The sequence below is a fragment of the Aminobacter sp. GW821-FHT11F06 genome (assembly GCF_058808215.1).
In genome coordinates this window covers 114,015-568,235 of sequence record NZ_JBXARL010000003.1, presented here as the reverse complement: position 1 = coordinate 568,235, position 454,221 = coordinate 114,015, and the positions used below count along the sequence as shown (strand labels likewise).

Here is a 454,221-nt window from a genome sequence, read left to right as displayed (position 1 = left end):
AAGCTGCCGCATTATGCCTTGCCGGCCTATCCAGCGATGATCCTGCTGATGGCCTGGGTGCTGACCGACAAGTCGGCAGCTGGCATCGAGCTGTCGCGTTGGCAGTTCTGGCTGCGCCGTGCCTGCGCCTTCGGCATGTTCGGCATCAACATCGGCCTCGCCGCCATTGCCTTCGGCATCACGCCCTATTTCCTCGGCGAAGTCTCCTGGTGGGGGCTGCTTGCCGCATTGCTGGTCCTGATATCAGGCAGATACGGCATCGGCGCGCCCGACGGCATGGATCCGCTCAAGCGCACGGCCTTTGCCGCCGCAGCTGCCGCGGCCGCCTTCGGCGTACTCACCTGGAAGATCCTGCCGCCGCTCAAACCCCTATGGCTCAGCCCCGAGATCGCCGAGCGTTTCGAGAAGCTGAAGCCCTGCCAGACCTCGCAGCTTGTCTCGGCAGGCTATGGCGAGCCGAGCCTGGTCTTTCTCGCCGGCACGCAGACCCAACTCACCAACGGTAAGGGTGCGGCGGACGCGCTGGTTGCCGATCCGGCCTGCGCCATCGCGGTGATTGCCGAAGCCGAGAGCAAGGCCTTCCTGGCGGCCATTCCAGGCGGCGCGGCCGCGCTCAAGCAGCGTGGACGCATCGAAGGCATGAACTACTCCAAGGGCGAGCCGCGCACGCTCACCTTCTACACGCTGGCAAAGTAGCAGCGAACTCCGGTTGCCTTTCGGGCGCAACTTGTTGTGCGTCCTTCGAGGCTCGCCTTTCAGGCGAGCACCTCAGGATGAGGGAGGTTGGCGCTACGCTCCTTCTGTGAGGTGATGCAGCCACAACGGTCCTCATCCTGAGGTGCGAGCGGAGCGAGCCTCGAAGGACGCACCTCAGCCGCTACCTCCAAAGAAAAAGGGGCGGTTGCCCGCCCCTTTTCAGATTTCCCACAATCCAAAGCTTACTTGATGGCCTTGTCGGTGATCGTTGACGTCCAGGCGCCCGAAGGTTCCTTGGTGATGATCTTCTGTGCCAGGAGCGCTTCGGCCGTGCGCTTGTAGGCCGCCTCGATCAGCTTGCCGTCGGCATTGTCGATCAGCTTGGCGACTTCGCCCATCATGCGCTTCTGGTGGTTTTCGTCCTGGCCGCCATTGTCAACGACGATGCCGGCTGCCTCATCGGGATTGTCGACGGCGTATTTCCAGCCCTTCATCGAGGCGCGCACGAAGCGAACCATCTTGTCTTCGAAGGCCGGGTCCTTGAGCTTGTCTTCGAGCGCGTAGAGACCGTCCTCGAGCAGATCGTTGCCCATCGCCGTGTAGTTGAACACGGTCAGTTCGTCGGGTTTGAAACCAGCGTCGATCAGCTGCCAATACTCGTTATAGGTCATGACCGAGATGCAGTCGGCCTGCTTCTGGATTAGCGGCTGCACGTCGAAGCTCTGCTTGAGCACGGTGACGCCGTCCTTGCCGCCTTCGGTCGACAGGCCAAGCTTGTTCATCCAGGCGAAGAACGGATATTCGTTGCCGAAGAACCAGACGCCCAGTGTCTTGCCCTTGAAATCGGCTTCGGTCTTCACCGGGCCGTCCTTGGGGCAGACCAGCTCCATGCCGGCCTTTTTGTAGGGCTGCGCGATGTTGACGAGGCCAACGCCCTTTTCGCGGGCCGCAAGCGCGCCACCCATCCAATCGACAATGACGTCGGCGCCACCGCCGGCGATCACCTGCTCGGGCGCGATATCGGGGCCACCGGCCTTGATTTCGACGTCGAGGTTTTCGTCCTTATAGAAGCCCTTCTCCTTGGCCACGTAATAGCCGGCGAACTGCGACTGCGTCACCCATTTGAGCTGCAGCGCCACCTTGTCGGCGGCAAGTGCCGCCTGCGCTGCGGCCAGCGACATCGCCCCCGCCATCAACGATACCATCAGTCTTTTCATCTTCTTTTTTCCCTCTGAAGTTGGACCGCGGCCCCGCCCAAGGAGCTCAGGTCACGCCCGCCCACCACGGACGGACGGATGCCAGAAAGTGGTGACCCTCTCGATGAAGGCGACCACGCCATAGAAGACGGAACCGGCCAGAGCCGCAACAGCGATCTCCGCCCAGACCATGTCGACATTCATGCGCCCGATCTCGGTCGAGATGCGGAAGCCCATGCCGACAATCGGCGTGCCGAAGAATTCGGCGACGATGGCACCGATCAGCGCCAGCGTGGAGTTGATCTTCAACGCGTTGAAGATGAAGGGTGCGGCCGCCGGCAGCCGCAGCTTGAACAGCGTCTGCCAGTAGTTCGACGCATAGGTGCGCATCAGGTCGCGCTCCATATGACCCGAGGCAGCGAGGCCCGCGACCGTGTTCACCAGCATCGGGAAGAAGGTCATGATGATGACCACGGCGGCCTTGGACTGCCACTCGAAGCCGAACCAGATCACCATGATCGGGGCGACGCCGATGATCGGCAGCGCCGACACCATGTTGCCGATGGGCAAGAGGCCCCTGCGCAGGAACGGCACGCGGTCGGCGAGGATCGCAACAATGAAACCCGAGGCGCAGCCGACGATGTAGCCGAACAGCACCGCCTTGAAGATCGTCTGGCGCACGTCGGCCAAAAGGATCGGCAGCGAATTGCCGATGCGCGCGGCGATAGCACTCGGCGGCGGCAACAGGATGAACGGCACCCCTGCCCCCCGCGTCACCGCTTCCCACAGGATCAGGATCCAGGCCCCGAAGATCGCCGGGATCAGCAGGCGCAGCATTGTCTTGGCTTGCTGCGATACCGGACGAATTGCCGACAAAACGGCAACGCAGCGCCAGGCGAGCAGCCAGGCGGCGGCGAGCAGCAGGAAGAACGGCATCCGCGCCATGCCTTCGTGACCGGCGATCGAGGCGATCAGCAGCCACGCAGCCGCATGCGCGCCGACAAACAAGGCCGCCGCGCTGGTCGCAGGCAGAAGTCCGGCGAAGGAGGTGACAGCAGCGCCGACGATCAGGGCAGCGATGGCGATTGCGGGGCCATTGGCTATCGGGGCTGTTGGATCGGCACCGAGCATCGGCAGTGTGACAATGGCCACGGCCGAAAGCGCCAATGCGAGTGCTGCCTGCCAGGATGGTTTTACAAACCTCATGCCGGCCGTCCTCCCATGGAGCGTTCGACAAGCTTGCCGACAAATCCGACCAGCACGACCAGCATCGCCGCCACCACCGAGCCGGCAACAAGTGCCGCCCACATGTCGATGGTCTGGCTGTAGTAGGAACCGGCGAGCAGCTTGGCGCCGATGCCGGCCACAGCCCCTGTCGGCAACTCGCCGACGATGGCACCCACAAGGCTCGCCGCCACCGCCACCTTCATCGAGGCAAACAGGAACGGCACCGAGGCCGGCACGCGCAGCTTCCAGAAGGTCTGCGACGCGCTGGCATTATAGGTGTGCATCAGGTCGAGATGCATGAGATCGGGCGAGCGCAGCCCCTTCACCATGCCGACAGCGACCGGGAAGAACGACAGATAGGTCGAGATCAGCGCCTTGGGGATCAGCCCGGTGATGCCGATCGCCGCCAAAACGACGATGATCATCGGCGCTACCGCCAGGATCGGGATCGTCTGCGAGGCGATGATCCAGGGCATCAGGGAGCGGTCGAGCGCGATCACATGGACGATGCCGACAGCGATCAGGATGCCGAGGGCGGTGCCAAAGGTGAAGCCGAGCAGGGTCGACGACAGCGTCACCCACGAATGGTAGACGAGGCTGCGCGCGCTGGTGACGTTCCTCAGGAACGTGTTTTCGAAGAAATTCTGCGCCACCTGGTGCGGCGCGGGCATGGTTGGCTTGGGCTGCGACAGCGTCTTGCCGATGAATTCCATGGTAGCAGGCGTAAGTCCCGCCCGCCGGTCCAGATCGCGCTGGAACGGCGCGTTCATGAACACGGCAAACGCGTACCACGCCGCGACAATGACCAGCAGGATGGTGATGACGGGTACGACCCGGTCTCTGAGGCGATCCATTGTGGCTCAATCCTCGTAGGAATGGCCGGCGCGCAGCCCGTCGCGGACACGCGCGGCGATGGCCAGAAATTCCGGACTCTCGCGGATGTCCAGCGGCCGCTCGGTGGGCAGAGTCGACTCGATGACGTCGGTGACCCGGCCAGGCCTCGGCGACATGACGACGATGCGCGTCGACAGATACACAGCCTCGGGGATCGAATGGGTGACGAAGCAGATCGTCTTGTTGGTCTGCCGCCATAGCCTGAGCAGTTGCTCGTTGAGATGGTCGCGCACGATTTCGTCGAGCGCGCCGAACGGCTCGTCCATCAGCAACAGGTCGGCATCGAAGGCGAGCGCGCGGGCAATGGATGCACGCTGCTGCATGCCGCCCGACAACTGCCAGGGATATTTCTTCTCGAAGCCGGTGAGATTGACCAGGTCCATCGTGCGCTTGATGCGCGCCTGCTGCTCGGCCTTGGACAGGCCGATGATCTCGAGCGGCAATCCGACATTGGCCTCGATCGTGCGCCACGGAAACAGCGCCGCCGCCTGGAAGACATAGCCATAGGCGCGCGCCTGTCGCGCCTGTTCCGGCGTCATGCCGTTGATCGAGATGGTGCCTTCCGTCGGCTGCTCGAGATCGGCGATGACCCGCAGGAACGTCGTCTTGCCGCAACCCGAAGGCCCGATGAAGGAGACGAACTCGCCCTTGTTGATGGTCAGACTGACGTCTGAAAGCGCCCGCACCGGGCCGTCATTGGTCTGGAAGGTCAGCCCCAGCTTTCTGGCTTCGACGACGGCGTTCTGATTGACGCTTGTCGCCGTGGCTTGATTGACTGTCATGAGCATTGCCCGACTTTACCCCACATCATGCCATCCTCTCCGAAGATGAGGCAGGCGTCCACTTGATCGGAATGTTTTTCCTGGCGCGCGAGACCGGTTGTCTTCGGCACCACCTTGCGACCGCCAGACGCGGCCGCCATCCCTGCTCGGTACTTTTGGAAATCGCCCGCGTGAGTTCGCAGCGGCCGCAGGCATGTTTCGACGACCGCAATCGCTGGCCGCCGCAAGTTGCTCAGACCCCCGTCGCCGGGATGCCTGTTCGCTCGACCTTGCGCGGTGCTGTGATCTCTTTCCACTTCGACAGCGCGCGGTTGACCGGTGCGTGGGGCTCGCGCGCCACGAACTCGCCGTGGCCGGGCTGCGCCTTGACCTCGGCCTCCTGGATGGCAAGCTCGCCGCGCGTGAACACGAAGCGCGGCAGGCCGGTCACCTCGATGCCTTCGAAGACATTGTAGTCGATGACCGACTGCTGGGTCTTCGCCGCGATCGTCTTCTTGCGCTTGGGATCCCACACCACGATGTCGGCGTCAGCACCCTCAACGATCGCCCCTTTCTTGGGGTACATGTTGAGGATCTTGGCGATGTTGGTCGAGGTCACAGCGACGAACTCGTTCATCGTCAGGCGGCCGGTGTTGACGCCCTTGGTCCACAGCACAGGCATGCGATCTTCGAGACCGCCGGTGCCGTTGGGAATCTTGGTGAAGTCGCCGACGCCGTTGCGCTTCTGCTCGGTGGTGAACGAACAATGGTCGGTCGCCACCACCTGCAGCGAGCCCGCTTGCAGGCCCGCCCACAGCGAATCCTGATGCAGCTTATTGCGGAAAGGCGGGCTCATCACCCGGCGCGCCGCGTGGTCCCAGTCCTTGTTGAAATATTCGGTCTCGTCGAGCACAAGGTGCTGAATCAGCGGCTCGCCATAAACGCGCATGCCCTTCTGCCGGGCACGGCGGATCGCCTCATGCGCCTGCTCGCAAGAGGTATGCACGACATAAAGCGGGCTGCCCACCATGTCGGCGATCATGATGGCGCGGTTGGTCGCCTCGCCTTCGACTTCCGGCGGGCGCGAATAGGCATGTGCCTCAGGCCCGTTATTGCCGGCGGCAAGCAGCTTGGCCGACAGCTGGGCGACCACATCGCCGTTTTCGGCATGCACCAAGGGCAAGGCGCCAAGCTCGGCGCAGCGCTGGAACGACGAATACATCTCGTCGTCGTCCACCATCAGCGCGCCCTTGTAGGCCATGAAATGCTTGAACGAGGTGATGCCCTTGTCGACGACGGTCGCCATCTCGTTGAACACTTGCTCGCCCCACCAGGTGATGGCCATGTGGAACGAGTAATCGGAGCAGGCCTTGGTGGTCTTGTTGTCCCACATCTGCAGCGCTTCGAGCAGCGACTGGCCGGGTGCGGGCAGGCAGAAATCGACGACCATGGTCGTGCCGCCCGAAAGGGCCGCGCGCGTGCCGGTCTCGAAATCGTCGGCTGAGTAGGTGCCCATGAAGGGCATTTCGAGATGGGTGTGCGGATCGATGCCGCCCGGCATGATGTAGCAGCCAGTGGCGTCGAACTCGTGATCGGCATGCAGATTCTCGCCGATGGCAACGATCTTGCCATGCTGGATCAGCACGTCGGCCTTCCACGTCCGGTCGGCCGTGACGATGGTGCCGTTTCGGATGACTTTGGTCATTATGCTCAGTTCCCCAATTCTAGCCGCGCTTCTTTTTTGAGCGCTTTGGCCGTGTTTCAGATCATGTAAGGACCGCCCCGTGGTCGAACAGCGCAAAGCACCCCTCCCCAAGATGGGGAGAGGCGAGATGCGCAAGGGTATGAGCCCAAAAACTCACTCCACGATCCCTGCCGTTTCCAGGACCGCATGGAACAGCACGTCGCAGCCGGCGGCGGCCCATTCGGGATAGATTTCCTCGTCTTCATTGTGGCTGAGGCCGTCGACGCAGGGGCAAAACACCATTGCCGTTGGCGCCACGCGGTTGATCCAGCAGGCGTCGTGGCCGGCACCCGAGACGATGTCGCGATGGCTGTAGCCAAGCCGGTCGGCGGCGTCGCGCACGGCCTTGACGCAATCCGTGTCGAAGGCGACCGGGTCGAAATGGCCGACTTGCTCGATCTCGAAGGAGATGTCGAGTGCCTCGCAGATCGTCGCCACACCCTCGCGGATGCGCCCGTCCATGGCGTCGAGCACTTCCTTTTCGGGCGAGCGAATGTCGATGGTGAAGACGGTGCGCCCGGCAATGATGTTGCGCGAGTTCGGATAGACTTCCATGTGGCCAACGGCACCGACGGCGTCGGGCTGGTAGTCCATGGCGATCTCGTGCACCAACTCGGTCACCCGCGCCATGCCAAGCCCGGCGTTGCGGCGCTTGTACATCGGCGTTGAGCCGGTGTGCGCTTCCATGCCGGTCAACGTCACCTGCAGCCACTTCAGGCCCTGGCCATGGGTGACGACGCCGATTTCAATCTCTTCGTCTTCGAGGATCGGACCCTGCTCGATATGCAACTCGAAGAAGGCCTTCATCTTGCGTGCGCCGACCTTTTCGGTGCCCTTCCAGCCGATGCGTTCCAGCTCGTCGCCGAAGCGCTTGCCCTTGGCATCCTTGCGGTCGTAGGCCCAGTCCTGCTCGAGCACGCCGGCGAACACGCCGGACGCCAGCATGGCGGGCGCAAAGCGCGTGCCTTCCTCGTTGGTCCAGTTGGTGACGACGATCGGATGCCTGGTCTTGATGCCGAGATCGTTAAGCGAGCGGATGACCTCCAGGCCACCGAGCACGCCAAGCACGCCGTCGAACTTGCCACCAGTCGGCTGGGTGTCGAGATGGCTGCCGACATAAACTGGCAGCGCTTCTGGATCGGTGCCTTCGCGGCGGGCAAACATCGTGCCCATCTCGTCGATGCCCATGTCGAGCCCGGCAGCGTCGCACCATTTCTTGAAAAGCTTGCGGCCCTCACCGTCTTCATCGGTCAGGGTCTGGCGATTGTTGCCGCCGGCAATGCCGGGGCCAATCTTCGCCATTTCCATCAGCGAATCCCACAAACGCTCTGAATTGATTCGCAGATTCTCGCCTGGGGCGGCCATGTGGTAGTCCTCTCATTCCTTGTTATGCCCGGAAACGCCAGCGGTTCCCGACGCCGCATCTCCTTCGTTTGGCTTTCGCCGAAGAGCCCCGCGCAACATGGTGCGGGACTCCCTTGTTCGTTGGAGCGGAACCCGGAGAGCATGGAACGCGCTCCGGGATCAAGCTCTCAAGTGTCGCGCGCCCGCTTGAACGCGCGAGCAGTTCAGTCGATCATCCTCAGCACTTCGCGGACGTGATCAATCAACTCGTTGATCTGGCCCTTGGTGATGATCAGCGGCGGCGACAGCGCGATGATATCGCCGGTGGTCCTAATCAGCGCGCCGCGCTCGAACGCCTTCACAAAGGCCGAGAACGCGCGCTTGCTCGGGCTGCCGGCAATCGGCTGCAGCTCGATCGCGCCGATCAGGCCGATGTTGCGGATGTCGATGACATGCGGCTCGCCCTTGAGCGAATGCAGCGCATCCTCCCAATAAGACGCAAGCTCGGCACCCCGGGTCAGCAAGCCCTCTTCCTTGTAGGTGTCGAGCGTGGCCAGTGCCGCAGCCGACGCGATCGGATTGCCCGAATAGGTGTAGCCGTGGAAGAACTCGATCAGGTGTTCCGGCCCGGTCATGAAGGCGTCGTGAATTTCCTTCTTCACAAACACCGCGCCCATCGGGATGACGCCGTTGGAAACGCCCTTCGCGGCGGTGATGATATCAGGGACGACGCCGAAATAGTCTGACGCAAACGGCGTGCCGAGGCGGCCGAAACCGGTGATGACCTCGTCGAAGATCAACAGGATGCCGTGCTTGGTGCAGATCTCGCGCAGCTTCTGCAGATAACCCTTCGGCGGGATCAGCACGCCGGTCGAACCTGCGACCGGCTCGACGATGACGGCAGCGATCGTCGAGGCGTCATGCAGCGTGACGATGCGCTCCAGTTCGTCGGCAAGCTCCGCGCCATATTCCGGTTCGCCCTTGGTGAAGGCGTTCTTGGCCGGCAGATGCGTGTGCGGCATGTGGTCGACGCCGCCCAGAAGCGTGCCGAACATCTTGCGGTTGGTGACGATGCCGCCGACCGAGATGCCGCCGAAATTGACGCCGTGATAGCCACGCTCGCGACCGATGAGCCGGGTGCGTGCGCCCTCGCCCTTCACGCGCTGATAGGCGATTGCCATCTTGAGCGCGGTTTCGACCGATTCCGAACCGGAATTGGTGAAGAACACGTGGTCCATGCCCTTGGGCGCGATGTCGACGAGGCGGTTCGCCAGTTCGAAGACGATCGGGTGGCCCATCTGGAACGCCGGGGCGTAGTCGAGCTCGGCGGCCTGTTTCTGGATCGCCTCGGTGATCTTGGGCCGGCAGTGACCGGCATTGACGCACCACAGGCCCGCGGTGCCATCCAGAATCTTGCGGCCGTCGCTGGACGTGTAGTGCATGTCCTTGGCCGCAACCATCATGCGAGGCGCCTGCTTGAACTGCCTGTTCGAGGTGAACGGCATCCAGAATGCGCTGAGATCGTTGGGCGTAACTTTGAGCCTGTCCGACATGACCAAGCTTTTCCTTTCTTCCCCTGTTTCGGTACGGCCAACGCTTGGTCTTCGGTGCGTTTTTGTGTTACGCAATTTTTTTGACCGATTGGACAAACGTTAGCACCGCCGCTTCGGCGGTCAAGGGATTACTACCGGAAATGCGGCTTCACCGGCGCGCTCCACAGGTCGGCAAGAACTGGTCCAGCGGATTGGTCCAGAGAGCGCTGTCGTCCACCCTCCAATGTGGCACATCATGACCATGGAAGGTTCCGCGCCGCGCGCCCGCACCCGCATCCAGCTGGAGAAGCGCGAGGTCATCCTCGAAGCAGCGCTCGAGGTGTTTTCCACCAACGGCTTTCGCGGCTCGACAATCGACCAGATCGCAGAAGCGGCGGGCATGTCCAAGCCGAATTTGCTCTATTATTTCCGCCGCAAGGAAGACATCCACGAGACGCTGATGCACCGGCTGCTCGACACCTGGCTTGCTCCGTTGAAGGAACTCGACAATATCGGCGACCCGATGACCGAGCTCAGGAGCTACATCAGGCGCAAGCTCGAAATGGCCCGCGACTTTCCCAGGGAAAGCCGGCTTTTCGCCAACGAGATTTTGCAGGGCGCGCCGCGCATCATGTCGATGCTCGAAGGCGAACTGAAAACGCTTGTCGACGAAAAGGTAGAGGTCATTAAGGGTTGGATGCGCGCGGGCAAGGTCGCCAAGGCCGACCCCTGGCACCTGATCTTCGCGATCTGGGCGACGACCCAGCATTATGCCGATTTCGACGTCCAGGTCCGCGCCGTGCTTGGCTCGGACCGTGGCGGCGAAGGCCGCTTCGAGGATGCAGCGCGCTTCCTCGAACAGCTTTTTGTTGAAGGGCTTAGGCCGAAATCCTGAATCGGATTCTTCGCCGGTTACTGCCCTGCCGCGATCACCAGCAGGAAGCTGCCGGCCAGAGCAACATTGCTGACCACGCCATTGATGCGCGCCGCGCGATCCGGGCCACTGTGATCCCAGAAATTGTTGAACATGACGGTCGCTACGAGCAGGAACGCAATCAGGGTCGCTGCGGCAAATGCCGTCCAGGGGCCGACGATCAGCAGCAGCCCGGCCACGATCTGGAGCACGATACCAACCCACAGGAACAGCTTTGCCTGCGGCACGCCGCGCGTGGTCATCATGCCGGCGAGAAAGGTTGCGTTTGCGATGTTGCGCAGGCCAGCGAAAACAAAGGCCCCGCCAAGCAGCAGGCGGCCTACAAAGGCAAGCGTCGACATGTCGAACATAAAAATCTCCTTGGGCGATCGCCCTCCGGCGATGGCTGCAAAATGACTTTTCTCGATTATTGATCAGGCGGCCTTGGCTTCAGCAACCGGGTGAACGGCGTGGAATGTCACGCAAAGGCGGTTCCAGGTGTTGATCACACCGAGCACCACGGTGAGCTTGACAAGTTCTTCCCCGGAGAAGTGCTTTTGCGCCTCGGCGTAAAGGTCAGCCGGAACGCCGGCGTCGGCAATGTTGGTGACCGCTTCGGTCCAGGCAAAGGCCATGCGTTCCCGCTCGGTGAAAAGCGGCGATTCCTTCCACGCAGCGACGAGCCAGAGCCGCTGTTCGGTCTCGCCGTCCAGCTTGGCCTCGCGGCTATGCATGTCGACGCAATAGGAACAGCCGTTGATCTGCGACGCCCTGAGCTTGATCAGGTGCAGCAGGCTATGTTCGAGCCCGCATTCCTTGGCTGCGGTGTCGAGCGCGACCAGGTGTTTGGTCAGCTCAGGTGAAGCGGTGTAGAAATTGAGCCTGGGTTTCATGACATCTTCCTTTCGTTGATGGTCTTTGCCTTCTGCGGCCGCTGGTTGAGCGCCACGAAGGCGCAGCTGGCGGCGACGATGCGCTGGTCGGTGTTGGCGGTGAAATCGGCGACGATGTCGGACAGCCGCGTACCGGCAAGTGCCGTGCGATAGGCCCGCTCCGCCTTGAGCATGGCAACGTTGATGCCGCAGGGCTTCACATAGGCCGAGGCGTCGAGCGCGTAGCTGCCCTTTTGCCTGATCTCGCCGCAGCGAAACGCCGGTGCCCTGCCCTCGATGGCCAGCACGATGTCGAGCAGCGTGATTTGCTCGGGCAGCTTCGCCAGGCGGTAACCGCCATTCGGCCCCGGAACCGATTCCAGCACCTTGGCGGCAGTCAACGCCTTGAGATGCTTGAGCAGATAGCTCGGCGATAGCCCGAATGCCTCGGCCATCACAGTGCCCGGCATGGTGCCGTCGCCGTCGACGCCAGCCAGCATCGCCGCACAATGGATCGCTGCTTCTACGCCGTCACCAAGCTTCATGGTTGCCACCTCATAATCATGGACTCATCGTATCATGGATATTTTCTATCCACAATAGGCGCCACGAAAAACCTCGTTGGTGACGATGCCGATCTGGCGAGATTTCAGCGCTCAGCCCGCTGGCTGCCACAACTCGACGGGGTTGCCTTCGGGATCATGAATCCGGGCGAAACGACCGTTGGGATAGGTCTCGGGATCGACCTTCACCTCGATGCCGCCGGCGCGAAGCTGCGCCACAAGCGCGTCGAGATCGCCGACGCGGAAATTGATCATCCACTGCTGTTCGGGTCGGCCGAAATAGTCGGTATCATCGGGAAACGGCGCGAACACAGTCGCCCCGGCCTGCTGTTGCCAGGGGCTTTTGTCGTAGCTGTCGGGAACGAGGTCGACGCCGAGATGCGCGGCATACCATTGCGCAAGTCCTTGCGGATCGCGCGCACGAAAGAAAAAGCCACCGATGCCGAGTACCTTTTCCATTCTGCCATCATCCGCCCGGAAGAGGCCGAGATCAAGCAGCGGGATTATTCGGCTTGAGCTGCGTCTTGCTTGATCGCCGGCGTCGTATGACTGAGCACGCATTTCCAGCCGGTTCCGCTGCGGACGAAGACATCGGTCGTCCATTCGTCCGCTGCGAAAGCTTGCCCTCGGAAATGGCCGCTGTTGACCACGCGCGCGGTGTGGACGGCTGTCGCGCCATAAATTTCGACGCGTGGTTCACCAACGGTTTGCATCAGGTCGTGGGTCAGATCGCCCGAGGCGACCATGGCGAGAAAGTCCGCCTTTCCAGTCGCGCCATCAGGGCCGACGATCACCCAATCATCGGTCATGAAGCTGCCAATGGCGGTGGCGTCGTTGGAAACGATCGCCGCCGCCCAGGCAAGAGCGAGTTCGATGACCTCGCTCTTGTCATCCATGGCTTGCTCTCCTACTCCGCCGCCACCTTGGCCATCGGGTTGTTGGGATGCGTCGTCCAGTTGGCATAGTTGGGCGAAACCGGCTTGCCGGTACGCTTGTCCATGGCGCCAACAGCCAGCGGCACCATGGTGATGCAGTTTTCGACCGGGCAGACGTTGACGCAGAGATTGCAGCCGACGCACTCTTCGTCGATCACCTCGAAGTGCCTGACACCGTCAACCATGCTGGTGATCGCCTGGTGCGAGGTGTCCTCGCAGGCGATGTGGCAACGGCCGCACTTGATGCAGGCATCCTGGTCGATATGCGCCTTGGCGACATAGTTGAGGTTGAGATACTGCCAGTCGGTGACATTGGGCGTGGCGCGGCCGACGATGTCGTCGAGCGAGCGATGCCCCTTCTCGTCCATCCAGTTTTCAAGACCGGCGATCATCTCCTGCACGATCTTGAAGCCGTAGGTCATCGCCGCGGTGCAGACCTGCACGTTGCCAGCACCAAGCGCCATGAACTCCGCCGCATCGCGCCAGGTGGTGATGCCGCCAATGCCCGAAATCGGCAGGCCCGCCGTCTCAGGATCACGCGCGATCTCGGCCACCATGTTCATGGCAATCGGCTTGACCGCCGGGCCGCAATAGCCGCCGTGGCTACCCTTGCCGTCGATTGTCGGCTGCGGCGCGAAGCTGTCGAGATCGACACCGGTGATCGAATTGATGGTGTTGATCAGCGATACGGCGTCGGTGCCGCCGGCAAGGGCGGCCCGCGCGGGCTTGCGCACGTCGGTGATGTTGGGCGTCAGCTTGGTGATGACGGGCATGCGGGTGTTTTGCTTGCACCAGCGCACCACCATTTCGATGTATTCGGGCACCTGGCCGACCGCCGCCCCCATGCCGCGTTCCGACATGCCGTGCGGGCAGCCGAAATTGAGCTCGATGCCGTCGGCACCGGTCTCTTCAACCACCGGCAGGATCGCCTTCCAGGCGTGCTCCTCGCACGGCACCATCAGCGACACCACCATGGCGCGGTCGGGCCACTCCATCTTGACCTGCTTGATCTCGCGCAGGTTGGTCTGCAGGTCGCGGTCGGTGATCAGCTCGATGTTGTTGAGGCCGAGCAGGCGCCGGTCGGCACCCCAGATCGCACCGTAGCGCGGGCCATTGACGTTGACGACGGGCGGGCCTTCCTCGCCGAGCGTCTTCCAGACCACGCCACCCCAACCGGCCTTGAAGGCGCGGACGACGTTGTAGGCCTTGTCGGTCGGTGGCGCCGAGGCCAGCCAGAACGGGTTGGGCGACTTGATGCCGACGAAGTTGTTGCGGATATCTGCCATCTTAGCCTCCCTCAGCCCATCAGGGCGCGGTTGATGGATTCAGCCGCGTCGCGCCCTTGCGCCACAGCCGAGACGGTCAGGTCGTCACCTCCAGCGATGCAGTCGCCGCCGGCCCAGACGTTTTTAAGCGACGTGCGCCCTTCCCCGTCGACCTTGATGCGGCCGCCTTCCATGGCGATCGAAGCGCCACTGCCGTTGAGTGCTGCCGGCTCGAAACTCTGGCCGATCGCCTTGAACACCTGATCGGCGGCGAGCCGCACGATCTCGCCGGTGCCCGAGAGCTTGTCGCCCTTCATGGCGGTGTATTCGAGTTCGATGGCGACCACCTTGCCGCCTTCCGATACGACCTGCGTCGGCTGCAGCCAGTGGCGGATGACGACGCCGTTGGCAGCTGCGAGATCCTGCTCGAAGCCGGAAGCGTTCATGTGCTCCTGGCCACGGCGGTAGCAGATGGTCACTTCCTCGGCGCCGAGCAGCTTGGATTGCACGGCAGCATCGACAGCCGTCATGCCGCCGCCGATGACGACGACGCGACGACCAACCGGCAGGCCGGCGAGATCGCTCGACTGGCGCAGCACGGAGATGAAGTCGACCGCGTTGGAGACACCGCTAGCGTCCTCGCCTTCGGCGCGCAGCGCGTTGACGCCGGCGAGACCGAGCCCGAGGAACACGGCGTCGTAAGAGGCGGTGAGATCAGCCAGATGATAGTCGCGGCCAAGCGCCTTGTCGTTTTCGGTCGTGATGCCGCCGATTGCGGTGACGTAGTCGACTTCGGCCTGGGCGAAATCATCGGTGCTCTTGTAGGCGGCGATGCCGTATTCGTTGAGGCCGCCGGCCTTCGGCCGTGCTTCGAGGATTGTCACCTCATGGCCGTAACGGGCGAGCCGGTGCGCCGCGGCGAGACCTGCGGGGCCTGCGCCGACGACGGCGATCTTCTTGCCGGTCGGGGCGGCGCGGCTGTAGAACTGCTTGCCCTCAGCCATCGCCACATCGGTGGCGTAGCGCTGCAGGCGGCCGATCTGCACCGGCTTTCCCTCAGCGATCTCGCGGACGCAAACCTCTTCGCACAAGGTCTCGGTCGGGCAGACGCGGGCGCACATGCCGCCGAGGATGTTCTGGTCGAAGATGGTCTTGGCCGACCCGAGCGGATTGCCGGTCGAGATCTGGCGGATGAACATCGGGATGTCGATCGATGTCGGACACGCCGTCATGCATGGCGCATCGTAGCAAAAGTAGCAGCGATCGGACTCGACCAGCGCCTCGTGATGGTCGAGAGGCGGGTGCAAGTCGGAGAAATTCTCGGCGTATTGAGCGGACTCAAGGCGGCCGCCGACGATGCCTTCCTTGAAAAGACCTTCTGCCATTCCAGTTCCCCAGTTTATTCTAATTTTGAGGAAGCGTAGCACGTTCCAATTTTTTATCAATTGGTCAATTTTCAAGCTAAGCGCTTGAAAAGCCTCAAAAATAATATGAATTTTATTGTCATGTTTTGCTCGAAAAATACCTGCCTCGCCAAGGAAATTTTTGCTCCCTGTCGGAAATCCGCCCGGGTCCGCGTCCTATGATAGTTCTGCCGCACCACGGCGATCCATGCGCCAAGGAAAGACGGCAGGTAACGTAAGGGAGCCAGACATGCCCCATACCCCGCAATCCTTCTTCTGGTACGAACTGATGACGACCGACCTCGACGCCGCCGAGGCCTTCTACACCGCTGTCGTGGGCTGGCGGACCGAGCCGTTCGACAAGGCGCCTAACATGCCGCGCTACATCGTGGTCAATGCCGGCGATCGCGGCGTCGGCGGCCTGATGAACCTGCCGGAAGAGGCCAAAAAGATGGGAATGCCGCCCGCCTGGATCGGCTACATCGACACCAAGGACATAGACGCTTCAGTGGCGTCGCTGACAAAGGCCGGCGGCTCCGTTGTCAGGGCACCGGACGATATCCCTGAAGTCGGGCGGTTCGCCGTCGTCACCGATCCGCAGGGCGCGGTGTTCATGTTTCTGCAGCCCAACGGTCCCGACCAGCCGGCGATGCCCCTGGATACGTTGGGACATGTCGGCTGGCATGAGCTCTATACGACCGACTGGAAAAAGGCCCTCGAGTTCTATTCGGGCCAGTTCGGCTGGGGCAAGGACGACCAGTTCGACATGGGTGAGATGGGCAACTACCAGATGTTCAACGCAGGCAAGGGCATGATCGGCGGCATGATGAACAAGCCCGAGCAGATCCCGATGTCGGTTTGGCAGTTCTACTTCAACGTGGCGGCGATCGACGCAGCGGTCCAGCGCGTGACCGATCACGGCGGCAAGGTGCTGATGGGGCCAATGGAGGTGCCCGGCGGCCAGTGGATCGTGCAATGCCAGGACCCGCAGGGTGCCCATTTCGCCTTGCTGGCACCAGTGAGGTAATCCGGTCGATTGCCAAGCCTGTTCACCGCCACGCCCCGTTTCCGGTCTGGCTATTGTCAAAGAACACTCCCGGTTTGGGGAGGTAGTTCGGGAAGCGGGGCGCGAGGCCGTGCCGTCCGATAGTTAGTATGTGGCGCGACGTTCGCGCTCCGCCCGGTGTTCTTGCCCCGCTCAGTCGCCTCAACGCTTTCGCGCCGCCAGCCGCCGCAAGGCCCGGGCTTGGGGGCTCATCACCCAGCAGGAGAACCGACCCCCTGCCAGCCCGGCACCGACGCTTCCCCCCGATGCCCGGTGCGCACCGGGGTCCCGTGGAAGAACGCGAGGAGAATGATACGGGAGGTGGAGAGGGCGTGGAGAAACGGAGGCGGCTATCCACGCGGGTTGCTGACAAGGGGTGACAGCTGAAGGTGCTTTATGAAGCAAATCTTCAACGTCGAGTTCCTTCGCACCCCCCTCTGGCCTGCCGGCCATCTCCCCCACAAGGAGGGAGATCAGGCCTTCATCGGTGTCCCGGCCAATCATCAACGTTGCAAAGCCGATCCTTGCGAATTCGCAGGATGAGAGCCGCCGGCGACGTGACTAATCTCCCTCCTTGTGGGGGAGATGGCCGGCAGGCCAGAGGGGGGTGCGAAGGAGCCCAAAGCTTCAGAAGCCAGCAGCCGCGCGCCCAAAAGAAAACCCAGAAGCGCAGAAAACCTCTCCACGCCCTGTCCGCTTACGCCTCCGGCGAAATGTCGCGTGCACCCTTGCCCATGCTGATGACCGGCTCCATGGCATCGAAGGCGCTCGGCGGCAAGTGGCACTTGATCTGGTGGCCGCCGCCCATGTCGCGCACCGGCGGCACCTGGGTCTCGCACAGATTGCCCGGCACCTGGGACTTGTAGCGGCACCGCGTCTGGAACGGGCAGCCAGACGGCGGGTTCATCGCCGAGGGAATGTCGCCGTCGAGCACGATGTGCTTCTTGACCACTGAGGTGTCGGCAATCGGGATCGCCGACAAAAGGGCCTCGGTATAGGGGTGGTAGGGCGGCGAGAAGATCTGGTCGGTGGTGCCCTGCTCGACGACATGGCCGAGATACATGACCACCACGCGGTCGGCGATGTAGCGCACCACCGATAGATCGTGGCTGATGAACAGCATCGTCGTCTTCGACTTGCGCTGGATGTCCATCAACAGTTCGGTGACCGCCGCCTGGACGGAGACGTCGAGTGCCGAGACAGGTTCGTCGGCCACCACAACCCTGGCCTGGCCGGCGAAGGCGCGGGCAACGCCGATGCGCTGCTTTTGCCCGCCCGAGAGCTGGCGCGGCATGCGTTCGGCGAAAGCGCGTGGCAGTTTGACGAGGTCGAGCAGTTCCAGCATGCGCTGCTTACGATCGGCGGCCGTCTTCCCGATATTGAACTTTTCCAGCGTGCGGATGATCTGCGATCCCACCGAATGGCTCGGGTTGAGCGTGTCGAACGGGTTCTGGAACACCATCTGGATCGCCGACACGGTTGCCACGTCGCGGTCCTCGATGCCGGTCGACTGGATTTCCTTGTTGCCGAGCAGAACCTTGCCCGAGCTTGCCGTCTCCAGCCCGAGCAGAACCTTGGCCAGCGTCGACTTTCCGCAGCCGGATTCACCGACGATGGCGACAGTCTCGGACTCGCGCGCCTCGAAGCTGATCGTCTCATTGGCCTTGACGACCCTGCCCTCACCGCCGCCGAACACTTCGTTGCCGCCAACGCGGTAATATTTCCTGAGCTCCTCGACCCTGAGCACCGGCGCACCCGGTTCAACCTTCTCGTGCTTTTTGCCCGCGCCTGGCGGAAGTGCTGCCCAGTCGATCTCGTTGAAGCGCACGCAGCGGCTGAAATGGCCGTCATGACCAGTGACCGGGATCATCGGGATTTCGTCGGCGTTGCACAGGCCTTCGACGAAGTGGTGGCAGCGCGGGCCGAAATTGCAGCCCTTGGGGCGCTGGTGCGGCAACGGCAGCTGGCCGGGGATGGCGACCAGCGGACGCGAATTCTTGTCGGCACCGGGCAGCGGAATCGAGCGGAACAGCCCTTGCGTGTAGGGATGGCGCATGCGGTCGAAGACATCCTTGATCGAACCGGTCTCGACCGCCTCGCCCGAATACATCACCGTGATGCGGTCGCAAGTCTCAAGGATCAGGCCGAGATTGTGCGACACGAAGATCATCGACGTGCCGAACTGCTTGCCGAGCCCCTTGACCAGCTGGACGATGCCGGCCTCGACGGTGACGTCGAGCGCGGTCGTCGGCTCGTCGAGCAGCAGCAGCGCGGGCTTGGACAACAGCGCCATGGCGATGACGATGCGCTGCTGCTGGCCGCCGGAGAGCTGGTGCGGGAACGAGCGCATCATGCGCTCGGGGTCGGGCAGCTTGACGGCATGGACCATGTCGAGCGCGCGTTTGTAGGCCTCGTCCTTCGACACCTTGTCGTGGATGACAGGCACTTCCATCAGCTGCTGGCCGACCTTCATCGCCGGGTTGAGGCTGGCCATCGGCTCCTGGTAGATCATGGCGATCTTGTTGCCGCGGATGGAGCGCAGCTCTTCCTCGGACAACTCGCCCATGTCCTTGCCCTGGAACTTGATGCGGCCGCCGACGATCTTTCCGATGTTGGAGAGGTCGCGCATGATGCCGAGCGAAACTGTCGACTTGCCGCAGCCGCTTTCGCCGACAATGCCCATCGCCTCGCCGGGCATGACGGTGCAGGAAAAGTCCATCACCGCAGGGATTTCGCCGCGCCGGGTGAAAAACGAGATGGAGAGGTTCTCGATCTCGAGGATGGGCTGGGTTGGATTGGTGACGACCTCGTTCATTGCGGTCTCCTTTCCAGGTAGCGCTCCGTCCCACCCCCCTCTGTCCTGCCGGACATCTCCCCCTCAAGGGGGGAGATTAGCAGCTTCGGCCCCGCTCCAACTTCGCAATGGCGAAGGAAGATTCCAAGCCGCGCAGATGACAGCCTGATCTCCCCCCTTGAGGGGGAGATGTCCGGCAGGACAGAGGGGGGTGCGAAGGTGCTAATTCGGGTCAGCATCGTCTGCCCTCAATCCTTCATCGATTGTTCGCGTAGCGCATCGGCGAGAAGGTTGAGGCCGAGCACGAAGGACATCAGCGCGATTGTCGGCGGCAGTGCCGGGTGGATGAAGGAGCGCAGAAGGCGGCTGGCGTCCTTGATCGCGGTGCCCCAGTCGGGGCTTTCGGGGGCGAGGCCCAGGCCGAAATAGCCGAGCGTGCCGAGCAGGATCGTGGTGTAGCCGATGCGCAGGCAGGCATCGACGATCAGCGGCCCGCGCGCATTGGGCAGGATCTCCCACAGCATGATGTACCACGGCGTCTCGCCACGCGTCTGGGCGGCGGCGACATAGTCGCGCGTCTTGATGTCCATGGTGAGGCCACGGACGATGCGGAACACGCCCGGGCTGGAGGCGAAGACGACGGCGACGAAGATGTTGAGCTGGTTGGGATCGATGTGGACGATGCCGAGCGGGTCGGCATTGAAGACCAGCCCGGCATAGACCCAGCCGCCGATCAGAAGCGTCAGCCCAAGCAGCAGGTAGATGCGCTCGGGCCGGCCCTTGAAGCGGGTGTAAAACAGCGTCGAAAAGAAGATGATCGGAAACAGGAAGAACACGCCCGCCATGGCGTAGGGGATCGGCGTGTCCATGATGCCGGGTGTAACCAGCAGGTAAAACAGCAGGATCACCGGGAAGGCGAGCACGAGGTTGGCGAGGAACGACAGGAAAGAGTCGATGCGCCCGCCATAATAGCCGGCAGGCAGGCCGAGCGTGATGCCGACCATCAGCGCGAAAGCGGTGGCGGCGGGCGCGATGATCAGCACGATCTGGCTGCCATAGACCATGCGCGAAAAGACGTCGCGGGCGAGCTTGTCGCCGCCGAAGAGGTAGATCTGCTTTGACGCCGGTTCGACAGCGCCGGGTAGCGCGTCCTTCATGATCGCGATCTGGGCGAGTGGATCGAACGGCGCGACCTTGGCCGCGAAGATCGCGGTGAACAGCCAGAAAAAGCAGATCGACACGCCCGCGATGCCGACGCCTGAATCGTAGAGCTGGCCGTAAAGGCCGAGATGCTTGCGGAAATTGAAGCTGGCGATCAGGACGATGGCCATGGTCAGCCACACCGGCCAGAAGCGGGCGAGCACGCCAAGGAAAGTCTGGAAGGCGCCGATATATTCGATCTGCATGCGGCCGTCTCCCTACTGAACGCGGATGCGCGGATTGAGGTAGGCGTAGCCGACATCGGAGATCAGCTGGGTGATCAGCACGATGAAGACGGAGACCAGCGAGCAGCCAAGCAGAAGGTCGATGTCGTTATTGCCGGCTGCTTCGACAAGCGTGTAACCAAAGCCCTGGTAGCGGAACATCACCTCGACGATGACGACACCTGTCAGCAGCCACGGAAACTGCAGCATGATGACCGTGAAGGGTGCGATCAGCGCATTGCGCAGCGCGTGCTTGACCACGACATTGCCGAAGCTCAGGCCCTTGAGCCGGGCGGTGCGGATATATTGCTGGGTCATTACCTCGACCATCGAGGCGCGCGTCATGCGGGCGATGTAGCCGATGCCGTAGATGGCGAGCGTCATGACCGGCAGGGTGAAGTTGTAGAAGGTGATGCCCTGGCTGGCCGATGCCGCCGAGCCGTTCAACCAGCCAAGCCATGAGGCGAAGATGACGGTGAAGATGACGCCCGAGACATATTCTGGCGTGGCTGTCGTTGCGATCGAGGCGATGGACAAGGTCCGGTCGGTGCGCGAGCCCTCGCGCATGCCGGCCAAGATGCCGATCAGAAGCGCTATGGGCACCATGGTTACCAGCACCCAGAACATCAGGATGCCGGTGGCGCCAAGGGCGGGGAAGAGTTTTATCGCGACGGGTGTCTTGAATTTGGTCGAGCAGCCGAAATCGCCTTGCAGGATGCCGGAATAGGTCGGCACCGCAGGCTCGTTGCAGAAGCGGAAGCGCGGTACGGCCTGGCCGGTGGTGGGGTCGATGTTGGGCTGCTTCTGGACGACGCCGAGCCACTGGCCGTAGCGGATGAAGAAATTCTGGCGGTAACCATTGCGCTGCAGCCAGCTTTCGAGCTGGTCGGATGTGGTGCGCATCTCGGTCTGGCTGATCGCCAGCTTCCTAAGGTTGGGCTCGAGATTGATGAGGAAGAACACCACAAGCGTCAGGCACAGCATGGTGAGTGCCATGGTGCCGAGGCGGCGCGATATGAAAGATAGCATTGGCGTCCCCTGCCTTTGTGGGTTTGGGGTCCGTGGTGGCGATCAACCCTATTGCGGAAGGAGGGAGGGGCGAAAGTCACCCCTCCCTGATTTATGGCTCAGCCTCACGCCTTGAGCCAGACCTTGCCGTAGTCGTGTTCGAAGGTCGGGTGCATGCCCCCGCCTTGGACGGCAGCGACAGAGTGATTGTAGAGCTTGCGCCAGAACGGCTGGATGATGATGCCGGCATCCTGCAGGATCTGCTCGATGTCCTTCATCATCTCCTTGCGCTTTTCGACGTCGGCCACAGCAAGTGCCGCGTTGAGCTTCTTGTCCCATTCCGGGTTGGACCACGCACTCTCGTTCCATGCCTCGCCGGTGCGGTAGGCAAGCGCCAGAACCTGCACACCAAGTGGACGCATGTTCCAGTTGGTCATCGAGAACGGGTACTTGGTCCAGTCGTTCCAAAAGGTCGAGCCGGGCAGAACGGTGCGCTTGACCTTGATGCCGGCCTCGCGCATCTGCGCGGCGATCGCATCGCCGGTGTTCTTGTGCCAGTCCTCGTCAACGGTGATCAGCTCGTGCTCGAAGTCGGCCTGGCCGGCCTCGGCCATCATCGCCTTGGCCGCGGCGATGTCGCGGACCTGCTTTGGCAGCTCGAAATATTCCGGATGGATCGGCGCGACATGGTGGTTTTCCGCCGGCGTGCCGGCATTGCCGTAGCCGAGCTGCAGCACGACCGCGTTGTCGACCGCCTTGTGCAGCGCCTGGCGCACCTTCTGGTCGTCATAAGGCTTGTTGTTGACGTTGGTGCGGGCAACGATGGTGGCCGCGGTAACGACTTCCGACTTCACCAGGCCAAGGCCGTCGAGGATCGAGACATAGTCGGCGGAGGTCTCGAAGTTGGTGTGGACTTCGTTGGCCTCGAAGGCACTGACCATGGCGGCCGGGTCGGTGCCGTAGTCGATCAGCTCGACGCCGTCGAGATAGACCTCGCCGTTCCACCACTTGTTGTCGGCGCGGCGCTTGTAGACCACCTTCTGGCCGACATCGTAGGAAACGAGTTCGAACGGGCCAGTGCCGATCGGGCAGGCTTTGAAATCGCCGCCCTTCTCGTCGAAGGACTTGTGCACGATGAGGCCGGGATAGTCGGTCAGGTTCGGGATGATGGCGATATCGGACGAGGTCAGCTTGAGCTTGACCGTCATGTCGTCGACTTTTTCGACCGAGCCTTCGCGCAGCTTGCCGGTCTTTTCGTCGGCCAGCGAGCCGAGGCGGCCGGGCATCGAATTGCCTTCGGCACTCTTGTCGGCCCAGCGGGTGAAGTTGAAGATCACGTCGTCGGCGTTGAACGCATCGCCGTTGTGCCAGGTTACGCCCGGGCGGACGTGCAGGACATATTCGGTGGCGTCGTCGTTCACTTCCCAGCTGGCGAGCAGATAGGGCTCGAAGGTGTATTTGTCGGTGTATTTGACCAGCGGCTCGATGGCCTGGCGCTCGGCGTTGGCGATTTCGGACCAATCCGCCTTGCGCGGATCCTTGGGGTCCTTGATCCATTGCGCGACTTTCAGCACGCCGCCCTTGGTCGGCGTTTCCTGCGCCAATGCCTCGGTCGGCATGGCAAGGCCAATCATGCCGTAGGCCATGGCGGCGGAAGCGCCGAAGGTGGTCGCCATCGCGAGGAATTCGCGACGGTCCATCTTGCCGTCGACGACGGCACTCGCCAGCTCACGGATGTGGCCGGGAACAAGATCAGAGTTGCTCTTGTAAAATGTCATTTCCGTCTCCCATTGAATTGGCCTGCAACGTTACAATTCCGCATCCATTACCCGTTGTCAAAACGGTTGGACGTCGTCGTTCCCTGAGCCAAGTCTGCAATTTTGAGAGGGGAGCAGTTCGCGCGATAGCGACAAAGTTGGCGCAAAAATGGTAATGCGCGCCGGATTCATCGGAATCTTCGTCGTTGCTAATTTACTCATGTTCCGACAATCACCGACAGTCCCACGACACAGTGGTGATGTCAGAAGACGCGATGGGTGATCTCAGTATTCGCGTTCGTAGAAGATGCCGCCCTTGGCTTCACCTGCGTCGGTGGCCTGGCCGCGCAGCTTGACGCCACGGCCGACATTGAGGTCGATGGTGGCCTTGCCCGAACCCGGCTTGTCGCCCGCCTCGATTGACAAATAGGTGCGGTCGTTCAGGTACTTGCCGACAGCAACTGACGTGTCGCCCTGGTCGTTCGTCCTGACGTCGAGATCATCGACGCCGAGCGTGGAGCGCAGGCTCGACAGCAGCGAGGTGGAGCCGCCGATACCGGCCATCTGGGCAGCGGCGTCGGCCAGTTGGGCGATCTGCAGGGGCGACAGATTCGACATCGAACGGCCAAAGATCAGCCGCGCCAGCACTTCGTCTTCCGGCAGTGCCGGCACCGAGGAGAAGGCGAATTTCGGGTTGTTGGCCTCGCCGGTGACGGTGATGGTGACAGTGGCGTCGCCAGCGGTGGTCTCGGCGGCAAAGTTGATCGTCGGCACCAGCGAACCAGAGAAACCGACCGAACCTCTGACGAAATTGAGCCGCTTGCCCAGGATGGAGAGCCGGCCGCGCTTGAGCGTGAACTCGCCGACGGCCTGCGGAGCCGCGGACGATCCCGACAGGCGCAGCGTGCCGCCGAGTTCGGCGTCGAGGCCACGGCCCTGGACGAATATCTGGCTGGGCGCGTTGATGGTGACATCGAGCGTCAAAGCGCCGGTGCCGCCGCTGGCCTTGGCCGGTGGGCGCATCGCCTCCTGCTGGGCGACAACCGCCTTGGGCGCGTTCTTGTGCTTGACGTCAACAGCGGTCAGAGAACCCGGGAATTTTTCGGGAATGCTGATGACCGTGCGGGCAAGGTTGATGGTGCCTGAAAGCACTGGTGCCGTGGTCAACGGACCCTTGATGGCGATGTCGCCGCCGAGATTGGCAGTCACCACGCGGCCATCGGTATAGCGGCCGTCGGTCAGCTTGATGGCGATATCGGCGGGAAAGCCGCTGGCCGCGTCGGTGCCGACGGTACCGCTGGCCGTCAGCGTGCCGCCGGTCGACAGCGCCCCGGTGAGCCGGTTGATGCGGGCGACACCGGCGGCGATGCCAACGTCGAGATTGATGTCGTTGATGGCGATGCCCGACTGCGCGATCAAAAGCCGCGCCCCGGACGAACGCACGCTGCCGCCAATGACAGGCGACGTCGCGGGGCCACGCACCTGGACATTGACGTCGGCAGAGCCGGTCAGCGCCATGCCCTGGGCTGCCAGCGTGCGGGTGAGGAAGGCAAACGGCACAGGGCCGGCGAAATCGAGATCGAGCGCGACCGGCGCATTGGTGACGACAGTGCCGCCGCCCTTGAGCGCCAGGCCTGATCCGTCGCCGATGGTCGACTGGAAGGTGAGCCGGCCGCCGGCAAAGGTGCCGGTGGAGCCGATGGTCATGGCACCGAAGCCGGCCCCCGTGGTCTGCGAGGTTGCCGCACCCGCAATGTTGAGGTCGTAGCCGACAGTCGGGTTCGCCGCCGCACCCGAGACCTTGACCGTGCCCGAGATCGAACCGGCAGCGCCGAGGCCGGGCGAGAAGGAGTTGGCAAGCGATGCCGGCACACCGGCAAGCGTCGCGTTGAGATTGAGTGCCGAACCGGCGGTGCCCGAAATCGTTGCCGTGCCGCCACCGAGATTCAGCGCCAGCCGATCAAGCGTCGTTGTGCCGTTCGCGATCGAAACTGTGGTGGGGTTGGCAATGGCAGCACGGATGCCGCGCATGGTCGCCTCGCCTGAGGAAAGCTCGATGGTCGTCACGCCACCGGCCAGCTTGACGCGACCGGCGGCCTTTGCCGGAATGTCGGCGACGGTTGCGCCACCAGAGAAGCCGGTCCACTCGCCGTCGCGCTTGAGGTCGACAGCGATGCCCGAAATGACGGTCTTGCCCGAGGTCACCGACTTGGCCTTGATCGTGCCGGAGATCGCCGGGGCCTTGAGATAGTTCAGAATGTCGGCATTGATCGCAACGTCGCTGGCGGCGAGATCGCCACGCTTGAGCGAGCCGGTGGTGGCGTTGACGGTTACCTGAGGAATGTCGCCGCTGCGGGTGAAATTGATCTTGCCGCGCACGTCGCCTTCGGCGCTTTCGAGCGCCAATGCTGCAAGCGGGCCGATGTCGGGCATGTCGATGGTGATCGTGCCAAGCGGGGCGAAATCCTTGTCCAGGACAAGATCGCCGGACAGCTTGTTTTGGCCGAGCGACAACGACAGGCCCTTGATCTCGCGTTTGCCGTCAGCTGTGCGCAGCACGGCATTGCCCTGCAGCGGCTGTCCGGCGACATTGCCGGTGAGCGCGACATTGGCGGCCGGGCTGGCCGGATCGACCTTGCCGGTCGCCGTCAGATTGAGCCCGGTGATCTCGCGCGCAGCCGCTTCGATGCGGTCGCTGGTGACGGTCAGCGAGACGTCGGGGGCTGTGCGCGCGCCCTTGGCAGTGAGCGCGAAATCAATCGCGCCCTTGGCCTGCTTGGAAAGCAGCGAGACATCGGCGAAGGAGCCCTTGAGGTCGGCGTCGATCTCGCTGCCCTTCACCCGCGCGGTGCCTTGGGCCTTCAAAGCGCCCGAGGTGAGTTCGATGGCGTTGGCGGCGAAGGCGCCTTCGGCGTCGCGGCTTGCGGTCGCTGAAAACTGCGTCCGCTCGGCCAGTGCAATGCGAACGCCAGCCGGCAGCGCGTTGGATACGACGTCGGCCTTGAGCCCAAGTTCCAGCGCGAGATCGGCCAGGTTCACCTTGGCGTTCATCTGGCCGTTGAGCGCATCGCTGCGGATGGTGCCCTCGTCGACGACGATTTGGGTCTTGCTGATCGAGCCCGCCATGTCGACGGAGACGCGCCCGGCAACCAGCGGCGCGAGTGTTGCGACATCGGTCTTGAGCTCGGTCACACCCAGCTTGATCGCAACCGAACCGCTGCGCCCGGCGATGTCGAAGGCGTCCGAATGGGCGGATGCCACGATGTCGCGCAGTTCGGTGTTGCCGGCGATGACCGAGACCAGCGAGGCGCTGAAATCGACGGCCGGAGCCTTGCCGTCACCAAGGGCGCGCAGGCTCGCGGCATTGATGGCCACCGTGATCGGCTGGGCGTCATTGCCGAGGCTGAGCACGATGGGCGCGCTGTTGGCCTTGACGTCGAGCGACAGGTCGGCGGCACCTTCGGGGTTGAGCGAACCGGCGGCGGTCGCCGTCAGGGCCCTGCTGGCAACGGTGGCACGCTCGATATCGACGCCACCTGTTGTCGTCCTTGTGCCGGCGATATCGAAGGTGGTGTTGCCGGCAAGCAACGGCTTGAGCATCGCCGGAACGAAATCCTCAAACGCGCCGTCGCCCTTGGCGGAAATGACGTTGCCCTTGTCGGTCAGCTGATGGGTGCCGGAAATGCGGGTGACGACCTTGCCGTCGACGGCGAAGGTGCCATTGCCGCTCCAGTTGGCGGCAGGCCCCTCGCCCGACACCACCAGCTCGACCGCCGGCTGATTGGGCAGCTTCAGGATGTTGGCGATGATGCCGCCGGCGGGCTCGGCCGCGCGGATGTTGAGCGCGATGCGATTATCGGCCGGCGCGAATGCGATGTCGGCGTCGACAACGCCTTCCTTGCCGTCTCGGCGCGCGATGTTGAGCTTGGTCTCGATGCCAAGCGGCGAACGGTCGGCGCGCACCATGCCCTTGGCCGCAAGTTCGGCGATGCCGGTGCCGGCAAGCGCTTCGCCCAGTGCGATTTCGGGCAGGTCGATCTGCTTGATGTCAACCGAGACCGGCAGCGAGAAACCGCTGCTGCTGCTCTGCGTCTTGGCACCGCCAGCGGGCAGCCGCGCGACTTCGATGCGGTCAACCGCGATCTTGTCGGCGCGGAAGGTGCGCGAAAACAGCGCCGAGGGCGACCAATCGACCGAAACGCCGCGCAAGGCGAGCCATGCGCCCTGGCGATCTTCGATCACCACATTGTCGAGCCTGAGATTGCCCGACCAGATGCCGTTCAACCCGCTCAGCCTGATCTTCTGGTCGTCGGTCGAGGCAACGCTTGAAATCAGCCCGGCGAGGTTTTCGCGGCCCTTGGCAGTCAGAGTGAAGACGGCCGTTGCACCGACGACGAATGCCAGAACAACGAGGACCGCGATGCGGAGGATGCGCAGGATTTTCTTCAGCATAACCATCGAGGTCAGAACGCCTGGCCGACGCCGGCATAGATGCCGTAGCTCGGGTCGCCGGGGCCGGGATTGAGTGGCACTGCCACGTCGACGCGCAGCGGGCCGAAGGGCGTGAGATAGCGGACGCCGATGCCGGCACCCGCGCGCACGGTGGAGAAATCGGGGAACGAGGTGGTCGACACGGTTCCGGCGTCGATGAACGGCACGATGCCGATCTTGTCGTTGACGGCATAGCGGATCTCGACCGAGGTCTCGGCATAAGACAGGCCGCCGGTGGGCTGGCCGTTGAGATGCGGGCCGATGCCCTGATAGGCGTAACCGCGCACCGAGCCGCCGCCGCCTGCATAGAAGCGCCGGTTGGCAGGAACGTCGTCGAGGGCAGCACCGAGGATCGACCCGATCGCGACTCGGCCAGCGAGCACGAAGCGGTTGTTGGCGCCGAGCCCGTAATAGGTCGAGCCCTCGCCCTTGAGCTTGACGAAGGCTTTGCTGTTCAGCGCATCGTAGGTCGGCTCGGCATAAGCGAGCACCCGGAAGCCGCGTGTCGGGTTCAGCTTGTCGTCGCGATTGTCATAGGCATATTGCAGCGGTGTCGAGACCAGAAGGTAGCGCTTGCCGTCGGGATTGAGCGCGTCCTCGATGTCGGAATATTCGACGGCCAGCTCGGCCGACACCGACTGCTGCTTGGTCAGCTCATAAGCGACGCCGGCGTTGCCCTTGACCGAGAAGATATTATAGGCGTCAGGGTGTTCGAACGACACCTTGGCGCTGGAGAAGAACTTCGAGGCCGGCCCGATGACGCCAGGCTTTTCGAACATGATGCCGGCATTGTAGTTGAGCTTGCTGATCTCCATCGTGTCGCCGATGCGACCGATCGAGCCACCGATCCGCAGCTTTTCGGCATGGCCAAACAGGTTGCGGTGGCCCCAATAGCCTTCGATACCAGCACCTTCGGTGGTGGAATAGCTGGCGCCGGCGCCGAAATAGCGCATCTTGCGCTCGCTGACGCGGACATCGATGGGGATCTGGCCGGTCGGATCGAGCGCAAGTGCTTCGTTGATCGACACCGAGCTGAACACTTCGAGCGCCAGCAACCGGCTGCGCGCGTCGTCGATCTCCTTGGGCGAATATTGCCGGCCGCGTTCCAGCCCGGTCATGTAAACGGTGAAGTCGCGGTCGACGGCCTCGGTGCCCTCGACAGTCGTTGCGCCGTAACCGGCGATGGGGCCTGCCGCGACGTCTAGGGTAACGTCGAGCGTGGTGGTGGCATGGTCGGCGACGATGGTGCGGCTCGTCACCTTGGCAAGCGGCCTGCCCTCTTCCTTGAGCGCGCGGACGATTTGGGCTTCCGCTTTCAGGATCGCGTCTGAACTGGCATTGCCGCCAGCGATCAGGCCGAAATCAGCACCTCGGATATTGGCGGCATCGCCCTTGAGCACGACATCGCCGAGCGTGAACATCGAGCCGGGCTGGATCGTCACTGTCACCGGGATCGGCTGCGGACCGTTGAACACGGCGTCGGGGGCGAGGTCGTCGAGCGACTTGCCGGCAATGGCGATCTTGACCACACCGTCATAGCGCGCCTTGGAAAACAGTGCGGCGACAAGACGCTCGCGGTCGTTGCGCGCCTTGGACAGCAGCCCGAGCGAACCGGAGACCGGACGGTCTTCCTCGCCCTTCAGCAGCGAGGCCTTTTCCAGTGCCTCGCGCAAATCGTCGTCGGCGCCGATGACCTCGAAGGTGACGGCATAGTCGAGCGGATCGACGATGTCGGCATCTTCATCCTTGGCCGAGCCCCAAAGCTTGATGCCAAAGATTTCAAAGGCCGATGCCTTGTGCGTTTCAACGGCGAGAATGGTGGTCGACAACAGCACAGCCATCGCCGCGCGCGGAAGCACGCGGGCGGTCGTTGATCTGTCGAATCCACGCATACGCCGCACAAACATCAAGCCAAGGTAACTCCCAATCCTAAAATTGGAATGAAGTTTCTGGCTTTTCGTAAAGCAGCCACATTCGATATGTCAGAATTCCTTGGGCGAATGAACGACATCCGCGATAGGGATTCGGGTGTTTTCATCGGGGCGATCCGCATGGCAGGGGCAATACCATGCACAGCGTCCAAGACAAGTATTAAGGTGCAGGCTTAGCCTGTAGGCTTGCCGTGTTGACTGTGCGGCGGCAAGTCTGAACATGTCGCTTTGAGCGACGATGAGGCTGTTGGAGGGACATGACGATGCGTGCGGCGCGGACTTTTCCGGTATTCGTACTTCTCTTTTTGGCCTTGATCTCGGGGGCAGCGGCCGTCGAAGCACGCCGCGTGGTGACCACCGAAAACAGCGATTATTTCGGTTTCGACCTGCGCTCGGAGCAGAATGTGACGCTCGACCAGTGCGAGACGTCATGCATGGGCGACCCGTCGTGCCGCGCCTTCACCTACAACACCAAGGCGAAATGGTGCTTCCTCAAGTCCGACTTCGCCCTCATCAAGCCATTCACAGGCGCTGTCGGCGGCAAGGTCGTGCCGGTCAATGGCGAGCCCGACATCGGCGCGCCAGCCGAACTGTCGTTCTTCCCGGCATCGATGGCCGACGAAGCGCGCCAGTACCGCCGGGCGCTCACCAACGGTTCGGTGGTCGTGGGCGAGCAAGGCCTCGCGGCGCTGACCGACGCCGGCGACAATTCGTTGCAGCAGGGCGATCCGCGCACCGCAATGCAGAAATTCCGCGCGGCGGTCGCCATCCTGCCCGACGACGCGGCGATCTGGACGCGGCTGGCGCGTGCCACGATCGCTGTCCAGCCGATCAATGGCGAGGAAACCGCGTCCCTGCAGCGTGACGCGACGGCGAGCGCCTACAACGCCTATCTTTTGTCGCGCAACGCGAAAAACCGCGCCGAAATCCTGTCGCTGCTGGCCGCTGGCCTTGACCGCCGCGACATGTTCCGGCCCTCGCTGCAGGCCTATGAGGCGAGCCTTGCGCTCGACAATTCGGCTTCCGTGCGCGCCACATACGAAGACCTCAAGGCACGGAAAGGTTTCCGCGTCGTCGAGCACAGCATTGACGCCGACACCACCTCGCCGCGCGTCTGCGCCCAGTTCTCCGAAGAGCTGGTCAAGACGGGTGTCGACTACGCGCCTTTCGTCACCGTCGACGACGCGGCGCCCAAGAGCGTCGAGGCCAAGGACAAGCAGATCTGCGTCGAGGGGCTAGAGCACGGCCAGCATTACCGCGTGACGTTCCGCTCCGGCCTGCCAGCGGCCATCGGCGAGGTGCTCGCAGCCCCGGTCGTGCTCAGTGTTTATGTCCAGGATCGGGCGCAATCGACCCGCTTCACCGGCGACAGCTTCGTTCTGCCCTCCACCGCCCGTCGCGGCATCCCTGTCGTCACCGTCAACATGGAAGCGGCCGATATGAAGCTCTACCGCGTCGGCGACCGTTCGCTGGCGCAGCTTTTGTCCGGCTACCAGTTCCTGCGCCAGCTCGACAGCTATGACGTCTCCAACATCGCCGACCAGATGGGCGAGCCGGTGTGGACAGGCCAGCTTGCAATCACAAACGAGCTCAACAAGGAAGTGACGACCTCCTTCCCGGTCGACGAGGCGCTGCCCAACCGCAAGCCCGGCGTCTATGTGCTGACCGCCCAGCCGGTTAACGACAAGAGCGAAAGCTGGGCGACCAAGGCGACACAGTGGTTCGTCGTCTCGGACATCGGGCTGTCGACCTATACCGGCCAGGATGGGCTCAACGTGTTCGCCCGCTCGCTCGGTTCGGCAAAGCCGATCGCCGATGCCGTACTGACGCTGCTTGCCCGCAACAACGAGGTCCTCGGCACAGCCAAGACCGACGCCGAGGGCCGCGCCACCTTCAATCCGGGCCTGACCCGTGGCGAAGGCGGACTGGCACCGGCTGTGCTGATGGCCAAGCAGGGCGACGCCGACTTCGTCTTCCTCGACATGACCCGCGCCGGCTTCGACCTGTCCGACCGCGGCGTCACCGGCCGCGCGACACCTGGCGCGCTCGACGTTTATGCCTGGACCGAGCGCGGCATCTACCGCGTCGGCGAAACGGTGCATGCGGCGGCACTCGCCCGTGACGACGCAGCCAAGGGTGTCCACAACCTGCCGCTGACCTTCATCTTCACAAGGCCCGACGGCGTCGAGGACCGGCGCATCGTCAGCCAGGGCGGAAATGCCGGCGGCCACGCCGTCGACCTTGCGCTATCCTCCGCCGCCATGCGAGGCACCTGGACGCTCGCCATCCACACCGACCCCAAGCAGTCGGCCGTCGCCAGCCAGATGTTCCTGGTCGAGGATTTCGTCCCCGACCGCATCGAATTCACTCTGACCGCCGACCGCAACGAGATCGCGGCCGGTGAAACCGCCGAGGCCACCGTCGACGGCCGCTTCCTCTATGGCGCACCGGCCGCTGGCCTTGCGCTCGAAGGCGAAGTGACGCTATCGACCAAGCGCCAATGGGACGCCTTCAAGGGCTATTATTTCGGCCTCGCCGACGAGCAGGAAGGCGAAGCGACCCGCATTCCGCTGACCGACCTGCCCGTGGTCGGCGACGACGGCAAGGCGACCTTCCCCGTTTCGGTCGGCCAGCTGCCCTCGACGACCCGCCTGGTCAATGCGGCACTGACTGTGCGCATGCGCGAAACCGGCGGTCGCGCTGTCGAAGAAAAGCTCGACATCGGCATCCGTCCGCAAGCAACGATGATCGGCATCCGCCCCGACTTCACGGGCGAGGAAGTGCCGCAAGGCGGTACCGCCAAATTCAGCCTGATCGCCGCCGAGCCGGACGGCAAGCGTGCGGCTCTCGCCGGTGCGCAATGGTCGCTGGTCAAGGTCGAGCGCAATTACCAATGGTACCGCTCGGGCAATTCGTGGAACTACGAGCCAGTGACCTTCACCAAGTCGGTCGCCACCGGCCAGGTCGACCTCACCGCCGAAGGCGAAGCCACCGTTTCGCTGCCCGTCGACTGGGGCCGCTACCGGCTCGAGGTCGAGACCGCCGATCCGGCGGGCCCGGCAACAAGCTACGAATTCGACGCCGGCTGGTATGTCTCGGCGACCTCGACCGAAACGCCTGATGGCCTCGAAGTGGCGCTCGACAAGGCAACCTACAAATCAGGCGAAGTGGCCAAGCTTCAGGTTTCGCCGCGTTTTGCCGGCGAGCTTCTGGTCACTGTCGGCGCTGAAAAGCTGCTGAAGACGGTTACAGCGAGCATTCCCGAAGGTGGCGCCACTGTCGACATTCCGGTTGGCGAAGACTGGGGTGCGGGTGCATATGTGACCGCCACACTCTATCGCCCTGGCGAAGCCCAGGAATCGCGTATGCCGGCCCGCGCTATCGGCCTGAAATGGCTGGCCGTCGACCCCGCCGACAAGAAACTTGGCGTGGCGCTGACGCTTCCCGAGAAGACCGAGCCACGCAAGACCCTGTCGATCCCGGTTGCGGTGACAGGGGCTGCGGCAGGCGAAAAAGCCTATGTCACGGTCGCTGCCGTCGATGTCGGCATTCTCAACCTGACCAACTACAAGGTGCCGGACCCCGAAGGCTGGTATTTCGGCCAGCGCATGCTCGGGCTTGAACTGCGCGATCTCTACGGCCGTCTGATCGACGGTTCGCTGGGCGCCATGGGCAAGCTGCGCACCGGCGGCGACGGCGCTGCCATGACCTCGCAAGGCAGCCCGCCCAAGGAAAAGCTTGTCGCCTTCTTCTCCGGCATCGTCGAACTCGACGCCAACGGCAAGGCGACTGTCGATTTCGACATTCCGCAATTCAACGGAACCGTGCGCGTGATGAGCGTGGCCTGGACCAAGACTGCTGTCGGCCACGCCAGCGGCGACGTGATCGTGCGCGATCCGATCGTGCTGACGGCCGGCATGCCGCGCTTCATGGCGCCGGGCGACTTCGCCGAGATGACGCTCGACATCACCAACACCGATGCACCGGCTGGCGACTATACGCTCGCTGTCGAGACGTCTGGGGACCTGACGACCGGCGATGCCGCCCTGCCCGAAAAAGTGACGCTGGAGCCGGGCAAGCGCCAGACGCTGTCGATCCCGCTTATGCCGCTGACGGCGGGAACCGCAGGGCTGACCATCCGTCTTGCCAACGCCGATGGGCTCGAAGTCGAGCAGGAACTGTCGTTCCCCGTGCGTCCCGGCCAGTTGCCGGTGACCACGCGCATGGTGGTGGACCTCAAGCCGAATGCGTCGCTGCGCATCGACAAGGAGCTGCTGGCCGCAAGCCTGCTCGACGATGCCCATGTCAGTGTCGGCGTGTCGCTGGCCTCAGCCTTCGACGTGCCTTCAATGTTGATGACGCTCGACCGCTACCCCTATGGCTGCGCCGAGCAGACGACCAGCCGGGCGCTGCCGCTGCTTTATGTCAGCGAACTCAGCGCCGAGAACGGCATGGCCGACGATCCTGAACTGCGCGGGCGCATCCAGGGCGCGATCTACCGCGTGCTCAACTACCAGTCGTCTTCGGGCAGCTTCGGGCTATGGTCGCCCGGTTCCGGCGACCTCTGGCTTGACGCCTATGTCACCGACTTCCTGACCAGGGCACGCGAAAAGGGCTTCGACGTTCCTCAAGGCGCGATGATGCAGGCGCTCAACAACCTGCAAAACGCCATCGGCTACGACGTCGATGTCGAGGATCGCGGCTCGGAGATCGCCTATTCCCTCTATGTGCTGGCGCGCAACAAGAAGGCCTCAGTGGGCGACCTGCGCTACTTCGCCGACACCAAGCTCGAAGCCTTCTCCAGCCCTATGGCCGTGGCGCAGCTTGGTGCCAGCCTGGCACTGTATGGTGATGGCCAGCGGTCCGAAAACCTGTTCGGCGCCGCTCTCCAGCTTGCCAAGGCGACGCCCGAGCACAACTGGTACCGCTCGGACTATGGCTCGCGCCTGCGTGACGGCGCCGCCATGCTGGCACTTGCCGCCGAGAGCAAGCCACTGCCTTCGGTGGTGCCGGCGCTGGTCAAGATGGTGGCGGCCGATCGTATTGCTGCCAAATGGACAAGCACCCAGGACGACGCCTGGATGCTGCTTGCGGCGCGCGCGCTGAAAGCCGGCAACGAGGCGATTTCGCTCGATGTCAACGGTGCCGGGCACAACGGCGCCTACTCCGAGCGTGTTGACGGGGCCGATCTGTTGATCAACCCGGTCGTCATCGCCAACACCGGCAAGGATGCGCTGCAGGCGGTGGTGACGACTGTCGCTGCCCCGGCACAGCCCTTGCCCGCCGGCGGCGACGGTTTTGAGATCGCCCGCACCTACTACCGTCTCGACGGCAGCGAGGCGAATGTGACGGAAGCGCAGCAGAACGAGCGTTTCGTCGTCGTGCTCAAGGTCACGGAGCTCAACGACTGGGCCTCGCGCATCCTGGTCTCCGACATGCTGCCGGCCGGCTTCGAGATCGACAATCCGGGGCTGGTCAACAGCGCCAATTTGGCGAACTTCTCCTGGCTGGAACAGACGGAAGCCGCACATCTCGAATTCCGCAACGACCGCTTCATCGCTGCCATGGACAGCGGCGAAGGCTCCAACCAGGAATTCACTTTGGCCTATGTCGTGCGTGCCGTGACGCCCGGCGTCTACATGCATCCGGCAGCGAGCGTCGAGGACATGTACCGGCCGCAATTCTCGGCGCGGACGGCCACAGGCATGATGGAGGTGAAGGCGCAGTAGCGCCTTCACGAATTGCCCATGTTTCGCAAATACGGCCACCCGCAGCGCCGCCCCTCACCCTTACCCTCTCCCCGTGAAGAACGGGGAGAGGGAGGCGTCGGCATTGCGGCAAGCCTCCTTCTCCCCGTCCTTACGGGGAGAAGGTCCGGCAGGGGATGAGGGGCAGCGATGCGCCCGATCGGAAAGACACCGCGCAAGCTGGCCAAGTTCGGCGCTGCAATTGCCGCGCTCAGCGCCTTCGCCGCTGCCAGCCTCTACGCCCTCGACCGGGCCTTCCCGCCACCGCTGCCGGAAAAGCTCGTGGTGTCCGCCGAAGTTGTCGACCGCGACGGCCAGCTCTTGCGCGCCTTTGCAACCCCGAGCGGGCATTGGCGCCTTGGCACAAGCCTCGATCAGGTCGACCCGCAACTGGTCAAGATGCTCGTCGCCTATGAGGACAAGCGCTTCTGGGAACATGAGGGCGTCGACGTGCTGGCGCTGGGGCGCGCGGCCCAGCAATTCGTGACCAACGGCCGCATCGTTTCGGGCGGCTCGACGCTGTCGATGCAGTTGGCGCGGCTGATCGAGCCACGGACCGAGCGCAGTTTTGGCTCCAAGCTCAAGCAGCTCGCCCGCGCGCTGCAGATCGAGCGGCGGCTGACAAAGCGCGAAATCCTCGAACGCTACCTGACGCTTGCACCTTATGGCGGCAATCTCGAAGGCGTGCGCGCCGCTTCGCTCGCCTATTTCGGCAAGGAGCCCAAGCGGCTGACCGTTTCCGAAGCAGCCCTTTTGGTCGCGCTGCCGCAGCTGCCGGAAAGGCGCCGGCCCGACCGCAACCCAGACAATGCGCAGGCCGCGCGCGACCGGGTGCTCGGCCGCATGGTGACAGCGGGCCTGCTCGGCGAAAACGAAGCGGCGCGGGCCGCCCTTGAAGACGTGACCGCCATGCGGCTGGCTCTCCCCACACTGGCGCCGCATGCCTCGGATAGCGCCTTGCGCAACCAGCCCGGCACCGACCGGCACCAGCTGACATTGCGCAAAAGCGTGCAGGAAGGCCTGGAAGTCGTGGCGCGCGAAGCAGCCACCCGGCTCGGCCCCAGAATTTCGGTCGCCATGGTGTTGGCCGACGCGATGACGGGCGAGATTCTGGGCGAAGTCGGCTCGGCCAATTTCTTCGACGCCTCGCGTTCGGGCTGGATCGACATGACCAGGACGGTGCGCTCGCCCGGCTCGACCTTGAAACCGTTCATCTACGGCCTCGCCTTCGAACAGGGACTGGTGGCGCAGGAAACGCTGATCGAGGACCGGCCGGCCGATTTCGCCGGCTACCGGCCCAGGAATTTCGACATGAGCTACCAGGGCGACGTGTCGGTGCGCCAAGCGCTGCAGCTGTCGCTCAACGTGCCGGCGATCCGCCTGCTCGACGCGGTCGGGCCACAACGGCTGACCGCGCGTTTCCGCCAGGCCGGCATTGTGCCGCAATTGCCGCCGAACGAGGTGCCCGGCCTTGCCATCGGCCTCGGCGGCGTCGGTGTGACCCTGCGCGATCTCGTCCAGCTCTACACCGGGCTCGCCAATGGCGGCCGCGCCAAGATTCTGCGCGACGGGGCGGAGGCGGCCGTCCCTACCCCTCTGGCCAATGGCACCATCCTGGAAGAGCAGGCAGCCTGGCAAATCGGCGACATTCTGTCTGGCATCAAGCCGCCGGAGGGTGCTGCCAAGCGCACCATCGCCTACAAGACCGGCACCTCCTACGGCTACCGCGACGCCTGGTCGATCGGCTATGACGGCCGCTACGTGCTTGGCGTCTGGGCCGGGCGGCCCGATGCCGGCGCCGTGCCCGGCCTGTCGGGATATGTCTCGGCGGCGCCGATCCTGTTTGAAGCGTTTTCGCGCTCCGGCGTGCCGGCCATGGCATTGCCGCGCGCCCCGGCCGGAACGCTGCGCACGGTCCGCGCCGACCTGCCGGTGACGCTCGAACGTTTCAGCTCGGCTGGACAGTTGCCCGCCGTCGCCGCAGTCACCGAACCCTCACCGCAGATCATCTTCCCGCCCGACGGCGCGCGTGTCGAATTGGGCGCGGCGTCCGCCGGGGCGGCGCCGCTGGTGCTCAAGCTCCAAGGCGGCCGCGCCCCGTTCCGCTGGCTCGCCAATGGCAAGCCGCTGACGTCGATCGAGCGCCGCCGCACCGCGACCTGGCAACCCGACGGCACCGGCTATTCGACGCTGACGGTGATCGACGCGATTGGTCGCGCGGCAAGCGTGAAGGTGTTTGTCGAATAGGTCACGAGTCGGGATCAGGAATATTGAAGCGCGCCTAAGCGCCAATTCTTCTGCGCCGACATTGGCTTCGCGACCGTCACGGCATGGATCCCCGGGATCTCCGCACTCGCTTCGCTCGCGCTCCAACCCGAGGATGACGAATGCAGACGTTGGAGATTGTCGGAAACGTCAGATGAAGCCCGTCATCCTCGGGCGGAGCAGGAGCAAAGCGAAGTAACGCCGACCCGGATGACGAAAGCATGGGACTGTCGCCAATCGCAGACGTTGGAGATTGTCGTAAACGTCAGATGACGCCCGTCATCCTTGGGCGAAGCAGGAGCAAAACGACGTAGCGCAGACCCGGATGACGAATGCATGAGGACCTCGCCAATCGCAGACGTTGGAGATTGGCGGAAACGTCAGATGAGCTCGTCATCCTCGGGCGGAGCAGGAGCGAAGCGACGTGCGGAGGCCCGGGGATCCATGCCGTGACGGTCGTGCTAGAAATGTCAGTGCAGGGTGTTTCGGGTGAAACGCAAATCCCGCAGCGTGCCCAACAAAGCACCCCTCCCGAAGCCAACCCTTGCCGCGCGCAACTCGCTCCCCTACTTCTGATTGCCGGTGTCTTCGGTCCCCGAACGACGCGGGTGTGCTTTGCGGGAATTTTTAAGCGAGCAAAAAAATTTCCGGCAGGCACTCAGCATGGCCGTATTTTGCCCATGCGGGGCTAAATACGGAACATTCAGTGCATCTAATTTCTACCAGTTCGATAGAGTAGAACCATATTCGAACGGAGGCGGAAATGACCACTTCACGCAGATCGATACTGCTCTCGGCGCTATTGGCCGGCGCGGTCCAACTCGGTGGCCTGGGCTTTGCCTTCGCCGATACAACGCTCCTCAACGTGTCCTACGACCCGACCCGCGAGCTCTACAAGGACTACAACGAAGCCTTCGCCAAGCACTGGAAGGCCGAGAGCGGCGAGACGGTGACGATCCAGCAGTCGCATGGCGGTTCGGGCAAGCAGGCCCGCGCTGTCATCGACGGTCTCGACGCCGACGTGGTGACGCTGGCGCTCGAAAGCGACATCACCGCGATCGTTGAGAAGTCGAAGAAGATCAATCCGGACTGGCGCTCGCGCCTGCCCAACAACGCCTCGCCCTACACCTCGACGATCATCTTCCTGGTGCGCAAGGGCAATCCCAAGGGCGTCAACGATTGGGGCGACCTGATCAAGGACGGCGTCCAGGTCATCACGCCGAACCCGAAGACCTCGGGCGGCGCGCGCTGGAACTATCTCGCCGCATGGGCCTGGGCCAACGGCCAATTCGGTGGCGACGAGGCCAAGATCAAGGAATACATCGCCAACCTGTTTGCCCATGTGCCGATCCTCGACACGGGCGCGCGCGGCTCGACGGTGACCTTCGCCGAACGCGAACAGGGCGACGTGCTGCTGGCCTGGGAAAACGAAGCCTATCTGGCGCTCGACGAGTTCGGCGCCGAAAAATTCGACATCGTCTTCCCGCCGCAGTCGATCCTGGCCGAGCCGCCGGTTGCCGTGGTCGACGCCAATGTCGATGCGAAGGGCAGCCGCAAGGTGGCCGAGGCCTACCTGAATTACCTCTATTCGGCGGAAGGCCAGACGATCGCCGCCAAGCATCACTACCGGCCGTCCAAGCCCGAACTGGTGCCGGCCGCCGACCTGCAGCAGCAGCACAAGCTGAAGCTGGTTTCCATCGACGATCCGATTTTTGGCGGCTGGGCAAAGGCGCAGCCCTATCACTTCGGAGATGGTGGTATATTCGACCAGATCTACAAGCCGGCCCAGTAAGGCAAAGACCAGGACGATATGACCACATCACCCGCCTTTGCGGGGTGGCGGTTCAGACAGCCGAGCGTCATTCCGGGTTTCGGATTGACGCTCGGCTTCTCGCTTGCCTACCTCACGCTCATCATCCTGATCCCTTTGTCGGGGCTCGTCTGGCGTTCGGCCTCGCTCGGCTGGGCCGATTTCTTCGCCATCGCCACCAACCGCAGGACCGTCAAGGCGCTCGAGATCAGCTTTGGCACCGCGTTCATCGCCGCCGCGATCAACGTCGTGTTCGGCACCATCGTCGCCTGGGTTCTGGTGCGTTACCGTTTTCCCGGCCGCCGCATCATCGACGCCATGGTCGACCTGCCCTTCGCGCTGCCAACGGCGGTCGCGGGCATTGCGCTGACCACGCTCTATTCGCCCAAAGGCTGGATGGGTGCGCTGTTGGCACCGCTCGGCATCAAGGTCGCCTATACGCCCTTGGGCATCGTCATCGCGCTTGTCTTCATCGGCCTGCCGTTTGTCGTGCGCACCGTGCAGCCGATCATCGAAGAGATCGACAAGGAGGTCGAGGAAGCCGCGGCCACCTTGGGCGCCAACCGCTTCCAGACCATTTCCAAAGTGCTGTTTCCCGGCCTGGCACCTGCCGTCATCACCGGTTTTGCACTGGCTTTCGCCCGTGGTGTCGGCGAATACGGCTCGGTCATCTTCATTGCCGGCAACCTGCCTTATGTCTCCGAGATCGCGCCGCTTTTGATCGTCATTAGGCTTGAGGAATATGATTATGCCGCCGCCACCGCGATTGCCACGATCATGCTGGCGCTGTCGTTCCTGATGCTTTTGATCATCAACCTCATCCAGGCGCGGACCCGCAAACGTTATGGCTGATCCTGAGCTTTACCCCGCCGACGCCTATCACGCGCATGCGTCGCTTGCCGTGACCGAGCGGCCCTTGGCGCGTGCGGCGCTGATGTTGATCGCCTTCGCTTTCCTCGCCATCTTCCTGCTGCTGCCGCTGGTGGTGGTGTTCGAGCAGGCGTTTTCGCGCGGCATTGGGCCCTTCCTCAGTGCCATCAACGAGCCCGACACCATTTCGGCGATCAAGCTGACGCTGCTTGTCGCGGTCATCTCGGTGCCGCTCAACCTGGTCTTTGGCGTTGCTGCCGCCTGGGCCATCGCCAAGTTCGAGTTCAAGGGCAAGGCCTTCCTCACCACCTTGATCGACCTGCCGTTTTCGGTGTCGCCGGTCATTTCCGGCCTGGTCTATGTCTTGCTGTTCGGCGCCTCGAGCCTGCTGGGCCCCTGGCTCAAGCTGCACGGCATCGTCATTCTGTTTGCCGTGCCCGGCATCGTGCTCGCCACCGTCTTTGTCACCTTCCCCTTTGTCGCGCGTGAACTGATCCCGCTGATGCAGGAACAAGGCACCGGCGATGAGGAGGCGGCCTTGTCGCTCGGCGCCAATGGCTGGCAGACCTTTTGGCATGTGACCTTGCCCAACATCAAATGGGGCCTGCTTTACGGTGTGCTGCTGTGCAATGCGCGCGCCATGGGCGAGTTCGGCGCGGTGTCGGTGGTCTCGGGCCATATCAGGGGCCTGACCAACACCATGCCGCTGCATGTCGAGATCCTCTACAATGAATACAATGCCGTCGGTGCCTTTGCCGTGGCGTCCGTGCTCGCCGGCCTCGCGCTTGTGACGCTTGTGCTCAAAACCCTTCTCGAGCTCCGCTACGGGGCCGAGATCGCCGCCACGCGCGGACACTGACAGAGGTCGACCATGGAAGTTCGCGTTGCCAATGTGCGCAAGGAATTCGCCAAGTTTCCGGCACTTCGCGATGTCTCGCTCGACATCAGGTCGGGCGAGCTGATCGCCCTGCTTGGCCCCTCCGGCTCGGGCAAGACCACGCTGCTGCGCCTCATCGCCGGGCTCGAGCGGCCAACCCGCGGCACCATCTTTTTCGGCGACGAGGATGCCTCCAACCGCACCATCCAAGAGCGCAATGTCGGCTTTGTGTTCCAGCATTACGCGCTGTTTCGCCATATGACGGTCGCCGACAATATCGGCTTTGGCCTCAAGGTAAGGCCGTCGGCCAAGCGCCCGACCAGGGCCGAGATCCGTCGACGGGCCTCCGAACTGCTCGACCTTGTCCAGCTGTCGGGCCTGGAAAAACGTTATCCCGCCCAGCTGTCGGGCGGCCAGCGCCAGCGCGTCGCCCTCGCCCGCGCCATGGCGATCGAACCCAAGGTGCTGCTGCTCGACGAACCCTTCGGCGCACTCGACGCCCAGGTCAGGCGCGAACTCAGGCGCTGGCTGCGCGAGATCCACGACGCCACCGGCCACACCACCATCTTTGTCACCCACGACCAGGAAGAAGCGCTCGAACTCGCCGACCGGGTCGTGGTGATGAGCCAGGGCCGCATCGAGCAGATCGGCACCGCCGACGAGGTCTACGACACCCCCAACTCGCCCTTCGTCTACGGCTTCATCGGTGAATCGAGTTCGCTGCCGGTCAAGATCGAGGACGGTGAGGTCTGGATATCAGACCGGCCGATCGGGCTTGCCACCCACGACCTGCCCGATGGCGAGGCTGTCCTCTACTTCCGCCCGCACGACATCGAACTGCTCGACGACTGCAATGGCTGCATCGCCGGCACCGTCGCCGCAAGCCGCCGCGTCGCCGGCACCCGCCGCGTCGAACTCGAAATCGGCGGCGGAAGGGAAAGGGTCGAGATTGAGTTGCCGGTCGGCCATCCCGCTGCCCAGAAAAGCCGCGTGGCATTCAGGCCAAAACGCTGGAAGGTGTTTCCGAAGGTCGCGGAACAGGCATAGCGAGGGCATCGAAGCCCGCCCTCCCCGTGCGGGGGAGGGTCAAAATGCCAGGCTGATCAGCGCACGACGAGGACCGGCGTCTTGGCGTACTGGACAACCTTGGCTGTCTGGCTACCGAGGAGCAACCGGCCAACGCCGCGGCGACCATGAGAGGCCATGACGATCAGGTCGCATCCAAGCTCCTCTGCCTTTTCCACAATGGCCTCAGCGGCTGAATCGGCCGTAACCTGGACAAGGTCGGGGGCGATGCCGATCTTGTCGGCCACTTGTTTGGCAGCCCCCAGAACCGTGTCGGCAAATTCCTTCTGGCTGGCGTCGTAACGGCGGATATCGTTGTCGCCCGCCACCCAGCCGGTCACCGTCGTACCCTGCAGAGGAAACGGCTTTGTCACGATGACGACACTGGCCTTGCTTCCGACGCTCTTGGCCAGTTTGAGGCCATGCTCGACACCTTTTTGGGCAATGATCGATCCATCAGTCGCAATAAGAACGTGGCTATACATAAAATTCCCCTTTCTCGATGACGTTGGGGAAAGTTTAGCATGTACCACCGCTAAGGTTTTGACATAGGTCAAACAGCGGCGCAGGCCACCTGACTAAAGCTTGGTCCAGGCGGCGTTCTTCTTTGACGAGCGCACGCAGGCTTCGACGAAGGCGACGCCTTCGACCCCGTCCTGAACGGTCGGATAGATGACGTCCTTGGCCGGCTTGCCGCCCTTCTTGCGCGCCGCGCGGATGGCGCGGGCCGCCTCCTGGTAGATGTTGGCGAAACCTTCGAGATAGCCTTCCGGATGGCCCGACGGCACGCGGGTGACGCGCGCGGCGGCCGCCCCGACACCGACGCCGCCACGGGTGATCAGCTGCTTGGGCTGGCCGAAAGGCGTGTACCAGAGATAATTCGGATCGGCCTGCACCCATTCGATGCCGCCCTTGGCGCCATAGACGCGCAGCTTGAGACCGTTCTCGTGACCGGGCGCAACCTGGCTTGCCCAGATCATACCCTTGGCGCCGCCCTTGAAGCGCAGCATGACATTGACATTGTCGTCGAGCAGGCGGCCCGGCACGAAGGCGTCGAGATCGGCAGACAGGCTGTCGAGCTCCAGCCCGGTAACGAAGCGGGCGAGATTGTAGGCATGCGTGCCGATGTCGCCGGTGGCGCCACCGACGCCCGACTGCTTGGGGTCGGCGCGCCACGACGCCTGCTTCTGGCCGGTGGCGGCTAGATCCTCGGTCAGCCAGTCCTGCGGATATTCGGCCTGCACGACGCGGATATCGCCGAGCAGTCCCTTGGCGACCATCTCGCGTGCCTGCCGGATCATCGGATAGCCGGTGTAATTGTGGGTGAGGACAAACACCTTTCCGGTCTTTTCGACAAGGGCGGCGAGTTTCTTGGCCTCGGCAAGCGTCGCCGTCAGCGGCTTGTCGCAGATGACGTGGATGCCGGCTTCGAGGAACGCCTTGGCGGCGGGGAAATGGATGTTGTTGGGCGTGACGATCGCCACCGCCTCGATGCCATCGGGGCGCCTGGCCTCGGCCTTGGCCATCTCGGCAAACGAGGTGTAGCTGCGCTCGGGGTCGAGCCCGATCTCGGCGGCGGAAGTTTTCGCCCGCTCCGGGTTGGACGACAGCGCGCCCGCCACCAGCTGGAAATCACCGTCCATGCGCGCAGCGATCCGGTGCACGCCGCCGATAAAGGCGCCCTGCCCGCCGCCGACCATGCCGTAGCGGATCGGCCCGCTACCGCTCTCCGATTTCGATGCACCGGCCATGTTTGCCTCCCCTTGATATGTTGATCCTGCCCCTCATCCCCCTGCCGGGACCTTCTCCCCGTATAGTGACGGGGAGAAGGAGGCTGGCCGCGACGCCGCCGCTCGCCCCTTCGCCCCGCCTGCGGGGAGAAGGTCCCGGCAGGGGGATGAGGGGGCAGCGCGAGTTCAAATCCCCATCATCTTCCTCAACACCGCCCGATCCGTCGTCCCGCCAGCGAAATCATCGAAGGCTTTGTCGGTCACCCGGATGATGTGGCTTTCGATGAAGGGCGCGCCTTCGGCCGCACCGTCTTCGGGGTGCTTGAGGCAGCATTCCCACTCCAGCACCGCCCAGCTGTCGTAGCCATATTGCGCCAGCTTCGAGAAAATGCCGGAGAAATCGACCTGGCCGTCGCCGAGCGAGCGGAAGCGGCCGGCACGGTTAAGCCAGCCCTGATAACCGGAATAGACACCCTGGCGACCGCTCGGATTGAACTCGGCATCCTTGACGTGAAACGCCTTGATGCGCTCGTGGTAGATGTCGATGAAGGCGAGATAGTCGAGCTGCTGCAACAGGAAATGCGACGGGTCATAGTTGATGTTGCAGCGCTTGTGGCCCTTCACCGCGTCCAGGAACATCTCGAAGGTGACGCCGTCAAAGGCGTCCTCGCCCGGATGCAGCTCGAAGCAGAGATCCACGCCGGCATCGTCATAAGCGTCGAGGATCGGCGTCCAGCGCTTGCCGAGTTCTGCAAAAGCCTCCTCGATCAGCCCCGCCGGCCGCTGCGGCCAGGGATAGAGATAAGGAAACGCCAGCGCCCCGGTGAACGACACGCACGCCTTGAGGCCAAGATTCTGCGAGGCCTTGGCGCCAAGCTTCATCTGCTCGACCGCCCATTTCTGCCGTGCTGCCGGATTGCCGTGGACGGCTGCCGGTGCGAACGCGTCGAACTGGGCGTCATAAGCGGGGTGCACAGCGACAAGCTGGCCCTGCAGATGCGTCGACAGTTCGGTGATCTCGACGCCTGCGTCGGCGCAGATGCCCTTGATCTTGTCGCAATAGGTTTTCGACGTCGCCGCCTTCTCCAGGTCGAACAGGCGGGCATCCGGCGTCGGAATCTGCACGCCCTTGTAGCCGAGGTCCGCCGCCCACGATGTAATCGATTTCAAAGAATTGAATGGCGCTACGTCGCCGGCGAACTGGGCGAGGAAGATCGCCGGGCCCTTCATTGTCGATGGCATCAGTTTTCTCCTCGTACGATTCCGGTCGGCCACTTTGTTAAGTGACCACTATTTGACCCGGCTCCGCAAGTGCCCGGGAGGGTCGGCCCCCTCCTACTCGCGCAGCATCGCCTCGACCGCGAGCCCCGCCGCAAGCAGGCGTCGGTCGTGGCCGCGCCGGCCGACCAGCGCCAGCCCCGCCGGCCGCGCCATGTCGGGCATCGGCAGCGACAAAGCGGTGAGATCGAACTGGTTGGCGACCTGGGTGTTGCGCAACAACAGCCCTTCGGTACGGTCGGCATGGGCGCCATCGGCCAGCATCTCCGATATCGGCTGGGCGGTGACCGGCGTCGTCGGCATGACGATGAAGTCATAAGCCGACAGCCGCGCGTCCATGTCGGCGACGAGTTCCCTGCGCCGGTTCATGGTCCTGATATAGCTGACCGCCGGAACCAACATCGCCCGGCCCAATGCACCGCTGACATTGGGGTCGATGGGCACGGATGCGCCATTGGCGAGCCAGTCGGCGTGGACCGCGGCCCCTTCGATCGAAGCAATAGATCCGGAGCGCGTTGCCGCGCGGAACTCGGCCAGCAGATCATCGATGACGCATTCGGTGACAGCAGCCCCTACTACCGCGAGCTGGTTCACCGCATGCTCGAAAGCTGAAGCGACGCTCGCTTCAACCCCGTCGAGCAGGCGGCCGCGCGGCACGGCGATGCGCAGACCAGACAGCGACAGCGGCGACAGTTCGCCAAACTCCTTGCCTGCCATGACGGCATCGGCGGCGATGCACTGCGCGACTGTCTTGGCGAGCGGGCCGATGGAGTCGAGCGATGGCGACAGCGGGAATGCGCCGTCAAGCGGCACGCGCCGCGCCGTCGGCTTGAAGCCGACAACGCCGTTGAGCGCGGCGGGCACGCGCACCGAGCCGCCGGTATCCGAGCCTATGGCGATATCGGAGGTGCCTTCGGCCGCCGAAACGCCCGCACCCGACGACGAGCCGCCGGGGATCAGCGTCGGATCGGCGGCATTGCCGGGCGTGCCGTAATGCGGGTTGAGGCCGAGCGCTGTGAAGGCGAACTCGGTCATGTGGGTCTTGCCGATGATCACCGCCCCTGCCCGACGCAGTCGGCGAACGATCATGGCATCCTGCGCCGCAGGCTCTGCATCGCGGCGCAGCACCGAGCCGGCGAGCGTCGGCTCGCCGGCGACGTCGAACAGATCCTTGATTGAGACGATCGCCCCATCGAGCGGCCCAAGCGACAGCCCTGCCCTTGCCCTGGCATCGGCGGCGTCTGCCGCAGCCCGCGCGGCTTCGCCGTAGAGTTTGGCGAAGACCCGCTCGTCCTTGGCGCGCGCGCCAAGCCGCGCCAGGATCGCTTCGAGCTTGTCTCTTGACTTCATGATCTTCCCCCCTCACCGCAGCACAGCATTCATCGCGCCGACTGTTAGCACGGCGTGGCTTCATGCAACACGGTTGCCGGCGGCTTCAAACGCTTTACATTCGCCCTGTCCAGCCCCCAGGAGCCACCATGACCGCCCATTTGTTTTCGCCTGTTACCCTTGGCCAACTCGACTTTCCCAACCGCATCGCCGTTGCCCCCATGTGCCAGTATTCGGCCAATGACGGCTCGGCATCGGTATGGCATCTCCAGCATTGGATGAACCTGGCGATGTCGGGCGCCGGCATGGTCACCGTCGAGATGACCGACGTCGAGCGGCGCGGCCGCATCAGCCATGGTTGCCTCGGCCTTTATTCCGACGCCAACGAGGCGGCCGCCAGATGGGCGCTCGACGCGGCCAAGGGTGTGGCGTCGCCGGGCACGAAATTCGGCACGCAACTGGCCCATGCCGGCCGCAAGGCCTCAAACCACCTGCCCTGGGAAGGCTCGGGGCCGCTCGGCCCGGACCAGGACGCCTGGCCCGTCGTGTCTGCCTCCGCCATCGCCTATGCCGAGGGATGGCAGGTGCCACAGGCGCTGAACGAACAAGGCATCGAAGACACGATCGGCCATTTCGTTGCGGCGGCAAAGCGCGCCGAGCGCGCCGGTTTCGACTTCATCGAGCTGCATTCGGCGCATGGCTATCTGCTGCACCAGTTCTTGTCGCCGCTGTCCAACAAGCGCACCGACAAATGGGGCGGATCGCTGGAAAACCGCATGCGCTTTCCCCTCGAAGTCGCGCGCCGCGTCGCGGAAGCCGTGCCTGGCCTCATGCTCGGGGCGCGCATGTCGCTGACCGACTGGGTCGACGGCGGTTTCACCCTCGACGAGGCGATCGAGGTCGCCAAGGCCTATCGCGATGCAGGCGTCGCCTATATCTGCTGTTCAAGCGGCGGCAACTCGCCGCATCAGAGCCTGCGCACCGGCCCCGGCTACCAGGTCCATCTCGCCGAAGCGGTGAAAAAGGCAACTGGCATTCCGGTCCGCGCGGTCGGCATGATCGACCAGCCGGTGCAGGCGGACGGCATCATCCGGGAAGGCCGCGCCGACATGGTGGCGCTCGGCCGCGCGCTGCTTGCCGATCCGCGCTGGCCCTGGCGGGCGGCGGCCAAGCTCGGCCACGAATTTCATACGGCCCCCCAATTGGCCCGCTCGGCGGCACTGATGAAGCAATGGGGCTCGGCTGTCTGAGGGTTGTGAGGCAGCGCTGCCCCTCATCCGACCCTGAGTTTATCGAAGGGCCGGCACCTTCTCACCGTAAAGAACAGGGAGAAGGAGGATGGCCGCGACGCCGACGCCCCCTCTCCCCGTCCTTACGGGGAGAGGGTAAGGGTGAGGGGCAGCGATACGGGCTTAGGATCTAGCTAGCTCTGGTGCGGCGGCTTGATCACGCTGGATCAGGACGCGGAGCCGGCTGTCTGGTCTATCGCTGGCCAACGAACGCATCGAAGGACAAAAGATGAAAAAGACCGTCGAGACCATCAGGGGCGACAGCGAAGGCCTCGCCTACGAACTCCCGGTCTATCGCTTCGCCGGGTCGTTGGCCGCAGCACCCTCCGCCTACATCCAGGCGGCACTGCATGGCGACGAGTTGCCCGGGGTCGTTGCCATCGACGCGCTGATGCCGAAGCTGCGCAAGGCCAACGTCGAGGGCCGCATTCGCGGCAAGCTGACGGTCGTCCCCCGCGCCAACCCGATCGGCGCCAACCAGCTCCTGTTCGGTGCCCCGCAAGGCCGCTTCGACCTCGGCACACGCGTCAACTACAACCGCGATTTTCCGCTGCTCGAACGGCCCGATGCTACGCTTTTGCCCGGCGACGACGTGCCCATGACGGCCGACAAGCGGCTCAAGGCGCGGCTGCTCAAGCTTTCGCTCGGCCACGACATCGTGCTCGACCTGCACTGCGACGACGAAGGTGTTGCCTATCTCTACGTGCCCGAGGAACTGTGGCCGGCAATGGCCGACTGCGCGGCGAATATGGGCGTCGACGCGGTCATATTGTGGGGCGGCAAGTCGGGCTCGTCCTTCGACGAGGCCTCGCTGCACCCCTATCTCAAAATGCCGCGCAAGGAAGCCAGGCTCGAAAGCCGCGTCGTCACCACGGTCGAATATCGCGGCGTCTCCGACGTTGATTCAGCCATTGCCGAAGCCGACGCCGAAGGGCTCTACCGGCTGCTGGTGGCGCGCGGCGTGATTGCCGACACTTCGGTCGAAACCAAAAAGACGTTTGCGGGCGTGATCGCTCCCATCGACCATATCGAGATGGTATCAGCCCCTTGCGCCGGCGCGATCCTCTACCACGTCAAGCCGGGTGACACCGTCAAGACAGGCGCGCGCATCGCCACCATCATACGCGCGCCCGGCGAGGATGGCGGCCGAGTGGACGTCTTCGCACCGCAGGACGGCTACATCCTGACCCGCCGCTCACACCGCGCCACGCGCGCCGGCGACGATCTGGTCAAGCTGGTCGGCACTCGTGCCAGCGAAGACGCGCGGTCGGGGGCGCTGGAGGCTTAGGCGGCAGAGTGCGGGTCCTATTCGGGGCCCGACTGGGCGCTTGGCTAAGCCTAAGCAGACGCGGCTTGCCGTCAGGCGGGGTGGTCGAGAGAATGAAGTTGCCGCGCGGCAGCGGTCTCAACGTTATCGATTGTCTCCACGACGCCCTTGTACCATTTGGCTAGCCGCTTGGTAGAAACCGTCTCTGCTTTCAGTCCCACGACACCCAACGCGGCAAGCGCGTTCAAGAGCGTTTCCTCGCCTATGCGGGCGGCGAGCCACACGCCGGATTCGATGACCGGGTCGCGAGGCGACATCGAGCCATGAACAAGCCGCGAGCGCAGGTCGTAGATGACGCGGGCATCATGAAGCCATTTCTGTCGATCGGAAGCATCGGCGCGGTTGCAGCAGAGTGCCGCGACTCGCTCTGATACCAGCTTAGCGATGTCATCCATTTCATCGGTCATCACCATGCGCTCCAAGGCGGTGACGTATTTCACGACGCGGGTCGCAGGGCGATCATCACGCGATGCTTCGCCGAACCACTGTGCGGCATCGAGGAACCGCCGGCTGACCGGTCGCGACAAGTCGGGATCGACAGCAGCCTCAAGCGCAAGGCCGGACAGGGCTAGCACATGCGCAAGACGTGGATCTTCGAGCCGATTGCTCCATCCATCAGGGAAATTGCCCTGCCCGGCCCACGACGCTGATCCGCGTGGGTGCATCTTGCCGTCCTTGCCGATCGTCACTCCTGCACGGCGGTCATTGCGCAAAGCAGGTCCGCCGACACGCATTTTGTTTGAGTACTGCGCTCGGAAAATCAGGTGCAGGCAATCTAGCGCCGACGTGGCCGCTTGTTCGGCGATTTCCGCCGAAGTTTTCGAGTCACAGCCCCGCACGGTGATCTCAGCTACCCAATCGAACTGCCGGTAGAACCTTGCCGCAGCGAACATGAGCCGGCGCGAATGTTCACGGCGCCGCTCATCTTCTTCGTCTTTGCCATAGCCCTTTACGTGCGTAAGGAATTTACGCCGGAAACTTGCCCTATTGTGAAAAACGACGGGGCCGACTGTTAGCACTTCAGGGTCCTGCGCGGTCATGAGCGTGCAAGGGATAAAGTGAGTAATATCCTTGCAGGCGTCACGCGCCTTGCGTCCAACCGATGCCAGAAAACGGTCAATCTGCTTACTGCTTAATTCCCGACCCTCCGTGATGAAACGCTGGACCAATAGTTCTTCGGTTGGCCTCCGCAGCGTCTGGTGGGTAACACGGCGCGATAGTCCAACACGGCGGCCAGCTTCATCGGCGAGCTTGGTGACACGCTTTGCAGCAGCACGCCCGCAAAGCATTTTCCTTTGGCCTGACGGATGCGGCAGGTCAAAGAATAATTCTTCCTTGGGCAAGTGTTTGAACACATCCCGCCCCATGTCCATGATGCGCTTGCACTCATCAAAGATGAAGACAATGTCCTCAGCAAGTGGGTCGTCCTGCGAGTCCATCTCCGTCCCCAATAGTCCGCGCAGATGTAAACGCCGATGTCAAAAATTTCAGCTGACCAAATATAGCGATCTGCGATATGCCGCTCAAAACTTACATCTACAGATCAACAAGTTTATCCACAAGAGCTGGGAAGTGAAGGTGAATAAACCGACTGAACTTGAGTGCATGCCGTCTTCACTCGTGGCAGCCTGCGGTGCGCGGGGCGATCTGCAAGCTCTGCTTCTGGCGCATTCCAGCCATACGGCGCACATGACATTTCAGACCTTGGCGCTTGAACATCGCATCCCTACGCCCGGCCCGCCGACCTACTCCCCGTAAACCAGCCTGTCCTGCCGCGCGCGCAACTCGGCGATCTTCGAGCCCGGCTCGACGGCGGCGTTGGCGTAGGTGATCAGTTCGCCCTTTTTGATCGGCGCCGTCACCGTGCCGCGCTGCAGCAGGCCACAGGGGATCGCTTTTGCCGCGCGCGCTTCGGGTGCGGTCATGATCCAGGCGCGGTAGCAATATTCGCCGATGGCATCGAGCTTTTCGCCCGGCTGCATGTCCTTCTTGGCGACAGCGCACACATCGGCGACGGGCTTTGCCAGCGGCACCATGTCGGCCTTGCCGTGCAGCACCACGCGCGCGCAGGTCAAAGGCACCTCGAGCGAGGTCAGGTGATAGGGCCTGTGGAAGGTGAAATAAGGGCCGTGGCCCATCTTCAAATCTTCCATGCGCTCGGAAATCCTGGGATGCGACATGTCGGCGATGACGAAGACGCCTGGAGCAACACCCTTGCCGATCGAATAATCAACGACGCCGACACGTGACAGCACGCCGCCGTCCTTTTGAGGCACCAGCACCTTGGACAGCTGGTCGAGGGTGGCCGAGGGGCCGTGCATGCCGGCCTTGTCGGGCACAAGTCCGGTGGCGTTGGCGATCGCCGCCATCTCGACCATGGTCTTGGAGCCGTCGACGAACTCGACAAGCATGCGCACATTCATGTTCCGCCGCGTCGCCTCCTCGACATAGTTGTCAGGGATGGCGTCGATGTTGAGCGGGTTGTTCTTGCCCTTGCCGGCGGCAACCACGGTGTGGCCCATCGCCGACACGAACTCGATCAGCTCCATGCAGGACGACGGCTCGTCGCCGGCGCCGAGCGAATAGGTGACGCCGAGCCGGTCGGCCTCGGATTTCAGATAGGCGCCGATGGTGACGTCCGCCTCGACATTCATCATGACAAGGTGCTTGCCGTGCTCCATGGCGCGCAGGCCGATCTCGGCGCCGACGGCCGGAACGCCCGTCGCATCGATGACGACGTCGATCAGGCCGCTGTTCAAGATGAGATCGACGTCATTGGTGATGGCGATCTTCCTGGCCTCGATGGCGTCGGCCAGCGCCGCGGCACTCGACACCTCGCGGGAATGGCCCGGCTCCTGATAGGCGATCTCGGCCGCCCTCTTCGCCGCTTCGGGGTGGAGCTCGGAGATGGCGCCGATCTCGATGCCCGGCATGTGGGCCACGCGGGTGACGATGTCGGTGCCCATCTCGCCGCAACCGATCAGGCCGATGCGGATCGGCTTGCCCGACTTTTCGCGCTCGACAAGATCGCGCGTCAAGCCCACCGGAGCGACGTTGATGGTCATCTGATTGATCTCCCGCGCAAGCGAACCACTTATAACTAACGCTCGACGGGTATTGAATTATGGCCGCCTGTCAACACGAATGTCAGCGCCATCGGCTGTGCGGGCCGTTTGTCAGGAGCTTGGCGACGCCAAGTTGTTCCCGCCTCGGCTTTGGCATTATTGTTGCTGCGCTTTACCGGCAGGCTTTCGGGTGGCGCCGGACGTCCACGTCGGCCAGGCCTGGAAAACGCAGCATTTGAAATGCGCTAGACGCCGATCCGGAATCAATTTCTGAAGATCGGCGCTGTGGAGGAGAGCAATGGCAGAGAAAGTCCTTGTCCTGCTTGGCACCAAGAAGGGCGCCTTCATCGCACAAAGCGACGCGGCGCGGCGCAGCTGGACACTGCGCGGCCCGTTTTGCGAAACCTGGCCGATGAACCATGTCGTCGCCGACCAGGCGACGGGCGCGATCTATGGCGCAGGCGGCAACGAATGGTTCGGCCCGGCGGTATGGAAATCGACGGATCTCGGCGAGAGCTGGACGCATTCGAGCGAGGGCCTCGCTTATGCCGAGGGCGAGGAGCCGATCAAGGCGGTGTGGAGCCTGGCCCAGGCCAATGGCAGCCTCTATGCCGGCGTGCAGCCGGCGGGGCTGTTCCGCAGCGACGATGGCGGCCAGTCGTGGAGCCACGTCGAGGCGTTGCAGAAGCACCCGTCCCGGCCGCACTGGAACCCCGGCGGCGCCGGCCTGATCCTGCACTCGCTGGTGATCGACCCCAACGACCACGACCGCATCTGGATCGGCATTTCGGCGGCCGGCGTGTTTTACACCGGCGACGGCGGCAAGAGCTGGGAGCCGCGCAATCTCGGCACCCGCGCCGATTTCATGCCCGAGGGCGAGAACTATCCCGAATTCGGCCAGTGCGTGCACAATCTGGTCATGGCGCCTGGCATGTCCGACCGGCTCTACCAGCAGAACCATTGCGGCATGTACCGCTCCGACGATGGCGGCAAGCGCTGGGTCAGCATCGAAAAGGGCCTACCCTCGACCTTCGGCTTCCCGGCGGCCGCCCATCCGCGCGATCCCGAAACGCTTTATCTGGTGCCGCTCAACGGCGACTCCGCCGGCCGCTACGTGCCCGACGCCAAGGCAGCGGTGTGGCGCACGCGCGATGGCGGTGCCGAATGGCAAGCGATGCGCAACGGCCTGCCGCAGGAAAACGCCTATATCGGCGTGCTCAGGCAAGCCATGGCGACCGACCGGCTGGAGCCTGCCGGCGTCTATTTCGGCACAAGCTCGGGCGCGCTTTTCGCCAGTGCCGACGAGGGCGAAAGCTGGAGCAGCATCACCCAGCACCTGCCGGCGATCCTGTCGGTGGAAACACTTGTTGTCGACGATTGACGGGGTGCGGTAGCCGTGGACGGCAAGCCCTCCCCCGCAGGCAAGCCGGACGCCCGGGCCGAAACAGCGCCCGTTGTCGTGCGGTTGCCCGGCGTGCTGGTTGATCTGTTCCCCGGTGCCATCAGGCGGGTGGAGATGAAGGTCTCGACCGTCAGGGAGATGGTCGATGAACTCGACAAGAGCTGGCCCGGCATGCGCGACCGCATTTGCGACTCCAGGCCCGCCATCCGCAAGCACATGAACGTCTTTGTCGAAGGCGAGCGCGCTACGCTGAAGACGCGACTCAGGCCCGGCGTCGAGGTTTCGTACTGACGGCAATCAGCGGCGGCTAGGACGCTGCGACGAATTGGGCACGGGATTGCCGCAGCCGATCACCACGTCGCGCCCGGCCAAGCAACGCCGATCGAAATTCAAATTTAACCTTCGACTGCCTTAAAGGAATCGAACGCCCTTGACTTGCCGCAAGGACAGGTTTTCAGTCCGCGCGGGCGATTCAACTATTTTTGTCAGCCATTCACTGCCTTGAGGATGCAGCCGCGACCATGCCAGCCATGATCGCGGCCCCGGTCAGACTGTGCATGGCTTGGGGGCGGCAGATGAGGCATCAGGCAACGCAACGTGCGATTGCGACATCAGCGCGATTCTTTTCGGCGCTGGCCCTGCTGCTTGTGCTTTGCGCGCTCTGGCCGGCGGTGGCGCGCAGCGCACCTCCCACGGTCTCCGTCGCAGACCATGCGCTTAGGATTGGCGAAACATCGTTGGTGACAATCACCTTCGATCAGCCGGCAATCGGCTTCAGCAACGCCAACCTGAGCATCGCCAACGGAACCCTGACGGCGGTGTCCACGTCAGATGGCAGCCTAACGTGGGTGGCAACATTCATACCCTCACAGGGCATAACTGCCCCGATCAATGTGATCGCCTTGGACTTTTCCGGCATAACGGTCAATTCCAACAATTATGCGATCGACACCAAGCGACCGACGGCAACAATTGACGTTGCGGACACTTCGCTCGGAATTGGCCAGACGTCCCTGGTGACAATCACCTTCTCAGAGGCGGTAGCTGGTTTCTCTATCGGGGACATGCTCGTTGACAATGGTGTCCTGTCAGGACTGTCCACCTCAGACAACATTACATACACCGCGACCTTGACCCCCATAGCAGGCATAACCCAGCCGTCCAATGTGATCGCTTTGGACATGACCGGCGTAGCGGACGTGGCCGGCAATGCCGGCACTGGGACCATCAACTCCAACAATTATGCAGTCGATGACCTGCGGCCGACGGCGGCAATCTCCCTGACAAGCAACACCGTTCTAGCCGGCCAGACATTGCTGGCGACGTTCACCTTTTCGGAGGCGGTCGTCGATTTCGACAACTCCGACCTGACAGTCCCGAATGGCACCCTGACTGTGGTGTCCAGTTCCGACGGCGGCATCACTTGGACGGCAACATTCACGCCTTGGGCAAACGTAGCCGACACGACCAATCTGATCACCCTGGCCATGACCGGCGTAACCGACAAGGCCGGTAATGCCGGCCTTGGATCTGCCAATTCGGCCACTTTTACAATCGACACCGTTCGCCCGACGGTAACAACGTTCGTCGTTGCCCCGTCAAGGATTGGCATTGGTCGAACAGCTGATGTGACCATCACCTTTTCTGAAGACGTGACCGGCTTGACCAACGCCGACCTGACCGTCGCCAACGGTACGTTGTCATCAGTTGGCTCGGGAGACGGCGGCAGAACATGGAAGGCAACATTCACGCCCAAAGCCGACATAACTGACGCGACCAATGTGATCACTCTGAACATGACCGGCGTGCAAAACGCGGCCGGAAATATTGGCAGCGGTACTGTCGATTCAAACAACTACGAACTCAATGCCCAGCAGCCGACGGCGACCGTCGTCATCGCCACCCCATCGCTTGCCAATAGCGGGACATCGCTGGTGACGATCACCTTCTCGCAGGGCGCGGTCGGCTTCGACAATGCCGATCTGACCGTCGCGAACGGCACGCTGTCAGCTGTATCGTCCTCGGACGGCGGCGTCACATGGACCGCCACGCTGACCGCAGCGAACTCCGGGTCGTACGCAAACAACGTGGTCACCTTGGACCTGTCGGGCGTGTCGGATTTCTTCGGAAATGCTGGCAGCGGAACCGTCAAGTCGAACAATTATACGATCAACGCCCCAACCATGAGCCTGACGGCCTCGCTTCCCGATGGCGCAACCGGGCAGGCCTATTCGCAGACGCTGGCCGCCACCGGAGGCACGGCACCCTACACGTTCGGCATCAGCGCTGGTTCCCTGCCAACGGGGCTGACATTGGACAGCCAGACCGGCGCTGTGTCGGGCACGCCGAGTGCGGCCGGCTCGTTCGCTTTCACCATTGAAGCGAAGGACGCTTTGTCCTTCCCCATATCGCAGGCATATACGGTGAATGTGAGCCTGGTGACCCCCGTCGCGGTGTCGCGGCGCATCAGCGTCGATGCAGGCAAGCAGGTTGTCGTCGACCTGACCGAAGGCGCGAGCGGCGGTCCGTTTACCGCAGCGGCGCTGGTTTCGGCGTCGCCTGTGGCCGCGGGCCAGGCCTCGATCGCCGGCACCCAGCTCACTTTCGCCTCCGACGCCACGTTCGAAGGCTCAGCGACCGTCGTCTTCACCTTGAGCAGTGCCGTGGCCACCTCCGCCCCGACCGCGATCTATTTCGACGTCAAGGGCCGCCCCGATCCGTCCAAGGACACTGAGGTCATCGGCCTGCTGACAGCACAGGCCGACAGCGCCAAGCGTTTTGCCGACAACCAGACGCAAAACTTCAATTCGCGGCTCGAGCAGCTGCATGATGAAGGCGACCGCCGCCGCAACTCCATGGCGGTCAGGCTGGGCTATTCCGGCAACGACCGGCAGAGCGAGGAAGAGCAGGCATTCAAAGATCTTCTGGGCAAGGATCCGGCGACCCAGTCCGATGGAACACCGGCTTTTTCGATGCACAATTACGCATCCGACGAGAAAAAGCCCAAGCAGCCGGCGACGCAGCCAATCGACGTCGACCTCGGCAAGCTTGCCGTATGGACGGGCGGTTTCGTCAATTTCGGCAAGCGCGACGACGGCAAGCTGAGCCTGGACTACACCACGGTAGGTGTCAGCGGCGGCTTTGACTACCGCTTTTCGAAGACGCTGGTGGCGGGTTTCGGCTTCGGCTACGGCCGCGATGCGACCGATGTCGGCTCGAACGGAACCGAAAGCCGCGCGAACGCCTATAGCGGCGCTGTCTACGCCAGCTATTCGCCGCTCAAGGCAACGTTCATCGACGCGCTCCTTGGCGGCAGCTGGCTCGATTTCTCCAGCGCGCGCTTTGAGACGCCGAGCGGAAATTTCGCACAAGGCGAGCGCAATGGCAGCCAGATCTTCGGCTCGGTCACGGCCAGCTATGAAAAACGCAACGATGCCTGGCTCGTTTCGCCCTATGGCAGGCTGGATTTCTCAAGGTCATGGCTCGACAGCTTCACTGAAAGCGGCAAGGACGCCTACCTGCTGAAATATGGCAGCCAGAGCGTCGACACGCTCTCGGGCGTTGCCGGGCTTCGGCTCGAATACGCTGTTGCAACCGACTGGGGTGTTCTGAAGCCAGGCGCGCGGGTCGAATATGTCCATGATTTCGAAGGTTCGAGCCAGGTCAGCCTCGGCTATGCCGACATCGATGTGCTGCGCTACGGCTACCGGACCGACGACAGCGGCAGCGACCATGTCACGCTGGGGGCATCGCTCGACGCTTCCTTGAACAACGACTGGACGGCCAGGTTCGACTACCGCACGGCCGTCGGCGGTGTCGGCCAGAGCCACGCCTTTGGCCTCAAGGTTGGAAAGCAATTCTGAGGACGACAGCCACAATTCGCCTGTCTAGCGCACTTGCCTCGCCCGTTCAGCGAACTCGGCAAAGCCATCGACGAATTGCTGCAACTGCTGGCGCACGCCATCGTCGGTGATCGCACCGGTCTGGTCGAAGGCGCTGTGTGCGCGGGCGACGAGCATGCGTCCGCCGAACCAGGGGTTGGTTCCCAGCGTGCGCAGAACCGGAAGCCATGCATTCTGGCTGAGCACAGTGCCGCCCCCTCCGCCCGAGGCACCCAGTACGGCGACAGGTTTGCCGCCGAACACCCGCTTGATGTCGCTTGCCGGGCGGCTCATCCAGTCGATGGCGTTTTTGAACACGCCGGGGATCGAGTTGTTGTATTCGGGCGTGAACAGCATGAGCCCGTCGGCGCCGGCAACAAGATCCTTGAGCTCGGCGACGGCGTCCGGAATACCCTCCGCCGCCTCGACATCGTCGTCGTACAGCGGAATGCCGCGGATCGAGGCGGCATGCAGATCCACCCCTTCAGGCGTCATCGTTACCGCCGCGCGCAGCAAGGCGGCGTTGTAGGAGCCGTGCCTCAAGCTGCCCGATATGCCGACAAGTTTGGTCATTTCCTTCACTCCATGCCCTCATGAGGCTGCCGGGAGGATCAAGCCCCCCGGCAGATGCCGTTCAAACGAGCGGCTTTAGTCCTGCTTCGATCGAGGCCCGCCTGGGCTCGAGGAAGGGCGGCAGCGCCAGCCGCTCGCCAAGCGTTTCAAGCGGCTCGTCGGCGGTGAAGCCGGGGCCGTCGGTGGCGATCTCGAACAGGATGCCGTTGGGCTCGCGGAAATAGAGCGAGCGGAAGTAGTAGCGCTCGACCTCGCCGCTCGACGGCAGGCGCACGCTTGCCAGCCGCTCGGTCCATTCATGCATGGAGTCGATGTCCGGCGTGCGGAAGGCGACGTGGTGCACGGCACCCGCGCCCTGCTGGGCCGCAGGCAGCTTCGGCTGCACGGCGACATGCAGCTCGGCCGCCGGACCACCCTCGCCCATGGCGAAGACATGGACATGCCCATTGCCGTCGGCCAGCGCGTGGTCGCGCACCTGGCGCATGTTCATCACCTTGGTCAGCACGAGTTCGGTCGGCGCAAGGTCGGGAACGCTGAGCGTGATCGGCCCAAGCCCCCTGATCTGGTGCTCAGTTGGAACCGGGCTCTTGCTCCACGGATGGGCATCGCCCTTGCCGCCATCGTCGATCAGCCGGAAGCGCTGGCCTTCGGCGTCTTCGAAATCGAGCGCGCGATGGCCGCCGATTTCGGCGATCTCGCCATGTGCCACGCCTGACTGCTGGAGATGCTCGCGCCACCAGGTCAGGCTGTTTTCGCCCGAAACCCGCAAGCCGGTGCGGGCGACGCTGTGGGTGCCGCGACGTTCGCGTCCGACCGGCCAGTCGAAGAACGTAATGTCCGTGCCGGGCGTCGCTTCGCCGTCGGCATAAAACAGGTGATAGGCGCTGGTGTCGTCCTGGTTGACCGTCTTCTTGACCAGCCGAAGCCCGAGCGTGTTGGTATAAAACCGCAGATTTGCCGGCGCGTCCGCGGTGATTGCGGTCAGATGGTGGATGCCTGTCAGTTGCAGTGTCATTTTTGCCTCCTGCATGTTCATTGTGATTGCAGCAGTCATATCGTGTTGTTGTCGCGCCCTATAAGAGCGCTTTTTGAGACGCAGTGTTCTCGAAGTCGGAGATTGGCGAGGCTTTCGCCCCGCCAATCCAGTTGTTTGTTACTTCTGCGAGTCGAGCTGCTCGTGGTCCTTCTCGACCTGCTGCGCCTTGAGATAGCTCTCGATCAGCAGCTGGTAGGGAGGGAAGATCTTGGTGTAGACCTCGGCCCACTCCTGGGCGTCCTCACGATGCCAGGTCTTCTGCAGTTCCGAGGCAACCGCTGCGGTATCCATCGGCACGACGCCGGCCTGGACGATGCGGGCAAGCGTAATCTCCTGCGCCATCTTCGAATAGGTGCCCGAGGCGTCGACGACCGCAAACACCTTGTAGCCGTCATATACCGCGCTGATCGACGGGAAGGCCATGCACACGCTGGTGATGGTGCCGGCGATGATCAGCGTCTTGCGCCCGGTCGCCTTGACGGCGGCGACGAAGTCGGGATTGTCCCAGGCGTTGATCTCGCCCTTGCGCGCCACATACTTCGCATGCGGTGCGTTCTGGTGGATCTCGGGGATCAGCGGGCCGTTCGGGCCCTGCGGCACCGAAGCGGTGGTGATGACCGGGATCTTGGAGAGCGTCGCCATCTTGGCGAGGGCCACTGCATGGTTGCGCAGCGTCGTCATCGGCATGTCGGCGACGGTCTGGAACAGGCCGCTCTGGTGATCGATCAGAAGCAGGACCGCGTCATTGGGGTCGATGACCGGGCGCTTGCCGTCGAAATTGGCAACATTGGTGTTCACACTCATTTTCATCTCCTGTTGGATGGTTGTGAGGTTGCTGGTGAATTTGGCTCGCTGTCGTGCGAACCCTGCTTGCAAGGGTCCAGCTGTGCCGGGCCCTTGATCTCGTGTGGTCAGTTTGCGATCCGACCAAAGCCTCCGCGCCTGAAATCGGCGAAGGCCTGCATGAGTTCTTCTTCGGTGTTCATGACGAACGGGCCCTTCCAGGCGACGGGCTCGTCGATCGGCTCGCCGCTCAGCAAAAGCACTGTCGCGTCGCTCGATGCGTTGAGCGTGACGGCGCCGCCATTGCGGTCGAGCAGGACGAACTGGGCTTCGCGCACCGGCTCGGCATGATTGACCACGATGTTGCCGCGCAGCACGACCAGCCCAACGGCATGGCCCTCCGGCAATTCCAGTGACGTTGAGCCACCGTTCTTGAGCTGGAGATCCCACACATTGATCGGCGTGAACGTGTGCGCCGGTCCACGATTGCCCTGATAGTCGCCGGCAATGACCCGCAGCGTGCCTGCCTTTTCAGCCAGCTTCACCGTCGGAATGTCGGCATCAAGCAGCGTCTGGTAGCCGGCAACGGCATTCTTGTCCTTGGCCGGCAGGTTGACCCAGAGCTGGATCATCTCCAGCACCCCGCCCTGCTCGGTGAATGCCTTTGAATGGAATTCCTCGTGCAGGATGCCAGATGCGGCCGTCATCCACTGCACGTCGCCGGGGCCAATCAGGCCGCCCGCGCCGGTGGAGTCGCGATGTTCGACCTCGCCCTGATAGACGATGGTGACCGTTTCGAAGCCGCGATGCGGGTGGACGCCAACGCCACGCGGTCTGTCGGAAGGGGCGAAGGCCTGCGGTCCGGCATAATCGAGATGCAGGAACGGGCTGATGTGCTGGCCGAGCGTGGTCTGGGAAAAGACCGACCGGACCGGGAAGCCGTCGCCGACCCAATGCGGCGAAGACGCGCTGTAGACCCCTAAAATCCTTCTCATGATGTTTCTCCTTGCGAACCGTGACCGGTTGTGTTGCCAAGAGAATATGCATGGGACAAACTACGCGGTAGCCGCCAAGATTCAGTCACACTGTCCTATAAACGAGACAATCGACAGCCATGCATGATCTGAATGATCTCTATTTTTTCGTCCAGGTCGTCGACCAGAACGGCTTTGCCGCAGCCGCGCGCGCGCTCGGCATGCCGCGATCGCGGCTCAGCCGGCGCATCGGCCTGCTCGAGGAGCGCCTCGGCGTCCGCCTGATCCAGCGTTCAACCAGGCGCTTTGCCGTCACCGAGATCGGCACCGAATATTACCGCCATTGCGTCGCCATGCTGATCGAGGCCGACGCGGCGCAGGAAGTTATCGAGCGCACCCGCTCCGAGCCGCAAGGCATCGTGCGGGTCGCCTGTCCTTCTTCCATCGTCTATTTCCAGGTCAGCGAGATGATCGCCAGTTTCCTGGCCGGCTATCCCAAGGTCGAGGTGCATCTCGAAAGCACCAACCGGCGCGTCGACGTGATCCGCGAGGGTTTCGACATGGCGGTCCGGGTGCGCTTTCCGCCGCTTGAGGAAAGCGACCTCGTCATGAAGGTGCTGGCCGACAGCCCGCAGCGTCTGGTTGCCAGCCCCAAGCTGCTCGAAAACCTGCCCGGCGGCGTGGTTCCCGCCGATCTCGGCACGTTGCCGAGCCTTGCCTGGGGGCCGGCGCATGACGAGCACGAATGGCGCCTCGACGGCCCGAACGGGGCGACAGCGCGCATTCCCCACAAACCACGCTTCGTCACCGAAGACATGGTGACCTTGCGCCACGCGGCGTTGCGCGGCGTCGGCGTGGTGCGGCTGCCGACGATGGTCGTCAGCACCGACCTGACCGCGGGAACGCTTGTTGACGTGCTGCCGGACTGGGCACCCAGGACCGGCATCATCCACGCGGTCTTTCCCTCACGTCGTGGCCTTTTGCCTTCGGTGCGCGCCCTGCTCGACCATCTCGCCAAGGAGTATGCCGCGCTGAGCCGCACCGAGAGCAAGGCGAGCTAGATGTTTGTGGACGCGCAAACCGCGTTTGATGCTTTAAGCCGTCGCCACGGCAAGGCATGATCGTTTAAGCACGCCTGCGGCGAGGGATACGTCGAAGGAACGACTTATGACGTATTCGCGTTGAGTAGCCTATCAATGCCAAACGGGGCGGCTGCGTGAATGACCAATCGCGAGAACTTGCTCGGCGCGCTGCCCGCTGCGGTCTATACGACCGATGTGGACGGACGGATTACCTATTTCAACGAGGCGGCGGCCGAACTTTGGGGACATCGCCCCGAAATCGGAAAAGACGAGTGGTGCGGTTCCTGGCGGCTCAGGACGGCCGAAGGCGATCCCCTCGCACATAGCGATTGCCCGATGGCGCTGGCGCTCAAGGAGGGTCGCACGATCCGTGGTGCTGCGGCCATTGCCGAAAGACCGGACGGTACGCTCGTCCCTTTCCTTGCCTTTCCAGCACCTCTGCGTGACAGTTCCGGCAAGATCACCGGCGCCATCAACCTTTTGGTCGACACTTCGGCGCAAAAACAAGCAGAAGAAAAGACCCACCTGCTGGCATCGATCGTCGAATCCTCCGACGACGCCATCATCAGCAAGGATCTCCACAGCGTCATTCAGAGCTGGAACGCCGGCGCCACGAGGCTGTTTGGCTATTCGGCGGATGAAGCCATCGGCAGGCACATCAAGCTGCTGATCCCGGCCGACAGGCAGGACGAGGAAGACCTCATCATCTCCAAGGTGCGAAGCGGCGAACGCGTCGAGCACTTCGACACCGTCAGAAGACGCAAGGATGGTCGGCAAGTGGCGATCTCACTCACCGTCTCGCCAGTGCGAAACGCCACCGGCAAGGTCATCGGCGCATCGAAGATCGCCCGGGATATCACCGAGCGCAAGGAGAGCGACAACCGTATCCGCATGCTGATGCGCGAGGTCAATCACCGGGTGAAGAACCAGTTCGCCGTGATCCTCTCGATGATCCGCGAGACGGGCAAACACACAGCGACAGTGGCCGAATTCGAGCGCCAGATCCGCAACCGGATCATGGCGCTGTCGCGCTCCCAGGACTTGCTTGTCGACGGCGACTGGCGCGGCGCCAACCTTGACGATCTTGTCGACAACCAGATCCGGCCTTTCGCCGCCGAGCATCGCGTCGAGACATCGGGGGAGCCGATCACGCTGTCGACGATCGCGGTCCAAAATCTCGGAATGGCCTTCCACGAGCTTGCCACCAATTCGGCCAAGCACGGTGCCCTCTCGTCCGACACCGGAACCGTCTCGGTCGGCTGGACGGCATCCGATCGCTTCCGCCTGACCTGGACGGAATGCAACGGGCCAGCGGTCAGCCAGGCATCCAGAAGCGGATTCGGCAAGATCGTGCTCGAGCGCGTGACGCCCTTGGCGCTCAACGGCGTTGGCCATCTCAGCTTTCAGCCGAGCGGAGTCACCTGGACGCTCGATGCGCCGATCGAATTGATCAGGAACACGGATTTATAGCCGATACCAGTCATGCAGGCTTGTTGTGACGGGGCGGCGCGAGTCGCCCTTTTTCTTGGGGTGTATGTGGGTGGGCGCAAATCAGGCCCCACACGCACAACAGCGCATCAAATACTTATGGTGGGCCCGGAGGGACTCGAACCCCCAACCAAGCGGTTATGAGCCGCCGGCTCTAACCATTGAGCTACAGGCCCCACGCGGGCTGGATAGTAAGTTTTCGGGGCCGGCACAAGCCATCTTCGCGCATCTATTGCGCGCTGCCGCAATCCACCCATAATCCATCCCTATTCGACACTCTCGAAGGGCAACGCTGAATGGAGAATATATTATGAATCGCAAATACATGGCGCTCGCACTTGCAGCGGCACTCGCACTTCCAGCGGCTGCCGCCCGCGCCGACAATCAGCCCTCGCCGCGCATCATCGTGACCGGCGAAGGCGAAGCATCGGTTGCGCCTGATCTTGCGCTTTTGTCGCTGTCGGTGATGCGCGAGGCCAAGACGGCGCGCGAGGCGCTCGACGCCAACAACGACGCCATGGCCGCCGTGATCGCCGCAATGAAGTCCGCCGGCATCGCCGAACGCGATCTGCAGACAGCAGGCATCCAGATCCAGCCGCGCTACAACTTCACCAACAAGCCGGACGGATCGCAGGAAGCCGAACTCGTCGCCTACCAGGTCACCAATACGCTTTCGGTGCGCATCCGCGACATCTCCAAGACCGGCGATGTCCTCGACAAGGCGGTGTCGCTCGGCGTCAACCAGGGTGGCGGCATCAGCTTCACCAACGAAAAGCCTCAGCCCATCATCACCGAGGCGCGCAAGCTTGCGGTGGCCGACGCCATTGCCAAGGCCAAGGTGCTGGCCGAGGCAGCCGGCGTCAATCTCGGCAAGGTGATCGAGATCGCCGACCAGTCCTTCGCTTCGCCGCCGATGCCGATGCAGTCCAAGTCGTTCGACCGTGCCGCAGGTTCGGTTCCCGTCGAAGCCGGCGAAAACGCCTACCGCGTCCAGGTCAACGTCACGTTCGAATTGAAGAACTGACAGGCGAACTGAAGAACTGACAAGCGGACTGGAATTCTGCCGCGCGTTCACGCGCGACAGAACTTCATGGCGCTGGCAAACAATGAAAAACCCCGGAGGCCTGGCCTCCGGGGTTTTGTTTGGAACTTCATTCCGATCCAATCGGAATGAAACAGGCTCTAGTAGCGCACAACCGGGCAGTTCGGGGCGCGGGCGAAGCTGACGGCAATGCGCTCGCCATACTTGCGGCCGCTCACTGTGATGGTGCGGCGGTTGACGTCGACGATGCGGGCGCGGCGCACACCCATGCGATCGGCCTTGTCGAGCGCGCGGTCGGGCGTGCAGTTGCGGTTCCAGCGACCATCATCAGGGCGTCCGCCCCAGCGGCTATCATTGCGGTCATCCCAGCGGCCGTTGTTGCGATTGTCCCACCGGCCGTTGTCACGGTTGCCATCCTGGACATAGACGCCGACACGCGGCTGGCCCTGGCCAAGGTTGAGGTAAAGGCCATCTGCCTGGGCCGAAGCGGGAATTGCCGCCAGCGTGCTGAAGCCGATAAGGGCTGAAAGGGCGGCAGTCTTGATCTTGTCGAACATGGTCTTCTCCTTGAACTCCGTGGCGTCAAGCCGTCTTTGCCTGAGCGATGACCGTAGAGTGCACCACCCAAGCTGAACCGATTTCGAACCGTGCATTCATATTCGGTTCATCTGGCAAATATTTGATTTTGCAGGATATTTCTTACAGCGCGTTACACGGCGTGAGTCGCGGTGCAGCTGCGAGATAGCCGACTGAAGGCGACCGGTTATATGGCGATCGGGATGGGGTCTGCGCGCTTACGGCTCTTCTTCGAGCATGTGGTCGAAATAGTCTTCCGGCTCGGCCAGGTCGTCCTCCGAAGCCGTCAGCCGGCCGCGCACCGAGATGCCGGCGTCATGCACCGTCTCGGAACTGCCGGAGACGAGATGATGCCACCAATAGAGGTCGCGCCCCTCGCCGACGAGCCGATAGGCACAGGTGCTGGGCAGCCAGGTGATGGTGCGGACATTTTGCGGCGTAAGCCCCACGCAATCGGGCACGCGCGCGAGGCGATTGGCGTAGTCCGAGCAGCGGCAAGTCGCACCGTCGAACAGGCGGCAGCCGACGCTGGTCCAGTAGATTTCGCCGGTGTCTTCGTCTTCGAGCTTGGACAGGCAGCATTTGCCGCAGCCATCGCATAGCGATTCCCACTGCGCGGGGCTCATCGCCTCCAGCGGCGTCGTTTTCCAGAAGGGCTCGTCCATGCTGTGGCATGTGGCGCGCATCGCCGTCCGCGTCAAGCCAATGCGAGCATCGCATTCATCGCCAGTTCAGTGAAACCACGATATTGCCTTGTTGCAGTCGGGCAAATGCCCCGAAGCGATGCGACTGCCGGGCGGAGTGGAACCATTGTCAGGTTCCACATGTTTGGGCGGGGACGGGACCCTACTTCAAGGAGAATTTCCAACGATGAAACGCCAACCACGGATTCTCGCAGGCACGGCAATCGGCCTGTTCATGGCATCCGCGCCGTTGGGCGCCATGCCGCTGCCGCATGGCGCGGCGGGTGATGCAAGCCTGACGCTGCCGCTCGTTCGCGTGCAGGCACAGTGCCAGGAAGGCGAATCGGCCGAAGCCTGCGCCGCGCGTCAGGGCGGCGGCCAACAGGCGCCCGCGCCCCAACCTGAGCCACAGCCACAGCCACAGCCACAGCCCGAGCCTGCTCCCGCGCCGCAACCGGAGCCAGCTCCGCAACCACGCGCCGAGCAGCCGGCCCCCCAGGCAGAACAGCCAGCACCGGAAGCGCAGGCCGAGCAGCCGGCGCCCGAACCGCGCCGCAAGAAGCACGAAGCGCCTCAGCAGGAGGTAGCCCCTCAGGCCGAGCCAGCACCGCAGCCACAGGCGCAAGAGCCCGCACCCAAGCGCAAGAAGCGCGAGCCCGTCGCCGAGCAGCCGCAGGAACAGCCTGCACCTGCCCAAGAGGCGGCACCGCAGCCTGAGCCGCAGGCTGAACAGCCCGCACCCAAGCACAAGAAGCGCGAGCCCGTCGCCGAACAGCCGCAGGCACAGCCTGCCCCTGCCCCGGAGGCAGCACCACAGCCCGAGCCGCAGGCTGAACAGCCCGCACCCAAGCATAAGAAGGACAAGGCGCCGGCCGCCGAACAGGCCCAGCCCGCTCCGACGCCTGAAGTGGCGCCGCAGCCGCAAGCTCAGCCCGAGCCGAAGCCGCAGGCCGAGCAGCCTGCCGAAAAGCCTTCGAAGAAGCCGGCGGAAAAGCCGGCGGAAGCCACGCCGGAACAGGTGCCGACGCCAGCCCCTGCCCCCGAAACGACGGCACCTGCCGGCGAAAAGCCGGCCCAGGGCGAACAGCCTTCAAAGCATAAGCCTGCCGAGCAGAAGCCCGCGACGGAGCAGCCTGCGACTGGCGAGCAACCGGCACAGCAGCCTGCGACTGGCGAGCAGCCAGTGCAGCAACCGGCCACCGGTGAGCAGCCCGCAACAGGTGAAAAACCGGCCACTGGTGAGCAACCCGTGACCGGTGAAAAGCCCGCCAAGCAGGGCGAGGCGCCGGTCAATCCGAACGAAGCCCCACTGCTCGACAGCCAGAAGGAAACCCCGCCTCCGGCCGAAGCCAAACCTGTCGAGGCTGGCAAACCCGCCAAGCCCGCCGAGGGTGGACAGGCCGGCCAGCCGGCGCAGCCACCGGCACAGGGCGGCGCGCAGACAGCTCAACCGCAGCCGGTGCCGGTCGATCCCGGTCCGCCACCCGTCGACGACAAGGCGGCAACCGTGCAGGCCCAGCCGGTCACCATCCAGCCGGTGACCGCCGAACAAGGCACGCGCATCGAGCGGGTGCCCGAAGTCGACCTGCGCCGCAGACCGCGCCCCGAAGGCACCGAAGTGGTGCGCGAGATCGGCGACCGCGTCATCATCCAGATCAACAACCAGATCATCGTCGAGAGCAACGACAGGCCGCGCATGACGCGCGACGCCCAGGACGTCTATTACGAGGATCTGCCGCGCGGCCGCACCCGCGAGGTGATCCTCCGCGACAATGGCAACCAGATCATCACCATCCGCAACCGCTATGGCGACATCGTCCAGCGTTCGCGCATCACCCCCGACGGGCGCGAATATGTGCTGAGCTATGTCGACGATCAGTATTACCAGCAGATGGACGAGTGGCGCGATCCGGGTCTCGACCTGCCGCCGATGCAACTGCATATCCCGCGCAACGAATACATTCTCGACGCGCAATATGTCGAAGACCCAGGCGCGTATTACGACTTCCTCGAACGTCCCCCGGTGGAGCGCGTCAAGCGCCTCTATTCGATCGACGAGGTCAAGCGTTCGGCCCGCGTGCGCGACATCGCGCGTCGTGTCGACCTCGACACGCTGAGCTTCGAGTTCGGCTCGGCCTCGATCCCCGAGAGCGAGATTTCCAAGCTCGAGGGTGTCGCCAATGCCATGGAGAAGCTGCTCAAGAAGAACCCGGCCGAGACCTTCCTCATCGAGGGCCACACCGATGCCGTCGGTTCCGATGTCGCCAACCTGGCGCTCTCGGACCGTCGTGCCGAGGCAGTTGCCGACGCGCTGACCAATGTCTTCGGCATCGCGCCGGAAAACCTGTCGACGCAAGGCTATGGCGAGCGCTATCTCAAGGTGAAGACGCAAAAGCCCGAACGCGAAAACCGCCGCGTCGCCATTCGTCGCATCACGCCTTTGGTGGCGCCGACCGCCAGCGCCAACTAGCGGCTGGCAGTCACGAAACAGACCCGGCCCGCGCAATCAGTGGGTCGGGTTTTTTCATGACCCCGAGCTTCAACCGCGCCTAAATCGGGTGCAGGATCGCCGGTAACAATCACGCGATCACCCCGCTTTGGCCATTGAATCGCTGGATTTTGATGCCATTTTGAGGGCGACGTGGTTCCCTGCCCCGTCCCATCTCCGGCGTTTCAGGAGATACAGGCCCGGCCGAATTCCCCCTCCAGCGGCCGGGCCTTGTTTTATCCCAAAACCTGTTGCATTCGTGCGGCTACAGCCTCAATTCCCAATCCCAGAAATTTCGGACGTCCCATGAAGCGCCTCGAACACGCTGTTGAATCCATCATCCTTGCCTCGCGCTGGCTGCTCGTGGTGTTTTACCTCGGCCTCGCCGTGGCGCTCGGCATCTACGCGCTGTCCTTCGTCAAGAAGCTCTATGAGTTCGTCATCAAGGTCATGGTGCTCGACGATACAGACACCATCCTCAAGGTGCTCGGGCTGATTGATGCCGCCCTTGTTGCCTCGCTTGTGGTGATGGTCATCATCTCCGGTTACGAAAACTTCGTCAGCCGCTTCGACAACCATGATGGCGAGGTCCACTGGCTCGGTACCATCGACATCAGCTCGCTCAAGATCAAGGTCGCTTCGACCATCGTTGCGATCTCGTCGATCCACCTGCTGCAGGTCTTCCTCAACCACCAGCAATACACCTCCGAACAGCTGATGTGGCTGACCCTGATCCACCTGACCTTCGTGCTTTCGGCGCTGCTGCTCGCTTACATCGACCGCCTCACAGGCCTGACCAAGAACGACAAGAAGTCTGTGACCGAAGACGGCCCAAGCATCTGAGATCAGCCGCGGCTCGAAAAACCGGAGCTGATTTTCGAGCCGCGATCTCCCCCCGTGTCCTCAAGGTTTTCGGGTGGCTTCCACCGGCGCTCGCCATGCACTATGGTCGCCTCTTCTTGAGGGAGGATGCCCCGTGTCGATCGAATTCCTGCTGACCACGCTGATCATCGTCGCTTCGCCGGGAACCGGTGTCGTCTATACGCTCGCTGCGGGGCTATCGCGCGGAGGTCGGGCAAGCGTGCTTGCCGCCTTCGCCTGCACGCTTGGCATCGTCCCGCACCTGATCGCGGCGCTGACCGGGCTTGCGGCATTGCTGCACACCAGCGCTTTGGCCTTCGAAATCGTCAAATATGCCGGCGTCGCCTATCTGCTCTACATGGCCTGGCAGAGCCTGCGCGAGCACGGCGCCCTCAAGGTCGACGACAAGGCCGATCCCCGTACCGCGCGCCAGGTACTGGTCGACGGCGTGCTGATCAATGTGCTCAACCCCAAGCTGTCGATCTTCTTCGTTGCCTTCCTGCCGCAGTTCATCGCGCCCAACGAGCCGCATGTGCTGACGCGCATGCTCGAACTGTCCGGCGTGTTCATGCTGGCGACCTTCGTCATCTTCTCGATCTACGGCCTGTGCGCGGCAGCGATGCGGGCGCGCGTCACCAGCAGCCCGACCGTCATGACCTGGATGCGCCGCAGCTTCGCCGCGGCCTTCGTCATGCTCGGCGCCAAGCTGGCGCTGACCGAGCGCTGAGGCTTTCCACATACATTAGCTACGGCTCATTCTTGCCGGAACGCCGGCAGGAGAGGATACTCACCTTCGTGGATGCATTTGTGGGCGAAGACCCGGATGCCCGCCCCCGGCGATTTGAGCCGTGCTCCGTGGCGCCGGAGGGAGGTGTGCCGTGACGACATACATCATGCTGATGAAATGGACTGACCAGGGCGTGCGCGAGGTGCGTTCGTCGCCCAAGCGGCTCGACGCCGCCAAGAAGCTGCTCGGCGACATGGGCGGCTCGTTCAAGCAGTTTTATCTGACCATGGGCGAATTCGACATGGTGGCGGTGGCCGAGGCTCCCGACGACGCGGTGGCAGCGCGTTTTGCGCTGATCCTGGGCCAAGGCGGCAATGTGCGCACGCGCACGCTGAAGGCCTTCCCGGAACTCGCCTATCGCGAAATCATCGCCTCGCTCGGATAGGGCGAGCCGCGCAAAACCGGGTGCACGCATCTCGCGTGCGCTCTGGCTGCGCCGAACTCAAAACGCCTCGACTGCAACAAGGCAAGCGTCTAAGCTTCGGAAAAACAACGGGAAGAACCAGATGTCGTTTCTGAAGAGGCTTTTTGGCGGTGGCGGCGGTGCGGCGGAGACGTCGGCGCCCACGGTCGCCAAGGAGATCGAATACAAGGGCTTTGCCATCAAGGCGATGCCCTACAAGGAAGGCGGCCAGTTCCAGACCTGCGGCGTCGTTTCCAAGGACGTCGGCGGCACGGTCAAGGAACACAAGTTCATCCGCGCCGACCGCTTCGCAGCGCTCGACGACGCCGTCGAAGTGTCGCTGACCAAGGGCCGCCAACTGGTCGACGAACAAGGCGAGCGCATGTTCGGCTGAGGCTGATCTGGCAAGCTACGCGGAGCTTACAGCTCCGCGTCTTGCATCAGCTCCTGAGACCGGGGGCTTCCTGGCCGGTACGCTCGACATATTCCGTATAGCCGCCGCCATAGGTGTGAATGCCGTCGGGCGTCAGTTCCAGCACGCGGTTCGACAGCGCCGCCAGGAAGTGGCGGTCGTGCGAAACAAACAGCATGGTGCCCTCATACTGCGACAGCGCGGTGATGAGCATTTCCTTGGTGGTGATGTCCAAATGGTTGGTCGGCTCGTCAAGAACCAGAAGGTTCGGCGGATCAAACAGCATGATCGCCATGACAAGCCGTGCCTTTTCGCCACCCGACAGCACGCGGCATTTCTTCTCGACGTCGTCGCCGGAAAAACCGAAGCAGCCGGCAAGCGCGCGCAGTGGTGCCTGACCCGCCTGCGGGAACGTGTCTTCGAGCTGCTGGAACACGGTGCGGTCGCCATCGAGCAGGTCCATGGCGTGCTGGGCGAAGTAGCCCATCTTGACGCTGGGCCCCCGCGCGACAGTGCCGTCGTCGGGCTTGGAAGCGCCGGCCACCAGCTTCAGCAGCGTCGACTTGCCGGCGCCATTGATGCCCATGATGCACCAGCGCTCCTTGCGGCGGACCTGGAAATCGAGCCCCTCATAGATGGTCTTGCTGCCAAAGCTTTTGTGCACGTTCTTGAGCGTGACGACGTCCTCGCCCGAACGCGGCGCCGGCTGGAATTCGAATGACACTATCTGGCGGCGCTTGGGCGGCTCGACCTTGTCGATCTTGTCGAGCTTCTTGACCCGGCTCTGCACCTGGGCGGCATGCGAGGCGCGCGCCTTGAAGCGTTCGATGAAGGCGATTTCCTTGGACAGCATCGCCTGCTGGCGCTCGAACTGGGCCTGCTGCTGCTTGTCGGCCAGCACGCGCTGCTGCTGGTAGAACTCGTAATTGCCGGAATAGGCGGTCAGCGAACCACCGTCGATCTCGACGACCTTGTTGACGATGCGGTTCATGAACTCGCGGTCGTGCGAGGTCATCAAAAGCGCGCCGTCATAGCCCTTGAGGAAGGCTTCGAGCCAGATCAGGCTTTCGAGATCAAGGTGGTTGCTCGGCTCGTCGAGCAAAAGCGCGTCGGGGCGCATGAGCAGGATCTTGGCGAGCGCCACGCGCATTTTCCAGCCACCGGACAATGCGCCGACATCGCCGTCCATCATCTCCTGCGAGAAGCCAAGACCATCGAGCACTTCGCGCGCCCGGCCGTCGAGCGAATAGCCGTCGAGCTCCTCGAAGCGCCCTTGCACTTCGCCGTAACGCTCGATGACCTGGTCCATCTCGTCGGCGCGATCTGGGTCGACCATCGCGGCTTCCAGCTCGCGCATCTCGGCGATCATCTCGCTGATCGGGCCAGCGCCATCCATGACTTCCGCCACCGGGCTGCGGCCGGCCATATCGCCGACATCCTGGCTGAAATAACCGATGGTGACGCCGCGATCGACCGAGACCTGGCCCTCGTCGGGCTGCTCCTGGCCGGTGATCATGCGAAACAGCGTCGTCTTGCCTGCGCCGTTGGGGCCGACGAGGCCGACCTTCTCGCCCTTCTGGAGGGCTGCGGAGGCCTCGATAAACACGATCTGCTTACCGTTCTGCTTGCCGATATTTTCGAGACGAATCATGTTTTGTAGGACCCAGAGGATTTGTCGGGTCACTACGTCATCGGTTGCGCCCGTAAAAGAGTTCGCTCCTAAAGCATCCGGTGCCTTGGCGCGCAAGGGCTAGCGATGTCACAGGCGCCCAAACTTGGTGGTGGGAAGGCCCCGGCAGAGCGCCGGGGCCCTTGATCATCGTTTATGCCGGCTGCACCAGATTGGCGAGCAGGCGGAAGGCGCCCGGCACCAGCTTGTCGAGCTGATGGTGCAGGACAAGGCTGGTATGGGTGTGGCGGCCCTTGCCGATCTCGGCCGACAGCAGCGAACCGTTGAGCTTGTCTTCACCCTTGTCGCTCATGGCCAGAAGCGGCTTGTAGGCCTTGTCCCATTCGGATGCGAAATAGAGCCCGCGTTCCTTGTCCCAGTTCGCCCAGTCTTCCGGCCCGATCTTGTTGGGGCGGTTGAGCAGCTTGTGTTCGGGTTCGAGGATTTCGACCTCCGAATTGGCATCGGTGACGCGATAGCGGATCGAGGGCGAGCCGATCTTGAGGAACAGCGGCGGCACCTTCTCGGCATCCCAGCCATCGCTCGGGCGATGGTAGAGCGTCACCAGATGGCCGCCATCCTTGATCCATTTGTGCAGTTCGGGCACGGCCTGGGCCAGATCCTTGCGCTTGCCGAAAGCGAAGATGCCGACAACGATGGTCTTGAGATCGCGGTAGGTGCCCTGCTCGACGTCGGCGGGGCTAAGCTCTACGACATCGATGCCGAGCCGCTTCATCCACAGCCCGACCTTGTCGTTGCCGCCGCTGATGTAGCCGACTTTCAGCCCGGTCAGCGCAGCGCCCACTGTCTGCACCGGAACCGACACTTTCGTCGGCACGACGGAGCGGCCGATATGCGGATAGGTGAAGGTGTTGATGGCGTAGGCGTCGGTGCCGAGCAGCTTGGGCTCGATGGCAAAGCGCGTTTCGCCCGGCTTTGCCGGCGGCTGCAGGTCGAAGGTAGCAGATGCTTCCGATGCCCCACCGGTCGGGTTCAGCGCCCAGCCCTCAGGCAGATCGATCTTGAGATCGCCGACCTTGGCATTGGTGACCGTCGCCGTCATGGCGACGGGGGTGAGATCGGCAGCGGTGTTGAACACCACCGCATCGGGCTTGAGTTCTAGGGATGCCGCGGGCACGACCCTGAGCGCGTCTTCCAGGTCGACATCCAGCACCGCCGACCGGCCGCCGATCTTGACGGTCAGCCGCACGAAGGCATCGCCATTGCCGCCGAGCGGGTCGAACTGCTCGGTCAGCGGATTGGTGAGCTCGGCGTCGCTCGCGACCGACAGCTGGTCGTTGCTGGCGGTCAGTCCCTTGCGGGCGATGATCTCGGCCTTCTCCACCACCACGCTTTCAGGTGCCTCGACCAGCGTCTTGATGGTGATGGTGTCGCCCGGCTTGAGGTCCGCACCCTCAGTAAAGGCCCTGACATGCATGCCCGAAGCGGCCGCCAGAACCAGATCGACCTCGCGCGCCTTGCGTTCGAGGCGATGGGCGACCTGGGCGCGCAGTTCCTCGGGCAATTGCTTGCGGGCTTCATCAATGGCCTTGCCGATTTCGACAGCCTTGTTCACCACCACCACGGGGTCGCCATAGTCGGCGATGGCCTCGTCGATCAGGCCTTGCGCATTGCGCAGCGCGTCCGCCGCTGAGCCAGGCATGCCGTCGAGCTTGGCGACATCGCCGACAGTGGCGATCAGGCCATCGCGAATATCGTTTTCGCTTCTAGCCGGCTCGCCTTGCGCGACGCGCGCTAGGTGCAGCTGCCATTCAGTTTGGGGTTCAGGGCGCCATTTGCCCATGCCCTGGGTCAGATGGCAGGAGCGCGACCACTCGCCCATCTGCGGGAAGGTCGCGCCCGAAATCTTGTCGCGTTCTGGCGCCGTCACGGTCAGCGTGGTCGGCGGCGGCGGTGTTTCATCGTCATAGACGCCACCTCCACCGCCATAGGCGGGCGAATAGATCTTGGGCACGTTCCACGGATCGAGGCCGGCAGCCAACTGCTCGGGATATTCCTTGGCATTGCCTGAGAGATCGGCGGTGACGAAGGTCGCAACGACGGCAGCACGGTGCTGGCCGTGCTGGCCGGCTACGTCGAGGAAGCAGTTCATGACAATGTCTGGTTTGTACTGGCGGAACGCCCAGGTCATGCGCTCGACCACACGGTCGCGGCCCCAGCGGTCGATGGTGGCGTTCGGATCCTTGGAGAAGCCGAAATCATGCACCGAATCGGAATGGCCGCGCCCGCCGAAAGCCAGCGAGGCGTCGAGCGAACGTGATGCCTCCTGCATTTCGCGGGTTCGCAGCACGCCAAGAACCGAACCGCGTTCGGCGCCGATATTGTTTTGGCCACCCTCGCCGCGGGTGATGCAGTACAGCACCGGCCGGATGCCATAGACATGGCGGAGTGCCGCAAGCAGGCCGCTCGGCTCGTCGTCGGGATGCGCGCCGGTGGTCATGAAGGTGAGCGTCGAGGTCAGGCGCTCCAGGCGGCGATGAAGGGTTACGATTGCCGGCTCAAGCTTCTGCCTGGCGATAAGCTCGAGGTCGGAAGCGGGCGCGGCGTGCGCTGCGGTGCGCATGGCCAGCAAGGCGGGCGGCAGCGATGCGATGAACAATCGCCGGGTCATCGTCGTCATGAAGATCTCCTCTCGTGATCAGGCGGCGCCCAAAGATGGCCACTCCCCTCCCATGGGCGCCTCCGCCAGCCTCCAGGGGCCGGCCAAGCAGACTATGACCAGCCAAATAAAATAACTCAAGTAAGTTTATGTATTTGAGCAAATGCTGTTTGAAGAGGAGGACCCAGCGCGAAGAAGATGAAATCTGCGCCCATTTGCCTCGCCGAACCGTGGTTTCGCACTGGTCCGGCTTGCTTGGCTCTCATGCCAATAGCCGCATAGGCTTCCCGCCTTGGCCCGCCATCGGCAAGAAACTGGATCAAACAGGTTTGTGCGAAGAGACGTCGCTTACGCCTGCGGCGACGCCTTCATCAGCCCGTCGATGACAGCGGCGATCACCGCGAGCTGGTCGTCGAACGAAGCGCCCGCGTCGATCGCCAATGCCGCGCGGTCGAATGTGGCGGCAAGCAATCCGGTGAGCGCGTCGAGCGGCAGCTTGCGCATCGCCCCGGCACGCATGGTCGCGGCCAGTCCCTCGCGCAGCGTGCGGTTGCCGTGGCGGTCGTCGATGGCATCCATGCCGGGACGGCCGAGAACCGCCGGGCCGTCAAGCAGCAATAGCCGCGTGCGTCCCGGCACCTGCATCGCCCGGAGATAGGCTTCGGTGCCGGCCAGAAGCGCCTCGCGGGCGCCAAGGGCCGTGGGCGCCGCGCGTTCGACCTCTTCGGCGACGGCGCTTGCCTCTTGTTCGGCAACTGCGGCGAACAGCGCCTGCTTGTCGCTGAAGTGGTGATAGAGCGCGCCGCGCGTGACGCCGGCCGCAGCCACGATCTCGGGTGTGCCCGTCTCGGCATAGGATTTTTCGGTGAACAGCTTTCGCGCCGCAGCGATGAGATCGCCGCGCGTCGCCTCGGTGCGGTCGCGGTTGGAGCGGCGCGGACTCTTCTCTTGCATACATGCAGCCTGTATGTTATTTCACATTTACATGCAGACTGTATGTTGATTGAGGAGCAAAGGAAAGCCATGAAAACGACCAGCTACTATCCCGTTCTGATGACCGGCGACGTTGCCGGCACCGCCGCTTTCTACGTCAAGCATTTCCGCTTCGCGTCGGAGTTTGACGCCGGCTGGTATGTCCACCTGCGGTCGACGGAAGACAGGCGCGTCGATCTCGCCATCGTCCAGGGCGACCACGAGACGATCCCCGAGGATGGGCGCGGGCGGGTCGCCGGCCTGCTGATCAATTTCGAGGTCAAGGATGTCGATGCCGTGCATGAGCGGCTTGTCGCGGAGGGGTTGCCGATCCTGCGCTCGCTGCGCGACGAAGACTTCGGGCAGCGCCACTTCATCACCAGGGATCCCAACGGCGTGCTGATCGACGTCATCACGCCAATCCCGCCGAGCCCCGAGTTCCTGGCGCTGTATGTGCCGGATACGGTTGACGCCTGACGCAAACGAAAACGGAGGTGCTGCGAGGCGCCTCCGTCATTGTCTCCATTCTGGCTTCACGCCTTGCCAGCAGGCTTAGTCCTGGACATAGCAGCGCTTGCGCGCGCCGGGCACAGGGTCGCCGAACGTGTCGTTGTTGCAATCGACGCCATCGCGGAACACGCCTTCTTCATATTGCCCGATCGTCCCGTAGCGAACGCGCTTGCGGCCGTAGAAGTCGCAGAACTGGTTCTCGTTCGCGCACACAACCCACCTGTTGCGGCGAGGTTCGCCATATTCGCCACCATTGTCGCGGCCGCGCCGGCCGCGCTCGACGATGTAGCATTCCTTGCGCAGGCCCGGTGCCGGGTCGCCGAACGTGCGGTTCGAGCAGCGGACCGCCGGTTCGTCGATAAAGCGCGAGGTGGTCCTGCCTTGCGCGCCATAGACGACCTCGGCCGGAAACGGCAGCCGACATGTGCCGCCTTCCGATGCGCAGCGGACCAGGCGCTGTTGTTGAGCGGAGGCAGGACTGGGCGTGAACGTCGACACGGTCGCAGCAAGACCTGCGACGCAAATGGATGCGAAAGCCGTCCGCATCGTAAGGGTGTGGGCGATTGACACTGGATATATGTCCTTGGTTCGTTGTGCTGATCGACGTTAAAAGCCGCGTCTTGAACGCATGATGAACGAGGCTTTTTAGCGATTGGTCGTTTCCTTGCTGCCTTTTTTTGCCTTGGGAAGGGCAGCGCCGCAATCAATCTTGGCCCAATCGATTGCCAAATTTCCGCACCGCAACACCGAGATGCCGCCGGCTTCCCTATCCGCCGCGACATGCCCCAGCGTCCAAAAGGGCTTGCGCAGCAGGAACGCGACCGTCTGATCCATTAGAGACATCTCATTGAAATGGTGGATGAAATTCCGTCCACAGTCGCAGGTCGTCAATAACTAGACTCTTTTAATCATGTATTGTACCTCGCGGTCGTTCAAACGGAATCGCAAGTACCATCATGAAATTCCCAAGCCTGTTCGCAGCGGCGCTGGTCTCCGGCACCGCCCTCTCCTCCCATGCGCTCGCGCAAGCCCAGCAGCCCATCCTCGAATTCGACGGCAACCTCGCCTACGGCCAAGGTACCGGTGGAATCGGCATCTTCATGCCCTTCCTGCTCGACAGCGGCGACGGTGTGTTCTTCGATGCCAGCACAAGCTTTGTCGAAGGCTCGGCGCGGCAGGCCTCGTTCGGCTTGGGCTACCGCCATCGCTACGGCAATGACTGGCTGTTCGGCGCCTACGGCTATCTCGACATCTTCAACAGCGACTATGGCAACACCTTCCACCAGCTGTCCTTTGGTGCCGAGGCCATCGGCAACAGCTTCGAGGCCCGCGCCAACGTCTACCTGCCACTGACCGACGCCAGGCAGATCGAAAGCCTGAGCCAGGCCTTCATTTCCGGCAACGAGCTCAAGTTCCGCGCTGGTCAAGAACAGGCGCGCGGCGGCGCGAACATCGAAGCAGGCGTCCGCGTTCCGATCTTCCCCGAAGACATGAAAGCCCAGATGAAGGTTTTCGGCGGCAGCTACTGGTATGAGGGCGACGGCATCGACGACACATCAGGCGTCAAGGCGCGCACCGAGCTGACCTTTGCCGGCCTGCCTGGCGTTTCCGGCTCGACGCTGGCGCTCGGCGCCTCGGTTTCATACGACAATGAAGACCGCACGGAGTTTGGCTTCACCGCCCGCCTGCGTGTGCCCCTTGGCGGCAACAGCAACGGCAAGGCAGCCTTCGACCCGATGTTCCAGCGCGTCGAACGGGCCGACTTCGTCCGCACCCATGCTGGCGCGACAGGTGATGTCGAAGCGGCCGAATTCGTCTCCGATGGCAAGGTCGTCGGCAAGGTCGTCGCCATCTCGGCTGCCACCGGCGACGCCGCTGCCATCAATGGTGCGCTCGGTGCTGCCGGCAACAACGCCTTGGTGCTTGCCAGCGGCGACATCGCCCTCACCCAGTCGCTGCTGCTCGGCGCTGGCCAGCACATGCTCGGCGGCGGCGGCTCCATCGCTGTGCGCGGCGCAAACAGCCGGCTTGCGGCCGCCTTCCGCAACGACAGCCAGGCAACGACACTCAGGGGCCTCAATCCGCTGGCCAATGTCGTGACCATGGGCACCGGCAGCGAGATCTCGAACCTCGCCATTTCAGGCGGGCTCGCTGGCATTGCGAGTAGCGGCACTTCGGACCTGAACATCCGCAATGTCGAGATCAGCAACACTGGCGGCGACGGCATCCGGCTCGACAACGTGACGGGCGCAACCATCGCGGGCGCTTCCATCCACGACCTCTACATCTGCGACAACAACACCAATTGCGAATTCGCGGTGGGCCGGCCGAACCGCGCGCCTTTTGCAGCCATCAGTGCGCTCGGCACCAGCGGGCTGACAGTGCGTGATACCGTCATCGACAGCGTCACCTACGGCATCTTCGCCGGCAGCCGCATCGATCAGAGCGATTGGCCCGAGGTCATCACCAACGCTGCAACCGACATCACCATCGACAATGTCACCATCTCGAAGTCCCGCCGCGAGGGCATCTTGCTGGTCGCCGCCAACGACGTGACCATGAACAAGGTCACCATCGACAATTCCACGCAGGGCTTGGACATGGATCTCGTGGTGCTTCAGGGCAGCTCCGATGTCTCAATCACCGATATGACACTCAAAGGTGGGGTCAACGGGCTGATGCTTGTCACCTCCAGCACCTTGCCTGAGGAGGCCGTTACCACAAATGTGCGCGTCGACGGACTGACTGTCGATGGCACCCGAAATGCCGGCATCTTCCTCAACCCGGTGTCAGGCATCAGCTTCAAGGATGTCACCATCACCAATGCCGGCACCTATGGCGCCTTCATCTACGGCAGCCAGTGGTCCTTCCTGGGCGGCCCGGTGAAAGACATCGACTTCGGCAACATGCGCGTCGAAAATGCATCCAAGGCCGGGCTCTATTTCTCCGGCCCGGCAGAAGACATCCGCGGCGACGTCACCGTTGTCGGCACGCCGCTCAACTGCCTTGCCGACCAGGGCGCCTGGTCAGGCACGTCGCTGGCCCAGAACGCCGGCTCGGTGCTCACGCTCAATGGCAGCGAACTCGTCGCCAGCCAGCTGAATACCACCTGCAAGTAGGCCAGACCGGCCCTCGCGACACCCGTTGCGAGGGCCAATCGCCGTTGCCAGCGCTCTCTGCTATAAGTGCGGCGCGTGCAACGGAGGCTGCCATGATCCCTGCGCCCAAAATCGTCCTGTTTGCCGTCGCAGGCACGCTGGTCAGTCTGAGCCTGGCGATTCTCGGCGGCGGTGGTCCCGGCACGTTCTTTGCCAACCCGGCGCGTACCACAGCCGCCGTCCTCACCATCGTGCTCTTGGCTTTCGCCCTTTTCAGCAACGCAAATCTCAGTTCCGGCGAGCGGGAAGACCGCTCCAACCGGTGGGTGCTCGCGGCCTTTGCCGTGGTCGGCCTGCTCAATGCTTTCCTGCCCGCCTACACCGACCGCCTCGGCTTCTGGACCATCGGCGGCGACACCATCCGCTGGATCGGCATCATCCTGTTTGCCGCCGGCGGCGTCCTGCGACTGTGGCCGGTCTTTGTGCTTGGCAATCGTTTCAGCGGGTTGGTCGCCATCCAGCCGGGCCACAGGCTGGTCACGTCAGGCATCTATTCCGTCATCCGCAATCCAAGCTACCTCGGCCTGCTGGTCAATTCACTCGGCTGGGCACTCGTCTTCCGCTCTGGCGTGGGCCTGGTGCTCACCGCACTGACAGTCCTGCCCCTGCTCGCGCGCATCGCGTCCGAAGAACGCCTGTTGCGCGCACATTTCGGCGCCGAATACGACGCCTACATCAGCCGCACCTGGCGGTTGGTGCCCGGGTTGTTTTGAGCAGAGCTCACTCTTTTGGCGCAACGCACTGCTTGTCGCGGAACAGCGCCCATTCCTCGCAGATGCGCCCGTCAGGCAGGTGGCAATAGCCGATCGCATTGCCTGCCGTATCTTTGGTGATCTCGGAGCGTCCGCCGATATTGCCACAATGAACAGAAGCCGGGTTGGCCATGCCGATGGGCTTTTGCACCGGAGCAGCAGCGGCACCCATCATCACAAATGAAAGTGCGGCAAGGCCCGTCGCTGTTTTCACAAGCTGTCGCATCACACCCTCCAAAACAAAGAAGCCCAGGTTTTGCCCGGGCTTCTTTTAATCCATCCTCAGCTGTCGAGGAAGCTTCTGAGCTTGCGCGACCGGCTCGGATGCTTGAGCTTGCGCAGCGCCTTGGCCTCGATCTGGCGAATACGTTCGCGGGTGACCGAAAACTGCTGGCCGACCTCTTCGAGCGTATGGTCGGTGTTCATGCCGATGCCGAAGCGCATGCGCAGCACGCGTTCCTCGCGCGGGGTGAGCGAAGCCAGCACGCGCGTGGTCGTCTCGCGCAGATTGGCCTGGATCGCCGCGTCGATCGGCAGGATCGCCATCTTGTCTTCGATGAAGTCGCCGAGGTGCGAATCCTCCTCGTCGCCAACTGGCGTTTCGAGCGAAATCGGCTCCTTGGCGATCTTCAGCACCTTGCGCACTTTTTCGAGCGGCATGGCGAGCTTTTCGGCCAGTTCTTCCGGCGTCGGCTCGCGGCCGATCTCGTGCAGCATCTGGCGCGAGGTCCGAACGATCTTGTTGATCGTCTCGATCATGTGCACCGGAATGCGGATGGTGCGGGCCTGGTCGGCGATCGAACGCGTGATCGCCTGCCTGATCCACCAAGTCGCATAGGTCGAGAACTTGTAACCGCGACGGTACTCGAACTTGTCGACCGCCTTCATCAGGCCGATGTTGCCTTCCTGGATCAGATCGAGGAACTGCAGGCCGCGGTTGGTGTACTTCTTGGCGATCGAGATGACGAGACGGAGGTTGGCTTCCACCATCTCCTTCTTGGCCATCGCAGCTTCGCGCTCGCCCTTCTGCACCTGATTGACGATCTTGCGGAATTCCAGGATCGAGATCGCCGTTTCGGTGGCGAGGTTCTGGATTTCGGCGCGCAGGTCGCGGACGGCGTCCTTCTCGTTCTTGGTGAACTCCTTCCAGCCGCGGCTGGACAGGTTCGAGATCGAGCGGATCCAGTTCGGGTCAAGTTCCGAACCCTGATACTCGCGCAGGAATTCCTCGCGGCGCACGCCGTAGCTTTCGGCCAGGCGCAGCAGCTTGCCTTCGTTTTGCACCAGGCGCTTGTTGATGTCGTAGAGCTGCTCGACAAGTGCTTCGATGCGGGCGTTGTTGAGCGACAGCGACTTCACCGCCTTGACGAGCTGGTCCTTCAGCTCCTTGAGGCGACGGTCCTGGCTCGGCGACAGCGTGCCGGCAGCAGCGAGACGGTTCTCGACCTGCTGGTCCTGCAGCTTGCGCAGCTTCTTGTAGGTGTCGGCGATGACGTCGAGGGTCTCCATGACCTGCGGACGCAGTTCCGCTTCCATGGCAGCCAGCGACAGGCTCGCCTCGTCATCTTCCTCGTCATCGTCTTCGCCGCGGGTGTCGGCGCCGACATTGGTGATGTCGTCTTCTTCTTCACGGCCGCCGCGACGCGACTTGTCGTCCGTCTTGGCCTTGGCGTCTTCGTCGACGCGCTCGACCACCGGCGCCTGCTTGGCTTCGGGGCCGGCATAGGTCGCTTCAAGATCGATGATCTCACGCAGCAGGATTTTTGCTTCGTTGAGTTCGTCGCGCCAGATGATGATGGCCTGGAAGGTCAGCGGGCTTTCGCACAGACCCGCGATCATCGTCTCGCGGCCGGCCTCGATGCGCTTGGCGATGGCGATTTCGCCTTCGCGCGACAAAAGCTCCACCGAACCCATTTCGCGCAGATACATGCGCACGGGATCGTCGGTGCGGTCGGTCGGCTCTTTTTTGGTCGTGGTCGCAGCAACCGCAGTGCCGGTCTGTTCAGCCAGCTCGTTGGCGTCTTCCTCGGCGTCGGTCTCGCTCTTTTCGCCTTCGGCTTCCTCGCCGGTCTCGTCGTCCTCAACCACGTTGATGCCCATATCAGAAAGCATCGACATGGTGTCTTCGATCTGTTCGGAGGTCACTTCCTCCGAAGGCAGCACCGAATTCAGCTCGTCCATAGTGACATAGCCGCGCTTCTTCGCGACTTTGATCATCTTCTTGACAGCGTCATCGGAAAGGTCGAGCAAAGGTCCGTCTGGGGCGCCTTCGCGTTCAGTCTCGACCTCTTCCTTTTCTTTTGTCGCCATTCTTCGCTTTCTCCAGGCGGCCCGTCAGCCGCTTAAACTCTTAGACAGTGCAAATCAGATGCGCTCATCGAACCTGCGCCTGAACTGCCAGTAGCTGCACCTGTGTTAAGTCCAGATTAACCGTGATATCTGTGGCGGAATATCTTCCTGTCCAGTGACAAGCGCCCCAATCCGCATTTTCAGGCCATCGACACGACTGGCGGCCCGGCCGCCGGTTAACTTTTTCGAATCGACCTGATTCCGTCATTCCGTCGGAAGGTCAAGCGCCTCTCGCATGATTCGCACCAAAAAAGCGAATCAAATGCGGGATAATCGGTCCGCAGCGTCAGTTACGACCGCTACGACCCGAAGACACCCCGAAGCCTTCGATAAGCGCTTCGGTGGCCTGCACGTCATGAAACTGCGCCTGAATTTCCACCAGATGTCGGTAGTTTTCGTCGGTAGGATCGGTAGCCAGCGCGGCCTCGGCCTGTTTCAGCTCCTTATGTAAGGTGCGGGCGCTGCGGTGCAAGTGCAACGCCTGCGCGAAGGCGTCGCGGGCATCCTCGATCGCCGCATCCTCGAACGCCGTCCACTGCCGGGCGCGCCGCGCCAGCGCCACGGCACGCTCCCACATCTCGGCACAGGAGGCACGTTCGATCGCCGCCACCACCGCTTCGCGTGTGTTGGCCTCGCCATGCGCCATCGCGTCGATCAGCACCGAATGCAGCTGCTTGAGTTCGCCATGGCTGAGATCGAGGCGTTCGACGTGCTCGAAATTCTCGTCGATCAGCGAGGGGTGGTTGACCAGCGCCACCACTAGGGCCGCCTCGCGCAGCGGCATGATGCCGCCTGTCCGCTTGACCATAGCCGAGCGCGCCAGGCTTTCCGACACGGCAAACCGCCCGGCCTTGGCGCCTGCGCCGCCCTTGTTCCACTGGCCGCGCTCACCGCCCTTGTTGAACGAACCCTTGCCGCGATCGCCCTGGCCCTGCTGGCGCCCGCGCTGGTTGCCGAAGAAGTTCAGCACGCGTTCGCGCATTTCCTGCTGGTAATGATAGCGGACGCTCTCGTCCTTGATCCTGCCGGTCAGCTCGCGCAGCGTCTTTTCAAGCTCGGCGCGGCGCTCGGGCGTTTCGAACAACCCGCCCGAGGTCTCGCGCATCCAGATCAGCTCGGACAATGGCCGCGCGGCAGCAAGCACGGTGCGAAACGCCTCCGGCCCCTCTGCCTTGACCAGATCGTCGGGGTCCTTGCCTTCGGGCAGCAGCGCAAAGCGCGCGGTGTGCCCCGGCGCCACCAGCGGCAGCACCATGTCGGCGGCGCGGTAGGCCGCCTTGAGGCCGGCCTTGTCGCCGTCGAAACACAAAACCGGCTCGCTCGACATGCGCCACAGCAGTTCGAGCTGGTTTTCGGTCAGGGCCGTGCCGAGCGGCGCCACGACATTGTCGAAGCCGGCCTGGGCGAGCGCGATCACGTCCATGTAGCCTTCGACCGCGATCACCGCTCCGCCCTTTTGCAGCGCCTTGCGGGCACGGGCGAAATTGTAGAGCACGTTGCCCTTGTGGAAGAGCTCGGTCTCCGGCGAGTTGAGATATTTGGCCGAAACCTCCGCCGACATGGCGCGTCCGCCAAAAGCGATGATGCGGCCACGTGAGTCAGGGATCGGAAACATGATGCGGTCGCGGAAACGGTCGTAGGAAACCGGCACGTCCTCGAAGACTGTCAGCCCGCAGGCCTCCATCTGCGCCTTTTCGATGCCCTTGGACGCCAAAAACTCCTTGAGCGCGTTGCGGCTGTCGGGGGCGAAGCCGAGCCGGAACTGCTGCTGCGTTGCCGGCGCAAGCCCACGGTCGCGCAGATAGGCACGTCCCCTCGCCCCGTCGGCGGATTGCAGCCGGTCTTCGAAAAACTTGGTCGCCAGTTCCATGACGTCATGCAGCGAAGCGCGCTCGCGCTCACGGCGTTCTTCCTGCGCATCGCGCGCCGGCATCGGCACCCCGGCCATCTCGGCGATGCGCTCGACCGCTTCCGGAAAGCTCAGGCCGTCAAGCTCGGTCAGGAAACGGAAATGATCGCCCGAAACGCCGCAGCCGAAGCAATGATAGCGGCCCTTGCGATCTTCGCAGTGGAACGACGGCGATTTTTCGCCGTGGAACGGGCAGCACGCCCAAAAGTCGCCGCGCGGCGCGTTGGTCTTCTTGCGGTCCCAGGTCACGCGCAGACCGACAACGGCCGAAATCGGCACGCGGTCGCGTATCTCGCTCAAAAATCCGTCGGAAAAGCGCATTGGGCCCTGCTTGTTTCAAACTGATATAGGCGCTCGCCTGCCCCGACACGACTCCTATTCGCCGTCATGCCCGCTGTTCACAGCCCTGCCCTGCTCAAACATCCCGATTGCGCCGCCCTTGAGTCGTAACGGAACCGGAAGCTCGCTCGAGCGTATCTCAATATACGATCGATCCTACACCTTGCGAGCGATGCACACGTGTGCAATATGGACGAAAAATATTATCCGGCTAATCTAATCGGCATGATCATGACAGTGATTCGCATACGCGCCCAGACCGTCGCGGTCGCCACCTCAAACGCCCTTCGGTGCATCCCCCATGGGTGCGGCCCCCATCGGTGCGGCCAATGAGCGGTTCGGTCGTCCTGCTGCATCTTGCTGGTGCGGTCGCCCTGCTCCTGTTCGCCACCCGCATGGTGCGCACCGGCGTCGAGCGCGCCTATGGCGACGTGTTGCGCCACAAGCTGCGCAACACCATGCGCAACCCGATCCTGGCCGTGCTCGCCGGCACTGCATTGGCGATCGCCTTCCAGAGCTCCACTGCGGTCACTTTGCTCGTCGGCTCCTTTGCCGGGGCCGGCATCGTCAGCGGCATTGCCGGCCAGCTCGCCGTGCGCGGCGCGGAGATCGGCTCGGCGCTGGTCATCAAGATCCTGACCTTCGACCTGACGCTCCTGGTACCGCTCTGCCTCGTCGCCGGCACCACCATGTTTTTGGCCACCGACCGGCGCAGCTGGCAGCAGACCGGCCGCATCCTTGTTGGCATCGGCCTTCTGGTGCTGTCGCTGGAAATGGTCGGCCAGGCGTCCGAGCCGCTGCGCGAAAGCAAGCTTTTGCCTGTCATCGTCGACTATTTCGCCGGCGACCCCGTCACCGCCTACCTGCTGGCCGCCGTCGTCACCTGGCTGTTTCATTCCTCGATCGCCGCCGTGCTTTTGATCGTCGCCCTTGCCGGGCGCGGCTTCGTTCCACCCGAACTCGGCATCGTTCTGGTGCTCGGCGTCAATCTCGGCAGCTCAATCATCGCGCCGTTGCTTACCCGCAACGCCGAGCCAGCCGTGCGCGTCGTGCCCATCGGCAACCTTCTGATGCGCGGCGCGGGCTCGCTTGTCATGCTGGTTGCCTTCTTGTGGATCAAGCCGTCGACGGCCTTCCTCGGTTCGACCGTGCCGGACCAGATCATCAACGCCCACATCTTGTTCAACTGCCTGATCCTGGTCGCCGGCATTCCGCTCGCCAAACTCGTCTACAGCGCGTCGGAAAAGATCGTCGCCCTTGGCACCAAGGCAGATCCGGCCAAGGACATAGCGGTCGCCGAACTCAGCGCCCTCAACGAAGCCGCCCTCGACACACCGTCGCAGGCGCTGGCCAATGCGACGCGCGAGGTGGTGCGTGTCTGCGAGACTGTTGAGATCATGCTCCAGCGCATCATCGAGTTGTATGAGAAGGCCGACGACGACAAGATCAAGGCACTCGCCTCGCTCGACGACCGGGTCGACCGCAAGCATGCGGCGATCAAGCTCTACCTCGCCAAGGCCACCATCCGGCCGATGACCGAGGATGAGGCGCTGCGTTGCCAGGAACTGCTCGGCGCCTGCGTCAAGCTCGAGCAGGTCGGCGACATCATCGTGCGCAACATGCTTGCCCATGTGCAAAAGAAGCTCGACCGTGGCCTGGAGTTCACACCTGAAGGCTGGCGCGAGCTTTCGAGCTTCCACGCGGTCGTCATGGCCAATGCGCGGCTCGCTTTCAACGTGCTTGTGTCGCGCGATGCCCAAACGGCCCGCCAGCTCGTGCTCGAAAAGGACCGGCTGCGCGACGTCGAGAAGGAAACCAGCCAGCGCCATTTCCTGCGCCTGCGCGACGGCACCATCAAGAGCGTCGAGACCTCCTCGATCCACCTCGACACCATCCGCGACCTCAAGCAGATCAACTCGCTGCTCGCCTCGATGGCCTACCCGGTGCTCGAAGAGCAAGGCCTGCTCAGCGGCTCGCGCCTCAAAGCGAGCTGAGCAGACCCTGCCTTCTCCCCTTGTGGGAGAAGGTGCCCCGAAGGGGCGGATGAGGGGTGTTGGAAGGATTACGGCATTTCCGACCCCTCTCTGACAGCGCCCGTTCTCCATCCTCCCACTCCGTCCATCACCCCTCATCCGTCTCGGCGCTACGCGCCGATCCACCTTCTCCCACAAGGGGAGAAGGCAACACCCGCCACGCCTCTCACCCTGGCCCCAACGACAGGCCTTGCCTGCCAGCGATGACTTGGGTGAGGTTACCCCTCCAATTCAGGGGATCACGACATGGCAGCGCTCGACCAGGAAGCCCTCATAGCCGAGATGACCGCCTGGCGGCGCGATCTGCATGCCCATCCCGAATTCGGCTTCGAGGAAAAGCGCACCAGCGCGTTTGTGGCGGCCAAGCTCAGGGCATTCGGCCTCGATGAGGTCGTCGAAGCTGTCGGTGAAACCGGCGTTGTCGCCACGCTGCGTCGTGGTTCGGGCAATCGCGCAATCGCTTTGCGCGCCGACATGGACGCCTTGCGCATCACCGAGCAGGCGAGCCACGGCTATGCCTCGCAGACACCTGGCATCATGCATGCCTGCGGCCATGACGGCCACACGGCGATGCTTCTGGGTGCAGCCAAGATACTCGCCGGCGAAGGCGGCTTCGACGGCACCGTGCGTTTCATCTTCCAGCCGGCCGAAGAGTGGGGCAAGGGCGCGCTCGCCATGCTCGACGACGGGCTGATGACGCGTTTTCCCTTCGACGAGATTTTCGGCCTGCACAACATGCCCGGCCTGCCTGTCGGCCATTTCGAAACCCGGCCCGGGCCAATCATGTCGGCCGAGGACAATTTCGAGATCGTGCTGCGCGCTGGTCACCAATCTGCAGACCATCGTGTCTCGTCGGCTGAATCCGGCCGACATCTCGGTCGTCTCGGTCACCGAGCTTGTGACCGACGGCACCCGCAACGCCCTGCCCGGTTTTGCCCGCATCCTTGGCGACGCGCGAAGCTTCCGCCCCGAAGTCAGCACTGAGATCGAAAAGCAGATGCGCATCATCGCCGAAGGTACGGCGCAGACCTACAACTGCACGGCCGAGGTGACCTACACCAGGGAGTTCGTGCCGCTGATCAACCACGCCGACGCCACCCGGGCAGCGCTCGAAGCGGCGGCGTCCGTCTTCGCCCCCGGCGCTGTCGACGGCAAGGGCGAGATCGTCACCGCATCGGAAGACTTCGCCCGCTTCCTCGACCACGTCCCCGGCTGCTTTGCCTATATCGGCAATGGCGAAGCCTCGGCCCCGCTCCACAACCCGGCATTCGACTTCAACGACGCCGCCCTGATCCACGGCGCGCGCTTCCACGCGGCCATCGCGCGCCAGCGCCTGCCGCAAGCCTGACAATAAAACGCCCCGCACTGAAGCCAGCCGGGGCGTCTTTTTGTTCACGCGGCCTGAGCCGGAAAACCTACTGCAGCAGCTCCTTGACGATGCCGCTTGCCTTGCCAAAATCCATCTGGCCGGGATAACGCTCCTTGAGCGCATTCATGATACGGCCCATGTCGCGCAGGCCTTCAGCACCAACCTCAGATATCACCTTCTGGGCGGCGTCGCGCACCGCTGCGTCTTCCATCTGCTTGGGCAGGAAGCCGGTGATGATGGTGATCTCTTCGCGCTCCTGGGCTGCAAGCTCCAGCCTCGCGCCATCTTCGAAGGCCTTGGCCGACTCCTGCCGCTGCTTGACCATCTTGGTCAGGATCTGGAGGATTTCCTCATCCGTGACAGGGTCCTTGCCAACACCGCGATGGGCGATGTCGCGGTCCTGGATAGCGGCCTGGATCAGCCGTAGCGTCGATGTGCGGCGTTTGTCGCCGGCTTTCAATGCAGTCTTCAGCGCCTCGGCGAGTGTCTCGCGCATGGCCATTACTCCTGAACGTGTCGCAAACAGTAACGCCGACCTGCCACAGTGGCAAACCGAATGACAATAGCCAACTTCCTGTTTTTATTAGGAAAAATAATTAACCGTGAATGCCGGTGCGGTCATTGACCACCCGCAGGCCTTCGCTTATTGTCCGCGCCTTGCAAGGACTAGTTTGTTTTGTGCACGGGGCTCGCCTGACGGCGGTCGTCCGTGCTTTTCGCTGCGCGATATGGCCCCTTGCGAGCCATTTTTCAAGTCGCCGCGCCCGTTACGCAGGAGCATCGCCATGGCCTCAGAGACCGCCCCCTGGGCAACCGAAGTGCCGACCGCCGTTCTGGTTCTGGCCGACGGCACGGTGATCACGGGCCGAGGCCTTGGCGCCACCGGCTCTGCGGTGGCCGAAATCTGCTTCAACACCGCGCTCACCGGCTACCAGGAAGTCCTCACCGACCCGTCTTATGCCAGCCAGATCGTCACCTTCACCTTTCCGCATATCGGTAATATCGGCACCAACGATGAAGACATCGAGGACCTGAACCCGGCGACCCGCTTCGGCGCTGTCGGCGCCGTTCTGAAGGCCGACGTCACCAACCCGTCGAGCTATCGTGCCGCCGGCCATCTCGACCAGTGGCTCAAGCGGCGCGGCATCGTTGCCATGTCGGGCGTCGACACCCGCGCGCTGACGGCACTTATCCGCGAAAAGGGCATGCCCAATGGCGTCATCGCGCATGCGCCCGACGGCAAGTTCGACCTCGACGATTTGAAGGCCCGCGCCCGCGCCTGGTCGGGTCTCGTTGGCCTCGACCTCGCCAAGGAGGTCACCTCTGGCCAGTCGTCCAGCTGGAGCGAGACGCCCTGGGTCTGGAACGAAGGTTATGGCGTGCGCAACGAAGCCACCATGCATGTCGTGGCCATCGACTATGGCGTCAAGCGCAACATCCTGCGCCTGCTCGCCGGCCTCGGCGCCAAGGTCACTGTCGTTCCGGCCAAGACCTCGGCCGAAGACATCCTGGCGATGAAGCCGGACGGCATCTTCTTGTCCAACGGCCCCGGCGACCCGGCAGCAACAGGCGAATATTCGGTGCCTGTCATCAAGGACCTGCTCAAGACCGAGCTGCCGATGTTCGGCATCTGCCTCGGCCACCAGATGCTGGCCCTTGCCCTCGGCGGCAGGACCGAAAAGATGCATCAGGGCCATCACGGCGCCAACCATCCGGTCAAGGACCACACCACCGGCAAGGTCGAGATCGTGTCGATGAACCATGGCTTTGCTGTCGACGCCGAGTCGCTGCCCGAAGGCGTCGAAGAGACCCATGTCTCGCTGTTCGACGGCTCCAACTGCGGCATCGCCCTCACCGGCCGCCCGGTGTTTTCGGTTCAGCATCACCCTGAAGCCTCGCCCGGCCCGCAGGATTCGCACTACCTCTTCCGCCGCTTCGTCAACCTCATCCGCGCCCGCCAGGGCGAACCGGCGCTCGCCGAGCGCTGAGCGGAGAAGGCCTCCAAGGCTTTCGTGAAATAAGGCTCCGCTGTTGTGGAGCCTTATTTTAAGCGGCCACAACTCCCGATGCTGCCTCGACCTCTACGGCCAGCCTGTCCCCACTCAGCAACGCAACTCATTTCTTGCTGCCCTGCGGGTAGATCGTTTCGCCGCGCTTGAGCATGGCAACGAAGGTCTCGATCTTCTTCTTGCGCCCGGCTTCGGTCTTCATGTTGTGGGTGCGGAAAGCCAGCGCGAAACGGTTCTGCTCGCTGAGTTTGGCAAGCATCGCCTTCGCCTCAGGCTCGGCGTCGATCGCCGCCTGCAACTCGGCGGGGATCTTCATGTCCTTGCCGCTCTTGTAGGCGCGCTGCCAGCGTCCGTCGGCCTTGGCAGCCTCGACATGTTTAAGCCCGTGCTCGGTCATCCGGCCTTCGGCGACAAGCCGCGCGACGTTGTCGACATTGATCTGGCTCCAGGTGCCTTTCTTGCCGCGCGGCGAGTAGCGCTGCAAAAAGCTCTTGTCGTCGAGCCCCTTGCGCACCCCGTCGATCCAACCCCAGCACAGAACAACGTCGATGGCCTCCTTCGGCGTGATCGACTTGAGCCCGGTTCCCACCTTGTGGATCTTGATCCAGATCTCGTCCTGGCTGTCATGGTGCTGGCCGAGCCAGTCGTAGAAGCGCGCGGCATCGGCGAACTCGCGGACTTTGTCGGGGTCGACATATACGTGCGCCATCAGCTCGCCTGCTCCACAACAAACCCATCAGACAAGATGTCTCTCCTCTTTTCGATATCAACTGCCACAAAGCCCGAGTTCGCAAACACGACCTCACCAGAAAATTATATCCGCGCGCCGCCTGAGGCCAGTCTGTCTTGCGGCTCGCGCCAAGTGCAGCATGCAGGTAGCGGCGTCTGCACAGTAGCAACGCCCATCGTGTGGACGACTGATCGCGACAATCCAGACCAAGACAAGATTGTCCAAACCACTCCTCGCAGACGTGTGGCTTCGACATCATGCCTTCGTCTTTCCGGTTGGCACACTTCCTGCTCCGCCACTTTGGCAATGTTAGAGAAACGTTGGTTATCCATGGCATATGTGATAGATATCAATACGCGCAAACAGGTCGAACAACGTAAAGAAGGCCGTCGCCGCACGCTGAAAGGCGCCAGCTCTCATTTTACGGCGGCTATTGCTCCTTTGAGGGCATTGTTCGCAATCTGTCCCAAAATGGCGCAAGGCTGGATTTTGGCGACACGACAGGTGTGCCAGCCGAGTTCAACCTGGCGATCGCCGGCGAGGCAGTAAAGCGAACGGCGCGCGTGTGCTGGTACTCGCCGACATCGGTAGGCGTACGTTTTCTCGAACAATAGCGAGCTTAACAATAGCGAGCTTTCCGCCGACGAAGCGCCCAGCTATGCAATTGTCGTTACGGCCTGTTGTCGGCCGGCAGCCGGCCTTTCGACCTTGAGCACGAACACGAGAAGCGACAGCGCGAGGAAAACGCCGCCCACGGCGAAGGGTGCGCCGGCGAACGTCACCGGCGCGTTCGGCCCGGTGAACCAGGCGAAGATGCCGGTATAAAGCAGCGGCGCGATGATGCTGGTGATCGAAAACAGGCTGGTCATCGCACCTTGCAATTCGCCTTGCGCCGAAGGCGGCACCTTGGCCGCGGCAAGGCTTCTGAGCGGCGGGTCGGCGAGCGCTTCAAGGCAACTCGCGACCATCACCGCATAGATCATCCAGCCTTGCCAGGCCGCCGCGTAGCCAAGGGCGGCAATCGTGGTGAAGACCAGACCGATTGCGGCGGTCCGCCATTCGCCTAGCCTGGGAATGATGCGCGGCAGCACCAACGCCATCACCAGCGCACCACCCAAGCCATAGACGCCGAGCGAAAAGCCGATCTGCCGCTCGCTCCAGCCGTAACGCTCGCTGCCGACAAAGGCCCAGACGGCCGGGTACATCATGTGCCCGAGCGCCATCAGGAAAAACACCAGCCCGATCCAGCCGATGCCCTTGTAGTTGCGCATCTGCTTCAGCGCGCCGAGCGGATTGGCACGCTTCAACTCGAACCTGCGCCGGTTTTCCCGGGTCAGCGTCTCCGGCAGGAAGAAGAAGGCGACGACGAAATTGAGGAAGGCAAGGCCGGCGGCAAAGAAGAACGGCACACGCGGCCCGAACTCCCCCAACAGCCCGCCAAGCACCGGCCCGATGACGAAACCGACACCAAAGGCGATGCCGAGCAGGCCGAAATTCCTGGCCCGGTTCTCGTCTGTCGACACGTCGGCGATGAAGGCCGAGGCGGTGGAATAGCTGGCACCACTGATGCCGGCGAGCACCCGCCCGATGAACAGCATCGCATAGGACCAGGCGAACGCGCAGATCAGATTGTCGATGGCAAAGGTCAACACCGAGGCGAGCAGGATCGGCCGGCGGCCGAAACGGTCGCTCAGATTTCCCATCAGCGGCGCAAACAGGAATTGCATCGCGGCATAGACGAAGAACAGCCAGCCGCCCTCGATCGCCGCCTCGCTGAGGCCGACGCCGGTCAGTTCCTGCAGGAAAGCCGGCAGCACCGGCATGATGATGCCGAAGCCGATGATATCGAGCAGCAACGTGACGAAGACGAGTGCTAGACCCCGTCTCGCGGTCTTCTCATCAACCATGTCGACCCCACTCTGCGCGTGATCGCACACCCGAAGATGCGCAATTTCAAGCTGTTACGGCATCTTTTGCGGCCGCGAATGGACGCGGTAGCGCAACATCAAACCGCCGGGGGCAAGCGGAAACATCGCTTATAGGCGCGGAAATCAAAAAGAACAATACAAGAACACGTCAACTTTGATCATGCTGACGAAGGCATGCGGGTCCGAAGGTCAGGCGACCGGGTGCCCTTCGCTTGCCTCGAGAATGGCAAACCATTGCTGGCGGTCGAGCGTGACTTCCAGCGCATTGGCCAGTTGCGCCAGCCGCTCCGGCTTCATCGTGCCGAGCACCGGCACAAGCCGCGCCGGATGCCGCAGCAGCCAGGCGATGGCAATCGTTGCGATGTCATGGACGCCGGTCTCGGCAGCGACAAGCGTCAGCGCCGCGCGCACCTTGTGCTCACGCGTACCGTCGCCGGTAAACAGCGACCCGCCACCGAGCGGCGACCAGATCATCGGCGCGTAGCGCAGCCTTTGCGCGTGGTCGAAACGACCATCGGTCAGCGCCGACGTTTCCAGCACCGAGTGCTCGATCTGGTTGGTGACAAGGGGGAATGGCAGCCGAGAGGCCAATAGGTCAAATTGCGGCGGTGTGAAGTTGGACACGCCGACCGCGCGCACCTTGCCGGCCGTCACCAGCCGCTCGAAGGCCGCCGCCGTTTCGTCGGCGTCCATCAGCGGGTCGGGCCGATGGATCAGCAAAAGGTCGAGATAATCGGTGCCGAGGTTCTTGAGCGAGCGCTCGACGGAAGCCACGATATGGGCGGCACCGGTGTCGTAATGCTGCAGCCGGTTCGCCGGGCGATTGGCCGACTTCAGCATGATGCCGCATTTGCTGACGAGCTCGATGCTGTCGCGCCTGCCCTTGAAGCGGGCAAGCCCAGCACCAAAGGCCTCCTCAACCTCGTAGCCGCCATAGATATCGGCATGGTCGAAGCTGGTCAGGCCAAGATCGATCGCGGTATCGATGAGCCGCGCCACGGCATCAGCGCTCGGTCTTTGACCGTCCAGCAGGCGCCAGGCACCGAACACCAGCCGCGAAAGCGAGGGGCCACCAGCCACAAGTTCAATGCGTCGGGCGGAAACCATTTAGATTAGCCTCAGATCGGGTTGTTGAACGTGTCGCAATCCGACAGCTTGCCGCTCTTGAAGCCGGCGGCAAACCAGCGCTGGCGTTGCGCCGAGGTGCCGTGGTTGAAGCTTTCCGGCACGACGTAACCTTGCATGCGCTTTTGCAGCGTGTCGTCGCCGATCTGCCGGGCGGCATTCAGCGCCTCTTCGATGTCGCCTTGCTCGAGCAGACCCTTCTGATCGGTATAGTAGCCCCAGATGCCGGCGAAGCAGTCAGCCTGAAGCTCGACGCGCACCGACATGGCGTTGGCGTCGGCCTCGCTCATGCCCTGCCGCATCTGGTTGAACTTGGGCAGGATGCCGGTCAGGTTCTGGACGTGGTGGCCGACCTCATGGGCGATGACATAGGCTTCGGCGAAATCACCGGAAGCCCCGAACTGCTTGGACAGCTGGTTGAAGAAGGCCGTGTCGAGATAGACCTTGCGGTCGCCGGGGCAATAAAACGGGCCCGACGCCGCGGAGGCATAACCGCAAGCCGAATTGACCTGGCCGGAAAACAGCAGCAGCTTTGGTTCCTGGTATTTCAGCCCCTCGGCCTGGAAGATGCCGTTCCAGGTGTCTTCGGTCTCGGCCAGCACCGTGGAGACGAACTGGGTCATCTCATCGTTTGCCGGCCCACCGCCCTGGGTTACCTGGCCGCCGCCGGTGCCTGAGCCACCGCCATCCGAGAGTATCTGCATCGGATCGATGCCGCAGGCACGCAGTGCGAAAAACAGCACCACCAGGATGATGATGCCCGAAAGCCCGCCACCGCCGGTGGAGATGCGCGGCCCCATCGGCAGGCGTCCGCCACCGCCGAGCCCGCCGCCAAGGCCTCCGCCGCCATCGCCGCGGGCATCCTCGACATTGTCACTTTGGCGACGGCCTCTCCAGCGCATAGGCGTATCCTTGATGTTCCATGTCGCGGGGTCGGCTCCGCTCACTGAGACAATTAGACCAACGTCAGTGGCAAGTCACAGGGTTTTTGGTTGTGCCATGCTGTTGTGTTCGCGGCCAGCTCAGCTTTTCTGCTTGGCGCCTGCGCTCTTGCCGTCGGAGCTTTTGGAGCGTTCCTCGAAGCGCTTTTCGCCTTTCTTGAAGTCGTGGCCGGTCTTCGCCTCGACCTTGCGTTCTTGCTTGGCCGCCGCTTGCCTGAGGCCTTTGGCAGCTTCTTTTCCCTTTGTCGTCGGAGCTTGTGTGATGGCCATCGTTCATTCCTCCTGAGCGCCGTCCATTCGGCGCACAGGCAAACGCGATCCGACGGCACTTGTTCCCGGCTTGCGGAAGCTTGGCCACGCAGCGATCGTCACCGCCCGCAACAGCCATTCGCAAAACGCATCCTGGCGCCCTGTGAGCGCCATGCCCACGCAACCGGGGGGCTTGCCAAAACCTTGGCCTCCGGTATTCTTGCAAATGACTTGCAACTGCGACTAGAGGGACGTCCGTTGGACTCTTACACCCGGCCAGCCGAAGATACCGAAGGCTGGCGGACGGCCAGGGGCGAAGGGTCGCTTTCGGAAGTCCATCGATCGATCCCCGTCAGCGCCAGCGGCACAAGCTGGCGCAGGGCCGCCGCCTTCGTCGGGCCAGGTTATCTCGTCGCCGTCGGCTACATGGATCCGGGCAACTGGGCGACATCCATCGCCGGTGGCTCGCGCTTCGGCTACACGCTGCTGGTCGTGGCGCTGGTCTCCAATATCATGGCGATCGTGCTGCAGTCGCTCTGCGCCCGGCTGGCCATCGCGTCGGGGCGCGATCTGGCGCAGGCCTGCCGCGACGCCTTTCCCCGCCCGGTCGCTTATGTCTTATGGTTCATGGCCGAAACCGCCATCATCGCCACCGACGTCGCCGAAGTCATCGGCACCGCAATTGGCCTCAATTTGATCTTCGGCATCCCCCTTGAGATCGGCGTCGTCATCACCGCGCTCGACGTCTTCCTGATCCTGTACCTGCAGAAGCTCGGCTTTCGCTGGGTCGAAGCCCTGATCATCACCCTGCTCGGGGTCATCGCCGTCTGCTTTGCCATCCAGGTCGCGCTCGCCGACCCGGATTGGGGCGCGGTCATCACCGGCTTCGCGCCGACCACAGAGATCGTCACCAATCCCGAGATGCTCTATCTCGCGCTTGGCATCCTTGGCGCCACCGTGATGCCGCACAATCTCTATCTGCATTCCGGCATCGTCCAGACGCGGGCCTATGGCGACACCTTGGTGGAAAAACGCCAGGCGCTGAAATATGCCACCTGGGATTCGACCATCGCGCTGATGTTCGCCTTGCTGATCAACGCCTCGATCCTGATCCTCGCGGCGGCAGCCTTTTATGGCACCGGCCGAACCGAGGTCGTCGAAATCGGCGAGGCGCATGCGCTGTTGGCGCCGCTTCTCGGCCTCGCCATCGCCCCTACGCTTTTCGGCATCGCGCTACTTTGCTGCGGCATCAATTCGACAGTCACGGCGACCCTCGCCGGACAGATCGTCATGGAGGGTTTCCTCCACATCAAGCTGCCGCCCTGGCTACGCCGCCTGGTCACCCGCGCAATCGCCATCGTTCCCGCGGCCGCGGTCACCATCTGGTACGGCGACAGCGGCACTGCGAAGCTGCTGATCCTGACCCAGGTCGTGCTCAGCCTCCAACTGTCCTTCGCGGTCTTCCCGCTGGTCATCTTCACCGCCAGCAAGGAAAAGATGGGCGCGCTGGTCGCCCCGCGCTGGCTCGTCGCCTTCGCAACGCTGATTGCGCTGGTGATCGCCGCCCTCAACATCAAGCTGCTGGTCGACTTCGTGCTGAATTGAGCGGCGCCTGACGTCCCTGTCCCCGCCTGGGACTACCTTAACGTGCTCGCAGCCAGGCGGATCGACCTGCTGCTCGCCGCAAGCACGGCAAGCGCCACCAGCGGAAAGGCCGCCGCGACAAGGCCGAGATCGGACGGCTTGGCGAATTCCAGCACGCGGCCGCCGATGACAGTGCCTAGCGCGATGCCGAAGTAAAGCGCCGATGCATTGAGCGACAGGGTCAGATGCGCGACCTCGGGGCCGAAGCCGACGATGCGGCTTGCCTGCGCCGGCGGGAACGCCCAGCCGATAATGCCCCACGGCACCATCAGGCCAATCAGCACCGGTCCGGCGACATGGTGCGGCAGAAGCTTGAGCGTCAGTGCAATGGCGATGCAGAAGCCCGACGACATCAACAGCGAGATCACCACCATGCGCGTGGCGCCAATTCGGTCGGCGAGATAGCCGCTCGACAGATTGCCGATGACAGCGCCGACGCCGAAGGCCAAGAGCATGCCCGGAAGTGCGATGGACGGCAGCCCCGCCCCTTCCAGCGCCAGCGGCGCGATATAGGAAATCACGGTGAAGCCGCCGGCGAGATAAAGCAACGTCACCAAAAGCGACGGCAGGATGCCAGGCCGGGCAATGGCGGTGAAGCGCTCGGCGAGCGTCAGCTTGATGCCGCGCGAACCTCGCGGCAGCCGCACCCACAGGATCGCGGCGCAGGAAAGGCCAAGCAGCGCTATGGCAACGAAGGTACCGCGCCAGCCCCACATCGTGGCGATCAGCGAGCCCACAGGCGCGCCAAGCGCCACGGCGAATGTCGTGCCGCCGACGACAACCGCAATCGCTCGCGCCCTGTGCTCAGGCCCCGCCAGCGATACTGCGGTCGCCTGCGCTGTCGCAGCATAAAGCCCCGCCGACATGCCCATCACGATCTGAGCGACCAGGAGCCCTGAAAATGAGCTACTGGTCGCCGCAATGATGTTGCCGAAGACAAAGACCAGCATGGTTGCCGCCAGCACGCGGCGGCGATCGATTTCGCCTGCGAGCGCCGACAAAACCGGCGCGCCGATCGCATAAGACAGCGAAAACGCCATGATGAGGTAACCCGCGAAGGGCACCGAGACATGGGCGTCGCCGGCAATCGCCGGCAAAAGGCTGGAGAACACGAAGCCGACGGTGCTCATGGCAAACGAGCCGACCGCGAGCCAGATAAGGCGCTTGTCCATGACATGATCCTTAGTTCAAAATATATTGAACTATTGAACTTGTCGCTACGTCATGTCAATCTGCGTGATGTCGGCTCCTGCCAGCCAGGTGTCAGCAGCCGCACCGAGCCTTGAACCGCCTCCGCCACGCCGCTAGCTTCGAGCCATGTCCGTACTGCACCCGAACGTCGACCAGATCAGCCTGCCCAACGTGCTTGCCGCGCTTGGCGACCAGACGCGGCTTGCCATCGTCGGCTATCTCGCCCGCAACGACGGCACGCCCATGAACTGCGGGCAGTTCCTCGGGTTCGGCTCCAAGACCAATCTCAGCTACCATCTCGCCAAGCTGCGCGAGGCCGGCATCACCCACACCGAATTGTCGGGAACGAACCGGCTGATCTCGCTGCGCCGCGCCGATCTCGACAGCCGGTTTCCCGGCCTGCTCGACTCGATCATCGCCACAGCGCAGCATATGCCGGCGCCCGAACGCCTGAAGCAAGAAGACTAGACGGGCCCTGGCACCCATTTCGCCGGAGGGAAAACTCAGATGCGCATCGCCGTCATCGCCGATATCCACGGCAACATCCTGGCTCTCAAGGCTGTGCTCGCCGACCTCGCCCGGCGCGGCGGCGCCGATCTGGTCGTCAATCTGGGCGATCTTGTCTCCGGCCCGCTATGGCCTGGCGAAACCGCTGAGCGGCTGCAAGCGCTCGGCTGGCCGACAGTGCGTGGCAATCACGACCGCCGCGTCGCCACCGATCCGCTAGACGAAATGGGTCCGTCCGACCGTTTCGCCTACGACCGCCTCACGCCCGCACAGCGCGACTGGCTGGAGGCTCTGCCATTGACGCTGGAGATCGCGCCCACCGTCTTCGCCTTCCATGCAAGGCCGAACCACGACGAACGCTACCTCTCCGAGGTCATCAGCGAAGACCAGATCGTCCGCGCAGCCTTGCCGGTCATCGAAAACCGTCTCAGGCAGACAGACGCCAAATACCGGCTTGTGCTTTCGGGCCACAGCCACCGCCCCGATATCATACGGCTTTCCGACGGGCGCATCCTGTTCAATCCGGGCAGCGTCGGCGATCCAGCCTACCGTGACGACAATTCACCTGCCCACGTGTCGGAACAAGGCTCGCCGATGGCACGCTACGGCATCGTCGAACTCGATGGTGTGGGCGATGTCTTGGGCGTCGATGCGCTCGCGGTCGCTTACGACCACGAGGCCGCCGCCCGCCGCGCCGAAGAGAGCGGCCGCCCGGAATGGGCACATGCATTGCGCACCGGCTTCATGCCGGACTGAGTTTGGATCATCCAAACCGAGCGCGCGCCTACGCCATCAGCGCCGAAACCGGTCGAGCGTCGCGGTGAATATCTGCGCCAGTGCCGCAACCGCGTCGTCATGCGAAATCCGCCCGGCGGCGGCATCCTGCGACACCGCCTCGGCAGCCCCCAAAAGGCCTGACAGGATCGCGCCGCTCAGCGGCTCGGGCAGGTCAACAAATCGCGAAAACGCCTCGCGGTATTCAGCGAGATAACCGTCGCGCAGTGACTGCCTGAAACCTTCCATCTCTTCGGTGCCCGAAAGTGCCGCGTAAACCGCCCCGACCTCGGGGCCGACCGAACCGGCGCAATTCACATAGGCTTCGCTCAAGATCGAGGCGACGTCGCCCAGCGTCTTGCCGGCAGTGGCCAGCGCCTGGCGCTGCGCCTCCAGCTGCAGATCGTTGTAGGCGGAAAACAGCGCCATCAGCAGCCCCGCCCTGGTGCCGAAATGCTCATAGGCGATCGGCTTGCTGACACCGGCGCGTTCGGCAACACGTCCAAGAGTCAGCGCGTCCGTGCCTTCCTCGCGCACGATCTCCTGTGCAGTTTCCAGCAATTGCACACGCCGTTCGGCCTTCGGCAGTTTTTTCGTCGCGGCTGCACTCATGGGATTCATGGCTCCAATTTTTTTACGAGCTCACTTGAATGCGGCTCTTGCCAACACATATTACCAACAGTAACTTATATAAAGTAACTTACTCGTATTAACCACCAATGCATATAGGAGCGATTTATGACCATTGCAGCCCGTGAAATCCATCTGAAAAGCCGCCCCGCAGGTTTGCCCGGCAACGTCTTCTTCCAACGCATCATCGGCAAGATGCTGGTCAAGCTCGCCTGATCCCAGGCGCCTCCGACACTCGCCGCCTCCAACACCCCTTCCAATCCAAACATCATGCGCCGCCCTTGCGCGGCCACAGAGGAGTTATGCCCAAATGACAACGCAAAAGCCCGTCCTCATCATCGGCGGTTCCGGTTTCGTAGGGGCGCTTGCCGCCCGCACGCTACGCAAGCTGCACCCAGCACTGCCCATCGCCATCGGCGGACGCAATCTCGACAAGGCAAATGCCGTCGCCAAGGAGATCGGCAACGCCGAAGCCGTCATCATCGACCTCGACCGCAAGGACCTCGGCGTGCCTGCGAACGAAGGCTTCAGCGCGATTGCCATGTTCGTTTATGACAACACGCTCAACGCCTTGCACTACGCCCAGACCAACGCGGTGCCTTATCTCAGCCTCTCGACCGGCATTCATGAGATCGGGCCGGAGATCGCAATTTATGCCCACAAGGCGACCGCGCCGTTCCTGATGGGCAGCAGCTGGCTCGGCGGCGCCGCAAGCCTTGCCATCGTGCATTTCGCCAAGCAATTCGAGACGGTGGAGTCGATCGAGATCGCGGCCCTGCTCGACGAGCAGGACATGGGCGGCCCCGCCGCCGAGGCCGATTTCAACCGCCTCACCATGGTGCCGAACACATTGGTCATCGACGATGGCAAATGGCACTGGACCGCCACCGGCGAGCAAGGCCGCACGGTGACAAGCGTCGACGGCAGGCAGGTTCCCGGCATGACCTATTCGCCCTTCGACGTCTTCAGCCTGCCGGTCACGACAGGCGCCAAGACGGTGCGGTTTGATTTCGCGCTCGGCGAAACCGCAAGCCGCCATCGCGGCGAGCATTTCTCCACCGAGATCACCATCGCCATCTCGGGCAAGAGGAAGGACGGCACCGCTGGCCGCAGCCGCTATGAGTTTGTCCATCCCGAGGGCCAGGCGCCGGTCACGGCACTCGCAGTGGCGCTTGCGGTCGAACGCCTGATCGGCCTCGACGGCAAGGCCCCGACAGCGCCCGGCCTCTACTTCGCCGAAATGCTGATCGACGCGGACTATGCGATCGAGCGTTTCAGGGAATTCGGCGCGCGTACCTCGCAAGTCGCGTAAGCCGACTTTGATACGAGGGCAGCCGTGGTAACCCACGGCTGCCCTTTCGTTTGTCCTTCACACGGCCAACCCGCATCCCAGCGCTGGAAAAGCGTTTTTCGGGGTTCCCCACGCCCAATCCTTCCCCTATAAGGCCCGCCTAGCCTGATACTCGAATCTCACTTGCGCACCGGCCCGGGCATTGCCCCGTCCCGGTTCTTCGCGCAGGCCTTTTTACGGACGCACGCCATGCCAAGACGCACCGACATCAAGTCCATCCTGATCATTGGTGCCGGTCCCATTGTCATCGGCCAGGCCTGCGAGTTCGACTACTCCGGCACCCAGGCCTGCAAGGCGCTGAGGGAAGAGGGTTACCGGGTCATCCTGGTCAACTCCAACCCGGCCACCATCATGACCGACCCCGAGCTGGCCGACGCCACCTATATCGAGCCGATCACCCCTGAGGTGGTAGCAAAAATCATCGCCAAGGAGCGCCCCGACGCGCTTTTGCCGACCATGGGCGGCCAGACAGCGCTCAACACCGCCCTTTCGTTGCGCCGCATGGGCGTGCTCGAACGCTACAATGTCGAGATGATCGGTGCCGACGCGCACGCCATCGACAAGGCCGAGGACCGCTCGCTGTTCCGCGAGGCCATGGCCAAGATCGGCCTTGAGACGCCGAAGTCGATGCTGGCGAATGCCTCCGACGTCAAGGACGCCGACCGCAAGAAGCACGAGGCCGAACGCGCCGCCCTCAAGGCGGAAGGCCCCGCCAATCTCGATGCGGCTCTCGATGCGCTTGAAACCCAGTGGAATCTCGGCGAAGGCGACCGCAAGCAGCGCTACATCAATCACGCCATGGCAATCGCCGCCCAGGCGCTCGACCATGTCGGCCTGCCCGCCATCATCCGCCCGTCCTTCACCATGGGCGGCACGGGCGGCGGCATCGCCTACAACCGCACCGAATTCTTCGAGATCATCGGCTCCGGCCTCGATGCCTCCCCCACCACCGAAGTCCTCATCGAGGAGTCGGTGCTCGGCTGGAAGGAATACGAGATGGAGGTCGTCCGCGACAAGGCCGACAACTGCATCATCATCTGCTCGATCGAAAACATCGATCCGATGGGCGTGCACACCGGCGACTCGATCACCGTTGCCCCGGCACTGACGCTCACCGACAAAGAATACCAGATCATGCGCAACGCCTCGATCGCGGTGCTGCGCGAGATCGGCGTCGAGACAGGCGGTTCCAACGTCCAGTTCGCCGTCAACCCGGCGGACGGGCGCCTGGTCGTCATCGAGATGAACCCGCGCGTGTCGCGCTCGTCGGCCCTTGCATCCAAGGCCACCGGCTTCCCGATCGCCAAGATCGCCGCCAAGCTCGCTGTCGGCTACACGCTCGACGAGCTCGAAAACGACATCACCGGCGGTGCCACCCCCGCCTCGTTCGAGCCGTCGATCGACTACGTCGTCACCAAGATCCCGCGCTTTGCCTTCGAAAAATTCCCCGGCGCGTCGACGACGCTGACCACCGCCATGAAGTCGGTCGGCGAAGTCATGGCGATCGGCCGCACCTTCCAGGAATCGCTGCAAAAGGCGCTGCGTGGCCTTGAAACCGGTCTCACCGGCCTCGACGAGATCGAAATCCCCGGCCTTGGCGAGAACGGCGACAATGGCGACGACCGCAACGCCGTGCACGCCGCCCTCGGCACACCGACGCCCGACCGTCTGCGCATGGTGGCGCAGGCGATCCGCATGGGCACCTCGCTCGAAGACGTGCACGCCATGTGCAAGATCGACCCGTGGTTCCTCGAACAGATCGCCGGCATCATTTCGATGGAAGCGCGTGTCCGCGAGCACGGACTGCCGCAGGACGCCGAAAACCTGCGCATGCTGAAGTCGATGGGTTTTTCGGACGCCCGCCTCGCGTCGCTCACGAAGTCCGAGCCGGAAGCCGTTCAAAAGCAGCGCCAAAAGCTTGGCGTGCACCCGGTCTACAAGCGCATCGACACCTGCGCTGCCGAGTTCGCCTCGCCCACAGCCTATATGTATTCGACCTATGAGGTGCCGTTTGCCGGCGCCATGGCCGACGAAGCCAAGGTCTCCAACCGGAAGAAGGTCGTGATCCTCGGCGGCGGTCCCAACCGCATCGGCCAGGGTATCGAATTCGACTATTGCTGCGTCCATGCCGCCTATGCGCTGCGCGAGGCCGGCTACGAATCGATCATGGTCAACTGCAACCCCGAGACCGTGTCGACCGACTACGACACCTCCGACAGGCTCTATTTCGAGTCGCTGACGGCTGAAGACGTGCTTGAAATCCTGCGCGTCGAGCAGGCAGCCGGCACGCTGCACGGCGTCATCGTCCAGTTCGGCGGCCAGACCCCGCTCAAGCTCGCCGAGGCGCTCGAAAAGGCCGGCATCCCGATCCTCGGCACCTCGCCCGACATGATCGACTTGGCCGAAGACCGCGACCGCTTCCAGAAGCTGCTCAAGAAGCTCGACCTGACCCAGCCCAAGAACGGCATCGCCTATTCGGTCGAGCAGGCCCGCACCGTTGCCGGCGAACTCGGCTTCCCGCTGGTCGTGCGCCCGTCCTATGTACTCGGAGGCCGCGCCATGCAGATCATCCATTCCGAAGGCATGCTGCAGACCTATCTGCTCGACACCGTGCCGGGCCTCGTGCCCGAAGACATCAAGCAGAAATACCCCAACGACAAGACCGGCCAGATCAACACCTTGCTCGGCAAGAACCCGCTTTTGTTCGACACCTATCTCTCGGGCGCCATCGAGGTCGACGTCGACTGCCTGTGCGACGGCACCAACACCTTCGTCTCCGGCATCATGGAGCACATCGAGGAAGCCGGCATCCACTCGGGCGACAGCGCCTGCTCGCTGCCGGTGCATTCGCTGTCTTCCGAAATCGTCGACGAACTCGAACGCCAGACCTCGGCCATGGCGCGCGCGCTCAATGTCGGCGGCCTGATGAACGTGCAATACGCCATCAAGGACGGCACCATCTACGTGCTCGAAGTCAACCCGCGCGCCAGCCGCACGGTGCCCTTCGTTGCCAAGACCGTCGGCAGGCCGATCGCCAAGATCGCCGCGCGCATCATGGCCGGCGAAACGCTCGACGATGCCTTCGCCCATTACGGCGCCAAGCCGGACCCGCGCAATCCCGGCCACATCGCGGTCAAGGAAGCGGTGTTCCCGTTTGCCCGCTTCACCGGTGTCGACACGCTGCTTGGGCCGGAAATGAAGTCCACCGGCGAGGTCATGGGCCTCGACCGCGACTTTGCGCTGGCCTTCGCCAAGGCCCAGCTCGGTGCCGGCGTCGACCTGCCGCGTTCGGGCACCTTGTTCGTCTCGGTCCGCGACGAAGACAAGGCCGGCATACTGGGCGCCGTCCAGCGCCTGTCCGGGCTCGGCTTCAAGGTGCTGGCGACCTCGGGTACCGCCCGTTTCCTCGTTGAAAACGGCGTGCCGGCCGAAAAGATCAACAAGGTGCTCGAGGGCCGTCCGCATATCGAAGACGCCATCCGCAACCGCCAGATCCAGATCGTCTTCAACACGACAGATGGCCAAAAGGCAGTGTCGGACTCGAAGTCGATCCGCCGCGCCACCCTGATGCAGAAGGTGCCCTACTACACCACCCTGTCAGGTGCTGCCGCCGTCGCCGAAGCCATCGCCGCGCTCAAAGCCGGCTCGCTCGAAGTGCGTCCGCTGCAGGACTACTTCAAGTAAGGGCTAAAGGCCGCCTTTAGCTTTCTTCTCCCCGTTCTTACGGGGAGAAGATGCCGGCAGGCAGATGAGGGGCAGCGCCTACGCTCGCCGTTGGGTCATCGCAACCGGGCGCGGACGCGCCCTTTTGCCCCCACGCGCACGCCAGCCCAACCGCGTGACCTGCAACAAGCTGCAAAAGCAAATCCTAATATAAGACAGTCTCGTCTTAACGAAACCGCACGTTTTTCTTCGGCCCCACCTTCCCACCCGCATAGATTGCAGATAACTCTTTGCCATCAGGTGGGGAGTACTCAAAAAATGACGCAGAACACATTGCGGCTGGCATTTGCAACGATGCTGGCGGGACTGATCATTGCGGCCGCGCCAGGCGCGGCGATGGCGAAAGACAAGGGCTCGCTGGCCGGCAAGGAAGGCAACAAGCGCTATGCCACGCAGTTCGCCTGGACAAAGGGCCCATGCCAGGACGCCTACAAGGGCTATGTCGCGGCTTCCGGCCACTCGGCCTACGCACAAACGCATCTGGGCGGTGTCGAGGCCTTCTACTGCGCCGACTCCCTCAACGCCCCGTCCCAGGCGGCAGCCGAAAAGCAGGCGCTGGAGCGCTGCAATTCGGTCGGCAAGACATATAAGATGAAGACAACCGGCAAGTGCGCGGTCTACGCCTCGAAGTGAGGCAGCGATAGCGCCCTTTCCCGACTCGCCAAACCTCCGCGAGCCTCACGCAATGCCGCACCAAGCCGTGCTTCCTGCCAAACGCGCCTTCGCCCGGACCATGCGCCGGCAAGCGACGGAGGCCGAAGACAGGCTATGGCAGGAACTGCGCGGTCGCCGGCTCGACGGCATCAAGTTTCGCCGGCAGGTCCCGATCGGCCGCTTCGTCGCCGACTTCCTCTGTTCCGATGCCATGCTGATCGTCGAGATCGACGGCGCCCAGCACGCCGACTCCGCTCGCGACGTCCAGCGCACCGCCGAACTCAACCAGCTCGGCTTCCGCGTCCTCCGCTTCTGGAACGATGACTTACTCCGGGACATGACCGGCGTCTGCGACACCATCATCGCTTATGCCAGGGATACCAGCCTGCAACCTTGGCGCTGAGCATCGCGACCCCTTCTCCCCTTGTGGGAGAAGGTGCCCCGAAGGGGCGGATGAGGGGTGTTGGAAGTTACCCAGCATGGCAAACCGAAGCACCTATACAGCGTTGCACTTCTGAACGCCCAATTCCGTCCAACACCCCTCATCCGTCTCGGCGCTACGCGCCAATCCACCTTCTCCCACAAGGGGAGAAGGGGTCGCCATCAAGCCCGCCGCCCTCGTCAAGCGCATGGTCAGCTATTTCGCCCGCCACGAGGTCGACAAGCCGGGCAAAAATTACGGCAATGAGCAGAATCCGTCAGGAGGCTACATCGCGTGGCTGCTCTGGGGCGGCGACGAAGGGCGAGTATGGGCGGTGGAGCTCAAACAGCCCATCGGCAACGTGCGGGATGATCGAGGGCCAAACAGCCTTCAATGGCCAATGGCCCACACTCAATTCTTCACACCCGTGTTACAGAAGGGATGGACTATTTGGCCGTTGTCAGCTGATCCCAGTCCGCCGTCCTGCTTTCTCACAACGTGATCGAAGGAAGCCGATTTTGTAGGATCAAGGTAACCGTGGCAAATACTACACCGCATCGCGCCTTGAAGTGACTGGCGAATAAAAATCGTCGACTTGGCCTCGTTTGAGAAAGATGCACCTGCAGGATTCTGAGCCACCGCAAGTATCTTTGAGACAGCTCCAGGGGCCACAACCATGATCATTTTTTCATCGTCGATTTTTCTTCCCGCATTGATTTCTTCAATAAGAAACTCGTACAAGGCAGCAACTCTCTCATAACGAACGGCACTTCGTGCCAACTGGAGGGCCTGTGTTATGAGACCTTTATTCTCGACGAGGTAATTTTCCATCGTGCTTCGAGCATCGATAAATTTCTTGAAGAAATTCGGGTCGTTATTCTGAATTTTTCGCCTAAACAAAAGCAATATTCCAATCAAAAGATCTGGAATATGCCGACCTCTTTCAGAATAAAAATAAACAGCGGGGTGCAACCCAAGGCTCGACCCATTGTTACCAGAAGTGCGCTCAACAACCCTAGCACAATCCCGCAACACCTCTACTGTCTTCTCACCTGACGGATCGTCTTCAAACTCAGAAATTTCCTTCCTATTCGAACCCTGCGTTCCATTAGTTACCGAAATCAGATTCATCAACAATTCAAGAGCCCCGATTGGCGACTTTGACCCCCCAAGGGGAAGATCAAGGGTCTTTACTGGGTGATCCACCTCCGGGTTGAACAATGCATGGTGGAGCACCCTAGCATTGACTTCGATCTGGGATCGCGTTTCGGGAGAAAATTTTGACCAGTACTTATGGCCTGTTGCGGCACGCACAATCGATCTCGCTGCAACAGCCACAGACCTGTGACGGTTGCGTAGTAATAGCTCCTCGGATTTATCCAGAGGGGTTCCTTGCGTGTTTATTTTGAAGAAGCTTGATTCCGCCTTCTCAGAATCACCGCTAACCCACTGCAAATCCAATGAACGCATCGCCATATTCCTCGCGCGCCGTACCCGGTCTGCGGTATGGGCATCTTGATTGATCAACGCGTCTTTTATAGCTGAGTATTTTCCAATTTTTTCTTCAATTAGTTTTCTTGTGGCTACGGCAACCTTCTTCTGCGATGAGTTTATCTGCCCGGAAAAATACTTGCTTGAGATTAGACCATCGCCATAATCATCCTCGATCCACGCCCTCAGCGCGCTAAGTCTATGGCCGCCGTCGATGACGAAAACGAAGCTGTCTGACTTCCACAAAATCACAGAAGGGATGAGTTCATTATCTAAGAAACTCTCCAAAAAGCTAAGAACTTGCTTTGGAGTCCAGTGATTAGTTTCTCGTTGGAAATCCGGTTTGCGCAGGAGTGGGACAATCATACCCGACGAGGTCAAATTCTCGATCGAAAGCGTTCGAATTGACTCTGACGTCTCCAATTTTGGACCCTGCACCGCAAAGTCATCGCGCATAATCATCGCATCTAGAACTACCGAATCTGCCAAGATACCCCTCCGAATCTATTATTCAGTTTGTATATTGCACTTGAGAACGTAGGCAACAGCAATTCGAGGCACCTCTGGTGCGCATCAGTACTTTCCGGATGTTACATGAAATGGAATTCGCAGGGCACGTAAGCCTCAACGCTGTCACCATCTGTCAGCAATCAGCGCGGATAGACCCACCCCGTTTGTCCACGCCTTCCCAACCTGCCGAATGATTCCCCCATCGCCCTTACGGGACCTGGTGCGCATCGGGTATCAGGGAGGGCGGCGGTGTCCTCCCGCCACGGTGTCGGTATCCGTGGCTCCGAGGGCCCGACGGACAGGCCGGCGTTTTCCGGTGCGAGCCTCAAAAGGGCAAGCGCAGCAGACAGCATCCAGGCGCAAAAGCGGGTGTGGCGCCGAATAAACACGCGATCTCTACTGCGTGAAAAACCTACCCGGCCCAGTCCACCTCGACCATGCCGAGCTTGCTGTAGAGCCGGACAGCATCGGCGTTGCCGATCAGATTGGTCTTGAGGTCGATTTGACTCGCGCCGCGCGCGGCGAAGGTGGCAAAGATGTGCCACATCAGCGCTTCGGCGATGCCTAGCCCGCGAAAATCGGGGTGAACGGCAAGGTCCTTCACAAAGGCGCGGGTCCAGCACAAGGCGGCACCGGCCAGCCGGCCCTCGCCGTCAAAGACAAGGAAACAAAGTTCGGGGTCGAACTCGGCATCGCTTGAAATCCGCAGCCACCATTGCTCGAACGGCCCGTCCTTGCCGTCGTCGAAGACCAGCCCCAACAAGGTATGCAATGCCAAGGCGTCGGACGCCAAAAACGTCCGCATCGCAAAACCGGCCGGCCACAGCGCAGCCTTCAGCTCGCCGGGCAGCACCCGGCGCAGGCGAACGTCATTTTCTCCGGGTTCGGAAGCCAAAGGCATCAGCCGCGATGGCGCACGCGGTCGCGGCCAAGCCCGGTCTCGTCGAGCAGGCCCTTGCGCTTGGCGTGGTAATAATAGCCGCTCTGATAGAGCTTGTCGGCCTGGTCCTCATTGCCGTCGGCCACCATCCAGGCGCCACGCAGATATTTGACGGCGAATTTGAGGTTGGTTTCGGCGTCGAGCAGCCCGTTGGCCGGGCCGTCATAGCCCATGCCGCGCGCGGTGGCATGCTTGATCTGCATCAGGCCCCAATGGCCCCTGTTATAAGCGAGCGGATTGAAGGTGCTTTCGCGGTTGACCACGCGCCGCACAAAACTCTCCGGCACATCGTAAAGGGCAGCATATTTCGCAATCAGCGCGTCGATCTTGCCGCGCGAGGCAAGCGCCGGGCTGTCGGGCACGGCATAAGACGAGGGCGTGAAGCTTTCGGGCGCGACATCGCCGAGCGAGGCGACCTGGAAGCTCCCGGGAACCGGCGCTGTCGCCGGCAGCGCGTAGTCGGCGATGGTCGGGGCGGGCGGAAACTTGCCAACCGGTTTTGGCGCGTTGGCAGCGATAATGATCTCGCCGCCTGCCATCGGCGCGCTCATCGGGTCGACCGGGACCTTGGCGATAGTGGCCGCTGCAGGGGCCTGTGCGGCAGCAGCCACCACAGGTGCCTTGGCTACCACGGGCGTCTTGGTCACCTCGGACGCCTTGGCTGCCTCGGCAACAGGGACAGGTGTTGCTTCAGCCTTTGCCGCTGCAACAACGGGTGCGGCAGCTGGCGCTTCGGCGGTCAAAGTTTCGGTAGCCTGGGTCGCAGCTTCTGTCGCAAGCGTACCTGCAAGCGGCATATCGGTGCTGGCATATGACGTCGGCACCACAGCCACCGTATCGGGCAGCGACAGGTCGACTTCGGAAGCCAAGGCCACGTCCGTGCCGGTCGAAAGGTCGGTGCTGAGCGCCGCCGTGTTGGTCTGGCAGCCAGACAGCAGAGCCGTCGCCAGTGCCGCTGAAATCAGCAGGTGGGTCTTTATCGCCGGCAAATGCACACTCTGTTAATGATTTCGTCCCGTGCGTCCTGCTTACAACAACACATGAGCCCGGGCAATCCACAGGCGGATGCGGTTTTCGGGTGGCACGCCGTCGTGGATCATGCAAAAATGTTCCCGATTTGTACTGAAACACCTGGGAAAGGAATGGCCATGGACAGCGCAATCAGCTTCCCCCTCCCCGGACACGCCGTCTTCGAAACCGCGCTCGGCTTCATGGCGCTCGCCTGGAGCGACGCCGGGCTGACGCGGCTTTGCCTGGCTGAAAAAACCTATGCGGCGGCCGAGCGGCGCCTGCTGCGCCTCGCCGGCACCAGCGATGCCGCCACCGGCGCACCGCCGGCATGGGTCACCGCGCTGATCCTGGACATCAGACGATATGCCGAAGGCGCTGACGTCGATTTCTCCGATGTGCCGGTCGATCTCACGGGTGTCGACGATTTCCGCAGGGATATCTATGCCGCCGCAAGAAATCTCCACCATGGCGAAACCACGACCTATGGCGGACTGGCTGAAAAGGCCGGCCGCAAGGGTCTGTTCCGCGAAACCGGCGTGGCCCTCGGCGCCAACCCGATACCCCTTGTGATTCCGTGCCACCGCATCCTGGCAGCAGGCGGCAAGATCGGCGGCTTTTCAGCCACCGGCGGCTCGAACATGAAGGAAAAGATGCTGGTGCTCGAAGGCGTGCGCGTCGGCCCGCCTCCGGTCGCCCAGGCATCGTTCGGGTTTTAAAGCCGCCTCAGCGCGGCCGGTGCTTCAGTTCGGCCGGTGCTTCAATTCGGAATAAACAGACGGCGTGGGAAGAAGTCGCGCTCGATCTGTTTGCATTTATAGACCGGGCAGGATTGCGTATCGGCCGTAGGCACCCAGGCCCGCTCGGCATACTGGCCGGTCGGGCAGAAGCTGTCGTCTCTGACATAGCGGTCGAAGCGCTGCACGCCAGAGGTCGGCGAGCGCCACTGCAGGATGGCGGCACCCTGATTGACGACCGTGTCGCGGGTTCGGGCACAGCTCATGCTGGTTGAGGTGTATCGCGAGACCGCCTGTGCCTCGGCCGCAAGCATTGTCAGGCAAACGGCTAGAAGAATGGTTTTCATCATGACCTCCCAAGGCTTCCGGCAGCGGCGCCAACGCCACGCAATATAACGCTTTTCGCCCGCCATGGTTGCGCGACAATTTGGCCCGACATCGTGCAGCCCTGTCCTGACAAACGGATCGAAGCCACAAAAAATTCCAAGGCATCACCTGTCGAAGAAGCGCTCGATCGCCTTGCAGTGGCGAACCTGGCAAGATTGCGTGTCGGCTGCGGGCAATGACGTGATCTTTGCCTCCTGATTGATCGGGCAAAACGAATCGTCGCGCACGAAGCGATCGTAGCGCTGGACGCCCGACATCGGCGACACCCAGCGGATGATGGCCGCCCCATCGTTGCGAATGGCTTGTTGGACCCGGGCGCAACTCATGTTGGTCGTATTGTAGCGCGAGACCGCCTGTGCTTGTGCCGCGATCAGCGTCAGGCACATGGCAAGTAGAATGGTTTTCATGGAAACCTCCCAAAACACCAGGCAATCCCCAATGCCATGCGCAATAATACGCGTCGCGTGCTATAATTGCACGTGAACTGGCGCCAGCTTCAGGTGTCCATTATTTCTGCGGGCTTGCATTCGACGCCGACTACCCTTATATCCGCGTCGTTGATATTTCGGCCGACAGATCCGTGCCCCGCGACACTCTCGCGTTTGCAGACGTCTATCTCCAAAATTTCGATACAACAGATCGGGCATTTTTGCTTGGTCGAGACCAACTGCAAACGACAAGGATTATCGCAATGGCAACTGGCACCGTTAAGTGGTTTAACGCAACCAAGGGCTTCGGCTTCATTCAGCCCGACGCAGGTGGTGCGGACGTGTTCGTCCACATCTCCGCTGTCGAGCGTTCGGGCATGGGCTCGCTGGCCGATGGCCAGAAGGTTAGCTTCGACATCGAGCAGGACCGTCGTACGGGCCGCTCGTCTGCCGGAGCTTTGAAGGCAGTCTGATTTAAGGCGCGCGGGAGCGAAAGCTCCGATTGCGTTGCAAGTCACGGATGTACTGGCGGCCGCGCGACAAGCGCGCCGGAACCAAGGACTGAAGGACGATGCGGCAGATTGCCGTGAGCCTCGGGCCGAAGGAACCAGGATCAGCTGCTGACAGCGGAAGGCGGGGTTACACCCCGCCTTTTTCTTTTTCCGAACACGCACAGATGGTCGCTCCCATGCGACTGAGCAAGTGATCGGACAACAAACGAAAAAGGCCTGAGATCGAAACGATCTCAGGCCTTTTTCTTATGAGGCAATGGCAGACGTCAGGACAGCCTGGTCAGCGGCACCTGATCTTTCCCTATCCGAACAGCGGAACCACAACACATTCGCCGCGACGATATTGCGACGTCTCGCGCGGCCCCTCGGCAAAGACGCTGCCGACAAGCATCGCCGGTTCGAGCAGGTCGCCCTGAAACAGGTCGACACCCGCGCTGAGCGCGATTTCGAGATGGTTTTCGCTGCCGATGCCTTCGACAAGCACGTCCGCCCCTTGGGCCTTGAGCACCGAAACAACGGGGCGCAGCAGGCGCCCGGTCGCAGCATCCGCACAAAACCGCTCGAACGAGGCACGGTCGAGCCGAACGATTTCGGGCATGACGCGCTTCACCGCCTCGCCGTCGGGCTGCCTTGCCCCGTGATGACCGAGAGCCACGCGCATGCCGAGCGCACGCAGCGCGCAGGCAAGGTTTTCGTCGCCGTCGATCTCGCAGATCAGCTGCGATGCCTCAAAACCTTCGTCGGCAAGACGTCGGGCCATGAAGCGCAGATCCTCCAGCGAGGACGCACCACCGTTGATGTCATGCTTGAACAGCAAAGCGACACCCTCAAGGCCGATATTGTGGACGTTGGCCAGCGGCAGCACTTCGCAGACACGCCCGACGATCGCGCGGTCTTCGGCTGCCACCTCCGCCATGAACTCCGCCATCGCCATGGGCTGCCCCTTGCGATACGGCACGACCTGCCCGTCCACCGCAACCGGCGTCAACCGGCCGTCCTCATGCCTGAAGATCGGCTGGATAGCGCAGCGCAAGCGGAAATCGCCATGCACGCCGAACTCCAACCCTACCTCATCGGCAACGATCTTTGCGGCCAAATCCTGGGGCAACGCACCAAACCCGAAAAACTCGTCAGTCATGCAATGTCCTCTTGCCGAAGCTTCGGCTTGATCTCGGCGCGCGACCTGGCACCGTTTCGGCATGTCCGATCACCGCCGGACCTGCCATGTGCTGTCCGGCGGCTTCAGTGGCCGCCGGTTCGAAAAGGAAAAAGTTGGCCGGCACGATTTCCGGCAACGCCAGGACGTAGCCCTGCACCATGGAAGCGCCGGAACGCTCGGCAAGCTGCAGCTGCCAGCTCTCCTCCAAGCCCTCGAAGACCGTGCGGATGCCCTTGTCCTCGAACTTCGTCACCATTTCCTTGAGTAGCGCGAAGCCGGCGCCCGATTCCATCAGCCGGCTGATCCAGTGCGCGTCGAACTTGACGATGTCGGGCTTGATGTCCCTGATCCGCTTGATGTCGGATTCGTCCGAGCCGAAATCGTCGACCGCTATGCGCAAACCGTTCGACTTGAGCACCCTGACGAAATCGAACAGCGCCTCTTCCGAAGCGGGCTTCTTCTCGGTGATCTCGCAGACGATGCGGCGCGGATCGATGCCGGTTTCGTTCAGCACCTTGCGCATGTCGCGCAACGCGTGCTCCGAAATCGCACGGTCGAGGAACACTGATGGGTCGAAATTGATGAAGATCGATGCTTCCTTGGGCAGGAAGGTCGCGGCATTAAGCAAATGCAGCGTCCGCGTCAGCGTCTCGACCTGCAGCCGCTCGGCACTGTCCACCATGCCGAAGAAAATACCCGGCGGCACAGCGTCCGCGCCGCGAAACGGCCTGATCAAGCCCTCGAAGGCACTGACCAGCAACCTGCCCGACTGAAAGGTGAAAATCGGCTGAAACGCGCTGCGCAGGGCATGAACGCCCCATACGCCGGACACAGATCCGTCGTCGTGCCGGATGATATGGGCGAGCCCGATGCTCTTCGACACGGTCCGTCCTATTCCGGAATGCTGGCGAAATTGCTCCGCCAAAATCTCATCGAAGATTTGATCACCGGTTAACGGAATGTCTCAAACTTGATTGAACGGCACGCAGTCGCCTGTTTATGCACAGCTTCCGCACGCCGCTGGCCCAGCAGATCGGCCGCGCAAAGGCGTCAATCCGCTTGCGATTCCCTGCGTCATGCGACATTACAGCGCCGCGCGCGTCTTATGGACGTGCAAAGGACGCTGTAACAACGTGAATTCGTGCATGGTCCTTTCCGAAAATCGATTCCGATTTTGGGGTCATGCACGAGACGCCCGCGGTCGCGCGACCGCGTATTTTTGCGAACCGGAGACCTGAAGTCATGGCCTTTCTTGCCGATGCCCTTTCCCGCGTTAAGCCTTCCGCGACCATCGCGGTCACGCAGAAAGCGCGCGAGCTGAAAAATGCCGGCCGAGACATCATCGGCCTTGGCGCCGGCGAGCCCGACTTCGACACGCCCGACAATATCAAGAATGCGGCGATCGAAGCGATCCGCCGTGGCGAGACCAAGTATCCGCCGGTTTCCGGCATCGTGCCCTTGCGCGAAGCCATCGCCAGGAAGTTCAAGCGCGAGAACAATCTCGACTACAAGCCGGAGCAGACAATCGTCGGCACCGGCGGCAAGCAGATCCTGTTCAACGCCTTCATGGCGACGCTGAACCCCGGCGACGAAGTCGTCATTCCCCGCCCCTACTGGGTCAGCTATCCCGAAATGGTGGCGATCTGCGGCGGCACTTCGGTGTTTGCCGAGACCAGCATCGACAACGGCTTCAAGCTGACCGCCCCGGAACTTGAGCGCAGGATCACGCCAAAGACGAAGTGGCTGCTGATGAACTCGCCGTCGAACCCCTCAGGTGCTGCCTATAGCGAGGCCGAGCTGCGCGCGCTCGCCGATGTGCTGCTCCGCCACCCCCATGTCTGGGTGCTGACCGACGACATGTATGAGCACCTGACCTATGGCGACTTCGTCTTCAAGACCATCGCCGAGGTCGAGCCCAAGCTCTACGACCGCACGCTGACGATGAACGGCGTGTCGAAGGCCTATGCCATGACCGGCTGGCGCATTGGATATGCCGCTGGTCCGATCCAGCTGATCAAGGCGATGGACATGATCCAGGGGCAGCAGACCTCAGGCGCCTGCACTATCGCCCAGTGGGCGTCGGTCGAAGCGCTCAACGGCCCGCAGGATTTCATCGCCAAGAACAAGGCGATCTTCCAGAACCGTCGCGATCTAGTCGTGTCGATGCTCAACCAGGCGCGCGGCATCACCTGCCCGTCGCCGGAAGGCGCTTTTTATGTCTACCCGTCCTGCGCCGGGCTGATCGGCAAGAAGACGCAATCCGGCGTCGTCATCGACAATGACGAAACCTTCTGCAGCGAACTGCTCGAGGCCGAAGGCGTGGCAGTGGTGTTCGGTTCGGCCTTTGGCCTTGGCCCGAATTTCCGCATCTCCTACGCCACCTCGGAAGCACTTCTGGAAGAGGCATGCACGCGCATCCAGCGTTTCACCGCCTCGCTGACCTGAACGCGGCTGCCTGAAACGATAGGGAAACCCGGCTCCGGCCGGGTTTTTCTTTGCCGCCTACGCGAATCGCCCTAGGCATATACGCGGTTGCCGACAGGAATCTTTGATTCTCATACGCTGTTATACATTTGCATATTGCCGTTCCGGCCCGAACTCTGTTAATCTAATGCAAATATATCCGCCGTCCTTGGCGGAGGTATGCAGAGGCAGCAATTGTATCAGCTTGGGCAGGGACAGCAGGGGCGAAGGAGCACAAGTTTGCTCGCGCACTTGTTCTTTCTGCTGTTGCCGGTTTTTTCTGCGCTTGCCACCTCGGTTGCATCGAGCCAGGCTCACCTGTTCGAACGCGACGCTGTGGTGCAGGTTTCCGCACCCGCCTATCACGGCAGCGATGGCCCGCTGGCGATCATTGCCTGCGGCGACACATGCGTCATGTTGGCGGAGGTCAGCGGTGACGGCACCGACGACGGCGCCTTGCCGCATGTCGCCCATACGCTGCCTGTCGCCGAAAACGACATTTCATCGCCTTCAATTGATCCGCTCTTCAGCTTTCTGCGCGACAGAACGAGTGCGCCCCGCGCACCCCCAGCCCAGGTCTGACGGCGCAAAGCGCCCCACCTGCGCCGCCTGACCGGTCGACATGCGACCACAACGGCAAGCTCGTCGCTGCTCCGGTCATCCTCCCACGGGACCAAGCGTCCCGACAGAACTTCAGGAATTGCCATGTCCAAGACCCATCCACTCGGATTCCGTATCGAACGCGACCTCAAGGAAGCGCTCGTCAAGGCGGCCAAGGACGATCACCGTTCGGTGTCGTCGATGGTCGAAATCATCATCGCAAGGTGGCTGCGCGATCGCGGCTACCTCGTCGAAAAGGAAGAACGGGCCGCTTGAGCCCACTCTCCTGAGAATGCCCGGCGGCGCGGAAACCCGCCGCCGGGCGCCCTTATACGACTAAGGTCATAATCCCAAAGCAGCGATGGATAACGCCCGCCTCCCGGCGTTATCACTCAACCGTCGTTACGTCAGGCGGATTCCCGGAGCGCAGTCTCCAGGCCCTTACCGCCGACACTCTGGGAGGAGACAAATTATGGCAATCTCGGCAACAGCCGACGCCCCACGGCGCGGCATGACGCGAGAAGAGAAGAAAGTCATCTTCGCTTCGTCGCTCGGCACCGTTTTCGAATGGTACGATTTCTACCTTTACGGTTCGCTCGCAGCCTTCATCGGCGCGACCTTCTTCAGCCAATATCCTGAAGCCACACGCAACATCTTCGCACTTCTGGCCTTCGCCGCCGGCTTCTTGGTGCGCCCCTTCGGCGCGCTCGTCTTCGGCCGCATCGGCGATCTCGTCGGCCGCAAATACACCTTCCTGGTCACCATCCTGATCATGGGCCTGTCGACCTTCTTCGTCGGCCTGCTGCCCGGATCGGCCTCGATCGGCATCGCTGCCCCGATCATCCTGATCGTGCTGCGCATGCTGCAGGGCCTGGCACTCGGCGGTGAATATGGCGGTGCCGCGACCTATGTCGCCGAGCACGCGCCCAACGACCGTCGCGGCTACTACACCTCGTGGATCCAGACCACGGCGACACTCGGCCTGTTCCTGTCGCTGGTCGTCATCCTGGTGGTGCAGAGCTGGCTCGGCAAGGAAGCCTTCGCTGCCTGGGGCTGGCGCATTCCGTTCCTGCTGTCGTGCATCCTGCTCGGCGTCTCGGTGTGGATTCGCCTGTCGCTGTCGGAATCGCCGGCCTTCCAGCGCATGAAGGATGAGGGCAAGGGCTCCAAGGCGCCGCTGTCGGAAGCCTTCGGCCAGTGGAAGAACGCCAAGATCGCCCTGCTCGCTCTGTTCGGCCTCACCGCCGGCCAGGCCGTGGTGTGGTATTCGGGCCAGTTCTACACGCTGTTCTTCCTGCAGAACGTGCTCAAGGTCGACGCGCAGTCGGTCAACATCATGATCGCGATCTCGCTTTTGCTCGGCTCCGGCTTCTTCGTCGTATTCGGCTGGCTGTCCGACAAGATCGGCCGCAAGCCGATCATCATGGCTGGCCTGGCACTCGCCATCGTCACCTACTTCCCGCTGTTCAAGGCGCTGACCTGGGCCGCCAACCCCGCCCTTGCCACCGCACAGCAGGACATTCGCGCCACCGTCACTGCCGCTCCTGGCGACTGCAAGTTCCAGTTCAACCCGGTGGGCACCGCGAAGTTCACCACCTCCTGCGATATCGCAACGTCGTTCCTGACCAAGAACTCGGTTCCTTATGACGTCGTCACCACGGCGGCGGCGGGCACCCCGGCCAGCGTCAAGATCGGCAACGAGACCGTCGAATCCTATGACGCGATCGCCGCCGGCGATGCCGCCAAGGGCAAGGACGCGGCCTTCGTCAAAGCTGTCAACATCGCCCTGCACGATAGCGGCTACCCGCTGGTGCGTGGTGTGGCCAAGGTTGCCGACCAAAAGCTCGACGCCTTCGTCGCCGCCAACCCCGAGCTCAAGCTTGACGCCGCTGCCATCCGCGCCGGCGAAAAGGTGACGGTGCCCGCCGCCCAGGCGATCAAGGACAAGCTGGTCACCGCTGAAGAGGCAGCCGGTGCTGCGGAAGTCGGCTTCTTCAACATCCCGGGCGGTGGCAGCTTTGCCATGGTCGCCGATCCGGCAGCGGTCAACTGGACGGGCGTCATCGCCATCCTGTTCGTGCTGGTCCTCTACGTGACCATGGTCTACGGCCCGATCGCCGCGATCCTGGTCGAGATGTTCCCGACCCGCATCCGCTACACCGGCATGTCGCTGCCCTACCACATCGGCAATGGCTGGTTCGGTGGCCTCTTGCCGGCAACCGCATTCGCCATGAGTGCCGCGGCCGGCGACATCTACTACGGCCTGTGGTATCCGATCGCGATTGCCGCCATGACGCTGATCATCGGCATGCTGTTCGTCAAGGACACGCTCGGCACCGACCTCAGCGCCAAGGACTGATGTTCAGTCACTGACAAGAAAGCCCGGCAGGTGCCAACCTGCCGGGCTTTTTCGTTTTGCGGGTAAGCCTGGCGCGCGGAAATTGTCGCTGCCCTCCCAAAATGAAGAAATCACGCCCCTGCTGCCGCGCTGGCGCCATCGCTATGACGGGAGTATCGTCACATCCCATCCGATATTTTTTGGCAGAGCAATCCAGAAAGGGAGCTCGATATGACCACACATTCGGATGGCAGCAATCACGATTCACTGCAAACTGGACCGACGATAGGGCGACGCGACCTGCTGTTGTCAGGCGTTTCGCTGGTCGCAGCCACAGCCCTGGGAACGGTCGCGCCGACCCGATCAGCGCAGGCCCAGACGGCAGGCAAGAAGCCCAACATCCTCGTCATCTTCGGCGACGACATCGGCCTTTGGAACGTTAGCGCCTACAATCGCGGCATGATGGGCTATCGCACGCCCAACATTGATCGCATCGCTAAGGAAGGCGCCCTTTTCACCGACCTCTATGCCCAGCAATCCTGCACCGCCGGACGCGCCGCGTTCCTGACGGGGCAGAGTTGCTTCCGCACCGGCCTGCTCAAGGTCGGCCTGCCGGCTGCCCCGGAAGGACTGTCGGCGAAGGATCCGACACTTGCCGAATTGCTGAAGCCGCAAGGCTACACCACCGGCCAGTTCGGCAAGAACCATGTCGGCGACCGCAACGAATTCCTGCCCACCGTGCACGGCTTCGACGAGTTCTTCGGCAATCTCTACCATCTCAACGCCGAGGAGGAGCCGGAGAATGTGGACTACCCGAAGAACCCCGAGTTCCGAGAGAAATACGGACCGCGCGGCGTGCTCAAGTGCTTCGCCACCGAGACGGACGACGCAACGGTCGATCCGCGTTTCGGCAAGGTTGGCAAGCAGAAGATCGATGACACCGGCCCGCTCAACAAAAAGCGTATGGAGACGGTGGACGAGGAGTTCCTGGCCGGCGCCAAGGATTTCATCGACCGGCAGCACAAGGCCGGCAAGCCATTCTTCTGCTGGTTCAATTCAACCCGCATGCACATTCATACTCACCTGAAGCCAGAGTCAGTGGGCAAGACCGGCCTGGGCGTCGAGGCAGACGGCATGATCGAGTTGGACGGCATGGTGGGCGAGCTTCTCAAGCAACTGGACGACCTCGGCATCGCCGACAACACCATCGTCTTGTGGACCACCGACAACGGCGCCGAAGTCTTTTCGTGGCCCGATGGCGGCACCACGCCATTCCATGGCGAAAAGAACACCAGCTGGGAAGGCGGCTACCGTGTCCCTGGCATGATGCGCTGGCCCGGCGTCATCAAGCCCGGAACCGAGATCAACGACATCGTGTCCCACGAGGACTGGGTCCCCACATTAGTGGCGGCGGCAGGCGAGCCGAACGTCACGGAAAAGCTCCTGACCGGCTACGAGGCGGCCGGCAAGACCTTCAAGGTTCATCTCGACGGCTACGACCAGCACGATCTTTTGGCCGGCTCCGGTCCGAGCAAACGCAAGGAATTCTTCTACTGGACCGACGACGGCAATCTCGCCGCCCTGCGCTATGAGCGCTGGAAGGTCCTGTTCATGGAGCAGCGGGCGGAAGGCTTTGACGTATGGCAGGAACCATTTGACACGCTCCGGCTGCCAATGATCTTCGACCTGCGCGCCGATCCCTTCGAGCGTGCCGTGCACGAAGGGAGCGAATATGACACCTGGCGCCTCAACCGGACCTATCTGCTTGTGCCGGCGCAGGCTTTCGTTGCCCAGCACCTGCAAAGCTACGTCGATTTCCCACCACGCCAGAAGCCCGGCAGCTTCTCGCTCGACCAGGTTCTGCAGAAACTGCAGGAAGGTGGCGTCGGCAAGACATGACATCAGCTTGCGGCGACTGCGAAGCCGCGGCCAAAATGCTTCTGGCGCATGATCACATGCGATCGTAAGCGACAAAAAAGGGCGAGACACGCGTCTCGCCCGAAAATGACAAGCCGAGAGGCTTCTTTCGAAGCCCCTCGACTTCAGGCGTTGGCCCAGCACTTGGTCAGCGCATGGCCACCCATCAGCTCGCCATTGGGATCGTCGACCCAGCCGCCGACCTTGGTGCCCGTCGCGTCGATGTAATTGTTGAACATCGGCACGATGACGCCGCCCTCGTCGCGCAGCATCACGGCAGCCTGCCGATAGAGGTCCTTGCGCTTGGCCTGGTCGAGCTCGCCGCGCGCGGCAAAGATCAGCTTGTCGAAATCCTCACGCTGGAAGCGCGTGTCGTTCCACTCGGCCTTGGAGAGATAGGCGATGGAATAGACCTGGTCCTGTGTCGGACGCCCGGTCCAGTAGGACATCGAGAAAGGCTGCTTGTTCCACACCTCCGACCAGTAGCCGTCGCCGGGCTCGCGCTTGACCTCGAGCGTGATGCCGGCCTTGGCGGCACTTTGCTGGTAGAGCTGGGCGGCATCGACAGCACCTGGGAACGCGACATCTGACGTGCGCAGCAGAACCGGCCCGCTATGGCCCGATTTCTTGTAGTGGAACGCCGCCTTGTCGGGATCGTATTTGCGCTGCTCGATGTCGTCGGAAAACATCGCATAGCCCTTGGTCACCGGCATGTCGTTGCCAATCGAGCCGTAGCCGCTCAGGATCTTCTGCACCATCTCCTCGCGGTCGACGGCGTATTTCAGCGCGAGCCTCAGGTCGTTGTTGTCGAAGGGCGCGGTGTTGCAATGGGCGATGAAGACGTAGTGTCCCTTGCCCGGCACATTGCGGATTGCAACGCCCGGCACGCGCTTGATCAGGTCGACGATCTTGGGCTCGACGCGGTTGATCATGTCGACCTGCCCGCCCTGCAGTGCCGAAGTGCGCGCCGTGGCGTCGTTGATGACCACGATCTCGATCTGGTCGGCATGGCCGCGCTTGTCCGAGCCCCAATAGCCCTTGTGCAACTCGCCGACATGGCGCACGCCCGGCTCGTTGACAGCAACCTTGTAGGGCCCGGTGCCGATGCCTTCGATCGGATTGTCCCTTCCGCCATTGGGCTGGATCATCAGATGGAAGTCACTGACCACATAAGGCAGGTCGGCATTGGCCTCCTTGAGCTGGATGACGACATAGTCGCCATCGACCTTGACGCTGTCGAACTGGCTGACGAAGGCCAGGGCCGCCGACTTCGAGTTGGCGTCGGCATGCCGCTCCAGCGTCGCCTTCACGTCGGCTGGCGTAAGATCCTTGCCATTGTGGAAGGTCACGCCCTTGCGGATCTTGAAATGCCAGGTCTTGGCATCGTCCGACGCTTCATAGGACTCGGCCAACCGGGGCTCGATCTCACCAGTCGGCGACACTTCCAGCATCTGCTCGCCCCAGCTGCGGCCCAGCGTATAGGGCACCTGGCTCGCCCAGCTTGCCGGGTCGAGGCTGTCGGTGGCGGCACCACCGACCATGCCAGACCTCAATATGCCACCCTTGACCGGGGCCTGCGCACGCGCGGCACTGCCAAGCAGCGTATTGGCCGAAAGTGCAGTGACGCCAAGGGCTGCGGCGCGGCCGAGAAAGTCGCGACGCGACAAGCGCCCGCTGACCACGAGGCGGCTGAGATGATCGAGTTCACTGGACATTAGACTGCGTTCCTCCAGATGGGCGCGACTTGATGTCGTCGTTGTTCCCACCTTGGATATTGGTTTGCAGCGGCTTCGGCTTTGTGGGCTGGGTGCGACATCGGATGCCGTTTTTGGAGTTCATCCCATTTTGGTTGCCGTAACGTGAAGCTCGGCAAGCCTTCCTCTTGCCCTGCCTTCAAAGCCGTGTGACGATGGGTTTGAACGGGAGGAATTGCTGCATCGTTGTTGCCCGCGACGGCCGAACAGGCCGGCCGCCGCATTCAGGGAAAAATGCCTGAGTGGAGGTCAACTCTCATGGGTAGTCGCGCCGGAGGAAGACGCACGGGACCGAAATGCATTGCCATCGTCGGTCCCTTTGCCAGCGGTAAAACCACACTCTTTGAAGCCCTTCTCGCCCGCACGGGCGCCATCGCCAAGCAGCAGCCGGTATCGTCCGGCAGCACTGTCTCCGACCACTCCGCCGAAGCCCGGGCGCATGCCATGAGCGTCGAGGCGGTTTTCGCCACCACCCAGTTCATGGGCGAAAGCATCACCTTCGTCGATTGCCCAGGCTCGGTCGAGTTCGCCTTCGAGGCCGAACCGGTGCTGGTCGCCTGCGATCTCGCGGTCGTCGTCGTCGAGCCCGACGAGAAGAAGATTCCCGCGCTTCAGGTCATCATGCGCAAGCTCGACGAGCTTGGCGTGCCGCGCATCCTGTTCCTCAACAAGATCGACAAGGCGACAGCAGGCGTGCGCGATACGCTGAAGCTGTTGCAGCCGGTCAGCCGCGCGCCGCTTCTGCTGCGCCAGATCCCGCTGCGCAAGGACGGCGTCATCGTCGGCTCGATCGACCTGGCGCTCGAGCGCGCCTACATCTACCGCGAATATGCCCAGAGCGAGATCGCCGACATTCCAAGCGACGACAAGGCCCAGGAACTCGAAGCACGCTTCGCCATGCTCGAAACCCTTGCCGACCACGACGACCAGTTGATGGAGCAGTTGCTCGAAGAGATCGAGCCGCCCAAGGACGCGATCTTCGACGATCTCGCCGCCGATCTGCGCGACGGCGCCATCACCCCCGTGCTCATCGGCTCGGCCGAAAAGGGCAATGGCACGCTGCGCCTGCTCAAGGCCATTCGCCACGACGCGCCCGATGTCGAGGCGACACGCAAGCGGCTTGGCCTCACCGAGACCAGCGCGTCCGTCGTGCAGGTGATGAAGACCATCCACACCTCGCATGCCGGCAAACTGTCGGTGTCGCGCATCCTCTCCGGTCAGGTCACTGATGGCGCCGAGCTTTGGCTCAACGCAACCGACACCGCCAAGGTCTCGGGCATCTACCGCATGCTCGGCAAGGACCAGTCCAAGCTGCCGAACGCCGCTGCCGGCGACACCGTAGCACTCGGCAAGCTCGACAATGTCTCGACCGGCCAGACGCTGACCTCGGCCAAGGGCGGCATCAAGCCGCTGGTCAGCCTTGCGCCGCCGAAGCCGGTCTATGCCTTCGCGCTTCGCCCCAAGGAGCGCAAGGACGAGGTCAAGATGTCGGCGGCGATCCAGCGCTTGGCCGAAGAAGACCCTTCGCTGACCTTGCACCACAACCAGGATTCGGCCGAGACGGTCCTGTCGGGCCATGGCGAAATGCATCTGAGGGTGGTGCGCGAGCGGCTCGAAGGCCGAAACCAGATCGCCGTCGAAGGCCATGCACCAGCGGTGCCCTATCGCGAGACGATCCGCAAAGCCGTCCAGCAGCGCGGCCGTCACAAGAAGCAATCCGGCGGCCACGGCCAGTTCGGTGACGTCGTCATCGAGATCAAGCCGCTGCCGCGCGGCTCGGGCTTCGAGTTCACCGACACCATCACCGGCGGTGTCGTGCCCAAGCAGTACATCCAGTCGGTTGAAACAGGCGCGCGCGACTTCCTCAAGACCGGCCCGCTCGGCTTCCCCGTCGTCGACATCGCGGTCAACCTGTCGGACGGCTCGTTCCACTCGGTCGATTCTTCCGACATGGCCTTCCAGATGGCGGCCAGGATCGCAATGAAGGAAGGCTTGCCGGCGTGCTCGCCGGTGCTGCTCGAACCGGTCATGAAGGTCGAGATCTTCACGCCGTCGGATGCCACCGCGCGCATCATCGCCCTTGTGCCGCAACGCCGTGGCCAGATTCTCGGTTATGACGCCCGTTCGGGCTGGCCCGGCTGGGACGTGGTCGAGGCGACAATGCCGCAATCGGAGATCGGCGACCTGATCATCGAGCTGCGCTCGGCGACAGCCGGTGCCGCCACCTACCGCGCCGACTTCGACCACATGGCCGAGCTCACCGGCCGCCTCGCCGACGAAGCGATGCAGTCGGGCGGCAAGGCTGCGTGAGTATAGCGGCTGTGACGCGCCCGAAGTCCCCCTCCCCCTTGTGGGGAGGGGTTAGGGGTGGGGGTAAACCGGCCCGCCTCGCAGCCGATACCCGGTAGCGACCTACGACTACCCCCACCCTCTATCCCTCCCCACAAGGGGGAGGGAGGGACCCCGGCGTTTCACTTTCTCTTGATGGCAGTCGCCGCAACTGCCGAGCGTTCGCACACGTATGTGAACGTGACAGCGTTGATTTCGCCGTCCACAAAGGCAAACCTTGCGGTCTGGCTGAGGGGAGAACCACTGATGGCATTCATTCATCGCCGCCCGTCCTGGGCGATTTCGGAAACTCTGGCCACACCCGAAGATATATTCCTCAACCGCCGCACCATTCTCGCCGGCATCGGCCTTGGCCTCGCCGCCGCTGCCCTGCCCCGGCCGGCACGCGCCGAGGATGCCGACCCCACCGCCGATCTCTATCCCGCCAAGCCGAACGCAGCCTACAAGCTCGATCGTCCGCTGACGCCCGAAGAGATCAACGCCAACTACAACAACTTCTACGAATACGGCACCTACAAGGAGATCGCTGCCAACGCCCAGCAGCTCAAGACGCGGCCTTGGGAGATCGAGATCGGCGGCCTCGTCGACAAGCCGATGACGCTTGGCATCGACGAGCTGATCCGCAAATTCCCGCTGGAGACGCGACTCTATCGCCACCGCTGCGTCGAGGCCTGGTCGATGACCATTCCGTGGAGCGGTTTTCCGCTCAAGTCGCTGGTGGCGCTCGCAAGTCCCAAGGCGGACGCAAAATTCATCCGTTTCGAAACCTTCCTCGATCCTGTCATGGCGCCCGGCCAAAACGACTTCGTCTACCCCTGGCCCTACATCGAAGGCGTCACCATCGAGGAAGCCGCGCTTGACCTGCCTTTCCTCGTCACCGGCGCTTATGACAAGCCGCTGGCCAAGCAGTTCGGCGCCCCGCTCAGGCTGGCGCTGCCGTGGAAGTACGGCTTCAAGTCGATCAAGTCGATCCGTAAGATCGACTTCGTCGCCGCGCAGCCGGTCGGCCTGTGGGAAGCGATCCAGCCCAGCGAATATGGCTTCTGGGCCAATGTGAATCCGGAGGTTCCGCACCCGCGCTGGAGCCAGGCCAAGGAGCGCGTTCTGTCCACCGGCGAGCTGGTGCCGACACAGCTGTTCAACGGCTACGCAGCGGAGGTCGGCCAGCTCTACGCCGGCAAGGATCCGACCAAGCTTTATATGTGAGCGCCAAGAACAGCTACGGCGGGGCAAAAGAAAAGCGGCACCCGAGGAAACCTCGAGTGCCGCTTTTTGCGGACCGTTCCGGGGAGGCGGGACGGCAGGTCCGCCGCTTCGTGGCCAACGTTTTTGATCCGTCGGCAATCTGCTGGACGCGGCGCGTTGCCTGAACCTGGCACGTTCGGGTGATGCCCCCATCTCCCGGCGCGCCATCACCGCGTCCACCTAAAAGCTAGGCGCGTCAGGGGCTTCGAGGAACGTTACCGGGGGTTACATGTCACTGTTACGTGGGCCGCTCAGCACGTCGGCCACCATCTCGGGATCGAAAGGGACGACCCGCTTCAACATGCGAGAGTATCCTCGCGCGTCCGAACAGACGGACTCTGCTCCCGCCCGAATTCAGGCAACAAAAAAGCCGGATCCAAGAAGATCCGGCTGAGTTTGTTTGGAAGTGCCGATTAAGGCTAACCTCCAGAGGGGAACACTCAAGGGCGCTAATGGGAGGAGGAACGCGCCCTGGAGATGATCAATATATGTGCTCTCGTAGCCCAACAAACAAGCATCTATTTTGCATCGCACGCATGCAAAAAGAGACAGGCTGTGGTCCAACAATGTTAGAAGCTAGGTAGGACCAGATTTAACAGAGAAAATCGCCTTTTCTGCATGCTGCAACGCATCATATCAGGCCATTTTCCGGCAAAACCCGGCGAAAATCCGTGCTGCCGTGCAATGATGACAAAGCAGGCACGACAAGGCCACGAATACGGCGGAAGCCAAGGCAATAGGCAGCATGCTCACGTTTCGGCCCAGCTGATGAAGAGGAGTGCACGCTTGCGCAAACCATCCGCCATCCTCGGCAGCGCCGTCTTTTTCGTTGCCGCACCCGGTGTGGTCGCCGGCCTCGCACCCTGGCTTTTGACCGGCCGCTATGCCCTGCCCTTGGCGGCCTGGCCGCTCGTCGTCGTGGGTTCACTCCTCATCGCGATCAGCCTTGGCGTGCTGCTGCACACCTTTGCCCGTTTTGCGCTCGAAGGCGCGGGCACCCCTGCCCCGGTCGCACCGACAGACAGGCTGGTGATCGGCGGCGCCTATCGCCACGTTCGCAACCCTATGTATGTCGCGGTGGTGTCGATCATCCTCGGCCAGGCGCTCATCTTCGCGCACTGGCCGCTCGCAGCCTATGCCGCGATCATGGGGGCTGTCATGGCAACCTTCGTGCGCATCTATGAGGAGCCGGTCCTCGCCCGGCGCTACGGTGCGCAATACGAAACCTACCGCGCCAATGTTCCCGGCTGGCTGCCGCGCCTCACGCCATGGCGTGGAGACTAGAAAGCCCAGCTCCGCGCCTTGGCGATCACAAAGTCGCGGAACACATGCAGCTTGGCCTGATCCCGCATCGCATCGGGATAGGCGAAATAGGTGTCGAAGGACGGCACCTCTGTTTCGGGCAGAAGCTGCACCAGCCCGGCATCCTTGCCCACGACATAGTCGGGCAGCATGGCGATGCCCGCCCCGGTCTGCACCGCCGTCTTGATCGACAGGATGTCGTTGATCTGCAGCGTCGGCACGCGCTGGCCGCCTTCAAAATCGCCCACCGTCTCCAGCCAGTTGAGCTCGCTCAAATGGGTCGGCACCGGCACGCCGAAGGTGACGATGCGATGGTTCGCGAGATCGGCGATCGATTCGGGCTTGCCGTATTTGTTGACATAGGCCGGCGAGGCATAGAGGTGGAAATGCACGGTGAACAGCCGGCGCTGGATCAGGTCCGGTTGCTGCGGCTGGCGCAGACGGATGGCGCAGTCTGCCTGGCGCATTGTCAGGTCCAGCTCCTCATTGGCGAGGATCAGCTGAATGTGGATGTCGGGATAGAGTTCGAGGAACTCCTGGATGCGTTGCGTCAGCCAGCCCGCGCCGAGGCCGACTGTGGTCGTCACCTTGAGCACGCCTGAGGGCCTGTCCTTGGCCTCGGTCAGCCGGGTCTTGATCGTCTCGAGCTTCATCAAGACGTCATGCGCCGTACGAAACAGCATTTCGCCCTGTTCGGTCAGCACCAGACCGCGCGCATGGCGGTGAAACAGCGGAACGCCAATGTCATGTTCGAGCGCGCTCACCTGCCGCGAGATCGCCGACTGCGACAGCCTCAGCGTCTCCGCCGCATGCGTGAACGACCCAGCCTCCGCCGCTGCGTGGAACACGCGCAACTTATCCCAATCCAACGCCATTTTTCCCCTCTTATGTCAGGCGTTTGGTCGGCCTATTCGGCCGCTTCGCGATGCACTTCAATTCCGGCCAGGTACTTCTCCGCCTCAAGTGCCGCCATGCAGCCCAGGCCTGCCGCAGTCACCGCCTGGCGGTAGATGTCGTCGGTCACGTCGCCGGCCGCAAACACGCCCGGAACGTCCGTGCGCGTCGAATTCGGCGCCGTCCACAGATAGCCGTTCGGCTTCTGCTTGAGCTTGCCAACGAACAGCTCGACCGCCGGCGCATGGCCGATCGCCACGAACACGCCGTCCGTCGCGATCTCAGTGATGGCACCGGTATGCACGTTCTTGAGCCGGACACCGTTGACGGAAGGTGGCATTGGCTTCTGCGCCGGAGCGCCGACGATCTCTTCGACGGCGTGGTCCCAGATCACCTTGATGTTGTCCTTGGCAAACAGCCGCTCCTGCAGGATGCGCTCGGCGCGGAAATGGTCGCGCCGGTGCACAACGGTCACGGTCTTTGCGAGATTGGCGAGATAGAGCGATTCCTCGACCGCCGAATTGCCACCGCCGACAACCACCACTTCCTTGCCGCGATAGAAGAAGCCGTCGCAGGTCGCGCACGCCGAAACGCCGAAACCCTGGAACACCTGCTCGCTCGGCAGGCCGAGCCATTTGGCCTGCGCGCCGGTGGCGATGATCACAGCGTCTGCGGTGTAGATCGTGCCGGAATCGCCCGTGGCGCGGAACGGCCGCACATTGAAGTCGACCTCGGTGATGATGTCGTTGATGATGTCGGTGCCGACATGCTCGGCCTGCGCCCGCATCTGTTCCATCAGCCAGGGGCCCTGGATCGGCTCGGCGAAACCGGGATAGTTTTCGACATCGGTGGTGATCATCAGCTGGCCGCCCTGCTGCATGCCGGCGACGAGCATCGGCTTGAGCATGGCGCGCGCCGCGTAGATCGCCGCCGTATATCCGGCGGGACCCGAACCGATGATGAGAACTGGCGCATGTTTGGCGGTCATCGAAGGGCCTTCATAGTCGATGGAAAAAGCAGCACCCCGTCAATACAGGCTGCGGATCGTCCCTAATCTAGGTGTTCACCCATACCCCGCGCAAGGCGGCAAGATGTTACTCCCCCGAAAGCTTGACCTCGGTGGAACCTGACCCATGGCGCGCAGCGATTTCTGCGGCCTGGGCTTCCCAATGGCCGCGAGTAGTTTAATTACGTCAATGCGCAAGATTCTTGCGCGAGTCCCGGAGCGCACATGCCCATCAAGGCCGATCTCGACGCCATCGACTGGAAGATCCTGCGCGAGCTTCAAGACGACGGCCGGATGACCAATGTCGAATTGTCGCGCCGCGTCGGCATCTCGGCGCCGCCTTGCCTGCGCCGCGTCAAACGCCTCGAGGACGAAGGCATCATCCAGCGCTATCGCGCTTTGCTCAATGCGCCGGCACTTGGCATGGACGTTGTCGCCTTTTGCCTCGTCGGTCTCAACCGCCAATCCGAGGTCGACCTCAAGGCCTTCGCCGACCGCACGCGCGGCTGGCCGATCGTGCGCAGTGCCTGGATGGTCTCGGGCGAATCCGACTTCATGCTGCACTGCCTCGCGCCAGACCTCGGCACGTTCCAGACCTTCGTCATCGAGGAACTGACATCTTCGCCGAATGTCGACACAGTGCGCACGGCCCTCACCATCCGCCAGGTCAAGGATGACGGGCCGGTGGCGATCTAGCTTGCTCTAGCCTTTGGCCCACACCTGGTCGTAGACCTCGCGCAGCCCGGCCGCCTCGTTCTCAAGCCGAAACCGCGTGGAGACGTCTTCAAGCCCGGCAGCGCCTTGTGTTTGCGCAAGTGCCGGATCGGCAAGATAGGGCCTGATCGCCTCGCGCAAGGCAGCGCCATCGCCAGCCGGCACCACCGCTCCCGTCACACCGGGCGTGACAATCTCGGAATAGGAGCCGGCGTCGCTTGCAACGACAGCCGTGCGCGAGGCCATCGCCTCCAGCGGCGTCAGCCCAAAACCTTCGTTGCGCGAAGGCGCTACATAAAGCGTCACGCGCCGGTACCACACGGCAACATCTGCTACCTCGCCGAGCAGGAGGATGCGTTCCGAAAGCCCGGCCGCGGCGATGCGCTGCCTGAGCTCATCGGCAAAACCCTTGTGCTCTGATGTCACGCGGCCGGTGATCACAGCCGTCCACTCGGGATGCTCGGGCAGCAATGCGATCATCGCATCGACGAATAGGTCGGTGCCCTTGGAATGCCGGACGCGGCCGAAGCAGCCGATGGCATATGTGCCGGGCAGGCCGGCAGCGGCGAATTCGTCGTCATGGGTGCGCGGGGGGTGGAATTTGTCGAGATCGACCCCGTGCATCACCACCTTGTGCGGCACTTCGAGAAAACGCCCCGACAACCGGCTCGTCGCGATCACGCCGTCCATCTGGCGGATCAGCCATTTGGTGAAGGCCCTGTGGTCGCGCTGCGCGGCGGAGGTGAAAACCAGCCTGAGCTGCGCCCGAAAGATGTGACGAAGCACAAGCCCGGCCACCATCTCTGTGTTGCGCCGTGCATGCCAGATGCGCGGACGGCGGGAGGTGGGCCGCTTGAGCAGCGACGGCAATTGCCACCAGCGCATCGTGGGCAGGGTCTCGGGCAGGCCGGGCCCGCACACGGCAATGCCGAGGTCGCGCGCCTGTACCGGCACCAGCTGCACGATGGTGCTGGTGACGCCTGAAAGCCGTTTCTTGAGATTGGGCGCGACGACTTCGATGCGCGCCATGTCGACCGCGCCGGATTGTTCGGCGCGATCAGCAGTCTCGATCATGTTTGCCTGATCCGGCATGGCGACGGCCAATGCCGTCCCGCGCCTCAGATGAACTGCACCTGGACGATCTCGTAGCCGCGTGCGCCGCCCGGTGCGTTGACCTCGATGGCGTCGCCCACTTCCTTGCCGATCAGCGCGCGTGCGATCGGCGATGAGATCGAAATGCGGCCCGACTTCACGTCGGCTTCCTGATCGCCGACGATCTGGTAGGTCTTCTTTTCCTCGGTGTCATCGTCAAGCAGAACGACCGTGGCGCCGAACTTGATCTTGTCGCCATTGAGCTTGCTGACGTCGATCACCTCGGCGCGCGCGATATAGTCCTCGAGCTCGTTGACCCGGCCCTCATTGAGGCTCTGTGATTCTTTCGCCGCGTGATATTCGGCGTTCTCCGAAAGATCGCCATGCGAGCGTGCCTCTGCGATGGCCTCGATGATGCGCGGACGCTCTTCCTGCTGGCGCCAGCGCAGTTCTTCCTTCAGCGCGACGAATCCACCCGCAGTCATCGGAACCTTGTTCATAGTCGACCTCTCCTGGCCTGTGCCGCGCTGCTTGCCTGTTGTTGCCGCGAGGCACAAAAAAAGAAAACGGTCCGGCAGCCTCGGCTAACGGAACCGTCTCACCTCAATCTCCGGCGAATATAGCAATCCTGTGGCAGAATTCACGTCAAAAAATTCGTTTACCACCACTGAACTGTTGGCAGCGAAAACCTGGCGCCGCTTTCCTTCACCCGCTTGTGATTGAAACTGCAGCGCTTTGATGCTCTGTCATGGTTGCCGCTCCCGCCTTTGCACCTATGTCGCAGCAATGATGATCAAGCCCCACCTCTACGCGCTCGCCTTGCTGCTTGTTGTTTCGCCAGCCCTTGCCCAGGGCCGCGACTTCGACACGCAAAAGGTCAAGCTGCGCGCCGATGTCGTAACAGAGGGCCTCGAACACCCCTGGGGACTCGCCTTCCTGCCCGATGGTGGCGCTCTCGTCACGGAACGGCCCGGCCGCATCCGCATCCTCACCAAATCCGGCCTGTCAAAACCGGTGGCAGGCGTGCCCAAGGTCGCGGTCGGCGGCGAAGGCGGGTTGCTCGACATCGCCATTGCGCGCGATTTCGAAACATCCGGCACGATCTTTTTCGCCTATGCCGAGCCCGGCAATGGCGGCGCAAGCACGGCGGTCGCCCGCGCTAGGCTGGTGCGCCACGGCGCCAATCCCCGCCTCGAAGACGTCAAGGTGATCTTCGCCGTCACCCCGAAGTCGAAAGCCAGCGTGCATTTCGGCGCGCGCATCGTCGTCAACGACGACGGCACGCTGTTCATCACCACAGGCGATCTTGGCCAGCGCGACCGCGCCCAGGACATGCACGATGCCGCAGGCGCGGTGGTGCGCATCAATGCCGACGGCTCGATTCCCGCCGACAACCCCTCGCCCGACGGCAAGAAGATGGCGCCCGAGATCTGGTCGAAAGGCCACCGCAACATTCAAGGTGCGGTCATCGATCCGGTGATGGGCGGGCTGGTCACCGTCGAGCATGGCGCCAAGGGCGGCGACGAGGTCAACCATCCCGAAGCCGGCAAGAATTACGGCTGGCCAGTCATCACCTACGGCGTCGACTACAACGGCAAGAAGATCGGCATCGGCACCGCTGCGCCCGGCTACGAACAACCGCTTTTCTATTGGGATCCCTCGATCGCGCCGTCAGGCCTTGTGAGTTATCAGGGCAAGATGTTTCCCGAATGGAAGGGCGACCTGCTTGTCGGCGCGCTGAAGTTCGAACTCTTAAGCCGTCTCCATCGCGACGCCACAGGCAAAATCCTTACTGAAGAGCGCATGCTCGAAGGCGCCTTCGGCCGCATCCGCGATGTCGTCGAAGCATCGGACGGTTCAATCTGGCTACTGACCGACGAGGACAATGGCGCCGTCATACGGCTGTCGCGGGGTGATTAGGGGAATAGGGCAGTAGGGCAGTAGGGCAGTAGAGAAAGCGGGATCCCTACTGCCCTACTGCCCTACTGCCCTAACCCCTCAAATACGCCTCGATGTTTTCCGCCAGCATGCCGTATTCGCGGCAGCCCGTGCCGCAGCGCTTTTCGATTTCCGACAGCTGCACGCGTGCGGCGGCAACGTCGCCGAGCATCAATTGCGCCTCGCCCATATATTCGCGCACCAGCGTGTAATCAGGGTTGTTGCGCAACGCTTCCTGGTAATAGCCGAGGCCGACCAGCACGCGGCCTGCCTTGCGATGCGAATAGCCGAGGTAGTTCAAGATGCGCGGATCGGTCTTGTCTTGGGCAAGCGTCAGCACCTTGATCGCCTCGTCATACTTGCCGTTCATGGCCAGCGCGCGCCCGGTCTCATAGATGCTGTTGTCGTCGATCATGCCTGCCTTGGCAGGTTCGCATTTCTGCGTCTTCTTGTTGTAGACCATGCCTGCCTTGCATGTCGGCGGGGTCGAGCCACCGCTGTCGGCCGCAAGCACGGGTGCTGCAAACAACGGCAGCGCCACCACGGCGCCTGCCACAAGCATCAGATATCGGGACTGCATTGCCACCTCCTGAGATTGCCCATACGGAAGCTAACGCATTTCGGTCCAGGTTTCATCCAGCCTGAGCGCCGGAAATGACTGATACCAGTGGCTATTCGCTATGGGCTGCGAAAAGCCACTGGCGCCAGGATCAGGAGCCTAGCTTCTCACATAGCTGTGGATCTGCTCCGACAGCAGGCCATATTCGCGGCAGCTTATGCCGCAGCGCTTGGCGATCTCGGTCAGCTGTGCCCGGGCTCCGGCGATATCGCCGAAAGTCAGATGCGCTTCGCCGAGATATTCGCGGACAGGCATGTAGTTGGGATCGTTGAGGATCGCTTCCTTGTAGTAGCCCAAGCCGACCAGCGTTCGCCCGGCCTTGCGGTGCGAATAGCCGAGATAATTGAGGATGCGCGCGTCGGTCTTGTCGGCGGCGAGCGTCAAAACCTTGATCGCATCGTCATATTTGCCGTCCATGGCAAGCGACCGGCCAGCCAGAAACAGGCTTTCGTCGTCGATCATGCCCGCCTTGGGATGTTCGCATTTCTTGCTTCTGATGTTGTAGATAAAGCCCGTACGGCATTTGACCTGGCCGCCGTTGTTGCCGCCGAAGATACCGCCGCTGCCAAAGAGACTGCCGCCGCTGCCGCCGGACGTGCCATTTCCACTGCCACCACCGCCGGACATGCCATTTCCACCGCCGCCTCCACCGCCGCCACCTCCTCCACCGCCGCCACCTCCTCCACCTCCTCCGCCACCGGACGAAAGCACGGGAGCCGCGAACAACGGCAATGACACGAGCACGCTTGCCAGGAGTTTCAGATATCGGGTTTGCATGGTTTAACCTCCACCATTGCGTCCCCTCGGCGAGGTCAACGCGCTGGCGTCGGCATTTCGTCCAACATCAGCCGCGGAAAATCAGCGCCGCTCCGCCAGCGATCAGGGCAAAGCCCATCGCGTGGTTCCAGGTGATGCCTTCCTTGAGGTAGAACACCGAGAAAATGACGAAGACGGAAAGCGTGACCACTTCCTGTATCGTTTTCAGCTCGGCTGCCGAATAAACCTCGTGGCCGACGCGGTTGGCCGGCACCGCCAGCCAGTATTCGAAGAAGGCGATCAGCCAGCTGAAAATGACGGCCGCATAGAGCGGGGCTGCCTTGAACTTCAAATGCCCGTACCAGGCAAAGGTCATGAACACGTTGGATGCGATCAGCATCAAAATGGGAAGAACCTTGGGCGAAAGCAGCGAAGCCATGGGCAAAATACCGGATGGAGAGGGAGGATGGCGCGCTATTTCCGCCTCTCGCAGCGGCATGTCAACGATGACAACCACACCGCGAATATCGAGGCAGTGACGTTGCCGCCAAATGCGCTATCATCGGTGCGGGGGAAGGCAACCAGGAGCACGCTTTTGCAGCAGCGGCGCGAAAAAGAATGGGACCTGTCCATCGGACCGGACACGGTCCGTCTGTTCATCCTCAAGGCCAAGGCGATCAGCGCCGGCGTCAACGAGGACTATGAGGACGGCGCCGAGCACGAGATCGAATATGACGGCGGCACCCACGATAATCATCATCACGATGGGCTCGCCGAGGAAGAGGAAGAAAACCTCACCGAAAAAGAGCTGCACGAGTTGATCAGCGACCTCAATGTCGATGAAGCGGCCGAACTCGTGGCGCTGGCCTGGCTCGGTCGTGGCGACTACGACGCGTCGGAGTGGCAGGACGCGGTCGCCGAAGCGCGGGCGCGCAGCAACCGCCGTACGGCCAAATACCTGCTTGGCATGCCGATGCTGGGCAACTGGCTCGAAGAGGGACTCGACGCGCTGGGCGCCTGACTTGCCTTTTTTGGGCGCCTGATGACACCGGCGTCACCGAAAGTGATGCGATCCGCGCTTGCATCCAGGCAACCCGACATGGGTGCTTTCCGTTGAGCCCGATGCAGTTCAGCAGATTTCACCGCCCATCGCTGTTTTTGATCCTGTCGCTGGCAACTCTTACGACGCTTGCCGATGCTCGCCAGAAAGAGATCGACCTGCCCGACCAGGCGCCGGTGCCGCAGTTCGCTCCTGCTCCAGCAGTGCCGTCGCCCTCGCCTGCTGACAAACCTTCCGAGCAGGCCTCGATTCCCATTCCGCAAGCGCGTCCCGATGTGCCCAAGTCTTCGACTTCCGTGCCGGACGAGGGCTTTATCGGCCCTCCGGCGCCCAAGATGCTGCCCGACCGGCGCTCAAATGCGCCCCGGCCGGCCGCCATGCCGATCGAAGAGACAGCCTGCCGCACGCGCCTGAAGGTACTCGGCGCGCAGTTCGAGGAGGTTGCGCCGCAAAGCGATGCAAAGGGCTGTGCGGTGCCCTTTCCGCTCAAGCTGAAGCGGCTGTCGCTTTCGATCGACATCGAGCCCGACGCGGTCATCAACTGCGCCACCGCCGAGGCCGCCGTGCGTTTCGCAACCAATGTCATAGCACCTGCCGCAAAGGCGGCATTCGGCGAGGATCTGGCGACGATCGGCCAGGCCTCGGCCTATGTCTGCCGGCCGCGCAACGGCACCAGAAAACTGTCCGAACACGCCTTCGGCAACGCGCTCGACATCGCCCGTTTCACGCTCGCCAACGGCACCGCCATCGATGTTGAGCCGGCACCGCCCGAGAAGAACGCGAAATTCCTGGGCGTCATCCGCAAAGCCGCCTGCGGCCCGTTCAAGACGGTGCTCGGCCCCGGCAGCGACGCCGACCATTCGCTGCATTTCCACCTCGACCTCGCGCCCCGGCGCAACGGCGGCACGTTTTGCCAATAACGCCGCAATTCGGCCGCAGCCGTAAACGGCGGCGCTGATCTTTCCTTTACCCTTGGCGGCTAGGCTTCAGTCCATCAGGTACAGGAGCCTTCGCATGGCCGCAGATTCGCGCGCCGCCATCGCAACAGCCACAACGCCGCGCCGCGTCTCGCGCCAGCGCGCCCTGCTGCTCGCCACAACGCTGGTGATCGCAGGCCTTGGCGCAAGCTCCTGCACCACCGGCGACGTCTTCGCGCTCCAGCCGGCGGTCGATGTCGGATCGCACACCGCTTCATTGCCCGTGGTCGAAGTCGCGCCGCAATCGGCACCGGTGGCCGTGGCTTCACAGCCCGATACGGCGATGATCGCGACAGCACCCCAGGCCATCGAGCCGACGCTTGACGCACAGGCCGAAGCCATGCCCGAAATCGCCGCTGCCGCGCCGCCACCCATCCAGGCAGCTGCCGCGCCACGGCCCGTCCAGACCGCGGCCCTTGTGCCGACACGCGGACTGCAGACATTGGTGCCGTCCAACCCCTACATGGTCGCCTATCCCAAGCTCGACGATCCCTCAAACATGCCGCAGACAGCACCGATGCGGCCTGCCGTCATGCCGGCCGACGAGGTCGATTGCCGAAGCGACCTGAAAAAGCTCGACGTGCAATATCGCGACCTGCCCCCGATCCGCGACGGCGCTGCCTGCGGCATCGACTACCCGGTCAAGGTCTCGGCCATCGGTTCGGTACAGATGAAACCCGCCGCTGTCGTCACCTGCGCCATGGCCGCGAGTTTCGCCGCCTGGACCAAGCGCGACCTGGTGCCGGCGGCGCGCCTGCGCTACTTCTCCGGCGTCAAGACCATCCACCAGGGTTCGAGCTATTCCTGCCGCAAGATCGCCGGTTCGCGCACCTTGTCGGAACACGGCAAGGGCAACGCCCTCGACATCATGCGCATCGAGCTCAACAGCGGCCGCGACATCGATGTCAAAAAGCCGGGCCTGTTCGCCTTCCGCACCCGCGGCTTCCTCAACACCATTCGCGCCGACGGCTGCAGCTATTTCAACACCGTGCTCGGCCCCGGCTACAACTACGACCACCGCAACCACTTCCATTTCGACATCAAGCAGCGCCGAAACGGTTATCGCGCCTGCCGCTGAGCTAACGCTTCTGCTTGTTGGATGTCCTCATCGCCAGTTTGCCTCTGATCTCAAATCGGGATAAAAACAGACCAATCTATTGCATGGCGGCATCCGATGGCAGGGAAACTGCGTAGACAGGCGACCCTGTGGTTTGCGGCCCTGTGCGCGGCCTATCTTGGGCTTGCCTATTTTGCCGCGCCCGAATTCTGGTCCTTCCACATCCTGCGCGACGGCCTCAAGCCCGCCGCCCTGATGACGACCACCCCTGATGGCATTCCCGGCGACCCCATCAACATCAGCCTGGTCGGCACGGAAGAAGATGTCATCGAGGCCTTCGCTGCTGCCCACTGGGACCGCGCAACCGGCCTATCCGTGAAATCCGACATCAAGATCGGCGAAAGCGTGCTGCTTGACCGGCCTGACGTCAACGCCCCGGTTTCAACGCTGCTGTTTGACGGTAGCCGCGAGGACCTCGCCTTCGAAAAGCCGGTTGGCAAAAGCGCTGACCAGCGTCACCACGTCCGCCTCTGGGTGACATTTACGCCAGGTGCTGACGGCCGGCCCACCTGGTACGGTTCGGCGAGCTTCGATCGCGGCGTTGGCCTCAGCCACGACACCGGCCAAATCACGCATCACATCGCGCCCGACATCGACGCCGAACGCGATTCGCTGATCCACGATCTCACCGCTGCCGGACAAACCGAGTCAGTCAAGACGATTCCCGGCATCGGCTTCACAAGCGCTGGCCGCAATGGCGGCGGCGATCCCTACTTCACCGACGGCAAGGTGCTGATGGCGGTTCTTGTACCCCACAAGTAGCGCTGCCATCGCCACGGTACTGCCAAGCTGTATTTTCGCTGCCGTCCTTTCGAAGGGGCGGAAGGAATGCTATGCAGCGACCATCATGTTATATGCTGAAATCGGTATCGTGGTCGTCCTCATCTGCGTGAACGGCCTTCTGGCAATGTCCGAGCTTGCCATCGTTTCTTCCCGCCCGGCGCGCCTCAAGGCGATGATCGACCGCGACATCAAGGGTGCAGGACGCGCGCTTGAACTGGGTGCCAACCCGGGCAAATTCCTGTCGTCGGTGCAGATTGGCATCACCCTGGTCGGCGTGCTGTCAGGCGCCTTTTCCGGCGCGACGCTCGGCCAGCGGCTGAGCGGGCTTCTCGGCGAATACGGCATGCGCGCCGGTCTCGCCGATGCGTTTGGCGTCGGCATCGTCGTCGCCATCATCACCTATGCGTCGCTGATCATCGGCGAACTGGTGCCCAAGCAGATCGCCCTCCGCGACCCCGAGGGCGTCGCCTCGCGCGTCGCCCCCGCAATGTCGCTGCTCGCCAAGGTCGCGCTGCCACTGGTGTGGCTGCTCGACATTTCCGGCCGCTCCGTGCTGTGGCTGCTTGGCCAACGCGGCGAGAGCGAGGAAAAGGTCACCGACGAGGAAATCAAGATGCTGGTCGCCGAGGCCGAGCATCACGGCACCATCGAATCCGACGAGCGCCGCATGATCGCCGGCGTCATGCGCCTGGGCGACCGCGCCGTGCGTGCCGTCATGACCCCGCGCACCGAGGTCGACTGGATCAATCTCCAGGCCGACGAGGCCATCACCCGCAAGCTCCTGATGGAAACCCAGCATTCGCGCCTGCCCGCAGGCGAAGGTTCGGTCGATGCCATGGTCGGCGTGATCCAAAGCCGCGAACTGCTCGCCTCGCTGCTGGCCGGCCGCGCCTTTGATCCGCGCAAGCATGTGCGTGTCGCCCCCATCGTCCACGATCAGGCCGATGCGCTCGACGTGCTCGCAACGCTCAAGGAATCCGATGTGCCGATGGCGCTGGTCCATGACGAATATGGCCATTTCGAAGGCGTCGTTTCGCCAGCCGACATTCTCGAGGCCATCACCGGCGTGTTCCGTTCCGACCTCGACGAGGACGATGTCGACAACGCGGTCCAGCGCGAGGACGGCTCCTGGCTGCTCGCCGGCTACATGCAGGCCGACGAGATGGCCGACCAGCTCAACATCGACCTGCCCGAAAACCGCGACTACGAGACCGTCGCAGGTTACGTGCTGTCGCACATGCACCACCTGCCCGCGACCGGCGAATGCGTCGACGCGCAGGGCTGGCGCTTCGAGGTCGTCGACCTCGACGGCCGCCGCATCGACAAGGTTTTGGCAACCCGCCTGCCCAGCGCCTACCGCGAGCCGGTGCGGTAGGCCTTCGCTCGTACGTCTGGATCGTTAAGAGCTTTGCCACCACGGCCGCATAGCTCGATCATTGTTCTGGACCGTCATCGACATTCGTCCGTCACGGCATGGATCCCCGGAACTCCGCACGTCGCGTCGCTCCTGCTCCGCCCGAGGATGACGAATTTCTTGTTGGGTTCCGCCAATCTCCAACGCCGACGATTAGCGGCAAACATCCGTGTCTTCGTCATCCTCGGGCGGAGCAGGAGCGACGCGACGTGCGGAGTTCCGGGGATCCATGCCGTGACTGCGAAACTGTTGCCACCGTCCAAGCTACCCGATCACTAAAAAAGGGCGGCTCGTAGCCGCCCTCAAATCCCCAGGGAGGAAACGCGCTGCTCAGGCAGCCTTGGCTTCTTCGGCAAGCACGTCGGCTTCGCGCGCGATCTTCAGCGCCTTGGCCCACCAGGTGATCTCTTCGATCAGCCCGTTGGCGGCCTGGTTGAGGTGCTCGATATCCTGGAGCTTCTTTTCGCCCTGGCGCACGGCCAGGAAATCGCCCCACACGATGTGCACGGCGGCCTTGGTCGGCGCCATCTGCAGTTCCACCGCATGCATGCGCAGCTGCTCGACGGCACGCGCGCCACCGACGCCACCGTAGCCGACGAAGCCGGCGGGCTTCTTGTTCCATTCCTTGGCGGCGTAATCGAGCGCGTTCTTCAGCACGGCGGTCGGCCCGTGATTGTATTCGGCGGCAGTGAAGATGAAGCCGTCGAACTCGGCGACCTTCTTCTGCCAGCGCTGGGCGGCCTCGTTCTGGGACGGCACCCAAGCGGACGATGCCACTTCGTCGAAGAAGGGCAGCGGGAAATCTCTGAGGTCGACAACTTCGACCTCGATATCTGTGTGGGATTTTGCGATCTTGGCGATCCATTCCACTGGCGTGTCGGCGAAGCGGGCGGCGCGCGTCGAGCCGACGACGATGGCAATCTTGGGTTTGGACATGGCAGGAACCTTTCGGGCGTAGGTATCGAGGCGATACTGGTAACTAATGGATACCCAAGCTATATAGGTGACTGAAAATCACGTGCACAAGGAGGCACTTTTTTGATACCGAGGCACCCGCACCGCACCGAGGATTGCCGCGCCGTCAGCGATATCCTGCAGCGTGTCGGCGACAAATGGACAGTGCTCGTCGTCGGCAAGCTCGGCGACGGACCGATGCGCTTCAACGAGTTGCGCCACGGCGTCGGCGGCATCTCGCAAAAGATGCTGACCACCACATTGCGCGGGCTCGAGCGCGACGGTTTTGTCACCCGCACCGTATTTCCCACAATCCCGCCGCGCGTCGATTATGAACTGACCGATCTCGGCCGCGAGCTGCTCGTTCCCGTCAACGCGCTCGGCGAATGGGCCCGGCTCAACCAGCGCCGCGTCGCAGAAGCGCGGACAAGATTCGATCAGGCTGCCGGTTGACGCGGCCGCCGTGCCGCAAGCTCCCTCGGTCGGAGTCGAACTCTGTTCTTTCTGACGTAACGCTTGGACCATCAGGCAGAAAGCTTGGACCGAATTCGATATCCTTTGCGTCACGGCATGGATTCCCGACACTCTCCGCTCGTTTCACTCGCTCACGAGGTCGGGAATGACGGGCTTCCTTGACCGCATCCGCTAATCGCAAACGTCGGAGACTGGCGGAGGCATTCCCTGCAATCCGTCATTCTCGACCTCGTGAGCGAGTGAAACGAGCGGACAGTGTCGGGAATCCATGCCGTGACACAAAGGACGTTTGATACGGCGCCAGCACCGAGAGCCAACACATAGCGACGGGCAGCCGCCCCGGTCCTCATCCTGCGAGCCCAGCAAAGCCTCGGAGATTGTCGATGGCTTCGGCGGGCCAGCCTGAGGTGCGAGCCCAGCAACGTCAGAGGCTATCGACGTCTTCGAAGGACGCACAACCGCAGCGCGCCGCCCCTACTCCGCAGGCACAGGCTTCGGCTTGCCCTCGCCATCCAGCGCCACCATCACGAAATCGGCGTGGGTCACCTTCTCCATCAGGTCGGAGAGATAGCGCTGCGCCCAGGCCTCGACCTTGAGCGTCATCGAGGTGCGGCCGACGCGCTCGACATGGGTGTAGATGCACAGCGTGTCGCCGATCTTCATCGGCTTGGCGAAGGCCATTTCCTTGACCGCCGCCGTCACCACGCGCCCCCTTGCGCGCTCGGCGGCGCGGATGCCGCAGGCAAGGTCCATCTGCGCCATCACCCAGCCGCCGAAGATGTCGCCGGCGGCATTGGCGTCCGATGGCATGGCCAGCGTCCTGAGTGTCAGTTCGCCGTGCGGCCGGCCGTCCGCATATTGCACCATCGCCTCACTCCCAGGATTCGCATGTAGCTCAACCCGTATCGTCCGCGCTGCGCAGGCGTCAACATCACCTGGCCAACGAAAAGCCGTCGCATAATTCACAGGCCATGCCGTAACCGCCGGTGATGCCCCCTGTGGCCAGCGCTAGTCTGCCCCGACATCAGATGCACCGTGGCGGCCAGCGTTTCCATGCAGACTTACGATTTCATTGTTGTCGGCTCGGGCTCCGCCGGTTCGGTGGTCGCAGAGCGGCTGTCCGCCAGCGGCCGCCACTCCGTGCTGGTGCTCGAAGCGGGAGGGACCGACCGCCGCTTCTTCGTCCAGATGCCGCTCGGCTACGGCAAGACCTTTTATGATCCAGCCGTGAACTGGAACTATGCCGCCGAGCCAGACCCCGGCCTCGCCGGCAATGCCGATCACTGGCCGCGCGGCAAGATTTTGGGCGGGTCGAGCTCGATCAACGCCATGGTCTGGATCAGGGGGGCTGCCGAGGATTTCGACGCCTGGCGCGATGCCGGCAATCCCGGCTGGGGCTTTGACGACCTCCTGCCCGCCTTCAAGGCGATCGAAGACAATGAAGCCGGCGGCAACGCGCTGCGCGGCAGCGACGGCCCGATCCATGTCACCGACAACAGCAAGAAGGTTCATCCGCTCACCAGGCGCTTCCTCGCGGCGGGCCAAATGGCCGGCCTTGCGCTGAATCAAGACTTCAACGGCCCCTCGCAAGAGGGGGTCGGCGTTTATCAAATCACCACCAGGAACGGCCGCCGCATGTCCGCCGCGCGCGGTTTCCTGCGCCCGGCGATGAAGCGCGCCAATGTCCGGGTCGAAACCAACGCGCTGGCGACAAAAATCCTGTTCGAGGGCAGCCGTGCCGTCGGCGTCGAATACCTCCAGAACGGCAGGACGCTCACCGCCCGCGCCGGCAAAGAGGTCATCTTGTGCGGCGGCTCAGTCAACTCGCCGCAGCTGCTGCAGCTCTCGGGCATAGGCCCTGCCGCGCTGCTTGGCGATCTCGGCATACCGGTCGTCCATGCCCAAGAACATGTCGGCCGCAACCTGCAGGACCACCAGGGCATCAACTACACCTGGAAGGCCAAGGTGCCGACGCTGAACCAGACCCTGCGCCCATGGTGGGGCAAGCTCCTTGTCGGCATGCAATATCTCGCTTTGCGCGCCGGCCCGCTGTCGATGAGCATGAACCAGGGCGGCGGATTCTTCCGCTCCGACCCCGCCCGCACGCGGCCCAACATGCAGCTTTATTTCCAGGTCTTTTCCACCGTCCTGCCCAAATCAGGCGAGCGGCCGATCCTGTCGCCCGATCCCTTCCCCGGCTTTTCCATCGGCCTGTCCAACTGCCGGCCCTCGAGCCGCGGCGAGATCATGATCCGCTCGGTTGATCCTGCCGTTCATCCCCGCATCACCGTCAACGCCTATTCGACCGAGACCGACGTCGCCGAGATGCTCGATGCGGTCAAATTCCTGCGCAAGCTGGCTTCGATGGCGCCGATTGCCGAGATCATCGCGGAAGAGGTTTTGCCAGGCCCCTCAATCACTTCCGACCCGGACTTGATTCAGGATTTCCGCAAGCGCTCGGGCACGGTTTACCACCCTGTCTCAACCTGCCGCATGGGGCCGGAGCCGCGCAATTCCGTCGTCGACCCGCGCCTGCGCGTGCATGGCCTTTCTGGCCTGCGCGTCATCGACGCCTCGATCTTCCCCGACAACATCACCGGCAATACCAACGCCGCGTCGATCATGACCGGCTGGAAGGGTGCGGAGATGGTGCTGGAGGATATGGGGTGAGCAGCCATGAGAACTCGCGCCGCCCCTCACCCTTACCCTCTCCCTGTGAAGGACGGGGAGAGGGAGGCGTCAGCATCGCCGCTTGTGCCTTCTCCCTCCTTACGGGGAGAGGTGCCGGCAGGCGGATGAGGGGCAGCGCCTAACGTCCACGATTTCACACGACCGGAGGAGCAACGATGAAAATCACCGACGTCAAAACCTTCGTGGTCAACAACCCGCCACCACAGACCGGCGGGCGTTACTTCATTTTCGTCAAACTCACCACCGATGGCAGCGTGGTCGGTTATGGCGAGGCCTACAACGCCACATTCGGCCCCGATATCACCGCCAGGATGATCGAGGATTGCGCTGCCCGCTACCTCGTCGGCCACGATCCGCACGACATCGAGACCTTCTTCCGCCGCGCCTATTCCTCGGGCTTCTCCCAGCGCCCCGACATTTCGATGATGGGCTGCGTGTCGGCGCTTGAAATGGCCTGCTGGGACATCATCGGCAAGGAGGCCAACAAGCCGGTCTACAAGCTGCTTGGCGGCCAGGTTCACGAAGCGCTGCGCTCCTACACCTATCTCTACCCGCGCACGGGAAGCGTGTTTCCCGGCGAGACCGAGAGCGAAAAGAACGTCTACAACGACCCCGACCTCGCCGCCGAAACGGCGCTGGCCTATGTCGCCCAGGGCTTCAACGCGATCAAGCTCGACCCTGCCGGCCCCTACACCGCCTTTGACGGCCACCAGCCCCGCCTGATCGACATCGACCTGTCGACGCGCATGATGAAAGCCATCCGCGAGGCGGTCGGCACCTCCGCCGACATTTTGTTCGGCACGCATGGTCAGTTCACCGCCTCGGGCGCGTTGCGCATGGCGCGCGCCATCGAGCCTTACGATCCGCTGTGGTTCGAGGAACCGGTGCCGCCGGACATGCCCGAAGTGATGGCCGAGGTGGCGCGGAGGACAAAAATCCCGATCGCCACCGGCGAACGGCTGACCACAAAATGGGAATTCGCCCGCGTCATCGAAAATCGCGCCGCAACCATCCTGCAGCCCGATCTCGGCCGCTCGGGCGGCATCCTCGAGACCAAGAAGATCGCCGCCATGGCCGAGGCCTACCACATCCAGATCGCCCCCCACTGCTATTGCGGGCCGATCGTCGGCGCGGCCAACATCCAGCTCGCCACCACCCTGCCCAATTTCCTGATCCTCGAATCGATCAAGACCTGGGACGGTTTCCACGCCGAACTGCTCAAAAAACCGCTGCAATGGCAGGACGGCAACGTCATCCCTTCGAAGGAGCCAGGCCTCGGTGTCGAGCTCAACGAGGATGTCTGCGAGGCGCACCCATGGAGCGGCGGCCCGCTGCATCTCGAAATGACACCCGACCCGCTGTTCCCGTGAGGGGCATTGCCCTCCTGGGCAGGGTCGCTGTGCAGCAACGGGGTGGGGGTAACCAACGGCTCCGCCCCTGCCCAAATGGGGGCCGAGAGCACATCGACCTTTGACACTCGGCTTCAACAGGGAGATAGCTCAGGCAAATCCCACGACAAGGAATCTCCGGTGCGCGCGAGCCTGAAGGCAAAGATACTGGACGTCTGCGAACGCAAGGTTGCCGCCAAGGGCCCCGACGTCGGACTATCGTTCTACGCGTTTTTCGCCAACCGCAACGACGACCCGGAGCTTTTGATGGAAGCAGCCGAATGGTGGATCCGTACCCACAAGCTCGACCATTTCGAAAAGGCGACGAAAATCCAGGCCATGGTCAGGGCGATGGACGCCTGAGCAGACTACAAGGAACCTGCCCCATGAATTTGCCCCTCACCCTTACCCTCTCCCCGTGAAGAACGGGGAGAGGGGGCGCCAGCGTTGGAGCTTCGTCCTTCTCCCCGTCATTACGGGGAGAAGGTAGGGGCAGCTCTATGAAATCAATCTCTTACACCGCCTTGCCGACTCATTCTCCTAACCGCCTGACTCAACACCTCACCTTCAGCACCTTGGGCAACATCTCGAATGTCGCGGGGATATGCCCAGGCGATTCCCCGTCGATGTCGGCAAGTGCCGCGTTGGCGAGCGGATCGCCCAGCGGCTCGACCGTCACCTTGCGGCCACGCAGGATGGTGATCGCGGGATGATTGCGGTGGCGCCCGCCATAAAGCAGCCGGATGTCGAGGATCAGCTTGAGCTTGCTCGCTGCCCGCAAGATGACGATGTCGAACAGCCCATCGTCGGGCACGGCATCGGGGGCGATCATCATGCCGCCGCCGAAGAACCTTTCATTGGCCACAGCCACCAGCGCCACCTTGGCCTCGACCGGCTCGCCATCGTCGACCGTGATGCGCACCTCCTGGAAGCGGTAGCGCACGAACTCCGTCACCGTGCGCCAGAAAAACAGTGCCTTGGCCGACACGCGGCCCTTGCGCCGGTCGGCGTTCACCGCCCGCACCGTCGCACCCGACATGCCCAAGCTTGCGATGTTGACGAAATGCCGGCTCGCCAGCCGGCCATGTTCGTCGACGAAGGAGATACGACCGGCGTCGATGATGCGGTCCTTGCCTTCGGCAACGCGCGCCATTGCCGCCTTGACCTCGACCGGAATGCCCATGCCGCGGGCGAAGTCCGAGCCCGTTCCGCATGGCAGCACGCCGAGCACTGCAGCCACACCGGTCTCCGCCTGCATCTGCAAGATGCCGTCGGCCACTTCGCTGATCGTGCCGTCGCCGCCGGCGGCAACAACCATCTGGCAGCCGAGCGCCACGAGATCGCGCGCGATCGCCGCGCCATCGCCAGGCTCGTCGGTCTCGCGGAACTCGACATCGCCGAAGCGTTCGGAAAGTGCTGCTGCAACTTCCGTCCAATGCGTTCCCAGCCTGCCGCCGCCGGCCACCGGATTCCTGACGACGCCGATCTTCACGAAACAAACCCTCCCCGGCAGCACAAGCGCCGCAGCCTCCGCCGCCATTGTTAGCCGCCGCTACGATTGCGCAAGGGAAAGGTTGCGAAGTTCACATCTACTGGGGTTTTGCAGCCACAACCTGAGGCCGAACGCGCGGCGCCACCGTCATGCCATGATTGCGGCCAACTGGCGCCGTGATCGCAGTCGAGAAATCGCTTGGTGAGCAATCCCTGAGGATTCGGACCGTGATCAAGTCAGCCCTTGTCGCCATGACCATCGTCGGCTGTGACTGCGACGCCAAGCTTTGCGAATATATCGGCGAGACGCCGGCACAGTGGACCTCCGTCGCCGACTGCGAGGCGGCGATGAAGAGCCGCATCCTGCGCGAAGGCAACCACGACTATCCGCTGGTCACCGGCATCTGCCGCACCACTGCTTTCACCGATCCCAAGCTTGCCTCGGCCCCAGCCATCCAGCCTAAGGTCCAGCCGGCTGCCTATGCGGGTACGCCGCAGGACAATGGCTCGGTTCTCTACCGCACGGCCAATGGCTATGCGCTGGTGCGTTCGGGTCTCGACCGTTTTGCCGACGGCACGTTGGCCGTGGCCAAGCGCTCGTCCAACTGGCTTGCCGAAAACATCGGCTTCTGAAGCTACCACGCAAAAAAAGCCGACCCGCGAGGGGCCGGCCGAATAGGTAGCTTGGAAGGTGTCGAGAACATCGCTCGCCCTGCCCGGGCGTATGGCAGTGCCGGCAGGGCAAGCTGGCGATGCGGCCTTAGGAGGCGTTTTCGATCGCGGTTACCGCACCTGTGGTGTCGTCGACGGTCACCTTCACCTTGGCGCCGGCAGCAAGGCCGTCGACCTTGATGCTTTCGGGCACGACATAGGTCTTGCCGTCGTCCAGCGTGATCGAACGCGTCGCCGGATCGACCGACTGGACCGTGCCTTCGACGTCGGCGGCATAAGCGGCACCGATGAAAGCAAGCGAAGCGACGGTCGTTGCAAGGAACTTGTTCATGTCTGGTACTCCCGTTCTATCTGCGTCCTCGCGGGCTTCGCTTTCGCAGCAAGGCCCGCCGAACAAGCTGGAGACTGACCGCCGAACCTGCCTGACGCAAATCACGTTGCGTGAAATTATCGAACAAAATCATAGGCTTATTTCTGCCATATTCCGACGCAACCGACCTCGTTCGAACTGATTTGGTATGATGGCGACACCACCGATCCCCTTATCCCGCATGGGTTTAGGGCCGTCACATCGCTGTCACCGCATCGCCATCCAAGCGCCGGATTGTCATTTCGGCGATCACAAAACGCCGTATCGAGGCGACCCCAGGGCAATTTCTCCGGGCAATCTCGGCATGATCCCGCGACGTTTTGCGCTGTCTTTTCGTTGATCCAGCCCTTCTCGTCCGCTTCACAGCCGAGCGCCGATCTGGCATAGCTCGCGCCGCACGATTTGTGCTTTAGGGAAGCTCCCGCCTTGAACCCCCTGTTCGAAATCGTCGGCGCCGTCGCCGCCATCCTGACCACGCTCGCCTGGTTGCCGCAGATCGCCAAGATCCTGCGCGAACGCAAGACCAGCGACATCTCGCTCGGCACCAATGCGGCGCTCGCCACCGGCATCTCGCTGTGGATCGTCTATGGTTTCGCTATCGGTTCGCTGCCGGTGATCCTGTCGAACTCGATCACGCTGGTCTTCATCCTCGCCATCGTCGGGCTGAAGCTGCGCTTCGGCTAGAGCATGATCCCGAAAAGTGGGAACCGGTTTTCGGAAAAGATCATGCTCCAACAAGAAGATAGAGCCTGTTCCATTCCGATTCTATCGGAATGGAACAGGCTCTACGGTCTCAGGTCCCGATCTTGCGCACCAGTACGGTGATCGCCAGCATTGTTGCCATGTCGGCGATCATCGGCTCGATATGCGCCTTGTAGTCCAGCGGCACATTCGAGGCCGGCAGCTCGAAGAAGTTCCTCTTGTCCGGCAACAGCAGAAATCCGTCCTTGCCCTCGAGCGCAATACGCGCCGGTTCGCCCGGCCAGGCCTCCTTGAGCCAGGTCAGCGCCTGCGCCATCTGCCCTGACACCAGCGGCTGCGCGGCATCGACATTGCCGGTTCGGAATTCATAGGCCATATCCAGTTCTTGCACCCCGGACCTGATCTCCTTCAGTCCGCTGCCGAAGATTTCGCTGAAGAAGCTCAGGGCCGCATCGGTCCGCACCGTCGCGACCAGAATGCCGGGAAAAGGCTTTTCCAGCCCGAATGCCACGATCACGCCTTGGAAAGCGGTCGAGTCCGACTTTTCGTTCCGCTGTATCAGCAGCGCTTCATAGAGCTCGAAGTGGAAGTCATCATATGTCCCCGAGATGGAGTCGTCGATCTCTACCATGTTGAACTTGCCGACTGTCTCGTTCGGCAGCACCGCAAAGGATGGCGGCATCACCGCCCTTTCATGGTGCATGTTCTTGATGAAACCGAAGACGATCGGCAGCAGCTTGGCGCGAAACGACGCGTTGGCGGCGTCAAGCGGCCTCATCGCGCGAAAATAGAAGAAGAAGGCAGCGATGAAGCCCACGACATAGAGATAGGCATGCGGCGTCGACAGCCATTGCTCGTTGACATCGGCAATCAGGTTGAACACCAGCGCTAGCACCAGGACGGTGGCGATCAGCCCACCGAGATAGAGCGGCACCCGCCACATCGCCTTACGCCTGATCGTGGTGCGCTCGGCCTCATAGGCCGCAATATCTTTCTTGATACCCGCGATTGCCGCATCGTCGGGCATGAAACCAGTTGCGCTCACCAAATCCCCCTCACCACGCCGATGTCACCCCGGCCGCTGCTCGGATGATAGCGGCTTTTCGCCAAATGTCGCGAAGCAACAAACCTGTCCATACGGCACCACCAACATCGGCCGCGCCTCCACGAAAACAAGGAGATGGCGCGATAACCGGACTCAATCTGTGAAGCCGGATTGGTCAGTGCCGTAGATTGCCGCCCAGCGCGCCCGCACCTTGGCTCCCAGCCCGCCCTCGACTTTTTCGAGCGGCAGCATCTTCTCGCGGTCGCCGTCGCGCAGGCGCATGAATGGCACCAGCCGATAGCTCGCGATCCGCCCGCGTGTCGCCGCGTCCGCACTGACCTCGACCACGAAGATCGCCCCGATCCGTCCCGGCCAGGGTTGCCTGGCCAGTGCCGTGCCGAGGAAATCGCCCAGCCCATAGGCCACAAGCGTTTCGCCGATGCGCGCAATAGGCTGCACGACATGGGCATGATGCCCGGCGATGAGCCCGACCCCGAGTTCGGCCAGCCGTTGCGCCCAGGCACGCGTCTCGGCACGCGGAAAATGCCGGAACTCCCAGTCCCAATGCGGCACCGCGCAAACGAGGTCCGTACCGTCAGACAGCCCCTTGCCGGCAGCGGCAAAGAAGTCCTCGGCCATCGCCACCCGCCCGGCAAACTGCTCGGCCGGCGCGTTGCGCCATTGCGTGAACGCCACAAGCCCGAGCGTCAGCGGCCCAGTCGCAACTTTTGTGACCGCCGTACTCGTCCCGATCGTTGCGATGCCAAGCCTATCGAGTGCCGCCCGCGTCGCCTCGAACCCGACAACACCCTGGTCGAGCACGTGGTTGTTGGCCAGCGACAGCACCAGCCGTTCGCGTACGATACCGACCGCCTCCAGCGCACCCGCCAGGAACCCGTGCGTCATGGCGTGGTGGGAGCCCACCAGCATGCCCAGCTTCGCGCTCGGTCTGTCGACGATAGGGCTCTCGCAATTGCCGACAACCAGATCGGCCGATGCCAGAAGCTCCGTCAGTTCGGCATCGCACACCGGCGGCCGCCGGTTGGCCACGGCGGAAATGTCACCGACAAAGGCCAGCCGCACCGTCCTTGCAGGTGTGGCAATGAACGCCGCCCGTGCCGGTAGACAGCCCGACGCGTCGCCGCGCAGCGACGGCTTGAGAAACCGGACCGGCCAGGAAACCTTGTAGGAAAAGGGATAGTTGGACACGCTGCGCCCGAAATTGACCGTCGCCACCCTAACAGCAATTCATTGCGCGCGGCTGGCGGTGCCCCGCTGTATCAGTTTATTTTTGCCGTCGCCCATTGCCGGATCGTGCGATGGCGACGCGATAAACCGCGTCGATCTCTGGCACTATCGACTGTGGGGCGAGACGTTCGGCGACCGTCTTCTTGGCCGCCCTGCCGATCGTTTCGCGCAATGCAGCGTCAGTGGCAAGCTTCGTGGCAACTTCGACCATGCCGCCAACCTCGCCATGCCCGAATATCCAGCCATTGATACCGTTGCGCAGCAAGGCCGAGGAGTAGCCGACATCCACCGAGAGCACGGGCAAGCCGGTGGCCATCGCCTCGAGGGTGGCAATCGGCCCCTCCTCCGACTTCGACGTGCATATATAAATATCCATGGCATGAAGGAGCGCCGCCGCGTCCTGCCGCTCGCCCGTCAGATGCAAGCGTCCGGCGATCCGGGGATCGGAAACCGCGGCGTTCCACGCGTCGCTGCGCGTAAGTTCGGATAGTCTCCCGACGAGCACCAGTTCGGCATCGATGCCTGCGGCCACGAGGCGCTGCAACACGCGTACGGCATCGGTCTGGTTTTTGCGCTCGGTGATCTCGCCAACCGAACCAATGACCAAGGAGGAGGCCCTGATACCGAGCTCCGCGCGTGCAGCGCTACGGCTCTGCGAAGTCACCGCCTCGACGCTGCCCACGTCGAACATATGTCGGACAAGATGCATGTTCCGCCGCCGCACCAGCCGACGCGACAGATAATAATCTGCCGTCTGCTGGCTCGGCGCAATGACTGCATGGGCAAACAGCCACGGCAGTTGGAACTGCCTTGTGTGCGCAGTCATGACGATCGGGGCGCCGGACGCACAGCGGAACACCAGCCCGAACTTGTTTGCCCGGCTCCCGTGCGCATGCACCACGTCCCCTCCCCAGTCGCGGATGGCGTAGCCAACGCGCCTGATCTCGTCTGGCTTGGTGGCAAAGCCTGACGCCATCATGGTGAGCGGACCGCCAAATTTCTGCCGCTCGATCCACGAACCGGGCGTGTGCACCAGCATCACCTCGTGTCCCGCATCGAGTTGCGCCTGGATCAGCGTCACCGAACTCGTCGACACGCCATTTAGCCCGCCATGGCTCATCATGTGCGCGATCTTCATTGCGTCAAAGCCATCGACGTCAGGGGCGTGCACTGCGACGGGCTGCTGGTCACTGCGATCATTGATGCCTGGGTCCGGAATTGAGTGCACGCTCTCTAGCACTCATGGGCGATCACGCAAACACGTAGCGGCAACCCGCAGCCTTTGCAGGAGCGGCATTACGCAGGCATAAAGGATAATGACATCAGCATACTGGCGCGCACCGCGATAGGCAGTAGTCTGCAACGGTTCGAAGTGAAATCGGTCTGGAGCACTGCCCATGCGTTTTCGAAGACTTGTCACGGCCGCCGCCATACTCGCCGGCGTGGTGATTCTGCCGGCGGCGGCCTCGGCCGCGAATGGCTTTACCACAGGCAACGTCAATGTCCGCGCCGGCCCCGGCACCGGCTACGCCCCTATCGGAATGCTCCTGAGGGGCACACCTGTCGACATACGCAGTTGCCAGGCCAACTGGTGCAACATCCGCGGCGACGGGCTGCGCGGCTGGGTCTCCGCCAACTTGCTGTCGCGGGCAAACTATCGGCCGCCTGTGGTCGTCGTGCCGCCACCGATCATCGTTCGTCCTCCGGTCTACCGCCCACCCTATTGGAATCGTCCGCCCAACTGGAACCGGCCGCCCTATCCACGTCCTCCCAGGCCGCGGCCACCTGGCGCCAACTGCAGGATCGCACCCGGCTTCCCTTGCCCGAGGTGACAACTTCCTGACAGCCTGATGTCAGGAGCACGATTGCTCGTCGGCGCGGGTACCGGCTTTCCGGTTCCCGCGCCCTTTTCATTTTCGCCGATACCGCCCATATTTCGCTCATGGCCAAATCTCCTGAAAAGAAATCGCCCGCTTCGGGGGCTGACAACCGTGCCGCCCCGCGCAAGCGCGGCGGCAATGGCGTGACCGACTTCCTCGACGCTTCCGAGCCGCTGCATCGCCCTGGCTTGGGCGAAGCGCCGCAGGCCGAATTCACCGGCGCGCCATTGTCCGGCTCCATCGCCGATTGGGCCGACCAGATCGCCAGGGAGGCCGAAAAGCCTCAACCCAAAGCCAAGAAGATTCCCGAGAAAAGTTCGGCGCCGACCCGCTCGTCGCGTGGCACCTCGATGGGTGGTGCCGCCTCGGCCAAGGATCGCACCGCCGCCGGTCTCAGCCCGGTCGCGGGTCTCGACATCTCGCTCGAAGACGCGGCGTCGCTGTCCAATTCCGGTGTCACCGCAACGGTTGCAGCCCTGTCGGCGCTGATCGAAAGCGGCAACCCGCTGCACAAGGACGGCGAGATCTGGGTGCCGCACCGCCCTGCCCGCCCGGACAAGTCCGAAGGCGGCATCCAGATCGTCATGCAGTCGGAGTTCGAACCGGCCGGCGACCAGCCGACCGCCATCAAGGACCTCGTCGAAGGCGTCAATTCGGCCGAGCGCACCCAGGTGCTGCTTGGCGTCACCGGCTCGGGCAAGACCTTCACCATGGCCAAGGTGATCGAGCAGACGCAGCGCCCCGCATTGATCCTGGCGCCCAACAAGACGCTCGCCGCCCAGCTTTTTTCCGAGTTCAAGAAGTTCTTCCCCGACAATGCGGTGGAATATTTCGTCTCGTATTACGACTACTTCCAGCCCGAGGCCTACGTCCCGCGCACCGACACCTATATCGAAAAGGAATCGACGATCAACGAGCAGATCGACCGCATGCGCCACTCGGCGACGCGCTCGCTGCTCGAACGCGACGACGTCATCATCGTCGCCTCGGTCTCTTGCATCTACGGTATCGGCTCGGTCGAAACCTACACCGCCATGACGTTCCAGATGGCGGTCGGCGACCGGCTCGACCAGCGCCAGCTGCTCGCCGACCTCGTCGCCCAGCAATACAAGCGCCAGGACATCAACTTCGTCCGCGGCTCGTTTCGCGTACGCGGCGACACCATCGAAATCTTCCCGGCCCACTTGGAGGATTCGGCCTGGCGCATCTCGCTGTTCGGCGACGAGATCGACTCCATCACCGAATTCGACCCGCTCACCGGCCAGAAGACCGGCGACCTCAAGAGCGTGAAAATCTACGCCAACTCACACTATGTCACGCCGCGCCCAACCTTGAATCAAGCCATCAAGTCGATCAAGGATGAGCTGCAGCACCGCCTGCAAGAGCTTGAGAAGGCTGGCCGTCTGCTCGAGGCCCAGCGCCTGGAGCAGCGCACCCGCTTCGACCTGGAGATGCTCGATGCCACCGGCTCCTGCGCCGGCATCGAAAACTATTCGCGTTATCTCACCGGCCGCCGCCCCGGCGATCCGCCGCCGACCTTGTTCGAATACATCCCTGACAACGCGCTGGTCTTCATCGACGAAAGCCACGTCACCGTGCCCCAGATCGGCGGCATGTATCGCGGCGACTTCCGCCGCAAGGCGACGCTGGCCGAATACGGCTTCCGCTTGCCGTCCTGCATGGACAACCGGCCGTTGCGCTTCGAGGAGTGGGACGCCATGCGCCCGCTTTCCGTCGCCGTTTCGGCGACGCCCGGCAACTGGGAGATGGAAGAAGCCGGCGGCGTCTTCGCCGAGCAGGTCATCCGCCCGACCGGCCTGATCGACCCGCCCGTCGAGGTTCGTCCTGCGAAAACCCAGGTCGACGATGTCGTCGGCGAAATCCGCGAAACGACCAAGGCCGGCTACCGCACGCTTGTCACTGTGCTGACCAAGCGCATGGCCGAGGATTTGACCGAATACCTGCACGAAAACGGCATCCGCGTCCGCTACATGCACTCCGACATCGACACGCTGGAGCGTATCGAAATTCTCCGCGATCTCAGGCTCGGTGCGTTCGACGTGCTGGTCGGCATCAACCTGCTGCGCGAAGGCCTCGACATTCCCGAATGCGGCTTCGTCGCCATCCTCGACGCCGACAAGGAAGGTTTTCTGCGTTCCGAGACGTCGCTGATCCAGACCATCGGCCGCGCGGCGCGAAACGTCGATGGGAAAGTGATCCTCTACGCCGACCAGATCACCGGCTCGATGGAACGCGCCATGGCCGAAACCATGCGCCGCCGCGAAAAACAGAAGGCGTGGAACGAGGCCAACGGCATCACGCCGGAAAGTGTCAAGTCGCGCATCTCCGACATCCTCGACTCGGTCTACGAGAAGGACCACGTCCGCGCCGACATCTCGCAGTTCACCGACGAAGCCGGTGCGATGATGGGCAACAACCTCAAGGTCCATCTCGAAGCGCTCGAAAAGCAGATGCGCAACGCCGCCACCGATCTCGACTTCGAGAAGGCCGCCCGCATCCGCGACGAGATCAAACGCCTGCGCGAGATGGAACTTGCCATCTCCGACGACCCGCTGGCCAAATATGCCGATATGGAAAGCCCGGCCTCCGGCCGCGAAAAGGGCAAGCACAACAAGGGCCGCGCCATCCACCGTACAATCGGCGACGACGGCAAGGTCATCGGCGAGCCACCTGCCAAGCCGACGGGCGGCTCAAACGAACGCGGCAACACCAAATTCGCGCTGTTCCGCAAGCCCGACCTCGACGAGATGGGCGCCGATGGTGTGGCTCCGGCCGGCAAATCGCTCTTCGCCAAGCCTCATATCGACGACATGGGCCCGGGTACCGACATGGCGACACCGGCCGGTGCCATCCCGCGCTCGCTGTTCAAAAAGCAATCCGCTGACGAGGCCCATGGCGCCGACTACGGCGTGCCGGACGATGCGTCCAAATCGCTGTTCAAGAAGAACAGCCTCGACGAAATGACCGTCCGCCGGACGGAAAAGCCCGTCGAGAGCGTCAAGCCGGTCAAGCGCGCCAAGATCGGCGCTGGGTCCTACGAAGACCCAGCCGAAGCCGCGCGCGAAAAGAAGCGGCCAAGCAAGTCGGGCCGACCGGGACGGTAGGCGGGGCGGCAGCTTGTCTGAGGCTGCCTCCGTGCTATCTTTCGCCCATGACCAAGCTTGAGCAGATCGAAAAGTCCGTCGAGGCCTTGTCGAAAGACGAGCTGAAGCAGTTCGCCGCCTGGTTCGCCGAATTGCAGGCGGAGCGCTGGGATCGCCAGATTGCGGAAGATTCAGCCGCCGGACGGCTCGACCGCTTCGCTGATGAGGCATTGGCCGAATTGAAGGCCGGCCGGACACGACCGCTTTGATCCATCGCATTCTGGGGATTCGGCATGCCGCCTGCGTCGCCCACAAAATCGTCCCGTATGAAGGTGCAACAACACCGCGAACGGTTGCGTCGGCAGGGATTGCGGCCCGTTCAAATATGGGTGCCGGACACGCGTGCGCCGTCGTTCCGGTCTGAGGCGCATCGCCAGTCGGTGGCGGTAACCGCTGGCTCTGACGCCTTCGACGATCAGGCCTTTGTCGACTCCATCTCAGGCTGGGATGCTGAATAAGGCGCGACAGCTGAACCCTTTAGGCTGCATCCCTATGCGATTCTTATAACTCCGGCCCCTTCCCTCTCTCGAATTCACACGCGCTGCCGGACTATCTGTCTTCTCATCATGAAGCCGGAAAACATCCCTGCGCTGGCCGACCGCCTCACCGACATCAGGATCCTCCGCGAGCACCACGTCTGGGCCGCCGCCGACATTCTTGGCCTTGATGACCTCGACGAGCGGTCGCGCCGAAAATTCCGCGCGCTGATGGAAGCCGACGCACTGCTCGATGCGGTGCTGCTGCTGGCCGCCAGTGCTGAACCGCCGAGATCCATCGAAAGCATCAGGAACCACGCCGGACACTGGGTGTGTTCGATGCGCTACGCCACCGCGGACGGCAGCCGGTCCTGCAAGGGCGAGCATGCCGATCTGGCGACCGCCGTGCTTGCTTCGCTGCTGATGAGCTTTCAGCAGCCACCCTTGGTTCGCCGCCGGCGAGCCACCAATTTCCCCCAGCATGATCGGGCCCACAGCCATGACCCTCACAGCCGTGACCACTGAGCAGCTTCGCCACCGCATAACAGGCGCCCTGTCCGCGCTCCCGACTCCGTTCAGGCATGGCGAGGTCGACCTTAAAAACCTTGGCACGCTTGTCGAATGGCAGATCGCAGAAGGCATCAACGGCCTTGTACCCTGCGGCACCACGGGCGAGGCCCCGACCTTGTCGTGGCATGAGCGCATCGCCATCATCCGCCGCTGCGTGACCATCGCTGCCGGGCGCGTGCCGGTCATAGCAGGCACCGGCACCAACAGCACGGAATCGACGGTCGCCTACACCGCCGCGGCACGCGATTTCCGTGCCGACGCAGCCCTGATCGTCACGCCCTATTACAACAAGCCGACCCAAGCCGGCATCGTCAGGCATTTCGAAACGATCGCCGCCAAGGTCGACATTCCGATCATCGTCTACAACGTGCCGGCGCGCACCGGCGTCGACCTTGCCCCCGCCACCATCGAGCGGCTGGCTGATATCCCCAACATCGTCGGCTTCAAGGACGCGACCGGCGACCTGTCGCGGCCGATGACGCTCATCCAAAAGTTCGGTGACCGCTTCATCTGGCTGTCCGGCCACGACGCCACCGCCTTCGGCTTCAACACCATGGGCGGCCAAGGCACCATCTCGGTGGTTGCCAATCTGGCACCACGTCTTTGTGTCGCCATGCATGACGCTTGCCGGCGTGGCGATCCGCACGCGGCGCGGGAAATCCAGAACCGCCTGCGCCCGCTCATCACAGCACTCGAACTCGAAACCAATCCGGTGCCGGTCAAGCACGCGCTTCACCTGATGGGCAAGATGTCGCCCGATGTCCGGCTGCCGCTGGTCGAGGTCGAGCCAACCACGGCCTTGGCCATCCGCGATGCCCTGCCGGTGCTCGACGCGCAGGCACGGACCTCGCGCGCGCTGCGCCCGGTACGCATGGCCACCGGCTCAGTTTCGATCGGCCGGCATTTATAAGATCTGAATTTCTTCGCGCCCTGCCGCCAATCGCATTTTTATGGCCGGCGCATCACATCACCAAAGCAATGCTGGCCGCACGGCAATTCGCCGCGACGATCGAGAAAGGCAAACGACTATGGGCACTCTAGCTCGCGAAATCCACCCCGCACTTCACAGCCACCGTTTCATGGTCGGCCGCGATCCCCAGGGGCGCTGGGTTGTCAGCGACGAACTGGGCATGGTTGGCGGCATCTTCGCCGACAAGGAATCGGCCGTCCGGTTTGCCCTGGCCGAGAGCGACCACATGCCCGGCGCCGTGTTCTGCGCGCCCTGTGGCGTCACGCTCGACCCACTCTCCGATCTGGGCACTGTCATCGACCGCCACTGACGCATCAGGCAGTCTGCTGGACGACCAGGGTGAGAATCCCATCCGGCGTGACCCCGGCCGCCACCACGTGGGTCGGGTCCATGCCGGCGGCCGCCAGCGCCTGCAACGCCAGGGGCGACTGGCCAACGACACTTTGCAGTGCTTGCAACTCGTCGGCGTTCGTATCCTTCACCACGTCTTCCACTTCCTGTTTCGTCGGCACAGGCAGAGAGTCGAATTCAACGATCACAACGTCGGTGTAGGCCTGGCCGGGGATCAATGGAGGATCGACAGTTTCTTCAGGCTGTTGTTGGTGGTGGTTGGGCGGTATCTGCGCGCCGGCCGGAACGGCAAAGGCCGTCGAAATGGCAATAATCGCGATCTTCAGCTTTGACATGAGGCGGTCCTTTCAAGGTTCGGCCATGCGTCTTTCCGCTCATGCGGAACGGCAACGGCTTTCCAGAAGGCAGGCATCTCCGAGAGGTAATCATCCCGGGCGCTGATGGTTGCATCGAAGATGACCGTGGCCCGATGTCAGCGGGCTGCCGCAAGCGGCACCGTCAGCCCGGCCTTGACCCTGTCCATCGCCACCAGCGTGCGAAACCGTCTGATGTTGGGATTGGCGAAGAACAGCCGCCGCGTCAGCGCCTCATATTCGCCCATGCTGGCCACCGTCACGATCAGCACGAAATCCGCCTCGCCGGTGACATAGTAGCATTGCTGCACCTCGGGTGCTGAGGCAAAGCTCGCCTTGGTCGCGTCGAGCAGGTCGATCCGCTCGCTCTCCACCTCGACCTCGACAATGACGGTGATCGGCCGCCCGACCTTGTCGGGATCGACCACCGCGACATTGGCCGCAATGACGCCGCTCTCCTCCATGCGCTTGATACGCCTTTGCACCGCCGGCGCCGAGAGATTGACCGCCTCGCCGATCTCGCGCTGCGGCGTGGCGTTGTCGCGTTGCAGGATGTCGAGGATATTCAGGTCGAAGGCGTCGAGGTCACTTCCCTGCCCGGCATGTTTCAACATCGGCCCCCACGAAACAAACTTGCGTCACAACTGGCCAATTAGAGCGCCTTTCTCGCCTGCCACGCAATATCAATGCGTGGAAACAGGAGCCTCGCATCATGCTTATCCGCAACCAGCACCCCGACTATCGCAAGCCACTTGAAGCAGTCGACGCAGAGACCCTTGGCGTTGCCGCCGCCGAAGCGGTCGAGCGCTTCCTGTCGCACCGGCCCAATCATCGGCCGACGCCGCTCCGCTCCTTGCCCGCGCTCGCCAACGAGCTTGGCCTTGGCGCCATCCATCTCAAGGACGAGGGCTACCGCCTCGGCCTCGGCAGCTTCAAGGCGCTCGGCGGCGCCTATGCTGTCATCCGTCTCGTGCTTGAGGCCGCGGAACTACAGCTTGGCCGTCCGGTCGACATCACCGAATTGCACAGCCCCGAGGTGGCGAAAGTCTCGGCCAGCATGACCTTCGGCTGCGCCACCGACGGCAACCATGGCCGCTCGGTCGCGCAAGGCGCGCAGCTTGTCGGCGCGAAATCGGTGATTTTCGTCCATGGCGGCGTCAGCGACGCGCGCATCGCGGCCATCGCCCGCTACGGCGCCGAGATCGCACGCGTCGCCGGCACCTATGACGATTCGGTCGCTGAAGCCGCCCACGTCTGCGCCCAAAACAGCTGGACGGTCGTCTCCGACACCTCATGGCCAGACTATGAGCGCATTCCGGGCCTGGTCATGCAGGGCTACACGGCGATCATGCGAGAGGCGTTGGAAAAACTGCCGCTTCCCCCGACCCATGTCTTCATCCAGTCCGGCGTCGGCGGCATCGCCGCCGCTGCCTCCGCCTATCTCGCCAGCCGCTTCGGTGAGGCACGGCCGACCTTCATCGTCGTCGACCCGGCACGCGCCGCCTGCATCTTCGAGACCGCGCGCACCGGCAAGCCGGTCAAGCTTGCCCATGGCGAGCCCACCGTCATGGCGATGCTTGAATGCTACGAGCCGTCGCTGCTTGCCTGGCGCGTGCTGTCGCGTGTCGCCGACGCCTTCATGACTGTCGAGGACGAAACGGCGGTCGAAGTGATGAACCGCCTTGCCCGCCCGCTCGGCCATGACCCGGTTGTCGTTGCCGGCGAAAGCGGCGGTGCCGGGCTCGCCGGGCTGCTGACCGCCGCCCGCGATCCCGACATGCGCGCGGCGATCGGCCTCGACGCCACTTCGCGCGTGCTGCTCGTCGTCACCGAAGGCGCCACCGACCCCGACCGCTACCGCGAACTCGTCGGCCTCACCCCGGCCGATCTCATGAGCAACGCAGCGGCGATTGAGGGGAAATGACGGGTTGCGACATTGCCTTCTCCCCACGCGGGAGAAGGTGTCGCCGAAGCTCCCCAATTCCGCCATGCTAACGTAATGTCCGCTCGGTATCAGCCGTCATCCAGTCTGAGATGAGAGGGCATTTCGAACGATGACCGTTGCTGTTACGGCGCAAGCTGCCTCGCACTTTCCCTCCGATGCCGAGATCAAGCGCATTCTCGCCGAGCGTATCGACGAGCAGCGCCAGAGCCTCGGCATCGTCGTCGGCACCTTTGGTCCCGAAGGCCGCGGCATCGTCTCCCATGGCCGCTTCGGTGCCTTTTATGCCCGCCCCGTCGACGGCGACACGGTGTTCGAGATCGGCTCGGTCACCAAGACCTTCACCACGCTGCTGCTCGCCGAAATGGTTGGGCGCGGCGAGGTCGCCCTGGATGATCCGGTCGCCAAATATCTGCCCGAAACTGTCACTGTGCCGGAACGCGGCGGCCGGCAGATCACCCTCACCGATCTCGCCACCCACACCTCCGGCCTGCCGCGCCTGCCCGACAATTTCGAGCCCGCAGATCTCGAAAATCCCTATGCCGACTACTCCGTCGCGCAGCTCTACGCATTCCTCTCGGGCTACACCCTGCCCCGCGACATCGGCAGCCAATACGAATATTCCAACCTGGCGATGGGCCTGCTTGGCCATGCGCTCGCCCGGCACGCCAGCATGGATTACGGCGTTTTGCTGCATGAACGCATCTTCGCCCCGCTCGACATGGCGTCGACGGCCGACACCGTCTACCCCGACATGAAGAACCGGCTCGCCAACGGCCACGACCAGACGCTGGCGCCCGTCGCCAGCTGGGATCTGCCGACGCTCGCCGGTGCGGGTGCGTTGTTGTCGACAGTCAACGACCAGCTGAATTATCTCGAAATGCTGCTCGGCGCGCGGCCCTCGCCGCTTTCGGCGGCACTCGCCACGACCTTGGCAACGCGACGTCCGATGGACGACGGCAACGAAACCGGCCTCGGCTGGGTCATTTCGGGCAGCGGCGACGATCAGTTGATCTGGCACAATGGCGGCACCGGCGGCTATCGCTCGTTCCTCGGCTTCATGCCGGCCAAAGGCATCGGCGTCGTCGCGCTGTCCAACACCGCAACGGAGATCGGCGTCGACGACATCGCCGCGCATCTGCTCAATCAGGACGTCAAGCTCGCCGAGCCACCCAAAGTGCGGGTCGCGGTCGCCGTCGACCCTGATATCTATGACCGCTATGTCGGCAACTACCCCCTGGCGCCCGACTTTGCCCTGACCATCACGCGCGAAGGCGACGACCTCTTCGCCCAGGCAACCGGCCAGCCCAAGGCGCAGATTTTTCCCGAGAGCCAGACCGACTTCTTCCTCACCGCCGTCGACGCCCAGATCAGCTTCGACGTTGACGAAAGCGGCCAGGCGACAGGCCTGACCTTGCATCAGCATGGCGCCGAGATCCCGGGGCTTCGCGCCAGCGACTAGACGTTCCGCCTGGTTGCCCCTCATCCCCTGCCGGACCTTCTCCCCGTGAAAAACGGGGAGAAGGAGGATGGCAACAACGCCTACGCCCCCCTCTCCCCGTCATTGCGGGGTAAGGGTGAGGGGCAGCGCCGCAATACCCGGTTTCAGAGCACCAACACCTACTCCGCAGCCAATGCCGGACGCGGAGCGATCTCGGTCACGTTGCCGTGGTCCGCGACCTGCGGTTCGGCCACCTTCTTCTTCGGCTCACGTCCGAAGAACAGCGCGTAGCCGGCCGGCAGCACCAGGATGGTCAACACGGTGGCCACCAGGATGCCGCCCATCATGGCGTAGGCGAGCGGGCCCCAGAACACGCCGCGCGAGATCGGGATCAGCGCCAGCACCGCCGTCATCGCCGTCAAGACGATCGGGCGGAAACGCCGCACCGCGGCACCCACGATCGCTTCGTAGCGCTCCATGCCCGCCGCGATGTCCTGGTCGATCTGGTCGACAAGGATGATCGAGTTGCGGATGATGATGCCGAGCAGCGCGATCACGCCCAGGATCGCCACGAAGCCGAAGGGCGCGCCTGATATCAGCAGTGCCGCCGCCGCACCGATGATGCCGAGCGGTCCTGTCGCCAGCACCAGCATCGCCTTGCCGAAGTGCTGCAGCTGCACCATCAGCAAAAGCACGATGACCAGCAGCATGACCGGCGCCTTGGCGGCGATCGACATCTGGCTTTCGGCCGCGTCCTCGGCACCGCCCTGGATCTCGACCTTGTAGCCGGGCGCCAGACCATCGCGCAGCGGCTTGAGATCGTTGAACAGCTTCATCGTCACGTCGTTGGGCTGGATGTGGTCGGGCAGCGTCGCACGCACCGTGATCGTTGGCAGGCGGTCGCGGCGCCATTCGATGCCTTGCTCCATCACAGGCACCACCTTGGCGACCTGCGACAGCGGCACGAAACCGCCGAAGTCGGTCGGGATATAGACCGAGTTGACCGCCGACAGCAGGTGCCTGTTGGCCTCTGGCTCGCGGGCAACGATCGACACCGTCTCCTCGCCGTCGCGGAAGTCGTCCAGCGGCGCGCCCGACATGGTTGCCTGCAGCATCTGGCGGATGCGCTGCGAGGAAACACCCAGTGCGCGAGCACGGTCCTGATCGACGACAAGCTTCATTCCGGACACAGGCTCGAGCCAGTCGTCATGGATGGCGCCGAGCTCAGGCATGGCCGCGAACTTCGCCTTCACCTCGTCGGCGATGCGCCTGACCTCGGTGCGGTCGGGCCCCATCACGCGCAGCTGCACCGGCCAGCCGGTGGGCGGCCCGAGGAACAGGCGGTCGACCTTGCCGCGGATCGAGGGGAAATCCTCGGCCAGGATGGTGCGCAGCTTGACGATCAGCCTTTCGCGCGCCGGCTCGTCATTGGCCATGATCAGAAGCTGGGCGTAATTCGGGTTGCGCAGCTGCTGGTCGAGCGGCAGGAAGAAGCGCGGCGCACCCTCGCCGATATAGGTGGCGATGAACTTCTTGTCGGGATCGTCCATCATCTTGGCTTCAAGCGCCTCGGCCTGCTTTTCGACCTCCTTGATGGCGGTGCCCTCGGGCAGCCACAGATCGACAAGGATTTCGGGCCGCGACGACTGGGGGAAGAAGTTCTGCGGAATGAACTGGAAAGCAAACAGGCTGCCGAAGAAGGTCACCAGCGTCAACGCAAGCACGATGATGCGGTGACGCACGGCCCAGCTCACCGTCGCGCGCAGGCGACGGTAGAAGTTGGTGTCGAAGGCGTCGTGATGGCTGCCGGCATGCTTGCGCTGCTTGAGGATCATGTTGCCGAGCCATGGCGTGAAGTAGACCGCCACGAACCACGAGATCACCAGAGCGATGCCGACGACATAAAACAGCGAGCGCACATATTCGCCCGCCGTCGAGGCGGCAAAGCCGACAGGGATGAAGCCGGCCGTGGTGATCAGCGTGCCGGTCAGCATCGGAAAGGCCGTCGACGAATAGGCAAAACTCGCCGCGTCGACCTTGACCAGCCCCTCCTCGAGCTTTCGCTCCATCATCTCGACGACGATCATCGCGTCGTCGACCAAAAGCCCGAGCGCGATGATCAGCGCGCCAAGCGAAATGCGCTGCAGGTCGATGCCGAGCTGGTACATGACAGCGAAGGTGGCGGCGAGCACCAGCGGGATGGTGATCGCGATGACGAGGCCAGAGCGCCAGCCGATCGACAGGAACGACACCACCAGCACGATCAGCAGGGCTTCGATCAGCGCCTTCATGAACTCGCCGATGGCCTCGGTCACGACTTCCGGCTGGTTGGAGATCTGGTCGACCGACACGCCATAAGGCAGCGATTCCTCGAAGCGCTTGTAGGTCTCCTCGACGGCCTTGCCGACATCGGTGACCTTGAAACCCTTGGCCATCACCACGCCGACCTGGACGCTGTCCTGGCCGTTGTAGCGGAACTTGCGCTGGTAGGGGTCTTCGAGACCGGAGGTCACGGTGGCGATATCGCCGAGACGGGTGACCTGGTTGCCGGCGCGCAGGCGCAGCTCGCGGATGTCGGAAGCCTTGGAAAGGTCGCCCTCGACCGAAATGCGCACCGAATGCATGCCGGTGTCGACCGAGCCCGCCGGATCGATGTTGTTTTGGCCGGCAATCGTGGCGCGCACATCGTTCAGCGTCAGGCCGCGCTCGGCCAGCGCCTTGGAGGAGACATCGATATAGATGCGCTGCGGCTGGTCACCGAGGATCACGGCCTTTTCGACGCCGGGCGTCGTCAAAAGCATGTCGCGCGCCTTGATGGCGATCTTCTTGAGCTCGGGATAGCTGTAGCCCTCGCCAGCGATCGAATGCAGCGTGATGAAGGTGTCGCCGAACTCGTCATTGAAGAACGGGCCGATCAGGCCCTGCGGCAGCTCGCTCGATATGTCGCCGACCTTCTTGCGCACCTGGTAGAAGGCGTCCTTCACCTGCGCGGTGTCGGTGTCGCCCTTGACCTGCACGGTGATGATGGCGCTGCCGGCGCGCGTATAGGACTTCACCCAGTCGAGATGCGGCGTTTCCTGCAGCTTGCGCTCGATCTTGTTGACGACCTGGTCCTGCATCTCCTCGATCGAGGCACCTGGCCATACAGCCTGCACCACCATGACGCGGAATGTGAAATCAGGGTCCTCGCTCTGGCCCATGCGCATCAGACCGAGCGCGCCGGTGATGATGATCAGTCCGAACAGGAAGCGCGCGATGCTCGGATGCCCGATCGCCCAGCGCGACAGGTTGAAGGGCTTCTTGTCCTGGCTGGAATTATCCATGGCCGTGGTTCCACGCTGGCGCATGCGGGGCCTGTCAGCGGCACCGGGACATGCGCAGGTTCAATGTTCTACGGCGCCCGCGACAGCCCCATCGGCCGCGCGGCGCCTGGCGGGATCTGTCTTCAGCGAACCGTCGAGGTGGCTTCGTTCGCCGCCGCGCGCTGTTCGGCCGTCGGCAGCTTGACCTTCAGGTTTTCGGTCATGAACTGCGTGCCGGCCGCCACAACAATATCGCCCGGCTTCAACCCGTCGGCGACCTCGACACCGTCGTCGGCGAAGCTCGCCACCTTGATGTCGCGTGCATGCACGGTCTGCTGGTCATTGTTGACCACCCACACGATCTGCCGGCCGTCCTGCTTGGCGAGCGCGCTCAGCGGGATCGACACGAATTCCTTGCCGTTGTTGACCGACGCCTCGATCCTGGCCGTCATGCCAAGCAGAACGCGCGTATCGTCAGGCAGACTGACGCGCACCGAAAAGGTCCGCGACTGCTGGTCGGCGCTGCCCGCGACCTCGCGCACCTTGCCGTCGAGCACGATCTTGTCGTCCGACCAGAAGCTGACCTTGACCGCCTTGCCAGGCGCGAACTGGGCGATTTCCAGCTCAGGCACCGCGATCTGCACTTCCTTTTCGCCGTCGACGGCCACGCTGACCACCGGCGTGCCGGCGCCGACGACCTGGCCGGTATCGGCATTGACGGCGGTCACGATGCCATTCTGGTCGGCGCGCAGCTCGGCATAGCCGACCTGGTTCTTGGCCTGCTTCAGCGAAGATGAAGCAGCGTCGCGCAGCGAAACCGCCTGCTTGTAAGCAAGTGCCGCCTGCTCGCGCTGAGCTTCGGAGGCGAACTTCTTGGCAAACAGCTGTTCGGCGCGCTGGTCGACAAGCTGGGCCGTCTCGACCTGCTTTTGTGCCGCTTCGAGATTGGCCGCCGCACTGCTCACCGCTAGCTGGTAGTCGGTCGGGTCGATGCGGGCCAGAAGATCGCCGGCCTTCACCTTGTCGCCGATATTGACGGCGCGTTCGGTCATCTTGCCGGCAACGCGGAAGCCGAGATTCATCTCGGTGCGCGCCTTCACCCCACCCGAATAGTCGAGTTCGCGGGTCGTGCCGGCACTGGCGATCTCCACCACCTTGACGGGGCGTATCGCCGCCGCCGTCTCGGTCTTGGCTTCAGAGCAGGCGGCAACGCCAATGCCGATCAGCGACACAAGTGCCAGGCTGGCGAGAGGACGCAAGTTCGCATTGAAGGTTTTGAACGAATTCATCGTTCGCACTCCTGGTTGTCTATTGATCTTGATGACGGCCCGTAGGCCCCGGCTATTTCTTCAGCGCCCTCAGGGCGTATTCCGTAAGTTCCTCGAACGTCGCCCGATTGGGCTTGTTGACGCACTGCGACACCATCTGCGGATGACACAGAGTGGCAGTCGCCGCGCCAAAGCAGCGCGCGGCGATCCGCGGATTCTGCTCGGCGAATTCCCCGGAGGCGATGCCTTCGGCGATGACGTCAGCAATCAAATCGTGCAGGCGGTCGATATGTTTTTCGATGACGTGCCAGTCGCGCTCCAGCGCGACGATGACCATTTCATGCACCTTTTCCTGGTCGAGCATGGTCTCGACGGTCAGCCGATGCTGCGCATGAATGAAGCGGCGCAGCCGGTCGGTGGCGCTGCCCTCGGTGTGCAGGATATCGCAGGCCATCTGGTAGACAGCGCCGAGCATGCGGCCGCAGATCGCCTGATGGATTTCAACCTTGGAAGCAAAATAGCGATAGATATTCGCCGGCGACATACCGAGATCGCGGGCGATGTCGGCGACATTGGTCTTGGCATAGCCATAGTGGCGGAACAGCCGTTCAGCCGTGTCGAGGATGCGTCCGACAGTTTCCTGTCGCGCCAGTTCCACGGGGCTTTCGGCAATATCGTTCATGTTCGGGCCGTTCGATTTACGACTGACGATTTTCAACTTTCGTCATTCGTAATCCGCAATGCGCCCTTCGTCAATCCGCTGCACTGCAAAAACTGACATATGCTGCCATCGGTCAGGCTCGCCATCGGCCTATTTCGACCCGGCACGCTGGTATTCGACGCTCCGCTCGCTGGCGATACGGTCCTTCAGCACCTCGCTGGAATAGCCGTATTCCAACAGCGCCCGTCCAGCCAGTTGCAGCCCGGCCTCGATCGCATCGGGGATCACAAATTCGGCGCCGGCATCGTAGAGTTCACGCGCGTGTTCGGCGTCCTGCGCCCGCGCCAGCACCGGCATATCCCCACGCAGCCGCCGCGCGGCCTTGACGATCGCCGCCGCGTCCTTCGGATCATCGACTGTGACGATGAGCATGCTCGCCCCGGCAAGTCCCGCATGGCTGAGGATCTCCGCGCGCGCGCCGTCGCCGAGATAGATCTTGCGCCCGGCCTTGCGCTCTCGAGCGACGATCGCGGGATTGCGCTCCAGCGCCACGATATCGGCCTCCTCAGCATCGAGAATGCGCGCGATGGTCCGTCCGACGCGGCCAAAGCCGGCGATCACGACATGGCCGCCAAGATCGGGATAAGATTCGGCCACGGCTTCGTCGGCCGCCTTGTCTTCGTAGCGGGCGGCCAGCGCGCGTCCGATCCGCGCCATCATGGGCGTCGTCAGCATCGACAGCCCGGCAATGCCGGTGATCAGTGTCGCGGTGGCGGCGTCGAACACCGCGCCCGCCATAGCCGTCGTCACCACCACGAAGGCGAATTCGCTCGCTGGCGCCAGCAGAAATGCCGTCTCGATGGCCTGCGCGGGCTTCAGGCCGAAGGTGCGCAACGCGAAGGCGGCAATCGCCGCCTTGCCACCAAGCAGCAACACCAGCCCGCCCAATACGACCGGCCAGGAACTCCAGATCGTGGCAAGGTCGAGACTGACACCGACGGTCATGAAGAACAGCCCGAGCAGCAGCCCCTTGAAGGGTTCGAGATCGACTTCGGCCTGATGCTTGAACTCTGTCTCGCCGAGCAGCAGGCCGGCCAGGAACGCGCCGAGCGCCATGGAGAGACCCGCCGCAGCGGTCAAAACCGCGCCGCCGACGATCACCAGCAGCGTCAGCCCCATCAGGAAGTCGCGGCCGCCGGCGCGCGCGGCGAGGCGGAAGGCATCCTTCAGCACGAAACGCCCAAACAGCAGGATGATCGCCACCGCGATGCCGCCCTGGACCAGCGCCTCCAGCAAAGCCGGAAAAAGCTCAGCGTCCGGCCCCTGCGCCAGAAAGCCGATCAGAATCAGGATCGGCGCCACCAGCATGTCCTGAAACAGCAGCACGGCAAGGGCGGCGCGCCCGACCGGCCCCGTCGCCCGCTTCTCCTCGATCAGCGTCTGCATGACGACAGCCGTGGACGACAACGCCAGCGCCAGCCCGATGGCCAGCGCGGCGCGATGTTCAGCTCCCGTCAGCATGACGGCCAGCGTGATCACCAGGACGCTGGTAAGCGCCTGCAGGCCGCCCGCCCCAAACACCAGCCCGCGCAGCGACCGCAACTTTTCAAACGACAATTCGGTGCCGAGCAGAAACAGCAAAAACAGCACGCCGAGTTCGGCGAAGGGCTCGGCCGCCTTCGGGTCCGTGAAAGTCAGGTGCGCGAGCAGCGGCCAACGCTCGGCCATGGCGCCCATGCCGAAGGGACCAAGCAGCATGCCTGCGATCAGGAAGGCCAGCACGCCTGGCACCCGCAAAAGCCTGAGCACGGGCGCCAGAACGCCGGCGGCGAACAGGAACACGAGGGCATCGTTGAGCCAGGTTTCGTGGAGAGTTCCGCCCATGAAGGCTCCTTGGCAGGCTGCGCCTTGCGCGCTCGCATGTCGGGGCCGGCTAGCCGCCAGCGTCGATGGCACCGGCGTGATATAGAGCATGATCGCGAAAGGAAGGAACTGGTTTTCGGAGGACAGGGCCACCCTAGCCGAACGAAAACACAGCACTCGGTTTTGCCGTCACGGCATTGCCGGTGCCGACATCCGCCACTGCATATTCGCCGACCAGCCGAAGCCGATGGTGCGGCAGGTGCGCCCGGCCGGGATCGCCGACCAGCACCTCGATACCATTGGCCACACAACGCTCAAGAAAAGGCGTCACCCTCTCAGCAAGATCGGGCGCGTAAAACAGGTCGCCGACCAAGACGATGTCGACCTCGGGCGGCGGCCCGCCCGTCAGGTCGTTGGCAACCGGCGTCACCGCCACCTCGTTCAGCGCCGCGTTGAGTTCGATCGCAGCGATACCATTGCTGTCGATCTCCGCAGCCAGCACCGCCCCCGCGCCGGCCTTGGCTGCGGCGATGCCGACAAGCCCCGAACCGGCGCCGAGATCGAGCACGCGCCGCCCCCTCACCGTCTCCGGCCGGTCGAGAATATGGCGCGCAAGCACCAGCCCCCCGGCCCACTGATAAGCCCAGTAGGGCGGCGGCGGATCCTCGCCCGCCTCGTCGTTCGTGTCGTCCTTGGCAAGCCGCCACAGCCCGCTGCCTGGATGAGCGGTGTAAAGCCTGATCTCCGGCACCGAAGGCACCGGCGCCACCAGCAGATTGGCCGCGATGAACGCCGCTGGATCCAGCCTTGAGCTTTGAAAATTCAATGTCGGTTCCCATGCCGCGTGCTATCGCCGCACAATGGCGTACTTGGCGCGCCGCGCAAAGCCTGCGCCGGCGTGACATTGGCCATCAGAGGTCAGGGAATGACCGATCGTGGACGGGGCAGAAGCCTAACGAGGCAGGAGGCTCCCGCCCCGCATCGTCAGCTCATCTTGGCCAGGATCTTGCCCATATCAGCGGCATCGAAAGCCTTGAGCGTCTGGTTTTTGACATTCCCGAGTGCCGAAATGGAAAGGCTGAGTGCGGTCGCTGTCAGGTCATCAGGCGCTTCGACAATGCTGACCACATCGTGCTTGCCCAGCGTCCACAACAGCGTGTGAACCTTGGCACCGCCCTTTTCGGCCATCGCCCTGAATGCATCGGCTCGCTTGGTCGTGTCCCGTACCGACTTTGCGCCTTGATCGGTGAAGTTCGTCAGGAAAACATAATATGCCATGCTGACCTCCCTCGATTGAGGAGGCGTGCGGGCGCATCAGGCGTTACCGCCGTTTCTCCCGCCGGCACCCTAGCATGGATCACCATGCTTTGATGCAGGCGGGGCATAGGTCATAGGAGCTATTCAAAGGCCCAAGAGTTGGTGTCAGGACTTGAGCAGGCCCGACTTCTTCGCCACCCAGGTGGCGATATAGTCCATCAACGCCGGCGACAGGCAGTCATAGGGCTCGAGACCGAGTTCCCGCAGCCGCGCGCGCACGCCGTCCATCTCGGAAGGGTCGACACCCGCCTCGATGATCGACGACACGAAGGCGGCGAAGCCGGGCTCGGCCCAGCCTGCTTCCTGGAAACGCTCGGGATGGATGAAGTCGAGGCCCTTGAAGGCATGGTCGCGCTCGACCGGGCCATACATGTGCACGCCGCAGCCCTTGCAGGCATGGCGCAGGATCAGTGCTGTCGGATCGACAACGGCAAGCTTGTCGCCGTTTTCCAGCACCGTCACATTCTCATGCGCGGTCACTGCGACGACCGAAAACTTGGCGCCCTCAGGCTTCCAGCACTTGGTGCAGCCGCAAGCGTGGTTGTGGGCAACGTTCCCCTTGATCGCCACCTTCACCGGCCGGTCGGCGCAGGCGCAGACCAGCGTCCCGCCGCTGAAGCTTGGGCTGCCTGATTTGACCCCGCCGTCGAGTGCCGGATGTATCGATACTGAAGCCATGTCCTGTTCCTCCCTGTTCTGGCGTCCGGGCGGACACCGTCAAACGCTATGCGGCAAAGAACTCTATGAGGCTGGTCCCATACGATACATGTCGCGGCGGCATTTGTGCATATCCGCCGTTCAGATTGCCGTGAGCTGGGGCCAATCGGCTGGCCCGAACTGCCTCAGTCCGCCGGGCCGGCAAACAGGATCAGGTTGCCATCAGGATCGACAACGATGAAATTCCTGGCGCCCCAGGGCTCTTTCCTCAGCGCCTGATGAAAGCGCACACCCGCCGCCTGGAAGTCCAGGAACAGTTGCTTGATCTCTTCTGCCGTGTCGACGGTGATCGAGGCGGACAGCAAATGCTCGCGTTCGCGAATGTCGCCCGCAAAGACCGGCTCGCATACCAGCCTGAGCGCAAGCCGCGCCCCGTCGCGGACGACCTGTCCGTAGAATGGCGGCTCGCCATAGACGAAGTCGACGGCAAAGCCGAGCTTGGCGGTGAAAAACGCGCACGACGCCTTGATGTCGGCAACAAACAGCTGCGCTGCCGTCGAGCTGAGGATGGGATGCACGGTCTGTTTGGCTTGATCGCTCACTGCTGGAGCCCCTCATTTCGGTGCCTACGGGGCACCCTCAAATGGTATGCAACAACGAACTCAGTTCGGCTGGTCCCATACGATACACCAGGGGCGGCGCGCGTCCACTTGGTCGATGCAATGACCTCGATGTCCTGAACACGCCGTTCACCAGATCGTGCCTGCCTTTCCGCCGTCGGCGCGCCTATTCTGCTTGAGCGGTCCATATCGAAACCACTCCGGCACAAGGAATATGGCCATGACCGAACGGCAATCCCTCGACGAACTCCATCGACTTGCCAAGGCTGAAGGCGGCGGACTGACCGTCTATGCCGGCGGCGACTCCCCTTCGCAGGCCGGCATCTACACGGCAGGTTTTTCGAAGCGATTTCCCGATATCGACATCCGCCTGACTGTCGATCTCTCCAAATACCATGACGCCCGCATCGACCAGCAGCATTTGCGCGGCGACGTGCGCGCCGACGTCGTCCACCTCCAGACCCTGCACGATTATCCGCACTGGAAAGCGCAAGGCTGGCTGCTGCCGTTCAAGGCAGCCGGCTTCGAGGGCCTGCCCGCCGATCTGCGCGATCCCGAAGGCCATTACTACCCGATCCTGGCCTATGGCTTCAGCAATGTCGTCGACACCGCCCAGATCCCCGAAGCGCAGGCCCCGCGCGAAGCGAAAGACTATCTGCGCCCCGAGCTCAAGGGCCGCATCGTGCTGACCTATCCGCATGACGACGATGCCGTGCTCTACCAGTTCGAGCAGATCATCAAGAAAAACGGCTGGACCTGGCTCGATGGCCTGCTGAAACAGGAGCCTTTATGGGTGCGCGGCACCCAGGCGCCGCTGGAAACCGTCGCCTCTGGCAAGAAGGCGGCCACCTTCACCTCGTTTTACTACCTCAAGCCCGAACCCGGCAGCGCGATACGCTTCCTGTTGCCGAAGACCGACTTCTTCCAGACCTGGTATCAGACCGCCGCCATCCTCAAGGCGGCGAAACACCCCGCCGCGGCACGCCTCTACATCAGCTACCTGCTGTCCGACGAGGCGCAGAACGCCGTGCCGCAATGGCCATCCCGTCTCGACATCGCGCCTTCGCCGGGCTGGAAGCACCCGCTCGAATACGCCAACACCTCCCCGGTCGGCTTTCGCGAATTCATGTCCGACCGTGGCCGTGTGGAACGGCTGAAGGGCATCTTCGAACAATGGATCGGTCCCGTCGTCGGCGACAATCCGACAGGCGTTCCCGTCACCGCCTTCGACCGGTAAGAGGCGCCGTCAAGCCGCGACAAGCGCCCGCCTTCACCTCTCTTCGATCTTCCACCAGCCTGGGCGGCCATCTTCGAACGAGTGTGACAGCGGGCGCAGTTCCGAATCGTCGCCGGCATCGAAGCTGCCGGTTACCAGCGCCACGGTAGGCGCATCGTCGATCGCCCCCAATGTGCTGCCGCAGCGCGGACAAAACGCGCGGCTCGAATAATCCGACGAGCGATAGAGCGCGGGCGCACCGCCTTCGCCGATCCATTCGACCGCCTCCTTTGGAAATTCGACCCAGCACAAAGTCGGCGCGCCGGAGTGCCTTCGGCAGTATGTGCACGAGCAGCTATGCGGATTGCCAGGCACGCCCGTCGCCCTGAATCTGATGCTGCCGCACAGGCATCCGCCGAGATATTGCTTGGTTTCCATGCCAAATTTCCACTTTTGCCGCAGATCCATCGCAGAATCGTTGCGGAAACTGCCTTGAACACTGATGCCATAGAGCTTATCTCAAAGCCGTCATCAATTCCGACAGGATGTGTGCAGCAATGGATTTCCACTCGACAGCAACGCCAAGCCGTTTTGCCATCGAGGATTTCCATGCCTGCTTCCATTTCACTGTCCAATCTCACCTGGTCCACGCCTGACGGCCGGACGCTTTTTTCCGATCTCGATATCAGCTTCGACACAGGCCGCACCGGGCTTGTCGGACGCAACGGCGTTGGCAAGTCGACGCTGCTCAAGCTGATCTCGGGCAGTCTTTCGCCGCAGGCTGGCACTGTCTCGGTCAACGGCAGCCTGGGCTTTCTGCGCCAGTCGGTCCGCCCTGCCGCCGATGAGACGATTGCCGAGCTGTTTGGCGTCCGCGAAGGCTTGGCGCTGCTGCGCCGCGCCGAAGCCGGCCAGGCGGATCTCGATGATCTCGCCGTCGCCGACTGGACGCTGGAGGCGCGCATCGCGTCCGCCCTCGCCCGCCTCGGCCTCGACATGCCCGCCGAAACGCCACTGACAACACTCTCCGGCGGCCAGCGCACCCGTGCCGGGCTTGCCGCGCTGATCTTCAGCGAACCCGATTTCATCCTGCTCGACGAGCCGACAAACAATCTCGACCGTGAGGGCCGTGCCGCGGTGGTCGAGCTTTTGGCCAACTGGCGCGCCGGTGCGATCGTCGTCAGCCATGACCGCGAACTAATCGACACCATGGACGCCATCGTCGAACTGACCTCGCTGGGCGCCACGCGTTATGGCGGCAACTGGAGCCATTACCACGAGCGCAAGGCGGTGGCGCTCGCCGCCGCCCGCCACGATCTGGCTGACGCCGAGCGGCGTGTCACCGACGCCGCGCGCAGTGCCCAGGCCAACGCCGAGCGCAAGGCGCGCAAGGACAGCGCCGGCCACAGGAAGCGCGCCAAGGGCGACACGCCGCGCATCCTGCTCAACGGGCAGAAGAACCGCAGCGAAAACACGACTGGCGACAATGCCCGCCTGGCCGAAATGCGGCGCGTGCAGGCAGCCGACGATGCCGCTTCCGCCCGCGCGCGGCTGGAAATCCTCGAGCCATTCACAGTCGTCCTGCCTTCAATCGGCCTGCCCGCCAGCAAGCTCGTCATACGCATGGATCAAGTGAGCGCCGGCTATCACTCGGATCGGCCGATCATCGAGGATCTGTCGTTTTCGATAACTGGGCCCGAGCGCATCGCTGTCACCGGCGCCAACGGCTCTGGCAAGACCACCCTGCTCGCTCTGATCTCGGGGCAATTGCAACCGTGGTCCGGCAGCGTCCGGGTCATGACCGATTTTGCCATGCTCGACCAGCAGGTCGGCCTGCTCGATCCCTCGGCCTCGATCCGCGACAATTTCCGCCGCATCAACCCAGAGGCCAACGAAAACGCCTGCCGTGCGGCCCTTGCCCGCTTCATGTTTCGCGCCGATGCCGCCTTGCAGGTCGTTTCAAGCCTGAGCGGCGGCCAGTTGCTGCGCGCCGGTCTCGCCTGCGTTCTGGGCGGGACAAAGCCGCCGCCGCTGCTCATCCTCGACGAACCGACCAACCATCTCGACATCTTCTCCATCGAAACCGTCGAGGCGGGTTTGCGCGCTTATGACGGCGCGCTTTTGGTGGTCAGCCACGACTACGCCTTCCTGCAAGCCATCGCCATCACGCGCAGATTGGAAATGTTGTCGCGATAGCCCACTGGCCAATCCGCTCAAACGATGGCTACGGTGCAGCACTTTCCAGATTGGAGTCGGGTGCATGACGAACTTCCTGAAAACGACAGTTGTCGGTGGGCTTATATTCCTCCTCCCGGTCGTCGTGATTTCGCTCATTCTGGGCCACGCCTTCAAACTTGCGCATCAGCTTGTCGCGCCGATATCGCACAGCCTGCAACTCGACCAGATGGGCGCGGTGGCCGGCTTCAGCGTCGTCACCGCGCTCGCCGTGTCGGCGCTGGTCGTCGTTTCTTTCATCGCGGGCATGATCGCCCGGACGCGTGCCGGCCTGCGCATGTCGGGCTGGGTCGATCACTCCCTGATCGGCGGCCTGCCGCCTTACCGGATGATCAAGACAATGGCCGAGGGCCTCATGCAGTTTGAGAACGCCGAAAGCCTCAAACCGGCTTTGATCAGCATCGAGGAAGGCTGGCAGATTGGCTACCTCGTCGAGGAGATCGGCAATGGCTGGGTCGCCGTCTTCCTGCCCCAGGCGCCAACGCCGCTGTCCGGCAACGTCATGTATTTTCCAGCCGACCGCGTCCGCCCCCTCGACATTTCCATGGTCCAGGCCGCCGCGATCGTGAAGCATATCGGCATCGGCTCCGGCAGCGCCTTGCGCCATGCGGACCTGTCGCTCCCGGCAAGCCTCGCCTGAGCGTCAGGACAGCGCCATTTCCATGGCCGCCTCGGCATGGATGGCGGTCGTATCGAACAGCGGCACAGCACTGTCTTCGGGCTCGACCAGCAGCATGATCTCGGTGCAGCCCAAGATGATCGCCTCGGCACCGCGCGCCACCAGCCGCGCGATCACCTCGCGATAGGCTTGACGCGACGACGCCTCGATGCGGCCCTGAACCAGCTCGTCATAGATGATGCGGTGCACCACCGCCCGGTCGTCGGCCTCGGGCACCAGCACCTCCAGCCCGTGGCGCTCGACAAGCCGGCCCTTGTAGAAATCCTGCTCCATGGTGAAAGCGGTGCCCAGGAGGCCGATGCGGTGCAAACCCGCCGCGCGTATCCGTTCGGCCGTCGGGTCGGCGATGTGCAGCAGCGGAATGCTAATCGCCGCCTGCACCTCATCGGCCATGCGGTGCATGGTGTTGCTGCAGATGACGGCGAAATCCGCACCGCAGCGCTCCAGCCGCCGCGCCGCCTCGATCATCTCGACAGTCGCCTCTTGCCAGCGATCGGCACTTTGCAGCGCCTCGATCTCGGCGAAGTCGAACGACCACATCAACAGGCGCGCCGAATGCAGGCCGCCAAGCCGCTCGCGCACCTGCTCGTTGATGATCCTGTAATATTCGGCCGAGCTTTCCCAGCTCAGGCCGCCCAGCAGACCAATCACCTTTTGCGCCATTTTGCAGTTTCCTCCGCCGGCTCGACTTTCGGCACCGCTCTATCCCGCTCGACGTCAAGGCCGCAAGGGAGCGCTTATCCGCCCATCCCCAGCGTCCGCTCGACCTCGCTGTGGCCGACCCGGAAGAGGCTGTTCGGCAGCCGCTATTTCACCGCCATATGCCGCCGCATGAGGCGGTACTCGTGCCAGATCAGCCACATCACGATGACATCGAAGACGGTCAGCACGATCAGCCCGAAGCCGTGCGTGTAGGAAAAGCGGTAGAGCTGATAGACGATGAAAAGCCCGAGCACGACAAGCGATGCCGGATAGGCCCAGAGTTTGTTCCTGAGCAGGCCGGCGACGAGAAATAGTTTCACGATGCCGTGGCTCAACAAATAAAAGGCATAAAAATGCCGTGTCTCCACGGAGAAATTTTGCGCCCAGGACAAAAGGTGCGTGGCGATGAAATCCTGCGGGTCCTGGATCAACTCCTCTTGGGTCAGCGTATTGACCAGATTTGAGATCGTGTCCGAGCCGATCAGCGCCAATGCAATCCCGCCGGCGCATTCAACAAGCGCGTGCGCGCCCTTGAGCAGGACGCTGATCTGAAACACCCGATGAATCTGACGTTCTTCCACCCAACCCATCCCATTCAGCAGCAGACCGGAAGCTAGCATTCATGGATCACGAAATCACACGCTGGATCAATGCGCCGGCCGGCAACAGCGCCGCATTGGACATGGTCATGACCGCCATCACCCAGTTCGGCGTTCCCTTGCTCATTGTGCTCGTCGTCCTGCAATGGTGGCGAAGGACCGACCGTCCGCATGTCAGGCACGTTTGCGTTGCGGCCGGGCTGTCTTTTCTGCTTGGGCTTGGCCTGAACCAGATCATCCTGCTCTTCGTGCATCGCCTGCGCCCCTATGATGCCGGCGTCAGCCATCTGATCGTCAGCCCCAGCATCGACTGGTCGTTTCCCTCCGACCACGCCACCGCCGCATTCGCCATCGCGGCGGCCTTCCTGCTGCACGGCCAAACCAGGCGCGGCAGCCTGTTTTTGGCCGCAGCACTGCTGGTCGGCATTTCGCGCATCTATGTCGGAACCCACTATGCCAGCGACATCGTCGGCGGTGCGGCGACCGCTCTCATCGCCGCCATCGCCGTGCGCGCGCTTTATTGGAAGGGCACTTGGGCGGACCGGCTGATCACCAATATCTTGTAAGGCCTAGCGCCCCGCTCACCAGCGCCAAAAGCACTTCTCGATGCTATCTTCATCATCGCCCCCCCGGAAAGACAGCCAAAGGAGCTGCAAACGATGAAAGAGAGCGCAACGACCACGGATGCCACCCCTTCTCGCCTGATCGACGCGAGGATCAAGGAACTGGACGACTGGCGGGGCAAGACGCTCTCCCATGTCCGCGCGCTCATCAAGCAGGCCGATCCCGAGGTGGTCGAGGAGTGGAAGTGGCGCGGCGTTCCGGTGTGGTCTCACGATGGAATCATCTGCACCGGGGAGACCTACAAGAGTGCTGTGAAGCTGACTTTCGCCAAGGGCGCTTCGCTCGAGGACCCTTCAGGCCTGTTCAACTCCAGCCTCGAAGGCAACACCAGGCGCGCTGTAGATCTCCATGAGGGCGATGAAATAAATGCGGATGCCTTCAAGGCGCTGATACGTTCAGCTGTGGCCCTGAACAGGTCCAAAGCCCGATGAGCTGACGCGGTTCCTCAAGCTTTGCCGCCTATCGTAACCTTGACGCACCGGGCATTCGAAGGAGCGCGCGCCGCCACGGCCACCTCCCGCCGCGCCACCGAGGTTCGACCACAGGCCGGCGTGGCCGGTCCGGAGCCCGATCAGGTTCCGGGAATGAACCACTTGCCACGCCCTGAGCCAGAATATATGAATCATATGCGAATCGTATATTCAGGAGCGCTTAGTGGGTATCGTCAATATCGAAGATGAGCTGCACGAGCAGCTGCGCCGGGCGAGCAAGGCGTCTTATCGGTCGATCAACGCCCAGGCGGCGTTCTGGATCAAGATCGGCATGCTCTGCGAGCTGAACCCAGGCCTCACCTTCCAGGAGCTTGTGGCACGGGAGCTGAAGGCGGCGGGCGTCGACACCGTTGATTTCGCAGCTTCGGCGGCATGACGAAGACGCCGGCCGAGATTGAGCTGCTGGCGGAGTCGGGGCGTCTGCTCGCGTCGGTGTTCGCGCATCTGGATGGGCAACCCCTCGCCGGATTGAGCACCCTGCAGGTCAACGACCTCGTCGAGGACTTCATCGTCGACCAGCTCGGCGCGCGGCCCGCCAGCAAGGGCCAGTATGGCTACGGCTTCGTGCTGAACAGTTCGAAAAACGAGGTCGTCTGCCACGGCGTGCCGTCGAGGGACGAGGTTTTGCAGGACGGCGATATCGTCAATTTTGACATCACGCTCGAGAAGCAGGGCTATATCGCGGATTCCAGCAAGACATTCCTCATCGGGAATGTGGCGCCCATGGCGAAGCGGCTCGTTCGCACCACCTATGAAGCCATGTGGAAGGGCATCCGCGCAGTGCGCCCGGGCGCGAAGCTTGGCGACATCGGCTTCGCCATCGAACGGCACGCAAGGCAGAACGGCTATTCGGTCGTGCGAGAATACTGCGGCCATGGCATCGGGCGCGAGATGCACGAAGCACCGCAAGTGCTGCATTACGGAAAGCCGGGCACCGGCCTTATGCTGCGAGAGGGCATGGTCTTCACCATCGAGCCGATGCTGAACCAGGGGCGCAGGACTGTTCGGACTGAGGATGACGGATGGACCGTTGTCACGGTGGACAAGAAGCTCTCCGCACAGTTCGAGCACACGGTTGCGGTCACTCATGACGGCGTCCGCGTACTGACGTTGCGTCCGGACGAAGCAAAGCCCGCCGCCACGATGCGCGCGTAGGCGCGTAGCCCCCTCCAATGTCCGCCACCCGTTGCGGACGTGAGCAAAAATTGCGATCAACGATATTGATCTCAGAGGTGGCTATGTCGGCAGCTAGGGACTTTCTCGAATTTCAAGCGCTGTCCGCCGAAACCATTTTGTCTATCATCGACCGAGCACATATCTTGGCCGAGGCATGGGCCAAACGCGAAATGCCGCAGAGCCTGCGCGGGGCACGCGTTGCGGCAATCACTGACGATAGCGGATGGAGAAATACGACCGCCTTCGACCTTGGTGTGCAGGCTATGGGCGGCATCTGCGTACATCCGCCAATCAGTTTCAATGTTCGAGAAGATACACCCGACCTCGCCCAATATCTCGACAATTGGTTCGACGTGATAGTGGTCCGCACCAAGGAACTCAATGCGTTGAAAGAACTTGCCGCGTGTGCCGCGGCTCCTGTCATCAATGCGCGCACACGGTCAAATCACCCCTGTGAAATACTAGGCGATCTCGCCTACATCGTTGGGAAGCGGGGCTCTATCGACGGCCTCAAAGTGGTCGGGATAGCACCTGACGACAACATCCTACGCTCTTGGGTGGAGGCATCCATATCGCTTCCCATCGAGGTGAGGCAGATATACCCGGAAGACTGGCACCTCCATGACACCTCGTTGCTCAACCCGAACTTCAGCGCAGGCACCGACCTCGCCGAGATGCTCGACGCTGATGTCATCATCACAGATGCGTGGCCGAGCGATGCAACTCAAGAGCAGTTGCACTCCTACCAGATATCCGCCCCTCTGCTTGAGAGATGTCGCTCCAGTTTGATTTTCCTGCCCTGCCCCCCTGTGACACGAGGGATGGAGGTCAGCACCGACGCGATGGAACACCGAGCTTGCCAAAGCGGGATGGCCAAGGCCTTCCTACTCCATGGGCAAAATGCTCTTTTGGAATGGGTTGCCAGCCGAGAGTAGTTCAACTCAAATCGTCTGCTCTTCACCCTTGGCGGACCTTCAAGCCTGCTTTGAGAACCTCCCGGCATTTGTGCCGGGAGGTTCTCAAATAGTTTTAGCAAGGGCCCTGGTCGGCGACGCGGAAGCCGGCGGATTCCGCCTCGCAGGCATTGGGGAACGTGCGCAACGAGCCGCCGCGCTGGCCGCAGACCGGCCGGTATTCCCTGGTGCAGAACTGGTCGCGGCCACCGCCACCACCATTCCAGCCACCGCTGCCACCGCCGCCATTCCAGCCACCACCGCCGCCATTCCAGCCGCCGCCACCGCCGCCACCGTTGTTGCCACGGCACTCACCGCCACGGACGATGCGATAGCCGGCGGCTTCCGCCGTGCAGGAATTGGCGAAGGTTTGGCTCTCATTGCCGCGGCGCGCGCAGACCGGATCATATTCGCGCGTGCAGAATTGCGGGCCAGGACCCGGACGTGGCGGCAGCGGCCTTGGTCCGGGGCCCTCATCCACCACCACGCAGGATGCGAGCATCAGCGACAGCAACGAGGCGACTGTTGCTTTTCGCGCAAAGGTCTTTGCCGAAAACATCATGGAAATTTTCCCTCTCATTCCCGCCCAAGCGGGAATTGTTTCAGCCCCTGCCCCGATCCTGGCGATTCTGTCAACGAAATCAATCCGCCTCCGAACTGCCCCAGCGGACGCGGCAATCTGGCCAATGGCGGTTTTAGAAATGTCGTATATGAATGCGACACTGCGAAGTGCCTTCGCGATCATCCGCGACATCTTGCAACCTACACGTTTCCGTGCAATATCAGAGTCAGTTCGGGCGTTTGCTGACCCGGAGACTGGAACGTTTTGCACGACCCTTTCCCCGACACTGTGAATCTCTGACGACCCCGTGACTCGGCGGGGGGTTTTATCGTGCGCAAATGCATGACCGCCAAGCAAAACCACCGACTTGCCGCCGACGCCAGGCGGATGGCAGGTCCAGACCACTGAACGGGTGAAGGAGTTCTCCCAATGACCCAGACCGGTACCGTAAAGTTCTTCAACGCAACCAAAGGCTTCGGCTTCATCACGCCGGATGGCGGCGCCAAGGACGTTTTCGTCCACATCTCCGCTATCGAGGCCTCGGGCCTGCGCACGCTCGTCGACGGCCAGAAGGTCAGCTTCGACGTCGAGCCCGACCGTATGGGCAAGGGTCCTAAGGCGGTCAACCTCCGCGCGGGCTAATCTCGCCGGTTTGAATTGCCAGTTTCATTGACGAAGGGCGCGATGGGCAACCACCGCGCCCTTTGTTTTTGATACCATATCCGACGCTGTTTTGCCGGCTGCCCTGTCGATCTGCATGCCGGATGTCGAGCCGCGACACCTTGCCCACGGGCCACGAAAGCCCCGCATTTCCCGGCGCAGGCACGGCTTTCGAGCGCTGATGGGGCGCAAAACTTTTGCTTGCCGATGACCCAAAAATGAACGACAAATTTCCACTTCGGGCATTTGCCGGCCCGAAGACTGGAATTGATGGGATCAGAGGAGTTTCCCATGCCGCAGACCGGCACCGTCAAGTTCTTCAATCATGCCAAAGGCTTCGGCTTCATCACGCCGGACGACGGGGCGAAGGATGTCTTCGTCCACATCTCGGCCGTGCAGGCGTCGGGCCTTCCCGGTCTTGAGGATGGGCAGAAGGTTTCTTTCGACACCGAGCCGGACAAGCGTGGCAAGGGACCCAAGGCGGTCAATCTGACCGTCGGCTGAGCTCATGTCGGATGGCCGGAGTCATGCCCCGGCCCCATTGCTCGATCCGCCCCGCCGGTTGGCGGGTACCTGTCTCTTTTGGTTCGGCTCTTGCCTGAAAATCCGTTCAGGCTGCGTTCAGGCTCGCTCCGTTAGACATATTGTCGACGCTAATTTCCGGCCTTGATACGGGCCAGACGGCGAAGGAGACCCGACATGAACCGCATCATCAAAACCCTCGTCCTTTCAGCGGCCGTTGCCGCCACCACGCTTGCCGCCCTGCCCGCGGCCGAGGCTGGCGAGCGCTGGCGCCGCTATGACGGCCACCGCGACAACACCGGCGCCATCGTCGCCGCCGGCGCGCTCGGCCTGATCGCCGGTGCGGTCATCGCTGGCAGTGGCAACCGCTCGCAGCCGGCCTACGATTATGACTATTACGAGCCGCAGCCCCAGCCGCGCCGCGTCTATCGCCAGGACTATTACGAGCCGGCGCCGCAGCGCCGCGTCGTCTATCGCGAAAGCTATGCAGTCGAGCCCTGGACGCCCGAATGGTACCAGTACTGCTCGGATCGCTACCGCAGCTTCAACCCGCGCAGCGGCACCTTCACCGGCTATGATGGCGTGGCGCGCTTCTGCACCGCCAACTGATCTGGAAGTCATGAAAAACGGCGCCACCGTCAAAGGTTGGCGCCGTTTTCATTGATGAAAGAAGCTACGTTTCAGACAAGATACGGATTGCTGCGGCGCTCGTCGCCAAAACGGCTGCCAGGGCCATGGCCACAGATGAAGCCGATGTCGTCGCCGAGCGGCAAAAGCTTTTCCTTGATCGAGCGGATCAATGTGTCGTGGTCACCGCCATAGAGGTCGGTGCGGCCGACCGAACCCTGAAACAGCACGTCGCCGACATGGGCGAACTTCGCGTCGCGGTTGTAGTAGACGACATGGCCGGGCGCGTGGCCGGGGCAGTGCAGCACCTCGAAGACGTGGGTTCCAAACGAGACGGTCTCGCCCTCGGTCAGGAACCGGTCCGGCACGCAATTGCGCACCGAACCGCCCATGCCGAACTTCTGGCCCTGGGTCACCAGGTTGTCGAGCAGCGGCTTGTCGGCCTCGTGCGGGCCGATAATGTCGACATCAAGCGCTTCCTTGAGCTCCATCGCCCCGCCGGCATGATCGATATGACCATGGGTCAACCAGATCGCCGTGATCGTGATGCCGTTGTCCTTCAGCACCGACAGGATGGTTTCGACATCGCCGCCCGGATCGACAACCACACCGGTCTTGTCGTCGGTGTCATAGAGGATCGTGCAGTTCTGCTGGAAGGGTGTGACCGGCACGATCCCGGCATTGAGCTGTCCCATGGCTGTCCTTTCTGATCTTTGCCCCGACATAGGATCAGACAGGCCGCTCGTCCACTGCGTTCAGGACGTTTGCAGTCCCCAAAAATGAAATGGGCGGCCAAAGCCGCCCAATCCAAATTCTGTCTGAAACGAACTTACTTCTTCATTGCGCCCATGACTGCGCCGACGATCGCAGTCAGGATGGCGCCGCCGCCAGCACCACCAACCACATTGCTCAGAATCCCGCTCATGGCGCTTGCCGTTGCAGGATCAGCCGCGCCGCCGAGAAGGCTGCCGAGGATCTGGCCGCCAGCGATACCGCCAACGCCGCCGGCGATCAGCTTGGTTACCTGCCCCATCGCCGCCGTCTTCACGGCCGCGCCTACTGCCTGTCCACCAATTACGCCGGTGACAATCTGTATGATGATCGGAAGAAGCGATTCCATAACAATTCCCTCCAAATTGCATGCCGGCCCACAGAATGCCGACATCAACATCAGACGCCGAAATCCGCGAAAGTCAAATGAGACGTTACTAAAGCAAAGGGGGCGGTTCTAAAACCGCCCCCTTGCCATCCTTAGCTATTGAATTCGCTGACTATTCAGCGGCAATCGCGTGCTTGGGCTGAACCGCCGCCGAGTAATCGTTCATCAGCGTCCTGGCGATCTCGCCAACCTCGAATCGGTACTGCCCGATCTCGGAAACCGGCGTCACTTCGGCCGCCGTGCCACTCAGGAAGCACTGCTCGAAGCCTGCCAGCTCTTCCGGCATGATGGCGCGTTCGATCACTTCGATGCCGCGATCGCGGGCAAGACCGATCACCGTGCGGCGGGTGATGCCGTCCAGGAAGCAGTCCGGCGTCGGCGTATGGAGCTTGCCGTCCTTGACGAAGAAGATGTTGGCGCCGGTGGCTTCTGCCACCTGGCCGCGCCAATCGAGCATCATCGCGTCGGCATAACCCTTGGCCTCGGCGGCATGCTTCGACAGCGTGCAGATCATGTAGAGGCCGGCAGCCTTGGACTTCGACGGCGCGGTGCGCGGGTCGGGCCGGCACCATTCGGCGATGTCGAGACGGATGCCCTTCAGCTTCTGCGCCGGATCGAAGTAGCTTGGCCACTGCCAGATGGCGACGGCCACATTGATGCGGTTCTTGTGGGCGGCGACGCCCATTTCCTCACTGCCGCGCCAGGCGATCGGACGGACATAGGCGTCCTTGAAGCCCTGCTTCTTCAGCAGTTCGCGGCAGGCATCGTCGATCACCTTCACCGAATAGGGAATGGTGAAGCCAAGAATGCGGGCCGATTCATGCAGGCGCTCGGTATGTTCGGTGAGCTTGAAGATCTCGCCGCCATAAGCGCGCTCACCTTCAAACACCGCGCTTGCATAGTGCAGACCATGGGTTAGTACGTGAATCTTGGCGTCGGCCCATTGGACGAACTCGCCGTTCATCCAGATGAATCCATCGAGCTGGTCGAAAGGAACGGATGCCATAATAAACCTTCCCGCAGGCGGGAGCCTGCCTATCGTTTCGTCGTTCTTAATGGCCCGTAAGGGGCCTGCTGGATAAAGCGTAGGCGGGCTAGAATACCAAAGCAAACTCACGATGTTTCAGAAAAAACCATCGTACCTTGCCTTTTCGTTCGCAATCCGCCGAAAAGCTTGGCAAAAATTACCATCGCACCTAATTTATGTCAACAGTGCTGACATAAATTGACGAACAGGAATTCTATGGCACAACGTAGCGGCGCAGCCGCCCAACCGATCCGCACCGCGGTGACGGCCGATGAGGGCATCGACTTCTCGATCATCGAGTTGATGTATTTCGCCTATCGCGACTTCACCTCGGACCCTGACCAGATACTTGCCGAGTATGGTTTTGGCCGCGCCCATCACCGCGTGCTGCACTTCGTCAACCGCATGCCGGGGCTGACGGTGGCCGAGTTGCTTGACGTGCTCAAGATTACCAAGCAAAGCTTGGCGCGCGTGCTCAAGCAACTGATCGACGCTGGCTACATCGTCCAGGTCCAGGGGCCGCGCGACCGTCGCCAGCGCGAACTCTACCCCACCCACAAGGGCCGCACGCTGACGCTTGCGCTGGCGCGGCCACAGTCGCGCCGCATCGATGCGGCACTGGAAGGCGCAGGAGAGACCGAACGCGCCTGGATCGAACGATTCCTCAAGGCGATGGTCAATCCTGAATTAAGGGCGCAGATTGATCATCTGCCCGGAAACACGCCGGGGAAAGACCATGGAGAATAACGACAAGACGGCCAATCCGGCCACGCTGGGCGACGATGCTCCGCATCTGCTCGTCGTCGACGACGACACGCGTATCCGCAATCTGCTCAAGCAGTATCTGACCGAGAACGGCTTTCGCGTTACTGTCGCCGGCAACGCCGACGAAGCCAGGCGCAAGCTCGCCGGGCTCGATTTCGACCTTCTCATCCTCGACGTGATGATGCCGGGCGAAAACGGCATCGACCTGACCAAGTCGCTGCGCAATGAGAAGGACGTGCCGATCCTGATGCTGACGGCACTATCGGAAACCGATAGCCGCATCACAGGCCTCGAGGCTGGCGCCGACGACTATCTGCCCAAACCCTTCGATCCGCGCGAGCTGATCCTGAGGATCAACAACATCCTGCGGCGCGGCGGCCCGTTGACGACGCCCAAGGCCGAACAGCTGGTGTTCGGGCCCTACACCTTCCAGATCGCGCGCCGCGAACTCAAGCGCGGCGGCGAAGCGCTCAAGCTTACCGACCGCGAGCAGGAAATTCTTGCCATCTTCGCCGCGCGCGCCGGCGAGACCATCCCCCGCCATGAGCTTGTCACCGGCGATTCCGAAGTCGGCGAGCGCACAATCGACGTCCAGATCAACCGCCTCCGGCGCAAGATCGAGCGCGACCCGGCCAATCCCGTCTGGTTGCAGACGGTGCGCGGTATTGGGTATCGGCTCAGCGTGGAATAGGATCGCCTCGAGCCGGCCGGAGCACAATCCGGCCGGTGGCGAACGGAATGGCGGATGGCAACCACTGACATGGACCGGCCTGGCGGAGGCAGTCTCGGCACACGCGCTTGGCGTGCGCTGACGGCTGTGCCCAGAAGCTGGAACCGCTTCTGGCGGCGGGTGTCGATCTACATGCCAAAGCGGCTCTACGCACGCTCGCTGCTGATCGTCATCACGCCGATGATCCTGCTGCAGTCGGTCGTCGCCTTCGTCTTCATGGAGCGCCACTGGCAGACGGTGACGGTGCGCCTGTCGCAGGCGGTGACGCGCGACATCGCCGCCATCATCGATTTGCTCGACACCTTTCCGCAGCCCGACAACTATGCCCAGATCATCCGCATCGCCCAGGACCGGATGCAGCTGAAAATCGACCTGCTACCACCCGATCCCCTGCCCCCGCCAGGGCCAAAGCCGTTCTTTTCGATCCTCGACCAGGCGCTTTCGACAGAAATCCGCAGGCAGATCAACCGGCCGTTCTGGCTCGACACCGTCGGCAATTCCAACATCGTCGAGGTCCGCGTCCAACTCAACGACAAGGTGCTGCGTGTCTTTGTCCGCCGCAGCCAGGCCTATGCGTCCAACACCCACATCTTCCTGTTGTGGATGGTCGGCACGTCGCTTGTGCTTCTGACGATCGCCATTCCGTTCCTGCGCAACCAGATCCGCCCGATCCTGCAGCTCACCGAGGCGGCCGAAAGCTTTGGCAAGGGCCGGCCGATGCCGCCCAATTTCCGGCCGCGCGGAGCCGAGGAAGTGCGGCGCGCCGGCTTTGCCTTCATCCAGATGCGCGAGCGCATCGAACGCCAGATCGACCAGCGCACGGCGATGCTGACCGGCGTCAGCCACGACCTGCGCACCATTCTGACGCGCTTCAAGCTGCAGCTCGCTTTGTCAGGCAGCAAGATCGACCGCGAGGCGCTGAGCCAGGACGTCGACGACATGCAGTCGATGCTCGAGGCCTATCTCGCCTTCGCCCGCGGCGAGGCGTCGGAGGACCCAGGACGCTTCGACCTTGCCAACTATCTCGACAAGCTTGGCGAGGAAGCCCGCCTGCGCAAGCGCAAGCTCAAGGTGACGCTGGTCGGCGAGCCCGAAGTGCACGTCCGCCCCAACGCCTTCACCCGCCTGTTGCAGAACGTCGTCGGCAACGCCTTCCGCTACGCCAAGGAAGTCGAGGTCAAGGCCATCCACGATCGCGGCATGCTGGTGGTCATGGTCGACGACAATGGCCCCGGTATTCCCGAGGAAAAGCGCGAAGAGGTGTTCAAGCCGTTCTATCGGCTCGACGAGGCGCGCAACCTCGATTCGACCGGCACCGGGCTTGGACTGGCCATCGCCCGCGACATCGCCCGCAGCCATGGCGGCGACATCAAGCTGAGCGACAGCCCGCTCGGCGGTCTGCGCGCCATGATCCGCGTGCCGGCCTAAGTCAGGCGCGGTGATCCAGCCGCGCCACCAGCCGGTCGCCGATCCACTGGATGCCGCAGACAAGCACGATCAGAACGACCACCACCGCGACCATGACCGCCGTTTCGAAACGCTGGTAGCCGTAGCGGATGGCAAGGTCGCCGAGCCCGCCGGCACCGATGGCGCCCGCCATGGCGGAAGCACCAACCAGCGTCACCAGCGTGACTGTGAAGCCGGCGACGATGCCCGGCAGCGCTTCGGGCACCAGCACCTCGCGGATGATCGCCCAGCGGCCACCGCCCATGGCGCGCACGGCCTCGATCAGGCCACGGTCGACCTCGCGCAACGACACCTCGGCGATACGCGCATAATAGGGCGTGGCGGCAATTGCCAGCGGCACGATCGCGGCCCAGGTGCCTATCGACGTGCCGACGATCAGCCGCGTCAGCGGAATGAGCGCGACCAAAAGGATGATGAAGGGCACCGAGCGGAAGCCATTGACCACGGCTCCGAGAATGCGATTAACCCAGCGCTGCTCCGCAATGCCGCCACGGTCGGTGGCAACAAGCGCGAGGCCGAGGGGCAAGCCAAACAGGAGCGAGATCAGCCCCGATGCCGCCGTCATCAGCACGGTTTCCCACAGCGAGCGCAGCAGCAGATCAAACATCGTCTGTGACATAACCAAGCACCTCCACCCGCGCTTTCAGGGCATTCAGGAATTCGACCACGGCGGCGGTACCGCCGGTTTCAGTGACGGCGCCGACAAACAAAGTGCCCACTGGCTCACTTTGGATATGATCGATGCCGCCATGGATCAGGCGAAACCGTCCTGGGATCGACGTCGCCAGCTCCGACAACAGCGGACGGCGCGCCGCTTCGCCTGAAATGTCGACACGCAGGATCGCCTCGTGTCCCCGTGGGCGGAGCCGAGCGGCCAACTGCTCCGGCAGTTGCGGCCGGATGCCGCCCAACAGGCTGCGCGTCACCTCGGACTTTGGGTCGGCGAACACCGACCACACCGGCCCTTGCTCGACGATACGGCCGGCATCAATAACGGCGACCCGGTCAGCGATGCTGCGGATCACCTCCATCTCATGCGTGATCAGCAATATGGTCAGGCCGAGCTTCTGGTTGATGTCCTTGAGCAGCGACAGGATCGAGCGCGTCGTCTCGGGGTCGAGCGCCGAGGTCGCCTCGTCTGAAAGCAGCACCGCCGGGCGTGCGGCGAGTGCCCGCGCAATGCCGACACGTTGCTTCTGACCGCCCGACAGCGACGCGGGATAGGCCTTGGCCTTGTCGGAGAGGCCGACGAGTTCGAGCAGCTCAGCGGCGCGGCTGAGGCGCTCGACCCGGGGCCGCCCCTCGATCTTCAGCGGCAGCGCGACGTTTTCCTCGACAGTCTTGGCCGACAGCAGGTTGAAATGCTGGAAGATCATGCCGATGCGCCGTCGCAGCGGCTGCAACTCGCGCTCGCTCAAACCGGTGATTTCGCGACCCTCGATGAACACCTGCCCGGCGTCGGGCCGCTCCAGCCCGTTCAGGCAGCGGATCAGCGTCGACTTGCCGGCCCCGCTGCGGCCGATGATGCCGAGGATCTCGCCCTTGCGCACCGAAAGCGACACGCCATCCACCGCCGCCGTTTCGCCAAAGCTGCGCTTGAGATCGACAAGCCGGATGACATCGTCAACAAGCGGCGAAGTTCCTTCGATGGCGACAAAATGCCGGGTCATGAAATCCCCTTCGAACGCGAAAGGCGGCCCGCCAAATGGGCGAGCCGCCGGAGATAAAAGCCTTGCGGCGATCAGTAGGCGGCGACGCCCGTGCCCTTGTAGACGCGGTCGAACTCGGCCTTGACGGTCTCGTTCTGGTAGGCGGCGACAAGCTTCTTGACCCAGCCTTCGTTCTCGCTGCCGGTCTTGACGGCAATGAAGTTGCGGTAGGGATTGTCGGCGACTGGCTCCTGCGAGATGCGGTTGTCAGCGCTCAGCCCGCTCTTCAGCGCCCAGTCGGTGTTGACCACAGCGGCATCGAGGTCTTCGACCGAACGACCGACGATGCCGGCGTCGAGTTCCTTGATCTCGAACTTCTTCGGATTTTCGACGATGTCGGTGACGGTCGCCAGGATGCCGGTGCCATCCTTCAGCTTGATGACGCCCGTGTTGGCAAGCACGCGCAGCGCCCGGCCCTCATTGGACGGGTCATTGGGCACGCCGATGACAGCGGCTTCCGGCAGGTCTTCGATCTTGGCGTGCTTCTTCGAATAGAGCCCGATCGGCCACAGGCCGGTATAGCCCACCGGGGTAATGTGGTAGCCTTGGGTCTTGATCTGGTTGTCGAGATAAGGCTGGTGCTGGAAGGCGTTGGCGTCAATCTCGCCGCGCTCCAGCGCCTCGTTGGGCTGGGTGTAGTCGTTGAACACGACGGTCTCGACAGTCAGCCCCTGCTTGGCGGCTTCGGCTTTCACCACGCGCCAGACATCTTCGTCCTCGCCGGAGATGATGCCAACCTTGATCGCAATCTTGTCTTCCGCCAAGGCCTGATGCGGCAAGGTGAAGCCGATGACGGTGACGACGGACGCAAGCAGCGCCGCAAGTGCCGTGCGCCGGCTGGTCGATCGCTGATGAAGGTGGGATTTGGTGATCTCGGTCATGTCAGGTTCTCGCTAAAGCCGGTTGGGAGGAATTGGCTGGCTCCGTGACTTACGAAGCTTGGCCATATCCTCGGCAAAGCGAGGCCTTTCATCAAAGGACCGAATTCCCTGGCCCGCGCGAAGGCAGGAATATCGTCTCAAAGAAAATGCCCCTTCGGGCAGAACTGACCCCACCTTCGCAATTGCGAAGAGCGGCGCCGTCATCGGCGCGTCATGCAAAGCTGATCAAAGGCGGCCGCATCGAACAGGACTGCCGCTGATTCCTGCCTGGTGATTGCTGGCTGGCTAGGCGCGGGTAACAGGGAAGACATTTCTTGCGCATCCTGATGGTCACCGACGCCTGGAAACCGCAGATCAACGGTGTGGTCCACACGCTCGAACGGCTCGCCGAGGCGCTGAAAGCGTTCGACGCCGAAGCCGACTTTCTGACGCCGAACATCTTCCGCACCTTGCCGATGCCGACCTATCCCGACATCAGGCTGGCGCTGACGACGCCCGGCAATGTCGCGCGCATCATCGAGGAACGGCGGCCCGATCACATCCATCTGGTCACAGAGGGGCCGCTTGGCATGATGGCGCGGCGCTATTGCCTGGCCCAAAAGCGCCCCTTCACCACCAGCTACCACACCCGCTTTCCCGAATATGTCAGCGCCCGCCTGCCGCTGCCCGAGAGCTGGACCTATGGGCTGCTGCGCAATTTCCACAATTCCGGCCAGGGCTGCATGGTCGCCACCCAGTCGCTCGCCGACGATCTCGCCTCGCGCGGCTTCGAAAGACTGAGGCCCTGGACGCGCGGCGTCGACATCAACCACTTCCACCCCGACAAGAAGACCGAGATCGACCTGCCCCGGCCGATCTTCCTTTGCGTCGGGCGCATCGCTGTGGAGAAGAACCTGCCGGCCTTCCTCGACCTCGACCTGCCTGGCACCAAGGTGCTGGTCGGCGACGGGCCGGAACTGGCAAGGTTGCAGAGGAAGTATCCGCAAGCCCATTTCCTCGGCCGCCGGCCCAGCGACGAACTGGCCGAGATCTACGCCTCATCAGACGTCTTCGTCTTCCCGAGCCGCACCGACACTTTTGGCAATGTCATCATCGAGGCCTTGGCGAGCGGCACGCCGGTCGCGGCTTATCCGGTGACAGGGCCGATCGACATCGTTGGTGATGGTGTGGGCGGCGTGGTTTCAGAGGATCTGCGCGAGGCGGCACTTGCGGCGCTCAAGATCGACCGGCTCGAAGCCCGCCAACGCGCCATGCGCTACACTTGGAGCGCCTGTGCCGAAATGTTCCTGGACAATGTGCGCGCGGCTTACGCTGCCTAAAACAGCCGGCCGCCGTCCGGCACCTTGCGCTCGATGGCGCCGAGAACGACGTCGCCGTCTGCATCGGGAAAACCGAGCGTCAGCACTTCCGACATGAACTTGCCGATCTGGCGCGGCGGGAAGTTGACGACGGCGAAGACCTGCCGGCCGACAAGTGTTTCGGGCGTATAATATTTGGTGATCTGCGCCGACGATTTCTTGACGCCGATCTCGGTGCCGAAATCGATCTTCAGCTTGAACGCCGGCTTGCGCGCCTCGGGATACGGCTCGACCTCAACGATCGTGCCGGCGCGGATATCGACCTTGTCGAAATCCGCGAAGATGATCTCGGGCTTGCGCTCGTCATGCGAACTCATCGGGCAGTCTCAGGCGTTACCGTGCGTTTCAAACAGCACGCTGGCCAGCGCGTCCTTGGCCGAAGTGCCCGACCAGACAACGAACTGGAACGCCTGGAAATAGCATTCGCAGGCTTCGAGCGCCGAAGACAGCAGAACTTCGACCTGCTGGCTGGTCGGCTCGACACCACCGGCAAGCAGCAGCGACTGGCGGAACATGATCGCGCCTTCGGTCTCCCAGAGATCGAAATGGCCAAATAGCATCTGCTCGTTGATCAGCGACAAAAGCCTGAGAATTTCAAGCGTGCGGCTTTCCGGCACCTTCACGTCGAAAGCACAGGCCAGATGCAATGCCTCAAAATCCTCCATCCAGGAGAAGGAGACCTGGTATTCGGTCCAGTTGCCGACAACCGAAATCGAGATTTCGTCGTCGCCGGCACGCTCGAACGACCAGTCGTTGTTGTGAGCCACCTGCTCGATAACATCCACCGGGTGGATTTCGCGCGAGAACTCGAGTTCGAGAAGTTCCATAAATGCTTCCTGTCGTTCCGGGAGCGCCATCGCGCTCCGCGCAAAGGGCACACACGACGAACAAACTTATTCTTGAACTCGGACGACCAGCGCTGCCAGACTCAATACCCCCAGCCGGACCGCTCCATCCGGGTGCATGACCCCGCTACGAATCATGCAACAAATTCAGTGTATTGATCAGGACTCGTGTGAACAGCCCAATTTTTCGCACCACCCCATTCGGATGTGGAAACAGGCTGCGGCGTTGATTCATCAAGCGCCGGTAAGCGATTCACGACAAAGCACTTTTTCGGATGGCGCTTTGTGGAAAAGTTAACGAATTATTTCTTTGTACGAGGCTTCGGCGACGCCGCCGGTGAGGCCTTGTCGTCGCTTTCGCTGCCGCGGCCAGCGAGCTGGGCCTCAAGTGCCTCGATGCGGGCGGTCAGCGCCTTGTTCTCGGCGCGTGCCTTGATCGCCATGTCGCGGACGGCTTCGAACTCTTCGCGCTGCACCAGTTCGAGCGAATTCATCGCCCGTTCGGCCTGCGAGCGGAACGCGGTTTCAACCTCGCGCTTGACGCCCTGTGCGGCGCCTGCGGCATCGGTCATCAGCTTGGCGAACTCATCCAGAATGCGGTTCGGTCCGGTCGTCATGGCAAACCCTCGCGTTGTCCATTCGACGTAGTAGGGCAAGGCCTGGAATGCAAGGGTATCGCAGCTCCATGGCAAAGCCAAAAGGCGCGGCAAAAATGCCATTTGCTCATGCAATGACATCTCGGTTACCTCAGGCTTGCCTGCCTTGACCCTGCCAAAAGCCTGCCGCATGGTCCGCCGCATTGCCGGCCCTGGAGACTGATTTGAGCGAATACCTTGCCTTGCCCCTGGCAGCCCTGCCCTTTCCGAACATCGACCCGGTCATCGTCCAGCTCGGACCGCTGGCCATCCACTGGTACGGGCTGGGTTATGTCGTCGGCATCCTGTTTGCCTGGTGGTACGGCAAGCGGCTGGTGACCAACACCCGCCTGTGGCCGAACGGCAACCTGCCGATGAAGCCCGAAGCCCTCGACGACTTCCTCGTCTGGGCGGCTGTCGGCGTCGTGCTTGGCGGCCGCATCGGCTACATCCTGTTTTACGACCTCGCCCGATATATCGCCAATCCGCTCGACATCTTCGCTGTCTGGCAAGGCGGCATGTCGTTCCATGGCGGGCTGTTGGGTGTGACGATCGCCATGTTCCTGTTCGCCCGCAAGCACGGCATCCTTGTCTGGTCGCTGATCGACGTCGTTGCGGCTGGCGTGCCGGTCGGCCTGGGTCTCGTTCGTGTCGCCAACTTCATCAATTCCGAACTGTGGGGCCGGATGACCAATGTGCCATGGGCGATCGAATTCCCCACCGGCGGCCCGTTCCTGCGCCACCCGAGCCAGCTCTATGAGGCCCTGCTCGAAGGCCTGGTGCTGTTTTTCGTATTGCGCTTCCTCACCCACTCGCGCCTGAAGCTGAAGACACCGCGTTTCGTCGCCGGCGCCTTCGTTTGCGGCTACGGCCTGTCGCGCATCTTCGTCGAGTTCTTCCGCGAACCCGACCAGCAGATCGGCTATCTCCTGGGCGGCTGGCTGACCATGGGCATGGTGCTGTCGGTGCCAATGGTGCTGATCGGCGTGTGGGCGATGCTGTCGGCCAAGCCGGTGACCCAAGCCGCAAAGCCGGCATGACCGCGCTCAAACAGCGCATGACAAGCCTGATCGCCGCGTCGGGGCCGATAGGCGTCGCCGACTACATGGCGCTCTGCCTGTTCGACCCCACGGACGGCTACTACACGACACGGGAGCCGTTCGGGGCGGCTGGCGACTTCACCACCGCGCCCGAGATTAGCCAGATGTTCGGCGAGCTCGTCGCCGTCTGGCTCTACGCGGCATGGCAGGCATCAGGCCGGCCGACAAATGCGACGCTGGCCGAGATCGGCCCCGGTCGCGGCACGCTGATGAAGGACATGCTGCGGGTGCTGCAAAAGCTCGATGCGGCATTCCCCAACGTGGCCATGATCGAAACCAGCCCGCGCCTGCGCGAAATCCAGAAGCAGACCCTCGCCGCCAGCGGCGCAGAGATCGCCTGGCACGAGACGGTATCCTCCCTGCCCGACGCACCACTGTTCATCGTCGGCAATGAGTTGTTCGACGCCATCCCGACCCGTCAGTTCGTCAAAATCGGCGCTGAATGGCGCGAGCGCTCCATCGGCATCAACGAGGCGGGCGAGCTTGTTTTCGTGGCGGGCCCAGCAACCATCGAGGTGGCACTCATGCCCGCCGAGGCAGCAGACGCGCCTGAAGGCTCGATCTTCGAATTCGCCCCTGCCCGGACAGCGACCATGGAAGCCATTGCAGAGCGTATCGCTGCTCAGGGCGGCGCCGGGCTGTTCTTCGACTACGGCCATCTCAGCCCCGGCATTGGCGACACGCTGCAAGCGCTGCGCAAACATCGATACGAAGACGTGCTTGCAACACCTGGCGAAGCGGACCTCACCTCGCATGTCGACTTTTCCGCCCTTGGCATCGCAGCGAAAGCCCACGGCCTCGACGCCCATCTGGCGACGCAAGGCGAATTCCTGCTTGCTCTGGGCCTGCTCGAACGCGCCGGCAAGCTTGGCGCGAATGCGGACGACGCGGCGCGCGAAAAAATCCGATCCGAGGTCGAGCGGCTTGCAGGCCCGGACGCCATGGGCGCCTTGTTCAAGGTGATCGCCGTCGCACCCGCTGGCACAAAACTTCCCTTCCCGACCGTCAGTTGACAGCGAGCTTGCCGCTGCCCCACTGTCCGCGCTCGCAACAGCAAGAGGGGTCGGCGATGTCAGGCTTGGCCTTGACGAAATCGCACCCGGAGAAGACAAGGCGGCAATGCTGAACGACTCGAAACCGGATCCGATCCGGTCCAACTTGCTCGCCAGCGCGGAGGCCAATGGCATCCGCCACGGTTATTTCACCCGCATCGGCGGGGTCTCCGAAGGCATCTACGAAGGCTTGAACATCGGCGTCGGCTCCGACGACGACAAGGCACGGGTCATCGAAAACCGCCGCCGCGTCGCCAGCTGGATGGGCGTACCGGCAGACCATCTACTCAGCCTCTACCAGGTCCATTCGCCCGACGTGGTCGTTGCCACCGGCCCGTTTTCAGGCGATCGGCCCAAGGCCGACGCCATCGTCACCGACCGGCCCGGCATCGCCCTTGGCGCCTCGTCGGCCGATTGTGGCCCCGTGCTTTTCACAGACCCTGAAGCGCGCATCATCGGTGCGGCCCATGCCGGGTGGAAAGGCGCCTTCACAGGCGTGCTTGAAAACACCGTCATCGCCATGGAGAGCCTCGGTGCCCGGCGCGAGCGCATCCTTGCCGTGCTCGGCCCTTCGATCAGTGCCGCCAATTACGAGGTCGGCCCGGAATTCGTCGCCCGCTTCCTGGAAGCTGATGCCGGCAATGCGCGTTATTTCGCACCCTCGGCCAATCCAGGCCATTCGATGTTCGACCTCAACCTCTACACCGTCGACCGGCTGCGCCGCGCCGGCGTTACTGCTGAGGCGTTGAACCGCTGCACCTATGCGGAAGAAGAGCTTTTTTATTCCTACCGGCGCACCACGCACCGCAAGGAAGCAGATTACGGACGGCAGATTTCGGCAATTGCACTGGAGGACTGAGAGCATGGCGCTGCATTTCGAACGAACCGAATTCGACGCCCGCCGCGACCGGCTGATGATCGAGATGGCCGAAAAGAAGCTCGACGCCATCGTGCTGTTCGCGCAGGAAAGCATGTACTGGCTGACCGGCTACGACACATTCGGCTTTTGCTTCTTCCAGTCGCTGGTGGTCATGGCTGATGGCTCGATGACGCTTCTGACGCGCTCGGCCGATTTGCGCCAGGCGCGCCACACCTCGATCATCGAAAACATCGTTTTGTGGACCGACCGCGACAACGCCAACCCGACGCTCGACCTGCGCAACCTGCTCAATGACCTTGGCCTGCTCGGCGCGCGCGTCGGTGTCGAATACGACACCCACGGCCTCACCGCCTTCAACGGCCGCAGGCTTGACGAGCAGCTCCAGACTTTTGGCCAGATCGTTGATGCATCCGGCATCGTCGGGCGCCTGCGCCTGTTCAAGAGCCCGGCCGAGATCGAAAAGACCGAAAAGGCCGCAAGCCTCGCCGACGATGCGCTCGATGCGGCATTGCCGCTGATCAAGCAAGGCGGCGACGAAGCCAAGATCCTGGCCGCCATGCAGGGCGCGATCTTTACTGGTGGCGGCGACTATCCGGCCAACGAATTCATCATCGGCTCGGGCGTCGACGCTTTGCTCTGCCGCTACAAGGCCGGTCGCCGCAAGCTCAACAAGAACGACCAGCTGACGCTTGAATGGGCCGGCGTGTTCCATCACTACCATGCCCCGATGATGCGCACCGCCCTCACCGGCAAGGTCTCCACGCGCCATCAGGAGCTTTACGACGCGTCGCTTGCCGCACTTCTTGCTGTCGAAAAGGCGATGACGCCGGGCAACACATTCGGCGACGTCTTCGATGCGCACGCCAAGGCGCTGGAAGTGCATGGACTGACCAAGCACAGGCTCAACGCATGCGGTTACTCCGTCGGCGCGCGCTTCGCCCCGTCCTGGATGGACATGCCGATGTTCTACCAAGGCAATACCGAGCCGATCGCGCCGAATATGACTTTGTTCGCCCACATGATCATCATGGATTCGGAAACCGAAACCGCGATGACGCTGGGTCGTACCTATCTGACCACCGAAACCGCACCCAAGCCGCTTTCCCGCCATGATCTCGACTTGATCGTACGGTGATTGCGGTGAGCGCTTAGGGGGCGTTCGCCATGGAGTTCGGGCATATGAAACGTTGGTTTTTGGCCGCGGCAGGCCTGTGCGTGCTCGCCCTTTCGGCCTGCAACAGCTCCAAGGACGTGCTCGAGCCCTCGGCTGTGGCACCGACGGAACAGTCGAACGCACTCGCCAAGATCGAAGGCACCGACCTCGCTGCACCACCCGTGACGAGTGCCGCGTCCGCTGCCGCCACGGCTGTTCCGGCGCAGACGGCAGCCGTCAACACCAAGACGCGCGTCCAGTTCGCGCCTATCGTCGGCACTCCGGTCGAGGCAGCAACGCCGCTGACCCAGCAGCTCGGCATACGGGCGCGCACCCGCGGCATCACGCTGGCCGGCAGCACCGACACGACGCCGCCCGGCATCATCATGCGCGGCTATTTCTCGGCCATGACCGAAGGCAAGGACACGACGGTCGTTTACGTCTGGGACGTCTACGATCCGGCCGGCACAAGGCTGCACCGCATCAATGGCCAGAAGACGGCGGCATCGAGCGGCAGCGGCGACGGCTGGCCCACGGTGGCGCCCGCGACCATGCAGTCGATAGCCGACAGCACCATCGATCAGCTGGCCGACTGGCTGGCGGCGAAACCGGGCTAAGCCGCGACATTCCGCGCCACGATGTCGCTTTTTTGGGATTCAGCGGCGAGTCCGCTTGCAATACGGCTCAAGGCCGCTAAAAGCCCGCTCATATTCATTTCCAGGATCGGCGTATGAAACTCTTCGCGGGCAATTCCAACCGGGTGCTAGCAGAAGCTGTCGCTCGCTATCTCAACATTCCGCTGGGCAAGGCAAGCGTCAGGCGCTTCGCTGACCAGGAGATCTTTGTCGAGATCCAGGAGAACGTGCGCGGCGAGGATGTCTTCATTCTCCAGTCGACCGCCTTCCCGACCAACGATCACCTGATGGAACTGCTCATCATGATCGACGCCTTCATGCGTTCGTCGGCACGACGCATCACGGCGGTCATTCCTTATTTCGGCTACGCCCGGCAGGATCGCCGCGCTTCGGGCCGCACGCCGATCTCGGCCAAGCTCGTCGCCAACATGATCGCCCGCGCCGGCGCCAACCGCGTTTTGACGCTCGACCTGCATGCCGGCCAGATCCAGGGCTTCTTCGATATCCCGACCGACAATCTGTTTTCGATCCCGGTCATGGCCCGCGACGTCAAGGCCAAGTACAAGCAGCTTAACAACGTCATGGTGGTTTCGCCCGACGTCGGCGGCGTGGTACGTGCCCGCGCGCTTGCCAAGCGCATCGATGCCCAGCTCGCCATTGTCGACAAGCGCCGCGAACGCCCAGGTGAATCCGAGGTGATGAACGTCATCGGCGAGGTGCATGGCAAGGACTGCCTGCTCATCGACGACATCGTCGATTCTGGCGGTACGCTGTGCAACGCAGCCGACGCGCTGCTCGCCAAGGGTGCCACCAGCGTCACCGCCTACATCACGCATGGCGTGCTTTCAGGCGGCGCTGCCGCCCGCATCAGCGGTTCGGCACTGCAGGAACTTGTCATCACCGACTCGATCCAGCCGACCCAGGCGGTGATGGACGCCCACAACATCCGCGTCGTCTCGATCGCCGACCTGATCGGCGAAGCGATCTCGCGCACCGCCACCGAAGAGTCGGTGTCGAGCCTGTTCGACTGATCCTACAGCGCTAATTGCCAAGCCATCCCGGCCAATGCCGAGATGGCGAGCACGACGATCATGTTGGCGTGGTAGCGGATCAGCGCCACGCCTGCCGCAACCGCGATGATTGCCGCAGCCACGTCGAAGCTCCTGAAATCCAGTACCGGCAGCGCGAACGGCCCGAAGGCCGTCTCGCCGACATTGCCAAACAGCACATGCAGCGCAAACCACACGGCGAGATTGGCGATGATGCCGACGACGGCAGCCGTCACCGCCGACAGCGCGCTCGCCAGCCAGCGCACATTGCGCACCGTCTCGACATAGGGCGCGCCGACGAAGATCCACAAGAAACACGGCACGAAGGTGAACCACAGCGTCACCACGGCCCCCGCGACACCGCCCGCAAGCGGGGCAAAGCTCGAAAGCCGGGCGCCGCCGAGAAACCCGACAAACACCAGCACCAGGATCAGCGGCCCCGGTGTCGTTTCGGCGAGCCCGAGGCCAGTCAGCATTTCGTCAGGCTTCAGCCAGCCATGCACCTCGACTGCCTGCTGGGCGACATAAGCGAGCACGGCATAGGCGCCACCGAAGGTCACCGCCGCCATCTTGGAAAAGAAGGTCGCCTCCGATGTGAAGACGTGGCCAGGCCCAAGCAACTGCCACAAGACGACCAGCGGTACGAACCAGATCGCCAGCCAGACAGCGAGCGTGGAGAAGAACCGCCGCGCGCTCGGTTGCGTCCATTCCGGCATGGCATAGGCAATTTCCGGCTCGGTGTCGGCCGTCGCCTTGCTGGAATTGCCGCCAACCAGGTGAAGAACCGCGCCGATGACCGCCGCAGCCGCGATGATCAGCGGGAACGGCAGCTTGAGAAAGGCGATGGCGATGAAGGCGGCGATCGCCAGCGCCACCATCAAGCCGTTCTTCAACGCCCGCTTCGACACCTTGATCAGCGCTTCGAGCACCACGGCCAGCACCGCAGCCTTGAGCCCGAACAGCAACCCCTGCACCAAGGTGACATGGCCGACCGTCAGATAGATCGCAGACAGTGCGGTGATGACGAAAGCGCCGGGCAACACGAACAGCAGCCCGGCGACCAGCCCTCCCCTGACGCCGTGCAGCAGCCAGCCTGAATAGGTCGCAAGCTGCATCGCCTCCGGACCCGGCAACAGCATGCAGTAGTTGAGCGCGTGCAGGAAGCGCGGCTCGTCGAGCCAGCGCTTCTCGTCGACGAGGATGCGGTGCATCAACGCGATCTGCCCGGCCGGCCCGCCGAAAGACAACAGACCGATCTTGGCGAAGACGCGCACGGCCTCGGCAAAGGACGGGCGAGCCGCCCCGCTTGAAGTCATGTCCATTTCAGATCGCCTTTGCCGGCCAATTGTGGGTTTCAGCCGTCGCATAGCGGCACCAGCCATAGAGCGCATCGTAGATCGGCATGCCCTTTTCCAGTTGCGTGAGGTCGTCGTCCTCGATGGCTGACAAGCCCAACGATATGGCAAGCAACCCTGCCGCCTCCGGCTCCAGATCCATTCGCGCGGTGTCCGCGCCGCGCACGATCCGCGCAAGATGAAGCAGTGCCGGGTCGGTCAGGCCGAACTCCGCTATCAGCGTGTCGAAGGTGCATTGCTCGCCGCGATGCGAATAATGCACATCCTTGATGTCGTAGGGGATGGCGCCGGTCTCGTCGGCGACATCCTTGACCCATTCAGCCGTTACGAAATGGAAGATCGCAAGCGGATCGATGAAGCGCCGGATCAGCCATGGACAGGCGATGCGGTCGATCTTTGGCCGCGACCGCGTCACCCAGACGCTTGGCGCAGGCAATCCAGACTCGATACCGGGCGCCTCTCGCGTCACCAGCAGTCCGCCGGCTGCAATCCAGGCATCGAGGCCGCCTTCGAGCATCGATACATCGGCGCCAGCGGCCGTCAGACGCATGACGGCGATCTCGCTGACATTGTGGCCGTGGGCGCAATAGACGACCAGTTCGCGCCCAGACGGCAGCTGCGGCAGCCATTCGTCTGACTTCATGTGGTCGCGCCACAACGCACCTGCAATACGGGTCGGCGACGCGGCAAAAACGTCGGCACGGCGCACGTCGATGATCAACGGGCAGCGATCGGTGCCGATCAGTGGGATCAATTGTTGGGGCGAAATCATACGAGGCATGGTTTTTCCTCCGCATAGCTAGCGAAGGCGGAACTTGGGCTCACGCCTCACGGGGAGTCCACCATGCCCCCGGTTTGTGAATTCTAGTTGAAAGCGGCCCGAACTTCAACGACGAAGGTCGGGCTGAGCGCCTTCCCCGATCATCGTAGAACGCCGTCCAGGACGGGCAGGCCGATGATCGCCGCCGTTGCGATCAGGCCGTAGCAGATGCGGCGGAACGTGGTCTCGTTGGCGCGGCTGAACAGCCGCGAACCGATGAACAGCCCCGCAGCGAAGGTCGGCCCGATCGTCAGCGACAGTCCCACCGTCTCCCAGGTCAGCAGCCCGGCGACCAGATAGCTTGCGATCGACAGCACGCTCGATATGGCGAAGTAGAGCACGATATTGGCACGCACCGTCTGCGGCAGGAACGCACCACCAAGCCAGTAGGCGACGACAGGTGGCCCACCGACCTGGGCAGCACCCGAAAACAGCCCCGAGGTCGCGCCGACGGCAGCAGTCAGGCTGGCATGAGGGCGGCCGTGGTAGCGCCAACCCGACATCAGCAGGGCGAGCAGCGCAGCCACGATGGCAACGATGGCCCAGCGGATCACCACGCCGTCGACATGGGTCAGCAGATAAGTGCCGGCCGGCACGCCGATCACCGCCCCGAGCGCCATGACGCCGACATTGGCGCGGTCGGCGTTGCGCCACGCATTCGGGATCAGCCCCGGGGTCAGCACCAGGTCGACGATCAGCAGCAGCGGCACCGCAAGCTTGGCACCGACCAGCGAACTTGCCACCGGCACGAAGATCAGCGCGCCACCGAACCCCGAGAAGCCGCGGGCGCAGCCGGCGACGAAGGCGGCAACGACCAGGACCAGGATGGTGCCCGTGGGTAGGTCGAGCTGGAGATATGCTTGCATCGATGAAATTGCCGCCGTGAACGTTTCGAACGGGCGTGATACAGGCACGCCAGCGTTTTCGCGAGTGGCCACGGCAGCACCATGAAAGAGCCAGCCCAAAGAACCCCGACGGTTGCACTTTTAGCCACCTTCCGATATAGAGCCGCCACCCGCGTAGACACCCTTGGAGGCAACGCGGCGGAAGGCCGCCCCACCCGGCGGCTTTCGACGTTTACGGATGCGGCGTCGAGTCGGCCGTAGGCGCTCCATACAACCGAAAGGAAATGCCATGAGCGAAACATACGAGCTCAAGGCCGAAGCACGCGAACAGGTCGGTAAGGGGTCCGCCCGTGAAGTTCGCCGCAACGGTAAAGTGCCTGCAGTTATTTACGGCGACAAGCAGCCTCCCCTGGCGATCGCCCTGTCCTACAAGGACATCTTCTACAAGATCCATGGCGGCAGCTTCCTGACCACCGTGGCCACGATCGATGTCGATGGCAAGAAGATCCAGGTTCTGCCCAAGGACTTCCAGCTTGACCCGGTCCGTGACTTCCCGATGCATGTCGACTTCCTGCGCGTCGGCGCAAACACCGAAGTCAACGTCCAGGTTCCGGTGCACTTCATCAACGAAGAAAAGTCGCCCGGTATCAAGCGCGGCGGCACGCTCAACATCGTTCGTCACGAGGTCGAGTTCCACTGCCCGGCCAATGCGATCCCGGATTTCATCACCGTTGATCTCGACGGCACTGACATCGGCGATTCGATCCACATCTCGGCCGTCAAGCTGCCCAAGGGCGTGAAGCCGGTCATCTCCGACCGCGATTTCACCATCGCAACGATCGCCGGCACTTCGGCTTCGAAGTCGGAAGAAGCTTCAACCGAGGCTGCCCCCGAGGCATAATCGGCTGCATATCCGGAGGATCCGAACATGCTGCTCTTTGCAGGTCTCGGCAATCCGGGTGCGCAATACGCAAACAACCGGCACAATGTCGGCTACATGGCGGCGGACGCGATTGCCCGCCGCCATTCGTTTTCGCCCTGGACGAAAAAGTTCAAGGGCCTGCTCGCCGAAGGCAATATCGGCGGCGAAAAGATCATCCTTCTCAAGCCGCATACCTTCATGAACCTGTCCGGCCAGTCGGTCGGCGAAGCCTTGCGCTTCTACAAGCTCGAACCTTCGACGCTGACCGTCTTTTACGACGAGCTCGACCTGATCGCCGGCAAGGTGCGGGTCAAGATCGGCGGCGGCGCGGGTGGCCATAACGGCATCCGCTCGATCGACCAGCACATCGCCAGGAACTATCGCCGCGTGCGCATCGGCATCGGCCATCCCGGCGTCAAGGAAATGGTCCACGGGCACGTGCTGGGCGACTTCGCCAAGGCCGACAAGGAATGGCTGGACGTTCTTCTCGACCTGCTCGCCGACAGTGCTGATCTGCTGGTCAAGGGCGACGACAACGGCTTCATGAACAAGGTGATCGTCGGCTTGCGCGACAAGCTCGCGCCGACTTCCGACGATGACCGTCCGCCGCCCAAGGCACCAAAGGCGCAAGCGCCGAAGGCTCAAAGCCACATCAGGCAGGCCCGCGCGCCGCAGGCTCCGGTCAAGCTTCCCGAAACCGGGCCGATGGCCGCAATGCTGAAAAAACTGTTCGGCAACAAGGATTGAGCTGGCAACGGCTTTGTCATCGGCAGGCGGCCCAGATAGATGCGCGCCTTGCGCCAGCCAGCAAACCCTCCTGACATAAGCGCGACAACAGCCATGTTAAAAAGGCTCTTTGGCAACAAGGAGTGATTCCGATGGCTTCTTTAGGCGTTGATGACGTCATCTACATGTTCGCGATGTCGCTGGACGGCTTCATTGCCCGCGAAGACGGCAGTTTCGACTGGCTCGACAACTTTCCAGCTAACGACGACTACGATTTTTCCGCGTTCATGGATTCGCTGAGCGGTATCGTCATGGGGCGCGCGACTTATGATGTTGTTCGCCGTGAACCGGAATGGGCCTACGCCAGGCACCGCTGCCTCGTCGCCACGTCGCGCCCGCTCGACAATCTACCCGAAAACACCGAGGCGATGGCCGGCACGCCTGCCGAGATGCTCGCCAACTTGCGGGCACGTGGTGCCAATGGCCGCATCTGGCTGTTCGGCGGCGGCGACCTCGCCCGTCAGTTCATGGACGCCGGCCTGCTCGACACCATCGAGATCGGAACAATCCCGGTGATCCTGGGCTCCGGCATCCCCGCATTCGGCGGCAAACAGGCCGATCGCTGGCTCGATCTGGCCTTTGCCAAGCCCTTGGCCAATGGCGCGGTACACGCGCAATACCGCGTGCGACGGCCGGATTCTTGAAGGGTTGAGCTTCAAGGGCTATATACGAAAACACGAGGTTCGTGTTTTCGTGAGGTTTGCCATGAAGAACGTGACCATTTCGATGGAAGAAGAGTTGCTACGCAAGGCACGTATCGAGGCAGCGAAGGCAGGCCTGAGCATTTCGCGATATGTTTCAAGCCTGGTTCAACAGAGCGTGCGCGACACAACGCAAGCAAGCCGCGATCAAGAGCGCGAGCGGCGAATGAAGGCCTTGGAACGTTTCCTGAACGGACCCAAGCTGCAAATCTCTGAAAATGGGCGCATGCCGACCGCTGAAGAGCGCAATGCCAGGCGATAGGGTATTCATCGACAGTAATGTTTTGCTGTACGCGCGTGATGTCGCGCTCTCCGCCAAGGCCGATGTAGCGAATGCCTGGCTCCGTGAAACGGTTTGGCGCGGTGTCGCCTGCGCGAACCTGCAGGTCCTGAACGAAGTGACCCAAGTCATGTTGCGAAAGCGGCGGGACCTGACACAGGATGAGGTGTTTTCGGCAGTTGACGAGCTTTCATTTCTGGGGAGCAGTCCAATTACCATGTCGTCTGTCCACGCTGCTCGAAAGATCCGCGCAGAAACACTCTACTCCTGGTGGGACTGCCTGCTGCTCGCTTGCGCCCTTGAACTCGGCTGCAAATACTTCCTTTCCGAGGATTTGCAGGACGGGCAGGACATCGAAGGCTTGACGATCGTTAATCCTTTCGCCCATAGCCCTGATCAAATTCAGATTTCCCGATAGGACCAATCACCATGGGTTTCAAATGCGGCATCGTTGGCCTGCCCAACGTAGGCAAATCGACGCTTTTCAACGCGCTGACGCGCACGGCAGCCGCGCAGGCGGCAAACTATCCTTTCTGCACCATCGAGCCGAACACCGGTGAGGTCGCAGTTCCGGACCCGCGCCTGAAACTTCTGGCGGCGACGGCCAAGTCGAAGGAGATCATCCCGACCCGCATCTCCTTCGTCGACATCGCCGGCCTGGTGCGCGGCGCCTCGAAGGGCGAAGGTCTGGGCAACCAGTTCCTCGCCAACATCCGCGAGGTCGACGCCATCGTGCACGTGCTGCGATGCTTCGAAGATGACGACATCACCCATGTCGAAGGCCGCATCGATCCGGTCGCCGACGCCGAGACGGTCGAGACCGAGCTGATGCTCGCCGACCTCGAAAGCCTCGAGCGCCGCATCGTGCAGTTCCGCAAGCGCGCGGCCAGCAAGGACAAGGAGGCGACCACCGTCCTGCCGATGATGGAGCAGTCGCTTGCGCTGCTGCAGGACGGCAAGCCGGCGCGCCTGCTGCTCAACGGCATATCAGCCGAGGACCTCGAGATCCTGCAGGGCCTGAACCTTTTGACCTCGCATCCTGTGCTTTATGTCTGCAACGTCGCCGAGGCCGATGCGGCGACCGGCAACGAGCACACGCAGGCAGTGCAGAAGATGGCCGAGGCGCAGGGCGCCGGCGTCGTCGTCATCTCGGCCGCAATCGAAGCCGAAGTCGCCCAGCTGCCCGACGAAGAAGCCCAGGAATTCCTTGCCGATCTCGGCCTGGAAGAGCCGGGCCTGGATAAGCTCATCCGCGCCGGCTACGAGCTTTTGCACCTGATCACCTACTTCACCGTCGGCCCCAAGGAGACGCGCGCCTGGACCGTCCACAAGGGCGCCAAGGCACCGCAGGCGGCGGGTGTGATCCACACCGACTTCGAACGCGGCTTCATCCGCGCCCAGACCATCGCCTACACCGACTTCGTCACGCTCGGCGGCGAAGTTCCGGCCAAGGAGGCCGGCAAGGCGCGCGACGAAGGCAAGGAATATGTCGTCCAGGACGGCGACGTCATGCTGTTCAAGTTCAACACCTGAGGTCTTGAGGACCTGATGACGCAGCACGCTTCTTTCGAGATCGATCTGCCGCGATCTCTGCGGGCTGCGTTATCGGGTTACGACTGGGACCGCCAGACCATCGGCCATTCGGATGCCGGCGTGTTCAAGCTTGCGGCCGCCGGCAAGCCGACGCTGTTTCTCAAGACCGAAGAGACCAGCGACTTTGCCGAACTGCCCGACGAGGTGGTTCGGCTGCGCTGGCTGGGCAGCCAGGGCATCCCCTGCCCTGAAGTGATCGCCTTCGAAACCCACGCCGGCCACAACTGGCTGCTGATGAGCGCGCTTGCTGGCCAGGACCTGGTTTCGCAGGAGACCGCACCAGACAAGGCCATCGCCATCATCGCCGAGGCGCTGCGCAGCTTGCATGCGCTGGATGTCTTCTCCTGCCCGTTCGACCACAGGCTTGCGGCGCGGATCGTTTTGGCAAAGTCCCGTATGGAGGCTGGCGAGGTCGATGAGGACGACTTCGACGAGGAGTGGCTGGGCCAATCGGCCGAAACGGTGTTCGAACAGGTTCTGGCGCGCCGGCCTGCTGGCGAAGAGCTGGTGGTAACCCATGGCGATGCGTCCATGCCGAACTTCATCGCCGATGGCGACCGCTTCTCGGGCTTCATCGATTGCAGCCGGCTCGGCGTCGCCGACCGCCATCAGGATTTGGGCATCGTCTGCTGGAGCATCCACACCAATCTCGGCGAAGAGTGGGTGGCACCCTTCCTCGCGCTTTACGGCATGCCCGAGGCCGAAGCTGCGAAGCTCTCCTACTACCAGCTGCTCGACGAGTTCTTCTGAGCCGGCCGCGGCCTTGTTTGCGACGTCATGGTCCTGTCATGTCTCGCACCTACGGACTGGCAGCTTGACGCCTGTTGCACCCGAGCCTATCGCGGAGCCCTGTGAGCCGGGCTGCCGGCGCTTTGTTTTGACGTTATCCTGAGCGCGTGCCCGGTTGGGCAGTCTCGCCTCCAGCATGGGAGACCCGGCCGATGATCAAGGCATTCGTCGTGGAGAATGAACGTCTGCGGCTCGCGGACAATATCGAGGCCGACAAGGACAGGATCGTGTGGGCCGACCTGTTCGCGCCGACCAAGGACGAGGAGGCGATGATCGAGCAATGGCTCGGCGTTGGCGTTCCGACACGCGAGGAGATGGAGGAGATCGAGATCTCGTCGCGCCTTTATGTCGAGGACGGCGCCTTCTTCATGACCGCGATCTTGCCCTCGCAGGCCGACAGCGACGATCCTGTCATGTCGCCTGTGACCTTCGTTCTGCGCCGCAACCTGCTGGTCACCATCCGCTATCACGAGCCGCGCGCCTTCACGACCTTTCCGATGCGCGCCGAAAAGGTCTCGACCGGCTGTACCACGGGCGAAAGCATCCTCATCGGGCTTCTCGAGGCGATCGTCGACCGTCTCGCCGACGTTCTCGAGCGCGCCTCGCGCGGCGTCGAGGCGATCTCCAAGGACATCTTCAACCCGACCGCCACCAAGGCCTCAAAGCGCGACCGCGACTTCCAGCGCCTGCTCAAGGATATCGGCCGCAAGGAGACTTTGACCTCCGACATCCGCGACAGCCTGACCTCGCTGCAGCGCCTGTCGGGCTTCCTTGCCAATGCCGTTGGCCTGGGCAAGAACGGCAAGGATGCCAAGGCACACGTCAAGACCTTGTCGCGCGACGTGCTGTCGCTCACCGACCACGCCAATTTCCTGTCGCAGAAAATCACCTTCCTGCTCGATGCCACGCTCGGCATGATCAACATCGAGCAGAACGGCATCATCAAGATCGTCTCGGTGGCGGCGGTCGTGTTCCTGCCGCCGACGCTGGTGGCTTCGATCTACGGCATGAATTTCGAATTGATGCCGGAGCTGAAATGGCTGTTTGGCTATCCTTTCGCGCTCGGCATGATGGTCGTATCGGCGATCCTGCCCTATTGGTATTTCCGCCGGCGCGGCTGGCTGTGAGCCAATGGCGGGTCCTTGACCGTGCCTTGCGAATGCCGCACAGCCGGTTCATGGTGATCGTACAATCTTGAACAGGATTTCCGATGAGCGCCCCTATGAGTGCCAAGAAATGGGCCTATGAGGATTTTGGCGAGGGCGTTGTACTCGACCTCGGAACCAAGATCGTCAGCGCCGCAGAGATCGTCGAATTCGCCTCGGAGTTCGACGCGCAGCCGTTTCATCTCGACGAGGAGGCCGGCAAGGCGAGCACCCTGGGCGGGCTATCGGCGTCGGGCTGGCACACCTGCTCGATGTTCATGCGCATGCTGTGCGATGCCTTCCTGCTCGACTCGACATCGCAAGGCGCGCCCGGCGTCGACTATGCCAAGTGGAAGCGGCCGGTGCTTGCCGGCGACACGTTGAGCGGCACGCTGACCGTCCTGTCCAGGCGCCTGTCGCGCTCGAAACCGACGCTCGGTTTCGTCAGCTGGCGCGCCGAACTGGTGAACCAGAAAGGCGAGGTTGTCTTTGAACTTGCCAACACCTGCATGTTCCTCACCCGCGAGGCAGCGGCATGACGCTCGACGAATATCTCGGCATCGGGGTCACCACCACGCTGGGCAGCTATCGCTTCGAGGCCGAGGCGATCAAGGAATTTGCCCGCAAATACGATCCGCAGCCCTTCCACACCGACGAGGAGGCCGCCAAGGCCAGCGTCTTCGGCGGTCTCTGCGCCTCGGGCTGGCACACCACTGCGGCCTGGATGAAGCTCAACCTGGCGCATCGCGGTCGCCCCTGGGAGGGCCCTGGCCCGAAACCGGAATTCGGCCCCTCGCCCGGCTTCAAGAACCTGAAATGGCTGAAGCCGGTCTATGCCAGCGAGACGGTGACCTTCACCCGCATCGGCCTCAATCACCGGCCACTCGCCTCGCGCCCCGGCTGGCGCATCATGACCATCCACTCCGAGGGTTTTGACAGCACCGGCGACAAGGTCATCGAGTTCGACAGTGCCGTGCTGGTGAAGGTGGGCTGAGAGCCGCGCCCTCACCCCATTTCCGCTGAACCGCCCATATCGCGCTCTACGTTGCCCCCCTCTGGCCTGCCGGCCATCTCCCCCTCAGGTGGGGAGATTAGCAGCTTCAGCGCCTCGGCCATTTGGCGGCGTTGAAGGCTGGCGAAAGTCGCGGTGAAGGCGTGATCTCCCCCCTTGAGGGGAGATGGCCGGCAGGCCAGAGGGGGGCGCGAAGGATCGCGGCCTTCGCCGTTGGCGTGTCTTTCCATCGCCACGCTCGCTTTCGCGCCTGGCCATTGTCAAAGAACGCTCCCTTGCAGGAGGTAGTTCGGGAAGCGGGGCGCGAGGCCGTGCCTTCCGATAATTTAATATGTGGCGCGAACCTCGCGTCCCGCCCGGTGTTCTTGCCCCGCTCAGTCGCCTCAACGCTCTCGCGCCGCCAGCCGCCGCAAGGCCCGGGCTTGGGGGCTCATCACCCAGCAGGAGAACCGACCTCCCACCAGCCCGGCACCGGCGCTTCCCCCCGATGCCCGGTGCGCACCGGGGTCCCGTGGAAGAACGCAAGGAGAATGATACGGGAGGTGGAGAGGGCGTGGAGAAACGGGGTCGGCTATCCACGGTGGTTGCTGACAAGGGGTGACAGAAAACAATTAAACCACTTGGTTGACTAATCTGAAGCACAAGCCTACATTAAACCACACGGTTGAATGAATTCCATCTTTCTCGCCCTTGGCGCGGGCCGATAACCGGCCTGGCGCAACGGCATGGAGATTGTTATGCGCAAGCTGATTGCTGGAATGAAGATCTCTGTCGACGGCAAGATGGAGGGACCGGAGGGCATGGCGGACTGGATCGAGGCGTGGTCCGACGACTATGGCGTCATGGCGCAAGTCGATGCCTGCCTGCTTGGCGGCGGCATGTACCCTGGCTACGAGAGCTATTGGACGGCGATACAGAACGAGCCGGACAGTCCTGCCTGGATCACCGGTGCCGCACCCACTCCGGCCGAGCTCGAATGGGCCGGGTTCGTTAGAAAGACCCCGCACTACGTGCTGACGAACACCCTGACTTCGACACTTTGGCCGAACACGAGCGTCGTGCGCACGCTCGATGACATCGCGGCGCTCAAGCGGCAGCCCGGCAAGGACATCTATCTCGTCGGGGGTGCTCGAACCACCGCCAGCCTCATCGATGCCAGGCTGGTCGATGAACTCCGGCTCATCGTCTATCCGCTGATCGCTGGCGAAGGAAAAGCACTTTTTGCCACCACGGAACGCCGCCATGGGCTCGAACTCAGGAAGGTCGAGCAGCTCACCAACGGCCGCCTGAGCCTGATCTACGCGATGAGCTGACGGAGCAGATCAAAAAGAAAATGCAAATGGCGTGGAGAAATTCTCTACGCCATCGGGCAATATGATCTCGCTATGACGCGCTGTGGCCCAGCGGACGCAAGCAGCTGCTGGATTACAGCTCCATTTGCGGCTGCTGGCCGCAGTCAATTGTTGATGGCGAATATTTTCACTTCCAGCTTGTCGCCAATCCCTTGGAACCAGATTTCGCCATCGCCGATCATCACGCCCTGCCAGTTGGCGAAGAGCGTTGCATATGTCTGCTTGGCGACAGCCGCCTTCACCTTCGCGGAGATGAGCTTGTCGTAATCGGCAATGAAATGCTTGGCATCCTTGATTTGAACGGACCCGGTTTTGGCATTGGCGACGAACGGATAATTGACCATCGCAGCGACGGCAGCCTTATCGTCGGACGCAACGGCTTTCTGGAGGTTCGAAAAGAACTCGGCATAGTCCTTGTGCGAGCCCATCGTCTCGTCGAGCCGCTTGTCCATGTCGGCATTGGTTTGCGCGAGCGCTGGCGCCGACATGGCGATGAAACCGGATATTGCCGCGATCAGTACCCTTTTCATTGCTCTTCCCTCGTAGCTGTCAACATCGTGAGGGAGGCCTGTATAGGTTCAGCCCTCGCAAGAAAGCTCACACAATCACGCGATGATGACAACTCGCCGACACATGTCGAATGGCGGCGAATATTAGCGTGTGCAAAAGAAGTCCAAGACTCTGCAATTCGTAGCGGTTCAGCATGCGGGGCTGTCGCAGTCGGGTCGGAAGCTGATTTCCGGGGCGCAGAAGAGTGGAAAATCTCTCCCCGCCCCAACGGCCTCACAGGCCCCTCAGTGGCCTTCGAAGGCGATCAGCGTGCGTACGTCGACGCCGAGTGCTTCGAGCTTCTTGCGGCCGCCAAGGTCGGGTAAATCGACGATGAAGCAGGCGGCGACGATGTCGGCGCCGAGCTGGCGCAGGAGCTTGACCGCGGCCTCGGCGGTGCCGCCGGTGGCGATCAGGTCGTCGACGAGGATGACCTTTTGGCCGACGGCGATCGCGTCCTTGTGCATCTCCATCTCGTCGAGGCCGTATTCCAGGCTGTAGGCGATGCGCACGGTCTCGTGCGGCAGCTTGCCCTTCTTGCGGATTGGCACGAAGCCGGCCGACATCTGGTGCGCGATGGCACCGCCGAGGATGAAGCCGCGCGCCTCGATGCCGGCGACCTGGTCGATCTTGGCACCGGCATAGGGATGGACGAGCTCGTCGATGGTGCGGCGGAAGGCACGGGCATTGCCGAGCAGCGTGGTGATGTCGCGGAACATCACGCCGGGCCTGGGATAGTCGGGAATGTTCCTGATGGCGCCAAGCAGCGTCTGTTCAAGCGAGGTGTTCATCGGCGGGGGCTCCGTTGCCTACAGCGCAGCGTACCATTCCTGGAAGCGCAACGGACGCCGTGGCTTTGACTCTGCACTGGCAGTTTTGACGGGTTGGGCGGCAAAAGAAAAGGGCGCCTTGTGAGCGCCCTTCGATTTTAAGTCGGCTGACAGCGATCAGTGCGGGACGTTGGCCCAGACCTTGCGCTTGGTGGCGTAGACCAGGCCGGCAAACAGCACCAGGAAGATCATGACGGCGAAACCTGTCTGCTTGCGCGCTTCGAGGTGCGGCTCGGCAGCCCACATCAGGAACGCCGAGACGTCCCTCGAATACTGCTCGACCGTCTCGGGCGAACCGTCTTCGTAGGTCACCTGGCCGTCGGAAAGCGGCTTGGCCATGGCCAGCGACTTGCCGCCGATGAAGAACGGGTTGTAGTGCGTGCCCTCGGCGACTTCCATGCCGGCCGGCGGCTGCTCGTCATAGCCGGTCAGAAGCGCGTGGATGTAGTCCGGACCGTTCGACGCATACTGGGTGAAGATGTCGAACACGAAGGTCGGGAAACCACGCTCGACGCCGCGCGCCTTGGCGATCAGCGAGAAATCGGGCGGAGCAGCACCGTTATTGGCGGCGGCCGCAGCAATCGAATTGGGGAAAGGCGACGGGAAGTGATCGCCAGGCAGAGCCTTGCGGGTGAACATCTCGCCATCGCCGTTCGGGCCGTCCTGCACTTCGTACTCGGCGGCGAAGGCCTTGACCTGCGCTTCGGAGTAACCGAGGTCCGAAAGCGTACGGAACGCCACCAGGTTCATCGAGTGACAGGCCGAGCACACTTCCTTGTAGATCTTCAGGCCGCGCTGGAGCTGGCCCTTGTCGTAGGTCCCGAATGGGCCGGCGAAGGTCCAGTCCATCTGCTTGGGCTTGTGGATCGGGAAGTGCGTCGGCTCAGCCGCGTTATGCGCTTCCTGAGCCAGCGCCACGCCGGCGGTGCCGGCGAGCACGAAGCCGATGGCAGCCAGACCGTTGAGAATCTTTTTCATTCCAAAATCCCTCTCAGATTCTCGGTTCAGCCGCGGGTCTCGGGTGCAGCGGTTGCACCAGCCGGATGAGCGGCGCCGCCCTTGTTCTTCTCGAGCACCGCTTCGGTGATCGAGTTGGGCAAGCGGCGCGGCGTCTCGATCAGGCCGAGAACCGGCATGATGACCAGGAAGAATGCGAAGTAGTAGAGCGTAGCGATCTGCGACATGATCACATAGGAGCCTTCAGCCGGGCGCGAGCCGAGCCAGCCCAGGAAGATCGCGTTGATGACGAAGATCCAGAAGAACAGCTTGTACCAGGGACGGTAGACAGCCGAACGGACCTTCGAGGTGTCGAGCCACGGCACGACGAACAGCACCGCGATCGAACCGAACATGGCAAGCACGCCACCGAGCTTGGAGTCGATCGGCCCGATGTTGAAGGTGATTGCGCGCAGGATCGCGTAGAACGGCAGGTAGTACCATTCCGGAACGATGTGCGCCGGCGTCTTCAGCGAGTCGGCCATGATGTAGTTGTCGGGATGGCCGAGGAAGTTGGGGATGTAGAAGACGAAGTAGGCGAACACGGCCAGGAACACGACCATGGCGAAACCATCCTTGATGGTCGCATAGGGCGTGAAGGCGACGGTGTCGGTCTTCGACTTGACTTCGATGCCGGTCGGGTTGGACTGGCCGGTGACATGCAGCGCCCAGACGTGGAGGACCACGACGCCGGCGATCATGAATGGCAGCAGGTAGTGCAGCGCAAAGAAGCGGTTCAGCGTCGGATTGTCGACGGCAAAGCCACCAAGCAGCAGTTCCTGGATCCAGGTTCCGACCAACGGTATGGCGGTGAAGAAGCCGGTGATGACGGTCGCGCCCCAGAAGGACATCTGACCCCAGGGCAGAACGTAGCCCATGAAGCCGGTCGCCATCATCAGCAGATAGATGATGCAGCCCAGGATCCAAAGCAGCTCACGCGGCGCCTTGTAGGAGCCGTAATAGAGACCACGCATGATGTGGATGTAGACGGCGATGAAGAAGAACGACGCACCGTTGGAGTGCATGTAGCGGAGCAGCCAACCGGAGTTGACGTCGCGCATGATCTTTTCGACGGACTGGAAAGCCAGCGTCGTGTCGTTGGCGTAGTGCATCGCCAGAACCACGCCGGTGAGGATCTGTGCCACCAGCATGATCGAAAGGATGCCGCCGAAGGTGTAGGCGTAATTCAGATTACGCGGAACCGGGTAGGAGACGAATGAATCGTGCACCAGCCGCGGCAGCGGCATACGCGCATCGATCCAGCGGCCAATGCCGGTTTTGGGCGAATAGGTCGAGTGTCCACCGCTCATGGAATTATGTCCCCTGCTCAGCCTATCCGAAGCTTCGTGTCGGAAATGAACTGGAAATTCGGAATATGAAGGTTTTCAGGCGCCGGTCCTTTGCGGATACGGCCCGCCGTGTCGTAGTGGGAGCCGTGGCACGGGCAGAACCAGCCACCGAAATCACCCTGCTGACCGAGCGGCACGCAACCCAGATGGGTGCAGACGCCGACCATGACCAGCCAGTTTTCCTTGTCCTTGCCGGCCGTACGATCGATGTCGGTCGCCTGGGCGTCGGCAGCGATGTTGGCGTTGCGCGCAACCGGATCCTTGAGCTCGGCAAGCGGCACGTCTTGCGCCTTCTTGATCTCTTCAGGGGTGCGGTTGCGGATGAACACCGGCTTGCCGCGCCACTTGACCGTCAGCGACATGCCGGGCGTGAGCGAGGAGACGTCGACCTCGATCGAGGAAGCCGCAAGCGTCGAGGCGTCCGGGCGCATCTGATCGATGAAGGGCCAGGCCACAGCACCGGCGCCAACGGCACCTGCCATGGCGGTAGCGACGTAAAGAAAATCGCGGCGATTGGGCTCGCTCGTATCGGTTGCGCTCACGGGACCTGATCCTTTTGCCTCAATTCCAACCGGAGGCTGAGCAATTGTCCCCGCTCAACGATGCACGCCCGACAGCGCATGGCAACCAGGCTAGCGAATTCCTCCGGCATTTGGACTTCGGTTTATGCGTGAAGGCTCTTTTTGTCCAGACGCGACAAGGCACATGGGCAGATTGTCGCGGGGATGACGCAAGGCGGTGGAAAACCCTGGCTAAAGCGCAGGTTTGCAAGGCTTTGCGGGCGGCATGAGAACAGCCAAAGGCCCTTTCCTTGCCGAGGTGGGGATCGTGCCACGCACCGGCTGGCTCTTGCGCCTGAAAAGAGCCGCGTGGCGCTCAGGCCGAGCCGAGTCGCATCAGCGCGACGGCACGGCCGCGGATGCTGGCCAAAGCGCAGTCATCCCCCTCATTCCGCAGGCCTCGATTCTTCAAGCACGCTGTCTTCATGGAACAGGAAGCCGCCGGACTGGCGCTTCCACAGCCGGGCATAAAGCCCGTCAAGCGCCAGAAGCTCGTCATGGGTGCCCTGCTCGGCGATGCGGCCCTGGTCGAGCACGATCAGGCGGTCGAGCGCGGCGATAGTGGACAGACGGTGCGCGATCGCCAGCACGGTCTTGTCGGCCATCAGCGCATGCAGGTTTTCCTGGATCGCGGCTTCGATGTCGGAATCGAGCGCCGAGGTCGCCTCGTCGAGGATCAGGATCGGCGCTTCCTTGAGGAAGACACGCGCAATCGCCACGCGCTGGCGCTGGCCGCCCGATAGCTTGACGCCGCGCTCACCGACAAAGGCGTCGTAACCGGTGCGGCCGCGATTGTCCGCAAGCGTGCCGATGAACTCATGCGCTTCGGCCTTGCGGGCGGCTGCGATGACTTCGGCGTCGGTGGCGTCGGGCTTGCCGAGCCGGATATTGTCGCGCAGCGAGCGATGAAACAGGGCGGTGTCCTGGCTGACCACGCCGATCGAGCCACGCAGCGAATTCTGCGTGACGCTTGCAACGTCCTGGCCGTCGATCAGGATGCGTCCGCCTTCGAGGTCGTAGAGACGCAGGATCAGATTGGCGAGCGTGGTCTTGCCGGCACCGGAGGGGCCGACGATGCCGACCTTTTCGCCCGGCTTGACGACAAGATCGATGTTGTTGAGCACGCCGCCGCCCTTGCCATAGTGAAAGACGACCTTGTCGACATGAATTTCGCCGCCCTTGACCACCAGTTCGGTGGCCCCCGGTCTGTCGGTCAGGCCGAGCGGCTGGGAGATCAGCGCCTTGGAATTTTCAAGCACGCCGAGATTCCGGAGAATGCCGTTGAGCTGCATCATCAGCCGGCCAAGCAGCATGTTGAGGCGCAAAACGAGGCTGAGCGTGAAGGCGACGGCGCCGACCGTGATCGCGCCTTCGATCCACAGATGGATCGAATACCAGGCGATCGCCGTGATCATGACGCCTGACAGCGCCGTCAGCGCCAGGCGCACGCCGGTCAGCCGCCGCGTGAACGGGCGCAGCGCATTGAGATAGATGTCGAAGCCCGAGCGGATGTAGCGGTCATCGCCATCGGCGGCGAACAGCTTCAGCGTCTGCACGTTGGAATAGGAATCGACGATGCGGCCGTTGATCATCGAGCCGGCCTCGGCGGTCGCCTCGGCATGCTTGCGGATCGACGGCAGGTAGTGATTGGCAAGCAGCCCGAAGGCGACGATCCAGACGACGACGAGGCCGGCGAGCCGCCAGTCGAGCCCCGCGACCACGGCAAGCGTGGTGATGGTGTAGACCAGCATGAACCACACGACCTCGATGAAGCTTTCCATCAGGTCGCCGGTCGCCTGCCCCGCCTGCCAGACTTTTGTGGCGATGCGGCCGGCGAAATCGTTCTGGAAGAAGGAGTAGGACTGGCGCGAGACATGGCGGTGGGCCTGCCAGCGCACCAGGTTATAAAAGCCCGGCGTGATCGTCTGCTCGTCGACAAGTGCCGAGAGCCCAACGACGATGGTACGGATCACCAGCACCACGACCGCCATGAACAGCACTTCGGGCCCGGCGACGTCCCATAACGCCTGCCAGCTGCGGTCGGTGGGCAGGCCGTCAAGGATATCGACGAGGCGCCCGACAAAATAGAAAAGCCCCGCTTCAACCAGCGGGGCGATGCCGCCGATGACCAGCATGGCAAAAAAGGCGAATTTTGCCTGGCCGACATAGTGCCACAGGAACCCCCAGACGGTGGCCGGGGGCCGGAGATTGCCCGGCTCCCGAAATGGATAGACCCAGCTTTCGAACCACTTGTAGATTCTATTCATGAGCACCCTGGGCTATCTGGCGGCAACGACTCGCTATTTTCGGCCCAACCGGCACGGGAGGCAACAGCTGCCTGGCAGGAGAAGCGTGCCGCCAAGCCGGGCGAATGTTGGGCGGTGTGTTCACATTGAGATGAGGAGATGGCCCATTGGTACATGTTCTGGACCGCCGCTGCCTTCGTTGGCGTCACGGCATGGATTCCCGACACTCTCCGCTCGTTTCACTCGCTCACGAGGTCGGGAATGACGGATCGTGGGCGTCGCCTCTCCCAACCTTCGACGTTGTCTCAGGTGCATCGTTTCCGTGAGCCGCAGAGGTTGGAGATTGGCGGAAGCGCTCCCCAAGGTTCGTCATTCTCGACCTCGTGAGCGAGGAACGAGCGGAGAGTGTCGGGAATCCATGCCGTGAGATCGGTCAAATCAAGATCGATGTAGGATTTGGCTTGCCGCCCATCCGTATCCGGATAACGTCCAGTCATGGGACGGAAGGGGTACGTCTACATCCTCGCCTCGCAGAAGAACGGCACGCTGTACACCGGCGTGACATCCGATCTCCCTGGGCGCCTACTACAACACCAGACCGGAACCGGTTCGAAATTTGCGGCCCGCTATGGTGTGACACGGCTTGTCTGGTTCGACGAATACGACCTGGTTGTCGATGCGATCGCCCGCGAGAAGGCGATCAAGAAATGGCCTCGGGCTTGGAAGGTCAAGCTGATCGAAGAGCATAATCCCGGTTGGGGGGATATCTCCTGGCAGTTGATTTGAAGTCACGACGTACTGATGACGCCGGGTCGCGGAATGGCGCTTGTTCTGGACCGCTCTACCTTCGCTGATGTCACGGCATGGATTCCCGACACTCTCCGCTCCCTCCGGTCGCTCACGAGGTCGGGAATGACGGCTCGTGTGGGGGCGCTTCCGGCAACCTCCACCTCTGAGTCCGACGGAAACGATGCGGCTGACGGAAATAGTGCAACTGACGAAAACAACACCCTGAGGCACCGTCGAAGGTTGGCCGAGGCAACACCTGCAATTCGTCATTCCCGACCTCGTGAGCGAGTGGAGCGAGCGGAGAGTGTCGGGAATCCATGCCGTGACTTCAATAAAGGTACCTCGGTCCAGGCCTCGTCAAAAGTCCGATCCAGACTTCCAAAATGCCCGGTCCAGCCCCCCCGAAATGAAAGAGGCCTCCCACTTGGGGAGACCTCGATCCGATTGCATCCGCATCCGACCCGGCGGCTACTCCGCCGCCTGGCCCTTGGCCTCCATGTCGTTGGCCGCTTCGCCGGCGGCGTCGTCGAGCAGGAACCCGCCTGACTGGCGCTGCCAGAGCGAGGCGTAGATGCCGCCCTTGGCGACCAGCTCGTCATGCGTGCCCTGTTCGACGATGCGGCCCTTGTCCATCACCACAAGCCTATCCATCGCCGCGATGGTGGAGAGCCGGTGCGCGATGGCGATGACGGTCTTGCCTTCCATCAGCCGGTAGAGGTTTTCCTGAATCGCGGCTTCGACTTCCGAATCGAGCGCCGAGGTCGCCTCGTCGAGGATGAGGATCGGCGCATCCTTCAGCATGACGCGGGCGATGGCGATGCGCTGGCGCTGGCCGCCGGAGAGCTTGACGCCACGCTCGCCGACATGCGCCTCGAAACCCTTGCGGCCCTTGGGATCGGAAAGCGCGGCAACGAAGTCGATCGCCTCGGCGCGGCGTGCCGCCTCGATCATCATCGCTTCGGTGGCGTCGGGACGACCGTAGAGGATGTTGTCGGCGACCGAACGGTGCAGCAGCGAGGTGTCTTGCGTCACCATGCCGATATGAGCGCGCAGGCTGTCCTGCTGGACGCTCGATATGTCTTGCCCGTCAATGACGATGCGCCCGCCCTCAATGTCGTAGAAGCGCAGCAGAAGGTTGACCAGCGTCGACTTGCCCGCACCGGAGCGGCCAACGATGCCGACCTTTTCGCCCGGACGAACCTTGAGGGTCAGGTCTTCGATGACGCCTTTCTTCTTGCCATAGTGGAAGCGCACGTTGTCGAAGGTGATCTCGCCCTTGTCGACGACGATCTCCTTGGCGTTGGGCTTGTCATCGACGAGGCGCGGCATCGAGATCGAGGTGATGCCGTCCTGGACTGTGCCGATGCTCTCAAACAGGCCCGACACTTCCCACATGATCCATTGCGACATGCCCCACAGCCGCAGCACCAGGCCAAGCACCACCGCGACCGCGCCGATGGAAACCGCACCATTGAGCCAAAGCGAGATCGACAGCACGCCGACTGAGAGCAAAAGCGTCGAGTTGAGCAGGTACAGTGCGCCATAAAGCGAGGTCACCAGCCGCATCGACCGGTAGACCGTATCCATGAACAGCGTCATGCCTTCACGCGCGAACGACGCCTCCCGGCGCGAATGCGAGAACAGCTTGACCGTCTGGATGTTGGTGTAGCTGTCGACGACACGGCCGGTCATTGTCGAGCGCGCGTCGGCCTGCTCTTCGGCCACCTTGCCCAGGCGAGGCACGAAATAGCGCAGCAACAGCACATAGATGATGAGCCAGACGACCAGCGGTGCTGCCAGCCTGAGATCGGCGGAGCCAACGATGAACAGCACGCCAAGGAAATAGACGATGACGTAGTTGAGCACGTCGATGAGCTTGACCACGCATTCGCGCACGGCGAGCGCGGTCTGCATCAGCTTGGTGGCGATGCGGCCGGCGAACTCGTCCTGGTAGAAGCTCATCGATTGCTTGAGCAAATAGCGGTGCACCTGCCAGCGGATGCGCATAGGATAATTGCCCATCAGCGTCTGCTGGTTGACCAGAGATTGCAGCACGACCATGCCCGGCAGGATGACCATGACGATGAAGGCCATGCCGGCGAGCTTCCAGCCTTCATTCTGCAGGAAGGTCTCGCGGCTCTGCGCCGACAGCCAGTCGACGATGTTGCCGAGGAAACCGAACATCCAGACTTCGGCCAGCGCGATCAACGATGTCAGCACGGCCGCGACAACGATGTAGGGCCACGCGCCCTTGGTGTAGTGCAGGCAAAACGCGATGAGCGTCCTGGGCGGCTCGACCGGCTCCTCCGAGGGGAACGGATTCAGTCTGTTTTCAAACCAGCGGAACATATCAGTCTCTCAATTCGGTATGTGGCACGCGGCAGTTTCCGCGTGGAATGCAGTGTCGAGGGCCGCTGGCACGGCCTAAAGCGCCTGACATCCTCGAGGCAAAGATGCGGCGGGGGCCCTCGGAATGTAGGTGACCGCTGAGGATTCGGCGAATCCTTAGCGGTTTCGTCCTGACATCGTCCTGGCAGCAGGCCGGGCTGCACCTGAGCGGCCGGCAAGCCGGCCGATCAGGGCAACGATGCGGCCAAACAGCGGCCGGTAGTTCGGGTCGACCACGACATTGGTCATGTCGACATCGGGCAGCATGCCGCGATGCGGACGCTGGCGCACCGGAGGGTCCGCCTTGGGCTGATGCACACCGAGCGCCAGCATCATGGCATGGTGCCTTGCGTCGGCTATGTCGTTGCGGTGAACAAAAAAAGCAGAGTCGAGTTCGTTACGAGCATGCTGCTCGTTTGAGGAATTGGCAAACATCGGAATTGTCCTTCGAAAACCGGATAAGGGCTTCTGCGGACCGCGATGCGAAAATACCTGGAACTGTCAGGAAAAGTCGTCGAACCGGTCCGCCCTCAGGCAGTACGTCGCCCACAGAGGGGGCGGTGAATATCAAGCAGCATCATGTACCCCTCCATCGGTTCGAGTTGACAAGGTTGGCCGTATACGCCCATTCGCGGTGGAACGCTACCGTGGGGCCGGTCGAATTTTCTTTCGGGTTGCTTGCTGTTGCTTGCAAGCCACAAGTTAGGAAACTGAAATGGACGAAAGACTGCGCATCGCGCTGTTCCAGCCGGACATCGCCGGCAACACCGGCACCATGCTGCGCATGGCCGCCTGCCTTGGCATCGGCGTCGACCTGATCGAACCGGCCGGCTTCGACATTTCCGATCGCGCCCTCAAACGCGCCGGCATGGACTATCTCGAAATGGCCGCGCTGACCCGGCACATCGACTTCGACCGCTTCGAGCAATGGCGGCAAAGCGAGGGCCGACGCCTTGTGCTGATGTCGACCAAAGCCGCCCTGCCCTATACGGATTTCCGCTTCAAGGCCGGCGACATCGTCATGTTGGGCCGCGAATCGGCGGGGGTGCCTGACCACGTCCACGATCTCGCCTTCGAGCGGCTGATCATCCCGATGCCCGGCGGGGGCAGAAGCCTCAACGTCGCGCTGAGCGCTGCGATGGTTGCCGGCGAGGCACTTCGCCAGATCGGCTGACCAGGCATCCGCCAGCTCCATGACGAGAGTGACCAGCCTGCGGCCAGGGGGACCTGCGCGGAGCCTCGTTCTCGATATTCTCGCCATGACCTGATCCTTCCTTGCATCGCGGAGGATACCCTCGTACAACCTCAACTAAACTTGAGGTCAAGCGGGAATTTTCATGGCCAGTGAATTGACTGTCGGCGAGGTGGCCAAGCGCGCGGGCGTCGCTGTTTCGGCCTTGCATTTCTACGAGGCGCGCGGGCTGATCCGCAGCCATCGCACCGCTGGCAACCAGCGCCGCTATGCGCGCGACGTGCTGCGGCGGGTTGCGGTGATCAGGATCGCCCAGGATGTCGGCATTTCGCTGGCCGACATTGCCGCCGCCTTCGCCGCCCTGCCCGACGGGCGCACGCCGACGCGCGAGGATTGGAGTCTGCTTTCAACGGGTTGGCGCCACGACCTCGACCACCGCATCGAGCAGTTGAAGAAGCTGCGCGACGGGCTGACCGACTGCATCGGCTGCGGCTGCATGTCGATCGACAAATGCCCGCTGCGCAACCGCGAAGACAGGCTGGCGCGACAGGGACCGGGGCCAAGACGGCTGCTGGTTCCCGCGGAATAGGAGACGGCGGTTCGTTCAAAGCGGGCTGGTCAGTAGCTGCGGCCAACCGTCATTGCCGACCGAAACGCCTCGTCGTCATCGATAAAGGCCGCCTCGGGCCTGGCACCGACGGCATCGAAGAAGCGGCTGACGAAACAGCGGAAGGCAGCGCACAACGCGATGTCGCAGATCTGCTGGTCAGTGAAGCCGACCGCACGCAGCCGGTCGATATTGGCCTCAGTCACCTGCGAGGCATCGATGGCGATCTGCTCGGCATAGGCCAGCATCTCGACGTCGCGCGCGGAAAGACCGGCATTGCGGAAATCCTGCTGGATAGCGAGCACCGCCTCCTTCGAGCCGAGCTCGGCAGTGAGCTGCCTGGCATAGACATAGGAGCAATAGGTCGACGGGATCTGCTTGGCGGCAATGAGCGTAATCAGCCGCCATTCGCGCATGCCAAGCGAAAAGCCGGCGCGCAGCTGGTCGTTGAAGTCGGTGTAGACAGGCAAAAGGTCCGGCCGCGCGGTGAAGCACTTCGTTGCTTCCATGACAAAACCCAGCTGCGAGCGGGACTTCACGTAGATTTCGGCGATGCGGCCCTTGGCCTCATCCTCGGCGATCGTTTTCAGGAACATGGCTCCCCCACGCGATACGCCACAGGATCAATCTAGTCGGAGGTCGGCAGGCGGCGGATGGTGAACTCGATGACGTCGCCGGGGCGCTCGAACCAGCTCTCGATCTCGGTCCAATAGGCCTGTTTGGGCCAGCGCGAGAACCATTCCTGCGCCTTCAGCCGCGCGTCGTTGCGCGGCAACACGAAGGTCTCGCGCAAGAACCCGTCGCGCGGCATGCGTTCCCGTTCGGTCCGGCTGCGCTGGAGCCTTTTTGCAAGGCCATCCAGCGGCGGTCTGGTCGGGGTGCCCATAAAGAACTCCTTGACCCTTACGAGAAGGAGATTAGGGATCGCGCCGGACAATTACGAGTCATTTGTGCGGAGCCGAAATTGCAGCGTCCCGAAATACCAGCCGGCCTTCCGGCGGACATCGAAGACAGGAAGATGCGCGCCAGCGCCTGGTTCGAGGAATTGCGCGATCGCATCTGCCTCGCCTTCGAGGCGCTGGAAGACCAGGTCGAGGGACCGCTTGCCTCCTGGGCTCCGGGGCGCTTCGAGCGCACGCCGTGGCAGCGCGACGAAGGCAAGGGCGGCGGCGTCATGTCGATGATGCATGGCCGGGTGTTCGAGAAGGTCGGCGTGCACACCTCGACCGTGCATGGCGAGTTCTCGCCCGAGTTCCGCAAGCAGATGCCGGGAGCCGAAGAAGACCCGCGCTTCTGGGCCAGCGGCATCTCGCTGATCGCGCATCCGCAGAACCCCAACGTGCCGGCAGTTCACATGAACACGCGCATGGTGGCGACTTCGCGCTGGTGGTTCGGCGGCGGCGCGGACCTCACGCCGGTTCTCGACCGCAGGCGCACGCAGGAAGACCCCGACACGGTCGCCTTCCACAAGGCGATGCAGTTTGCCTGCTCCAAGCACGCCAACGTCGCCGACCACCAGAAATACAAGGATTGGTGCGACGAGTATTTCTTCCTGCCGCACCGCAACGAGCAGCGCGGCACCGGCGGCATCTTCTTCGACTGGCAGCACTCGCCGGAGGAAAAGGGCGGCTGGGACGCCGACTTCCGATTCGTCCAGGACGTCGGCCGCGCCTTCCTCGTCACCTACCAGCATCTGGTGCGGCAGAACTTCAACACCAACTGGACCGACGGCGACCGCGACGAACAGCTCGTGCGCCGTGGCCGTTATGTCGAGTTCAACCTGCTCTATGATCGCGGCACGATCTTCGGGCTGAAGACCGGCGGCAACATCGCCTCGATCCTGTCGAGCATGCCACCAGAGGTGCGCTGGCCCTGATCCGGCCCGGCAATAGGCCACTTATCAGACCTCCTGCCCCGGTGTCGCATTGACGCCGGGGCGCGGAGCCTTTAGAGAGCCCGCTTTCCTTGGCCCTCGTCCACATGTGACGGGCCTTGCTCTCAATGAAAGACATTTCGGTGACGATCTTCGACAGAATGGTTCCGGCGTTGGCCGGAGCGCTCGCCGCGCGTGGCTACGAAACGCTGACCCCCGTGCAGACCTCGGTGCTGGAACCTGAGGCCGACGGCGTCGACCTCCTGGTCTCGGCGCAGACCGGCTCGGGCAAGACGGTGGCCTTCGGCCTCGCCATCGCGCCAACACTGCTTAACGGCCGCGAGCGCTTCGACCGCGCCGGCGCCCCAAGCGCGATGATCATCGCGCCGACCCGCGAGCTCGCCATCCAGGTGCGCCGCGAGTTCGAATGGCTTTATGCCGCAACCGGCGCCCGCATCGCTTCGTGCGTTGGCGGCATGGACATGAGCAAGGAACGCCGCGCGCTCAATGACGGCGCCGACATCGTCGTCGGCACGCCAGGCCGCCTGCGCGACCACATCACCCGCGGCTCGCTCGATATTTCGGGCCTGCGCGCCGTCGTCCTCGACGAGGCCGACGAGATGCTTGACCTCGGCTTCCGCGAAGACCTCGAATTCATCCTGGCCGCAGCGCCGCAGGAACGCCGCACGCTGTTGTTTTCGGCCACCGTGCCGCCGCAGATCGCCCAGATGGCCAAGCGCTTCCAGCGCAACGCGCTGCGCATCACCGCAGCCGGCGAAAGCCGCCAGCACGACGACATCGAATACCGCATGGTTCTTGTCGCGCCGCCCGAGCGCGAGAACGCCATCATCAACACGCTGCTTTATTTCGACGCCCAAAGCACCATGGTGTTCTGTGCGACGCGCGAGGCGGTCAAGCATTTCTCGGCGCGGCTCGCCAATCGCGGCTTTGCCGTGGTCGCCCTGTCGGGCGAACTGAGCCAGGCCGAGCGCAACAACGCGCTGCAATCGATGCGTGACGGCCGTGCCCGCGTCTGCGTTGCGACCGACGTCGCCGCCCGCGGCATCGACCTGCCAAATCTCGACCTCGTCATCCATGCCGACCTGCCGACAAACCCGGACACGCTGCTGCACCGCTCGGGCCGTACCGGCCGTGCTGGTCGCAAGGGCGTGTGCGTGCTGATCGTGCCGTTCCATCGTCGCGGCAGCGCTACCCGCCTGCTCAAGCTGGCGAAGCTCGAGGCAACGACGCAGTCGGCACCCGGTTCGGCCGAGATCGACGCCCGCAACCGCGAGCGCATGCTGGCCGAACTGTCCAACGCCGAAGCACCGGCCGAGGACGAGGCAGTCCAGGTCGCCGAAATCCTCGCCGCGCATTCGCCCGAAGCGATCGCACTTGCCTGGCTGCGCCAGCAGATGGCGTCGCGCCCGGCGGCCGAAGAGCTTTCGGACCGCCCCATCCCGGCCTTCGACGCGGCCAAGGCCGAACGTCCTGACAACCGCTTCACCGATGGCGTGTGGTTCTCCGTCTCGGTCGGCCGCAAGCAGCGCGCCGAGCCACGCTGGCTGCTGCCGCTTTTGTGCAAGGCGGGCCATGTGACCAAAACCGAAATCGGCTCGATCCGCATTTTCGACACCGAATCGCATTTTGAAGTGGTGGCCAACCGCGCCGACAATTACGCCCGCACCGTCGAACAGAACGGCAGCGGCGAAAAGGGCGTCGACATCAAGCGGCTTGCGGGCGCGCCTGGCAGCAGCGAGGCCAAGAAGCAGCACCGCAAGGGCCAGTACGACCCTTCGGACAAGCCGCCGTTCAAGAAAAAGGCCTTCGAGAAGAAGCCTTACGAGAAGAAACCCTTCGAAAAGCGTTCCGGCGACAAGCCCACGGGTGCCGCAAAGGTGTACAAGCCGAAGAAGAAATTCGGCGAGTAGGCGCAAGCCGCTTGTTTGTTACTTTTTCGTAAGGTTCGACCTCGCCACAATCGACGCCACAAAGAGAAATCTTGGCGCCGATTGTGGCTAAGTCGCCGCTCTGCAATATGTTTTTCGTCTAATATACCTCCGGTGAAGCGCAGCTATCTCTATCGCTGGGGCCGGGACATGCCGGCGGCTGCCTTGGTGCGCCGCGACCCGACGTGACCGGACGGCCTTTCACCACAGCGGGTTCTGCGCCTGCGGCACCCGCATTCGTCGGAGAACATGCCATGCGCAAGCTTCTTGTTCCTGCAATAGCAGCTGCCGTTCTCGCAACCTCTGCCATAGCCTTCGCCGCCGCCCAGCATACGGACGGCACGGTCAAGACCCTCGACATGAAGGCGATGAGCCTGACAATGGCCGACGGCACCACCTTCATGCTGCCCAAGACGTTCAAGGATCCCGGCCTCAAGGCAGGTGAAAAGGTTTCTGTCATGTGGAACATGACCGGCAAGGACAAGGTCGCAGAATCGGTAAAAATCGCGAAATAGCGGGCTTTCCGCGTCCATTTTCCAAAAAGGGCGGTACACGAGGTTCCGCCCTTTTCTGGTTCTGGAAATGCACTACAGCGCCGCGCGTCCAATTGGACGCGCAAAGGACGCTGTAGCAATTTGAATCTGTGCATGATCCTTTCCGAAAATCGATTCCGATTTTCGGGGTCATGCACTGGCCCAAATGGAATCGGTTTCGCAGAAATTTCTCCTAAGGCGCTGACCTCAAAAGAATTTTCCCAAGGCAAAATGCCCCTTCACGCCGAATTGGGCATCGCCCTGCCCGCAGCGGCAACCAATCGCCATATTGCGTGTTATAGTTCACCTCTCAACGGAGGGAGGAAAGGAGACATCCGATGAAGGAATTTCAATGCGGGTCGCTTGTCCCCGGCTGCCAGTGGCATACGCGGCACGAGGACGAAGCCGAGATCATCCGCCGCGCGGCTGAACATCTGCGCGAGACGCATGGCGAAACCATCATTCGCGAGACGATGATCGAGGCGATCCGCTCGCGCATCGAAAAGGTCCGCAACGCGGCCTGAATCAGGCTTTGAGCCTATCAGCGGCGCGCTCGAGCAGCGCGTCGCGCTCCAGCGAAAAGCCGCTGTCGATCCACTCGACTTCCAGCCCCTTGAGCAGCGTGCCAAGTGCGGCTCCCTCGACGCCGAGCGGCGCGAGATCGCCGCCGCGCAGCGGAAACGCGGGCTTGTGCCATTTTTCGGCGAATGTCAGCAGGCGGAAATAGCCTCCGGCTTCAACCAGCGCCTTGTCGTCCTGCTCTGCCCTGCCGCGCGCCGAGGCGAGATCGAGACGCAGACGATCCTTGAAGCCCTCAACACTGCCGCGATAAAGCCGCTTGGCCAGTTCGCCTTCGGTGACTGTCGGCTCGATCTTCGAAGTCGCCGCCCACTGGACCAGCCTGTCGGCCTCTGCGTTGGACAGCCTGAGCCGTTCGCCCAGCGTTTTCATGCGCGCCGCATCAGGCGGCACGATCGCTTCGAGCCGCAGCAACGGATCAACGGTCCAGCCGAGATCGCCCTCGGCCCGGACCAGCGCATGGATGGCGTCGATGCCCCATTTTTCGCTTTCGGGCAGGGCAGCGGTGAGCACGCCGGCCTGGCGCATCCACAAAAGCGCACGCGAGGGATCGGGAGCCGAAAGCAGCTTCTTGAGTTCCGACCAGACACGTTCGGCGGAGAGACGCGAAAGCCCGTCCTTCAGGCGAGCGCAGGCCTTGATCCCTCCGGCATCGGGGCGGCCTTTGCCGTACCAGGCAAAGAAGCGGAAAAAACGCAGGATGCGCAGATAGTCCTCGCGGATGCGGGTTTCGGCATCGCCGATGAAACGCAGCATGCGGCTGTCGAGATCGGCAAGCCCGCCGACAAGATCGACGACGGTGCCGTCGGCCTTGGCGTAAAGCGCATTGATGGTGAAGTCGCGCCGATCGGCGTCCGCCTTCCAGTCGCGGCCGAACAAAACCTTGGCGCGGCGCCCGTCAGTCTCGACATCGGCGCGCAAGGTGGTGACCTCGAACGGCTTGCCGCCTGATATGACGGTAATGGTGCCGTGTTCGGCGCCAGTGGGCACGGCCTTGAAGCCCGCAGCCTCGGCCCGGCGCGCCGTCTCGTCAGGCAAATTGGTGGTGGCAATGTCGACATCGGCCACCGGCGCACCAATCAACGCGTTGCGCACGGCACCGCCGGCGATGCGCGCCTCCTCGCCATCGGCGTTGAGAGCCGCGAGCAGCTTCTGCAACAGCGGATCGTTGAGCCAGTCGGCCTGTTTGGCGATCGAGACGCTCATGTGTAGAGCCTTTCATAGAGCGCCCGGATGATGCCGGCGGTGACACCCCAGATGTAACGCTCTTCATAGGGCATGGCGTAGAAGAAGCGCTCCTGATCCTGCCAGGTGCGGCTGGCGCGGTCGTGGTTGGCCGGGTCCATCAGGAAGCCGAGCGGCACCTCGAAGATGTCATCTACTTCATCCGCGTTGAGGTTGAGGTGAAAGCCGGGACGAACGACGCCGAGCACCGGCGCGATGCGATAGCCGCTGCCTGTGACGTAATCTGGAAGCCGGCCGATGACGTCGATGTAGTCTTGGGTTAGCCCGATCTCCTCGTCCGTTTCGCGCAGTGCCGCCGCCTCGGGCGAAACGTCGGTCGGGTCGATACGGCCACCTGGAAAGGCGATCTGGCCGGAATGGCTTTTCAGCTTTTCCGCCCGCTTGGTGAGGATGACGGTCGAGGCATCGCCATGATCCACGACCGGAATGAGCACGGCGGCATCGCGCAGCCGGTCATGGACGATCATCTTGCGCATGTCGGGATTGAGCACGTGGTCGCCATAGTCGGCAAAAGCACCGTTGAGATGCTCCTGTGCCGCGCGCTGGCGGAAATCCTGCGCCGAATAATGCGCTGCCTTGGAATGAACCATCACGCGCTCAGCCGCTCCAGCCTGTCCCATGGCATAACAGGAAAGACCTCGCCCTTCGAGCGGACGCAAAACATCGCCTGACCTGAGATTTCGATGCGTTCGCCATATTCGACAAGCTCGTACATCACCGGCCGCGCCACCAATGCTTCGAGCCGCCCGCGCACCAGCAAATAGGGTTTGAGGCCGCCGGTCTCGTCTTCGTCGACAAAACGCAGCGGATGCTCGGGTCCGGCTTCAACGACATCGCCGACATTGGTGCGAAAGGTCAGGACCTGCTCGGCACCCTCGCCCGCGACATTCATCTCGACGGCGACGAAATGCGCATCGACGACGCGTATGCCAACCTTCTCCACCGGGGTGATGAGGTAGGTCTTGCCATCTTCGTCCTTGCGCAGGACCGTCGAGAACAGCTGCACCAGCGGCATGCGGCCGATCGGCGTGCCCAAATAGAACCAGGTGCCGTCGGGCCTGATTTCCATGTCGAGATCGCCGCAGAAATCGGGATTCCAGCGTTCGATGGGCGGCAGCCCCTTGCCGGCGCGGGCGGCGCGTGAAATCAGCGCTTCCAGGCCAGCCGTGTCGCCGGCGCGGGCGAGCCTACGCTCCGTTGTCGCTTCGCTTTGATGGTCCAGGTTGCCAGTCATGGTCACGAAATAGTCACTGTTGTTGCGCTTGTCAGCATAGGCGAGTGATTTAAGTTCAACGCGAAGACTTGGCCAAGCTGCCGGGCCAAGGTGCAGGCTGGGAAATCGCGACGCCCAGGATCGGTTGACCTCAGGGGATTGGGCGGCAGGCACCACGTCCGAATGGACCGTGAGGCAAAAGTCCAGGGCAGATTTGGCTAAGCTGGCTGCGCGTCCGGATGGACGCGGAAGACACGCTGTAGCATTTTGAGTTTATGCATGGGTGGCCAGAGAATCGCTTTCGATTTCAAAGCCCAGGCGCCAGAAGAAGGATCCGGCCCAGATGAGCGTGATGATCAAGGAAACCGCAATGACCGAGGCCGAGATGATCGCCGCGGCCGAACGCGCGCTCGCCGACATCGCCAAGGTCCGCGCCGGGGTCGGCCGCGTCATCTTCGGCCAGGAAAGCGTGATCGAACGTACGCTGGTGGCACTTCTCGCCGGCGGCCATGCACTGCTGGTCGGCGTGCCCGGCCTCGCCAAGACCAAGCTCGTTGAAACGCTCGGCATCGTTTTGGGGCTCGATTCGCGCCGCATCCAGTTCACGCCCGACCTGATGCCGTCCGACATCCTCGGCTCGGAAGTGATGGAACAGGACGAACAGGGCAAGCGCTCGTTCCGCTTCATTCAAGGTCCGATCTTCGCTCAGCTGTTGATGGCCGACGAGATCAACCGCGCCAGCCCGCGCACGCAGTCGGCGCTGCTGCAGTCGATGCAGGAGTATCACATCACCGTTGCCGGCGAACGCTACGACCTGCCGGCCCCGTTCCACGTGCTGGCGACACAGAACCCGCTGGAGCAGGAAGGCACCTATCCGCTGCCCGAAGCCCAGCTCGACCGCTTCCTGATGCAGATCGACATCCTTTATCCCGACATCGATGCCGAGCGGCGCATCCTCCTGGAGACCACCGGCATCGAGAACGCCAGGGCACAGAACATGCTCGATCCAGAGCGGCTGAAGGATATCCAGCAGCTGATCCGGCGCATGCCTGTGTCCGAGAGCGTTGTCGAGGCGATCCTCAAGCTGGTGCGTTCGGCCCGCCCCGGCCAGGGCAATGCCGAGACCGACAAGCACGTCTCGTGGGGGCCAGGTCCACGCGCCAGCCAGGCGCTGACCTTGTGCGCCCGAGCCCGCGCGCTCTATGACGGGCGGCTTGCGCCGTCGATCGACGATATCCGCGCGCTCGCCGAGCCGGTGCTGCAGCATCGCATGGCGCTGAGCTTCGCCGCCCGCGCCGAAGGCATGACGGTCCGCGACGTGGTGGCCAGACTAGCCAAGGAAATCTGATGGCGCGCATCGGCGAGGCCTCGGCACCGGTTGCGACCAGCGATGCGCTTGCCCGCGGCAGGCTGCGCGCTTCGCTGGTGCCTGACCTGCTGGTCGAAGCCCGCCGCATCGTCAATACGGTGATCGCCGGCTGGCATGGCCGCAAGAAGCGCGGCATCGGCGAGAATTTCTGGCAGTTCCGGCCCTATACCCAAGGCGAGTCGATGGCCCGCATCGACTGGCGCCGCTCGGCCCGCGACGACCATACCTATATCCGCGACCGCGAATGGGAAGCGGCTCACACTGTGTGGCTGTGGGCGGACCTGTCGCCATCGATGCTCTACAAGTCGAAGACAGCGACAGTGTCGAAGGAATCGCGCGCGCTGGTGCTGGTCTTCGCGCTGGCCGAGCTTTTGTCGCGCAGCGGCGAGCGCATCGCCTGGCCCGGCCTGACCGACCCGTTCAGCGCCCGCAACGGCGCCGAGCGGCTCGGCTCGCATCTTGCCCAGGCCGTTTCGCTGCCGGGCCGGCCCGATCTTTCGAGCGTCCGCCGCTTTTCCGACATCGTCATCGTCGGTGACTTTCTCGACCCGGTCGAAGAGACCATGGCCTGGCTCGACACGCTGGTCCGTCATGGTGCCCGCGCCCATCTGATCGAGGTCGCCGACCCGGCCGAAGAGAATTTCCCCTATTCCGGCCGCACCGAATTCACCGACCCCGAGACCGGCGACAAGCTGACCGCCGGACGCGCCGAGCAGCTGGCCGATGACTATCGCAACCTTTATTCGGCGCGGCGCGAAGAACTCGCCGCCTGGTGCAAGCGGCTCGGCTGGAGCTACACCGTCAACCACACCGACCGCCTCGCCTCCGAAGCACTGGTGCATGTGCATCTGGCTCTCACCGCCGAAGGCCACGGACCGGGAGGGCGCCGATGAGCTGGCTGCCGCTTTCGTTCGGATTTCCAGCCGTGCTGTGGGGCCTTTTGGCGCTGCCCGTCATCTGGTGGCTGCTGAGGCTGACCCCGCCCAAGCCGCAGGCCGAGATTTTCCCGCCGCTGAAGATTTTGGCGCGGGTGTTCAGGAAGGAAGAGACGCCGCGCCAAAGCCCATGGTGGCTGACGCTGCTGCGCCTGTTGATGGCGGCATTGGTGATTTTTGCGCTGGCCGAGCCGATCTTCAACCCGCGCGAGAAGATTTTGACCAGCGACACAGCGCTCGCTTTGGTGATCGACAACGGGTGGACAAGTGCGCCCGACTGGAGCCTGCGGGTCGCCACCGCCGAGCGCCTGATCAAGGACGCCGAGGCCAACCAGGCCCCCATCCTGCTGGCCTTTACCGCCGAAATGCCGAACAGCCAGATTGGCCCCTACAGCGCAAGGGAGGCGCGCGAGCGGCTCAACGCCATCAAGCCGCGACCTGTCCCCACCGATCGGCCAGCGGTCTATGCCCGCGTCGCCAACGCGCTCAAGGAATTGCCCGGCGCGACGGTCGCCATTCTCACCGACGGCCTCGCCGCAAAGGACGATCAGACGTCGTTTGCAACATTGCTCGGACAAAACCCACGCAACGTGGTGTGGGTGCAGCCGACGCGGCTCGATACCATCGGGCTCGCGGCCGCCGACAATGAGGTCGACCGCTTCACGATCACCGCTGTTCGCGCGCCGAACCCCGCGCCCGCCTATTTGACCGCGGGGGTTTTTGACAACAAGGCGCGCAGGATCGGCGATGCGGCGATCACGTTCCGCCCCGGCGACGTCAGGGCGACCGGCGAGATCATCGTTCCGTTCGAGCTGCGCAACGACTTCTCCTGGATCGCGCTCGATGGTCAGGGCCACGCTGGCTCGCTCCGCGTGCTCGACGAGAACGCCAAGCGCCGCAGAGTTGGGCTGCTTTCCCAGACACCGGTCGATCAGTCGCGGCTGTTGCTGTCGCCGCTGTATTACATCCGGCGCGCGCTCGAACCGTTCGCCGATCTGGTGGAGCCGGCCAGCCCCGACCTGATCGAGGCGATACCGGACCTTCTGGCGCAAAAGCCGGCGGTCATCGTCATGGGCGATGTCGGAACGATTCCCGAAAGCGTTCGCGCGCCGCTGATCAAGTGGATGGACGATGGCGGCACGCTTGTTCGCTTCGCCAGTTCAAGATTGATCACCGCAGGCAACGATCCCGATCTGCTGCCGGTCAGCTTGAGGCTTGGGGAACGCCTGCTCGGCGGCTCCCTGTCATGGACCGAACCGCAACCGGTGGCCCAATTTCCATCGACGGGACCGTTCGCCGATCTTCCCGCCCCTTCCGAGGTGACCGTGAGCAGGCAAGTCCTGGCTGAACCGACCCCTGATCTTGTCGACAAGACCTGGGCGGCCCTGGCGGACGGAACCCCGCTCGTCACCGCCGACAGGCGCGGCAAGGGCATGGTGGTTTTGTTCCACATCGCACCGGCGGCAACCTGGTCGAACTTGCCGATTTCGGGCAGTTTCGTCGAAATGCTACGCCGGATCGTGCAACTGTCGCGAAATCAGGGCGCCGCTGGAACGCGCTCAGACTCGCCAGTGGCATCGCTCGCGCCATATCGGATGATTGGCGCGGACGGCTATCTTGTGCCTCCTGACGGCGACACCAAGCCATTGCAGGTTGGCGGCGGCCACGTGCCGGCCGTCACGCTTGACAACCCACCGGGAATGTATGGTTCGGAGGAAGGCGTATTCGCCCATAATTTGCTGGAGGCCGACGCCGTGCTCGATCCGCTGCAAAGGCCTCAGATATCGGTCCCGGTGCTGTCTGAAAATTACGCGCTCGACGAGTCGCGGGACATGAAGGCGCCTTTGCTGGTGCTGGCGGCGGCTCTGCTTTTGGTCGATGGCCTGATCGTGCTGTGGCTTGGGGGGATGTTTTCCCGCCGACGTCGCGCCGCACAGGCGGCGACCGCCGCGATGGTCGCATTGATCGTGGCATCCTCGCTCTTGATGTTCGTGCCGTTCGCATCCGCGCAGGATTCCAAGCCAGGCGACATCCAGGCGATCGACGCCATCTCCAAGACCCGCATCGCTTATGTGCTGACCGGCGAAGCCTCGGTCGACGCGATCAGCCGAGCCGGCATCGCCGGGCTGACCCAATTCCTGATCGAAAAGACAGCACTCGAGCCCGGCGAGCCCGCCGGCGTCGACATCGCCAAGGACGAACTGGCCTTCTACCCGCTGATCTACTGGCCCATCGATCCGGCTGCTCCCATGCCGAGCGAGGCCGCGATTGCCCGGATCGACCAGTATATGAAGGAAGGCGGGACCGTGCTGTTCGACACGCGCGACCAGTTCTCCAATGGCATTGGCGCGGATTCGACGAGCCCCGCGACGGAGCGTCTGCGCGATATCCTCTCCAATCTCAACGTGCCGCCACTGGAACCGGTGCCGTCCGACCACGTGCTGACCAAGGCGTTTTTCATCCTCCCCGAGTTTCCCGGCCGCTTCAATGGCAGCCCGCTCTGGGTCGAGGCGTCGCTGGACGCTGAAAACACTGATAACCGCCCGGTACGCACCGGCGACGGCGTGACCCCGATCATGATCACCGCCAATGATTTTGCCGGGGCCTGGGCGGTCGACGAGAATGGCGACCCGATGCTGCCGACGGTGCCTTCCGACCCGATGCAGCGGGTGCTGGCGTTGCGCGCTGGCGTCAACATCATCATGTACATGCTGACCGGCAACTACAAATCCGACCAGGTGCACGTGCCTGCGCTGCTCGAACGGCTGGGGCAGTAGCATGAACATCACATTCGGCTATGCCATGCCCGCCCCTCACCCTTACCCACTCCCCGTGAAGAACGGGGAGTGGGAGGCTTCAACGTCGCCGCTTGTCCCTTCTCCCCGTTCTTCACGGGGAGAAGGTGCCGGCAGGCGGATGAGGGGCTGTAGCAACGGTTCGGAGCATAGCTCATGAACTGGTCCGTCTCCTTCGAGCCTCTTTTGTCGTGGCCGTTGCTGGCGGCGCTTCTCGCACCGCTCGCCTTGCTGGCACTTGCGGGCCTGTGGTTCCGCCAGCGTGGCGGGTGGCTGCGGCTGCTGGCGCTTGGAGCGCTTGGCCTCGCACTTGCCAATCCCGTCATCCTCGACGAGGAGCGCGAGCCGCTGAAAAGCGTGGTCGCCCTGGTCGTCGACCGCAGCCAGAGCCAGGATATCGGCGACCGCACCACCCAGACCAATGCCGCTATCGAGGGCCTGAAGGAACGGCTGGCGCGCTTCCGTCAGTTCGAGGTGCGCGTTGTCGAAGCCGGGCGCACCGGTGACCGCACCGAAACACGGCTGTTTGCCGGGCTTGAAAGCGCCTTTCACGACGTGCCGCCATCGCGCATCGGCGGCGCGGTGATGATCACCGATGGTCAGGTGCACGATGTTCCCGCCGTCCCCGTCATCAATGCGCCGCTGCATGCGCTGATCACCGGCCAGGCAAACGAACGGGACCGCCGCATCCGTTTCGAGCGGGCCCAGCGCTTCGGCATCGTCGGCAAGCCGCTCGACATGAGCTACCGGGTGATCGACACCGGCGGCGAGACGGGGCCGGTCGATGTGCGCGTCTCGATCAACGGCAACCAGGTTTCGGTGCAGCGTGCCTTCATCGGCCAGGAAATGCCGCTGCAGATCACCATTCCCAGCGCCGGCCGCAACATTGTCGAGCTGTCGATCGACCGTGTGCCGGGCGAACTGACCGATACCAACAACAAGGCAATTGCGCTTGTCGACGGTATCCGCGAAAACCTGCGCGTTCTGCTGGTCTCGGGCGAGCCGCATGCCGGCGAGCGCACCTGGCGCAATCTGCTGAAGTCGGACGCCTCGGTCGACCTCGTGCATTTCACCATTTTGCGGCCGCCGGAAAAGCAGGACGGCACGCCTATCAACGAACTGTCGCTGATTGCTTTCCCGACGCGCGAGCTGTTTGTCGAGCGCATCCACGACTTCGACCTGATCATCTTCGACCGCTACCAGCACCGCGACGTGCTGCCCCTGCTCTATTACGACTACATCGCCGAATATGTCGAAAAGGGCGGCGCGCTTTTGATCGCCGCTGGGCCCGAATATGCCGGCGAGCAGTCGATCGCCAACACGCCGCTGATCTCGGCCTTGCCTGCCATGCCCAATGGCGACGTGATCGAAAAGCCGTTTTATCCGCGCCTGACCGAACTCGGCCAGCGCCATCCGGTGACACGCGGCCTCGAAGGCTCGGCAAGCGAGCCGCCGCGCTGGAGCCGCTGGTTCCGCCAGATCGGCATCGAGCAGCCGGAAGGCGAAGTGGTGATGAAGGGTGCGGACGACAGGCCGCTGCTGTTGCTCGACCGCAAGGGCGAAGGCCGCGTCGGCATGTTCCTGTCCGACCAGGGCTGGCTCTGGGCGCGCGGTTATGAGGGCGGCGGCCCGCATGTCTCGCTATATCGCCGCATCGCCCATTGGCTGATGAAGGAGCCCGAACTCGAAGAAGAGCGCCTGACGGCGGAAGGGCGCGGCATGATGCTCGACATCCGCCGCCAGACCATGCGCGACGAAGCCGGCCCGGCGCGCATCATCACGCCGTCGGGCAAGACGCTCGATGTGCAGCTCAACAAGAGCGAGCCGGGCATCTTCACCGGCAGTGTCGAGACCAGCGAGATCGGGCTGTACCAGGTCGGCAATGGCGACCTGACCGCACTTGCCCATGTCGGACCGGTCAACGCGCCGGAGTTCGCCGATGTGGTCTCGACCGAAAACGTGCTGCGTCCGGCAGCCGAGGCAACCGGCGGTGACGTCCGCCGGCTTGCAGCCACGGGTATATCAGGAATTGCAGGTGGTATTTCGCTGCCAAGCGTGGTGCCGGTGCGCGGCAGCGCCGAAGCTTCGGGCCGCGACTGGATCGGCTTCCGCACCACCAATGACAGCGTGCTGAAGTCGGTGTCGCGCGTACCGCTGTTCGGGGGCTTCCTCGGGCTTGGCCTGTTGCTGCTGGCATTTGGCGCGATGTGGTATCGCGAGGGGCGCTAGAGCCGGTTCCATTCCGATTGAATCGGAATGGGGCTCTATCTTCTTATTGGAGCATGATCTTTTCCGAAAACCGGTTTCCACTTTTCGCTTCGCCGACCTTCGGTTCGGGATCATGCTCTAACACCCCTCGCCGGCCGTCAAAGCAGACGGTTGTTTTCCATGAGCTGCAGCACGCGTCGCTGCGTCCCGTCGGTGTCGGCAAGGCGGCGCCGCGCTGCCTCGTCCTTGCGCGCGGTCAGCTTGACCGGCTTGATGATCTGCGCGGGTGCTTTGACAGCGGGAGCCGTTGGCCTTCTCGTGAAAATCATGGCTTTGTCCTCGCATGGGGAAATGCAGTCCGCCGCGGAGGGCCATACGGACCTGCGGGAAAGCGACTGCGGATTTTCTGCTAGTGCCAGCAGCGTATCAGCATTCCGCCCCCCATGATAGAAGCCACAATCCGAAATAAAATGGCAAATAAAACAGGCCTTTGAAAAAACAGCTTACATAAACCGCAATTAAAGGCTATAAATAACCTATCGTTTTTTGGGCCAAGCTTGGCTATCGCGGCGTCAGAGGTTCTCGACCCGCCAAACTCATTCCAAATCGTCGATCTTTGGATGCGCGGCATTACTTGCCACGCGACGACTTTTCTCATTCGAAAGACACTCACATGAACACTGGTACCGTAAAGTTCTACAACGGCCAGAAGGGCTTTGGCTTCATCGAGCAGGCCGGTGGCGGCAAGGACGTATTCGTCCACGTCAGCGCGCTTGAGCGTGCAGGCTTCTCGGGCCTCGCCGAAGGGCAGAAGCTGAATTTCGAGCTTGAGCGCGACAACAAGGGCCGCGAGTCGGCCACCAACCTTCAGCTGCTCTGATTTGACTGGATCGAAAGGACGCTGACCACGGATGTACTGGCAGCGTCTATCCGGTCCGTCTCGAGCACGGTTGAAGTAAGGAAAGCGGGGCATTGCTCCGCTTTTCGTCCATCAGCGCATGCCCCCGGGAAATCGCAAGCGATCCTCGGGGGCATGCGCAGTTTCTAGGTGTTACAGCGTCATTTGCACGTCAGATACGGCGCGCGGCGCTGTCGTGGAGAACCTGTCATGACCGGCCGCACCAAGCACTCAACTGTCCATTTCGACAGGCCGTTTGTCTTGCGCGGGCTTGAAGAGGTCCAGCCGGCGGGCGACTACGACATCGACCACGACGAAGAAATGATCGACGGCATATCGTGGATCGCCTACCGGCGCGTCGCCACCTACATCCATCTGCCCGCCCGGTCTTCCAACCTGCTGACCAGCCAGGTGTTGGCCATCGACTATGCCGAACTCGAAGCCGCGCTGCGGCAGGACCAGGAACAACCCGCATGATCAGGTTCACAAAAGGGTCGGCTTCGGCCCCACGTGTTGAAAAGCCATCGCATCGCTTCGCGATCGGCCAGATGGTGCGGATCAGGAGCCGGATCGGCATGGCGGTGAAGGACGTGGAAACATTCCACGTCAAGGCAACGCTGCCGGCCAAGGATGGCTCGCCGCAATACCGGATCCGCAGCGACCGCGAGAGCCACGAACGGGTCACCACGGAAGACAACCTCGAAGAGGCCGAACCGGCGGCCGAATAGCCCCCGCTTCACCACAGGCCCGTTTCACCACAGGCCCGCTTCACCACTGGAAGGACACGACCATGGCCAAGGGCCAACAACGCAGCAACCGCGAAACCAGAAAACCCAAGAAGGAAAAGGTCGAGGTCAAGGCGACAGCCGCCTTCAGCTCGCAGGTCAAGCAGGCCGAGACCGCTTCCAAGGGCAAGCCGAAAGGCTAACCTCACCCACGGGTGGCTGGAGGCGGATGTGAACTTCGTCATCGAATTCTATCGCCTGCGCGAAGAAGACGGCGCACACGCCACCCTCGACCGGATTTCGCTCGAAGCGCCGGACCTCAAGGCGGCGCTTGAGGTCGCCGGCTCGCTTTTCCATACGCTTGCCATGCCGCAAACCCCGGACCATGTCCGCGTTTGCGACAGGGCCGGCCGTGAGCTTTATGCCGGCCCGGCTTCGGGCACGGAGCCGGCGTCGCCGTAGAGGATCGCCAGCGCCTGCCCGCGGGCGCCCTGCCCTCCGCTATGGCTCCGGGCGTTCGTCGCTCGAAAAGCCAATTTTGTGGCTTTCCGTCCGCTACGCGGACCGCTCCTCACTCCTCAGGCTCGGTCGTGAATTGCAGCGGATAGCCCTTGGCGCGGCCAGCTTCGCTCGCGCGCGTCGCCTTGGTCTCGGCGACATCCTTGGTAAACACCGCGACCACGCAGACCCCACGCCGGTGGGCGGTGATCATCACCCGGTGCGCCTGATCCTCGGACATATGGAACTCGCCCTTGAGCACCGTGACGACGAAGTCGCGCGGTGTGTAGTCGTCGTTGACGAGGATGACCTTGTGCAGCTTCGGCCGCTCGGTCTTGGGGCGCAGCTTCGTGCGCGGGACGGTGATGGTTTCGGGCATCGCGGCCACCAATCAAAACACCCGCTACAATATGGGGCCGACACCGCAGCCAGGCAACGGCGGCGAGTTCGTTCGAAACCATCGCGCCAGTCGCCCGTTGTGTGCAGGACGGCTGCCCGGCCGCACGCAATCTTTTTTACGAAGGACTGTCGCAGTCCGGCCTGGCCAATCGTCCTTGGAACAGTCGCAATGAGAGGAGACCACCATGTCTTATGTCGATGGATTTGTGCTCGCCGTGCCAAAGAAGAATATCGAGGCCTACAAGGCGATGGCGCGCACTGCAGGCGAAGTCTGGAAGGACCATGGCGCCTTGGCCTATGTCGAGTGCATGGGCGACGACGTGCCTCAAGGCGAGGTCACCTCCTTCCCGCGCGCGGTGCAGGCCAAGGAGGACGAGATCGTGATCTTTTCCTGGGTCGTCTATCGCTCGCGCGACGAGCGCGATGCCATCTCGAAGAAGGTCATGGAAGACCCGCGCATGAAGAGCGATCCGGCGCAGTGGCCGTTCGACGGCAAGCGCCTGATCTACGGCGGCTTCGACGTGTTCCTGGAGACGTGACTGCGCGCATTCGACAGCGGTTTGACCAGGATCAAACCCGTCTCTGCCTGGGCGGGGTAGTTTGCCCTCAGACAACATAAGGAGCAGACGATGTCGAACACGCCTCACACCCTGGGTGAAGAATTCCCCGGCAAGCTCGAAGCGATCCACGCCCTGAAGGCGCAGGATGCCCAATTCGCTCGTGTTCTCGAAGAATATGACGAAGTGAACGACCAGATCCACAAGGCCGAAACCAACATCGAGCCGGTCAGTGAGGAGCATGAGGCGACGTTGCGAAAGCGCCGGCTCGCCTTGAAGGACAAGATTGCGAGCGCGATCGCTTCTTGATGTGATCCCCGCGCCCCGCGAGCATGGGCTGCTCGCGGGGCTATTTCAAATCGCAATACGGTCAGCCAGCGCCTGTTGACCGCAACGCCATTTCCGCTGATAAGGGCAACCACCCGCATACAGTGCATGGACACGAAATTCACGCATAGGTCGCAGGCGGGGCGGCCTTGGGGATGGATTTTGCATGCAACGTCTCTCGACGAACGACGTACCGGCAGCCGAGCGGCTGGCTTTCCTGCATGATTTCGTGGCGCGCCATGTCGCCGGCCTGCGCTTCAGGCCAGCCGACAGCGAAACCTTCGCCTTCGACGTCGCCGCCTATTTCCTCGACGCCGGCACGACCATCGGCACGGCGTGTTATTCGGCCGTTCTCGGCGAACGCCCCAAGGACCTGATGGCCGATGGCCGGCAGGACTATCTCATGACCATCCACACCTCCGACTACGAGGTGGCGATCGAGGGCAAGAACCCGCTCGTCATCAAGGCTGGTGACATCACCCTCATCAACGAAGGCACGCCGATGGCCTTCGCCCTGCCGGCAACGCTGCTCAAGGTCGTCTCGCTTAACGAGGCGCGGCTGGCCGCCCTTGCCCCGCGCGTCAGGACCAAGGCGTTTCATCACATCCCGATGGCTGCAGCGAGTGCGCCCTTGCTCAGCGGCTATGCCGACCTGTTGCGGGCGACCGCCCCAACCGGTGAGGCGGCGTGCCGTCTGGCCGGCAAGCACATCTACGACCTCGCGGCCCTGGTCATTCAGGGCGCGACCAACGAAGCCGCGGAGCCCGTGCGCGCCAGCATAAGTGCTGCGCGGCTGGCACTGGTCAAGACCGAGGTGCTTCGCCATTTGACCGACCCGGAACTAAGTGTTTCGGCCATCGCCAAGCGCCAGGGGGTCACCCCGCGCTACATCCAGCGGCTGTTCGAGCAGGAAGGCCTGACCTTCTCCGAGTTCCTGCGCGACGCGCGGCTCGATCTCGCGCGCCGCTCGCTCGAAGCGGCGTCGGCTAACGTGTCGGCGGTCGCCTTCGATGCCGGCTTCAGCGACCTGTCTTATTTCAATCGGGTCTTTCGCCAGCGCTTCGCCGCAACCCCGTCCGAGATCAAGGCCGCAGCCCTGCGCCGTCGCCAGTAGACCCAATCGGTTCGCATCAGTCCGCATCTGTTCGCCCCACGCCAAGACGACCGCCCTTGGGCCGTCGTAGAGCGGTGCCGTGGCGGACCGATGCATCCGACGGGCGGGGGCGCTCTTCGAACGCATATGTGGCCGGCCATCGCCGGACCGTCGACTGGGCAGAGTCGACGGTCCGCGCATGGCCCGTATCCACGGAGTTCGCGCCAACTCCAGCGAAATCGAGAGATCCATGAACAGAGCAATTGCATTGATCCTGTGCGGCGTGCTTGCCGCCTGCAGCCAGACCACAACGACCACCAGCACAAGCCGGACTGCCGGCGCTCCGAAGGTGGCGGCAGCGCCGGGGACCAAGGCCAAGAAGCAGACGGCCGAGCAGCGCTGCAACGAAGCGATGCAGAAAGCGGCGAAAGCGCAGACCAACGCGGCCATGCTTGGCGGCGCCTTGTCGATGGTTGGCGGTTTCGGCGGCTTTGCCGGCAGTGGCGGCGCGGTGGTGGCCCAGGCCGCCTCGGTCGGTGGTTCGCTGATGCAAGCCAAGGCGCAGACCGACACCGACAAGGCGCTTGAAGCGGAGTGCATGGGATGAGCTTTTTTCTCAAACGCACCGTAGCCGGCGGCCTGCTGGCGGCGAGCCTGGCACTTGGTGCCTTCGTCCTGCCTGCCCGGGCATTGACGATGGATGAGGTCGGCAAGGTGGTAAAGCTGTTGGGCGAACTGGAGCCCGATCTCGGCCGCCTCGCCTATGACGAAGAAGAAGCCGACCAGTGGTTCGACGACGATGCCGGGCTTGAAGGCCGCATCGCCAAGGCCGGCTTCAGCCGCGAAAGCTGGAAAGAAGCGCTCGACGCCACCTTCCGGGGCTATCTCGCAACGATTCCCGCCGACCGGCTCGAAGCGGCATTTTCGGGCCTGACGGAACGACTTGAAATCAGCGACCTGAATGCCGAGCAAAAAGCCGAAATGCGCAGCTTCGTCGAGACCAAGATCGCCGAGACCCGGGCGCGGCGCGCCGAAGGCCTGCAATATGTCGATGTTGTGCAGCCTTATGCAGCCAGGCTGAACGACTTGCTGGGCGATGGAGAGTGAGGCAGCCTCCCTTCTCCCCTTGTGGGAGAAGGTGCCTGAACAAAGTGAAGGCGGATGAGGGGTGTTGGACGGAGTGCGACACATGACGCCTGCTGAAAGGTGATTGCGCTCCGGCCAACACCCCTCATCCGTCGCCTGCGGCGACACCTTCTCCCACAAGGGGAGAAGGAAGAATCGCTACCGCCTCAGCACCGCCGACAGCACGTCGCGGATGCCGATGGCGCCGACGAAGCGCGACTGGTCGTCGAACAGCGCCACAGGCGATGTCTGCGAGCGGTGCATGGCAAGCATCACCAGCTTGAGCGAGGTGCCGGGCTTGGCCCAGAAGACATGCGAGGCCTCGTCGGACGATTTTTCGACTTCGTCGACGGAAATCCAGACGGCTGGCTGGCCGTTGCGCTCGGCGGCTGCGACAAGACCTTGCCCGTCGATCTTGAAGCGCGTCGTCTTGCGTCGGTCGAGCCAGAGCCAGCCCTCGCCGGCATCCTCCAGATCGCGGCGGTCGCGCATGACATTCCACGCCGTCAGCACCGACAGCGGGTTCACATTGGCGATGAAGTCGCGGACGTAATCATTGGCCGGGCGCAGCACGATGTCTTCGGGCGGGCCGGACTGGACGATGCGGCCACCCTCCATGATGGTGATGGTGTTGCCGATCTTGAGTGCTTCCTCGAGATCGTGGCTGACGAAGATGATGGTCTTCTTCAGCGTCTTCTGCAGTTGCAGCAGTTCGTCCTGGAGCTTTGTCCTGATCAGCGGATCAAGCGCCGAGAACGGCTCGTCCATCAAAAGGATCGGCGCTTCGGTGGCGAAGGCGCGCGCCAGGCCGACGCGCTGCTGCATGCCGCCGGACAGTTCATGGGCATATTTCTTGGCCCACGGCGTCAGATTGACGAGTTCGAGTTGCTTGCCGACCTTTAACTTGCGCTCGGCTTCCGGCATGCCGGCGAGTTCGAGGCCAAGGCCGACATTTTCCTCGACTGTGCGCCAGGGCAAAAGGCCAAATTGCTGGAACACCATGGCGACCTGATGCTGGCGCAGGCGGCGAAGCGTCGCCTCGTCGCAGGAAACCACGTCGACCATCTTGTCGCCGTCCTTGACCATGACCTGGCCGCGCGAAACGATATTGAGGCGGTTGACGGCGCGCAACAGCGTCGACTTGCCCGAGCCCGACAGGCCCATCAGCACCGAAATCTCGCCCTCATTGACGGTGAGGTTGGCGCCCGCGCAGCCCAGCACATTGCCGGTCTTTTCGAGGATTTCGGCGCGCGTGGCGCCGCTGTCGATCAGGCTGAGCGAGCCTTTTGTGTCGGTGCCGAAAACGATATCGACATTCCTGAAATCGACGGCGACGTTCATTTCTTGCCTCCCACGCCAATGCGCGTCATCCGGTCGAGAACGATAGCCAGCACAACGATGGCGAGGCCCGCTTCAAGTCCGAGATCGATCTTGCGCGAGCCGAGCGCCCGGTTGATTTCCGTGCCGAGGCCGCCAGCACCGATCAGCGCGGCGAAGACCACCATCGACAGCGACAGCATGATGCATTGGGTAAGCCCCGCCATGATGGTGGGCAGAGCCGCCGGCAGTTCGACCTTCCACAGAAGCTGGCGCTTGGTGGCGCCGAAGGCCTGGCCGGCCTCGATGATCGATGTCGGCACCGAGACGACGCCGAGATGGGTCAGGCGCACGGCGGTGGGGATGACGAAGATGATGGTGACGATGAGGCCCGGCGCGTTGCCGAGGCCGAACAGGGTGAGCACCGGGATCAGGTAGACGAAGGTCGGCAGCGTCTGCATCAGGTCGAGCACCGGCAGCATGATGCGGTAGACCTTGGGCTTGTGCGCGGCCCAGATGCCAAGCGGCACGCCGATCAGCATCGAGGCGGTGGCGGCGGCGACAACCAGCACCAGCGTTTCGACCGTTTGTTTCCACAGGCCCTGATTGATGATGAACAAAAGGCCGAGCGCCACGGCAATCGCCAGCGCCCGCGAGCGCTGCAGATACCAGGCGAGAGCCGCGATCAGCGCGACCGCCACGACCGGCGGCAGGAACAAGAGCCCGTCGACCAGCCCGTTGAGCAGGAAGTTGAGGCCGTTGGAGAAACCACGGAAGACAGTGTTGAAATTGTCGGTGAGGAAGGTGAAGAACGCCTTGCCCCAGGCGCCGATGGGGATCTTGTAGGCTGCAAGAAATTTCGAAATCGGATCCATGTCGCCCCCTCGCGCTATCTGGAAAGGCGATTGCGCCGCCCCTCACCCTTACCCTCTCCCCGTAAGAACGGGGCGAGGGAGTCGTCAGCGTCGCGACAGCCCCCTTCTCCCCGTTCTGAACGGGGAGAAGGTGCCGGCCCTTCGATAGACTCAGGGTCGGATGAGGGCTACGCGACGCCGACCATTTGGTTTTAGCTACCGAGAGCCGTCTTCACCGCAGCCGCAGCATCGCCGCCGTCGAAGGTGGTCACGCCGGCGAGCCAAGGCGTGACGGCATCCGCATTGGCCTTGAGCCAAGTTGTGGCAACGTCGTTGGCATTGCCGCCCTTGAGGATGCCGTCCATCATGGTGCCTTCCATCGCCAGGTTGAACTTGAGGTTAGCGAGGAACTTGCCGACATTCGGACATTCGGCGACGTAGCCCTTGCGCACATTGGTGCTGACGGTGGCCGCACCAAAGCCAGAGTCGCCCATCCCGTCGAGATAGGTGATCTTCATCGCGCCCATCACAGGATGCGGCGTCCAGCCGAGGAAGGCTATCCATTCATTGGACTTCATCGCCTGCTCGGCCTGGGTCAGCATGCCGGCCTCGGACGACTCGACAAGTTCGAAACCTTCGAGATTGTCGGCCGGGTTCTTGATCATGTCGAGGATGATGCGGTTACCGTCATTGCCGGCTTCGATGCCGTAGATCTTGCCGTTGAACTTGTCCTTGAACTTGCCCAGATCGGTCAGCGTCTTGACGCCGGCGTCCGCGACATAGGTCGGCACGACGATGCCGTAGCCGGCGCCGGACAGGTTTTCGCCGATGGTCTCGACCGAGCCGTCGGCGGTGTAGTCCTTGATGTCGTTGGTCATCGACGGCATCCAGTTGCCGAGGAAGACGTCAAGATCCTTGTTCTTCAGCGAGGCATAGGTGACTGGAACCGACAGCTGGATGACCTGCGGCTCGTAGCCGAGTGCCGTGAGCAGCACCGAAGCGACGCCTGTGGTTGCCTGGATGTCGGTCCAGCCGACGTCGGAAAGCCGTACCACCTTGCAGCTTTCCGCATCGGCGGCGAAGGCAGCGCCGGTCGAAAGAAACGTCGACACGCCGATTGCGACGGCGAGTGATTTCATGCGCGACATATAGATTTCTCCCATTCGGTATTTGATGGCAACGCGTTAATGTTGTTGTTCGTCTTTGTCGCGAGCCAAACACCATTTTCCTTTGGATTCAAGTGACATGACCCAACGACAGACGCCGCAGGCTGATCCATCAGCGACATCGCACCTATTTTTTGCGGTGGATGGCGACGCAGGCACCTCCCCAGCGCCGGCAGCTTCGGAATAGAAGGGCGACATGGCCAAGCTTTATTTCCACTACGCCACGATGAACGCCGGCAAGACGACGATGCTTTTGCAGGCGTCCTACAACTACCGCGAGCGCGGCATGACGACGATGCTGTTCATCGCTGGTCATTATCGCAAGGGCGACACCGGCTTCATCTCCTCACGCATCGGGTTGGAAGCCGAGGCCGAGATTTTCCGTGACGGCGACGATCTCTTCGCCCGCATCGCCGAGCACCATGAGCATACGACCGTTCACTGCGTCTTCGTCGACGAAGCGCAGTTCCTGGAAGAAGAACAGGTCTGGCAGCTGGCGCGGGTTGCCGACCGGCTGAATATTCCCGTCATGTGCTACGGGCTGCGCACCGACTTCCAGGGCAATCTCTTCACCGGCTCGCGCGCGCTTTTGGCCATCGCCGACGAGCTGCGCGAGGTGCGCAGCATCTGCCGCTGCGGGCGCAAGGCAACGATGGTGGTTCGGCTCGGCGAAGACGGCAAGGTCGCCCGCCAGGGCGAGCAAGTGGCGATCGGCAAGGACGTCTATGTCTCGTTGTGCCGGCGCCACTGGGAAGAAGAGATGGGCCGTGCCCAGCCCGACGACTTCATCGGATTTGCCGCGCGGAGCTAAGTAGCTTCGCCTTATATATTTCGGCGAGGTGGTTGCGTCTTTCAATCGAAAGATGCGCCACATATATTCGCCCCCACTATCGCGCATTCGACACCGGAGGAACGTATGGCTACGCTACAGAATTTCGATGCCGAAATCGCCAAGACCCAGCAGGTCGTGCAGGACATGCGCTCCAAGATCGAGCAATCGGGAACCGTGCTCGACAAGATCGCCACGACAGACGCCAAGATCGGCGCGGCCGACTTCGACATCGAAAATGCCCGCATCCAGGACGTGCTCAAGCAGCAGAAGGTGATGGAAGGCAACATCGCCGACCTGATCATCGGGCTTGAGGACGCAACCAATGTGTTCGGCACCGAATTCGAGAGCATGAAGAGCTTCACCGGCTGGGAAACCTTCGTCGGCATCTTTTCGGCCGCGAGCAAGCAGCGCATGCGCACCGACCGCGTGCGCAACATGTCGCTGGCCGGCAATCTGCAGGAGCTACTGGTCAAGTCCGACACCATCGTCGGCATCCTGAAAGCGCAGAAGCAGGTGCTCGACGAACGCTACAAGACCTCGGAGACCAGCCTTTCCCAGGTCATCGAGCGGCGCAAGACGACGATGACCAATCTCGAAGCGACGCAAAAGCGCATCGAGGAACTGAACCCGCTTCTGCTCGACATCGAAAACAAGATCGCGGCGTCGACCAGCCAGAAGGAGCGCGCCAATCTCGAATCCGAGCGCTCCAAGCTCGCCACCGAATATAATGAGAAGCAGGCCAAGGAGCAGGAGCTTCTGGCCGAGAGCCAGACGCTCGAACGCTACACCTCGATGTTCCAGACCTTCGTCGATTCGCTGAACAACCAGATCGCGGCGCAGAACACGCTGATCAACAAGCTGACCATCGATACAGAACAGCGCATCGTGCTCTACAAGGCGCTCGAGGATTCGCTGAAGACGGCAGCCCAGCAGGACGTTGCCCACAAGATCAACACGCTGGGCTCGAAGGTCGACAACACCGCCGAAGAGACCATGGCCGGCATTGGCGCCGCAGCCCAAAAGCACATTGGCGACCTGCTCGAACTGCACGAGAAGAACATGGTCGCGACCGCCGACATCCAGCGCCGCAAGAAGCTCGCCGACGACGCCTTCGCCCGCCGCTTCGACGACGTGCTGAAGAAGCACAACGCTTCGGACTATGTGCAGTCGTAACTAGGCCAGCCAGGTTAATGCTGCGCCCTGTCGCGCCCCCCTCTGGCCTGCCGGCCATCTCCCCCACAAGGGGGGAGATCATGCGGTGGCACGGACTTCGCCAATTTTCGGCGATGAAATTTGGGTGGCAGCGGACACGACAGCTAATCTCCCCACCTGTGGGAGAGATGGCCGGCAGGCCAGAGGGGGGCAACGTCGAGCCCATGCATTCAAGGTTTCGCCCATGACCCCCACCGACGACCCAGCCGTCCGCTATTTCGACGCGATTGCGGCAGCGCTGAGCGGGCTTGAAATCTTCATGCGCGACGATCGCTCGCCGCTTTACCGGCATGGCATCGTCGCCAAGGTCGCGGCTGAATACATCGCGCGGCTGGAGCGCTCCTTCGCCTGCTGGCGCAACCGGCTTGGCTTCATGGAGACGTTCAAGATTTCCCGCGCCGAAAGCGGCTTTCCGGTCTTCCAGAACGTACTGGAGCTTGAAAACGACCGCCGCACTGCCGCCCAGCGCCTTGCCAGCATTCCGCCGCCCGGCGAATTGCGCGAGGAGATGGCCGACTTCATCTTGCGCCACAAGGAATTTCCAGAGGCGCTGCAGCGCTCGATGGCCGAGCGGCTCTACCTCGAAGACGTCAAGGATGGCGTGACCTTCAGCCCCTTCATCCTGGCGCAGACGGCCAAGGTATCGGTCAACCCGAAGTCGATGCGGCCTTATTACCTCGTCCACTGGGGCAGCTTCGACGGCACCGCCAACCTGCCGCTGATCTACATGGCGACTGTGGAGGATTCCTCCGAGGCGATGGTCGACCAGCTTGTCGACACCAAGACCGGCAAGCTGAATGAGAAGATCGACATCCCCCTGCCCGTCGATGGTTTGCTCAACCCCGACCTCGCGCATCGCTTCGACGATTTTACCGAGAAGAACTCGGCCTACAGCCTCTCCCCGCTGACGGTCGCGACCAATCTCGACAAGGATTTTCCCGAACTGCATCCCAAGCAGCTTCGGCGCATGGTGCTCGGCCCGTTCTATTCAGCTGGCATCACCGAGCACAATTCGACCGTCAGCGAGGTGTTGTCCAAGGTGCGCAAGGCGGACAACGCCTGGCTGCTCACCTGGACCATCCAGGAGGTCTACTCGAAGGCCGAGAAGCCGGGGCGCAAGGGCCTGTGGTCGAGCGAGCCGGCGAGCGAGGAATTCTTCATCAACACCGACGATCTCGAAGCCGCGCGCCAGGGCGTGTCGAGCTACGAGAAGCATGCGCTCATTCCGCACGAAGCCTACCAGGCGCTCTACGCGGCGGGCGAAGCCGACAAGATTTTCGCGGGCTACAAGGTCCACATCCTGTCCAAGGGACAGGTGATCTCGGATGTTTAGGACGATCTTGTCCAAGGGCAGAACTGCTCCTCACCCTTACCCTCTCCCCGTAAGAACAGGGAGAGGGAGTCGTCGGCGTTGCGGCCAGCCTCCTTCTCCCCGTTCTTACGGGGAGAAGGTCCGGCAGGGGATGAGGGGCAGCGCCAACGTTCCCCAGAGCAAGCAAGGTAGCTGACATGGACACCGGCCTGACCACCATCCCGGAAGCCGACATCGAAAAGCACCGCGCCACCGCGCAGAGCTTCATCACCCGTATCGTCGTGCTTGAGGATTCCTCCAGTCAGTCGGGCACGGCCTTGGCCGGCACCAACCGCCGCTTTGTCTCCACCGTGTCGACGGGCTCGATCCGCAAGACGCGCGAGGTCGAGCTGCAAAAGACAGTCGGCGCGATCCGCCCCGACGACCAGCTGATGTCGATCCCCCAGCACACGCTGCTGTTTCGCGCCCGGCGCGGCATCGCGGTGGCGCTTGCCGTTTCGGACGTCTTTTCGCGCTCGACCGACCTCGAAGCGCTGCAGGCCAAGAACGCGCGCGCACCGCTGGAGGGCGACGAGGCCACGCATTTCAAGAAGCTGCTTTCCGCCTCGGCCTATGTCGCGGCATTCTCGCTTGCCTCTTATCTCGCCCAGCTGATCGACAGTGACGGCGAGGCGCCCAACGATGTCGCCGAACCGGACTTCTTGTTCGACACGCCGCAGGACGCGGTAAAGTCGATCGTCTCGGGCCTCGACAGGGCGCTTGTCGGCGCCAAGGATGACGCTGACCTTTTGACGCGCGCCCGCGCCTTTGTCCGCGTCTCGATCGAAGGACTTTTGCAGCGCAAGGGCCGTTTCGACGGGCTCGGCGCTTTCGAAAACGCCCATATCCGTATCGACGCCGACGACTTCACTCTCGACGGCTTCGACGTCGCACCCGGCAAGAAGTCGAAACCGCTGGTGATGACCTTCAAGAAGCCCGAGGAGGTCGTTGGCAACCATATCGCCAAGTTCCAGTCGGTCAGGCTCGCCAAGATGCTGATGGCCTATGATTTCGACCGCGAGATGAACCCGTTCGTCGAGCTCGGCGGCTTCCTGTTCACCTTCATTGGCGACGGCGCGCCGGGCACCGGCAAGACCACGCTGATCCAGATGATCGCGGGCCTGGTCAACGGCTATTGCCAGGTCGCCGGCTACGCTTTCGCCTACGAGAATTTCGGCGTCGACCAGATCTCGTCCTACCAGGGCAAATCGGGGCAGAACTGCCGCCAGTTCATCAACAACGTGCTCAACCCGCGCGCCATCGGCTTCGGCACCATTGACGACATCGACCAGGTGGCGGCCAAGCGCTCCGACGACCGCGCCTCCGCCGGCCAGCAGGAAATCACCGGCGTCCTGATGGATGCGTTTGCCGGCGCCGGTACCGTGGTGCGCGGCAACTGCTCGTTCGGCATGTTTTCCAACTATCCCGAAAACGTCGACGATGCGCTGCGCCAGCGCGCCGGCGCACGCTGGCTGGTCGACGGGCCGCAGACCCGCGACGACTATATCGACATCTTCGTCCTGCTTGCCGGCAAGAACCACAAGATCCCGCTCGGCGAACATCAGCTCTACGCCGCGCAGGAAATCCAGCGCGCCGTGACCGAGGCCTATGAGGAGCACACCAAGCCGCAGGAAGACGGACTGATGAAGGTTTTCGAGCGCTTCATGAAGGACAATGGCGCGCCCAAGACGCTGGCCGATGTCGGCACCTATCTGCACATGATCAAGGAAGCCGAGCCGCGCTTCACCGGCCGCGCCATCAAGAACGTCACCGACGCGATCAAGATGCGCGCTATGGACATCGAGCTGCCGGACCAGTGGTTCGAAAGGCCCGAGGCCTTCATGCACAAGGGCTACGATGAGAAGAAAGCGATGATCGAGGAACTGCGCGGACCGTTCTCGATGGACATGGTGATGCAGGAGATCAACCGCTACGCCGACTCCGAGTTCCGCTACGCCGACAAGTCCGACGATGCCGCGGTGTCGAAGCTCCTGCGCGACGCAAGGCTGCGCGAGCGCGCGGCCCGCGAGATGGCGGAGTTGCAGAAGAAGGGGCTGTGGAATGCGTGACCCTTCCTTCTCCCCGTTTACGGGGAGAAGGTGCCCGAAGGGCGGATGAGGGGCAGCGCTATGCGTGGCGGCAATGAAAACAAGGTCACAAGGGCAAGACAACTTCGCAAGACGGAGAACGACGCCGAGGAAATGCTATGGCACGAACTGCGTGGGCGACGACTGAATGGCCATAAGTTTGTCCGGCAATTGCCGATCGGCCCGTTCTTTGCTGATTTCGCCTGCCGCGAAGCCAATCTGGTTGTCGAAGTGGACGGGAGCCAGCATGCTGGCAGTAGCACCGATCGCTTTCGCGACGAGACTATGAACCGAAATGGCTGGTCGGTACTTCGGATCTGGCATGCAGACGTTTTGCGGGATCGACGCCCTGTTTTGGAAACGATTGTTGCCGCGCTTGACGGAAGGCTGGATCACAAGGTGACATCGCACGAGATCAAATTCCTTCCCGCCACGTCCAACGGAGGTGGAAATTCGTGAACGTTTTAGCTGCCCCTCATCCGCCCTTCGGGCACCCTCTCCCCGTGAACGGGGAGAAGGCATAGATGGACCTCCTCCGCGACAACGAACTGATCTACGGCAGGCTTTTGCCGGTCGACGAGCCGCACCTTATCGACCGTTACAACAAGGCGCTGAAGGCGTTCGGGTTGGAGCCGACGAAGCTCAAGAGCTTCCAGATCGACCGCACCGGCTTTTCGCCCGAGATTGCCGAAGAGCTGGGCGACTACCAGTATCTCGACCCCAACGAGGTCAACCGCCGCTTCATCATCCTGACGCCGTCGCAGATCGACCTGCCTGTCGTGCACACGGCGTTCTCCAACACCTCGCAGTTGCTCTACGAGTTCATGACCAAGAACCAGCGCGCCATCGATGCGCTGACGATCAAGGATGTGATCTACGGCGAGATCGAGGATTCGGTCTCCAAGGTCGAAGACATCGAGGACCTGTTGTCGATCAACCAGGTCGAATTCCGCGTGCTCTCGGCCGAAGACGTGCTCGGCAAGGCAGCCGAACTCGGCAAGCTGGTCGACAGGCTGAGGCAGGAGCCCGATGCCTGGCGCGATGACGCCATGCTTCAGCGCATGGTCGAGCTGGCGAAAGTCTGCGGCGACATCCGCGAGAACGCGCTCGTGCCCGACCAGGTGATCTTCCGCCACAACGCGTTCTGGACCAGCCATTTCGGCGGCGTCTATGTCTTTGTCGATCCCGATGTGACGACAGTCATCTCCGACCCCGCCGCCCCCGGCTTCCGCCGTTCGCGCCCGTGGCAGGTGAGCTACCTCTCGATCAAGGACGCCGACCGCGTCTTCAAGTTCCTGGCCTCGACCGGCCGGCTCGATTTGCCGCGCGCCTCATGGATCGAAAGCTCGGGCTATCTCGAACATCGCGCCGAGATGGCGGTGCGCGCGCTGATCCAGCAGGCCGAACCCAACCGCAACATCGGTGAGGTCGACAAGGTCTGGCTGCAGACGTGGATTCATGGCCATGCCGATGCGATCAACCGCGACGGCAATTTCCCCTTCCTCAACGGCGCCAAGCGCGAGATCGCCCAGCTCGGGCAGTTGCGGCTCGAAGATGTCGCCCCGCTGCATCGCTTCCTGGTGGTGCGCGCCAAGACAGACCATCCCGACGCCTGGCTGACCAACCGGCTGATCTCCGAATTCGTGCCGTCGGATTTTGTGTCGCGCTACGTCTTCAACAAGCAAGGTTTCTACAAAGACTACCAGGAGCTCAACGAGACCTGGCGATCCAATGTTGTGGACACGTTGAAAACCTCATATCTGAAAGACAAGGCGGCGTTCCGCGCACAGCTCTACGGCCTGACCGACTGAGGGGATTTATCCATGCTTGATCCGACAGTGAATTTGTTCACCCGGATATTCCAGCTGATCGGCCGGGGCCTCGGCTTCGTCATCGGCATCTTGTTGCTGCCCTTCGTCTGGGCCTGGCGCTGGTACATCCAGCGCGGCTGGATCCTGAAATCAGTGCTCGGCGCAGTGATCGCTGGCCTTGTGGCGCTCTACGGCTATTTCATCTGGACCACGCAGGTCTGGACCAACTTCAACCCGGACTATGTTGCGGCGCGTAGTTTCGAAAAGCGCAATGTCTCGGCCGGCGAGCAGGTGATGGCCGGTGGCGCCACCGACACCGCCAAGACCTGCGGGCGCTCGGCCATTGCCGACATCTCGGCCGAACTGATCGACTTCAACGTCAATCAGAACGCCTGGATCTCGTCGATGATCCTCTACAAGGTCGGCTTCTTCGGCGTGAACTGGGACAAGACGCCGTTCCTCGACAACAAGGCTTCGTTCCAGCGCGGCATCAACCAGGCGATCCGGCGCACGACGACGGAACTGGCCGACAATCTCGGTCGCGTGCGCGGCACCAGCCAGGTCGATTCCGACCTGCAGGACGCGCGCGGCAACATGCAGTTCGACGAATACACCTGGTATTTCGGCCTGACCCCGTTCGGCCCGAAGACACCGACGCCGAGCTACTACCGCTCGGCGATCAAAAGCCTCAACAATTTCAACGGCCGGTTGGAGAAATGCGAGGCGGTGTTCGACGCCCGCGCCGACAATCTGATCCAGTTCATCGACCGTATCTCCAACGACATCGGCGCCACCTCGGCGATCCTCAAAGACCGCGCCGAAAACTACAATAATGGCTGGTTCGACCCGCGTGCCGACGACCGCTTCTGGTTCGCCTATGGCCAGCTCTACGGCTATTACGGCCTGCTCAAGGCAGCGCATGCCGACTTCGAAGACGTGCTGAAGACGCGCAATCTCGACAATCTGTGGGATACGATGGAGCAGCAGGCGCGCTCGGCCCTCAACATCCAGCCCTTCATCATCTCAAACGGTGCTGAAAATGGCTGGTTCATGCCCTCGCACCTGATCACCATGGGCTTCTACATCCTGCGCGTGCGCTCGAACCTCGTCGAGATCAGCAATGTGCTGAGCAGGTGAGCGAGTGAGGGGAATTGTGAGTAGAGGAGTAGTGAGTAGAAAGTAAGGGCTGAGCTGACACAGGATCGTATTGGTCTATCCCGCCATCATCAGGCGCCGCTACTCACTATTCCCTACTCCCTATTCGCTCCTTCCCCCTGTCGCAATCCGTGCATTGGGCGGCTGTTTTGAGACGGCGGGCGACAGCGATGTCGCGCTTGTATGGCCGCGACAGTGGTGGCCCTCGCGCCATCGGGCAATAATTCCGGAGGAGCCGTCATGGCCGAATTCAAGACCGACATCGAGATAGCGCGTGGCGCGAAGAAGAAGCAGATCCAGGAGATCGGCGCCAAGATCGGCATTCCAACCGAGCACTTGCTGCCATACGGCCATGACAAGGCCAAGGTCTCGGCCGAGTTCATCGCCAATGCGCGCAAGAACAAGGACGGCAAGCTGATCCTGGTCACCGCCATCAACCCGACACCCGCCGGCGAAGGCAAGACCACCACCACGGTCGGCTTGGGCGACGGCCTCAACCGCATCGGCAAAAAGGCCATCGTCTGTATCCGCGAGGCCTCGCTTGGACCCAATTTCGGCGTCAAGGGCGGTGCCGCGGGCGGCGGTTATGCCCAGGTCGTGCCGATGGAGGACATGAACCTCCACTTCACCGGCGACTTCCACGCCATCACCACCGCGCACAACCTTTTGTCGGCGCTGATCGACAACCACATCTACTGGGGCAACGAGCTTGGCATCGACACCCGCCGCGTCGTCTGGCGCCGGGTGATGGACATGAACGACCGGGCGCTGCGCGAGATCAACTGCTCGCTTGGCGGTGTCGCCAACGGTTTTCCACGCGAAGCCGGCTTCGACATCACCGTTGCCTCCGAAGTCATGGCGATCCTGTGCCTGGCCACTGACCTCAAGGACCTGGAAAAGCGCCTCGGCGACATCATCGTGGCCTATCGCCGCGACAAGAGCGCCGTTTATGCCCGCGACCTCAAGGCCGACGGCGCCATGGCGGTGCTGTTGAAAGACGCCATGCAGCCCAACCTGGTGCAGACGCTGGAAAACAACCCGGCCTTTGTCCATGGCGGCCCCTTCGCCAACATTGCCCATGGCTGCAACTCGGTGGTCGCCACCACGACCGCGCTGAAACTCGCCGACTATGTCGTCACTGAAGCCGGCTTCGGTGCTGATTTGGGTGCCGAAAAGTTCTTCGACATCAAGTGCCGCAAGGCTGGCCTCAAGCCCGCCGCAGCGGTCATCGTCGCCACCGTGCGCGCCATGAAGATGAATGGCGGCGTCAAGAAGGAAGACCTCGGCCAGGAGAACATCGAGGCGGTGAAGAAGGGCTGCGCCAATCTTGGCCGCCACATCGAGAATGTGAAGCAGTTCGGCGTGCCGGCGGTGGTGGCGATCAACCACTTCTATTCCGACACCGACGCCGAGATCGCAGCGATGAAGGCCTATGTCGCTTCGATGGGCGAAGAGGCGATCGTGTGCATGCACTGGGCCAAGGGTTCGGCCGGCATCGAGGAACTCGCCCACAAGGTGGTCAAGCTTGCTGAATCGGATGCCTCGCAGTTCTCGCCGCTTTACCCCGACGAGATGAAGCTGTTCGACAAGATCGACACCATCGTCAAGCGCATCTACCGCGGCTCGGAGGCCATCGCCGACAAGTCGGTGCGCGACCAGTTGCATGCCTGGGAAGCCGCCGGCTACGGCCACCTGCCGGTGTGCATGGCCAAGACGCAATATTCGTTTTCGACCGATCCGAACCTGCGCGGCGCCCCCACCGGCCATGTCGTGTCGGTGCGTGAGGTCAGGCTGTCGGCCGGTGCCGGCTTCATCGTCGCCATCTGCGGTGAGATCATGACCATGCCCGGCCTGCCCAGGGCACCATCGTCGGAAAAGATCTTCCTCAACGAGCAGGGCCAGATCGAAGGCCTGTTCTAGGCGTATCGATTGGAAAAAACTCGGCCGCCGCACATCGCGGCGGCCGTACCTTGTGAGCTGCCTCAGAAGATCGCGTTCACCGGCAATCCCAGCGCCATCGCACCGGCATAATGCGCCTGCGGGCCGGCCTGGAGCGGGTGGAAGCGTGCGCCCTGCATGTCGCGGAAGCGGCGTTCGAGCCCCTTCTCGCGGTAGAAGGACGATCCGCCAGCAAGCTCCATCGCCAGCTCGACGACTTCGAGCCCATGACGCGCCACCAGCGAGCGCCCCATCATCACGTCGTTGACGCTTTCAGCCGACGGCGTGTTGCGCTCGACCGTCTCGACCATCGAACGGTGGGCCAGCTGGGCGGCGCGCAAGGCCGTGTCCATCCGTCCGGCGAGGTTGAGCGCGCTTTCGCTTTCGGGCTTCTTCTTCGCGATCTCGATGGCGATGTCGCGCGCGCTTTCGGCGACGCCCAGATAGACGGCGTAGATCAGCGGGAAGGCAACCGTCGCGATGATCTGGAAGACCGGGTGCCATAACCGCGGCTGCCGGGAGAAGCTGACCGCGGTGTCGGGCACAAACAGCCCATCGATGACGACGTCGTTGGAACCGGTGCCGCGCATGCCAAGCGTGCGCCAATTGTCCATGACGCTGACTTCGGGCGCCCGCATCGGCGCACCGAAATGGATGACATGCTCCTTACCGTCTTCGCTTTGGTGGATGGCTCCCGTCATCAGGATGTCGCCGGCGACCGCGCCCGAGGTGAAGACCTTGCGCGCGGTGATGCGGTAGCCGCCCTCGACCTTTTCGGCCGTGCCCGAACCACCGATCCAGTCGGACCCGCCGCTGGACAAAAGGATCAGGTTTTCGGCAGCGACGCGCTTGAGCAGCGGCTCGACGGCGGCGACGTTCTGGTGCCGCCAGCGCCAGGCGGGGATCGCCACCTGATGCGTGTGCATGGCAAAGGCGAGCGCTGTCGAGCCGCAGGCCCGTGCCATGATGCGCAGCATCTCGCAGAGTTCCGCTGTTTCGGCGCCGCCACCGCCGAATTCGAGCGGTACGCCCGCCGCAACGAGGCCAGCCTCTTTCAGAAGCACATAGTTTTCGGCAACGAAGCGGTCGCTTTCGTCGAATTTCTGGGCCCGTTCGGCGAGAGCGGGCGCCAAATCATGCGCGGCACCTATGACGTCGGCCGGCATGACACCTGTCACGCCGGCAATTGCCCGCGCAGAGTTTTCAAGACTTGTCATCAAGTCGTCTCCTGGTTGACCGGCAGGTCGGGTGGGAAGATCGCCCCAGGAAGCGTCGCGGTCCAGTTCAGGAAGTGAACCGGTGCGCGAATACGGCTTTTGCGCTATAAGGGCACGTTCCTTGCTGGTGATGCAGATGAGCGATCGCGGCGGATACAGTCAGTTTTGCCCTGTTTCGATGGCGTCCGAGGTGCTTTGCACGCGCTGGACGACGCTTGTCGTGCGCGAAATGCTGATGGGATCGAGCCGTTTCAACGATCTGAGGCGCGGCGTGCCGCGGATGTCGCCGGCATTGCTGTCCAAGCGCCTGAAGGAACTCGAGCGCGCCGGCGTGGTGGTCACCGACCGGGGCGCTTCAGGCAGCGTCGAATACCGCCTCACCGAGGCGGGCGAGGATTTGCGCCCGATCATCCTTGGCCTTGGCGACTGGGGCCATCGCTGGGTCGAATCCCAGCTAACCCTCAGGAATCTCGATCCATCGCTCCTGATGTGGGACATGCGCAGGAACCTCAATCCGCAACCGCTGCCACCGAGGCGCTGCACGATTCACTTTCTGTACCCCGAATTGCCGCAGGCACAGCAGAACTGGTGGCTGGTGGTCGATGACGGGGCGGTTGACCTGTGCAATTCCGATCCGGGCTTCGATGTCGACCTCAGGGTCATGGGCTCCTTGCGCAGCATGACTTCGGTGTGGATGGGCCTGAGCGGCCTGCGCCAAGAAATCGATTCCGGGCAATTGGAGCTCGATGGCGACGACAAGATCGCCCGCGCGATGCAGGCCTGGCTCGGCCTCAGCACCTTCGCCTCAGTGGCGCGGCGCGTGCCCTAGCTCCGCGCCCAGGCCTGGTACTCCTGCATCAGCGGCTCAAACTCCTCCATCGCCGGGAACTCCGGGAAGCTCCTGACAGCGCCGGTTTCGGCGAAGGACAGTTTCGTGCTGATGAAGGTTTCCATGTACGGCCGGAACCAGCCTGTTTCCTCCAGCATTGTCGGCCGCACATTGACGAACCAGTCCACGCCCTCGATGCGGGTGAACATCCATGTCTTGCAATGATCGCAGAAATGATGGTGCAGCTCCTGGCCATGCAGGCCGCCGATGACGGTCTCGCCTTTGGTGACCGCGAACCCGTCGGCCGGCACCATCGCCGTCAGCGAATAGGCCGAGGACGACATCTTCTGGCAGCCCGGGCAATGGCAGGCGGCGGTGCAGATTGGCGGCTTGGACACCTCGATCTCAATCTGGCCGCAGCGGCACGCGCCTTTGAGCGGAAGCGGAATGGCTGACATTGCAGGCTCCTTGTCTGACACGCCGCGATCATGCGATCCCGGCGTGTCGATGCATAGGGCCAGACGTGCCGATGCCTCTCCCCCTGTCGAGGGAGAGGCTTTGCGAGGCAGGGTTAGGCGGCGACGAGTTCGCGGGCCTTGAGCAACTCGACGCAGGCATGGGCCGCTTCCCTGCCCTTGACCTTGAAGTGGTCGAAGAAGAAGCGGTGATGCTCGGCACTGTCATGATAATTGTGCGGTGTCAGCACCGCCGACAGCACCGGCACGCCTGACGAAAGCTGCACGTTCATCATGCCGTCGAGCACCGCCTGCGCCACGAACTCATGGCGGTAGATGCCGCCATTGACGACAAAGGCAGCGCCGAGGATCGCGGCATAACGGCCGGTTTCGGCGAGGGTCTTGGCAAACAATGGGATTTCGTAGGCGCCGGGCACGTCGAAGATGTCGACGGCGATGCGGCCGCCACCCAGCGTCTCGATGTCGGCAACGAAGGCATTGACGCATTCGTCGACGATGTCGGCATGCCAGCGCGCACGGATAACGGCAACGCGGCGGGTAGAAAAGTCTTTCGGGGATTGCTGATTCATGGGTCCATCCTTCCGTTTCGAACCAGAATCAGGACGCACGAGACGGAATCCCGGCAGCTCGCGCCACCGCTTTCCCGTTCGTTCTCTTCCATCCGGACTATGACCGTCGGCTCCGGAATCACACCGGATCTGCTGACCCTTCCGCTTCAGGAAGGCGCTCGCGGGCTTGGGTCCGAGAACCCTTACCGCCGGTGGGGACTTTCACCCCGCCCTGAGAACATTAACGCCTCCGATATGGCGGCGGCGGACCATCCTGTCAATCACAGGAATAATAGTTTCAGCTATCTGGCGATCGGCCGTGCCGGGTTGCCGACGACGGTCACACCGGCAGGCACATCCTTCGTCACCACCGAGCCCGCGCCGACAATGGCGTCGTCGCCAATGGTGATGCCGCCCAACAAGATGGCGCCGCCGCCGATCCAGACATTTTCGCCGATCGTGACCGGCCGGCCGATTTCAAGGCCGGCGCGCCGTTTTGCAGGGTCCTTGTGGTGCTCCGGACAATAGATCTGCATATTGGGGCCGAGCATCGTCGCCTTGCCGATGCGCACCGGTGCCGTGTCGAGAATGGTGCAGCCGGCATTCATGAACACGTCGGCGCCGAGATGGAGGTTGAAGCCATAGGCGCAATGGAACGGCGCTTCGATGCGCGCGCCCTCACCTGCCGAACCGAGCAATGCCCTGAGCTTGGGCGCGATGTCGCCACGCTGGGCAGGTGGCAGCGAACAGTGCTCGAAGACGGCATCGGCGGCTGCGGCACGCATGGCGTCGAGTTCCGGGTCGACGCAATTGTACCAATCGCCCGCCGCCATCTTTTCGCGTTCGCTCAACGCCATGACACGATCCTCTTTGTTGGCTCAATGCCAAATCACAGAAGCATGAAGATGCAAAGCCCGTCACTGGCCAAACGGACAGGCTGTGCTAGCCTGACGATCTGGCGGCGAGCCGGTGACTGGCGGACTGCACGACAAGGGCATTTTCGGACCAGTCACATCCAGGGGACAACGGATGATTTATCTACTCGCGCTGCTCATCGGACTTGTTGCTGGCTTGAGGGCCATGACCGCGCCTGCGGCGGTTGCCTGGGGCGCATATCTCGGCTGGCTGCCGCTCGCCGGCACATGGGCCGGTTTCATGGGGCACTGGATAACGGTCGCGATCTTCACCGTGCTCGCGCTCGTCGAATTCGTCACCGACCAATTGCCCTCGACGCCAAGCCGCAAGGTGCCGCAGCAATTCGGCGCCCGCATCGTCATGGGCGCGTTCTGCGGCGCCGTGCTGGGCACTGCCGGCGGTGCGATGATCGGCGGGCTGGCCGCCGGCGTGATCGGTGCCATTCTCGGCACGCTTGGAGGTGCTGAAGTGCGGGGCCAGCTTGCGGCTGCCTTTGGCAAGGACCTGCCGGCTGCGCTCATCGAAGATGCGGTTGCCATCGTCGCCGCGCTGCTCATCGTGAGTGCTGTGGCATGACGGCGGCCAAAAGCTTCGACGCCATCATCATCGGCGCCGGACAGGCGGGACCGCCGCTGGCCGGGCGGCTGACGGCGGCGGGCCAGACAGTGGCGCTGGTCGAGCGCAAGCTTGTCGGCGGCACCTGCGTCAACACCGGCTGCAAGCCGACAAAGACAATGGTGGCGAGCGCTTATGCCGCCCATCTCGCCCGCAACGGCGCCGACTACGGCGTTGTTTCTGGCAGGCCGGTCAGCGTCGACATGAAGCTGGTGAAGGCGCGCAAGGACAAGGTGACAGTCGATTCCCGCAACAACCTCGAAAGCTGGATCGCCGGCATGAAGGGCTGCACGCTCTATCGTGGCCATGCCCGCTTCGAGGGACCGCACGAGGTGCGCGTCGGCGACGAGCTTTTGTCGGCGCCCCGCATTTTCCTCAATGTCGGCGGCCGCGCCAACATCCCCGACATGCCGGGCATAAACGACATCGACTATCTGACCAACAGCGCGATGATGGAAGTCGACGTCCTGCCGAAGCATCTCGTGGTCGTTGGCGGCAGCTATGTCGGGCTCGAATTCGCCCAGATGTTCCGTCGCTTCGGCTCCAAGGTGACGGTGGTGGAAAAAGGCCCACGGCTGGTCTCGCGCGAGGACGAGGACGTGTCCGAGGCGGTGAAGGGCATCCTTGAGAACGAAGGCATAGCACTCAGGCTCAACGCCGAATGCATCAGTTTCGCGCGCCATGCCGACGGCGTGACGGTGGGTGTGGATTGCATCAGCGGTGATCGCGCCGTCATTGGCTCGCATGTGCTTTTGGCCATCGGCCGCAAGCCCAACACCGACGACCTCGATCTCGGCAAGGCGGGCGTCGAGATGGACAAGCGCGGTTATGTCGTGGTCGACGATCAGCTCCGAACCAGCGTACCGCATATCTGGGCGATGGGCGATTGCAACGGCAAGGGCGCCTTCACCCACACCTCCTACAACGACTTCGAGATCGTTGCGGCGAACCTGCTCGACAACGACCCGCGCAAGGTTTCCGACCGCATCGAGGCCTATGCGCTTTACATCGACCCGCCGCTCGGCCGCGCCGGCATGACGGAGACTGCGGCGCGCAAATCCGGCCGCAAGGTGCTCGTGGGCCAGCGCCCGATGACGCGGGTCGGACGCGCCGTCGAAAAAGGCGAAACCCAGGGCTTCATGAAGATTCTCGTCGACGCCGACACCAGGGAAATCCTTGGTGCCGCAGTGCTCGGCACCGGCGGCGACGAGGCGATCCACGCCGTGCTCGACCTGATGTATGCCAAGGCGCCGATCGAAACGCTGCAGCGCGCCGTGCATATCCATCCGACGGTGTCGGAACTCTTGCCAACGATTGCCAGCGAGCTGAAGCCGTTGACCTAAAACTATTCGAACGCCGCCCTTGCCTTGGCCTCCAGCCATTCGGCCATCTGCCGGTAAGGCACCGGGCCATAGCTGATGCGGCCGACGCCAAGCTCGGCCAGCTTCGCCTTCGCAGGCACATGCGCCAAGGCGATGATGTTGACCGGCAGGGACACGGCCTTGCACAGCCTGCCGATCAGCTTCTCGTCGCCGAGGCCAGGCGCGAAGAAACCGTGCGCGCCAGCCTCTTCGTAAGCCTTGGCGCGCTCGATCGCGGCATCGACATGCGCGTCGTTGTGCTCGTCGTATTTGGCTTTCAGGAAAATGTCGGTGCGGGCATTGATGAAAGCAGGAATGCCCGACGCCTTGACTGCCTCGGCCACAGCCGAAATGCGCTCCGCCTGGAAGGCGATGTCGTGCAGGCCGCTGCCGCCGACGATCTGGTCCTCGAAATTGAAACCGATGGCTCCGGCCTCCAGGGCGCGCGTCACTGTCTTGGCGACGGTTTTGGGCTCAACGCCATAACCGCCTTCGAGATCCATGGTCACAGGCAGGCCAACGGCGGCGACGATGCGGCGGATGTTGTCGAGCGCAAGCTCAAGCGGAATCTTCTCGCCGTCGGCGAAGCCAAAGGCAGTCGCCACCGGCGCGCTTCCCGTGGCAATCGCCTTCGCGCCGGCCTTGGCGATGATCGCAGCGCTACCGGGATCCCAAACGTTGTAGAGCACCACCGGATTGCCCTTCACATGCAGGGCATGGAAGGTCTTCGCCTTGTCGATCTGGCTGGTCATGGATTTGTCCTCCTGAGCGTGGCGGGCAAACTAGCAGGGCTGCGAGACTTCGCCATGGCGCAGAACGCGATAAGTGGGTGGCCAGGTGACGCCACCGTCGGGATCAGGAGCAAGCAAGCGCAGCTGAATATCCTGATGGCATTCAGGCCATTGCAACGTCACGGCATGGATCCCCGGGATCTCCGCACTCGCTTCGCTCGCGCTCCAACCCGAGGATGACGAGCTTCACTGGCCATTTCCGCCAATCTCCAACCGTCGCGACTAGCGGGGCTGCCCCTTGCCTTCGTCATCCTCGGGCGGAGCAGGAGCGCAGCGACGTGCGGAGTTCCGGGGATCCATGCCGCGAGGCCGACGCTATTGTTGCGGTCCAGGATGAAGGAGCGATCGGACACCTTGCCGGACCTCAACGCCAGAACCACAAATGGCTCAGCCAGCGTCGGGATCGGCCGCCAGCAGGCGCTCTTCAAGCCGCGAGAGCAAGCCAATCGCGATCTTCAATTCACCGGCGTCCTCGCCGGCCAGAAGCTCGGTGCGCAATTGCTCGAGAATGCGCTCGATCTCATCGACCCTGACACGGCCGGCATCGGTCAGCGACAGTATTTTCGCACGCCGGTCGCCGGGATCGCCGCTTCGGGTGATCAGGCCGTCGGCAACGAGCAGGTCGACGATCCGCACGAGTGACGGCCCCTCGAAACCGAGATGATCCGCAATCGAACCCTGGCGGATATTGTCGCCCAGTCGCGACAGCGCGACGAGCGGCATGGCGGTGGCGTGCGACAGCCCGCAATCGTCGAGCGCGCGGTCAGCGGCATGCCGCCACAAACGGGCAACGGAAAGCAGGTTCTTTCCGAAATTGGCTTGGTCGACGGCCCTATTGGACATTCGAAAAAGATAACATACTATCTATTAGGATGCGATTGGATTCTTGGAACGCGCATAGTGCCGCCGAAGGTCGAATTCCGATTTTCGGGCCGATGCGCAGGCCGCCAAAGGCGGCGCCGGTTCTGTGCGGACGTAAGTCGAGGAGACGCCCGCAGAGCACCGGCATGACGGTCGCAACTGCCGTCGTCCACAAGGGCTACGGTGACGTGTTCAATCTTCGCAGGTAATCAAAATGGCAGCACAACGGACAAGCGGAGGCAGCGGCGGCTGGCTCCTGGTTCTATTTGGCCTGCTCATGGTCATCATCGGCGCGCCGCTCGTTTATGGCGGCGTCCAGCTGATTGGCCTGGGTGGCTCATGGTACTACGCAATCGCCGGCCTCGGCATCATCGTCTCGGGCATTCTTTACGCGATGCGCCGCAAGTCGGGGCTCTGGCTCTACGCCATCGTGTTCCTGGCGACCATCGCCTGGGCAATCTGGGAATCCGGCCTTGAGTTCTGGCCGCTGGTGCCGCGCCTTGTGGCGCCGGCTGTCATTGCAATCCCGGCACTGCTGCTGGCACCGCTGTTTGGCTCGGGCAAGCGCGTGCCGTTCGCGCTCGCTGGCCTTTTGGTGGCGGCTCTTGCCGCCACCGGCATCTATGCCTTCACCCCGCATGACGTGACGCGCAATGCTTTCGCCAAGGCAGAGATCGCGCCCTCAGTTCCCCCAGCCGCCGCAAGCGCCACCGACTGGCGCTTTTATGGCCGCACCCCGGCTGGCACGCGTTATGCGCCGATCGACCAGATCAACGCCGGCAACGTCGACAAGCTCGAGGTTGCCTGGACGTTCCGTTCCGGCGACACACCGCAAGGTTCCGGCCAGGATCAGAGCACGCCGCTCTTTGTCGGCGACACGCTCTACACCTGTTCGCCGACCAACATCGTCCATGCGCTGAACCCCGACACGGGCGAGGTGAAGTGGAAGTTCGACGCCAAGGCCAAGTCGCCGCTGTGGCAGCGCTGCCGTGGTGTGAGCTACTACGAACCTACCGTGGTTCCGGTTCAGGCCGAGGCGGCAGCACCGGCTGACACCACAACGGCGCCTGCCGATGGCACTGCAGTTCCGGCAGCTCCGGTGGTTGCGGCATCAAACGCCTGTGCTGGCCGCATCGTCATGACGACCATCGACGCGCGCCTGATCCAGCTCAACGCCAAGACGGGCGAGCTGTGCCAGGATTTCGGCAATGGCGGCATCGTCGATCTCAAGCAGGGCATGGGCGAGATCAAGGACGGCTTCTACTTCCAGACCTCCGCCCCCACCGTCATGCGCGACCTGATCATGGTCGGCGGTTGGGTGTGGGACAATGTTGAAACCGGCGAGCCTTCGGGCGCTGTCCGTGCCTTCTCGGCCCGCACCGGCGAACTTGTCTGGGCCTGGGATCTTGGCAACCCCGCCATCACCAAGCTGCCGCCGGAAGGCGAAAGCTATACACGCGGCACGCCCAACGTCTGGTCGACGCCGGCCTATGACGACGCGCTCGGCCTCGTCTACCTGCCGACCGGCAACGCCACTCCCGATTTCTGGGGCGCGCATCGCAGCAAGGCGGCCGAGGAATACAGTGCTTCGGTCGTGGCCCTGGACATGGAAACCGGCAAGGAACGCTGGAAGTTCCAGACTGTGCATCACGACATCTGGGACTATGACGTTCCAGCGCAGCCGGCACTCTACGACGTGCCGGACGGCAAGGGCGGCAACACCCCTGCCCTGATCCAGCTGACCAAGCGTGGCCAGATCTTCATGCTCGACCGCCGCGACGGCAAGCCGATCGCCGAAGTCGAGGAAAAGGCCGTGCCGCAAGGTGCCATGGACGGCGACTTCACAGCGCCGACCCAGCCCTATTCGGTCGGCATGCCGTCGATCGGCACCGAGCCGCTCAGCGAAGCCAGGATGTGGGGTGCCACGCCCTATGACCAGCTCTACTGCCGCATCGAGTTCAAGAAGCTGCGCTACGACGGCGAGTTCACGCCGCCGAGGACCGACCGCAGCCTGCTCTATCCGGGCTATTACGGTGGCATGAACTGGGGCAGTGCGGCCATCGACGAGGCGCGTGGACTCCTGATCGTCAACGACATCCGCATGCCGCAGTTCGTCCAGCTCATCCCCCGCGAGCAGGCCGACAATTATGGCGGTTCGGCCGCTCATGACGGCCTGTCGCAGCAGAAGGGCACACCTTATGGCGCACTGAAGAACGGCTTCATGTCGCCACTCGGCGTACCTTGCCATGAGCCGCCCTACGGCACCATCAGTGCCGTCGACCTCAAGTCGCGCACGCTTGTCTGGCAGGTGCCGGCCGGCACGCTTGAGGATACCGGGCCTCTCGGCATGAAGACCGGGCTGCAGATCCCGATCGGCATGCCGACGCTGGGCGGACCGATGGCGACATCGGGTGGCGTGGTCTTTTACGCCGGCACGCAGGACTACTATCTGCGCGCGCTCGACGTGGAGACCGGCCAGGAGCTGTGGAAGGGTCGCCTGCCCGTCGGCGCCCAGGCGACGCCGATGACCTATGTTTCGCATGAAAGCGGGACCCAGTACGTCGTCATCTCGGCCGGCGGCGCGCGTCAGTCGCCCGATCGCGGCGACTACATCGTCGCCTACAAGCTGCCAAAGCAGAACTGAGCTTCGACGATATCAACACCGGACGGGGCGCCTTCGGGCGCCCCTTTCTTTTGAAGGCCCATCAGGCGGCGGAAACACGCCTTATCGGTAAGCGCCAGCCAAGCCTGACGCCCAGCGTCGCCACCGCGATCAACGCCATGCCGACGCCTTGCGCGATGCCGATCGGGTGGTCGTAGATCGCCCAGTCGATGATGATGGCGACGACCGGATAGATGAAGGTGAGCACGCCGATCACTGGCGTTGTCAGGCGCGGATAGGCCGAAAACATCATCACATAAGCGATGCCGGTGTGCAGCACGCCGATGCCGACCAGCCAACCCCACGACACCAGCGGGACATCGCCGGAGATGTTGGCGAAGGGTGCCAACATAACGACGCCGACGACGGTCTGGCACAGCACGGTGATCTCCGGCCGCTGCGCGCCGAGCCCCTTGGCGAGGATCGTCACCACCGCGTAGAGGAATGCCCCGCCGATCGCCATGGCGATGCCGACTGCCCAGGCTGACGTGACCGGGGTGGTGGAGGCGACAAGACCGCTCGCCAGCACGACGCCCAGGAAGGCCGCGCCCATCCAGGCAATCTGGTCGGCGGTGATGCGCTCCTTGAGGAACAGCACGCCGATGAGGACCACGAAGAATGGCTGGATGTGATAGAGGATCGTCATCACCGCGATAGAGGTTTTGGCGAAGCCGGCGAAGAAGGCTGTCCAGCTCAGCACCATGCAAACACCGCAAAGTGCTGCGCGGGCGAGACGGCCTAACGACAAAGAACGGTCCGGCAGGTAGCCGCGCAGCAAGCACCAGGCGCCGAGGAACACCGCGCCGAAAAAGCAGCGCCAGAACACCGTGGTCACCGGGTCAAGGCCGGCTTGCGTGACAAATGCACCGACGGTGCCGGCGATCGCCATCGCCACGGCGAGGCTCAATGCGGGAAAGCGGGATGTATCGGTCATGCGGGCGTTTCCAGATCGTGCTGTGCTCCAGCAAGCCAGCATTGACTGCTTCATTCAAACGAATAGATTTGGCAAACCCTATTCGAAATGCTGATACCACCATGGCCATGCCGCTCGATCTCGACCTGCTCAGAACCTTTGTCGCGGTCGCCGACAGTGGCAGCTTCTCCCATGCCGCATCGCGTGTCGGCCGCAGCCAGTCGGCCATCAGCATGCAGATGCAGCGGCTGGAGCAGAGCGTCGGCAAACAGCTGCTGGTCCGCGGTTCGCGGGCGGTGACCACCAACGCGATCGGCGAAGAACTGCTGGCTTACGCGCGCAGGCTATTGAAACTCTCCGATGAGGCATGGGCCAGCGTCACCCGTCCCGAAGAAGCCGGCAGCGTGTGCCTTGGCGTGCCGGACGACTATGCGGCGTTCCTATTGCCGCCGGTGCTGTCCCGCTTTGCCGCCGCCCATCCGCTGGTGAATGTTGAACTGATCTGCGAGCAGTCGACCTCGCTGGTGAAGACCTTCGCCGACGGCAAGCTCGACCTCGCCATTATCACGCGCGGACCGGAGCAGGCGATCGAAGTGCTGCAGCGCGAGCGCCTCGTCTGGGTCGCCTCGCCCAACCATGTCGCCTGGGAGATCGATCCCCTGCCCGTGGCGCTATTCGAACCCGGCTGCGTTGCGCGCCGGAGCGTGCTGCAGGTGCTGGGTGCAGCCGACCGGTCGTTCCGCAGCACCTATTCCAGCGCCAGCCTTCTCGGCTTGATCGCCGTGGTGCAGGCGGGGCTAGCAGTCGCCGGTCTTGCCCAGCGCAGCGTGCCGCCGTCGCTGCGCATCATCGGTGAAAACGAAGGATTACCGGCGCTTCCGGAGATGGAAATCGGCATCCTGCGCAATCCCCAATCGGCCAATGCCGCGGTCGAACGCCTCTATGACTTCCTTCGCCGCGACCTGACGCAGCAATCCTGACCGGCTGCATGGCTGCCATGCGGCCAGTGCATCGCTGCATTGCAGCAACGTCGCTTGTGCATCGGCAGACGAAGGGGAAAAGTGAATCTAAATCGTTTCAGCCCTCCCCGAGTCCGCCCATGCCCTTGCCGATCTTCGCTCTGGCCGTTGCATCCTTTTGCATCGGCACCACCGAATTCGTCATCATGGGGCTATTGCCCGAGGTCGCGGCCGACCTCGGCGTGTCTATCCCGGCGACGGGGCTACTCGTCACCGGCTATGCGCTTGGCGTGGTCATCGGGGCGCCGATCATCGCCATCGGCACGGCGCGATTGCCGCGCAAGCCGGTGCTGATCGGGCTTGCAATGCTGTTCGTGCTCGGCAACCTGCTCTGCGCCATCGCCCCGACTTACTGGACGCTGATGGCCGCCCGCGTCATCACCGCCTTCGGCCACGGCGCCTTTTTCGGCATTGGCTCGGTGGTGGCGGCGAGCCTTGTGCCCAAGAACCAGCGCGCCAGCGCCATCGCCCTTATGTTCGCCGGCCTGACGCTCGCCAACATCCTGGGCGTGCCCGGCGGCACTGCACTTGGCGAAGCCTATGGCTGGCGCATGACCTTTTTCGCTGTCGTTGTCATCGGGTTGATCTCGGTCGCGGCAATCGCCTTTCTGGTGCCGGCAGGCGTTGCCCCTCCCGGCAAGGGCGGCATCGCGGGCGAGGTCAAGGTGCTGGGCAAGCTGCAGGTGTGGCTTGCGATGATCATCTCGGCACTCGCCTCGGGCAGCCTGTTTGCCGTCTTCACCTACATCAAGCCGATCCTCACCGACGTCACCGGCGTATCGGTGGATTCGGTGACCTGGATCCTGCTTTTGTTCGGCGGCGGCATGACCATCGGCAACATCATCGGCGGCAAGCTCGCCGACTGGAAGCTGATGCCGACGGCCCTTGGCGCACTGATCATCATGGCCGCGATCCATGTCGCCTTCGCCGCGTGGAGCACGAGCGCGCCACTGGCGATCCTGCTCATTTTCATGTGGGGCGTCATCACCTTCGTCATCGTGCCGCCGATGCAGATGCGCGTCGTTGAGACCGCATCCGAGGCGCCCAACCTCGCCGCGACCCTCAACCAGGGCGCTTTCAATGCCGGCAACGCCGCCGGCGCCTGGATTGGCGGTGCCGCCATTTCCTGGGGCGTGAGTTATGCCGACCTGCCGCTTGTCGGCGCGGCGATTGCACTTTGCGCCTTTGGCGTAGCGCTTTTGTCCTTCACCCTCGACAGGCGTGACGCAATCGAGCAAGCCGCATGACGCTTTAGCGATTGTCAGCAGTCCGTAGCTGCTGTAGCCACGACAACGATGGTTCCTGCGGCCCGACTCGGGCAACGGGATTAAATGGGAACACGGTGAGACGTTCGTCTGGACGCGAAACCGTGGCTGCCCCCGCAACTGTGAGCGGATAGCAAATCGGAGACATGCCACTGGCCGCGAGGCCGGGAAGGTTCCGAGGCGCGATCACCCGCGAGCCAGGAGACCTGCCATCATCTGTGCAATTCAAACCGGCCGGGGTGTGCCGTGGAGATGATGATGATGGCGATTGCCTATTCGATAGGTTTCGGTTCGCTGATCGGATCGTTCCGCCTGCTCCGTGCTTTCACGGAGAAAAGGCATGCTCGACCGTGTTCATGCGGCTAGCCGTCTCGTCGGCGACACCCCAGCCGAGCTTGATATCGACGCCGTCAGCTGGGGACCTCGTCCCTCGCAGCAGATTCTCGCGCCCGTAAGCATCCGCATAGCACCCGGCGAGTTGCTGGCGATCGTCGGGCCGAATGGTGCTGGCAAGTCGAGCCTGCTGCGCTGCCTCTATCGCTATCATCGCCCGAGCGGCGGCACAGTCAGGCTCGACGGCACCGACATCTGGAAGATGAAGCCGCGCGATTGCGCCCGCCGCATCGCAACCGTGTTGCAGGAACCGGCTTCCGACTTCGGCCTGACGGTGGCCGAGATCGCCGAACTGGGCCTGACGCCGCATGCGACGCGCATGCGCACCGGCGACGAAGATTATGCCCAGGTCGAGACGGCGCTGTCGCTGCTCGGCCTGACAAAACTTGCCGCGCGCGATTTCGGTTCGCTGTCGGGCGGCGAAAAGCAGCGCGTGATGATCGCCCGCGCGCTGGTGCAGAAGCCCGACCTCCTGATCCTCGACGAGCCGACCAACCATCTCGACATCCGCCACCAGCTCGAAGTGCTCGAACTGCTGCGCACGCTCGGCTGCACGGTCATCGTGTCGCTGCATGACCTCGCCCTTGCCTCGGCGCATGCCGACCGCGTGCTGGTGATGGATGGCGGCCATGCCGTTGCCGCGGGCAGCCCCACCGACATCCTGACGCCCGAACGCATTCGCGCAAGCTTTGCGGTCGGAACCACGCTCGACAGCCATCCGATCACCGGGCGGCCCCGCTTTTCCTTCCATCTCGAACGCTGAACCCAAGGAGCCCCTATGCGCCTGCCAATCATTGCCGCCGCCCTGCTCGCCACCTGCGCCTCCGCTGCCGCAAGCAGCTTCCCAGCCACCGTCAAGAGCTGCAACCGCGACGTGACCTTCGAGGCCGCGCCCAAGCGGGCGGTGTCGCATGACGTCAACCTGACCGAGATGATGCTGGTGCTTGGCCTCGCCGACAACATGGCGGGCTATTCCGGCATTTCGGGCTGGAAGACTCTGGATGAGAACGTGCGCAAGGGCGTTGGAGAGTTGCCCGAACTCGCGCCGAAATATGTCACCAAGGAAGTGTTGCTCGGCGCCGACGCCGACCTGTTCTTCGCCGGCTGGAACTACGGCATGAAGGTCGGCGGCGACGTCACCCCCGACACGCTCGCCCCCTTCAGCATCCCGGTCTATGAGCTGACCGAAAGCTGCATCTTCGTCATGAAGAAAGACAAGTCTTCGCTGCAGGACATGTACACCGACCTGCTCAATCTCGGCGCCATCTTCGGCGTGCGCGAGAAGGCGGAAGCGCTGGTGGCCGGCTATGAGAAGGAGCTCGCCGACTTCCAGGCGACGCTGCCCAGGCTGGAAAAGCCTGTCAGCGTGTTCCTCTACGATTCCGGCGAGCAGAAGCCCTTCACCGCAGGGCGCTATGCCATGCCAACGGCGATCATCGAGGCCGCCGGCGGCACCAACATCGTCGACGACGTCGAAGCGAGCTGGACCGAGATCGGCTGGGAGCCGGTGATCGAACGCAATCCCGACATCATCGTCATCGTCAATTACGGCGAGGTCACCGCCGAGCAGAAGATCGCCTTCATGCGCTCAAACCCTGCGTTCAAGGACATCGCGGCGGTCAAGAACAACCGCTTCGTCGTGCTCGAATATATCGAGGCGACACCCGGCCCGCGCAACATCGCCGCGATCAAGCGGCTCGCTGAAGCCTTCAGGGCCAACTGAGCATGTCGCACCGCCACCTCGTCACCGGGCAGCGCCACGCCCTGATCCACGCCATGCCGGCCCTGGTCGCGGGGCTGGCGGTGCTGCTGCTGTTCACCATGGTCGTTGCCGTCGGCGTCGGCGCGGTGGCGATCCCGCTCGAAACGGTATGGGGAATCATTGCCAGCAAGCTCGTGCCGGGCAGCGTCGAGGTCGCCTGGTCGAGCGGGCGCGAAAACATCGTCTGGGACGTGCGCGCGCCGAGGGTCATCCTCGGTGCCGCCGTCGGCGCCTCGCTGGCGATTGTGGGCGCAGCATTGCAGTCGGTGACGCGCAACCCGCTTGCCGACCCGCACCTGCTCGGCGTCTCCTCCGGTGCCGCCTTCGGCGCGATACTCGCGCTTTTGCATGCCGGCATGATCTTCGGCGCGATCACAGTGCCGCTGTTTGCCTTCATCGGCGCGCTCGCCGCCACCTTCATGGTGCTGGCGGTGGCCAATCTGGCCCGCGTCCAGTCGGCCGGCCAGCTGATCCTGGCCGGTGTCGCCGTCAGCTTCATCATCTCGGCTGCCGGCAATATGTTGATCTTCATCGGCGATGCACGGGCTGCTCATGTCGCGATCTTCTGGATGCTCGGCGGCCTTGGTCTCGCCGAATGGACGCAACTGCCCTACCCCTTGATCGCGCTCGCCGCCGGCGGCGCCTACCTGCTGACCCAGACCCGCAAGCTCAACGCCATGACGCTCGGCGACGAGAGCGCCACGGCACTCGGCATCCCGGCCAAGCGCTTCCGCCTCGTCGTCTTCATCGTCAGCGCTCTGCTGACCGGCTGCGCGGTCGCCTATTCCGGCGTGATCGCCTTTGTCGGGCTGATGATCCCGCATGTCGTGCGTTTCATCGTCGGTGGCGACTATCGCCGCGTGCTGCCGCTTTCGGCACTCGTCGGCGCCATTTTCCTCGTCGTCATCGACATGGCGGCGCGTACAGTGATGCCGCCGCAGGACATGCCCTTGGGCATCCTGACCGGGCTGATCGGCGGCGTCGCTTTTATCGTGCTGATGCGGCGGCGCGCAACAAATTGAGGGTCAGTTGGTAATGCAATGCAAGACGACGCAAATCCAGTTGCACCCCCAGTTTTTCCTAGCTATGGATTTGCCATGAACACGACTTCGCTCCACAACAATTGGTGGCGGGCCAGCTAACAGCGGCCTTTTGAAGCGCGTGCGCGTGAAAATTGTGATGGCCGCAACGGGATTTCCGGGCGGCCATTTGCTTTTTCAAACCACGCTCCGGAACGCTCCCACGGCAAGAGATGGAGACGGGAATGACGTTGGAATTGCTTGAAAGCGGTGCCGAGCGCTATGTGACCTCGGGTGGTGTCGCCATCACCCGGCAACGCCACGAAACCGCCTATGCCGGGGCGATCGAGACCTATCTCGACGGGCTGAACAGCCGGCGTGGCGCGGTGTTTTCTTCCAACTACGAATATCCCGGCCGCTACACGCGCTGGGACACCGCCATCATCGACCCGCCGGTGGTGATTTCGGCGCGCGGACGCGCGATGAAGATCGAAGCGCTCAACGCGCGCGGCGAAGTGCTGCTGCCGGTCATCCACGCAGCCCTTGCACCGCTCGACGAACTGACCATCGGCGAAACGACAAAACGCCTGATCAAGCTCGAAGTGGCAAAGCCCGGCCGCGTGTTTACCGAGGAGGAGCGCTCGCGCGTGCCTTCGGTGTTCACCGTGCTGCGCGCCATCACTGCCTTGTTCAAATCGGATGAGGACAGCAATCTCGGCCTTTACGGTGCCTTCGGCTACGATCTCGCCTTCCAGTTCGACCCGGTCGAACACAAGCTCGAGCGCAAACAGAGCCAGCGCGACCTGGTGCTGTTTCTGCCCGACGAGATCCTTGTCGTCGACCACTACTCGGCCAAGGCATGGCATGATCGCTACGACTATTCCGGCGAAGGTTTTTCGACCGAAGGCATCGCCCGCGACAGCGTCGAGGAGCCGTTCAAGCCTTCCGACCGCATTCCCCCGCGCGCCGACCACGAGCCGGGCGAGTATGCCCAGCTGGTGCGCCGGGCGATGGACAGCTTCAAGCGCGGCGACCTGTTCGAGGTCGTGCCCGGCCAGATGTTCTACGAGCGCTGCGAGACCCCACCGTCGGAAATTTCGCGCCGGCTGAAGGCGATCAACCCCTCGCCCTATTCGTTCTTCATCAATCTCGGCGAGGGTGAATATCTGATCGGGGCGTCGCCCGAAATGTTCGTGCGCGTCAATGGCCGCCGCGTCGAGACCTGCCCGATCTCCGGCACCATCAAGCGCGGCGACGATGCCATCTCCGACTCCGAGCAGATCCTCAAGCTGCTCAACTCGAAGAAGGACGAGTCGGAGCTGACCATGTGCTCGGACGTCGACCGCAACGACAAATCCCGCGTCTGCGAGCCCGGCTCGGTGCGTGTCATCGGCCGCCGCCAGATCGAGATGTATTCGCGCCTCATCCATACAGTCGACCACATCGAGGGCCGCCTGCGCGAAGGCATGGACGCCTTCGACGCGTTCCTGAGCCACGCCTGGGCGGTGACCGTCACCGGCGCGCCTAAATTGTGGGCCATGCGCTTCATCGAGCAGAATGAGAAGAGCCCGCGCGCCTGGTATGGCGGGGCGATCGGCATGGTGCATTTCAACGGTGACCTCAACACCGGCATGACTTTGCGCACCATCCGCATTGAGGACGGCATCGGCGAGGTGCGCGCAGGCGCCACGCTGCTCTACGACTCCGTTCCCGAGGAAGAAGAAGCCGAAACCGAACTGAAGGCCTCAGCCATGCTTTCTGCCATCCGAGACGCAAAGACCGGCAATGCCCCCGGCACCGAGCGCACCACCGCCCGCGTCGGCGAAGGGGTGAAGATCCTGCTCGTCGACCACGAGGATTCGTTCGTCCATACGCTGGCCAACTATTTCCGCCAGACCGGTGCCGATGTCTCGACAGTGCGCTCGCCGGTGCCGGAAGAAATCTTCGACCGGGTCAAGCCCGACCTCGTCGTGCTTTCGCCCGGCCCCGGCACGCCCAAGGATTTCGACACGGCGGCGACCATCAAGAAGGCGCGGGCTCGCGACTTGCCGATCTTCGGCGTTTGCCTTGGCCTGCAGGCGCTGGCCGAAGCCTATGGCGGCGAACTGAGGCAGCTGGCGGTGCCGATGCACGGAAAACCCTCGCGCATCCGCATCTCCAAGCCCGGCATCATCTTCTCCGGCCTGCCCAAGGAAGTGACTGTCGGCCGCTACCACTCGATCTTCGCCGATCCGGTGCGCCTGCCCTCCGATTTCGTCGTCACCGCCGAGACAGAGGACGGCGTCATCATGGCGTTTGAACACAAGAAAGAACCGATCGCAGCGGTGCAATTCCATCCCGAATCGATCATGACGCTCGGCCACGACGCGGGCATGCGCATGATCGAAAATGTGGTTGCGCACATGCCGCGCAAGGCCAAGGACCAGGCGGCCTAGCCGACATTTGAAACCTACCCGCTCCGCGGCCACCCAGCCGCGGGGCGGAGCCAATCACCAAAGCGAGACCATGGCCCAGACCGAAACCCAGAGATCGACTGCCGCGCACGGCCAGCCTTCGTCGGCCAAGCGGCGCGTTGCCAAGATCGCCTTCTGGTCGATCATCGTCGGCTCGGCCGTGATGGCGTTGAAATTCGTCGCCTGGTGGCTGACCGGTTCGGTGGCGTTGTATTCGGACGCTTTGGAATCGATCGTCAACGTCGTCGCCGCGATGGCGGCCTTCTGGGCGATCAAGATCAGCCACAAGCCGGCCGACCTCGACCACCAGCACGGCCATCACAAGGCCGAGTATTTCTCGGCGGTGCTCGAAGGCGTGCTGATCATCGTTGCTGCTTTGCTGATCCTGTTCGAGGTCTGGCGCAGCTGGGGCGTGCCGATGAACGCCGGCGAGCCATGGCTCGGCCTCGGCATCAACGGCTTTGCCGCCGTTATCAACGCGTTCTGGGCCGGCATGCTGATCCGCGTCGGCCGCTCCGAGCGCTCGCCCGCCATGGTCGCCGACGGTCACCATATCATGACCGACGTGGTGACTTCCGCCGGTGTGCTGATCGGCCTTGTCGGCGCCATTGTCACCGGCTGGACGATCCTCGACCCGCTGCTGGCGGTGATCGTTGCACTCAACATCCTGTGGCAGGGCTGGCACGTCATCAGCTCGTCGATGGACGGGCTGATGGACCGTGCCGTCGAGCTCGACGAGCATATGCGCATCCGCGACATCATCTCGTCCAACTCCAAGGGCGCGATCGAGGTGCACGACCTCAAGACCCGCATCGCCGGCCGCGCCACCTTCATCGAGTTCCACCTGGTGGTCGACGCCGACATGAGCGTCGGTGAAAGCCATGTCATCTGCGACCGCATCGAGGATGCGCTGCGGGAAGAAATTCCCTCGGTTCGTGTCATCATCCATGTCGAACCGGATGACGAAGCCAAGCTGCCCAAGGGCACGGTTGCGGTACCTTTCGCTTGAACTGACGGCGTTTCCACGCACGATTCGAGGGGAAAAAGATGTTCGGTCTGATAGGAAAGATGCGGGCGCAGCCCGGCAAGCGCGACGAGCTTCTACAGATCCTATTGGGCAGCACCGGCGCCATGCCGGGTTGCCTGAGCTACGTCATCGCCAAGGACCCGGCCGACGCCGACGCGATCTGGATCACCGAGGTGTGGGACAACAGCGAAAGCCACAAGGCTTCGCTACAACAGCCCCAGGTACAGGCGGCGATCAAGCAGGCGATGCCGATCATCGCCGGCTTCGACTCCAGCACCGAGATCGAGCCGGTGGGCGGTTTCGGGCTGCCTACCGGCTGAGCGCCCCATTTCACCAGCGTCGCTACAATACGTTAACCTTGTAACGGTTGTTTTGGATTAGCAGACACAGCGACAGCGCCTAGCAACCCCGTCGCCAATCAAGAATCGCACGCGCGATCGGCAACACGTGATCGTGGTAGCTGATCGGATTGGCATAACGGCCAGCCGCGACACGCTCCTTCGCAAACTTTTCCCAATGCGGCTCGAAGCCCTCCGGCCAGTCGAAATCTTGCCGCATCAGAACCTCGCACCCGAGGGATTCGGGAGCCTCTTCGAATATGCGCCTCGCTTCTTCGGCGAGGGGCGCGTAGGCGCGAACCGCAGCCATCTTACGTTGGCGCGCGGCGGGGTCGAGCAACACTTCAGTATCCATGTTGCCCGCAACGCCCGGAACGGCGGCTGAGACGAGGCGGGTAACGGCTGCACCTGCCGCCAGGAGCCTTGCCGCCACAGCCGCCCCGATCGCTGAAGTCAGATCGTGTACGGGATTGTAGCCGTCCACGGCGTCGGCCACTACCGTGACTGCAGACGCTCCCTTGACTGCCTCAAACACCGCATTCGCAACTTTGCGAAACGGCGCGGCGTCCCCGGCAAGAATCGCGTCGTACCAATCCCGGTCGGGCATTTGGCCAAAGACCGCACTAGGCTCAGCACCTGCGGCCTCCAGCGTTTCTTTGGAGTACGCGGTTCTCGGCGATTGGTTGCCGCCAGAGCCATCCGTCAAAACAAATACGAGCGGTCGGACACGTTCCATCCAGTGAAAGAGCCGCAACTCGTGCCCCGGATGAGCTAGGATCAGAATCGTTTTCATCGTCATGATCCAGTCTGCCAGGTGGCGGTACATACCGAGGTACTAATGTGCGTGTGCTCATAACCAACTTGTTCGTCAAGGGCTACTCAGGATCGGAGAACGTGGTCGAACTTCTCGCAGAAGGCCTCCGACGGGCTGGCCATCAGCCAACTATCTATGCACCGCAGCTTGGCGAACAGGCGGAGGAGATGCGGAGGCGAGGCTTCCGCATCGTCGATAGGGCGGCCCAGTTAACTGACGTGCCTGATGTCATACACGCGCAGCAGGTTACGCCCTGCTTGATCGCAATGGCCCGCTTTCCGGATGTTCCTGTCGTATATGCGTGCCACAGTTCCTCCTTGGAGGTCGACGTGGTGCTGCCACACGCGCAGATCCGCGAGGTCATCGCAGTCGATCTGAGTTGCGAAGCCAAATGCAAAGAGCGCGGTGTGCCCTCTGATCGGCTTTCGATTGTCCTGAATGCGGTCGATCTTGACCGGTTCCAACGCCGAAGCCCGCTGCCGAAAACGCCGGGGAAAGCCCTGCTACTGACAAAGAACCGCGGACATCTCACAACAGTGCGCGCCGCCTGCGCAGCCGCGAGCCTCGCACTCGATGAAATCGGGCCTGCGACCAACCGTTTCGTGCCCAATATCGAGACTGTTTTGGGGGATTACGATCTTGTTTTTGCCACGGCGCGCATGGCGCTGGAGGCAGCCGCGACAGGCTGCGCCGTTGTCGTTTGCGATGATCGCGGTTTTGCCGGAATGCTGACCAGCCGCAACCTTGCCACCTGGCGGCCGATGAATTTCGGTGTTGGCATCCTGACGCGTCCGGTAACGCCTGCAAGCATAGGAGAGGCAATTGCCCAATATGATGCGACTGACGCCGGCCTTGTCACCGATGCATTGCGCCTGACGGTAGGCGTCGACGATTACATCGAGCAGCATATCGAGGTCTATCGACGCGCGATCGATCGGCCAGCGCCAAGCCGCGAGGACATGGCGTTGGCAACCGCATATTGGGTGGAAGAACTGGCCGTTACGCCAACTGAACGGAGGTGGAAATCTATTGCCAGAGAGCTAGGCACACACGACCTGTCCGATCGAGAACAATTCATATCGGAGGCGTTCGCAGCCCTTGGCGCCAGGCTGACGGACATGAGTGCGAAGCTTGAAATGAAACAGCACCAAGAGGGCCAGGCTTTCGCAGCAATTGAGACAAGATTGGCGGAGATCAGCACAAACCTCGGTGCCAGGCGAAACGCGGATTGGCAGATCGGGCGCCGGCTCAAGCAAGCCCTCATTCCGAAATACCTGCGAAAGCAGATCTTCCGTGAGCGACATACGTAACGTTGAATCAGAGCAACAACTAACGAGCTCAAGCCTCTACAAGCATTTAACTATTCGGATACAACGTCGCTCCTGGTCGGGACGGCGCGTCATCGAAACGACACGCCGCCCGTTGAAAAGGTCAGTCGATCTGGATGTTGGCGTCCTTGACCACCGGGCCCCATTTGGCGAGCTCGGCCTTGACGTGCGCGCCGAGTTCTTCAGGCGTGGAACCGACGATCCTGGCGCTGAAGCCGTTCATCTTTTCGATCACGGTCGGGTCGGTCATGGCCTTGTTGGCTGACGCGTTCAGCCGGTCGACGGCCTCCTTGGGCGTGCCGGCGGGCGCAAACAGCGCATTCCACGTGTAGGTCTCGTAGCCCGGCACGCCCGACTCCGCGATCGTCGGCACGTCGGGGAAGGACGGCGCGCGCTCGGCCGTCGTCACGCCCAGCGCCTTCAACGTGCCGCCCTTGATGTGCGACGACGAGGACGGCAAATTGTCGAACATGATCGGCACCTGGTTACCGACAACATCGTTCAGCGCCGGACCGGCCCCCTTGTAGGGAATGTGCTGGATATTGACGCCGGCCATCGCCTTGAACAGCTCGCCCGACAGATGCAGAGGCGTGCCGTTGCCCGATGACGCATAGGCGTATTTGTCGGGTTCGGCCTTCAGCAGGGCGATCAGTTCCTGCACGTTCTTGACGGGCAGCTGCGGATTGACGACGAGCACGTTGGGAACAATGACAAGCAGCGAAACCGGCGCGAAATCCTTCTCAGGATCATAAGGCTTGGTCTTGAGGATGAGCGGGTTGAGCGCGTGCGTGGCAACCGTGCCCATCAGGATCGTGTAGCCGTCGGGTTCGGCGCGGGCCACGCGATCAGCCCCGATATTGCCGCCAGCACCGGCGACATTTTCGACGACGACCTGCTGGCCGAGATCGTTTGACATCTTCTGCGCGATGATGCGGGCGACAACATCGGTCGACCCACCAGCGGCAAACGGCACCACCAGCGTCACCGTTCGGTCGGGGAACTGCTGAGCGAATGCCTGCGGCGCCAGCGCCAACAGGGAAACAGCGGAAAGCCCCAACGCCAGTGTCGCGCGGCGCGTGAATTTCGAGATCATCAGTGCATTCCTCCACATCTGTGCGGCAGTGCCTCCTCGCCTGCCGTCAAGACCGGTGAACGTATGAGCTTTGCATACGCTGTCAATGCGACGTTCGGGGTAGAGCAGCGTGGAGGCAAGTCGTTGACAGGCATTTGCAGGCATCAGGCGCGATGCCATGACACCCTGTTTGGCCGTGCATTTTTGCGCGCCTGCGTGGGCTGACATACCCACTTCAAAGGGTCTAAGAGGGCCGGATGAAGCCTGACCCGCAGCCCGTAGCCCCGCTCACCAACACAAAACCCTTGACGCAGTGGCTATTGCTGCTGGTCTGCTCAGTGCTGCTCGCCGGCGTGCTCGAACTGGCGCATTTGCCGGCAGCATTGCTTGTCGGCCCGATGCTGGTCGCCATCTTGCTCGGCAGCAACGGTGCGACCGTGCGTGTGCCCAAGCCGCTGTTTGTGTCGGCACAAGCGCTGATCGGCTGCCTTGTCGCCAGTTCGATCTCGACCGGCATCTTCACCACATTCGCCGCCGAATGGCCGCTGTTTCTGGGCGCGGCCATCGCCACAGTCGCCGCCAGCAGCTTCCTCGGCTGGTTCATCTCGCGGCTGAAAGTGCTGCCGGGCACCACCGCCGTGTGGGGCTCGGCTCCCGGTGCCGCCACCGCCATGGTGCTGATGGCCGACGCCTTCGGCGCCGACGCGCGCCTTGTCGCCTTCATGCAATATCTGCGCGTCATCATGGTCTCGATTGCAGCAGCCGTCGTCGCCAGGCTCTGGGTCGACACATCGGGCGTCGAAGCGCCCGCGATCGAATGGTTCCCCCCGATCGTCTGGCCGGCGTTCAGCGCGATGATCGGCGTCGCCGTGGTGGGTGGTGTCCTCGGCTACCTTCTGCGCATCCCCTCGCCCTACTTCGTCGGCGCGATGATCGTCGGTGCGGTCGTGCATCTCGGCTTCGGCGTCGAACTGCAATTGCCGGAATGGCTGCTCGCGCTTGGCTACACGCTGATCGGCTGGTCGATCGGGCTCAACTTCACCCGGCCGATCCTGCGCCATGCCGCACGTGCCTTGCCCCAGGTGATCGGCTCGATCGCAGCGCTGATGGCTTTTTGCGGCATGCTGGCCTTCGGGCTGCACACGATTCTTGGCGTCGATCCGCTGACCGCCTATCTCGCGACCAGCCCCGGCGGCATGGATTCCATCGCCATCATCGCCGCCGCGTCAAAGGACGTCGACCTGTCCTTCGTGCTGACCTTGCAGATGCTGCGCTTCATGATCGTGCTGGTGTTCGGCCCGGCCCTGGCCAAGCTGGTCGCCAAGGCGATCAAGGATTAGACGTTTGTCAGGGATTCGACAGGGCCGTTGTGCTGTCGCCACGCCGTCGGGCTGAGGCCGGTCACGCGCAGGAATTCGCGATTGAAATTCGACTTGGTAAGAAACCCGGCGTCGAACATGATCCGCGTCACCGGCTCGTCGGTCGACGTCAGCAACCGGCGAGCCTCCTCGATCCGGTGGTTGTTGACATATTGCGACACGCTCATGCCGTGGATGCGGTTGATGGCAAGCGAAACCCGCCGGGCCGGCAGTTTGAGCTTTCTGGCGATGCGCCCGAGATTGAGGTCGACATCCCTGTAGAGATGTTTTTCGCGCATCAGCTCGTCGACTGACGCCGCCACGGCCGAATCCTCTTCGGTGGCTTGAGGCGCGTCGGTGCCTGACGAAGCAGGTTCGTCCTCGTCGCTCTGATTCTGGCTCGCCATCGACGCGGCCCCGCCAAGGACCAGCAAGGAGATGACATTGACCAAGCCGATGACGGCGCCCGAATACGCCCCGCCGGTCCATTCCATGTCCAAAGTGATGATCACGTCGGTGACGGCAGAGCCAATGATCCAGCATGCCGTAATCAGCAACGCCCGGTAGGAAACGACCGAGCCATCGAGGCGCGAGGCAACGAGACCGTCAGGGCCGTGCCGTGCAAGCCACAGCAGTGCCGTGCCATAAGACAAGAAGACAAGGGTGATCAGCAGCCCAACCGGTTCGCGCCAGAAGACCTGCAGTGCGAGCACGAGGCAGGCCGGCAGAAAATGCGGCCAGACCAGCGGTTTTGACGTGCCCGTCCGCTCGACGGCGAGGTTGTGGAAACTGATCCAGGCCAGCGCTGCGATGATGACCGCAAGCACGGATTGGACGGGCAGGATTTCGCGCAAATCGTAGCCCCAGCGCAGCCCGAGCAACACGGACTGCAAGGCGTAGGCCGTCATCAGCAGCACAAAGTAGCGATTCTGCTCAAGCCCCGCCTCGCCCTGCCGAGCCATGCGGACCAGCATGATGGCCAGCAGCAGGGCCACAACGAAAGGCAAGGGAACAAAGATCATCGGGGGTCCATGCGAAGCGGTCGGCAATTGCAGTGAGAATGTCCTTTATCGCAATTGCGGTCGACCCGGATCGCGTTTGAGGTCGAGATTTCAGGCATGCGGGAGCACCGATCGAGGGCCGCCATTTCTGGCCGCCCAAGATGATCGGAGTTTGACATGAAAAGCCAACTGCTCACGCTGGTGCTTGTGACCGCCGCCTCGACTGCCAATGCCACGGAACCTGCAAAAACAACGCTCGATGTCTCGACGGTCACCGCAATCTCCATCACCGGCGACGCAAGCTCGGTACGCCTTACCACCGACGATGCGCCATATCAGGCCAAGCTCGCCAGCCGCAGGACCGGCTGGCTGACGCAATGGTATTCGAGCTGGTTCTTCAGCGATTGCCGCCACGCCGGCGAGATGCGTATCGAAGGGTCCACGCTTTACGTCGACGTGCGCCCGCCATCATGGTTCGACCTATCCGATTGCGTCGCCGACATCAGCGCGAACATGCCTAGAGAAAGCGCGGTTACCATCGACCACGCCGCGTTGCAGGCTGTTTTGGCCGGTGAGTTTGGGGCTGTCCGCATCTCAAGCAAGGCCGCGGATTTTTCACTCGACGGCCACGCCACGAGTGTCGATCTCAAAGGCGAAGCGCTCAAGGCCCGGCTCGACTTCGCAACGATCAGGCAGGATGAGACTGTCGACATCGATGCCAAGGCGCTCGACGTCTATCTCGGCTTCGGCAAGGCCGTGCCGATCAGCTATTCCGTCGTGGCCACCGCAGCACTTGTCGACAGTTCCATCGTCAACAGCCCCGGCGCCAAACCTCAGCTGCGCATCAAGGGCGACATGGTTCGCGCAACGATCCGCTGACGTTGACTTGGCGCGCGCCACCCTTGCGCGCCCAATTCGGCTCCTGTAAGAGAGCGGCCATGACTTCGCGCAAGATCAACGAAATCTCCCGTCCGGCCGCTTTTGCGGGCGAGACGCTGCGCGCGCTTTCTTCGGCTCTCCTTCTTCTCGGCCTTATCGGCGATCGCCGGGCTCGTTAAAGGAGCGTCCGGCGGTCGAATTGCCGCCGAGGCATCTGCTCCTTTACTCTTCACAACAGAACCAAATTTCTGATTTAAGACCGCTGAAGCATGCGCGCAAAGTCGTGCATGGCGGCCAAGAGAACGAGACCGACAATGAGCAAGACCTCTCCCGCAACCGGCCGCAGCGCCGGCATGCCGACCGCCGCAGTCAAGTACCAGCCCTACCACAAGATCGACCTGCCCAACCGCACCTGGCCGTCCAAGACCATCGATAAGGCGCCGATCTGGTGCTCGGTCGATCTGCGCGACGGCAACCAGTCGCTCGTCGACCCGATGGGCCACGACCGCAAGGCACGCATGTTCCAGCTGCTGCTCGACATGGGTTTCAAGGAAATCGAGATCGGCTTTCCCTCGGCCTCGCAGACCGACTTCGATTTCGCCCGCTGGTGCATCGAAGAGGGCAATGTCGCCGAGGACGTATCGCTGCAGGTTCTCGTGCAGTGCCGCCCCGAATTGATCACCCGCACCTTCGAGGCACTGAAAGGCGCGCATAAGCCGATCGTGCATTTCTACAATTCGACCAGCGAGTTGCAGCGTCGCGTGGTGTTTGCCAAGGACGTCGCCGGCATCAAGCAGATCGCCACCGACGCCGCCAAGATGATCACCGACATGGCCGCCAAGGCCGGCGGCGGCTATCGCCTCGAATATTCGCCGGAAAGCTTCACCGGCACCGAGCTCGAAGTCGCGCTGGAGATCTGCAATGCGGTTGCCGAGATCGTCAAGCCGACGGCCGACAACAAGCTGATCCTCAACCTGCCTTCGACCGTCGAGATGGCGACGCCCAACATCTATGCCGACCAGATCGAGTGGATGTGCCGCAACCTCGACAACCGCGAGAACCTGATCATCTCGCTGCATCCGCACAACGATCGCGGCACCGGCATCGCCGCCACCGAACTCGGCCTGATGGCAGGTGCCGACCGCGTCGAAGGCACGCTGTTTGGCAATGGCGAGCGCACCGGCAATGTCGATGTCGTGACGCTGGCGCTCAACATGTTCACCCAAGGGGTCGATCCCGAGCTCGATTGCTCGGACATAGAGCGGATCAAGGAAGTCTACGAATATTCGAACCAGATGGTCATTCCCGAACGCCACCCCTATGTCGGCGAACTGGTCTACACGGCCTTCTCCGGCTCGCATCAGGACGCGATCAACAAGGGCATGAAGGCGATCAAGGTCGCCAACAAGCCGTTGTGGGAAGTGCCCTACCTGCCGATCGACCCGGCCGATGTCGGACGCAGCTACGAGGCGATCATCCGCATCAACTCGCAGTCCGGCAAGGGCGGCATCGCCTACGTGTTGCAGGCCGATTACGGTCTCAACCTGCCCCGCGCCCTGCAGGTCGAGTTCAGCCAGGACATCCAGGCGATCACCGATAGCGAAGGCAAGGAAGTCTCGCCCAAGCGCATCCATGAGCGCTTCCTCGAGGTCTATGTCGACCAGCCCGATGCGCGCCTCAAGTTCGTCGATCACCAGACCTTCCCCGATACGGTGATGAAGGGCCGCCGTGTCGTTGAAGCAACGATTGTCGACAACGGCAAGGAGGTGACGATCTCCGGCACCGGCAACGGCCCGATCGACGGTTTTGTCGACGCGCTTTCGCGCCATATCGGCATCGACCTGTCGGTGCTCGACTATTCCGAGCATTCGATCCAGCGCGGCTCGAATGCCTCGGCCATCTGCTACATGGAAGTGGAATATCCCGGCGGGCGCCTGTTTGGCGCCGGCATCAACACCAATATCGTGGCTGCGTCGCTTGAAGCCGTGGTTTCGGCGGCCAACCGCATCCTGTCGCGTTAAGGTTAACTCGACGTCGAACACGCCTCGCCCGTGGATAACGGGCGAGGCGTTTGCGCATCAGTGCTCTGCGCGCTTGTGTGCAGACGCCAGCTGTCTATGATCGGTCCGTTCGTACCGGTTCGAAAAGGGTCGATACTTGGTTGCCTCCACGCCTGCTGCCCCCGCAGTGCGCGAAGCGCTTGAGCGGCTTGTTGCCAGCGAGACCTTCGGCCGATCCGACCGGGCACGAAAATTATTGCGATATCTTGTGGAGCGCGAGCTCGCCGGCGATGCCGAGCGGCTGAAGGGTTTTGCCATCGCGGTGGATGTGTTCGGCAAGGACGCCGAGTTCGATTCCGCGACCGACGCGGTGGTCCGCGTCCAGGCCGGGCGCCTGCGAGAACTGCTTGCCCACTACTATGCCGCCGAAGGCAGCACCGATCCGATCCGCATCGTCATTCCACGCGGCAGCTATGTCCCGACATATGAGGCAGTGGCCGAGTCCCTGCCTGACGCGCCCTCCCCGGGTGAAACACCACATAGCGACGCACCCGCCACGGCTGTGGCCGAGCAAGAACAGCCTCATGCCGAGGAGGCGCATCCCGATCCGGCTTATACCGGCACCAGCGTCAAACGGCAGCTCCGCTATTTCTGGGCGGCGATGGCTCTGGTCATCGTCATGCTCGGCATATTGGTTTTCCGCAATTTCGGTGGACCCATCGGGGCGGATATCGCAAACCTGACCGACTTTCGCGGCGCCACTTCAAGCATCGGCGATGCCGTCGACCAGCTGCCGGCTGTGCATATCCATTCGGGCTCGGCGGGCGGGCAGACGGCGCGGGTTGCAACCATGTTGCGGACAGCACTGTCCGGCTTCGACACGATCGACCTCATCGCACGGGACCGGTCGGAGAAAACGCAGCGGGTGGACGTCAACGATTACGATTTCACCGTCAACGCCGGCCCGAGCAGCGGATCGGTGCTGATCGAACTTCAGCATATGGCCAGCGGCCGGATCCTTTTGTCTCGCGTTCTGTTGCAGCAGGAGATCGGTCCGGAAACCATCGACGACCGCATCGCCGAAATCGTCAGCTCCGCCGTCCCTTCATCGGGCATGATCTATGGCTACATCGAGCAGAACAACCTGCAACACGGGCTGACGGCATGCCTGCTGCTCAGCGGCGACTATTACATGGATCAAAACGCCGCCAAGCATCGCGCCGCCTACCAGTGCATGGAGGATCTGTCCAAGCGCGGTGCCAAGTCCCCTGTCGTCTACGCCGAACTGGCCTCCCTGCAGCTTGAAGCGGTGACCGACAACTATCCCTATCCGCCCAATGCCTCCACGGAGGGTGCCTATGCGCTGGCCCACAGCGCGGTGCAGATGGGCTCCACCAGCCCCTACGCTCACCGCGCATTCGGCTATCTGCAGTCGCGCGTCGGCGACGGCACCGAATCCATGCGCTGGATACGCAAGGCCTACGAACTCAACACCTATGATCTGACCATGGCCGCCTCCTACGGCTATGCGCTGGTGCTTGCCGGCAGCTACAGTGACGGCGTGCCGATCATGAAGCGCGCAGTCGAGAGCGCCAGCGCTCACCCCGGCTGGTGGGACTACGGATTGTTCCTGGGCGAGTTCATGCTCGGAAACCGCTATGCGGCGGCCCGCGCCGCCAGCGCACTCACCACCAACAAGAAGCCGCATTACGTGGCTGCACGCCTCATCGCCGCACATTTCATCGGCGACGCCAAACTGGCCTCGGAGCTGTCCAAGGAGATTTCAGAAAGCTACCCGGCCTTTGCGAGCGACCCGGCAGCCACCTTCGCCAAGGGCAAATACCCGGCGGAACTGACGAGATCGCTGACAAAGGCCCTGCGCGCCGCCGGCCTGGGCAACCAGATCTGAGCTTCAGGGGCTTTTCCAGGTTGTTTTACGCATAACTAATTTTGTGCCGTTGGCACTCATACAATGTTTTACATTTTGTAACTTTGTAATTAGAACTTTTGACGGATTTGGTTTCAGGTCATTTGAGCAAAGATGAATTACTCCATCCATGCGGCCGTTCGGGGGAGCGGCAAGAACGTGGTGGTATTGCTACATGGTTTCGGGGGTTGCGGCGGTGTCTGGGGAGATGTCGTCGATTGCCTGAACGGGGCATTCACCACGGTCGCTTACGATTTGCCGGGGCACGGCCACTCGCTCGACTATCCTAAGGCCGGTCCGGCCAAGATAGCAGCGAAAGCAGTGCTGGCCGATCTCGCCGCGCGTGGCATTGCCCGCGCCCATTTCGTCGGCCATTCCATGGGCGGCGCTGTCGCGACGCTTGCAGCCCTGCTGGAGCCTCAACGCGTAGCCTCGCTGACCCTGCTTGCGCCGGGCGGCTACGGCCCGGAAATCAATGGCCCCCTGCTCAGGCGTTATGCGGCGGCGTCCTGCAGCGAGGAAATCCGCGCCTGCCTCGCCGAAATGTCGAGCCCAGACAGCACAGTGCCGGAAGCGGCCGTCCGCGAACTCTTCGAGATGCGCAGCCGCCCTGGCCAGACCGAAAAGCTGATCGCCTTTGCCGAGGCGATGACCGCCAACGACAGGCAAGGCGTCATCCCGCGCGACGACCTGGCGACGCTGACGATGCCGGTGATGGTGGTGTGGGGCACCGACGATGCCGTATTGCCCTATAGTCACGCCGACTGCCTGCCGACGGGCTTCCTCATCCACCATGTGCTGGAGATCGGCCACATGCTGCCGGAGGAAACACCCGCACTCGTTGCCGACATCGTGCGCCGCATGAGCCGCCGGCGCCAGCGTCCCCAGCCGGTGTTGACTGCCTGCGACGCCTGATGAATCAAATCATGCGCAACGACCGCTAAATGCTTGCGCAAAAATCCCTTTCGGGCTGCCGCACGATCACGAATATGCGTTTGGGCGGGATACAATTCCGCCGCGATCGTGACTATGTTAACCCTTGCTTAACCGGGATCCGAGGCAAGAGGCCATGAGCGACGACAACGTGAGCGCGATGAAGCCGGCGCGCGTGCTGTCGGATGCCATTCGCGACGTCAAGAACGCCACAGCCGACCGCACCGATGTGGTCGTTGATCTGCGCGATGCTCACCGCATGCGGCTTGAGCTGCTGGCCGCCGAACTCGAGCCGGTCTTCACTGATGTGCCAAAGGACATCGACATTTTCGATTTCGCCATCTCCTCGGGCCTTCAGCCACGGCTGTGGATCGACGCGGTGAGCCATGTCGCCCTTGGTCGCGACCGCCGCACATTCCGCTTTGTCCGCGACACCCGCATCGGCCGTGTCGTGCTGGCCGAATCCACCGACCCCAAGCGCGTCGCCGCTCAGGTGACACGTTACATTGCCGAACGCATCGTTGAGCGCCAGCAGATGATGGAAGGCGGTGCCGATCCGGCGCTGCCGGGTTTTGCCAGGGAGCCGGTGACCGAAGCCGAGCCACCATTGCGGCGGATCGGCCAGCCGATCTGGCCAGGCTTCCTGTCCGGCTTTGGCTTGCTTGTCGCCGGCGCGGTCGTCGGCATCGCGGTGATGGCGGCACTTTACTGGCTGCGCCTTGCCGCCACCGGCGTCAGCTTCTGACCAGCACGGCCTTGTGTGGCGCTGCGGCGGCAAGGTCCAGCGTCGCAGTCTCTGACGGTGGCGTTGTCGGCCCTGAAAGGCCATGTCTGCTCAACTGCACGTTCCAGCTTCCAGGCTCACCCGAAATGTCGAGCAAGTTGAACTGTGCCGCAGGCTTGAGTCCGCCAGCCGCCTGACCGGCGGCGGCGACCCCCACAACCGGCACCATCCCGGCAGGCCCCTCAATCCAATGAAGCGTCGGCAGATGCGAATGGCCGTGCAGCACGAGCTCGGCGCCACTTTGCGCGATCACCTTCTGGAACTTGCCGATGCCGAACAGGCGCTTGTGCTGGCCCACTGCACCGCGCACCGGCGGATGATGGATCATCACCACCCTGAACAGGTCGCGTTTGGCCGTTTCCTCAAGCAGCCGCGCCAGCCGTTCGGCCTGACCTTCGCGAAAAAAGCCGCTGGCCATGAAGGGTGCTGTGGCGCGCGCCGTCGACACGCCGATCAGCGCCACGTTCTCGCGCACGCGAAGATAGGGAAAGGTGGTGCGGCCAACCGGACCGCTGGCGCCATCGCCATGCATCCATGGCGCCCAGGCGTGGCAGGCCTTGTCGAACGCGCCAGGCACATAGGCGTCGTGATTGCCGGGAACGACTGACACATCAGTCGGCGCGCCAAGCGTTTCGAGCCACAGCCGCGCCAGCTCGATCTCGCCATCAAGCGCCAGATTGACGAGATCGCCGGTCACCGCGAGATGGTCGGGCGCCTGTGTCCTGAGGTCGGCGACGATGGCGTCGACGATGCCGTCATGATGGTTACGGCGACGGTTTCGCTGCCAGTTGACGTAGCCGACCACGCGCTTGGAGGCGAGGTCGCGATAGGTTACATCCGGAAGCGGACCAAGATGGATATCTGAAATATGGGCAAGCCTGAACATCATACCCTTTTAGGTCACGCAGTGACGGCTTTCCAGCCATGGCGACACACGTGATGGGCAATGGTGTCAAATCCGACCCGCTTCGCCTAAGCTCATGGTCGCGCCTGCGCGGGCGCCTGTTCCATTTCTATTTCCTGCTGCGCAGGCCGATGACACTCGGCGTGCGTGGGCTGGTCCATGACGCTAAGACCAACTCCGTCTTCCTGATCCGCCACACTTACGTGCCGGGCTGGCAGTTGCCGGGCGGCGGCGTCGAGATCGGCGAGACCTTTGTCGAATCGCTGACACGGGAATTGGAGGAGGAAGGCAACATCACGGTTCTGGCCCCGCCGGTGCTGCAGTCGATCCACCTCAACAAGCAGGCAACCAAGCGCGACCATGTCGGCTTCTATCTGATCGAAGCCTTCAGGCAGGATCAGCCAAAGTTGCCCGACCATGAGATCGCCGAGGCGGGCTTCTTCCGCCTCGACGCGCTGCCGGAAAACACCACGCCGGCGACGCGGCGGCGGATCGCTGAGGTTTTCGAGGGTGTGGCAGCGTCGCCATATTGGTGATCTGCACACGCCTTTGTCAGTGCCCTACGTTGCCCCCCCTCTGGCCTGTCGGCCATCTCCCCCTCAAGTGGGGAGATTATGCCGTCATCGCGACCTTCGCCAATCGTTGCCGTGGCAAAATGGGCTGCGCGCCGAAGCTGCTGATCTCCCCCCTTGAGGGGGAGATGGCCGGCAGGCCAGAGGGGGGCGCGAAGGAATGCAGGCTTACGCCGCCTTCAGCAGCCTTCCCCGGTTGTGAGGTGCCGTAAAGTCGACCTCCGGCCCCACCGGCACGATGCCGGTCGGGTTGATGCCGGTGTGGCTGGCGTAATAATGCGCCTTGATGTGAAGCAGGTTCACGGTCTCGGCAATTCCCGGCACCTGATACAGCTCGCGCAGATAGTTCGACAGATTCGGGTAGTCGGCGATCCGGCGCAGATTGGTCTTGAAGTGCCCGACATAGACCGGGTCGAAGCGGACAAGTGTCGTGAACAGGCGCCAGTCGGCCTCGGTCAGCTGGTTGCCGACGAGATAGCGCTGGTGCGACAGCCGCTCTTCCAGCGTGTCGAGGGCCGCGAACAACTCATTGAACGCCTCCTCATAAGCGATTTGCGTGGTGGCGAAGCCGGCGCGGTAAACCCCGTTGTTGATCGAGGGATAGACCAGGTCGTTGACCGCATCGATCTCGCCGCGCAGCTTTTCGGGATAGAAATCAAGCGAAGCGTCGCCCCATTCGTCGAAAGCCGAGTTCAGCATGCGGATGATCTCGGACGACTCGTTGGAAACGATCGTCTTTTCCTTCTTGTCCCACAGCACCGGCACGGTGACGCGGCCCGAATAGGTCGAGTCGGCCTTGGTATAGACCTGGTGCAGGAAATCGAGCCCGTAGAGCGTGTCGCCGGTGGCGCCATCGTCGGTGCGGAAGGTCCAGCCGTTCTCGCCCATGAAATGGTGCACGACCGAGACCGAGATGACGTCGTCGAGCTTCTTCAGTGCGCGGAAGATCAGCGTCCGGTGCGCCCACGGACAGGCGAGCGAGACATAGAGGTGGTAACGCCCCGGCTCAGCCTTGAAGCCGCGCGTGCGGCCCTCGGCCGGCTTGCCGTCGACGGTGATCCAGTCGCGCCATTGCGAATGCGAGCGCACGAATTTGCCGCCAGTCGACTTGGTGTCGTACCAGCGGTCCTGCCATTTGCCTTCAACCAGCAATCCCATCGTAAAGTCCTTTCGTTTGCCACCATGTAGGGCACGAAGGGCTCAATCCGAAGGGCAAGTGTCTGAACGGATCGTCAACAGCAAGCGCACATCGCTCAAATGCACGATGGACGGGCGCCGCAAATGATGCTAGCGGGCATTTCGATGTCACATTGTTTTGCAAATATCCGGATCGACCGACGACGAATGAGCGCACGCGCTTGAAGCGCTGACTTGCGAACGCTGCGGCTTGGCTCGCGGCACCTCATCCCAGGACACCGGACTGCACAGAACATGACCCTCGCCGACGTGACTTATCTGCCGGAAACCCCGGCGCACGACCTCGAAATCGACGACATCAATGCCGAGGCCTTTGGGCCTGGCCGCTTCACCCGCGCAGCCTACAAGATCCGCGAAGGCGGCCCGCACGACCGCTCGCTGTCGTTTGTTGCCATGCATGGGGGCCAAGTGATCGCCTCGGTCAGGATGACGCCGATTGCCGCCGGCGAAGGCCGCGCCCAGATGCTTGGCCCGCTTGCCGTGCGTCCCGACTTCAAGAACATGGGCATTGGCCGCAAGCTCGTCGCCATGTCGCTTGCCGCGGCCGCGAAAGCAAATGAGCCGGCGGTGGTGCTGGTCGGCGACGAACCCTATTATGGACCGCTCGGTTTCGCCCGCATTCCGCGCGGGCAGATCGAAATGCCGCGTCCCGTCGACCTCAACCGCCTGCTCGCGCACGAGATCGTGCCGGGTGCCGTGGCGCTGCTTTCCGGCGAGGTCTGCCATGCCGATCTGGCCAAGACGCCGCAGCGCACGCCCGAGCCTGCCTGAGCCAGGCGCGCCTGCGACAACCGGAACCGATTACGGTTTTCGGGCCGATGCGGTAGACCATTCATTCACAGCAACAGAGGACTAGGCTGACATGAATCCAAATGGGCAGATCGCAGTGGTCACCGGCGCCGGCTCCGGCCTTGGCGAAGCCACAGCACGCGCACTCGCAGCCAAGGGCGCCAAGGTCGCGATCTTCGATCTCAGCCTCGAACGCGCCGAAAAGGTTGCCGCCGACATTGGCGGCATTGCCGTCCGTTGCGACGTCAGCAATGAGGAAAGCGCTGTCGCAGCCTTCGCCGAAGTCGAATCCAAGCTCGGCACTGCGCGTATCCTCGTCAACTGCGCCGGCATCGCCGTCGGCGTGAAGACGGTGGGCAAGGACGGCCCGCATCCGCTCTCCGTGTTCCGCCAGGTGATCGAGGTCAACCTGATCGGTTCCTTCAACATGATCCGCCTGTTTGCCGATGGTGCATCGAAGCTCGAGCCGCTGCAGGGCGGCGAGCGCGGCGTCATCGTCAGCACGGCATCGGTCGCCGCCTATGATGGCCAGATGGGCCAGGCTGCCTATTCCGCCTCCAAGGGCGGTGTTGTCGGCATGACGTTGCCGATCGCGCGCGACCTCGCCCGTTCGGGCATCCGCGTCGCCACCATCGCGCCCGGCATCTTCAAGACCCCGATGATGGCGGCAATGCCGCAGGAGGTGCAGGATTCGCTCGGCGCCGCGGTCCCCTTCCCGCCGCGCCTCGGCGAGCCGTCGGAATATGCCGCCCTTGCCCTGCACATCGTCGAAAACCAGATGCTGAACGGCGAGACCATTCGTCTTGACGGCGCCATCCGCATGGCACCGAAATAGGCGCCGAACGCCCGAAAATCAGATATCTTCAGCCCCGGCAGCGCAAGCTTCCGGGGCTGTTTTGCATTTGGCCGAAGGATGCTCTTGCCAAGCCGGCGTCGCTTTAGATAAGTAGATTATATTAGTCATATTTATTGGTGAAGCAGTGGAAGATCGCAAGAAAGACGTCATTCGCGAGACCGATGCCGAGGCGATTGCGCTCGCGCGTTCGCTGATGCGCACGGCCCGCCATGGCGCGCTTGCCGTCATCGAGCCGGAGACCGGCTCGCCGCTCGCCAGCCGCGTCGGCACAGCCACTGACGTCGATGGCACGCCACTGATCCTGATCTCGGGGCTGTCGGCCCACACCAAGGGCATCGTCGCCAATCCCAGTTGCTCGCTTCTTGTCGGCGAGATCGGCAAGGGTGATCCGCTCGCTTATCCACGCATCACGCTGTTTTGCCGCGCTGTTCGCCTGGAACGCGGCACGCCCGAGCAGGCCCGCACCGAACGCCGTTACCTCAACCGCAATCCCAAGGCCAAGCTTTATGCCGGACTTGGCGATTTCGCGATTTTCCGGCTCGAACTGGAGCGCGCTAATTTGAATGGCGGTTTCGGCAAGGCCTATCTGCTGAGCCGCGACGAGCTGCTTCTGGCCGGCTCGGCGGTGGAGGCGATTGCCGGCGCCGAGCAGTCCGCGCTCGATCACATGAACGCGGACCATCGCGAGGCAATCGCCATCTACGCCAGCCATTTCGGCAAGCTCGCCGACAAGGACTGGGTGCTCAGCGGCTTCGATCCGGAGGGGATGGATCTGGCGGCGGGCGACGAGACTGGCCGTGTGCTTTTCCCGGAAATGCTTGGGGAGGCTGCAGATCTCAGGCGAAGCCTTGTCGAAATGGCAAAGGAAGGCCGCGCAGCAAAGTCTTGATTTTTTGAGTGAAAGCTGATTTGTGCTGATGTGCCTAGATCGGCCATTGATTCCACTGACGATCTGGTTTGGTAATTCGGCGTTGTTGCCCCCATGACGCCGGAAAGCATGACGGATACACGGGGTACCCATGAAACCGAAAAAACTGGCGGCCAATGCGGAAGCCGCAGCTTCCTTGCTCACGCTTATGGGCAACGAAAAACGGCTGATGATCATGAGCCACCTGCTCGACACGGAGATGTCGGTGGGCGCGATTGCCGAAAAGGTCTCCTTGAGCCAATCGGCTCTGTCCCAGCATCTTGCGCGCCTGCGCAACGAAGAACTGGTCGAAACGCGGCGCGACCGGCAGATGATCTATTACACCTGCAAGTCCGAGGCCGTGCGCAAGCTGCTCGGCACGCTGGAAGGCATTTTCGAAGACGCCTGATCATTCTCCAGCCTTTTCCAGGCTCCCATAGCGGCCTGCCCTCCGCTATGAAGCAGCCATGAACATCATCCGCATCGACGATCCTGCCGACCCGCGCGTCGCGCCCTATCTCGACATACGCGAGCGTGACCTTGTCGGCCGCGAAGGACGCTTCGTCGCCGAGGGCAAGGTCGTGCTCAACGTGCTGTTTGGCGCGCGGCGCTTTGCGGCCGAATCCGCCCTGGTTCTTGAAAATCGCCTGGCAGGCATGACCGACACCCTGGCGCTCGCCCGTGCGGACCTGCCCGTATATGTGGTTTCGGCTGCGGTGATGGATGCTATCGCCGGATTTCACATGCATCGCGGCATTCTTGCCATAGGCCTCAAGGGCGAGACGATTTCGGTCGACGACATGCTTAGCGCCCTGCCCGAGCGTTCGCTGGTGGCTGTGCCGGTCGGCATCTCCAACCACGACAATATCGGCTCTATCTTCCGCAACGCCGCAGCTTTTGGCGCCGCTGCGGTGCTGCTCGACGAGACCTGCTGCGATCCGCTCTATCGCAAGGCGATCAGGGTCTCGGTCGGCGCCGCACTCAAGGTGCCGTTCACGGCAGGCGGTACGGCCAGCGAACTCGCCGATGCATTGTCTCGCCATGGCTTCGAGCAATTGGCGCTATCGCCTGCGGGCAAGGCAGACATTCGCGACCTAAAGCGCCCGAAGCGGCTGGCGCTCTATCTCGGCACCGAAGGCGAAGGCCTGCCCGAGCCGCTGCTGAAACGGCTGACGACGGCACGTATCCGGATGGCGCCGGGTTTCGACAGCCTCAATGTCGCGGCGGCCTCGGCGATCGCGCTGCATCATTTTACCGACGCTACGAACTGAACGAGCTTACTCAGCGGCCGGCGACTTCTGCAGCGCCCGGACGCGGTCGGCAAGGCTGATGACGGAGGACCTGTCGCCGTTCGCCGGCGCATGGACTTCATCTGTAATCGCCAGCACGCCGGCAATCGGCGAATTCGGCCCCTCGAGCCGTGCCGTCAGTGCCACGACCTCCGCCGCCAGTTCATGCATCTGTTCGCGCAACTGAGAATCCTGGCCCGGCGTCGAAGTGTTGCGCCCCGCCTTGGCAAGCTCACCCTTGAGCCGCTTGTTTTCGCGCATCAGCGTGGTCAGCCGACCTTCGAGGCGTTCGCGCTCGGCCGACTGCGCGGCTCCATTGGTCATGCTGCTCGTCTCCTGCGCGCCTTGCGGGCTTTTCAGTTGCTCGCGCGCACGGGCCAGTTCGCCCTCGCGCTGCTCGATCTTGTCGTCGCGGTCGCCCAGCGACGCCGACAGTTCCTGCAACTTCCTGTCGAGTTCGCCGGCACGCCTGGTCTCCGCCTTCAACGCCTCGCGCACCGCCTTGTTGTCGGCTTCGAGTTCGCTCAGGCGGTGGTCGGTATCGTTGCGCTGATGGCGCAGCGTCGACATGTCGTCCGACAGCTTGCCCAACTCGCTTTCGCGGCTCACCAGCTCGATCTGGCGACTGCTGGAAGAAAGGGTGGCTTCTTCATACAGCCTGCCGACTTCCTCGGCCTCCTTGGCGCGCTGCTCGAGCATGCGCTCTGCTTCGGCAAGCTGGGCGACGAGCGTCTTGATCTGCTCGTCGCGCTTGCCAAGCTCCTCGCGCAGATTGCCGCGCTTGGCTTCGAGCTCGCTGACGACGCCATCCTTGTCGGCAAGATCGGTCACCACAAGCCTCTGCGCTTCGTGGATGCGGCTGAGCTCGACGGCCTGCGAAAGCACTTTTTCCTGCGACGCCTTGAGCTGGACTTCGACCTTGCGCAGCGCCATGGCGTGCTCGGCGCGCAGACTGTCCTTGTCCGCGCGGATCTCTTCCAGCGTCATGGGAAGCTTTGCCTCGACCCGCATCCGCGTGACCGAGACGGCGCGCCGCCACACCGCAGGTGCGATCAGCAGCACGAAAAACCCGGCGGTCAGAAAGCCAAGAACGAAAAACAGGATCGACTGGACCAAAGCACTTTACCCGTTACGGACAGGCGCGAGTTTGCCATGTTCCCATGGCAGGAATCCAGCACCGCTGCAAATGCTATGCATGACCCCGAAAATCGAAATCGATTTTCGCAAGGGATCATGCACAGATTTGGCTGTTAAAGCGTCCTTTGCGCGTCCATCGGGACGCGCGGCGCTGTCGTTCTGCACACGATCAGAACGGGTTCCAGGTCGGCTGCTGGGTCAACTTCAGATAGCCGAGATTGACACCCAGCCGGGCGCCAACGCCGGTGCGCACCGGTACCAGCAGGATATTGCCGCGCTTGAGAACGTTGAAACCGACGCCCGCAACCACATAGGCCGAACCCGCGACACCGCCGTAACGATCGTAAAGATTGTTCACGTCATCGAGATTGTAGACCAGGATCATGGTGCGCGAGCCCTGGCCGCCGAAATCCCAGCCGAGCGAAGGGCCCTGCCAGTAGACCTTATGGTCACCGGCATTCTTGGTATAAAGCGTGCCTTCGCCATAGGTCAGGCCGCCGACAAAGGCGCCGGAGCCCTCTTCGCCCAGGACATAGCCGTTCGGCAGGCCGTAGGACGCGAAAACCTTCTCGACGACACTGGCGAGACCGCCAGAGGTCGAACCAAAAAAACGATGGCCGGAATCAAGGATCTCCTGCGAGGTGTATTGCTGCGCGCGCGACGCAGATGTCGAAAATGCCAGAACGCCGACAAGGACGAACATCGCGGCAACAAGCCGGGCAAACGTCCGGCCATAGAATCGGGAAATCATGCTTCCAAATCTCCGTCTGGGAGCACACTCTCTCCGACGCCCCGGACCCGCTGCTGCTCTTGATTGGCGGCTGGCTGGTCCAACTCCGGCAAACTATGCCGTAATCCTTTTTCAACCATTAAACTGACCTAGGAAGATGGCGGATCGAAGGCATGCGCATAAGCGGAAAAGCCTGGATTTGCGCAGAAAACCAGCATTTCACGCTCGCTTTGGCTGCTGTTTCTTGCCGCATGAGGCGACGCTGTGTAACCAAGAGGACTGCAAGGCCAGCCCTGATTCGCACTACCGGGTCCCGTGGCCGCATTACCGTGGTTCAAGCCATTTGCCCGAGGGATGCCGTTCATGGCCGAGTTGTTGACGCTTTCCGCTCCTGACCTTGCAGCCCTGCTGTGCAGCCGGGTCTGCCACGACATCATCTCGCCAGTTGGCGCCATCAACAACGGTCTTGAGCTGCTCGACGAGGGCGGTGCCGACGAAGACGCGATGCGCCTCATCCGCACCAGCGCCCGCAATGCCTCGGCACGCTTGCAGTTCGCACGCATCGCCTTTGGCGCGGCCGGCTCGGCCGGCATGCTGATCGACACCGGCGATGCCGAATCGGTTGCATCAGCCTTTTTCAAGAACGAAAAGCCGGAACTGATCTGGAATGGCGGGCGCGCGCTTTTGCCCAAGAACAAGGTCAAGCTGCTGCTCAACCTGCTGCTTGTCGCTCATGCAGCGATCCCGCGCGGCGGCAAGCTCAGCGTGACACTCGAAAACGTCGACACCGCGCCGAAATTCACCCTGTCGGCCGCCGGCCCGATGCTGCGCGTGCCGCCGAAGTTCCTCGAATTGCATTCCGGCCAAAAGCCGGACGAGCCTATCGACGCCCATTCGGTGCAGCCCTACTACGCGTTGCTTCTGGCACGCGAGGCCGGTATGACGATCTCGATCCACGCAACGGCCGAAGAGATACTGCTGACGGCCGAGTGATCGCACTCAGCTTTTCTGTATAGCCAAGATGAGCTTTGGACGATCCCAGGTCATGTCTGGTGATCGCGGACGGCTTTGCTGGTGTTTGCGAGCATATCAGCCAGGCAATCGGCGTCGATTTATCGGCAACCCACTGCCTGCCCGACCTCAACAACTCGAGACCGGCCAGCGAACGCTTGGCACGCGGACGAAAACAGCCCTGCTTGCGGATATTTCCAAGATTTTTACCATCCGGGTTTTCGGCTTCTTTACGCAACAGCGCTAGGGTCCTAGCAACACCCCGGCGCGTCTGGCGCGTTCGGCTCCCGAAAAGAGGACCGGGATATGAAACGCTGCCTGTTCGTCGATGATTCGAGCGTCATTCGCAAAGTCGCCAAACGCATCCTGAATGGCCCGGACATGGCCGTTGTCGAAGCATCGACCGGCGCCGAGGCGCTCGACTTGTGCGCCTATGACATGCCCGACATCATCGTTGTCGACGCTGCGCTGGAGGACATGGGGGTCGCCGACTTCATCCGCCGCGTCCGCGCCATGGACGGCCGGGTCAAGCCGCAGATCGCCATCTGCCTGACAGAGGTCGACATCGGCGCCATCATGCGCGCCAAGCGCGCCGGCGCCCAAGGTTATCTGCTGAAGCCGTTCACCAGGCCGCAACTGCTCGACCGCTTCCGCGCCTTCGACGTCGCAGCCTGATTCAATTCAAAAAAAACCCGGCACGAAAGCCGGGTTTTGACTGAGGTAGTGCAAGAAAGTCAGGCGATTTCGCGAAGCTCTTCCGGCTCACGCAGCACATAGCCGCGGCCCCAGACAGTTTCGATGAAGCTTTGACCACCGGAAGCGGCGTCGAGCTTCTTGCGAAGCTTGCAGATGAAGACGTCGATGATCTTCAGTTCCGGTTCGTCCATGCCGCCATAGAGGTGGTTGAGGAACATTTCCTTGGTCAGCGTGGTGCCCTTGCGCAGCGAGAGCAGCTCCAGCATCTGGTATTCCTTGCCGGTCAGGTGCACGCGCTGGCCACCAACCTCGACCGTCTTGGCGTCGAGATTGACGATCAGATCGCCGGTCAGGATGACCGACTGGGCATGGCCCTTCGAACGGCGCACGATCGCATGGATACGTGCCACCAGCTCATCCTTGTGGAACGGCTTGGTCATGTAGTCGTCGGCGCCAAAGCCGAGGCCACGCACCTTGTCTTCAATACCGGCCATGCCGGAGAGGATCAGGATCGGCGTCTTGACCTTCGATAGGCGCAAAGTGCGCAGAACCTCGTAGCCCGACATGTCAGGCAGGTTCAGGTCGAGAAGGATGATATCGTAATCATAGAGCTTGCCGAGATCGACGCCTTCTTCGCCGAGATCGGTCGTATAGACGTTGAAGCTCTCCGATTTAAGCATCAACTCGATGCTCTGTGCGGTTGCACTGTCGTCTTCTATCAGCAGAACGCGCATTCATATCCCCTTTTCTGCTGCCGGAACCTCTTCGCGGTCCAATCCATACCGGCCCAGTGCTACTGAATCGGAGGCTGCCATCGAATGGTTAACAAAACCTAATTTCGTATGGAAGACCATATCAGAAATTTTAACCGGCGCATACACCCACTTGAATCTAAACATGAATCACACGGTCAACATCTTAACGCGACGCATTAACAAGGCTGACTAAGCGACTCCGGAGACGACCCGATCACATTCGCAGCGAAAACCAGAATCTTTACCGGGCCTTAAGTCTCGATGGATATGATTAACGATGCGCGTAAACGAATGGTTACCGGCGGAGAAAAACTTTAAAAGTTTGTTTTCCATATCCGGGAGTTCAAAACCGGTTCGGTTGCGGCGAGGCCCCTTGGGGCTGCAGTAGGCGAGTAGAAGTGCGTTTTTCGGTGTTCGGGAGTATCGGGTCATGAAATCACGTGAGAACCTGGTCAGGCTCAAGCAGTTTCAGGTGAACGAAAAGCGCCGGCAGCTGATGCAGCTTGATTCGATGATCGCCGAGTTCGACCGCATGGCCAACGATCTGGAACTGCAGATCGTCGCTGAGGAAAAGAAGGCGGGGATCACTGATCTCAATCATTTCGCCTATCCGACCTTCGCCAAAGCCGCGCGGCAACGACGTGACAATCTGAAAAACTCCCAGCATGATCTGGCGCAACAGCGCGCCGCAGCCGAATCCTTACTCGCCGAAGCTGAAGCGGAGCTGTCCAAGGCGGAAATGCTGGAATCGCGCGACCGCAATGCGCGCGATGCCGAGACCGGCGGACGCAGCGCGATGATCGGCTAAAAACAGATATTTTCCAGACGGTTAGCGCTGCACAGCCAGCGCTAAAAGTCCCGAACCCGAGCGCCCATCGGCACGCATCAGGCCCTAGGCCAGAAATTCAGCCGGCTCATTCTCGCCCGCCAGCGACTGGGCGCGCGAATCACGAATTTCAGGCGCATGGCGCTCTGCCCAGACCCTGATCTGGTTGAGCAGGTCGGCAAGATTGCGCCCCAGATCCGTCAGCTCATATTCGACACGCGGCGGAATGACCGGGAATATCTCGCGCCGCACCAGCCCGTCACGCTCCAGTACGCGAAGAGTCTGCGTCAGCATCTTGGGCGTGATGCCCTCGACCTTGCGTTGAAGCTCGCCATAACGCCGCCTGCCCGGCTTCAAAGCCCCGACAACCAGATAGACCCACTTGCTCGCCAGCATCTCGAGCACGGTGTGCGACATGCATGTGCGCCTGAAGGCGTCATAGCCGAAGGGGGTGTCGGGTGCGCATTCACTATCCATGGGGTACCTATATATCATGGAGGTACATACTGGACAAGGAAATGATACTATCCAATTGATAGTGGCACATGCATTCATCCCAAGGAGGACATTCCCATGCGTGCCATTACCCAGAATACCGTCGGCGGCCCCGAAGTGCTCAAAATCGCCGACCAGCCCGCACCGCAGCCCCAGCCAGGCGAAGTGCTGATCCGCGTCAAGGCGGCGGGCGTCAATCCTGTCGATGCCGCTGTGCGCGGCGGTTTTTACCCGCTTTTGGGCGAACCGCCCTTCGTGCTCGGATGGGATCTGTCCGGTGTCGTTGAGGCGGTCGGCCCCGGCGCCAACGGCTTTGCGCCTGGCGACGTGGTCTTCGGCATGCCGCGCTTCCCGGCTCAGGCGGCCGCCTATGCCGAGCTTGCATCAGCCCCGGCAAGCGAACTGGCGCACAAGCCTGAAGCGCTCGACCACGCGGCGGCAGCGGCCCTTCCGCTCGCTGGCCTGACTGCTTGGCAGGGTCTGGTGACATCAGGAAAGCTTAAGGCGGGCGAGCGCGTGCTGGTCCACGGCGCCGGCGGCGGTGTCGGTCATCTCGCGGTGCAGATCGCCAAGGCGCGCGGCGCTTACGTCATTGCCACCGCAAGCCCGGACAAGGTCGATTTTGTCCGTTCCTTGGGCGCCGACGAGGTGATCGACTACACCAAGGACGATTTCATCGCCAAGGTGGGCCAGGTCGACATGGTGTTCGAGCCGCTGGGCGATGACCATGCCGAAAAATCGCTGAAGGTGCTGCGCAAGGGCGGCGTGCTCGTTGCCCTGCTTGAAACCAGCGAAAAGGCCAAATCCGAGGCCAAGGCGCTCGGCATCCGCATCGAGCGGATTTCGGTGCGGCCCGACCGCGAGGGGCTGGAAGAACTCGTCAAGCTTGCGGCATCCGGCAAGCTCAAGGTCCATGTCGCAAAAAGCTTCCCGCTCGCTGAGGCAGGTGCCGCGCACGTCTTCCTTGCCACCAGGCCCAAGGGCAAGGTGGTGCTGACGCTGTAGAGCTCCGGAAATCCAGCGCCAAATGGAAAAGGGTGCGGCAAGCCGCACCCTTTCTTATTGGTTGGCCGCAACGGCCGGTGTCAATGACGGTATTGCTGGATGCGCGTGGTGCGCAGGCCTGCAAGCCCGTATTCGTCAATGGAAGCCTGCCAGGACAAGAACTCCTCAGTCGTCAACTTGTAGCGTTGGCACGCTTCGTCGAGACTGAGCAGCCCTCCCCTGACCGCTGCGACCACTTCCGCCTTTCGGCGGATGACCCACCGGCGCGTGTTGGTCGGGGGCAGATCGGCAATCGTAAGCGGGCTGCCGTCCGGCCCGATAACATATTTGACACGCGGTCTAACCAGATCGGTCATCGTACTCTCTACTAAAAACTCAAAGACCCAATCACCTGCCACACTAGCGCCACAGCTTTAAAAATTGCCTAAGCGAATACTAAGAGCTAAGTAACGAACGTGAACAGAACGTTAGACTCTCGATCCGCAATTTAACCATCTGCCCTGTTGGCTGGTTTCGCGTCGAAAAAGGCGCATCGGCCCGGCGTGGGTGGCACTGCGAAGAGGCTTGACCTATATTGCAGCCATTGGCATGCAGCCGACCTATAGACAGCGGAACGCAATCCCGATGAACAGCCTGGACCTGCCCGGACGCCCCGAAGACACCCGCGTGGTTGTAGCCATGTCGGGCGGTGTCGATTCTTCAGTCGTGGCTGGCCTGCTGAAACAAGAGGGCTATGACGTCGTTGGCGTCACGCTTCAGCTCTACGATCATGGCGCCTCGACCCACCGCGCCGGCTCGTGCTGTGCCGGCCAGGACATTGCCGACGCCCGTCGCGTGTCCGAAACGCTCGGCATTCCGCATTACGTGCTCGACTACGAGGAGCGCTTCCGCAAGGCGGTGATCGACCCGTTCGCCGAAAGCTACGTCGCCGGCGAGACGCCGATCCCTTGTGTGTCGTGCAACCAGACTGTCAAATTCGCCGACCTGCTGGCCACCGCGCGTGAGCTTGGCGCCGCAGCACTCGCCACCGGCCACTATATCCGCTCCAAGCAGAACGGCGCCCACCGCTCGCTCTACCGGCCGGTCGACGCCGACCGCGACCAGAGCTATTTCCTGTTCGCCACAACGCAAGAGCAGATCGACTATCTGCGCTTTCCCTTGGGCGGCATGTCCAAGCCCGACGTTCGCGCAGCCGCCGAGCGCATGGGCCTGACGGTCGCCGCCAAGCAGGACAGCCAGGACATCTGCTTTGTGCCTCAGGGCAAATATTCCGACATCATCGCCAAGCTCAGGCCATCGGCCGCCAATCCCGGCGATATCGTCCATATCGACGGCCGCGTGCTCGGCCGCCACGAAGGCATCCTGCGCTACACCATCGGCCAGCGTCGCGGCATCGGCATCGCCTCGGGCGAGCCGCTTTATGTCGTGCATATCGATGCCGAACGCGCGCGCGTCGTCGTTGGCCCGCGCGAGGCACTGGAGACGCACAAGATTTTCCTGCGCAACATGAACTGGCTCGGCGACGACGCCTTGTCGGGCGTGCCTGCGAGCGGGCTCGAACTTTACGCCAAGGTGCGCTCGTCGCGGCCGCCGCGTCCTGTCGTGCTGCACCATCGCGATGGCGCAACCTGGGTCGAACTGGTCGACGGCGAGTCGGGCATCGCTCCCGGCCAGGCCTGCGTGCTTTATTCCGACGACGGCAACGAAGCACGCGTCTTTGGCGGCGGCTTCATCGAGCGCTCCGAGCGCCACGCCGACGCCGAAGTGATGCTGTCGCGGCTGGCGGCAACGCCGGGGCCGATAGCTGCGGAGTAGGAATTAGGGGAATAGGGCAGTAAGGCAGTGGGGCAATAGGCTTCGAGCTAACACTGCCCTACTGCCCTACTGCCCTACTGCCCTACTGCCCTACTGCCCTACTGCCCTATTCCCTCATCTCAGTCGTGAGTGACAGTTCCCGCGGTGAGAATCCTGAGCACGCCGAGCGCTTCTTCAGCGCCGGTGCGCGGCTCTTCGCGCGTTTCGATGCAGTGGATGAAATGCTCGAGCTCGCGCGTCAGCGGCATGGCATTTTCGAGCGGAATATAAGTCGGCTCGTTCATGGTCGACGTCCACTGCCCGCCATCTTGCCAGACATTGTGGCGATAGACGGCTAGCTTGCGCTCCTGCGGCTCGACATCGTCGAACACCGCCATGCCCTTGGTACCGACCACCGTCAGCCGGCGTTCGCGGTAGGGATTGAGCCTGGACGCAAACAGGTGCCCGCGCAGGCCATTGGGGAAACGCATGTGCAGGTGGGCGAAATCGCTGAGGTGGTTGAGCACCGCAGCACCCTCGCCGCGCACCTCGATGGGGGCGGTGCCGGTGATCGCCAGGATCATCGACAGATCGTGCGGGGCAAGATCCCACAGCGCATCATTTTCGGCGTGGAATTTGCCGAGGCCCAAACGATGCGAATGGATGTAGCCGATTTCTCCAAGCTCGCCCTTGTCGACAAGCGCCTTGAGCCCCTCGAAGGCCGGGTGGAAACGCAACACGTGACCGGTCATGAACACGCGGCCATTGTCGCGCGCCGCCTTCACGGCACGCTCGGCGTCGGGCACGGTCAGCGCGATCGGCTTTTCGACCAGCACGTCCTTGCCGGCTTCGACGGCGCGAATCGCGAAGTCGGCGTGGAACTGCGGTGGCAGCGCCATGACAACGGCATCGATGTCGTCGCGGGCAAACAGTTCATCCGGGGTCAGCGCCAGGCAGCCTTGCTCGGCGGCAAAACGCTCGGCACGGGCCGGATCGATATCGGAGACGGCATGGAGGGCGCCAAGCGACTTCAGGGTGCGGATATGATTGCCGCCCCAATATCCGCATCCAAGCACTGCAATACGCGGTTTCATCAGGCTCTTTCCAAGGGGAGTTTATGTCGGCAGACATAGTGGCCGCGCCTTGTGAACTCAACCCCGCAGCCTGCGCCAAAATCACCTGGCGCGCATGCGTTCGCGCATAAACGCACCGGCGAAGGCCGTTTGCGGCGAACTCCGTGGCCAAACCACCGTCATGGCCGAACGTCGTTTGCGCGGTCAGGCGCCGGAAAAATGCCGTGCGAAAACCCGGCGGCAACAAGCTGAACAACGACCAGCCGATACGTCTTGGGAATTATCCGGAATTGCCTGATGTCACTGCTTGACAGGTTCGTCATCCAGACATTATATCCGCCCGACCTTGGCGAATGCATCGACGCCTGCCTCTTGCGAGACAGTTTTTCGAGCCTTCTCCACCCTGGCGGGATAGCTCAGTTGGTTAGAGCACGGGAATCATAATCCTGGGGTCGGTGGTTCGAGTCCACTTCCCGCTACCACTTCTTCCAACAAGACATGTGAGCAGTTCACTGCGTTTCGCAGCTCGACGATACGTCGATCACGACGTGTACGCTCAATCTGCCTTCGTGGCATCGCCAATCGTCGCGGCGAACAAATGACACATCACCGAGCAATTGCGCATTTCTGAAAACCCTGCGAAACTGCCGGACTGAGCAGAGGCGCGACGCATGAGTTCCCGGACAGAAAACGCAAGGCTTGATGAGGCCGCCCGCGCGGGCTGGCTTTATTACGTCGCCGGCAACACCCAGGACCAGATCGCGACAAAGCTTGGCGTATCGCGCCAGAGCGCCCAGCGCCTGGTGTCGCTTGCCATGTCCGAAGGGCTGATCAAGGTCAGGGTTGACCACCCGATCGCCAACTGCCTCGACCTTGCCGCGCGGCTGCGTTCGCGCTTTGCGCTCGACCTTGTCGAGGTCACGCCCAGCGATCCGGACTCGTCATCGACCACCATCGGCATCGCGCAAGCCGCGGCCACCGAAATCGAAAAATGGCTGCGCTCGACAGATCCGATCGTCATGGCGATCGGCACCGGCCGCACGCTGAAAGCGGCGATCGAACAGCTGCCGCCGATGGAATGCCCGCACCACAAGGTGGTTTCGCTGACCGGCAATATCTCGCCGGATGGTTCGGCGGCGTTCTACAATGTCATCTTCAACATGGCCGACACGATCAAGGCGCGCAGTTTTCCCATGCCCTTGCCGGCAATTGCCTCGTCGCCGGACGAGCGCCGCATGCTGCACAGCCAGCCACTGATCCAGCCGACGCTGGCACTGGCAGCCCAAGCCGACGTCACCTTTGTCGGCGTCGGCGACATGGGCCCCAAGGCCCCACTCTATGAGGACGGCTTCATCACAGAAGCCGAACTCAAGGCACTGCAGAAGGCGGGTGCCGTCGGCGAGATCGTCGGCTGGGCCTTCGACCGCGACGGCAGGCTGATCGACGGCATCACCAACGACCGCGTCGCTTCCGCCCCGCTGCCCTCACGCGAACGCTCGCTGGTGGTGGCACTGGCCATGGGTGAACGCAAGCTGCCCGGCATCCTGGCCGCGGTCACCCGCCGCCTCGTCAATGGCTTGATCACCGACGAGCGCACCGCCACAGCCTTGCTGGCCAGCTGAGCTAAATCCCCTACTTACCCCTACGTGGCGGCAGGCGGATGCCTGCTCTTGAAGCATGGCGCGCGTCCGCACCTGGGCGCTGCCTGCAACCGCCCTATTGTTCATGGCGTGAGCAATTGGCTTGAAAATGAGCAGTCGTTGATCGTCCGTGCCCAGATTCCTGCTTGACATAAATCAGATCGAATGAATAATTGCTCATAGCCAAGGCAAATGCTCACCTTGGTCTTTGGGAGGAATTCGATGAAACTGAACACGCTCTTCCTGGGCTTGTGCGGAGCGAGCGCGCTTGCCTTTGCCGCTCATGCCGAAACAATCACCATCGCCACCGTCAACAATGGCGATATGGTCCGCATGCAGAAGCTGACGGACGACTTCACCGCCAAGAACCCCGACATCCAGCTCGAATGGGTCACGCTCGAAGAGAACGTGCTGCGCGAGCGCGTCACCACCGACATCGCCACCAAGGGCGGCCAATATGACGTGATGACCATCGGCACCTACGAGGTGCCGATCTGGGCCAAGCAGGGCTGGCTGTTGCCGCTCGACAAGCTCGGCGCCGACTACGACACAGCCGACATCATCCCGGCCATCGCCGGCGGCCTGTCCGCCGACGGCAAGCTCTACGCCGCACCCTTCTATGGCGAGAGCTCGTTTGTCATGTACCGCAAGGACCTGATGGAGAAGGCCGGGCTCAAGATGCCCGATGCGCCGACATGGGAATTCATCGCCGACGCGGCCCGCAAGATGACCGACCGCGCCAACGACATCAACGGCATCTGCCTGCGCGGCAAGGCCGGCTGGGGCGAGAACATGGCCTTCTTGACCGCCATGTCCAACTCCTTCGGCGCGCGCTGGTTCGACGAAAAGTGGCAGCCGCAGTTCGACCAGCCCGAATGGAAAAAGACGCTGCAGTTCTATGTCGACCTGATGAAGGACGCCGGCCCCTCCGGTGCGTCGTCCAACGGCTTCAACGAGAACCTGGCGCTGTTCCAGCAGGGCAAATGCGGCATGTGGATCGACGCCACGGTCGCCGCATCCTTCGTGTCAGATCCGAAGAACTCCAAGGTTGCCGACAAGGTCGGTTATGCGCTGGCGCCCGACAATGGTCTTGGCAAGCGCGGAAACTGGCTGTGGGCCTGGTCGCTCGGCATTCCAGCCGGCACGCAGAAGGCCGAAGCGGCTGAGAAGTTCGTCTCCTGGGCAACCGGCAAGGGTTACCTCGACCTCGTCGCCTCGAAGGAGGGCTGGGCGAACGTTCCTCCGGGAACGCGCAGCTCGCTTTACGCCAACCCCGAGTACCAGAAGGCAGCGCCCTTCGCCAAGATGACGCTCGACTCGATCAACGCGGCCGACCCGACCAAGCCCACCGTCAAGCCGGTGCCTTATGTCGGCGTGCAGTTTGTCGCCATTCCCGAGTTCCAGGGGCTGGGCACGACGGTTGGTCAGCTCTTTTCGGCGGCACTCGCCGGACAGTCGAGCGTCGATGACGCGCTGGCCGGAGCACAGACGGCGTCGCTGCGCGAAATGACCCGCGCCGGCTACATAAAATAGGGCATCCTCCCGATGCCTGGCCGTCCGGTTTCCCAGTCCGGACGGCCCCTTTTCCGCTCGAAACACTTCTGATCGAAGGCGGTGATATCAATGGCTACTCGACAGACCCGTACGCTCGCGCGCTTCATGATGGCGCCGTCGGTGATCCTGCTCTTTGTCTGGATGATCGTGCCATTGGCGATGACGTTGTGGTTTTCTTTCCTGAACTACAATCTGCTCAATCCGGCCAATGTCAGCTTCGCCGGCCTGTTCAATTACAAATATTTCTACACCGACCCGGCCTTCTTCCAGTCGATCTGGAACACGCTGGTTCTGGTTGTCGGCGTGCTGCTGATCACCGTCATCGGCGGCATCGCGCTGGCGCTGCTGCTCGACCAGCCGATGTTCGGCCAGGGCATCGTGCGCATCCTGGTGATCTCGCCGTTCTTCGTCATGCCGCCGGTGGCCGCACTGGTGTGGAAGAACATGATCATGCACCCGGGCTATGGCGTCTTCGCCGACATCGCCAGGTTCTTCGGCGCCCAGCCGGTCGACTGGTTCGCCCAATACCCGCTGTTTTCGATCATCATCATCGTCGCCTGGCAGTGGCTGCCCTTTGCCACGCTGATCCTTTTGACTGCGCTGCAATCGCTTGATGGCGAGCAGAAGGAAGCCGCCGAAATGGACGGTGCGGGCTTCGTCAGCCGCTTCATCTATCTGACGATCCCGCATATCTCGCGCGCCATCACTGTGGTCATCCTGATCCAGACCATCTTCCTGCTCGGCGTCTATGCGGAGATCCTGGTCACCACCAATGGTGGCCCGGGCTACGCCTCGACCAACCTGCCCTTCCTGATCTACCGCACGGCACTTCTTGGCTACGACGTCGGCGGCGCATCGGCCGGCGGCATCATCGCGGTCATCCTTGCCAACACCGTCGCCTTCTTCCTGATGCGCGCCGTCGGCAAGAACCTGGACAAGTAAGGAAAAACCCATGGCACGCGCAGTTTCGACCAATCGCAAGATCGGGTTCACCGTGGCCGCCTGGGTGGTTGCCCTGCTGATCTTCTTTCCGATCCTTTACACCATCATCACCAGCTTCAAGTCGGAGACCGAGGCGATCGCCGGCTTCAGCCTGATCCCGTCGGGCACGCTGGAGAGCTATGCCGAGGTCCAGGCCCAGAGCAACTATTTCAAGTTCTTCATGAACTCGGTGATCATCGCCGTCGGTTCGACAATCCTGGCCCTGCTGATCGCTATTCCCGCCGCCTGGTCGATGGCGTTTTCGCCGACCAAGCGCACCAAGGACATCTTGATGTGGATGCTCTCGACCAAGATGATGCCGGCGGTGGCCGTTCTGGTGCCGATCTATTTGATCTTCCGCGACACCCGTCTGCTCGATAGCCACATCGGCCTCACCGTCATGCTGATGCTGATCAACCTGCCGATCGTGGTGTGGATGCTCTACACCTACTTCCGCGAAATCCCCGGCGAGATCCTGGAGGCCGCGCGCATGGATGGCGCCTCGCTGTGGGGCGAGATCGTCTACGTGCTGACGCCAATGGCCGTGCCCGGCATCGCCTCCACGATGCTGCTCAACATCATTCTCGCCTGGAACGAATCCTTCTGGACCATCCGGCTGACCACCACCAATGCCGCACCGCTGACAGCCTTCATCGCGTCCTTTTCCAGTCCGCAAGGACTGTTCTGGGCGAAGCTGTCGGCGGCCTCGACACTGGCCATCGCACCGATCCTGATCATGGGCTGGTTCTCCCAGCGCCAACTTGTCCGCGGCCTGACGTTCGGCGCCGTGAAGTAGTCGAACCCGCGGGAGGAAACCATGGGAAACATCACCCTCAAGCAAGTGTCGAAATCCTTCGGCGCGACAACCATCATCCCCAACATCGACCTGGAGATCGAAGACGGCGAGTTTGTCGTCTTCGTCGGGCCCTCGGGTTGCGGCAAGTCGACCTTGCTCCGGCTGATCGCCGGGCTGGAGGACACCTCCGCCGGCACCATCAATATCGATGGCCGCGATGTCACCGGCGAGGCCCCGGCCAAGCGGCGGCTGGCGATGGTGTTCCAGTCCTATGCGCTTTACCCGCATATGAGCGTCTACAAGAACATCGCCTTTCCGCTGAAGATGGCGGGCGACGATGCGGCGGTCATCGACAAGAAGGTCAAGGATGCGGCGCGCGTTCTGAACCTGACCAACTATCTTGAGCGCCGGCCGGGCCAACTGTCGGGCGGCCAGCGCCAGCGTGTCGCCATTGGCCGCGCGATCGTGCGGCAGCCCTCGGCCTTCCTGTTCGACGAGCCGCTGTCGAACCTCGACGCCGCGCTGCGCGGCACGATGCGCCTCGAGATCAGCGAGCTGCATCACCAGCTCAAGACGACGATGATCTACGTCACCCACGACCAGGTCGAGGCGATGACCATGGCCGACAAGATCGTGGTGCTGAACGCCGGCAACATCGAGCAGGTCGGCTCGCCGATGGACCTCTACAAGACACCCAAGAACCTGTTTGTCGCCGGCTTCATCGGTTCGCCCAAGATGAACCTGATCAATGGTGCGGCTGCCGCAAAGCACGGCGCGACCACCATCGGCATCAGGCCCGAACATTTGGGCATTTCAACCACAGCAGGCGAATGGAAGGCAACCGTCGGTGTCGCAGAACATCTTGGCTCCGATACCTTCCTGCATGTGCAGGCGGATGAGGTTGGCCCGCTGACGGTCCGCGCCGACGGCGAGATCGGCGTGCGCCACGGCGAAACGATCTTCGTCACCCCAAGCGCCAGCAAGATCCACCGCTTCGGCACCGACGGGAGGGCCATGTGAGCGGTAGGCTCAAGGGCAAGTCGGCGCTGATAACAGGTGCCGCGCGCGGCATCGGCCGCACTTTCGCCGAGGCCTATGTCGGCGAAGGTGCGGTGGTCGCGATTGGCGACATCAATCTTGAGGCCGCCGAAAAGACCGCCGCCGAGATCGGCACGTCCGCCTATGCGGTCAAGCTCGACGTCACCGACCTGAACTCGATCGAGGCGGCGGTGAAGGCGGTCGAGGCCAAGGCTGGCGGGATCGATATCCTGGTCAACAACGCCGCCCTGTTCGACCTCGCTCCGATCGTCGAGATTTCCAAGGCGAGCTACGACAGGCTGTTTGCTGTCAATGTCGCCGGCACGCTGTTCACCTTGCAGGCCGTCGCCCGCTCGATGATCGCGCGTGGCCGGGGCGGCAGGATCATCAACATGGCGAGCCAGGCCGGCCGGCGCGGCGAAGCGCTGGTCGCGGTCTATTGCGCCACCAAGGCCGCCGTCATCAGCCTGACCCAGTCGGCCGGGCTCGGCCTGATCAAGCATGGCATCAACGTCAACGCCATCGCGCCGGGCGTTGTCGACGGCGAGCATTGGGACCACGTCGACGAACTGTTCGCCAAATACGAAAACCGGCCCCGAGGCGAAAAGAAGCGCCTCGTCGGTGAGGCCGTCCCCTTCGGCCGCATGGGCACAGCCCAAGACCTCGTCGGCATGGCGATTTTCCTCGCTGGACCCGAGAGCCAATATATCGTCGCCCAGACCTACAACGTCGATGGCGGCAACTGGATGAGTTGAATTTCCCTTCTCCCCTTGCGGGAGAAGGTGGCCGAGCGGAGCGAGGTCGGATGAGGGGTGTTGGCAGGATCGCTAGCGTCTCATTTCTTCCAACACCCCTCATCCGTCTCGGCGCTGCGCGCCGATCCACCTTCTCCCACAAGGGGAGAAGGTGCTGCGAACTTCGGCGCCTAAAAAAGAAAGCGTCGAACCATGACCGTGAAACTCTCCCAAGCGAATCTCGGCCAGCTTCCCGCCAATGTCGCGCGGCCCGCCTACGACCGCTCGTCGCTCACGGCAGGCATCGTGCATTTCGGCGTCGGCAATTTCCATCGCTCGCACCAGGCGGTCTATCTCGACGAGCTGTTCAATTCCGGTGTCGGGCATGATTGGGCGATCGTCGGCGCAGGCGTCTTCGACGGCGAAAAGGTCGGGCGCGCCAAACTTGCCGAGCAGGATTGGCTGACCACCGTGGTCGAGCAAGACAGCGGCCATATGAGCGCCCGCGTCACCTCAGTCATGATCGATTTCCTGACGCCCGGCGACGCCGCAGCCATCATCGAGCGCCTGGCCGACCCGGCGATCCGCATCGTTTCGCTGACCATTACCGAGGGTGGTTATTTCATCGATCCGGCGTCCGGCGTGTTCAACCCGGCCCATCCCGATATCGTCGCGGACGCTGAAAACATCGCGGCCCCCAAGACCGTGTTCGGCATCGTCCTCGCCGGGCTCACCAAGCGCCGCGATGACGGCATCGTGCCCTTCACCGTCATGTCCTGCGACAACATTCCAGGCAATGGCCATGTCACGTCGGACGCCATGGTCGGACTTGCCCGGCTGGTCGACGAGACGCTGGCCGACTGGGTCAGCGACAACGTCGCGTTCCCAAACAGCATGGTCGATCGCATCACGCCCGCCACCACCGACCGCGAGCGCGACATCCTGCGCAGCGATTTCGGCGTCGATGACAATTGGCCGGTGTTCTGCGAACCGTTCAAGCAATGGGTGATGGAGGATCATTTCACTGACGGGCGGCCAGCGCTGGAAAAAGCCGGCGTGCAGTTCGTGCATGACGTGGCGCCGTTCGAGCTGATGAAAATCCGCATCCTCAATGGCGGCCATGCCACCATCGCCTATCCCGCCGGGCTGATGGACATCCACTTCGTCCACGAAGCGATGGAAAACCCGCTGGTGCGCGCCTTCCTGGCCAAGCTCGAACGCGAGGAGATCATGCCCACCGTGCCGCCCGTTCCGGGTGTGGTTCTGGAAGAATATTGCCAGCTCATCGAGCAGCGTTTTTCCAACCCGAAGATCGGCGACACGGTTCGCCGGCTGTGCCTGGACGGGTCCAACAGGCAGCCGAAATTCATCATCCCTGTGATCGCCGACCGGCTGAAGGCGGGTGCAGGCATACCGGGCCTCGCGCTCGAATCCGCGCTGTGGTGCCGCTATTGCTTCGGCACGACGGACTCCGGTGCCGTGATCGAACCAAACGACCCGAATTGGGACCGGCTGCAGGCAACGGCAAAGGCAGCCAAGGGGACACCGCAAACCTGGCTCGCCATGGAAGACATTTATGGCGAGGTCGGCAAATCGCCGGTCTTCGCCGTAGCCTTCGCTCATAGCCTGGACGCGCTTTGGAAGCTGGGCGCGAAGGAGACCCTGACGCGTTACCTCGGCGACAGTCTCTGAGGCAAATCAGAGCTGCCGCTGCCCGCTGGAATTGCTTGTGGCGCGCATATAGACTGCGCGTCATGGTGTTGATCTCGGCATTTTTACATCAGGTGAGTTCGCGGCGATGGCCGTCCGGCAGCATTTGCGCGGCTGGGCTTTGCACGGCGATGTCGTCCTGATGGCGGCCTATCTTTGCGCCGTCGACGTAGGCACGAGCAGCGCCCGCGCCGGCATTTTTGACCGCGCCGGCAAGCTGCTTGGCCGCGCCGAACGCCCCATCGCCATGAACCGCTCGACATCGGGCCAATGCGAGCACGATTCCGAAGATATCTGGCGGGCCGTATGTGATGCGGTACGCCAAGCCCGCGTGTCCGCCAATGTCGAACCTGACGACATCGCCGGCATCAGCTTCGACGCGACATGCTCGACGGTGTTCAGAGGCAAGGCTGGCGAGCAGGTCGGCATATCCAGCAGCGGCGAGGATCGCTGGGACACCATCGTCTGGCTCGACCATCGCGCCTTGGCCGAGGCCGACGAGTGCACCGCCACCCGCCATGAAGTGCTCGGTTTTGTCGGCGGCGTGATGTCGCCTGAGATGGCGACGCCCAAGCTGATGTGGGTCAAGCGTCACCTGCCCCAGAGCTGGGCTCGTACCGGTCAGCTCTTCGACCTTGCCGATTTCCTCACCCACAAGGCCTGCGGCTCACTCGCCCGCTCGCAATGCACGCTCACCGCCAAATGGACCTATCTCGCCCACGAGCGCGAGGCTTGGCGTCACGACTTCTTCGCGGCAGTTGGCCTCGCTGATATCTTCGAACACGCAGCCTTGCCGGACCGCGCCAGCCCGGTCGGCGCCGATCTTGGGCCCCTTACGCCGGCTTCAGCTGAAGCGCTCGGCCTGACAACGCATTGCCGCGTCGGCGCCGGATTGATCGACGCATTTGCCGGCGCCATCGGCGTCATTGGCGGCAGGCCTGGCATCGACCGCCATCTCGCATTGATTGCCGGCACATCGAGCTGCGTCATGGCGATGTCGGAAGAGCCGCGCCCCTTTGCCGGCGTGTGGGGGCCGTATTTCGGCGCGGCGCTGCCCGATCTCTGGCTGAGCGAAGGCGGCCAGTCGGCGACAGGTGCCCTGCTTGACCACATCATCCGCTGGCACGGTGCTGGCGGCGAGCCCGACGTTGCAATGCACCAGCGCATCACCGAACGCATCATGCAGTTGCGTGCCGTTGAAGGTCTCGACCTGGCCGGACGCCTGCATGTGCTGCCCGATTTCCACGGCAACCGCTCGCCTTTGGCCGACCCGCATGCGCTTGGCGTGATCAGCGGGCTGACGCTCGATGCCTCCTTCGACAGCCTGTGCCGGCTCTACTGGCGCACCGCCGTTGCCATCGCGCTCGGCCTTCGCCATGTGCTCGACGCGCTCAACGCCAATGGCTACGGCATCGACACGCTGCACGTCACCGGCGGCCACACCCGCAATCCATTGCTGATGGAGCTCTATGCCGACGCGACCGGCTGCACGGTCGTCGAACCGATCGGCACCGACGCCGTGCTGTTGGGCACGGCGATGGTTGCAGCAGCAGCGGCCGGCCTCTATCCAAGCCTCACCGAAGCCTGTGCGGCGATGCGCCAGGAAGGCCGCGCGCGCAGGCCAAACCCTTCGGCACAGCCCCGCTTCGACCGCGATTATCGCGTGTTCCTCGAAATGCACCGCCAGCACCGATTGCTCGACGAACTCAGCTAGATTCGAGTCCAATGTTCCCATCTCGATAGGACCTAAGTCGCTTCCCTCACGCAACCTGACGCGCATATTGGTTGCAATGATGTGGAATGCCTGACGGGCGCGGCGGGCTTGATTGGGTCGAACTGGATCGGTTCGAACAGGGAGCAAGCGCTGTCATGATCCGTCTCGCCGTTGTCGACGATCATCCCCTCCTGCGCGAAGGTGTCGTGCGGAGCCTGTCTGAGATCGGCGGGTTCGAGATCGTCGGCGAAGGCGCCTCATCCGACGACGCCCGCAAGCTCGCCCAGGAAGAGCCGGAGATCATCCTGATGGACATCAGCATGCCCGGCGGCGGCCTGAATGCCGCACGCGACATCCTCGCCGAGCAACCGGGGCTCAAGATCGCTCTACTGACGGTTTCGGAGGCCATCAGCGATCTCGTCGAAGCGCTGCAGCTGGGCGTGCGCGGCTACATTCTCAAGGGCGTCGGTTCGAAGTCACTCGCCGAGATTTTGCACAGGATCTCTGGCGGCGAAATCTATGTCGCTCCGGTGCTTTCCGCTCGCCTCGTTGCCGATCTGGAGTCGCGAATAGCCAAGGACAGTGGCAGCAATCCGCTGCGCCGATTGACCCGGCGCGAGGATCAGATCCTGCGCCTCGTCGGCAATGGGCTCAGCAACAAGGAAGTGGCCATGCGCCTGAGCCTGCATGAAAAGACGGTCAAGCATCACATGACAAAGGTTTTCGCCAAGCTGGGCGTCCGCAACCGGACCGAAGCAGCGATGATCATGCACGAAGTCGGTGCAGGCGCCCGCTGACCGATGCGTCGCCGCCAACATCGTCTCCCCTATTGCTCGCGGAACGCCCTGTTGAACTGGTCCGAGAGCGGTTTTGCCAGGAATGAAATGGCCGTGCGCTCTTCCGTCGAGATGAAAACCTCGACCGGCATGCCCGGCAAGAGCCGGTTGTCCTTGAGCTTGGCAAGCTCGTCTTCCGCCACCGCGACATCGGCGACGTAAAAGACCTGCCCGTTGGCCGGGTCCTTGCTGGTTGCCGGCGACACATAGGCGATCGAGCCCTGAAGCTCAGGGGTGGTGCGCTGGTTGAACGAGGAAAAGCGGAGCGTTGCCGGCCGGCCGAGCGATATCTGGTCGATGTCGGTCGGCGACAGCTTGATCTCGATCTTGAGCTTGGCGTCGGCCGGGACCAGGCTGACGAGCTTTTCGGCCGGCGTGATGACGCCGCCGATGGTGTGGATCGAGAGCTCGTTGACTGTGCCGGCGATCGGCGCCCTGATGTCGGTGCGCGACAGCACGTCCTCGATGGCGGCGCGTCTTTCGCGCAGCTCGGAAATCTTGGGCTCGACGATGCTCAGCTCGCGCTGCGCTTCGGTGCGCGCGGTCTCGTCGACAGCGATGATCTGCAGCTGGATCTCGCTCATCCTGGCCCGTGAACGGGCGATACCCGCTTCGATCTCGGCGCGCTCGCCGAGAAGACGTGCCGTGTCGCGGTCGGTATTGTAGACGCGCGTCCCTTCGATCAGCCTTTTGTCGGCCAATCCCTTGACCTTCTCGGCTTCTTTTTCGACCACGGCGATCTCGTCGGCCTTCGACTTCAGCTGTGCTTCGAGGCCCTTGACCTCCTCGCCAAGCTGTTTGATGCCAAGTTCGAGCTGGTCTTTCTGGCTGCGCCGGTTCAGCTGGTTGCCACGAAACAGCCTTGTCTCGCCGGCCGCAACCTCCTCAAAGCCACGGAAGCCTCCCTTGAGGTCGGCGGGAAAGACAACGTCGGCAAAACCGTCACGCTCGGCGACAAGCCGGGCCTGGCGCGCCCTGAACTCGCCGAGTTGTGTGCTGACGATGGTCAGCTCGGCACGGGTCTGCGCGTCTTCCAGGCGCAGCATGATCTCGCCTTTTTCGACATAATCGCCTTCCTTGACCGCGATTTCCTTGATGATGCCGCCGTCGCGATGCTGGATCGATTTGAGGTTTTCATCGACCTTGACCGTGCCCGAAGCGATCACCGCCCCCGTCAACTGTGCCGTTGCCGCCCAGCCGCCGGCTCCGGCGACCAGCAAAAAGGCAAGCGCCGTGCCCGCAACGACGCGCATCCCGAGACGGAAGCTTTTTTCGCCGTCGCCACCAGGGTCGGAAGAGTTGGCATAGGATGGATTGGCCTGCATGGGCTTGCTCCCCGTTTCGGGTCTTGAACTCTGGTCATGCATTTTCAACGACCATCAGGATGTGGTGGCCGGTAAGCGCGATCGCCGTCTCGAAATTCTGGTCGCCGTCGGCATCGATCTCGATCAGCGTCTGCCGCAGCTCGTCGGTGCCTTCATGGGTAATGCGTATCGGCGAAGGCTGGGCTGCGCCTTCGCCGCTGTAGACCTCGTCGAAGCGTGCCTCCAGCGTGTCCATCACGTCTTCGAATATCTCGTATTTCGATGCCTTGATCCGGTCACCGACCATGAAATCGAGAATCCGATAGATGGTCTCGGCGCTGCTTTCGCCTGAAAGCGGCTGGAACTCGAACGTATCCTCGCCGTCTCCGCCGCGCACCGTGGCCGGCTCGGTGCCCATCACGAAACGGTCGTCGCCCGCACCGCCGACGATCTGCTCGAAAGACACGAAGCTGTCTTGTCCAATCTCGAAACCGATCGCCGTGCCCGTATCAAGATCAAAGATGATACCTGCGGCACTCGCCGAATAGTCCAGCGTGTCGGTCCCGGCATCGCCTTGATAACAATCGTTGGCGCCGTCAGCCGAGGCCTGGACGAGGTCGTCGCCACCGCCGGCATAAACGCAGTCGCTGCCTTCACCATCCGCGATCGTGTCATTGCCGGCACCGCCAAACAGGCGGTCGTTGCCAGCGCCGCCGGAAATGGAATCGTCGCCCTGGTTGCCATGGATCGTCTCGGCCGTATTGCTCCCGGCCAGCACGTCCGAGCCAGAGCCGCCTTCAATAACTTCAAAGCCAGTAATATGGTCGGTGCCGATCTCAGTACTTTCGGCAACGCCCTCGACCAGGTCGACCATGATCCCAAGCTGCGCTGCGGAATAATCGATAGTGTCGGTGCCGCTGCCGCCGTCATAGCTATCGGCAGCCCCGTCGAGGTCGCCGACCACCGTGTCGTTGCCGGCTCCCGCCGAGACCTGGTCGCTGCCGGCCCCGCCGGTCAGCCGGTCGCAGCCATCGCCGCCGTCGACCCGGTCGTCGCCACCCTTGCCGTCCATGATGTCGTCGCCGCCATTGCCGTACAGTTCTTCGGCGGCGTCGGCACCACTCACGCTGTCATCGCCAGATCCGGTTTTGACAATCTCGAAGTTCGCGACCTCGTCATTGCCGATCTCGCAACCCGAAGCTTTCCCTTCGGCAAGATCGATGCGCAGTGCGGCTCTGCTCGAGGAATAGTCCAGCGTGTCGAGATCCCCACCGCCGTCATAGATGTCGTCGGCCTGGTCGAGATCGCCAGCGACAACGTCGTTGCCATCTGACCCTAGGACGTGGTCGCTGCTTGTGCCGCCCGCGAGAAAGTCACCGCCCTTGCCGCCATTGAGGTGATCAACACCCGGCCCGCCGAGCAAACGGTCATTGCCGTCGCCGCCGCGCAGCCTGTCGTTGCCGTCGCCGCCGTCGACAAGATCGTTGCCGGCCTCGCCATCGGCCTCGTCGTCACCCGCTTCGCCGAAAAGCAGGTCGTCGTCGTCGCCACCCCAGAGGCGGTCATGACCCTCGCCGCCAAAGATGGTGTCGCGGCCCTGGTCGCCAAACAGCCGGTCGTTGCCTTGTTCGCCCCAGATCTGGTCGGCGCCCGCGCCGCCGAACACGACGTCGTCGCCAAAGCCGGCCCGGATGATGTCGTCGCCACCGCCTGCAATGATGTGATCGTTGCCGTTGCCGCCATTGACCGCGTCGTTGCCGTTGCGCGCGTCGATATTGTCATCGCCGTCCTTGCCGTCGATTTCGTCGGCGCAATTGCTGCCGACGAGCAGGTCGTTTCCGTCGGTGCCGACAATCGGCTTGTTCTTCAGAACCGAGAAGTGTGCTGTCTGGGTGATGAAGGATTTGCCGTCGCTGATCTGGTAGGTGACGGTGACAGGACCAAGCCCGGCTGAATTGAACACCCAGCCTTCGCTGGTCCGCGTCAGCGTTCCCGAAGAGACAGTGACATTCCCAACGCCCAAGATATCACCGTCCGGATCGGACGCGTTGCGCAACAGGTCTGAAAGCGCGATCAGCGCGGCGGCACAGCCATAGACATCGTAGAGATAGACAGGGCCGCTGCTGCGCGGCGCGCGATTAGCGGGCGGGGTGTCGTCATCGTCATCCGGTTCGCCATTGTCGGGGCCTTCACCGGGTTCGGCCCGACCGCCAGGAGCAGGATTGCTACCGCCCTCGGCGCTGTTGCGAACGGGCGGCGGGTTATCGTTGGCTGCGGCGAAGGAAAGTTTCATGTCGCCGAAACCCCTGAGGAAATCGGGCTTCGAGAAATCAAACGCTGGAAGATCGACGACGGGCGATTCGATGGTGGTGAAGGAGGCCCGAGCGACCAGATCGACGAGCCGCCCGCTGGAGCCCGCCGTTCCCTTCAACTTTTCAGGTTCAGGCGAAGCTTCCACATCGGCTGGCGCGCTCTGTGCGGTGGTCTGCTCCGGTTCCGGCGCGGTCTCTTCCTCAGGCGTAGGCCTGTCTTCCGGTACGGGTGCTGCCTCGCTTTGGCTGGGGAAGATGCTCTTCAGGTAAAGCGCGATCCCGGTCAGGAATATGCCGAAATAAAGCGGTGTCGCGGTCTTCTTGTCCTGGCTCTTGAGCACGAACTTGTCGTAGGCCGCGACCGCTTCCGACGTTGTCGTCTTGGTGCCTTTGATCTCGATCATGCCGATACCCTCGCTGTCACGCGCGGTGCCTTCTGGGGCGGCTCGGACTGGTTGCCTGCCTCTGGCGGCACGGGCGTCTTCAGGATTTCGTTCTTGGGACCAAAGGCCGTCATCTTGCCGTTCTGGATCACCGCGACGAGGTCGACGGCGGCGAGCGCGCTTGGCCGGTGCGCAATGACGATGGCGATGCCGCCGCGCGCGCGCACCGACTTGATCGCTTCGGTGAGGGCTGCCTCGCCCTCGCCGTCGAGGTTCGAATTCGGCTCGTCCATGATGACGATGAAGGGCTTGCGGTAGAGCGCGCGCGCCAAGCCGATGCGCTGGCGCTGCCCGGCCGACAGCGAAGCGCCTTGCGGGCCGAGCGCGCTCTTGTAGCCGTCTGGCATGCGTACGATCATTTCGTGCACGCCGGCAGCACGGGCAGCCTCGACGATCGCGGCCGCATCGACATTCGGCTCGAGCCGGGAGATGTTTTCCCCGATCGTCGCGTCGAGCAGTGCCACGTCCTGGGGCAGATAACCGACATATTGCCCGAGCGTGGCGTCCTGCCACTGATTGAGTTCGGCATCGTCCAGCCTGACGCTTCCGCGCAATGTCGGCCAGATGCCGGTCAAGGCGCGAACGAGCGTCGTCTTGCCGCCACCGCTCGGCCCGATGATGCCGAGTGCCTGCCCGGCCTTGAGCTCGAAGCCGACCTCGGTCAAGAGCACGCGGCCGGAACCGGGAGCGGTGACGGTGATCTTTTCGACCTTGAGCGACGACACCGGTGCCGGCAGCTCCATGGGCGCTTCGATATCCGAAAGTGCGGCGACGGTTTCCTTGAGGCGCTGGAATGCGGTGCGCGCGGCAACGACGCTTTTCCAGTTGGCGATGGCAAGGTCGACGGGCGCAAGCGCGCGGGCGGATGCGACCGACGCTGCGATGATGGCGCCTGCGGAAAGCTCGCCAATTATGGTCAGCCATGCGCCCAGCCCGAGCACCGCCGACTGCAAAAGCACGCGAAGCACCCGCGAGACGGCACCGAACGTGCCGCTGATGTCGTTCGTCCGCGTCTGCAGTTCCAAATGTTCGCGATTGGCGCGATTGAACCGTGTCACGGCGCGTCCGGCAAACCCCATCGCCTTGAGGATGTCGGCGTTGCGGGCGTTGGAATCGGCGATCTCGTTGCGGGTGATCGCGGCCCTGTGCGTGGCGCTGGCCAGCCGGCGCGTCATCAGCTCGGTGGCGATCGCCAGCATCGACAGGACGAACGCACCGGCAATGGTGAGCGCGCCGAGATAGGGATGAAGCAGGTAGACGAAAATGAGATAGAGCGGCATCCACGGCAGGTCGAACAGCGCCACCGGCCCCTGGCTGCCAAGGAAACCACGAACCGTGTCGACGTCCCGACCCCGCTCCAGCGACTCGGATGTCGAAAAACCGAAGCGCGGCATGTCGATCGCCACCTGGTGCGCCATCGGCGCGATCTTGCAGTCGAGCCGTGCGCCGACCCGGACAAGGACCTGCGAACGGATGATGTCGAACAGCCCCTGGAAACAATAAAGGCCGATCGCCAGCGCCGACAAAGCGAGCAACGTTGGGATGCTGCCGCTGGCAAGCGCCCGGTCGTAGATCTGGAGCATGTAGAATGAGCCGGTCAGCGCCAGCACATTGATGATGCCCGACATCGTGAACAAGAAGCCGAAGATGCCACGAAAGCCCTTCGTCAGCTTTTCTGCTTTCCGGCGCTTGGGGCCGGCCTGAGGCGTATTGGAGCGCATACTCTTACACCATTTCTATGTTGCAGAATTGTTGGCGGGCCGGGGGCGGCCGGCCCGCCATTGCACGTCGTCGGGTCAGAGGGTGAAGTCCGAGTTGCCGAGATCGTGCGTGCCTTTGATGTTGATGCGCAGTTCCGCCGCGTTGTCGCCATCGGTGCTGGCCTGGACGACGGTATAGTCGCCATCGGCCCGCGTCTCATGGGTGACGATCAGCTGGGCAGCGCCGCTGAGGCTGGAGCCCTGCACCAAGGTGAAGGACTGGTTGCCAGCCGATCCGCCATTGGCGTCGATGCCGCTGAGGTCGATCTTGTCTCCCGGCTGGAAGCCAAGGATCGTGTCGCCGTCTGCATCCTGGGCCGACAGGAAGCGGAAAACATCGTTGCCGGAACCACCGTCCATCACATTGACCGCGGCACTTGCGGTGATCTTGTCGGCACCTGAGCCGGTGATCACGTTTTCGACGTTCCACAGCGTGTCCGAGCCCGACTGGCTGGAGACGGCGCTGCCGTGACCCATGGTGCCGGTGCCGAGGTCGACGGTGATAGCGGCGGTGATCGCGCTCATGTCCAGCGTGTCGATGCCGTCGCCGCCATGATAGCTGTCGTCGCCGTCGCCGGACTGGGTGATGAACATGTCGTCGCCCGCCCCGCCATGGGCAGTGTCATTGCCAGCACCCGCGTCGATCAGATCGCGGCCGTTGTCGCCGAAGATCCGATCCGAACCGCCGTCGCCATAGAGCATGTCGTCATCGTCGCCGCCGAGAAGATCGTCGTTCCCGGCCCCTCCGAACAGAATGTCCCTGCCGGCCTCACCGCTGAGGAAGTCGTCGCCGTCATCGCCGCGCATGATGTCGGCACCGCCACCGCCAAGGGCGTTGTCATTGCCGCCGAGCGCAAAGATGGTGTCGGCGCCGGCTGTGCCGAGCAGGACGTCGGCATTGGCTGTCCCAGACGTGTTGGCAGCCGTGCCGGGAGCCGGCGCGTCGTCATCGTCGCCGCCGCAGCTGTGGTCGTCATCATCATCAACAGGGTTTTCGCCATGATCGTCATCGTCGTCGTCATTGCCATGCCCGAACTGCGGCATCCCTCCCGTCGACGTGAACGAAACGCTGTGCGACCCGTTCGTCATGGTGGTGACGCCGTTGTCGTCGGTTGACGAGGTGTAGTCGGCAGGCGTTGCACCCGTGGGCAGTTCGATCACGTCCTGCGGGCGCAGATTGCCGACGATCGTGTCATTGCCGCCGTTCGACTTGAAGACGATGCGATGAGCGGAGGTGAGCGATGAGATGTCGATCGTGTCGTTGCCGCCAGTGCCGTCGATGGTAATGGTGTTGAAGTTGAGGCTCGTACCGGCAAAGTTGCCGATAATCTGGACAGAGTTGACAGAGTCGGGCCCCGTTCCGGTGTTGATCGTGATCTCCTCAATGTTGTCCAGTTCGGCAATGACTGTGCCATTGCGGGTGATGACAATCTCGCTGTCTGGGTTGAGAAGAGTGATGCCAGCGGCAAGCGCGTCCGCCTTGGCGTAAACCAGGAACGCTTCGTTCGACGTATTGCCATTGATAACAAACCGGTCGCCAGTGGCTGTGTTGGTTCCGCCGTCGATCACATCCCGGCCATCGGTGGCTCCACTATTGTTGGCGTTCCACACGATGGTGTCGTTGCCAGCGCCGGCGAATACGAAGTCGTTGCCGGTGCCGCCGTCAAAGGTGCTGCCGTTGCCGTCGCCGACGAGGATGTCGTTGCCGGTGCCGCCTTCGACAATGCCGGTGTCGCGGACGACTGCCACGTTCGCGGTTGTGCCGCCATTGGCGGTATAGGTGAACGAGTTGTTGTTGCCATCGGTGTCGTTGATCTGAACACCCCCGGCGACAAGCGTCGCGGTGAAGCCAGACGAGTTCTCGGTGACCGCCGTGATATCAGGAACGACCGGCGAATCCGGATCGCCATCGTTGGCCAGCAGTACCCATTCAGGAACCACGAAGTTGGCGCCGACGATGTTGGTCACAATCCGATCCGGCGTAGCCACGAACGGATCGTCGACAGCGGTCACATTCACCGTCGCCGTGGCGATGACGCTTTCCATTTCGCCGTCGTTGACCGTCACCTGAATGGTGCGCGGCGTTGCCGCCGCTGTCGGGTTCGGGTTGTCGCCGGTATTGGAGAAACGGACCTGGCCGATCGCGGCCTGCAGCGCAGCCTTGGAGATCGGACCGTTGCCGCTCAGGTACATGGTGATGACGCCAGCCACCGCCGGGCCGAAGCTCATCGTCATGCCGGCGGGCAGCGTGCCCTGGATCGACAGTTGATCACCGGCCTGGGCGTTGGTCAGCCTGACCGTCGCTCCCATCAGAGACGTGTTGTTGGTGTCCCCGACAGCCGGGTTCGATGCGATGGCGACCGCCGCTCCGCCTTCGGTGAAGGTGGCCGCAGTGTGGTCATTAGGCACTGTCGCCGTAGGTGTCGTAAAGGCGATGTTGACGTTGTCGATGAAGAAGTTGTCACCGTTGTTGTCGGTCGGGTTGTTGCCCGGGAGATTGGTGCCACCGGTCGTCTCCCAATCGCCTTCCGCACGGAAGCGGATCTGCGAGTGGCCGCCGATCTGCGCGGCCGTCAGGGCCGCGGTGAAGGTGCCTGCGCCGTTAGCAGTGGCACCGCCCAGCGTCGACCCGATCTGCTGCCAGTTCTGCCCATCCCATGCCTCGACAATGATGTTCTCGCCATTGCCGGTGTCGTCGTCGACATAGTTGAAGGTGAGCGTCGCGCTGCTTCTGCCGGTGAGGTCAACGGCCCTGATGAGGGTCTCACCACCTTCGATGTTGCCGTCGAACGTCAGTTGCCCGCCGGTGATGTCGATTTTGCCGGAGGTCGCGCTGCTGTTGTCGCCTGCCTCCGTCCAGTTCGTGGTCCACGGGGTGGTTGCGCCGACGCTGTCCGTGCCGGTGTAGCTCTGGGTGCCGAATTCCTCGCGGTAGTTGCCGTTGGTGACAGCGCCGCTGAGATCCAACGTCGGCGCGACATCGACGATTTCGCCGGTCACATCGTTGAGAAGGATCGTAAACTGGCGCTGCGCTATCAGCACGCCGCCATTCGCGATCGTGTCGGTGTAGGTGTCGATGACGATCTGATACTGGTTGTCGACGAACTGGTGCGACTGGTTGGCTGGCGTATGCACGCCTGCCTCGTAGTTCAGCATCTGTGCGCCGCCATTGGCGATTGCGAGTTGGTATATCGGCGCCGTCGGCGTGCCCGTGTTCACGATCGTGAAGCGTCCACCGGCATCCTGTCCTGGTGCCATCATATGTGTCAGCTGGACAACGTCGCCGTCGGTGACGCCGGTGCCGCCGAAGCCGAGCGGATCATAGTCGAGGCTGAAGGGGATCGGCGCGATGACCGTTCCGCTTGCGGTGTTCTCGTTGATGGAGAACGGTGCCGTGACGTTGTCGGTCTGGCCCGAGGCGATGCGTTCGGTGACGCCCTTGCTGTCCTTGAACACAGCAACGGCCCGCAGCACATGCGCCGGGTCGACCGGACGCACGGTATAGGTCAGCCCGGTGCTGATCGTCGCCCAGCCGCCGTCATTGCCGGCCTCCGTGGTCTGCCATTCGAAGGTCAGGCCAACCGGCATGCCGGTAGCAGGATCGATCGGAACGCCGTCCAGATCGACGAGATTGGAGAGCGTGGCTGTCAGAACCTGGCCGACGATCGGGCTGACGACACCAGGCGTCGCCGGATTGCCGTCGTGGTCGAACGGCGACGGATCGGAGATTGTCACCGTGCCGGTGGCAAGGCTGTTGTTCGACACGCCGACAGTCAGTGTCTTGTCTGCGAACTGCAGGCGCTCGATGTTGACCAGCTTGTCGGTGTCGTCGGTCAACGCACCACGGCTGACCGTCAACCCGCCGACACGTCCAGGCGCCGCAACAGTACCGTCGTCGAGGTCGCGGACGGTGATGAAGCCGTCATTGTTGACATCGCGGATATTGAGAGGGGCGGTGCTGTCGTCAGCAGCGCCGATATTTACGCGCCTGAGCGCTTCGCCTGTCACAGCGTCGTAGACGATCCGCGTACCCTCGATCTCGTATTCGAGATCGCCGCCCTGGAAGATCGCAGTGTCGATGTTCTTGTTGGGGCCGGTCAGGTCGGTGTTGTCGTAGAGGATTTCGCGGACGATGCTGAGCTGGCCTGGATTGATGGTGCGGTCCAGCATCAGCGAGTTGAGCGACCTGCCGCCGAAGGCCGGGCTGTCAAAGTTCGGGGCCCCGGCAATATGAGTGGCGTCAAGAGCCTGGTCTGCGGCCGTATAGACGTTGTAGACCTTGCCGGCGTACTGGCCAGCGAACGCGGTATCGGTCGACATGGACTCGGCCGAATAGGTGCCCGCATTCGGGCCGGTCGGAATGACGATCTTGATCCGAACGTTCAGCCACGCGTCGCCGTCGATGGTGTCGAAACCGCCGCGTCCGCGCAGGAAGTCGTTCCCGTCGCCGCCGATCAGCACGTTGCCGTTCTTGAAGCTGGTTATGACCGAGGCGGTCGTGCCGTCGTCGCGGATGCCGCCCAACAGCCGGTCAAGGCCGGCAATGCGAGCGATGCCCGCCTGGTCCAGCGTATGGTCGACAAACAGCTCGACTGGCGTCGAGTCTGGGCTCGACGAGCCGCCGCTGTGGCCGCGATCGTCGCCGTCGAGAACGTCGCCGTTCTTCCAGCCAGACAGCGCCTCGACCTGGTCGAAGCGGTCACGCAAAACGTCGTTCGGGACGGTGGTGAAGATCGGGATCTGCAAGTCGAAGGCGATGGCCGAATTGTCGTTCTTGGCGATGCCCCAGTCGAAGCCGAACATGCCTTCGTAGCGGAACACGCTCGGGCCTGAGCCCATGATGTCGTCGCCGGATTCAGCGTCGTAGTCGGTTTCATCGCCCTGGCCGAACATCACGTCGTGGCCGATGAGCGGGCTGTTGAAGAACAGTTCGGAATTGTCGCCGGCGATGGTGTCGAAACCGCCACCGCCTTCGATCCAGTCGTCGCCCTCATTGCCGAGCACGAAGTCCTTGCCGTTGCCACCGAGGATGAAGTCGCTGTCGGTGCCGCCAAACGCTTCGGCGGCGTCCTGACCAAGAAGAATGTAGTCCTGGCCCTGGTCGCCGAACATCAGGTCGGCACCGCGCGAGCTGGTGATGACATCGTTGCCCTGGTTGCCGCGCAGCACGTCGTCGCCGAACGGATCCTCGATGATGTCGTCGCCCTGACCGCCGAACACGTCGTCGGATTCGGTCATGCCGTTCAGGTAATCGTCGCCACCGTCACCCCACAAAGTGTCGATGCCGCTGTCGCCCCAGATCTTGTCGTTGCCTTCGGTGCCGCCGAGCACATAGTGCTCGCCGCCCTGGACCCGAAGCGTGCCGCCGACATCGTGGGTGACTGTAGCTCCGGCATAATTCGCCGCAATGCTAACATCGTCGACCAGAATTTGGTTGCCGGTTCCGTCAGCCTGCTGGACTTCGAAGTAGAGCGTATGGCCGTTGTAGGTGTTTGCGATCGCTCCAGTCGTCAGCGATGCGTCGGACCATTGACCGTCCGCCGGCGTGGGTAGCAACAGCGTTGCAAGCACAATGGCAGGGTTGATGCCGTCGCTGGCCATCAGCCGGGCCGTGCCACCGGGCCAAGGCTGATCGGTTCTGTCGCCGACCTTGAAGTTCACAGAATAGATGGCTCCCTGGACGAGCGCGACGCCGGTGTTTTTGGACAGTGTTGCGCCGGAATGCAGCCAGGCAACATTGCTGCCCGTGTGGCCCGCAGTGACGGTAGGTGCAGGCGCGAACACGCCACCCTGGCCGCCTGCAATCGTCCATCCGGTTGGCGCGGTCAACGTGTAGTTACCCAGAGCATCGGCGATCACGCCGGGTTGGCCTGTTGCCAGCGAATTTTGCTCAAAACTGCCATTGATGATTACCGGGGCCGGCAAGTTCGTCGCTGGAGCTTGAACCGTGGTTGCGCCGGTATAGTCGCGCACCACCTTCGGCCCGAGGATCGCTTCGACAACCGGGTTCGAGCCGTCCCACTCGGGATCGTTGCCGGCGGCGATGCCGTTGTAATCGGTCTGCGCGATGCCCCGGTCGAGTTCGATGATATGGTCGGGCGTCACGAACAGCTGACCGTTCAGATGCGTCGCGTAATCGCCGCCGAGTTCGGTGTTGCGCATGACCAGGTCGGAGAACGAGTTCGGCTCCAGATTGTTGAGGAAGTTCGTGCCCTGCGTACGGGTCAGATAGTATAGCCGGTCGCCGTTCTGCAGCGCCTCCATCTGGTACTCGAACACGAAGTTGAAGGTGGTGCCCAGCATGCCGCCGAATTCGGGGTTCTTTTCCGCCAGGCCGCCGATCCACAGGTCGATGTCGTTGAGGCCGCCGAGGCCGCCAAGATCGTTCGGATTGGCGGGGTTGACGGTGGCAGCGTAGGCGCCGCGACCGTGGAGGAAGTCAAGCCGGTCTGCTGGTGCCCCGGCTCCGCCGAAGACCAGCGCTTCCGCCGCTGCGCGCATTTGGGCCGTCGTGGTCGCCGACGTGATCGTGGAATGCGTGCCATAGGCGGCGATGAAATTGATCACCGAAGCCGGGTTCTTGATGTTGAGCGCGAAGTCGAACCAGCTCGCATAAGGCTTCAGATCGGCAAGGCCTGTGTCGTTGTAGAGCTGCGCGCGCGTCTCGTTGAGCGACGGCACGCCGGTGTCACGGCCACGCGCGATGTTGAGCGCGCCAAGGTCGAGCGGCAGGCCCAGCAGGTTGCTACGCACGTCCGTGACAATGAACTCGTCGATGGCGTTGCCAACGTCGCGGGACAGGCCGCGGATGAAGTTGGCATTGATCTCCTCAACCGTCGCACCACTTTCAATATAGCCGGTCGGGTTGAGGAACATCGCCAGCAATGTCTGCTGGTCCGGTTCATCGTTCAGCAGGTCGAGGTTGTTGTCGAGACGATCCACCGTGCCCGTCAGCATCGAGTGCCCGTAACGATAGACGGTGTGCGCGAACTCGGCGACGATCGAGGGGTCGACATCCGGGCTGCTGTTGAAGATGAAGGGATCGACCATCGGCTGGATACGCCGCGCGAACTCCTCGAACACCAAGTGCTGGTATTGCATCTCGGTGGCGAAGCGGGCGGCCTGGAACAGGCGCTCGCCGTCCCAGTTCAGCGTGGCGATCTCCGCCGGGGTCGTCGGAATTGCCGCGACGTCCGTCACAAGCCACTCGTTGATGAATGCCAGGTCGCCGGATTCGAGAATCGTCGCCTTGTTGACGTCGACGAGCCGGTTGTGCTCGGAGTGGAAGATCGAATGAACGGTCGTCAGCGCGGCATTTTCGTTGCCGCGTCCGTCGCCGGTGATGAAGTGCAGGTTGAGCGCCTCATCATCGTAGGTGAGCTCATTGCCATCGTCCGCACGGAAGTCTTTTCCGTCGATCGTGCCGTCGCCGTTCACGTCCGTCAGGATGTCGCCGTCGGCCGCGTCGTAGACGCCGTCGCCGTCGACGTCGAGGTCGCCATCGGCAACCTGTGCAATACTATTGGGAGTCGCCGGATTGTGGTCGGGATCAACGATCGAAGGCGCGGCGTGATGCGCGATGTCGTTGAGGAATGCGTGGTTGGTGCCGATCGAGCCCGCGGTCGTCACGCTGCCGTCGGGATTGCCTTCCTTCAGCCAGTTGGTCGCGTGCGTCGCATCCGGCGCCATGACGATCTGGGCATAGCCGTTGGCGCCCGGGATGAACTTGCCATACTGGTCAGTCAGCAGCAGCGGCACGTTGTGGATGTCGAAGTCGTTGAGCTTGATGCCCAGGTATTGAAGCGCCTGGGCTTTGACGTCCGCCCAGTTGCCGATGGCACCAGCCACGGAGCCGGTCGCGGCTGAGCCGTCGATGAGGCGGCCGGTCGTGACGGTCTTGCCGCCGACGGTTGCGTATTCGCGCAGGAACACCTGGTGCGAGGAGTGCGACGTATAGGTCTGGTTCTGGTCGACGAACGAGGTGGTCGTGTTCTCGTGCTGGGGAACGCCATTGACCACGGTGGGCGTAGCGCGCGTCAACGCCATGAAGCGCAGATGCGGTGCCAGATCGTCGGCGTTGCCGAAGATGCCGTCAGAGCCAGCGATGAGCGGATCGTCTGCCGCCAGCGGGATATAGACGGTGCTGTTGCCACCTTTCGTGACCAGGTCGAGACCGTGATCGAAGAACTGCCCGAAGAACGTCATCCAGGAGTTGAATCCAGGCGACAGGCCGATATCCGGCGACTGGTTGGGAATTGTCTGCAGCGCTTCATTGGCCGCAGCGACATTGACGGGATCCGTGAGCCACACTTTGGTCGGCGCGAACCCATGCTCTTCTTCGAAAGCGGCGACTGCGAGCGGATTGTTGAGAAATGCCTCGATCGCCGCCGGATTCCGGACCGACATGTCGACGATCAGATTGGAAATGATGCGCGGGTCGGCGTCGACGACTGTGCCAGGCTGGCCATAATTGCCTTGCACGACCGGGGGTTGACCGCCGGGACCGTCGAAATCGATCCCGTCTCCGTCGGCGTCGTTGCGGAACACAGGATCGGTCAGCCGCGGAAACAGATTGTCGGCCGCGCCCAGTTCGCCTTGGCCGGGCAGCAAGCTGTTGTAGCTGCCGTCGACGGTGCGCAGCCCGAAGGGCAGCTGCGAGGCGACCGCCGCCGTCACGCCCTGGGCGTCCATGATGGCCTGGAGGATCGACTTCGGCGCCGACGTGTAGCCGATCGACGTCGCCTCGGCGATCTTGATCTGCTTGAGCATGAACTCCAGGTCGGCTTTGTTGACATTGAAGCTGGTCGGCATGATCGTTACTCCGAGACGTTCAGTGGTTGGAGGACATGCGACAGGGTCCTCGCGCCATGAGGGGCGAAGAGGCTGTCGCGGTGACTAGCTGATTGCGGTTCGGGGCCAGGGCTGCCGTGGCGACAGGCGCCATGAAGGTCGTGCGCTGAACTGGAAACTAGGCATACGACTACCCCCTCGCGCCATACGAACGCGGCGCGACCTGCATTTTCAGTTTTCGTTCAATCGACCGGGCTTGGAATTCAAAGACCAGCTTCGGTCGGGATCGCAAGAATTCGCACGACCATATTCTCGCCGGGGAGGACGCCTTGGTAGCTAACAAGGTCTCATCAAATGGGGACACCTTGGTCCCGCCCAGCCCACTGACTTTCGGTGAAGGGGAACGCGCGACCATTGATCCGGGCGCTGGTGGGACCAATGGTCAGGGCCGGATGGGACTTTGGACTCGTATCCAGAACCCTTTCAGCTACTGGCACAGGCTCAGCCTGACGGCGCAATTCCTGACTGTTGCAACGCTGATCGTTTGCGGTTCGATGGCCATTCTCGGCCAATGGCTGAGTTCGCAGATCGAGGCCGGGCAGGTTCGTAGCCGGGCTGAATCCGCCAGCTTGTATATGCAGGGGTTCCTCGCCCCCCATATCCGGCAGCTCGACGACAATCTGGAAATATCCGCAGAGCACCACCAGGAACTGGACCGGATGCTCATCGGCACAGACCTTTCGGACCGAGTCGAAGGGGTCAGGATTTGGCGCGACGATGGCACGGTGATCTACAGCACGGAGAAGTCGCTGGTCGGCAAGCGCATGCTGACGGCCGATGTGGCGCGCGCCTTTGCCGGCAACATCGTCTCCCAGATCGAAGAACAGGCCGACGACGAAGACGGCGTGACCAGATCTTACCCGTTGCTCGAGATATACGCACCCATCTACCATACCGAAGCCGACGGGGTCGTCGCCGTGGGCGAGTTCTACGAACAGGCCGGCCCGTTCATGGAAAGCCTGGCGAGCGCGCAGCGCAAGGCATGGGCAGTCGTCGGGCTCACCACGGCGGCGATGATGGCGCTGCTGTTCCTGATCGTCAGACGGGCAAACTGGCTGATCACGAGCCAGCAACACACGCTCGCCAGCCAGCTGGCTAACGCCCGGGAACTTGCCGAGCAAAACAGCGCGCTCGGTGTCATGGCCGACAAGTTGCGAATAGCTGCGAGCCAGGCCAATGAACGCCTGCTCAATCGCATCGGCGCGGACCTCCACGACGGCCCCGTGCAGCTGTTGAGCCTGCTGATACTGCGCCTGGGCCAATCGCCTTACAAAATGCGCGGCACATCGGCCAAGACGCGGCCGTCGCCGGACAAAAGCCTAGTCGATACTGGCCCAGCCGACGCAGGTGCCGAGGGATTGGCCAAGCAGGTCTTGTCTGAACTTCGCGATCTGTCGGGCGGGCTGGTTCTTCCGGAGATAGGGAGCCTTAGCCTGGAAGAGACGCTGAACCTTGCCATCGCGCGCCATGAACAAGCCACAGGAACGATGGTCGAGGCAAGATTTGAAGGGCTCCCGGGTCAGATCGATCCATCCTTGAAGATCTGTCTTTTCCGCGTCATCCAGGAGGGGCTCAACAATGCATTCCGCCACGGTGAGGCGCAGCAGCAGCACGTTTTGGCCCGCGCCAGCGACATGTCCATAACCGTGACCGTCTCGGATTCTGGGCCTGGGCTAGCGCCACGAACCGAACCGCAAGCACGCGTCAATCCGCTCGGACTTCAGGGCATCCGCAACCGTGTCGAGGTGTTCGGTGGCCGGGTCCAGCTGCGCCCCAGGCAGCCACGAGGCGCCGAACTGTTCGTGGAAATCCCGCTGACCGCACTTCCAGCCAGCGCGGTGGACCCCAAGGCATCGACAACGACATGAGCACTGCGCATTCGTATGGACGCACAAAGCGCCCGATGCGTCAGTGGAACGCCGGCTCCCGATCGCGCCGGCTCTCGGCTTCCATTTTCTGTGCGGCAATGACCACCTCAAGCCGGTTTCGCGCCTGTAGCTTCTGCATCAGCACGGTCATGTAGTGCTTGACCGTTTTTTCGCTGATGCCCAGGGAGACGGCGATTTCCTTGTTGGTCCGGCCCCTCAGCAACAGACGAATGATCTGCTCCTCGCGGATGCTGAGCTTGATGGCTTGCGCTGCGATCTTGCGAAGCGAAGCATTCCTCAAGGCTGAGATGACTTTGCTGGCAAAACCCTGCGTGATGTAGACCTCGCCGCCATGGACGGCGCGCACGCCCCTCAGCACCTCGTCGGAACTGCTGCCCTTGAGGATGTAGCCGCTTGCGCCCGCTTCGAGCGCGCGGACGGCAGCCTCGATGCCCGTCGAAGCGGTGAAGGCAACAACTTTTGTATTGTCCGACTTGGACGCGATTGCCGCGATGGCCTCAAAGGCATCGCCGGGCAGACTTAGATCAAGGATCAGAATATTCGGCAGATGCTGAGCTACAATTTCGATGGCATCAGCCGCCGTCCCGCCGCATGCCACGACATCAAAGTCGCCTTCCATTTCGAACATGCGAGCAACGCCGGAAAGCAACAGCGGGTGGTCATCGACCAACGCTATGGAGATCGTCATTACGCAAACCCCTACCCCTTACGCCGCATAGGTAGTGTAAGCGCGTAGGGTCCTCGCGTAAACAGATGTATTAGCAAATAGTTAACCACCAGCGTTTCGGCGACCGGCGCCGGCGCAATTCGGGCCGTTTATCGCGAGAATCTTTGGCAAGACCGGACCGAAAAGCCTGTCCGAATTGGGTAGTTTCGCGGTGCTGGCCTAAGCACAATGGTGGAGGTTAGTGGACTGAAACTACGCTTTTTGTGGTACGAAGAGATGCCTCGCCTGTGCCGAAATGGTGCAGCCATGCATGCTGCACCATCGCGGTGATCTCATGCGGTGCGGAAGCGACTTTGCAGCAAGCCTTTGCGGCTTTGCCACCAGGTGCTGATCGCCGGAAGCGCGTGAACAGAAAGCTGGACCGCGACGATCGCAACACAAACAATGATCAGATAGGCCAGAAGGATCGCCGAGGCGGGCACGGTGAAGTTGAACTGCACCAGCGCACCCAGCGCCACCGGGACGTACCAGGAGGCGACCGAAATCGCACCCGATGCCAGAAAGGCATGACGCTGCAGATTGCTCATCGACAGGAAGAGCGGCTTGCCGATCTGTTCTTCTATGCGCGGCAGCACCACAGCGTGGATGAAGACGCCGTTGACACTCAACACCCAGACAATGGCGAGCTTGGCCCAGATCTTTTCATTGGTCAGCTTCACGGGTTCGCAAAATGCGTAAAGGACGAGAAATCCAAGCCCGGTCAGCCAAAGGATAAGCAGCCCGACATTGACCAGCTTGGAGACGAACTTGAACACGATCCATTTTTCGGGCGTGATCCTTTCGCTGACAAAAAACCGCATCAACATCAGGTCGAGCACGGTCGCGCCACCCAGGCCGAGTGCTAAACCTATGAAATGAACGAACCGCAGGATCGTACGGGTAGCCAAAACAAAGTCGGCACAAAATGCTTGAAGTAGAAGGCCCATCGCGTTTCCCTCGCAAAATGAGAAATCAGGAAAACGCGCAGTCCCTTCGATGCCTTGCGCCTCTCATGGCAAAAAGGCTCGCACGCAGCGTCAGGACAACGCGCACAAACCCCGCCCGATGAACTCTGAAGAATGGGCAATAGATGCCCGAGGAGAAGACAGCCGAGACACGGCTGCCGTTGCCAAGCCGCCTGACGCCTGCCTTTCCAACTGATCCATTGCCTGCGGCTCAGTCTGAATCGGCAATCCGACGACGCCTGGAACGTGCAGCAAGCAAAGCAGCAGTGAAACCGGCCCGCGACCTATGCTGCAGAAAGCAGGACCTTGTGAGGGAGTAGCAGGACCTTGGTCTGACCCGGCGGCTGCCGCATACGGGAAAGAAAAGTTGGCGCGGCGGCCCGCCAGGGGCGCCGCGCCGCAGCGCTTGGTTAAGCTGCCGCAAATCCGTCGCGGCACAGGCCGTTGAGCTGCTCCAGCGACATCGCGTCGAGGTCGAGTGCTGTAAGCAGATCGTTCTCGGCATTGAAGTCGCGGCCATACATGGCCGAGAAGATGCGCACGCCGGCTTCGTGGAGCTCGGCGGGGTAGCCCGCGAGACGGCCGATCTTGGCAGTCGCGACCAGGCCGAACGGCACGTCTTCGGTGACATAGCGGCTGTCGGCGGTGGTTGGACCGGTGCCGCCATTGCCGGCTTCGTGCATCTCCTGGTTCATCTGCGAGATCGAGTTCATCGGCACATGGAACGACAGGTGGAAATGCTGGAAGATGTTGCGCACGTCCAGGCCGAGCTTGGTGGCGATGGCGATGCGCTCCTCGTCGAGCTGTTCGAGCAGACGGCCGACATTCGGCGTCACGTTCTGGCCCTGGCTCCAGTTCTCGCCACGCTCCATGCGCGTCATGTTGCCGAGCGCGATGCCCATGTGGTTCTGCGGGTTGAGATTGGAGAGCGCGATCGCCATCAGGCTGCCCCGGTCGACGAAACGGTCGCCAAACAACGTCTGGCAAACAGCGAAGCCATCGGCACTGCGCGACGCCGGCACGGTGGCAAGATCAACCTTCTTGCGCACGGTGTTGACGTTGACCGAGGTCGGGCTGAGCTGGCGGCCGGACACCACAGTGGTGCCCCAGCCGACGATCGGCGCGACGACGCCGCGCGCCGCAAGCAGGCGCGACAGGTAAAGCGCGCCAAAAGAGGCGTGCGAGGAGATGATGACGGTCTGGTCGGCTCTGATGTAGGGCGCGATGGCGTCGAGCACGGTCTTGTGGCCATAGGCCGGCAGCGCGATCACGATTGCCTCGGCGCCGGCGACGAGTGCTTCAGCACTTGCGGCGGCTGCCGGATGGAAAGTGCCTTCGACGGCACCTTGTGCGACCAGGGCCTCGCCCTTGGCCAGCGCCTTGGTCCGCTCGCCCGACGGCGACCACAGCGTCGCGTGATGCCCCTGCTGTTCGAGAAACACCGCCGTCCCAAAGGCGATCGAACCCGCACCGACAATACCTACCTGCATTCCAACATTCCCTTTTGGATCAACGTCATTTCAGTTCCGGAAGCCCGCCAAATGCCGGCGCCGCCGGGGTCGTTTCATTTCGGGCGTATCAACGCCCGCGTTGTGCTGCTGCCGACCTCGCCTGAGGCCACCACCAGGAAAGCCCGCGCCCCGACTGCTCCGGCGCTGGTCAGAGAATGCGGGACATCGCCCGCGTAGCGCGCCGTCTCGCCGGCACGCACGATCATTTCGTTGCCCGCGCTGCGCACCACGATCTCGCCTTCGGTGCAATGCAGATGCTCGATGGTGCCCGCACCATGCGGATCGCTGATCAGCTTGCCCGCAGGCTCGAAGCTCAGCAGATACCATTCGATCAGCGGCACCATGCCGGCTGGCGACAATATCTGCAGCGTGCAGCTGCCATCGGCACTACGGATTGTCGGCGTCAGGTTCTCCGGCTGCAGGTCGATGCGGTCGCCGCGCTCTTCGCTGGCACCGCTGATCAGGTTGTTGAGGTCGATGTTGAGCGCCCGGGTCAGATGCCACAGCGTGCCATAGGTCGGGTTGGCGTTGCCGCGCTCGATCTCGGACAGCATCGAGCGCGACACGCCCGATTTCGTCGCCAGATCGGCAAGCGTGAGCTTCTGCTGTTTTCGGTACGCCTGCAGGCGCGGCCCGATTTCCGGCGGATTGACCGAATGCATGTTCATTCCGATGCTCCTTCCGACGCCACGGGCAATCTATTCGGCGAGCGGCTCTCCAAGCGTGTGCATGAGCCGGTTGGCCCAGCCAAACAGCGACGACGACAGGATCAGGTCGAGGATTTCGTCCTTGCCGAGGCCGGCATCAACCAGCGCCTGCATGTCGGTGGCATCAGCATCGGAGGGGCATTTCGACAGCTTGACCGCGAAGTTCAGGATCGCCTTGAGCCGGGGCTCGATCTCGGCATCGACACCGTCGGCAAAGATCGCCGCGATGACGGTCTCGTCCTTGGCGAGCTGGTTGTAGCGGCTGGCGTGCACCGCTGCACAATAGATGCAGCGGTTGACGATCGAGGCACCGACAGCGCCGATCTCGCGCTCGGCACGCGACAGGCCGCCCTTGTTGTACATCACGCCATTGAACAGCGGCGAGCGGTGCGTCAGCGTCTCGACGTCATGCGCCAGCACCAGAACATAATCCGACACCTTGGTGTTGGACGGAGTGATCTTCAGCGCTTCGATCTGAGCGGGGCTCGCCTCGGCGAGGTCGAGCGGCCTGACGTAGGGCTTCCACTCGGGAATGGTGGTGGTGAATTCGTGGACAACCTTGCTCATGCCAATCCCCGCATCAGCCGCAGCCCGGCGGCGACTCTGATCTGATAGCTGACGAAGGCGACAAGCTCCGACAGACGCACGATGTCGGCATCGGCGAGACCCGCTTCCTGCAGCAATTCGATGTCGCGGCGCGTCGCATCCTTGGGCGCATGCGCCACCAGGTCGACATGCCGGATCAGCGCCTTGAGCCGCGCATCATTGCCGCCGTCGAACCAGATGTCGGCAATGCGCGCCGTGTCGCCGGACGCACCGGCCTTTTCGAGCAAGGCTTCGAAATGTTCCTCGAAGTCCTTGTCGTCGTTGATCTTGGCGATACGGCACGCAAGCGCCGCGCGCTCGGCATGCGACAGCCCGCCTGTTTCAACCGGCGTCAATGCGCCATCATGCGTCTGCTGCGTCAGTGCCATGATGTCGGCGCGTCCCGCCACTACATCAGCCAGCGCGCTGCCGGGTTCGATACCGACAATCGCGGCTATCACATCCTGATTTTCAGCCATGTGGTCCTCCTATGCCTGCTTGCGGGCAGCTGTCAGCTCATCATCCGGCAAGGGCGATGCCGTCCACTCGTCGCCGCGCAGTTCGGGCGTGTCGTAGTCGAGCAGGCGCTGCCAGTATTGGCCGAAATTCTCGGTGTAGAGCTTGGCCGCGATCTCGCGCGCCAGTAGCGCGGCGCCCTCGCTGATGCCCGGAATGTCGCCGCTCATCTTGCCAAGACTTGCAGCGGCACCGGAATTGAAGCTGTGGATGTTGGCGAGCCAAGGCGCCTGTCCCGGCTCGCGCTCAAGGAAGGTGAAGTCGTTGGCGAGATAGGGGAACTTGCCGAGATCGCTGTTTTCCTGGCCTTCCGGCGGCGTGAAGCGATCCTGCCAGAGAAGGATCTTGTCGGCGTAGCCGTCGAGTTCCTTGCGCGCCAGCGGATCGACGCCAAAGCCGGTGCCAAGGATCAGGAAGTCGGCGCGAACCGACTTGCCCTGCGATGTCGAAATGACGATCTCGTCGCCGTCGAGCTCGGTCTTTTCGACCGCCGCGTCGAAATGGAAATAGGCGTTCGGATGCCGGCTGACGCGCATCGTCGAACCGCGTGGCGCCGGCGTCTGCGTGCGCAGCGAATAGTTCATGATCTGCCAGCGCCTGGCATCGCCCAGCTGCGGGAAGGCAGCGGTGAAACCGAACGAGCCGATGCCCATCAGCTTGTTGATGCAAGGCATCTGCTTGCGCCGGATGAGATGGCGGACTTCCGCGGCACCAGCTTCCAGCGCTTCGGCGGCATTGTCGACGGCGGATGCGCCGACGCCGACCACCACCACACGTTTTCCGCGCAGGGCGGGGAAGTCGATGTCGTCAGATGAATGCGCCCAGTATTTCCGGGGCAGATTGTCGACGAAGCCGGGAATGCTGGGATGTCCCATGCCATCGCGGCCGGTCGCCATCACCACCTTGCGGGCGAGTACCGATTTTTCGCGTGCGCCCTCGCCGGCAAGTGTCAGCCGCATCAGCTCGCCTTCGGGCAGGATCGTCTTGACCTCGACGCCATTCTCAACCGGCAGGTCCAGCACCTTGCGGTACCAGCGTAGATATTCCATCCACATCGGGCGCGGGATCTTGTCGAGTTCCGCCCAGGTTTCGTTGCCGAACTGAGCGACATACCAGGCGCGGAAGGTCAGCGACGCCATGCCATAGGCCGGGCCTGTCAACTGCTTGGGCGAACGCAGCGTTTCCATGCGGGCATAGGTCAGCCATGGGCCTTCGAATCCAGCCGGGCTGCGGTCGAAGATGCGGATGTTCTGGATGCCCGCGCCGATCAACGCGAAGCTTGCGACCAGGCCGCACATGCCGCCGCCGATGACGACGACATCGTGGACATGTTCCTTAGCCGCCGTCGGCACAACCCAGTTTGCCGGCGGATAGCACAAGCAGGCCAGGTCGTCGCGAACGCGCTGTTCGAGTTCTTCCAGTCCGCCGGCGGCGGACTGGAGCGGTGCGGATACGTCAAACGCCATGGTGATCTGCCTGTTGCCCACGCCAAACGGCCCGGGCGTCCTTCCTCAGTTGTGTGCGTGGCGGTCGGGAATGACCGTCGTGGTCTCGGGTTTCCAGCCGACCCAGACATCGTCGCCGTTGAGCTGGGTAACATCGGAGGGGTGGACCAGCGCATTGAGCATCGTGCCGTCGCCGACCTCGACTGAAAGCGACGTGTGGTTGCCCTTGAACACGCGCTGGCGGATCTTGCCCTTGATACGGTTGCCGCTTGCCGGCTCATCGGCCGAGCAATGGATCGCCTCGGGACGCAGCACGACATAGAGGTTGTCGCCGGCCTTGGGCGTGAGCCCGCCCTGTGCCGCCTTGATGGTGATGCCGTTCCAGCTCAACGCCGCGACATCGCCCTCCGTGCCAACGACAGTGCTGCGCAACAGGTTGGTTTCGCCGATGAAATTGGCGACGAACACCGAGCCCGGACGGCCATAGAGCGTGTTCGGGTCGCCCATCTGCTCGATCTTGCCCTTGTTCATGACCACGATCGTGTCGGACATGGTCAGCGCCTCTTCCTGGTCGTGGGTCACGAACATGAAGGTCTTGCCGGTCTTTTCCTGGATCGACTTGAGCTCGATTTGCATTTGCTGGCGCAACTTGGCGTCGAGCGCCGACAGCGGCTCGTCGAGCAGCAGCACGTCCGGATCGGGTGCCAAGGCGCGCATCAGCGCCACACGCTGGCGCTGACCGCCGGACAGTTCCGAAGGCAGGCGCTTGGCGTAGTCCTGGAGCTGCACAAGCTCAAGCAGTTCCGACACGCGGCGATGGATATGCTGGTTGTCCAACCCCTTCAGCTCAAGGCCGAAGGCGATGTTCTTGGCGACGCTCATATGCGGGAAGAGCGCATAATCCTGGAACACGATGTTGACGTTGCGCTTGTTGGGCGGAACACGCGTCACGTCCTTGCCGCCAAGCAGGATGCGGCCGGAGTTCGGCGTCTCGAAACCGCCGAGCATGCGCAGCGAGGTCGACTTGCCGCAGCCGGAGGGCCCGAGCAGGGTGACGAACTTGCCGCCCTCGATGCTCAGGTTCAGGTTCTCGACGGCAACATGCTTGCCGTAGCTCTTGGTGACATTGTCGAACTGAACGACGGGTTCCATCAGCGGGTCCTCGCGCGGCGGGTAAGGTACTCGGCGTACAGTCCGACGGCGGCGGTAACCACCAGGACGAGTGTCGCCATTGCGTTGATTTCAGGAGACATGCCGCCTTGCACCTTGGCGAAGATCAGCATGGGAAGGGTCGGGCGATAGCCGCCCAGGAAGAAGGTGCGGACGAAGTCGTCGATCGACAAAAGCACGCAGAAGATCATGCCACCGACCAGCGCCGGCCCGAGATAGGGCAGCGTGACGCGGAAGAAGGCAACCACGCTGTCGGCTCCGAGATCGCGCGCCGCATCGACCAGATTGCCCGGCATCGAGCGCAGCCGCGTCAGCGCCATCACCACCACGAAGGGCACGGCGTGCACCGTGTGGCCCAGGATGATGGCGGCGGTTCCCGTCGGCATGTCGATGGTCGAGATGAAGATGCGCAGCGAGATTGCGGAAATCATGCCGGGCACGACGGCCGGCAGGCAGGCGAGCGCGAAGATGATGACCTGGCCCTTGATGCCCTCGGCAACGATCAGCATGGCAATCCATGTGCCAAGCGTGGTTGCGGCCAGTGTCGAACAGGCAGCGATCATCACCGAATACAGGCAAGCTTCCAGGAACTGCTTGTCCTGCATGACCTTGGCGTACCAATCGAAGGTCCACTCGCCGATCGGGAAAGCGACGAAATTGGCGTCCTTGAAGCTCATCGCCATCATCAGCGTGAGCGGCAACAGCAGATAAAGCAGGAAGGCCCAGTAAAACGCGGTCAGCGTGGTGCGCGGGGCGTCGGAAAACATGTTGCGCATCAAAATGCACTCCTTTTCTTGCCGCCGACGAGGCGCATGAAGATGCCAGCCGTGATCAGGGCCGTAACCAGCATGATCAGCGCGAAGGCAGCACCGACCGGCCACTTGTTGCTGGCACCGTGGAAGAAGCCGCTGATCGTTTCAGGAAACAGCACGGTGTTTGGTCCACCCAGCAGCATGGGGGTCGCGAAGACACCGATGCAGGTCAGGAACACCAGCGAACAGCCCGAAACGATACCGTCCTTGGACAGCGGCAGGATGATCTTGCGGAAGCGCGTGAACGGACCGGCGCCGAGATCGGCGGCAGCATCCAGATACTGCGAAGGAATCTTCTCGATCGCCGAATAGAGCGGCAGAAGCATGTACAGGCAGATCAGATAAACAAGGCCGAAGCCGAGCGAGAACGAGGTGTAGAGCATTGGGATCGGCCGATCGATCAACCCGATCTCACGCAACAGCACGTTGAGCGCGCCGCGATTGGCCAAGAGCATGATCACCGAAAAGGTGCGGATCAGTTCGCCGGCCCAAAACGGCACCAGAAGCAGCAACAGCGCCTTGGAGCGGCCTTCCGGCTTGACGATCTTGGCGACGTAGTAGGCGACCGGATAGACCACCACCAGAGTGATCGCGGTCGCTGCCGTTGCGAAGATGAAGCTCTTGATCAGCGGCGTGAAATAGAGCGATTCGCTGAAGAAGATCGCGTAGTTGTCGAAGGTGAAACGCGACTCCGTGCCCGGCTGGGCCGGATAGTGGGACATCAGGCTGATCTTCAGCATCTGATAGATCGGCCCGACATGCAGCATGATCAGCCAGATCAGCGGCACGCCGGCCAGAAGGATGATCCGGCCGATGCGCGACTCCACCGCAGCACCCAGCGTGTGCCGGTAAAGCGCGGAATTGACCACCTTGGCTATGCCGGTCGAATATCTGGGCACGGACACGTCGCGCGCCGCGCCGTAGCCGGCTGTCGTGTTGCTACTCACCATCAAACAATCTCGGTTGGCGCAGCCCGACTGATTCCGGGCAACATGGCCGGCGATCAGTCATCGCGCGTTGTGGGGCTTGGACAGGCAGGCTGCCTGCCCCGGAGATCGTCGCAGCGCTCCGGGACAGGCCACAGCCCATGCGAGGCTTGGCCTCGTCAGGCCGCTTTGACCTCAGCGGTCGCGCGGTCGATCATCTCGTTCTTCATGTCGCGGTTGACCGAGGAGAAGAAGATGATGCGCTCGACTTGCTCCTGCGGCAGCGTCGAGGCGAGCTTTTCGCGTTCGTTGAGCAGGTCGCCGACGCCGTTCATTGTCGAGCTGTAGCCCGACTGACGGGTCATCGCCGCGCCGACTTCCGGGCTCGCCAGGATCGCGTCGAGCAGCTTGTAGGCGTTCTCGGCGTTCGGTGCGTTGTTGACGACGTTGAGCGTGTAGCAGAAGCCGAACGTGCCTTCCTTCGGCACCGACAGCTGGATCGGGTGGCCATCGATGATCAGCTTTGCAGCCGGGCCAGACCACGAATGGGCAAGATAGATGTCCTCGTTGATGAACATCTGCTGCACTTCCGAACCAGCATCGTAGTACTTGCGGACCAGGTCCTTGTTCTTGATCAGGAAATCGCGCGCTTCGTTGGTCGCCTTCTGGGCGATTTCCGGCTTGTCGGCATAGCTGACGAAGTCGCCGTCATGGCCGAGATACTGCATGACGATGGTCATGAAATCGCTGACGATATAGGAGGTCTGGCCCTTGTACTGCGGATCGAACATGATCTCCCAGCTCGGCGCGTCCTTCACATAATCGACATTGCGGGCAAGGCCCTCATAGCCGGCGAGGATCGGCAGGCCCCACAGATTGCCGTCGATGCGCGCCCAAGGAGCGTCCTGGTAAGCGGTGTTGAGGTTCTTCCAGTTCGAGATTTTGCCGGTGTCGAGCGGCTGAAGCAGCTTCGAGCTGATGAACTGCGAATAGCGGTGACCGGCAACCGTAACGATGTCGGTCGAAGGATTGGCACCCTCGGCGGTGAGCAGATTGTACTGCTTGCCCTGGTCGTCGGTCAGGCGGATGTTGACCTGAATTCCAGTGTCTTTCTGGAACTTGTCGATGAATTCCTGCGGCAGGAACTTGTCATAGGTGGTGATGTTCAGCACGCCGCTCGCCGCCCAGCTTGGGGTCGGGCGAATGACATAGGGCATCGCAAGAGCGGCAGCGCCACCGCCAAGCAGCTTCAGCGCGGTACGGCGGTTTGGTACCAGAATATTGTTCATTATGTTCCCCATTTGGATAATACGAAGCACGCGCGGAAATGACCGCGCAATAAAACCCGCCCCGCCCAGTCAAATAGACTGCGCGATCGACAAGCCGGCGAAGAAATGTACTCGCAGAGATTTACAGACAGCTATGAACTGGCGCCAAGTCCTCCACTAAGCCAGCCACGAATTCCGACATTCCGTCCGCAAATTCCACTAAACTGGAATTTTTCTGTAAACCGGACGATTGTCAAGCATTGTTAGAAAAAATCTGTTTGCCCACCAACATCTAACGGCAGTCTGGTGGGCCATAGCTGTGGATGAAGCCGGCTAAGCCTCGGTCGAGACGCTGAGTTCGACCCGATCCGCGACAAAGCGGGTTTCGGCATACTGGACCGGTACGCCTTCTGCATCGACATTGACCGCAACGGCGACGAGCACGATGGCCCCGGCCGAAAGCTTGAGATCGGCCAGATCTGCGGTATCAGCGTGCCGCGCCGAGACCAGAGTCGACCGGCGAAAATAGTCCGCGATTCCAAAATGCTGGAAACTGAGCGTGATCGAGCCGGTTTCGGCGTAAGCTTGCTCGAAGCTTGGAAAGCGTTTCGCGTCGAACCAGCTTGTCGCGCGCGAAACCGGTCGGCCATCGGCCTCGCTCAGCGTCTCCAGCCGGATCACAGGTGCCGCTACGGCTAGGCGCAACGATTCGGCGACACGCGTGCTCGCCGGCTCAAGCGCATGCGCCAGGAGCGTGCTGCGGCGTTCGCGCGTCTGCTCGCGCAGGCCGGTGGAAAAGCGCGTCCGCGCCGAAATCGGATAAGACAGCTTCTGCCGGCTTTCGACAAAGGTGCCCCGTCCCTGCTCGGCGCGCAGCACGCCCTCCTGGACAAGCGCGGCAATGGCGCTGCGCAAGGTGTGGCGGTTGACGCCGAAACGTTCGGACAGCGCCATTTCTGTCGGCAGCCGACCATCGGCGCCCAACGTGCCGGCTGATACCGCCTGCCTGATCTGGTCGGCGATCTGGCGCCACAGCGCCACGCCGCTCTTCCGCGTTACCGTCGATTCCGGCTCGTTCAAATCCCCAGCCCCTGTCATGCGCCCGTCACGGAGCCTCTCTACAAGCCCATTGTATGTTGTTCGTTTGTATAGAACAATAGACAAATAAAACGAACGGAGCGGCGATGAAGATGGACCGACGGCAGGAAAAAGAATTGGAGGCGGCGCGCAAGGCCGCGATGGCGGCACTGGCCACGGCACCCGGCGACGAGTTGAAGCGCCTGTGCGCAGCAGCCGGCGTGACCAATGATGCCGAGTTGCTGCGCGGCCCCGAAACCGGACTGGTGTCGGTACGTGGCCGCATCGGCGGCGGCGGCGCGCCGTTCAACTTCGGCGAGGCGACGGTGACACGCGCCACCGTGCGTTTGCCGAGCGGTGAGATCGGCCATGCCTACGCGCTCGGCCGCGACAAGGAAAAGGCCCGGCTTTCGGCCATCACTGACGCGCTCTGGCAGAAGCCGGACCGGCGCGCCGAGATCGAGCAGAAGATCATCGCGCCGCTGCGCGCGGCGCAAGCTCAAGCCGATGCTATCAGCCGCGCCGAGACGGCGGCGACCAAGGTCGACTTCTTCACCATGGTGCGCGGAGAGGACTGATGGAACAGATGGATGTGATAGACGGCGGTTTCACCGCTCCCGTATTCGACGCACAGTCGGTGTTCCGCGCGGTGATGGACGCCATGGCCCGGCCGGGCACCATTCAGCCTGTGCACGCCCTTGCACAGCCGCCGGCACCGCTTTCGCCGACAGTTGGTGCGGTGGCGCTGACCTTGTGCGACCACGACACCCCGCTGTGGCTCGACACCGGATTGCAGGTCTCGGCGGCGGCAAAATCCTGGCTCGGTTTCCACACTGGCGCACCGCAGGCCGGAACACCGGCCGACGCACATTTCGTGCTCGTCGCCAACCCGGCCAACCTGATCGCGCTCGAAAACTTCGCGCAAGGGACGCAGGAATATCCCGATCGTTCGACGACGCTTATCCTGCAGGTCGAAAGCCTGACGTCGGGCGCGCCGCTTCGCCTCGAAGGCCCCGGTATCGAAACCTTCGCCTCCATCGCGCCGACACCGCTGCCGCGCCATTTCGTCGAGCAGTGGCGGCAGAACGGTGCGCGTTTTCCGCGCGGCGTCGACCTGATCCTGGCGGCACCCGACGGCATTGCCTGCCTGCCCCGCACCACCCGCATCAAGACGACGGAGGCCTGACATGTATGTGGCAGTCAAAGGTGGCGAAGCCGCCATCGCCAACGCCCACCGCCTGCTCGCCGACCGTCGCCGTGGCGACCGTTCGGTACCTGCGCTGCGCATCGACCAGATCGTCGAACAGCTGGCGCTCGGCATCGACCGCGTCATGGCCGAAGGCTCGCTCTACGACCGCGAACTTGCGGCCCTTGCGGTGATGCAATCGCGCGGCGACCTGATCGAGGCGATCTTCCTCGTTCGCGCCTATCGCACGACATTGCCGCGCTTTGGCTACACCAGGCCGATCGACACCGCTGCCATGCAGGTCGAGCGGCGCGTTTCAGCAACCTACAAGGACCTGCCCGGCGGCCAGTTGCTCGGGCCGACCTTCGACTACACACACCGTCTGCTCGACCCTGACCTTGCCGGCGATCCAGTGGTCGCTGAAGCCGAACAACGCGTGTCAGACGACCAGCGCATGATGCGCGTGTCCGAAATCCTCGCCCAGGAAGGCCTGATCGAAGCCGACGGCGAACTGCCTGAGGATCACCTCACCGGCGACATCACCCGCGAACCGCTGGAGTTCCCGCTGGCCCGCGACAGCCGCCTGCAGGCGCTGTCGCGCGGCGACGAGGGTTTTCTGCTCGCGCTCGGCTACTCCACGCAGCGCGGCTATGGCCGCAGTCACCCCTTCGTCGGCGAGGTCCGCATCGGCGAGGTCGAACTCGAACTCGACGTGCCGGAACTCCCCTTCCCCGTCACGCTCGGCCGCATCCGCGTCACCGAGTGCCAGATGGTCAATCAGTTCAAGGGTTCGGCCAAGGCACCACCGCAATTCACCCGCGGCTACGGCCTTGTCTTCGGCCAGTCGGAGCGCAAGGCGATGGCGATGTCATTGTGCGACCGTGCGCTGCGTGCCGGCGAACTCGGCGAGGATATCACCGCCCCCGCGCAAGACGAGGAGTTCGTCATTTCGCACTCCGACAACGTCCAGGCCACCGGCTTCGTCGAGCACCTGAAGCTGCCACATTATGTCGACTTCCAGGCCGAACTCGACCTCGTCCGCCGCATGCGCACCGAGCATGAAAAGCGAAACCAACCAACCGACCAGCGCGAGGCGGCAGAATGACCACCGCAGCACCAGAAATCGCAACCTACAACTTCGCCTATCTCGATGAGCAGACCAAGCGGATGATCCGCCGCGCGATCCTCAAGGGCGTCGCCATCCCCGGCTACCAGGTGCCCTTCGCCAGCCGTGAAATGCCGATGCCCTATGGCTGGGGCACTGGCGGCGTGCAGGTCACTGCCGCGATCATCGGCCCCGATGACGTGCTCAAGGTCATCGACCAGGGCGCCGACGACACCACCAATGCGGTGTCCATCCGCGCCTTTTTCCAGAAGGTCGCCGACGTCGCTGTTACCACCGAGACGGCCAAGGCGACGATCATCCAGACCCGTCACCGCATTCCCGAGCATCCGCTGACGGCGGGACAGACGCTGGTCTATCAGGTGCCGATCCCCGAGCCGCTGCGCTTCCTCGAACCGCGCGAAACCGAGACGCGCAAAATGCACGCTCTCGAAGAATACGGGCTGATGCATGTGAAGCTCTACGAGGACATTGCCCGCCACGGCCGCATCGCCACGACCTATGCCTACCCGGTCAAGGTCGAGGGCCGCTATGTGATGGACCCTTCGCCGACGCCGAAATTCGACAATCCCAAGATGCACATGTCGCCCGCGCTCCAGCTGTTCGGCGCCGGCCGCGAAAAACGCATCTATGCCGTGCCGCCCTTCACCAAGGTGGTCAGCCTCGACTTCGAGGATCATCCCTTCGAGATCCAGAGCTTCGACCAGCCCTGCGCGCTTTGCGGCGCCGAGCAGGTCTATCTCGACGAGGTCATCCTCGATGACAAGGGTGGACACATGTTCGTCTGTTCCGACACCGACCATTGCGAGAAGCGCCAGGAAGACGGCCATCGCGGCCACCTGGCGGGCAATGTTCTTGAAGCATCGGGCAGCCCCTCATCCCCTGCCGGACCTTCTCCCCGTGAACAACGGGGAGAAGGAGGAAGCTTCAACGCCGTCGCCCCCCTCGCCCCGTCTTTACGGGGAGAGGGTAAGGGTGAGGGGCAGCACAGTGCGCCAGGCCATGGCGGGGAGAAAAAATGATGACCGACGAACCGCTTCTGCGCGTCACTGCGCTTTCGAAATATTACGGCTCGCGCATCGGCTGCGAGGACATTTCCTTCGACCTCTGGCCGGGCGAAGTTCTGGCCGTGGTCGGCGAGTCCGGCTCGGGCAAGACGACGCTGCTCAACTGCCTTGCCACCCGGCTCCTGCCGACCTCAGGCACGGCCAGCTACCGCATGCGCGACGGCCAGTGGCGCGACCTCTACCGCATGAGCGAGGCCGAGCGACGCTTGCTGATGCGAACCGACTGGGGGTTCGTCCACCAGAACCCGGCAGATGGCCTGCGCATGACTGTGTCGGCCGGCGCCAATGTCGGCGAGCGGCTGATGGCGGTCGGCGACCGGCACTATGGCAACATCCGCGCCACCGCCGTCGACTGGCTCAGCCGCGTCGAGATCGACGAAGAGCGTATCGACGACGAACCGCGCGCGTTTTCCGGCGGCATGCGCCAGCGCCTGCAGATCGCCCGCAACCTCGTCACCAGTCCGCGCCTGGTGTTCATGGACGAGCCGACCGGCGGCCTCGACGTTTCGGTGCAGGCGCGCCTGCTCGACCTGTTGCGCGGGCTGGTCACCGATCTTGGCCTTGCCGCGATCGTCGTCACCCACGACCTGGCGGTCGCGCGGCTCTTGTCCCAGCGCATGATGGTGATGAAGGACGGCCACGTCGTCGAAAGCGGTCTCACCGACCGCGTGCTCGACGACCCGCGCGCGCCTTACACCCAGCTCCTCGTTTCCTCGATCCTCCAGGTGTAACCATGGCCACACCACTCATCGTTTCGGAGGTCGCCAAGGCCTTCATCATGCATCTGCGCGGCGGCATCCGCCTGCCGGTGGTCGCCAATGTCTCGTTCTCAATCCGGGCGGGCGAATGCGCCGTGCTCGGCGGTCCCTCGGGTGCCGGCAAGAGCTCGATCCTGAAGATGGTCTATGGCAATTACGGCGTCGACCAGGGCCAGATCATCGTCGAGCATCATGGCGCGCTCGTCGACCTCGCCACAGCCAATCCGCGCACGGTGCTCGAAGTCCGCCGCGACACGATCGGCTATGTCAGCCAGTTCCTGCGCACAGTGCCGCGCGTTTCCGCCCTCGATGTCGTCGCCGAACCTTTGGTCGCGCGCGGCATTGACCGTAAGCAAGCGCAAGACCGCGCCGCCGACCTGCTCGGGCGGCTCAACCTGCCGGAAAGGCTGTGGTCGCTGCCCCCAGCTACCTTCTCCGGCGGCGAGCAGCAGCGCGTCAACATCGCGCGCGGCTTCATCACCGATCACCCGGTGCTCTTGCTCGACGAACCGACGGCTTCGCTCGATGCCACCAACCGCGAGGTGGTGATCTCGCTGATCGACGAAAAAAAGCTGGCCGGCGTTGCCCTGCTCGGCATCTTCCATGATGCCGACGTGCGTGAGGCGGTTGCTGACCGCATCGTCGATGTCACCGAATTCGCCGCAGGAAAGGCTGCCGCATGAGCCGCAAACTCTCCGAACAGCCCTACGTGCATGCAACCGCCGAGGTGACGCAGTCGACGCTCGGCCGCTGGACCGAGGTGTCCGAGCGAACCCGCATCAGCGAAAGCGAGCTCGGCGACTATTCCTATGTCATGCAGGATTGCAGCCTGTGGTGCGCCAAGGTCGGAAAGTTCTCCAACATCGCAGCAAGCGTGCGCGTCAACGCCACCAACCACCCGACATGGCGCCCGACTATGCACCACTTCACCTACCGCGCCTCGGACTATTGGGATGACGCCACCCACGAGACCGAGTTCTTCGAGTGGCGGCGTTCGAACGCGGTCAGCATCGGCCATGACACCTGGCTTGGCCATGGCTCGACGGTCTTGCCGGGCGTCACCATCGGCGATGGCGCGGCGATCGGTTCGGGTGCGGTGGTCACCAAGGACGTCGCGCCCTACACCATCGTTGCCGGCGTGCCGGCCAAGCCGCTGCGCGAGCGCTTCGACTGCAGGATATCAGAACGTTTCCAGGCGCTTGCCTGGTGGGACTGGGACCACGCCAGACTGCGCATCGCCCTTGACGACTTCCGCAACCTTTCGGCGGAAGAATTTCTCGAAAAACACGGCGGCTAAAGCCGCCTCACCGCGCCAGGAAAAACTGGATCGCCACCATGTTGACCAGGTCGACGAAAAAAGCCGAGACCAGCGGCAGGATGATGAAGGCGTTTGGTGACGGGCCATAGTGCTTGGTCACCGCCGTCATCGAAGCGATCGCCGTTGGTGTTGCCCCCAGTGAGAGGCCGGTGAAACCGGCACTCAGCACCGCCGCCTGATAGTCCCTGCCAAGCAGCGGGAAAAGCACGATCAGGATGAAAGCAACGGCGAGAATTGCTTGCATGGCAACGACGACCAGCAGCGGGCCGGCGACCCCGGCAAGCGTCCAAAGCTGCATGCTCATCAGCGACATGGCAAGGAACGCCGACAGCGAATAGTCCGAGATCAGTGACATTGCCGGTGAGCGCGCCGGCCATGGCAGCCGTGGAAAGATGAATGGAATCGTGTTGGACAAAACGACGCCCATGATCAGGCAGGGCACGAAGAGCGGCAGCTTGACGCCCATCGCGGTCACCGGTCCGTGAACCAGATAGCCAAGCACCACCGCCACGTTGACCAGCAACAGCGCCTGCATGAAGTTCGACTTGTCGATCGGCACGGCTTCCGATTTTGCGATGGTCTGTGCACTCACCGAAGCGCTGGCATCGGGGGTCAATTTGCCACGTTCGATCAGGAACTTGGCCAATGGGCCGCCCAGGATGCTGGCCACTATGAGGCCGAGCGTCGCCGCCGCCGTGCCGACCTCCACGGCCCCGGGAAATCCATGCTCGGCCGCGATCGCCGGCGCCCAGGCAATCGTTGTGCCGTGTCCACCGACAAAGGCAATCGATCCCATGATGACGCCCGCCGCCGAGGGGAGGCCGAACAGCCAGGCCCCGAGCGTGCCGACGCCATTTTGCAAGAAGACGAACAGCACTGTCAGTACGCACAGTACGGCCAGCGCCCGCCCACCGACCAGCAGGTCGGAGAGCCGCGCATTGACGCCGACGGTGGCAAAGAAGATGACCAGCAGTCTGTCGCGCGTGGTCATCTCGAAGACGATCTCCATGCCCGACAGCTTGTAGAACGCCCATATGGCAGCGGCGGCCAGAAACCCGCCGGTCACCGGTTCGGGAATGTTGTAGTTGCGCAGGAAAGCGATGTGGCGTGTCAGGATCACGCCGATGAAATAGACGACGATTCCGAGCGTAAGTGTCAGGAAATCAGGCGAAGTGAGGGTGTTGGCTGCCGTCGTCATCCGAGCTTTTTATGGTCGCGAGAACTGGAATCCCGGATCGGCGGACCCCAGCCTATCCAGCCCTCAACCTTGCCTAGAATATCAAGCAGGGCAATCGCAATTCGGCCAGGGCCGTTGCCGAAACGAAAACACCCGCAATCGGCTCCCGAAGGGCGCGATTGCGGGTGTCAGAACTCAGTGAGAGGTAATCAGGCTGCCTGGATTGCCGACAGCTGCCAGTCGCCGCCATTCTGGCGCACGAAGGTCCACAGCTCGGTGGTCTCGGTCGGCTTGTCCGCGTCACCTTCGACGATCTCGCCGGTGGCACGGTTGCGGGTCACGTCGATCGAGGAATACTGCATCGCCGCCGTGGCGTAGTCGCGGTCGCCTTCGCTCCAGCTTTCCGCGATGTCGGCCTGCAGCAGCTGCACATCGGACACGTCGTTGCGCACGCCCTTCTGGGCGTTGTCGGCGAGTTCCTCGGAGAGATAAGACACCATCTCCGGCGTCACCAGCCGGCGCAGCGCCTTGTGGTCCTCGCGCCCAAAAGCTTCCTGCACTTCGCTCAGCAAGCGCTGGAAGGTTTCGAGATCGTCGGACGATACTGACATGTCCTGGCTGACAGGTTGCTGCGGGACTGCGTCCGCGCGGCTGCCGCCGATGCTCGGGATGCTGAACGGACGGCTGCCGCCATTGGCCTTGCCGGTCTCTTCAGGTGCCGCGTCGCGATAGTTGAAATTGCCGCCGCCTGCCGAGGCACCAGCCATCGCCGGCCCGGACGATTGCGCCGACCGCGAACGGAAGAAGCGGATCGCAAGCCAGATCGCGCCGCCGATCAGAAGCACCTGCAACAGCATGCCGAACATGCCGGCGAGACCGCCAAAGCCCTGGCCGAGCATCATGCCGATCAGGCCGCCCATCAACAGGCCGCCGATCATCGAACGGCCGAAACCGCCCATGAAGCCGGGGCGCTGCTGCGCGGCAGCGCCGGGACGGGCTGCGTTGGTGGCCGGATTGGCGGCCTGGCCGGTGTTCGGCGTCATCGAGCGCTCCATCGGAGCGGCCGGCTGCGGCGCGGTGCGCGTCGGCGGTGCCGACTGGAAGGTACGCGTGCCACGGCTGCCGAAGCTGCCGCCACGGCGGGCGTCGGCTTGGTCGACGGCGACCATGGAGAAGGCAAGGAACAACCCTGCGAAAAGCGTTGCAAATCGGGTCGTTCGGGACATTTTCATCAGCGGTTCCTCAAGGTGACGTCCGCCCTCATATAATGACTAACAAGTGTAGTGTCAGGGCTTGCAGCATTTTTTTCGTGTACCGCGACATCTTATCATTTCAGCCACCTCGGCGTTTCCTCGAATTGCCGATACACTGCCAGCGACGATCAGCACCCCGACCAGTCGCCGGCAGGAGATGCGGATGATCTATGCTGTGGTTCTCGGAACCGCTTTCATCGGCGGAACGATTGTCCTGACGCTGGCGTCTTACCTGTCCATGCGGTTCATCACGGGGGGCGACCCGGAAGGCAAGGATCGGGAAATGGCATCGTCCGTCGTCGTGCGCATCGCCGCCCTGCACGGGCTGATCCTCGCGCTGGTGTTCGCGCAGGAAATGGTCGAATATCAGCAGCTGAAATACGAAAGCGCCACCGAAGCCGATGCCATTGCCGATGTCTATTATGACGCCGAGCGCTACGACATCGAGCAGGGCCTGGCCATTCAGCAGGCTTTGTCGGGATATCTGCGCGTGGTGATCAACCAGGAATGGGCAGAGCTGGGTTCCACCGGCCAGCTGTCGCAGACCGCATGGGACCAATGGGACGTCGCTTATCGCGGGGTGCTCGATCTCGTTCCAGCAACCGGGCGCCAGACAAGCCTGCGCGATCACATGCTCAAGCAACTCCAGGCGATTGCCGAAGTTCGTGTCAAGCGCGACAATCACGGCCCCGACGACGTCAACCTGATGTTCTGGTTCGCCGCATTATCGGGCGTGATCCTGATCGCATTCGGCTACTACCCCTACGCGCCCGAGCGGCGCAGTCTCATGCTGCTCTCGGTCGTCGGAGCCTACACCGGCATCATCTTGTTCTTGATCTACGCGTTTTCCAATCCTTACAGCCCACCGGGGTCACTCAATCCCGGCGCCTATGAGCGACTGCAGAAAGAGATCACAGCGCCACCGGAGGCAAGCTGACGAACGGGCATTCGCGTTTTGACGCACGAAACGGGCGATTCCGGGCCGCCGACCTGTGCATCGTAACAAAACTGACATGGTCCCGACATTGCAGCTTCATGTCCCGGGTCTAGGCCGATGCCTGAAAAGGGCGAAAGCCTTGACAGGGACAGGGAAGCCAAGATGCTCGAAATCCGCAACGTCACGCGCCGCTTTGGCAAGAGCGTAGCCGTCAACGGCGTCAATCTCCAGATCCAGCAGGGCCAGATGGTCGGCATCATCGGCCGCTCCGGTGCCGGCAAGTCGACCCTGCTGAAGACCATCAATCGGCTGATCGACCCGAGCCAGGGCTCGATCGTCTTCGACGGCACCGAAGTGTCGTCGCTGCGTGGCCCAGCACTGCGCCGCTGGCAGCGCGACTGCGCCATGATCTTCCAGCAGTTCAACTTGGTGCCGCGCCTCGACGTGTTGACCAATGTGCTGCTCGGCCGCCTCAACCACCGCTCAACCACGCTCAACCTGCTCTCGATCTTCTCCCGCGAAGAGCGCATCCGGGCGATTGCCGCGCTCGAACGCCTGGACATCGCCCGCACGGCACTTCAGCCAGCCGGCACGTTGTCGGGTGGCCAGCAGCAGCGCGTCGCCATCGCCCGCGCCTTGATGCAGGAGCCCAAACTTATCCTCGCCGACGAGCCGATCGCCTCGCTCGACCCGCTCAACGCCAAGGTGGTGATGGACGCGCTGCAGGATATCAACCTGCGCGAAGGCATCACCGTCATCACCAATCTGCACACGCTCGACACCGCCCGCACCTATTGTAACCGCATCATCGGCATGTCTGCTGGCTCGGTCGTCTTCGACGGTCCACCTGAAGAGCTCAACCGCGACGCCGTGCGCATGGTCTACGGTGCCGACAGCGACGGCGCCGAGATCTCCGAAGCCATCACCTCCACCAGCATCCGCCCGGCAAGGGCGAAGGCTGCGATATCCGCCGCACCTCTCGAGCCCGCATACGCGTCGCTCTGAGGCCGTCCGCGTTCGCCTCGCCCGCGTCAAGGGCCTGCAATCAGCAACTGCAATGACCCAGCAAGGTGCTGGGCCAACCTGGAGACTTGTCATGTTCAAGAAAGCACTTTTGAGCGCCGTTTCGCTCGCCGTCCTGGCGATCGGCTCGGCTCATGCCGCAGACCTCAAGGAATTCCGCATCGGCCTGATCGGTGGCGAAAACGAAGCCGACCGCCTGCGCAATTTCCAGTGCCTGGCCGACCAGCTTCCGGCCGTTCTCGGCGTCGAGAAGGTGTCGCTGTTCCCGGCTGCCGACTATGACGGCACCATCCAGGGCCTGCTCGGCGGCACGCTGGACTACGCCGAGCTCGGCGCCTCCGGCTACGCCAAGATCTACCTGCAGAACAAGGATGCGGTCGAGCCGATCCTGACCACCGTGCAGACCGACGGCGCCACCGGCTACTACTCGATCATGGTCGCCAAGAAGGATTCGGGCATCACCAAGCTCGAAGACCTCAAGGGCAAGAAGCTCGGCTTCGCCGATCCGGATTCGACCTCGGGCTATCTGATCCCGGTCACCTCGCTGCCCAAGTCGCTCGGCGGCACAGCCGTGAAGGACTATTTCGCCGAGACCGGCTTTGGTGGCGGCCACGAAAACCTCGTCCTTGAAGTGCTCAAGGGCACTTTCGACGCTGGCACGACCTTCGGCTCGGGCGTCGGCAACTTCAAGGACGGCTACACCTCGGGCAACCTCAAGAAGATGGTCGACAAGGGCATCCTCGACATGGACGACCTGGTCGAAGTCTGGAAATCGCCGCTGATCCCGAACGGCCCGCTGGTCGTGCGCACCTCGCTCGACGCCGACATCAAGACCAAGTTCAAGGACTATTTGATGAAGCTGCCGCAGACCGATCCAGCCTGCTTCTCGGCCATCCAGGGCGGCGATTTCAAGAGCTACACCGAAGTCACCCCGGAGTTCTACCAGCCTGTCATCGACGCCCGCAAGGCGCAGATCGGCAGCTAAGTTCTCAGCAACATCGACGCGCCGCGTCCCCATCGCGGCGCGTCTTTCTTTGATCCGGGACCGGACGGAAAATTCATGACTATGCCCCTCTCGGAAGCTGGCCTGACGGTCGAGCGCCACTGGCGCGAACTCGCCAGCCGGCGCCGCCTGCACACAATAGGCGGCCTGATCCTGCTGTTTGTCGCCCTGTCTGGATCGCTCTGGTTCGCCAATGAGAGCAATGCCGGCAAGTTCTTCGACCGGCTGCCGCATTTCTTCGACTTCACCGACCAGCTGATGCCACGCGATCCCTATGAGATCGGCCGCGCGCTGTTCGACCTGCCCTCGCCCTATGCCGACGGCAGCATGAAATTCGATTACCCCGAAGGCCGCGTCTATATCGCCGGCGCCTTCTACATGCCCGAATACATCTACAAGATGCTGGAAACGATCAACATCGCGCTCGTCTCCACGATCATCGGCTTCGCCTTCGGTTTTGTGCTCTGCTTCCTCGCCGCGTCCAATCTGGTGACCCAGCGCTGGCTGCGCTTCTTCGTGCGCCGTTTCCTCGAAATCCTGCGCGCTTTCCCCGAGATCGTCATCGCCGGCTTCTTCCTCGCCATCCTGTCGATGGGTGCGATCCCGGCGATCATCGCGGTGTCGCTGCACACCATCGGCGCGCTCGGAAAGCTGTTCTTCGAGGTCGTCGAAAATGCCGATATGAAGGCCGACGAAGGCCTGCGTGCGGTCGGCGGCAACTGGCCCGAGCGGGTCTGGTTCGGCATCGTGCCGCAGGTCATGCCGAACTTCCTGAGCTACGCGCTGCTGCGCCTCGAGATCAACGTGCGCGCCTCGACCATCATCGGCGCTGTCGGCGGCGGCGGCATCGGCGAAGCGCTGCGTCTGTCGATCAGCCGCAATCACGAGGCCAAGACACTGGCCATCATATTCCTCCTGTTCTGCACGATCGTCGCGGTCGACCAGCTGTCAGCCTGGTTGCGCAAGAAGCTGGTCGGCGAGCAGGCCTTTGCCTTCGGCCGTGGGGACTAAGACATGACCACCCTTTCCATGACCGACATGCAGGCGATCTCCGACCGCCATCCCGAGCTTTTCGCCGGCTCGTGGCGCAAGAGCCTGACTGGCTGGGCCGTTGGCGCCGGCATCATCGCCTATCTCGCCTTCGCCTGGTGGTTCTTCGCGGTCGGCGCCGTGATCGCTGGCGGCAACTGGGGCATCGCCGGAACCTATCTCGCCGACTGGGTCAGCTATGAGGTTCGGCCGCAGGTCACCTTCAGGCCGGACCGCCTCGATATCGGCTATCCGCGCTTTTCATCCTACCGTGCCGACCGGCACCCTGAATGGCTGAGCTTCGACTTGGCCCCAGCGGCCACCGCGGCACCTGCCGCCAACAAGGCAGCGGCCAGCCGCGTCACCGCCCATATCGGCAGCAACAACACGGTCGACGTTACCCCGACCAGCGTGACGGTGACGCGCGGCACGGAAACGCTCGACATAGCCGTCGCACCCCAGGCCAGCATCGCCGTGGTCGGCACCCTGCCCGCCTGGGCGACGCAGAAGGCGCCGGGCGAAAAAATCGTTGTCGATTTCGGCTTTGCCGGCTCCGTCCAGATCAACGCCGACGACGTCAAGATCCGCCACCGCTTCCTCGGCTGGCAGAACTTTGTCTTCGACGGCCATTCGCCCTACTGGGGCAAGTCGACGAGCGAAGTCCTGTCGCTGGTCATGTCCGACACGCGCATCGATCCCAAAATGTCGAATGCCTCCCTTGCCTGGGACAACATCGTCAACAACTCCGAATGGCAGCATGGCGACGTCTGGGTGAAGCTTTTGCAGACCATCGTCATGGCCTTCGTCGGAACGCTGTTTGCCAGCGTGCTCGCCTTCCCGCTGGCCTTCCTTGCGGCCCGCAACATCACGCGCAACCGCCTCGTCAACCAGGTCGCCAAGCGTTTCTTCGACTTCCTGCGCTCGGTCGACATGCTGATTTGGGCACTGTTTTTCACCCGCGCCTTCGGCCCCGGTCCCATCGCCGGCATGTCGGCGATCTTCTTCACCGACACCGGCACCTTCGGCAAGCTCTACTCCGAGGCGCTGGAGAACATCGACGACAAGCAGCGCGAGGGCATGCGCTCGGTCGGCGCCTCGCCGGCGTCCGTCCAGCGTTATGGCGTGGTGCCGCAGGTGCTGCCGGTGCTGATCAGCCAGTCGCTCTATTTCTGGGAATCGAACACCCGCTCGGCCACCATTATCGGCGCTGTCGGCGCCGGCGGCATCGGCCTCAAGCTGTGGGAAGCCATGCGCACCAATTCCAACTGGGCGAACGTCGCCTATATGGTGCTCTTGATCCTGGTCGTGGTGTTCATCTTCGACAATATCTCCACCGCATTGCGCCAGCGGCTGATCGGCGGGAAGGCCAGCCACTGAACATCTGTGGCCGGCCATTGCAAATCTTGAGAAGTCGGCCACTACTTCGTCAAACTGTCACGCAAATCATCTATCGGGCAATCGCCCTCAAGGACTCGCGCCATGCGCTATGCCATCTATTTCACGCCCGAACATGACGACCCGCTGTGCCGCATCGCGGCCGGCTGGCTCGGGCGCGATGCGTTTGGCGGCGCTATGACCCCGGCCAAGGCCTTCGGCGATCTGTCCGCGGCGGAAGTCGCGTTCCACGCGGCCGCCGCACGCCGCTACGGTTTCCATGCCACGCTCAAGGCGCCGTTCCGCCTCGCCGAAGGTGTTTCCGAGGCGTCGCTGATCGATGCCGTTTCTTTTTTTGCAAGCAACACAACGCCCTTCGACATCCCGCGCCTGAAGCTTGCCCAGATCGACGGTTTTTTCGCCCTGATCCCGGCAGAGCCCCTGCCCGAGCTCGACCGCTTCGCCGGCGAGGTGGTCACCGCCTTCGAGCCTTTCCGGGCACCGTTGAGCGACGCCGAAATCGCCCGCCGCAACCCCGAGGCCCTGTCGCCGCAGGAACACAGCAACTTGAGCCGGTGGGGCTATCCTTACGTATTCGACACCTTCCGTTTCCACATGACGCTGACCGGCCGCGTGGCGACCGAGGAAGCACCGCGCGTCCGCGCCGCGATCGAGGAATGCCTGGGCAATGTGCTCGACAAGCCGGTGCCGGTTGACGGGCTGGCGCTGTTCGTCGAGCCCACGTCGGGCGCGCCGTTCGAGGTGCAGGCCTATCGCGCTCTGGGCAATCAAGCCGAAAGAAAGACCGCCTGAGATGACCGACCTTGTCTTGAGAAACGCCCGCCTGGTTCTGGCCGACACCGTCATCGACGGTTCGATCGTCGTGCGCGACGGCAAGATCGCCGAAATCTCCACTGGCCCGAGCGCGGTTGGCGAGGACATGGGCGGCGACTTCATCATTCCCGGCCTGGTCGAACTCCACACCGACCATCTCGAAGGTCACTACGCGCCGCGTCCGCGCGTGCGCTGGAACCCGATCGCAGCCGTACTTGCGCACGACGCCCAGGTGGCTTCCGCCGGCATCACCACCGTCTTCGACGCGTTGCGTGTTGGCATGGACGAAGACGCCGACATGACCTCCACCGACATGCGCCTGCTCGCCGACGCGATCGAAGACAGCGTGCGCGCCGACCGCGTGCGCGCCGACCACTTCATCCACCTGCGCTGCGAAGTCTCGGCCGGCGACTGCCAGGACAGTTTCGCCGTTTTCGACGGCGACGACCGCGTCAAGCTGGCCTCGCTGATGGATCACGCACCTGGCCAGCGCCAGTTCGTCGACCTTGAAACCTATGCCTATTACTACCAGCGCAAGCTGAAGCTGAACGACGTCGAATTCCAGGCCTTCTGCGACAAGCGCATGGGCGATTCCGCCCGTAACTCCAAGCCGAACCGCGATGTCATCTCGGCCGCCTGCCACGCGCGCGGCATCGTTTTGGCGAGCCACGACGATGCCACCACGGCCCATGTCGACGAAGCGATCGCCCAAGGCATTCGCGTCGCCGAATTCCCGACCACGCTTGAAGCCGCCAACGCCTCCAAGGGAGCCGGGCTCGGCGTCTTGATGGGCGCGCCCAACGTCATGCGCGGTGCCTCGCATTCGGGCAATGTCTCCGCCCGCGCCCTTGCCGAACACGGCCTGCTCGACATCCTGTCGTCCGACTACATCCCCTTCAGCCTGATCCAGTCGGCTTTCTTCCTCGGCGAAGTCGTCGAAGGCATCTCGTTGCCGCAGGCGATGGCGATGGTGTCGAAGAACCCGGCCGATGCCGTCGGCCTCACCGACCGCGGCGTCATCGAGGCCGGACGTAGGGGGGATCTGGTGCGCGTACGGGTCGACGAGCATGTGCCCGTGGTTCGCACCGTGTGGCGTGAAGGCCGCCGGGTCGCTTAGGCCTCGACCTTCTCTTCATCGTTGAGGCTGATGAGCGTCATTTCCATGTCGGGTTCGTCGCCCGAGCAGACGCACAGCATCTCGGCATCACCCTCGCCCACCGAGAGGTAGGCGTGGCCCATGGTGGAATCGATGTAGACGCTTTCGCCTTGCTTGAGCCGCACCGGCGCATATTGCTCGGTGTGGACCTCGATCTCGCCTTTCAACACGATCAGGAACTCCTCGCCGGCATGCTGGGTCAGCGGGCCGAACTGCTCCAGCGTGCGTGCCCGGGCGCTGGCGATGATCGGCACCATGCGCTTCCGCACCAGATCGGTGGCGAGGTAATAGTAATCATAGTTCCGGGTCAGCTGGCGCAGCGTGGTTGCCTTCGATGCGATCGAGCGGCGGGTGCGCGCAGATGGCTGTTTGGAATCGCCGCTCAACAGTTCGGTGACATGGATGCCCAGGCCGCCGCAGATTTGCAGCAGCTTGTCGTAAGTCAGCGACATCTGGTCGTTTTCGACCTTCGACAGCGTCGATACCGCGACACCTGTCAGATGGCTGACATCCTGAAGCGTCCAGCCATGCTGCCTCCTGAGGTTTCGCAGGCAGTCGCCTAGATTCGGTTGTTCCGACATGGCTATCTCCATCACCCGTGATTCAGTAGCTATTCCAACTCCCTCCGTACCGCAAGATTCACCAACATTTTTCCTATACGCTAAATATTGACTGCATTCGAAAATGATTTTACCAATGGCCATGCATTCCAATTCCCGTACCCAAAAAGTCATCGTCATTGGTGGAGGCATTGCCGGCCTCTCGCTCGCAGCGGCCGTCCAGCAATGGGCAGAGGTCACGGTGATCGAACGTGAAACCCAGCTCGGCTATCACGCCAGCGGACGCTCCGCCGCCCTTTTTTCCGAGACCTATGGCAACACGGTCGTGCGTGCGCTTTCGGTGGCGAGCCGGCAGGCCATCATCGACGGCGGCTTCGTCGAGCACGTCAGAGGCGCCTTGCACTTCGGCGGCCCCGGCGACACCGACGCCATTGACCAGTTGGCCGAGGAACAAAAAGCCTTGGTGCCAAGCGTGCGGCGCCTGTCTGCGGACGAGGTCGCGGCCATGGTTCCGGCCATCGCAGCGGAACGAACCTGCGGTGCGGTCTACGAACCCGGCGCGGTCGACATCGACACCGGCAAGATGGTCCAGGCCCAGGCATCCGCGCTCAAGGCCGCTGGCGGCAGCATCGTCACCGGTGCGGAAGTGCTGGAAATCAAACGTACGCCGCAAGGTTTTCGCGTTGTCACCACCACCGGCATCCATGAAGGCGACATCGTCGTCAACGCCGCCGGCGCCTGGGTCGATGTCATCGCCGGGCGCGCTGGCCTGCCTGGTCTCGGTTTCGCGCCCAAGCGGCGCACGGCCTTCCTGTTCGATCCGCCCGCAGGCGTCGACGTTCGCAACTGGCCGCTGGTCGTCGACCTGCATGAGCGCTTCTACTTCAAGCCGGATGCCAGCCGTCTGATCGGCTCGCTCGCCGACGAGACCGACTCCGAGCCTTGCGATGCCTACCCCGAAGACATCGACATCGCGACCGCCGCCTACAACATCGAGGAGGCAACGGGCCTGAATGTCGGCCGCCCTTCGACGCCATGGGCCGGACTGCGCACATTTTCGCCCGACCGCACACCGGTCGCGGGCTTTGATCCGCGCCTGCCCGGCTTCTTCTGGCTCGGCGGCCAGGGCGGCTACGGTTTCCAGGTTTCGCTGACGCTTGCCCGTCTCGGCTCCGCCCTGATGCGCGGCGAGCCGCTGCCCGACGATCTCGTCGAACTTGGTGTGACCTACGGCGCGCTCGCGCCGGATCGTTTCGTGCAGTCGGCCAGTTCGCGCGCCGAGCACGCCGTGAGCACTTAGACCTAAGTCCGAAAGAATGTTGGCGCGGAGGGAGGAGAACCGCCGCGCGGTAACGTCAAGACAGAAGAAAATCAGGGAGGGATTGCAATGACATCTTCAGGCATGATTTTGCGCGCGGCGCTTGTCGCCTCGACCATCCTGCTCAGCGGGCAGGCTTACGCCAAGACCCTGGTCTACTGCTCGGAGGCGAGCCCCGAGACCTTCAATCCGATGCTCACCTCAGCCGATTCCACCATGGACGCCGCTGCCAAGACCATCTTCAACAGGCTTGTCGAGTTCAAGCCGGGCACCACCGAGGTCGGGCCTGCTTTGGCGGAAAAATGGGAAGCCTCGGACGACGGCAAGGTCTACACCTTCCATCTGCGCCACGGCGTCAAGTTCCACGCCAACGAGACCTTCACGCCGTCGCGCGAGTTCAATGCCGACGACGTGCTCTACACCTTCAACCGCCAGCGCGACGCCGCCAATCCCTATCACAAGCTGGCGAACGCTTCTTACGAGTACTTCAACGGGCTTGGCATGGGCTCGATGATCGAAAAGGTCGAAAAGGTCGACGACTACACCGTGCGCTTCACGCTGACCGCGCCGAACGTCACCTTCCTTGCCGGCATAGCGCTCGACTATCTCTCCATCCTGTCGCTCGAGCAGACCGAAAAGATGGTCGCCGCCGGCACGCCCGAACTGATCGACCAGCGGCCGGTCGGCACCGGCCCCTTTGTGCTGGAGGCCTACCAGCAGGACGCCCAGATCCGCTATTCCGCCAACAAGGACTACTGGAACGGCGCGCCCAAGGTCGACACGCTGGTGTTCGCCATCACGCCCGAGCCGGTTGTCCGCGTCACCCGCATCAAGGCCAATGAGTGCCAGGTCGCGGCCCCGCCGCCGGCAGCAGCGCTTGCCGAACTCAAGGGCAACCCGGACATAGATATCTTCAGCCAGCCGGGCCAGAACATCGGCTCCGTCGGCTTCAACACCGAGCACAAGCCGCTGGGCGACGTGCGCGTGCGCACAGCCCTTGCCAAGGCGATCAACCGCCAGGCCATCGTCGATGCCGTCTATCAGGGTGCCGGCACTCTTGCCGGGAGCGTTGTGCCGCCAATGCAGCTGGGCGCGGTCATGGACGCGGCCGTCGACTACGATCCGGAAGGCGCCAAGAAGCTGCTCAAGGAAGCCGGCCTGGAAAACGGCGTCTCGATCAAGCTCTGGGCCATGCCCGTTTCGCGTCCCTACAACCCCAATGCGCGCCGCATGGCCGAGATGATCCAGGCCGATTGGGCCGCTGTCGGCGTCAAGACTGAGATTGTCACCTTCGAGTGGGGCGAATATCTCACCCGCACCGCCAAGGGCGAGCACGATGCCTATCTGCTCGGCGGCAGCAGCGACAATGGCGATCCCGACAACATGCTCTCCTTCTCCTTCGCCTGCGACGGCGTGAAAGGTGGCTCGAACCGCTCGCGCTGGTGCAACGAGGCGTTCGACAAGCTGCTTGAGGCAGGCCGCGTCACCGCCGACCTCGAAAAGCGCGCCGAGATCTATCGCCAGGCGCAGGCGATCCTGAAGGCCGAGGTGCCGGAAGCTCCGATCGCCCATTCGGTGGTCTCGATCCCGGTGCGCAAGAGCGTGCTCAACTACGTGATGGATCCATTCGGCCGGCAGAACTTCGCCGGCGTCGACATCGCCGAATAGCAACGCCTCAGGAAGGGCAGACAGTCATGCGCGAAGATTTGAACCGTCTGCTCGAAACCTACCGCGCCGATGGCGCGGTGGGTGCCTCGCTTGCCTTCGCGCTCGGCGATGGCGAAACGGTCGCTGTCACCACGGGCCTTGCCGACCGCCCGAACAATATCCCTGTGTCCCCCGACCATCTGTTCAAGATCGGCAGCTGCACCAAGACCTTTGTCGCCGCGGCCCTGATGAAGCTCGCCGACGAAGGCACGGTCGATCTCGGCGGCCCGATCTCGGCATGGTTTCCCGACCTGCCGCGCTCCCACGAGATTTCGGTGCGCCAGCTGATCAACCATCGCGGCGGCCTGCCCGAATTCGAATACGACATCCCCATGGACCCGAGCCGGTCCTGGACGCCGGCACAACTGGTCGACCTCGCCTTCAGTGTCGGCGGCCAGACAGCTCCGGGAGGCCCGGCCGTCTACAACAACACCGGCTATGTGCTGGCCGGCATGCTGATCGAGGCCGCTTCAGGTCTCACGCTTGGCGAGTATGTCCGCCGCAAGGTGCTCGAACCGCTTGGCCTTGAGGATACCTGGTCGCCGGCGACCGAAAGCTTCCCTAAGGAGCGCATGGTGCGTGGCTACTACCACCGCCCGAAACCCGCAAACGATGCTGCGACCGGCCTCGCCGAGGGTGGCGAGATGTGGCGCATGGACGGCGTGCTGCCCTACTCCGACGAATTGCAGGATTCCTCCGAGAGCTTCCCCTTCTCCGGCGCCTATGGCTGCGGCGATATGGTCTCGACGCCGAGCGACATGGTGAAGTTCATGCGGGCGCTGTTTTCCGGTCGCCTGCTGCCCGCGCCGCTGTTTCGCGAGATGAGCGAAAACCGCGCCGAAGTCAGCTTCCCGGGAACCCGTATGCGCGAGACGGGCGCCGGCCTGTTCCAGAGCAGCTATGCCGATCGCCTGTTTTACGGCCACCAGGGCGGCATTCCGGGCTACGTCACCGTCATGCAGCATGAGCCGAAATCGGGCCTGACAGTCGCCATGACTTGCAATGCCGGCTCGGGCAACCGGCTGTCGTTTTATGCCAGCAGCATGCACCCGGTGTTCGACCAGGCGATCAGGATCATCCTGCGCGGATAGAGTTTAGACGCCGAGGCGGGCGGCCATCTGGCGAAGGTCGACGCCAAGTTCGGATGTCACCTCCAGCGCGCGGTCGTCGCGCGCTGGAGCGTCATTTCCAGGCTGGTGCGCAGCGAGCACCCGGTCGCGCTCACGGATCAGGACCTCGATTTCTTCGGCATAAAGCCCAAGCACGGCACTCAGCCAGCGATTGACCAGATAGGACGGCCTGGCGAAATGCAGGTCGAAGCGCGGCAACAGCGCGATTGTCGCCTCAGCCGCGAGCCAATTGTCACCGACAACCCACTGGTTGACGGTGAACAGGCGCAGCAGCCGGCCATAGGCATCGACGCCGACTGCGATGAGATGGTGGATCGGCCCGTTCGGCCCCTCGGGCCGGACGAAGCAGTGGAAATGGCCATGTTCGGTCCGGCCCTCGGCCGGTGGATGGCTGTGGTAGTACCACTGCGCGCCGGTCTCGGGGTCGAACACGTCGCCTGAGGGAAAATGCTCCCAGACGGCAACGGACTTGGCTTCGCGCAGCGTTTCGAGCAGCACGTTGCTGCCCGACTTCGCCATCACCTGCTCGCAAAACAGCGCCTGGCGCGCCGCTTGTGCTTTTGCCTCGTCCATCTCGGGCCTCCTTGCGCCAGCTTGCGCTATTGCGGCTGGGGCGCGCAAGGCGAAGCGGCGGGTGCCGCGGCACATGGTGAAGCGGCAGCGCAAGGCGCAGGTGCAGCCGAACAGGGTGAAGCTGCCGAACAAGGAGCCATCGCAGCACAAGGGGCGGGCGCCGCCGAGCATGGAGACGCCGCCGCACATGGTGAAGATGCGGCGCATGGCGACGCTGCCGAGCACGGCGATGCCGCCGCACAAGGCGACCCGGCAGCACAAGGCGTTGCCGGTGCGCTGGCAGCCGGCACGGGCCTAGGTGCCGCAGCGAAACGGTAATGATCGGCGGCGATCGCCGAAGTGGCGGCAAGGAAGGCAGTGCCGAACAGAAGTGTGTTGCGCGTGCTCATTTGGTCTTGAACCCATCGAGGCCGAACAGCGGACGCAGCGCCACGCCGCCGAAACTGCCCAGGAATGCCGAGGCAAACCACAGCCAGCCATGCACGCTGCCCGAGGCGATGCCGGAAAACAGCGCGCCGACATTGCAGCCAAAGGACAGTCGCGCGCCGTAACCCATCAAAACACCACCGATGGCCGCAGCGAGGAACGAGGCCAACGGCACCTTGACCTTGGGCGCGAATTTGCCGGCAAGACCGGCGGCCAGTGCAGCGCCCAGGATGATGCCGAAATTCATCACCGAGGTGACGTCGGCGAGCACACTGGAGCCCAGCGCCTTGGCCGGGCCGGGCCAGCTCCAGAACGCCCAGGTTTCGACCGGCACGCCAACCGCCTGCGCCACCTTCGCACCCCACAGGCCAAAACCGAATGTCACCGACCAGGGATGGCCGGCGGTCAAAAGTGTCGCGATGTTCAGCCCGGCCAGCGCAAGTCCCGCACCGACCAGCGGCCAGGGACCATGCAGCAGCCGGGCAAGTCCGTTGCGCGGTGCCGGCTTGGTCTTTTCGAGCCCGCCATGGGCGCGGCGCTCGACAAGCACGGTTGCGGCAGCCACGGCACCGAGACCTACGAGTGTGACGATGACCCCGCCCGGCACGCCGAGCGTCCGGCCCAGGCTGATCTCGGGCAGCGACGGCAATGCCAGCCACCACGGCAGATGTGCCGTGCCGATGACGGCGCCGACGATGAAGAAGATGAGCGTGACCAGCATGCGCGAACTGCCGCCGCCGACGGTGAACAGCGTGCCCGAGCCGCAGCCGCCGCCAAGCTGCATGCCTAGGCCAAACATCGCCGCCCCCACCAGCACCGACACGCCGACCGGTGCGAAGGCACCGACCAGCGCCTGGCCATTGGCGCTGCCGAGCGCCAGAAGCGGGATGAAGACCACCGAAGCAGCTGCGATCATCAGCATCTGCGCGCGGATGGCGTTGCCGCGCTTTTCGACAACGAAGCGCCGCCAGCCGCCGGTGAAACCGAAGGAGGCGTGGTAAAGCGTCAGGCCCAACAGGCCGCCGATGACAAACAATACCGCCTGTCGGGGGCTGATCGCCTCGCCAATGGCAAGCGCTCCGAGTGCAAGCGCCAGCGCCACAAAGATGACGGGGCCCTTGTCGAGATTGACCCGGGCGGCAGGCGCCGGGGCGGTTGCGGTAATCTGGGTCATTTCAGTTCAGTCGCAAATTTGAGTGTGAGGATGCATCGCCCGTTCAACGAAAGATGTCCAGGATCGCTCCTGGACATCTCTGATTTCGGGCCTGCGCTCGTTGGCGATTCGGGCCTGCGCTCGTTGGCGATCAGGAGCCGGGCTGAACCGGGCGTGCCGGGTCGGCGGCCCACTCGGCCATCGAGCCGTCATACATCTTGGTGTTCTTGTTGCCTTCGATCTCGCTCAGGCCGAACCAGACCACCGAAGCCCAGTGGCCGGTGTTGCAGAAGGCGATGTTCTTCTCGTCGGTGCCGAGACCAACGCCCTTGGAAAGCGCCGCGACAGCGTCCTTGGAGGCGAACGAGGCCTTGTCGGCGTCGTAGAGCTTGGTGTTTTCGAGGTTGGCAGCACCCGGGATGGTGCCGGGAACGCGGACGACCGGGCTCTTGGCCTCGCCGCGGAACTGAGCTGCCGGGCGGCCGTCGATCAGCTTGGTGCCGTCGGCGCGCGCCTTTTCGACGTCGGCGGTTGTCGCCAGAAGTTCGGTCTTGAGTTCGCCATTAAAGGCAGCCGTCACAGGCTTGGCTGCTTCGGTCGAGACCTCGCCACCGGCTGCTTCCCAGGCGCGTTCGCCGCCGTTCAGGATCGACACGGCATCGTGGCCGAGCACCTTGAAAGTCCAGTAGACGCGGGTCGCAGCGCCGAATTCCGACGAGTCGGTGCCGTTGGGCACGATCACGACATGGCTGTCATTGCTGACACCGAACGCACCGATGGTCTTGGTGATCGTCTCCAGTGGCGGCAGCATGCCCGGCACGCCGTTCACTTCCGCGCGCCAGCCGGCGGTGGCATAAGGCGCGCTGACCGCGCCCGGCACATGGCCCTTGGCATAAGGGTTGTTGCCGTCTTTCGCCGCATCGCGAACGTCGAGCACGACGAGGCTCTTGTTGCCGAGGTTGGACTTGAGCCAGGCAGCATCGACGAGCGGCTGGTCGGTCAGGCGTTCGGCCTGGGCGCCCGTGGCCAAAGCCAAGCCGGCAGTAATAACTGCGGCAAACAGAGAAAAACGCATCGGACAACTCCAGGAAAAAGATTCTAAAAACAGGCGTCAACCACACTTATAATCCGACAAGGACTGACTGACACGGCATGCCAGCCCTAAATTAGCGCCAGCAACGGAACTTCATGCGCAAAAACACCGGATGAATGGAATTTCATTCCACACACCAATCGCATGTCCATATGCAGAATAAAGAATATAACCACTTCACAAATCGGCCCTTTGCGACGATTTTCTGATCGACGCCGCCAAGCCGATGATTTGGGCCGCAGCAACAAGGCTCATGAGGGGACAAGGCATGCGTGTGTTCAAGGCCATGGCCGCAGCGATGTTCGGCGCGATGCTCGCCGCCTCCGTCGCTTTTGCCGACACGCCGACAGACACGCTCATTGTCGCCGATGCCATCGACGATGTCATGACGCTCGATCCAGGCCAGGTTGGCGAGGTCGGCGGCGTGCTCACCAGCAGCCAGATATACCAGTCTCTGGTCAGCTTCGACGTCAACGACCCCACCAGGATCATCGGCGTACTTGCCGAGAGCTGGACGATCTCGCCTGATGGCAAGACCTTCACCTTCAAGATGAACCCGAAGGCGCGCTTCGCCTCGGGCAATCCGGTGACCGCGCGGGATGCCGAATTCTCGCTCAGGCGGGTGGTTCACCTGAAGTCGCGCTCGGCCTTCATCATCGGCCAGTTCGGCTTTTCGCCCGACAATGTCGACGACCGCATCAGGGCCCTAGACGACCAGACCCTGGTCATCGAGATCGCCGACACCTATGCGCCGAGCTTCCTGTTTTATTGCCTGTCGTCCTATATAGGCGGCATCGTCGACTCCAAGCTCGTCAAGCAACATGAAATCGACGGCGACTATGGCAATGGCTGGCTGAAATCGGACAATTCCGCCGGCTCCGGCCCATTCGCGCTCAGCAAATGGCAACCCAAAGAGTCGATCCTGCTCAAACGCAACGACAATTACTGGGAAGTGGCACCAAAACTCGACCGCATCCTGATCCGGCATGTCGCCGAAAGTGCCGAACAGCGCAGGTTGCTCGAGGCGGGCGAGGTCGACATCGCCAACAGGCTGGGGCCGAACGATTTCGACAGCATTGCCAGCGACCCGAAACTTGCCGTCGTCAATGGCCGCTCGGGCAACATCTACTATATGGGGCTGAACGTCCGGAACCAGTATCTGGCCAATCCCAAGGTGGTCGAGGCAATGAAATACCTTGTCGACTACCAGGGCATCGTCGACACCATCTCGCGCGGCACCATGGAGGTGCACCAGACGCTTGTGCCCAACGGCTTTCTCGGCGCCATCGCCTACAAGCCGTTCACCTTCGACGTGGAAAAGGCCAAGGCATTGCTGACCGAAGGCGGCGTCAGCGGCGAATTCTCGCTCGACATGGTGGTGTGGGACACGCTGCCCTTCACCGACTTCGCCAAGGCGATCCAGGCATCCATGGCGCGGGCAGGCGTCCAGCTCAATCTGCAGATCGTCGGCGGCCGGGAATGGCTCGACCGCTACCGCAACCACGACCTCGACATCTGGCTTGGCTTGTGGGGACCGGACTATCCCGACCCGCACTCCAACGCCAAGGCCTTCGCCGTCAACAAGCAGGATGCGCCGGACGGCTCCGACAGCCTTGCCGACCGCTTCGGCTGGAACGCCGGCCAGTTGTCGCCGGATGCCATGGCGGCCGTGCGCGAGCAGGATACGGGCAAGCGCAAGGCGATGTATGAGGCGATCCAGAAGGTGCACACCGACAGCTCGCCCTTCATTCTCATGTTCCAGGAAGTGCGCAAGGTCGGCGTCAGCGCACGGATCAAGGGCCTGGTGATGGGCACCACCTTCTCCGACGACCGCTATCAGGCGATTTCGAAATAGCGGAAAAGCGACTGGCTGCTCCAACGCTCACCGGGCGGCAACCAATCTGGATGCCACCCGGCGCCTTCGCCCCCACCCAACTTATTCCAGACGAAAATCAACCGCCGGCGCCACCGCTGCCACCACCGCCGGCGCCGCCACCGGCACCACCGCCAGATCCCCCACCAGAACCACCACCTGCGCCACCGGAACCGCCGCCAGCACCGCCGCCCGCGCCACCACTACCACCAGCGGAGCTGCTGCCCCCGCCGCCACCGGTGCCACCCCCTGCACCACCACCATTACCGCCACCGCCGCCGGAGCTGCCGCCTCCGCCGCCACCTGTGCCGCCTCCACTGCCACCACCACCGGAGCCCCCGCCTCCGCCACCACCAGCGCCTCCACCATTGCCACCGCCGCCGCTACCCCCGCCAGCACCACCTCCGGAACCTCCGCCACTACCGCCCCCGGCTCCACCGGAACCGCCGCCACCTGCTCCACCACTGCCACCGCTGGCGCTATCGCCACCGCCGCCACCGGAGCGGCCATTGCCGCCGTTGCCGCCATTGCCGTCGCTGCGGCCGTTGGCGCCATTGTGGTCGCTGCCAGCCAACACCGACGAGATCAGCGACGTGGTGATCGGCGGGCATTGCGCCAACTGGTCAAACGACAGGATACTGCGGCGGTTGATCGCGATACAGCAGAGTTGGTAATTGCCTCGCGTAAGGGGCTGGCATTGGGCGTCACTCATCCGTGGACGGATGCTGTTTTGGGCCGACGCCGGAGCGCTGAAGCCGATCGCCGTCGCGAATGCCGATGATACAAGCAGAATCGTGCTGATCCTGCTTGCGCAGGTTGGGTACGTCGTCATTTCTTCCTCCTGAGGGAAAAAATGCGCCCGTCCCCAAACTGGCGCTATGGTCATGAAATGTTCCCGCCATTGGGAACATTTCGCTGATAATATACCCATTTGAAATCGGTTAGAAGTTAACCGCAAGGGGCGATTTACGCCTACCTAATATGCGGTATCCCCATTGAGCCATTGTGAGGTGGACGACACATATCTTGCGCTTCGATCACGATCCGAACCGGTTGGTGGACGCGCATCGGGGCTCCGAATTCAATGCGGAAACCCGTTTTCCTCGACGATCTTCCAGATTTGCCGGTTGATGTCCCTGATCGCCTCGATCGAGGCGCCAATACGATGCATCTCGTTGTCGTCGAGTTCCTCAAGCTTGCCATAGCGAACAGCATCCTTGCTGTCGAAAATGCGCATCAGCTGGGTGCTGGCACGCGTGCCGGTCTCGTCGAACGAGTAGATGCAATGGCTGTATTTGTTGCGCAGCTTGCCCTGATGCGTCAGCTGATCGGTCACCGACAGCACGGCATCCCGGCAGGACGGCGGCGTCTTGGCCATCTTGGCCAGCCGCTCGACGAGGTCGAGCCGGGCGCGCGTGGTGTTCAGCGTCAGGAAGATGATGATCGCGGTTTCCTTGTCGACCTGGGCCAGGCCGGCGATCAGGTAGATGAGCAGGCTCTCCGTGTTGGTCCAGGTATAGTTGAGCTGGCCAACGGTGAGCAGGACATCCTGGAAGCGCGGCATTTCCGCCTCATGCCAACGGCAGCTGGGCCGTCGGGACGGCCGGCGTGCTTGCGCCTCTCCCGCTGACCGCCTCCCGCCTCCCGTGATAGATCGCCGCTGCCTCGGTGCGATTATGGGCACCAAGCTTGGTGATGATGTTGTGAAGATGAATCTTGACCGTGTGCTCGGAGAGCCCAAGCGCCGCGGCGATGAGCTTGTTTTGCAAGCCGCGCGCGACCATGCCCAATATCTGCAATTCGCGGTCCGTCAGCTCGTCGAAATCGTCGGGATCGCTCTCTTGCCGGCGACTTGCCTTGGCCGGCTCTTCGAGGTCGGCGGCAACCGCACCCCATTTTTGCCCCATGATCGGCTCGAACAGCGACAGCGGGAAATACTCCCCACCGCGCAACACCAGCCTGACCACCGACAGCCAGACGTCGAGCTTCAGGTTCATCGGCAGCACGCCGCGCACGTTTCGCGCGGTCACCACGTCGCGGATCGAGACTTGTTGCTGCCCGTCTTCCTGGATCAGCATGATCTGTGCTGCCGGGTGCATCTGCGACAATTGCTCGGAATGTCCGGCCACGGCCGGCAACTGCCCGGCCTCAAGCAGGATCAGCGCCACCGGGCAGTCGAGGCGCGCACAGGCCTCCGCCAAGGTCGGCACCTGTTCCACCACAACCCAAGGGAACTCCCGCTCGATCGCAAAGACCAGGCTCTCCGACACGAAATCGTCAGGAGCAACGATCAGCAATGTCTTGCAGGCTTTCTGCGCGGAGCCATCTGCTCCACTAGCGCGGCGCGCGCTGGGAATTGCCACCCGATACATGAGGTCTCCCGCCCACTGTTCGCAAACACGCGATATCCCCACTAGCCGCTTCATGGGGGCCTTATTCAGCGACCATACACCTGCCGTTAACGGTTCGGTATAAGCAAGACGGGCTAGGGCGAGCTACGGCCTACGCCTCTTGGGGGACATCCCCCTGCACGTTTGAGCTATAGCGCTGGAACGGCTTGCCGGCGCTGCGAACCGTCATACGAGCTATTGGCATTGCCGCGCCGCGCCTTGCGCAAGATTTCCCGCGCCACCGCCCGCTTCTGCAAATGCTTCGCAATTCCGCGCATATGGCATCTAGCTAATATATTAACCCGCGGCTGCGCTGCTATATCTAGATCATCGCAGCCAATGCTCGCCACGATCCACCGAACTGCCTAGCGCGAACTGTTAGCTTACAATTCTCAAGCCACAGCGAGAGACTTCCCCGGTTTCGTCAGCATGGGCGTGGCGCATTCGGGGCTTCAGCATTGGACATCCGGGGCCGTTCAAAAGGGCAAGATGTTCACGGCATTGTGAAGACTCCGACCGCCACCCAGCACAACCAGGGAGGTACTCGGCCATTCAGACACGATGCGGGATCTTCAGCCATGAGTCCCCTGGGCATGATGATCCAGACAATCTCAGCAAACTCAGCAAATCAAATTGGCAAAGCGTCCGCGTGAAGCCCATGACCGTGTAAAAGATGAAGACGGTCCAGCTGTCGCGGTCCCAACCGAGGACAAGACGATGTCTGATCGCAATTCCAACAACCTGAACACATTTGGCTTGCAATATGCAGGGAACGAGTACGATCCCGGCAGCAAAGAGAGCGACGGCTCCAACAGCAATACAAACACCAATACGACTGACAATACCAACGGCAACAACAACACCAGCGACAACACGAGTGACAACACCAACAATAACGGAAACGAAAACAGCAACGAATCCGAAAATAAGAACGAAAACAAGAACGAGACCAAGTCTGAAAACGAAAATAAGAACGAATCCGAAAACAAGAACTCGAATGTAAACAAGAACGACACCAAGGTCGACGTCAATGTCGGCGTCAAGGTTGACCTGCAGGCTGAAGGCCTTGGCCACGACGACCACTCCGACAATCGCTTCGCCGACATCAACAACACCGGCGGCACGATTCACGACCTGCTGTTCACCAAAGACGGCAGCATCAGCTACCACACCGGTGATGAGGTAAATTTCAACGACGTCCTCAACAATTCGATGAATGGCCCAGGCAACAACAATGCCTTTGTCATGAACCAAAGCGCCAAGCTGTCGGACAACGACACGCTGTCGAATGCAACCGTCGCAAATAACGCACCTTTCACCCAGACCCTCGATGCCAAGGGCGGCCACGCAACGACCGGTGACGGCGTCGTGTCCGGCGGTGGTGGCGGCGGCGGCGGCAACGCCAAGGCCGATGGCGGCGACGGCGGCAATGGCGGCGACGCCAAGGGCGGCAAGGCCGATGGTGGCAACGGGACCGGTGGCACTGCCGCCAGCACCGCGCAGGGTGGTGATGCCACGGGCGACGTCAAGGCCGATGGCGGCAACAGCAACGGCGGCGATGCCAAGAACAATGCCGACGGCGGCAACGGCGAAGGCGGCAGCGGCGGCAACGGCGGCGCTGGCACGGGCCTCGGCCTGGGTCTCGGCCTGGGCATTGGCCTGGGTGCGGGCCTTGGCGGCGACTCCAAGGCCGATGGCGGCGATGCCAAGTCCGAAACCGGCAACGCCAAGGCCGACAGCGGCAACGCCTCTGGACAATCCGGCGACGCCGGAAACGGCGGTTCGGGCGGCGACAGCGGCCATTCGGAAGGCGGCAACGCTAGTGGCGATGGCGGCAACGGCATCGACGCATTCGTGCCCATCCTGCCGATCCTCAACTTCGGCGCAGGCGGCGATGCCACCGGTGATGGCGGCAATTCCGGCAACACCGGCAATGGCGGTGGCGGCGGTGGCGGCGGCGGAACCGGTTCCTCCGACGCGACGACCGGCGCAGCCAATGCGGCCAGCGGCGCATCTGACGCAACTGGCGGCGGCGCCGCTTCGGCTGGCGGCGCGGGCACCGGCACCGGCACGGGCACGGGCTCCGGTTCGGGCACCGGCGCGGGTAATGGCGGCGGCGGCGGCAGCGGCGGCGACGGCAATGGTGGCCACGCGACGAATGGCGATGCGACTGGCGGCGCCAGCACCGGCGGTCTCGCCGGCGCGTGGGGCGGCAACGGCGGCGGCGCATTGAGTGGTGCCTGGGCTGACGGCCATGGCGGCGATGCCCTCGGCGGCGCGGCATTTGCCGGCGCGGGCGGCATCGGCGGCGCGGGCGGCATTGCCACCGCCGGCGACGGCGGCGCGGGCGGCGATGGCGGCACCTGGGGCTCGAACAATGGCCATGACGGTTACGTCACCGGCACGAGCACGGCGCATTCCGACGCCATTATCGACCCGAGCTCGTTCAACCAGTCGATCGTGATGGGCGCAAACCTGCAAGGCAACACGGTCAACATGACCGTGGTGGGTGGCGACTACCATCACATCCTGACCGGTGAATCCTCCACCGACCACACAACGCTATAGCCGGCAACTGCCGAGGCCTCGTCAATACGGGGCCAAGCAAGCTGGACTGCGCGGTGCCCCCGCGCAGTCCTTCCCTGGCCGGTGGAGCCCTCAATCAGCCTCACCGCGCCTGAACTCCGGGCGGAGGCGATACCATGTATTCCGCATATTTCGGTAAGGTCACCGAGACGATCGCTCACTTCATCGGCCTGTTCGAGACGTCGGCGGAACAAGCCCGTCTCAAGCTGGCCTACGACGAGTTCAGGGCCACGCATAAGGCCGACGAACAGCTAGCCGATCACCCGACAGTCACCATCAAGATCGATGCGTCCCACCAACTGCAGGACTTCGATCCCTACGTGCCATATCAGCCCGTCAAGCCGGGCATTGAAATGGCCTCGGTACTGCCATACGTCGCCTACGCGCCTCCGGAGGTCCCTATTCCAGATGGCCAGTACCTTTCCCCGCCAGATCATTATTTCCCTCGCGTATTCAATGATGCAGGTGATCAGGTCCACCTGCCGGTGATCGACCCGCCAGGCTCGATCGCCTTCATCCTCAACCAGGAGATCCGTCTTTCAGACGACGACTATGTCAGTGTCGGGGGCAGTGGGCTGAAGTTCACGCCGCCGCCGGTGGACAACGGTGTGCTCGACGCGCTGCATCAGGCAGCATCCAGCATCAGTCCGATCAACGACCTGACGCTTCCGGGCTCGGCTCAGGAGATGGCGCAGTTCGTCACCACGGCGATCACGCGGCTCGACAGCCTCAGCGCCGACGGTCACGGCAACGCGGAGATATTCACCACAAAGGGCACCTCTATTGACGGCACCTATCTCAACGGCAAGCTCATCAACGAAGCCGACACGCCCAAGATGGCAGACTATGTGGATTACCTGAAGGTCAAGGACACGACCCAAGGCACTCCGCAAGCCCCGCTCAATACAACGGTGGCACCTGACTCGGGCCAGTTCATGCATGGCTGGGGCGACGGAACGGTCAGCCCGAGCGTCAACATTTCGACCGGCGGCAATACCGTCATCAACTCCGCCACGGTCGTCAACGACTGGGCCTCGGCAAGCGTCATGGCCGTCATCGGCAACCATGTCTCGGTTCACGCCATCGTCCAGGTCAATGCCATATGCGACGGCGACGGCATCGGCGCGGCGCTCGGCGGCTGGCAGACCACCCACAGCCCGGACCAGAGCTTCAACATCGCGATGTTCAAGCACATCGACCCGACCGCCGATCACGCACCGGCGACGGCTCCCACGGACTTCCCGGCCTACTATGTGGTGACGCAGATCACCGGCGACCTGATGATGATGAACTGGGTCAACCAGGTCAGCTTCGTCAGCGACAACGATGTCGTCGTCGCGGCTTCGTCAGGCGTTCACACGGCTTTGTCGACCGGCTCCAACACCTCGTTCAACAGCGTTGACCTCAACGAACTCGGCCACAACTACGATCTCATCATCGTCGGCGGCAATGTCTATGACGCCAGCCTCATCCAGCAATTCAACGTGCTGGTCAGCAACAACACCATCGGTGCTGCCGCGGATTTTCACACGACTGGCCACGGGTCGGTCTCGACAGGCGCAAACCTGACGTGGAATCAGGCAAACATCGTCAATGTAGGCAATGGCGTCTACCAGACGCTGCCGGACGGCTACACCAAGGCGGCAAGCGACTTCGGGGCGGGCAAGCACGACCTGTCGACATCGATCCTGCACGATCCAGCCTTCGCCGGCGCTGGCCTGCTGCGCGTGCTCTACGTCTCGGGTGACGTCTACAACCTGCAATACATCAAGCAGACGACCGTCATGGGCGACAGCGATCAGCTGGCGCTTGCCATGAGCAAGGTCGCTCCCGATCCCAATGCCACCTGGACGATCACCACAGGCCACGATCAACTGGCCAACCACGCAACCATCGTCAGTGTTGATGGCGCCAACAAGATTTACGTCGGCGGTGAACATTACTCCGATGAAGTCCTGATCCAGGCCAACCTCGTTTCGAGCGCTCCCGACCTCGGGGCGCAAAATCCCAACATCCTCGCCAACGAAGCTGTCGCCTTCTTGACCGACAGCACCCACGACACGAGCAGCACGCCCCATCAAGACCATATCACGCCGCAGCCAGCCGATTCCGCATCGGCCGACGTCATGCAGCACATGCTGGGCTGAGCCCTTCGGAGGATTTCGAACATGACTGACGACCGCGAGCAGGGTTGGGGTGTCTTCCACAACGCGGCGGACGACGACTACCTGGGGGAAAGCTCCCAGCCACGTCCGAAGCCAGTGCAGGCCAAGCCCGCACCGGAAGAGAAAGAGAAGTTGTCGAGTGCCGTCGCGTCCCAGGAAGAGGCCCTCGACCGCCTCGAACGCTACATCGACAACGTCATAGGCGAATTGCACGAGGCAGCCGACAATAAGGCTGAAGCCGCAACGGCGCACCCGCAACCTGATGTCGTCGTCCCGGCATCGGCGCCTCTCGCCGACACTGCCAGTCAGCACACACCGCCCGCGCGCCCATCGGCCGCCGCGCCAATCGTGACATCTGTCGAGCGGAGCATTTCAGCACAAGGCGCCTCCCAGCCCCCCGCTGAAGTCGTACCGCCGTCCCAGCCTCAACCGGCCCAGCGCGCAATTTTCGAGACTCCGGCCACTGATCGGCAGGACCCTGTTCCGCCCCGCCCAATGCCCGTCGAGCCGGCGCGCGAGACACAGGCCGCACCAGAAAAAAACCCTCCTCCCGAAATGCGCGTTGCCGAGCCGCAAGCCAAGACCGAGATGAAGGGCAAGCCCGCAACACCGGTCGGCAAGGTGATCGACGCCGACAACGGGCCGATCAAGGCCAAGGAGAAATTGCCCGACACCAACGGCCCGACCGGGGGCAACGTCGATGGCGGTGGCGGCGGTGGTGGGGGCGGCGGAGGTGGCGGGGGCGTCTTCCACAAGCGCCTGGGACCGGTCGATTTTTCCGCCTCGCTCAAGACCGGCCTCCAGGTCGTAAAGCGCAATCTTTTGATCGTCATGCTGTTCACCTTGGCGAGCAACGTCCTGGTCCTGGCGATACCGCTCTATCTGTTCCAGATTTCCGACCGCGTTCTGACCAGCCGTTCCGTCGACACGCTGATCATGCTGACCATCGTGATCGTCGGGGCCGTCGTGCTGCAGACAGTTTTCGACGCCATCCGACGCCTGATCCTGATGCGCACCGCCGTTGAGGTCGCAGCCCAGCTTGGCGCGCCGATCCTGAGCGCTGCCGCCCGCGCGGCGCTGCACTCGAACGGTCGCGAATACCAGACCCTGAGCGACCTCCAGCAGCTCCGCACATTTCTGGTCTCGGGTACGCTTCTGACCCTGCTCGACGCACCGCTGGCGCCGTTCTTTGTGCTCGCCGTGTTCCTGGTGCATCCGCATCTCGGCTTCATCGTCGTTGCGACGTCGCTGATCCTGCTGGTCATCACCATCATCAACCAGCGCGCGACCGAGGCACCTTTCAGCGAAGCCAACACCTTCAACAGCAAGGCCAATCTGCATCTCGACTCGATGGCGCGGAATTCGCAGATCATCAACGCGCTCGCCATGATCCCCGAGGCTGTCCGCATCTGGGGCAAGGATACGGCAAGCTCGCTGCGCGCCCAGGTCATCGCCCAGGACCGCAACATCGCCTTTGCCTCGGCATCCAAGGCAACCCGTTTGCTCACCCAGATCGCAATGCTTGGCTGGGGCGCGCATCTCGCGCTCGATGGCCAACTGAGCGGCGGCATGGTGATTGCCGCGTCGATCATCGCCAGCCGTGCGCTCGGGCCCATCGAAGGCGCCATCGAAGGCTGGAACCAGGTCATCCAGTCCCGCGCCGCCTATGGCCGTATCGCCAGCCTGCTCGAGGCCTCTCCGCTCAATTTCGAGCGCCTCAACCTGCCGCGTCCAGAAGGACGCCTGGATGTCGAGCGGCTGCTGTTTGTGCCGCAAGGTACCAAGCGGGTCGTGCTCAACGGCATCACTTTCGCGCTGGCGCCGGGAGATTCCCTGGCCGTCATCGGCAATTCGGGTGCCGGCAAGACGACGCTCGGCAAGATGCTGGTCGGGTCGATCCTGCCGACATCGGGCAACGTCCGCCTCGACCTGATGGATCTGCGCAACTGGGATCAGCGCCAGTTCGGTGAAAACATCGGCTACCTGCCGCAGGACGTGCAGCTGTTCCCCGCCTCGATCAAGGCCAACATCGCCCGCATGCGCGACGACGCCAGCGATGCCGAGATCTACCAGGCAGCCCAGCTCGCCGACGTGCACGAGATGATCGCCACCTTGCCACACGGCTACGAGACCTTTGTGGCGTCGGATGGCGCACCACTGTCCGGCGGTCAGAAGCAGCGCATAGCGCTCGCCCGCGCCTTCTTCGGCAACCCGCGCATGGTGGTGCTGGACGAGCCGAACTCCAATCTCGACGCGGCCGGTGACGTTGCCCTTGCACGCGCGCTCCAGCACGCCAAGGAAAACAAGATCACCGTCATCACCATAACCCAGCGGCCGGCTCTGCTGCAGAGCGTCGACAAGATCCTGCTGCTGGTCAACGGCACCGTGGCTTTGTTCGGCGCGCGGCAGGACGTCCTCCAGGCTCTGGCCCAGCGCGGCCTGAGCATCGAAGGCGGTTCCTTCGGCCATCAGATCCAATAGGCGGGCAATGCAATGAGCGACTCGGCAATCGTAAAGGTCCACGATCTCGAATGGTACGCCGACGTGCCGCGCTCGATCACCAAGCAAACCCAAGTCGGCCTGCTGCTCATCGCCCTGACCTTCGGCGGCTTCGGCACCTGGGCTTTCACCGCCCCGCTCGCCGCGGCCATCATCGCCCAGGGTTCGTTTGTGGCTTCGGGCCAGAACAAGATCGTCCAGCATCTCGAAGGCGGCATCATCAAGGAGCTTCTGGTCAACGAAGGCGACCGGGTTCGCTACGACCAGCCACTGGTTCGTCTCGACGAAACGGCAGCGAAAGCAACCGAGCGGCAGCTGTTCCTGCGCCAGGTGCGCCTGGATGCCATCGCCGCCCGCTTGACGGCCGAAGTCACCCAGTCCCTGCAGATATCCTATCCGAAAGACGTGACCGACAACATGGACGATCCTGAGATCAAGCCGATCGTCGATAGCCAGCAATTGAATTTCGATGCCGCGCGCAACAAGCTCCAGAGCGAGATCGACCTTCTCCAGCAAAACATTTCCGGCTTCCGTTACCGCGCCGACGGCTATCAGCAGCAACACGACGCGGTCGAGCGGCAGCTGGAGCTGATGAAGGAGGAGTATGCCGGCAAGAAGATACTGGCCGACAAGGGGCTTCTCAGGGCAACCGAACTCAAGTCGATCCAGCGCGCCATGGCCGATGCCGATGGCCAGATCGGCCGGCTCGCAGCCCAGGTCTCCGAGACCGGTGCCGAGGTCATCAAGCTGGAGCAGCAGATCAAGCAGGCCGAAGAGGCCTACAAGCAGGTCGCGCTCGACCAATTGCAGAACCTTGAAGGTGATCTCGACACGGTTCGCGAGCAGTTGCGCCAGGCGCAGAGCGTGCTCAACCGCGTCACCATCAACGCGCCGGTGGCCGGCACGATCGTGCGTATGTATTATCATACCTCAGGCGGCGTCATCGAAAGCGGCAAGCCGATCCTGGAAATCCTGCCATCGGATGTTCCGCTGGTGATCGAGGCGCTGATTTCCCGCGCCGACATCGACAATGTGCGCGTCGGCCAAAGTGCGGCGGTTCGGCTTACCGCACTCAACCGGCGCACCACGCCCGTGCTCAATGGCCAGGTAATCTACGTCTCCGCCGATGCCCTTCCCGACAGTTCGAGCCCTGTGGCACGGGAAGTCTATCTTGCCCGCGTAAGCCTGCCGACGAGCGAACTCAATCGGGTGCACGGCTTCTCGCCAACGCCCGGCATGCCGGCCGAGGTTCTGGTCCAGACCCAGGAACGCACCTTCTTCAGGTACCTGACCAAGCCGATCGCCGACTCCATGTCGCGTGCGTTCATGGAGCGCTGAGCGAGATCAAGCCAGCGAGCTGGGGGACAACATGCAGGTCGACGTCATCACCGATCCAGGCAAGCTCGACGAGATCAGGGAAAACTGGAACCTGGTCTATGATGAAGACCCCGAAGCCCAGTTCTTCCTGTCCTGGACATGGCTCTCGCGGCATATCCGCCTCTATGACGGCACCTGGTTCGTCCTCGCTGCGCGCGACGGTGGACCGGGAACGCCTTATGCCGGGTTCATGCCTCTGCGCCTGCGTATCAGGCTGGACACCGAAACCGGACATTTCTCCAACGATATCAACATGGCCGGCAACTATGCCGCCGATTATGCCGGCGCCATTTGCACGCCCGCCTTCGCGTTGCAGGCGATGCAGGCCTTCGGCCGCCACATGCGCGACATGGCCTGGACAAACATCCATCTCGAAAACATCCGCATGTCGGACGAGCGGTTGCTGGCCTTCCTTGGCCAGTTTCCACGCGAGACGTTGGCGTTGCGCGAATATAGCCGCGTCAACACCGAGGACAATGTCAACAACTGCCGCTGCTTCGCGGCCAGCCTGCCCGACAGTTTCGAAGGCTACCTCGACAATGTGCTGAGCACCAACACGCGCCAGAAGCTGCGGCGCTTCATGCGCAAGGTCGACGCGGGCGCATTACGCGTCACCCATGCCGACGCCGAAACGCTTGATCGCGACATCGACATGATGCTCGATTTCTGGCGCATCCGCTGGGGTGCGCGCAAGGGCAACCGGCTGCAGTCGATCATTCGCCACAACAAGGTCGTGTTGCAGACGAGCTTCGAGACCGGGTCGCTGTTCATGCCGGTGCTGTGGCAGGGCGACAGGCCGCTCGGTGCGCTGGCGAGCTTTGTCGACCCCATGAAAAAGCAGATGCTGTTCTACATCTCCGGCCGCGACGAGACGGCGACATCGATCCCCGTCGGGCTCATCCTGCACGGCCACAGCATCCAGCTTGCCATCGAGCGCGGCTTTGGTACCTACGACTTCCTGCGCGGCGACGAGCCCTACAAATTTGCCTTCGGCGTCACCGAGAGCAAGATCCGCTGCGCCGTGATCTACACCAAGGACGGACTGAACGTCGGCAACCGGCTCAACCCGCGTTCGCTCGACGGCGTCTTCGCCGAGGTGACGCGCTTTCATCGAGAGGGCCAATTGGCGCGCGCCGAAAGCGGCTATCGCCAGATCCTGGGCACCGATCCGCTGCATGAAACAGCGCTTTATGGTCTAGGCCAGCTGGTTTCCGACAAGGGCGATCACCGCGAAGCGCACCGCCTGTTCGAAACTTTGGCATCCATTGCGCCCAGATCGGCGAAGGTCTGGTTCAGGCTGGGATTTGCAGCACAGGCGCTCGACGATCACGCTGGTGCCGTCGAGGCATTCCGCCGCTCGCTTGAGCTGGACGGCAATTTTGCCGGAGCGAAATTTTCGCTGGCCAAGAGCCTTGCCGAGCTTGACCGTAGCGAAGACGCCATCGACACGCTCGAAGCGCTCCAGCATGAGCTTGAGGCGATGCAGGGTAGCGACACCTTGCTGGTCAAAACCAGGGCGTTGCTGACGCGGTTGAAGCGGCAAACCCGGCCGAGCTACATCATGCTCAACCCGCAGCCCAAGGCTGCGCGCCAGCTTGTTGGGGTTTTGTAGGCAGGCGGGAGCGTGGCCGCACGGTCATCCTCGCGGCCCACATGGCCGCCGGACGTCACGCCTTCAGCAGCCACTCGTGCTCCTTGGCGTTGTGGAATTTCCACGTCCGCTTCGGCCCGGCCATGACGTTGAGATAATAGAGGTCGTAGCCGTGGCAGGCGGCACACGGATGGTAGCCCTTGGGCACCAGCGTCACGTCGCCGTCCTCGACCGCCATCGCCTCGTCGAGATCGCGATGCCCCGCATCGTTGAACTCGGTGTAGACGCGCTGGAAGGCAAAACCCTGCGGCGGGTTGAGCCGATGGTAATAGGTCTCCTCAAGCATCGACTCATGAGGCAGATTGTCCTCGTCGTGCTTGTGCGGCGGATAGCTCGACGTGTGGCCGCCAGGCGTGATGACCTCGACCACCAGCAGCGAATCCGCCGGTTCGCTTTCGGGCAGGATGTTGGTGACGTAGCGCGTGTTGGTGCCCTTGCCGCGCGTCTCCTGCTTGACGTCTTGAGGCCCGATCACCCGCACCGGCAAGTCGCCTCCGAGATCAGGAGCTGTGCAAACGGCGAGTTCCACATTGGTCTCGGCGCGCACCGACCAGTCGCCACCCGCCGGCACATAGACAGACCACGGCTTGCCTTCGAAAGGCGACATGCGTTCGCCCAGCGTGCCAAGGTCCTCTTCGCCGACCCGCACATGCGCCTTGCCTGAGACTAGCACCAGGCAGGTCTCGCGGTCGGCCGTCCAGTCGCCATAGGTGTCGCCGGGTTCGAGCTTGTGCAGATCGAAGCCGACATAGGTCCAACCGGCGATTTCGGGCGTCACATGGGTAACGCGTCCGGTGCCGTGCTTGGGCTTGATCAGAAGTTTGGACATCTTCTCATTCCTTGTCGGCGGCAACGTCGGTGCCGGGCTTGTAAGTGATGAGGAATTGCCAGGCACCATAGGCGGCCATGCCGCCGGCAAGCGTGCCCCAGAAACCGGAACCGGTGACAAACTCGAATACCGACCACGCCGCGCAGAAGACGACAATCGCGATACGCCGCCACAGCGGTCGGAAGAACGGGTGGTTCTGGTCCTGGATCAATTGAGCACTGCCTCGCCGGTGAACCGTTTCAGATCGTAGCTGGCCTCACGACTGCGCTCAAGTATCAGGAAAGCCCTGAGTTTCGACTGTGTAGCCGGCAGCCGTCATCACCCGCATCAACTCCTTGTAGCCGACCTCAGCCATCTTGAGCGGCGGATTCTTCCTGGGGTCCTGCTCGGCCTCGACGACGAACCAGCCTTCATAGCCATAGTCGGCGAACTTCTGCACGATGGCGCCGAAATCGAGCGAGCCGTCGCCCGGTACTGTGAACGCGCCAAGTGCCACCGCGTCGAGGAAGGACTGCTTTGACCAGTCAAGGCCCTGGATGATCTCCATGCGTACATCCTTCACATGCACGTGGCTGATGCGCTTGTGGTGATTGTCGATGGCACGCAGCACGTCGCCGCCGGCGAAAGCCAGGTGGCCAGCGTCGAGCAGCAGCGGAATGCCCTCGCCCGAGTTCTTCATGAACGCATCGAGCTCGTGCTCGAACTGCACGACCGCCGCCATGTGATGATGGTAGGACAGCGGCATGCCCTGCTCCGCGCACCATTCGCCGAAATCGGTCAGCTTGCGGCCATAGGCTTTCATCTCGTCTTGGGAAAGCACGGCCTTGATGGCCAGCGGTTTTGAACGGTCGCCCTGGATCGAGCGGCCGACCTCGCCGTAAACGATGCAAGGCGCGTTCACCGCCTTGAACAGGTCGATCATCGGCTGGATGCGATCCTTGTTGGCGGCCAATTCCTCGTTGACCAGCGTGCCGGAGAACCAGCCGCCGCACAGGGTGACATCGGCATGCCTCAGGATCGGCAGCATTTCCTCAGGCGTGCTGGGGAAACGGCGGCCTTGCTCCATGCCGGTGAACCCTGCCGACCGCGACTGCGCCAGGCATTCCTCCAGCGACACGTCATCGCTCAGTTCCGCAAGATCGTCATTCCACCACGCGATGGGGGACATGCCCAGTTTGGCTTTCACGTCAGTTCTCCAGTGTCGTTTTCGACCATCCAAGCGGACGGCATGTAATCTTCTGTCGCCGGCGCTGCCCCTCACTGTCCTGCCGGACATCTCTCCCCGTAAACGGGGAGAGAACGGCTGTCACCGAGGCCATCGCCAATCATCGCCAGCGGTGCCGATTGGCGAAATCAGTGCGGACGGCGTTTCTCTCCCCGTTTACGGGGAGAGATGTCCGGCAGGACAGTGAGGGGCAGCGCGAGCTGTCAGTCTCCGACCCGCTGCTGCTTCAGCTTTTCCTCATAGCCCTTGCGGGCCGCCTTGACCTCCGCACGCGAACTCACCTCCGGCACCGCGACGTCCCACCAGTGGCCGCCGGCGTCGGTCGAAATCAGCGGATCGGTGTCGATAAGCACCACCGTCGTGCGGTCATTTGCGCGCGCCCGGCCAAGGGCCGCTTCAAGATCGGCGATGGACGATGCCTTTTCGGCATTTGCCCCAAGGCTTCTCGCATGCGCCACGAAGTCGATGTCGGGCAGCACCTCGTGGCGGCTGTCGCGCCAAAGGTTGTTGAAGTTGGCGCCACCGGTCGCCATCTGCAGCCGGTTGATGCAGCCATAGCCCCTGTTGTCGAGCAGCACGATCGTCAGCTTCAGCCCGAGCATCACCGACGTCGCGATCTCGGAATTCAGCATCAAATAGGAGCCGTCGCCGATCATGACGACGACCTCCTTGTCGGGCCGCGCCATTTTGGCGCCGAGGCCGCCGGCGATCTCGTAGCCCATGCAGGAGAAGCCGTATTCGGAGTGGTAGGAACCGGGGCTACCCGCCTGCCACAGCTTGTGCATCTCGCCGGGCAAGCCGCCCGCTGCATGCAAAACGATGACCTCGCTGCCAAGCGTGCGCTGCACAGCACCAATCACCTGTGCGTCGGAGGGCAACGCTACATTCGTCGCCGCCGTCACCTTGGCCGCCGCCTTGCGCCATTCCGCCTTGCCAGCTTTGGCGTTTTCGGTCCACGCGCCTGGCGCCTTGTAGCCCTTCACGGCAGCTGAAAGCTCGGCGAGTCCCTCCCGGGCATCGGCAACCAATGGCAACGCGCGATGCTTGGCGGCGTCGAACAGCTGGACGTTGAGGCCGATGATGGTCTTGCCCGCGTTCTTGAACAGCGACCACGAGCCGGTGGTGAAATCCTGCAACCGCGTGCCGATCGCCAACACCACATCGGCTTCTTCGGCCAACCGGTTGGCGGCGGCAGTGCCCGTCACGCCGACAGCGGCCATGTTGAGCGCGTGCGCGTCGGTCAGCGCCGACTTGCCGCCTTGCGTCTCGCAGACCGGAATGCCGGTCGCCTCGACAAAGCGGGCGAGTTCTTCCGACGCGCGGGAGTAAAGCACCCCGCCACCGGCGACGATCAGCGGTTTCTTCGCGCCCTTCAATACTTCCGCGGCAGCGGCAAGCTCGTCGCGGTCGGGCCGTGGGCGGCGCTGCGTCCACAGCTTCTCGGCAAAGAAGCTCTCGGGATAGTCATAGGCCTCGGCCTGCACGTCCTGGCACAGCGAAAGCGTCACCGGTCCGCATTCGGCCGGGTCGGTCAGAACCTGCATCGCGCGTGCCATCGCCGGAATGATCTGTTCCGGCCTGGTGATGCGGTCGAAATAGCGCGACACCGGACGGAAGCAGTCATTGGCAGAAACCGTACCGTCGCCGAAATCCTCGACCTGCTGCAGCACCGGATCTGGCACGCGGTTGGCGAAGACATCGCCAGGCAAGAGCAGTACCGGCAGGCGGTTGACATGGGCAAGCGCCGCCGCCGTCACCATATTGACCGCACCTGGTCCAATCGAGCTGGTCGCGGCCATCATGCGCTGGCGGAAATTGGTCTTGGCGTAAGCGATCGCCGCATGCGCCATCGCCTGCTCATTGTGGGCGCGGAAGGTCGGCAGCTCGTCACGGACCTGGTAGAGCGCCTCGCCGAGGCCCGCGACATTGCCGTGGCCGAAGATCGCCCAAACACCGCCAAACAGCGGCAGCTTTTGGCCGTCGATCACTGTCATCTGGCGCGTGAGATAGCGCGTCAGCGCCTGCGCCATGGTCAGGCGAATGGTTTTGGTCATGATAATTCCTCCCGCCTTGCTTATGCCGCCCGACGGCCGCGCGCCGCAAGCCACGCCTTGGTCAGCTGCTCGAAACGCTGCGCCATGTCGTCGATCGCAGCCTGGTCCGTCATCTTGTCGCCCAGCCACTGCTCCGCCGCATGGGCAAAAATGCTGCGGCCGACAGCGAAACCCTTGACCACCGAGGCATCGGCGGTCGCAGCGAAGGCCACCTCCAGCTCGGCGAGCGGCGCTTCCAGCCCGAGCAGCACCACGCCCCGGCAATATGGATCATTCTTGGTGATCACCGCCTCGATCTTCTTCCATGCGGCGGCAGAAGCCTGCGGCTCGAGCTTCCACCAGTCGGGCTTGATGCCGAGCCCGTAAAGTTCCTCCAGCGCACGCGGAATGGTGTCTTCGTCGAGCTTGCCGTGCTTGCCGGCGATGATCTCGATTAAGAGTTCCCTGCCGACTTTCCGCGCGGCCTCGAACAGCGTGCGCAGCTTCTGCTGCTGCTCGGTCTTGAGTTCGGCGGGGTCGTCGGGATGGTAGAAACACAAGCATTTGATGGTGTGATCGACAGGCCATTCGACAAGTTGCGAGCCGATGTCCTGCGAGAATTCGAAACGCAGCGGCCGCGAACCCGGCAATTCCACAGGCCGGCCCATCCAGCCAAAGGAATGGCGGGCGAATTCAAACATCGCCTCGCGGCCAAACTTCTCGTCGATCAGCATGCCGTAACCGTCGCGGCCGCCGGCGACCTTGGCCGCCGCCTTCACCGCCAGCACCTTGAAGTCGCGGATGCGCGCGGGATCGGCGCCGACACGGGTGGCGATGTCTTCGAGCTGGATGCGGTGATCGCAGGCCAGCGCCATCATCGAAGGAATATCGGTGCGCCGCGTCGTTGCCCAATGAACGTGGTTGATCGCCTCATCCTTGCGTAGGGCGCGCTGCGTGCTGCCGTTCTTGAGGAAGAACTGCAGCTCTTCGAAGGTCGGAATTTCCGGCGAGCACAGCAGCCGCGACACGGCGAAGGCGCCGCAAGCATTAGCCCAGGTGGCGGACGTATGGAGCGTTTCACCCCCAAGCCAGCCGCGCAAAAAACCTGACATGAAGGCATCGCCGGCACCCAGCACATTGTAGACCTCGATCGGAAATCCCTTGCCGATGATGCCGGCTTCGAGATCGTCTGATATCGGACCGTCATAGACGATGCAGCCCATCGGTCCGCGCTTGAGCACGATGGTTGCCGATGACAGCGCGCGGATGGTCTTGAGCGCATCGAGCAACTCGCTTTCGCCCGAGGCAATCATCACCTCTTCTTCGGTGCCGACGATCAGGTCGCAATCGGCCAGCACGCCCTTGAGGTGGTTGGAGACGGCATCTGAGGCGATGTAGCGGCTCTCGCCCGCCGCATGGCCGGCTAACCCCCACAGGTTCGGGCGGTAGTCGATGTCGAACACCACCTTGCCGCCGGCCTCCTTGATCAGCCGCATCGCCTTGCGTTGCGCGGCATCGGTGGAGGGGCGCGAAAAATGCGTTCCGGTAACGACGATGGCCCGCGTCGAGCGGATGAAATCCGGATCGATATCGTCTTCGTTCAGCGCCATGTCGGCGCAATTTTCGCGGTAGAAGATCAGCGGGAACGTCTTGTCGTTTTCGACAGACAAAAGCACCAATGCTGTCAGCCGTTCCTTGTCGGTCACCAGCCCTTTGTCGGAGACGCCTTCGCGCAGCATCTGTTCGCGGATATAGCGGCCCATATGCTCGTCGCCGACGCGCGTCAGCAGTGCCGAGCGCAGGCCGAGCCTGGCGGTGCCGATGGCGATGTTGGCCGGGCAGCCGCCGACCGACTTGGCGAAAGACGCGACATCCTCCAGCCGCGAACCGGTCTGCTGGCCGTAGAGATCAACCGAAGCGCGGCCGATGGTGATGACATCGAGCAGCGCTGTAGGCTGGGTGTTGGGATCGGCCATGTGTTCCTCCCGGTCGCTCCGCCGCGCCGGCCTGCCTCGCGTGATTTGCCGCAGGCCAAACAATGAAATTTCAATTCCACAACTCAGTCAATCGGAATGTTCATTCCCTCAACAGATTGTGCTTCACCACCCCCGCCTCTCAGGCCGGGGGTGGTGGTTGCTACCGAGGTCAGCCCTTCAGGCGAACCGTCTTGCCTTCCTTGACCGACTTCAGCGCCGCGTCCGCCAGCTGTAGCGCGATCAGCCCGTCACGGCCGCTCGGCGAAACCTTGGCGCCCTTGGTCACCGAGGCGATGAAGGCGGCGATTTCGGCGGCATAGGCTTCGGTATAGCGGGTCATGAAAAAGTCGTGCAGCGGTGGGCGCGTATAGCCCATGGCGTTGGCGACCTCGATCGACACGGCGCGCTGGTTTTCCGCAGCCACCATGCCGTCCGAACCATGCACCTCGATGCGCTGGTCATAGCCATAGGTGGCGCGGCGCGAATTGGTGATGACGCATTGCTGGCCGGTCGCCGTCTCCAGGATGACGCTGACGCTGTCGAAGTCGCCGAGCTCGCCGATCTTCTTGTCGACAAGCACCGAGGCCGTCGCCGTCACCGCCACCGGCTCGGCACCGAGCAGGAAGCGCGCCATGTCGAAGTCGTGGATGGTCATGTCGCGAAAGATGCCGCCCGAACGCGTGATGTACTCCGCCGGTGGCGGGCCCGGATCGCGCGAGGTGATCACCACTTGTTCGACCTTGCCGATGGCGCCGTCGTCGATTGCCTTGCGTACGGCGGCGAAATGCGGATCGAAGCGGCGGTTGAAGCCGACCATCAGCGTGCCGCCGGCCTTGTCGACCACGGCCAGGCACTTCTCGACGCGTGCCGCATCGAGGTCGATCGGCTTTTCGCAGAACACCGCCTTGCCGGCGAGCACGAAGCGCTCGATCAGATCGGCATGCGTGTCGGTTGGCGTGCAGATCACCACCGCGTCGATATCAGACGCTTTTTCGATCTGCTCGATGGAACGGACTTCACAGCCATAGGCCTCGGCCAGATCCTTGGCCGGCTTTTCGAAGGCGTCCGCCACCGCGACGAGCTTCGCCTGCGGATTGGACGCCACAGCCTTCGCGTGAACCTTGCCGATACGGCCTGCGCCCAGGACACCAAACCGAACTGTCATGACAACCTCATTTCCTTGGCCCGCCCGTCCGGGCCTGCACTTTGATCTGTAAGGGGTGGCGGACCGCCCGTTGACGGGATGCCGAACGGTCCGGATTTCGTCTTCAACCCTTCTTGCGTTGATTTTGGCGATATTGGTCGATGATCACAGCCGTCACGATGATGATGCCCTTGACGATTTCCTGATAATAGGCGCCGACCTTGAGGAAGGTGAAGCCCGAGGTCATCACGCCCAGGATAATCGTGCCGATGACGGTGCCGGTGATCCTGCCGACGCCGCCCGACAGCGAGGTGCCTCCGATGACCGCCGCCGCAATCGCGTCGAGCTCGTAGGCGACGCCCATGCCTGGCTGGCCCGATGCGGCGCGCGCCGCCGTCACCACGCCCGCCAGACCGGAAAGCAGGCCGGCGATGGCATAGACCTTGATCAGGTGGCCGCCAATATTGATGCCGGACACGCGAGCGGCTTGCGGGTTGGCGCCGATGGCATAGGTGAACTTGCCGTAGCGGGTGTAGCCCAGCGCGATATGGAAAATGATCGCCACCAGAAGGAAGATGATCACCGGCAGCGGCAGCGGAAAGCCCATGATGTTGAAGCTCTTGCCAAGCCAGGTGAAGCTGTCGTCGAGCAGTGCCACCGGCTGGCCGAGCGTGTACCATTTGGCAAGGCCGCGCGCCGACACCATCATGCCCAGCGTCGCGATGAAGGGCGGTATCTTGGTTCTTGCGATCAGAAATCCGTTGACCGAGCCGGCAAGCAGGCCGACGCCGAGGCCGGCGAGGATCGCCCAGATCGGCGAAATGTCGGTCAGCGACGGGTAGACCGCCCTTGGGTTGAGCGACGTCTGCGCCAGGCTCGCCGCCACCATCGCGGCAAGGCCGACGACCGAACCCGACGACAGGTCGACGCCGCCGGTGATGATCACCTGGGTGACGCCGACCGAGATGATGCCGATGACCGACACCTGCAGGATGATGATCGACAGGCGCTGCTTGTTGGCAAGGAAGCTGTCGCCGACATAGATCCAGCCCAGGATCTCGAAGATGATGGCGATGCCGATCAGCACGCCCAGGATCGAGACTTCCGGGGGCAGGCGTTTCTTGCTCCCGATGACGGTTGCGGGTCCCGCTATCTCTTTCGTCGACATGGTTCTTCCACCCTGTGCAGCTTGTGAGCGTCGTTCAGTTCGACGCGAGTTCCATGATTTTGACCTGGCTGGCCTCGGAGCGGTCGAGGAAGCCGGTAACCCGGCCCTCATGCACCACCATGATGCGGTCGCTCATGCCCAGCACCTCGGGCATCTCCGACGAGATCATGATGACCGCCACGCCCTGGCCCGCGAGCTTCGAGATCAGCCGGTGGATTTCAGCCTTGGCACCGACGTCGATGCCGCGCGTCGGCTCGTCGAGGATCAGGATCTTGGGCTTGGTCATAAGCCAGCGGGCGATCAGCACCTTCTGCTGGTTGCCACCCGAAAGATTGATGATCGGCTCGGCCATGTCGGGCGTCTTCACCCGAAGTGCTGCACTCATGTCCACGGAGTCGCGGCTGAGCTGCTTTTGACTGACGAAGCCCTTCTTGACGTAGCCGGACTGCAGCACAGCGATCTGGGTGTTCTCCTGGATGTCGAGCAACAGGAAACACCCCGTCTCCTTGCGGTCCTCGGTCAGGAACGCCAAGCCGTGACGCATCGCTTCGGCCGGGCTGTTGATGCGCGCGGTCTTGCCAAACAGTTCGATCGTGCCGCTGCTGGCTGGCGTGACGCCGAAAATGGTCTCGGCGATGTTGGAGCGGCCCGAGCCGACCAGCCCGGCGATACCGAGGATTTCGCCCGAGCGCACATCAAAGGAAACGTCTGCGAATACACCCTTGAGGGTCAGCCCCTTGGCCGACAGCACCACCTCGCCGATCGGCACCTCTTCTTTGGGGAACATCTGGGTGATCTCGCGCCCGACCATCATCTTGATGATGTCGTCGCGCTTGACCTCATGGGAGGACTTGGTGGCGATGTATTTGCCGTCGCGGAACACCGACACCTCGTCGGCGATCTCGAACAACTCGTTCATCTTGTGGGTGATGTAGATGATGCCTTTGCCGTCTGCCTTCAGGCTTCGGATGATCGTGAACAGGTGATCGACCTCGCGGTCGGTCAGCGCCGATGTCGGCTCGTCCATGATCAGCACGTCGGATTCGTAAGACACCGCCTTGGCGATCTCGACCATCTGCCGGTTGGCGACACTCAGCGTGCCGACCTGCACGTCAGGGTCGATATCGATGTTGAGGCGCTTGAATAGCGACACCGTCTTGCGGCGCATCTCGCCATGGTTGACCAAACCGAAGCGGCTCGTCGGCTCACGGCGGATCCAGATGTTTTCGGCCACCGACATCGGCGCCATCAGGTTCAGTTCCTGATGGATCATGGCGATGCCGTTTTCGAGCGCGTCGAGCGGCCCCTTGAGGCGGATGTCCCGGCCGCGCAGCTTGAAGCTGCCGGAGTCGGGCGTGTAGATGCCGGCGACGATCTTCATCAGCGTCGACTTGCCGGCGCCGTTTTCTCCCATCAGGGCATGCACGCTGCCGCGCTTGAGGCGAAGCTGGACATTGTCGAGGGCCAGCACGCCAGGGAATTCCTTGCGCACGTCAGCCACTTCGAGCAGATAATCGGAAGGGCCCACAGCGCCACTGTCGCGCGCCGCGTCCATCATAGCGGGGCTCTGCATACCGATCGGTCCTCCCAGACCCGGCTCAAGCGCAGCTTGAGGCAGCATCTACCGCATCGGCCCGAAGCGAATTCGGAAAAACACGATGCGTGGTTTCAAGGACTTGGAGTGCTCTTATCCGTCCAGATGGACGCCGGCACTCTAAGAAAATGCGCCGCCGTCATCTGGCGGCGCATCTCGCGGATCATATCAGTTCTTGGAGACGAACTGTTCCATGTTCGCAGGCGTCACCAGCTGGAACGGAATCCACACCTTGGGTTCGACTTTCTCGCCCTTGGCAAGCGCCATGGCCGCCTTGATGGCGCCGCCACCCTGGCCGGCCGCGTCCTGGAACACGGTCACGTCGAGGTCGCCGGCCTTCATATAGGCGAGCGCTTCCTGCGTCGCGTCGACACCGCCGACGACCACTTCCTTCATGTTCCAACCGGCAGCCTTCATGGCATTGATCGCCCCGATCGCCATGTTGTCGTTGTTGGAGATCACAGCAGCAGGCTTGTGGCCGGCGGCGATCCAGTTGGTCATCAGGTCCTGCGCCTTGACCGGATCCCAGCCGGCTGTCTGTTCGTCGAGGATCTTCATGCCGGCACAGTCGGGCGTGGCGATCACGTCATGCACGTCCTTGGTGCGCATCACGGCAGCCTGGTTGGCGAGATCGCCGACCATGACCAGGATGTCGCCCTTGCCGCCGAGCAGTCGGCAGACTTCCTTGGTTTCCAGCGTGCCGGAATCGGCTTCGTTGGATGCGACAAAGGCGCCTTTCGGACCAAGCGCATCGACGTCGATCGGCTGGCGATTGACGTAGACGATCGGAATGCCGGCGTCGTTGGCGAGCTTGGTCATCGGCGTGGTCGCCGAGGTGTCGACGGCGTTGACGATGATGGCGTCGACCTTGGCGGCGATGAAGTTCTGGACCTGCGACAGCTGCTTGTTGACGTCGTCATCGGCGATTTCGATCACGACCGGCTGCTTCGCATCGGCCGCGGCCTTTTCGATACCCTTGCGCAGGACAGTCAGGAACGTATCGGAATTGGCCATGCTGACGCCGATGTCGGCAGCGAACGCCGAGCCCGTCATCAGCGCACACAGGGCTGCGCCGAGCAGATATTTCTTCATGATCACTCTCCTCCAAGAATGGTGCCCGGCCGCACCCCATAGTGCCGGAAGTCCGCGGCTCAGCCGAAGACCCATATCCACGGGCGCCACCATCGCTCCTCCGCGATATCAGCTCGCACCCGCCTTCCGATGGTGCCGACCCTGATTTCAGAATGTTCGGGCCGTGTTTTTTGTATATGAAATATTTATTCCATATCCAGCACGAACGTCAAGAGATATTCCGCTGCCGGGCATCGGTGCGGGCCTTCGATTTGCATTCGATGAAACCTGCGCGCGGCACGGGACGCCCACGCTTGCGCAGGCAGCCTGTCAGCGCGCTTTTTTCAGACGCGGGACTGGATGAAGTCGATGCTTGCAGCGAGTGCGCCGGCTGGGTCGGCAAGACCGTGAACGGCGGGCGAGAATGGCTCGAACGACAGCGGCCCGGCATAACCGCCCGCCATCAGCGCGCGGATCTGGCCGACATTGTCGAGCCGGTCGCCGGCATCGACCAGAATGCGGTGCGGGTCGCGCATATCGGCGACGCTCACAGTGGGATCGTCGACGCCGGAGATATGCACAAGGCCGGTCATGGCGGGAAAAATCTCCCGCTCGCCAGCGAGATGATGATGGAACGTGTCATGCACCATGCGGAAGATGGCGGCGCCGTCGACGTCGGCGATGGCCTCAGCCGCCTCGCGCTTGGAGCGCAGCGAGCAGATCTCAAAGCCGAGCGGCTCGACCAACCCACGAATGCCCCTGTCGCCCAGGATCGATTTCAGTGCGCCAAGAGCCGTCCGCACTTTGCGTTGCCGCTCACCCTCGCCTCGCCCCGAACCGTCATTGACCGGCACCAGCACGAGTGCCGCAGCGCCTACGTCGCGAGCATAGTCGGCGAGTTCGATGGCCTCGGCCTCACGCGCCGCGTTCCACTCATTGAAACGCTGCAGCGCATTGATGCTTAAAATGGATATTCCATTTTCAGCCGCCAGATCGCGGATCGCCTTGGCCGGCGTGCCATCGAGAATGGCGTTGCCGGCGAGATCGTTGCGGATTTCGACATCCTTGAGGCCGAGCTTACGGCACAGCGCGAAGAATTCTGCCGGCTTGAAATTAGGCGCCACCATATGGTTCAGCGCGAATTTGAGATTGCTGGTCGTGGCCATGCCGACATCCTCCCAGGAAAACAGACGCCGCAGCGACACGTCGACGGCACCTTCATTCCATTCCGCCCGAGCCACGGAATAGTCAATCTGGAAGATGACGAAAAACCATCATCTCTGATAGATTTGTTGGGCACGAGACACGGCACATGGCGTGGGTTTTCGACGGCAATGGCCTCGCCTTCAAGAGCCTGCTCGCCGCCTGACAAATCAGACAAAAGCTGCTTGAGAATCGACACGGTTTCCGTGACTCTGCGTTGGGGTGGCTTGCCCTCGCGGAGGTGTCAAAAATGCCGGTCACGGAATTCGGACGGATGGACGACGGATCGCTGGTCGAAGCGATCACCATTGCCGCCCAAGGCATCGAGGCAAAGATCCTCACCTTCGGGGCAACACTTGCCGATCTGATCGTTGAGACGCCGAGCGGACCGCGCTCGGTGATCCTCGGTTTCGACGATCTCGACGGCTACCTCGCCCATGGCGGCTATTTCGGCGCCATCGCCGGGCGCTGCGCCAACCGCATCGCCGGCGGGCGCTTTGCGCTCGACGGTGAGGAATACCAGCTCGACCTCAACGAGGCCGGCCGCACTCACCTGCATGGCGGCGGTGACGGCTTCTTCCGCCGCAACTGGACCATCGTCGACACCAACGAGAGCTCCGTCCTGCTCGCTCTGACCTCGCCAGATGGCGACCAGGGTTATCCGGGCAAGGTCATCGCCACCTGCCGCTATTCGCTCACTGCCGGCCGCTTGAGCATCGCACTCGGCGCGCGCTCGGACGCCCCCACCTTGGTCAATCTCGCAACCCACGCCTATTTCAACCTCGACGGTTCTGGCTCGATCCTCGAGCACCGCCTCAAAATCGCCGCCGAGGCCTACACGCCAGTCGACACGCAAGGCATTCCAACCGGCGAGGTGCTGGCGACCGACGAAACCATCTTCGATTTCCGCGAGCTACGCCCGATCCGCAACGGGCCGGACGGCGCGCATTCCGCCTACGACCACAATTTCGTGCTGGCCATGCAGCCGGCGCCCGAACCTTGGCACGCTGCCCGGCTCGAAGGCGCACGCTCGGGCATCCGGCTCGACCTGTGGACCACCGAGCCGGGGCTGCAATTCTACGATGGTGCTTTCCTGCCGGTTGCTCCACCCTTGCGCGGCGGCATCGAACCGGTGCGCCATGGCGCGCTGTGCCTCGAGCCGCAGCGCTTCCCCGACGCCATCCACCACCCGCATTTCCCCAGTGCTGTGCTGCGGCCCGGCGAGATCTATTCGCAGGTCACCGAATATCGGTTCTCGACGGTGGAGTAGGCGCGAGAGCATTTCACCATTCCCTCCCCCTGTCATTCCATTCCGGGGAGAAGGTGGACGGGAGAAACTCAACGACCACCGTCCCGCCACTGCGGCAAGGCGTAATGTTGTCGGGCATGACTGGGCCATCTCGATCCCGGCGTTGTGGCATTTTCGCGAGATCGCCTGACCTCAAACCCGCGCGCAAATCGCCTCGAAGAACGCCACATTGTCGAGGTCGAGCGGATCATCGACCGGCAATGCCTGCGACGACATCTTGGCGATGACCACTTCGGCCTTCTCATCAACGTAGAGCCACTGGCCATGAATGCCGATGCCGCAATAGGCACCGCTGGCATTGCCGCTCTGGTACCATTTGTTGCGATAGCGGCCATTGGCGAACAAATTGACCATGTCGCCACGCCGCCACGCCTCGGCGTCGCCGCCATGGATCGTATCCTCGACCCAGGCCTGCGGCACGATCCGCCCGCCTGCGGCCATACCGCCCTGCCGCATCATCTCGCCGACGCGGGCGAGATCACGCACCGCCACCGACACGCCGCCGGCGGCACGCGCCGAGCCCTCCGCGTCTACAGTGACGAAACCGTCGCGCTTGGCGCCAAGCGGCCGCCACAGCTTCTCCGACATGAGGTCGGCATAACGCTGGCCCGAAGCGCGCTCGACAATGATGCCGAGCAGGTCGGAATTGGGCGAACGGTAGCGGAAAGTCTGGCCGTGCGACTCGTCCAGTTGCTGCAGCGTGACCAGGAATTCGCGCAGCGTTTCGGTCCCGCCGCCCGGGTTCCACATGGTGGCGCGGCGATAACGGGCGAATGCACTTTCCGGGTCGAGATAGGCTTCCTCGAAATCGAGGCTGACGGTCATGTCGAGCACGTGCCGCACCGTCGCATTGGCATAGACCGAGCCCTTGGCCTCGGGCACATAGGTGGTGGCGGGCGCGTTCGGATCGAGCTTGCCGTCGGCCTCGAGCGCGCCCGCAAGGATCGCCGTCAGCGACTTCGAGATCGAAAAAATGATGTGGCGTGCATCCGGCCGCATCGTTGGCGCGAACCAGTCGCCGACGAAGCGTCCCTTCTTCATCACCACCAGAGCGTCTGCCGACGAGCGTTCGAGGAAGCCGGCAACCGTCTCGTTCCGGCCGTTGATCGCAACCTTTTCGGCAAGCAGCCCACCGAGATCGACGGCCTCGTCTTCCGCGTTGCCTTCGACGGCTGATATCCGCGCGCTGCGCACCATCTCGCCGACATTCTGGAAAGCCCAGCGGCTGTAGGGTTCCTCGCGCCAGTTGGCGAGCGCCACGTCGCTGCGGGCAAAGCCGAAAGTTTGCTCGAACACGGTGGATGACGTCATGATCTTATCCTGCTGCTGATCTTTGCGTTCAGGCCAATGCCGCCGAAATCGCGTGCACGGCCTTCAAGGTCGCCACCGAATAGGGCACCGAGGTGAAGTCGGGCCAAGTCGACAGCTTCACCGTCACCATCCTGGTGTCCCAGTCGATATGGATGAGCTGCCCGAACACGCCCCGGCACATCAGCGCGCGCGAGCGTGGATCCTCGATCCAGAACTGGTTGTGGTAGCTGCCTTCCGGCATCGAAGCACTGTAATCGGGGCCGTGCACGCCCTGACGGGTGTCGGCGATCCACGCGGCCGGCACGATCCCGGCGCCATCTTCGAGGATCGTCTGGCCGAAGCGGGCGTAGTCGCGCAGCGTCGCGTTAAAGCCACCATCGGCCAGCGCGTAGCCGGCACTGTCGACGGTGAAGAAAGCATTCTCCTCCGCTCCGATCTTCTGCCAAAGTTCCTCCGAAACGAGCTGCGGCAAACGCTTGCCTGTGGCGCGCTCCATGATGAAGGCCAGCACGTCGGTTTCGATCGAGCGGTACTCGAACTGCGCGCCATGCGGGCGTGTCGTCTCGGTCAGCCGCAGGATCAGCTCGAAGACGTTTTCCGGCCAGTGGAACGCCGGGTCGGTATCAGGCGGAACCGCCTTCCAGCCCGAGGCGACGTCGACCTGGCCGATGTCGGAATAAGGATCGGTATAAGCCTCGCTGAATCGCACGCCCGTGGTCATGTCGAGAACATGCTGAACGCTCGCGCCACGCCAGCCGGTCACGCTGAGTTCGGGCAGATAATCGGTCACCAGCTTCCGCGGATCGACCACCCCGCGCCCGGCCAGGATGCCGAACACGGTTCCTGTCACCGATTTCGCCACCGATTGCGACAAATGCGGCGTGCGCTCGGTCATGCCGTTGAAATAGCGCTCATAGGCGATCTTGCCGTCCTTGAGCACCAGAATGCCGTCCGTATAGGTCTCGTCGAGCAGGCCAGCCAGCGTCGTCGGCTTGCCCTCGCTGTCGGTGACCGGCAACTGGTCGAGATCGACCTCGGCACGCGGCAATACACGCACCGGCCCCGCACCCCGCCACACCTCCGATGTCGGCAGGATTTCGCGGATGTGCTGGAACGACCAGCGGTTCCAGGGCGGGGTGTCCCAGTCCAACCTGGATGGCATCATGGTAGGCGGCGAGCCCTGCATGATCGGCGGCGGCACATCGCTGTTGCGGTAAGAACTCATGTCTCTCAACCTTATCTCTTCTCCCCGTTTACGGGGAGAAGATGCCGGCAGGCGGATGAGGGGCGGCGCGAACTCTTCAAGGCTTGGTGCTGCCCCTCATCCGCCCCTTTGGGGCACCTTCTCCCCGTAAACGGGGAGAAGGGACAGCCCTTACTTCTGAAGTTCGGTCCAGATCCTGGTGTAGATCGCATCGGTCTCCGGCGCGCACATCATCGCCATCGTGCCATGCGGCTTGCTGGCTTCGGGAATAACGATCTCGGGTGCGTCCTTCATCTCGGCTGGCATGAACTTCTCCGACCCGGCGATGCCGTTGGCATAGCGGTGATAGGCGGAAAGCCCGGCTGCGATCTCCGGGTCCATGATGAAGTTCTGGAACAGCTTGGCGTTCTCGACGTTCTTGGCGTCCTTCAGCACGACGACGTTGTCGCTCCAGTAGGTGAAACCTTCCTTCGGGTAGCCAAAGTGAACTTCGGGTCGCGCCAGCCGGATGCGCAGTCCAGCCCCGTTCCAGGTGGTGGATGCCTGGAAATCGCCAGCCTTCATCTTGTCGATAGCGCCATATTCCATGGCGATCCAGTTCGGCTTGGCAGCAACCAAAAGGTCGCGCACCTTCTTCAGCACGTCCTTGTCGGCCGTGCATTGCTTGCCGCCGACATAGTGCACGGCAGCGGTCATGACGTCCTTCATTTCAGGAACGACGTTGACCTTGCCCTTGAGCTCGTCCGGCGTATTGAAGATGATCGCCCAGGTATTGATGTCGCCCTTATAGGTGTTGGTGTTGACGACAGTGCCAACAGTACCCCAGGCCCACGGCACGGAGTATTTGCGGTTGGGATCGAATTCTGGATTGGCCCATTCCGGCGCAATGTTCTTGGCGTTCTCCATGCCGCCAGGATTGGTCTCGAGCAAAAGGCCTTCTTTGATCCAGATCGGCAGATGCGTCTGCGAGGGAACGGCGATGTCGAAGCCGCTGCCGCCCTGGCGCACCTTGGCAAGTGCCGTGTCGTTGGAGTCGTAGTCGGTGATCGTCACCTTGACCTTGTACTTCTCCTCGAACTTCTTGATGACGTCCGGATTGGTGTAATTGCCCCAATTATAGATGTTGAGCGCACCTTCAGCGTGGGCGAGGCCCGTTGTGGCCAGCAGTGCCAGGGCCGCGGTAGCGGCGGACAATCTCGATTTCACGGCAATACTCCTTCTGTTACCTGTGACGTCTTCTGGCATGTGCAGAAAAAACGCTTGTGACAGCCGGGATCGATCTTCATCGACCCCGGCTGCGTTGTTGCGGACTGAACGCCCTGCGAAAGCTTACTTCTGCAGTTCGGTCCAGATCTTGGTGTACAGCGCCTGAATCTCGGGCGAGCACAGGCGCTGCAGTTCGCCGCGCGATTTTTCAGCCTCTGGAATGATCACTTCCGGTGCGTCCTTCATATCGGCCGGCATGAACTTGTCGGAACCGGCGATGCCGTTCGCATAACGGTGGAAGGCCGAGTTCAGCGCCGCGTTTTCCGGATCCATCATGAAGTTCTGGAACAGCTTGGCGTTCTCGACGTTCTTGGCTTCCTTCAACACGACGATATTGTCGCTCCAAAGGCCATAGCCTTCCTTGGGATAGTTGAAATGGATCGCCGGATTGGCCAGGCGCTGGCGCAAGGCCGAGCCGTTCCAGTCGCTGGTCGCCTTGAAGTCGCCGGCACCCATCTTCTCGATGGTGTTGTATTCCATGGCGATCCAGTTCGGCTTGGCCGCGACAAGCATGTCGCGCACCTTCTTCAGCACCGTCTTGTCGTCGGTGCACTGCTGACCGCCGACATATTTGATCGCCGCGAACATCACGTCGTTCATTTCGGGAACGACATTGACCTTGCCCTTCAGCTCTTCGGGCGTGTCGAAGATGATGCCCCAGCTGTCGGCCGGTCCCTTGTAGGTGTCGGTATTGACGACGACGCCGATCGTGCCCCAGGCCCACGGCACCGAGTACTTGCGGCCGGGATCGAAGTCGGGATTGGCCCACTCCGGCGCAATGTTCTTGGCGTTTTCCATCTTGCCCGGATCGGTCTCCTGGATGAGGCCTTCCTTGATCCAGATCGGAATAAAGGTCTGGGACGGAATAGCGATATCGAAGCCGGTGCCGCCCTGGCGCACCTTGGCGAGTGCTGTGTCGTTGGAGTCGTAGTCGGTGACGGTGACCTTGACGCTGTACTTCGCCTCGAACTTCTTGATCATCTCGGGGCTGATGTAGTTGCCCCAATTGTAGATATTCAGCGCGCCTTCAGCGGAGGCGAGGCTGGTCGAGGCCAGCAGCGCCAGGCCGACGGCCATCGACATGGATTTCAGGTTCATCATTCCACTCCCGTTGAACTAATCCCGTTTCCTGCTCATGAAGAAGAACAGCGTGACGATGACGACCGACAAGAGCAGGAAGACGGTCGAGATCGCATTGACCTCCGGCGTGATGCCGCGGCGGATCTGCCCCAGCATGTAGGTCGGCAAGGTATCCTGGCCGCCCGACTTGACGAATTCGGTGATGACCACGTCATCGAGCGAGATGACAAAGGCGAGCATCAGTCCGGCGATGATGCCGGGCCATAGCAGCGGCAAGGTGACCCGCCGGAACGCGTTCCACGGCGTGGCGTAGAGATCGGCAGCGGCGCGTTCGAGCGTCAGGTCCATGTTCTCGAGCCGCGCCCGGATCGGCAAATAGGCGAAGGGGATGCAGAACGCGGTGTGCGCGGCGATCAGATAGCCAAGTCCCGAATAGCCGGTCGCGATCTTGACCTGGGCAAAGAAGATCAGCAGCGCCACGCCGGTGACGATTTCCGGCACCATCAGCGGCTGGTTGATGAAGGCGTATTTGAAGGTCAGCCCGCGATAGGCCTGCGTCCGCGTCGTTGCCAGTGCCGCCATGGTCGCGGCGATCGTCGCCAGGATGGCCGCCACCGAAGCGATCTTCAGCGAGCGCACCGACGCGTCGATCACCTGGACGTTGTTCCAGGCCGAGACGAACCAGCGCAGCGAGAAGCCGCCCCACTCCGACACCGATGTCGACTCGTTGAAGGCATAGGCGACCAGCACGATGATCGGCAGATAGAGCAGCACGAAACAGGTTGCGGCGATGGCCGTGAAGCCGGTCTGGTGTCGGATCGAAAAACGCTTAGCCATGACGCGCATCCGATCCGGACGTGTTGCGGACATAGACAAGCAGCGCCACCATCACGATCGCCATGACGGTGATCGACAAGGCCGCCCCCAGCGGCCAGTTGCGTCCCTGCCCGAATTGCAGCTCGATCAGATTGGCGAACATCATGTTCTTGCCGCCGCCAAGCACGCTTGGCGTGACATAGGCGCCGATGGCGGGGATGAAGACCAGGATCGAACCGGCGATGACACCCGGCTTGACCATCGGGAAGATGATCCGGCGCAGCACCTGCCAGCGCGTGGCATAGAGATCGTAACCGGCCTCGACGAGACGGAAATCCAGCTTTTCCATGCTGGCATAAAGCGGCAGCACCATCAGTGGCAGGTAGACATAGACCATGCCCACCATGATGGCGAAGTCGGTGAACAGCATCTGGATCGGCTGATCGATGATGCCGAGCTTGATCAGCCCGGTGTTGATGATGCCTTCGTTGCGGATCACCTGCAGCACGGCAAAGGTGCGGATGAGAAGGTTGGTCCAGAACGGAATGGTGATCAGGAACAGCCAGATGTCGCGCGTCCGCTCCGAGCGCGTGGCGATGAAATAGGCTGTCGGAAAGCCAAAGATCAGCGTCGCCACTGTCGCCATCAGGGCAAGCTTCAGCGAGCGCCAGAAGATGTTCAGATGCGCGCTGGCAAAGGCCAGCGTGTCATCGAAGATGTCGCGTTCAAGCAGGACCGACACCCAGCCATCGGTGGAGAATTTCCACACGACGTCGCCGTAAGGCCCTGGTGTCAGGAAGGAATAGACCAGCACGATCAACAGCGGCCCGGAGGCCGCCAGGAAGATGACAATCAGCGCCGGCGCCGACAACAGCCAGCGCTTGCGAATATCGCGACTTTCATTGAGCTTTTCGACTTCCGCTGCGGTGGCCATGGCTCAGTCCTTGAGGATCTGGGCCGCGTCGTCGCCGATGACGACGCCGACACGCTCGCCGCGCTCGAAGGTGGCATCCGCCCCGCGCGCATTCTGCTGGCGCACGGTGAACGTCTCGCCATCGTCAAGACGGATATGCACATGCGTGTCGGTGCCGAAATAAACGACGTTTTCGACGACGCCTGCAATGTCGCCCTGGCCTTTGACGGCCTTGGCGTGCTCGGGCCGGATCACGACAGTCGCATCGCCGTCGGGCTTGAAGCCCTCGGCCACCGTCGCGGAGATGGAGGCGCCGGATTTCAGCGTCACCTTGGCCTTGCCGCCATCGAGGCTGTCGATCCTGGCGTCGAGGAAATTGGTCTCGCCGATGAAGTCGGCGACGAAGCGCTCGGCCGGACGGTCGTAGATATCGCGCGGACTGCCCACCTGCAAAATCTTGCCCGATGACATCACAGCGATCCGGTCCGACATCGTCAACGCCTCTTCCTGGTCGTGGGTGACGAAGATGAAGGTGATGCCGGTTTCGTGCTGCAAGCGTTTGAGTTCGATCTGCATTTCCTTGCGCAGCTTATAGTCGAGCGCCGACAGCGGCTCGTCGAGCAGCAGCACCTTGGGCTGCGGCGCCAATGCGCGGGCAAGCGCGACGCGCTGCTGCTGGCCGCCGGAAATCTGGCTGGTGCGGCGCTTGGCGAGCTTTTCCATGCGCACCAGCTTCAGCATCTCGGCCACCCGCGCATCGATCTCGGCGCGCGGCTTGCCCAGCATCTCAAGTCCAAAGCCGATATTCTGTGCCACCGTCATATGCGGAAACAGCGCATAGGACTGGAACACCGTGTTGACCGGCCGCTTGAACGGCGGCAGCGGCGCGATATCGCTGCCGTAAAGCAGGATTTCACCTTCCGAGGGGAAGTCGAAGCCGGCGATCAGCCGCAAAAGTGTGGTCTTGCCGCAGCCCGATGGTCCCAGCAGCGTGAAGAACTCGTTTTCCCTGATCGACACCGAAACGGTGTCGAGCGCCGCTACCTGCGCCTCACCGGTGCCAAAGACTTTACGAACGCCGCGAACTTCAATCGCATTCCTACCCGGTGTTTCCGGCACTCAAAACGCCCCATTGTTTTGTCCACCTTTAGTGGAACTTTTTTCCTTGTTCGATTGTCACCACAGGCCACGCGGCTTGGCAACAACAGCACGCAATCAATTCCCCAGGCAGTCGTTGTGCCACCATCAGGCCTGGTAGGTCACCTTGCCGCCGCAGATCGTCGTCACCGGCCGCACTTCATGCAGAGCTTCAGGCGCTGTCGCTTCGATATCGGCAGACAACACAACGAGATCGCCGAAGAAGCCCGGCTTCAACTGGCCCTTCTTGCCTTCCATGAATTCGGCATAAGCGCCCTCGACCGTGTAGCCGGCCAGCGCCTGTTGCAGCGAAACGCGCTGGTCGGGCATGTCATCGGCCCAAGGCTTGCGCAGCATCGCCGCCTGCATGCCCAGGATCGGGTCGATGGGCGCAACCGGCCAGTCCGAAGCAAACACCACATGAGCGCCGGCATCGATCAGCGTGCGTGTCGGATATGCATAAGGCCAGCGCTCGCGGCCGATACGCGACACCGTCGGCTCAAGCGGAAAGCTCATGCCCCCAGGCGGATGGGGCGGCTGCATCGAGGCGATGACGCCGAGGTCGACAAAGCGCGGAATATCGGTCGCGGTGGTCAATTCGATATGCTCGACGCGGTGGCGGCTGTCGCGCTTGCCATTGGCCTTTTGGGCGGCCTCGTAGCCGTCGAGCACGGCACGCACAGCACCGTCGCCGATCGAATGCACCGCGATCTGCAAGCCGCGCCGGTCGATCTCGACGGCGATGCGCGCGAATTCCTCCGGCGAGAACAGCGGCTCGCCGACCCAGTCGGGACGGTCGGCATAAGGCTCGATCATGACGGCAGTCCAGGAGTCGAGCACGCCGTCGAAAAACAGCTTCACCATACCCGACGACTGCCATTCGCTGTCATAGCGCTCGGCCATGTCTGATGCCTTGTCGAGCATGTCGATTGTCATGAAGTTCTTGTAGTGGAACGGGATCTTTACCCGGCAAATCAGATCGCCCTCGGCCTCGACCTCCGACAGAAGTTCCAGCTGGTAGAAATTGCCGTCCATGTTCTGGACCGAGGTGATGCCATGTCGCGCGCACCAGTCGAGCCCCCGCCGCATGATCGCCCGGTCGCCGGCACGTTCCTCGGCGTTCGGCATCGGGTCGGGCTCGCCGCCAGTCGACAGGCCGAGCCGGACACGGCCCTCGCCCGCAAGCTTCAGCACCGGGTTGAACGCCTCGTTCTCACGCAATTCGCCTTCGGCCAGGCCGTCGGCGCCCATGACGATCTCGTTGCCTGGCGTGAGCTCGCGGCCATGCAGGATGCCGGCGGCTTCCAGCGCCTTGGTGTTGGCCCACATCGTATGGTGGTCCGGTGCAGCTATGAGCAACGGCCGGTCGGGCAGGATCGCGTCGAGGTGATGCCGGGTGACGCGCTCGGCGCCCAGGATGGTGTAGTCGGCACCCTGCCCCACCAGCATGCGCGCATCGGGTCGCGACTTGGCATAAGCCTGTACCTTATCGCGCAGCACCTCGATGCCATGAACGCCGGCGAGTTGGAGATGGGCGAGTTCGGCCGCACCCGAAAACAGATGCATGTGCGCTTCGATGAAGCCCGGCACCACCGATCCGCCGCGCGCATCGATGACCCTGGTCTGAGGCCCGCGCAGCGCTTCCACGGTCGCCCTGTCGCCGACAGCGGCGATCAGGCCGTCCCTGATGGCCACCGCTTCCGCCGAGGGCCGTGCTGCGTCCATGGTCAGCACGCGGCCGTTGACAACGATCAGATCGGCATTGCGAACCGTTTCGGTGACAGACATCGCGACTCCGCGCTCTTGACTGCTGAGACCGTTCAAACCTGCATCAGTCGGCCCGCCATTCCCGGCGGAGTGGCGCAACCAGACAAGAAGGCTGAAGCCGATCCGCTGGCCCCAGGAATTCCCCAAAGTTTCCCTAGAGACAGCATTGCGAAAAAATGCGACTATTTATTCGCGTTTGTCAATATGCGGGATTTCTTGGATGCGTTGTGGAGGACGCGCGCCGTTGACGGTCAACGCGAGCAGGGAGCGAGAAGTTCATTCCGTGAATCGCAGTCTCAACTGGAAGACCAAGACAGCGCTCAAGCCGCGCAAGCAGCCGCGCCAGGAACGGTCGAGCAAGGTGGTCGACAGGATCCTCGACGCCACCCTGACCCTGACCAGGGAACAAGGGACCAAGACACCGACGACGCTTGCCATCGCGCAGCGCGCCGGCTTGTCCGTCGGTTCCGTCTATCAGTACTTCCCCAACAAGGAAGCCATCCTTCTCGATCTCGCCCGGCGCTGGCTCGCAGCCTTTCCCGAGGTGATCGCAAGGCGCATCGACGCCCCTCGCCCCACCAACCGCGACGCGTTCCAGCAGGAAGTCGACAAGCTGTTCGTCGACACTTCAAGGCTTTATCTCGACAACGCCAATCTGATGCCGGTCATCGAAGCCATCACCGGCAACCCCGATCTCAGGCCCATCCAGAACGAATACGACGAACAGATCATCGCCCTCTACGCCGCCTGGCTGCAGCACGTAAACCCGGCACTTCCAGCCGAAGTCGCGAGCCGGCTGGGCGTCGTCATGATGGAGGTCGGCCACGTCTGCCGGCTTGTCGGTCTCAAACGGGACCGCAAGGCGTTCGATCTCATCCAGGACGACGTCAAGACCATGTGGCTCGCCCTTGTCGCCCCCTATCTCGACCTCACCTAACGCCAGAAAGGATTTTCATGAAAACAGTCTTTTCGCCGCTCCACGCCGGCCACAGCGGCCAGATGGAACTTGTAGCGGGTGCCATCGTGCCCGGCTTCGAGAAGCCCTCGCGGGCCGAGATCATCAAGGCGCGGATCGAAAATCAAAAGCTGGGGGATATCCTGGCGCCCGACGTGCATGACCTCGCCGCCGCCAAGCGCGTCCACACCGCCGACTACATCGACTTCCTGCCGACAGTCTGGCCGCAGTGGGAGGCCGCCGGCAAGTCGGGCTCGGCCATCCCCTTCGCCTGGCCGACGCGCGGCCTGCGCGGCGACGTGCGCCCGCGCAACATCGAGGCCTTGCTGGGTTATTATTCCTTCGACGGCGGCGCGAGCTTCGTCAAAGGCACGTGGGATGCCATCAAGTCGTCCTATGATGTGGCGTTGACCGCAGCCCAACTGGTCAAGGCCGGCGAGCGCAGCGCCTTCGCGCTCTGCCGCCCGCCCGGCCACCATGCCGGTGCCGCTTTCATGGGCGGCTATTGCTACATCAACAACGCCGCCGTCGCCGTCCAATGGTTCCGCGACCAAGGCGCCAAGCGCGTCGCTGTGCTCGACGTCGACTATCACCACGGCAACGGCACCCAGGAAATCTTCTACGCCCGCCCCGACATCCAGGTCATCAACCTGCACGGCGACCCGATGACCGAGTATCCGTTCTTCCTCGGCCATGCCGACGAGCGCGGTTCAGGCGCAGGCGAAGGCTTCAACCTCAACTACCCGATGCCCTTCGGCACCTCGTGGGAGAAGTGGAACGAAGCGCTAGAGGATGCCTGCGGCAAGCTCGCCGCCTATGCGCCAGACGTCGTTGTCGTCTCGCTCGGCGTCGATACTTTCGAAAAGGATCCGATCAGCCAGTTCAAGCTGACCAGCGCCGACTATCCCAAGATCGGCGCCCGCATCGCCAGGCTTGGCCTGCCGACACTGTTTGTCATGGAAGGCGGCTATGCCGTCGACGAGATCGGCATCAACGCCGTCGGCGTGCTCACCGGGTTCGAGGGACGGTAATCGTCCAGCCCCTTCTCCCCGTCACTATACGGGGAGAAGGTCCCGGCAGGGGGATGAGGGGCAGCGGCAAGGCTACCCGGATATTCGCAAGCTACCGTGCTTGCGGCGCGGCGGCAGCCTTGCGCCGCCCGAACCGCGTCAGCGCATAGGCCAAGGCAAGGCCTGCTACCGCAATGCCAACCGCCAGAAGCGGACGGTACCAGAACCACGCCACAGCGATCGTCGCGGTCCCCACCAGCAGCGCCAGCACGAAGGCGACGAGCCCGGTGCCCATGCGCACGATGCTGCCGACGAACGGGATCACATCGGCCAATACGCCAAGCGGTGCGAGCAGCAATCCGAAGCCAATGGCCAGCAAAAGCAGGCAACCGGCGCGCACCAGCCAGGTGATGATGGTGTTGGCGCTCACCGCATTGGCGAACATCTTTTCGGCCGGCACCTTGCCACTATCGACCAGCAGCAATTCATCGCCGGCAACCGTCTGGTAGGGCGAAAACCTGTCGCCGCTCTGCTGGCCGATGACGCTGATGTCGCCGAGCGGCACCAGCCTGTAGCCGATGCGATAGTCGCCGATCACCGGTGAGGTCGGATTGGCGCCCAGGAATATCCGCCCGTCGACGACGCTGATGCGTTCCGTGCCGGAATGGGCGCCCTGGATATCCGAAAGCTGGCTCGGTGTTATGGTCAGCACCTGGGCATCGCCGATGCGGTCGAGCACCGGCTTGTCCAGCATGAACGCGCCCAGCCTGCCCTCGGGGACCTGGAACGACCTGGAAGCGATCTCCATCGACGGGTTCTGGTGATCCGCCGGCTGCTTGAACTCGGACGATGAGATCGGCCTGTCCCGCCACTCCTTGGCGTAGCTGTAGGTGGTGACGGTCTCTTCGCCACCGCCCAGCTTGGTGGTCGTCTCCGACTTGGAGTTTTCCACCCACTGATACATCTCGACATTGCGCAACAGCCGCACGCCTTCTGTCGAGATCGCGAAATCCGGGTCGTTGAGCCCTTCCGACGTGCTCATGGCTCCACTGGTGTGGATGAGTTTGCCCTCATTGGCGGCATTGATCGCATCGGACGGCACCGACACCACGGCACCCGCACCCTCGGCCAAGGAGCGCGCCGTTGTCACCGCCCGGCCCTCGTTCCAGAACAGCACCGCCACCATGGCAGCGACAAGGATCAGGCCGACCAGCACGCTGCCGACCGCGCGCTTGATCCGCCCGAACCATGACATGCTGGTCACTTCACGAATTTGCTCGTTCATTGCATTCCCCTGCCCGTAGCGGACGCAGCGTTAAGCCCATTGCATCAGCCGATCAATGGCGATTCTCGCGAAGCTTTCGCCAAGGTTTCCGCAGCGTTTCTGCTCGCCTTGAGTCTGTCGAAGGACTCTGAATTAACTTTTTGTCAATTATGTTTGCGGAGCGATTCGCGAGCGGTTAGATTAACCACGAATCAGCCGGTCCTCGGGGGGCGCGGCGAACCACCAACTCTCTGAAATGCCGGGAATTTTCCTGGCGGAGAGCGCGTCAGGTTTCGCGCGACCAGTACGGATTCGGCCGATGGATGCCCCAGGCGTCCGCGTCGCGTTTTTTAACGTCAAAGTCATGGATATTTCGACCGGATCGGGCCGCCGCCCAACTCCGGTTCCCAAATGGATTCCGGCAGAAATTTTGAGATGACCGCCCTCGCAGCCCGCAACGAATACACGACCGTCGCAGCAAGGCTCGCATCACGCAGCGATCTCACCGCTTTCTTCATGAACCTGACCGACGAGATCGGCGCCGACGGCTACATGCTCGTCGCCATCGCCCAGGACCAGGAGCGCGACAACCTCCAGATCATCGCCTCGAACTGGATCTACGACGCCATCCAACTCGCCGGCCACGCCCTCATCGCCGGCCTCGCCCAAGGCCCGTTTGCCAGCGCCCCGGGCGTCCGCCCGCAGAGCCTCATCGCCTCGCAAGCGCCGGGTGTCTTGGGCGGCGAGGAAGCCCGCCTGCTCGACATACTCGGCCATGCCGAAATCTTCGCCCTGCGCCTGCATGTCGGCCGCCAGCGCCTGTTCGTGTTGTTTTCGGCATCGGCGGCCGGCCGCATCGACCCGGCTGTGATGCCGCGTACGCAGCTCGAATGCTGTTATGCGCTGTCGCAAGCGCCGAGCATCCTGGCAGCGGCGACGATGCAGGACCCGTTGTCCGACCGCGAGCGCGAATGCCTGTTTTGGGTTTCCGAAGGCAAGACCACCGACGAGGTCGCGCTGATCCTCGGTGTGTCGTCCAACACCGTCAACTCCTACATCACCCATGCGATCCAGAAACTGTCGGCCTCCAATCGCGCCATGGCGATTGCGACCGCGATCAGGAGCGGCATCATTTGAGCTACGCCCAGGCAAAGCAGCTAGGCCGCGCGTCCCACTGCCAGCAGGACGTCTCGTCCGCCAGCCACGCGGCTGCAATCGGCATGCCCGCGGTAACCCTTGCCGATGCCGCCAAGCGCTGCCGCTGGATTGCCATCGATCTCGGCGCCCGCGATTTCGCGCTTTGCCTTGCCGGTTCGTCCGCCGACAGCAGCCGGCTCACGCCATGCTTTGATTCCGACTACCCCAGCACCATGTCCGCCGCGCGTTTGCTTGGCGGCGGCATCGGCGAGCATCTGATGCGCCATGCGCGCCAGTCGACCGCGCCATGCTGGTGGGCGGATAGTGCTGTCGCCGAGCAAATTTTCTCGGAACTTCCCTGGACCAGCCGCATCGAGCCGCTCGCACAGAGCGGCCGCGGCATTGCCTTCCCAGTCTACACCGACCGCGGCCAAGTCGGCCTTTTCATCTTCGCTGGTCCCGAGCTTTCACCCAACCCGCAATCGCTGCACGACCTGCATGGCCGCTGTTTTCAGCTGTTTGATGCGGTGGCACGCATCAACGCCACCCAGTCTCGCGAAATGCCAGCGATGTCGCGCCGCGAGATCGAATGCCTGAAGCTGACCTCGCGCGGCTACACCAGCGAAGAGATCGCCAAGCTGCTCAAGCTTTCGGTCCACACCGCCAATCAATACCTTACCCAGACGACGCAGAAGCTCAACGCCGTCAACCGCATGCATGCGGTCGCCAAGGCGTTGCGTCTCGGGTTGATCGACTAAGTCGCTTCCCTTCAGGCGGCTTCGGCCTGTGGCCGCCTGAGCATCGCGTGCTGGATGGCGGTCGCGAGATATTCGGTGTTCTTCTCGGGCTCGGCATCGGGCTTTTCGAAGGAGACGTAGTGCACCTCGACCGAGGCATTGTTGGCCGTCATCGACAGCTGGAAATAGACCACCGCCCCTTCGGGCCTGAGCTCGAGGTCGAGCACGATGCGCGGCGCGCCCGTCCAGCTGACATGCGCCTCACCGCCCAGCCCCAGGCGCAGCGCGCCTGGCATGAAATAGAGTTCCGCCGCTGAATCGACGAGATCCGCCACATTGGCGAAATGCTCCATGCGAATGAAGGCGATGTAGTCGGCAAGGTCGACGAGGCGCAATTCGCGCACCACCGGCTGGATGGCCGTTGCGACAAGGACTTCACGGGACGAAGCATGCGGCTGATTTTTCATGACTGATTGCGCTGAGCCCTGTTTCCGTAAACGATCCGCACCAGTTCGGCGACGGCCTGATAGAACTGTGATGGAATGATACTATCCACCGAAACTTGCTTGTACATGGAGCGGGCTAGAGCCACGTCTTCGAATACTGGAATTCCGTTCTGCTCGGCGATCTCGCGGATCTTCAGCGCCACCAGGTCTTGCCCCTTGGCGAGCACGACCGGGGCCGCATCCTGATCGCGGACATAGCGCAGCGCGATGGCGAAATGGGTCGGGTTGGCGATCACCAGCGTTGCTTTCGGCACCGCAGTCAGCATGCGCTGGCGAGCGCGGTCGCGCGCGATGGAGCGCAGGCGCGACTTGACGATCGGATCGCCTTCCGACTGCTTCATCTCGTCCTTGACCTCTTGCTTGGTCATGCGCTGTTCCTGGAACCAGTGGAAGCGCGACCACACGATGTCGGCGACGCCGATCACCCCCATGACGAAGACGATCGCCACCAGGATATCGACGGAGATGTCGCGGATGACGCTTGTGAAGGCCACAGGATTGGTGATCATGCCGGCAAGCAGCCGCCGATGATCGTCCGACAGGACGAAGTACAGCACGATCATGACGAAGCAGAGCTTGGCCAGCGACTTCAGGAATTCGGCGAAACCCTGCGCGCCGAACATGCGTGTCCAGCCCTTGGCCAGCGAGATGCGCGAAGCTTGCGGACGGATGCGTTCGCCAACGAACTGCGGAATGTTCTGGACCAGCGATGCGCCGAGGCCGGCCACAATAAGCAACATGAACAGGCTGGCGACAGCCCGCCCGACCTCGACAGCGACAGCCTGGTAGAGTTCGATCACGTCGCGTTCGGTACCGAGCGGCCAGGCTTCCGGCTTTTCGAGGAAATTCGACAAGAAGACGCCGAGTTCAGCCACCGAATTGCTGGCAAAGAACACGGCGTAGACCATGATCGCCAGAAACGAAGTGAAGATCGCGACTTCCTTGGAGACCGGCAGTTTGCCTTTCTCCATCGTGTCGCGGATTTTCTTCTCTGTCGGCTCTTCTGTTTTGGAGTCTTTGTCTTCGTCCGACATCGCTCAGCTGACCCGTGCGGACGGGATCAGGCGGCTTCTTGCGACGATGGCAGTTCGAGGAGACCCTCGTTCGCCATGCGCAAAGCCGTGGAGGCAATGGTCTTGCGGGCGCGCAGGATGTCGGCCGGCTGGATGCCTTCCGATCCCTGGCTGAGTTCGGATTCGATCATGCGGCGCGAGCGCGCGCCGATCGACGACAACACAGCTTCGGCAAGCGGCAAGGCTGTGCCGCGCAGCGCGATCGTAAGCAGTTCAGTCGACAGGCCGTCGAACAATGCGACACGCGCCTTCTGCGTCATCATCGGAACATCATCGAACGAGAACAGGCGGGCACGGATGGCGTCGAGATCGGCCATACCGACCTCGCGGAGGTCGTTCATCACTTCTTCGAGCTGCGACTTGTCGAGTTCGTTGAGCACGCTGGCAACGCGGGTCTGCCCCGCTGAGGTATCCTTTTGGGCGCTTTCGGTCAGAACACGGGTGCGGATCTGGTTTTCGACCAGCCTGGTCGCGGCTTCCGGCACCGTCGCCAGTTCCATCATCCGCTTGATGATTTCGCTGCGCACCGGCTTTTCCATCGTCAGCACCACCTTGGCGGCATAATTCGGCGCGAGGTTGGAAAGGATCATCGCCGACGTCTGCGGATGCTCATTGGCAAGGAAGGCGCCGATCTGCGCGGCTTCAAGCTTCTCGAGCTGCGGCCACACCGGAGGCGTGGTGTCCTTCTTGGCCATGGGCTCACCGTTGCCCATCAGCGCGCTCATCTCCTCAGGCGACAACGACTCGTTGAGGATCGTGTCCATCTTGTCGGCCGAATCGAGCAGGCCCGCACCTTCGGTGAACTCGGCCTCGAACTCGGCGACGATCCGTTCGAGATCGGCCTGCGGAATGGTGCGCAAAAGCCGCGCGCCTTCGATAAGCGCCTTGAGCTCGTCTTGCTTGAAGAACTTGAGCAGCCGGCTTGCCGACGGCTTGCCCATCGCCACCAGTATGGCCGCCGCCTTCTGCGGCCGCGTCAGCGTCGCCAGCGTCGTCATGCGCAAGCCTTTCGAAAAGCAAGGGAAAGCACGTTCAAAGTCCTCAAGCGGTCTTGGCCGCAGCAACGATTTCGGTCAGGCGGATGCCGAAGCGCGACGGATCGCTTTCGAGCACCGTGATTTCGCCGCGCGCGATCCGGCGTCCATTGACCACCACGTCGACCGGCTCGCCGATGCGGCGGTCGAGTGCAATGGTCGAGCCCTTCTGCAGCGACATCAGATCAGACACCGGCATTTCGGTGCTGCCGAGCACGATCTGCACCTCGACCGGAATGTCGAGGATGACGCTGTTGCCGACGCCCGACGGACGAGCTGCGGCACCAGGGCGCTTTTCTTCTTCGCTCAGAACGCCGCGCAGCTCTTCGATGGCGCGGTTGAGCTGGTCGTCCTCGACTTCGACTTCGGGCTTTTCGACCTCGGGCTTGGGCTGCGCCTTGCTCATCGGTGTTCTCCGGTTGTGTCGTTCGCGGTGGCAGGCATTGCTTGACAGCGCCTCAACCCGCAACGATCCCTTCAATTATTTCTTCGGTGGCGTCGAACGGACGCCTGATGCGTACGGTGTAGTTCTGGCCGAGCTTGCCGAACTCGCAGGCAAACAGCGTCTTGCCGCGCGCGGCGATGATGGCATTGGACTGGGTGTTCTCGGCCAGTTCGATGACCTGCCCGACCACAAGCCCGCTCAGGTCACCGAGCGTCATGCGCCCGATCGGCATTGATGCTTCGAGCCGCACGGTCGAACGCATCAGCTCGTCGGAAAAACGCGACCGCCATTCGGTGGTCGGGATCGCCTCGGCTTCCTTCTCGGCCTGTGTGCGGCGATCTTCGATCAGCACGCGCTGCGGCAGGGTCAGCACCAGCAGGCCGCGCGACACCGCAGTCGAGATCGACAGCGTGATGCGGGCGGAAGGCCCGTCGCGGAACACATGCTTCTTCATGACGGTGCCGGTCATCGCCTCGGGCACCGGCAGCTTGACGCCGACTCCGCCATCCGGGCCTTGCATGTTCATGGCGCGCGCCACGTCCTGGAAAATCAATGTCGCAACGCTGGTCTCGATCGACGACAACTCGCGCTCGATCGGCGCAACCTCTCGGCTCGGATCGCCGCCGAACATGATATGCACCAGGATCGCGAGCGCCTGCGGATCGAGCGTCATCACCAGCCCGTCCGGAGACGTCTGGGTCATCGCGACCGTCATGACCTGGTTGCTTTTGCCCGCCTTGGCGTCGGCCATGCGGGCAAGCTTGACTTCGACCACCTCGACGAAGACCTGCTCCGGCAGCACTTCGCTCAGGTATTTGGCGATCAAAGGTGACGAGCGCTCCGCCAGGCGGCGGGCAGCCGAATGCACCTTGGCCGGCTCGCCGGTGTCGCCCAAAAGGCGCTCGATCACGATGTCGCGTGGTTCCGCCGGGCTTGCGGTGGTGTTCATGGCTTGCGATGCCCTTTGTCAGCGTCCCGCATTGCTCAGGCCGCCTTCTTTTCGGAAATGCCGGTGTTCAGCGTGCTCTGCTCCACCGCGTCGATCGACGGGCGATCATAAGACGAGATCGTCTTGCGCCCGAACTCGATCGCCACCTGCGGCAGAGAGCCGTTCATGTAGGCAAGCAGCGTCTGCTTCACGACGATGTAGAGGCGGTTCTTCTTTTCGCGCACCGTCTTGATCTTTGTGGCGATCGGGTTGACCACCGCGTAGGACAAGAAGATGCCGAGGAAGGTACCGACAAGAGCCGCACCGATCAGTCCGCCGAGAATCTCGGGCGACTGGTCGAGCGCGCCCATCGCCTTGACCACACCGAGCACGGCGGCAACGATGCCGAGCGCCGGCAGGCCGTCGCCGACCGCGACCAGCGCGTGATAGGACTTCAGCTTGTCGGCGCGGATGGTCTGGATTTCCTCGTCCATCAGCGCTTCGATCTCGTGCGAACGGGCGTTGCCGATGATGATGATGCGGCAATAATCGCAGATGAAATGCGTCAGGTCGTAGTTTTTCAGCACGGTCGGGAAGGCCTGGAAGATCGCCGAATCGTCTGGATTGTCGATATGCGCCTCGACTTCCGAACGCGTCTTGGTGCGCAGCTCGCGCATCAGCGAATGCAGCACGCCCAGCGTCTCAAGATAGTCCTGCTCTTTCGGCACCGCCTGCTTGAAGGCCTCCATGATGCCCCTGCCGGTGTCCTTGACGGTGGTCATCGGGTTGGCCACCAGGAAGGTGCCTAGGGCAGCCCCGCCGATGATGACGAGCTCCCAGGGCTGCATCAGCACGTTTAGATGTCCGCCCATCGCCATGAAGCCGCCCAGCACGCAGCCCAGCGTCACGACGAGTCCGATCAGAATGCCCACAGGCAGGTCCTTCCGCATTCAAAGCACTTATGCGGACACAGATAGCTTGCGTGCCTTGTGTGAGGCTTGAAGGAGCGCGGTAAAATGATTCAGCCTCGCGCAAGCATTTGAGCGTAGCCTTCCCCGACTATCCTGCGGCGGAAGGGCTATTGTCATGCTCAATACCTATACAAGCTATCACCTGATTGCGAAGGACATCGGCAAGGCAATCGACCGTGTCGAGTCCCAGCCCACCGTCGAGCGCGAGACCGAATATTATCTGAAGAACATCAAGAACGTGAAATCGATCGACGAGTTCGTCAAGAACGACCGTCTGTTCAAATACGCCATGAAGGCGCACGGTCTCCAGGACATGGCTTACGCCAAGGCGTTCATGGTCAAGGCGCTGAAGGAAGGCATCACCAGCAAGGACAGCTTCGCCAACAAGCTGACCGACAAGCGCTACGCCGAATTCGTCAAGAGCTTCAACTTCGCCGAGCTCGGCCCGCAGGCCACCACCTACAACAAGGCCCAGCAGGGCGCTGTCTCGCAATATCTGATCAAGGTGGAGCTCGGCGGCGGCGATCCCAAATCGGAAGCCGTCCAGAAAGAGGTCAAGTACTACCTCGACAACATCGTCAAGGTGAAGTCCTCCAAGGATCTTCTGGACGACGCCAGGCTGTACACCTTCGCCATGACATCCTTCGGCATCGAATCTTCGATCCCCAACAAGGAGATGATGGAGAAGGTCCTGGCTGGTGGCGTTCGCGATCCCAACAGCTACGCCAACCAGATGACGAACAAGAACTACGCCGCCTTCGCCAGCACGTACAATTTCGAGGCCAATGGCGAGACTGCCACCACCACCAATCCCTCCCAGAGGCCGGCCGTCGACAAGTTCATGCGCCAGACGCTGGAGGAAAATGCCGGCAAGGACAATGAAGGCGTGCGCCTGGCGCTCTATTTCGAGCGCAAGGCATCGACCATCACCAGCTTCTACGAGGTGCTTGCCGACCCCGCCCTCGCCAAGGTCCTGCGCACGGCGCTGGCTTTGCCCGAATCCTTCGCTGGTGCCAACATCGACCGGCAGGTCGCGTTGTTTGAGAGCAAGCTCAAGGTCGAGGACTTCTCCGATCCCAAGAAGCTCGGCGAATTCATGAAGCGCTTCACCAGCCTTTGGGAAATCAACAACCCCAGCTCACCGGTACAGGCCTCCGTCGGCGTGCTTTTCGGCGGGTCGCCAGCCGCCGGCGTGTCGACCGACCTGCTGTTTGCCATGCAGAAGCTGAGGTTCTGAGGACATTATGCAAAACAGTCTTTACGTCGCGCTTTCCGCCCAGGTCGCACTCGAAAAACGTCTCAATACCATCGCCGACAACGTCGCCAACGCGTCCACCGTCGGCTTCCGCGCCACCGGCGTGAAATTCGAGGACGTGGTCTCCGGTCTCGGCCCGAAGTCGGTGTCCTTCACCTCGCCGGGCGACACCTATCTCTCGACCCAGCATGGCGGCATGCGCGAAACCGGCAACCCGTTCGACTTTTCCATCCGCGGCGACGCCTGGTTCGGCATCGACACGCCCGCCGGGGTGGTGATGACGCGCGATGGCCGCTTCTCCATGACCCCGGACGGCCAGCTCGTCTCCGTCGAGGGCCACCCGGTACTCGACGCCGGCGGCGCGCCGATTCAGCTCGACCCGCGTGCCGGCCCCCCGACGGCCGGTGCCGACGGCGCGCTGCGCCAGGGTGACCGTCTGATCGGCGCCATTGGCCTCTATGAGTTCGACCCCGGCACCAATTTTGTCCGCTACGGCAATTCGGGCGTCGTGCCGCCGACACCACCCCAACCGGTCGTCGACCGCATGAACGCCGGCGTCGTCCAGGGTTTTGTCGAAGAGTCCAACGTCAATCCGATCAAGGAGATGACCAAGCTCATCATGGTGCAGCGTGCCTTCGAAAACACCGCCGCCCTGATACGCCAGAACGAAGCCTCGTTCTCCGACGCCATCAAGACGCTCGGCTCGAAATAAGTGAGCACGTCCCTGACCGCCATCCGCAGCGAGCCTCAGCCGGTCCACGACAACCGGCTCGAGGCTCTGGAGCGTATCCAGCATCGCTTCACTGACGACCGCCTGCTGGTCAGGCGTGGCGGACAGGTGACAGAAATCGCGCCCACCCACTACAAGGTCGGCGGACTGTCCGCGAGCGCGCGGCTCGGCGACATCGTCGAGCATCGCGGCCATGGTCGCAACCGCCGTGGCGAAATCGTCCAGATCAGCCGCGACGAAGTGCTGGTCGCCCCCTATGAGAGCAGCGCGGAGGTCGGTGTCGGCGATGCCGTCTTCACCCGTGGGCCTATTGCGATTACCCCGCATCCGAGCTGGCGCGGCCGCGCCATCGACGCCCTTGGAAGGCCGATCGACGGCGGCGCGCCGCTGATCCGCAACGCCAAGCAGGACGCCGCCGAATCCGTGCCGCCGGCAGCGCTGGCCCGCCAGCGCGTCGAAACCGGCTTCATGACCGGTGTCCGCGTCATCGACATCTTCACCCCGCTGTGCCTCGGCCAGCGCATGGGCATCTTCGCCGGCTCCGGCGTCGGCAAGTCGACGCTGCTTGCCATGCTCGCCGGCGCCGATGCCTTCGACACTGTCGTCGTCGCCCTGATCGGCGAGCGTGGCCGCGAGGTGCGCGAATTCCTCGAAGACACAATCGGTGCGGCCTCCATGGCCAAGACCGTCGCCGTCGTTGCCACCTCCGACGAGAGCGCGATGATGCGCCGCCGTGCACCCGACACCGCCATGCGCGTCGCCGAGCATTTCCGCGACCGTGGCGACCGCGTCCTCCTGGTGCTGGATTCGATCACCCGCTTTGCCCACGCGCTGCGCGAAGTCGCCATCGGTGCCGGCGAACCGCCGGTCGCGCGCGGCTATCCCGCGTCCGTCTTCACCGATCTGCCCAAGCTGCTCGAGCGCGCCGGCCCCGGCATGGAAGGCACCGGCTCAATCACAGCGATCATCTCGGTGCTCGTCGATGGCGACGACCATAACGATCCGGTCGCCGATTCCGTCCGCGGCATCCTCGATGGCCACGTCGTGCTCGACCGCTCGATTGCCGAACAGGGCCGCTATCCGCCGGTCAATCCACTCTCCTCGATCTCGCGCCTGGCCGGCAAGGCCTGGACTCCAGAACAGCGCCAGCTTGTCAGCAAGCTCAAGGCGATGATCTCGCGTTTCGAAGACACGCGCGACATCCGCCTGCTCGGCGCCTACCAGGCCGGCGCCGATCCCGAGCTCGATCTCGCGGTGCGTCAGGTTCCGGTGATCTACGAGGCGCTCGGTCAGTCGCCCGCCGATGGGCCTTCGCTCGATCCGTTCTCCGATCTCGCACGTCATCTGAAAGCCAAGGATAGAGCCAATGTTCAGGCGGAATGACCCGGCGCGCGAACTGCTTGATATCATCGACGCCAAGGGCAAGCCGCCTTCGCTGTTCCAGCGTCTGCGCCTGCCCGCCAGGAGCAAGGCGCCGGCGCCCAAATTCAAGCCCAGGCGGCGCGACCGCAGCAGCGACTTCATCATTGCTGGCCTCGGCATCGCGCTCGGGCTCACCTGTGCACTGTTTCCCTGGTACATCTTCTTCAACCAGGAGAAATTCGGCGTCCGCGCGATGAAATTCTCCGGCGGTGGCCAGAACCAGCAGCCGATCCCGCTGGGCCTGGGCCAACAGGTCGAGCGCGTTGGCGCGCCGATGTCGGTCGAAGACATTCCGCCGATGAAGCTCGACCTGTTCGCCACCGGCTCGCTACGCCCCGACAAGGACGATGCAGTCGGTGTTCCCGGCGTCGCCGAACAGCCCTTCCCCGGACCCAAGATCGAATTCAAGCTCGTTCATGTCGCCAACGGCCGAGCCATGATCCAAGACGACGCCGGCGTCTGGATCGTCCAGCGCGGCTCGCCGCTGCCCGACTCGAGCCGTGTCGCCTCGATCGAACAGCGCGACGGCAAATGGGTTCTCGTCACCTCGCGCGAAGAGGTATTCCAGGTCACGCGCTGAGCTGGTTTTGCCAAAGGGCCGCCGCGCAAGGCCCGCGCAAGACTGAGGCAATAGTGTTTGGAAATCTGCTCGGAGATTTCCATGGACCCCGTCAACCTGTTCGATCTGGCCGCCCAGCAGGCACGCTGGCTTTCGGTGCGCCAGAATGCCATCGCTGGTAACGTCGCCAACGCCAACACGCCCGGCTATCGGACCAACGACATCGAGCCGTTCGAGCGCGTGCTTGACCGTTCGCGCGTCGCTTTGACCTCGACCCAGACGGGACATCTCTCCGGCGGCGCTACCCAGGCCGGCTTCGCCGTCAAGCCCGAAGAACCCAAGCACGCGGTCCTGCCATCCGACAATACGGTGGCGGTCGAAGACGAGCTCATGAAAGCCGGCGAAGTCCGCCGCTCGTTCGAGCTCAACACGGCCATCGTCAAAGCCTTCCACCGCATGATCATGCTCAGCACAAAGGCCTGACAGGGATGGATCCGCTCGTTTCAGCACTCAAGGTCGCGGGCTCCGGTCTCGGAGCCCAGTCCGAACGCCTTCGCATCGTTTCGGAAAACCTTGCCAACGCCCAGTCGACCGGCAACACGCCCGGCGCCGACCCCTATCGCCGCAAGACCATCAGCTTCGCCGCCGAACTCGACCGGGCGACCGGCGGCTCGACCGTCGAGATCGCCGCGATCGGCCACGACCAGTCTGCTTTTCCGCTGGAATTCCAGCCCGGCAACGAAGCCGCCGACGCCAGCGGTTTCGTCAAGATGCCCAACGTCAATGTCATCATCGAAATGGCCGACATGACCGAGGCCAACCGTTCTTATGAAGCCAACCTGCAGGTCATCAAGCAGGCGCGCGATCTTATTTCCATGACCATTGATCTTATGAGGGGCCAGTAATGATCGGCAGCATCAGTCCAATCGGCACGCAACTACTGAGCAAGCCGACCAGCGTCGTGCCCGAGGCTGGCTCAGCCGCAGCTGGCGGCGTCGGCTCGTCCTTCGCGGCAGCCCTTGCGGACGCCGCCGCACAGACCAGGGCCACCCTGCACAAGGCAGAGCAGCTCTCGCTTTCCGGCCTTCAGGGCAAGGCTGATACCCGTGAGGTTGTCGACGCGGTGATGAGTGCCGAGCAGGCGCTGCAGGCGGCCGTTGCCATCCGCGACAAGATCGTCACGGCATATCTCGAAGTCAGCCGCATGGGCATCTGAGGAACATCCCGATGAAAGCGCTAGCCATTGCCGCCACGGGCATGAATGCCCAGCAGACCAATCTCGAGGTGATCGCGAACAACATCGCGAACATCAACACCACCGGCTACAAGCGCGCCCGCGCCGAATTCTCCGATCTGCTCTACCAGGTCGACCGTCTGCAGGGCGTGCCCAACCGCGCCAATTCGGCGATCGTGCCGGAAGGCGTCAGCATCGGCCTCGGAGTCAAGACGGCAGCCGTCCGCAACGTCCACATCCAGGGCGGCCTGACCAGCACCACCAACGAGTTCGACCTCGCACTGTCTGGCAAGGGCTGGTTCCAGATCGAAGGTGCCGACGGCCAGACGCTCTACACCCGCGCCGGTTCGTTCAACAAGAACGCCACCGGCCAGCTGGTCACCGTCGACGGCTTCAACGTCGTGCCGGCGATCACCGTGCCGCAGGATGCGGTCGAGGTCATAGTCAACAATTCCGGCCAGGTCTTCGCCCGGCTCGACGGCCAGGCAGCGCTCCAGCCGCTCGGCCAGCTGACGCTCGCCAACTTCGCCAACGAGGCCGGCCTGATGCCGCTCGGCGACAATCTGTTCCAGGAAACCGAAGCTTCAGGTGCCGCCAATGTCGGCATCCCCGGCGATCCCGGCTACGCCACGATCAAGCAGGGCTACTTGGAAAACTCCAACGTCGACCCGGTCAAGGAAATCACCGAGCTGATCTCGGCGCAGCGCGCCTACGAGATGAATTCCAAGGTCATCCAGGCGGCCGATGAAATGGCCGCTGTCGTTTCCAAGAATATCCGGTGAGCATCATGCGGCGACGGAACGCCCTCCTCCATATCCGCACGGCGGTCTTCGCGTTCGCCATGCTTGGCGGCGCAGCGATGGCTGCCGAGCAGGAGGTCGTGCTCGTTCCCAACCGCGTCATCTACCCCGGCGAGGCGATCGCCTTGTCCGCGCTCAAGGAAGTCACGCTCAAGCCGGGCAAGGTTCGCCCCGACGCGGTCGCGACGCTTGCCAACGAACTCGACGGCAGGGTCGCCAAGCGCACGCTGCTGCCCGGCCGCTATATTCCCGTCAATGCGCTGCGCGAGGCCTGGCTGGTCGACCGCGGCGCCTCCGTCCAGGTCGTCTTCGCTGCGGGCGCTCTCTTGATCTCGGCCGCCGGCGTCACGCTCGAACCAGGTGCTGCCGGCGACGTCGTCAAGGTCCGCAACATAGACAGCGGCAAGGTCCTCAGCGGCACGGTCATGGCCGACGGCTCGATCCACGTGGGTGCCATATGATCCGCAGACTGTTGCTGGCGGCAGTCGCCGTTTTCGGCCTCCAGAGCGCTTACGCCGACGGCCCCGAAGGCGTTCCGGCGTCCGAGCTGGCCGCGCGTGGCGGCGATGGTGCCTTTGGTGGCGGTGACGGCGGACGTCAGACCACGCTCAACAGCGGCGGCGCGCATCTCATCAATGTCCGCATCAAGGATGTCGCCTCGCTGCAGGAATCCCGCGACAACCAGCTTGTCGGCTACGGCCTCGTCATCGGCCTGCCGGGCACCGGCGACAGCCTGCGCAACTCGCCCTTCACCGAACAGTCGATCCGCGCCATGCTCGAAAATCTCGGCATCGCCTCGGAGGACGGCCGCCTGCGCGTCAAGAATGTCGCCGCGGTGGTTGTCACAGCCAACATGCCGGCCTTTGTCCAGTCGGGCGCCCGCATCGACGTCAACGTCTCCTCGCTCGGCGATGCCACGGCGATTTCAGGCGGCACGCTGGTAATGACACCGCTCAAGGCGCCCGACGGCGAAATCTATGCGGTTGCCCAAGGGTCGGTTCTGGTCGGCGGCTTCGCCGCCCAGGGCGCCGCCGAGAAGCTGATCCAGGGCGTGCCCACAGCGGGCCGCGTTCCCAACGGCGCTATCGTCGAGCGCGAGGTCAAGGCCCGCTTCGGCGACGAGAACGTTCTGACGCTGCAGCTCTTCAACCCCGATTTCTCGACGGCGGTCCGCATCGCCGACGCCGTCAACGACTACGCCCGCCACCGTTTCGGCAAGCGTGTGGCCGGCGAGCAGGACTCGCGCACCGTCGTCATCCGCAAGCCAGAGGGTGTGTCGACCGCGCGCTTTTATGCCGAACTCGAAAACCTGATGGTCATGTCCGACACCCCGGCCCGGGTCGTCGTCGACGAACGCACCGGCACCATCGTCATCGGCAACGAGGTCAAGATCTCGCGCGTCGCCATCAGCCACGGCACGCTCACCGTGCGCATCACCGAGCAGCCGCGCATCGTCCAGCCCGAGCCGTTCTCTCGCGGCCAGACCGCCGTCGAGGACTCGACCGTCATCGAGACCGAACGCCCGGACTCGAAACTGGCCATGCTCGACGGCCCCGATTTGCAGACGCTGGTCGCCGGTCTCAACCGCCTCGGCGTCAAGCCGGACGGCATCATCGCAATCCTCCAGGGCATCAAGTCGGCAGGCGCGCTGCAAGCCGACCTGGTGGTTCAGTAAGCCATGGCCATGACATCAAGCCAGTTTCAGATGTTCCCCCGCCAGGCATTGGCTGCAGCCTCATTTGCGGTCATGCTTGCCGGTGCCGGCTCGGCCTATGCCGCAGGCACCGCCACCGTCCAGGGCACCCCCACGCAGGTCCTGCCGCGCCAGATCCTGCCGCTGGTGTCAAACGAGCACACCGCGACAATCACACCGCCCACCATCGAGCCGAGCGAAGTCGAGCGTTTCTGCTCCAACATCGCCGACGCCGCCCGCGACCGCCGCTATGCGCTCCAGGCCGAAGAGCTGAAGAAGCTTCAGGCGGAAGTCGACAAGCGCATCGCGCTGCTCGAGGAGCGCCGCTCAGAATATGAGACCTGGCTCAAGCGCCGCGAGCTCTTTCTCGCCCGCGCCGAAGAAGGCGTCGTCCAGATCTATTCGCGCATGAAGCCCGATGCCGCCGCTGAGCGCCTGGCCGTCATGAATGTCGACCTCGCCGCCGCCATCCTGATGAAACTCGACGCGCGCAAGTCCAGCGTCATCCTCAACGAGATGGAAAGCAAGTCGGCCGCCGAGCTCACCCGCATCATGGCAAGCGCATCCCGCCGGGAAGACCCAACATGACAAGAAAAGCCCTCCTCGCGGCCATGCTCGCAAGCCTCGCCGGCTGCGCCGCCAACCTCAAGGAAATCAACAAGGAGCCGACGATGTCGGCCGTTGGTTCCGGCATCGAGGACGGCAGCTCGTCGATGTACCGCTACCCTGAATCGCCGACAGCCCCGCCCAAGCGTTTCTCGCTGTGGCAGGACAAGCAGAGCCGCATGTTCACCGACCCGCGCGCGCTCCAGCCCGGCGACATCCTGACCGTCAGGATCGAGATCGACGACAAGGCGCGTTTCAAGAACGAGTCCGAGCGCCAGCGCACGTCCAATCGCAAGATCGGTCTCGGCTTGAATGCGGAATGGGACGGAGCCAGCAGCGGCGGTTCGGCCGATGCGAACATCGATTCCAAGACCAAGTTCACAGGCGACGGCGCCACCGCCCGCTCCGAAAAGCTCAATTTGCTCGTCGCCGCCGTCGTCACAGACGTGCTGCCCAACGGCAACATGATGATCAGGGGCTCGCAGGAGGTCCGCGTCAACGCCGAGCTGCGCGTGCTGACCATCGCCGGCATCGTTCGCCCGACCGACATTGGGCCGCACAACACCGTTCCCTACGAGCGCATCGCCGAAGCCCGCATCTCCTATGGCGGCCGTGGCCGCATCTCCGAGGTCCAGCAGCCGCCCTACGGCCAGCAGTTCCTCGACCAGGTCCTCCCCTTCTAGGTCGGTCATGTCAGCAGTAGAACAGCCCCCCGCAGCAAAACCCGGCCCGTCACTGGTCATCCAGGTCGGCATCCTGCTGATGATGACCTCGGCGGCCATCGGCATGGGCTGGCTGTCCGGCGGCTACCTCAAGGGCGAAGCCAAGCCGGCCGAACAGGTGGCGGCTGAGACGGCCAAACCGCATGCGCCCGCCAAGGACGGCAGCGATCCGGCAGCTGCCGGCACGTTGGTGCAGCTGCCCACCATCACCGCGAACCTTGCCGCGCCCGACACCATGTGGGTGCGGCTTGAGGTCTCGCTGGTGCTCGACGCGCCGCAGCCGCCCGACCTCGCCGAACGCGTCCATCAGGACCTGCTCGCCTTCGTGCGCACGCTGAGGATCCATCAGGTCCAGGGCGCCAGCGCTTTCCGCCATCTCAAGACCGACCTCGACGAACGCGCCGCCATCCGCAGCGACGGTCACGTCAAGGAAGTGCTGATCAGAACGTTGCTGTTTGAATGAAAAAACTCCTGGTCACCGCAGCCATCCTCGCGGGCACCGCCCTGCCTGCAAGCGCGCAGCAGCTCGACCTGAGCGCGCTGGGCAATACCGACGGCGCCACCATCGGCTACATCATCCAGATGTTCGGCCTGCTGACCGTCTTGTCGGTCGCGCCGGGCCTGCTGATCATGGTGACGAGCTTCACCCGCTTCATCATCGCGTTTTCGATCCTGCGCACCGGCATCGGCCTGCAGTCGACGCCCGCCAACCTGATCCTCATTTCGCTGTCGCTGTTCATGACCTTCTACGTCATGGCGCCGACCTTCGATCAGGCCTGGAGCAACGGCGTCAAGCCGCTGATGGACAACAAGATCACCCAGACCGAAGCCGTCGAGCGCATTGCCGATCCGTTCCGCACCTTCATGATGCGCAACGTCCGCGACAAGGACTTCAACCTGTTCGCCGATCTCGCCCGCGAACGCGGCCAGACCGTGTCCGAAGACAAGGTCGACCTGCGCATCCTGGTTCCGGCCTTCATGATCTCGGAGATCCGCCGCGGCTTCGAGATCGGCTTCCTGATCGTCCTGCCCTTCCTCGTCATCGACCTGATCGTTGCCACCATCACCATGGCCATGGGCATGATGATGCTGCCGCCCACGGTGGTGTCGCTGCCATTCAAGATATTGTTCTTCGTGCTCATCGACGGCTGGAACCTGCTCGTCGGCTCGCTGGTACGATCATTCACCTAGATCACCGCGCGTCCGATCCGAGCGCGCAAAGAGGCACGATCCCGCAAACGCCCGCCATCGCGGGCGTTTGCGTATTCGCGACACACTATTTCAAGAGAAATCAGCAGGTTAATGCGCATTAACCATACTGCTTAGACCTTTGGTAGGAACTATCCGCCAGGTTGCCCGGCATGGCGGGTGACCTTCCCAAGAAGCGCTCATTGGCATGATGCCTCTCCGCCATACCGGCCGATCCGGTATGTCCCTGTACCATTCGCATTTTTAGGGGCGTTATTCCCATGTCCAGCATCAACACCAATGCGTCGGCAATGACCGCGCTGCAGACCCTTGCTGCAACCAACAAGAACCTCGCCACCACCCAGTCGCGCATTGCAACCGGCTTCCGCGTCGGCGAAGCGTCCGACAACGCCGCTTACTGGTCGATCGCCACCACCATGCGCTCGGACAACAAGGCCAATTCGGTCGTGCAGGACGCGCTCGGCCTCGGCGCTGGCAAGGTCGATACCGCCTACACCGCGATGAACAAGTCGCTCGAAGTCGTCGACAAGATCAAGGAAAAGGTGCTGCTGGCCAAGACCGCCGGCACCGAGGACCGCAAGAAGATCCAGAGCGAAATCGCTACCTATCAGGCGCAGCTCAAGGACAACATCGCCGGCGCCAACTATGCCGGTTCGAACCTGCTCAGGACCGGCTCGGCCGCAGCCGATCCGACCAGCCTCAGCGTCATCACGTCCTACAACCGCGATTCCACCGGCAAGGTTACGACCGGCACGATCGACGTCGGCCTGGGCAACGTTCGCCTGATAAATACTGTCGCAGCTACCAAAGACGGCATTCTTGACAAGGAAACCGCAACGACCGGCGCTGGCGCCGTCACCGTCTCGGTCCTGACCTTGGACGTCACCGCGGCGAGCCTCGACGGTACTGACTTCGACAATCTCTTGACCAACGTCGAAAAGGCACTCAGCTCGATGGCGACCGGCGCTGCCGAACTCGGTGCTGCCAAGTCGCGCATCGACATGCAGAAGGACTTCGTGTCCAAGCTGAGCGACTCGATCGACCGCGGCGTCGGCACGCTCGTTGACGCTGACATGAACAAGGAATCGACCCGTCTGCAGGCCCTTCAGGTTCAGCAGCAGCTCGGTATCCAGGCTCTGTCGATCGCCAACTCCAACACCCAGTCGATCACGTCGCTCTTCCGCGGCTAATAACCGTCACTGGCACTACGAAGATTGGGCCGCGCCTTGTGCGCGGCCCGTTTGCGTTTTTACGCTTTGCCGACCCCGCCCTCATAGGCGGCAACAAATCCGAAAGAAATCAGCAGGTTAACGCGAATTAACCATACCGCTTAGACCTTTGGTAGGAACTATCCGCCAGATTGCCCGGCATGGCGGGTGACCTTCGTTGAAGCGCTCATTGGCATGATGCCTCTCCGCCATACCGGCCGATCCGGTATGTCCCTGTACCATTCGCATTTTTAGGGGCGTTATTCCCATGTCCAGCATCAACACCAATGCGTCGGCAATGACCGCGCTGCAGACCCTTGCTGCAACCAACAAGAACCTCGCCACCACCCAGTCGCGCATTGCAACCGGCTTCCGCGTCGGCGAAGCGTCCGACAACGCCGCTTACTGGTCGATCGCCACCACCATGCGCTCGGACAACAAGGCCAATTCGGTCGTGCAGGACGCGCTCGGCCTCGGCGCCGGCAAGGTCGATACCGCCTACACCGCGATGAACAAGGCGATCGAAGTCGTCGACAAGATCAAGGAAAAGGTGCTGCTGGCCAAGACCGCCGGCACCGAGGACCGCGCCAAGATCCAGGCTGAAATCGCCACCTACCAGGCGCAGCTCAAGGACAACATCAACGGCGCCAACTATGCTGGTTCGAACCTGCTCAAGACCGATTCGGGCAGCACGACCGCGACGAAGCTCAGCGTCATCTCATCGTACAATCGTGATTCAGCTGGCGCGGTTACGACTGGCACCGTCGACGTCGACTTCAGCAAGACCCGCCTGATCGACGTGGCTGGAACGCCGACCGGTCTCCTGGATGTTGCCGGCGCCGCTTCGACCAAGTCGATCCTCAACCTCTCCGTTTCGACTCTCACAGGCGTGACCGGCGCGACCGAATCGGCGCAGTTCGACAACCTGATGACCGACATCGAAAAGGCTCTCGGCTCGATGGCGACCGGCGCTGCCGAACTCGGTGCTGCCAAGTCGCGCATCGACATGCAGAAGGACTTCGTGTCCAAGCTGAGCGACTCGATCGACCGCGGCGTCGGCACGCTCGTTGACGCTGACATGAACAAGGAATCGACCCGTCTGCAGGCCCTTCAGGTTCAGCAGCAGCTCGGTATCCAGGCTCTGTCGATCGCCAACTCCAACACCCAGTCGATCACGTCGCTCTTCCGCGGCTAATCGGACGTCGACGAAGATCAGCTTTGATCTTCGGAATAGCAGCTAAGAGCCGTCTCAGGCACTTTCCGCAAGAACGGGCCGCACCCCAAAGGTGCGGCCCGATTTCGTTTTTGCAACACCGCACGCCCCATGAGACGAGCCTGGCGCAAGCCACCTTCCGCATAGGTACCCCCCTGCGTCACCGGGCCGATCAAACTCGCCTTCGCTTGACGCGCTTAATCCGCTGTTAACCATGAACATCTAGTTATGGTTAACCAATTGCCATGCGGTTCGACTGCGACAGGCGCAACGAACTGCATCCGCTACCGGTCCACAGCCGCACTCAGCGGCGCGGTTTTGACAGAGGGGGCTTTATCGATGTCCAGTATTATGACCAACGCTTCGGCGATGACGGCACTCCAGAGCCTCAGCGCCACCAACAAGGCGCTGCAGACCACGCAGGCACGCATTTCGACCGGCTTCCGCGTCGCCGAGGCATCTGACAACGCCGCATACTGGTCGATCGCAACGACCATGCGCTCCGACAACAACGTCAACTCGGTGGTGCAGGATTCGCTCGGCCTCGGCAGCGGCAAGGTTGATACTGCCTACACTGCCATGAACAACGCCCTCACCGTCGTCGACAAGATCAAGAAGAACCTGGTGCTGGCTAAGAATGCTGGCCCTGAGGACCGGGCCAAGATCCAGAGCGAGATCAATACGTATGTCGACCAGCTCAAGGATAGCATCAGCGGCGCCAACTACGCCGGTACCAATCTGCTCAAGACCGATTCTTCGAAGGATACGGCTAATCCTACGGGCACCCCTCCCGTTGCCGAAAGCAACTTCTTCAGCATCATCTCGTCCTATAACCGCAATGCGAGCGGCGCTGTTTCGACCGGCACCATCGATATTGCGCTGACGAACATTCGGCTGATCGACACCAACACTGGGACATCGGACGGCATCCTCGACAAGAAGGGGCATGCATCCGACATCTCCATCTTCAACATCAATGTGACCGACCTGACTGGCGTGAAAGCCCGTGACGCCGCGGACGCCGTCATCGCCGCCCCGACCGAGTCGCAGCAATTCGATGCCCTGCTGACCGATGTCGAAAAGGCGCTTGCCAGCATGGCGGATGCCGCCTCCGAACTCGGCGCCTCCAAGTCGCGCATCGACATGCAGAAGGATTTCACATCCAAGCTGATGGACTCCATCGACCGTGGTGTCGGCCAGCTCGTTGATGCCGACATGAACAAGGAATCGACCCGTCTGCAGGCGCTTCAGGTCCAGCAGCAGCTCGGCATCCAGGCTCTGTCGATTGCCAACTCGAACTCGCAAAGCATCCTGGCGCTGTTCAAGGGCTGATCTACGCCCTGTTGGTCTCATTCAAATTGCCATGGGCCGCGCATCGCGCGGCCCAAATCATTTTCGCACAAGCTTCGAGGTCTAGGGTCTGCCGGATAGTTTTGCGGGGAACCTACGCACGTGCCTGAACAGTTACAGAGCATAGTCGCCAATCTCAGGAGTTTCGGCCCACGCCGGCTCGCCATCTTGGCTGGCATCGCAGCGCTGGTCCTCGCCGTCATCGGCGTGGCGTCCATCTATCTCAACCGTCCGGCCTACGAGACGCTTTACGTCGGGCTTGAGCGCTCCGACGTGAACCAGATCGGCATGGTGCTCGGCGAGGCTGGCATCGGCTTCGACGTCGCCTCCGACGGTACCACTGTACTGGTTCCCGCCGGCAAGACCTCGCAGGCACGCATGCTGCTTGCCGAAAAGGGCCTGCCAACCAGCGCCAACGCCGGCTACGAGCTGTTCGACAATGTCGGCTCGCTCGGCCTCACCTCCTTCATGCAGCAGGTCACCCGCGTGCGCGCATTGGAAGGCGAGATCGCCCGCACCATCCAGTCGATCTCCGGCATCAAGGCGGCCCGCGTCCACATCGTCATGTCCGAGCGCGCCAACTTCCGCCGCGACGAGCAGAAACCAACCGCCTCGGTGGTCATCCGCGCCTCCAGCCTCGACGCCGAAAAGAGCGCGATGTCGATCCGCCATCTCGTCGCCGCCGCCGTGCCCGGCCTCGACGCCGAACGCGTGACAGTGCTTGATTCGAGCGGCAATCTGCTTGCGGCCGGCGATGACCCCAGCAATTCGAGTGCTGCCCGCTCCATCGGCGTCGAGCGTACCGTCGAGACCCAGATCGAAGACAACATCCGCCGCGCACTGGCAGCCTATCTTGGGCCCGACAATTTCCGCGCCAGCGTCAAGGCCGACGTCAACACCGATACGAGTCAGACCGAAGAGACGATCTTCGATCCGGAGTCGCGCGTCGAACGCTCCGTTCAGGTCGTTCGTGCCAACGAAAACAGCAACCAGAAGCAGTCGTCCACCCCTGCTACCGTCGAACAGAACCTGCCCGACGCCGCCGCCGCCGCAACTGACGGCCCGCAGTCGAATTCAAAGAGCGACCGCAAGGAAGAGATCACCAACTACGAGATGAACTCCAAGCGTATCGCCACCGTCTCGAATGGCTATTCGGTGACCAAGATGTCGATCGCCGTCGTCGTCAACCAGCAGCGCCTGGCCGCCATCCTCGGCAAGGACGCGACGCCTGAAGCCATCGCCGCCCGTGTCGCCGACATCCAGAAGATGGTGACTTCGGCCACCGGCTTCGACGAAAAGCGCGGCGACCTGATCAACGTCTCGGCGGTCGAGTTCATCGACGGCCTCGACGGCGAAGCGATCGCAAGCCCCGGCGTCCTCGCTTCCGTCGGCCAGCACGCCGGCACGCTGATCAACGCCGCGGCCTTTATCGTCGTTGTCTTCCTCGTTGCCTTCTTCGGCTTGCGGCCGATGGCGGCGGCACTTTCCGGGCCCGCCACGGCGACCATCGCCGGGCCGAGCTTCGATGAAGTGCAGCGTTCGCTGCCGACACCGGAAGGTATGGGTTCCTATGACGGGGAGGAGGCTGCCGCCCTTGCCGACCAGCGGCCGCATGCCATGGACGATCTGCGCAACAAGCTGCGTCCCGCCCCGCAGGACCGTCTCGCCCGTATGGTCGACATCAATGAAGAGCGCACCGCTTTGATCCTGCGCAAATGGGCTGCCAAGGAGGTTGCCGCCTGATGTCGATTGCAGCGCTTTTCGAAAGGCTGACCGATTTCGCGCCGTTGGCCCCCAACGAGCCCGACCTCGAGACACCGGTCGCAAATTCTTACCCCAAGGCCGTGCCCGATCCGGACATCCCCGCGATCGTCGCCGAGGCAGTCGCCCACGCCGAGGCCGAGTTGGCCACGCGCCTGGGCGCCGAGCATGAGGCAGTCCTTGAAGCCGAGCGTCAGCGCCATGCCAGCGAGATCGCCGAGCTCGGCGCCCGCTTCGGTGCCGATGCAGGTGCTGCCATCGCCATGCGCATCGGCGAGATGGAGACGCTGCTCGTCCACCTCGCCACCGATGCCGCCGCCCGCATTGTCGCCGGCCTTGTCAGCGACGATATCCGCAACCGCTCCATCGATGCCTTGGCCAAGGCCGTCATATCAGCCTGCGCCGACCGCGAGGCGGTGCGCATCAGGGTCAGCGGCCCGCAGTTCCTGTTCGACGCGCTGGCCACGGCTCTGGGCGAGCGCGCCGCCAATGTCGACTTCATCGAGGCTGTCGGCTTCGATCTCAGCGTCGCGATCGACGACAACCTGTTTGAGACCCGTCTCGGCGAATGGTCTTCGGCCCTTTCCGAGACCTTGCCATGACTGCCGCCGACGGCAGCGAGCCGCGCCACGAGATCATCATCGTCCGGCGTGCCCATGTCGATCCCGATGAAGGCCATCACGGCGGTGCCTGGAAAATCGCCTTCGCCGATTTCATGACGGCGATGATGTGCTTCTTCCTGGTCATGTGGCTGATCAGTGCCGCCAACGAGCAGACCAAGGCCGCTGTCGCGAGCTACTTCAACCCGGTCAAGCTTGTCGACCGCAACGCCAGTCGCAAGGGTCTCGAAGACCTTGGTGACGGTCCCAACTCCGTTGGCCTGACCGCCGAGACCCCGCAGGAATCCTCAGGCAAGGCCGGCACCGAAGGCCGCGGCAATGCCGGACCGTCGACCGAAAAGAATTCGGCCGACTCCGCCGATTCCGCCAAGCGTTCCGACGAGCACCTCTTCAACGACCCATACGCCGTTCTCGCTGAAATCGCCCAGGAGACCGGCGCCAAGGCCAATGTCTCCGAGCGCGGTGACGGCGGCGCGCAGAATGCCGGGCCATCGAGCGGGGCCAATGGCGGCGAAGCCTATCGCGATCCCTTCGCGCCAGATTTCTGGACCGAGCAGGTTGCCACGCCAGCAGCCGAGGCCAGCGCCGAACGCGCCGCGATCGAAGGCGAGAAACCCAAGCCCGGCGACAAGACCGAGCGTTCCGATCATTCGGAGCCAACGCCGACCGCCGCTGCGACCGCACGTCAAAGCGTAAAGCCCGGCGACGCCCCCAAATCGGAGGCAGCCGAAGCCCAGGCGATGTCCGAGAAGCCGAAGCCCAAGGACGATGCGCCGAGCAAGGACACCATCAAGGACGCCGACGCCATCAGGCGCGAACTCGCCGAGGCCATCAAGTCGGGCCCAAACCTGCCCGACGGCGTCTCGGTTGTCGCCACCGACAAGGGCGTGGTCATCTCGGTTACCGAGCAGTTCAATTTCGGCATGTTCGAGATCGGCTCCGCCGTGCCGCGCAAGCAGCTGGTGCTTGCCATGGAAAAGATCGCCAAGACCATCTCGACCCACGAAGGCCAGGTCTCGATCAACGGCCACACCGATGCCAGGCCGTTCCGCGGCGGCGGCTATGACAACTGGCGCCTGTCCACCGCGCGCGCCCATTCGGCCTATTACATGCTGGCCCGCGCCGGGCTCGACGAGAAGCGCATCGTCGAGGTCGCCGGCTTCGCCGACCGCAAGCTGAAGGACACGGCCGAGCCCTTTTCGGCCACCAACCGGCGCATCGAAATCCTGCTGGAGAAGCCTCAATGAGGCTCGCGGCGACCCTTTCAGGTGCTGCCCTCATCGCCCTTCTGGTTGCGGGCGTGCCAGGACGCGCCATGGCCAGCGAAGCGCCGGCACTTGAGCCCTACCAGCTCGTGCGCTGCCTGCAGCTGTTGCAGGACCGCATAGCCGGCGGCGACCAGGCTTCGCTGCCGCTGCAGCGCCGGCTGCTCGAAATGACCGACGAGCGCATGCGCACGGCCAGTCCTGCCGCCTTCAAGGACCCCAAGAATTTCCGCGCCCTGCTGATCTACGCCATGAGCGGCGGCAACCCGCTGACCATCGAACAGGTATTGTCGCGGCTCACCCTCGAAGAGGCTGACCGCACGCTCGCGCAAGGCATCATCGACTATCTCAGGGGCAAGCCGAAGGGCGCGATCGACGCGCTTGCCTCGATCGATCCGCTGACGCAGATCTCCGAGCTGGGCGCCTTCCTCGCCCTGGTCAAGGGTTCGGTCAGCATCGCCGACGAGCCCGAAAAGGCGATGAAGCTGTTCGACCAGGCTCGCCTTTTGAGCCCGGGCACGCTCGTTGAGGAAGCAGCACTGCGCCGTTCGGTGGCGCTTGCCAGCCGGATCGAGGACGGCGGCCGCTTCCTGCGCGCCTCGACCCAATATGTCCGCAGCTATCTGCGCTCGCCTTATGCAAGCCAGTTCGCCGACGCTTTCGTTGCTGGCGTCGTCACCCTTCACGCCTCGGTCAATCTCGATGCGCTCGCCGAGATCACCGCGATGATGGACGCCGAGCAGGAAAGGGTCGTCTATCTCCGCATCGCCCGACGTGCCGCGATCGACGGCCTCACCGATCTCTCCACCTTTGCGTCCGCCAAGGCCGAACAACGCCGCGACGGCCAGCACAGCGACCCCGACCCGCGCGCCAAGCTCTATTCCGGGCTTTCAGCCGTCACCTCCGGCACCCCGGCCGACATGCTGGGCAAGCTTGGCGGCATTGACCGCGACAAGCTGTCCAAGGGCGACCGTGCCTTGCTCGACGCCGTTGAGGCGGTCGCCTCCGAAATAACCTCGGCGGTGCCGGCCTCGCCAGAAAGCAAGACGAAACCGGTCGACATCGCGGATCTGCCACCAGCACCGCTCGACATCGCATCGCCCGCCGCCGATCCGATGGTTCCCGACGCCGTCGAGGCATCCGCCCCAGCGGCACAGCCAATGACGACGCTCCAGGAGCCGGCGATCGCCGCAGCCCCGCGGATCGTGCCATTGACCAAGCCCGATCCCGCCGAGCCTGAAGACCCAAAAATCATCGAAGCGCGCCGTACGCTCGAATCCATTGACGAACTTCTCGGAGGCTCCCCCAAATGACCGACGGCATTAGCGCTGCGCTGGTGAGCCCGCCCGCCAGACATCCATCGGCAGCAGACCGCAACGCCCCCGCAGGCAATGACGAGCAGACCGATTTCGGCCGCACTTTGATGTCGCCGCAAAAGGGCGAACAGCAGTCGAAGGAGCAGGCTGCCGACCCGGACGCCCCGCGCGAAAAGGGGCTGCACAAGCTCGCAGCACGGCTCGCCGCGCGTGATCCGCGAATTGCCGATGCCAAGGACGAAGCCGATCCGGCCACCACCGGGACATCGGCGGAAGCCGAGCAAGCCGAAGGTGCTGAACTCCCCGATGCATCGGCCAAGGACGTCGCCAAGACCGATACATCGACCGATGCGGCCTTGCCGCTGGTGCTTGCCTTGAGCGAATTGCGAAAAGCGACAAGCCAGCCGGCCAATGCAGGCCTCGCCGATGTGGCAGACGCCCAGGCGGGCGATGTCACCGCACAGCCCAACATTTCCGGCGATGTGCCGGACGCCGAGCGTTCGGCGCTGGTCATGAGCAACGCCTCGGCGCGTGCCACTTCCGCCGGATCGGCGTTGCCGCCCGGAATGGCCCCCATGTCTGAGGCACCGGCCACGGCCCAGTCCGCCACCCCGGCCACTGCAAGCACCGGCGCTGCCGCATCCGAAGCCGACAAACCGGCACGTCAGGCACCGTCGAAACAGGCCGAGCAGCCGACCGCCACAAGCCGCGTCAGCATCATTTCCGAGCAATCGATCCCCGCTCCTGCCAGCTCGGGTGCCAACAGCACGGCAGGCGCGCTCGCCCTTGCCATCGCCTCCGACGCGCCGCGCCACAGCGCCGCCGCAAGCGCGGTCCAGCAGCTCCAGGCAAGCGCCACAAATGCGCCTGCGGCACAGGTCCTCAAGATCCAGCTGCGCCCGGTCGAATTGGGCATGGTGACAGCCAATCTTCACCTCACCGGAGCGCAACTTTCGGTTGAAATCGAAGTTGAAAACGCCGAGGCCTATCACCGGCTTTCAGCCGACCGCGAAGCGATCAATACAGCGCTGCGCGGCCTCGGATTCGATGTCGATCGCGTCACCATCCTTCAGCCTCAATCGGGGCAATCACGCAGTGACGGTGGTGCTCCATCCGGAGGCGCCAGTGGCCGCGACCAACAGTCCTTCCAGTCGGACGGAACAGGTAGCGAGGGCGGCAATTCAGGCAATGGACGTCCTGGCAGGAGATCGGCAAATGAAGACGGCAACGTACACAACATCTCGTCGCCTCGCGCTGATCGTCCTGGCAGCAGCCGCTATATCTAGTGCTGCAACTGGCCTGGCCGTGGCCGCTGCAAATCCTTGCGAGCCGGAGATTCTGCGCGCCGCAGACCGCTATGGCGTGCCGGTCGGCATCCTTTATGCAGTCGGCCTGACGGAGACCGGCAAGAAGGGTAGCCTTCAACCCAACGCATTGAATATAGAAGGAAAAGCCGTCTTTCCAAAAAGCGAAACGGAGGCCCTTGCAGCCTTCGAGGCAGCCCGCAGCGAAGGCAAGACCTTGATCGATCTCGGCTGCATGCAGATAAACCACCGCTATCACGCGGCCGAGTTCCGTTCGGTGCGCGACATGCTCGACCCCCGTCGCAATGTCGACTACGCCGCGCGCTTTCTGGTCAGCCTTCACGGTCGCCACGAGTCCTGGTCGATGGCCGTCGCCCGCTATCACGCGGGCCCAAATAACGACCCCGCCCAGAAGCGTTATGTCTGCCGCGTCATCACCAACATGGTCGCCACCGGCTTCGGCCGCTGGACCGACAATGCGCGGAATTTCTGCAACCCCTAGGCGTCCCGCGCCATATTGAACCGGCCACGGGCCGAGACATCCGCCGTTATCGAAGGGCTGAATCAGGGTGCACGCATGTCGTGCAGCCGGTGCAACCCATGCGATTCCAGACTCCCCAAAAAATAGCGGCAAGAATTCGCGATTGGTCGCCTTCGTCTCGACCCATTACCGATTGGTTAACGGGGCATTTATTTCTGATTCGGAAGGCGGGGCCGATGATTGTTGTTGTCGACGAGCGAGAGCTCGTCACCAAAGGATATAATTCACTTTTCGATCGAGAAGGTGTGGCTTGCGCGGGTTTCCGCTCGGGCGAATTCGGCGAATGGGTCACCAGCGCTCCCGAAGAGGATCTGCGCTCGGTTCGCGCCTTCCTCATCGGCGATTGCAACGCGGGTTCGATTTCTCCTCGCCAGCTGCGCGACCGCACCAAGGCACCCGTCATCGCACTCAGTGAGCAGAACAATCTCGAAAACACGCTCAAGCTTTTCGAATCCGGCGTCGATGACGTCATTCGCAAGCCGGTCCATATCCGCGAGATTCTGGCACGCATCTCGGCGATCCGTCGCCGCGCCCAGGAAGACACCGGCTTCGCCGAGATCGGCGCCATGCGCATCTTCATGGATGGCCGTGACCCCGAGATCCACGGCGAGCCGATGCCGCTGCCGCGCCGCGAACGCCGCATCCTGGAATATTTGGCAAGCAACAGCGGCCGTCGCGTCACCAAGACTCAAGTCTTCAACGCGATCTACGGCGTGTTCGACGAAGAAGTCGAAGAAAATGTCGTCGAAAGCCACATCAGCAAGCTGCGCAAGAAGCTGCGCGAACGCCTTGGCCACGATCCGATCGATTCCAAGCGCTTCCTCGGTTACCGGCTGGTCGTCTGATCAGCCTCGCGCAAGACATGCCGCGTAGCTTCCTATCGTGGCATGAGATTTGAGGAGACCATCGATGAGCCTTTACGGAATGATGCGAACCGGCGTTTCGGGCATGGCTGCCCAGGCAAACCGGCTGTCGACGGTCGCCGACAACATCGCGAATTCGAGCACGACCGGCTACAAGCGCGCCTACACCGAATTCTCGTCGCTGGTCCTGCCCAGCACGCCCGGCAGCTACAATTCCGGCGGCGTCACCACCAATGTGCTGAACTCGATCAGCAAGCAGGGCGCGCTGCAGTACACAACTTCGACCACCGACCTTGCTGTCGATGGCAACGGCTTCTTTGTTGTCCGCGACGCGTCCGGCTCGCCTTTCCTGACCCGCGCCGGCTCGTTTGTGCCCGACGGCCAGGGCCGCCTGATCAATTCCGCCGGCTACCAGCTGATGGGCTACAGCTACGCCAACGGCGTTCCGGCTGCCACGGCCAACGGCTTTGAAGGCCTTGTGCCGGTCCAGATTTCCGCCACGGAACTGACCGCGCTTCCAACCAAGAACGGCATCTTCACTGCCAACCTGCCGAGCGACGCGGCTGTCGTGGCTCCGCCCTTGCCGAGCGGCAACACCGCAGGCGCGACCTACACCGCGAAATCGTCGATGGTGGTCTACGACAATCTCGGCGCCAAGAAGATTCTCGACGTCTACTACACCAAGACAGGCGCCAATACTTGGGATGTAGCCGTATTCGACCAGTCGAAAGCAGCAACGGGCACGACATCGTTCCCCTACGCCGCTGGCGGTCTGCTCTCCAATTCCACCCTCACATTCGACGGCACCACAGGCAAACTGGTCCCACCGGCGGCGCCACCGGCGGTGGACCCATCCATTCTGACGTTCACCGTGCCCGGTGGCGCGCCGATGACCCTCGACATGTCGAAGATGACCCAGCTCGCCTCGCCTTACACGGTCACCAAGGCTGTGACGGACGGTAACGGTCCGAGCACGATCGAGCGCGTCCAGTTCGACACCGACGGCACCATGTACGCCCAATACGCCGACGGCTCGATGAAGCCGCTGTTCAAGATCCCGCTGGCCGACGTGGCGAGCCCTGACCGGCTGATCCAGAAGTCGGGCAACGTCTTCTCGCAAGGCGCTGACTCGGGCGATGTCCAGATCGGCTTCGCCGACGCAGGCGGACGCGGCAAGATGGTCTCCGGCGCAGTCGAGAACTCCAATGTCGATATCGCTGAGGAACTCACCGCCATGATCGAGTCCCAGCGCAATTACACCGCCAATTCCAAGGTCTTCCAAACCGGAGCGGACCTCATGGATATCCTCGTCAACCTCAAGAGATAGGTATTGACGGGCCTCAGTCCGCGAAAGATTCAGCATGTCCTTGTCGTCTGCCCTTAGCATCGCCCAATCTGCGCTTCGCAACACGTCGCGACAGACCAGCACTGTTTCCCGCAACGTCGCGGATGCATCGAACCCTGATTACGCGCGCCGCACCGCGGTGCTTGCCAGCACCGGTCCCGGTGCGCGCGTGATCGAGATCCAGCGGGCGACCAACGAACTGCTGTTTCGCCAAAACCTTTCCGCTCTGGCCGATTTCTCCGGCCAAAACACGCTGCTCGAGGGCCTGCAAAAGCTGGCCCTCGACGTCAACGGCTCCGATAGCAGCAGCTCGCCGGCAACCGCCCTTGGCAAGTTCCAGAAGGCGCTTGAGTTTTACGCGGCTTCCCCGTCCAACCAGAACCTCGGCACGGTGGCGATCGACGCCGCCCGCCAGGTTGTGCGTTCCCTCAACGAGGGCACCGACGCTATCCAGAGGATCCGCGCCGAGGCGGACGGCGAAATCGCCAACTCGGTCAATGACCTCAACACCTTGCTGGCCGACTTCGAGAAGGCCAACAAGGTCATCATGACCGGCACGCGGTCTGGAAGCGACATCAACGATTCGCTCGACCAGCGCGACGCCATCTTGAAGAAGATTTCCGAGATCGTGCCGATCTCGACCTTCAAGCGTGGCGACAACGACATGGTCATCACCACGGCCTCCGGCGCGACGCTGTTCGAGACGATCCCGCGCGCTGTCACCTTCGAGCAGTCGACAAGTTTTGCCGCCGGCATGACCGGCAAGCAGATATTCATCGACGGCGTGCCGATCCAGCCGGGTACCGGCGCCAACACCGATGCGGCGGGCAAGCTCGCCGGCCTGATCCAGTTGCGCGACAACGTCACCGTCACCATGCAGGCCCAGCTCGACGAGACCGCGCGGGGCCTGATCACCGCATTTCGCGAGACGGCTCCCGGCCTCGCCGACAAGGCGGGCCTGTTCACCTGGTCTGGCGGCCCGAATGTCCCCGGCGCGCTGGAACATGGTCTCGCCCGCTCGATCAAGATCAATCCCGCGGTCGACCCGACCGTCGGTGGCGATCCGAAGCTTCTGCGCGACGGCGGCATCAACGGCGCGCCCTACGACAAGAACCCGCTCGACAACGCGTCTTACGCCGATCTGCTGATTTCCTACGGCAACCGCGTCAACGAGCCCATGACCTTCGATCCGGCAGCCGGCATCACTGCCAATTCGAGCCTCAGCAGCTTCACCGCCAACTCGATCGGCTGGTTGGAAGGCATGCGCAAGCAGGCCGACAGCGCGAGCCAGACCAAAGAAGCGCTCGCCGCACGAACGGGTGAAGCGTTGTCAAACGAAACGGGCGTCAATGTCGACATCGAGATGTCGCTGATGCTCGAACTCGAGCACGCCTACCAGGCCTCAGCAAGGCTCTTGAAGGCGGTCGACGACATGCTGAGTGCCCTGATGGCAGCGGTGAGGTAGCGCAATGAAAACCACCTTCGTTTCCACTTCGGCCGTCACCAACGCCCTGCGTTATTCGATGATGCGCCAGCAATCGCAGCTCATCAACGCGCAGAAGGAGGCCATCACCGGCCTCGTCGCCGACCGGGGGCTGGCGCTTGGCGCCCGCACCGCCCAATCGATCGCCTTGAACCGAGATCACGACCGTATCGACGGCATCGTCGATTCCAACGCCCTGGTGTCCTCGCGCCTGAAGCAGACGCAGGAGTCGCTGAAGCAGATCGGCAAATCAGCCCAGGCCCTGCTTGCCAGCCTGACGACCAGCGCCTCCGGCGACGCCGGCTACGCATCAACGCAAGCGACCGCGCGCGCTACGCTCGACACCATAACCGACGTGCTCAACACAAGCTTCAACGGCGAATATCTGTTTGCCGGCACCAACACCGACGCAAAGCCGTTCAACGACTTCAAGCCCGGTTCGCCGGCCAAGGCGGCGTTCGATACCGCTTTCAGCGCATTTTTCACCTTCGACAAGAACGATCCTCAAGCCAAAAACATCACCGCGGCCAAGATGAATGAGTTCATGACCGACGTTGTGGAGCCGATGTTCCTCGGCGCCGGCTGGCAGGGCACGTGGTCGAAAGCCACCGATCAGGGCATCACCAGCCGCATCACCTTGAGCGAAACGACCGAAGCTTCGGTCAGCGCCAACGAAATGGGCATCCGCAAGGTCGCGATGGTTTCGGTGGTCATGAGCGACCTGTTCGACTCCAATATCGGCAACGAGGCTCGTGCGGCGCTCGTCACCCGTAGCCTCTCGACCATCGGCACGGCTGTCAGCGACATCGGCCAGCTGGAAGCGAAGACCGGCATCATCGAACAGCGCGTCAATAGCGCCACCGACCGCATGAAAATGCAGCAGGACCTGTTCGTGACCTACATCCGCAAGACCGAGGCGGTCGATGAAGCCGAGGCGGCGACCCGTGTCAGCGCCCTCAGAACGCAAATCGAAAGATCCTACGCCATTACGGCAAGCATTCAGCAGCTTAGCCTGATGAAATATCTCTGACCTGACGGCAACCAACGGGACGCATATGTATCAATTCTCCTATGCCGACATCCAGGATGACTCTGTCGCCGACGCCAAGGATCGCGAACGCCAGTTGCTCAGCCGTTCGATCGACCTTCTGACCAAGGCGAGCGAAGTCGGGCCCAATTCCAGGGAAGCCATCGACGCGCTGATGTTCACCAACCGCGTGTGGACGTCGCTGATGGATGACCTCGGCAGCCCCGAAAACGCCCTCCCCAAGGAGCTGCGCGCCAACCTCATCTCCATCGGCCTGTGGCTGCTGCGCGAGTGCGAAGACATCCGCCAGGGCCGCACCGACAACTTCGAAGGCCTGATCGAGGTCTCGCAGATCATCCGCGACGGCATCCAATGAAAAACACGCTGAAGATCTCGCTGAAGGCCAACGAAAAGATCTACATCAACGGCGCCGTCATCCGCATTGACCGGAAGGCTTCGCTCGAGCTGCTCAACGACGCGCAGTTCCTGCTCGAAAGCCACGTGCTGCAGCCCGAGCAGGCCTCGACGCCTCTGCGCCAGCTCTATTTCATCCTGCAGGTCATGCTTGTCGATCCCCAAGGAGCCGTCGAAGCGCGCGACATGTTCCGCCGCTCGCTGCCGCTTCTGCTCGCCACCTTCGACAATCCCGAGATCCTTTCGAGCCTCAAGCACATCGACCGCCTCGTCTCCGAAGACCATGTCTACGAGGCGTTGAAGACGCTCCGCTCCCTCTACCCCCTCGAACAGCGCGCCATGGCCGGCAACGATCAGCAGCCGGCCGAACGCGCGATCGCCGCCGGAGGCACTTTCTGATGCCCATTGATTTCAGCACCACCCCACCCGTCGGCGCCAACACCGGCACCAAGTCGGCCGGCGCCAAGGCCTCCGTCGACTACCAGTCCTTCCTCAAGCTGCTGATGGCGCAGATGAAGAACCAGGACCCGACCAAGCCGATGGACTCGACCGAATACGTCGCCCAGCTCGCCACCTTCTCCCAGGTCGAGCAGTCGGTGCAGATGAATTCGCGGCTCGACCAGATCCTGCAGTCATCCGCGCTTGCCCAGGCCGACGCGCTGATCGGGCGCACGGTCACCTCGGCCGATGGCAAGACATCAGGCCAGGTCGCCGAAGTGCGTCTCGCCAAGGACGGCGTCATTGCCGTGCTCACCGACGGCAAGCAGGTCACCATGGCCCCCGGCGTCACCGTCAAGGCGTCGGCCGCGTGAACGAAGCCGACGCGCTCGACCTGGTCCAGTTCGCCATCTGGACCGTGCTGACCGCCTCAGCGCCCGCGGTTGCCGCGGCCATGCTGGTCGGCGTCGGCATCGCGCTCATCCAGGCGCTGACCCAGATCCAGGAAATCACGCTCACCTTCGTGCCCAAGATCGTCGCCATTTTCCTGGTGGTGGCGCTCACCGGCCCGTTCATCGGCGCCCAGATTTCGAGCTTCACCAACGTCATCTTCGAGCGCATCGAAAACGGCTTCTGACCAAAAGCCAGCATTTGCAGTCCGGCCTCACCTGAATCCGGCTGTGGACCGCCGCCATGCCGCTGCTGGCCCATGCCACCTCCATACAAATGGGTTCACCCCGCCCTCCGATCATGGTCTAGTCGTCTAACAACGATTCACACAAGGGCACCCGGCCCGGCCGGCATCAACGCATGGACGACGACCACCAGTACGAGCAGGGCTCAGCACTTGCGCCGTTCAAGCACGGCATTTTCCGCTCCGTCTGGTTCGCCAGCCTTGCGTCGAATTTCGGCAGCCTGATCCAGTCAGTCGGCGCCGCCTGGCTGATGACCTCGATCGCCACCTCCTCCGACATGGTGGCGCTGGTCCAGGCCTCGATATCGCTGCCGATCATGCTGTTTTCACTGGCGTCGGGCGCGCTCGCCGACAGCTACGATCGCCGCCGCGTCATGCTGACGGCGCAATGCTTCATGTTTGCCGTCTCCGCGCTGCTGACGCTCGCCGCCTATCTCGGTGTGATCACGCCCTGGCTGCTGCTCGCCTTCACCTTCCTCATCGGTTGCGGCACGGCCCTCAACAATCCGTCCTGGCAGGCTTCTGTCGGCGACATGGTGCCTCGCACGGTCATGCCGGCCGCGGTGGCGCTCAATTCCATGGGCTTCAACATGACGCGCAGCGTCGGCCCGGCCATCGGCGGCATCATCGTCGCCACCGCCGGTGCCGCCGCCGCGTTCGCCGTCAACACGCTGAGCTATTTCGCGATCATCTTCGTGCTGTTTCGCTGGCGCCCGCAATATCCGGCAAACCCGCTGCCGCGCGAAACGCTCGGTCAGGCCATGGGGGCTGGCCTGCGTTATGTCGCCATGTCGCCCAACATCGGCAAGGTGCTTCTGCGCAGCTTCGCCTTCGGCTTCACCGCCGTCGCCATCCAGGCGCTTTTGCCGCTCGTCGCTCGCGACCTCGTCGCCGGCGGGCCACTCACCTACGGTGTCATGCTCGGCGCCTTCGGCATCGGTGCTGTCGGCGGCGCGCTGATTTCCGGCCGCATCCGCCGCAGCATGTCGAGCGAGGCCATCGTGCGTTCGGCCTTCATCGGATTTGCGCTGTGCAGCTGGATCGCCGCGTGGAGTTCCAACGCCTGGATGACCAGCGGAGGCCTGCTCATCGGCGGTGCCTGCTGGGTGCTGGCGCTTTCGCATTTCAACATCACCGTGCAGATGTCGACGCCGCGCTGGGTCGTCGGACGCGCGCTGTCGATCTACCAGATGGCGACATTCGGCGGCATGGCGCTCGGCAGCTGGGTCTGGGGTCTCGTCTCCGAAAGCAACGGCCCCGCGACCGCGCTCATCGCCGCCGGCATCGTCATGCTTGTCGGTGCTGCGATCGGCCTGCTGCTGCCGCTGCCCGAGCATACCGCCCTCAACCTCGACCCGCTCAACCGCTTTCGCGAGCCGCATCTGGCGCTCGACGTCCGGCCGCGCAGCGGCCCCATCGTCATCACCATCGAGTTCATCATCCGCGAGGAAGACGTCAGCGCCTTCCTCGACGCCATGACCGAACGGCGCCGTGTCCGCCGCCGCGACGGCGCCCGCAACTGGACACTGTCGCGCGACCTGGAAAACCCCGAGATCTGGGTCGAGAGCTACCACACCCCGACCTGGCTCGAATATATCCGCCACAACCAGCGCGCCACCCACGCCGACGCCGTCATCGGCGACAAGCTCAGGGCGCTGCACAGCGGCGCCCAGCCCCCGCGCGTCCACCGCCTCATCGAGCGCCCCACCAGCCTCGCCGCAGCCCTCGGCACCCACAAGGGCCACATCGAGCTGCATTGAGGGTGGAAGCATTGGGCCCGAACCGGCCGGGCACATGCCCCCTGACCGTGGAAAGGTTTTCCACGGTCAGCAGATTTTCGATACGAAATTGTGCGAAGGATCGCGATAGTTGCGATTTTTCTTAGCCGTCAGCTAGGCTGGACGGTCACGGCATGGATCCCCGGGACTGCGCACGTCGCTTCGCTCCTGCTCCGCCCGAGGATGACGAAGGCATGGGGGCTCGCAGCTAATCGTCGACGTCAGCGATTGGCAAAAAGCTTCCGGCAGTTGTTCCCGTATTGCTCTGCAGTTGCCCAAAATTTCCTGCCAGTGCCAACCTGGAAGCCTGCCATCACCCAACCTTGGAGATTAGCCGACAGCCTATGCGCCTTCGTCATCCTCGGGCGGAGCAGGAGCGAAGCGACGTAGCGGAGGCCCGGGGATCCATGCCGTGAAGTGGCAACTGCCGCAGCGGTCCAGAACCCGCGAGCAGCTACGCTTAGTTGTCACCCTCTGTCAGCAATCACCGTGGAGAAACCACCCCGTTTCTCCACGCCCTCTCCACCTCCCGTATCATCAACCTCGCGATCTTCCATGGGACCCCGGTGCGCACCGGGCTCGGGGGGAAGCGCCGGTGCCGGGCTGGTGGGAGGTCGGTTCTCCCACTGGGTGATGAGCCCCCAAGCCCGGGCCCTGCGGCGGCTGGCGGCGCGAAAGCGTTGAGGCGACTGAGCGGGGCAAGAACACCGGGCGGGGCGCGAGGTTCGCGCCACATACTAACTATCGGACGGCACGGCCTCGCGCCCCGCTTCCCGAACTACCTCCCCATCAAGGGAGGGCTCTTTGACAATAGCCAGACCGGAAACGGGGCGTGGCGGTGAAGAAGTCTGTTAGCCCCCGAGGTCGCGCTCTACGTTGCCCCCCTCTGGCCTGCCGGCCATCTCCCCCTCAGGTGGGGAGATTAGCAGCTTCGGCGCCTCGCCCATTTTGCGGCGTTGAAGGCTCGCGAAAGTCGCGGTGAAGGCTGATCTCCCCACCTGAGGGGGAGATGGCCGGCAGGCCAGAGGGGGGCAACGTAGGGCAATAGCGGTGGCTCCTCCTCATCTCCTCCCTCCCACCCTCGCGCAAGCTTGGCGCAATAGGGTCGTCGGGTCGTGGCATTGGCTCGCGGCGGGATTCGATCGGAAGCATCAATGGCGATCAGCGAAACCATTTCAGGCGCGGACACGGCAAACAAGAGCGGACGCGACATCTTCTTCGCGCTCGGCATCATGGTTATCCTGGTCGTGCTGTTCCTGCCGATCCCGGCTTTCCTGATCGACGTCGGTCTCGCCTTTTCCATCGCCATTTCTGTGCTGATCCTGATGGTCGCGCTGTGGATCCAGCGCCCGCTCGACTTCTCGTCCTTCCCCACGATCCTGCTGATCGCCACGATGCTGCGCCTGTCGCTCAACATCGCCACCACGCGCATGATCCTGTCGCATGGCAACGAGGGCACGCACGCCGCCGGCTACGTCATCTCGGGCTTCTCGAACCTGGTCATGTCCGGCGATTTCGTCATCGGCCTGATCGTGTTCTTGATCCTCATCGTGGTGAACTTCATCGTCATCACCAAAGGTGCGACGCGTATCGCCGAAGTCGGCGCGCGCTTCACCCTCGACGCCATCCCCGGCAAGCAGATGTCGATCGACGCCGACCTGTCGGCCGGCATGATCGACGACAAGACAGCCCAGCTGCGCCGCCGCGAACTGGAAGAGGAAAGCTCCTTCTTCGGCTCGATGGACGGTGCTTCGAAATTCGTCCGTGGCGATGCCATCGCCGGCCTGATGATCACCGCCATCAACATCGTCGGTGGCATCGCGATCGGCTATTTCCGCCACGACATGGGCATGGGCGAAGCCGCCGACGTGTTCATCAAGCTGTCGGTCGGCGACGGCCTGGTCACCCAGATCCCCGCCCTCATCGTCTCGCTCGCCGCCGGCCTGCTCGTCTCCAAGGGCGGCACGCGCGGCTCGACCAACCAGGCCGTTTTCGGCCAGCTCGGCGCCTACCCGCGCGCACTCTATGTCGCCGCCTCCCTGCTGCTGCTGCTCGCCTTGATGCCGGGCCTGCCGATGTTCCCGTTCATCACGCTGGCCGCCGGCATGGCAGCACTCGGTTATGTCATCCCGATGCGCCACAACCGCCGCATAGCCGAAGCCGACGCCGAAAGGGACCAGGTCGCAGCCGACAAGGTCGAAGAGGAAAAGAACTCGGTCAAGGCGTCGCTCGCCACCGCCGAGATCGAACTTCTGATCGGCAAGCAGCTGTCGACACGCCTGCTCGCCACTCATCAGGAACTTGCCTTCCGCATGGCGAAGATGCGCAAGAAGTTCGCCACCCAATACGGTTTCGTCGTTCCCGAAGTGCGGATGACCGACGACTTCTCGATCCCGCCCAAGAGCTACCAGATCAAGATCCACGGCACCGTCGTCGCCGAATACCAGATGCGTGTCGGCGAAATCATGGTGCTGCTCGGCTCCCGCGAGCTGCCCGACATTCCAGGCGAGGAAGTGCGCGAGCCGGCCTTCGGCATGCGCGCGTTTTCGGTGCTCGATTCCTTCTCCGAAGATCTGAAGCGCGAGCAGTTCACCTTCGCCGACAACATGTCGGTGCTGCTCACCCATCTGTCCGAAGTGATCCGCAACAACCTGCCGCAGCTTTTGTCCTACAAGGACATGAAGGCACTGCTCGAACGCCAGGACCCCGAATACCGCAAGCTCGCCGACGAGATCTGCACCTCGCACATCACCTATCCGGGCCTGCAGGCGGTGCTCAAGCTGCTGCTCGCCGAGCGCGTCTCGATCCGCAATCTCCACCTCATCATCGAGGCCATCGCCGAAATCTCGCCGCATGTCCGCCGCACCGAGCAGATCGTCGAGCATGTCCGCATCCGCATGGCGCAGCAGATCTGCGGCGATCTGAGCGAGGGCGGCGTGCTCAAGGTGCTGCGTCTCGGCAACCGCTGGGACCTCGCCTTCCACCAGAGCCTCAAGCGCGACGCCAAGGGCGACATACGCGAGTTCGACATCGACCCGCGCCAGCTCGAGGAGTTCGGCCAGGACGCATCCAAGGCGATCCGCACGCATCTTGAGACCGGAGAGCGTTTCGTCATCGTCACAGCACCCGACGCCCGGCCCTATGTCCGCATGATCATCGAAAGGCTGTTCCCGACACTGCCGGTGCTCAGCCATGTCGAGATCGCCAAGGGCGTCGAACTGCGCGTGCTCGGTACCGTCTCATGAATGCTGCAGCGCAAGGCTTCGTCCTTGCGGGATTCCTCGCCTTCTGTCGCATCGGCAGTTGCTTCATGCTGATGCCCGGCATTTCGAGCGTGCGCGTGCCCATGCATGTCAGGCTGTTCGTCGCGGTCGCCGCCACCGGCGGGCTTTTGGTCCATCTGTGGGACCAGATATTTCCCTTCGTCGATGCCCGCCCCGGCGTGCTGATGCCGATGATCGCCTCCGAGCTTTTGATCGGCGGCCTCATCGGCCTGATGGCCAGGCTCTATATACTGGCGCTGATGTTCATGGGTTCGGCCATCGCCATGCTGATCGGCTTCGGCGGCGTCGGCGGCCACGCCATCGAGGAAAACGAGCCGCAGGCCCCGCTTGCCTCGATCATCTCGATCGCGGCGCTGATCCTGCTCTTCGCCTTCAATTTCCACCACGAGATCATCCGCGCGCTGGTCGCCTCCTACCAGGTCGCGCCGGTCAACATGTTCTTCAATCCGCAGGCCGCCCTTGTCGACGTCACCGACACTTTGTCGGAAAGCTTCATGGTGGTGCTCAGGCTCGGCAGCCCGTTCGTCGCCTATGCGATCCTGGTCAACCTGACGATCGGCTTCGTAAACAAGCTGACGCCGCAGATCCCGGTCTACTTCATCTCATTGCCCTTCGTCGTCGCTGGCGGGCTGATCCTGATGTATTTCGGCATCTCCACCATGCTCAGCCTGTTCGCCGACGGCTTCGTCGACATCACGGTCGGGAGATAGTCATGGCTTCGCGCAGGGATCGCCTGAAGAAACTGGTCGTCGTGCAAGAGCAGCTCAAGGCGCTGCATGAGACGCGCCATGCCGGCTTTGTCGCCCAGGCGATCGCCGCTGAAACCGAGGTGACAGCGCTGGCGCGAAGCTTCGACAGCACCGAGGGCATGTCGCAGCTGTTTCCGGAGCTTTATCACCGGCGCATCTCGGCGGCGATCGACAGGCAGCAGCTCAATCTCGGCCTTGCCAATGTCGAGGTCGGAAAAATCGCCACGGCCACTGCCCGCACCAACATGGTCGAGCGCGCCTATCGCGATGTGCGGCGCCAGGACGAGCGCGACAGTGCTGATCGCGAACGGCTCGAAATCATCGAAAGAAAACCCAATGACGACAAGTAAGGTTGCCACAAGCTTGACCCGCCACAATCAGCGGTAACACAAACCCCGGAAAGGCGAGCCAGCTTTGGCCATCTCCCCACCCAGCGACATTGTTCTGGACGTTGCCAAGGCTGTCGATCCAGCCGGCATGCAGGCCGCGCGCACGGCACTCGCCAACCGTACGGCGGGTCCCGCCGGAACCTTCTCGCTGACCGAGGCCAGCGTTACCGGCGGCATCTCGCGCCAGCCCGACAAGGCATCGCCCGACGCTTCGATGAAGAAGTTCGAGGCCATGGTGCTGCAGACCTTCATCCAGAACATGATGCCGAAAAACACCGAGAGCGTGTACGGCAAGGGCATGGCCGGCGACATGTGGAAGTCGATGATGGCCGAGCATCTCGCCAACCAGACGGCCGAAGCCGGCGGCATCGGCATCGCCAAGGCGGTGATGCGCGACCACTACATCCAGAACGAAAAGGCGGTGCCCGTAAGCGGCGTCTCCGGCGGCCCCGATCAGGCCGCGCTCAACGAGCAAACGAGCCAGGCGACTGCGCTCATCCAGGAAATGCAGCGGAAGATGGTGCAGTCGCTTGGAAGCGACAATGCCACCTCCGTCACTGACACCAATCGTAGAGGATAAGATATGTCGGATCTCTCCGAACACAGGCTTCCCGCAACGGCCGATTTCAGCGACACCGGCGCGCGGCCGGGCAATGTCGCGGCCATCATCAGCCGCATCGAAGATGCGGTCGTGGAAGAAACGGCCGCGATCCGCACCGACATCCACTTCGACATCAAGGCGTCGAACGCGCGCAAGAGCCGCTATCTCTATGAGCTGACCCGCGCCACCAAGGGCCTGGTCGAAGGCGAGTTCCCGAGCGAACTCAAGGTCGGCGTCGAGCGCCTGCGCGAGAAGCTGGTCGCCAATGAGCGTGCCATCCTCGCCCATCTCAGCGCGGTCAGCGAAGTCGCAGCCCTGCTCCGCGACGCCATCCAGCGGTCCGAAGCGGACGGCACCTACTCGGCCAACGAATTTGGATGGGCGCGGTGATCAAGTTCATCGCGGCGGCGTTGTGGATTGTCGCCGTGACCCTCGGCGCGGTCTTCTATTCGTTCCAGGCCGCCGCCAACCTGCCGGCAGATGAAGCGAAGCAGCCGATGTTCGGCGGCCTCGACTACGTCAAGACTGATGTGATCTCGGTGCCGTTGCTCGGTGGCGAGCGCGTGCACGGCTATTTCCTCACGCGCCTCGTCTACACCGTCGAGCCCAAGGAAGTCGCCAAGATGTCGGTGCCGATGGACGCGCTGCTCGTCGATCAGGTCTATTCTTATCTCTACGGCAACCCGCAGATCGACTTCACCCAGTACGACAAGCTTGACCTCGACGCCTTTCGCAACGGCATCCGCGACAGCATCAATGCGCGTATCGGTTCAAAGCTGGTGCATGAAGTGATGGTCGAGCAGATCGATTTCCTGACCCCCGGCGACGTCCGCGACAACGCAGTCCGCAAGCGCTCCGCTGCCGCTGACGCTGCGGCTCGGGAAGCGGAAAAGCCGGCAGAAGCAGCCCCGGTCTCGGCGCACTGACAGGCAGCTGTTTGGCTGCCTCAGTCGCCAGCCCGGTTGGCCCTCCATCAATTCAACGTTGACGTAAACGTCAACTGCCAGCTATAGGCAATACAGTCCTGTGACGCGGGCCGGCTCTGTCCGGATTGGTCCGGGGAGGCTGGCGCACAGCGCCTTTCAGGAAAGACCAGGAGAGAGCCATGAGCATTCAGGCAGTCGCAGACAAGATCAAGGCGAAGGTGGAGAGCGCAGGCTTCGACCGCTCGATCAAGTTCGACACCGGCAGCGACGGCGTCATCGTCATCGACGGCGCGACCATTTCGACGACCGACGCACCGGCCGATTGCACCATCAAGCTGTCGCTCGACGATCTTGAGTCGCTTGTTGCCGGCGACCTCAACCCGACGATGGCGTTCATGACCGGCAAGATCAAGGTCGAGGGCGACATGTCGGTCGCCATGGACCTGAGCCAGCTGCTCTAAGCCACCGCCAAAATCATTTGGAAAGGCCCGGTGTCACAACCGGGCCTTTTGCATTGGGATGGCATCGCGTCCGGATCCCAGCGGTCCCTGCCGCGTAATGCCCCCACAACAATTGGAGCCCACATCGCCCCGGTCAATGATTCGACCCGGAGTGTCATGTGAACCGAAATCGACTGATTGCCTTGGCCTCGACCCTGTGCGCGGCAATCCTCGCAGGCTGCGTGGACGACAGCTACGGCCCACCGCGCTGGGACGACACGCGCTACCCGCCGCGCCATGGCGGGGACTATCCGCGCTATCCACCGTTCGCCGAACCGATCGACTGCTCGCGCGACCCGGACCGGTATCGGCACCCCGACTGTTACGACAGGCGGCGGCCACGCCATGGCGATGACCGCTACTACATCAACGAGCAATGACGCGTAGAGCGCAGTGCCTCGCCGGGACACGGCGTTCAGCTGGCCCCAAAGCCCGACGTTGGAGTATGAAAGTGAAACGACGCCTCTCAGCAGTGGTGACGGCAATGCTCTGCGCGGCACTTCTAACCGGCTGCGGTTTCTTCGGAGAGCGCGACGGGGATCGGCCGCGAGCTCCGCGCCCGCACCTACCGAAGCAGCCATCGTTGGATTGCTCCTTGGATACAGCAATGGCGCTGTCGCCAACCTGTTTTCCACCGGCCCCAAGCCGCAGATTGGCTTGGGATTGATGTCACAAATCCCGGCCTCCGATCAGGCGGCGAGGCGCGCGCGTTCGGCCTTTAGCTTGCGACCGGCGGCCTTCAGCACGCCCCGGGTGCCATCAAGCGCGCCCGGCACAAGTTCGAGCGCCAGGAAGCGGTCGCGCTCGTAAGGTCCGGGCATCGCCAGAAAACCGGTCTTTTCGGCCGAGAAGCCGAAGCGCGCATAATAAGGCGCGTCGCCGACCAGAAGGATGGCGCTGTGGCCAAGACGGCCAGCTTCGGCAATCGCCTGGCGCATCAGCGCCGAACCGATGCCGCCGCTCTTCATCGACGGATCGACAGCGAGCGGCCCAAGCAGCAATGCCGCCGGACCGCCCTCGCCCAGGCGCACGTCCCACAGCCGGACCGTACCGACGACCGAGCCCTCGGCATTGCGCGCGATCAGCGCCAGGCCCTCGGAGGGGCGACGGCCCCGCCGCAGCTTCTCCGACGACTTCTTGCGCCGCTTGAGGCCCATGGCACGATCGAGCAGCGCTTCGCGCGGCGCAACGTCGGCAAAGGTTTCAGCCACGATGGTGAAGTCGGATGAGGAGTTGGTGATTTCTTTTTCGATATGCATGTCCGCGATCCTTCACGAGCGGAGAACTGTTCCACAAGCGAGCCCGTGCGGGCGCCGATGCGCCCGCGCCGGGATGATCTGATCGGCTCTAACGAGCCGTCAGATCACGTAGGATCGGAGAGGCTCGAAGCCGTTGAAGGCGACCGAAGAGTAGGTCGTCGTATACGCGCCGGTGCCCTCGATCAGCACCTCGTCGCCGATGGTCAGCGACAAGGGCAGCGGGTACGGCGTCTTTTCGTACATGACGTCGGCCGAGTCGCAGGTCGGGCCAGCGAGCACGCAAGGCGACTTCTCATCGGCATCACGCGCCGTCACGATCGGGTAGCGGATGGCTTCGTCCATCGTCTCGGCGAGACCGCCGAACTTGCCGATGTCGAGGAACACCCAGCGCACATTGTCGTTGTCGGCCTTCTTCGAAATCAAAACGACCTCGGACTTGATGACACCGGCATTGCCGACCATGCCACGACCCGGCTCGATGATCGTCTCGGGAATGTTGTTGCCGAAGTGCTTGGAGAGCGCCTCAAAGATCGCCTGGCCGTAGGCCTGGGCTGCCGGCACGTCGCGCAGATAGCGCGTCGGGAAGCCACCGCCCATATTGACCATGCCAAGCGTGATGCCTTCCGCGGCAAGAGCTGCGAACACCTGCTTGGCGTCGGCCAGAGCGCGGTCCCAGGCCGAGAGATCGACCTGCTGCGAACCGACATGGAACGACACGCCATAGGCGTCGAGCCCGAGCGACTTGGCACGGCGCAGCACGTCGACGGCCATTGGCGGCACGCAGCCGAACTTGCGCGACAAAGGCCATTCGGCACCTTCGCCATCGGTCAGGACACGGCAGAACACGCGGGCGCCGGGAGCGGCACGCGCGATCTTCTCCACCTCTTCGACGCTATCGACGGCAAACAGGCGGATGCCGAGCGCGAAAGCACGCGCGATATCGCGCTCCTTCTTGATGGTGTTGCCGAAGGAAATGCGCTCGGCCGGCGCGCCGGCATCCATGGCCATTTCGACTTCGGCGACCGAAGCGGTGTCGAAGGACGAGCCCATGCCAGCAAGCAGGCGCAGGATCTCAGGTGCCGGGTTTGCCTTCACCGCGTAATAGATCTTGGATTCCGGCATGGCCTTTTCGAAGGCGCGGAAATTGTCGCGCACGACATCGAGGTCGACGACGAGGCAGGGGCCGGACGGGCGTCGGGTGGCGAGGAAGTCGAGGATGCGCTGAGTGGCCATAGGTCTCTCCATCGCGCGGTCCTGCCGCGCAGAATCATCAAGCTGTGGGACGACCGTTCCCGGCCGCGGTATCCCACGGTGGACAAAGACATGACCGCTATTTGATGGAACCAGCCTGTGGAGACCCTGGAACCATAAATGCGCTTCACGCGGCGATGAACCTAGGCCAGCCCGGCTTCGGTTCGCTTTGTCTGCCTTGGCTTGGAAATGGGAGAACCCGTTCCGCACTGCCGGCAATGAAGGTGTGCCTCTTCAGTAACCCCGGCTTTTGGACAGCCGGAAGAGAACCAGAAAGGCCCGCACCGTCGTTGCTTCAAGGTGTCCTCGATTTGGCGGTTGGCCGCTGAACCGACTGGAGGGGTTAGCTCCAGTTACCTTACCGATTTCCTCGCCATTCGAGGGATCGGCGGACACCCACAGGCACGTGCGACTTTGGGCAAGCGGGGATATATGCACCGCGACTGTCACAATCAATTAAAATCTCATAGTGGGTTGAAAAAATTCAAACGTCGAACAATGCTGCGGACATCGTAAACAGGCTTCGAACAATGACTGGCACGTCCGGCCCTTTCAATGCGTTTCTCGACCTGCCTCAAGTGCCTGTTCCAAATGCGGAATCCGGCAACTTGGCGGGACTGCGGCTGGCCGTCAAGGACATCTATGATGTCGCCGGCTATGCAACCGGCTGCGGCAACCTGCAAAGGGCCGCGAGCGCTCATCCGGCCCCCAAAACGGCAAGCTCGATCCAAGTGCTTCTCGACGCGGGCGCGCGATTCGCCGGCAAGACCCAGACCGACGAACTTGCCTTCTCGCTGATGGGGCAAAACGCGCATTATCCCTACCCGGTCAATCCGGCGGCACCCGACCGCGTAACCGGGGGCTCGTCGTCGGGTTCGGCTGCGGCGGTGGCCGGCAAGCTTGCCGACATTGCGGTAGGTTCCGACACCGGCGGCTCGATCCGGGCACCGGCCAGCTTTTGCGGGCTGATCGGCCTGCGAACGACCCACCGCCTGATTTCGCTCGACGGCGCCATGAAGCTCTCGCCCAGCCTCGACACTTTCGGCTGGTTCGCAAAAGACATCGACACCTACGAGAAGGTGGCGAAGCTTTTGATCGGCAAGGACGCCCATCGCGGCGCGCTCGACCGGCCGCTGGCGCTCGACTGGCTCGACCAATTGCCAACAGGCCCTGCCGAGGCAGCCGAGTACAAGCGGATGCGCGGGCAGGCCGAGAGCGCTCTCGGT

The 454,221-nt window shown here is 62.8% G+C and carries 419 protein-coding genes, 2 tRNA genes, 3 pseudogenes and 2 riboswitches (2 of these 426 running past the window's edge); of the genes and pseudogenes, 239 read left to right on the top strand and 185 right to left on the bottom strand.

The genetic code is table 11. The features are described from left to right. On the top strand, window positions 1–696 hold the end of the coding sequence (locus AC1RTB_RS10585) for an ArnT family glycosyltransferase (protein WP_492881446.1). The gene continues 987 nt to the left of window position 1, outside the view; the window shows 696 of its 1,683 coding nt (coding positions 988–1,683); the start codon falls outside the window, past its left edge; its stop codon occupies window positions 694–696. A 242-nt stretch (window positions 697–938) separates the two neighbouring features. On the opposite strand, the gene AC1RTB_RS10580 is transcribed toward AC1RTB_RS10585, so the two are convergent. The 7 genes from AC1RTB_RS10580 to aptA form a co-directional block, all read right to left on the bottom strand. Beyond that, window positions 939–1,913 (bottom strand): ABC transporter substrate-binding protein, encoded by a 975-nt coding sequence (locus AC1RTB_RS10580; protein ID WP_492881447.1) that lies wholly within the window; start codon window positions 1,911–1,913, stop codon window positions 939–941. Between the two features lie 51 nt (window positions 1,914–1,964). After that, a complete protein-coding gene (locus tag AC1RTB_RS10575; RefSeq protein WP_492881448.1) occupies window positions 1,965–3,098 on the bottom strand; it encodes an ABC transporter permease in 1,134 nt (377 codons plus the stop codon). Beyond that, window positions 3,095–3,973: an ABC transporter permease gene (locus AC1RTB_RS10570; RefSeq protein WP_492881449.1), complete on the bottom strand. Its 879-nt coding sequence runs from the start codon at window positions 3,971–3,973 to the stop codon at window positions 3,095–3,097. Before AC1RTB_RS10570 ends, AC1RTB_RS10575 begins: the two co-directional genes overlap by 4 nt. Before the next feature lie 6 nt (window positions 3,974–3,979). Next, window positions 3,980–4,801 (bottom strand): ABC transporter ATP-binding protein, encoded by an 822-nt coding sequence (locus AC1RTB_RS10565; protein ID WP_492881450.1) that lies wholly within the window; start codon window positions 4,799–4,801, stop codon window positions 3,980–3,982. A gap of 226 nt (window positions 4,802–5,027) precedes the next feature. Beyond that, window positions 5,028–6,479: a dihydropyrimidinase gene (hydA, locus tag AC1RTB_RS10560; protein ID WP_492881451.1), complete on the bottom strand. Its 1,452-nt coding sequence runs from the start codon at window positions 6,477–6,479 to the stop codon at window positions 5,028–5,030. Between the two features lie 153 nt (window positions 6,480–6,632). Next, window positions 6,633–7,883, bottom strand: a complete 1,251-nt coding sequence (locus AC1RTB_RS10555) for a Zn-dependent hydrolase (RefSeq protein ID WP_492881452.1) — start codon at window positions 7,881–7,883, stop codon at window positions 6,633–6,635. Window positions 7,884–8,086: 203 nt separating this feature from the next. After that, window positions 8,087–9,415, bottom strand: a complete 1,329-nt coding sequence (gene aptA, locus AC1RTB_RS10550; protein WP_492881453.1) for an omega-aminotransferase AptA — start codon at window positions 9,413–9,415, stop codon at window positions 8,087–8,089. A 241-nt stretch (window positions 9,416–9,656) separates the two neighbouring features. On the opposite strand from aptA, the gene AC1RTB_RS10545 reads away from it, so the two are divergent. After that, window positions 9,657–10,289 (top strand): TetR family transcriptional regulator C-terminal domain-containing protein, encoded by a 633-nt coding sequence (locus tag AC1RTB_RS10545; protein ID WP_492881473.1) that lies wholly within the window; start codon window positions 9,657–9,659, stop codon window positions 10,287–10,289. A gap of 17 nt (window positions 10,290–10,306) precedes the next feature. Here the strand turns inward: AC1RTB_RS10545 and AC1RTB_RS10540 are convergent, their stop codons facing one another. From AC1RTB_RS10540 to AC1RTB_RS10510, 7 genes are all read right to left on the bottom strand, one after another. Beyond that, complete coding sequence (locus AC1RTB_RS10540; protein WP_492881454.1) at window positions 10,307–10,678, bottom strand: DoxX family protein; 372 nt, start codon at window positions 10,676–10,678, stop codon at window positions 10,307–10,309. Window positions 10,679–10,741: 63 nt separating this feature from the next. Next, window positions 10,742–11,200: a carboxymuconolactone decarboxylase family protein gene (locus tag AC1RTB_RS10535; RefSeq protein ID WP_492881455.1), complete on the bottom strand. Its 459-nt coding sequence runs from the start codon at window positions 11,198–11,200 to the stop codon at window positions 10,742–10,744. Next, window positions 11,197–11,724 carry an RrF2 family transcriptional regulator gene (locus AC1RTB_RS10530; protein ID WP_492881456.1) on the bottom strand — a complete coding sequence of 176 codons (528 nt, stop codon included), beginning with the start codon at window positions 11,722–11,724 and terminating at the stop codon, window positions 11,197–11,199. Before AC1RTB_RS10530 ends, AC1RTB_RS10535 begins: the two co-directional genes overlap by 4 nt. 111 nt (window positions 11,725–11,835) lie before the next feature. Continuing rightward, window positions 11,836–12,201, bottom strand: a complete 366-nt coding sequence (locus AC1RTB_RS10525) for a VOC family protein (RefSeq protein WP_492881457.1) — start codon at window positions 12,199–12,201, stop codon at window positions 11,836–11,838. 44 nt (window positions 12,202–12,245) lie between these two features. Then, on the bottom strand, window positions 12,246–12,638 hold the full coding sequence (locus AC1RTB_RS10520) for a nuclear transport factor 2 family protein (protein ID WP_492881458.1): 393 nt from the start codon (window positions 12,636–12,638) through the stop codon (window positions 12,246–12,248). A gap of 11 nt (window positions 12,639–12,649) precedes the next feature. After that, the gene (preA, locus tag AC1RTB_RS10515; protein ID WP_492881459.1) at window positions 12,650–13,963 is read right to left on the bottom strand and encodes an NAD-dependent dihydropyrimidine dehydrogenase subunit PreA; all 1,314 of its coding nucleotides are present in this window, start codon (window positions 13,961–13,963) and stop codon (window positions 12,650–12,652) included. 11 nt (window positions 13,964–13,974) lie between these two features. Further along, a complete protein-coding gene (locus AC1RTB_RS10510) occupies window positions 13,975–15,327 on the bottom strand; it encodes an NAD(P)-dependent oxidoreductase (RefSeq protein WP_492881460.1) in 1,353 nt (450 codons plus the stop codon). 268 nt (window positions 15,328–15,595) lie between these two features. Here AC1RTB_RS10510 and AC1RTB_RS10505 point away from each other — a divergent pair, with 268 nt between their 5' ends. After that, on the top strand, window positions 15,596–16,372 hold the full coding sequence (locus tag AC1RTB_RS10505) for a VOC family protein (RefSeq protein ID WP_492881461.1): 777 nt from the start codon (window positions 15,596–15,598) through the stop codon (window positions 16,370–16,372). Window positions 16,373–17,087: 715 nt separating this feature from the next. Here the strand turns inward: AC1RTB_RS10505 and AC1RTB_RS10500 are convergent. The 6 genes from AC1RTB_RS10500 to AC1RTB_RS10475 form a co-directional block, all read right to left on the bottom strand. Next, window positions 17,088–19,205 carry a dipeptide ABC transporter ATP-binding protein gene (locus AC1RTB_RS10500; protein ID WP_492881462.1) on the bottom strand — a complete coding sequence of 706 codons (2,118 nt, stop codon included), beginning with the start codon at window positions 19,203–19,205 and terminating at the stop codon, window positions 17,088–17,090. A 227-nt stretch (window positions 19,206–19,432) separates the two neighbouring features. Beyond that, window positions 19,433–20,590 (bottom strand): ABC transporter permease, encoded by a 1,158-nt coding sequence (locus tag AC1RTB_RS10495; RefSeq protein WP_492881463.1) that lies wholly within the window; start codon window positions 20,588–20,590, stop codon window positions 19,433–19,435. A 12-nt stretch (window positions 20,591–20,602) separates the two neighbouring features. Continuing rightward, a complete protein-coding gene (locus AC1RTB_RS10490) occupies window positions 20,603–21,637 on the bottom strand; it encodes an ABC transporter permease (RefSeq protein ID WP_492881464.1) in 1,035 nt (344 codons plus the stop codon). 104 nt (window positions 21,638–21,741) lie between these two features. Beyond that, window positions 21,742–23,394 (bottom strand): ABC transporter substrate-binding protein, encoded by a 1,653-nt coding sequence (locus tag AC1RTB_RS10485; RefSeq protein ID WP_492881465.1) that lies wholly within the window; start codon window positions 23,392–23,394, stop codon window positions 21,742–21,744. A 264-nt stretch (window positions 23,395–23,658) separates the two neighbouring features. Further along, a complete protein-coding gene (locus AC1RTB_RS10480; protein ID WP_492881466.1) occupies window positions 23,659–27,831 on the bottom strand; it encodes a translocation/assembly module TamB domain-containing protein in 4,173 nt (1,390 codons plus the stop codon). A 5-nt stretch (window positions 27,832–27,836) separates the two neighbouring features. Further along, window positions 27,837–29,771 (bottom strand): autotransporter assembly complex protein TamA, encoded by a 1,935-nt coding sequence (locus tag AC1RTB_RS10475; RefSeq protein WP_492881467.1) that lies wholly within the window; start codon window positions 29,769–29,771, stop codon window positions 27,837–27,839. A gap of 281 nt (window positions 29,772–30,052) precedes the next feature. Here AC1RTB_RS10475 and AC1RTB_RS10470 point away from each other — a divergent pair, with 281 nt between their 5' ends. From AC1RTB_RS10470 to AC1RTB_RS10445, 6 genes are all read left to right on the top strand, one after another. Continuing rightward, entirely contained in the window at window positions 30,053–35,524 is a 5,472-nt protein-coding gene (locus AC1RTB_RS10470; RefSeq protein WP_492881468.1) for an alpha-2-macroglobulin family protein, read from the top strand. 168 nt (window positions 35,525–35,692) lie between these two features. Then, complete coding sequence (gene pbpC, locus AC1RTB_RS10465; RefSeq protein WP_492881469.1) at window positions 35,693–37,789, top strand: penicillin-binding protein 1C; 2,097 nt, start codon at window positions 35,693–35,695, stop codon at window positions 37,787–37,789. 781 nt (window positions 37,790–38,570) lie between these two features. After that, window positions 38,571–39,599, top strand: coding sequence for a sulfate ABC transporter substrate-binding protein (locus AC1RTB_RS10460; protein ID WP_492881470.1), 1,029 nt, complete (start codon window positions 38,571–38,573; stop codon window positions 39,597–39,599). Window positions 39,600–39,617: 18 nt separating this feature from the next. After that, the gene (gene cysT, locus AC1RTB_RS10455; protein WP_492943809.1) at window positions 39,618–40,469 is read left to right on the top strand and encodes a sulfate ABC transporter permease subunit CysT; all 852 of its coding nucleotides are present in this window, start codon (window positions 39,618–39,620) and stop codon (window positions 40,467–40,469) included. Beyond that, window positions 40,462–41,346, top strand: coding sequence for a sulfate ABC transporter permease subunit CysW (gene cysW, locus AC1RTB_RS10450; protein ID WP_492943789.1), 885 nt, complete (start codon window positions 40,462–40,464; stop codon window positions 41,344–41,346). Before cysT ends, cysW begins: the two co-directional genes overlap by 8 nt. 12 nt (window positions 41,347–41,358) lie before the next feature. Further along, on the top strand, window positions 41,359–42,411 hold the full coding sequence (locus AC1RTB_RS10445) for a sulfate/molybdate ABC transporter ATP-binding protein (RefSeq protein WP_492877328.1): 1,053 nt from the start codon (window positions 41,359–41,361) through the stop codon (window positions 42,409–42,411). A 56-nt stretch (window positions 42,412–42,467) separates the two neighbouring features. Here AC1RTB_RS10445 and AC1RTB_RS10440 read toward each other — a convergent pair whose 3' ends face one another. From AC1RTB_RS10440 to AC1RTB_RS10425, 4 genes are all read right to left on the bottom strand, one after another. Next, window positions 42,468–42,986, bottom strand: coding sequence for a universal stress protein (locus tag AC1RTB_RS10440; RefSeq protein ID WP_492877330.1), 519 nt, complete (start codon window positions 42,984–42,986; stop codon window positions 42,468–42,470). Between the two features lie 21 nt (window positions 42,987–43,007). Then, on the bottom strand, window positions 43,008–44,180 hold the full coding sequence (locus AC1RTB_RS10435; protein WP_492877332.1) for a Gfo/Idh/MocA family protein: 1,173 nt from the start codon (window positions 44,178–44,180) through the stop codon (window positions 43,008–43,010). Between the two features lie 165 nt (window positions 44,181–44,345). Then, window positions 44,346–45,401, bottom strand: coding sequence for a sugar phosphate isomerase/epimerase family protein (locus AC1RTB_RS10430; RefSeq protein WP_492877334.1), 1,056 nt, complete (start codon window positions 45,399–45,401; stop codon window positions 44,346–44,348). Between the two features lie 93 nt (window positions 45,402–45,494). Beyond that, on the bottom strand, window positions 45,495–46,787 hold the full coding sequence (locus AC1RTB_RS10425) for an amidase (protein WP_492877336.1): 1,293 nt from the start codon (window positions 46,785–46,787) through the stop codon (window positions 45,495–45,497). Window positions 46,788–46,915: 128 nt separating this feature from the next. On the opposite strand from AC1RTB_RS10425, the gene AC1RTB_RS10420 reads away from it, so the two are divergent. Next, complete coding sequence (locus tag AC1RTB_RS10420) at window positions 46,916–48,016, top strand: NADH:flavin oxidoreductase/NADH oxidase (RefSeq protein WP_492877338.1); 1,101 nt, start codon at window positions 46,916–46,918, stop codon at window positions 48,014–48,016. 268 nt (window positions 48,017–48,284) lie between these two features. Next, the gene (locus tag AC1RTB_RS10415; RefSeq protein WP_492877339.1) at window positions 48,285–49,343 is read left to right on the top strand and encodes a M14 family metallopeptidase; all 1,059 of its coding nucleotides are present in this window, start codon (window positions 48,285–48,287) and stop codon (window positions 49,341–49,343) included. 71 nt (window positions 49,344–49,414) lie between these two features. Here AC1RTB_RS10415 and AC1RTB_RS10410 read toward each other — a convergent pair whose 3' ends face one another. Then, on the bottom strand, window positions 49,415–50,821 hold the full coding sequence (locus AC1RTB_RS10410; protein WP_492877341.1) for a hypothetical protein: 1,407 nt from the start codon (window positions 50,819–50,821) through the stop codon (window positions 49,415–49,417). Between the two features lie 306 nt (window positions 50,822–51,127). Continuing rightward, window positions 51,128–52,447, bottom strand: coding sequence for an NAD(P)H-dependent oxidoreductase (locus tag AC1RTB_RS10405; RefSeq protein ID WP_492877342.1), 1,320 nt, complete (start codon window positions 52,445–52,447; stop codon window positions 51,128–51,130). Window positions 52,448–52,745: 298 nt separating this feature from the next. Here AC1RTB_RS10405 and AC1RTB_RS10400 point away from each other — a divergent pair, with 298 nt between their 5' ends. The 3 genes from AC1RTB_RS10400 (at window position 52,746) to AC1RTB_RS10390 (ending at window position 57,712) form a co-directional block, all read left to right on the top strand. Then, window positions 52,746–53,828, top strand: a complete 1,083-nt coding sequence (locus tag AC1RTB_RS10400) for a WD40/YVTN/BNR-like repeat-containing protein (RefSeq protein WP_492877344.1) — start codon at window positions 52,746–52,748, stop codon at window positions 53,826–53,828. A gap of 15 nt (window positions 53,829–53,843) precedes the next feature. Continuing rightward, window positions 53,844–54,140, top strand: a complete 297-nt coding sequence (locus AC1RTB_RS10395) for a MoaD/ThiS family protein (protein WP_492877346.1) — start codon at window positions 53,844–53,846, stop codon at window positions 54,138–54,140. A gap of 284 nt (window positions 54,141–54,424) precedes the next feature. Then, window positions 54,425–57,712 carry an Ig-like domain-containing protein gene (locus AC1RTB_RS10390; RefSeq protein ID WP_492877348.1) on the top strand — a complete coding sequence of 1,096 codons (3,288 nt, stop codon included), beginning with the start codon at window positions 54,425–54,427 and terminating at the stop codon, window positions 57,710–57,712. Between the two features lie 24 nt (window positions 57,713–57,736). Here AC1RTB_RS10390 and AC1RTB_RS10385 read toward each other — a convergent pair whose 3' ends face one another. From AC1RTB_RS10385 to AC1RTB_RS10370, 4 genes are all read right to left on the bottom strand, one after another. Then, window positions 57,737–58,303 carry an NADPH-dependent FMN reductase gene (locus tag AC1RTB_RS10385; RefSeq protein ID WP_492877349.1) on the bottom strand — a complete coding sequence of 189 codons (567 nt, stop codon included), beginning with the start codon at window positions 58,301–58,303 and terminating at the stop codon, window positions 57,737–57,739. A gap of 61 nt (window positions 58,304–58,364) precedes the next feature. Then, on the bottom strand, window positions 58,365–59,318 hold the full coding sequence (locus tag AC1RTB_RS10380) for a ring-cleaving dioxygenase (RefSeq protein WP_492877351.1): 954 nt from the start codon (window positions 59,316–59,318) through the stop codon (window positions 58,365–58,367). A gap of 138 nt (window positions 59,319–59,456) precedes the next feature. Continuing rightward, the gene (locus AC1RTB_RS10375) at window positions 59,457–60,143 is read right to left on the bottom strand and encodes a hydrolase (protein ID WP_492877353.1); all 687 of its coding nucleotides are present in this window, start codon (window positions 60,141–60,143) and stop codon (window positions 59,457–59,459) included. A gap of 107 nt (window positions 60,144–60,250) precedes the next feature. Next, on the bottom strand, window positions 60,251–61,117 hold the full coding sequence (locus AC1RTB_RS10370; RefSeq protein ID WP_492877355.1) for a pirin family protein: 867 nt from the start codon (window positions 61,115–61,117) through the stop codon (window positions 60,251–60,253). Between the two features lie 119 nt (window positions 61,118–61,236). Here AC1RTB_RS10370 and AC1RTB_RS10365 point away from each other — a divergent pair, with 119 nt between their 5' ends. Both AC1RTB_RS10365 and AC1RTB_RS10360 read left to right on the top strand, forming a co-directional pair. Continuing rightward, window positions 61,237–62,157, top strand: a complete 921-nt coding sequence (locus tag AC1RTB_RS10365; RefSeq protein WP_492877357.1) for a LysR family transcriptional regulator — start codon at window positions 61,237–61,239, stop codon at window positions 62,155–62,157. Between the two features lie 159 nt (window positions 62,158–62,316). Further along, the gene (locus tag AC1RTB_RS10360; protein ID WP_492877359.1) at window positions 62,317–63,648 is read left to right on the top strand and encodes a sensor histidine kinase; all 1,332 of its coding nucleotides are present in this window, start codon (window positions 62,317–62,319) and stop codon (window positions 63,646–63,648) included. A gap of 118 nt (window positions 63,649–63,766) precedes the next feature. On the opposite strand, the gene AC1RTB_RS10355 is transcribed toward AC1RTB_RS10360, so the two are convergent. After that, window positions 63,767–63,842, bottom strand: a tRNA-Ile gene (locus AC1RTB_RS10355). 134 nt (window positions 63,843–63,976) lie between these two features. On the opposite strand from AC1RTB_RS10355, the gene AC1RTB_RS10350 reads away from it, so the two are divergent. Continuing rightward, window positions 63,977–64,690, top strand: a complete 714-nt coding sequence (locus AC1RTB_RS10350; protein ID WP_492877361.1) for an SIMPL domain-containing protein — start codon at window positions 63,977–63,979, stop codon at window positions 64,688–64,690. A gap of 158 nt (window positions 64,691–64,848) precedes the next feature. Here the strand turns inward: AC1RTB_RS10350 and AC1RTB_RS10345 are convergent, their stop codons facing one another. Both AC1RTB_RS10345 and AC1RTB_RS10340 read right to left on the bottom strand, forming a co-directional pair. Further along, window positions 64,849–65,265: a hypothetical protein gene (locus AC1RTB_RS10345; protein ID WP_492877362.1), complete on the bottom strand. Its 417-nt coding sequence runs from the start codon at window positions 65,263–65,265 to the stop codon at window positions 64,849–64,851. Between the two features lie 237 nt (window positions 65,266–65,502). After that, on the bottom strand, window positions 65,503–65,949 hold the full coding sequence (locus AC1RTB_RS10340; protein WP_492878163.1) for a YcgN family cysteine cluster protein: 447 nt from the start codon (window positions 65,947–65,949) through the stop codon (window positions 65,503–65,505). Window positions 65,950–66,154: 205 nt separating this feature from the next. On the opposite strand from AC1RTB_RS10340, the gene AC1RTB_RS10335 reads away from it, so the two are divergent. The 5 genes from AC1RTB_RS10335 to AC1RTB_RS10315 all read left to right on the top strand — a co-directional run bounded on the left by AC1RTB_RS10335 (window position 66,155) and on the right by AC1RTB_RS10315 (window position 70,900). Further along, window positions 66,155–68,437 (top strand): OmpA family protein, encoded by a 2,283-nt coding sequence (locus AC1RTB_RS10335; protein ID WP_492877364.1) that lies wholly within the window; start codon window positions 66,155–66,157, stop codon window positions 68,435–68,437. 324 nt (window positions 68,438–68,761) lie between these two features. Further along, on the top strand, window positions 68,762–69,298 hold the full coding sequence (locus tag AC1RTB_RS10330; protein WP_492877366.1) for a TIGR00645 family protein: 537 nt from the start codon (window positions 68,762–68,764) through the stop codon (window positions 69,296–69,298). A 133-nt stretch (window positions 69,299–69,431) separates the two neighbouring features. After that, on the top strand, window positions 69,432–70,043 hold the full coding sequence (locus AC1RTB_RS10325) for a LysE family translocator (RefSeq protein ID WP_492877368.1): 612 nt from the start codon (window positions 69,432–69,434) through the stop codon (window positions 70,041–70,043). 151 nt (window positions 70,044–70,194) lie between these two features. Further along, window positions 70,195–70,488, top strand: a complete 294-nt coding sequence (locus AC1RTB_RS10320) for a GYD domain-containing protein (RefSeq protein WP_476782203.1) — start codon at window positions 70,195–70,197, stop codon at window positions 70,486–70,488. 121 nt (window positions 70,489–70,609) lie between these two features. Continuing rightward, window positions 70,610–70,900, top strand: a complete 291-nt coding sequence (locus AC1RTB_RS10315; protein ID WP_109575233.1) for an HlyU family transcriptional regulator — start codon at window positions 70,610–70,612, stop codon at window positions 70,898–70,900. Window positions 70,901–70,946: 46 nt separating this feature from the next. On the opposite strand, the gene AC1RTB_RS10310 is transcribed toward AC1RTB_RS10315, so the two are convergent. The 3 genes from AC1RTB_RS10310 to AC1RTB_RS10300 form a co-directional block, all read right to left on the bottom strand. Further along, window positions 70,947–72,569: an ABC-F family ATP-binding cassette domain-containing protein gene (locus AC1RTB_RS10310; RefSeq protein ID WP_492877370.1), complete on the bottom strand. Its 1,623-nt coding sequence runs from the start codon at window positions 72,567–72,569 to the stop codon at window positions 70,947–70,949. A gap of 172 nt (window positions 72,570–72,741) precedes the next feature. After that, window positions 72,742–75,228 (bottom strand): PIG-L family deacetylase, encoded by a 2,487-nt coding sequence (locus tag AC1RTB_RS10305; RefSeq protein WP_492877372.1) that lies wholly within the window; start codon window positions 75,226–75,228, stop codon window positions 72,742–72,744. Between the two features lie 327 nt (window positions 75,229–75,555). Then, window positions 75,556–76,161 (bottom strand): TetR/AcrR family transcriptional regulator, encoded by a 606-nt coding sequence (locus AC1RTB_RS10300; protein WP_492877373.1) that lies wholly within the window; start codon window positions 76,159–76,161, stop codon window positions 75,556–75,558. A gap of 69 nt (window positions 76,162–76,230) precedes the next feature. Here AC1RTB_RS10300 and AC1RTB_RS10295 point away from each other — a divergent pair, with 69 nt between their 5' ends. After that, window positions 76,231–76,656, top strand: a complete 426-nt coding sequence (locus tag AC1RTB_RS10295) for a VOC family protein (RefSeq protein ID WP_492877375.1) — start codon at window positions 76,231–76,233, stop codon at window positions 76,654–76,656. A 75-nt stretch (window positions 76,657–76,731) separates the two neighbouring features. On the opposite strand, the gene AC1RTB_RS10290 is transcribed toward AC1RTB_RS10295, so the two are convergent. Then, window positions 76,732–77,259: a hypothetical protein gene (locus tag AC1RTB_RS10290; RefSeq protein WP_492877377.1), complete on the bottom strand. Its 528-nt coding sequence runs from the start codon at window positions 77,257–77,259 to the stop codon at window positions 76,732–76,734. A 75-nt stretch (window positions 77,260–77,334) separates the two neighbouring features. After that, window positions 77,335–77,523 carry a hypothetical protein gene (locus tag AC1RTB_RS10285; RefSeq protein ID WP_492877379.1) on the bottom strand — a complete coding sequence of 63 codons (189 nt, stop codon included), beginning with the start codon at window positions 77,521–77,523 and terminating at the stop codon, window positions 77,335–77,337. 122 nt (window positions 77,524–77,645) lie between these two features. On the opposite strand from AC1RTB_RS10285, the gene AC1RTB_RS10280 reads away from it, so the two are divergent. Beyond that, window positions 77,646–79,808, top strand: coding sequence for a right-handed parallel beta-helix repeat-containing protein (locus AC1RTB_RS10280; protein WP_492877381.1), 2,163 nt, complete (start codon window positions 77,646–77,648; stop codon window positions 79,806–79,808). A 92-nt stretch (window positions 79,809–79,900) separates the two neighbouring features. Continuing rightward, entirely contained in the window at window positions 79,901–80,560 is a 660-nt protein-coding gene (locus tag AC1RTB_RS10275; protein WP_492877383.1) for a methyltransferase family protein, read from the top strand. A gap of 7 nt (window positions 80,561–80,567) precedes the next feature. On the opposite strand, the gene AC1RTB_RS10270 is transcribed toward AC1RTB_RS10275, so the two are convergent. From AC1RTB_RS10270 to dnaG, 3 genes are all read right to left on the bottom strand, one after another. Next, the gene (locus tag AC1RTB_RS10270) at window positions 80,568–80,825 is read right to left on the bottom strand and encodes a putative hemolysin (RefSeq protein WP_492877385.1); all 258 of its coding nucleotides are present in this window, start codon (window positions 80,823–80,825) and stop codon (window positions 80,568–80,570) included. A gap of 56 nt (window positions 80,826–80,881) precedes the next feature. Beyond that, a complete protein-coding gene (gene rpoD / locus AC1RTB_RS10265; protein WP_492877387.1) occupies window positions 80,882–82,909 on the bottom strand; it encodes an RNA polymerase sigma factor RpoD in 2,028 nt (675 codons plus the stop codon). A 325-nt stretch (window positions 82,910–83,234) separates the two neighbouring features. Beyond that, complete coding sequence (dnaG, locus tag AC1RTB_RS10260) at window positions 83,235–85,178, bottom strand: DNA primase (protein WP_492877389.1); 1,944 nt, start codon at window positions 85,176–85,178, stop codon at window positions 83,235–83,237. A gap of 347 nt (window positions 85,179–85,525) precedes the next feature. On the opposite strand from dnaG, the gene AC1RTB_RS10255 reads away from it, so the two are divergent. Both AC1RTB_RS10255 and AC1RTB_RS10250 read left to right on the top strand, forming a co-directional pair. Beyond that, the gene (locus tag AC1RTB_RS10255; protein WP_492877391.1) at window positions 85,526–87,190 is read left to right on the top strand and encodes a Na/Pi cotransporter family protein; all 1,665 of its coding nucleotides are present in this window, start codon (window positions 85,526–85,528) and stop codon (window positions 87,188–87,190) included. A 285-nt stretch (window positions 87,191–87,475) separates the two neighbouring features. Next, window positions 87,476–88,577: pseudogene (locus AC1RTB_RS10250) on the top strand (amidohydrolase). 67 nt (window positions 88,578–88,644) lie between these two features. On the opposite strand, the gene AC1RTB_RS10245 reads toward AC1RTB_RS10250, so the two are convergent. Then, window positions 88,645–89,094 (bottom strand): GatB/YqeY domain-containing protein, encoded by a 450-nt coding sequence (locus AC1RTB_RS10245; protein ID WP_492877393.1) that lies wholly within the window; start codon window positions 89,092–89,094, stop codon window positions 88,645–88,647. Between the two features lie 289 nt (window positions 89,095–89,383). Here AC1RTB_RS10245 and carA point away from each other — a divergent pair, with 289 nt between their 5' ends. Then, entirely contained in the window at window positions 89,384–90,586 is a 1,203-nt protein-coding gene (gene carA, locus AC1RTB_RS10240; protein WP_492877395.1) for a glutamine-hydrolyzing carbamoyl-phosphate synthase small subunit, read from the top strand. 127 nt (window positions 90,587–90,713) lie between these two features. Here carA and AC1RTB_RS10235 read toward each other — a convergent pair whose 3' ends face one another. After that, window positions 90,714–91,316: a YdeI/OmpD-associated family protein gene (locus AC1RTB_RS10235; protein ID WP_492877397.1), complete on the bottom strand. Its 603-nt coding sequence runs from the start codon at window positions 91,314–91,316 to the stop codon at window positions 90,714–90,716. Between the two features lie 455 nt (window positions 91,317–91,771). On the opposite strand from AC1RTB_RS10235, the pseudogene AC1RTB_RS10230 reads away from it, so the two are divergent. Beyond that, window positions 91,772–91,951 (top strand): annotated as a pseudogene (locus AC1RTB_RS10230) (PilZ domain-containing protein); the annotation flags it as partial. A gap of 42 nt (window positions 91,952–91,993) precedes the next feature. Here the strand turns inward: AC1RTB_RS10230 and AC1RTB_RS10225 are convergent. The 4 genes from AC1RTB_RS10225 to AC1RTB_RS10210 form a co-directional block, all read right to left on the bottom strand. Next, window positions 91,994–93,274: a TCR/Tet family MFS transporter gene (locus tag AC1RTB_RS10225; protein WP_492877398.1), complete on the bottom strand. Its 1,281-nt coding sequence runs from the start codon at window positions 93,272–93,274 to the stop codon at window positions 91,994–91,996. Window positions 93,275–93,454: 180 nt separating this feature from the next. Next, window positions 93,455–94,372 carry an aldo/keto reductase gene (locus tag AC1RTB_RS10220; RefSeq protein WP_492877400.1) on the bottom strand — a complete coding sequence of 306 codons (918 nt, stop codon included), beginning with the start codon at window positions 94,370–94,372 and terminating at the stop codon, window positions 93,455–93,457. 11 nt (window positions 94,373–94,383) lie between these two features. Beyond that, on the bottom strand, window positions 94,384–95,292 hold the full coding sequence (gene ypfJ / locus AC1RTB_RS10215; RefSeq protein ID WP_492877402.1) for a KPN_02809 family neutral zinc metallopeptidase: 909 nt from the start codon (window positions 95,290–95,292) through the stop codon (window positions 94,384–94,386). 120 nt (window positions 95,293–95,412) lie between these two features. Then, window positions 95,413–95,601 carry a hypothetical protein gene (locus AC1RTB_RS10210; protein WP_492877404.1) on the bottom strand — a complete coding sequence of 63 codons (189 nt, stop codon included), beginning with the start codon at window positions 95,599–95,601 and terminating at the stop codon, window positions 95,413–95,415. Window positions 95,602–95,838: 237 nt separating this feature from the next. Here AC1RTB_RS10210 and AC1RTB_RS10205 point away from each other — a divergent pair, with 237 nt between their 5' ends. After that, window positions 95,839–97,185, top strand: a complete 1,347-nt coding sequence (locus AC1RTB_RS10205) for an Nramp family divalent metal transporter (RefSeq protein WP_492877406.1) — start codon at window positions 95,839–95,841, stop codon at window positions 97,183–97,185. Between the two features lie 32 nt (window positions 97,186–97,217). Here the strand turns inward: AC1RTB_RS10205 and AC1RTB_RS10200 are convergent, their stop codons facing one another. Beyond that, entirely contained in the window at window positions 97,218–98,396 is a 1,179-nt protein-coding gene (locus AC1RTB_RS10200) for an MFS transporter (protein WP_492877408.1), read from the bottom strand. A gap of 145 nt (window positions 98,397–98,541) precedes the next feature. Between AC1RTB_RS10200 and AC1RTB_RS10195 the strand changes: the two genes are divergently transcribed. Further along, window positions 98,542–98,883, top strand: a complete 342-nt coding sequence (locus tag AC1RTB_RS10195) for an ArsR/SmtB family transcription factor (protein ID WP_492877410.1) — start codon at window positions 98,542–98,544, stop codon at window positions 98,881–98,883. Between the two features lie 39 nt (window positions 98,884–98,922). Beyond that, window positions 98,923–99,678: a metallophosphoesterase family protein gene (locus AC1RTB_RS10190; RefSeq protein ID WP_492877412.1), complete on the top strand. Its 756-nt coding sequence runs from the start codon at window positions 98,923–98,925 to the stop codon at window positions 99,676–99,678. 36 nt (window positions 99,679–99,714) lie between these two features. Here AC1RTB_RS10190 and AC1RTB_RS10185 read toward each other — a convergent pair whose 3' ends face one another. Further along, window positions 99,715–100,308, bottom strand: coding sequence for a TetR/AcrR family transcriptional regulator (locus AC1RTB_RS10185; RefSeq protein WP_492877414.1), 594 nt, complete (start codon window positions 100,306–100,308; stop codon window positions 99,715–99,717). A 328-nt stretch (window positions 100,309–100,636) separates the two neighbouring features. Between AC1RTB_RS10185 and AC1RTB_RS10180 the strand changes: the two genes are divergently transcribed. From AC1RTB_RS10180 to AC1RTB_RS10165, 4 genes are all read left to right on the top strand, one after another. Next, window positions 100,637–101,638 (top strand): saccharopine dehydrogenase family protein, encoded by a 1,002-nt coding sequence (locus tag AC1RTB_RS10180; RefSeq protein WP_492877416.1) that lies wholly within the window; start codon window positions 100,637–100,639, stop codon window positions 101,636–101,638. Window positions 101,639–101,866: 228 nt separating this feature from the next. Beyond that, window positions 101,867–105,361, top strand: a complete 3,495-nt coding sequence (carB, locus tag AC1RTB_RS10175; protein WP_492877418.1) for a carbamoyl-phosphate synthase large subunit — start codon at window positions 101,867–101,869, stop codon at window positions 105,359–105,361. 297 nt (window positions 105,362–105,658) lie between these two features. Beyond that, window positions 105,659–106,033, top strand: coding sequence for a hypothetical protein (locus AC1RTB_RS10170; RefSeq protein ID WP_492877420.1), 375 nt, complete (start codon window positions 105,659–105,661; stop codon window positions 106,031–106,033). A 52-nt stretch (window positions 106,034–106,085) separates the two neighbouring features. Then, window positions 106,086–106,457 carry an endonuclease domain-containing protein gene (locus AC1RTB_RS10165; protein WP_492877422.1) on the top strand — a complete coding sequence of 124 codons (372 nt, stop codon included), beginning with the start codon at window positions 106,086–106,088 and terminating at the stop codon, window positions 106,455–106,457. A 429-nt stretch (window positions 106,458–106,886) separates the two neighbouring features. Here the strand turns inward: AC1RTB_RS10165 and AC1RTB_RS10160 are convergent, their stop codons facing one another. The 3 genes from AC1RTB_RS10160 to AC1RTB_RS10150 all read right to left on the bottom strand — a co-directional run bounded on the left by AC1RTB_RS10160 (window position 106,887) and on the right by AC1RTB_RS10150 (window position 110,405). Next, complete coding sequence (locus tag AC1RTB_RS10160) at window positions 106,887–108,455, bottom strand: HNH endonuclease family protein (protein ID WP_492877424.1); 1,569 nt, start codon at window positions 108,453–108,455, stop codon at window positions 106,887–106,889. 433 nt (window positions 108,456–108,888) lie between these two features. Then, window positions 108,889–109,377, bottom strand: coding sequence for a GNAT family N-acetyltransferase (locus AC1RTB_RS10155; protein ID WP_492877426.1), 489 nt, complete (start codon window positions 109,375–109,377; stop codon window positions 108,889–108,891). Next, on the bottom strand, window positions 109,377–110,405 hold the full coding sequence (locus tag AC1RTB_RS10150; protein WP_492877428.1) for a transglycosylase SLT domain-containing protein: 1,029 nt from the start codon (window positions 110,403–110,405) through the stop codon (window positions 109,377–109,379). Before AC1RTB_RS10150 ends, AC1RTB_RS10155 begins: the two co-directional genes overlap by 1 nt. Before the next feature lie 159 nt (window positions 110,406–110,564). Between AC1RTB_RS10150 and AC1RTB_RS10145 the strand changes: the two genes are divergently transcribed. Beyond that, the gene (locus tag AC1RTB_RS10145; RefSeq protein ID WP_492877430.1) at window positions 110,565–111,143 is read left to right on the top strand and encodes a methylated-DNA--[protein]-cysteine S-methyltransferase; all 579 of its coding nucleotides are present in this window, start codon (window positions 110,565–110,567) and stop codon (window positions 111,141–111,143) included. 41 nt (window positions 111,144–111,184) lie between these two features. Here AC1RTB_RS10145 and AC1RTB_RS10140 read toward each other — a convergent pair whose 3' ends face one another. Both AC1RTB_RS10140 and AC1RTB_RS10135 read right to left on the bottom strand, forming a co-directional pair. Next, on the bottom strand, window positions 111,185–111,508 hold the full coding sequence (locus tag AC1RTB_RS10140; protein WP_492877432.1) for a hypothetical protein: 324 nt from the start codon (window positions 111,506–111,508) through the stop codon (window positions 111,185–111,187). Window positions 111,509–111,652: 144 nt separating this feature from the next. Then, on the bottom strand, window positions 111,653–111,955 hold the full coding sequence (locus tag AC1RTB_RS10135) for a hypothetical protein (RefSeq protein WP_492877434.1): 303 nt from the start codon (window positions 111,953–111,955) through the stop codon (window positions 111,653–111,655). Between the two features lie 284 nt (window positions 111,956–112,239). On the opposite strand from AC1RTB_RS10135, the gene AC1RTB_RS10130 reads away from it, so the two are divergent. Continuing rightward, window positions 112,240–112,449: a cold-shock protein gene (locus AC1RTB_RS10130; RefSeq protein WP_476783394.1), complete on the top strand. Its 210-nt coding sequence runs from the start codon at window positions 112,240–112,242 to the stop codon at window positions 112,447–112,449. Between the two features lie 340 nt (window positions 112,450–112,789). Here the strand turns inward: AC1RTB_RS10130 and AC1RTB_RS10125 are convergent, their stop codons facing one another. Next, window positions 112,790–113,626 (bottom strand): EAL domain-containing protein, encoded by an 837-nt coding sequence (locus AC1RTB_RS10125; protein WP_492877436.1) that lies wholly within the window; start codon window positions 113,624–113,626, stop codon window positions 112,790–112,792. Beyond that, window positions 113,619–114,530, bottom strand: coding sequence for an EAL domain-containing protein (locus AC1RTB_RS10120; RefSeq protein ID WP_492877438.1), 912 nt, complete (start codon window positions 114,528–114,530; stop codon window positions 113,619–113,621). The genes AC1RTB_RS10125 and AC1RTB_RS10120 overlap by 8 nt, the downstream gene beginning before the upstream one ends. A 359-nt stretch (window positions 114,531–114,889) precedes the next feature. Between AC1RTB_RS10120 and AC1RTB_RS10115 the strand changes: the two genes are divergently transcribed. The 5 genes from AC1RTB_RS10115 to AC1RTB_RS10095 all read left to right on the top strand — a co-directional run bounded on the left by AC1RTB_RS10115 (window position 114,890) and on the right by AC1RTB_RS10095 (window position 120,947). After that, the gene (locus tag AC1RTB_RS10115; RefSeq protein ID WP_492877440.1) at window positions 114,890–116,092 is read left to right on the top strand and encodes a pyridoxal phosphate-dependent aminotransferase; all 1,203 of its coding nucleotides are present in this window, start codon (window positions 114,890–114,892) and stop codon (window positions 116,090–116,092) included. 213 nt (window positions 116,093–116,305) lie between these two features. Beyond that, window positions 116,306–116,692, top strand: coding sequence for a hypothetical protein (locus tag AC1RTB_RS10110; RefSeq protein WP_492877442.1), 387 nt, complete (start codon window positions 116,306–116,308; stop codon window positions 116,690–116,692). A gap of 123 nt (window positions 116,693–116,815) precedes the next feature. Beyond that, window positions 116,816–116,986 (top strand): type II toxin-antitoxin system antitoxin, encoded by a 171-nt coding sequence (locus AC1RTB_RS10105; RefSeq protein WP_018428911.1) that lies wholly within the window; start codon window positions 116,816–116,818, stop codon window positions 116,984–116,986. Between the two features lie 196 nt (window positions 116,987–117,182). Then, a complete protein-coding gene (locus AC1RTB_RS10100; RefSeq protein WP_492877445.1) occupies window positions 117,183–119,069 on the top strand; it encodes an MFS transporter in 1,887 nt (628 codons plus the stop codon). A 210-nt stretch (window positions 119,070–119,279) separates the two neighbouring features. Further along, entirely contained in the window at window positions 119,280–120,947 is a 1,668-nt protein-coding gene (locus tag AC1RTB_RS10095; RefSeq protein WP_492877446.1) for an arylsulfatase, read from the top strand. Between the two features lie 143 nt (window positions 120,948–121,090). Here AC1RTB_RS10095 and AC1RTB_RS10090 read toward each other — a convergent pair whose 3' ends face one another. Further along, window positions 121,091–122,680, bottom strand: a complete 1,590-nt coding sequence (locus AC1RTB_RS10090; protein WP_492877448.1) for an ABC transporter substrate-binding protein — start codon at window positions 122,678–122,680, stop codon at window positions 121,091–121,093. Between the two features lie 297 nt (window positions 122,681–122,977). Here AC1RTB_RS10090 and AC1RTB_RS10085 point away from each other — a divergent pair, with 297 nt between their 5' ends. From AC1RTB_RS10085 to AC1RTB_RS10075, 3 genes are all read left to right on the top strand, one after another. Next, on the top strand, window positions 122,978–125,029 hold the full coding sequence (locus AC1RTB_RS10085; protein WP_492877450.1) for an elongation factor G: 2,052 nt from the start codon (window positions 122,978–122,980) through the stop codon (window positions 125,027–125,029). 285 nt (window positions 125,030–125,314) lie between these two features. Further along, window positions 125,315–126,274: a protein-methionine-sulfoxide reductase catalytic subunit MsrP gene (gene msrP, locus AC1RTB_RS10080; RefSeq protein WP_492877451.1), complete on the top strand. Its 960-nt coding sequence runs from the start codon at window positions 125,315–125,317 to the stop codon at window positions 126,272–126,274. An 825-nt stretch (window positions 126,275–127,099) separates the two neighbouring features. Then, on the top strand, window positions 127,100–127,597 hold the full coding sequence (locus AC1RTB_RS10075) for a methyltransferase family protein (RefSeq protein ID WP_492877453.1): 498 nt from the start codon (window positions 127,100–127,102) through the stop codon (window positions 127,595–127,597). Here AC1RTB_RS10075 and AC1RTB_RS10070 read toward each other — a convergent pair. Together AC1RTB_RS10070 and trxB are read right to left on the bottom strand one after the other, a co-directional pair. Continuing rightward, window positions 127,594–128,490 carry a LysR family transcriptional regulator gene (locus AC1RTB_RS10070; RefSeq protein ID WP_492877455.1) on the bottom strand — a complete coding sequence of 299 codons (897 nt, stop codon included), beginning with the start codon at window positions 128,488–128,490 and terminating at the stop codon, window positions 127,594–127,596. The genes AC1RTB_RS10075 and AC1RTB_RS10070 overlap by 4 nt on opposite strands. Window positions 128,491–128,522: 32 nt before the next feature. Then, window positions 128,523–129,497 (bottom strand): thioredoxin-disulfide reductase, encoded by a 975-nt coding sequence (trxB, locus tag AC1RTB_RS10065; protein ID WP_492877457.1) that lies wholly within the window; start codon window positions 129,495–129,497, stop codon window positions 128,523–128,525. Between the two features lie 243 nt (window positions 129,498–129,740). Here trxB and AC1RTB_RS10060 point away from each other — a divergent pair, with 243 nt between their 5' ends. After that, window positions 129,741–130,211: an Lrp/AsnC family transcriptional regulator gene (locus AC1RTB_RS10060; protein ID WP_476782778.1), complete on the top strand. Its 471-nt coding sequence runs from the start codon at window positions 129,741–129,743 to the stop codon at window positions 130,209–130,211. A gap of 6 nt (window positions 130,212–130,217) precedes the next feature. Here the strand turns inward: AC1RTB_RS10060 and AC1RTB_RS10055 are convergent, their stop codons facing one another. After that, window positions 130,218–131,303, bottom strand: a complete 1,086-nt coding sequence (locus AC1RTB_RS10055; protein ID WP_492877459.1) for a glycosyltransferase family 4 protein — start codon at window positions 131,301–131,303, stop codon at window positions 130,218–130,220. A 44-nt stretch (window positions 131,304–131,347) separates the two neighbouring features. Beyond that, window positions 131,348–131,821, bottom strand: coding sequence for a transcription elongation factor GreA (gene greA / locus AC1RTB_RS10050; protein WP_492877461.1), 474 nt, complete (start codon window positions 131,819–131,821; stop codon window positions 131,348–131,350). Between the two features lie 289 nt (window positions 131,822–132,110). Here greA and AC1RTB_RS10045 point away from each other — a divergent pair, with 289 nt between their 5' ends. Beyond that, complete coding sequence (locus tag AC1RTB_RS10045; RefSeq protein WP_492877463.1) at window positions 132,111–133,241, top strand: PQQ-dependent sugar dehydrogenase; 1,131 nt, start codon at window positions 132,111–132,113, stop codon at window positions 133,239–133,241. A gap of 70 nt (window positions 133,242–133,311) precedes the next feature. Here the strand turns inward: AC1RTB_RS10045 and AC1RTB_RS10040 are convergent, their stop codons facing one another. The 3 genes from AC1RTB_RS10040 to AC1RTB_RS10030 all read right to left on the bottom strand — a co-directional run bounded on the left by AC1RTB_RS10040 (window position 133,312) and on the right by AC1RTB_RS10030 (window position 135,073). Beyond that, entirely contained in the window at window positions 133,312–133,839 is a 528-nt protein-coding gene (locus tag AC1RTB_RS10040) for a tetratricopeptide repeat protein (RefSeq protein WP_492877464.1), read from the bottom strand. A 138-nt stretch (window positions 133,840–133,977) separates the two neighbouring features. After that, window positions 133,978–134,505, bottom strand: a complete 528-nt coding sequence (locus tag AC1RTB_RS10035; RefSeq protein ID WP_492877466.1) for a tetratricopeptide repeat protein — start codon at window positions 134,503–134,505, stop codon at window positions 133,978–133,980. Window positions 134,506–134,722: 217 nt separating this feature from the next. Further along, a complete protein-coding gene (locus tag AC1RTB_RS10030) occupies window positions 134,723–135,073 on the bottom strand; it encodes a DMT family protein (RefSeq protein WP_492877468.1) in 351 nt (116 codons plus the stop codon). Window positions 135,074–135,229: 156 nt separating this feature from the next. Here AC1RTB_RS10030 and AC1RTB_RS10025 point away from each other — a divergent pair, with 156 nt between their 5' ends. The 5 genes from AC1RTB_RS10025 to AC1RTB_RS10005 all read left to right on the top strand — a co-directional run bounded on the left by AC1RTB_RS10025 (window position 135,230) and on the right by AC1RTB_RS10005 (window position 139,946). After that, complete coding sequence (locus AC1RTB_RS10025; protein WP_492878165.1) at window positions 135,230–135,655, top strand: DUF3775 domain-containing protein; 426 nt, start codon at window positions 135,230–135,232, stop codon at window positions 135,653–135,655. A 101-nt stretch (window positions 135,656–135,756) separates the two neighbouring features. Further along, window positions 135,757–136,614, top strand: coding sequence for an extensin-like domain-containing protein (locus AC1RTB_RS10020; protein WP_492877469.1), 858 nt, complete (start codon window positions 135,757–135,759; stop codon window positions 136,612–136,614). Window positions 136,615–136,930: 316 nt separating this feature from the next. Next, window positions 136,931–137,749, top strand: coding sequence for an extensin-like domain-containing protein (locus AC1RTB_RS10015; protein WP_492878167.1), 819 nt, complete (start codon window positions 136,931–136,933; stop codon window positions 137,747–137,749). A 96-nt stretch (window positions 137,750–137,845) separates the two neighbouring features. Further along, window positions 137,846–138,550: an LssY C-terminal domain-containing protein gene (locus AC1RTB_RS10010; RefSeq protein ID WP_492877471.1), complete on the top strand. Its 705-nt coding sequence runs from the start codon at window positions 137,846–137,848 to the stop codon at window positions 138,548–138,550. 85 nt (window positions 138,551–138,635) lie between these two features. Continuing rightward, window positions 138,636–139,946 carry a hemolysin family protein gene (locus AC1RTB_RS10005; RefSeq protein WP_492877472.1) on the top strand — a complete coding sequence of 437 codons (1,311 nt, stop codon included), beginning with the start codon at window positions 138,636–138,638 and terminating at the stop codon, window positions 139,944–139,946. Window positions 139,947–140,315: 369 nt separating this feature from the next. On the opposite strand, the gene AC1RTB_RS10000 is transcribed toward AC1RTB_RS10005, so the two are convergent. Further along, window positions 140,316–140,921: an NADPH-dependent FMN reductase gene (locus tag AC1RTB_RS10000; protein ID WP_492877474.1), complete on the bottom strand. Its 606-nt coding sequence runs from the start codon at window positions 140,919–140,921 to the stop codon at window positions 140,316–140,318. A 102-nt stretch (window positions 140,922–141,023) separates the two neighbouring features. On the opposite strand from AC1RTB_RS10000, the gene AC1RTB_RS09995 reads away from it, so the two are divergent. After that, on the top strand, window positions 141,024–141,392 hold the full coding sequence (locus AC1RTB_RS09995; RefSeq protein ID WP_492877476.1) for a winged helix-turn-helix transcriptional regulator: 369 nt from the start codon (window positions 141,024–141,026) through the stop codon (window positions 141,390–141,392). Between the two features lie 495 nt (window positions 141,393–141,887). Here the strand turns inward: AC1RTB_RS09995 and AC1RTB_RS09990 are convergent, their stop codons facing one another. Continuing rightward, on the bottom strand, window positions 141,888–142,280 hold the full coding sequence (locus tag AC1RTB_RS09990) for an acyl-CoA thioesterase (protein ID WP_476788029.1): 393 nt from the start codon (window positions 142,278–142,280) through the stop codon (window positions 141,888–141,890). 186 nt (window positions 142,281–142,466) lie between these two features. On the opposite strand from AC1RTB_RS09990, the gene AC1RTB_RS09985 reads away from it, so the two are divergent. The 3 genes from AC1RTB_RS09985 to AC1RTB_RS09975 all read left to right on the top strand — a co-directional run bounded on the left by AC1RTB_RS09985 (window position 142,467) and on the right by AC1RTB_RS09975 (window position 145,855). Further along, a complete protein-coding gene (locus AC1RTB_RS09985) occupies window positions 142,467–144,083 on the top strand; it encodes a GMC family oxidoreductase (RefSeq protein ID WP_492877478.1) in 1,617 nt (538 codons plus the stop codon). A gap of 176 nt (window positions 144,084–144,259) precedes the next feature. After that, window positions 144,260–145,474: a mandelate racemase/muconate lactonizing enzyme family protein gene (locus AC1RTB_RS09980; RefSeq protein ID WP_492877480.1), complete on the top strand. Its 1,215-nt coding sequence runs from the start codon at window positions 144,260–144,262 to the stop codon at window positions 145,472–145,474. A gap of 159 nt (window positions 145,475–145,633) precedes the next feature. After that, window positions 145,634–145,855, top strand: a complete 222-nt coding sequence (locus AC1RTB_RS09975; RefSeq protein WP_492877482.1) for a DUF6500 family protein — start codon at window positions 145,634–145,636, stop codon at window positions 145,853–145,855. A gap of 190 nt (window positions 145,856–146,045) precedes the next feature. Here AC1RTB_RS09975 and AC1RTB_RS09970 read toward each other — a convergent pair whose 3' ends face one another. Then, on the bottom strand, window positions 146,046–146,984 hold the full coding sequence (locus AC1RTB_RS09970) for a diacylglycerol/lipid kinase family protein (RefSeq protein ID WP_492877484.1): 939 nt from the start codon (window positions 146,982–146,984) through the stop codon (window positions 146,046–146,048). Between the two features lie 227 nt (window positions 146,985–147,211). On the opposite strand from AC1RTB_RS09970, the gene AC1RTB_RS09965 reads away from it, so the two are divergent. Next, on the top strand, window positions 147,212–147,616 hold the full coding sequence (locus tag AC1RTB_RS09965) for a hypothetical protein (protein WP_492877486.1): 405 nt from the start codon (window positions 147,212–147,214) through the stop codon (window positions 147,614–147,616). Window positions 147,617–147,743: 127 nt separating this feature from the next. On the opposite strand, the gene AC1RTB_RS09960 is transcribed toward AC1RTB_RS09965, so the two are convergent. Continuing rightward, entirely contained in the window at window positions 147,744–147,986 is a 243-nt protein-coding gene (locus tag AC1RTB_RS09960; protein ID WP_492877488.1) for a DUF1344 domain-containing protein, read from the bottom strand. Between the two features lie 465 nt (window positions 147,987–148,451). On the opposite strand from AC1RTB_RS09960, the gene AC1RTB_RS09955 reads away from it, so the two are divergent. After that, entirely contained in the window at window positions 148,452–148,709 is a 258-nt protein-coding gene (locus AC1RTB_RS09955) for a SemiSWEET family sugar transporter (RefSeq protein WP_476788026.1), read from the top strand. Window positions 148,710–148,818: 109 nt separating this feature from the next. On the opposite strand, the gene AC1RTB_RS09950 is transcribed toward AC1RTB_RS09955, so the two are convergent. The 3 genes from AC1RTB_RS09950 to AC1RTB_RS09940 form a co-directional block, all read right to left on the bottom strand. Beyond that, on the bottom strand, window positions 148,819–149,772 hold the full coding sequence (locus tag AC1RTB_RS09950; RefSeq protein ID WP_492877490.1) for a hypothetical protein: 954 nt from the start codon (window positions 149,770–149,772) through the stop codon (window positions 148,819–148,821). 153 nt (window positions 149,773–149,925) lie between these two features. After that, a complete protein-coding gene (locus AC1RTB_RS09945) occupies window positions 149,926–150,981 on the bottom strand; it encodes a CapA family protein (RefSeq protein WP_492878169.1) in 1,056 nt (351 codons plus the stop codon). A gap of 76 nt (window positions 150,982–151,057) precedes the next feature. Next, a complete protein-coding gene (locus AC1RTB_RS09940; protein WP_492943813.1) occupies window positions 151,058–152,140 on the bottom strand; it encodes a glycosyltransferase family 4 protein in 1,083 nt (360 codons plus the stop codon). A gap of 277 nt (window positions 152,141–152,417) precedes the next feature. Here AC1RTB_RS09940 and AC1RTB_RS09935 point away from each other — a divergent pair, with 277 nt between their 5' ends. The 7 genes from AC1RTB_RS09935 to AC1RTB_RS09905 all read left to right on the top strand — a co-directional run bounded on the left by AC1RTB_RS09935 (window position 152,418) and on the right by AC1RTB_RS09905 (window position 158,390). Further along, complete coding sequence (locus AC1RTB_RS09935; protein ID WP_492877494.1) at window positions 152,418–152,852, top strand: SH3 domain-containing protein; 435 nt, start codon at window positions 152,418–152,420, stop codon at window positions 152,850–152,852. 110 nt (window positions 152,853–152,962) lie between these two features. Continuing rightward, window positions 152,963–156,025, top strand: a complete 3,063-nt coding sequence (uvrB, locus tag AC1RTB_RS09930; protein ID WP_492877496.1) for an excinuclease ABC subunit UvrB — start codon at window positions 152,963–152,965, stop codon at window positions 156,023–156,025. Window positions 156,026–156,072: 47 nt separating this feature from the next. After that, a complete protein-coding gene (locus tag AC1RTB_RS09925) occupies window positions 156,073–156,273 on the top strand; it encodes a hypothetical protein (protein WP_492877498.1) in 201 nt (66 codons plus the stop codon). Between the two features lie 24 nt (window positions 156,274–156,297). Further along, window positions 156,298–156,522 (top strand): antitoxin MazE family protein, encoded by a 225-nt coding sequence (locus AC1RTB_RS09920; RefSeq protein WP_492943808.1) that lies wholly within the window; start codon window positions 156,298–156,300, stop codon window positions 156,520–156,522. A gap of 108 nt (window positions 156,523–156,630) precedes the next feature. Next, window positions 156,631–157,065 carry a hypothetical protein gene (locus tag AC1RTB_RS09915; protein ID WP_492877502.1) on the top strand — a complete coding sequence of 145 codons (435 nt, stop codon included), beginning with the start codon at window positions 156,631–156,633 and terminating at the stop codon, window positions 157,063–157,065. Next, the gene (gene dapA, locus AC1RTB_RS09910; RefSeq protein WP_492877503.1) at window positions 157,040–158,020 is read left to right on the top strand and encodes a 4-hydroxy-tetrahydrodipicolinate synthase; all 981 of its coding nucleotides are present in this window, start codon (window positions 157,040–157,042) and stop codon (window positions 158,018–158,020) included. Before AC1RTB_RS09915 ends, dapA begins: the two co-directional genes overlap by 26 nt. 118 nt (window positions 158,021–158,138) lie before the next feature. Continuing rightward, window positions 158,139–158,390 carry a hypothetical protein gene (locus AC1RTB_RS09905; RefSeq protein ID WP_492877505.1) on the top strand — a complete coding sequence of 84 codons (252 nt, stop codon included), beginning with the start codon at window positions 158,139–158,141 and terminating at the stop codon, window positions 158,388–158,390. A 4-nt stretch (window positions 158,391–158,394) separates the two neighbouring features. Here the strand turns inward: AC1RTB_RS09905 and AC1RTB_RS09900 are convergent, their stop codons facing one another. Continuing rightward, window positions 158,395–158,766: a hypothetical protein gene (locus AC1RTB_RS09900; RefSeq protein ID WP_492877507.1), complete on the bottom strand. Its 372-nt coding sequence runs from the start codon at window positions 158,764–158,766 to the stop codon at window positions 158,395–158,397. Between the two features lie 137 nt (window positions 158,767–158,903). Continuing rightward, window positions 158,904–159,398 (bottom strand): Lrp/AsnC family transcriptional regulator, encoded by a 495-nt coding sequence (locus tag AC1RTB_RS09895; protein ID WP_492877509.1) that lies wholly within the window; start codon window positions 159,396–159,398, stop codon window positions 158,904–158,906. Window positions 159,399–159,496: 98 nt separating this feature from the next. Between AC1RTB_RS09895 and AC1RTB_RS09890 the strand changes: the two genes are divergently transcribed. Beyond that, window positions 159,497–160,708 carry a diaminopropionate ammonia-lyase gene (locus AC1RTB_RS09890; protein ID WP_492877511.1) on the top strand — a complete coding sequence of 404 codons (1,212 nt, stop codon included), beginning with the start codon at window positions 159,497–159,499 and terminating at the stop codon, window positions 160,706–160,708. A gap of 130 nt (window positions 160,709–160,838) precedes the next feature. Then, window positions 160,839–162,188: a serine hydrolase gene (locus AC1RTB_RS09885; protein ID WP_492877512.1), complete on the top strand. Its 1,350-nt coding sequence runs from the start codon at window positions 160,839–160,841 to the stop codon at window positions 162,186–162,188. 158 nt (window positions 162,189–162,346) lie between these two features. On the opposite strand, the gene AC1RTB_RS09880 is transcribed toward AC1RTB_RS09885, so the two are convergent. The 8 genes and pseudogenes from AC1RTB_RS09880 to AC1RTB_RS09845 form a co-directional block, all read right to left on the bottom strand. Beyond that, on the bottom strand, window positions 162,347–165,490 hold the full coding sequence (locus AC1RTB_RS09880) for an efflux RND transporter permease subunit (RefSeq protein WP_492877514.1): 3,144 nt from the start codon (window positions 165,488–165,490) through the stop codon (window positions 162,347–162,349). 122 nt (window positions 165,491–165,612) lie between these two features. Continuing rightward, the gene (locus tag AC1RTB_RS09875) at window positions 165,613–166,758 is read right to left on the bottom strand and encodes an efflux RND transporter periplasmic adaptor subunit (RefSeq protein WP_492877516.1); all 1,146 of its coding nucleotides are present in this window, start codon (window positions 166,756–166,758) and stop codon (window positions 165,613–165,615) included. A 52-nt stretch (window positions 166,759–166,810) separates the two neighbouring features. Continuing rightward, entirely contained in the window at window positions 166,811–167,419 is a 609-nt protein-coding gene (locus AC1RTB_RS09870; RefSeq protein WP_492877517.1) for a TetR/AcrR family transcriptional regulator, read from the bottom strand. Between the two features lie 129 nt (window positions 167,420–167,548). Next, entirely contained in the window at window positions 167,549–169,282 is a 1,734-nt protein-coding gene (locus AC1RTB_RS09865; RefSeq protein ID WP_492877519.1) for a cation:proton antiporter domain-containing protein, read from the bottom strand. A gap of 133 nt (window positions 169,283–169,415) precedes the next feature. Continuing rightward, entirely contained in the window at window positions 169,416–170,087 is a 672-nt protein-coding gene (locus AC1RTB_RS09860; RefSeq protein WP_492877521.1) for a class I SAM-dependent methyltransferase, read from the bottom strand. Between the two features lie 158 nt (window positions 170,088–170,245). Then, window positions 170,246–170,539, bottom strand: coding sequence for a GYD domain-containing protein (locus AC1RTB_RS09855; RefSeq protein WP_492877523.1), 294 nt, complete (start codon window positions 170,537–170,539; stop codon window positions 170,246–170,248). A 144-nt stretch (window positions 170,540–170,683) separates the two neighbouring features. Beyond that, window positions 170,684–171,256, bottom strand: coding sequence for an S-(hydroxymethyl)glutathione synthase (gene gfa / locus AC1RTB_RS09850; protein WP_492877525.1), 573 nt, complete (start codon window positions 171,254–171,256; stop codon window positions 170,684–170,686). A 164-nt stretch (window positions 171,257–171,420) separates the two neighbouring features. Further along, window positions 171,421–171,807, bottom strand: a pseudogene (locus tag AC1RTB_RS09845) (VOC family protein); the annotation flags it as partial. 268 nt (window positions 171,808–172,075) lie between these two features. On the opposite strand from AC1RTB_RS09845, the gene AC1RTB_RS09840 reads away from it, so the two are divergent. Beyond that, the gene (locus AC1RTB_RS09840; RefSeq protein ID WP_492877527.1) at window positions 172,076–173,092 is read left to right on the top strand and encodes an ABC transporter substrate-binding protein; all 1,017 of its coding nucleotides are present in this window, start codon (window positions 172,076–172,078) and stop codon (window positions 173,090–173,092) included. A 33-nt stretch (window positions 173,093–173,125) separates the two neighbouring features. Here the strand turns inward: AC1RTB_RS09840 and AC1RTB_RS09835 are convergent, their stop codons facing one another. Next, the gene (locus AC1RTB_RS09835) at window positions 173,126–173,509 is read right to left on the bottom strand and encodes a GFA family protein (RefSeq protein ID WP_492877529.1); all 384 of its coding nucleotides are present in this window, start codon (window positions 173,507–173,509) and stop codon (window positions 173,126–173,128) included. 171 nt (window positions 173,510–173,680) lie between these two features. Here AC1RTB_RS09835 and AC1RTB_RS09830 point away from each other — a divergent pair, with 171 nt between their 5' ends. Both AC1RTB_RS09830 and AC1RTB_RS09825 read left to right on the top strand, forming a co-directional pair. Beyond that, a complete protein-coding gene (locus AC1RTB_RS09830; protein WP_492877531.1) occupies window positions 173,681–175,267 on the top strand; it encodes an ABC-F family ATP-binding cassette domain-containing protein in 1,587 nt (528 codons plus the stop codon). A 64-nt stretch (window positions 175,268–175,331) separates the two neighbouring features. Then, window positions 175,332–175,946 (top strand): DUF502 domain-containing protein, encoded by a 615-nt coding sequence (locus tag AC1RTB_RS09825; protein ID WP_492877533.1) that lies wholly within the window; start codon window positions 175,332–175,334, stop codon window positions 175,944–175,946. Between the two features lie 3 nt (window positions 175,947–175,949). On the opposite strand, the gene AC1RTB_RS09820 is transcribed toward AC1RTB_RS09825, so the two are convergent. Continuing rightward, a complete protein-coding gene (locus AC1RTB_RS09820) occupies window positions 175,950–176,648 on the bottom strand; it encodes an aspartate/glutamate racemase family protein (RefSeq protein WP_492877535.1) in 699 nt (232 codons plus the stop codon). Between the two features lie 143 nt (window positions 176,649–176,791). Further along, window positions 176,792–177,277 carry a DUF2127 domain-containing protein gene (locus AC1RTB_RS09815; protein WP_492878171.1) on the bottom strand — a complete coding sequence of 162 codons (486 nt, stop codon included), beginning with the start codon at window positions 177,275–177,277 and terminating at the stop codon, window positions 176,792–176,794. Between the two features lie 32 nt (window positions 177,278–177,309). Between AC1RTB_RS09815 and AC1RTB_RS09810 the strand changes: the two genes are divergently transcribed. From AC1RTB_RS09810 to AC1RTB_RS09790, 5 genes are all read left to right on the top strand, one after another. After that, the gene (locus tag AC1RTB_RS09810) at window positions 177,310–177,852 is read left to right on the top strand and encodes a phosphatase PAP2 family protein (RefSeq protein WP_492877537.1); all 543 of its coding nucleotides are present in this window, start codon (window positions 177,310–177,312) and stop codon (window positions 177,850–177,852) included. A 93-nt stretch (window positions 177,853–177,945) separates the two neighbouring features. Further along, window positions 177,946–178,341 (top strand): DUF1801 domain-containing protein, encoded by a 396-nt coding sequence (locus AC1RTB_RS09805; protein WP_492877539.1) that lies wholly within the window; start codon window positions 177,946–177,948, stop codon window positions 178,339–178,341. A gap of 223 nt (window positions 178,342–178,564) precedes the next feature. Next, window positions 178,565–178,777: a ParD-like family protein gene (locus AC1RTB_RS09800; RefSeq protein WP_492877541.1), complete on the top strand. Its 213-nt coding sequence runs from the start codon at window positions 178,565–178,567 to the stop codon at window positions 178,775–178,777. After that, complete coding sequence (gene map / locus AC1RTB_RS09795) at window positions 178,774–179,556, top strand: type I methionyl aminopeptidase (protein WP_492877542.1); 783 nt, start codon at window positions 178,774–178,776, stop codon at window positions 179,554–179,556. The genes AC1RTB_RS09800 and map overlap by 4 nt, the downstream gene beginning before the upstream one ends. An 83-nt stretch (window positions 179,557–179,639) precedes the next feature. Next, window positions 179,640–180,512, top strand: a complete 873-nt coding sequence (locus tag AC1RTB_RS09790; RefSeq protein WP_492878173.1) for an ornithine carbamoyltransferase — start codon at window positions 179,640–179,642, stop codon at window positions 180,510–180,512. A gap of 94 nt (window positions 180,513–180,606) precedes the next feature. Here the strand turns inward: AC1RTB_RS09790 and AC1RTB_RS09785 are convergent, their stop codons facing one another. Continuing rightward, the gene (locus tag AC1RTB_RS09785) at window positions 180,607–181,092 is read right to left on the bottom strand and encodes a Kazal-type serine protease inhibitor family protein (protein ID WP_492877543.1); all 486 of its coding nucleotides are present in this window, start codon (window positions 181,090–181,092) and stop codon (window positions 180,607–180,609) included. Between the two features lie 429 nt (window positions 181,093–181,521). On the opposite strand from AC1RTB_RS09785, the gene AC1RTB_RS09780 reads away from it, so the two are divergent. The 3 genes from AC1RTB_RS09780 (at window position 181,522) to AC1RTB_RS09770 (ending at window position 182,883) form a co-directional block, all read left to right on the top strand. After that, window positions 181,522–181,734, top strand: a complete 213-nt coding sequence (locus AC1RTB_RS09780) for a cold-shock protein (protein ID WP_067959476.1) — start codon at window positions 181,522–181,524, stop codon at window positions 181,732–181,734. Window positions 181,735–182,043: 309 nt separating this feature from the next. Continuing rightward, window positions 182,044–182,256, top strand: a complete 213-nt coding sequence (locus tag AC1RTB_RS09775) for a cold-shock protein (protein WP_018428999.1) — start codon at window positions 182,044–182,046, stop codon at window positions 182,254–182,256. Window positions 182,257–182,451: 195 nt separating this feature from the next. Continuing rightward, window positions 182,452–182,883 (top strand): BA14K family protein, encoded by a 432-nt coding sequence (locus AC1RTB_RS09770; RefSeq protein WP_492877544.1) that lies wholly within the window; start codon window positions 182,452–182,454, stop codon window positions 182,881–182,883. 71 nt (window positions 182,884–182,954) lie between these two features. Here the strand turns inward: AC1RTB_RS09770 and AC1RTB_RS09765 are convergent, their stop codons facing one another. From AC1RTB_RS09765 to AC1RTB_RS09755, 3 genes are all read right to left on the bottom strand, one after another. Continuing rightward, window positions 182,955–183,596 (bottom strand): MBL fold metallo-hydrolase, encoded by a 642-nt coding sequence (locus AC1RTB_RS09765; protein ID WP_492877546.1) that lies wholly within the window; start codon window positions 183,594–183,596, stop codon window positions 182,955–182,957. 134 nt (window positions 183,597–183,730) lie between these two features. Continuing rightward, window positions 183,731–184,021, bottom strand: coding sequence for a hypothetical protein (locus tag AC1RTB_RS09760; protein WP_492877548.1), 291 nt, complete (start codon window positions 184,019–184,021; stop codon window positions 183,731–183,733). 151 nt (window positions 184,022–184,172) lie between these two features. Beyond that, entirely contained in the window at window positions 184,173–185,066 is an 894-nt protein-coding gene (locus AC1RTB_RS09755) for a branched-chain amino acid aminotransferase (protein WP_492877550.1), read from the bottom strand. A gap of 237 nt (window positions 185,067–185,303) precedes the next feature. Here AC1RTB_RS09755 and AC1RTB_RS09750 point away from each other — a divergent pair, with 237 nt between their 5' ends. The 3 genes from AC1RTB_RS09750 to AC1RTB_RS09740 are packed head-to-tail and all read left to right on the top strand — an operon-like array spanning window position 185,304 to window position 188,010. Next, entirely contained in the window at window positions 185,304–185,834 is a 531-nt protein-coding gene (locus tag AC1RTB_RS09750; protein ID WP_492877552.1) for a MarR family winged helix-turn-helix transcriptional regulator, read from the top strand. Further along, a complete protein-coding gene (locus AC1RTB_RS09745) occupies window positions 185,824–186,543 on the top strand; it encodes a response regulator (RefSeq protein WP_492877554.1) in 720 nt (239 codons plus the stop codon). Before AC1RTB_RS09750 ends, AC1RTB_RS09745 begins: the two co-directional genes overlap by 11 nt. A gap of 54 nt (window positions 186,544–186,597) precedes the next feature. After that, window positions 186,598–188,010, top strand: coding sequence for an ATP-binding protein (locus tag AC1RTB_RS09740; RefSeq protein ID WP_492877556.1), 1,413 nt, complete (start codon window positions 186,598–186,600; stop codon window positions 188,008–188,010). A 1-nt stretch (window position 188,011) separates the two neighbouring features. Here the strand turns inward: AC1RTB_RS09740 and AC1RTB_RS09735 are convergent, their stop codons facing one another. From AC1RTB_RS09735 to AC1RTB_RS09725, 3 genes are all read right to left on the bottom strand, one after another. Next, window positions 188,012–188,668, bottom strand: coding sequence for a methionine ABC transporter permease (locus AC1RTB_RS09735; protein ID WP_492877558.1), 657 nt, complete (start codon window positions 188,666–188,668; stop codon window positions 188,012–188,014). Next, window positions 188,649–189,719 carry a methionine ABC transporter ATP-binding protein gene (locus tag AC1RTB_RS09730; RefSeq protein ID WP_492877559.1) on the bottom strand — a complete coding sequence of 357 codons (1,071 nt, stop codon included), beginning with the start codon at window positions 189,717–189,719 and terminating at the stop codon, window positions 188,649–188,651. Before AC1RTB_RS09730 ends, AC1RTB_RS09735 begins: the two co-directional genes overlap by 20 nt. A gap of 71 nt (window positions 189,720–189,790) precedes the next feature. Beyond that, entirely contained in the window at window positions 189,791–190,639 is an 849-nt protein-coding gene (locus tag AC1RTB_RS09725) for a MetQ/NlpA family ABC transporter substrate-binding protein (RefSeq protein WP_492877561.1), read from the bottom strand. A 314-nt stretch (window positions 190,640–190,953) separates the two neighbouring features. On the opposite strand from AC1RTB_RS09725, the gene AC1RTB_RS09720 reads away from it, so the two are divergent. Next, window positions 190,954–191,958: a glycosyltransferase family 4 protein gene (locus tag AC1RTB_RS09720; RefSeq protein ID WP_492877562.1), complete on the top strand. Its 1,005-nt coding sequence runs from the start codon at window positions 190,954–190,956 to the stop codon at window positions 191,956–191,958. Here AC1RTB_RS09720 and AC1RTB_RS09715 read toward each other — a convergent pair. The 3 genes from AC1RTB_RS09715 to AC1RTB_RS09705 all read right to left on the bottom strand — a co-directional run bounded on the left by AC1RTB_RS09715 (window position 191,955) and on the right by AC1RTB_RS09705 (window position 193,459). Then, on the bottom strand, window positions 191,955–192,314 hold the full coding sequence (locus tag AC1RTB_RS09715) for a tRNA-binding protein (RefSeq protein WP_492877564.1): 360 nt from the start codon (window positions 192,312–192,314) through the stop codon (window positions 191,955–191,957). The genes AC1RTB_RS09720 and AC1RTB_RS09715 overlap by 4 nt on opposite strands. Window positions 192,315–192,323: 9 nt before the next feature. Then, window positions 192,324–192,824, bottom strand: a complete 501-nt coding sequence (locus AC1RTB_RS09710) for a type III secretion system chaperone family protein (protein WP_214389781.1) — start codon at window positions 192,822–192,824, stop codon at window positions 192,324–192,326. Between the two features lie 320 nt (window positions 192,825–193,144). Next, complete coding sequence (locus AC1RTB_RS09705) at window positions 193,145–193,459, bottom strand: accessory factor UbiK family protein (RefSeq protein WP_476802167.1); 315 nt, start codon at window positions 193,457–193,459, stop codon at window positions 193,145–193,147. Window positions 193,460–193,662: 203 nt separating this feature from the next. On the opposite strand from AC1RTB_RS09705, the gene lgt reads away from it, so the two are divergent. From lgt to AC1RTB_RS09675, 6 genes are all read left to right on the top strand, one after another. Continuing rightward, entirely contained in the window at window positions 193,663–194,517 is an 855-nt protein-coding gene (lgt, locus tag AC1RTB_RS09700; RefSeq protein ID WP_492877567.1) for a prolipoprotein diacylglyceryl transferase, read from the top strand. Next, a complete protein-coding gene (locus AC1RTB_RS09695; protein WP_492877569.1) occupies window positions 194,514–195,590 on the top strand; it encodes a class I SAM-dependent methyltransferase in 1,077 nt (358 codons plus the stop codon). The genes lgt and AC1RTB_RS09695 overlap by 4 nt, the downstream gene beginning before the upstream one ends. 106 nt (window positions 195,591–195,696) lie before the next feature. Next, window positions 195,697–196,488, top strand: coding sequence for a peptidoglycan editing factor PgeF (pgeF, locus tag AC1RTB_RS09690; protein WP_492877571.1), 792 nt, complete (start codon window positions 195,697–195,699; stop codon window positions 196,486–196,488). Between the two features lie 4 nt (window positions 196,489–196,492). Then, complete coding sequence (locus tag AC1RTB_RS09685; protein WP_492877572.1) at window positions 196,493–197,644, top strand: M24 family metallopeptidase; 1,152 nt, start codon at window positions 196,493–196,495, stop codon at window positions 197,642–197,644. Window positions 197,645–197,688: 44 nt separating this feature from the next. Then, window positions 197,689–198,279, top strand: coding sequence for a hypothetical protein (locus tag AC1RTB_RS09680; RefSeq protein ID WP_492877574.1), 591 nt, complete (start codon window positions 197,689–197,691; stop codon window positions 198,277–198,279). Between the two features lie 113 nt (window positions 198,280–198,392). After that, complete coding sequence (locus tag AC1RTB_RS09675; RefSeq protein ID WP_492877576.1) at window positions 198,393–199,328, top strand: ribose-phosphate pyrophosphokinase; 936 nt, start codon at window positions 198,393–198,395, stop codon at window positions 199,326–199,328. 2 nt (window positions 199,329–199,330) lie between these two features. Here AC1RTB_RS09675 and chrA read toward each other — a convergent pair whose 3' ends face one another. The 3 genes from chrA to AC1RTB_RS09660 all read right to left on the bottom strand — a co-directional run bounded on the left by chrA (window position 199,331) and on the right by AC1RTB_RS09660 (window position 202,387). Continuing rightward, a complete protein-coding gene (gene chrA / locus AC1RTB_RS09670) occupies window positions 199,331–200,668 on the bottom strand; it encodes a chromate efflux transporter (protein WP_492877577.1) in 1,338 nt (445 codons plus the stop codon). 1 nt (window position 200,669) lies between these two features. Beyond that, window positions 200,670–201,473, bottom strand: coding sequence for a chromate resistance protein ChrB domain-containing protein (locus AC1RTB_RS09665; RefSeq protein WP_492878175.1), 804 nt, complete (start codon window positions 201,471–201,473; stop codon window positions 200,670–200,672). Window positions 201,474–201,622: 149 nt separating this feature from the next. Then, the gene (locus AC1RTB_RS09660; RefSeq protein WP_492877578.1) at window positions 201,623–202,387 is read right to left on the bottom strand and encodes a sulfite exporter TauE/SafE family protein; all 765 of its coding nucleotides are present in this window, start codon (window positions 202,385–202,387) and stop codon (window positions 201,623–201,625) included. Between the two features lie 268 nt (window positions 202,388–202,655). Between AC1RTB_RS09660 and AC1RTB_RS09655 the strand changes: the two genes are divergently transcribed. The 11 genes from AC1RTB_RS09655 (at window position 202,656) to AC1RTB_RS09605 (ending at window position 210,907) form a co-directional block, all read left to right on the top strand. Then, window positions 202,656–203,267, top strand: coding sequence for a 50S ribosomal protein L25/general stress protein Ctc (locus AC1RTB_RS09655; protein WP_492877580.1), 612 nt, complete (start codon window positions 202,656–202,658; stop codon window positions 203,265–203,267). A gap of 27 nt (window positions 203,268–203,294) precedes the next feature. After that, a complete protein-coding gene (gene pth / locus AC1RTB_RS09650) occupies window positions 203,295–204,035 on the top strand; it encodes an aminoacyl-tRNA hydrolase (RefSeq protein ID WP_492877582.1) in 741 nt (246 codons plus the stop codon). A gap of 131 nt (window positions 204,036–204,166) precedes the next feature. Continuing rightward, window positions 204,167–204,718 carry a dihydrofolate reductase family protein gene (locus tag AC1RTB_RS09645; RefSeq protein ID WP_492877584.1) on the top strand — a complete coding sequence of 184 codons (552 nt, stop codon included), beginning with the start codon at window positions 204,167–204,169 and terminating at the stop codon, window positions 204,716–204,718. 61 nt (window positions 204,719–204,779) lie between these two features. Next, a complete protein-coding gene (locus AC1RTB_RS09640; RefSeq protein ID WP_492877586.1) occupies window positions 204,780–205,037 on the top strand; it encodes a type II toxin-antitoxin system CcdA family antitoxin in 258 nt (85 codons plus the stop codon). Further along, window positions 205,024–205,473 carry a PIN domain-containing protein gene (locus tag AC1RTB_RS09635; protein ID WP_492877588.1) on the top strand — a complete coding sequence of 150 codons (450 nt, stop codon included), beginning with the start codon at window positions 205,024–205,026 and terminating at the stop codon, window positions 205,471–205,473. The genes AC1RTB_RS09640 and AC1RTB_RS09635 overlap by 14 nt, the downstream gene beginning before the upstream one ends. Before the next feature lie 11 nt (window positions 205,474–205,484). Further along, window positions 205,485–206,588: a redox-regulated ATPase YchF gene (gene ychF, locus AC1RTB_RS09630; protein WP_492877590.1), complete on the top strand. Its 1,104-nt coding sequence runs from the start codon at window positions 205,485–205,487 to the stop codon at window positions 206,586–206,588. 15 nt (window positions 206,589–206,603) lie between these two features. Continuing rightward, entirely contained in the window at window positions 206,604–207,398 is a 795-nt protein-coding gene (locus tag AC1RTB_RS09625; RefSeq protein WP_492877592.1) for an APH(3')-II family aminoglycoside O-phosphotransferase, read from the top strand. A gap of 191 nt (window positions 207,399–207,589) precedes the next feature. Next, complete coding sequence (gene corA, locus AC1RTB_RS09620) at window positions 207,590–208,564, top strand: magnesium/cobalt transporter CorA (RefSeq protein ID WP_492877594.1); 975 nt, start codon at window positions 207,590–207,592, stop codon at window positions 208,562–208,564. 95 nt (window positions 208,565–208,659) lie between these two features. After that, window positions 208,660–209,121 carry a MaoC family dehydratase gene (locus AC1RTB_RS09615; RefSeq protein WP_492878176.1) on the top strand — a complete coding sequence of 154 codons (462 nt, stop codon included), beginning with the start codon at window positions 208,660–208,662 and terminating at the stop codon, window positions 209,119–209,121. Continuing rightward, on the top strand, window positions 209,118–209,576 hold the full coding sequence (locus AC1RTB_RS09610; protein ID WP_492877596.1) for a MaoC family dehydratase: 459 nt from the start codon (window positions 209,118–209,120) through the stop codon (window positions 209,574–209,576). Before AC1RTB_RS09615 ends, AC1RTB_RS09610 begins: the two co-directional genes overlap by 4 nt. 755 nt (window positions 209,577–210,331) lie before the next feature. Continuing rightward, entirely contained in the window at window positions 210,332–210,907 is a 576-nt protein-coding gene (locus tag AC1RTB_RS09605; protein ID WP_492877597.1) for a dihydrofolate reductase family protein, read from the top strand. A gap of 143 nt (window positions 210,908–211,050) precedes the next feature. Here AC1RTB_RS09605 and AC1RTB_RS09600 read toward each other — a convergent pair whose 3' ends face one another. The 6 genes from AC1RTB_RS09600 to AC1RTB_RS09575 all read right to left on the bottom strand — a co-directional run bounded on the left by AC1RTB_RS09600 (window position 211,051) and on the right by AC1RTB_RS09575 (window position 217,497). After that, on the bottom strand, window positions 211,051–211,476 hold the full coding sequence (locus AC1RTB_RS09600) for a hypothetical protein (protein ID WP_492877598.1): 426 nt from the start codon (window positions 211,474–211,476) through the stop codon (window positions 211,051–211,053). 264 nt (window positions 211,477–211,740) lie between these two features. After that, complete coding sequence (locus AC1RTB_RS09595) at window positions 211,741–212,286, bottom strand: adenine phosphoribosyltransferase (RefSeq protein ID WP_492877600.1); 546 nt, start codon at window positions 212,284–212,286, stop codon at window positions 211,741–211,743. A 156-nt stretch (window positions 212,287–212,442) separates the two neighbouring features. After that, entirely contained in the window at window positions 212,443–213,303 is an 861-nt protein-coding gene (locus AC1RTB_RS09590; RefSeq protein ID WP_476783446.1) for a cytochrome c1, read from the bottom strand. A gap of 26 nt (window positions 213,304–213,329) precedes the next feature. Beyond that, entirely contained in the window at window positions 213,330–214,631 is a 1,302-nt protein-coding gene (locus tag AC1RTB_RS09585) for a cytochrome b (RefSeq protein ID WP_492877602.1), read from the bottom strand. A 17-nt stretch (window positions 214,632–214,648) separates the two neighbouring features. Then, on the bottom strand, window positions 214,649–215,212 hold the full coding sequence (gene petA / locus AC1RTB_RS09580) for a ubiquinol-cytochrome c reductase iron-sulfur subunit (RefSeq protein ID WP_492877604.1): 564 nt from the start codon (window positions 215,210–215,212) through the stop codon (window positions 214,649–214,651). 404 nt (window positions 215,213–215,616) lie between these two features. Beyond that, a complete protein-coding gene (locus AC1RTB_RS09575; protein ID WP_492877606.1) occupies window positions 215,617–217,497 on the bottom strand; it encodes an ABC transporter ATP-binding protein in 1,881 nt (626 codons plus the stop codon). A gap of 474 nt (window positions 217,498–217,971) precedes the next feature. Here AC1RTB_RS09575 and AC1RTB_RS09570 point away from each other — a divergent pair, with 474 nt between their 5' ends. Further along, window positions 217,972–218,262 carry a GIY-YIG nuclease family protein gene (locus tag AC1RTB_RS09570; protein WP_492877608.1) on the top strand — a complete coding sequence of 97 codons (291 nt, stop codon included), beginning with the start codon at window positions 217,972–217,974 and terminating at the stop codon, window positions 218,260–218,262. Window positions 218,263–218,733: 471 nt separating this feature from the next. Here AC1RTB_RS09570 and AC1RTB_RS09565 read toward each other — a convergent pair whose 3' ends face one another. Together AC1RTB_RS09565 and AC1RTB_RS09560 are read right to left on the bottom strand one after the other, a co-directional pair. Further along, window positions 218,734–220,614 (bottom strand): ABC transporter ATP-binding protein, encoded by a 1,881-nt coding sequence (locus AC1RTB_RS09565; protein ID WP_492877610.1) that lies wholly within the window; start codon window positions 220,612–220,614, stop codon window positions 218,734–218,736. A 156-nt stretch (window positions 220,615–220,770) separates the two neighbouring features. Beyond that, entirely contained in the window at window positions 220,771–221,088 is a 318-nt protein-coding gene (locus tag AC1RTB_RS09560) for a hypothetical protein (RefSeq protein WP_492877612.1), read from the bottom strand. A 280-nt stretch (window positions 221,089–221,368) separates the two neighbouring features. Between AC1RTB_RS09560 and AC1RTB_RS09555 the strand changes: the two genes are divergently transcribed. Both AC1RTB_RS09555 and soxR read left to right on the top strand, forming a co-directional pair. Continuing rightward, window positions 221,369–221,827, top strand: coding sequence for a tRNA (cytidine(34)-2'-O)-methyltransferase (locus AC1RTB_RS09555; RefSeq protein WP_492877614.1), 459 nt, complete (start codon window positions 221,369–221,371; stop codon window positions 221,825–221,827). A 163-nt stretch (window positions 221,828–221,990) separates the two neighbouring features. Continuing rightward, the gene (gene soxR, locus AC1RTB_RS09550) at window positions 221,991–222,434 is read left to right on the top strand and encodes a redox-sensitive transcriptional activator SoxR (RefSeq protein ID WP_492877615.1); all 444 of its coding nucleotides are present in this window, start codon (window positions 221,991–221,993) and stop codon (window positions 222,432–222,434) included. Between the two features lie 29 nt (window positions 222,435–222,463). On the opposite strand, the gene AC1RTB_RS09545 is transcribed toward soxR, so the two are convergent. Beyond that, a complete protein-coding gene (locus tag AC1RTB_RS09545; protein WP_492877617.1) occupies window positions 222,464–223,048 on the bottom strand; it encodes a carboxymuconolactone decarboxylase family protein in 585 nt (194 codons plus the stop codon). Between the two features lie 32 nt (window positions 223,049–223,080). Further along, the gene (locus AC1RTB_RS09540) at window positions 223,081–223,338 is read right to left on the bottom strand and encodes a hypothetical protein (protein ID WP_492877619.1); all 258 of its coding nucleotides are present in this window, start codon (window positions 223,336–223,338) and stop codon (window positions 223,081–223,083) included. 78 nt (window positions 223,339–223,416) lie between these two features. Between AC1RTB_RS09540 and hemF the strand changes: the two genes are divergently transcribed. The 4 genes from hemF (at window position 223,417) to AC1RTB_RS09520 (ending at window position 227,331) form a co-directional block, all read left to right on the top strand. Beyond that, on the top strand, window positions 223,417–224,328 hold the full coding sequence (hemF, locus tag AC1RTB_RS09535) for an oxygen-dependent coproporphyrinogen oxidase (protein ID WP_492877621.1): 912 nt from the start codon (window positions 223,417–223,419) through the stop codon (window positions 224,326–224,328). A 140-nt stretch (window positions 224,329–224,468) separates the two neighbouring features. Beyond that, a complete protein-coding gene (locus AC1RTB_RS09530; protein WP_492878178.1) occupies window positions 224,469–226,256 on the top strand; it encodes a DEAD/DEAH box helicase in 1,788 nt (595 codons plus the stop codon). Between the two features lie 272 nt (window positions 226,257–226,528). Continuing rightward, window positions 226,529–226,789 (top strand): DUF1344 domain-containing protein, encoded by a 261-nt coding sequence (locus AC1RTB_RS09525; RefSeq protein ID WP_492877623.1) that lies wholly within the window; start codon window positions 226,529–226,531, stop codon window positions 226,787–226,789. A gap of 356 nt (window positions 226,790–227,145) precedes the next feature. Further along, the gene (locus tag AC1RTB_RS09520) at window positions 227,146–227,331 is read left to right on the top strand and encodes a DUF1059 domain-containing protein (RefSeq protein WP_492877625.1); all 186 of its coding nucleotides are present in this window, start codon (window positions 227,146–227,148) and stop codon (window positions 227,329–227,331) included. A 1-nt stretch (window position 227,332) separates the two neighbouring features. On the opposite strand, the gene AC1RTB_RS09515 is transcribed toward AC1RTB_RS09520, so the two are convergent. From AC1RTB_RS09515 to AC1RTB_RS09505, 3 genes are read right to left on the bottom strand one after another with little or no spacing between them, the layout of a single operon-like run. Then, window positions 227,333–228,592 carry a CCA tRNA nucleotidyltransferase gene (locus AC1RTB_RS09515; RefSeq protein WP_492877627.1) on the bottom strand — a complete coding sequence of 420 codons (1,260 nt, stop codon included), beginning with the start codon at window positions 228,590–228,592 and terminating at the stop codon, window positions 227,333–227,335. After that, window positions 228,589–229,221, bottom strand: coding sequence for a CoA pyrophosphatase (locus AC1RTB_RS09510; RefSeq protein ID WP_492878180.1), 633 nt, complete (start codon window positions 229,219–229,221; stop codon window positions 228,589–228,591). Before AC1RTB_RS09510 ends, AC1RTB_RS09515 begins: the two co-directional genes overlap by 4 nt. Next, window positions 229,221–229,865, bottom strand: a complete 645-nt coding sequence (locus AC1RTB_RS09505) for a DUF1285 domain-containing protein (RefSeq protein ID WP_492877629.1) — start codon at window positions 229,863–229,865, stop codon at window positions 229,221–229,223. Before AC1RTB_RS09505 ends, AC1RTB_RS09510 begins: the two co-directional genes overlap by 1 nt. Before the next feature lie 322 nt (window positions 229,866–230,187). Here AC1RTB_RS09505 and AC1RTB_RS09500 point away from each other — a divergent pair, with 322 nt between their 5' ends. From AC1RTB_RS09500 to AC1RTB_RS09485, 4 genes are all read left to right on the top strand, one after another. Further along, on the top strand, window positions 230,188–231,192 hold the full coding sequence (locus tag AC1RTB_RS09500) for an AAA family ATPase (protein WP_492877631.1): 1,005 nt from the start codon (window positions 230,188–230,190) through the stop codon (window positions 231,190–231,192). Further along, the gene (locus AC1RTB_RS09495; RefSeq protein ID WP_492877633.1) at window positions 231,192–232,106 is read left to right on the top strand and encodes a DUF58 domain-containing protein; all 915 of its coding nucleotides are present in this window, start codon (window positions 231,192–231,194) and stop codon (window positions 232,104–232,106) included. Before AC1RTB_RS09500 ends, AC1RTB_RS09495 begins: the two co-directional genes overlap by 1 nt. Beyond that, window positions 232,103–234,925, top strand: a complete 2,823-nt coding sequence (locus AC1RTB_RS09490) for a DUF4159 domain-containing protein (protein WP_492877635.1) — start codon at window positions 232,103–232,105, stop codon at window positions 234,923–234,925. Before AC1RTB_RS09495 ends, AC1RTB_RS09490 begins: the two co-directional genes overlap by 4 nt. Window positions 234,926–235,099: 174 nt before the next feature. Next, window positions 235,100–237,172 (top strand): hypothetical protein, encoded by a 2,073-nt coding sequence (locus AC1RTB_RS09485; protein ID WP_492877637.1) that lies wholly within the window; start codon window positions 235,100–235,102, stop codon window positions 237,170–237,172. Window positions 237,173–237,309: 137 nt separating this feature from the next. Here AC1RTB_RS09485 and AC1RTB_RS09480 read toward each other — a convergent pair whose 3' ends face one another. Next, window positions 237,310–237,480: a hypothetical protein gene (locus AC1RTB_RS09480; RefSeq protein ID WP_492877639.1), complete on the bottom strand. Its 171-nt coding sequence runs from the start codon at window positions 237,478–237,480 to the stop codon at window positions 237,310–237,312. A 344-nt stretch (window positions 237,481–237,824) separates the two neighbouring features. Between AC1RTB_RS09480 and AC1RTB_RS09475 the strand changes: the two genes are divergently transcribed. From AC1RTB_RS09475 to AC1RTB_RS09455, 5 genes are all read left to right on the top strand, one after another. Then, the gene (locus AC1RTB_RS09475; protein WP_067959320.1) at window positions 237,825–238,031 is read left to right on the top strand and encodes a cold-shock protein; all 207 of its coding nucleotides are present in this window, start codon (window positions 237,825–237,827) and stop codon (window positions 238,029–238,031) included. 228 nt (window positions 238,032–238,259) lie between these two features. Next, on the top strand, window positions 238,260–238,526 hold the full coding sequence (locus AC1RTB_RS09470) for a hypothetical protein (protein ID WP_492877642.1): 267 nt from the start codon (window positions 238,260–238,262) through the stop codon (window positions 238,524–238,526). Further along, a complete protein-coding gene (locus AC1RTB_RS09465) occupies window positions 238,523–238,777 on the top strand; it encodes a hypothetical protein (protein ID WP_492877644.1) in 255 nt (84 codons plus the stop codon). Before AC1RTB_RS09470 ends, AC1RTB_RS09465 begins: the two co-directional genes overlap by 4 nt. Before the next feature lie 62 nt (window positions 238,778–238,839). After that, entirely contained in the window at window positions 238,840–238,977 is a 138-nt protein-coding gene (locus AC1RTB_RS09460; RefSeq protein ID WP_492877646.1) for a hypothetical protein, read from the top strand. Window positions 238,978–239,005: 28 nt separating this feature from the next. Continuing rightward, window positions 239,006–239,236 carry a hypothetical protein gene (locus AC1RTB_RS09455; protein ID WP_492877648.1) on the top strand — a complete coding sequence of 77 codons (231 nt, stop codon included), beginning with the start codon at window positions 239,006–239,008 and terminating at the stop codon, window positions 239,234–239,236. Window positions 239,237–239,345: 109 nt separating this feature from the next. Here AC1RTB_RS09455 and clpS read toward each other — a convergent pair whose 3' ends face one another. After that, window positions 239,346–239,651: an ATP-dependent Clp protease adapter ClpS gene (gene clpS, locus AC1RTB_RS09450; RefSeq protein ID WP_492877650.1), complete on the bottom strand. Its 306-nt coding sequence runs from the start codon at window positions 239,649–239,651 to the stop codon at window positions 239,346–239,348. Window positions 239,652–239,856: 205 nt separating this feature from the next. On the opposite strand from clpS, the gene AC1RTB_RS09445 reads away from it, so the two are divergent. The 5 genes from AC1RTB_RS09445 (at window position 239,857) to AC1RTB_RS09425 (ending at window position 242,755) form a co-directional block, all read left to right on the top strand. Then, on the top strand, window positions 239,857–240,210 hold the full coding sequence (locus tag AC1RTB_RS09445; protein ID WP_492877652.1) for a DUF1428 domain-containing protein: 354 nt from the start codon (window positions 239,857–239,859) through the stop codon (window positions 240,208–240,210). 90 nt (window positions 240,211–240,300) lie between these two features. Further along, window positions 240,301–240,537, top strand: coding sequence for an HP1242/YdcH family protein (locus AC1RTB_RS09440; protein ID WP_492877654.1), 237 nt, complete (start codon window positions 240,301–240,303; stop codon window positions 240,535–240,537). 184 nt (window positions 240,538–240,721) lie between these two features. Next, complete coding sequence (locus AC1RTB_RS09435; RefSeq protein ID WP_492877656.1) at window positions 240,722–241,669, top strand: helix-turn-helix transcriptional regulator; 948 nt, start codon at window positions 240,722–240,724, stop codon at window positions 241,667–241,669. A 229-nt stretch (window positions 241,670–241,898) separates the two neighbouring features. Then, complete coding sequence (locus AC1RTB_RS09430) at window positions 241,899–242,255, top strand: hypothetical protein (RefSeq protein ID WP_492877657.1); 357 nt, start codon at window positions 241,899–241,901, stop codon at window positions 242,253–242,255. Beyond that, on the top strand, window positions 242,252–242,755 hold the full coding sequence (locus tag AC1RTB_RS09425) for a hypothetical protein (protein WP_492877659.1): 504 nt from the start codon (window positions 242,252–242,254) through the stop codon (window positions 242,753–242,755). Before AC1RTB_RS09430 ends, AC1RTB_RS09425 begins: the two co-directional genes overlap by 4 nt. A gap of 177 nt (window positions 242,756–242,932) precedes the next feature. Here AC1RTB_RS09425 and choV read toward each other — a convergent pair whose 3' ends face one another. The 3 genes from choV to choX all read right to left on the bottom strand — a co-directional run bounded on the left by choV (window position 242,933) and on the right by choX (window position 246,092). Continuing rightward, window positions 242,933–244,114, bottom strand: a complete 1,182-nt coding sequence (gene choV / locus AC1RTB_RS09420; RefSeq protein WP_492877661.1) for a choline ABC transporter ATP-binding protein — start codon at window positions 244,112–244,114, stop codon at window positions 242,933–242,935. Next, complete coding sequence (gene choW / locus AC1RTB_RS09415; protein WP_492877662.1) at window positions 244,111–244,965, bottom strand: choline ABC transporter permease subunit; 855 nt, start codon at window positions 244,963–244,965, stop codon at window positions 244,111–244,113. Before choW ends, choV begins: the two co-directional genes overlap by 4 nt. 191 nt (window positions 244,966–245,156) lie before the next feature. Continuing rightward, window positions 245,157–246,092, bottom strand: coding sequence for a choline ABC transporter substrate-binding protein (gene choX / locus AC1RTB_RS09410; protein WP_492877663.1), 936 nt, complete (start codon window positions 246,090–246,092; stop codon window positions 245,157–245,159). 214 nt (window positions 246,093–246,306) lie between these two features. Here choX and AC1RTB_RS09405 point away from each other — a divergent pair, with 214 nt between their 5' ends. The 8 genes from AC1RTB_RS09405 to AC1RTB_RS09370 all read left to right on the top strand — a co-directional run bounded on the left by AC1RTB_RS09405 (window position 246,307) and on the right by AC1RTB_RS09370 (window position 256,478). Beyond that, window positions 246,307–246,921 (top strand): thymidine kinase, encoded by a 615-nt coding sequence (locus tag AC1RTB_RS09405; RefSeq protein WP_492877665.1) that lies wholly within the window; start codon window positions 246,307–246,309, stop codon window positions 246,919–246,921. Between the two features lie 105 nt (window positions 246,922–247,026). Then, window positions 247,027–248,115 (top strand): hypothetical protein, encoded by a 1,089-nt coding sequence (locus tag AC1RTB_RS09400; protein ID WP_492877666.1) that lies wholly within the window; start codon window positions 247,027–247,029, stop codon window positions 248,113–248,115. A gap of 223 nt (window positions 248,116–248,338) precedes the next feature. Then, window positions 248,339–249,487, top strand: coding sequence for a hypothetical protein (locus tag AC1RTB_RS09395; RefSeq protein WP_492877668.1), 1,149 nt, complete (start codon window positions 248,339–248,341; stop codon window positions 249,485–249,487). A 176-nt stretch (window positions 249,488–249,663) separates the two neighbouring features. Continuing rightward, window positions 249,664–251,574, top strand: a complete 1,911-nt coding sequence (locus tag AC1RTB_RS09390) for an AAA family ATPase (RefSeq protein ID WP_492877670.1) — start codon at window positions 249,664–249,666, stop codon at window positions 251,572–251,574. A 60-nt stretch (window positions 251,575–251,634) separates the two neighbouring features. Then, window positions 251,635–252,051 (top strand): endonuclease domain-containing protein, encoded by a 417-nt coding sequence (locus AC1RTB_RS09385; RefSeq protein WP_492877672.1) that lies wholly within the window; start codon window positions 251,635–251,637, stop codon window positions 252,049–252,051. Window positions 252,052–252,116: 65 nt separating this feature from the next. Then, window positions 252,117–253,403, top strand: a complete 1,287-nt coding sequence (locus AC1RTB_RS09380; protein ID WP_492877673.1) for a DUF6638 family protein — start codon at window positions 252,117–252,119, stop codon at window positions 253,401–253,403. 12 nt (window positions 253,404–253,415) lie between these two features. After that, complete coding sequence (locus tag AC1RTB_RS09375; RefSeq protein ID WP_492877675.1) at window positions 253,416–254,540, top strand: DUF2333 family protein; 1,125 nt, start codon at window positions 253,416–253,418, stop codon at window positions 254,538–254,540. A gap of 258 nt (window positions 254,541–254,798) precedes the next feature. Then, on the top strand, window positions 254,799–256,478 hold the full coding sequence (locus AC1RTB_RS09370; RefSeq protein ID WP_492877677.1) for a formate--tetrahydrofolate ligase: 1,680 nt from the start codon (window positions 254,799–254,801) through the stop codon (window positions 256,476–256,478). A 62-nt stretch (window positions 256,479–256,540) separates the two neighbouring features. Here the strand turns inward: AC1RTB_RS09370 and AC1RTB_RS09365 are convergent, their stop codons facing one another. Then, entirely contained in the window at window positions 256,541–257,662 is a 1,122-nt protein-coding gene (locus tag AC1RTB_RS09365) for an acyl-CoA dehydrogenase family protein (protein WP_492878182.1), read from the bottom strand. 187 nt (window positions 257,663–257,849) lie between these two features. Between AC1RTB_RS09365 and AC1RTB_RS09360 the strand changes: the two genes are divergently transcribed. Further along, window positions 257,850–258,542, top strand: a complete 693-nt coding sequence (locus AC1RTB_RS09360) for a winged helix-turn-helix transcriptional regulator (RefSeq protein WP_492877679.1) — start codon at window positions 257,850–257,852, stop codon at window positions 258,540–258,542. On the opposite strand, the gene AC1RTB_RS09355 is transcribed toward AC1RTB_RS09360, so the two are convergent. The 3 genes from AC1RTB_RS09355 to AC1RTB_RS09345 form a co-directional block, all read right to left on the bottom strand. Next, window positions 258,539–259,000, bottom strand: coding sequence for a GFA family protein (locus AC1RTB_RS09355; protein ID WP_492877681.1), 462 nt, complete (start codon window positions 258,998–259,000; stop codon window positions 258,539–258,541). The genes AC1RTB_RS09360 and AC1RTB_RS09355 overlap by 4 nt on opposite strands. Window positions 259,001–259,113: 113 nt before the next feature. After that, window positions 259,114–259,587: a 6,7-dimethyl-8-ribityllumazine synthase gene (locus AC1RTB_RS09350; RefSeq protein WP_492877683.1), complete on the bottom strand. Its 474-nt coding sequence runs from the start codon at window positions 259,585–259,587 to the stop codon at window positions 259,114–259,116. A 76-nt stretch (window positions 259,588–259,663) separates the two neighbouring features. Further along, a riboswitch (FMN riboswitch) is annotated at window positions 259,664–259,810 on the bottom strand. Between the two features lie 58 nt (window positions 259,811–259,868). After that, entirely contained in the window at window positions 259,869–260,423 is a 555-nt protein-coding gene (locus tag AC1RTB_RS09345) for a sugar O-acetyltransferase (protein WP_492877685.1), read from the bottom strand. A 172-nt stretch (window positions 260,424–260,595) separates the two neighbouring features. Here AC1RTB_RS09345 and AC1RTB_RS09340 point away from each other — a divergent pair, with 172 nt between their 5' ends. Together AC1RTB_RS09340 and AC1RTB_RS09335 are read left to right on the top strand one after the other, a co-directional pair. After that, the gene (locus AC1RTB_RS09340; RefSeq protein WP_492877687.1) at window positions 260,596–261,057 is read left to right on the top strand and encodes a DUF4126 domain-containing protein; all 462 of its coding nucleotides are present in this window, start codon (window positions 260,596–260,598) and stop codon (window positions 261,055–261,057) included. Continuing rightward, window positions 261,054–262,439 carry an FAD-containing oxidoreductase gene (locus AC1RTB_RS09335; protein WP_492877688.1) on the top strand — a complete coding sequence of 462 codons (1,386 nt, stop codon included), beginning with the start codon at window positions 261,054–261,056 and terminating at the stop codon, window positions 262,437–262,439. The genes AC1RTB_RS09340 and AC1RTB_RS09335 overlap by 4 nt, the downstream gene beginning before the upstream one ends. Before the next feature lie 2 nt (window positions 262,440–262,441). Here the strand turns inward: AC1RTB_RS09335 and AC1RTB_RS09330 are convergent, their stop codons facing one another. Continuing rightward, entirely contained in the window at window positions 262,442–263,209 is a 768-nt protein-coding gene (locus AC1RTB_RS09330; RefSeq protein WP_492877690.1) for an isocitrate lyase/PEP mutase family protein, read from the bottom strand. A gap of 426 nt (window positions 263,210–263,635) precedes the next feature. Beyond that, window positions 263,636–264,091, bottom strand: coding sequence for a MarR family winged helix-turn-helix transcriptional regulator (locus AC1RTB_RS09325; RefSeq protein WP_492877692.1), 456 nt, complete (start codon window positions 264,089–264,091; stop codon window positions 263,636–263,638). 232 nt (window positions 264,092–264,323) lie between these two features. On the opposite strand from AC1RTB_RS09325, the gene AC1RTB_RS09320 reads away from it, so the two are divergent. Further along, window positions 264,324–266,753 carry a membrane-bound PQQ-dependent dehydrogenase, glucose/quinate/shikimate family gene (locus tag AC1RTB_RS09320; RefSeq protein WP_492877694.1) on the top strand — a complete coding sequence of 810 codons (2,430 nt, stop codon included), beginning with the start codon at window positions 264,324–264,326 and terminating at the stop codon, window positions 266,751–266,753. 61 nt (window positions 266,754–266,814) lie between these two features. On the opposite strand, the gene AC1RTB_RS09315 is transcribed toward AC1RTB_RS09320, so the two are convergent. After that, a complete protein-coding gene (locus AC1RTB_RS09315) occupies window positions 266,815–267,705 on the bottom strand; it encodes a DMT family transporter (RefSeq protein WP_492877696.1) in 891 nt (296 codons plus the stop codon). A 101-nt stretch (window positions 267,706–267,806) separates the two neighbouring features. On the opposite strand from AC1RTB_RS09315, the gene AC1RTB_RS09310 reads away from it, so the two are divergent. The 8 genes from AC1RTB_RS09310 (at window position 267,807) to AC1RTB_RS09275 (ending at window position 276,942) form a co-directional block, all read left to right on the top strand. Further along, entirely contained in the window at window positions 267,807–268,664 is an 858-nt protein-coding gene (locus AC1RTB_RS09310) for a LysR substrate-binding domain-containing protein (protein ID WP_492943807.1), read from the top strand. Window positions 268,665–268,783: 119 nt separating this feature from the next. Continuing rightward, window positions 268,784–269,950, top strand: coding sequence for an MFS transporter (locus AC1RTB_RS09305; protein WP_492877700.1), 1,167 nt, complete (start codon window positions 268,784–268,786; stop codon window positions 269,948–269,950). 32 nt (window positions 269,951–269,982) lie between these two features. After that, window positions 269,983–270,196, top strand: a riboswitch (cobalamin riboswitch). A gap of 112 nt (window positions 270,197–270,308) precedes the next feature. Beyond that, complete coding sequence (locus AC1RTB_RS09300; RefSeq protein ID WP_492877702.1) at window positions 270,309–271,124, top strand: ABC transporter ATP-binding protein; 816 nt, start codon at window positions 270,309–270,311, stop codon at window positions 271,122–271,124. Window positions 271,125–271,139: 15 nt separating this feature from the next. After that, a complete protein-coding gene (locus AC1RTB_RS09295; protein ID WP_492877704.1) occupies window positions 271,140–272,084 on the top strand; it encodes an ABC transporter substrate-binding protein in 945 nt (314 codons plus the stop codon). A 53-nt stretch (window positions 272,085–272,137) separates the two neighbouring features. Beyond that, window positions 272,138–273,145, top strand: coding sequence for a FecCD family ABC transporter permease (locus AC1RTB_RS09290; RefSeq protein ID WP_492878184.1), 1,008 nt, complete (start codon window positions 272,138–272,140; stop codon window positions 273,143–273,145). 242 nt (window positions 273,146–273,387) lie between these two features. Continuing rightward, the gene (locus AC1RTB_RS09285) at window positions 273,388–275,577 is read left to right on the top strand and encodes an anthranilate synthase (RefSeq protein WP_492877706.1); all 2,190 of its coding nucleotides are present in this window, start codon (window positions 273,388–273,390) and stop codon (window positions 275,575–275,577) included. A 70-nt stretch (window positions 275,578–275,647) separates the two neighbouring features. Beyond that, complete coding sequence (locus AC1RTB_RS09280) at window positions 275,648–276,604, top strand: cation diffusion facilitator family transporter (RefSeq protein WP_492877708.1); 957 nt, start codon at window positions 275,648–275,650, stop codon at window positions 276,602–276,604. Window positions 276,605–276,642: 38 nt separating this feature from the next. Continuing rightward, window positions 276,643–276,942 (top strand): putative quinol monooxygenase, encoded by a 300-nt coding sequence (locus AC1RTB_RS09275; RefSeq protein ID WP_492877709.1) that lies wholly within the window; start codon window positions 276,643–276,645, stop codon window positions 276,940–276,942. A gap of 79 nt (window positions 276,943–277,021) precedes the next feature. On the opposite strand, the gene AC1RTB_RS09270 is transcribed toward AC1RTB_RS09275, so the two are convergent. Further along, the gene (locus AC1RTB_RS09270) at window positions 277,022–277,753 is read right to left on the bottom strand and encodes a hypothetical protein (protein WP_492943806.1); all 732 of its coding nucleotides are present in this window, start codon (window positions 277,751–277,753) and stop codon (window positions 277,022–277,024) included. A 47-nt stretch (window positions 277,754–277,800) separates the two neighbouring features. On the opposite strand from AC1RTB_RS09270, the gene AC1RTB_RS09265 reads away from it, so the two are divergent. Continuing rightward, on the top strand, window positions 277,801–279,084 hold the full coding sequence (locus AC1RTB_RS09265; RefSeq protein ID WP_492943805.1) for a glycosyltransferase: 1,284 nt from the start codon (window positions 277,801–277,803) through the stop codon (window positions 279,082–279,084). 121 nt (window positions 279,085–279,205) lie between these two features. Here AC1RTB_RS09265 and AC1RTB_RS09260 read toward each other — a convergent pair whose 3' ends face one another. Continuing rightward, window positions 279,206–280,195, bottom strand: a complete 990-nt coding sequence (locus AC1RTB_RS09260) for a Bug family tripartite tricarboxylate transporter substrate binding protein (RefSeq protein WP_492877713.1) — start codon at window positions 280,193–280,195, stop codon at window positions 279,206–279,208. A gap of 236 nt (window positions 280,196–280,431) precedes the next feature. Here AC1RTB_RS09260 and AC1RTB_RS09255 point away from each other — a divergent pair, with 236 nt between their 5' ends. Continuing rightward, a complete protein-coding gene (locus AC1RTB_RS09255) occupies window positions 280,432–281,514 on the top strand; it encodes an AbrB family transcriptional regulator (protein WP_492877716.1) in 1,083 nt (360 codons plus the stop codon). Here AC1RTB_RS09255 and AC1RTB_RS09250 read toward each other — a convergent pair. Beyond that, window positions 281,511–282,554 carry a helix-turn-helix domain-containing protein gene (locus AC1RTB_RS09250; protein ID WP_492877717.1) on the bottom strand — a complete coding sequence of 348 codons (1,044 nt, stop codon included), beginning with the start codon at window positions 282,552–282,554 and terminating at the stop codon, window positions 281,511–281,513. The genes AC1RTB_RS09255 and AC1RTB_RS09250 overlap by 4 nt on opposite strands. A gap of 156 nt (window positions 282,555–282,710) precedes the next feature. Here AC1RTB_RS09250 and AC1RTB_RS09245 point away from each other — a divergent pair, with 156 nt between their 5' ends. The 5 genes from AC1RTB_RS09245 to AC1RTB_RS09225 all read left to right on the top strand — a co-directional run bounded on the left by AC1RTB_RS09245 (window position 282,711) and on the right by AC1RTB_RS09225 (window position 289,017). Further along, window positions 282,711–283,412 carry a hypothetical protein gene (locus AC1RTB_RS09245; RefSeq protein WP_492877719.1) on the top strand — a complete coding sequence of 234 codons (702 nt, stop codon included), beginning with the start codon at window positions 282,711–282,713 and terminating at the stop codon, window positions 283,410–283,412. 269 nt (window positions 283,413–283,681) lie between these two features. After that, window positions 283,682–285,433, top strand: a complete 1,752-nt coding sequence (leuA, locus tag AC1RTB_RS09240) for a 2-isopropylmalate synthase (RefSeq protein ID WP_492877721.1) — start codon at window positions 283,682–283,684, stop codon at window positions 285,431–285,433. Window positions 285,434–285,668: 235 nt separating this feature from the next. Then, complete coding sequence (locus tag AC1RTB_RS09235; RefSeq protein ID WP_492877724.1) at window positions 285,669–287,321, top strand: tetratricopeptide repeat protein; 1,653 nt, start codon at window positions 285,669–285,671, stop codon at window positions 287,319–287,321. Between the two features lie 132 nt (window positions 287,322–287,453). After that, window positions 287,454–288,254, top strand: coding sequence for an alpha/beta fold hydrolase (locus tag AC1RTB_RS09230; RefSeq protein ID WP_492877726.1), 801 nt, complete (start codon window positions 287,454–287,456; stop codon window positions 288,252–288,254). Between the two features lie 154 nt (window positions 288,255–288,408). Continuing rightward, window positions 288,409–289,017 (top strand): hypothetical protein, encoded by a 609-nt coding sequence (locus tag AC1RTB_RS09225; protein ID WP_492877727.1) that lies wholly within the window; start codon window positions 288,409–288,411, stop codon window positions 289,015–289,017. Here AC1RTB_RS09225 and AC1RTB_RS09220 read toward each other — a convergent pair. Beyond that, on the bottom strand, window positions 289,007–289,942 hold the full coding sequence (locus AC1RTB_RS09220) for a metallophosphoesterase family protein (RefSeq protein WP_492877729.1): 936 nt from the start codon (window positions 289,940–289,942) through the stop codon (window positions 289,007–289,009). The genes AC1RTB_RS09225 and AC1RTB_RS09220 overlap by 11 nt on opposite strands. Before the next feature lie 38 nt (window positions 289,943–289,980). Here AC1RTB_RS09220 and AC1RTB_RS09215 point away from each other — a divergent pair, with 38 nt between their 5' ends. Then, on the top strand, window positions 289,981–290,496 hold the full coding sequence (locus AC1RTB_RS09215) for an NUDIX domain-containing protein (RefSeq protein ID WP_492877731.1): 516 nt from the start codon (window positions 289,981–289,983) through the stop codon (window positions 290,494–290,496). A gap of 204 nt (window positions 290,497–290,700) precedes the next feature. Here the strand turns inward: AC1RTB_RS09215 and AC1RTB_RS09210 are convergent, their stop codons facing one another. Then, complete coding sequence (locus AC1RTB_RS09210) at window positions 290,701–291,690, bottom strand: glutathione S-transferase family protein (protein ID WP_492877732.1); 990 nt, start codon at window positions 291,688–291,690, stop codon at window positions 290,701–290,703. Between the two features lie 273 nt (window positions 291,691–291,963). Here AC1RTB_RS09210 and AC1RTB_RS09205 point away from each other — a divergent pair, with 273 nt between their 5' ends. From AC1RTB_RS09205 to AC1RTB_RS09185, 5 genes are all read left to right on the top strand, one after another. After that, complete coding sequence (locus tag AC1RTB_RS09205; RefSeq protein WP_492877734.1) at window positions 291,964–292,500, top strand: GNAT family N-acetyltransferase; 537 nt, start codon at window positions 291,964–291,966, stop codon at window positions 292,498–292,500. Between the two features lie 91 nt (window positions 292,501–292,591). Beyond that, window positions 292,592–293,353 carry a 3-hydroxyacyl-CoA dehydrogenase gene (locus tag AC1RTB_RS09200; RefSeq protein WP_492877736.1) on the top strand — a complete coding sequence of 254 codons (762 nt, stop codon included), beginning with the start codon at window positions 292,592–292,594 and terminating at the stop codon, window positions 293,351–293,353. A 145-nt stretch (window positions 293,354–293,498) separates the two neighbouring features. Beyond that, complete coding sequence (locus AC1RTB_RS09195; RefSeq protein ID WP_492877737.1) at window positions 293,499–294,263, top strand: HugZ family pyridoxamine 5'-phosphate oxidase; 765 nt, start codon at window positions 293,499–293,501, stop codon at window positions 294,261–294,263. A gap of 130 nt (window positions 294,264–294,393) precedes the next feature. Beyond that, the gene (locus tag AC1RTB_RS09190) at window positions 294,394–294,690 is read left to right on the top strand and encodes an ArsR/SmtB family transcription factor (RefSeq protein WP_492877739.1); all 297 of its coding nucleotides are present in this window, start codon (window positions 294,394–294,396) and stop codon (window positions 294,688–294,690) included. A gap of 58 nt (window positions 294,691–294,748) precedes the next feature. Continuing rightward, entirely contained in the window at window positions 294,749–295,552 is an 804-nt protein-coding gene (locus AC1RTB_RS09185) for a TrmH family RNA methyltransferase (RefSeq protein WP_492877741.1), read from the top strand. A 6-nt stretch (window positions 295,553–295,558) separates the two neighbouring features. Here AC1RTB_RS09185 and AC1RTB_RS09180 read toward each other — a convergent pair whose 3' ends face one another. Beyond that, entirely contained in the window at window positions 295,559–296,686 is a 1,128-nt protein-coding gene (locus tag AC1RTB_RS09180) for a coiled-coil domain-containing protein (protein WP_492877743.1), read from the bottom strand. 190 nt (window positions 296,687–296,876) lie between these two features. After that, complete coding sequence (locus AC1RTB_RS09175) at window positions 296,877–297,458, bottom strand: DUF1134 domain-containing protein (RefSeq protein WP_492877744.1); 582 nt, start codon at window positions 297,456–297,458, stop codon at window positions 296,877–296,879. A gap of 342 nt (window positions 297,459–297,800) precedes the next feature. Here AC1RTB_RS09175 and chpT point away from each other — a divergent pair, with 342 nt between their 5' ends. Both chpT and AC1RTB_RS09165 read left to right on the top strand, forming a co-directional pair. Further along, the gene (chpT, locus tag AC1RTB_RS09170; RefSeq protein ID WP_492877746.1) at window positions 297,801–298,430 is read left to right on the top strand and encodes a histidine phosphotransferase ChpT; all 630 of its coding nucleotides are present in this window, start codon (window positions 297,801–297,803) and stop codon (window positions 298,428–298,430) included. A 324-nt stretch (window positions 298,431–298,754) separates the two neighbouring features. Further along, window positions 298,755–299,123, top strand: a complete 369-nt coding sequence (locus tag AC1RTB_RS09165; RefSeq protein ID WP_492877748.1) for a response regulator — start codon at window positions 298,755–298,757, stop codon at window positions 299,121–299,123. A gap of 59 nt (window positions 299,124–299,182) precedes the next feature. On the opposite strand, the gene ctrA is transcribed toward AC1RTB_RS09165, so the two are convergent. Further along, window positions 299,183–299,878, bottom strand: coding sequence for a response regulator transcription factor CtrA (ctrA, locus tag AC1RTB_RS09160; RefSeq protein ID WP_492877750.1), 696 nt, complete (start codon window positions 299,876–299,878; stop codon window positions 299,183–299,185). Window positions 299,879–300,329: 451 nt separating this feature from the next. Between ctrA and AC1RTB_RS09155 the strand changes: the two genes are divergently transcribed. Continuing rightward, window positions 300,330–300,707: a flagellar export protein FliJ gene (locus AC1RTB_RS09155; protein WP_492877752.1), complete on the top strand. Its 378-nt coding sequence runs from the start codon at window positions 300,330–300,332 to the stop codon at window positions 300,705–300,707. 84 nt (window positions 300,708–300,791) lie between these two features. On the opposite strand, the gene AC1RTB_RS09150 is transcribed toward AC1RTB_RS09155, so the two are convergent. Continuing rightward, complete coding sequence (locus AC1RTB_RS09150; RefSeq protein ID WP_492877754.1) at window positions 300,792–301,142, bottom strand: winged helix-turn-helix transcriptional regulator; 351 nt, start codon at window positions 301,140–301,142, stop codon at window positions 300,792–300,794. A gap of 156 nt (window positions 301,143–301,298) precedes the next feature. Here AC1RTB_RS09150 and AC1RTB_RS09145 point away from each other — a divergent pair, with 156 nt between their 5' ends. Then, window positions 301,299–302,225, top strand: a complete 927-nt coding sequence (locus AC1RTB_RS09145; RefSeq protein WP_492877756.1) for an NADP-dependent oxidoreductase — start codon at window positions 301,299–301,301, stop codon at window positions 302,223–302,225. An 80-nt stretch (window positions 302,226–302,305) separates the two neighbouring features. Here the strand turns inward: AC1RTB_RS09145 and sciP are convergent, their stop codons facing one another. Next, window positions 302,306–302,581, bottom strand: a complete 276-nt coding sequence (gene sciP, locus AC1RTB_RS09140; RefSeq protein WP_013529904.1) for a CtrA inhibitor SciP — start codon at window positions 302,579–302,581, stop codon at window positions 302,306–302,308. A 268-nt stretch (window positions 302,582–302,849) separates the two neighbouring features. Between sciP and mnmA the strand changes: the two genes are divergently transcribed. Further along, the gene (gene mnmA / locus AC1RTB_RS09135) at window positions 302,850–304,040 is read left to right on the top strand and encodes a tRNA 2-thiouridine(34) synthase MnmA (RefSeq protein WP_492877759.1); all 1,191 of its coding nucleotides are present in this window, start codon (window positions 302,850–302,852) and stop codon (window positions 304,038–304,040) included. Between the two features lie 119 nt (window positions 304,041–304,159). Here mnmA and AC1RTB_RS09130 read toward each other — a convergent pair whose 3' ends face one another. Continuing rightward, a complete protein-coding gene (locus tag AC1RTB_RS09130) occupies window positions 304,160–305,113 on the bottom strand; it encodes a Gfo/Idh/MocA family protein (protein WP_492877761.1) in 954 nt (317 codons plus the stop codon). Window positions 305,114–305,497: 384 nt separating this feature from the next. Between AC1RTB_RS09130 and AC1RTB_RS09125 the strand changes: the two genes are divergently transcribed. From AC1RTB_RS09125 to AC1RTB_RS09080, 10 genes are all read left to right on the top strand, one after another. Beyond that, window positions 305,498–305,574: transfer RNA gene (locus AC1RTB_RS09125), tRNA-Met, on the top strand. A 189-nt stretch (window positions 305,575–305,763) separates the two neighbouring features. Next, the gene (locus tag AC1RTB_RS09120) at window positions 305,764–306,714 is read left to right on the top strand and encodes a sugar-binding transcriptional regulator (protein ID WP_492877763.1); all 951 of its coding nucleotides are present in this window, start codon (window positions 305,764–305,766) and stop codon (window positions 306,712–306,714) included. Between the two features lie 240 nt (window positions 306,715–306,954). Continuing rightward, window positions 306,955–308,265: an ABC transporter substrate-binding protein gene (locus tag AC1RTB_RS09115; RefSeq protein WP_492877764.1), complete on the top strand. Its 1,311-nt coding sequence runs from the start codon at window positions 306,955–306,957 to the stop codon at window positions 308,263–308,265. Between the two features lie 90 nt (window positions 308,266–308,355). Next, window positions 308,356–309,228, top strand: a complete 873-nt coding sequence (locus AC1RTB_RS09110; RefSeq protein ID WP_492877766.1) for a carbohydrate ABC transporter permease — start codon at window positions 308,356–308,358, stop codon at window positions 309,226–309,228. A gap of 10 nt (window positions 309,229–309,238) precedes the next feature. After that, on the top strand, window positions 309,239–310,063 hold the full coding sequence (locus AC1RTB_RS09105) for a carbohydrate ABC transporter permease (RefSeq protein ID WP_492877768.1): 825 nt from the start codon (window positions 309,239–309,241) through the stop codon (window positions 310,061–310,063). A 21-nt stretch (window positions 310,064–310,084) separates the two neighbouring features. Further along, complete coding sequence (locus AC1RTB_RS09100) at window positions 310,085–311,083, top strand: ABC transporter ATP-binding protein (protein ID WP_492877770.1); 999 nt, start codon at window positions 310,085–310,087, stop codon at window positions 311,081–311,083. Beyond that, complete coding sequence (locus tag AC1RTB_RS09095; RefSeq protein WP_492877772.1) at window positions 311,080–311,856, top strand: L-iditol 2-dehydrogenase; 777 nt, start codon at window positions 311,080–311,082, stop codon at window positions 311,854–311,856. The genes AC1RTB_RS09100 and AC1RTB_RS09095 overlap by 4 nt, the downstream gene beginning before the upstream one ends. Window positions 311,857–312,048: 192 nt before the next feature. Next, on the top strand, window positions 312,049–313,527 hold the full coding sequence (locus AC1RTB_RS09090; protein WP_492877774.1) for a mannitol dehydrogenase family protein: 1,479 nt from the start codon (window positions 312,049–312,051) through the stop codon (window positions 313,525–313,527). Between the two features lie 160 nt (window positions 313,528–313,687). Further along, window positions 313,688–315,259, top strand: a complete 1,572-nt coding sequence (locus AC1RTB_RS09085) for an FGGY-family carbohydrate kinase (protein ID WP_492878188.1) — start codon at window positions 313,688–313,690, stop codon at window positions 315,257–315,259. A 155-nt stretch (window positions 315,260–315,414) separates the two neighbouring features. Next, window positions 315,415–316,056 (top strand): LuxR C-terminal-related transcriptional regulator, encoded by a 642-nt coding sequence (locus tag AC1RTB_RS09080; RefSeq protein WP_492878190.1) that lies wholly within the window; start codon window positions 315,415–315,417, stop codon window positions 316,054–316,056. A 29-nt stretch (window positions 316,057–316,085) separates the two neighbouring features. Here AC1RTB_RS09080 and AC1RTB_RS09075 read toward each other — a convergent pair whose 3' ends face one another. From AC1RTB_RS09075 to AC1RTB_RS09060, 4 genes are all read right to left on the bottom strand, one after another. After that, complete coding sequence (locus AC1RTB_RS09075) at window positions 316,086–317,420, bottom strand: HlyD family type I secretion periplasmic adaptor subunit (protein ID WP_492877776.1); 1,335 nt, start codon at window positions 317,418–317,420, stop codon at window positions 316,086–316,088. A 34-nt stretch (window positions 317,421–317,454) separates the two neighbouring features. Then, a complete protein-coding gene (locus tag AC1RTB_RS09070) occupies window positions 317,455–320,115 on the bottom strand; it encodes a cadherin-like domain-containing protein (protein WP_492877778.1) in 2,661 nt (886 codons plus the stop codon). Then, window positions 320,112–321,875 (bottom strand): type I secretion system permease/ATPase, encoded by a 1,764-nt coding sequence (locus AC1RTB_RS09065; protein WP_492877780.1) that lies wholly within the window; start codon window positions 321,873–321,875, stop codon window positions 320,112–320,114. The genes AC1RTB_RS09070 and AC1RTB_RS09065 overlap by 4 nt, the downstream gene beginning before the upstream one ends. Window positions 321,876–321,950: 75 nt before the next feature. Next, window positions 321,951–330,725 carry a peroxidase family protein gene (locus AC1RTB_RS09060; RefSeq protein ID WP_492877782.1) on the bottom strand — a complete coding sequence of 2,925 codons (8,775 nt, stop codon included), beginning with the start codon at window positions 330,723–330,725 and terminating at the stop codon, window positions 321,951–321,953. A gap of 308 nt (window positions 330,726–331,033) precedes the next feature. On the opposite strand from AC1RTB_RS09060, the gene AC1RTB_RS09055 reads away from it, so the two are divergent. Then, window positions 331,034–332,632 (top strand): sensor histidine kinase, encoded by a 1,599-nt coding sequence (locus AC1RTB_RS09055; protein WP_492877784.1) that lies wholly within the window; start codon window positions 331,034–331,036, stop codon window positions 332,630–332,632. 40 nt (window positions 332,633–332,672) lie between these two features. Here the strand turns inward: AC1RTB_RS09055 and AC1RTB_RS09050 are convergent, their stop codons facing one another. From AC1RTB_RS09050 to phnF, 12 genes are all read right to left on the bottom strand, one after another. Further along, a complete protein-coding gene (locus AC1RTB_RS09050; RefSeq protein WP_492877785.1) occupies window positions 332,673–333,341 on the bottom strand; it encodes a response regulator in 669 nt (222 codons plus the stop codon). 311 nt (window positions 333,342–333,652) lie between these two features. Then, complete coding sequence (locus tag AC1RTB_RS09045; RefSeq protein WP_492877787.1) at window positions 333,653–334,306, bottom strand: hypothetical protein; 654 nt, start codon at window positions 334,304–334,306, stop codon at window positions 333,653–333,655. Window positions 334,307–334,734: 428 nt separating this feature from the next. Further along, a complete protein-coding gene (locus tag AC1RTB_RS09040; RefSeq protein WP_492877790.1) occupies window positions 334,735–335,814 on the bottom strand; it encodes an NAD/NADP octopine/nopaline dehydrogenase family protein in 1,080 nt (359 codons plus the stop codon). A 74-nt stretch (window positions 335,815–335,888) separates the two neighbouring features. After that, window positions 335,889–336,503: a helix-turn-helix domain-containing protein gene (locus AC1RTB_RS09035; protein WP_492877792.1), complete on the bottom strand. Its 615-nt coding sequence runs from the start codon at window positions 336,501–336,503 to the stop codon at window positions 335,889–335,891. 30 nt (window positions 336,504–336,533) lie between these two features. After that, on the bottom strand, window positions 336,534–337,109 hold the full coding sequence (locus AC1RTB_RS09030; protein WP_492877794.1) for a peroxidase-related enzyme: 576 nt from the start codon (window positions 337,107–337,109) through the stop codon (window positions 336,534–336,536). Next, complete coding sequence (locus AC1RTB_RS09025; RefSeq protein ID WP_492877796.1) at window positions 337,106–337,606, bottom strand: CMD domain-containing protein; 501 nt, start codon at window positions 337,604–337,606, stop codon at window positions 337,106–337,108. Before AC1RTB_RS09025 ends, AC1RTB_RS09030 begins: the two co-directional genes overlap by 4 nt. Window positions 337,607–337,615: 9 nt before the next feature. Beyond that, window positions 337,616–339,109, bottom strand: a complete 1,494-nt coding sequence (locus tag AC1RTB_RS09020) for an NAD(P)-binding domain-containing protein (RefSeq protein ID WP_492877797.1) — start codon at window positions 339,107–339,109, stop codon at window positions 337,616–337,618. Window positions 339,110–339,154: 45 nt separating this feature from the next. Next, the gene (locus AC1RTB_RS09015) at window positions 339,155–340,240 is read right to left on the bottom strand and encodes an ABC transporter ATP-binding protein (RefSeq protein ID WP_492877799.1); all 1,086 of its coding nucleotides are present in this window, start codon (window positions 340,238–340,240) and stop codon (window positions 339,155–339,157) included. Continuing rightward, the gene (locus AC1RTB_RS09010; RefSeq protein ID WP_492877801.1) at window positions 340,240–341,034 is read right to left on the bottom strand and encodes an ABC transporter permease; all 795 of its coding nucleotides are present in this window, start codon (window positions 341,032–341,034) and stop codon (window positions 340,240–340,242) included. The genes AC1RTB_RS09015 and AC1RTB_RS09010 overlap by 1 nt, the downstream gene beginning before the upstream one ends. Then, entirely contained in the window at window positions 341,034–342,020 is a 987-nt protein-coding gene (locus AC1RTB_RS09005) for an ABC transporter permease (RefSeq protein ID WP_492877802.1), read from the bottom strand. The genes AC1RTB_RS09010 and AC1RTB_RS09005 overlap by 1 nt, the downstream gene beginning before the upstream one ends. Before the next feature lie 155 nt (window positions 342,021–342,175). Beyond that, window positions 342,176–343,285, bottom strand: coding sequence for an extracellular solute-binding protein (locus tag AC1RTB_RS09000; RefSeq protein WP_492877804.1), 1,110 nt, complete (start codon window positions 343,283–343,285; stop codon window positions 342,176–342,178). A gap of 312 nt (window positions 343,286–343,597) precedes the next feature. Continuing rightward, window positions 343,598–344,362, bottom strand: a complete 765-nt coding sequence (phnF, locus tag AC1RTB_RS08995) for a phosphonate metabolism transcriptional regulator PhnF (protein ID WP_492877806.1) — start codon at window positions 344,360–344,362, stop codon at window positions 343,598–343,600. 86 nt (window positions 344,363–344,448) lie between these two features. Between phnF and phnG the strand changes: the two genes are divergently transcribed. Genes phnG through AC1RTB_RS08960 form a run of 7 tightly spaced genes read left to right on the top strand, consistent with a single transcriptional unit; the run spans window position 344,449 to window position 349,772 of the window. Further along, the gene (phnG, locus tag AC1RTB_RS08990; protein WP_492877808.1) at window positions 344,449–344,919 is read left to right on the top strand and encodes a phosphonate C-P lyase system protein PhnG; all 471 of its coding nucleotides are present in this window, start codon (window positions 344,449–344,451) and stop codon (window positions 344,917–344,919) included. Beyond that, a complete protein-coding gene (gene phnH / locus AC1RTB_RS08985; RefSeq protein ID WP_492877810.1) occupies window positions 344,919–345,527 on the top strand; it encodes a phosphonate C-P lyase system protein PhnH in 609 nt (202 codons plus the stop codon). The genes phnG and phnH overlap by 1 nt, the downstream gene beginning before the upstream one ends. Window position 345,528: 1 nt before the next feature. Beyond that, window positions 345,529–346,632, top strand: coding sequence for a carbon-phosphorus lyase complex subunit (locus AC1RTB_RS08980; protein WP_492877812.1), 1,104 nt, complete (start codon window positions 345,529–345,531; stop codon window positions 346,630–346,632). Next, on the top strand, window positions 346,629–347,672 hold the full coding sequence (locus AC1RTB_RS08975; protein ID WP_492877814.1) for an alpha-D-ribose 1-methylphosphonate 5-phosphate C-P-lyase PhnJ: 1,044 nt from the start codon (window positions 346,629–346,631) through the stop codon (window positions 347,670–347,672). Before AC1RTB_RS08980 ends, AC1RTB_RS08975 begins: the two co-directional genes overlap by 4 nt. After that, entirely contained in the window at window positions 347,672–348,448 is a 777-nt protein-coding gene (phnK, locus tag AC1RTB_RS08970) for a phosphonate C-P lyase system protein PhnK (protein ID WP_492877815.1), read from the top strand. The genes AC1RTB_RS08975 and phnK overlap by 1 nt, the downstream gene beginning before the upstream one ends. Before the next feature lie 2 nt (window positions 348,449–348,450). After that, complete coding sequence (gene phnL / locus AC1RTB_RS08965; RefSeq protein WP_492877817.1) at window positions 348,451–349,158, top strand: phosphonate C-P lyase system protein PhnL; 708 nt, start codon at window positions 348,451–348,453, stop codon at window positions 349,156–349,158. Then, complete coding sequence (locus tag AC1RTB_RS08960) at window positions 349,155–349,772, top strand: DapH/DapD/GlmU-related protein (protein WP_492877819.1); 618 nt, start codon at window positions 349,155–349,157, stop codon at window positions 349,770–349,772. The genes phnL and AC1RTB_RS08960 overlap by 4 nt, the downstream gene beginning before the upstream one ends. 7 nt (window positions 349,773–349,779) lie before the next feature. Here the strand turns inward: AC1RTB_RS08960 and gltS are convergent, their stop codons facing one another. Both gltS and AC1RTB_RS08950 read right to left on the bottom strand, forming a co-directional pair. Then, complete coding sequence (gene gltS, locus AC1RTB_RS08955) at window positions 349,780–350,991, bottom strand: sodium/glutamate symporter (RefSeq protein WP_492877821.1); 1,212 nt, start codon at window positions 350,989–350,991, stop codon at window positions 349,780–349,782. 188 nt (window positions 350,992–351,179) lie between these two features. Further along, the gene (locus AC1RTB_RS08950; protein ID WP_492877823.1) at window positions 351,180–352,202 is read right to left on the bottom strand and encodes a Tim44 domain-containing protein; all 1,023 of its coding nucleotides are present in this window, start codon (window positions 352,200–352,202) and stop codon (window positions 351,180–351,182) included. A 184-nt stretch (window positions 352,203–352,386) separates the two neighbouring features. Between AC1RTB_RS08950 and AC1RTB_RS08945 the strand changes: the two genes are divergently transcribed. The 7 genes from AC1RTB_RS08945 to AC1RTB_RS08915 all read left to right on the top strand — a co-directional run bounded on the left by AC1RTB_RS08945 (window position 352,387) and on the right by AC1RTB_RS08915 (window position 359,540). Continuing rightward, window positions 352,387–353,160 (top strand): bestrophin-like domain, encoded by a 774-nt coding sequence (locus tag AC1RTB_RS08945; protein WP_492877825.1) that lies wholly within the window; start codon window positions 352,387–352,389, stop codon window positions 353,158–353,160. A 162-nt stretch (window positions 353,161–353,322) separates the two neighbouring features. Then, window positions 353,323–354,165: a phosphonate ABC transporter ATP-binding protein gene (phnC, locus tag AC1RTB_RS08940; RefSeq protein ID WP_492878192.1), complete on the top strand. Its 843-nt coding sequence runs from the start codon at window positions 353,323–353,325 to the stop codon at window positions 354,163–354,165. A gap of 91 nt (window positions 354,166–354,256) precedes the next feature. Next, entirely contained in the window at window positions 354,257–355,168 is a 912-nt protein-coding gene (gene phnD / locus AC1RTB_RS08935) for a phosphonate ABC transporter substrate-binding protein (protein ID WP_492877827.1), read from the top strand. Window positions 355,169–355,243: 75 nt separating this feature from the next. Then, window positions 355,244–356,197, top strand: coding sequence for a phosphonate ABC transporter, permease protein PhnE (gene phnE / locus AC1RTB_RS08930; protein ID WP_492877829.1), 954 nt, complete (start codon window positions 355,244–355,246; stop codon window positions 356,195–356,197). A gap of 3 nt (window positions 356,198–356,200) precedes the next feature. Continuing rightward, window positions 356,201–357,592 carry a phosphonate ABC transporter, permease protein PhnE gene (gene phnE, locus AC1RTB_RS08925; RefSeq protein ID WP_492877831.1) on the top strand — a complete coding sequence of 464 codons (1,392 nt, stop codon included), beginning with the start codon at window positions 356,201–356,203 and terminating at the stop codon, window positions 357,590–357,592. Between the two features lie 102 nt (window positions 357,593–357,694). Further along, a complete protein-coding gene (locus tag AC1RTB_RS08920) occupies window positions 357,695–358,402 on the top strand; it encodes a DUF1045 domain-containing protein (protein WP_492877833.1) in 708 nt (235 codons plus the stop codon). 1 nt (window position 358,403) lies between these two features. Further along, a complete protein-coding gene (locus AC1RTB_RS08915; protein WP_492877835.1) occupies window positions 358,404–359,540 on the top strand; it encodes an alpha-D-ribose 1-methylphosphonate 5-triphosphate diphosphatase in 1,137 nt (378 codons plus the stop codon). Here AC1RTB_RS08915 and AC1RTB_RS08910 read toward each other — a convergent pair. Then, window positions 359,537–360,160: a helix-turn-helix domain-containing protein gene (locus tag AC1RTB_RS08910; RefSeq protein ID WP_492877837.1), complete on the bottom strand. Its 624-nt coding sequence runs from the start codon at window positions 360,158–360,160 to the stop codon at window positions 359,537–359,539. The genes AC1RTB_RS08915 and AC1RTB_RS08910 overlap by 4 nt on opposite strands. 115 nt (window positions 360,161–360,275) lie before the next feature. Here AC1RTB_RS08910 and AC1RTB_RS08905 point away from each other — a divergent pair, with 115 nt between their 5' ends. From AC1RTB_RS08905 to AC1RTB_RS08895, 3 genes are all read left to right on the top strand, one after another. After that, window positions 360,276–361,439, top strand: a complete 1,164-nt coding sequence (locus AC1RTB_RS08905; RefSeq protein ID WP_492877839.1) for an NAD(P)/FAD-dependent oxidoreductase — start codon at window positions 360,276–360,278, stop codon at window positions 361,437–361,439. Between the two features lie 87 nt (window positions 361,440–361,526). Further along, window positions 361,527–363,125, top strand: a complete 1,599-nt coding sequence (locus AC1RTB_RS08900; RefSeq protein ID WP_492877841.1) for an ABC transporter substrate-binding protein — start codon at window positions 361,527–361,529, stop codon at window positions 363,123–363,125. A 26-nt stretch (window positions 363,126–363,151) separates the two neighbouring features. Then, window positions 363,152–364,255, top strand: a complete 1,104-nt coding sequence (locus AC1RTB_RS08895) for a serine hydrolase domain-containing protein (RefSeq protein ID WP_492877843.1) — start codon at window positions 363,152–363,154, stop codon at window positions 364,253–364,255. 3 nt (window positions 364,256–364,258) lie between these two features. Here the strand turns inward: AC1RTB_RS08895 and AC1RTB_RS08890 are convergent, their stop codons facing one another. The 3 genes from AC1RTB_RS08890 to AC1RTB_RS08880 all read right to left on the bottom strand — a co-directional run bounded on the left by AC1RTB_RS08890 (window position 364,259) and on the right by AC1RTB_RS08880 (window position 367,521). After that, window positions 364,259–364,867: a DUF6969 family protein gene (locus AC1RTB_RS08890; protein ID WP_492878194.1), complete on the bottom strand. Its 609-nt coding sequence runs from the start codon at window positions 364,865–364,867 to the stop codon at window positions 364,259–364,261. 385 nt (window positions 364,868–365,252) lie between these two features. Then, window positions 365,253–366,467 carry a YeeE/YedE family protein gene (locus AC1RTB_RS08885; protein ID WP_492877845.1) on the bottom strand — a complete coding sequence of 405 codons (1,215 nt, stop codon included), beginning with the start codon at window positions 366,465–366,467 and terminating at the stop codon, window positions 365,253–365,255. A gap of 130 nt (window positions 366,468–366,597) precedes the next feature. Then, the gene (locus AC1RTB_RS08880) at window positions 366,598–367,521 is read right to left on the bottom strand and encodes a sulfurtransferase (RefSeq protein ID WP_492877847.1); all 924 of its coding nucleotides are present in this window, start codon (window positions 367,519–367,521) and stop codon (window positions 366,598–366,600) included. A gap of 286 nt (window positions 367,522–367,807) precedes the next feature. On the opposite strand from AC1RTB_RS08880, the gene AC1RTB_RS08875 reads away from it, so the two are divergent. Further along, window positions 367,808–369,394, top strand: a complete 1,587-nt coding sequence (locus tag AC1RTB_RS08875; protein ID WP_492877848.1) for an ABC transporter substrate-binding protein — start codon at window positions 367,808–367,810, stop codon at window positions 369,392–369,394. 81 nt (window positions 369,395–369,475) lie between these two features. On the opposite strand, the gene AC1RTB_RS08870 is transcribed toward AC1RTB_RS08875, so the two are convergent. The 3 genes from AC1RTB_RS08870 to AC1RTB_RS08860 form a co-directional block, all read right to left on the bottom strand. Beyond that, window positions 369,476–369,967: a hypothetical protein gene (locus AC1RTB_RS08870; protein WP_492877850.1), complete on the bottom strand. Its 492-nt coding sequence runs from the start codon at window positions 369,965–369,967 to the stop codon at window positions 369,476–369,478. A 526-nt stretch (window positions 369,968–370,493) separates the two neighbouring features. Next, a complete protein-coding gene (locus tag AC1RTB_RS08865) occupies window positions 370,494–370,976 on the bottom strand; it encodes a hypothetical protein (RefSeq protein ID WP_492877852.1) in 483 nt (160 codons plus the stop codon). Between the two features lie 7 nt (window positions 370,977–370,983). Beyond that, a complete protein-coding gene (locus AC1RTB_RS08860; protein ID WP_492877854.1) occupies window positions 370,984–371,784 on the bottom strand; it encodes a helix-turn-helix transcriptional regulator in 801 nt (266 codons plus the stop codon). A 735-nt stretch (window positions 371,785–372,519) separates the two neighbouring features. Here AC1RTB_RS08860 and AC1RTB_RS08855 point away from each other — a divergent pair. The 5 genes from AC1RTB_RS08855 to AC1RTB_RS08835 all read left to right on the top strand — a co-directional run bounded on the left by AC1RTB_RS08855 (window position 372,520) and on the right by AC1RTB_RS08835 (window position 382,041). Then, complete coding sequence (locus AC1RTB_RS08855; protein ID WP_492877855.1) at window positions 372,520–374,370, top strand: hypothetical protein; 1,851 nt, start codon at window positions 372,520–372,522, stop codon at window positions 374,368–374,370. Window positions 374,371–374,504: 134 nt separating this feature from the next. Continuing rightward, entirely contained in the window at window positions 374,505–376,535 is a 2,031-nt protein-coding gene (locus AC1RTB_RS08850) for a type I secretion protein (RefSeq protein WP_492877857.1), read from the top strand. A 21-nt stretch (window positions 376,536–376,556) separates the two neighbouring features. Further along, complete coding sequence (locus tag AC1RTB_RS08845) at window positions 376,557–379,034, top strand: type I secretion system permease/ATPase (RefSeq protein ID WP_492877859.1); 2,478 nt, start codon at window positions 376,557–376,559, stop codon at window positions 379,032–379,034. A gap of 12 nt (window positions 379,035–379,046) precedes the next feature. After that, window positions 379,047–380,390, top strand: a complete 1,344-nt coding sequence (locus tag AC1RTB_RS08840) for an HlyD family type I secretion periplasmic adaptor subunit (RefSeq protein WP_492877861.1) — start codon at window positions 379,047–379,049, stop codon at window positions 380,388–380,390. Between the two features lie 31 nt (window positions 380,391–380,421). Next, window positions 380,422–382,041 carry a GNAT family N-acetyltransferase gene (locus AC1RTB_RS08835; protein ID WP_492877863.1) on the top strand — a complete coding sequence of 540 codons (1,620 nt, stop codon included), beginning with the start codon at window positions 380,422–380,424 and terminating at the stop codon, window positions 382,039–382,041. Window positions 382,042–382,096: 55 nt separating this feature from the next. Here AC1RTB_RS08835 and iolB read toward each other — a convergent pair whose 3' ends face one another. From iolB to AC1RTB_RS08785, 10 genes are all read right to left on the bottom strand, one after another. Further along, a complete protein-coding gene (gene iolB, locus AC1RTB_RS08830) occupies window positions 382,097–382,909 on the bottom strand; it encodes a 5-deoxy-glucuronate isomerase (RefSeq protein ID WP_492877865.1) in 813 nt (270 codons plus the stop codon). Window positions 382,910–382,913: 4 nt separating this feature from the next. Then, window positions 382,914–383,117 (bottom strand): DUF3329 domain-containing protein, encoded by a 204-nt coding sequence (locus AC1RTB_RS08825; RefSeq protein ID WP_492878195.1) that lies wholly within the window; start codon window positions 383,115–383,117, stop codon window positions 382,914–382,916. A 60-nt stretch (window positions 383,118–383,177) separates the two neighbouring features. Continuing rightward, the gene (gene iolE, locus AC1RTB_RS08820; protein WP_492877867.1) at window positions 383,178–384,095 is read right to left on the bottom strand and encodes a myo-inosose-2 dehydratase; all 918 of its coding nucleotides are present in this window, start codon (window positions 384,093–384,095) and stop codon (window positions 383,178–383,180) included. 242 nt (window positions 384,096–384,337) lie between these two features. Next, window positions 384,338–386,188 (bottom strand): 3D-(3,5/4)-trihydroxycyclohexane-1,2-dione acylhydrolase (decyclizing), encoded by a 1,851-nt coding sequence (gene iolD / locus AC1RTB_RS08815; RefSeq protein WP_492877868.1) that lies wholly within the window; start codon window positions 386,186–386,188, stop codon window positions 384,338–384,340. 20 nt (window positions 386,189–386,208) lie between these two features. Beyond that, window positions 386,209–388,143: a bifunctional 5-dehydro-2-deoxygluconokinase/5-dehydro-2-deoxyphosphogluconate aldolase gene (locus AC1RTB_RS08810; protein WP_492877870.1), complete on the bottom strand. Its 1,935-nt coding sequence runs from the start codon at window positions 388,141–388,143 to the stop codon at window positions 386,209–386,211. Between the two features lie 169 nt (window positions 388,144–388,312). Then, entirely contained in the window at window positions 388,313–389,308 is a 996-nt protein-coding gene (gene iolG / locus AC1RTB_RS08805) for an inositol 2-dehydrogenase (protein WP_492877872.1), read from the bottom strand. 103 nt (window positions 389,309–389,411) lie between these two features. Then, a complete protein-coding gene (locus tag AC1RTB_RS08800; RefSeq protein WP_492877874.1) occupies window positions 389,412–390,455 on the bottom strand; it encodes an ABC transporter permease in 1,044 nt (347 codons plus the stop codon). A gap of 34 nt (window positions 390,456–390,489) precedes the next feature. Further along, window positions 390,490–392,028, bottom strand: a complete 1,539-nt coding sequence (locus AC1RTB_RS08795) for a sugar ABC transporter ATP-binding protein (RefSeq protein ID WP_492877876.1) — start codon at window positions 392,026–392,028, stop codon at window positions 390,490–390,492. A 189-nt stretch (window positions 392,029–392,217) separates the two neighbouring features. Continuing rightward, window positions 392,218–393,141 carry a sugar ABC transporter substrate-binding protein gene (locus AC1RTB_RS08790; protein ID WP_492877878.1) on the bottom strand — a complete coding sequence of 308 codons (924 nt, stop codon included), beginning with the start codon at window positions 393,139–393,141 and terminating at the stop codon, window positions 392,218–392,220. Between the two features lie 323 nt (window positions 393,142–393,464). Continuing rightward, entirely contained in the window at window positions 393,465–394,286 is an 822-nt protein-coding gene (locus AC1RTB_RS08785) for a TIM barrel protein (protein ID WP_492877880.1), read from the bottom strand. Window positions 394,287–394,573: 287 nt separating this feature from the next. On the opposite strand from AC1RTB_RS08785, the gene AC1RTB_RS08780 reads away from it, so the two are divergent. After that, on the top strand, window positions 394,574–395,593 hold the full coding sequence (locus tag AC1RTB_RS08780; protein ID WP_492877882.1) for an aldose epimerase family protein: 1,020 nt from the start codon (window positions 394,574–394,576) through the stop codon (window positions 395,591–395,593). 171 nt (window positions 395,594–395,764) lie between these two features. Here the strand turns inward: AC1RTB_RS08780 and AC1RTB_RS08775 are convergent, their stop codons facing one another. From AC1RTB_RS08775 to AC1RTB_RS08740, 8 genes are all read right to left on the bottom strand, one after another. After that, complete coding sequence (locus AC1RTB_RS08775) at window positions 395,765–396,943, bottom strand: serine hydrolase domain-containing protein (RefSeq protein WP_492877884.1); 1,179 nt, start codon at window positions 396,941–396,943, stop codon at window positions 395,765–395,767. 28 nt (window positions 396,944–396,971) lie between these two features. Next, a complete protein-coding gene (locus AC1RTB_RS08770) occupies window positions 396,972–398,168 on the bottom strand; it encodes a serine hydrolase domain-containing protein (protein WP_492877886.1) in 1,197 nt (398 codons plus the stop codon). 150 nt (window positions 398,169–398,318) lie between these two features. Next, entirely contained in the window at window positions 398,319–399,353 is a 1,035-nt protein-coding gene (locus tag AC1RTB_RS08765; RefSeq protein ID WP_492877888.1) for an extracellular solute-binding protein, read from the bottom strand. A gap of 123 nt (window positions 399,354–399,476) precedes the next feature. Then, window positions 399,477–400,511, bottom strand: a complete 1,035-nt coding sequence (locus AC1RTB_RS08760; RefSeq protein ID WP_492877890.1) for an ABC transporter substrate-binding protein — start codon at window positions 400,509–400,511, stop codon at window positions 399,477–399,479. Window positions 400,512–400,529: 18 nt separating this feature from the next. Continuing rightward, window positions 400,530–401,330, bottom strand: a complete 801-nt coding sequence (locus AC1RTB_RS08755) for an ABC transporter permease (protein WP_492877892.1) — start codon at window positions 401,328–401,330, stop codon at window positions 400,530–400,532. After that, window positions 401,323–402,243 carry an ABC transporter permease gene (locus AC1RTB_RS08750; protein WP_492877894.1) on the bottom strand — a complete coding sequence of 307 codons (921 nt, stop codon included), beginning with the start codon at window positions 402,241–402,243 and terminating at the stop codon, window positions 401,323–401,325. Before AC1RTB_RS08750 ends, AC1RTB_RS08755 begins: the two co-directional genes overlap by 8 nt. A 3-nt stretch (window positions 402,244–402,246) precedes the next feature. Then, on the bottom strand, window positions 402,247–403,341 hold the full coding sequence (locus tag AC1RTB_RS08745) for an ABC transporter ATP-binding protein (protein ID WP_492877896.1): 1,095 nt from the start codon (window positions 403,339–403,341) through the stop codon (window positions 402,247–402,249). Between the two features lie 126 nt (window positions 403,342–403,467). Then, window positions 403,468–405,147: an amidohydrolase gene (locus AC1RTB_RS08740; RefSeq protein WP_492877898.1), complete on the bottom strand. Its 1,680-nt coding sequence runs from the start codon at window positions 405,145–405,147 to the stop codon at window positions 403,468–403,470. A 262-nt stretch (window positions 405,148–405,409) separates the two neighbouring features. Between AC1RTB_RS08740 and AC1RTB_RS08735 the strand changes: the two genes are divergently transcribed. Continuing rightward, entirely contained in the window at window positions 405,410–406,063 is a 654-nt protein-coding gene (locus AC1RTB_RS08735) for a TetR/AcrR family transcriptional regulator (RefSeq protein ID WP_492877900.1), read from the top strand. A 17-nt stretch (window positions 406,064–406,080) separates the two neighbouring features. Then, the gene (locus AC1RTB_RS08730; protein ID WP_492877901.1) at window positions 406,081–407,112 is read left to right on the top strand and encodes a histone deacetylase family protein; all 1,032 of its coding nucleotides are present in this window, start codon (window positions 406,081–406,083) and stop codon (window positions 407,110–407,112) included. A 91-nt stretch (window positions 407,113–407,203) separates the two neighbouring features. Here the strand turns inward: AC1RTB_RS08730 and AC1RTB_RS08725 are convergent, their stop codons facing one another. Further along, window positions 407,204–408,376: a TMEM43 family protein gene (locus AC1RTB_RS08725; protein ID WP_492877903.1), complete on the bottom strand. Its 1,173-nt coding sequence runs from the start codon at window positions 408,374–408,376 to the stop codon at window positions 407,204–407,206. Between the two features lie 414 nt (window positions 408,377–408,790). On the opposite strand from AC1RTB_RS08725, the gene AC1RTB_RS08720 reads away from it, so the two are divergent. Continuing rightward, a complete protein-coding gene (locus tag AC1RTB_RS08720) occupies window positions 408,791–409,492 on the top strand; it encodes a helix-turn-helix transcriptional regulator (protein ID WP_492877906.1) in 702 nt (233 codons plus the stop codon). Continuing rightward, the gene (locus AC1RTB_RS08715; protein WP_492877908.1) at window positions 409,489–410,250 is read left to right on the top strand and encodes a helix-turn-helix transcriptional regulator; all 762 of its coding nucleotides are present in this window, start codon (window positions 409,489–409,491) and stop codon (window positions 410,248–410,250) included. The genes AC1RTB_RS08720 and AC1RTB_RS08715 overlap by 4 nt, the downstream gene beginning before the upstream one ends. A gap of 11 nt (window positions 410,251–410,261) precedes the next feature. Here the strand turns inward: AC1RTB_RS08715 and AC1RTB_RS08710 are convergent, their stop codons facing one another. From AC1RTB_RS08710 to motA, 6 genes are read right to left on the bottom strand one after another with little or no spacing between them, the layout of a single operon-like run. Beyond that, window positions 410,262–410,696, bottom strand: coding sequence for a BspJ family T4SS effector nucleomodulin (locus AC1RTB_RS08710; protein ID WP_492877910.1), 435 nt, complete (start codon window positions 410,694–410,696; stop codon window positions 410,262–410,264). Beyond that, window positions 410,693–411,769 carry a flagellar biosynthesis protein FlhB gene (gene flhB, locus AC1RTB_RS08705; protein WP_492877913.1) on the bottom strand — a complete coding sequence of 359 codons (1,077 nt, stop codon included), beginning with the start codon at window positions 411,767–411,769 and terminating at the stop codon, window positions 410,693–410,695. Before flhB ends, AC1RTB_RS08710 begins: the two co-directional genes overlap by 4 nt. A 26-nt stretch (window positions 411,770–411,795) precedes the next feature. Continuing rightward, window positions 411,796–412,806: a flagellar motor switch protein FliG gene (locus AC1RTB_RS08700; RefSeq protein ID WP_492877915.1), complete on the bottom strand. Its 1,011-nt coding sequence runs from the start codon at window positions 412,804–412,806 to the stop codon at window positions 411,796–411,798. A gap of 43 nt (window positions 412,807–412,849) precedes the next feature. After that, a complete protein-coding gene (gene fliN, locus AC1RTB_RS08695; protein WP_492877916.1) occupies window positions 412,850–413,248 on the bottom strand; it encodes a flagellar motor switch protein FliN in 399 nt (132 codons plus the stop codon). 52 nt (window positions 413,249–413,300) lie between these two features. Then, window positions 413,301–414,236 (bottom strand): FliM/FliN family flagellar motor switch protein, encoded by a 936-nt coding sequence (locus tag AC1RTB_RS08690; protein ID WP_492877918.1) that lies wholly within the window; start codon window positions 414,234–414,236, stop codon window positions 413,301–413,303. A gap of 35 nt (window positions 414,237–414,271) precedes the next feature. After that, window positions 414,272–415,147, bottom strand: coding sequence for a flagellar motor stator protein MotA (gene motA / locus AC1RTB_RS08685; RefSeq protein ID WP_492877920.1), 876 nt, complete (start codon window positions 415,145–415,147; stop codon window positions 414,272–414,274). 154 nt (window positions 415,148–415,301) lie between these two features. On the opposite strand from motA, the gene AC1RTB_RS08680 reads away from it, so the two are divergent. The 40 genes from AC1RTB_RS08680 (at window position 415,302) to AC1RTB_RS08485 (ending at window position 450,865) form a co-directional block, all read left to right on the top strand. Beyond that, a complete protein-coding gene (locus tag AC1RTB_RS08680; RefSeq protein ID WP_492877922.1) occupies window positions 415,302–416,423 on the top strand; it encodes a DUF1217 domain-containing protein in 1,122 nt (373 codons plus the stop codon). Between the two features lie 7 nt (window positions 416,424–416,430). Continuing rightward, on the top strand, window positions 416,431–417,153 hold the full coding sequence (gene flgF, locus AC1RTB_RS08675) for a flagellar basal-body rod protein FlgF (RefSeq protein WP_492877924.1): 723 nt from the start codon (window positions 416,431–416,433) through the stop codon (window positions 417,151–417,153). Beyond that, window positions 417,154–418,554 (top strand): flagellar protein export ATPase FliI, encoded by a 1,401-nt coding sequence (gene fliI / locus AC1RTB_RS08670; protein WP_492877926.1) that lies wholly within the window; start codon window positions 417,154–417,156, stop codon window positions 418,552–418,554. Next, window positions 418,538–419,173, top strand: coding sequence for a hypothetical protein (locus AC1RTB_RS08665; protein ID WP_492877928.1), 636 nt, complete (start codon window positions 418,538–418,540; stop codon window positions 419,171–419,173). The genes fliI and AC1RTB_RS08665 overlap by 17 nt, the downstream gene beginning before the upstream one ends. Window positions 419,174–419,254: 81 nt before the next feature. Next, window positions 419,255–419,635, top strand: coding sequence for a flagellar basal body rod protein FlgB (gene flgB, locus AC1RTB_RS08660; RefSeq protein WP_492877929.1), 381 nt, complete (start codon window positions 419,255–419,257; stop codon window positions 419,633–419,635). A gap of 5 nt (window positions 419,636–419,640) precedes the next feature. Beyond that, window positions 419,641–420,057 carry a flagellar basal body rod protein FlgC gene (gene flgC / locus AC1RTB_RS08655; protein ID WP_492877930.1) on the top strand — a complete coding sequence of 139 codons (417 nt, stop codon included), beginning with the start codon at window positions 419,641–419,643 and terminating at the stop codon, window positions 420,055–420,057. Next, window positions 420,057–420,368, top strand: a complete 312-nt coding sequence (gene fliE / locus AC1RTB_RS08650) for a flagellar hook-basal body complex protein FliE (RefSeq protein WP_492877931.1) — start codon at window positions 420,057–420,059, stop codon at window positions 420,366–420,368. The genes flgC and fliE overlap by 1 nt, the downstream gene beginning before the upstream one ends. Window positions 420,369–420,379: 11 nt before the next feature. Then, window positions 420,380–421,168, top strand: coding sequence for a flagellar basal-body rod protein FlgG (gene flgG / locus AC1RTB_RS08645; protein ID WP_476801639.1), 789 nt, complete (start codon window positions 420,380–420,382; stop codon window positions 421,166–421,168). A 59-nt stretch (window positions 421,169–421,227) separates the two neighbouring features. Beyond that, complete coding sequence (gene flgA / locus AC1RTB_RS08640) at window positions 421,228–421,647, top strand: flagellar basal body P-ring formation chaperone FlgA (protein ID WP_492878197.1); 420 nt, start codon at window positions 421,228–421,230, stop codon at window positions 421,645–421,647. Beyond that, window positions 421,644–422,861 (top strand): flagellar basal body P-ring protein FlgI, encoded by a 1,218-nt coding sequence (locus AC1RTB_RS08635; protein WP_492877933.1) that lies wholly within the window; start codon window positions 421,644–421,646, stop codon window positions 422,859–422,861. The genes flgA and AC1RTB_RS08635 overlap by 4 nt, the downstream gene beginning before the upstream one ends. 9 nt (window positions 422,862–422,870) lie before the next feature. Continuing rightward, a complete protein-coding gene (locus tag AC1RTB_RS08630; RefSeq protein ID WP_492878198.1) occupies window positions 422,871–423,467 on the top strand; it encodes a MotE family protein in 597 nt (198 codons plus the stop codon). Further along, window positions 423,464–424,168: a flagellar basal body L-ring protein FlgH gene (gene flgH / locus AC1RTB_RS08625; RefSeq protein ID WP_492877934.1), complete on the top strand. Its 705-nt coding sequence runs from the start codon at window positions 423,464–423,466 to the stop codon at window positions 424,166–424,168. Before AC1RTB_RS08630 ends, flgH begins: the two co-directional genes overlap by 4 nt. A 7-nt stretch (window positions 424,169–424,175) precedes the next feature. Further along, on the top strand, window positions 424,176–424,670 hold the full coding sequence (locus tag AC1RTB_RS08620; RefSeq protein WP_492877936.1) for a flagellar basal body-associated FliL family protein: 495 nt from the start codon (window positions 424,176–424,178) through the stop codon (window positions 424,668–424,670). Further along, a complete protein-coding gene (gene fliP / locus AC1RTB_RS08615; protein ID WP_492877938.1) occupies window positions 424,667–425,398 on the top strand; it encodes a flagellar type III secretion system pore protein FliP in 732 nt (243 codons plus the stop codon). The genes AC1RTB_RS08620 and fliP overlap by 4 nt, the downstream gene beginning before the upstream one ends. 278 nt (window positions 425,399–425,676) lie before the next feature. Beyond that, window positions 425,677–426,606, top strand: a complete 930-nt coding sequence (locus AC1RTB_RS08610; RefSeq protein WP_492877940.1) for a flagellin N-terminal helical domain-containing protein — start codon at window positions 425,677–425,679, stop codon at window positions 426,604–426,606. 286 nt (window positions 426,607–426,892) lie between these two features. Then, on the top strand, window positions 426,893–427,819 hold the full coding sequence (locus tag AC1RTB_RS08605; protein ID WP_492877942.1) for a flagellin N-terminal helical domain-containing protein: 927 nt from the start codon (window positions 426,893–426,895) through the stop codon (window positions 427,817–427,819). A gap of 357 nt (window positions 427,820–428,176) precedes the next feature. Continuing rightward, window positions 428,177–429,169: a flagellin N-terminal helical domain-containing protein gene (locus AC1RTB_RS08600; protein ID WP_492877944.1), complete on the top strand. Its 993-nt coding sequence runs from the start codon at window positions 428,177–428,179 to the stop codon at window positions 429,167–429,169. A gap of 120 nt (window positions 429,170–429,289) precedes the next feature. After that, window positions 429,290–430,930, top strand: coding sequence for a flagellar basal-body MS-ring/collar protein FliF (gene fliF, locus AC1RTB_RS08595; protein ID WP_492877945.1), 1,641 nt, complete (start codon window positions 429,290–429,292; stop codon window positions 430,928–430,930). Then, window positions 430,930–431,550 (top strand): FliH/SctL family protein, encoded by a 621-nt coding sequence (locus tag AC1RTB_RS08590; RefSeq protein ID WP_492877946.1) that lies wholly within the window; start codon window positions 430,930–430,932, stop codon window positions 431,548–431,550. Before fliF ends, AC1RTB_RS08590 begins: the two co-directional genes overlap by 1 nt. Next, window positions 431,547–432,815, top strand: coding sequence for a MotB family protein (locus tag AC1RTB_RS08585; RefSeq protein WP_492877948.1), 1,269 nt, complete (start codon window positions 431,547–431,549; stop codon window positions 432,813–432,815). Before AC1RTB_RS08590 ends, AC1RTB_RS08585 begins: the two co-directional genes overlap by 4 nt. Beyond that, window positions 432,812–434,146 (top strand): chemotaxis protein MotC, encoded by a 1,335-nt coding sequence (locus AC1RTB_RS08580; RefSeq protein WP_492877950.1) that lies wholly within the window; start codon window positions 432,812–432,814, stop codon window positions 434,144–434,146. The genes AC1RTB_RS08585 and AC1RTB_RS08580 overlap by 4 nt, the downstream gene beginning before the upstream one ends. Next, a complete protein-coding gene (gene fliK / locus AC1RTB_RS08575) occupies window positions 434,143–435,435 on the top strand; it encodes a flagellar hook-length control protein FliK (RefSeq protein WP_492877952.1) in 1,293 nt (430 codons plus the stop codon). Before AC1RTB_RS08580 ends, fliK begins: the two co-directional genes overlap by 4 nt. After that, a complete protein-coding gene (locus AC1RTB_RS08570; RefSeq protein ID WP_492877954.1) occupies window positions 435,365–435,955 on the top strand; it encodes a transglycosylase SLT domain-containing protein in 591 nt (196 codons plus the stop codon). The genes fliK and AC1RTB_RS08570 overlap by 71 nt, the downstream gene beginning before the upstream one ends. Window positions 435,956–436,170: 215 nt before the next feature. Beyond that, window positions 436,171–436,839 carry a response regulator transcription factor gene (locus tag AC1RTB_RS08565; protein WP_492878200.1) on the top strand — a complete coding sequence of 223 codons (669 nt, stop codon included), beginning with the start codon at window positions 436,171–436,173 and terminating at the stop codon, window positions 436,837–436,839. 64 nt (window positions 436,840–436,903) lie between these two features. Beyond that, on the top strand, window positions 436,904–438,184 hold the full coding sequence (locus AC1RTB_RS08560; protein ID WP_492877956.1) for a flagellar hook protein FlgE: 1,281 nt from the start codon (window positions 436,904–436,906) through the stop codon (window positions 438,182–438,184). Window positions 438,185–438,218: 34 nt separating this feature from the next. Next, a complete protein-coding gene (flgK, locus tag AC1RTB_RS08555) occupies window positions 438,219–439,667 on the top strand; it encodes a flagellar hook-associated protein FlgK (protein ID WP_492877958.1) in 1,449 nt (482 codons plus the stop codon). A 4-nt stretch (window positions 439,668–439,671) separates the two neighbouring features. Next, window positions 439,672–440,715, top strand: a complete 1,044-nt coding sequence (locus AC1RTB_RS08550; RefSeq protein WP_492877959.1) for a flagellar hook-associated family protein — start codon at window positions 439,672–439,674, stop codon at window positions 440,713–440,715. 25 nt (window positions 440,716–440,740) lie between these two features. Then, window positions 440,741–441,088, top strand: coding sequence for a flagellar biosynthesis regulator FlaF (flaF, locus tag AC1RTB_RS08545; protein ID WP_492877961.1), 348 nt, complete (start codon window positions 440,741–440,743; stop codon window positions 441,086–441,088). Next, on the top strand, window positions 441,085–441,525 hold the full coding sequence (gene flbT, locus AC1RTB_RS08540; protein WP_492877963.1) for a flagellar biosynthesis repressor FlbT: 441 nt from the start codon (window positions 441,085–441,087) through the stop codon (window positions 441,523–441,525). The genes flaF and flbT overlap by 4 nt, the downstream gene beginning before the upstream one ends. After that, window positions 441,525–441,938 carry a flagellar hook assembly protein FlgD gene (gene flgD, locus AC1RTB_RS08535; protein ID WP_492877965.1) on the top strand — a complete coding sequence of 138 codons (414 nt, stop codon included), beginning with the start codon at window positions 441,525–441,527 and terminating at the stop codon, window positions 441,936–441,938. Before flbT ends, flgD begins: the two co-directional genes overlap by 1 nt. Beyond that, window positions 441,935–442,201 (top strand): flagellar biosynthesis protein FliQ, encoded by a 267-nt coding sequence (fliQ, locus tag AC1RTB_RS08530; RefSeq protein WP_067958500.1) that lies wholly within the window; start codon window positions 441,935–441,937, stop codon window positions 442,199–442,201. Before flgD ends, fliQ begins: the two co-directional genes overlap by 4 nt. A 173-nt stretch (window positions 442,202–442,374) precedes the next feature. Next, complete coding sequence (locus AC1RTB_RS08525) at window positions 442,375–444,018, top strand: MFS transporter (protein WP_492877966.1); 1,644 nt, start codon at window positions 442,375–442,377, stop codon at window positions 444,016–444,018. Between the two features lie 1,172 nt (window positions 444,019–445,190). After that, the gene (gene flhA / locus AC1RTB_RS08520) at window positions 445,191–447,281 is read left to right on the top strand and encodes a flagellar biosynthesis protein FlhA (RefSeq protein WP_492877968.1); all 2,091 of its coding nucleotides are present in this window, start codon (window positions 445,191–445,193) and stop codon (window positions 447,279–447,281) included. Further along, window positions 447,278–448,030: a flagellar biosynthetic protein FliR gene (gene fliR / locus AC1RTB_RS08515; RefSeq protein WP_492877970.1), complete on the top strand. Its 753-nt coding sequence runs from the start codon at window positions 447,278–447,280 to the stop codon at window positions 448,028–448,030. Before flhA ends, fliR begins: the two co-directional genes overlap by 4 nt. 2 nt (window positions 448,031–448,032) lie before the next feature. After that, entirely contained in the window at window positions 448,033–448,419 is a 387-nt protein-coding gene (locus AC1RTB_RS08510) for a hypothetical protein (RefSeq protein WP_492877972.1), read from the top strand. 64 nt (window positions 448,420–448,483) lie between these two features. Continuing rightward, window positions 448,484–449,038, top strand: coding sequence for a rod-binding protein (locus AC1RTB_RS08505; RefSeq protein WP_492877974.1), 555 nt, complete (start codon window positions 448,484–448,486; stop codon window positions 449,036–449,038). A 3-nt stretch (window positions 449,039–449,041) separates the two neighbouring features. Continuing rightward, window positions 449,042–449,449, top strand: coding sequence for a hypothetical protein (locus tag AC1RTB_RS08500; RefSeq protein ID WP_492877975.1), 408 nt, complete (start codon window positions 449,042–449,044; stop codon window positions 449,447–449,449). Continuing rightward, window positions 449,437–449,985, top strand: coding sequence for a hypothetical protein (locus AC1RTB_RS08495; protein ID WP_492877977.1), 549 nt, complete (start codon window positions 449,437–449,439; stop codon window positions 449,983–449,985). The genes AC1RTB_RS08500 and AC1RTB_RS08495 overlap by 13 nt, the downstream gene beginning before the upstream one ends. Window positions 449,986–450,110: 125 nt before the next feature. After that, complete coding sequence (locus AC1RTB_RS08490) at window positions 450,111–450,446, top strand: SCP2 sterol-binding domain-containing protein (RefSeq protein ID WP_492877979.1); 336 nt, start codon at window positions 450,111–450,113, stop codon at window positions 450,444–450,446. Between the two features lie 158 nt (window positions 450,447–450,604). Further along, complete coding sequence (locus AC1RTB_RS08485; protein WP_492877981.1) at window positions 450,605–450,865, top strand: hypothetical protein; 261 nt, start codon at window positions 450,605–450,607, stop codon at window positions 450,863–450,865. 309 nt (window positions 450,866–451,174) lie between these two features. Here AC1RTB_RS08485 and AC1RTB_RS08480 read toward each other — a convergent pair whose 3' ends face one another. Together AC1RTB_RS08480 and odc2 are read right to left on the bottom strand one after the other, a co-directional pair. Beyond that, window positions 451,175–451,744: a GNAT family N-acetyltransferase gene (locus AC1RTB_RS08480; protein WP_492877983.1), complete on the bottom strand. Its 570-nt coding sequence runs from the start codon at window positions 451,742–451,744 to the stop codon at window positions 451,175–451,177. Window positions 451,745–451,843: 99 nt separating this feature from the next. Beyond that, window positions 451,844–452,977 carry an ornithine/lysine decarboxylase gene (gene odc2 / locus AC1RTB_RS08475; protein WP_492877985.1) on the bottom strand — a complete coding sequence of 378 codons (1,134 nt, stop codon included), beginning with the start codon at window positions 452,975–452,977 and terminating at the stop codon, window positions 451,844–451,846. 548 nt (window positions 452,978–453,525) lie between these two features. Here odc2 and AC1RTB_RS08470 point away from each other — a divergent pair. Next, window positions 453,526–454,221: the 5' portion of an amidase gene (locus AC1RTB_RS08470; protein WP_492877987.1), read on the top strand. 501 nt of this gene lie beyond the right edge of the window; the window shows 696 of its 1,197 coding nt (coding positions 1–696); the start codon lies at window positions 453,526–453,528; the stop codon falls past the right edge of the window.

What these genes read in the sequence shown, in the direction of transcription:
- AC1RTB_RS10580 (WP_492881447.1), bottom strand. Translation starts at nt 1,913, where the DNA reads ATGAAAAGACTGATGGTATCGTTGATGGCGGGGGCGATGTCGCTGGCC.
- AC1RTB_RS10575 (WP_492881448.1), bottom strand. Translation starts at nt 3,098, where the DNA reads ATGAGGTTTGTAAAACCATCCTGGCAGGCAGCACTCGCATTGGCGCTT.
- AC1RTB_RS10570 (WP_492881449.1), bottom strand. Translation starts at nt 3,973, where the DNA reads ATGGATCGCCTCAGAGACCGGGTCGTACCCGTCATCACCATCCTGCTG.
- AC1RTB_RS10565 (WP_492881450.1), bottom strand. Translation starts at nt 4,801, where the DNA reads ATGCTCATGACAGTCAATCAAGCCACGGCGACAAGCGTCAATCAGAAC.
- hydA (WP_492881451.1), bottom strand. Translation starts at nt 6,479, where the DNA reads ATGACCAAAGTCATCCGAAACGGCACCATCGTCACGGCCGACCGGACG.
- AC1RTB_RS10555 (WP_492881452.1), bottom strand. Translation starts at nt 7,883, where the DNA reads ATGGCCGCCCCAGGCGAGAATCTGCGAATCAATTCAGAGCGTTTGTGG.
- aptA (WP_492881453.1), bottom strand. Translation starts at nt 9,415, where the DNA reads ATGTCGGACAGGCTCAAAGTTACGCCCAACGATCTCAGCGCATTCTGG.
- AC1RTB_RS10545 (WP_492881473.1), top strand. Translation starts at nt 9,657, where the DNA reads ATGGAAGGTTCCGCGCCGCGCGCCCGCACCCGCATCCAGCTGGAGAAG.
- AC1RTB_RS10540 (WP_492881454.1), bottom strand. Translation starts at nt 10,678, where the DNA reads ATGTTCGACATGTCGACGCTTGCCTTTGTAGGCCGCCTGCTGCTTGGC.
- AC1RTB_RS10535 (WP_492881455.1), bottom strand. Translation starts at nt 11,200, where the DNA reads ATGAAACCCAGGCTCAATTTCTACACCGCTTCACCTGAGCTGACCAAA.
- AC1RTB_RS10530 (WP_492881456.1), bottom strand. Translation starts at nt 11,724, where the DNA reads ATGAAGCTTGGTGACGGCGTAGAAGCAGCGATCCATTGTGCGGCGATG.
- AC1RTB_RS10525 (WP_492881457.1), bottom strand. Translation starts at nt 12,201, where the DNA reads ATGGAAAAGGTACTCGGCATCGGTGGCTTTTTCTTTCGTGCGCGCGAT.
- AC1RTB_RS10520 (WP_492881458.1), bottom strand. Translation starts at nt 12,638, where the DNA reads ATGGATGACAAGAGCGAGGTCATCGAACTCGCTCTTGCCTGGGCGGCG.
- preA (WP_492881459.1), bottom strand. Translation starts at nt 13,963, where the DNA reads ATGGCAGATATCCGCAACAACTTCGTCGGCATCAAGTCGCCCAACCCG.
- AC1RTB_RS10510 (WP_492881460.1), bottom strand. Translation starts at nt 15,327, where the DNA reads ATGGCAGAAGGTCTTTTCAAGGAAGGCATCGTCGGCGGCCGCCTTGAG.
- AC1RTB_RS10505 (WP_492881461.1), top strand. Translation starts at nt 15,596, where the DNA reads ATGCCCCATACCCCGCAATCCTTCTTCTGGTACGAACTGATGACGACC.
- AC1RTB_RS10500 (WP_492881462.1), bottom strand. Translation starts at nt 19,205, where the DNA reads ATGAACGAGGTCGTCACCAATCCAACCCAGCCCATCCTCGAGATCGAG.
- AC1RTB_RS10495 (WP_492881463.1), bottom strand. Translation starts at nt 20,590, where the DNA reads ATGCAGATCGAATATATCGGCGCCTTCCAGACTTTCCTTGGCGTGCTC.
- AC1RTB_RS10490 (WP_492881464.1), bottom strand. Translation starts at nt 21,637, where the DNA reads ATGCTATCTTTCATATCGCGCCGCCTCGGCACCATGGCACTCACCATG.
- AC1RTB_RS10485 (WP_492881465.1), bottom strand. Translation starts at nt 23,394, where the DNA reads ATGACATTTTACAAGAGCAACTCTGATCTTGTTCCCGGCCACATCCGT.
- AC1RTB_RS10480 (WP_492881466.1), bottom strand. Translation starts at nt 27,831, where the DNA reads ATGGTTATGCTGAAGAAAATCCTGCGCATCCTCCGCATCGCGGTCCTC.
- AC1RTB_RS10475 (WP_492881467.1), bottom strand. Translation starts at nt 29,771, where the DNA reads ATGTTTGTGCGGCGTATGCGTGGATTCGACAGATCAACGACCGCCCGC.
- AC1RTB_RS10470 (WP_492881468.1), top strand. Translation starts at nt 30,053, where the DNA reads ATGACGATGCGTGCGGCGCGGACTTTTCCGGTATTCGTACTTCTCTTT.
- pbpC (WP_492881469.1), top strand. Translation starts at nt 35,693, where the DNA reads ATGCGCCCGATCGGAAAGACACCGCGCAAGCTGGCCAAGTTCGGCGCT.
- AC1RTB_RS10460 (WP_492881470.1), top strand. Translation starts at nt 38,571, where the DNA reads ATGACCACTTCACGCAGATCGATACTGCTCTCGGCGCTATTGGCCGGC.
- cysT (WP_492943809.1), top strand. Translation starts at nt 39,618, where the DNA reads ATGACCACATCACCCGCCTTTGCGGGGTGGCGGTTCAGACAGCCGAGC.
- cysW (WP_492943789.1), top strand. Translation starts at nt 40,462, where the DNA reads ATGGCTGATCCTGAGCTTTACCCCGCCGACGCCTATCACGCGCATGCG.
- AC1RTB_RS10445 (WP_492877328.1), top strand. Translation starts at nt 41,359, where the DNA reads ATGGAAGTTCGCGTTGCCAATGTGCGCAAGGAATTCGCCAAGTTTCCG.
- AC1RTB_RS10435 (WP_492877332.1), bottom strand. Translation starts at nt 44,180, where the DNA reads ATGGCCGGTGCATCGAAATCGGAGAGCGGTAGCGGGCCGATCCGCTAC.
- AC1RTB_RS10430 (WP_492877334.1), bottom strand. Translation starts at nt 45,401, where the DNA reads ATGCCATCGACAATGAAGGGCCCGGCGATCTTCCTCGCCCAGTTCGCC.
- AC1RTB_RS10425 (WP_492877336.1), bottom strand. Translation starts at nt 46,787, where the DNA reads ATGAAGTCAAGAGACAAGCTCGAAGCGATCCTGGCGCGGCTTGGCGCG.
- AC1RTB_RS10420 (WP_492877338.1), top strand. Translation starts at nt 46,916, where the DNA reads ATGACCGCCCATTTGTTTTCGCCTGTTACCCTTGGCCAACTCGACTTT.
- AC1RTB_RS10415 (WP_492877339.1), top strand. Translation starts at nt 48,285, where the DNA reads ATGAAAAAGACCGTCGAGACCATCAGGGGCGACAGCGAAGGCCTCGCC.
- AC1RTB_RS10410 (WP_492877341.1), bottom strand. Translation starts at nt 50,821, where the DNA reads ATGGACTCGCAGGACGACCCACTTGCTGAGGACATTGTCTTCATCTTT.
- AC1RTB_RS10405 (WP_492877342.1), bottom strand. Translation starts at nt 52,447, where the DNA reads ATGACCATCAACGTCGCTCCGGTGGGCTTGACGCGCGATCTTGTCGAG.
- AC1RTB_RS10400 (WP_492877344.1), top strand. Translation starts at nt 52,746, where the DNA reads ATGGCAGAGAAAGTCCTTGTCCTGCTTGGCACCAAGAAGGGCGCCTTC.
- AC1RTB_RS10390 (WP_492877348.1), top strand. Translation starts at nt 54,425, where the DNA reads ATGAGGCATCAGGCAACGCAACGTGCGATTGCGACATCAGCGCGATTC.
- AC1RTB_RS10385 (WP_492877349.1), bottom strand. Translation starts at nt 58,303, where the DNA reads ATGACCAAACTTGTCGGCATATCGGGCAGCTTGAGGCACGGCTCCTAC.
- AC1RTB_RS10380 (WP_492877351.1), bottom strand. Translation starts at nt 59,318, where the DNA reads ATGACACTGCAACTGACAGGCATCCACCATCTGACCGCAATCACCGCG.
- AC1RTB_RS10375 (WP_492877353.1), bottom strand. Translation starts at nt 60,143, where the DNA reads ATGAGTGTGAACACCAATGTTGCCAATTTCGACGGCAAGCGCCCGGTC.
- AC1RTB_RS10370 (WP_492877355.1), bottom strand. Translation starts at nt 61,117, where the DNA reads ATGAGAAGGATTTTAGGGGTCTACAGCGCGTCTTCGCCGCATTGGGTC.
- AC1RTB_RS10365 (WP_492877357.1), top strand. Translation starts at nt 61,237, where the DNA reads ATGCATGATCTGAATGATCTCTATTTTTTCGTCCAGGTCGTCGACCAG.
- AC1RTB_RS10360 (WP_492877359.1), top strand. Translation starts at nt 62,317, where the DNA reads ATGACCAATCGCGAGAACTTGCTCGGCGCGCTGCCCGCTGCGGTCTAT.
- AC1RTB_RS10350 (WP_492877361.1), top strand. Translation starts at nt 63,977, where the DNA reads ATGAATCGCAAATACATGGCGCTCGCACTTGCAGCGGCACTCGCACTT.
- AC1RTB_RS10345 (WP_492877362.1), bottom strand. Translation starts at nt 65,265, where the DNA reads ATGTTCGACAAGATCAAGACTGCCGCCCTTTCAGCCCTTATCGGCTTC.
- AC1RTB_RS10340 (WP_492878163.1), bottom strand. Translation starts at nt 65,949, where the DNA reads ATGGACGAGCCCTTCTGGAAAACGACGCCGCTGGAGGCGATGAGCCCC.
- AC1RTB_RS10335 (WP_492877364.1), top strand. Translation starts at nt 66,155, where the DNA reads ATGAAACGCCAACCACGGATTCTCGCAGGCACGGCAATCGGCCTGTTC.
- AC1RTB_RS10330 (WP_492877366.1), top strand. Translation starts at nt 68,762, where the DNA reads ATGAAGCGCCTCGAACACGCTGTTGAATCCATCATCCTTGCCTCGCGC.
- AC1RTB_RS10315 (WP_109575233.1), top strand. Translation starts at nt 70,610, where the DNA reads ATGTCGTTTCTGAAGAGGCTTTTTGGCGGTGGCGGCGGTGCGGCGGAG.
- AC1RTB_RS10310 (WP_492877370.1), bottom strand. Translation starts at nt 72,569, where the DNA reads ATGATTCGTCTCGAAAATATCGGCAAGCAGAACGGTAAGCAGATCGTG.
- AC1RTB_RS10305 (WP_492877372.1), bottom strand. Translation starts at nt 75,228, where the DNA reads ATGACGACGATGACCCGGCGATTGTTCATCGCATCGCTGCCGCCCGCC.
- AC1RTB_RS10300 (WP_492877373.1), bottom strand. Translation starts at nt 76,161, where the DNA reads ATGCAAGAGAAGAGTCCGCGCCGCTCCAACCGCGACCGCACCGAGGCG.
- AC1RTB_RS10295 (WP_492877375.1), top strand. Translation starts at nt 76,231, where the DNA reads ATGAAAACGACCAGCTACTATCCCGTTCTGATGACCGGCGACGTTGCC.
- AC1RTB_RS10285 (WP_492877379.1), bottom strand. Translation starts at nt 77,523, where the DNA reads ATGGATCAGACGGTCGCGTTCCTGCTGCGCAAGCCCTTTTGGACGCTG.
- AC1RTB_RS10280 (WP_492877381.1), top strand. Translation starts at nt 77,646, where the DNA reads ATGAAATTCCCAAGCCTGTTCGCAGCGGCGCTGGTCTCCGGCACCGCC.
- AC1RTB_RS10275 (WP_492877383.1), top strand. Translation starts at nt 79,901, where the DNA reads ATGATCCCTGCGCCCAAAATCGTCCTGTTTGCCGTCGCAGGCACGCTG.
- AC1RTB_RS10270 (WP_492877385.1), bottom strand. Translation starts at nt 80,825, where the DNA reads ATGCGACAGCTTGTGAAAACAGCGACGGGCCTTGCCGCACTTTCATTT.
- rpoD (WP_492877387.1), bottom strand. Translation starts at nt 82,909, where the DNA reads ATGGCGACAAAAGAAAAGGAAGAGGTCGAGACTGAACGCGAAGGCGCC.
- dnaG (WP_492877389.1), bottom strand. Translation starts at nt 85,178, where the DNA reads ATGCGCTTTTCCGACGGATTTTTGAGCGAGATACGCGACCGCGTGCCG.
- AC1RTB_RS10255 (WP_492877391.1), top strand. Translation starts at nt 85,526, where the DNA reads ATGAGCGGTTCGGTCGTCCTGCTGCATCTTGCTGGTGCGGTCGCCCTG.
- AC1RTB_RS10245 (WP_492877393.1), bottom strand. Translation starts at nt 89,094, where the DNA reads ATGCGCGAGACACTCGCCGAGGCGCTGAAGACTGCATTGAAAGCCGGC.
- carA (WP_492877395.1), top strand. Translation starts at nt 89,384, where the DNA reads ATGGCCTCAGAGACCGCCCCCTGGGCAACCGAAGTGCCGACCGCCGTT.
- AC1RTB_RS10235 (WP_492877397.1), bottom strand. Translation starts at nt 91,316, where the DNA reads ATGGCGCACGTATATGTCGACCCCGACAAAGTCCGCGAGTTCGCCGAT.
- AC1RTB_RS10220 (WP_492877400.1), bottom strand. Translation starts at nt 94,372, where the DNA reads ATGGTTTCCGCCCGACGCATTGAACTTGTGGCTGGTGGCCCCTCGCTT.
- ypfJ (WP_492877402.1), bottom strand. Translation starts at nt 95,292, where the DNA reads ATGCGCTGGAGAGGCCGTCGCCAAAGTGACAATGTCGAGGATGCCCGC.
- AC1RTB_RS10210 (WP_492877404.1), bottom strand. Translation starts at nt 95,601, where the DNA reads ATGGCCATCACACAAGCTCCGACGACAAAGGGAAAAGAAGCTGCCAAA.
- AC1RTB_RS10200 (WP_492877408.1), bottom strand. Translation starts at nt 98,396, where the DNA reads ATGGACAAGCGCCTTATCTGGCTCGCGGTCGGCTCGTTTGCCATGAGC.
- AC1RTB_RS10195 (WP_492877410.1), top strand. Translation starts at nt 98,542, where the DNA reads ATGTCCGTACTGCACCCGAACGTCGACCAGATCAGCCTGCCCAACGTG.
- AC1RTB_RS10190 (WP_492877412.1), top strand. Translation starts at nt 98,923, where the DNA reads ATGCGCATCGCCGTCATCGCCGATATCCACGGCAACATCCTGGCTCTC.
- AC1RTB_RS10185 (WP_492877414.1), bottom strand. Translation starts at nt 100,308, where the DNA reads ATGAGTGCAGCCGCGACGAAAAAACTGCCGAAGGCCGAACGGCGTGTG.
- AC1RTB_RS10180 (WP_492877416.1), top strand. Translation starts at nt 100,637, where the DNA reads ATGACAACGCAAAAGCCCGTCCTCATCATCGGCGGTTCCGGTTTCGTA.
- carB (WP_492877418.1), top strand. Translation starts at nt 101,867, where the DNA reads ATGCCAAGACGCACCGACATCAAGTCCATCCTGATCATTGGTGCCGGT.
- AC1RTB_RS10170 (WP_492877420.1), top strand. Translation starts at nt 105,659, where the DNA reads ATGACGCAGAACACATTGCGGCTGGCATTTGCAACGATGCTGGCGGGA.
- AC1RTB_RS10165 (WP_492877422.1), top strand. Translation starts at nt 106,086, where the DNA reads ATGCCGCACCAAGCCGTGCTTCCTGCCAAACGCGCCTTCGCCCGGACC.
- AC1RTB_RS10155 (WP_492877426.1), bottom strand. Translation starts at nt 109,377, where the DNA reads ATGCCTTTGGCTTCCGAACCCGGAGAAAATGACGTTCGCCTGCGCCGG.
- AC1RTB_RS10145 (WP_492877430.1), top strand. Translation starts at nt 110,565, where the DNA reads ATGGACAGCGCAATCAGCTTCCCCCTCCCCGGACACGCCGTCTTCGAA.
- AC1RTB_RS10140 (WP_492877432.1), bottom strand. Translation starts at nt 111,508, where the DNA reads ATGAAAACCATTCTTCTAGCCGTTTGCCTGACAATGCTTGCGGCCGAG.
- AC1RTB_RS10135 (WP_492877434.1), bottom strand. Translation starts at nt 111,955, where the DNA reads ATGAAAACCATTCTACTTGCCATGTGCCTGACGCTGATCGCGGCACAA.
- AC1RTB_RS10130 (WP_476783394.1), top strand. Translation starts at nt 112,240, where the DNA reads ATGGCAACTGGCACCGTTAAGTGGTTTAACGCAACCAAGGGCTTCGGC.
- AC1RTB_RS10125 (WP_492877436.1), bottom strand. Translation starts at nt 113,626, where the DNA reads ATGACTGACGAGTTTTTCGGGTTTGGTGCGTTGCCCCAGGATTTGGCC.
- AC1RTB_RS10115 (WP_492877440.1), top strand. Translation starts at nt 114,890, where the DNA reads ATGGCCTTTCTTGCCGATGCCCTTTCCCGCGTTAAGCCTTCCGCGACC.
- AC1RTB_RS10105 (WP_018428911.1), top strand. Translation starts at nt 116,816, where the DNA reads ATGTCCAAGACCCATCCACTCGGATTCCGTATCGAACGCGACCTCAAG.
- AC1RTB_RS10100 (WP_492877445.1), top strand. Translation starts at nt 117,183, where the DNA reads ATGGCAATCTCGGCAACAGCCGACGCCCCACGGCGCGGCATGACGCGA.
- AC1RTB_RS10095 (WP_492877446.1), top strand. Translation starts at nt 119,280, where the DNA reads ATGACCACACATTCGGATGGCAGCAATCACGATTCACTGCAAACTGGA.
- AC1RTB_RS10090 (WP_492877448.1), bottom strand. Translation starts at nt 122,680, where the DNA reads ATGTCCAGTGAACTCGATCATCTCAGCCGCCTCGTGGTCAGCGGGCGC.
- AC1RTB_RS10085 (WP_492877450.1), top strand. Translation starts at nt 122,978, where the DNA reads ATGGGTAGTCGCGCCGGAGGAAGACGCACGGGACCGAAATGCATTGCC.
- msrP (WP_492877451.1), top strand. Translation starts at nt 125,315, where the DNA reads ATGGCATTCATTCATCGCCGCCCGTCCTGGGCGATTTCGGAAACTCTG.
- AC1RTB_RS10070 (WP_492877455.1), bottom strand. Translation starts at nt 128,490, where the DNA reads ATGGCGTTGGATTGGGATAAGTTGCGCGTGTTCCACGCAGCGGCGGAG.
- trxB (WP_492877457.1), bottom strand. Translation starts at nt 129,497, where the DNA reads ATGACCGCCAAACATGCGCCAGTTCTCATCATCGGTTCGGGTCCCGCC.
- AC1RTB_RS10060 (WP_476782778.1), top strand. Translation starts at nt 129,741, where the DNA reads ATGCCCATCAAGGCCGATCTCGACGCCATCGACTGGAAGATCCTGCGC.
- AC1RTB_RS10055 (WP_492877459.1), bottom strand. Translation starts at nt 131,303, where the DNA reads ATGATCGAGACTGCTGATCGCGCCGAACAATCCGGCGCGGTCGACATG.
- greA (WP_492877461.1), bottom strand. Translation starts at nt 131,821, where the DNA reads ATGAACAAGGTTCCGATGACTGCGGGTGGATTCGTCGCGCTGAAGGAA.
- AC1RTB_RS10045 (WP_492877463.1), top strand. Translation starts at nt 132,111, where the DNA reads ATGATCAAGCCCCACCTCTACGCGCTCGCCTTGCTGCTTGTTGTTTCG.
- AC1RTB_RS10040 (WP_492877464.1), bottom strand. Translation starts at nt 133,839, where the DNA reads ATGCAGTCCCGATATCTGATGCTTGTGGCAGGCGCCGTGGTGGCGCTG.
- AC1RTB_RS10035 (WP_492877466.1), bottom strand. Translation starts at nt 134,505, where the DNA reads ATGTCCGGCGGTGGTGGCAGTGGAAATGGCACGTCCGGCGGCAGCGGC.
- AC1RTB_RS10030 (WP_492877468.1), bottom strand. Translation starts at nt 135,073, where the DNA reads ATGGCTTCGCTGCTTTCGCCCAAGGTTCTTCCCATTTTGATGCTGATC.
- AC1RTB_RS10020 (WP_492877469.1), top strand. Translation starts at nt 135,757, where the DNA reads ATGCAGTTCAGCAGATTTCACCGCCCATCGCTGTTTTTGATCCTGTCG.
- AC1RTB_RS10010 (WP_492877471.1), top strand. Translation starts at nt 137,846, where the DNA reads ATGGCAGGGAAACTGCGTAGACAGGCGACCCTGTGGTTTGCGGCCCTG.
- AC1RTB_RS10005 (WP_492877472.1), top strand. Translation starts at nt 138,636, where the DNA reads ATGTTATATGCTGAAATCGGTATCGTGGTCGTCCTCATCTGCGTGAAC.
- AC1RTB_RS10000 (WP_492877474.1), bottom strand. Translation starts at nt 140,921, where the DNA reads ATGTCCAAACCCAAGATTGCCATCGTCGTCGGCTCGACGCGCGCCGCC.
- AC1RTB_RS09990 (WP_476788029.1), bottom strand. Translation starts at nt 142,280, where the DNA reads ATGGTGCAATATGCGGACGGCCGGCCGCACGGCGAACTGACACTCAGG.
- AC1RTB_RS09985 (WP_492877478.1), top strand. Translation starts at nt 142,467, where the DNA reads ATGCAGACTTACGATTTCATTGTTGTCGGCTCGGGCTCCGCCGGTTCG.
- AC1RTB_RS09980 (WP_492877480.1), top strand. Translation starts at nt 144,260, where the DNA reads ATGAAAATCACCGACGTCAAAACCTTCGTGGTCAACAACCCGCCACCA.
- AC1RTB_RS09960 (WP_492877488.1), bottom strand. Translation starts at nt 147,986, where the DNA reads ATGAACAAGTTCCTTGCAACGACCGTCGCTTCGCTTGCTTTCATCGGT.
- AC1RTB_RS09940 (WP_492943813.1), bottom strand. Translation starts at nt 152,140, where the DNA reads ATGAGCCATGGCGGGCTAAATGGCGTGTCGACGAGTTCGGTGACGCTG.
- AC1RTB_RS09935 (WP_492877494.1), top strand. Translation starts at nt 152,418, where the DNA reads ATGCGTTTTCGAAGACTTGTCACGGCCGCCGCCATACTCGCCGGCGTG.
- uvrB (WP_492877496.1), top strand. Translation starts at nt 152,963, where the DNA reads ATGGCCAAATCTCCTGAAAAGAAATCGCCCGCTTCGGGGGCTGACAAC.
- AC1RTB_RS09925 (WP_492877498.1), top strand. Translation starts at nt 156,073, where the DNA reads ATGACCAAGCTTGAGCAGATCGAAAAGTCCGTCGAGGCCTTGTCGAAA.
- AC1RTB_RS09920 (WP_492943808.1), top strand. Translation starts at nt 156,298, where the DNA reads ATGCCGCCTGCGTCGCCCACAAAATCGTCCCGTATGAAGGTGCAACAA.
- AC1RTB_RS09915 (WP_492877502.1), top strand. Translation starts at nt 156,631, where the DNA reads ATGAAGCCGGAAAACATCCCTGCGCTGGCCGACCGCCTCACCGACATC.
- dapA (WP_492877503.1), top strand. Translation starts at nt 157,040, where the DNA reads ATGACCCTCACAGCCGTGACCACTGAGCAGCTTCGCCACCGCATAACA.
- AC1RTB_RS09905 (WP_492877505.1), top strand. Translation starts at nt 158,139, where the DNA reads ATGGGCACTCTAGCTCGCGAAATCCACCCCGCACTTCACAGCCACCGT.
- AC1RTB_RS09900 (WP_492877507.1), bottom strand. Translation starts at nt 158,766, where the DNA reads ATGTCAAAGCTGAAGATCGCGATTATTGCCATTTCGACGGCCTTTGCC.
- AC1RTB_RS09895 (WP_492877509.1), bottom strand. Translation starts at nt 159,398, where the DNA reads ATGTTGAAACATGCCGGGCAGGGAAGTGACCTCGACGCCTTCGACCTG.
- AC1RTB_RS09890 (WP_492877511.1), top strand. Translation starts at nt 159,497, where the DNA reads ATGCTTATCCGCAACCAGCACCCCGACTATCGCAAGCCACTTGAAGCA.
- AC1RTB_RS09885 (WP_492877512.1), top strand. Translation starts at nt 160,839, where the DNA reads ATGACCGTTGCTGTTACGGCGCAAGCTGCCTCGCACTTTCCCTCCGAT.
- AC1RTB_RS09880 (WP_492877514.1), bottom strand. Translation starts at nt 165,490, where the DNA reads ATGGATAATTCCAGCCAGGACAAGAAGCCCTTCAACCTGTCGCGCTGG.
- AC1RTB_RS09875 (WP_492877516.1), bottom strand. Translation starts at nt 166,758, where the DNA reads ATGAATTCGTTCAAAACCTTCAATGCGAACTTGCGTCCTCTCGCCAGC.
- AC1RTB_RS09870 (WP_492877517.1), bottom strand. Translation starts at nt 167,419, where the DNA reads ATGAACGATATTGCCGAAAGCCCCGTGGAACTGGCGCGACAGGAAACT.
- AC1RTB_RS09865 (WP_492877519.1), bottom strand. Translation starts at nt 169,282, where the DNA reads ATGGGCGGAACTCTCCACGAAACCTGGCTCAACGATGCCCTCGTGTTC.
- AC1RTB_RS09855 (WP_492877523.1), bottom strand. Translation starts at nt 170,539, where the DNA reads ATGGCATATTATGTTTTCCTGACGAACTTCACCGATCAAGGCGCAAAG.
- gfa (WP_492877525.1), bottom strand. Translation starts at nt 171,256, where the DNA reads ATGGCTTCAGTATCGATACATCCGGCACTCGACGGCGGGGTCAAATCA.
- AC1RTB_RS09840 (WP_492877527.1), top strand. Translation starts at nt 172,076, where the DNA reads ATGACCGAACGGCAATCCCTCGACGAACTCCATCGACTTGCCAAGGCT.
- AC1RTB_RS09835 (WP_492877529.1), bottom strand. Translation starts at nt 173,509, where the DNA reads ATGGAAACCAAGCAATATCTCGGCGGATGCCTGTGCGGCAGCATCAGA.
- AC1RTB_RS09830 (WP_492877531.1), top strand. Translation starts at nt 173,681, where the DNA reads ATGCCTGCTTCCATTTCACTGTCCAATCTCACCTGGTCCACGCCTGAC.
- AC1RTB_RS09825 (WP_492877533.1), top strand. Translation starts at nt 175,332, where the DNA reads ATGACGAACTTCCTGAAAACGACAGTTGTCGGTGGGCTTATATTCCTC.
- AC1RTB_RS09820 (WP_492877535.1), bottom strand. Translation starts at nt 176,648, where the DNA reads ATGGCGCAAAAGGTGATTGGTCTGCTGGGCGGCCTGAGCTGGGAAAGC.
- AC1RTB_RS09815 (WP_492878171.1), bottom strand. Translation starts at nt 177,277, where the DNA reads ATGGGTTGGGTGGAAGAACGTCAGATTCATCGGGTGTTTCAGATCAGC.
- AC1RTB_RS09810 (WP_492877537.1), top strand. Translation starts at nt 177,310, where the DNA reads ATGGATCACGAAATCACACGCTGGATCAATGCGCCGGCCGGCAACAGC.
- AC1RTB_RS09805 (WP_492877539.1), top strand. Translation starts at nt 177,946, where the DNA reads ATGAAAGAGAGCGCAACGACCACGGATGCCACCCCTTCTCGCCTGATC.
- map (WP_492877542.1), top strand. Translation starts at nt 178,774, where the DNA reads ATGACGAAGACGCCGGCCGAGATTGAGCTGCTGGCGGAGTCGGGGCGT.
- AC1RTB_RS09790 (WP_492878173.1), top strand. Translation starts at nt 179,640, where the DNA reads ATGTCGGCAGCTAGGGACTTTCTCGAATTTCAAGCGCTGTCCGCCGAA.
- AC1RTB_RS09785 (WP_492877543.1), bottom strand. Translation starts at nt 181,092, where the DNA reads ATGATGTTTTCGGCAAAGACCTTTGCGCGAAAAGCAACAGTCGCCTCG.
- AC1RTB_RS09780 (WP_067959476.1), top strand. Translation starts at nt 181,522, where the DNA reads ATGACCCAGACCGGTACCGTAAAGTTCTTCAACGCAACCAAAGGCTTC.
- AC1RTB_RS09775 (WP_018428999.1), top strand. Translation starts at nt 182,044, where the DNA reads ATGCCGCAGACCGGCACCGTCAAGTTCTTCAATCATGCCAAAGGCTTC.
- AC1RTB_RS09770 (WP_492877544.1), top strand. Translation starts at nt 182,452, where the DNA reads ATGAACCGCATCATCAAAACCCTCGTCCTTTCAGCGGCCGTTGCCGCC.
- AC1RTB_RS09765 (WP_492877546.1), bottom strand. Translation starts at nt 183,596, where the DNA reads ATGGGACAGCTCAATGCCGGGATCGTGCCGGTCACACCCTTCCAGCAG.
- AC1RTB_RS09760 (WP_492877548.1), bottom strand. Translation starts at nt 184,021, where the DNA reads ATGGAATCGCTTCTTCCGATCATCATACAGATTGTCACCGGCGTAATT.
- AC1RTB_RS09755 (WP_492877550.1), bottom strand. Translation starts at nt 185,066, where the DNA reads ATGGCATCCGTTCCTTTCGACCAGCTCGATGGATTCATCTGGATGAAC.
- AC1RTB_RS09750 (WP_492877552.1), top strand. Translation starts at nt 185,304, where the DNA reads ATGGCACAACGTAGCGGCGCAGCCGCCCAACCGATCCGCACCGCGGTG.
- AC1RTB_RS09745 (WP_492877554.1), top strand. Translation starts at nt 185,824, where the DNA reads ATGGAGAATAACGACAAGACGGCCAATCCGGCCACGCTGGGCGACGAT.
- AC1RTB_RS09740 (WP_492877556.1), top strand. Translation starts at nt 186,598, where the DNA reads ATGGCAACCACTGACATGGACCGGCCTGGCGGAGGCAGTCTCGGCACA.
- AC1RTB_RS09735 (WP_492877558.1), bottom strand. Translation starts at nt 188,668, where the DNA reads ATGTCACAGACGATGTTTGATCTGCTGCTGCGCTCGCTGTGGGAAACC.
- AC1RTB_RS09730 (WP_492877559.1), bottom strand. Translation starts at nt 189,719, where the DNA reads ATGACCCGGCATTTTGTCGCCATCGAAGGAACTTCGCCGCTTGTTGAC.
- AC1RTB_RS09725 (WP_492877561.1), bottom strand. Translation starts at nt 190,639, where the DNA reads ATGACCGAGATCACCAAATCCCACCTTCATCAGCGATCGACCAGCCGG.
- AC1RTB_RS09715 (WP_492877564.1), bottom strand. Translation starts at nt 192,314, where the DNA reads ATGAGTTCGCATGACGAGCGCAAGCCCGAGATCATCTTCGCGGATTTC.
- AC1RTB_RS09710 (WP_214389781.1), bottom strand. Translation starts at nt 192,824, where the DNA reads ATGGAACTTCTCGAACTCGAGTTCTCGCGCGAAATCCACCCGGTGGAT.
- AC1RTB_RS09705 (WP_476802167.1), bottom strand. Translation starts at nt 193,459, where the DNA reads ATGACGACCGGACCGAACCGCATTCTGGATGAGTTCGCCAAGCTGATG.
- AC1RTB_RS09695 (WP_492877569.1), top strand. Translation starts at nt 194,514, where the DNA reads ATGACCGCGCTCAAACAGCGCATGACAAGCCTGATCGCCGCGTCGGGG.
- pgeF (WP_492877571.1), top strand. Translation starts at nt 195,697, where the DNA reads ATGCTGAACGACTCGAAACCGGATCCGATCCGGTCCAACTTGCTCGCC.
- AC1RTB_RS09685 (WP_492877572.1), top strand. Translation starts at nt 196,493, where the DNA reads ATGGCGCTGCATTTCGAACGAACCGAATTCGACGCCCGCCGCGACCGG.
- AC1RTB_RS09680 (WP_492877574.1), top strand. Translation starts at nt 197,689, where the DNA reads ATGAAACGTTGGTTTTTGGCCGCGGCAGGCCTGTGCGTGCTCGCCCTT.
- AC1RTB_RS09675 (WP_492877576.1), top strand. Translation starts at nt 198,393, where the DNA reads ATGAAACTCTTCGCGGGCAATTCCAACCGGGTGCTAGCAGAAGCTGTC.
- chrA (WP_492877577.1), bottom strand. Translation starts at nt 200,668, where the DNA reads ATGGACATGACTTCAAGCGGGGCGGCTCGCCCGTCCTTTGCCGAGGCC.
- AC1RTB_RS09665 (WP_492878175.1), bottom strand. Translation starts at nt 201,473, where the DNA reads ATGATTTCGCCCCAACAATTGATCCCACTGATCGGCACCGATCGCTGC.
- AC1RTB_RS09660 (WP_492877578.1), bottom strand. Translation starts at nt 202,387, where the DNA reads ATGCAAGCATATCTCCAGCTCGACCTACCCACGGGCACCATCCTGGTC.
- AC1RTB_RS09655 (WP_492877580.1), top strand. Translation starts at nt 202,656, where the DNA reads ATGAGCGAAACATACGAGCTCAAGGCCGAAGCACGCGAACAGGTCGGT.
- pth (WP_492877582.1), top strand. Translation starts at nt 203,295, where the DNA reads ATGCTGCTCTTTGCAGGTCTCGGCAATCCGGGTGCGCAATACGCAAAC.
- AC1RTB_RS09645 (WP_492877584.1), top strand. Translation starts at nt 204,167, where the DNA reads ATGGCTTCTTTAGGCGTTGATGACGTCATCTACATGTTCGCGATGTCG.
- AC1RTB_RS09640 (WP_492877586.1), top strand. Translation starts at nt 204,780, where the DNA reads ATGAAGAACGTGACCATTTCGATGGAAGAAGAGTTGCTACGCAAGGCA.
- AC1RTB_RS09635 (WP_492877588.1), top strand. Translation starts at nt 205,024, where the DNA reads ATGCCAGGCGATAGGGTATTCATCGACAGTAATGTTTTGCTGTACGCG.
- ychF (WP_492877590.1), top strand. Translation starts at nt 205,485, where the DNA reads ATGGGTTTCAAATGCGGCATCGTTGGCCTGCCCAACGTAGGCAAATCG.
- AC1RTB_RS09625 (WP_492877592.1), top strand. Translation starts at nt 206,604, where the DNA reads ATGACGCAGCACGCTTCTTTCGAGATCGATCTGCCGCGATCTCTGCGG.
- corA (WP_492877594.1), top strand. Translation starts at nt 207,590, where the DNA reads ATGATCAAGGCATTCGTCGTGGAGAATGAACGTCTGCGGCTCGCGGAC.
- AC1RTB_RS09615 (WP_492878176.1), top strand. Translation starts at nt 208,660, where the DNA reads ATGAGTGCCAAGAAATGGGCCTATGAGGATTTTGGCGAGGGCGTTGTA.
- AC1RTB_RS09610 (WP_492877596.1), top strand. Translation starts at nt 209,118, where the DNA reads ATGACGCTCGACGAATATCTCGGCATCGGGGTCACCACCACGCTGGGC.
- AC1RTB_RS09605 (WP_492877597.1), top strand. Translation starts at nt 210,332, where the DNA reads ATGCGCAAGCTGATTGCTGGAATGAAGATCTCTGTCGACGGCAAGATG.
- AC1RTB_RS09600 (WP_492877598.1), bottom strand. Translation starts at nt 211,476, where the DNA reads ATGAAAAGGGTACTGATCGCGGCAATATCCGGTTTCATCGCCATGTCG.
- AC1RTB_RS09595 (WP_492877600.1), bottom strand. Translation starts at nt 212,286, where the DNA reads ATGAACACCTCGCTTGAACAGACGCTGCTTGGCGCCATCAGGAACATT.
- AC1RTB_RS09590 (WP_476783446.1), bottom strand. Translation starts at nt 213,303, where the DNA reads ATGAAAAAGATTCTCAACGGTCTGGCTGCCATCGGCTTCGTGCTCGCC.
- AC1RTB_RS09585 (WP_492877602.1), bottom strand. Translation starts at nt 214,631, where the DNA reads ATGAGCGGTGGACACTCGACCTATTCGCCCAAAACCGGCATTGGCCGC.
- AC1RTB_RS09575 (WP_492877606.1), bottom strand. Translation starts at nt 217,497, where the DNA reads ATGAATAGAATCTACAAGTGGTTCGAAAGCTGGGTCTATCCATTTCGG.
- AC1RTB_RS09570 (WP_492877608.1), top strand. Translation starts at nt 217,972, where the DNA reads ATGGGACGGAAGGGGTACGTCTACATCCTCGCCTCGCAGAAGAACGGC.
- AC1RTB_RS09565 (WP_492877610.1), bottom strand. Translation starts at nt 220,614, where the DNA reads ATGTTCCGCTGGTTTGAAAACAGACTGAATCCGTTCCCCTCGGAGGAG.
- AC1RTB_RS09560 (WP_492877612.1), bottom strand. Translation starts at nt 221,088, where the DNA reads ATGTTTGCCAATTCCTCAAACGAGCAGCATGCTCGTAACGAACTCGAC.
- AC1RTB_RS09555 (WP_492877614.1), top strand. Translation starts at nt 221,369, where the DNA reads ATGGACGAAAGACTGCGCATCGCGCTGTTCCAGCCGGACATCGCCGGC.
- soxR (WP_492877615.1), top strand. Translation starts at nt 221,991, where the DNA reads ATGGCCAGTGAATTGACTGTCGGCGAGGTGGCCAAGCGCGCGGGCGTC.
- AC1RTB_RS09545 (WP_492877617.1), bottom strand. Translation starts at nt 223,048, where the DNA reads ATGTTCCTGAAAACGATCGCCGAGGATGAGGCCAAGGGCCGCATCGCC.
- AC1RTB_RS09540 (WP_492877619.1), bottom strand. Translation starts at nt 223,338, where the DNA reads ATGGGCACCCCGACCAGACCGCCGCTGGATGGCCTTGCAAAAAGGCTC.
- AC1RTB_RS09525 (WP_492877623.1), top strand. Translation starts at nt 226,529, where the DNA reads ATGCGCAAGCTTCTTGTTCCTGCAATAGCAGCTGCCGTTCTCGCAACC.
- AC1RTB_RS09520 (WP_492877625.1), top strand. Translation starts at nt 227,146, where the DNA reads ATGAAGGAATTTCAATGCGGGTCGCTTGTCCCCGGCTGCCAGTGGCAT.
- AC1RTB_RS09515 (WP_492877627.1), bottom strand. Translation starts at nt 228,592, where the DNA reads ATGAGCGTCTCGATCGCCAAACAGGCCGACTGGCTCAACGATCCGCTG.
- AC1RTB_RS09510 (WP_492878180.1), bottom strand. Translation starts at nt 229,221, where the DNA reads ATGGTTCATTCCAAGGCAGCGCATTATTCGGCGCAGGATTTCCGCCAG.
- AC1RTB_RS09505 (WP_492877629.1), bottom strand. Translation starts at nt 229,865, where the DNA reads ATGACTGGCAACCTGGACCATCAAAGCGAAGCGACAACGGAGCGTAGG.
- AC1RTB_RS09500 (WP_492877631.1), top strand. Translation starts at nt 230,188, where the DNA reads ATGAGCGTGATGATCAAGGAAACCGCAATGACCGAGGCCGAGATGATC.
- AC1RTB_RS09495 (WP_492877633.1), top strand. Translation starts at nt 231,192, where the DNA reads ATGGCGCGCATCGGCGAGGCCTCGGCACCGGTTGCGACCAGCGATGCG.
- AC1RTB_RS09490 (WP_492877635.1), top strand. Translation starts at nt 232,103, where the DNA reads ATGAGCTGGCTGCCGCTTTCGTTCGGATTTCCAGCCGTGCTGTGGGGC.
- AC1RTB_RS09485 (WP_492877637.1), top strand. Translation starts at nt 235,100, where the DNA reads ATGAACTGGTCCGTCTCCTTCGAGCCTCTTTTGTCGTGGCCGTTGCTG.
- AC1RTB_RS09480 (WP_492877639.1), bottom strand. Translation starts at nt 237,480, where the DNA reads ATGATTTTCACGAGAAGGCCAACGGCTCCCGCTGTCAAAGCACCCGCG.
- AC1RTB_RS09475 (WP_067959320.1), top strand. Translation starts at nt 237,825, where the DNA reads ATGAACACTGGTACCGTAAAGTTCTACAACGGCCAGAAGGGCTTTGGC.
- AC1RTB_RS09470 (WP_492877642.1), top strand. Translation starts at nt 238,260, where the DNA reads ATGACCGGCCGCACCAAGCACTCAACTGTCCATTTCGACAGGCCGTTT.
- AC1RTB_RS09465 (WP_492877644.1), top strand. Translation starts at nt 238,523, where the DNA reads ATGATCAGGTTCACAAAAGGGTCGGCTTCGGCCCCACGTGTTGAAAAG.
- AC1RTB_RS09460 (WP_492877646.1), top strand. Translation starts at nt 238,840, where the DNA reads ATGGCCAAGGGCCAACAACGCAGCAACCGCGAAACCAGAAAACCCAAG.
- clpS (WP_492877650.1), bottom strand. Translation starts at nt 239,651, where the DNA reads ATGCCCGAAACCATCACCGTCCCGCGCACGAAGCTGCGCCCCAAGACC.
- AC1RTB_RS09445 (WP_492877652.1), top strand. Translation starts at nt 239,857, where the DNA reads ATGTCTTATGTCGATGGATTTGTGCTCGCCGTGCCAAAGAAGAATATC.
- AC1RTB_RS09440 (WP_492877654.1), top strand. Translation starts at nt 240,301, where the DNA reads ATGTCGAACACGCCTCACACCCTGGGTGAAGAATTCCCCGGCAAGCTC.
- AC1RTB_RS09435 (WP_492877656.1), top strand. Translation starts at nt 240,722, where the DNA reads ATGCAACGTCTCTCGACGAACGACGTACCGGCAGCCGAGCGGCTGGCT.
- AC1RTB_RS09430 (WP_492877657.1), top strand. Translation starts at nt 241,899, where the DNA reads ATGAACAGAGCAATTGCATTGATCCTGTGCGGCGTGCTTGCCGCCTGC.
- AC1RTB_RS09425 (WP_492877659.1), top strand. Translation starts at nt 242,252, where the DNA reads ATGAGCTTTTTTCTCAAACGCACCGTAGCCGGCGGCCTGCTGGCGGCG.
- choV (WP_492877661.1), bottom strand. Translation starts at nt 244,114, where the DNA reads ATGAACGTCGCCGTCGATTTCAGGAATGTCGATATCGTTTTCGGCACC.
- choW (WP_492877662.1), bottom strand. Translation starts at nt 244,965, where the DNA reads ATGGATCCGATTTCGAAATTTCTTGCAGCCTACAAGATCCCCATCGGC.
- choX (WP_492877663.1), bottom strand. Translation starts at nt 246,092, where the DNA reads ATGTCGCGCATGAAATCACTCGCCGTCGCAATCGGCGTGTCGACGTTT.
- AC1RTB_RS09405 (WP_492877665.1), top strand. Translation starts at nt 246,307, where the DNA reads ATGGCCAAGCTTTATTTCCACTACGCCACGATGAACGCCGGCAAGACG.
- AC1RTB_RS09400 (WP_492877666.1), top strand. Translation starts at nt 247,027, where the DNA reads ATGGCTACGCTACAGAATTTCGATGCCGAAATCGCCAAGACCCAGCAG.
- AC1RTB_RS09395 (WP_492877668.1), top strand. Translation starts at nt 248,339, where the DNA reads ATGACCCCCACCGACGACCCAGCCGTCCGCTATTTCGACGCGATTGCG.
- AC1RTB_RS09390 (WP_492877670.1), top strand. Translation starts at nt 249,664, where the DNA reads ATGGACACCGGCCTGACCACCATCCCGGAAGCCGACATCGAAAAGCAC.
- AC1RTB_RS09385 (WP_492877672.1), top strand. Translation starts at nt 251,635, where the DNA reads ATGCGTGGCGGCAATGAAAACAAGGTCACAAGGGCAAGACAACTTCGC.
- AC1RTB_RS09380 (WP_492877673.1), top strand. Translation starts at nt 252,117, where the DNA reads ATGGACCTCCTCCGCGACAACGAACTGATCTACGGCAGGCTTTTGCCG.
- AC1RTB_RS09375 (WP_492877675.1), top strand. Translation starts at nt 253,416, where the DNA reads ATGCTTGATCCGACAGTGAATTTGTTCACCCGGATATTCCAGCTGATC.
- AC1RTB_RS09370 (WP_492877677.1), top strand. Translation starts at nt 254,799, where the DNA reads ATGGCCGAATTCAAGACCGACATCGAGATAGCGCGTGGCGCGAAGAAG.
- AC1RTB_RS09365 (WP_492878182.1), bottom strand. Translation starts at nt 257,662, where the DNA reads ATGCCGGCCGACGTCATAGGTGCCGCGCATGATTTGGCGCCCGCTCTC.
- AC1RTB_RS09360 (WP_492877679.1), top strand. Translation starts at nt 257,850, where the DNA reads ATGAGCGATCGCGGCGGATACAGTCAGTTTTGCCCTGTTTCGATGGCG.
- AC1RTB_RS09355 (WP_492877681.1), bottom strand. Translation starts at nt 259,000, where the DNA reads ATGTCAGCCATTCCGCTTCCGCTCAAAGGCGCGTGCCGCTGCGGCCAG.
- AC1RTB_RS09350 (WP_492877683.1), bottom strand. Translation starts at nt 259,587, where the DNA reads ATGAATCAGCAATCCCCGAAAGACTTTTCTACCCGCCGCGTTGCCGTT.
- AC1RTB_RS09345 (WP_492877685.1), bottom strand. Translation starts at nt 260,423, where the DNA reads ATGGCGTTGAGCGAACGCGAAAAGATGGCGGCGGGCGATTGGTACAAT.
- AC1RTB_RS09340 (WP_492877687.1), top strand. Translation starts at nt 260,596, where the DNA reads ATGATTTATCTACTCGCGCTGCTCATCGGACTTGTTGCTGGCTTGAGG.
- AC1RTB_RS09335 (WP_492877688.1), top strand. Translation starts at nt 261,054, where the DNA reads ATGACGGCGGCCAAAAGCTTCGACGCCATCATCATCGGCGCCGGACAG.
- AC1RTB_RS09330 (WP_492877690.1), bottom strand. Translation starts at nt 263,209, where the DNA reads ATGACCAGCCAGATCGACAAGGCGAAGACCTTCCATGCCCTGCATGTG.
- AC1RTB_RS09325 (WP_492877692.1), bottom strand. Translation starts at nt 264,091, where the DNA reads ATGTCCAATAGGGCCGTCGACCAAGCCAATTTCGGAAAGAACCTGCTT.
- AC1RTB_RS09320 (WP_492877694.1), top strand. Translation starts at nt 264,324, where the DNA reads ATGGCAGCACAACGGACAAGCGGAGGCAGCGGCGGCTGGCTCCTGGTT.
- AC1RTB_RS09315 (WP_492877696.1), bottom strand. Translation starts at nt 267,705, where the DNA reads ATGACCGATACATCCCGCTTTCCCGCATTGAGCCTCGCCGTGGCGATG.
- AC1RTB_RS09310 (WP_492943807.1), top strand. Translation starts at nt 267,807, where the DNA reads ATGGCCATGCCGCTCGATCTCGACCTGCTCAGAACCTTTGTCGCGGTC.
- AC1RTB_RS09305 (WP_492877700.1), top strand. Translation starts at nt 268,784, where the DNA reads ATGCCCTTGCCGATCTTCGCTCTGGCCGTTGCATCCTTTTGCATCGGC.
- AC1RTB_RS09300 (WP_492877702.1), top strand. Translation starts at nt 270,309, where the DNA reads ATGCTCGACCGTGTTCATGCGGCTAGCCGTCTCGTCGGCGACACCCCA.
- AC1RTB_RS09295 (WP_492877704.1), top strand. Translation starts at nt 271,140, where the DNA reads ATGCGCCTGCCAATCATTGCCGCCGCCCTGCTCGCCACCTGCGCCTCC.
- AC1RTB_RS09290 (WP_492878184.1), top strand. Translation starts at nt 272,138, where the DNA reads ATGCCGGCCCTGGTCGCGGGGCTGGCGGTGCTGCTGCTGTTCACCATG.
- AC1RTB_RS09285 (WP_492877706.1), top strand. Translation starts at nt 273,388, where the DNA reads ATGACGTTGGAATTGCTTGAAAGCGGTGCCGAGCGCTATGTGACCTCG.
- AC1RTB_RS09280 (WP_492877708.1), top strand. Translation starts at nt 275,648, where the DNA reads ATGGCCCAGACCGAAACCCAGAGATCGACTGCCGCGCACGGCCAGCCT.
- AC1RTB_RS09275 (WP_492877709.1), top strand. Translation starts at nt 276,643, where the DNA reads ATGTTCGGTCTGATAGGAAAGATGCGGGCGCAGCCCGGCAAGCGCGAC.
- AC1RTB_RS09270 (WP_492943806.1), bottom strand. Translation starts at nt 277,753, where the DNA reads ATGAAAACGATTCTGATCCTAGCTCATCCGGGGCACGAGTTGCGGCTC.
- AC1RTB_RS09260 (WP_492877713.1), bottom strand. Translation starts at nt 280,195, where the DNA reads ATGATCTCGAAATTCACGCGCCGCGCGACACTGGCGTTGGGGCTTTCC.
- AC1RTB_RS09255 (WP_492877716.1), top strand. Translation starts at nt 280,432, where the DNA reads ATGAAGCCTGACCCGCAGCCCGTAGCCCCGCTCACCAACACAAAACCC.
- AC1RTB_RS09250 (WP_492877717.1), bottom strand. Translation starts at nt 282,554, where the DNA reads ATGATCTTTGTTCCCTTGCCTTTCGTTGTGGCCCTGCTGCTGGCCATC.
- AC1RTB_RS09245 (WP_492877719.1), top strand. Translation starts at nt 282,711, where the DNA reads ATGAAAAGCCAACTGCTCACGCTGGTGCTTGTGACCGCCGCCTCGACT.
- leuA (WP_492877721.1), top strand. Translation starts at nt 283,682, where the DNA reads ATGCGCGCAAAGTCGTGCATGGCGGCCAAGAGAACGAGACCGACAATG.
- AC1RTB_RS09230 (WP_492877726.1), top strand. Translation starts at nt 287,454, where the DNA reads ATGAATTACTCCATCCATGCGGCCGTTCGGGGGAGCGGCAAGAACGTG.
- AC1RTB_RS09225 (WP_492877727.1), top strand. Translation starts at nt 288,409, where the DNA reads ATGAGCGACGACAACGTGAGCGCGATGAAGCCGGCGCGCGTGCTGTCG.
- AC1RTB_RS09220 (WP_492877729.1), bottom strand. Translation starts at nt 289,942, where the DNA reads ATGTTCAGGCTTGCCCATATTTCAGATATCCATCTTGGTCCGCTTCCG.
- AC1RTB_RS09215 (WP_492877731.1), top strand. Translation starts at nt 289,981, where the DNA reads ATGGCGACACACGTGATGGGCAATGGTGTCAAATCCGACCCGCTTCGC.
- AC1RTB_RS09210 (WP_492877732.1), bottom strand. Translation starts at nt 291,690, where the DNA reads ATGGGATTGCTGGTTGAAGGCAAATGGCAGGACCGCTGGTACGACACC.
- AC1RTB_RS09205 (WP_492877734.1), top strand. Translation starts at nt 291,964, where the DNA reads ATGACCCTCGCCGACGTGACTTATCTGCCGGAAACCCCGGCGCACGAC.
- AC1RTB_RS09200 (WP_492877736.1), top strand. Translation starts at nt 292,592, where the DNA reads ATGAATCCAAATGGGCAGATCGCAGTGGTCACCGGCGCCGGCTCCGGC.
- AC1RTB_RS09190 (WP_492877739.1), top strand. Translation starts at nt 294,394, where the DNA reads ATGAAACCGAAAAAACTGGCGGCCAATGCGGAAGCCGCAGCTTCCTTG.
- AC1RTB_RS09185 (WP_492877741.1), top strand. Translation starts at nt 294,749, where the DNA reads ATGAACATCATCCGCATCGACGATCCTGCCGACCCGCGCGTCGCGCCC.
- AC1RTB_RS09175 (WP_492877744.1), bottom strand. Translation starts at nt 297,458, where the DNA reads ATGATTTCCCGATTCTATGGCCGGACGTTTGCCCGGCTTGTTGCCGCG.
- chpT (WP_492877746.1), top strand. Translation starts at nt 297,801, where the DNA reads ATGGCCGAGTTGTTGACGCTTTCCGCTCCTGACCTTGCAGCCCTGCTG.
- AC1RTB_RS09165 (WP_492877748.1), top strand. Translation starts at nt 298,755, where the DNA reads ATGAAACGCTGCCTGTTCGTCGATGATTCGAGCGTCATTCGCAAAGTC.
- ctrA (WP_492877750.1), bottom strand. Translation starts at nt 299,878, where the DNA reads ATGCGCGTTCTGCTGATAGAAGACGACAGTGCAACCGCACAGAGCATC.
- AC1RTB_RS09155 (WP_492877752.1), top strand. Translation starts at nt 300,330, where the DNA reads ATGAAATCACGTGAGAACCTGGTCAGGCTCAAGCAGTTTCAGGTGAAC.
- AC1RTB_RS09150 (WP_492877754.1), bottom strand. Translation starts at nt 301,142, where the DNA reads ATGTCGCACACCGTGCTCGAGATGCTGGCGAGCAAGTGGGTCTATCTG.
- AC1RTB_RS09145 (WP_492877756.1), top strand. Translation starts at nt 301,299, where the DNA reads ATGCGTGCCATTACCCAGAATACCGTCGGCGGCCCCGAAGTGCTCAAA.
- sciP (WP_013529904.1), bottom strand. Translation starts at nt 302,581, where the DNA reads ATGACCGATCTGGTTAGACCGCGTGTCAAATATGTTATCGGGCCGGAC.
- mnmA (WP_492877759.1), top strand. Translation starts at nt 302,850, where the DNA reads ATGAACAGCCTGGACCTGCCCGGACGCCCCGAAGACACCCGCGTGGTT.
- AC1RTB_RS09130 (WP_492877761.1), bottom strand. Translation starts at nt 305,113, where the DNA reads ATGAAACCGCGTATTGCAGTGCTTGGATGCGGATATTGGGGCGGCAAT.
- AC1RTB_RS09120 (WP_492877763.1), top strand. Translation starts at nt 305,764, where the DNA reads ATGAGTTCCCGGACAGAAAACGCAAGGCTTGATGAGGCCGCCCGCGCG.
- AC1RTB_RS09115 (WP_492877764.1), top strand. Translation starts at nt 306,955, where the DNA reads ATGAAACTGAACACGCTCTTCCTGGGCTTGTGCGGAGCGAGCGCGCTT.
- AC1RTB_RS09110 (WP_492877766.1), top strand. Translation starts at nt 308,356, where the DNA reads ATGGCTACTCGACAGACCCGTACGCTCGCGCGCTTCATGATGGCGCCG.
- AC1RTB_RS09105 (WP_492877768.1), top strand. Translation starts at nt 309,239, where the DNA reads ATGGCACGCGCAGTTTCGACCAATCGCAAGATCGGGTTCACCGTGGCC.
- AC1RTB_RS09100 (WP_492877770.1), top strand. Translation starts at nt 310,085, where the DNA reads ATGGGAAACATCACCCTCAAGCAAGTGTCGAAATCCTTCGGCGCGACA.
- AC1RTB_RS09090 (WP_492877774.1), top strand. Translation starts at nt 312,049, where the DNA reads ATGACCGTGAAACTCTCCCAAGCGAATCTCGGCCAGCTTCCCGCCAAT.
- AC1RTB_RS09085 (WP_492878188.1), top strand. Translation starts at nt 313,688, where the DNA reads ATGGCGGCCTATCTTTGCGCCGTCGACGTAGGCACGAGCAGCGCCCGC.
- AC1RTB_RS09080 (WP_492878190.1), top strand. Translation starts at nt 315,415, where the DNA reads ATGATCCGTCTCGCCGTTGTCGACGATCATCCCCTCCTGCGCGAAGGT.
- AC1RTB_RS09075 (WP_492877776.1), bottom strand. Translation starts at nt 317,420, where the DNA reads ATGCAGGCCAATCCATCCTATGCCAACTCTTCCGACCCTGGTGGCGAC.
- AC1RTB_RS09070 (WP_492877778.1), bottom strand. Translation starts at nt 320,115, where the DNA reads ATGATCGAGATCAAAGGCACCAAGACGACAACGTCGGAAGCGGTCGCG.
- AC1RTB_RS09065 (WP_492877780.1), bottom strand. Translation starts at nt 321,875, where the DNA reads ATGCGCTCCAATACGCCTCAGGCCGGCCCCAAGCGCCGGAAAGCAGAA.
- AC1RTB_RS09060 (WP_492877782.1), bottom strand. Translation starts at nt 330,725, where the DNA reads ATGCCGACCAGCTTCAATGTCAACAAAGCCGACCTGGAGTTCATGCTC.
- AC1RTB_RS09050 (WP_492877785.1), bottom strand. Translation starts at nt 333,341, where the DNA reads ATGACGATCTCCATAGCGTTGGTCGATGACCACCCGCTGTTGCTTTCC.
- AC1RTB_RS09045 (WP_492877787.1), bottom strand. Translation starts at nt 334,306, where the DNA reads ATGGGCCTTCTACTTCAAGCATTTTGTGCCGACTTTGTTTTGGCTACC.
- AC1RTB_RS09040 (WP_492877790.1), bottom strand. Translation starts at nt 335,814, where the DNA reads ATGCAGGTAGGTATTGTCGGTGCGGGTTCGATCGCCTTTGGGACGGCG.
- AC1RTB_RS09035 (WP_492877792.1), bottom strand. Translation starts at nt 336,503, where the DNA reads ATGAACATGCATTCGGTCAATCCGCCGGAAATCGGGCCGCGCCTGCAG.
- AC1RTB_RS09030 (WP_492877794.1), bottom strand. Translation starts at nt 337,109, where the DNA reads ATGAGCAAGGTTGTCCACGAATTCACCACCACCATTCCCGAGTGGAAG.
- AC1RTB_RS09025 (WP_492877796.1), bottom strand. Translation starts at nt 337,606, where the DNA reads ATGGCTGAAAATCAGGATGTGATAGCCGCGATTGTCGGTATCGAACCC.
- AC1RTB_RS09020 (WP_492877797.1), bottom strand. Translation starts at nt 339,109, where the DNA reads ATGGCGTTTGACGTATCCGCACCGCTCCAGTCCGCCGCCGGCGGACTG.
- AC1RTB_RS09015 (WP_492877799.1), bottom strand. Translation starts at nt 340,240, where the DNA reads ATGGAACCCGTCGTTCAGTTCGACAATGTCACCAAGAGCTACGGCAAG.
- AC1RTB_RS09010 (WP_492877801.1), bottom strand. Translation starts at nt 341,034, where the DNA reads ATGCGCAACATGTTTTCCGACGCCCCGCGCACCACGCTGACCGCGTTT.
- AC1RTB_RS09005 (WP_492877802.1), bottom strand. Translation starts at nt 342,020, where the DNA reads ATGGTGAGTAGCAACACGACAGCCGGCTACGGCGCGGCGCGCGACGTG.
- AC1RTB_RS09000 (WP_492877804.1), bottom strand. Translation starts at nt 343,285, where the DNA reads ATGAACAATATTCTGGTACCAAACCGCCGTACCGCGCTGAAGCTGCTT.
- phnF (WP_492877806.1), bottom strand. Translation starts at nt 344,362, where the DNA reads ATGACAGGGGCTGGGGATTTGAACGAGCCGGAATCGACGGTAACGCGG.
- phnG (WP_492877808.1), top strand. Translation starts at nt 344,449, where the DNA reads ATGAAGATGGACCGACGGCAGGAAAAAGAATTGGAGGCGGCGCGCAAG.
- phnH (WP_492877810.1), top strand. Translation starts at nt 344,919, where the DNA reads ATGGAACAGATGGATGTGATAGACGGCGGTTTCACCGCTCCCGTATTC.
- AC1RTB_RS08980 (WP_492877812.1), top strand. Translation starts at nt 345,529, where the DNA reads ATGTATGTGGCAGTCAAAGGTGGCGAAGCCGCCATCGCCAACGCCCAC.
- AC1RTB_RS08975 (WP_492877814.1), top strand. Translation starts at nt 346,629, where the DNA reads ATGACCACCGCAGCACCAGAAATCGCAACCTACAACTTCGCCTATCTC.
- phnK (WP_492877815.1), top strand. Translation starts at nt 347,672, where the DNA reads ATGACCGACGAACCGCTTCTGCGCGTCACTGCGCTTTCGAAATATTAC.
- phnL (WP_492877817.1), top strand. Translation starts at nt 348,451, where the DNA reads ATGGCCACACCACTCATCGTTTCGGAGGTCGCCAAGGCCTTCATCATG.
- AC1RTB_RS08960 (WP_492877819.1), top strand. Translation starts at nt 349,155, where the DNA reads ATGAGCCGCAAACTCTCCGAACAGCCCTACGTGCATGCAACCGCCGAG.
- gltS (WP_492877821.1), bottom strand. Translation starts at nt 350,991, where the DNA reads ATGACGACGGCAGCCAACACCCTCACTTCGCCTGATTTCCTGACACTT.
- AC1RTB_RS08950 (WP_492877823.1), bottom strand. Translation starts at nt 352,202, where the DNA reads ATGAAAATGTCCCGAACGACCCGATTTGCAACGCTTTTCGCAGGGTTG.
- AC1RTB_RS08945 (WP_492877825.1), top strand. Translation starts at nt 352,387, where the DNA reads ATGATCTATGCTGTGGTTCTCGGAACCGCTTTCATCGGCGGAACGATT.
- phnC (WP_492878192.1), top strand. Translation starts at nt 353,323, where the DNA reads ATGCTCGAAATCCGCAACGTCACGCGCCGCTTTGGCAAGAGCGTAGCC.
- phnD (WP_492877827.1), top strand. Translation starts at nt 354,257, where the DNA reads ATGTTCAAGAAAGCACTTTTGAGCGCCGTTTCGCTCGCCGTCCTGGCG.
- phnE (WP_492877829.1), top strand. Translation starts at nt 355,244, where the DNA reads ATGACTATGCCCCTCTCGGAAGCTGGCCTGACGGTCGAGCGCCACTGG.
- phnE (WP_492877831.1), top strand. Translation starts at nt 356,201, where the DNA reads ATGACCACCCTTTCCATGACCGACATGCAGGCGATCTCCGACCGCCAT.
- AC1RTB_RS08920 (WP_492877833.1), top strand. Translation starts at nt 357,695, where the DNA reads ATGCGCTATGCCATCTATTTCACGCCCGAACATGACGACCCGCTGTGC.
- AC1RTB_RS08915 (WP_492877835.1), top strand. Translation starts at nt 358,404, where the DNA reads ATGACCGACCTTGTCTTGAGAAACGCCCGCCTGGTTCTGGCCGACACC.
- AC1RTB_RS08910 (WP_492877837.1), bottom strand. Translation starts at nt 360,160, where the DNA reads ATGTCGGAACAACCGAATCTAGGCGACTGCCTGCGAAACCTCAGGAGG.
- AC1RTB_RS08905 (WP_492877839.1), top strand. Translation starts at nt 360,276, where the DNA reads ATGGCCATGCATTCCAATTCCCGTACCCAAAAAGTCATCGTCATTGGT.
- AC1RTB_RS08900 (WP_492877841.1), top strand. Translation starts at nt 361,527, where the DNA reads ATGACATCTTCAGGCATGATTTTGCGCGCGGCGCTTGTCGCCTCGACC.
- AC1RTB_RS08895 (WP_492877843.1), top strand. Translation starts at nt 363,152, where the DNA reads ATGCGCGAAGATTTGAACCGTCTGCTCGAAACCTACCGCGCCGATGGC.
- AC1RTB_RS08890 (WP_492878194.1), bottom strand. Translation starts at nt 364,867, where the DNA reads ATGGACGAGGCAAAAGCACAAGCGGCGCGCCAGGCGCTGTTTTGCGAG.
- AC1RTB_RS08885 (WP_492877845.1), bottom strand. Translation starts at nt 366,467, where the DNA reads ATGACCCAGATTACCGCAACCGCCCCGGCGCCTGCCGCCCGGGTCAAT.
- AC1RTB_RS08880 (WP_492877847.1), bottom strand. Translation starts at nt 367,521, where the DNA reads ATGCGTTTTTCTCTGTTTGCCGCAGTTATTACTGCCGGCTTGGCTTTG.
- AC1RTB_RS08875 (WP_492877848.1), top strand. Translation starts at nt 367,808, where the DNA reads ATGCGTGTGTTCAAGGCCATGGCCGCAGCGATGTTCGGCGCGATGCTC.
- AC1RTB_RS08870 (WP_492877850.1), bottom strand. Translation starts at nt 369,967, where the DNA reads ATGGCGCCAACGGCCGCAGCGACGGCAATGGCGGCAACGGCGGCAATG.
- AC1RTB_RS08865 (WP_492877852.1), bottom strand. Translation starts at nt 370,976, where the DNA reads ATGCCGCGCTTCCAGGATGTCCTGCTCACCGTTGGCCAGCTCAACTAT.
- AC1RTB_RS08860 (WP_492877854.1), bottom strand. Translation starts at nt 371,784, where the DNA reads ATGTATCGGGTGGCAATTCCCAGCGCGCGCCGCGCTAGTGGAGCAGAT.
- AC1RTB_RS08855 (WP_492877855.1), top strand. Translation starts at nt 372,520, where the DNA reads ATGTCTGATCGCAATTCCAACAACCTGAACACATTTGGCTTGCAATAT.
- AC1RTB_RS08850 (WP_492877857.1), top strand. Translation starts at nt 374,505, where the DNA reads ATGTATTCCGCATATTTCGGTAAGGTCACCGAGACGATCGCTCACTTC.
- AC1RTB_RS08845 (WP_492877859.1), top strand. Translation starts at nt 376,557, where the DNA reads ATGACTGACGACCGCGAGCAGGGTTGGGGTGTCTTCCACAACGCGGCG.
- AC1RTB_RS08840 (WP_492877861.1), top strand. Translation starts at nt 379,047, where the DNA reads ATGAGCGACTCGGCAATCGTAAAGGTCCACGATCTCGAATGGTACGCC.
- AC1RTB_RS08835 (WP_492877863.1), top strand. Translation starts at nt 380,422, where the DNA reads ATGCAGGTCGACGTCATCACCGATCCAGGCAAGCTCGACGAGATCAGG.
- iolB (WP_492877865.1), bottom strand. Translation starts at nt 382,909, where the DNA reads ATGTCCAAACTTCTGATCAAGCCCAAGCACGGCACCGGACGCGTTACC.
- iolD (WP_492877868.1), bottom strand. Translation starts at nt 386,188, where the DNA reads ATGACCAAAACCATTCGCCTGACCATGGCGCAGGCGCTGACGCGCTAT.
- AC1RTB_RS08810 (WP_492877870.1), bottom strand. Translation starts at nt 388,143, where the DNA reads ATGGCCGATCCCAACACCCAGCCTACAGCGCTGCTCGATGTCATCACC.
- iolG (WP_492877872.1), bottom strand. Translation starts at nt 389,308, where the DNA reads ATGACAGTTCGGTTTGGTGTCCTGGGCGCAGGCCGTATCGGCAAGGTT.
- AC1RTB_RS08800 (WP_492877874.1), bottom strand. Translation starts at nt 390,455, where the DNA reads ATGTCGACGAAAGAGATAGCGGGACCCGCAACCGTCATCGGGAGCAAG.
- AC1RTB_RS08795 (WP_492877876.1), bottom strand. Translation starts at nt 392,028, where the DNA reads ATGCAGAGCCCCGCTATGATGGACGCGGCGCGCGACAGTGGCGCTGTG.
- AC1RTB_RS08790 (WP_492877878.1), bottom strand. Translation starts at nt 393,141, where the DNA reads ATGAAGAAATATCTGCTCGGCGCAGCCCTGTGTGCGCTGATGACGGGC.
- AC1RTB_RS08785 (WP_492877880.1), bottom strand. Translation starts at nt 394,286, where the DNA reads ATGGCCACGACCAGCAATCTCAAATTCGCGCTGAACCATATGGTGGCG.
- AC1RTB_RS08780 (WP_492877882.1), top strand. Translation starts at nt 394,574, where the DNA reads ATGCCGGTCACGGAATTCGGACGGATGGACGACGGATCGCTGGTCGAA.
- AC1RTB_RS08775 (WP_492877884.1), bottom strand. Translation starts at nt 396,943, where the DNA reads ATGACGTCATCCACCGTGTTCGAGCAAACTTTCGGCTTTGCCCGCAGC.
- AC1RTB_RS08770 (WP_492877886.1), bottom strand. Translation starts at nt 398,168, where the DNA reads ATGAGTTCTTACCGCAACAGCGATGTGCCGCCGCCGATCATGCAGGGC.
- AC1RTB_RS08760 (WP_492877890.1), bottom strand. Translation starts at nt 400,511, where the DNA reads ATGAACCTGAAATCCATGTCGATGGCCGTCGGCCTGGCGCTGCTGGCC.
- AC1RTB_RS08755 (WP_492877892.1), bottom strand. Translation starts at nt 401,330, where the DNA reads ATGGCTAAGCGTTTTTCGATCCGACACCAGACCGGCTTCACGGCCATC.
- AC1RTB_RS08750 (WP_492877894.1), bottom strand. Translation starts at nt 402,243, where the DNA reads ATGGCCACCGCAGCGGAAGTCGAAAAGCTCAATGAAAGTCGCGATATT.
- AC1RTB_RS08740 (WP_492877898.1), bottom strand. Translation starts at nt 405,147, where the DNA reads ATGTCTGTCACCGAAACGGTTCGCAATGCCGATCTGATCGTTGTCAAC.
- AC1RTB_RS08730 (WP_492877901.1), top strand. Translation starts at nt 406,081, where the DNA reads ATGAAAACAGTCTTTTCGCCGCTCCACGCCGGCCACAGCGGCCAGATG.
- AC1RTB_RS08725 (WP_492877903.1), bottom strand. Translation starts at nt 408,376, where the DNA reads ATGAACGAGCAAATTCGTGAAGTGACCAGCATGTCATGGTTCGGGCGG.
- AC1RTB_RS08720 (WP_492877906.1), top strand. Translation starts at nt 408,791, where the DNA reads ATGACCGCCCTCGCAGCCCGCAACGAATACACGACCGTCGCAGCAAGG.
- AC1RTB_RS08710 (WP_492877910.1), bottom strand. Translation starts at nt 410,696, where the DNA reads ATGAAAAATCAGCCGCATGCTTCGTCCCGTGAAGTCCTTGTCGCAACG.
- flhB (WP_492877913.1), bottom strand. Translation starts at nt 411,769, where the DNA reads ATGTCGGACGAAGACAAAGACTCCAAAACAGAAGAGCCGACAGAGAAG.
- AC1RTB_RS08700 (WP_492877915.1), bottom strand. Translation starts at nt 412,806, where the DNA reads ATGACGACGCTGGCGACGCTGACGCGGCCGCAGAAGGCGGCGGCCATA.
- fliN (WP_492877916.1), bottom strand. Translation starts at nt 413,248, where the DNA reads ATGAGCAAGGCGCAGCCCAAGCCCGAGGTCGAAAAGCCCGAAGTCGAA.
- AC1RTB_RS08690 (WP_492877918.1), bottom strand. Translation starts at nt 414,236, where the DNA reads ATGAACACCACCGCAAGCCCGGCGGAACCACGCGACATCGTGATCGAG.
- AC1RTB_RS08680 (WP_492877922.1), top strand. Translation starts at nt 415,302, where the DNA reads ATGCTCAATACCTATACAAGCTATCACCTGATTGCGAAGGACATCGGC.
- flgF (WP_492877924.1), top strand. Translation starts at nt 416,431, where the DNA reads ATGCAAAACAGTCTTTACGTCGCGCTTTCCGCCCAGGTCGCACTCGAA.
- AC1RTB_RS08665 (WP_492877928.1), top strand. Translation starts at nt 418,538, where the DNA reads ATGTTCAGGCGGAATGACCCGGCGCGCGAACTGCTTGATATCATCGAC.
- flgB (WP_492877929.1), top strand. Translation starts at nt 419,255, where the DNA reads ATGGACCCCGTCAACCTGTTCGATCTGGCCGCCCAGCAGGCACGCTGG.
- flgC (WP_492877930.1), top strand. Translation starts at nt 419,641, where the DNA reads ATGGATCCGCTCGTTTCAGCACTCAAGGTCGCGGGCTCCGGTCTCGGA.
- fliE (WP_492877931.1), top strand. Translation starts at nt 420,057, where the DNA reads ATGATCGGCAGCATCAGTCCAATCGGCACGCAACTACTGAGCAAGCCG.
- flgG (WP_476801639.1), top strand. Translation starts at nt 420,380, where the DNA reads ATGAAAGCGCTAGCCATTGCCGCCACGGGCATGAATGCCCAGCAGACC.
- flgA (WP_492878197.1), top strand. Translation starts at nt 421,228, where the DNA reads ATGCTTGGCGGCGCAGCGATGGCTGCCGAGCAGGAGGTCGTGCTCGTT.
- AC1RTB_RS08635 (WP_492877933.1), top strand. Translation starts at nt 421,644, where the DNA reads ATGATCCGCAGACTGTTGCTGGCGGCAGTCGCCGTTTTCGGCCTCCAG.
- AC1RTB_RS08630 (WP_492878198.1), top strand. Translation starts at nt 422,871, where the DNA reads ATGACATCAAGCCAGTTTCAGATGTTCCCCCGCCAGGCATTGGCTGCA.
- flgH (WP_492877934.1), top strand. Translation starts at nt 423,464, where the DNA reads ATGACAAGAAAAGCCCTCCTCGCGGCCATGCTCGCAAGCCTCGCCGGC.
- AC1RTB_RS08620 (WP_492877936.1), top strand. Translation starts at nt 424,176, where the DNA reads ATGTCAGCAGTAGAACAGCCCCCCGCAGCAAAACCCGGCCCGTCACTG.
- fliP (WP_492877938.1), top strand. Translation starts at nt 424,667, where the DNA reads ATGAAAAAACTCCTGGTCACCGCAGCCATCCTCGCGGGCACCGCCCTG.
- AC1RTB_RS08610 (WP_492877940.1), top strand. Translation starts at nt 425,677, where the DNA reads ATGTCCAGCATCAACACCAATGCGTCGGCAATGACCGCGCTGCAGACC.
- AC1RTB_RS08605 (WP_492877942.1), top strand. Translation starts at nt 426,893, where the DNA reads ATGTCCAGCATCAACACCAATGCGTCGGCAATGACCGCGCTGCAGACC.
- AC1RTB_RS08600 (WP_492877944.1), top strand. Translation starts at nt 428,177, where the DNA reads ATGTCCAGTATTATGACCAACGCTTCGGCGATGACGGCACTCCAGAGC.
- AC1RTB_RS08590 (WP_492877946.1), top strand. Translation starts at nt 430,930, where the DNA reads ATGTCGATTGCAGCGCTTTTCGAAAGGCTGACCGATTTCGCGCCGTTG.
- AC1RTB_RS08585 (WP_492877948.1), top strand. Translation starts at nt 431,547, where the DNA reads ATGACTGCCGCCGACGGCAGCGAGCCGCGCCACGAGATCATCATCGTC.
- AC1RTB_RS08580 (WP_492877950.1), top strand. Translation starts at nt 432,812, where the DNA reads ATGAGGCTCGCGGCGACCCTTTCAGGTGCTGCCCTCATCGCCCTTCTG.
- fliK (WP_492877952.1), top strand. Translation starts at nt 434,143, where the DNA reads ATGACCGACGGCATTAGCGCTGCGCTGGTGAGCCCGCCCGCCAGACAT.
- AC1RTB_RS08570 (WP_492877954.1), top strand. Translation starts at nt 435,365, where the DNA reads ATGAAGACGGCAACGTACACAACATCTCGTCGCCTCGCGCTGATCGTC.
- AC1RTB_RS08565 (WP_492878200.1), top strand. Translation starts at nt 436,171, where the DNA reads ATGATTGTTGTTGTCGACGAGCGAGAGCTCGTCACCAAAGGATATAAT.
- AC1RTB_RS08560 (WP_492877956.1), top strand. Translation starts at nt 436,904, where the DNA reads ATGAGCCTTTACGGAATGATGCGAACCGGCGTTTCGGGCATGGCTGCC.
- flgK (WP_492877958.1), top strand. Translation starts at nt 438,219, where the DNA reads ATGTCCTTGTCGTCTGCCCTTAGCATCGCCCAATCTGCGCTTCGCAAC.
- AC1RTB_RS08550 (WP_492877959.1), top strand. Translation starts at nt 439,672, where the DNA reads ATGAAAACCACCTTCGTTTCCACTTCGGCCGTCACCAACGCCCTGCGT.
- flaF (WP_492877961.1), top strand. Translation starts at nt 440,741, where the DNA reads ATGTATCAATTCTCCTATGCCGACATCCAGGATGACTCTGTCGCCGAC.
- flbT (WP_492877963.1), top strand. Translation starts at nt 441,085, where the DNA reads ATGAAAAACACGCTGAAGATCTCGCTGAAGGCCAACGAAAAGATCTAC.
- flgD (WP_492877965.1), top strand. Translation starts at nt 441,525, where the DNA reads ATGCCCATTGATTTCAGCACCACCCCACCCGTCGGCGCCAACACCGGC.
- AC1RTB_RS08525 (WP_492877966.1), top strand. Translation starts at nt 442,375, where the DNA reads ATGGACGACGACCACCAGTACGAGCAGGGCTCAGCACTTGCGCCGTTC.
- flhA (WP_492877968.1), top strand. Translation starts at nt 445,191, where the DNA reads ATGGCGATCAGCGAAACCATTTCAGGCGCGGACACGGCAAACAAGAGC.
- fliR (WP_492877970.1), top strand. Translation starts at nt 447,278, where the DNA reads ATGAATGCTGCAGCGCAAGGCTTCGTCCTTGCGGGATTCCTCGCCTTC.
- AC1RTB_RS08510 (WP_492877972.1), top strand. Translation starts at nt 448,033, where the DNA reads ATGGCTTCGCGCAGGGATCGCCTGAAGAAACTGGTCGTCGTGCAAGAG.
- AC1RTB_RS08500 (WP_492877975.1), top strand. Translation starts at nt 449,042, where the DNA reads ATGTCGGATCTCTCCGAACACAGGCTTCCCGCAACGGCCGATTTCAGC.
- AC1RTB_RS08495 (WP_492877977.1), top strand. Translation starts at nt 449,437, where the DNA reads ATGGGCGCGGTGATCAAGTTCATCGCGGCGGCGTTGTGGATTGTCGCC.
- AC1RTB_RS08480 (WP_492877983.1), bottom strand. Translation starts at nt 451,744, where the DNA reads ATGCATATCGAAAAAGAAATCACCAACTCCTCATCCGACTTCACCATC.
- odc2 (WP_492877985.1), bottom strand. Translation starts at nt 452,977, where the DNA reads ATGGCCACTCAGCGCATCCTCGACTTCCTCGCCACCCGACGCCCGTCC.